Origin of the sequence: Aquicella siphonis, assembly GCF_902459485.1 — a bacterium.
GTDB lineage: Bacteria > Pseudomonadota > Gammaproteobacteria > DSM-16500 > DSM-16500 > Aquicella > Aquicella siphonis.
The window spans coordinates 1554297-2015669 of record NZ_LR699119.1 but is presented as its reverse complement, the minus strand read 5'-3'; the positions used below and the strand labels follow the sequence as shown (position 1 = coordinate 2015669).

Here is a 461373-nt window from a genome sequence, read left to right as displayed (position 1 = left end):
CCCAAGAGTTCATATCGACGGCGGTGTTTGGCACCTCGATGTCGGCTCATCACATCCTGGGGCTGAAGCCGGTCCCAAGGGTATGGCTGTTCGCCATTTAAAGTGGTACGCGAGCTGGGTTTAGAACGTCGTGAGACAGTTCGGTCCCTATCTGCCGTGGGCGTTTGAGATTTGAGGGGAGTTGCTCCTAGTACGAGAGGACCGGAGTGAACGTACCTCTGGTGTTCCGGTTGTCACGCCAGTGGCATTGCCGGGTAGCTATGTACGGAAGAGATAACCGCTGAAAGCATCTAAGCGGGAAGCTCGCCCCAAGATGAGATCTCACGAGCGTAAGCTCCTGTAGGTCCGTTGGAGACCACAACGTTGATAGGCTGGGTGTGAACGTACAGTAATGTATTTAGCTAACCAGTACTAATTGACCGTGCGACTTGACCATATAACACCCAAGTCGTTTGATGAAAGTGTACTTCGCAATTATCCTGAGCACGCGGTGCGGGAAATCCCCTGGAAGCAGAGGAACCTTACGCCGCACAAAGCTTCAGGACGGCAGTTCAACCTGTGCCGTTTCAACCAGTTACTGCCTGGCGACCAGAGCAAGTGGGTACCACCTGATCCCATCTCGAACTCAGAAGTGAAACCATTTAGCGCCTATGATAGTGTGGGTTTATCCATGCCAAAGTCGGTCATCGCCAGGCTCTTTTTCCTAAAGCCCCTGCAATTAATCCTTGCAGGGGCTTTTTGTTTTTCTGATTTGACAAATGCTAAAGCGTCAAAACTGGTTATTTAGACAATGATGGATTTAAATGCTTTTGATGACGGGATAGGGATAGGAATCTCTATTTGCTGTATCGCGGCGGTGCGGGTAATGCTTGCTGTTTCGATGTATTATCTTGTGGTCCTTCTCCTTGACTATTTATTTCTGCCCTTTGTCCATCAAAAATTGCAGGTGTGGAGGATCTGAAAAACAGTGATAAAAGTCCCTGATTATCATCGGGATGCTCACCCCAGAATGTAATGCCGCTCTGGGCTTCACTTTCAACTGACTTATACGTGCCTTCTCTGGTCAATTCTTTCAGCTCGATTTTTTCATTTTTTTTTCCGCTAAACATCTCTAAACCTCTGATAATTGGCTGAAAACAGGCTCATTCAGGAAGTGAGGGCATCTTCTATGATTATTTTTCGCCTATATTAAGCGATCTTTGCCGGCTTTTCAGTATTTTCTTGTGTCAGGAAGAATCGATGCTGTCGTTTGTGAAAACCCAGTTTTATAAACGCCCAGAGAGTTTTAATTGCAGTTTGATATAATCCGGCAATACGTTCAGATTCAGGTAATGGTCCAGGGTTTCTGATGGAATGCTCAGGACGTTACCTATAGTTTGACGGCATCCGTTAGCATGACAGCCGCAATTCATGGTCCATTTGTCCAGAATTCCGCTAGTGGTGGAATAATCGTAAGTGATTTCCTCGCCTGCCTGGATATCTCTGACAGCATACAACTCGCTTTTGTAGCGTATGCCTGCATTAGGCTGGCAGGAGTGATTAATAGTTTTGGATTTATAGTCAAGAATCAGGAATACTTTGTCGCCGATTTGCAGCGGATCATCCCCAGATATTCCGAGCCCGGCACAATGTGGCTCCACATCCTGTGTTACGATGGCTTCACCGGCGAGAGCAATGATAAACTCACCGCGCTTGATGTATCTTGCAGCAAAACTTCCTTTGCCGCTTATTCCTGATGATCTGATTTCTAGTATTTCCGGCTCAACGTCTACCTTGGTATTCTTTTGCAATCACAATCCCTTTACGCCTTTTCTAGAGTGTAAGAATAATACAATTGGTAATATTATTAGACTATCATGTTTGCATAGTCTACGTTTTTTTGTGGCTTTTTCTGCGTGGTCATTTCACGCAAAACTGGCTGAAAACCTGTTTGTTTGCATTAATTACAATGAGTTATAAAGAGTTATCCGGCGTGCCGGCTTTCCGCTTTCAGAAGGAAAGTGACTGGCCCGTCATTGCATAGACTGACTTGCATATAAGCGCCAAAGACGCCGGCTTCAACCCTGGCGTATTGCTGTCGGGCGTGCGTGACCAAATATTCAAATAGCTTTTTTCCAGCCTCAGGCGCCATTCCGGCTGAAAACCCGGGCCGGGTGCCTTTATTTGTCTCTGCAACCAGAGTGAGCTGCGGAACGATCAGCAAATCACCTTGCACATCCCGGAGGCTGAGATTCATCCTGCCCTGGTTATCAGGAAAAATGCGGTATTGAAGTATGCGTTCAACCATCTTCCGGGCTTCAATTTCAGTATCGGATTTCTCTATGCCAACCAAGGCCGTAATACCTTTGGAAATGGCTGCTGCCGTGGCACCGGCAATGTCGACACGGGCGTGGGTAACTAACTGGATCAGGCTTAACATACGAAACCCACGGAGGTCCATTTATTAAGAGGGGTATTAATGATAATAAATTTATTCCCAAAATGTTAGTATTTGCTTTATAAAATAACAAAAAAAATCGCTTCGAACCCGCATCGATATTCGGATAGAATACCGCAACTAAAATTAAAGGGGCCTGCCATGAATGAACTCGTTGCAAATATGACTAAAACCAAAGCGGCTAATCTGGCCAGCGCGCATCGCGTTGATGCCACTGGTATAGACCGTGTCAGGGAGTTGATTAAAGAACATGAAGTAGAATTTGTAGACCTGAGGTTTACGGATTTACGCGGCAAGGAACATCATGTCACCCTTCCACAGGCAAAAATTGATGATAATTTCTTCACTTATGGCAAGGCATTCGATGGATCTTCCCTTTGCGGCTGGCAGGATATCAATGAGTCAGATTTATTGCTGATTCCAGATGCTTCCACCGCCATTATGGATATTTTCACGGAAGTTCCCACCCTGATTATTCGTTGCGATGTGTTTGACCCCATTACCCAGGCACCGTATGCACGTGACCCCAGAGGGGTTGCAATACGCGCCGAACAGTATCTGGCTAAAAGCGGCATAGCTGATGTCTGTAATTTCGGTCAGGAAGTCGAATTTTTCATATTCGATGACGTGCGTTGGGACATCAGAATGAATGGTTGTTTTTATGACGTGGATTCGGAAGAAGCAAGCTGGAATACGGGTACCGAGATGGAAAATGGCAACATGGGTCATCGCCCCCGTATCAAAGGCGGTTATTTCCCTGTTCCGCCTGTAGATTCTTCCCATGATTTGCGCAGTGCCATGTGTACTGCTTTAATGGCAATGGGCCTGGTGCCGGAAGTGCATCATCATGAAGTGGCAACGTGCGGGCAGAACGAAATCACTACCCGCTATAGTACCTTGCTGCATAAATGCGACGAACAACTGGTGTTCAAATATGTCATCCAGAATATTGCTCATGCTCATAACAAGACCGTGACATTTATGCCCAAGCCGCTGGTCGGTGATAACGGGAGCGGACTGCACTGCCATCAGTCATTGAGCAAGGACGGCAAAAACCTCTTTGCAGGTAATGAATACGCCGGTTTGTCTGAAATGGCGCTTTATTATATCGGGGGCATTATCAAGCATGCGCGCGCGTTAAATGCGTTTACCAATCCGACCACCAATAGCTACAAACGCCTTGTTCCCGGATTCGAAGCTCCCGTCACTATGGTCTATTCTGAAGGCAACCGCTCAGCAGGAATCCGCATTCCGCGCGTTTTCAGTGATAAGGAAAAACGTATTGAGGTGCGTTTCCCGGATGCGATGGCTAACCCTTATCTCGCTTTTACCGCTTTGCTTATGGCGGGACTGGACGGCATTAAAAACAAGATTAATCCTGGCAAGGCGGTTGATGAAAACCTGTATGATTTGCCAGAGAAAAAAGTCAAATCATTCCCCAGCCTCGCATCGTCTCTCGAGCAAGCCTTGGACAGCCTGGAGAAAGACCATGCCTTCTTGCTGGAAGGCGGGGTGTTTACCAAAGAATTGATCGATGCTTACATTTCCGTGAAGCGGGAAGAAGTCACGCGTGTCAACATGACTACCCATCCTGTGGAATTTGATTTGTACTACAGTTTGTAATTTGTCTTTGTCACTCCTGTCTTTGGCGCTGTCAGCTGATGGCGTCAAAGATGATGTAAAGTGAAAATGCCATGCGACTATTTAAGATTGCAACCTGGAATGTCAATTCATTACGTGTTCGTCTTCCACATGTGCTTGCGTGGCTAAAAGAGGCAAAGCCTGACGTGCTTGCTCTGCAGGAAACCAAATTGCCAGACGCGGATTTTCCTTCTGCGGCATTTATTGATGCGGGTTATGACGCGGTATTTTCTGGCCAGCGCACATACAATGGCGTCGCTGTTATCAGCCGGACAAAGCCAACGGATATTCTGACGGACTTGCCAGGACTTGAAGATCCGCAGCGCAGGGTTTTGGGCATGGTTGCTGGCGATATTCGCGTCCTGGATTTGTATGTGCCCAATGGTGAAAGTGTCAATTCTGAAAAATACCAATACAAATTGAACTGGCTTAAAAAACTGGACTTGTTTTTAAAACGGGAACTGCAAAAACACCCCAGAATGATCGTGTTGGGAGATTTTAATATTGCCCCGGAAGACATAGATGTGCACGATCCTGCTCTTTGGGAAGGGCAAGTGTTGTTTAGCGTGCCTGAGAGAAAAGCTTTCAAGAGTTTATTGCAGCTGGGGTTTGCTGATTGTTTCAGGCAGATTAACCCGCAGGAAAAAAGTTATTCCTGGTGGGATTATCGTATGAATGCATTCCGGCGCGGCATGGGACTGCGCATTGACCATATTCTTGCAAGCGTCCCGCTGGCATCGCAATGTGTCAAATGTTACATCGATAAATCCCAGCGCGGGCTGGAGCGCCCGTCTGATCATGCGCCAGTTGTTGCTGAGTTTCGTCTGACATAATTAAGTAAGTTCATTAAGCTGACGCAGGTTAAGAAACTTACTCACATAGTCGGAGGTCGTTTTAATATGAGTGACCACATTCTGCGGTTTGGATGTGCAAGCGGTGAAGAGAAAGAGGTCAATGGAAAAAACTTAATTGCAGACGGATATGGGTATGCAAAGAAACTGGAATCTCACAACGGATGTCGATATTTCACAAACCGTTATACTCGATAAAATCGCCCAATACCTGAAAATCAAACACCGCGACCAGTCACTGGTTGATGAAATGTTCACAACCGGCGGTTATTGTGTGGGTTTTACAGGGTTGGCGTTGTATTCTTTGCATCTGCTGTTGACCGAGCCTGCGGTGTCGGGTGCGAAGCGCCAGACTTGCCGGGATGATTGGCACTGGCTGCGCAGCGCGCTGGTCCGACTGGCCAGCTGGGATGGCACGGAAGCCAGTCTGAATAAAAAAACCCAGGCAGGCAGGCGGTTGAGGCGCGACACGGAACGTCTGATCGCACTGATTCGGCAGTTTCAGGACCCTGATACATTAGAACCTGTGACGCAAATGCAGCTTCATAATGTTATTTATGATACCCGCGGAAAAGTGTTTTTCCAGGAATATACATTAGCCGGCCTGTTCAAGCCCGAAGATTTTTCCAGACGCATTACCATTAAGGAGAGCGGCGGACTCGCAAGAGTGACAACACTGGTTGATGAGATTATAAAAGACCACCGCCTGGTTTTTATTTCCTGTCTGGATCATATCGTTGGAATTATCAAACATGAAAATTCATATTATTTTTACAATTCCAATAACGAACATGGATGGGGCATTTATTCCGGCGATTCAGTCAGGGAGCTGATAGAAGCGGTATTTGCCGCGCATTTTGATTCTGATCTGCATCGCCATCTACCCCTGAATGTGAATGTGTTGTCAACAAATCAAGCGTCACCCGTATCTTATCTTTCCCAGGATCGATTGCTGAAGGCAATAGGCGCTTCCGGGCTTGCTTACGGAGACGACAAGGACAAGACCAGCGCTTTATACATGGCGGCTGATGTGCGATGCCGCAATTCAGTGCGCTATTATCTTAGTCATCCTCCAGAGCCGTTATCCACTTATGTTAACAAGGCGAGTTTACATCATTATACTCCGCTTCATGTCGCAGCTCGGGAAGGTGCCGCCAGCGTGACTACGGACTTGTTACTTGCAGGCGCTGATCCGGATGCCGTCAATAACATGGGAAAGACACCATTATGCCTGGCGGTGGAACACAGGTTTTTGAGTACGGCAACTATCTTGCTCAAGCATAAAGCCAGTGTGAATATGCAGACAAACCATGGCGATACGGCCTTGCATCTGGCTGTTCGCAACAACGATACGGCAATGACGAAACTATTGCTGGCTTATTTCGCTCCGGTCAATGTTAAAAACCACAGTGGCAGCACGCCATTTCTGGAAGCGGTGCAGCAGCGGAATGCGAATATATTAATGTTATTGCTGGAAAGGGGAGGGCTGCAAGTTTCGGCAGAAGAACTGCGGACGTTGAAAAAGGCGGTGGCAGACAACCCGGAAAATCATTCATTGCAAGCCTGTCTAAATCAGGCAGTTATCCATTGTGTAATAGTCCAGATACAGAAACAGATTGAAACGGCTTTTTCCACCAACCGCCGCATGCGGCTCAATGCATCCCGCAAACTTGAGAAGCTCAGAAAAGAACTGGAGACAATCCAGCCGGATACAAGAAGCCGGATACTCTATCTATTAAAGCACATGCTGCCGGAATTGAACGCCGCGCCGAATAAATCGTATTTCTCGCTATGGAATCCCCCGGCCGGCGGCGCGGATAGATTGCTGGCTTTTGTGGATACGCTAAATATGAAGATCACAATACGCGATGTGGAAAACTATTATCCGCAGAAAAGCACACGTATGGAATCCCGGTATGTCCGCGTTTAATGCCGGAGGCGAGTCTGTTTTTTTCACCCGATAACCGCGGAGAACCTTTTTGTCGTCATCAAGTTATTGAAAAATAATAAATATAATTAATGCGCCTCTCCTCTTTCCCATGGCGGCCTGCTTTTTGTCCACGCCGGACTATACTGGAAAATAAGGAATTCCATTTCCAGGGAGTGAAATACAAACAGGTGTCATCTTGATTAAGGGGCGAGAGTTGGTTATTATTGCCCCCCTAATTTATAGGGGTTCGTCGGAATGAAGCCAAATATCCATCCAGAATACAAAGACATTAAAGTTGTTTGCAGCTGTGGCAGTACGTTTGTCACCAGATCGACCATGGGAAAGGAACAACTGCTTCTTGAAGTGTGCTCTATGTGCCATCCTTTCTATACAGGTACGCAAAAAATTGTTGATACCGCTGGCCGTGTTGATCGTTTCCGGCAGAAATACGGCTTGAAAGGCAAAGATACCAAAAAAGCTGACGAAAAATAATAAACTCTAATAATAAGTACCTATTCCATGTCAGATGCATTGCGGCAGGCTGCGCTCGACTACCATTCGCAGCCTGTTCCCGGAAAAGTTCGTATCGCGCTCAGCAAGCCTGCCGGGACGCAATATGATTTGTCACTAGCCTATACCCCGGGCGTTGCCGAACCTGTAAAAGAAATCGTTCTCGATCCCCGTTCCGCATACCGTTATACCAATAAAGGCAACCTGGTTGCTGTCATCACCAATGGAACCGCGGTATTAGGCCTGGGTAATGTGGGTGCGCTCGCGGGAAAACCGGTCATGGAAGGCAAGGCTGCCTTGTTCAAGCGCTTTGCTGATATAGATGTTTTTGATATCGAAATAGACTGTGATAATCCGCAAGAACTGGTAGACACCATTGTGCGCATCGCGCCGACGTTTGGCGGGATCAACCTTGAAGACATTAAGGCTCCGGAATGTTTTTTTGTTGAAGCGGAACTCAAAAAACGCTTGAGTATCCCGGTCTTTCATGATGACCAGCAGGGCACGGCAATTGTTGTATCAGCAGCCTTGTTGAATGCCCTGGAACTCCAGGGAAAAAAATTATCAGACATGAATATTGTCTGCTTGGGCGCCGGCGCTGCCGGAATTGCCACGATGCGCCTGTTGGTGAAGTTGGGTGCGGTGAAAGAAAATATTTATCTTGTTGACAGGGAAGGTGTCGTCCATGCTGGCAGGGCCGGTCTCAATGCCCAGAAACAGGAATTTGCGAATATGACCAGTAAACGTTCGCTGGCAGATGCTATGCATGATGCAAACGTCTTCATCGGCGTTTCTGGTCCCAAATTACTTGCGCCGGAATTGGTAAAAACCATGGCAAAAAATCCTGTCATTTTTGCCCTTTCCAATCCGGTTCCGGAAATCATGCCTGAAGAAGCCATGAATGTGCGCAGCGATATCATTCTCGCGACAGGCCGGAGTGATTATCCTAATCAGGTGAATAACGTATTGTGTTTTCCTTATCTCTTTCGCGGTGCGCTGGATGTGCGCGCGAGAACCATCAATGAAGAAATGTACCTGGCCGCGGTATACGCGATACAGGCTTTAGCAAAAGAGCCGGTGCCGGATGAAGTGCTTGCTGCTTATGGAATTGAGCGCGGCATCTCGTTTGGCCCGGCTTATTTAATCCCCAAACCTGTCGATCCGCGCCTGAAAGATGTTGTGTCTGCCGCCGTTGCCAGGGCTGCTATCGATTCAGGCGCGGCAGGTCTTTAAATTTTTCTTTAACCCCTGTTTGAAACCGCGCCTTCTCGCAAATGGAAAAGACCCTTTCTTTTACCTGACCTGACTTGAAGCGGATTTGAAACCAAAGCGGATTATGTGCGGTGACATACAAGCTGGCTGATGCGAATTCATCTGGCTATGGGTGGACTCGAACCACCGACCTCAGCATTATGAGTGCCGCGCTCTAACCAGCTGAGCTACATAGCCTGAATCGAGCTTCCGTTAGTGATCAAGGCAGCTCGTGAGGCGCATATTCTCGAAGTTTTGGGAGGTCTTTGTCAAGGAAAGGATGTTTTTTTCAGACAAAAATATTATATTGCCAAAAGCGTATTCTGGGAGGCGGGCATGATAGATTTTTACACGTGGAAGACCCCAAACGGGCAGAAAATTGCAATTATGCTGGAAGAAAGCGGGCTGGCCTATAAAACGCACTTTGTAGACATCAGCAAGCAAGAGCAATTCAGGCCGGAATTTCTGAAAATCAATCCAAATAATAAAATCCCTGCCATTGTAGACCACGACGGCCCCCGCCATCATGCCCTGAATCTATTTGAGTCCGGTGCCATTTTAATTTATCTCGCAGAAAAAACCGGCAAGCTCTTGTCTCTGGATCCGCGCTGCCGCATTCTGACGATACAGTGGTTAATGTTTCAGATGAGCGGTATTGGCCCCATGCTGGGGCAGTTACATCATTTTCTTCATTACGCCGCGGAAAGAATTCCCTACGCAGTTGAGCGTTATACCAATGAAGCCAAACGGTTGTACCGGGTCATGGATGAGCATCTGGAAAACGAACCGTTTTTTGCCGCGGATTATTCCATTGCTGATATTGCCATTTTTCCCTGGGTTAACCTGCACGAACGGCAGCGCATTGACCTTGATGATTATCCTAACCTTAAAGCCTGGCACCGGCGCATCGCCAAGCGTCCGGCCGTCATCAAAGGGCTTGCGCTCACTGAGAATCTCTAGCGCGCCTTTCATTCCCGCACCCGGTGCGGGGAAATCCAGACGCTTATCTGTCATGGCAAGGGACTGACACAGTTTACATTCTCCATTTTGAGGAGGGTATCAGTTGCATACAGCCCCGCTCTCCCTTACAATTGGCACCCTTAAAAAGGTTAACTCCTTGCTTTTGCCAATGGTGGTAAAAGCTTAATAATCCGAGAGGAGCATTTCATGAAACGCAATACAGACAACATGCGGCACTACGAAGTCGTATTTCTGGTCCACCCTGATCAGAGCGAACAAGTGCCTGCAATGATCGAACGCTATAGCAACCTGATTACCGGCCATAAGGGCAAAATTCACCGCCTGGAAGACTGGGGCCGCAGACCGCTTGCTTATCCCATTAACAAGATCATGAAAGCACACTATGTGTTGATGAATATTGAATGTGATCAGGCAACGGTAGATGAGCTGGGTGATAATTTCCGTTATAACGATGCTGTTATCCGTAACATGATTTTACGCGTCAATCGCGCAGTGACCGAACCCTCTCCTGTTTCCAAGGAAAAAGACGGACGCAGTGAAATGGACATGTCAGGTTCGGATGCGTCTGAGCGCAGCAGACACGAGGCTGCCGGGGCATCTTCCCGCGACAAAAAGGAAGAAGCTGAAGAAACTGAAGAAGCGCGCGGCAAATAACTCATTGACTGGAGCATTAAATCATGTCTACCTATTTTCGTCGTAAAAAGATGTGCTATTTTACTGCCAATAAAATCAAGCATATAGATTATAAAGATGTCAATTTATTAAGAAAATTCATTATGGAAAACGGCAAAATCGTGCCCAGTCGTATTACGGGGACGAAAGCGGGATATCAGCGCCAGCTTGCAAAGGCGGTGAAACTGGCTCGTTTTATTGCCTTGTTGCCTTATTGCGACAGACATTAATTTCATCACATGCGGCTGCAACGTCTTACTGAATATTTGCTTCGCCACCGCTGGCAGGCAATCATACTGACTTTTATTATCACCTATATTCCGGTGATAGGCATGGCCAGTATCCTGATTGCCTGTCTGGTAACCTTGTGTGTGGGCGTTGTGGAAGGCGCCATGTTCACCCTGGCGGCGACACTTCCCTATGTTCTGGTTTTTGCATCAGGAACTCGGGAGGCTATCCCCATGGTGGTCTGGGCTACGGTCACGCTGACCGTGCTGGGTAATGTATTGACCTGGGTATTTGCTGTAATGTTGCGGCGTCACTGCTCATGGAGTTTCATTCTTCAGGTCGCGGCTTTGACAGGAGTATTGGCGATTAGCGTCATACATCTGGCATATCCGGGTATCGGCGACTGGTGGGCAGCCCAGCTGCAATCATTTTACAACCAGTCCGCTGCGCTGGCGGGTGCGGCCCAGGGTGAGACCTTACCGGCGATAGGCGAGTCACAAGTTGACACTATCAATATAATCAAGAACTTCGCAACGGGCATTCTCGCTGTGTTTGTATTATTCACGGCGGTGATTCAGGTGATGGTGGCGCGCTGGTGGCAAATCACGGTTTCTCATACCGGCCGTTTGGGCAGGGAACTGCAAGGAATACACTTGAGCCGCTTGGCGGGCGGTTTGTTCATGCTTGCTCTGGTGCTCTATTATTTGGAAAATAGCGTTGTTTTAGATATACTGCCTGTCCTTTGCCTGCTGTTTAGCGCGGCGGGACTGAGTCTGGTGCACTATATTTTCGGGCTGATGGAGCCGTCCAAGGGCCGTTTCTGGCTGTCCCTGTTGTATATCGCACTCATGTATTCGCTGACAATGATTGCCATGCTGCCATTGTTTTCGGCCCTGAACCTGATATTGCCGGTCGTGATCGCAGTCATGATTTTATCAGCAAGTATTTTTGCTTTCGTGGTGTTGGGTTTGTTTGATGTCTGGTTTAACATGCGGAAGCGGATTCGAAAGGTTTGAGAATTAATCATTAAGAAACATTAGCGGAGGGGGTAAGAAGGTGGAAGTTATCTTACTTGAAAAAATGCGCAACTTGGGTGCGCTGGGTGAAAAAGTAAAAGTGAAATCAGGCTATGCGCGAAACTTTCTGATTCCGCAAGGCAAGGCTGTTTATGCAACCAAAGATAATCTTGCAAAATTCGAACTGCGCCGCGCTGAACTTGAAAAGCTGGCAGCTGAACGTATGAAAGACGCTACAGCCAGGCAACAGAGTCTGGCGGCCCTGCCGACTATCGTTATCACTGTCAAGGCGGGAGAGGAAGGCAAGCTGTTCGGCTCTATAGGCACGCGTGACATTGCTGATGCGATCATGAAAGCCGGTGTCAAGGTTGAAAAGCGGGAAGTGTATTTGCCTGAAGGAGCGATACGCCTGGTGGGTGAATATGATATTGCTGTCGATCTGGGCAGTGATGTGACCGCAACTGTGAAAGTGAGCGTGGTTGCGGAAGGTTAATCACTTCTCTGATAATAAATAAACAGGCAGGATGGGAGATGGCGGCCCCTTCTGTCTGCTCTCTTCTTTGGACAATTTACCTCATTAATGCGAAAATTCGCTGTGACTCTCTTAATCCAGGACGGCGAAATTTGTTATGACTGAAGCATTGCTAAACAGACGGTCACCCGCAAATCGGGTCATGAATTCTCATTCGGTCAAAGTCCCGCCGCACTCCATTGAAGCCGAACAATCCGTATTGGGCGGGTTAATGCTGGATAACCGCGCCTGGGACCAGGTGGTGGAGCGCCTGCGTGAAGAAGATTTTTACCGTAACGAACACCGGCTGATTTTCCGCGTGATGTCGCGGCTGCAAGAGCAAGGCAAGCCCATAGATGTACTGACTGTTTCTGACGCCTTGCGCGAAATGCATGAATTGGAACAGGTGGGCGGGGAAGTCTACTTGTTTGAACTGGCGAACAATACACCTAGCGCCGCCAATATTTCAGCCTATGCAGACATTGTTCGCGAACGCTCTGTTTTGCGGCAAATGATCGCGGCTGCCGGTGATATCGCAGACAGTGCGTTCAATTCACAAGGCCGCAGCATAGTGGAATTACTGGATGCCGCGGAGCAGCGGGTTTTTTCTATCTCCGAGCAGGGATCGCGCGGAGACGGCCCCGTTAATGTTAAGGACTTTCTCGCTAAAACCATGGATAAGATCGATACCTTGTTTCATGCGGGCACGTCAATCACCGGCGTGCCAACCGGGTATCATGACCTGGATGAAATGACCTCGGGGCTGCAGCCCTCTGATCTGGTCATTATTGCGGGACGTCCCTCCATGGGTAAGACGATGCTTGGAATGAATATAGCCGAACATGTGGCCATTAAGAGCCGTTTTCCGGTGTTGATTTTCAGCATGGAAATGCCTGGTGAAGCCATTGTCATGCGCTTGCTGTCTTCTTTGTGCCGCATCGATCAGCTGCGTATACGTACTGGAAAACTGGCTGACGAAGACTGGCCGCGCATTAGCGCCACAGTAAGCATGCTCTCGGATACGCCGCTGTTTATTGACGATACGCCCGGGCTCAGCCCGGCAGAAATGCGCGCGCGCGCGCGCCGGCTCGCGAAAGAACACGGCCAGTTGGGAATGATATTGGTTGATTATTTACAATTGATGCAAGTGCCAGGTTATAGTGAAAACCGTACAGCGGAAATTTCTGAAATATCCCGTTCGCTAAAAGGGCTGGCGAAAGAGCTAAAAGTACCCGTTGTCGCGCTGTCCCAGCTTAACCGCGGACTGGAGCAGCGCTCGGACAAACGGCCGGTCATGTCGGATTTGCGTGAGTCCGGCGCGATTGAGCAGGATGCTGACGTGATTGCCTTTATATATCGGGATGAAGTTTATAATGAAAACAGTCCTGACAAGGGAACCGCTGAAATCATTATCGCCAAGCAGCGTAATGGTCCGATTGGGAAAGTCAGGTTAACCTTCATGGGGCAGTATACCTGTTTCGAAAACTTCACGCGTCAGTCAAATTATTCCTGATTCAGTATGGGTGATTTCAGATGAGCCGTCCAACTTACATGAAAATCAATCTTGCCTCGTTGCAGCATAACCTTGAACGGGTTCGCGCACTGGCATCCGGCCGTTCGATCATTGCCATGGTAAAAGCGAATGCCTATGGACACGGAATCACACGCATCGCCCATGCCTTGCCTGGCGCTGACGCACTGGGTGTCGCCTCCATGGAAGAAGGGTTGATGCTGCGTGATGACGGGATTACTCAGTCGATTGTGCTGGCAGAAGGCTTGTTTTATCAGGATGAAGTCCAGGAAGCCTCCAGACATCATTTTACCCTGGTGGTTCATCATTTGCCGCATGTGGAAATGCTGGAAAAGGCCAGGGTCAAACATCCATTCAAAGTCTGGCTGAAAGTCAATACCGGCATGCACAGGCTGGGGATTGATCCTGTGGATTTTCAGGAAGTGTACACTCGTCTGACGGCGGCCGAATCCGTGCAAAAGCCTATAGGTTTGATGACACATTTTGCAGAGGCAGACGCGGCAGACGGTCGGGCTACCGCACAACAGCTCGCCGTATTCAATCAGGTCACCGGGCATTTTGGCGGCCCGCGCAGCATGGCGAATTCCGCGGCCATTCTTGCCTGGCCTGAAACACATGGCGATTGGGTGCGGCCGGGACTCATGTTATACGGCGGATCGCCGTTTTCTGGTAAAACCGGCCTGGATTACGATTTGAAACCGGTCATGACTTTATGGTCCAGGCTCATAGCCATCACCAAGGTAAAAAAAGGCGGAAAAATAGGTTACGGCGGGACTTGGGAAGCGCCGGAAGATATGCAAGTCGGTGTGGTGGGCGTGGGTTACGGGGATGGCTATCCTCAATTTGCTGGCGTGGGCACGCCGATATTGGTAAATGGCGCGCGTTGTCCGCTGGTAGGCCGGGTTTCCATGGACATGCTGACAGTGGACTTGCGTAATCAGCCCCAAGCGAAAATTGGCGACCCTGTTACACTATGGGGCGAGGATTTGCCGGTTGAATATATTGCTGAATCCAGCCACACCTCCGCTTATGAGATTTTGACCCGTATGACTCCCAGACCAAAGATTGAAGTCAGTATGTGACGATTGTCCGTGCTGCGGCGATACAGCGCAAAACAAGCATATAATCTTGATAATTCTTCTTTGACAGGATAGAGTGCCATGCAAAATCCAGTTAAGAGAATCATAATGATGAAAACCCTTGGCCGATTCCTCTCTCTGTTCTGTCTGATGTTTCTCCTTCCTGCGGTCTCGTTTGCGTGGAATGCGCTGGGTCACATGGTGATCGCCGAAATTGCCTATCAAAATTTGAAACCGGATGTGCGTGAAAAAGTGGATGCGCTGGTAGAAAACCTGCATCAACAATATCCCGAGATGAAGTCATTCGCGAATATTTCTTATTGGCCTGATGCGCTGCGCGGGCAGAAAATTGAAACCTATACTCACTGGCATTACATTGATATCGCATTTAGTACCGATGGAACGCCGCTGCAAGATCTGGTTGATGATGATAATGCGGTGTGGGCTGTCAACAATATCGAACCGGTAGTTAAAAACACGCGCGCCAATGCCTATGAGCGCGCGCGCTTTCTCGCATTCCTGACACATATTGTCGGTGATTTGCACCAGCCGCTGCATACGGTTTCGTATATCTCGGCCGCAACGCCCAATGGCGACAAGGGTGGAAACGATTTTTACGTCCGATACAATAACGAGCGCGTTAAACTGCACAGGTTATGGGATGGCGGTGTGGGTGTGTTCGAAGGCGAGGGTTCACAAACCCGGGCGCATGAAACGGCGTCCAATATCATGGCTCTTTATCCGGAAAGCGGGTTTGGAGCGCAGGTCAATGACATCACACCGGCAAACTGGGCAAATGAAGGTCTGGAAAATGCCAAAAAATATGTTTATAACACTGCTCCCAACCAGGCACTTTCTGCCGCGTATGTAGAAGAAGGCCGGCGGATTTCTGAAAAAGAAGCCGCACTCGCGGGTTATCGGCTTGCAAAAATTCTTAACTCGATTATTTCTGTTGGCGATAAAAATTAAATGCAGTGCCTATGAATGCCAGCTAAAAACATGCTGGCATGACAATCTGTCTGCTTATGGTGAGGGGCAGCGCGCCCTTCGAGACGGCACTGCGTGCCTCCTCAGGCCTGTCCTGAGCTTGTCGAAGGAGCGAACGGACTTGGATTTTTCCGTTCGCGGCGAGGAGCCGCGTCAGCGGCGTATTTGATTCCCGTTTGTGGTGAGGAGCCGCGCTAGCGGCGTCTCGAACCACGACGGGATAGTATGGAGCTTTATTGATTTTTAGGCCCAGAGCCGGGATGGGGGCTGATATCCGGCTTGCTGCGCGGCTTCTTCGGTGCCTGATGATGTGCAAACATTCCCACGCTGCTAAGTTGTTGGTGCTTTTCCGCAATTTCTGGTTTGACAACAAGTTTTTGTGTTTTTTGCTGTTTGTATTTTTCAGATAGCTGGACTGCTTGCTGTTGTATCGCGGGTAATGCTTCAAGCACATTCTGATGTGTGCCCAACATGGCTTTTACGTGTCCCGGATGTGGACAAAGACGGGCAATCTCCAGTTGCCTTTCGGTTTGCAATGACATGGCGTTTACTTCGCCCAGCAGACTCCTGGCGGCTTGATAATCGCTTATCAGTTGCTGGTCATGGAGTAGTTTTTCACTGGATCCATCCAGGGAGCGGCCCAGGCTTGCTTCCAGCGTGCTGATATCCTGGCTTAGAGTTTCCAGTTTCTCGCGCGCCTGAGACTGGATTTTTTCTATGTAAGTATCCAGTTCTATGTATCCGGTTATATTATTGATGTCAGCGTTGGGCGACAGGCAGGCTTTCATGACAGTATCCACGTTTTTGTTGCGCAGCCAGAATTTTTCGGGAATGGATTCAAGAAATTGACGCAGTAATTTCTGGTTCTCGGAATGGCCGAGATTGTTGAAGAATGCTTTGGAATGGAGTGCTTGAGTCAAATGAGAAATGGAATCCAGGCTGGCGAGAGTATCCTGCATTGATTTGATCGACCGCAGGGCTGGTTGGGCTTCATCTGTTTGGCATGAAGAACACAATATGGCCGCTTGTTTTAGTTTTTGGTTTAATTCAGCGCGGGCGTCCGCCTTGCCCAGGTCGCCGGAAAACTCGGAAAACGTGTGGCGGGCTTGTTTCAATTCTTCCATCAATTGTTTTTTCTGCTTGAATTGTTCAATGGCTGCATCTATTTTCTGAAAATCAGGATGATTGATAATTCTGGATAACTGTGACTTCAATTGTTTGACCGCCTTGAGATCTTCCTGGGCGGCAACAATTTGTTCATCCAGGGTTTCACGGAAGAGATTAACACGCTCGATTCGGTTTTCCATGCGTGTTATGAGTGAGGACATTCTGTCGAGAAGATCGCTGGCATTAGACGCGTCATGCTTTAGGGATTGAATATCCTCTGTCAGTTCTGCGGCCATTTTAATATTTTGCGCAAGTATTTTTCCTTGTTCCTTGATGAAGAGTTGATGCTTGGCCAGATCTCCTTTGTAGGCGGTTGAGACATGTTCCATGGTCTGGTTCTTGTTGCTGGAAGCCTGCGTTTTTTGCCGGAAGATATCCCATTGATTCAGAGGAGTCAGGATTGCTTCACTGTTGCTGCGGGTAATTTTATCAAGCCTGAGCAGCACTTTTTCACGCTCTTGCTCAAACCGGATCCGCTCGGCGTGATCTTCTTCATATCGCTCCAGTGTCTGGTCAATTGCGTAGCGGACAGGATGGGTAACATCAAATTCTTTCAATAATTGAGATAAAAACCGAAATTCTTCCCAGTATTGCCCGGAAGAAGGCGCCGCCTTCAGGGCGTCGAGTTTTTGTGCGATCATTTCGGTGTAACGCTGAATAATCTGAACAATTCTGTCTTCGATTTCGGGATGTTCAAGCGGCATTCCGGACACGTCGACGGCGGCGTCATAAAACTCTTTGAAGTCGGCATCATGCCGGGCGTGATGTCCCAGAATGGTCAACAAGGCGCTGATGGAACTGGCATAGTTTTCCATTTTGGGAGCCAGCGCCTCTATTTCAAGCAAATCACCCTCGTTTTTTCTCACCAGTGATTCTGTCAGGCCGTGGCGCATATCCCTGATCCGGACGGCATGGTCATGCAAACGGGCAAGTGCCGCATGAGCGGCGCGCTGGGGTTCGTATGCGCTTTTTTCGGGTGCGGCGGTGGTTGTTTTGGAAGAAGCCGCCTCTATCTCCTGGTTGATCTGGCTGGCCAGCGCCGCTTTGGCGTTAATCTTCTTTGCCTTGATAGCTTTCAGCTCGGAATGCAGTAACGCAACAATAGTACTCATTATTTTATCAATGTCAGCGGGTGTTTTTACGGAAGGTATTTTTTTGCGTACGGGCTCTAGTTTGCCAAGCAGTGCCTGCATGTCCGCGATAGAGGAATGACCGTATTTGAATGCCTCGGCATATTCGGAAGCCAGCATGGCGAGAGCGTCTTTTGTATCTCCGATTTTTCCCCGGATTGATTTTCTGATTTCATCTGATTGGGCGGCTTCCAGCTGGTCCCATTTGATTTGTCTGGATGACACGGCAAGCATACTGCCGAGTTTATCGAGACGATCTTTTATTCTGGCCTGCGGTTCGTGTAACGGCGTGAGATCCATGTTTGCAATGCGTGCAGCCATGCGGACGTTAACTTCCTGGTTTCTCTCGCGTATGCCGGCGAGCCGGTCTTTCTGGTAGGATTCAAAACCGGTTTCAGCGGTTGGCAAGCGTGCGCTGATGTCGCGTAACTTCTCATTAATGGTTGATTCGATGTGGCCAGCCTGTTTTGCGATATTCAGCTGCCGGTTCATCAGGGATTCAATCAAACCCATGTCGCGTTGGATATCATATACCTTGCCAGCCTGGGTGAAATTCCTGTATTGAGAACGGGCGTGCTCTTTTTGAATGGATTGCAAATAAGCTTTGTATTCTTTCAGTTTTTCAATATTGTCCTGGTCTTTGTTGATGCTTTGCAGATAAGCGTCAATCCTCCTGAGCAATCCTTCAATGACTTCTGTCAGCCTGTCTGCGTAAAACTGGTTAATTTGCTGGTTTGCTTTTTCTACTGCGGCTGGTTTGTCGCGGATATAATCTTGCAAAAACTGTTTAAATTCGCCGCCCTTGTATTTCTTTGCTGTATCCTTGCCGTTGGCAAGCATTTCCTGGATTTGGTGGTTGATACGGTTGATTTCCGCCACGGTCATTTTGGCTTGCTGACCGGAGATAAATTCGGGATTGCCGCGCAGATAATCATATAACCAGTCACTCAATTCCTTGGCTTTCAATTCGGCGCTTTGTATTTCCCGGACGAAAGGATGAGATTCAAAGAATGTTATCCGATTATCGAAGTTGACACGGTCAAAAGCGCGGATGACCGATTGAACATGGCCAGCGGTTTCTGTTTTCTTGCCGGATTTTTTTTCTCTGGCTTCCCGGGATTGGATAATCTTGTAAGCGCCATTCGCTTCCATCTCATGTGATAATCTGCAAATCAGTTGATACTGTGCTTTGAGCGCGCCCGCCTGCTTTGGAGAATAGGCTGATTTTTTATAGGCTTTCTTTACTGACTCCTCGAATCTGGATGTCTGTTTTTGCAATTCTTTAAACTGTTTTCTTGCCTGCGCTTCCGTCGTCTGCTGTTTGAGCCGTGTGTTTCCGATAATCCCGCGCTGTATCAGTTCGGAACGGGCTGTCTCAAAGCGAGCGTGCATTTCGCTTTTCAATTTCATGACATCTTTTCCTGACAGGGATTCATACATGACCTGCATGTTTCCGGTTTCAGGATCATAATACTTTCCAAACCGGTCTCTGATGATGCCTGCGCTATATTGATCGGCATGGTCGGCTATCCAGGTTAATTCCTTAATGTGATCTCCTATACTTTCCCTGGAAGTGATTTGTGTCTTTTCGGACAAGACGATTTTTTTATGTTTTATCAGCAGGGAACGTGTGATTTCCGCGGTTTCAAGCAGTTGGTTATATGCAAGACGATAATCACGGTCTTGGTTGTCTGGATCAATGGCGGATCCTGCGTGCAGGTTATTGGTGAAAAGTCTGCTTAATGCGTAATTGTTGGATTTGTCAAAATAGGATTGCCATAATGTATCCAGGACGTTTTCATCGCGTACAGGATTCTTTAATAAACTTTCAATAATGCGCATATCCTCGATTGCCATGTCGACGATTTGTTTTTTTATGTCTTGCATGAGCGTCTGGCAGTGTTTGAGGTCTTTCTCGTAAACAGCGAAGTCATTTTCCATCAGATGGGGGTGAGCGCTGACACGTTTTTTCAACTCTTCCAGGGATTGGTTCAGCCTGTCCCGGCGTTCGCGGTTCTCGCGCGTCACGGCTGTGTCATGAATGACTGCCAGGGTATCCAGGAAATGCCGTGCCTGGTCGATATCACCCTGCAGTAATTCTTTTTGCTTTTCCAGGCTGGTTACCAGAGTTTTCACATTGCCTATTGTCAAGGAGTCGATGGTGAGCAGGCCGCGGGAAAATATTTCGATTTTAACTTCGTCGTTGTTAGTGACAATAGCATCTTTAATGGCCCCCCGGACTTTCACCAGATCGTTATCCGTGAACAGACTGAGTTCCTGTGTGGTCACAGGATCGTCGTTTGTCTTTCTGGACAAATCTCGCCATCGGGATTTTAATTGCCGGAATTCCATGATTGCCGCGTGCAGCTTTTCTTCATCTAGGCGCGCGTCAGGATTTTCGGAATTTTTTCTCTGGAAAAGTTCTGCGCTGATGAGAAGCTTTTCATACTGCTTCATCATCAGCCCAATATAAATCAGTTTTGCGTTTCTCAATAGATCATTTGAACCTTCATCACTCTGTCTGGTGATTGACATGCAGAAACCCCTCATTTTATGTTATTTGCCATTTCCCAACGGCTTTTCTGTTTTCTGTATGGCTTGAAACCATAAATTAAGTATAGAAGAATATGGCGGGATGTTTGCGGCCACTCTGAATCTGATGGAGCCATGCCGGCATGCGCGGATTAATTCTTTGATTACCAACATAATTTGATCACCTTGTCTGCGTGCTCAGACAATGCGGCAGAGGTGAAGTGCGGACAGGCGTGGCGGATTTAACTAGAGGATTCAGAAGCTTAGGAAGGAGGATGCCGGCACGGTTACAGACGCCCCTGTCCGGAACACAAGATATACGCATGATATATCAATAAATTGGCCGGCAAGACGGGAGAGAAAACGGATTTCAGTTGAAAGATTCAAGACACTCTACAGCTTCCTTCAGTGTTTGAACCGGCATGATTTTCATGCCATCCAGCGTTTTTTTCGCGGTGTTTGCCTGGGGAACAATCGCAGTTTTAAACCCATGTTTGGCCGCTTCTTTTAATCGCTCCTGTCCGCCGGGGACCGGGCGGATTTCGCCAGACAATCCCAGTTCTCCAAAGGCGAGCAAATCATGCGGAAGGGCGCGGTTTCGCAAACTGGACAAAATGGCAAAAACAGCGGGCAGATCAGCCGCGGGCTCGAAGATTTGTAGTCCGCCCACGACATTCAGAAAAACGTCCAGGCTGTGTGTGGAAATGCCTGTGTGTCTATGCAGCACGGCGAGCAGCATGGAAAGACGCTGGTTTTCCAGGCCGACGGATAACCGTCGCGGATTCGCCATATGGCTTTGATCTACCAGAGCTTGTACTTCAACCAGCAAGGGACGGGATCCTTCCTTGGTAGCGGTAATGATGCTTCCGGAAACGGCTTGAGCGCTGCGCGAAAGGAAAATGGCAGATGGGTGGCTGACTTCGCGCAAGCCTTTTTCCGTCATGGCGAAAATGCCTAACTCGTTGACGGCGCCAAAGCGGTTTTTGACCGCCCGAATCATGCGGTAACGGTTATCCTGCTCGCCTTCAAAATAGAGGACGGTATCAACCATGTGTTCCAGCACGCGCGGGCCGGCCAGGCTGCCTTCCTTGGTGACATGACCTACCAGAAACAAGGCGGTGTCTGACTGTTTGGCGTAGTGTACCAGCTGCATGGCGCTTTCGCGCACCTGTCCCACTGAGCCAGGCGCGGAAGCTAATAGCGACGTATGCATGGTCTGAATGGAGTCAATCACCAAAATACGCGGTTTTTCCTTTTGCACGTGACCCAGAATGCTTTCTACCTGAGTATCAGCCATCAACCACAGTTGATTTTCCGGCAAGCCCAGACGCCGCGCTCTCAAGGTGACTTGCTGGGGAGATTCTTCGCCTGTGACATATAAAACTTTCATCTGCTGGCCGAGATGCGCTACCGTCTGTAACAAGAGTGTGGATTTGCCTATTCCCGGGTCGCCGCCTATCAGGATGGCTGAACCCATGATGATCCCTCCCCCTAATACGCGGTCCAGTTCCTGTGAGCCGGTTGACAGCCGGATTGCTTCATGCAGCGTGACATCAGCCATGCGTGTCATGACAGGCTGGTGGGCGCCTGCGTATCCCTGATAGCGTGATGCCGGCGCGGGCGTATTCATTTCCTCCACGATAGTGTTCCATTCATTGCAGCCGGTGCATTGACCTGACCATTTGGGGTATAGCGTGCCGCAGGTTTGGCAGCAAAACGTCAGTTTGTTTTTTGACATGGCGATGTGGGCCTTTATATCCTGTTGTGACATAGTTTAAACGAAAAGCATTCAACAATCCCCGAAAAGCGTGCAAAGGAAGCAGCTGGGAGGACTGGGAAGAATGTATAAACGGAAAGCTTGGGGGTGGCGTGCGGGGAGGGTGAAAAATCCCGGGACTGCGCCCCGGGATTTTCAAGTCAGGAGGTTAGCTGACAGCTTGCCAGGTGCCGTCCGGCTGACGGCAGGCCGTGCCGTACATTTGCTGTTTCTTGCCTGCGATATTTGCAACGGTGCGGTATTCACGGCAATACTCGTTGCCGCCCACAGTCACATTCTTGGTGGGAACGACTTCATAAGCTGCGCCAGAGTCCGCATTATGCCAGTAGGCGGGTTTGCCGACCGGGTTATTATCCAGTGCCCTGTTCATCTTTAATCTGTCGGTATCATCCATGCTTTTACCTATGGAGCCGCCGATAATGGCGCCGGCGATAGTGCCAGCCGCGATCGCTAATATCTGTCCGCTTCCCTTGCCAACCGTGCTGCCGATCAAGCCGCCGGCCACACCGCCTGACAGCACGCCCACATCCTGTTTGGACATGTTTTGACACCCTAACAGGCTGATGGAACAAAGCAACACAACAAACGCTGTAAACATTTTTTTCATGGAATAACTCCTCAAATAGTGATTCTTGAGAATCGCTGGGCTATTCTATACTGACAAAATGACTATGCCAAATTTTCTATCGTCAAAGAAGTTCCCTCATGACGGGACGCATCCTGAAGTGCGGGTGATCATAACAAAAAAGAGCGTATGAATCATGACACTTAGAGCGGTTTATCCTGATGGCGCGTTTGGTGAGTATGTTTTTACAGCGGACAAAAAGCGCATAGATCTCGAATATCTTTATAACCTCTTATGCATCCCGTCGCGGTATTCTACCGGCCTCCCGCCGGAGCGGTTTCCCCTGGTGATTGAAAACTCACTCTGTTTTTCTGTTTTCTACCAAGGCAGGCAAATAGGATTTTCACGTGTTATCAGTGATCACTCTGAATTTGCGTCATTGTGGGATGTCTTTATAGATGAGCCTCACCGCGGCAAGGGGGTTGGCCAGGCTTTGCTCAAGTATATCTTCGAGCATACCCGGCTGAGAGGGATTTTCCGCTGGTTCCTGATGACTGAAGACGCCCACGGTCTTTACCAAAAGTTTGACTTCAAGACGGAAATTTATAATCCCTATATCATGATGAAAGTGAATCTGAGTTAAAATCAATTCCCGCGGCTTGCCGCGGGCCCATCATGTGATCTTGAGGCATGTTCAGGGATGACAGGGCGCGAAACCGTTTCTCAAGGTGATGCCGGGGCCGTCAGCCGCTGATTTTCAATTCTTCCCAGTATTTTTCAAAGAGCGCGAGCGTATCATCCCCCACATCTGTCTGGAAGTGCCCCTGTTTCATGATTTCCCGGGTAGGATAGACGACCGGGTTGTTGCGTATGTTCTCGGGCAGCATTTTTTTTCCCGCGAGATTGGTAATGGGGAAGTGTGTATAAAGAGCGATTTCCTTGGCGATTTCGGGGCGCAGAATAAAGTTGATGAATGTATAGGCTGTGTCCTTGTGAGGCGCGGAAACAGGAATGGCAAAATTATCCACCCAGATCACAAAACCTTCCCGGGGAAACACAAACTTCACACGCTTGTTGTCCAGCGAGGCTTTGTAGGTATCGCCGTTCCAGGCCATGCCGACAGTGGCGTCTTCATCAATAATGATGGATACAACCGTGTCCGTTGAAAAAACCTTTACATTCTTCATTAATTCTTTCAGTTTTAAAAATGCCTCCTTGATGTGCGCCGGATCCTTGTCATTGGCGGAGTAACCCAATGTCATCAAGGCCATGGAAAATACTTCCCGGGTATCGTCCAGCAGCATGAGTTTGTTATAAAAGCGCGCATCCCAGAAATCCGACCATTTATTGATGCTGTTCACGGGAAAATAGTCACTGTTATAAAAAATTCCCGTAATGCCCCAGATGAAAGGAACACTGTATTCCGTGCCAGGGTCGTAAGCGGGATGCAGGAAATCCGGGCTCAGGTTTTTCCAGTTTGTGAGCCGGGATTTGTCCAGTTTTTGCAGCAGGCCTTGTCTGGACATGCGGTCGACATAGTAACTGGACGGCATGATCAGGTCATAACCGGGATTTTTGGCGGCGCGGATTTTGGCATACATGATTTCATTGTTTTCATAGGTTGAAATATTGACTTTGATGCCGGTTTCCTTTTCAAACATTCGCACGACAAAATCAGGTATTTCTCCAGTCCAAGCGTAGATATTGACGACTCTGTTTTTTCCTGACGCGGCCAGCGGGATGATCAGGATCAGGATGAAAAAGAGGAAACGTCTCATGCTTTTTTCCTCAGAGCCAGTTGGGATAAAACAATGAATGTCAGGGTCACGCAGAACAAAACGCTGCAGAGCGCGTTAATTTCCGGCTTGATGCCGGAACGGACCATGGAAAAAATTTGCAGCGGTAAAATCTGAAATTCCGGACCGGCAACGAAATAACTGATGATCACATCGTCCAGCGAGAGTGTGAAGCTGAGCAGCCAGCCTGCGAACAGCGCGGGCCACAAGAGCGGTAAAATAATGCTTCTCAGTATGAGCAAATCATTGGCGCCCAGGTCCTTGGCCGCTTCAAATATGTTTTTGTCGAAGCTGATCAGCCGGCTGTACGCGGTCACAATGACAAAAGGGATGCAAAAGCTGATGTGCGCGAGTAACAGACTCGTGAAACCAAGCTCAAGGCGCAGGAAGGTAAAGAGTATCAGCAGGGATGCTCCGGTCACAATCTCAGGTGACAGAATGAGGATGAAAACAAGACCGTTTAAAAAATTTCTACCCATGAAACGATAGCGATACAGACTGACGGCGGCGATCATGCCGATCAGAGTGGCAACGGAGGCTGAGGATAATCCCAGCAGAAACGAGTGCCAGGTTGAAATCCATAAGTCGCTGTCGGAAAACAATTCCGCATACCATCGCCAGGTAAACCCGTGCCATAAGAGTGAATATTGCGAATCATTAAATGAATAAACGATCAGGATAATAATCGGAATATAAAAGAACAAATAGATGAGCGTCAGGTACGACATTTGCTGCAGCGGCCTCATGTTCATCAGAATTTTCTCCCGATAGCGGCGCGGCGGCAGGAATGATTTTTCATATCCACTCCCGTTTTTTGCCGCCGCGGGTTACCCAGACATAAACCAGGATGAGTGTCGCGAGTACCAGTGTGAGCACGGCGCTGAAGGCTGATCCCATTGGCCAGTTCTGGGCGATGAGAAACTGGTTCTGGATCAGGTTGCCGAGCAGGACGGATTTTGCTCCGCCCAGAATATCAGGGATATAAAAGATGGTCATCGCAGGCAGAAACACCAAAATGGAACCCGAGATGATGCCGGGGATGGTCAGGGGAACAATGATTTTCCGGAAAGTGGTAAAACGGTTTGCTCCCAGATCACGCGCCGCGTCAATCAGACGGTTATCCAGTCTTTCCACATTGGTCATGATGGGCAGGATCATGAATGGCAGGAGGTTATACACGAGACCGATCATGACGGCGTAATTAGTGAATAGAATGGGGAGAGGATGGTCTATGGCGCCCAGGGCGATCAGCAGGGAGTTGAGAATGCCCTTGGCTTTAATGATGGCGATGAGCGCGTAACTGCGGATCAGCGAACTGGTCCAGAAGGGTATGATGACCAGCAGTAATAGAAAGTTTTTCCATTGGCTTTGCATGCGTGCGATGAGATAGGCGAAAGGGTAGCCAATGACAAGGCACAGTAATGTGCAAGTCCCCGCAATGATGAAAGACTTTTCAAAAATTCGTATATACGTGAAGTTGTTTAACTGTGCATAATTCCCTAGTGTGACCGGCAGTTCAATGAGATTATTTTCATCATGGCTTAAAAAACTGGACGCGATGACGAGACAGAAGGGCAGCAGGGCGAACAGAAACATCCATACCCACACCAGTATCAGGGAAAACTGTTTGAAACGGTCGTCATGTCTCATGCGGCAAGATGACCTCCCACCCCGGTGTCCAGTTTACCCAGACTTGTTCTCCCATCTTGTACTCCAGCCGGTCGTCATCTTCATCGAAAAATTCCGTGGCGGCGACAATTTTATTGTTGGCGAGCCGTACGATCAGGTCGACCGTCGTGCCCTTATAAATGACTTCTTCCACGGTGCCTGCAAACATGTCTGCGGTATCGGTCACTTCATGCTGATTCCAGACACGCACATCTTCAGGACGTATGAGCACATGCACTTTTTCACCCGGCAGGCACAGACGCGTGCTTTTAGCCATGCGCTGTTTGTCAAGAATGCTGACCATGATTTGCCGGTTGCCGTCCGTGCTGAGAATTTCGCCTTCAAAAATATTGACTTCACCTATGAAGGTTGCGACTTTCAATGTGCTGGGTTCTTCATAGACCTGGCGCGGGGTGCCAATTTGTTCGATATAGCCTTCCTGCATCACCACAACACGGTCGGACATGGAAAGAGCTTCTTCCTGGTCGTGCGTGACGAAGATGAATGTGATTTCCAGCGTGCGCTGCAGCTGCTTGAGTTCTATCTGCATGGTTTTTCGCAGCCGGTAATCGAGAGAAGACAGGGGTTCATCCAGCAGGAGAACGCGCGGGCGGTTGACCGCGGCGCGCGCGATGGCAACCCGCTGCTGCTGGCCGCCGCTTAACTGGCTGGGCTTTCTCTCCGCGAAACGTTCGAGTTTCACCATCTTTAACACGTCTGCGACGCGTTCACTGATTTCAATTTGCGGCACTTTCTGGCAGCGCAAGCCGAAGGCGATGTTTTCAAAAACAGTCATGTGCGGGAAGAGGGCGTAGCTTTGAAAAACGGTGTGGACATGACGCTGATGCGGCGGCAGTCCGCTTACATCTTTGCCGTCTATGAATATGTTGCCTTGCGTAGGTTCTTCGAAACCGGAAATGAGACGCAGCAGGGTGGTTTTGCCGCACCCTGATGGTCCTAGCAGAGTTAAAAATTCACCTTCTTGTACTTCGAGGTTGATATCATGCAAGATCTCATGATCATGGATTGACTTGTATATACCTCGCAGTTCAACAACGTTTTTGGCCACCACCATCCCTTAACTTTTGTCAGGCAAAAGTAGAATCAGAAAAAAGGCGCAGATTATGTGTCTAATGTGATCTGATGTCCAGTTTTTTACAAGTGTATTTTACCACGCCATATTGTGAGACGCAGTCACCCTGAAAAAATACTGCGCATCCCGGTTAGAGTAAAAAATGCCCATCAAATGTAAAGTTGATTATTTTTGCTTTCATAATTAATATAGCCACGTAAATTACACACAGGAGCTTAAACATGTTAACTAAAAAAATAATGTTAGGAGTAGCTGCACTGGGTCTTTCAAGTTTGGTCACAGCGAATGCTTTCGCTGCCGCACCAGGATTTTATGTCGGTGGTCAATTAGGTTATGGCAACGTCCATCAATCTGATATTTCCCGCACGGACATGAACGATTTAATCGGCTCTGCAGTGGGCAACAATAAATTTACAGTCAATTCTTTCAACAACAGCGGCAAAGACACGGGACTTGCCGGACGTCTGTTCGCAGGTTATCAGGTGAATTCCAACTGGGCGGGTGAATTGGGCTGGAGCAAGTTCAGCACCATGAACACCAAGGCTTCCGCCACTGCCACCGATAACAATCCTGGTGGTTCAACCGTGACCGCAAACGCTCGCGGCAATATCAAGACCGATGCTGTGGATCTGGTTGCCAAGGGCATTTATCCGCTGCAAAACAATGTCAGCGTATACGGTAAAGTCGGTGCTGCGTACATCATGAGCCGTGCGCACGCTTCTGCTTCTGCCTCCGAAGCCGGCGTGACCGTTTCCGGCAGCGGCAGCAAAAATTCGCACAAGATTTTCCCGACCGTTGGTGTGGGCGCAAGCTATGATTTCACCAGCAACGTGGCGGCGGATTTGTCTTACAACCGTATCCAGAAAGTCGGCAGCTCAAGCAACATCGGCAGCACCGACCTGGTCAGCGTTGGTTTGACCTACTACATTGGCTAATTATATTGGCTAAGATGTCTGAAGGGCGCTGCAAACACAGCGCCCTTTCTTTTTCCGCCCTTCGTTGTTTTTCCCTCCCATAGTTTTTTTTATCAATTCCGATTAAGCTCATAGCTGGCATTAAAAAAAGAAAAAGGACTTTTGATATGGCTGACTGGAAACAAATGGCGGCGGCAGCGATCATGTCGGGCGCCTTGCTCATGTCGGGCACACAGTCTCATGCCGCCCAGCCGGGTTTGTATCTTGGCGGTCAACTGGGCTGGGGCAATGTCACCGAGAGCGGTGTGTCAAGAGGTGACATGGGCCAGATGATCAATGAAGCCCTGGGGTATGGGAACTTTACCGTAACCAACTTCAAGGGGACAACGGATGAAACCGGATTTGCCTGGCGTGTCTTCGGCGGATATCAGATAGGCTATCATTGGGCGGCTGAAATCGGCTGGACCTTGTTCCCGCGCCTACCTATCGATGCTTACGCCTCTGGTGATGACCACACGACAGGTCTTCCCTATCAGGCGGGTACTTCAGGCACATTCAAAACCAGCGCCTTTGATCTGGTCGGAAAATATATCTATCCTTTGCCTTGCTGCTTCAATCTCTATGGAAAGCTGGGTCTTGCTTATCTCACCGGGCGGTCAAACATGTCTGTCAATGTATCTGAAACCGGCCTGGTGGCAACCGCGGATGACAGTGATATCACTAACCGGCTCTATCCCACCGGCGGTATAGGCCTGGGTTATGACTTCAGGCCGGACATATCCATGGATCTTTCTTATACGCGTATCCAGCGAGTGGGTAACTCGCACCAACTGGGCAGCATGGATCTGGTCTTGCTTGCCATGGCGCTGCATTTCGGCTGACGACGATACTCATAGGGACGCGGGGTTCGGAGCGAAGCTGACAGAATCAAAGACTGGCAGCTAAACGAGCATTCTCTGAACGGGGATGGCAGCGCTCAATGTCTGTTAAAATGACCGTTTCTCCACGGCATCATTTGATTTTACTCCCAAACACCGCTATCTTATGCCCACGATTGACCATTAGATTAGGGCCTGTAAATGCAGCAGACACCTGACGTTCTTGATTTTTCCCAGCTATCCAGAGAGGCAATTGAGCAGACTTTACGCCAATACCACCTCGGCCTGACTGTTGATGAAGCGCTGACCATTCAAAATGCCCTGCTTAAGCGTCCTCCCACTTTTGCCGAATGTGTCCTGTGGTCCATACAGGGCTCGGAACATTGTTCCTATAAAAGCAGCCGCAAGTATCTTAAACAGTTTGTCACTGATGGGCCGCATGTCATTCTCGGGCCGCGCGAAGATGCGGGTATTGTGGCGGTCGCGGCCGATAATCTGGGCGTGCGTTACGGTGTGGTGGTGAGCCACGAATCACACAACCATCCTTCACAAATTGTGCCTTATGAAGGTGCGGCGACCGGCGTGGGCGGGAATGTGCGCGATGTTTGCTGCATGGGCGCGGAAGTTATCGCCGTTGCGGACAGTTTGCGTTTCGGGGACATACACCGTCCCAAAACACACTGGATCCATGAAGGTGTTGTGAGTGGAATCGCGGGTTATGGCAACCCGCTGGGCATCCCGAATCTTGCCGGGGATGTTTATTACGATACCGCTTATAATGAAAACTGCCTGGTCACGGTCGTGACGCTGGGGGTGGTGCGTGAAGATCACGTTATCCATTCTTACGCCCCGCCGGATGCGGATGGCTATGTTTTTATTCTGGTCGGCAAACCCACGGATAACAGTGGTTTTGGCGGGGCGGCATTCGCCTCGGCTACCCTGAAGGAAGAACATCAGGAACGCAACAAAGGCGCGGTGCAGGAACCCAATGCATTTTTACAGAGGCATATCCTGAAGGCCAATTATGCCTTATTCAAAATTCTTCGTGAAAAAGGCTTGATTGATAAAGTCGGATTTAAAGACCTGGGGGCGGGTGGCGTCGCCTGCGCCAGCGTGGAATTGGCGGAAGCCGGCGGTTATGGCGCTGAAGTAGACCTGGAACAGGTTCCTACCGGCATGCCGGATTTGCTTCCGGCCGTGATCTTGTGTTCAGAGACCCAGGAGCGGTTCATGTGGGTTGTGCCTGAAAATCTCGTTGAACTGATTCTCGGACATTACAATGAAACCTTTGCCCTCCCTCAGGTGTCCGAGGGCGCGCGTGCGGCAGTGATTGGCAAGATTCGCACGGACGGCCTCTATGTAGTGAAGTACCACGGCAGGGAGTTGGTGCGCGCACAGGCGCACGATGTCACCAAGGGCATCCATTATGACCGGGCTCATGCAGCGCGGCCTGCGGCGGCGGCAGAACCCTCGCTGCCCGCGCCGGAAAATTTTAATGACGTGCTGCTCAGACTGCTTGCGCACGAGAATATCGCTTCGCGCGCGCCTATATACGAAACCTATGATAAACAGGTACAAGGCCGTACTGTGGTGGAGGCGGGCTGGGCTGACGCCGGAGTCATGGCACCGTTTAATGATGACAGATATCCTGAAGAAATCCGCCAGGTCGGCATTGCTCTTTCGCTGGACCAGAATCCGCGTTATAACAAGATCGATGCCTACTGGGGGGCGGTTAACGCCGTGGTCGAGTCCGTGCGTAATATCACCGCAGCCGGCGCAACCCCGCTTTCGCTTTCGGACTGCCTGTGCTTTGGCAATCCCGAAAAACCTGAACAAATGAATGAATTCATTGAATCGGTGCGCGGCATTGCTGATGCATGCCAGGCCGTGTCGCTGAAAGACTATCCCCAGGCAACCTTGCCGATTATTTCCGGGAATGTCTCGCTTTATAATGAATCATCGCAGGGTGCGATTCCACCCAGTCCCATGATTGCCTGCCTGGGCTCGCTGCCAGACGTTTCCAGGGCGATGACGTATGATCTGAAGCGGACGGATTCACTGCTGGTCATGGTAGGTGAGCGTAAGGATGAATGCGGCGGCAGTGTTTACTATCAACTTTATAATGAATTGGGAAGCCGGGTTCCCAAGCCGGACTTGAAAACCTTTTCTGATGAAATTCACGCGGTGCATGAAGCCATACAAAATGGCTGGGTACTGGCAGCCCATGATATTTCAGAAGGCGGCGCTGCCGCGGCGTTGGCGGAAATGAGTTTTAAAAACCGCATAGGCGTGCAAATCGACATTCCCGGCGAGCTGGCTGCTGACAAAAAACTGTTTGCGGAAACAGGCGGATTTATTCTGGAAATTCCCCGCGACAGTCAGAAAGATATCAGGCAGCTTTTTGAACAGCGCCGGGTCAACGCTTTTATTATTGGTGAAACCACGAAAGAACCGCGGCTGAAAATGAACGCGGTCATAGACTTGCCGGTCAGCGCAGCAAGGTCGGCGTGGGAAAACGGTTTACGGGAGAGATTGTTATAATGAGCAGCATTGACTACAAGGCCGCAGGTGTTGATATTGAAGCGGGCAACGAAGCTGTGCGCCGCATCAAGCAAGCGGTAGAAAGCACTTTTTCGCCGCATGTGCTGACCGGAATTGGCAGTTTCGGCGCCATGTATGATCTTAAGCCGCTCATGCAGCAATACCGCCACCCGGTGCTGGTGCAGAGCATTGATGGTGTCGGCACCAAAATGATGGTTGCCAAACTGATGCAAAAATTCGATACCATCGGTATGGATCTTGTCAGCGCCACGGCCAATGACATCATTGTGCTGGGCGCCAAACCGCTGACCCTGCTGGATTACATCGCTAACGACAAATTGAACCCGGAAATCATTGAGCAGATCATCAACGGCATGGTCGCGGCCTGCCGTGAAAATGATATTTCGCTCGTGGGCGGAGAGACGGCGGAAATGCCCGGTACCTATTTGCCTGGCGAACATGATCTGGTTGGCATTATCACGGGCGTGGTGGAAAAAGATGAAGCAGTCCTTGGGAAAGGAATTACGGAAGGGGATGTGATCGCCGCTTTTCCATCCAGCGGACTGCATACCAACGGCTATTCTCTTGCGCGCAAACTGCTTTTTGACGTGGCAGGTTACAATGTGCAGACCCGCCACCCTGGTCTCGCACATTCGCTAGGAGAAGTTCTGCTCACGCCGCACCTGAATTATACCCGGCCGGTTTTGCACCTGCTTGCAAACAAGATACCCGTTAAAGGCATGGCGCATATTACCGGGGGCGGTGTACTGGAAAACATTCCGCGTATTCTTCCCAAGGGCTGTGCGGTGGAAATTCACCGGGAAGCCTGTCCTGTGCTGCCCATATTCCAGGTTTTGCGCGAGCTGGGACGCCTGGACGATAATGAAATGTACCGCACCTTCAACATGGGCATAGGGCTCATCATGATTGTGCCGTCAGCGGCGGTCGCAGCAATGCGCGCAGCGCTAAGCGATTTTCCTTCCTATCCTGTTTATGAAATCGGCCGCGTTGTGAACGGCCAGCAAGACGTGAGGTTAATCTGATGCGTATCGCTATCGTCCAGTTTCCCGGTTCCAACTGTGAACGCGAGACCATGCTCGCGGTAAAAAGAGCGGGAATGGAGCCGGTTGAATTTTTATGGAATGAACCGCGCGAAAAATTGCGCGAGATGGCGGGGTATATCATTGTGGGCGGATTTTCTTACGAAGACCGTTCGCGCGCGGGTATTATCGCAGCACTGGATCCCGTCATGCAGGAAATCAAGGCGCAGAGCGAGAGCGGCAAACCGGTGCTGGGCATTTGCAATGGCGCGCAGATTCTGGTGGAAACAGGGCTGGTGCCGGGGCTTGAAAATAATAAAATCGGGATGGTATTGACGGAAAACAAACGCATTGCCAACGGAAAGATTCTTGGCACAGGTTATTACAATGCCTGGGTTCATATGCGTTTATCCAGCCAGTATCAGCGCAATGCTTTTACGCGTCACTTGAATGCGGCCAGCATCCTGCATGTGCCTGTGGCGCATGGAGAAGGGCGTTTTGTCATGACCCAGGCCTTGCTTGATGAAATCGAACACCAGGGTTTGAATGTATTCCAGTATTGCGATGCCGAAGGCGTCGTGACGGACAGTTTTCCGGTCAATCCTAACGGATCCATGCGAAATATCGCCGCGGTCTCCAACAAGGCCGGAAATGTGATGGCCATGATGCCGCACCCTGAACGTACCGTAAATGGAGACCCCATTTTTCAGTCCATGCGGGACTATATCGCGGAAGGCCAGACAGAACATACCGTTCCCCTGTATTATTATCCGCGCCGTGTGCAAAACCCTGTTTATCAAAAACCTGCGGCTAGCCATGAATGTGTCGTTGAGCTGATTATCACGGACAACCATGCGCTGACGGTGCAAAACACCTTGCGGCAGAAAGGGATGCCCGTGACGGTCACACGCCGGATGCACTGGGAAATTCAATGCGACGCGCCCGCCGTGCTCGACCAGATCAAGGCGAGCGGCGTATTGTTCAATGAACGCAAGGAAGTTGAAATTTCACCGGAGCCGCTGCAATCCGCCTTGTCCGCGCGGTTTCTTGTGCGTCCCAGAGAGGATTTGCTGGGCCGGCAAAAACTGCAGACGCTGAAAGATCACTTTTCCGTCCAGGGAGTGAACGCGATTCAACACGGTGTTTTATGGCAATTTACCGTTGAAGACGCTAAAATGCCGGACTGGATAGACAACATATTACAAACAAACATTATATTTAACCCATACGCCCATGACTGCTTCCAATATAACTGATTCATACCGCGAGCTTATTCGCTCCGCGCTGCCATACTGCCTGACCGAGACGTCTTTTAATTTCGGCCGTAAATATCAGGGCAAGGTTCGGGATGCTTACGACCTTGGCGATAAATTGATGCTGGTGACCACAGACCGTCTGACGGCTTTTGACCGCCAGCTGGCGTTGATTCCTTACAAAGGCCAGGTCTTGAACCTCACCAGCGCCTGGTGGTTTGAGCAAACCGCTGATCTGGTTCCCAACCACCTGATTGCCGTGCCTGATCCGAATGTGGTCATTGCAAAAAAATGCCAGGTATTCCCTATCGAATTTGTCGTCCGCGGGTATATCACCGGCACCACGGGAACCTCGCTCTGGACTCAATATCAGAAAGGCGTACGCGAATATTGCGGCATCACTTTTCCGGAAGGATTGAAGAAAAACCAGAAGCTGGCCCGCCCGGTCCTGACCCCTACCACCAAGGAAACGGAACATGATCGTCCCATTTCTCCGGAACAGATTGTTTCCGAGGGCTGGATGACGCAGGCTGACTGGGATGAGACCAGCCGCATGGCTTTAACCCTTTATCAGGCGGGTGTGGAAATTGCGGCGAAGCATGGATTGATTCTGGTGGACACCAAATATGAATTCGGCCGTGATCCGCAAGGCCGTATTGTTGTCGTGGATGAAATCCATACGCCGGATTCAAGCCGGTATTGGCTGGCGAACAGTTATCAGGAGCGTCTTGACCAGGGCCTGGAACCTGAAAACATAGACAAGGAATTTTTACGCATCTGGTTCGCCAAACACTGTGATCCCTACCAGGATAAAACCCTGCCTCAGGCGCCACAGGAGTTAGTCGAGACCCTGGCTGCCCGTTATATTCAGTTGTATGAAATGATCACAGGCAAACCCTTTTCTTTCGCGCAGCAGCCGGGCCGCCCGATTGATAAAAGAATTTTGCGCAATGTAGCGGGATACCTGGGCTAAATCAGGGGTGCCGCTTCTACACATGCGATGCCGCGCGCAGCGCGGATCCAGGAAAGCTGACAGGCCGGATTCTGATATATTATTTCTTTCCCCACGAGGTCTCGCGCCCCGTGGCCTGTATAAACTCACTTTTATTGTGGTGTAACCATGTGCGGCATTGTAGGCATTTATAGTCACGAACCAGTAGCGGCAGAGTTGTATGACAGCCTCATCCATCTCCAGCATAGAGGACAGGATGCGGCGGGGATACTCACTTGCGATGAGCGATTCTATTCCCGGCATGGTCTGGGGCTGGTGCGTGAAATTTTCACGCCGGGAGATGTGCTGCCGCTGAAAGGTAATATCGGCATCGCACACACACGCTACCCTACCGCAGGCGGTTACAGCGAATCGGACATACAGCCTCTCTGGATAGGCAGTCCGCGCGGCATCGCGCTTGCGCACAATGGCAATATTGTCAATTACCCTGAGCTGGCTGATGAAATACGGCTGAAGCAGCATCGTCATTTGAATTCGTCACTGGATTCCGAAGCTTTGCTGCTTATGCTTGCTGACAAGCTCGCCACCGGGTCTTATGCCGATAATGACGATGAGGATTTTTTCAGGCAGTTGTGCAAGGCGGTGAAACATATATATCGCCGCATGGAAGGTTCTTATTCCATCGTCAGCGTGGTCATTGGCAAAGGTCTGGTCGCGTTTCGCGATCCTCACGGCATAAGGCCGCTGGTTTGGGGAGAGCGCAAGCGCAAGGATGGTGCGAGTGACTATATTTTTGCATCCGAGACCACGGCATTTTATGCGCTTGGATTCGAACCCAAAGGGGATTTGCAGCCGGGTGAAGTGGCTTATGTCAGCCGATCAGGAAAATTGTTCCGGCAGGTGGTTGAAGCGCGCGAATTCAGGCCTTGCGTATTTGAATATGTCTATTTCGCCCGCCCTGACTCCACTCTGGACGGCGTCAGTGTCTACCGCTCGCGTCTGCGCATGGGCCAGAACCTCGCGCGGCGCTGGAAGGAAATCCACCCTGGCCATATTCCCGACGTGGTGATTCCTGCTCCGTTTACCGCAAACACTGCCGCGCTTTCTTTCGCCCATGAACTGGGTGTGCGCTATTCCGAAGGCTTGTATAAAAATCCGTTCATCGGTCGAACGTTTATCATGCCTAATCAGAAAGCGCGGTCTCGCAGTGTGCGGTATAAGCTGACGCCGCAGCGCACTGAAATTGAAAATAAAATCGTGCTGATTGTGGATGACAGTATTGTGCGCGGCACTACATCGCGGGAAATTGTAAAAATGGTGCGTGAATTCGGCGCAAAAGCCATTTATTTCGTGTCAACCTGTCCTCCGATCAAGAATCCCTGTTTTTATGGAATAGACATTCCGTCGCGCGCGGAACTGATTGCCGCCAATCATACCGAAGAACAGATACGCAAATATCTGGGCGTGGATATTTTAATGTATCAAAACCAGGAAGACCTGGTCGAAGCAGTCACGCGCCGCGGGCAGCACCATATCAAACAGCCTTGCATGGCTTGTATGGATGGAGATTATATATGCGGCAATATTACGGAGCAGAAAATTGCAATACTGGAGCGGCAGCGTGAAACCGACCGCCGTTCCGCCGCGGAAAAACAGGGAGACGGCAAATAATGAATGTCTTGATTATTGGTTCGGGCGCGCGTGAGCACGCGATCGCGGCGGCATTACACCGTTCACCTCAAAGCAAGAATATTTTTTGCTGCGGCACCTCTCTTAATCCCGGTATCCGGCAAATGACACTGCGCTATTGGACCGGCGATATCTGTGATATCGATCAGGTAACGAAAATGGCGCGGGAGTGGCAGATCAGTCTTGCCATTATTGGTCCGGAAGCGCCGTTGGAAAAAGGATTGGCGGATGCCTTGTGGAAAATGTCCATTCCCACTATCGGACCTAAAAAACAACTCGCACAGATTGAAACCAGCAAGGGTTACGCGCGCACATTGATGCAGAAATACAACATACCGGGCTTGCCGCGCTATCAGGTTTTTCAGGATATCTCCGGCGTGGATAAATTTTTGCATCAGCTCGGTGAGGGAAATTATGTCGTCAAGGCCAACGGGCTCATGGGCGGCAAAGGCGTGAAAGTGGCGGGTGACCACCTGCGTTCATTTGAGGAAGCGCGGCATTTTTGCCGGGAAATTCTCGCCGCGGGCCAGACATTCGTGATAGAAGAAAAACTGATCGGCCAGGAATTTTCATTCATGTGTTTTTGTGATGGCGAACACGTGGTTCCCATGCCTATTGTCCAGGATCACAAGCGCGCGTTTGTCGATGACAAAGGGCCGAACACCGGCGGTATGGGCAGTTACTCGGATGCCAGTCACAGCCTGCCGTTTCTGACGGAACATGAGGTTGTCAGCGCGTTTCATATCAATGAAGCGGTGGTTCGCGCCTTGACGAAGGAAACGGGTGAAAAATATATCGGGATATTGTACGGCAGTTTCATCGCGACCCGCCGCGGTGTTTATGTCATCGAATTCAATTCGCGGTTTGGCGATCCCGAAGCGCTCAACGTGTTGACCATACTGGAATCCGATTTTGTCAAGGTATGCGAAGCGCTGGTCACCGGAAATCTCACGCGTGATCAAGTATGCTTTTATCCGCTGGCGACTGTGTGCAAATATGCGGTTCCGCTGGGATATCCGGAAACACCGGTTAAAAATGGCGTCATCGATATCAGTGCGGTGAAGAATAAATCTCAATTGTATCTCGCGTCTGTCCATGCCGCTGAGGGCAAGATTTATGCGACCGGATCGCGCGCGGCCGCCTATGTCGGCGTGGCGGACTCCATTTCCGCCGCGGAAGAAATTGCTGAAAAGGAAGTATCCGGGATAGTCGGGCAGCTCTTTCATCGCGAGGATATCGGAACAGAGCGGCTGGTGCAGCGGCGTATTGATGAAATGCGCAGGTTGAGAGAATCATGATACGCCTGGGAATACTCGCATCGACGCGCGGGACAAATCTGGATGCGGTGGTTGCCGCCATCCGTGCCCGACGGCTCTCCGCAAGTATCGAAATCGTGATCAGCAACAAGGCTGATGCGCCTGTGCTCGAACGCGCGGCCGCCTTCGGCCTGAAAACAGAATATATCGATCCCGCCGGACTTACGCGGGAGGCATTTGACAGGAAAACTTCAGAGATACTCAGTCATTATGCGGTAGACCTCGTGGTCTTGATCGGCTATATGCGTATCTTGTCCGCGGGCTTTATTGCGGCTTGGAAAAACAGGGTGATTAATGTGCATCCCTCCCTGCTGCCGGCCCACGCCGGTCTGATGGATATGGATGTGCACCGCGCCGTGCTGGCATCCGGCGAAAAAGTCACCGGATGTACCGTGCATCATGTTACCGAACAGGTTGACGGCGGGCCGGTTATTCTGCAGAAAACGTGCCTGGTCAACGCGCACGATACGCCAGAAATCCTGAAGAACCGTGTCCAGCAGCTGGAGGGCGAAGCACTCGTGGCAGCGATTCAGGATTTGTCCGCCTTGATGTCACATTAAGTTTTTTCTTTGCATGGTATTTGAAGAGCCGGGTTCTGTCGCGGCAGAATGGCTGGTGTCATTATCCGGGTTCTGGCTGCTGGGGTCATCATCTCTGATAACTGTCCGGACAGGGGGGCGCATACCGTCTTCATGACTTGCACTTTCACCCTCATCTCTTGATAACCGCGAGAGATCCACTCTGTCTGGCTGGCGCTGCGAGTAAGCACCGGCCAGGAACAGTGATTGATAGAGCAGTAATGTCGAAGATGACATCAGCGCGTAATTTCCCCCGAGAACCCCGAAAGCTCTTTGATGCCTCAAGTGTGAGTAAGACGAAAACAGGAAGGGGGTGAACGAAGGCTGACTCGAGCGTGATGGCAGGTTAAACAATTCAGGATGGGTGTTTTCCAGGTCATGACGCAGCACGTCCAGCAGTTCCATTTTGTCTTCGTTGATTTTTTTTATTTCTGCTGTTTTCTCTTCCAGCATGGTGTCTTCTTTCATGATGACGGCTTCGGTAAGCGTGATAAAACATTGCAAGGCTTCGATCAATGATATTTTTAACTGCGTTGTTATCCGTTTCTGCTCGCGCTGCTGATCTGCGAGCATGGACATCAGTTCTTCTCTGGATACATCGGTGCCCTCGGCGGCGGTTTGCAAGCATTCAATTGATATTTCGACAGTATCACGCAATTTTTTCTGCAGGCAGTCTATGCGTTCAAGTGAAGACACAAATTCTTCGATTTCCTGTTTGCGGAGGGTATTCAGGGTGATAGTTGAGATGGGGGTTCGTTTGATATCTATCTTGGGAGTGATTGTCAAAGCCGTTGCGAGTGCCACCGGGTCGAGAATGTTCACCTCCGTTCCCAGTTTGATCCATTCTTCCAGAGAGCTTCTTTCATAGGTGTTGCTTTGCAAACTATTCACCATGACCGGTTCTTCCATGATGACAAGATGCACGGGGCAGAGGAAATGGTTTGGAATCTTGTCTTCCGGGTAATGCAAGGCTTGCAGACGCTCCGCAAACGTTAGCGGCCTGGAGGATGAAGCTGAAGCCTGGTTATTTTCTCCCTGACCGAAGAAGTAAGAGGCGATACTTCTAAACATAATCGATTTCTCCCCGTTTCTTGTTTCTCGCACAGTCGTTATTGTTCGTTGTTTTTTGCGTCAGCAAAACGGCGTCAAATGGTCATCCGTATTATTCATCCCTTCCTTCCGCCAGCTATTTAGAGGATTAAATTCCGGGTTTTACCGTATCCGCTCAATGGCGCGGAATCTTGCTGCGGCGCCACGATGTATATACGGTAGGTTTTGATTTGATTGTATTATTTAATTCTTAAGTTAAACTTAAGAATAGTTTACTGGAATAAATTTTCCGGTTTACTAGGGGGGAGGCTTGCCGGTTCCCTGGGCGCTGAATGGGACAGTCAGAGGAAATTATTCTTTTGCCACGACACAACAGATACCGGAGATGATCAGTATCATGGCTGCGATCGTGGGCAGGGAGATCGCTTCCTGCATATAAACAGAAGACACGATCAGACTGACGACCGGCACCATTAAAAATCCCAGCGATACCATGATAGTAGGGAGCTCCCGATTCACAACCAGTCCGCTCCAGTATGACAATCCGGTGACCAGAATGCCGGTATATACCAGTGACAACACCAGAGGCAGGTTCCAGTGAATGGCAGTTAAAGGTTCCTGCATGAAAGCATAAGCCACGATGGGGACAGTGCCTGTCAGCAACTGCCAGGGGATCAGTTCCAGAGGTGATTTGGACCAGTGCATATAGCGCGCGCAAATCATGGAAACAGCCCAGCACAGGGAGGCGAGCAGCAGCATGGCGGCTCCAAACAAAATATTTTTATCCGCCCAGTCCAGTTCCCAGGGGCTGAGCAGAATAATCAGCCCGGCTATGCCCAGAAAAAATCCGGCCCAGCGCAGGATGCCGGCTTCTTCATTGAAAAAGAGGGTTGCCGCAGGCATGACCCAGAGCGGTGTGGTATAGGCGAGCAATGAAGAGCGTCCCGCGGGAAGGTAGGCAAGCCCGATGTTGGCGAGGAGGATATACACGCTGATCTGCAAAAGGCCAATAATGATAATCAGCGGGAAATCCCTGCGTTTGGGCAGGGAGAACTTTCCGATGGCGATGACCAGTGCCATCATGGTGACAGTTCCCACGATCAGCCGGACCGCTGTGTACCAGGCCGGTGTCATGTAAGCCAGGCCGATTTTATTCACGGGCCATGCCATGCCCCAGCTGAGAATGATAAAGACAAACAGACCGAAAATGCGAAAGTTAATATTTTTCATGCTTATGGCCTTGTATGTTAAGCGCATACCGGCAGTGAAAAATATTATCTTTCAAAGGGTAATGCCGTTGTAAACCGACCGTTTTACTTTCTAAAATCTCGCGAGCCGCTATAATATGCCAATCCAATAACACTGTCGATCAGAGCCTCATATGTCTATTACTCCAATAAAACGCGCTTTACTGTCAGTTTCCAACAAAACGGGCATAGTGGAACTTGCCAAGCAATTAGTTCATCTGGGAGTAGAGATCATTTCCACGGGCGGCACCAGCAAAATGCTCAAGGATGCCGATGTGCCCCATCAGCAAGTGGACGAAATCACGGGATTGCCCGAGATGCTGGATGGGCGCGTCAAGACGCTGCATCCTAAAATCCACGGCGGCATATTGGGACGGCGCGATGAGCATGCTGTGGAAGCCGCCCAGCATCAAATTCACTGGATTGATCTGGTCGTCGTCAATTTTTATCCGTTTGAACAGGCTGTCAGTAAAAATAAAAACATGTCCTGGGATGAGGCGGTTGAATATATCGATATCGGCGGGCCGACCATGGTTCGTGCCGCGGCAAAGAATTTCGCCTGGGTGGGCGTGGTGACGGATCCGTCTGATTATCCTCAGCTTATTAGCGAATTGCGTTATTCCGGCGGGCTGGAGTTTGAAACGCGCAGGAATCTCGCGCAAAAGGCATTTGTTCTTACTTCGCATTATGACGCCATGATTCATCATTATTTTCTCGAGCGTGATCAACATCCCGCTGAATGCCCGCCGCACCTGGATTTGCAGCTGGAGAAACTCACCGAGCTCCGCTACGGAGAAAATCCCCATCAAAAAGCCAGCGCCTATCGGTTCAGGCAGGAAACGCCCGGCATACTTTCCTCGGTGCAAATCCAGGGCAAGCCGCTCTCCTATAATAATATTCTGGATGCTGACGCAGCGCTCTCCTGCGTGAGTGAATTCACCGATCCCGCTTGCGTTATTGTCAAGCATGCGAATCCCTGCGGTGCGGCAACCGGAAATAATATTGAGGAAGCGTACACGCGCGCCTATGAAGCCGATCCGCTGTCCGCGTTTGGCGGAATTATCGCGCTTAATCGTCCCTGCACGAAAATGATAGCCGAAGCGGTCACGGGCATTTTCATGGAAGTGATCATCGCGCCGGCATTCACCCAGGAGGCCCTGACTGTTCTTGCCGCCAAGCCGAATCTGCGCGTTCTGGAAATGCCTGTTCATTTGCGCCCGGCATGGGAAATGAAGTTTATCAGCGGCGGTCTGTTGATGCAGGAAAAAGATGCCCAGGTCATACGGCCCGAAGATCTGAAAGTGGTGACAAGAACCCCTCCCAGCCTGCAGGAGATGGATGCCATGTTGTTTGCCTGGCGTGTCTTGAAACATATCAAGTCCAACGGCATATTGATCGCGAAAAACAACGCGACCGTCGGCATCGGCGCCGGGCAGGTTTCCCGTATCGATGCCGTGGATCTGGCTGTGCGCAAGGCGGGTGAAAAAATCCAGGATAGCGTTCTGGCATCGGATGCGTTTTTTCCGTTCCGGGACAGCATAGACCGGATTGCAAAAACCGGAGTGCGCGCGATTATACAGCCTGGCGGATCCGTGCGGGATGAAGAAGTGATCGCCGCATGTAATGAATTCGATATCGCCATGGTGTTTACCGGCAAGCGCTGTTTCAGGCATTGATATTTGTAGTTCTGCTTTGCCGTTTGCAGGAAAAATCTGGTATCATGCCGGCTCGTTAATATTAACCCTTCCGGGTTTGCCGTCAAACACAACCGAGATAAAAAAGAGGAAGATGAGGCGGTTTTTATACACATATTGAGCGCGACAAGCCTCACCTGCTCTTGTTGGCATCCGGCATGGTGTGGCGGCACCCCTTTTAATTTAATCAGCCAGGAATGAATTATGTCTAAAGTACTCGTATCTATCATCATGGGATCCAAATCGGACTGGGGCATCATGGAAGAAGCCAGCTTAATGCTTGATAAATTACAAATTCCTCATGAGGCACGGGCTTTGTCCGCGCATCGCACGCCGGATGCTTTGTTTGATTACCTGAAATCCGCCGAGCAGCGCGGAGTGGAAGTGTTCATAGCTGCGGCGGGCGGAGCGGCGCATCTTCCCGGGGTGGTGGCGGCGAAAACACTGGTTCCGGTATTGGGTGTGCCCATGCCTTCTTCGACGTTCGCCAATGGGCTGGATGCGTTATTGTCGATAGTGCAAATGCCCGCTGGTATTCCGGTCGGCACACTGGCGGTAGGCAAGGCGGGTGCTGTTAATGCGGCCATTCTCGCAGCCGGGATTCTTGGCAACAAATATCCTGAATATCGCGATGCGGTGCGCATGCAGCGTGAAAAACAGGCTCAAACGGTTTTAGAAAACGCACAACTGAAAGGATAAGTTTATGTTTCCCTATGAGTCACTGCGTGAATTTGATCCCGCCATCTGGCAAGCCATAGAAAATGAAAAACAGCGCCAGGAAGATCATATCGAACTGATAGCCTCAGAAAACTATGTCAGCCCCAACGTGCTGGCTGTTCAGGGGTCGGTATTGACAAATAAGTATGCGGAAGGCTATCCCGGCAAACGTTATTATGGCGGCTGTGAATACATAGACGTGGCAGAAAACCTCGCTATTGAACGTGCCAAAAAATTGTTCGGTGCGGATTATGTGAATGTTCAACCGCACTCGGGTTCCCAGGCCAATGCGGCTGCTTACGCTGCCATGATCAGTCCCGGCGATGTGGTGCTGGGCATGAGTCTTGCGCATGGCGGGCATTTGACGCACGGATCGCCGGTCAATTTTTCCGGCAAGCTATACAAGTTTTTTTCATACGGCATTCACCCGGATACGGGAGAAATTGACTATGAAGAAGCAGCCAGACTTGCCAGTGAGCATAAACCCAAACTGATCGTGACGGGATTTTCCGCTTATTCGCGCATTGTAGACTGGCAGCGGTTTCGCGAAATCGCGGACAGCGTGGGTGCTTATCTTTTATCCGATATTGCGCATATCGCAGGCCTGGTTGCGGTGGGATTGTATCCTTCGCCGGTTAAAATCGCTGATGTGACTACAACGACCACGCACAAGACCTTGCGCGGCCCGCGCGGCGGCATGATCATGGCGAGGGCCAACCCTGAGCTGGAAAAGAAATTGAATTCCGCGGTTTTTCCCGGCGGTCAGGGCGGTCCGCTGGAACATGTGATTGCGGCCAAGGCAGTGTCTTTTCAGGAAGCTTTGCAGCCTGAATTCAAGAGTTATCAGCAGCAGGTGCTGAATAATGCACGCGTGATGGCGAAGACCCTGATAAAGCGCGGATACAAGATTGTCAGCGGCGGTACGGATGATCATCTCATGCTGATTGATTTGATAGACAAGAGCCTCACTGGAAAAGATGCGGAAGCCGCATTAGGACGAGCATACATTACGACAAATAAAAACGCGGTTCCCAACGATCCTCAGTCGCCTTTTATCACTAGCGGCATCCGTATTGGTTCGCCCGCTGTGACAACGCGCGGCTTCAAGGAGCCGGAGTGCGAACAGATCGCGAACTGGATTTGTGACATTCTTGATGATTTGCAGAATGAAGCGGTCATTGCGCGAATCAAAAATGAAGTGATTGAATTATGCAGAAATTATCCTGTCTACGGCCGCAGTGAAATGACGGCGTGACAGTGCTCATTCCGGGCTTTCAGAGCCGGCTGATGTGCGGCTTCACAAAGCTCAGGGCTTGGTGCAGCCATGGGGTGAATCTTTCCGGCGCGGTGGTCATTTCAGACTCCAGCTCAGGTATGGTGACCCAGCGGCAGGCGTGTACTTCATCCGGGTTGGGCGCGACCGATTGTGCGGGAGAGAGTTCGCCTATCACCACATGGTCGATTTCATGTTCGGACAAGCCGTTAGGAAAACGGGCATGGTATTTAAACCAGCCCAGATCCCGCAAAGTGGCGGTGACGCCCAGCTCTTCCTGCAAGCGCCGGCTGGCGGCGGCAAGCACTGTTTCACCTTCGCGGGGGTGAGAGCAGCAAGTGTTGGTCCAGAGCCCTGGTGAGTGGTATTTGTGCAATGCCCGTTGTTGCAACAGAATTTCAACGCGGGGGGTGCGACGGAATATGAACACGGAAAAAGCCCTGTGAAGCAGGCTTTTTTCATGCGCCTCCAGTTTTTCAGCCAGGCCGATTTCATTATCCTGTTCGTCGACCAGGATGACATATTCAGAAGGTACGCATTCGGTTGCCGTCATTATGTCTTTTCCAGTAGAATGGTGGCCTTTTATAGCCTCAGGGCTTACTGATTTCAAGAAAAATATGCGCTGGCGAGATATATACAATAAGCGGGACGAGGCGGAGTACACAGCTGCGATACCCATGCGCGTGGTTGGTCCGGTCCGGATTGTCAGCGCTGAAATCGATGAAGCAGTTCCGGTCCCTCTTGCAACGCTGGAATCCCCTCTATGGCCGTCCACGCATCGCGGAGCGCGGGTGTGCACACAGGCCGGGGGCATTCGGGCAGTCATCGTGGATGAACGCATGACGCGCTCCATTCTGGTGGAAGCAGATTCGGCTGCGGAACTCCATCAGGTTTATCTGGATGTTCAAAAACATAAAGACAGCCTGCAGGCGCTGGTGCGTGAAACCAGCCGCTATGCCAGGCTGATTGGCATGCACGCCCAGATCATAGGCTCACTGCTGTTCCTGAGATTTGAATTGTTAACGGGGGACGCAGCCGGGCATAACATGGTGACCCTGGCTTCAGACCGCATGCTGGAATGGATATTGAATCAGTATCCCGCATTGCGCTATGTCAGCATTTCCGGCAATTATTGCAGTGACAAGAAAGTGTCCGCCGTGAACGGTATCCTGGGACGGGGTAAAAATGTGGTGGCGGAAGTCACCCTCTCCAGACTATTGTGCCGCCGCTTCCTGAAAACGACACCGGAAAAAATCATTGACCTTAATATCAAGAAAAACTTGCTGGGAAACATAGCGGCAGGCGGCTTGCGCACAGCCAATGCTCATTTTGCCAATATGCTGCTGGGATTTTATCTCGCTACCGGGCAGGATGCCGCGAATATCATAGAAGGCTCGCAAGGGTTCGTGCATGCGGAATTGCGCGGCGATGATTTGTATTTTTCCGTGACGCTGCCCAATGTCATTATCGGCGCGGTAGGAAGCGGCAAGACCCTGGATTTCGTACGGGAAAACCTGGCGCTGCTGGGATGTTCCGAATCCCGCGAGCCGGGACACAACGCCAGACGCCTGGCCGTGATTGCGGCCGCCGTGGTTCTGTGCGGTGAATTATCCCTGCTTGCGGCGCAAACCAACCAGGGTGAATTGATGCGCAGTCATGTGAAACTAGAACGTAAAACCAGATGAGGGAACGCGATGTCAGCTAACAGGGGAAATGTGACAGTCGGCATTGATACCTTGGCCATATATACTTCTCGGTATGCGTTTGAGCTGGCGGAGCTTGCCCGGGCGCGCGGCACGGATGTCGAAAAATACCATACCGGACTGGGTCAATACGTCATGTCTGTTTCTCCGCCGGGCGAGGACATTGTCACAATGGGGGCAAACGCAGCGCGCCAGGCGCTGCAAGGTGTGGAGATCAATGATATTGCCCTGTTTTTATTCGCGACGGAGTCTGGCATCGATCAATCCAAGGCGGCGGGGTTGTTTGTCCACGGCTTGCTGGGGCTGCCGTCCCGCTGCCGTGTGGTTGAGTTGAAACAAGCCTGTTACAGTGGAACAGCCGCCATACAATTGGGTCTGTCTTTCCTGCGCGACCATCCGGAAAAAAAAGTATTGGTGGTGGCTTCGGACATTGCCCGCTACGGGCTGGCCACATCCGGCGAATCATCACAAGGCAGCGCAGCGGTCGCTCTGGTATTGTCAGCGGACCCGCGCGTATTGGCGGTTGAGCCGGAATACGGTGTCGCCGCGGAAAATGTCATGGATTTCTGGCGTCCCAACTATCTGCACGAAGCCCTGGTTGACGGCAAATATTCCAGCAAGCTGTATCTTGTCATGCTTGAAAAAAGCTGGCAGCACTATCAGTCGGAATCCCGGCGGGAATTTTCGGACCATGCATATTTCTGCTATCACACGCCGGTTCCGCGCCTGGTGGAAAAAGCGCATCAGCATTTACTGAAAATCAATCATCAGCAGAATCTGCCTGTGGAAGACACGCAGCGGCAGATCCAATACGCGCTGGAGTACGGGCGCAAAACCGGAAACAGTTATTCAGCGTCACTTTATCTCGGCCTGGCTTCCCTGCTGGATCATGCGGAAGAAGATCTTGGCGGCAAGCGCATTGGTTTTTACAGCTATGGCTCAGGCTGTGTGGCGGAATATTTTAGCGGGACGGTGCGTCCGGGATATCGTGGCGCGCTGCACAGCGTGTACCATGCGGAATTGCTGGCAAACCGCAAACGCCTGAATTATGAGGAATATGAACAGTTTTTCAGGTTTAGCTATGCCGAGGATGGCTGTGAGCAGGAAATCCCCTTGTATGATACCGGCGGGTTCCGGCTGGCCCGGATGCGGGATCACAAACGTGTCTATGAAGTCGTGGAAGAGACGCAAGCGCGCAGCCAGCAGACTGAAAGGTGCGCATCCAGTGACGCCAGTGAATCGGCGGAAAGTGTTTTGACGGTTGGCAGGACACTGCGCCGCGCGCGCGCGGCGGTGTCCCGAGATGAAAGAAACACCATCAGGGTGATCGCGCCGGGGAAGCTGATTTTGTCTGGCGAACATGCTGTAGTCTATGGCAGTCCCGCGCTGGCCATGGCAGTCAACCGCTATGTGACCGCGACGGTGACGCGCGAGCAAGTGCCCCAGGTGTTGTTCGATTTGTCGGACTTGTCTCATCGCAGCCGCTTGAGTGTTGACGCTCTCCACCATCTGAAGAACAAGATCAAGCAGAAATATTATCGATTCATACGCGGTGATTTCAGCATACGCGATGTTTTGCAAAAACCCTTCGAGCTGGCCCAGTTTGCTATCGGCATGTTGACGGAATCACTCAATCTCACTTTGCCGCATGGCGTGAAAATACAGGTGCAGTCTGATCTTCCCATTGGCTGCGGCATGGGGTCATCCGCTGCGACCATCGTCAGCGTGATGCAGGCGATTTCGAGTTATATGGAATTACCGGTTCCGCAAGAGCAGTTGTTCAAACTCGCCCTGGAAGTTGAAAACATGCAGCACGGATATTCAAGCGGCCTGGATTTACGAGTGGCCATGCAGGGCGGATGCATTTACATGCGCGGACAAACACTGGAACCGCGTTCCATTCCGTCGCTTCCCATGTATCTCATTAATACAGGTTCGCCGGAATCGTCCACGGGGCATTGCGTTGAAAGCGTCGCGCCTTATTTCAAATCTGGCCGTCTGGGGGAGGAGTTCACTGCTGTGACAACAGCCATGGACACCGCCTTGAAACAGCAAGCCTGGCGCGGCATGCAGGAAGCCATACGCGGCAATCATCGGTTGCTGACAGACATAGGCGTTGTGCCGGAACGGGTACGGAAATTTGTTTCGTTGGTGGAAGCGGCCGGCGGCGCAGCGAAGATTTGCGGCGCGGGATCGGTGACAGGTGACAAGGCTGGCGCGGTGTTGGTCGTGTCTGATGATCAGCAATCACTGGCCTCGCTTAGCTCGCGTTTCGGCTACAATGTGATTCCCATTTCATGCGAGCCCAGAGGCGTTTATGCTGCCTGAGCGCGAGGGATACCATGCAGATTAAGGCATCCGCGCCAGGTTCCATGATGCTGTTGGGCGAGTTTGCGGTGCTGCATGGCAAGCCTGCGCTGGTCTGCGCTGTGAACAAAAGGATTTCCGTTACTCTGACAGCAAGGCCCGATACCGAAATCCGCATTCATTCATCCCTGCACGGACATTACGCCGCGCAGCTGCAAGATGTTTATATCGAAAAACCGTTTCATTTTGTTCTCGGAGCCATCCGGCATTATCGCCGATATCTCAAACGCGGTTTTGACCTGCAGATTGAAACGGAGTTTTCTGACCGGGTGGGACTGGGATCTTCGGCCGCGGTCACGGCGGCGGTGCTTGCGGTGCTGTCTGCCTGGCTGGACATGCGTATCACACCGCTTGAACTGGTGCGGCGCGGCCGCAGTGTGATCCGGCGGATTCAGGGAACGGGGTCAGGTGCGGATATAGCGGCGTCAGTCTATGGCGGAATGATCGCTTATCATCCTCAGCCATTGAAAATCGAAAAATTTTCTGTCACTCATCCTGTCACTGCGCTATATGCAGGATTTAAAACGCCCACAGTGGAAGTCATACAGCGTGTGCATACTCATTTTTCCGCCTTCCCCAGACTTTACAGGCATCTTTGTCAGGGCATCGGACGGTGCGCCGCAGAAGGCGTGCGGCTGGTCAGAAGGGAAGATTGGACGGGCTTGGGGATGCTGATGAATACACAACAGGGATTCATGGACGCGCTGGGTGTGAACACTCCGCTTTTGCATGACATGATTACTGAATTGCGCGGCCAGGAAGGCATTGCCGGCGCCAAAATATCAGGTTCCGGACTGGGCGATTGTGTGATTGGATGGGGAGAGTTGCCTGACAGTTATCTGTATTCAGGTTCGGCACAATATCCCGGCGTGCGGCGCATTCCTGTTTCCATGACACCACAAGGGCTGTATTGTGAAAAAATCTGATATCGTTGGCCAAATTATCAATGCCCGAGCGCTGCGTGAACCTGTCCAGGCGCGAGGGGCGGCGTTTGCGCCCACGAATATTGCCTTGTGTAAATACTGGGGCAAGCGTGACACGGAATTGAATTTGCCAATGACGTCTTCTCTTTCCGTCGCCTTGCCCGGCAAGGGTTCGCATACTGTCCTCACTCTCAGGGGTGCAAACGATGACAGAGTCATTTTGAATGGAAAAACATTGCCCGCGGATAGCGCGTTCGTGAAACGTCTGTGTGATTTCCTGGATTTGTTCCGCGAAAAAAAATCATGGCATCTGCAAGTTGACATTACCATGAATATTCCCGTCGCCGCCGGGCTCGCTTCTTCGGCCTGTGGCTTTGCCTCGCTGGTTTCAGCCTTGAATGACTTGTTTGGGTGGGCGCTGCCCGCGCGCGAGCTGTCGATACTTGCGCGGCTTGGCAGCGGCAGCGCGTCAAGATCATTGTGGAACGGGTTTGTGATGTGGCATGCCGGCGCGCGCCCCGACGGCATGGATAGTTACGCGGAACCGCTGAAAGCGGAATGGCGCGACATGCGTGTCGGCATACTTTCCATCGCCACTCGCGAGAAACCGGTATCATCCCGCGAAGCGATGCGGCAGACGGTTGAAACCAGTCTGTTGTACGCGCGCTGGCCTGAGACAGTCGCGCGTGACATGTTGTTGCTGAAGAGTGCGCTGCAAGATAAAAACTTTTCATTACTGGGACGCACCGCGGAATCCAACGCGCTCACCATGCACGCGACCCTGTTAAGCAGCTGGCCGCCGGTTTGCTATCACTTGCCGGAAACCATCGCGGCCATGCACAAGATCTGGGATATGCGCCGTGAGGGCGAAGAGATATATTTTACCCAGGACGCCGGACCCAATCTGAAATTATTGTTCCTGGAAAAAGATACAGACAGAATCGTGGAACGGTTTCCCGAGGCGGAAATCATTTCGTTATCAATATGAGACGCGCTGGATTTTACGATACTCCGCCAGCCATTCACCTACTTCCGGTTCTTTCTCCAGCGTGCCCGCGCTTTTGACTATTTGTGATTTCTCGCAGATATCCACATATTCCTTGACGGCGTGATCAAGGTTAATGATGTGCGGCTGATAGAGCGGCTGGACGCTCAGCTTGCGCGCGAATCTCTGGTTGTATTCGGTAAACTCGTAGAGAATGTTTTTTAATACTGTGTCGCCATTAAGCGAAAGCCAGTCACGAAACTGTGGAAGTTTTGTTATTTCTGACTTGAACGCGCGCAGACGTTCAGCCTGATGCTGAACCAGCATGTCAACAGTGCTTTGATTTTCATGCTGTGATTCCGGGCGTATATGCAGCGTGCAAATGCTGCGGTAGGTTTCATCATTCGTCAGCAGGAATTTCAGCAAGGTGGAGAATTTATGATGAATGAATACCGGGTGTTTCGCCAGGCGCTGATATAACGAATTATCCTGGGACGGGAAGGCGTTATTGGAGGTTTTGAAAAATTTTGACGCCGCCGAAATGAAGGCTTCAGGAATAAACCTGACTGGTATGGTGGGCCAGTAAAATGGTGCGGCGTCTTTGAGATTGGGAAAATTAAGGATATCGCAGGCCGTGACCGGGAACCTCGCGGCGGGATCCCTGAACGTCCAGTCAATCGGTCCCGTTTTTTTAAATTTGTAAGTAATCGGCCAGGGAGACATGTCAAAGTCGATTCGCTTTCCATCCTTGGACATGTTGCCGGTGTGGCAGTCGTCTTCTTCAAAGATATAACTGGTCGTCAGTCCGATGGCGAGGCCTTTGATGGTGCGGTAATTGCGCAAGTCTTTCGCTGTCACCGGGATGACGCGTCTGGTTTTTCCTCCGCTCCCTTGCAGGCTGAGCCCTGTGCCTCCCGGGTCCGGAAGAATGTATTCAAAGATAACATGCGGGCCCGGTTTGTTGTCCAGGTCGAGATTTTCCAGTCTGGCTCTTTCATCCAGCGCATCCATGTCTTCAATGCTGATGTGGTTTAACGCTTCGATCGGCAGGTCTTCCTCCCTGAGCGGGTCGTCAAGCGCCGAAACAAATCCCGGAACGGCTTTTGACAGGACGCCGATATACTCGAATTTATCATTATAAATGGCCCGGGCGGACGGACTGTGATGCGGCGCGATCAAATGATAAAACCCGCAGCTCGCGGCTTCTATCTCATACATGAAGTTGTCTAACGGGCCGCATTTGTTTTGTTTGAAAAAATAAGCCTGGTTTTTCAGGGCATTCAATTTCTTTCTGATCTTTTTTTTCATCATGAATATATCGTGAAATGAACGCGAAAGATTCACGGATGCGGCGGCATAATCTGAAATGCAGCGGTTTTTTAAAGGGATGGGAGGCAGTGGTAATTTCATCACAGGAATATGCGGGATTGAGGAAATGGATGTCTTCCGGTCATGATCGTGGCTGTCATCCGCGCTGACGGCGGCAGTCCGGGCTGTGCCGTTATCAGAGAGAAGCTGTCTCAAAACTCCGGTCGTGCCGCGAATATCATCCGTGCTGTTGGGGATACGGCTGAGAGACATCCTGTATTCTCCACCATGCTTTCTTTCACCTTAGCAAGCAAAGATTAAGAAAATCTTATGTGGGTCTGTCAGGTGGTTCCCGGATTGTTCATGAATGCATTCACCCGCGGCGGTTAACGTGAGCGGCTTAGCTGATAGACGGCCTTGGCTTTTCCACTTTCAATGGCGTGATCGACCAGGGGGTGGGGGTAATTGGTCATTAGAGCGCCTGATTGTCTGTACAAGGTATGAATCACATCGGGAGGCTGCGCGGCGAGTTCAGGGATCCATCGTTTGATATACAGGCAATCCGGGTCAAATTTCTTTTGCTGCAGCCAGGGGTTGAAAATCCGAAAGTATGGCTGGGCGTCGCATCCGGTTGAAGCGGCCCATTGCCAATTGCCGTTATTGACGGCGGGGTCGTAGTCGACCAGCTTTTGTGCAAAATATTTTTCTCCCCAGCGCCAGTCTATATGCAAGTCTTTCACAAGGAATGACGCAGTGATCATCCGCGCGCGGTTATGCATGTAACCGGTGGCGTTGAGTTCCCGCATGCCGGCATCGACAATGGGAAATCCGGTGCGTCCTTCACACCAGGCGCGAAAATGTTTTTCATTGCGGCTCCACTCGATATGCGCGAACTTTTCCTGGAAGGCATGTCCGAAGACACGAGGAAAGTGAAACGCGATGTAAGTGAAAAAGTCCCGCCAGAATAATTCCCTGATCAGGGCATGATCTTTGTCCGACTGATTTGCCAGCGCAAAATAAAATTCCCGGATGGACAAGGTCCCGAATTTGTTGTGCGCGGATAATCTTGAAGTGCCGTTCAGGGATGGAATATCACGCGTCAGCGTGTAGTCCGTGAGCGCGCAGGCTTTTTGCAGCAGCGTCAATGCTTCTTTCCGGCCGCCTTTGACCGCGAGGACGGGATTCTGTTTGCGTGAAAGTTTTTCCAGCGTGCTTTTATCTTCCGCGGTCAGTTTGCCTTGATAATAGTTGTCGCGCTTGTTTTTCCGCGGCGGCTGCACAGACATGGGCGCGGCTTTGTTAAGAAAGTGAGTGAAGACGGTGTAGGCGCCGCCATCGGGTTTTTGTATTTCTTCCGGTTCATGCAGCAAGACATCGGCAAAGCAGTGATAGGCAACGCCATGGGCGGCGCAGGTTTTTTCAATCTGATGGTCTCTTGCCTTGCTGAAGGGCGTGTAATCACGATTGATAAACACCGCCTGAATGTCTTCAGACGCGATTAACTGCTGTATCACTTGTTCCGCGATGCCGTAAAAACAAAACAGACGGGTGTGTTTGTCGCGCAGCCGCGCATCCAGTTCTTTCAGGGACTGCGCCATGAACTGGATGCTGTTATCGCTCTTATAGTCATTCAGTTCTATCTGTCTCTTGTCAAATATGAAACAGGGAATGACCTGGTCTGACAAATCCAGAGCGTGAGCAAGACTGGTATTGTCATCCAACCGCAAGTCGCGTCGAAAAATATGCAGGGCGAGACGGTAGGGTTTTGCCATGGTGGTTCATTGTGACATCAGGAAAATGGCGGCCAGCGCGAGCAATATGCCAATAAACTGTTTGGCGTTGATGCCTTCGCGCAAAAGAAAATAGGAAAGCACAATCGTCACCAGCGGATACAGCGCGGTCAGGGTCACGACGGTGATAAGTTTTCCTTTGTCTGCGGCAATAAGATAAAAAAGGCAGCCCACGCCGTATGCAACGCCGGTGAGCAAGCCGAAGCTAAGGCCTTTCATGTCTGTCGCGGGTTTGAAATCCAGCATGCCCAGGGTGATGAGGCCGACCAGCAGCACGCCAGCCGTTTGAAAAATGAGCGCGCTTTTGGAATCAATGTGTGCGATCGCAAGCTTGGAAAATAATCCCCACAAGCCAAAGCTGAACAGGGCGAGAATTGCCGGCGGCAACCATTGCGTCATTGCAAATACCTCAAAAAATGAAGGAACAAAGTTGAATCACAGCGAAAGCGAACAATCCCGCGACTATATCATCCAACACCATGCCAAAGCCACCATGGACTTTTTGGTCCAGGAGATGGATAGGCCAGGGTTTCCAGATGTCAAACAGCCTGAAGAGTAAAAACCCCAGAACGATCCAGAGCGGTCCAGGCGGCGCATGGATCATGGTGACGAAGAATCCTGCAAACTCATCTATGCACATACCGGGATGGTCGTGTGAGTGAATTTCACGGCTGACGCGGTCGCAAATCCAGGAACTCGCTGCGGCGAACAGAATGACGAAGATCAGAAAAGCTGTTTGCGGCAGCGGCTGCAAGATCAGGTAAAACGGGATGGCTAGCAGGGTGCCAAATGTTCCCGGCGCGACCGGCACGGTTCCGCTGCCAAATCCGAAGGCGGCAAAATAAAGCGGGTCGCGCCACACTTTTTCCGGAATGGGAGGTGAAACGCGGGAACGGGATTTAAGTTTGTCAAAAATGCTGGTAACCGAAAATCGGGCCATGGTAAGGGTTTCCATTTTGATAGCGTAATTCCAGTCCTGGCTGACGGGTGATTTCACCAATGCATGTCAGACGGCAGGGAAAGGAGGGTAGTCGTTCAAGAGTGCCGCGCAATTCCGCGGGCAGGGTAAAGCATAATTCATAATCATCGCCCGCCGTTAGCGCGAGTGTAATGGCTTCCGCCGGTGCAAGAGTGCAGGTAGACGCTTCTGATAAAGGTAATTGATCAGGGTATATCAAGGCGCCGGCATGACTGGATTCCAGTATATGGCCAAGATCCGCAGCCAATCCGTCAGAAATATCAATCGCAGCACTGGCCAGGAAACGCAAGATTTCACCCGCCATGATGCGTGGTTCGGGTCTGTTCAACCGCTCCAGTATCCAGGGTTGATAAGAGACATCCAGGGTGATTCCTTGCTGCAAAAACCTTAATCCCAGGCCTGCATCACCCAGTGTGCCGGTGACATAAATGAGGTCGGTCGGTTTTGCGCCCGATCGCAGCAAGGCTTTGCCTATGGGAGCGTAACCTAAAGCCTGTACGGTAATGGAAAGCGGGCCGCGCGTCAGGTCTCCGCCTATCAACTGGACTGAATACCGGTCGGCGAGAGTGAAAAATCCGTCGCAAAAGGATTTTATCCAGTCTGCACTTTCTTGCGGGAGGGTCAGCGCCAGTGTGACCCAGGCTGGCGTAGCGCCCATCGCTGCGAGATCGCTTAAATTGACGGCCAGCGCCTTGTGGCCGATATCATAAGGAAGAGTTGTTTCAGGAAAGTGCACGCCAGCGATCAAGGTGTCAGTGGTGATGACCAGCTCACTGCCCGGCGCAGGCTGGACCACGGCTGCATCGTCACCGATTCCCACGCGCACATCGGGACGGTTTTTTGCTCGCGCCGCGAAGTATTTGTTTATGATATCGAATTCTGACATGGGGTATAGTATACGGGTTTTTGAACGGTTCTGTTACAGGTAATCCATATGAGCACACTGGAATGGCTTAAACGCCTAATCGAATTTGACACGACTTCCCGCAATTCCAACCTGGAACTTATTTCCTGTGCGCAGGCATGGTTTGAACGCCATCATTTACAGACCCGGATTACCCGTGACCCCCGCCAGGCGAAAGCGAATTTGTTTGCCACCTTGCCGGCGCAAAACGGTTCGGTAGACGGCGGCGTGATTCTATCCGGGCATACGGATGTGGTTCCTGTTGACGGCCAGCAGTGGGATACGCCTCCTTTCACCGCTGTTTTGAGGGATGATAAAGTATACGGCCGCGGCGCCTGTGACATGAAAGGTTTTTTGGCGGTTCTGCTGGCGCTCGTTCCGGAGTTTGTCAGGCTGAAATTATCCCATCCCGTGCATTTTGCTTTTTCCTATGACGAAGAAGTAGGCTGCCTGGGGGCGTCTGTCATGATTACAGACTTGCAGCACGCGGGGATTAAACCGGCCGCCTGTATTGTGGGTGAGCCTACGAGCATGCGGCCGGTTGTGGCTCATAAAGGGGTACAGGTTTTTCGCTGCCGGATCAGGGGGCGGGCGGCTCACTCTTCCCTGACGCCGCAAGGCTGCAACGCAATTGAATATGCTGCGAAACTGATTTGTCACATACGAAGTCTCGCGGATGAATTTAACCGGGAAGGGCCGTTTGACCGGCATTTTGATGTCCCTTTTACCACTGTCTCCACCAACATGATACAAGGCGGCCATGCCCGCAACATTATACCGGAGCAGTGCGAATTCTTTTTTGAATTTCGTCATCTGCCCGGCATCCAGCCTCGCAGTGTGATTGACAGGATTACTGCGTATGTTCAGGAAGCGATACAACCACAAATGCAGAAGGAATACGGGGATGCGGGCATAGAAATAGACGCGGTCGCTGCCGTGCCGGGTTTTGAGGCTGGAGACGACGCGGTGGTATCCTGGCTCGCGCGCGCGGCTGGTCTTGAAAACGAAATACGCAAGGTGGCGTACGCTACCGAGGCGGGACTGTTTCAACAGGCGCATATTCCGGTACTGGTATGCGGCCCGGGCAGTATCGAGCAGGCTCACCGCGCGAATGAATTTGTCACGCTGGATCAGCTGGCTTTATGTGAAGATTTTCTGCGCAAAGTGGTCAAGACGTTTTGAATATCTTCAATTCAAAACGCATTTTCTTTGAATCCGGTTATAAAAATGCGCCTGCTAATCATGCCGCCAAGTCTAAGATTTTCTGTTTGTTACATATCTTAATTGCTTGCTTACGCCGCGCATAATGGTAATATATTGACCGTTTTTAAGAGTATTGAATATAAATATAATCACATAATTTATTAAACGAGGTGTGGCATGCGCAGCAGAGTATTTGAAGTGGCAACGGAAACCGTTGAAGTAGCTGTCAGACCGTCAAGAGGCACTGGAACGTTACGGTATCAGAATCTCAGGTTTTACTCCGGATTAAACCTGGCTGATCAGGTGGCAGAGTTGCTCAACCTCGATGACGCTAAAAAAGAAGCATCAGAAGAAGCCGAACATCAGGCCGAGGCTGTGAATAAAGCCTCACCAGGAGGTTTCTGAGCATTTGTAAGCCCAGGGGCAAGGAGATATTGGCACGGTTCAGTAACGCTCTCCGCAAGGCAGGATTATTTGTCTCTGCCCATCTTGATTTCGGTGATGCGGTTTTTTTTCGCAATCCTGTCCAGAATATCATTCACAAATTTATGCCCCTCTATGGATCCGAATTTTTTTGTCAGTTCCAGGGCTTCATTGATAATGACGCGGTAAGGCACATCTGGCCGCTTCATTAGTTCATAAATGGCGAGGCGCAGCACGCCCAGTTCTATCGGGTCAATCTCATGCAGGGGGCGGCCAAGATAAGGCTGCATTTCTTCGTCTATCTTGTGCTGGTAACGGGGAACACCGTGTATGAGTTCCTTGAAGTAATCCAGGTCCAGTTTTTTATCAATGTGATAATGCAAAAACTCGGATTCAATATCGGTGATCGAAGTTCCTGAAAGCTGCCATTGGTACATGGCCTGCAGCGCGTAACGCCGCGCATTATGCCGAGCAACCGGATTGATGGCGTTATTTTCTGGAGTGGCTTGGCCTTGCTTTGGTTCGTTTGGCATATCGTGTCAATCTGCTAATTTCTCTACGGAATTCATCAATATCTTGAAAACAACGATACACCGATGCAAACCGGACGTAAGCCACCTGGTCGAGTTGATGCAGTTCTTCCATGACCCACTCACCGACTTGTGAAGAGGGTATTTCCCGCTCGCCGCTAGTCATGGCTTTGCGGATGATCCTCACAATCGCAGTCTCGATCTGCTCTACGCTGACAGGGCGTTTTTCCATTGCGCGCAACATTCCTGCCCGCAGTTTGTCCTCGTTAAATGGTGACCGCCGGCCGTCACGCTTGATGATGCGGGGAAGAGATAATTCCGCTGCTTCATAAGTCGTGAATCGCTCTTTGCAATCAGGGCACTCGCGCCGTCTTCGGGTCTGATTACCTTCCCGGATCAAACGCGAATCAATTACTTTCGTGTCACCTGCATTACAGAATGGGCAGTACATCGTTATTCAAGTTTTTAAAACTTTATAATGTGCAAAGTTTATCCTGTTCTAATGAAAAAAGGTAGTTAAATATTTAAATTTTTGGTGAAAAATGCGATTTTGCAAGAATATTCAACGGTGGCGACGCTATCCGTCTAACGGCTCTGATCAGGCGGACAGTGCGACAGCGGCCGGATGCCGGCCGCAGCTAACCCATGCCATCAGAGCGGTGATTTGCGTTAACGGCTTCGTTCCAGCATGTGACTGGTCAAATCACGTAATAATTGCGCCTGCTGGCCCATATAGTTGATGGCTTCCAATGCCTGCTGGTACAAGGACTGGATTTTATCTCGTGCTTTGAGCCGTCCGACGAGTTTGGGATAAGTGATCTTGTGATGCTTGGCGTCCAGTCCCACAGATTTGCCTGTGATTTCAGAAGAGGATTCAATATCAAGAAGATCATCCTGGATCTGAAAAGCCAGACCTATGCAATGACCAAATTCCCGCAAGGCTTGCTGGTTGACTTCATCATCATCGCGAGAGGCAAGCCAGCCCAATTCAATGCAGGCGGCGAACAAGGCGCCGGTTTTCAGGCGGTAAATATCCAGAAGCAGATCTTCAGAGATAGTGTTGTCATTCATGACAGTGATGTCTAGCGCCTGACCTGCCGCCATGCCATAAGGGCCGCATGCGTGGGTGAGTATCTGGATCATTTGCAGCCTGCGGTCCGCTTTTAGCTGCGAGGGGTGGCTGGCGATAACCTGTATCGCCAGTGTATGCATTGCGTCGCCTGTCAGAATGGCAATCCCTTCTCCGTGGACCTTATGGCATGCAAGCTTGCCCCGACGCATGTCAGCGTCATCCATGCTCGGCAAGTCATCATGAATCAGGGAATACGTGTGGATAAGTTCAACTGAACCAGCCGGAGCATCCAGGTTTTCGAGAGGGGCGTTGAAAATCATGCCGGTCGCGTAAATCAGTAACGGTCTGATGTGTTTGCCGCCATTCAGCAAGGTGTATTCCATGGCCGTTTTGAGATCAAGTGAAGGGATCTCTTCCAGAAGAGGCGGATAGATCTGCTTCAGCCGGTCTGAGCAAAGCTGAAACAGTTCATCCAGGGTAGTATCAGTCGTTGTTTGCTTCATCGATTTCAGGCCCTTGTTGCTGGTCATTGTTATCGTAGGGTATTAATTCTTCTTGATTGTTATTCTGCATAAGAATCTGGACTTTTTGCTCGGCCTGGTCGAGTATTTTCTGGCAGTGTCTTACCAGGGTGATGCCGCGCTCAAAGCTATCGAGAGATTGTTCCAGCGTTTGTTCACTATGTTCCATTCTGTCGATAAGCTGGGTAATTTCAGATAATGAATCTTCCAGATTGGGAAGTTTGTTGGGCTTTTTAGTCACGAGCAATACTCCATTTTTCCAGGGAAAAGGTAACTGATATTGTCACGAGATACAACAGGGAAGATGGCGTAATGCCGCGATCACTGACTGGTTGTGCCTGCCTTGCGCGCGCAAGGCAGGCCGAGGGATGAGCAGATTATTGTCCTTGCGCCAGGGTATACCCCAGTTCGCCGTCGAAGGTATATAAATTTTCGGTCTTGATGGTATCAAGACCGATTTCATTCATCCGCGCCAGCAGATTGATAATGTCGGAGTGAGAAACGGCTTGCAGCTGCTTGATATCCCTGGAGGATTGAAAGCGGCAGCAGCAATGCCGCAAATAGGGTGTTTCTATACTGCTGTCGGGCCAGATTTTCAGGCCGCGGCTGGTGATGACAATCAGGCTCATCGGGCCGCCCAGGCCAGCTATTTTTCCGGATAATTCCTGCGCGGTTAAATCCTGGGGATTATCAAGAAACACATCAACGCCTACCAGTTCCTTGCGACTTTCCGCCTTGGGCTGGGCGCCATAGCACTCTATCTTGGCATAGGCTCCGGGCTTATAGTGAGCCGCCTTGAAATGCGAGGGAAGCTGGCCCAGCCTCGCGATGACCGCGTCAGCAAATTCCCGGGTCCCGACCTTCTTCTTGCTGTGCTCGGGCGAATAAATGTCGCCGGTGTGAATGCCGTCTTCCAGCGTCTTTAACCAGGCGTTTTCAATCAAGGTGGCGATTTCCGGCTGATTGATATGCACCAGCATCTGTATGGCCGCGTGCATCAATCCTGAGGGGTTTGCGATGTCTTTTCCGGCAATATCCGGAGCGGACCCATGAATGGCTTCGAACATCGCGACCTGATTGCCTATGTTTGCGGAACCGGCGAGTCCGACAGACCCGGCTACTTGCGCGGCGACATCGGAAATAATGTCGCCGTAGAGATTCAGTGTGACGATGACGTCAAAACGTTCCGGATTGCTTGCTATCAGCGCGGTGCCGATATCGACAATCAAATGCTCATTCTGGATGTCAGGATATTGCGCGGCAATTTCATTGAAAACGCGATGGAATAAACCATCGGTCATTTTCATGATATTGTCCTTGCTGAGGCAGGTGACTTTTTTGCGGTTGAATTTACGGGCATATTCAAACGCGTATTGAATGATGCGCTCACATCCCGGGCGGGTGACAATTTTCAGGCATTGATAGACTTCCTCCGTGCCGCGATGCTCTATGCCGGAATATAAATCTTCTTCATTTTCCCGCACGATGACCAGATCGATATTGGAAAAATTCGAAGACACAAAGGGTGCGTAAGATACGCAGGGTCGTACATTCGCGAATAATCCCAGCGTCTTGCGCATGGTTACGTTCAGGCTTTTATACCCGCCGCCCTGGGGTGTCGTAATGGGGCTTTTAAGCAGCACCTTGGTCCGCTTGATGGATTCCCATGCCTTGTCAGGAATGCCGGTTGTGTTGCCCGACAGATAAATTTTCTCTCCCACTTCTATGATTTCCGGCGCGACTTGTGCTTGCGCCGCATCCAGCAGTTTCATGGTGGCCTGCATGATTTCAGGGCCGATTCCGTCGCCATACGCCACGGTGATTGGGGTTTTGATTGCCATAAGTCAACACTCCTCGATGATACTCGATATTATAACGTATAATTCCCTGAAATTTATTATCCCTGGACGCTGCGATGATTATTGTTTCGGATCGTGTGATCACTCATCCCGGCAATCCCCGCGTTATTTCATCAGGTTTGATTCCAGGTGGTTCAGCGCAGGCTGGGCCGCGGTTTTGAGGCGGCCTTGTTTTAACACTTTCACTTCATAGGGGTAACGCCCGAAGAAAGTCTGAGGTGAGAGGGTGCCTGACAACGCATGAATCAGGTGAACGGACGAAATCATTTTATCCCATTTATTGTAGCCGAAACTCCAGCCGGCGAAATGACCTTCTCCGGCTCTTATGCCGAGGTAGTCGCGCAGCGGTTTGATCAGGTGGGCGTTTTCTTTCGCGAGCGGCAGTTTGGCTGCGGCATATTCATCCAGGAGTAAATCCAGCCGGGTCTGTTCATAAAGGCTGGTGAGAAAGCGGTTGGTATAAAGCGGTTTTTGCTGCAGCACGTGGCAGGGCGTGAAGAAATCATGTGCTGACAGATATGCTTCAAGATAAGCGCGCTCATAAGTCACGCCGTCTTCGGCGACGACAGGATCCTTGAGCCGCTCGCCTGACAAGGGGCAGCAAAGGGTTTGATAGACAAGCTCGGGATCCATGAATTTCCTGAGCGTGTTTTTCGCATCAAACAGGCATTGAACCAGCGAAGAATAGAGCTTGTTTTGTATTAAATCCGCATGGTTTAGCGGAGACCGGTTTAGCGGATCCGTCGGGCTGTCATGAAGCCACTGAGTGATGCTTTCATATTGATAAGTCGTGCCTTGAGGCGCGATCCATGGACTGGTGATGAATTCAAACGTGATGATATCCGCGAATAATTTGTCCTTGTTGCTGCTGATTGTCTCGGGCATGCGGACCAGGGAATCGGAAGATTGTTCCTGTGAATGTTCAGACGGAACCGGAATGAGTGTCTCTTTCAGATTCAATACATTGTTCAGCGTAATAGTATAATTGGGCAGATGGCTATACAGGTGAGGCCAGGTTTCGATCAGATGTGTCAGTATGGTGGACAGGTTGGCAGAATCGATATAGGCCTGGTTTTCTAATATCTGCTTGCGACGAGAGGCATTATGCTTTAACAAGACCAGTAGGAAAAGTTTCTGCGTGTTTGGCGGCGCATCAATATAAGAACCCTCGAAGGAATCAAACGCCAGGATTTCTTGTATCTGCTGGCGTATGAAATTGAAAGGATTCGGTTGCGTTGCCGCTATTCTCTGGACATGACGCAGCATGTGCACCAGGTTGTCGTGGTGCAGGCTATGCTGGTCCAGCAGAACTTCCCTGAGTTCGTCACTGCTGAGCCTGGCCAGGCTTTTCGCGAATTCTTCGCGGCCTTGGTAAGTGAACAAGTCGTTATAGGCAATAGTGTATATGTCGTTCCGGTTATCCATCCGGCGATCCTTGTTTGTCTGGCTTTATTGATTCAGGGCACCAACTCCGCGATCACTTTTTCCATGCGCATGGAACGTGATCCCTTCACCAGAATGGTGGTTGTGTTGTGTAAAAAAGGCTTCAGTGCATTCACCAGCTTTTCTTTTTCATTAAAATGATAAGCGCCTTCGCCAAATGCCTGGGCGGTGTTCGCGCTTAATTCTCCGTAGGTGAATAGATAATCAATACCGGCTTTTCGTATGGATTCTCCCGCTTCCTGATGCAGCATTTTTGCTTCGGAACCCAGTTCTTTCATGTCGCCCAGCACCAGAATTTTCTTGCCGTTGAATGTCGACAAAATATTTACCGCTGCCTGCAGGGAAAAGGGATTGGCATTGTAGGTGTCGTCAATGATTTTTACTCCGTTCGCCAGCGTATGCAGCTGTAATCTTCCTGGCGCGGGCTGAATGCGTTCCAGGCCTGCCTTGATCGAGCCCAGGCCGATGCCGGCAGCCAGGGTCGCGGCGGCAGCGGCCAGCGCGTTTTGCACGTTATGCCTGCCTAGCAAAGGCAGGGTCACTTCCACGCTGCCTTTGGGAGTCTGGATGGTAATGTCTTGCGTTTGTTCTGCCTGATGGATGACTGCGGTAACATGCGCGTCGGGATGAAAACCAAAGCTGATGTAGGGGCGGCCATCAATCAGATTGTGCCAGAACGGGAAAAATGCATCGTCCCGATTCAGTACGGCGATACCGTTTTGAGGCAGTCCGGAAAAAATCTCCGCTTTCGCGCGCGCCACCCCGGCAACGTCGCCTAATCCTTCAAGGTGGGAAGCGGCGGCATTGGTGATGACAGCCACTTGCGGCCGGGTCATGTTGGTCAAGTATTCGATTTCACCAAAATGATTCATACCCATTTCGATGGCGGCATAGCGATGCTCGCTATCAAGACGCGCAAGCGTCATTGGCAGGCCCCAGTGATTGTTCAGAGTGCCTTGCGTGGCGAGGACTTGTTTTTCATTTCCCTGGCAGGCGGCGACCATGATGAGTGCGATCATGTTTTTTAAAGTGGTTTTGCCGTTGCTTCCTGTGACGGCGATGATGGTCGTGTCAAACTGGTTTCGCCAGGCTGTGCCCAGCTTGCCCAGGGCGGCCGTGGTGTCATTCACGATTAACTGGGGCAGGGGCGAATCAACTTGTCTGCTGACCACCGCGGCGGCGGCTCCTTTTTTATAGGCTTCTTCAAGATAATCATGTCCGTCAACCCGTTCTCCCTGGATGGCGACGAATAAATTTCCAGGCTGCAAGGTGCGGGAGTCGATGCTCATACCATGAAATTCCGTCGCGGCGGGCGCGGCGTCAAGCCCGAGAATTCTGGCCGTTTGAGCTAGCGTCATGTGTATCATGTGTCTCTTCCGTTTGAAGTAATGTAATGAGCGGTATCATAGCATTTTTGAGGAAAATGACATATGGCTCCAGCCCGCGCGGAAGCGCGGCGCTGACAGAAACAGGCATAGACTGTTCCACCGTCAGCTGGTAAAGGGATATACTAAACGTTTAGGCAGGCGGTTGCTCAACCGACGCAAGCCTGCATTCACGGGCAGGCTTTGGTGATGAGGGTTCAATCAGGCGCAGGATGCTGGAGAGGCTATGGACGGTTATAAAACAGGTCATTACACCAATCAGAAGGCAGGAACCGGCGTATCGGTTTTCTTGTTTGAAAACGGAGCGACTGGATCTTACTGGATCTGCGGCTCGGCCCCTGCCACGCATGAACTGGCGGTTCTCGATCCCGATAACAGTGTGCCGCATCTTTATGGTCTGGTCCTGGCTGGCGGGAGTGCCTACGGATTGCATGCAGCACTGGGTGTCATGACTTATCTGGGGGAACGCCGCATCGGACATCCGACTCCGCATGGCGTGGTGCCGATTGTGCCTGCCGCAGCCATTTACGACCTGAGTTATCAGCTTGCAGTTGCGCCTACCGCTGAAGAGGCTTACCAGGCGTGCCTCGCGGCGGAGTCCGGCAGGATGCAGTCAGGAAGGATAGGCGCGGGGACTGGCGCAACGGTAGGCAAGCTTGTGCCGCAAACACTCAGCATGAGCGGAGGTTTGGGTACAGCGGAAGTCCGGCTGCCTGACGGTGTGATCGCAAGGGCTTATGCCGTCGTCAATGCTGTCGGCGATGTGCGGGATTCAGCACGCGGGATTATCGCTGGTGCGCGTTATTCCGACGGCAGTTTTGCAAATTGTGAGCGGTATCTATTGTCTGGCCAGGCAGAAATTGATTTGTTCAGGCATGCCAACACCACTCTCGTCGTCGTCATCACCAATGCCAGATTCCATAAAAGCGAATTAAAACGGATTGCCAAAATGGCGGCGGCAGGGATTTCCCGTGCCATTACTCCGGTTTTTACCCAGTTTGACGGCGACATTCTGTTTTGCATTTCTGCAGGAGATAAGCAGATATCTGAACTGACCATGGGGACCATGGCGGCGGAAGCGGTCAATCTCGCGATCATGGATGCAGTAAAAGGCTCGGAGGTCATATGACAATTGCCTTGGTCAGTCATCCTGACTGCATTCTGCATGAGGCAGGCGAGCAGCATCCCGAGCAGCCCGCGCGCGTTCAAGTGATACAGGGGGCGTTGGAGCATTATCCCTTCTCGGTTCCTGTCAGGTTTTACGAGGCGCCTCGCGCAACGCCGGAGCAACTCATGATCGCGCATGGGCAAAATTATGTTAACTGGATTTTATCAATTGCGCCTAAAAGCGGATTTATTCAGATTGACGCCGATACCTGGATGAATCCCTACACGTTAAACGCCGCCTTGCGCGCGGCGGGCGCGGTTCCTTTTGCAGTGGATCTGGTCATGCGCGGGGAGGCTGAGGCGGCGTTTTGCAATGTGCGTCCCCCAGGCCATCACGCCGAGCGAGAACAGGCAATGGGGTTTTGTCTTTTTAATAATGTCGCAATTGGCGTCAAACACGCGCTCACGACATATGGTCTGGAGCGTGTCGCCATTATTGATTTTGATGTGCATCACGGGAACGGTACCCAGGATATTTTTCAGAATGATAAAAATGTCATGTACTGTTCCAGCTTTGAGCACCCATTTTATCCGGGTTATGAACCCGAGATGGATAATGAACACATACTTTCCGTGCCGCTTGCTCCGGGTACGCGGGGGGAAGAATTTCGTGAAAAAGTCCAGGCTGCTTGGTTTGATAAAATCGCCGCGTTTCAGCCGCAATTCATTTTTTTCTCCGCGGGTTTTGACGCGCATGCGGAAGATCCACTGGCGGACCTGGAGTTGACCCGCGAGGATTACGTCTGGGTAACAAGGCAGATTGCCAAGATCGCCAAAGTGCATTGTGACGGGAGGATCGTGTCTGCGCTGGAAGGCGGGTATAATCTTGACGCCCTGGCGCAGTGTGTGCCGGCTCACGTCAATGCCCTGGTATTCAAGCCTGAAGAATCAAAAAGCCATGCGTAATGCCGCTACAGTGCCGGGAGCGGATCCTGGCGGTTATTTTTCATCTGTATAGGGACCGTATTTCAGGCATTGGAGCAGGTAATACATTCTACCCATGAACATTCCGAAGATCAGTCCTACCGCTCCCGAGATGAGGGAGTGGTATTTGCCTTGTTTGATCACTTCCATGTCCAATGTATAGGTATAGCCAAAATAATAATATTTTGCGGCCACCATCAAGAGGATGACCGCAAACAGTATCCATGATCCAGGCATGCGAATAAGGGATTTGTTTTTGACCGCCTTGATTCCACTGAACCGGAAATGCAGCCAGCCGATTAATATCCCGGCGACGGCTGCGCCCGAGAGAATTCCGATTTGGCGGGCGTTGATTTCAACCATGGTTGCCCAGCCGGCAAATAGAAAACTGATCATCAGCCCGTTGTTGATCATGATGGGTCTGACGGCGGCGAACCGCGGCTTGGTGGACCGGTAAGCAATGTAAAAAATGCCGAAGATCAGCAGGTAGATCCACCAGGGTGTTTCAGCAACGGCTTCCCAAAAAGCGTATGGCATTTCTGACCTGCTCCTAATCATTGGGCAACGATGCGGCGCCGCCGCAAGGGCGTGGTGATATGGTGGGCGATAGTGGTTTCGAACCACTGACCCCTACCGTGTGAAGGTAGTGCTCTCCCGCTGAGCTAATCGCCCGACACCTTAAATATAGAGCCGCAATTTTATGGCGATGGGATGCAAACGTCAATTTGTTTGGTGAAAACCGGCACAACTGCGCCGTCCAGAGAACAACAGCCGTCCCGCCATGATCTTTTGCCGGCGTATTTGCGGCATCTTCTTGTATTCATTCGCTTATTATTTTCAGCGAAGGAACCGGTCAGTGGTTGCCGCGCGTTTTGACTGGAAGCCCGGGTTAATTGGCTATACAATTCGCGAGTCAAAAATAATAATGCCATATAGATGCGAGGACAATGCGCAACATCCCGCCTGCAAGGACAGAATCAAGCTGCAATCTGTTACAGTGCCGGTGAACCATCAAAGCGGATGCCAGGCATTTACATACCGAGATGTCATTGACTGTCATGTTTTCATTTATAGCGGCGCGCGGCTCATTTCTCTGGAAGCGCGCAGCGGCTTTGATCCTGGTCTCTGGTCTGGCTGGCTCAGCCGCGGCGGCAGAAAAGCCGGCTGTCATTCCTGAAGTCAATTTGCATTCCGGGCAGTCGCTGCGCTCCAGGCAGGATGCCCAGGTACAGACCACGCATATTTCCCGGGAACAAATAAAAACGAGCCCGGTACTTGATCTCTCAGAACTGCTCGCTCAGACACAAAGCATTGTGCGCTTGACGAATAATTCCATGGATAACAGCCAGACAGCGCTCAGCATCCGTGGCTTTGGCGATAACGCCGCGGCAAACTCGCTGATACTGGTTGATGGATTTCCGCTGACCAATGTCAGTCTGCTGGCGCCGAATTTTAACTCTATCGCGCTCGCGGATATCGAACGCATTGATATCATACAAGGTAGTCAGGGAACGCTTTGGGGCGATCAGGCGGTGGGCGGCGTCGTGAATATCGTGACCCGCCACCCGGAGAAATTTCTCGCTGATGCTTACGCCGGATTGGGAAATTTTAATACGATATTTTACAGCGCGCTCGCTGGAAACAAGTTTGCGAACGGCCTCTTTTTCAAGGCATTCGGGTTTTCCGGCAAGTCGGATAATTACCGTGATCATAATCGGCAAAAAAATGAATCGCTTTACGCGCAGGCAGGTATGGATTACGCGCGCGGCACCACGCGCTTGGGACTGCAGTCCACGGACAATACAGTCCTTTTTCCCGGGGGATTGACACAGGCGCAGTTTGATGCGAACGCGCGGCAGGCTGTTAACTTCAGTAATTTCAGTCATTACAAGACACAAGTCTTGCAACTGCTGAACAAACAGGAATTTGGCGCAGACTGGATTCTGGAAACACGGCTATCTCATCAGGTGCTGACAGGTGACGGTGTGATTGGTTCTGCGTTTAATCGCAAGGAGTGGGAAACAAGACTCAGTCCGCGTTTGATAGGTTCGCTCTGGAATAATAAAATCACGCTTGGATACGATGGAGAAAAAAGCCGTTACCAGTTCATGAATGCCATGATTGAGGAGCGGGCTGATGCGCAGCAAAATAATCTTTATGCGCAAATGGTCATACCAGTCATTGAAACGGTCGATGTGACAGTGGGAGCGCGCGATGCATGGCAATACAATTCCGCTGAGCGTGTTATTGGGCAGCCGGTCAATTCCACCAACCGGGTGTTTGTCACTGAACAGGGAATATCCTGGCGTCCTTCTTCCGAATGGCAGTTCTTTGTGAGAAGAGACGGCAATTTTCGCTTTCCCAAAGCCAACGAAGAAACGTGGATGCCTGCGGGTGTGTCTGTGTTGCAGCCGCAAACCGGTGTGTCCTATGAGGCGGGACTGGTTCGGACAACCGAGCGTCAGAAGACCCAGTTGAATTTGTATCAGCTGCAGTTACACGATGAAATTGCTTTTGATCCCACGGAAACGCCTGATGAGCCGTTCGGGACATTCAGTAATTTTACCTCAACCCGCAGGCGCGGCATTACCCTCACCGAATATTACCGGCTGACGCCCAGGCTCGCGCTGGATGCGCAATTCAATTATGTGGATGCAAGACTGGCTTCAGGCCCCGATTCAGGTCATCATATTCCGGCTGTTCCGGCGATCACTGCCAATGCGGGACTGGGTTATGATTTCTTGGAGAATTGGCGCGCGAAAGTTTCCACGCTTTATACGGGCAGCCGGTTTGCGTCGCTGGATCTGGGCAATACCGGGAAAAAGCAGTCTGGTTACTGGCTGGATACAGTGTCTCTGCAATATCTGCGCAAATCCTATGAGATCAGCTTTGAGGTGGCCAACCTCTTTGACACGCGGTATCCGGCATATGCACTCTATAACGCCCCCGCACAATCCTATTTGTATTATCCTGGATCGGGTAGAAGTTTCCTGGTGACCTTCAAGGCAAATATTGAGTAATGAAGACATTAAAGAACAGCAAATCATTTCATTACACCGCGTCCATTGTGACACACGCATTGGTGTTTTTCCTGATGGTGGCCGTTTTTGATGCGGCAAAAGAAATGCCGCTGCTGGGTAATACGGCGGTCAATACCGTGAATTCCTATGTGATGAATGAGCGTGATGTTCAAGCTGTTTCCAGGAATCCGTCACAGGCCGCTCGCGATGTGAGGCCTCCCGTCTTGAAAGAGAGGGAAACTGTCACGGCAGAAAAGCCGGCCGAACGCGCGCTGGTCATCCGGCAAAAAAAAACCGAGCCTGTGGAGGCTGCGCATCAGTCTGAAATCAGGCCGTCTGCTTCAGGGATCAGTCAGGGTGCGCGGACAGAAGCCTTGTTGGCCATGCTGCACGCGGCGATCCAGAAACAACAGCGCTATCCCGTGAGCGCGGTGCAGATGGAGCGTGAAGGCCGGGCCACGGTTAAGTTCACCTTGTTCACCGATGGTTCCATCAGCAGCCTGAGAATTGTCAATTCTTCCGGTACGGACAGTCTGGACGGCGCCGCGCTCGCGGCAGTGCGGGATGCCGCGCCTTTTGCACAAGTAAAACAATATCTGGATTCCGCGCGCGAATTCAGCATCGATGTGGTGTTTGAATTAGCTTGAAATCACCCCGGCTGTGGAGTAGATTCCAGACAAAATTGCAGGAGTATTTTATCATGACAAATTTAATGACCACCCAAGACCATACTGATTTGCTGAATGAAATTTTCATGTCGCCGTCCCGGGAAGTGAAGGCGGAACGTTTTTCTCCTGAAAATCAAGCATCTGCTGCGGATTGCAGCGGTAAATGCAACGGATTTTGTCACGGCCGGATGTAATCCCTAGTTCTTATGGCACTGGCCGTCTTTCATTCCGAAGCGGATTTGCAGCGATACGGCAGCGTTAGTCTTGAAGAGGCGCGCTGCTATATCGATGCGCTTGATTTGACGTATATCGCTGAATCAATGTGCGCGCCGCATTATCCGTTGCCGCGCTGGACTCATGCCGATGCGGTGCAATGCTGCCAGCTCTACAAGAATTTTTTGTTCCTGCTGAAAAAATATTTGCCTATGCCCTTGGTTCCCACGCGCGAAATTGATGAATTCTGGCATAATCATATTCTTTATACCCGTAACTATTTTCATGATTGCGAAAAAATATTCGGGCATTATCTGCACCACGAGCCTGCATCTCCGACCGATGATGGCCAGGCTTTAATCAGTAATTTTCTTGAAACAAAAAAGCTGTACCTGGAAGAATTCGGGCAACCGCTGGTATTAACACGTACGTAATTGAGAGAGACCGCTGAACACGAAACACCAGCTTCCGCGGAGCGCGGTTCGAACCGCAAATTTTCCCCGCCGCGCGATTCGATTTCATCCGGGACACTGCTACAATACCCCGTTTTGACTGCTGATTAAGGTATATGCCATGACTATTGTACGCACTCGGTTCGCGCCCAGCCCTACAGGGTATCTGCACATTGGCGGTGCGAGAACGGCTTTATATTGCTGGCTATATGCCCGCAAGACTCGGGGAACCTTTATCTTGCGCATTGAAGACACGGATCTTGAGCGTTCCACACCGGAATCGGTGCAAGCTATATTGGATGGAATGGATTGGCTGAACCTGAATTATGATGAAGGCCCGTTCTATCAAACCCGGCGCTTTGACCGCTATAGAGAAGTGATCGCGCAAATGCTTGAAAGCGGTACGGCTTATCGCTGTTATTGTTCCAAGGAACGGCTGGAGTTGCTGCGTGAAGAACAAATGGCCCGCAAGGAAAAGCCGCGCTATGATGGTTTATGCAGAAACCGCGGTATCGCAGGCGAAGGCTCTTATGTCGTGCGTTTCAAGAATCCCCTGGAAGGGGTGGTTGAGTTTGATGACCAGGTGCGCGGCCGGCTGGCGTTTTCCAATGCGGAACTGGATGACTTGATTATTGCTCGCAGCGACGGCACGCCGACTTATAATTTTACTGTGGTGGTCGATGACTGGGACATGAATATCACCCATGTGATTCGCGGCGATGACCACATCAACAATACCCCCCGGCAGATCAACATCTTGCGCGCTCTGGGCGCGACACCGCCGCTTTACGCGCATGTTCCCATGATTCTGGGAGGAGACGGCAAGCGCTTGTCCAAGCGTCATGGAGCGGTCAGTGTGCTGCAATACCGTGAAGAGGGTTTTTTACCCGAGGCCTTGCTGAATTATCTGGCCAGACTGGGCTGGTCGCACGGCGACCAGGAAATTTTTTCTATGAGTGAGTTGATTGAGTATTTCGATATCAAGGATATTAACCGCGCCCCCGCGGCATTCAACCAGGACAAGCTGGTATGGCTTAACCAGCATTACATGAAGACAGGCGACCCGGAACATGTCGCGAAAGAATTTGCCTGGCATATGGAAAAACTGGGCATCGATACCCGAAATGGGCCGGAGTTGACTGAAGTGATCAAGGCACAGGCGGAACGAACCAAAACCCTGCGTGAAATGGCTGAACGCAGCCGGTATTTTTATGAGCCGGTACAGGTGAGTGATGAGATGAAATCTCATTTCACGCCAGAATTGATTCCGGCTTTGATGATGCTCAGGGAAAGACTGGCACAACTGGATGTCTGGACCAGGGAATCTGTACATGAAGTGTTGGCCAGTACGGCGGAAATTCATGGGCTCAAGCTGGGTAAACTGGCTCAGCCCGTCCGCATAGCCGTGACAGGCGGCACGGTATCGCCGCCTATCGACATCACCATGGTGCTGATAGGACAGAAACGTGTGCTGGAAAGGCTGGAAATCCTGCGTAGCCAGGCGAATATGCCTGATGGTGTGGAAGGTGAAGGAAATGCCTTGTAAGGCCATAAAAATAAGGCAAAATGCCGCTGGGTCGGTAAATTTGGCATTTGATAGCTTTCTTGTGTTGACAAACGACTCCCTGCTTCATAGAATCGCGTCTCTCTCAGAGGTTAACGGGGCTATAGCTCAGCTGGGAGAGCGCTTGCATGGCATGCAAGAGGTCGCCGGTTCGATCCCGGCTAGCTCCAAAATGACGTCTCAACGTCCCCATCGTCTAGAGGCCTAGGACATCGCCCTTTCACGGCGGTAACCGGGGTTCGAATCCCCGTGGGGACGCCAAACAATACCAATAAAAAAGCCCTGCTTGCAGGGCTTTTTTATTGGTATTGTTTGTTGTCTCTGGTGGATGAGAGCTGCTGTCGGGTTCGAAAAATCGGCAGGATTGCCGATTTTGCACGCACGATTATTGTGCGCCAGGAGGGCGAGCGCCAGGGATGGTGCGAGTGAATCCCCGTAGGGTGCATGGTAGAAAAAAGCCCTGCTTGCAGGGCTTTTTTATTGGTATTGTTTGTTGTCTCTGGTGGATGAGAGCTGCTGTCGGGTAATATTTCAGCTTGAATTGATCAAAAATTATAATTAATATCGCGTTCAGGTCAAATACAAAACGAGATAATAATCATGTATACCAAACTATTGGCTTTATTTTTTCCTTTTTTACTGGTTAGCTGCGCTTCGGTGAATGGCTATCAAGAGCCTCGAACGGGCACCCGGTCTTTAGCAACGGTCAGCGGTTCTTCTACACGAAGCGGTCTCTTCGAATGGAGCAACAATATTGTCAGCTCAATTGACAATAAGCCCGTAGGCATGGTTTGGTCTGAAAATTCCAAAATCAATGTTGTGCCTGGACCGCACCTGTTTGTGATTTCATCCACATTTAACAGAGGTTTTGGAACAGGGCCTTACGACAGTCTCACTGAAGTACGCGCAAACCTGCAACCTAACGCGAGCTACCGTTTTGTCAGCAGTCCTCAAGGCGCGGTATTGCATGTGTGGGCTGTGGATAGCAAAGGCAAGCGGATATCAGAGATTGGCGCCAGCCAGTACCACTATGCTCCGCCCGCACCGGCGCCTATTGTTTATTATGCTCCGCGCCGCTAAATGCGCGTTATCCGGCCGGGCAAATGGAAATTTGCCTGGATGGTGTCATCAATCTGTCATGTAACACACACATACTATCGGATAATGAAAAACGATAAGTGGTGTGCATGTGGCCGATATTAAAATCAATTAAAACATTTTTTAAATCACGTTTGAATTCCTGGCAGAAAGCGCTGACTGTCCTGGGTTGCATGACTGGTGCGGTGCTTTCAATAGGGTTGATTGCCGGCGGGATTGCAGCCATTCCTTTTACCGGAGGCGCGTCTCTGATGCCGGCCTGGCTGGGCATGATTTTTTTTATCGTTCTGGTTACCGGCAGTTTCGGATCAGCGGGAAAATATATAGGGATGTCTATCGATACGCTGATCAGTAACGAAAAACCCACAAATGAAAAAATCGCGACGGTTGCCGGCTGTCTTGTCGGGTTGATTGTGTCTGTTCTCGCCATACCTTTGCATTCCTTTGGGGTGGGATTTATAGCAGAACATGCCGCCGTGGCCGCATGGGAAGTCATCTTGCCGTTTATTCCATTGACAATTGGCGCCTTTGGTTCCGCTTGTTCTTACATAGGCCGGTCAATCGATGCGCTTACAAATAATAAAACCATTTTTGATTTATTCAGAAAATATAGCCGCGCTGCGCAAAAACAGCGGGAACAAATGCCGCTCATGTCGTCTTCAGGACAGGCGGTCCGCGCATCTCTTTCAGTGAAATGCGATGACGCGCCAGGATTCCGCAATCCGGCTGGAATGGAACAATCTCCCGCGAATCTGGCTGTTCCCGCGGAAGGAATGAAGCGGTGCCGTTCTGCACCCTGTCTTTCACTGTTCAATCCTCAGTGGTCTCGGCGGTCCACGGAGTCTATGCAGTCGAGATTTACGCAATGCGACGAGGGAATCAAAAAATATTTGGACATGTCAAAAGTAACGGATTCACATTTGGGATTTTTCGCGCGCCATTTTGACAGGGACAGAGGGAAAGCGCGGGCGCAAGCCTATTTGTCCCTGTTGAATAACGCCAAAACCGCTTTTGAACAAGGTGTCATCGCTTATGCTCTACTCGCGGCCCATGACGGGAAGACATTAAAAAATATTGTCTGTGCTCAAATGGGATTTCATTCGCTCCGGGAGGCAAGAAACAAACTGGGTTGGTATATAAGGCAAAGCTTGGCGTCGCGCGCCGAGTTGCGTTTACTGGAAAATGAAGTCATCTCCCGGATTGTAAAATACACCAATGATAAAAAATCCTATGCTAGCGGATGTTATGACGATGCCCTGGAAATTCTGGAAACTCTGGCGAGAAGCGCGGCTTGCGCCAGTAATCGTATGCAGTTTACCCAATCCGGCAATGATATGCCGGATTTGAAAGCGGAAATCCGGTCAATAGCCGTTTGAGTTTTCGGAACGTAATTGTTGTTCCTGTCTGATGAATAAATCGGATAGCTGTCTCATTCGCTCCGCATTCAGATTATACCCCTCAGGCAGGTTGGCAGTCTTGCACCAGTCTGAAATGATGTTAAACGCCGCTTGAAGCGAACTGGCATGGTCCAGTTTTTTTACGTAAACCAGTATGCGTTCGAGAAGAGCTTCACTGGCAAAAATCGAATCGGTCTTGTTATAGCATAACGCCAATCCCAGATTAGTAGACATTTCCGCTAATGTGTCGTTTAGATGGTGATAAATGCCGGCGGCTTTTTTTAAAAACACTATTGCCTGATCCAGACTGTTCAGATGTAATTTGCATTTTCCCAGATGATGCAAGGCATCGGCTAAAAGAGATTGAGTGTCCGCGCTCCAGGCAGTATTGGAAATCAGACGAGTCAGGTGGTGCGCGGCGCTAGCATATTCTCCTGTTTGCATGAGCACGATGCCGTATTTGATGTCGGTCGCAAGACTGGGGGCAAGCTCCATGGCCAGTTTGAGATAGTATAATTTTTTGGGAGCATTGCTCGCGCCGTATTCAGCCAGCAGAAGATAAATGTTTCCTAGGGTCAATTTCAGATTATCGTCGGGAACGGGAGGCAAAATTTGCTGGAATAAGGTTTCCAGGTCTGCGAGATCAGTCGCGGCTTCATCGGTCTTGTTCAATGCCATGCGGCACTGAGTGAGATCATATGCGCTGTTGATTAACAGGATTCGCAGATTTGTCAGATCAGGATGGAGTTCCTGTTTGCAGAGATGGTAATACAACCGATAAGCGTTCAAAAGATAGGGACAGGCTTTGCGCGGTTCATCCAGCTCCATCAGGCTGCACCCCAGAAAATAAGCGGCTTGAGCCAGGGTTTCAGGGCATTCTTCACGGTAATGAGAGAAAAACTGATAGACAGGAAGCAAAATCCTGGCTGCCTTCTCAAACTTTTTGCTGGCGTTGTACTGTATGCCTTTTTGAAGATTTTTCAATGCAGTATGAGAATCGGTTAGCGATGGTTCATTGAGAAAGGATTGACCGTGCATGATGTTTGCTCGTGTTATTTATAATCAGGTTATTATCAGTATGCATCGATTATAAATAATCATGGCCTTTTAATAAAGGCCATGATTTACCGCTTTCCTTAATTGGTTACCTTGATGCTGGTTCTTCTGGCGACAGGCGGAGTTAACTGCGTGTCACGATAGCCGGACGTTGATGGCATGCTGACCGGGGGAGCAAACAGGGAAACTGTCGGCAGCAGAGAAGTGCCGGTTGAAAAGCTGTTTCTCAGGGGCGATGTAATGATACGCCTTCTTTCCATCAGCTCGTCGCCGTCTCTTTGTGCGGTCTTGAACACGGTTAACACTTGTTCTTTGTTCGCCTGACAATCATTACAACAAGGTTTTCTTCTGACAAGCAAATCATTTTTTAATACGTCCTTGTCGCGATAATTGGCGCGCGGATGCACGACGGATGCGTCATCCGTGTCATGTTGATCGCCGTATAAACCTCTGGACCTGAACGGATAAAAGTCATAATTGGCCACGCCGGTAACAGAGATATTAGTCCCGTATTCCGCATATAACTTGGTCAGTGCGGAAGCATAATACTTTTCAGAACAATTCTTCATTATGGATTTTTCGTTTCTTGCTGCTACGGCAATATTTCCTATCATACGGCTGAAATTGCGCGTGTCGCTGTATACCAGTGAAAATTCAATGCCATCACGGTTTTTACCGGACTGATTATAATCTTCTATGAATTCTTGCATACGCCGGCGGAGATTGTTGGAAGCATTATGGAAACCGGAAATGGTGACGAAGCAATGCTGTTTCCCATTTATGTCGGCCATGACAAAAGAGATGCAGCCTGGATGTAATGGTTTGCTGCGGTCGGTTTTGTCATATTTTTCCTGATGAAATTCCCTGGTGGCAAGACGGTTTTCCGCGCTGCTCCAGAATGTTTCCAGAAAAGCATTGGCATTCCTGATGCTTGCTCCTGATTCATCAAAGTAATATTTTTCATTTGATGAGACGCGGCCTAACGTTCTGAAGTCTTCTTCCTGAAAGCGACGGTCGGCCGAGTGATCAAGAAGGCGGGCATAATTATCCCTGTATGGGCCGACAAAAAGCTGGGCAGGGTTGGTTTGGGCCCTGACAGTATTGCGAGCCGCGCTGCGAACGGGCAATACCAGTTGAGTAGCCTGCCGCTCGGATGCGCGATAACGTTCGCCGCCGGATGTTTTATCTGCTTCATCGTGGCTGCCATTGTTTCGAGCGCTATCATATCCTGTTTCTGTCCGGCGTCGCTTGGTATCAGTCTGTTTTGATGCTGAGGAAGCAGCGCGGTGACCATGTCGATCTGATCTGCTTGTTGAATAATCATGATCGGATAATACGGGTTGATCTTCATTCTCGTGACTATCGTGCAATTTCTTGCGTTTTTTACTGACAACCTCTTTGCCCTTCTTTTTTTCGGATTCGCGGCGGCTTTCACCGTCATGCATGAAGGAATCATGGCTGGAATGACGATTCTCCTTCTCGGAGTATGTTTCTTTTTCGTGGCCAGGCGACAGGCTGTATTCCGGGCGCTTTCCGTCACTGTAATCACTCTGCTTGCGCTTTCTTGAGTGCGAATCACTGTGGGAAGAATGCGATCTGGATTTCTCCGAACCTGAATAACGGGAGCCTTTCTCTCTTGGACGACTATACATGGGGTAACCACCTCGTTTTATGTGATAATATTTTCAATTATTATTCTGAAACATTAAAAATGGTCACATTATAAACGGTTATTATTAGCAAATGCTTAAAAAGAAGAGATAGGGACTGCTTTTGCCCAGCTTCCACTTTTATATTCTAAGTTATTAATTAAAATTGTCTTTTCTTCTTTTTCGCCTTAATATACTGCCAATATTAATAGTAATGATTATCATTAGCATTTGAATTCAAACTAATACTAAGGAGTATTTATGCGAAAGCAATTAACTGCCAGTTTGACTGCCATCTGTCTGTGTGCCAGCGCATGGGCGGCAACAGCGCCGCATACCTGGCATACAGTGACTTCGGATGAGGGAGTCTGGGATGCGCGTCTGCAAATGATTAATCAGGACGGCGGATTTGAAGCCCGAGACGGATCGGCATTGTCCGCATTCACAATCAGCCCTGGCAAACCGCAAGAATACGGGTTCAGTTTTGCGAAAAACGCGGACTTTGATGTTGCATATACCTTAACGTTGACGCAGCGCTCCTCTGACCGAATGCATTTCTCATCCAAAGCGTGTGTTTATGTGGTGACGGCGTCAGGGCCTGCCAGGCCGGACATTCGTGCTTCCAGTTTTAACGGAGCGATATGCGAGTGGAAGACTGTGCCAGGCGTAGGCGAAGACTTTATAGTCTCATGACATTAACACGAAGCACGCAGGCTTGACTGAATGAAGCTTTATCTTCTGAAAAAAGAAGCGGGAGAAGAGATGCATGGCAGTAGTTAATTTATAATAATTAATTATTGAAAAACGATAATTTAATAGGTATATTCCTTGCCTGTCGACAAATGGTCCGGGACACTTGCGCGCAGTGTCCCGCCAAACAGATTATTCAGGAGAAGAGGAATGAACAAAATCCAGCGTGTGAGTTTATTTTTTAGAATCGTTTTTCAGATTATCTTTGCTGTGATGCCCGTACTGCTAGTCATAGGATGGGTTTATGCGCCTGAGCCCATGCGCTTGCTTATGGGCTTTATCAAGGTGAACGTGATCCCCGAGCCGTATGCAACGACGCATGTTTTTGCCAAGACCGGTGTTCCTGAAAGCGCAATCCTGCATACGTTAAGCCAGACAGAAAAATGGCTGGGATTGGCGGTCAGCATGGTGCCCATGATGATTGAATTGTTTGTGTTGTACTCGCTTATCCAACTGTTTCGGTTATATGAAAGTGGAAGCATTTTTTCGCTGCGGCATGTGCGGTATCTGCGCAGCATCGCCTACGCCCTGCTGGCGGGACAAATTCTGGAGCCGTTTTATCAATTTGCGATGGGCATAGTCCTGACCTTGCAAAACCCGCCGGGCCATCGATTTGCCGCTATCACGCTGGATCAGACGAATATAGGCATTCTGCTGGTTTCCCTGTTGATGATACTCGTTTCCTGGATCATGGCGGAAGGCTATCATTTGCGTGAAGAGCAACAGTTAACCGTATAGGTGAGGCCATGGCGATTATTGTAAACCTGGATGTGATGCTGGCGAAGCGCAAAGTGCGTTCAAAAGAACTGGCTGAAGCGATAGGCATCACGGAACAAAACTTGTCAATATTGAAGACTGGCAAGGCAAAAGCCGTACGCCTGGCAACACTGGATGCGATTTGCGAATATCTGTCTTGTCAGCCGGGCGACATTCTGGAATATAAATAAGATGATTTTGCTGCAAAGTTTATCCGCATGACCGACGAAGAAAGAGTATTTATTCAATCAGGATTACATGATGGTCATAGGTGCTCTCTGGCGGTCTTTGGCCTGTCCGTGCTCCTCCCGCAAGGGCCCGCCGTTTTCCTTGCCGTATGAAGAAAACCAGCAGCACCATCTTCTGAAGCAGGAGGATGGTGCTTGCGGAGGCGCCTGAATGTTGTGCTGCGGTACCGCCTCATCGGGAGAGGGAAGGATTTCATTCTGGCCGTGCGCATTTTCTATATCATCCGGCACATTGAATGGATGTAATCCCAGTTGTCTGTTTCTGTCGGGATGATTTTGATTGATAAAATCGATAAATTCTCGCTCAGTCATTTTTTTGAGCCGGCTGATTTCTTTTTCCAGGGCGAAAAAAAATTGTTCTTTCTGATCACGCGTCAAGGCGCTGAAAAGCAAGCGGTATAAATGGAACAGGCTGGCAAAGTGGTAAATATCCATGCCTGTTATCGCGCCATAGAGCAAGCCCTCGCGCGCTCCATCAAGCCGGGTGGTGTTGGTTGATTCCGGGTCCTTGAATTCATTCATGAAGATCACCGCGATGACCGCGTAAGAAAGAGCTGACGCAGCAAGACTGAGACCGCCGATCAGCAAGGTGGTCTTGGGACGCAATTGGAACGCGACAGAATTGACAGGTTTTCCGCGAAAAATATCCATCAATGAATCAAAAATGGAATGAATGCCGTCAATCGTCAGTTTCATGTTGGCATAGGTTTGTGAAAGACTTAAAAGCGCACTGGCGGCGATCTGCAAAGGCAGACCGGGAAGAAATTTTTTTAAGGTGCTGAAGGTGTTCGAGATAAACGCAGAGCTGAAATTCGCGGCCAGCAGAAAACCTGATAACGTACCCGCATGATGAACTCCGCTGGCCAGCCAGGAATGGTTTTGCGCGGGCGCTGCGGACTGGAATAAAAATAATAAAGGATCTTGTACATCGCGCGGATCAAGCGCGCGCATTTGAGAGACAATATAGTGCCATTGAATATCCAGCTGTTTGAGAAAGACGGCGTGTTGCCTGCGATAATGCGCAATCATGGCCCATTGTTGCCGTTCCGCTTCGCCGATCGGGCAGCAGCGGTCCACGATGCGGTGATGCAGACTGGATGACAGCACACCTGCTTTCGACATCCAATATGGAATTTCAGTCTGGATCAGGTTGATCGCGCCGTAAAATGACGCGGGCACCGAACCGCCTACGGTCAATAGGGTTTGCCAGAGTGCCGGGCTGGTATTGAGAGAGGCAAGCAGCAAAGGAATGCTTTGCGTGCCTGCGACCAGTATGACAATCGCGCTTTTACCCAGTTTGGCGCACGGCGTGGGCTGTTGTTTGATATAGTTTATTGTCGCCTGGGCGCTTTGCGCTCCCATGAACATGGCGCCTGCGGAGAAATCCAGGCCGCCGGAGGTAAAAATAATAACGGCGGTATTTTCTGAAGTCAGATCGGCCAGCCATTTTCCGCATTGTGGTGTGACGGAACACGTTTGCGCTGGTCCGTAATATAAAATACCCGCGCCCAAGCCGATGGTGCCAAGAGTTATCTGAGAAGCGAGGATTAACCAATTGGATTTTTCATTAATGATTTCTGGCTGCCGGGGCGGAAGCAGAGGAATGGCTTCATCCTGAGCAGGTTGGGCGTCGCGACCGTTCAAGAGGTTGGGCTCCTTCAAAAGGGACAGTTCAACTCCGTTTGCAATCGCGAGTATCATAGGATTGTTACCTTAAGATATTATTAATTAAAATCCAAATTGGAGAGTCACAAACGTGCCGGGAAATATTCGATTATTGACAATTCAGGGAAACACTCAAAAACTGGATGGCGGAGCGATGTTCGGCCATGTGCCTAAAGCGCTCTGGAGCCAATGGCTACAGCCCGACGAGAAAAACCGCATTCATCTCGCGTGCCGCGCGCTGCTGGTGCAGGATGCCGGCCGGAATATTTTGCTGGAAACGGGGATTGGCGCGTTCTTTGATCCGGCGCTTAAAGAGCGTTATGGCGTCGTTGAATCCCGGCATGTGCTTTTGGAATCTTTATCTGCCGCCGGTCTCGCCATGGATGACATTGATGCCGTTATTATTTCTCATTTGCACTTCGATCATGCGGGAGGGCTGCTTTCGGCATGGGAGCCGGGCCGTGACCCCGCGCTATTGTTTCCCAAAGCCCGGTATCTGATTGGCAAGACGGCATGGGAAAGAGCATGTCAGCCGCATGTGCGCGATCGGGCGTCATTCATTCCGCAATTGCAAACGCTGCTGGCTGCTTCCGGCCGGCTGGATCTGATAGACACGGAAAAAAGCGGGTGGCTGGGAGAGAACTATTCATTCCGGTATTCTCACGGCCATACTCCCGGTTTAATGCATACCGTGATCCGGACTGAACAATATGGCCTGGTTATTTTTGCCTCTGATCTGATTCCCGGAACGCCCTGGGTGCACTTGCCCGTGGGAATGGGATATGATCGCCTGGCTGAATTATTGATAGATGAAAAGCAAGCCATGCTTGATTATGCTCTCAAGCATCAAGCGTATCTTTATTATACGCATGACCCTGTCGTTGCCATGTCGCATGTCAGTCAGGATGCGAAAGGAAAATATAGCAGTGTGAGCGAGCTGACTTTCCTAAGCTGAAAGCATCCGGCATTGCCGTCTGTTTTCAAGAAAAACGCCGTCCCTGAAGGAGACGGCGTCTTGTGTTTTGCCTTGACGGTGTTCGCCCGGAAGATCAGTGTTTTCTGATGTAATCGATAAATACTTTATTGGTGATCAAGCCGTCATTCAAAGCCTGCTTGCGCAGTTCCGATTTTGCCAATATCGCTTGCATATCGTCAGTCAGGCCGCGCTCACGTTGCAATTCAAGCAATGTGCTCCATCCCCACCAGTTGTTTGTCCAGTGACGGTCATAAAAGTTGGACATGGTTTCTCTGCGCATCAGGGATTTTGTATACGGGTCCCAGTAAAAAAGCGCAGAAATATCCAGGTTAGCCGCGTTTGCGGTTTCATCCGGCAGCGGAATGAGATCATCCACCCGGCTGTCGGTCGGTATGGAACCCGTTTGATAGGCGGAAAACACCTCATCTGCCGAAGCCTGCAGGGTTTCATGAATGATTCTGCGGTGTTCCGCGGATTGCGGGCTGAAGTAGGACTTATCTCCATAAGCTATCCAGCGGTCGCCCCGGCCATTATGCACGTGCAGGCCATAGGCATTTTCCTCTCCATGCATATAGTTACTCAAAAGCGAACCGATTGTTCCGGTTGTGACTTGCTCGGACAATTCCAGGCGGGGAGTGCGGATGTGCCCTGCCGCGAAACGGTCGGAAAGAAAATGCGAGGCGAAGGCATTCATGGCGTAGGCGATTTCCAGTTTGGCCGGATCGCCAGTCTGATGAGCGGTAACCGCTTGTTCAAGCGCGATTTGATGCCCGATCTTATATGTGGAAACTGCCGCATCGCCAAAATGATCGTAATCGACGTTCGCGAGATTCAGATAGCGCCCTGGTTCCAGCCACCAGGTTGAAGGTGAACAGCCGCCTCCGGTGATGCAGTTGAAGCGCCGGTCATTCTCATGTCCGATTTTTTTAAAGATGTCTTCGGGTTTTTCTCCGTTTTTCATGCCGTCATCCACGGTTTTTATTTCATCATGAATCACCGCCAGGATGGCCAGGGTTTCATTGAGTGATGAGGGATTGTAAGAGAAGGAACTGAATGACGCGAGAAACAGCGCGCGCTGTTCGGCTTCTGATTGTCCTTGTGAGATGGGTTGATCGGGGATTTCATAAAAGTCACCCAGGGAAAGGATTTCTCCGTAAGTCAGGGCCAGGCCGTTTGGAAGATGCAGCGGCGAGGCGATTTTGCCCGGATCATCATCTGAAAAGTAGAGATTGATTCTGTCACCAAGGGTAACGTGCTCGCCGGAAGCAAAAGAAGTCCCGGTGGTGGAAGCATAGGTGAAAACAGGCTGGATCATGATCGCTGATAAACAGACGGGCAAAATGGATCGCCATGTTATTTTCATATTGATTTCCTTTTATAGACAGATCAAATGGTTCTGATGAGCGATTTGTTCAAATCACTCTATCGAAATAACCGCGTCAAGGCAAAACATAATTTATATGAAAATCATGACAGGATGATGACAGCGCCTGCCGAGCACAGTCATCATTCATCGTGTCTCGATACAATGTTTACAGCATGGAAAAACCAAACAGTTTTTCGCGCAGCATGCTGGCGCCGCCGGATAATCTGGCAAGCAGCGGTTTTTTGGTTTCGTAGCTGACTTCAAACAGTTTTGAATTTTTACTTTGCTGTAGCAGATAGTCGTCGCTGGTCCTGATTTCATCCACCAGATTAAGCGTGAGCGCCTGCAGGCCAAGCCAGTGTTCACCCGTCGCGACTTTTTGAATGTCTATCTGTTTTCTGTGCTCGCGTATCAACTCTTTAAAGAGCTTGTGTATATCTTCGATTTCATGTTGTAGCTTTTCCCGGCCTTCATCCGTATTTTCACCAAACAGCGTGATAGTGCGCTTGAATTCCCCGGCGGTATGCAATTCATAATCAACGTGTTTGTCCTTGAGAAGCCGGTTGAAATTGGGAAGCTGAACAACAACGCCAATGGAGCCGATGATCGCGAAAGGAGCGGAAAGGATTTTGTTGGCCACGCATGCCATCATGTATCCGCCGCTGGCCGCGATTTTGTCTACCGCGACCACCAGGGGAATGTTCCGGGCGCGAATTCGCATTAGCTGAGCGGCTGCGAGACCGTATCCATGCACTACGCCGCCGGCGCTTTCCAGGCATAGCATCACCTCATCGGCAGGCGTGGCGATGTTTAAAATGGCGCTGATTTCTTCGCTGAGAGAAGACACGGCGGATGCCTTCATGTCGCCGTGAAAACGCAGGACAAAAATGTTTTTTTCACTTTGGCCCGCTTTTTGCCGTGCCTTTTCTTCGGCTTTCCTGTCTTTTAAAAACTGTTTGAATTGTTTTTTGGGCAGTGTTTCCGCCAGGATGGCTTCTTTCGTTTCATTAAATTTGTGGTTCAGGTTTTTAATGACCAGCCTGCCTTTTGTTTTTTCCTTGCTTTTGGCCAGCAGAATGAAAAAAACAATCATGACTGTCAGGACCATTAAAACAATGATGATGGATTTTGCCGCGAACAATCCCAATTGCATGAACATATCAGACATATCACATTCCTGTTATTTCTTGTGTACCGTGTTGTTTTCCCTGATCAACATGATCTTTTGATTGATAATCCGTTTGGTGCCAGTGGGCTGGTGCATGTGAATAATGGTCCACTGCCAGGAACCCAGTCCGGTTTTAGCCGGGAACAGATAACCGGGATCAATATCAATTTCACCGGGGCGGGACGACCGGAACAGCCAGCTGTAGGAACGCGGTATCACGCCGATGATCCCCACCCACAGGGTCGCGTTGGTTTCGTTGATAATGCGGTTTGAGTTCCACAAGCGTAAAACCATTAATCCTTTCACACCGGCAGCGTGACGCGCAAGAATGAGTTCAGGTCGTTTATCCAGGTATTGCGGCGAGACCATGGAGAGATACTGCGTGCTCTTGATATCGGCAATCCGGTGCAGAGTGCTGATCCAGTCCCGTGCGGGAGGTGCGCTCCATCCTTCTTTCAACAATGTCTCCCTGATGGCCTGGATGTCGCCGGCCCAGACAACATTGATGGACTGGGATGGAAAGCCGAAGAGACTGACTTGATAGGCGGGCAAGGCATCGTTCTTTTCCCACCACTCATTCATGGCGATGCGTTCAACGGGCCAGTTGACTTGCGCATAGTTGATTTTTAGCTGGGCAAAATGTCTGTAATGATAAAAGCCATAGGTAACGGAAAGTGATATCAGCGTTACCAGCAGGATACCGACGGGGTTGATGCGCGTCTCCAGGCTGCGTTCGTAAGAAATGATCACGGCCATTAAAATGGCGGAACCCAGCAGCCATGATGCCAGGACATCGGTAAACCAGTGCGCGCCCAGATACATCCGTGACACGCCGACAATAAACGCGATAAAAATACCCAGCGTATAAATCGGCCAGCGGAATTTGGGCCGGATTGCGCTCGCGATGAGAAACGCGAGTCCCATGAATACGGTGGTGGCAATCGCGGTGTGGCCGCTGGGCAGGGAATAGGTTTCAGGATTGAGGAATACACCCCATGGGCGCGGCGACTTGAGCAAGTGTTTCAGCACGTACACGCTGCCTGAAACCAGAATGCCTAGCGCCAGAGCATGAAAAGCGGCACGCCAGCGCTTCCATAGAACCAGCCAGCCGAATATGACGACGACAACCGGCAGGACGACCTGCTTCTGGCCCAGCAAGGTGATATCTAACATGACGGTATCCAGGCCCTTGGTGCGCACTCCCCGGAACAAATGATACAAGGCGTCATTCACCATGAGGGCGGACGATCCATAGGATTTGACGATCACGGCGAGAATAACAAACAGGAAGGCGGTGAAAAGAAGATAAAAGGCCAGGTTCAACTGTCCGTGCGTCTTGGAGGGATCATGATGTTTTAACAGCACCGTAATGGGAGAGAGAGTACGGGATTTTTTTAATCGCTGCCAGATCCAGTTTTGCATCTGATCTGTTTGAGTGTGGAAAAGCTTGAGTAATTTATAGGCCATCCACAGGCATAGCAGTATGAACAAGGTGATCAGCAGCAACACCAGCATGACGTGCACGGCAATATCGGGGGGCAATTCCAGTGACGCGGCACCCAGCAGGATGCCGGGCAGCATGTATGCAGGCGCCCAGCCTATGGCCGAGGCAACGTTGGCAATGGTGAATTGCAGAGGCTTCATGCCCAGCATGCCGGCGACCAGCGGTACCAGTGCTCTGACAGGGCCGACAAACCGGCCTATAAAAACACTCATGACGCCATACTTGTGCACGAAGGCTTCGCCGGATTCCAGCAATCCCGGATAATTGCGGAACGGCCAGGCCTTGTTCAGCCTGTGTTTGAAATAATGGCCTATCCAGTAGCTGATTCCATCGCCGACAATGGCGCCCAGGGTGGCCCAGAACAGGGTTTCCCACAAGGGGATCACGCCCGCGCCCGCCAGGGTGCCTAAAGCAGTCATGGTGATGGAGCCTGGGACGATGGTTCCTATGATGGCGACAGATTCGCTGGCTGATATGATGAATGTGACTAGGCCTGCTAACTCAGGGTGGGCATTTAGCCATTGCAGTAATGGACTCACAATGTCCGACATTAAGTCACCTCTTCTCCAGCGGCCTGCTTATCAGCATGATAAGAAGACCGCACCAGCGGACCGCTGGCAATGTTTTTAAATCCCATCTCTTTGGCGGCGGCGCCAAACTGTTTGAATTCATCGGGTGTGACATATCTTGCAACCGGCATGTGATAGCGGCTGGGCTGCAAATATTGCCCTAATGTTACCATGTCTACGTCATGTTTGCGCAAATCTGTCAGCGTTTGAATGACTTCCTCATTGGTTTCGCCCAGCCCCAGCATGATGCCGGATTTGGTGGGTATGTCAGGGTAACGCTTTTTGAACTCCTGAAGCAGGCGCAGCGAATGATCGTAATCGGATCCTGGCCTGGCCTGACGGTATAGCCGCGGCACGGTTTCAATGTTGTGATTGAATACATCGGGCAAGGCTTCGCCTGAGACAGCCAGGGCGATATCCATGCGTCCGCGGTAATCCGGCACGAGAATTTCTATCTTGATAGTGGGATTTTTTTCGCGGATGGCCCGAATACACGCGGTAAAATGACCGGCACCGCCATCACGCAAGTCATCACGGTCAACCGAAGTCACGACCACATAACGCAAGCCCATTTGCGCAATGGTGCTGGCGAGATGGGCGGGTTCATCCGGGTCCAGGGGATCCGGACGGCCGTGCGCGACATCACAGAAGCTGCACCGTCTGGTGCACTTGTCCCCCATGATCATGAAGGTTGCGGTTCCATGAGTAAAACATTCCGGCAGATTGGGACAGGCAGCTTCTTCACAGACTGTAACCAGTTTGTTTTCCCGCAAGAGTTTTTTGAGGTCGCTGACTGCCGGTGAAGCAGGAATTTTCACCCGTATCCAGTCCGGTTTCCGTAACGGCGCATCTGTTGGCATGATTTTTACAGGAATACGCGATAATTTGTCAGCGCCGCGTTGTTTAGCATCTGTCTTGACTGTTGTTTTGGTATCCATCTGTGTGTTCCAAATGGGTGCCGGGAATTTCTGATTCGGAAACTCCTGGCAAATTATAAAAGGTGGCGTGAGTATACACTAAATTTTTTCTTAAATAATTGACTAATTTGTTTCCGGCTTCCAGCGTGCTGTCAGGGCCGCCCAGCGCCGCAAACTGGGTCATTTCCAGAGCAGAAAAACCGCAGGGATTAATGCGTCTGAACGGTTCCAGGTCCATGGAGATATTGAATGCGATGCCATGGTATGCGAAGCCCCGCCTTATCCGCAAGCCGATGGAAGCGATTTTTTTTCCATCCACATAAACACCGGGTGCTTCACGCTTGGCTGCGGCCGAGATGCCAAACTCTGCCAGCAAGTCGATTACCGATTGTTCCAGCAGGGTGACATATTGTCGGATATTCAATTGCTTGCGCCGGATATCCAGTAAAGTGTAGATCATTAATTGCCCAGGCCCGTGGTAAGTGACCTGTCCGCCGCGGTCGGTCTGGATAACAGGGATGATGCCAGGGTTGAGAACATGTTCGGCTTTGCCATTTTGCCCCTGCGTAAAAACGGGGTCGTGTTCAAGCAGCCAGATTTCATCCAGAGTTTCATCGTGACGATGGTTGGTGAATTCTTGCATGGCTTTCCAGCAGGATACATAATCCAGCCGGCCCAGCCAGCGTACAATTAATGATTGTGCAGTCATAAGGCCATAATAACGTGCGGTGAAGAAGATAAATCCCGATATATATTATCCAGCTGTTCTCTGGATTCAACATGGACCGTGATTGTCAGAGCCAGGTATTTACCGTTTTGACTGGCTCTGGACTGGATAGCCCGGCCGGACAGGTTGGGCGCGTGTTTATGCACAATAGTCAGCACGGCGCTCTCGAATTCATCAGTGCTCAAGCCAAATACTTTCAGAGTAAAATCGCAGGGAAACTTCAGCAGCGATTCCTCAGGGGGAATAGTCTTATCTGTCATGCTAGCCTGTGTTTGCTTTTTCCTCGGTTTTGGAAAAGTACTTATTAATATTGAATTTGATTGCGTCGGTCGCGCGTCTCCACATATTCCCTTTGGGATTATTTTCCAGGGCGACCAAAGGCTTGGATGCGATGACCTGATTGTTCAGGGTGACGTTCAGTGTACCGTAATGCTGGCCTTTCGTGATAGGGGCTTTTAACGGGTTGGCTATAACCAGCGAAGCAAGCAGTTTTTTGTATTGGCCGCTGGGAACCGTCACATATAAATCTTCATTCACTCCCAGGGGAATTTCAGTGCTGACGCCTTGCCATACGCGTGCCTTGATCACGGGAGAGTGCGCACTGTAGAGTTTGTGTGTTTCAAAAAAGCGAAATCCATAGGTGAGCAGGCGCATGGAGTCTTCCGTGCGGGCGGAGTCATTGGGTTCGCCCAGAACAACACTGATCAGACGCATGCCGTCTTTTTTCGCCGAGGCCACCAGGCAGTATCCCGCTTCATTGGTATGGCCGGTTTTCAGGCCGTCCGCGTACTGGAAACGCCACAGGAGCCGGTTACGGTTGGGCTGTTTGATTCCGTTATACATAAACCATTTTTCAGAATAATAACTGTAGTCTTCCGGAAAGTTTTTGATGTATGCCTGGGTCAGTATGGCGAGGTCGTGTGCCGTGGAGTAATGCCCCGGATTTGGCAAACCTGTGCTGTCAATGAAATGGCTGTTATTCATCCCCAGTATTTTTGCCTGTTGGTTCATCATCTCGGCGAAGGCTTCTTCTGTTCCGGCAATGTGTTCAGCGAGAGCGACAGTCGCATCGTTGCCTGAGGCAACGATGATGCCCTGGATCAAGTCATGTACTGGCACGTCATCGCCAGCCTTGACAAACATGCGGGATCCTTCGGTTTTCCAGGCCTTGGTGCTGATGTGGACCTTGTCATCCAGTTTGATCTGGCCGTTTTTGAGAGCGCCGGAAATGATGTACATGGACATCAGCTTGGTCAGGCTGGCAGGGGGCATGCGCTCATTGGAATTCTGTTCTGCCAGGATTTTGCCGCTGGTGGCATCCATCAGGATGAATCCGGTACCCTGGATATTGGGTGCGCCGGGCGTGTAGGTGGGGTGCTGCGGCTGGGTGGGAACGGGTATGATGGGGTTTGCCAAAAGCGGCGCGCTTAGAAGAAAGGAGATGAAAACCACAGCTAGCTGCAGCATGCGTCTGGATGAAATTTTTGCGTACATTGACGTGTATCCCTCTTGAAGTGGCAAACTGTGCATTTAATGATGCCCAGAGTTTAGCAAAAAAAATCCTGTACCGGCTACAGTTAGGTGTAGATTTTTTTTTACCGAAAAAGTAATATTTTTTTCTGCGACGGAAAGAAACCGGTTTTTTCATCGAAACAGGTTTCAGCACTCATCATGGTTTATCAATAAAGATGTTTTTTACGTTTGCTTGATGATAAATGCAAATGATCGTCCGTAGTCAATCCCGGTTCCGGGATTGAAATTTTACCAAGTAACCATTCTTGACCTGGACGCCGCACTGCCTAGTGACGGCGTGGTTGAGTCGTATATTTTTTTGAAAACTTACTAAAATAAAAAGGAGTCACACCATGTCTTTCTATCGAACCATTATTGCTGCTGTTGCAGCCGCTGTGATTGTCAGCCCGGTATTCGCCGATGATGCCGTCAAACAGACAGCTCAGGAAACGGCTGCGCCGGCGTCTGCCGCTCAAAACAGTGTTGCCCAGCAAACCGCGTCTGCTGAACAAGCTGTGCCGGCTGCGGAAAAGCTGAATGTTAACAAGGCGACTGCAAAAGAACTTTTGAAAGTGAAAGGACTGAATGCTTCCAAAGCCAAGGCTATCGTTGCATACCGCAAAAAGCATGGCAGCTTTCAGTCTCTGGATGAATTGGCAAAAGTTAAAGGCATGACAAAATTGAAAGCGGATGATCTTAAGATTATCCAGGATCAATTAAGTCTGTCTTGATCAGGATTGTCGGCCTTGTTTTTCCAATGCCCTGCCATCCCGGCAGGGCATTTTTTTGATAGGGGCAGAGTATTAGGGCTCCTGCGCGCCTCGTCATTGCCGCCCTTCGAGACGGCACTGCGTGCCTCCTCAGGGCGAACGGATTTGGATTTTCCCGTTCGTGGTGAGGAGCCGCGTCAGCGGCGTCTCGAACCATGAACCCTGGTTCTGGATTCCCGCTTCACCGGACATTACTGCCATGCGCAGGAATGACAGGCATGCGTCAATGACAAGGGCGTGGGTATAACGGATCAATCAGCGGTTTCACTCAGAGGCAGGTACCAGGGCTTGATGGTATAAATGGATGATCTGGCTTAGCACTTTTTCATTATCGATCAATTCCCGCAGTTTCGCATGGGCCTGCATTCCCAGGGTTTTAATCTGTTCCGGGCGACCCGCAAGAGCAAGAATTTTATCCGACAAATCACCTTTTTTGAGCGGATCAAAGATGATCCCGGTTTTCTGGTCGTCAATCAGCCATGGCGGAGACCCGCGGTTGGTGCCTATTACCGGGCGGCCGTGGCTCATGGCTTCTGTGATGACCAGTCCAAATGCTTCTACCCAAAGGCTGGGAAAGATGACAGCGGCGCATTTCTCGTATTCCTGTTCGAGCTGGAGTTGCCAGCCTGGAAAAAAGACCGACTGCTTCAACCCTAACTCATCGGACCGCTGGCGCATGCGTTTTTCTTCAGGTCCGGTGCCGGCTATGGTTAAGGTCAGGGCGGGATCTTTTTGCCGGGCAATAGCAAACTCTTCCAGCATGGGATATATCCCCTTGTGCGTGCCCAGATTGCCCGCGAACAAGAAATGGTGAGGATTCATCTTGTGAAAAGAGACTGCGGGGACTGTCTTTTTGAACGGGGGAATATAGGTGCAATGCTTGAACCGGTTCCTGTGCAGGTACTCAACCAGCTGCGGTGAGGGAGCAAAGAATTTCCTGACGATTTTTCGCAGCTGGTGTTGTGTTTTGTAAAACGCGAAAGCCAGAGCGAGATACGCCGGAAGATTGTATTTCACCTGATGCTCCCAGAAACAGGCGAGGCGCAGTCCGGTGGGGCAGGGTTGATGATCTTTATGAAGATTATGGGCTGTAGGGCAGACGGCGCCATAATCGTGAACCGTTTGCACTACCGGGTAAGGTTTGACGGCGCTAAGCAGGGAGGCGGTGTATTGTTTGATATTGTGAAGATGAATGACATCGGGGCGGATGCTTTCTATCTGCTTGCGCAGCCGGTAATACATCACGGGGTGAGGCAGGATTTGCCATACCAGTTTGGCTAATTTGCTTTTCAATCCTTTGAATACCCGGTAATCCTTGCCTGATTCGGGTGTGTTTCCAAAGCCCAGCGAATACACTTCCATGCCGGGTACATTTTTTAACCGCGATTTGAGATCAAAAAAGTAGTGTTCAGCGCCGCCTGAGCGAGAATGATTGTCGGTAATTAATAGTATTCGCATGTGTTATCAGGCCAGTGAAAATGCACAAGTCATTATCAAACCTATGGAATTTGCCCGGAGCAGGGTTAGCCGAACGCATTTATCCCTTTGTCTGCAATTGACTTTATCGCGCATTACGATACAGTAAGTGGCCTTCCATGGCTAGCCGGACAGCCATCCTCCAGTGTTTGTTTAAAGAAATTAAAGGTGATTCGGGGATTTTATGACTAAAAAATGCGCATTCATAACTGGCATTACCGGGATGGTAGGCTCGCACCTGGCTGATTTTCTACTGGCTAATACAGATTGGGACATTGTCGGTATGTGCCGCTGGCGCAGTCCGCTTGATAACATCGCCCATCTGGTGCCGCTCATCAACCGCAAGGAACGCCTGCGGCTGGTTTACGGAGATTTGCGTGATTCCGATTCTATTGACCATGTAGTAAAAGAAAGCAAACCGGATTATGTGTTTCATCTGGCTGCCCAGAGTTTTCCTCAAACCAGCTTCACCAGTCCGCTGGATACTTATGAAACCAATATCCAGGGCACGTCCAGGATTCTTGAGGCATTGAGACAGCACCGCAGGGATGCCGTCATCCACGTCTGCGCCTCTTCGGAAGTGTTTGGCCGTGTTCCCAAGGAAAAATTACCTATTAATGAAGATTGCACGTTTCATCCCGCGTCGCCCTACGCCATTTCAAAAGTAGGGACTGACCTGGTGGGACGGTTTTACGCCGAAGCCTACCAAATGACGATTATGACAACCCGCATGTTTACCCATACCGGGCCGCGCCGCGGTGACGTATTCGCTGAATCCACTTTTGCCAAGCAGATTGCAATGATAGAAAAGGAATTGATTCCTCCCGTCGTCAAGGTCGGCAACCTGAATTCCCTGCGCACTGTCGCTGACGTCCGCGATGCCGTACGGGCTTATTACCTGCTCGTGACACATCATCCGATTCCGGGCGAGTTTTACAATATCGGCGGAACCTATAGCTGCACGATTGAAAGCCTCTTGAATTACCTGATTTCACTTTCACCCAGGAAGAATGAAATCAGGATTGAAGTGGATCCGGAACGGCTGCGTCCCATAGACGCTGACTTACAAGTGCCAGACACGGCGAAATTCGAAAAACATACGGGCTGGAAGCCGGAGATATCCTTCGAACAAACTATGAAGGATTTACTGGATTATTGGCGGGAAAGAATTAATCAGTCTGCTGCGTTTTTAACGCGCTAAGGGAGTGAACATGCGAAATCTCATTCAAACTGAAATTCAAAAACTGGCTTCACTTTTGCAGCAAATCCAGCAGGATAACGCACTGCTTTCAGTCATAGAAACCATTGCGGATCAATGCACGCAAGCCTTGAAGAGGGGCAACAAGATATTCTTCGCCGGCAACGGGGGCAGTGCCGCGGATTCCCAGCATCTGGCCGCGGAACTGGTCAGCCGCTTGAACTATAACCGCCCGGGTCTGGCAGCCATTGCATTGACCACCGATACATCCGCGCTGACGGCCATAGGCAACGATTATGCGTTTGAAAATATTTTTTCGCGTCAGGTGGAATCATTGGGTCAGGCGGGAGATGTGCTCATAGGCATCTCCACTTCGGGCAAGTCGCCCAATATTCTCCGCGCGCTGGAAGCCGCGCGCGGCAGGCAGATGAAGACGGTCGGTATGTCGGGCATGCATGCGCCCCTGCTTGCCGAACGGTGCGATTGGGTAGTCAATATTCCGTCACGGGAAACACCCAAGATTCAGGAATGCCACATCATGTTTGGGCATATTATCTGCGCCTTGATCGAAGACGCCATGTTTGGCGCCGAGTATGATCCCCGGCGGCAAGCCAGGGCGGAAGTCGCCTGATGCAGGCCATCATACTGGCGGGCGGATTGGGTACGCGGCTGCGGCAGGTGGTCGCGGATGTGCCCAAGCCCATGGCGCCCATACAAGGCGAACCTTTTCTCGCGCATTTGCTGCAATATCTGAAACGACAGGGAATTACCCGTGTGATTTTTCCGATTCATTACATGGGTGAAACCATACGCGCTTATTTTCAATCTCAATATGCCGGTATGGAAATTTTCTATGCCCAGGAAGAATCCCCATTGGGAACAGGCGGGGCCATGGTGAATGCCTTGCCGCTGCTGCGGGATGCACATGAGCCGGTTTTTATCCTCAATGGCGATACGTTTCTCAAACTGGATTATCAGGCCATGTATGAACAGCATGAAGCGGAAAAGAGCGTGCTGACAATGGCGCTGCGGTCGGTTGAAGATTGCGCCAGATACGGGAAAGTCATGACGAACGGCCGTTATATTGCGGCATTTCGGGAAAAAGGCGAAGCCGGACCGGGGTTGATCAATGCCGGGGTATATCTGATTCACCCGGGATTATTCACGCCATTTGAATTGCCGTCTTCGTTTTCATTTGAACATGATTTTCTGCTGCCTCATCTCAACCAGCTCAAGCCCCGGGCCTTTGTCGCCAATGATTATTTTATTGATATCGGGATTCCCGAAGATTACGCGCGCGCTGTTTCGGAACTTCCCGCGCTTGAGACATAGTCATGCCATCTGTCAGACTGCCAAAAATTTCCATTGTGATGCCGGTGCTGAACCGCGAAAACACCATTGAAAAAGCCATACTCAGCGTGCTGGACCAGCAATATCCTGATATTGAACTGGTTATCATTGACGGCGGTTCCAGCGATAAAACACTGGATATCATCAAGCGCTATGAAAAACAGATTGCCTACTGGCATAGCAAACCCGACGGCAGTAATGCGGTGGCGGCCAATCTGGGCATAGAAATGGCTTCTGGCGAATTGGTCGCATTACTGATGGCGGATGACTGGTATGAGGCGGAGACACTGCATAAAATCGGCCAGGCATACCAGCGCTGTCCCGATGCGGATATGTTTACTTGCGGCGGCCGTATTGTCTATTGGGATGAAAAGTCACAATGTTATAAAGCCAGGCATGTTTACTCCGGCGCGCGGCGCATGGAGCTTGCGGTCACCAATATCTGTTTTGATGTTGCCGCGGCGATTTGCTGCCGCTTTGTGAAGAAATCACTGTTTCAGAAAATCGGCTCCTTCCAGCCGTTTGACGCGCAGGGCAGGCACATGTTCAGCAATGACAAGGAGTTTTTATTGCGGGCTCTTCTGCATCGGGCAAAAAATGTTTACGTTGATTATGTGGGCCATAATTATCTGGCCAGCAAGGAATCTTCCACGTTTGGCAATCATCAGGAAAACATACTAAGGCTTTGCCATGAACATATGACACTGGCTGAGCGATTTTTGCGTCAGCCTGCGCTTGACAGCAGGTTACGGATTTTATTCAGATACTGGTATAACGATCAAGCCGCGAGGCTGGTCATGTATCATTTGCTGGATAGGCAGTGGCGTGCCGCGCGAAATGTCGCGCGGTACGCCATAAAGCAGTCTGGATGGCGCTGGGCGGCGGCGTTTTGCCTGACTGCCGGCAAGATCATGCTCAGAAAGTGTTTTCGTATACTGCGGCGTGCCTGTTACGGCGTGTGTGGTAAAGACCCGCACGCCTTGGTCGTGTCAGCGCATTCAGTCTCGCTGCCGAAGTGATGCTGATACATCCGGAATAATCCCTCCTGCAGGGAAACCGACGGTTTCCAGCCCATCTCGAACAAGACGCTTGAATCCAGGCATTTACGGGGAGCGCCATCCGGTTTGGTCTTGTCCAGAGTGATGCGTCCCGGGTAGCCCACCACGCAGGCGATTTCATTTGCCAGGTCCGCAATGGTAATTTCCTGCATGGTGCCCAGGTTGATGATATCCGCGGAATGATAATGCCGCATCAGAAAGAGCAGCGCGTCAGCAAAATCATCCACATAAATGAACTCCCGCAGCGGCGTGCCGCTGCCCCAGAGCACGACTTCAGGCAAGCCTTGCACTTTTGCTTCGTGGAAACGCTTCATCAGGGCGGGAATCACATGAGAAGCATTGGGATCAAAATTGTCGTTGATGCCATAGGCATTGGTCGGCATGGGAATGACGGTATTCATCTGGTGCTGGCGTGCGTAAGCCTGACACATGATGATGCCGTTGATTTTGGCGGCGGCGTAAGCAATGTTTGTGGGCTCGATGTATCCATCGAGAAAAGAAGCTTCCCGTATGGGCTGCGGCGCCAGCTTGGGATAAGTGCACGCCGAGCCGGGAAATAACAGCTTTTTCACGCCGTACTGATGAGCGGCATGAATGACATTGCAATGCATTTGGGTATTGTCATAAATGAATTTGGCCGGGTAGGTATTGTTTGCGTGTATCCCGCCCACGATAGCGGCGAGATGGAAAACATAAGCTGGCTTGTGATGCGAAAAATACTGTGTCACTTGCAGCTGGTCGCGCAAATCCAGTTCCGCGCGGGCGGGATGCAAAATCTGATAATCTTCTTCCCGCAGGCGGCGAAGCAAAGCGCTGCCCACCATGCCCGTGCCGCCTGTAATCAATACTTTTGAATTTTTAATCATAGTGTTTGCTATCCGGCTGAATAAAATAATATAGTTATAGCTAACCTCAAACCATGAATCACAGATTCACTGGATTAATTGCGCCTGATCAATAGAGCGCGCCCATTTTATCAGGACTATAAAATTTAGCACAATGAATTCACAAGACTATTGGTGTCATCAATTACTTGAAAGAATCATGATCCTCGATGGCGGCATGGGGACCATGATACAGGGCTATGGCCTGCAGGAACAGGATTACCGCGGGATACGCTTTCGGGATTTTCCTCATGATTTAAAAGGCAATAACGATTTATTGTGTTTGACCCAGCCGCAAGTCGTTTCTGAAATCCATACGGCTTATCTGGACGCGGGCGCGGATTTCATTGAAACCAACAGCTTTAACGCGACAGCTGTTTCGCTGGCGGATTATCAGATGTCTGATCTCGCCTATGAAATCAACCTCGCCGCGGCCAGGCTCGCCCGGGCAGCCGCTGACCGCGCCACCCGGCGCACGCCCGATCAGCCCCGATTTGTGATCGGCATTCTGGGGCCGACCAACCGCACGGCTTCCATGTCGCCGGATGTGAATGATCCCGGTTTCAGGAATATACATTTCGATCAACTGGTGCGCGCCTATACGGACTCCCTGCGCGGCCTGATAGACGGCAACGTGGATTGCCTGATGATTGAAACGATTTTTGACACGTTGAATTGCAAGGCGGCGATCTTTGCGATCGAACAGTTTTTTTTCCATCACCGCATGCGCTTGCCTGTCATGATCTCGGGCACGATTACGGACGCGAGCGGCAGGACTTTGTCAGGACAGACAGTGCAGGCATTCTGGCATTCGGTGGCGCACGCGCGGCCGTTCAGTGTGGGATTGAATTGCGCGCTGGGCGCGAAAGCCCTGCGTCCGCATACCCAGGATTTGTCGCGGCTGACGAATGCGTTTGTCAGCCTTCATCCCAATGCCGGCCTGCCAAACGCGTTTGGCGAATATGAAGAAACCCCGGAAATCATGGCGGCTGATATCAGGGAAATGGCACAGGCCGGGCTGATCAACATCGTGGGCGGTTGCTGCGGCACCACGCCGGCGCATATCAAAGCCATTGCCGAAGCGGTAAAAGACGTGAAGCCGCGTATGCGACCTTCAATTCCTAAAGCCTGCCGCCTGAGCGGTCTTGAAGGCTTGATCATAGATGATGATTCACTGTTCGTGAATGTTGGTGAACGCACGAATGTCACCGGGTCCTTGCGCTTCGCGGAATTAATACGCAGTGAAAATTACACGGCCGCGCTGGAAGTGGCGCGGGATCAGGTGGCGAACGGCGCGCAAATCATTGATGTGAACATGGATGAAGGCATGCTGGATGCGGAAGCGGCAATGGTCAAATTCCTGAACCTGATCGCCGCGGAACCGGACATTGCCCGTGTTCCTGTGATGATTGATTCTTCCAGATGGTCTGTGATTGAAGCCGGATTAAAGTGCATTCAGGGCAAGGGCATTGTCAATTCCATCAGCCTGAAAGACGGTGAAGCGGCGTTTCTCGAAAAAGCGGGCCTGGTGCAATGTTATGGCGCGGCAGTCATCGTGATGGCTTTTGATGAACAAGGACAGGCGGACACGGAAGAGCGCAAAGTGGAAATTTGCAAACGGTCGTATGATTTGCTGGTTAACCACTGCGGGTTTCCTCCGGAAGACATCATTTTTGATCCGAATATTTTTGCTGTCGGAACAGGCATAGAAGAGCATAACTCTTATACGATCGCGTTTATCAACGCGACGCGGCGTATCAAGCAAAGCCTGCCCTGGGCGCTGGTCAGCGGCGGCGTCAGCAATGTTTCTTTTTCATTTCGCGGAAATAACCCGATTCGCGAAGCCATTCATTCGGCGTTTCTCTATCATGCCATCCAGGCCGGCATGGATATGGGCATCGTGAACGCGGGCAGCCTGGCGGTTTATGCGGATCTTCCCGGCGATTTATTGACGGCGGTGGAAGATGTCCTTTTTAACCGCCGCCCCGATGCGACGGACCGGCTGCTGGAAATGGCGGATTCATGCCGGTCACGGATACAGAACAAGACGGAGGATTCAGGCTGGCGGGAAAAGAGTGTGACCGAACGTCTTACTCACGCGCTGGTGAACGGCATCAATCAGTATATTGTCGAAGACACGGAAGCAGCGCGGCAATTACTGGGCAGCCCGCTGCGGGTGATTGAAGGGCCTCTTATGGATGGCATGAATATCGTCGGCGATTTGTTCGGCGCGGGCAAGATGTTTCTGCCCCAGGTGGTGAAGAGCGCGCGTGTCATGAAACAGGCCGTGGCTTATCTCACGCCATATCTGGAGGTTGACGCAGAAACTTCTCAGCGCGCCAAGGGGAAAATTCTGCTGGCGACCGTCAAGGGTGATGTGCACGACATCGGCAAAAACATCGTAGGGGTGGTGTTACGCTGTAATAATTACGAAGTGATTGATCTCGGTGTCATGGTGCCGTGTGAAAAAATCCTGGAAACAGCGCAAAAACAACAAGCGGACGTCATAGGTTTGAGCGGATTGATCACGCCGTCCCTGGAAGAAATGTCGCACGTCGCGCGGGAAATGCAGCGCCTGGAATTTTCACTGCCGCTGTTGATAGGCGGCGCGACCACGTCGCGCGCGCATACCGCCATCAAGATTGAACCACATTATTCCGGAGCGACCGTGCATGTCGTCGATGCGTCCCGGGCCGTGGGCGTTGTCAGTCAGTTGCTGAGCGGATCTGCGAGCACGGCATTTGTTGAAGCGACGCGTGAAGAATACAGGAAAGTGCGTCAGCTGCATAAGAACAAGAAATCTGAAAATGAAATTATCAGTCTGGATGCGGCGCGCATGAATAAATTTGCTATCGACTGGTCTGGATACTGTCCTCCCCGTCCCACATTTCTTGGCGTGCACGCCCTCTCGAATTATTCGCTGGCTGAAATCGCCAGGTATATCGACTGGACGCCGTTTTTCCACACCTGGGAACTCGCCGGCCGTTTTCCGCGCATTTTTGAAGACGAATTAATCGGTGCGAGCGCCAAGCAGTTGTTTGATGATGCGCAAGCCATGTTGTCGCGCCTGGTTTCGGAAAATTGGCTGCAGGCAAACGCTGTGCTGGGATTTTTCCCTGCCAACAGCGTAGGTGATGATATTGAAATATACACGGATGAAAACCGCGACAAGATATTGGCGAGATTTCACATGTTAAGGCAGCAGACACGCAAGCCGTCCGACCGTGCGAATGTTTCGCTCGCGGATTTTATCGCACCCAGGGATTCCGGGGTCGCGGATTATCTGGGAGGTTTTGCCGTGACTTCCGGTATCGGCCTGGAGTCCATGGTCAAAAGTTTTGAAGAAAGCCACGATGATTACAGTGTCATTATGCTAAAGGCGCTGGCGGACAGATTGGCGGAAGCATTTGCCGAGCGGCTGCACGAAAGAGTCAGAAAGGAGTACTGGTGTTATCACGCGGAAGAAAACCTCACCAATGAAGAATTGATACAGATCCGTTATCGCGGGATCCGCCCGGCGCCGGGCTATCCTGCCTGTCCCGATCACACCGAAAAGCCGTTGTTATTCTCTCTCTTGCAAGCCGAGGCGCGCGCGTCTATTCGCCTGACGGAAAATTACGCGATGCTGCCCGCATCTTCCGTCAGCGGATTTTATTTCTCGCATCCACAGTCCCACTATTTTGGAATTGGCAAAATCGGCGATGATCAGCTTGAAGATTACGCAGTACGAAAACAAATGGATTTGGCAGTGATCCAGCGCTGGCTGGCAACGCATTTATGCGGATAAGGAGCAACATGAAAAATCAATCACCATTGGTCATCAGCTTTGAATTCTATCCACCCAAATCCCGGGAAGGCGCGGTGAATTTACAACAGTCAGCCTTGGCGCTGGATGCGATGACACCGGATTTTTTTTCTGTCACGTTCGGCGCGGGCGGTTCCACACGCGAGGGAACCATCGATATCGTTAAAACGCTTCAGGAAAAAACGCGCACAGCCGTCGCGCCGCACATTTCCTGCATCGGTTTTAACCGCGAAGGACTGGTCAGCGTTCTGCGTCAGTACAAATCGCTGGGGGTGAAGCGTATCGTCGCGCTGCGCGGCGACCTGCCGTCGGGGATGGGCTCCATTGGAGAGTTTAAATATGCGAGTGAACTGGTCAAATTGATACGCGAAGAAACAGGGGATTATTTTCACATCGAAGTCGCGGCTTACCCGGAATACCATCCACAGGCGAAACACGCGCTGTCAGATGTCTTGAATCTGAAGCGTAAAATCGAGGCCGGCGCTAACGGAGCGATCACGCAGTATTTCTTCAATCCTGACGCGTATTTTTATTTTCTGGAAGAGTGCGCGCGCGAACAGATTTTTATTCCCATCGTGCCAGGCATCATGCCCATCATGCACTTCTCCAAACTGATGCGCTTTTCCGAAACCTGCGGTGCGGAAATTCCGCGCTGGCTGTATAAACGGCTTGAGGCTTATGGCGATGATGTGGAATCCATTCGGCAGTATGGAATTGAAGTGGTGCATCATCTTTGTCAGCGGCTGATAGTGGGCGGCGCGCCGGGCTTGCATTTTTATACCCTGAATCATGCGGAACTTTCCCTGCAGATCCTGCAGCAGCTGGATATCAACAGCATGCGGATGAATGAGAAAGTTTATGAGGCGATAAAAAACTGAGGCGTTACTTCTTTTTGCACCGGCTTGTCATATTCCTTATTCCGTTCCTGCCGGGGAGCGGCGTTTCGAGGTGCGAGACGGTCCTTCGACCTCAGGACGAGCGGTCATGTTGACAGCGCCATTCGTGATGAGGGACGGCGCGCAGTGCTGCATTTAATCTTCGTTCGTGGTGAGGAGCGGCACGCAGTGCCGCGTCTCGAACCACAACGGCCCCTGACGAGGAGCTTTCTTAATAATTTGCTTGATATTAAGCCAATTTTTTAATAGATTCGCTAGACTCAAAATGGGATTATTCTATGCACACTCCAGAACTCGTTGCTCGTCTTTACAAGAAAATGTCTCTTATCCGCCGTTTCGAACTCAGGCTCGCGGAAATCTATCATACCGATGCGATCAAGAGCCCGGTCCATCTTTCTGTCGGGCAGGAATCCATTGCGGTGGGCATTTGTGACCCATTAGAAAAAAATGATATAGTGTCAAATACTTATAGATGCCATGCCACTTATATCGCCAAGGGCGGCGATTTGAATGAAATGATGGCGGAGTTGTATGGTAAAAGCACGGGCTGCGCGGGCGGCAAAGCCGGTTCCATGCATCTGGTTGACATGAAAAACGGCGTGTTGGGCGCATCGGCGGTCGTGGGGACCACGATTCCTGTCGCGACGGGTTATGCTCTCGCCATGCAGATGGAAGCGGAAAAAACCGGCCATCAGCGCATGACGGTATCAGTTTTCGGCGACGGCGGTACTGAAGAAGGCTGTTTCTATGAGTCCATTAATTTCGCCGCGCTGCGTAAGCTGCCTATCATTTATGTTTGTGAAAACAACCGTCTCGCTATTCATACGCCGATTGAAAAACGCTGGGCAACAGAAAAATTGTGCGAACGCGTGGCGACTTACGGCATAGAAACCCATAAACTGGATCACGCGGATGTCTTCACTGTGCGCGACACCATCGCCAGGGCGGCGGCGAAAATCCGCGCCCATCGCTGCGGACCGATTTTTATAGAATGTTCAACCTACCGCTGGCTGGAACACGTCGGGCCGCGGGACGATCACGAAGATAATTACCGTGATCTGGATGAATACCGCCGCTGGAAAGAGCATGATCAGATCGCAAGGCTTGCGAAGATGCTGGATGCGGAAACAGTAGCGCGGCTGGAAAATGAAATTACCGCGGAAATTCGCACAGCCGAAGAATTTGCCGAAAAAAGTCCTTATCCAGCGGATGAAGAATTGTATAAACACGTTTACGCAGTCTGAACCGGCAGGTGTGAAATAATGGGAAGCGAATTTGAGCTGACAATCTTGATGCCGTGCCTGAATGAAGCGGAAACCATTGTTCAATGCATTGAAAAAGCCAAATCGTTTTTAATCCGCGAAAATGTTCATGGTGAAATTCTCATTTCCGATAACGGCAGCACAGACGGGTCGCAGGCATTGGCGGAAAAACACGGCGCCAGTGTGATTCATGTTCCCGTGCGCGGTTATGGCGCGGCGCTGATCGCGGGCATACACGCGGCGAAAGGGAAATACATTATTATGGGTGACGCGGACGACAGTTATGATTTCATCAATCTGTCCCCGTTTCTGGAAAAATTGCGCAGCGGCTACGAGCTGGTGATGGGCAACCGCTTCAAGGGAGGCATCCAGCCCGGCGCGATGCCTTTTTTAAATAAATATCTCGGCAATCCGGTGTTGTCATTCATAGGCCGGCTGTTTTTCAACGTTCCTATAGGTGATTTTCACTGCGGATTACGCGGGTTTAACCGCGACTCCATGCGCCGCATTCAGCTCCAGGCGCCGGGCATGGAATTTGCCAGTGAAATGGTGATCAAATCCGCGCTGAAACAGTTAAAGACCACGGAAGTGCCCACCACACTGGCACCTGACGGCAGAAGCCGGCTGCCGCATTTAAGAAAATGGCGTGACGGCTGGCGGCATTTGCGCCTTATGTTAATGTTCAGTCCGCGCTGGCTGTTTTTATATCCCGGCATTTTCCTGGCGGCGCTAGGCTTGCTGCTGATCAGCATACTCAGTGTGACGCCCCTGAAAATCGGGCCTTACGCGCTGGATATTCACTCCCTGTTGTTCGCGGGCGCGTTTCTGGTGATAGGCTTGCAATCCATCTTTTTTTATATTGTGGGGCGAATCATAGGCAGCGCCAGCATGGGAATTCCGCTAAGAAAAAAAATGGATCGGCTGCTGGAGAAATTCACGCTGGAAAAAGGGATCATTCTGGGATTCATTCTCGCCCTGCTGGGAGTGGGGGGATCGCTGCTGTCGGTTTATTTGTGGATGAAAGCGCAATTCGGCAGCCTGGTGCCAGGTGAAATGATGCGTATCGCCATTCCTTCCGTGACATTGATGATAGTGGGTTCGCAAATCATCTTTGCTTCTTTTTTCCTGAATCTGGTCATGCAGAGCTACTCTGATCCTCAAAAACGCTGAAGGTGCCGGCGGCACTGCGGATCTGTTGTCATTTCAATGCTTGCAGAATATTTGAATAATCATCGGTCCAGGACAGCGGCGGCCGCGGCGCGTCCATTTTTTTCCAGTGCAGGTTTGCCATCCATTGCTGCAGACGCGCGTCGGGATAAGCCAGTATGACCCAGTCCGAAGGAGCCTGAAATGCGTCATCCGCAGGGGTGGAGTGATAGGAATAAGCCTGCAGATTTAACTCTTGCGCCAGTGTGGCCAGCACCGCGTACAGGTTAATGTGACGGCTGCTAATATTAAACATGACCAATCCATCCGGAGTAATCTTTTGCAAATAAAGAGAGATTGCTTCGCGTGTGAAAAGATGGGCAGGAATGGCGTCCGAGCTGAAGACATCAATGATGATCGCGTCGAAATAACGCGCGGGGGTTTTAGCCAGGTTTAAACGCGCGTCGCCCAAGGTAATTCCGCCTTGCGGAGGACAGTCTCTCAGGTAAGTAAACAAGGAAGGAGTCCGGGCGATCTGCACCACAACCGGATCGATTTCGTAAAAATATACTTGATCCCGGGCCCGGAACTGGCAGCTGATGCCGCCTGTGCCCAGTCCCGCAATGCCTATGCGCAGCGAAGGTTTTTCTTGCCCCAGCAGGCGGGCGATAGGTTGAACGGGTTGATAATACGTGGCGGCGCGGGTGAAGCGCGGCTGCAGATTGATTCTCTGGGCGCCGTGCAGGGTCGTACCGCTCATGAGAAAGTGTAAATTGAATTCGGGATTATTATATACCCTGGACACACCAAAGAAATTGCGCGATTGCCACAACAAGGTGTTGTGGCTGACTGCAGGCAGAAATTGGGCGTAAATAAACAGGACAGCCACGTTTGCCGCAAAGCGCAATGGACGCTGATCATGATCCAGAATCACCAGGACAACACTGATCATGACCAGTAAATCTATCCAGCGGGTAAACCCGAAACGGTCATATGCGGGATACAGGGAATAGTTTTTGACGATTAAAAAATAATTCAGGATTAGTATCATGCCAATTGCCAGCGGCATCCAATAATCGGACCGTCGCCACAAGGGTTGGCCTGTTCCGGCAGGACGCAGCAAGATGCACAAACAGAATGCCAGATGATATTCATAAATACCGTTAAAAATCTGCGGCGCCAGCAGTCCGTTGAACAAGCCGCCAAGAAATCCGCCTATGGACAGCCATAAGTAAAATTCAGTGAGATGGGATTTGTCTGGCCGCCTGGCTGACAATTCTCCCAGGCACACCATGCTGAGGGCAAAAAATCCGGACAAGTGGAACATGATCAGCAGCCAGGCGGGTAAGGTGAAGATTTCCCGGCTCAGACAAATCAGCGGAAAAATTAAAAATAACGCCTGCTCTTTGGTCATCCATGTGTGGCGAATCACGGGATGACGGGAAAAAGCGATGATGAAAGCGAGCAGGTAAATGGCGAGAGGCAGGACCCACAACAGAGGAACTGCCATGATATCCGTGGTGAGATACTGTGTGACAGCCATCAACAGGCTGGCGGGTGCAAAACTCAATAAGGTCCAGTGCATGCGCTGACGCCAGTGTACCCGGGTTTGCGGTGCTGCAGTCGCAGGCGTGCTGAAGGCAATTCCTTTGCACTGGATGGCGGAGAACAATAAGGCGGCTGTGAACACCATGTAAGTGGCAGACCAGAAACGGGATAAATGCTGCAAGCCGAATAGAGGTTCGAATAGAAAGGGAAATCCCAGCAAGGCCAGCAGACTGCCCAGGTTGCTGGCACTGTAAAGAAAATAGGGATCCCGCGCATGGGGATGTGAAGTTTTTGCAAACCAGGATTGGATCAGCGGAGCCGTCGTGCTGATGATAAAAAGCGGCAGCGCCAGTTTCGTGAGCAGCAGCCACAACACATCCAGGGCGGGATGGATGCCGGCGGGCGGTTGAATATCTTTCCAGAGTATAGGCAGCATGGAAAGACTGAGCGCACCGATAACAAAATGAAATAATCGCTGGCGTTGAAATGTGAAAAAACGCTCCGTAAGGTATACATAAAAATAACCCAGCAGTAACATGCCCTGGAAAAACACCATGCAGACATTCCATACCGAGGGAACGCCGCCGAACAAGGGCAATAAAGCCTTGGCAGCCAGCGGCTGAATCAGGAACAGCAAAAATGAGCTGAGTGTCACTGTAATGAGGCAGTATGCTAATACCATGGCGGGCCTGTGCATCGATTCCTTGATTTGGCGGTGACAGAAGTTACTTTACCGAATATTCCCGTATGTCTGTCATTCTCGCCCTCCTTGCCATTCCCGCGCAAGCGGGAATGACGAGATGAACAGCCCTTCGACAGGCTCAGGACAGGCCCTTCGAGACGGACACCGATGTGTCCTCCTCAGGACAGGCCCTTCGAGACGGCACTGCGTGCCTCCTCAGGGCCTGAACGCTCCCCTCAAAATTGCCGTTCCATTATATTGAGGTCTGAGGGGATAATGATATTTTTAATTGCATTCTCTATTTCTGAGGTTTTAATTTGGAAATATGTCGACTTCAGGATGATTGCCCCTAAGTAAGATAATGACAATGTTCGTTTTTTAGAGGTGTTGGATTGGCATTTTAAATGCCATTTTTTTTGTTCCGCCATCACCCCTACCGACCACACAATGAAATTTACAATGGCAGCGATTAGCATGAGTGCGTTTAATCGCCGAACACTTCTGGTTAATGTGTTTTTAAAGCTAAAACCATATTTGTTATTTTTCATGTCCCGGAAAGATTCTTCAATTTGCATCCTAAAGGAATATAATCGAACAATCTGCTCAGGATTAAAGCTGTTTTTAGGTAGTGAGCTTGCCAACACCCAGGGTTCTTTTTGGCCTTTAGCAAACGCCTTGCTATAACTTCCCCGCTTAATAGCCCCCTTTTTTGTTTTCATTTTCCTGCCTTTGATCTTTTTCCTTATGCTATACAAATCACATATAATTGCTTTGTTATGACTCTTTTTGCATAAGAAAACAGTTCCATGATGTGTAGGCTTTAAAGTGGCTATTTTGTGTAGGGACTTACAAGGGAAACTTTTTCCATCGGCGGTAGTATAATGCTTATCTTGACGAATTCTGCCAATAAAATCCCACTTTTGCTTCTTTACCAAATGGAACCATTTATTATGAAACCCAGCATCACTAATAAGGATGACATGTCCTTTCTCTTCAGGTAAAACCTCATTCAATTTCTCTAAAAATATCTCATATATCTGACTTAACGTCCCGTTCCTATAAGCCATTTCAAATAAAGTAAATCCTCGGCCATCAAGTGCAAGCGATGCCCTTATGAGTTGAAATTCACTATCCGCAGTTAAACAACTAGTATCAACAAGAATGGGGCACCACCCTGTTTTAGGCACAACTTTTTCCGCTAACGCTTTATAGAAACAACCTCTATGTTCTTCTAGGGTTGGATTGGAAACTAACCGGTCAACACGTTTGATAGCGTGCTTGTCCGGTGTTTTGCTAGCAATTGCCCTACCTAACGCTGTCACACTTAACTTTTTTGCTTTAAGCAAACCATCACAGGTGATGGTTAACGTATCTAGTACTTTTTTATGCAAGAATGAAGATTCTTGCATAAATTTATGTAATAATTTTTTCCCTTGCATAGTGAGGTTTCCATATTCTTGGTCGAATTTGGATTTTAACTTCACTATGCAATTTTTCTACTCTTTGTTTTTATGGTTTTTATGAGAAATTTTGAGGGGAGCGTTCAGCCTCAGGGCGAACGGGTTGAGTGTTTTCCGTCCGTGGTGAGGAGCCGCGTCAGCGGCGTATTTGATTCCCGTTCGTGGTGAGGAGCCGCGTCAGCGGCGTCTCGAACCATGAACTCTGGTTCTGGATTTCCGTTTTACCGTACACTTCTGCGCGCAAGCGGGAATCCAGCGATCACTAGGCCGTAAAATTAAACCTGCTCAACTTATACCAGCGCGCGATGGTGCAATACATGGAATTGATCCAGAACAAAAACAATACCAAAAGCAGACCGTCAACGGAGAAGCGGTATCTCTCTAGCTCCGATCCCGCGATGAGAATATGCAGTCCCATCACATAAATACAAACCCAGGCGATAAACGTGAGGAGTAATTGCATGCGTGCTTCCGCATCGTCAAACTTCCGGAACAACAGATTTGCCATCGTCAGCGCCAGCGCGGGCAGCATGAATAACAGGGTCCAGAACAGTGACGGCAGTAAAAATCGGCTGTACAAGTGAGTGAAAAGATGGGAACCAAACAAGAGGGGAGATAACAGCAGGAACAGGCCGGCAAAGTGAATCAGGGAGAACAGATTTCTTTTGCGTACGCCGGCGGCAAACAAGAGCGCGTAAGTCAGTGAACATAGAATACCCATGAGGATCACGGGCCTGAAAACAGTGTCGAAGCGCGCTCCCGGCGCATTGACCTTGAAAATGTCCAGATCAAACAGGCGGCTGCCAAACCATTCCGGATAATTTCTTTCATTGTTGGCGATCAAGAATTCATGCAGCTGTGTTGATCTGAATAATCGTGAAATGGAATTTAACAAGACCTTTCTGCCGTAATACTCCGGGTGATGCGTGAGATAAGACTGACTGTCGCGAATGATCTGGTTTGCCACGATGAAGCCTGACAACGTGTTTGGAATGACGTTTTGTCCAAAAGACACGATATCTTCCCGGAGTATCAGCGGCGAATTGAAACGGGGGTTTTGAGACAGTAATCTGGTGCGCTCTGGCTGCGCGAAATCCCGCAGCAGCCGGGCGTCGCAATTTTCGCGAGTATAAGCAGTGCCATGGTAAATAATGGCGCCGGATTCCAATGCCCGGCTGTAACACAATGCGATGGGATTGATATGCCCGGCATCAATCTCGTCCAGCAGGGATTCCCGGTCCAGAAATTCAAAACTGATGGTTTTGATATTCAGTGCGAGCGAATTGATGCTGTTTTGAAATGTCCCGAAGATCACATAGTTTTTGACATTGGGCAGGATGGTGATCAGAAAGGGAATGACCGCCGCCGCGAAAATGATTTTCCACCTGGATTTGATGCCTGAGGCAAGCAAGACAATGGTCGGAATAAAAAATAGAAGGGGGTGAAAGGAATTTCGGTACATCACCAATATCGTCAATGTGAAGATGAACCATAAAAGATTCAGGCGATTAAAGCGGTAAACCAGATTCGCGAAACAATAAGTCAGTATGCAGACCAGACACAGGGTGGGAAAGTCATACCAGCCGCTGGTGAAGGCACGGTAAAAACCGGCGTTGAAAACAAAGGCGGAAAGCGCGAATCCACTGAGCATGTTCGGGACGCGGAATATATCATGCAGCAGTTTGTACAATGAAATGAGCGCGAGAAATCCCAGCAGATAATGCAAGACCATGAAACCGGCAAAGCCATCGCTGGCGGGATCGGTTTTGAGCAAAAGCCAGGTGATGACGGTGTAAAACGGATTTTGGGAAAAGAGATACAAGAGCGTTTCAGTAAATTGTGTATCCAGTGCATGCAAATCGAAGGGATGGTGATTCATGTTTGAGGGCGGTGACCAGACGACGCCGTGGTTTTTCAGCACCCAGAAAGAAAAAAACCAGAAGGAAGACAAATAGAAAAACAGGATGACGAGAAACGCTTTGTCTCTGAAGGGAGAAAAAAAATGACTGAATGGTTGTGCCTTGACTGCCGCGGGCTTGGGTTCTTCCTGCGTTGAGGTTTCGGATACATCTAGGGGCGCTGCGGCGGATTGAGTCATAAGGGTTCTTAAAAATCATTAAAATTCATACGCTTGCAAATCAGGCCTCTTCGGACGGCAGCGTATTTTACTTGATATTGGGTGTGGTTTGCTATATTTTTAGCCGTTAGAAAAATTGTGAACGACAGTGCATAAATTGATGTCAATGATTCCTAAGGCATCTGCCTTTATTTTCTGCTGAGGAGCCCGATTAACATGCTGACGCAAGCCGACAAAATGACCACCCACACCGCACCAGAGCAAGAGGGTGTACGTTTAATCCGATATGTCGACGCGCTGCGAGAAGCTTTTGAACAAGAGATGGAAAGAGATCCTCGTGTATTCCTGTTTGGACTGGATGTGGATGACCACAAGGGGATACAAGGTTCTACCCTGGGCTTGCAAGAGCGGTTTGGCAAAGACCGGGTGTTTTGCACGCCGCTTTCCGAAGATGCGATGACAGGCGTTGCCATAGGCGCCGCGATGGCGGGCCTGCGCCCGATCCATGTGCATATCCGTATGGATTTCATGCTGTTGTGCATGAACCAGCTGGTGAACATGGCGGCCAAGGCACATTACATGTACAACGGTCAGGTTCAGGTTCCGCTGGTCGTACGCACCATGATAGGGCGCTCCTGGGGACAGGGCGGCCAGCATTCCCAGGCTTTGCATTCCCTGTTCATGCACATTCCCGGGCTGAAAGTCGTGGCGCCTTCCAATGCCAATGACGCCAAAGGATGCATGATTGCCGCTATCCGCGACAATAATCCGGTCATATTCATTGAGCATCGTCTGCTGTATGCGGTGGACGGTTATGTACCCTATAAATCTTTCGAAGTGCCTTTAGGCAAGGCGCGTGTGCTGCAGGAAGGCGAGGATGTGACTATCGTGGCAGTGTCGCATATGGTCATGGAAGCACTGCGTGCCAGAAAACACCTGGAAACAGTGGGCATCAAAGCGGAAATTATTGACCCCATTTCCTTGTGGCCGCTGGATATGGATACCATCATGCAATCCGTGCGCAAGACCGGAAAACTGCTGGTGGTGGATAACGCCTGGCTGACATGCGGCGCGAGCAGTGAAATCCTCACACAAGTCTATGAAACCTGCCGCAGGACTGGTGAAAACCTGCCGGAACTGGCGCGCATGGGATTTGCCTTCACCACTTGCCCCACCACCAAACCGCTGGAAAACGTTTTCTATCCCAACAGCCGCACCATTTCCGCGCAAGCGTATGAAATGGTGAAAGGCAAGGGCAACCGCTGGGAACCGCCGGCGGATGCCAGAACCGAAATTGATGCTTTCAAGGGACCGTTCTGATTTTCAACCTGCTTTCTTCCTCTCTCTTTCATTCAGCATGAAGAGAGAGGAAGAGTTAATCCTGGAAACGATTTGCATTACTTCAAGTTTTGCGCGGCTTTTATTCTTTTGTGGGTTTTTCCCATCAGCCAGATGATCAGGTAAATGGTAAGCAGGCTGATTAACCGCACGATCGTGGAATGAGTGTCTGAGATTAATAACAGGTTTGCAATCAGCAGGAAGGTGAGTGTCAGGGGGCTGAACGTCACCGATACCGGCATGTTGAAAAACTTCTTGAGAGCGCCATACATTTTGCTCAGCGTGTAACGGGCCATTAACCGCATGCCATAAACGATTTTGCCGCGTATGAGGCATTTCACGGTTTCCCGCATGCCAATGTCATTACTGCAGACCACAGTGGAAGGATAGCGGGCTGTTTCTTTAATTGTGACGACGTGCGCGCCTTTTTCACACGATTGAATGAAGAAGCGGATTTTTTTTGCATGAGCCATATAGCGGCTGCGCATTTGCTTGGATAAGGCGATCAGCCACAAGCGGCGGATATTTTGCGTGCGGCTATACATTTTTTCCGGCGGAATCAGCAGGCCTGCTTCAATGCCGCCCAGCTCGATATCAAAAATCGGAATGTCACGGAATATATTATCCAGGCCCAGATAATAGGAAACAGCCTGATGAAATAAATCCGGACTGTGGCAGTCACCCCAAAGACCGCAGAGATCCATCCATTTCTTGGTCATGAAAGGAAAGTTATCCGGTGAACCCAATACTTCATGGAACTGATAAAAGTTGCGCAGGCGGTTGTCGGACAGCTTGAGCCGGAAAATATTGTCCTGGTAAAAACCTATGTATTTTTGCAAGATCTTGTCCCAGCCGGGAGTAACGAAGCGCACTTCATCGGAAGGGTTCCACATGAAATACACTTTTTCATGCGTCATGTGAAACATGGCGTTGTAAAATTCCCAGGTGCTCCACGGGCCGTCTTTGCGGGGACCTATCAATGCCTTGATCCGGTCTGTGCCGTAAGTGTCGGCGAGCTGTTTCACGCATTCAATCATGCGCGCATCTTCAGTGTCGATCTTGACTATGATTTCGTAAGCATTTTTATTCGTGACAGTAGAATGAACATTTTCCACCAGCTGCGTGAATTGGTCAGGCCGGTTAGAGGCGAGATGTATGGAGACTAGCGGATAGCGTTCATCGTATACATACGCTTCATTCTTGACAGTGATAGTGTTCCAGACTTTGGGGGTTGAGTCAGTGGACATGATATTTACCTACCTTGATTGACGATAATCCTTTAGTCTGCCAGCGGGACTTCTTCGCGCTTTGCGTAAAACCCGGCGCGGAATTTTTCACCGGATTTGATGTATGTGTTTAACAGCACATGCCGCCATTCACTGGTCTGGTTGGGATTGGAACCATGTACCAGATGGCCGTGAATGAATAACACGGCGCCTTTGGGTATTGCCACGTTATAGGCTGAATAATGCGGCGGGACAACGGTTTCTTCATTGTTTGCGTTGGGGTCTTGCGCGCTGTCGCTTCCCAGGTTTAATTTTCTCACGGGCAGGGCGCCTTCCTTGTGGCTTTCGGGATAAATGATCAAGCCGCCTTTTTCATAATAGGTATCGGTCAACGCGGCCCAGGCGGAAGCAAACACGCCGTATTCCGCTTCCACATAAAAGTTGTCCTGGTGCAGTGAAAATCCGCGTGTGCCGGGCTTGCAGTAAAAAAATTCACTTTGCAGTCCTGCCGCCTGTCCGCCCACCATGGCGGAAATGATTTCGACTATCAGCGGTTTTTTCATGGCTTTGATATACAAAGGGTTTTGCCTATGCGGCATCATGCAGGGCCGGAAAATATCGTTTTTAGCATCTTCCAGTTCGTGGCCGGCCTTAATGAGGTCGGCGCATTCTTCATCTGAATAAACAGCGGGTTCAATGTGATAACCCAGCTCAAAGTAATCATCCAGGGCTTTCTGAGGATCGGATAAAAATGAATATCTAGAAGTATCAAATACTTGCATATTTCGTTCAATCATCTCTGCTTCTCCGGGCGACCTTGCTTGTGTGGGTTAGTCTTGTCTGTGATGCTTACGCCGCAAACTGGTGCAATTCTATACTAAACTTCACGCTAATTGCACTCTTGATTTCATGCCTGGATGGTGATGGAAGGGATTGTTTTTTGGAGATTCGTTAGAGCGGGTTTGCCCTCGCGTCAGCAAGTTCCATAATGTGTGAAGAAACGTTAGTATGGTGTGAAAATATCAAAATGAAAGGAGAACAAGATGCGTACAAGACGTGTCTATACCGTGGGTGATGATGCCGGCATGGCAGCCAGTGCTGAAAAGCTGGGTCAGGTATTTTATCCCATGCAACATACTCAGGCCGTCAATGTCAGCCGGGAAAAATGTTTCGATGGTCTGCATGATGATGAGCTGGAATCACTGGTATTTCTGGGCCATGCCAATCTGCACGAATACGGCGATTATGACGCCAAGGGATTCGCGAAACAGCTGGAAAGACAATTCCGGCACATGAAAGATAAAAAACAGCTGGTCAAGCACGTCTATCTGATCGGCTGCGACATGGGGGTGATACAGGAAGACGGCCGGTCGCTTGCGCAATCTATCGCGGACGAGCTTGAGCGCAGCGGGTTTCCGCACGTCCAGGTGCATTCTGTCGCTCAGCCTGAAGGCGCCATAGGCGAATCCATGTATGTGGAGGTGATTACGCGCGCCGGCGTGCTGAGAACGCTGGACCAGGTCAAGGAAGGTTATCTCAACGCCTATCTTTTCAGCCAGCAAGACGGAGATCACTTTTTTGAATTATTGAAAGACAAGCGAAAAAATGCTGCCGCAATCGACAGGTTCAAGGAAGAGCATGCTTTTGTTTTTCTCAAGGCCGCGAATCCGGTTGAAGAATTGAATAAGCCGCATAATATTTTTCTTCCTCGCGAATCGCCGCGTACGCGTTTGCAGCGCATTACTGAAAACCCGCAAACACAAATGTCTGTGGAGCAAATGCGGGCGATTGCATTGCTGCGGGCGCGCCGGGATTATGAGTGTGACAAGAACAAGAAATCGCTGGTCAGGAAACTGGACTTTATTATCACGCAAATCAGCAGGGCGCAGCCTCAGGAATGGCAAGGTTTGCTGAGCCAGTATAAATCGTATCTGGAAATCAAATTCGCCGGGCTTTTGCTTAACAAGAAGAGCAATACTCTCAAGCTGCTCACGCATCTCGGCCTGGGACAGTTTGACCAGGCGCAACACCTTATAGACGGGCAGAAGCTGGACAAGAAACATCAGAAACGTAAGGATAAAACCGAAAAGCAGCACCGGGATGTCACCAGCCATACAAGAAAAAGAGAAGAAGTTTCGCAGCTGCCGCTGCCGGACTCCTCTCCGCGTTTATTTGATCATCGTTCTAAACGCAAGCAGGTGGCAGAGGATGATGCGCCTGTGACGGTAAACGACAACAAGGAATCGTTGAGCGATATGCTGAAAGTCATCAAGGCCAAGGAAAAAATCAACGCGCTGATTATTGACTTGAATGCGGAAATTCTGGAATTAAGCAGCGGATGTTTTTCATTTTTCCACAGTTATGAAATCACCACTAAAACCAAAAAGCGTGATGCCTTGATGAGTTTGACCAATGAAAAAAATTTGAAGGGATTGCAAATGCAGGCATCCACCTACATGTTGTCAGATTCACGCGTCATGCGCAGCATGAAAACCACCCGTACCCGGGATTTGCTGGATACCATAGTCAATCACCCTGAAAAACTGATACAGGAAGCAAGGGAAGATGTCATGAACAGGCATAAGATTAATTAAGGATTTTATCCATCTCATGAGGCGCCAGCCGGGCAGTTAATCCAGCCTTAATCTGATGTGTGTATAATAATCACAATTATAGAAAAATCAGCAAGATAACACAATCAAACGAGGTGGCAACATGTTACGTAAAAAACTGGCGGCAGCGCAATTACAACGTCGTATGCAAGAGCAGGAAATGGCTTTGGCTGGAAAAGGCAATGTAGATGAACCGGCTGCAGAAAATCGTTCACCCAATACGGCGGTATGCCCCGATTCAATTGCGCAAAAGATTGCAGTGGATGCCAAACTGGATGTGGAAAAGCCCAAGCGCGGCGATGACGCAATCATGACGGGCGCCAGCATTGGGGAACATGATTCCGCTTATGATATGTTTCGAACAGAGTTTCATCGTGGTCTGGATTTCGTGTATGGTATGAGCCGGCCGCGCGCGGAGTATATTCGCAAGGCGTTGGGCGGTGAAGCGCTGGCGCTGTCCGGTGTTCCAACCGTGGATATGCAAAACCGTTATATTGTTCCGGAAAACCCGATCGACGCAAAAACAGATTTGTCCATGACCGATGGGAAAGTGAAAGAGTATCATGATTTCCTGAGTACGCACGAAAGTGAAAAATACCGTAGCCTGGCACAATACCGAGAACGTATTGCGTCGAATGACATGAAAGCCAAGCATAAAAGAACAAAATATATCACGCGCTCATGCAAGGCTAAGATTGAAGAAACCGTTTCAAAAGGAAATCAAATCCATTTCGTTCTGGATGACGGCAATCACGGCTGGGAAATGGAGGCTGTGGTCAAGAAGGAAGGCGTCGCGGGCAATCTGATCACGGCCAAAGAATTACGACATGTTTATAAAAACAAGGACAAGGTCATCAATCAGCATTTACTCTCCAGCCATGTGACATTCTGGCGCAAAGGCCAGAAAGTCCAGGCGCCGTGGGTGGAAAATCCCGAACTTTGGGATGGTTTTGTCAGAAAAGGAAGCAAGAAATAATAATCACTTAAGTGTCAGGTTAGATCGGAACTAAAGCAGTTCATGGTTCGAGATGCGGCACTGCGTGCCGCTCCTTACCACGAACGGAAAATACTAAACCCGTTCGCCCTGAGGAGGCACGTAGTGCCGTCTCGAAGGGCCTGTCCTAAGCCTGTCGAAGGGCTGTTCATCTCTCTCATTCCCACACCCTTTTTGTCATTCCCGCGCAAGCGGGAACCCCTGCAATGTCAGGCATATATTCAAGACAGGCGATTAATCCTTGCATTGATACTCAGGATAAGCTGTCATGATCTGCTTGTAAGTCTGAATTAACAGCTTGCCGCCCTGATCATTTTCACTGTTGGTCGAGCTGTTGAAAATCGTGGAGATGATGATGCCGTTGCAGGCTTTATATAAATACAATGCCCGAAAGCCTAGCGTTTGTCCTTCATAAAACCAGTAATGACCATTCACTGTATCCGCATCGAATCCCTGAATGACACCCAGACCAAAACCGCGCGGATCATCTTTTGTGGTTTGTTTGATGGGCTTTCCGGTTTGTGTGGAAACCAGTTCCATTAACTTGGATTTCTGCGTTGCATCCAGAATCGTGTTATCAACAAACAAGGCTTTCACCCATTTGATCACGTCTTCACTGGTGGAGATGAGGCCGCCGGCGGCTCTCGCCCAGGTCATGCTGTTTGCGGTGACATCCTTGCCCACCAGCGCCGGATTATCATATTGATTGTAATTATATCCGTGCGCCAGTCTGCGCTGCTGGTCAGGATCCACTCTGGGAACGGGATAAAAAGTGTGAGAGAGCCCGGCGGGCTTGAACAACTGATTTTCATACATTTGTTTGATAGACATGCCCGCCGCTTTTTCCGCGATCAGACTGGCAAGGATATATCCGGTGTTGGTGTAAAAATACCCGTCTTTCAGAGGCGGATTAAACTGATTTTTCGGGTAGACAAAAGCCAGGAGTTCGGCATCGCTCCATTCGCGTGAGAGATTATTATAAACCGCGGCATTCCATAACGGAGTGTCGGAATAATTGGGCAATCCGCTGGTCATATTTAACATGCTGTGGAGGTTGACGGACGACCATTTGGGATAATCCGGCAGCCATTTTTTGATTGTGTCCTTCAGGCTCAGTTTCCCCGGTTTTTCTAGCTGCAAGACCAGTGCAGCGGTGAACGATTTGGTGATGCTGCCGATTTGAAACAAAGTATCACGGGAAATTTTCGCGCTTCCCGGTTCGTGAGAAACATTGCCGATGAAATAATTCCGGATTTCTGACGGCTTCGTTTTATCCGGCAAATAAATGGACAAGGCAATGCCGGAAAAATATTCGTCCTGTTTGTATTTTTCATAATGAGAAGCCAGAGTCTGGTTGATCTGATCGTCAAATGCCGGCGTGGACGCTCCCGCCAGGCAGCCGGAGGCAAAGAGATAAATCAGGGAAAGATATCCGCACCGCAGAAGTGTGCGCTGCGTGTTTTTTTTCAAGACAAAATGACGGTTGTTCATTTGTCTGGTTCTCCTATGTTTTGAACTCACTCCGTCTGGTTTCAGCGTGTGTGATATTCTGTTGAATTCTTTCGATTGACGCGACGGCTTTTATCAAAGCTTGAGCCAAATCACTCTTGAACAAGCTTTTTCCATGGTCCTGAATGGTTTTATCCTTTGAATGTTGCAGCTGCTCCAGCAAGGTTTTGATGATTTCAGAGGGTTTTTTTTCAGGATAAGTCTTGAAAGCTGAAATCAAGGCGTTCTCAATGGATTTTATCTCTGCTTTGCGCTTTTCATTTCCCTTGTGGGCATCAAATGCGGGATCGAAGCTGGCCGGCATATTCTTATCATATTGTTTGCGTATGGACAGAATAATCGCGCCGACCTTGCATAACGGTTCCAATTCCTGAATGGAGGAAAACATATCCCTTCTGAAGTTTCTGATCTCATCAGCGGAAGCGCCTTGTTTGAACATGGCTTGCGCATCCCGCAGGGAGGATTGCATCATCTCGCGTGCACGGTCAAGCGGTGTCTTGAGAAGATCAAATTCCACACCCGAAAAATATAGCCTGAATGATTTTTCAATCATATTGATGATAGCAGTGCTGGCTTCTTTCATTAAAACCAGTTGTTTCGCCGCGCCAATAACGGCTTTGATTTGTTCATCAGTCATATTGGGCTGACGCGAGCTGATAAACAGCAGCGCAGGCAAGATGTCATCATTAAAAAATTCCAGGATTTCCCGTATGCCATGAATGTCCTTGCCATGCAGCGTTTCCATCCACATGGCTTCCACGGCGTCTTTCATTCCTGGCGCAACGGCCATGATATTGGCTAACCCTATCTGGCTTTTCAGAACGGGTTCATACAGCTGGCTGAGCGCTTCCGATATTTCATCGCCGCCGTGTCCGTCAAAGACGCTCATAAAGACGGGCGTCTTTTTTTCCGGTTTCATTTCCACCGCCATGACGGAAATATTATCCGTGCTTCCCCGGCGCAAGGCTTCTTCCGCCAGTAACTGGGAGAGCAGTATGGCTGAAATACCAGGATTCTTGCTATAAATTGATTCTATGAATTTTTCAATTTCTTCCCTGGACATATTCCAGGCCGGATCCATCAATCCGTCGCAGGCGGTAATGATAAACGCTCTGCCGCCATTGGGAATGGCTATCGTGTCGGCATAAAAATCGGATTCATGCATCAGCCCTTCTTCTTCAAACTGGCGGTCGCCGATGGCGCGCGACACAGACAAGGTGGTACCTGATTTTTTGCTTCGCAGCCGGCCGTTTTCCGGATGATGAATGACTTTGTTTAACTGTGTCAGCGTGACTTTGCCGTTTTTGTCAATGACACAGGCAAACGCGGTGCTGTCGCCGATATTTGCCGTGAATACCTGGTTGCCTTGGACCACGGACGTGCACAGTGTAGAACCTTGATGCAGGCCCAGCTCATTGGCTGTGACCAGTTTTTGAATGATCAGCGGGGTGTTGCATAACACCGCTTCAACATCCTTGGGAGATAGTCCCTGCAATTCGGCAAGTCTGCCGAACGCGACGCGGTCTTCCTGCGTGTTGCGTATGCCCCATAATTCCGTGATGCCTATGCCGGATTCGGAATCCATGGCCAGGTAATCCACTTTTTCCACGGGCGATTTCTGCGACAAAACGGCTGCCTGATCAAAAAGACGTTTTTCTTCCCGTGTCCAGCTGCCATATCGGTCATTCAGTTGCGACACCAATTCACCGGCATCCACTATGGGTTTATTAAGCGCGCGTATTCTTTCCCTGGGATCGGGTATGGGGTTGCCCATGATATCCAGGTATAAGGTCCGGCTTTTACCTTGTTGACTGGACTCTGCTTTTATCTCGTCGCGGGATGATTCCATGAGAAAATCCTGATCAGTGAGATTTTATTATTATAGATAGTATACCTTATTGTCTGGCAGCAAAGAGGTGTAACGAGGTTGAAACCGCTCATTTAAAACACAAAATTGTGTCTTGATCTCGGGTCTAGAGCGAATTTAAAAATGAAAAATCATAGCCTTGCCGGGAATAGACGTTCTTCATGTCATTGCGTTGAGCAATGAATTTGAAACCGTCCCGCTGCCAGTCATTCCAGTTTTCAAAATATTGATCCGGCGTGGCAGCCTGTTGTTTATTGTGGCGGTTTATCCTGTTCTGGCTGAACATTTGTTCCAATTCGGAAGCGCTAAGTTTATGCCGCCAGCCTAACAGCTGGCGCGTAATTTTACCCAGATAATCCATATCGGAGGTGATATCTTCATATTTGATATTGTGAATCTTCTTTTTCTCAGCCAGTCTGGCGTCGCGGGTAATGTCTTCCATGACCAGCAGACAAGCAACGAAATTCTTATTCCGGTTGTTGTTGAAATCAATGGCGTGCCGGCTGGTCAGATAATCAATGATATGATTGCAGCGTGTATTGAAATCCTTTTCCACGAATGGCGCGATGACAGTTTCATCATGTTCATTAGTCCAGCATTTGTAAGTCGAAACTGTTCGTGAAACCGGGTGGCGTACCATGTTCATGAGAGTCAGGTGCCGGCGTGTTTCTTTGGGGCAGGCTGGCAGCAGATCCAGTAGACGGCCGATAGTGAAAGCATGGACATTGCCTATGACGGGCTTGGAGGCGGCTTCTTCCAATTCTTTTAAATAGGCATGGACAGAAAGATCCCAGAAGCGATCATTGGTCGCCTGAATGCGTCTTTGCTCCTGTTCCGGTGTGTGGTCACGTCCATCTGCGGATTCCACCGGATAGGAATAACCATGTGTGCAAAAAATCTTTTGATGTTGGTTTAAGGCGCTGGCCAGCCAGAGTGTGGCGGTTTGTCCGTGCGACGCAATGATGAAATAACGTTTTTTTTGTGTGTAGCGAGCGATAAGTGATTTGACATGATCCATCATGATTTGAATCCATTCATATTATTGAATACGGTTGACCTGTTATCTCGACCCCGTGACCGGCAAGACGGCGCCGCTGACATATGAGGCTTTTTCCGATAGCAGCCAGGCGATCATTTCCGCGACTTCTTCCGGCGAACCCATTCTGCCCATGGGCAGGGTCTTCAGTAAATTGGCAATGCGATCAGGCGGGGAGGCATGATGTATTTCGGTATCAATGACGCCCGGGCTGACGGTGTTGACGCGAATGCCATAAGGCGCGACTTCGCGCGCAAAACCGACGGTGAATGTGTTGATCGCGGCTTTTGACGCGGCATAGTGTGCCAGCTTGTTGCCGCCGAACTTCGCGGCTTCGGATGAAACATTCACAATGGCGCCGCCGTGCGCTTTCATGCGCTTGACCGCTTCGCGGCAGGCAAGAAATGTTCCATAAACATTCGTGGCAAACACGGTGTGCAAACATTCCGCGGTGATATTTTCCACCTCGCAAATGCCGCCGTTGGTTCCCGCATTATTGACCAGTGCGGTGAGCGGCCCCCATTCTTGATCCACGGCGGCGAATAATTGCAGGATATCGGCTTCGCTGCCCATGTCGGCTTTCACGGCAATGGCTTCGCCGTTCTTGTCCCGGATTGACTGGACCAATTCATCCGCCTTGTCTTTTGCACTGTGATAATTCACGCATACAGCATAGCCTTGTTCCGCCAGGTGTCTGGCGGTGGCGGCTCCGATTCCGCGGCTGGCGCCGGTGACTATGGCGATCTTCTTCATGCTCTGGCCTGTTCAGCAGGTAAATGGGCTTTTTCAGTAAAGGCATTGTAACGGTTATCCGCCGCGCTGCGGTTTTGCGCATACCACGCGATGGTTTCCTGTATGCCTTGTTCTATGGAAACTTCCGGCGCGAATCCGTAAGAGTGCGCGCGGGTCATGTCCATCAGGCGTTTGGCGTCGCCTTTAGGCTTGGTAATATCCCAAACCAGTTCAACAGGGCCGCCGGGGATGCTGGCAGCCACGATTTCAGCTATTTGTTTGATGGTCACCCCGGTTCCGCTGCCCAGGTTAATGGGTTCATTAATGCCTTTTTCCACGGCCAGCAGCATGCCGCGGGCCACGTCGCGGGCGTGGATAAAATCGCGTATGGGCGAGCCGTCTCCCCAGACGGTCAACGGTGTTTCACCATCCATGGCGCGTTTGATCAGCGAAGGGATAACCATGGCGTTGGCAGGGTCGAAATTGTCATAAGGGCCGTAAACATTGGCCGGGCGGACGATGGAAATCTTGTCCCAGTTATATTCGATTTTGTAAGCTTCCGCCTGTAATTCTCCCATGCGCTTGGCCCAGCCGGCGAAGCGGTCATTGGGGGAAGGGAACGTCTTCCAGACATCGTCTTCATAAAAGACTTCAGCGGGCGAATAAACTCCCACCGAGCTGGTGAACAGAAAGCGTTCGGCGCCGGCGCGGCGGGCGGCTTCCATCATGTTGATGCTAAAGGTAATAGTCGGTACAAAAAAACTGGCTGGACGCTTCGCGGTCATGGCGGGAGAACCTTTGACGCCCGCGAGCTGAAAAACGATTTCCTGACCCTGGCAGATGTCCAGGCAGTTACTGAATTCACGCAAGTCTGCGCGCTTGAAAACCACGCCTTGCGGAGCGCGGGACGGGTCATCCAGGGAAACAACAGTGACTTTTGCCCCTTGCGCGAGCAGCATTTCAACGAGGGGGCGCCCGATAAGACCCGTGCCGCCAGTGACTAAAACGTTTTTGCCTGTGTAAAAGCTCATGGTTTGATCCTGTGTAATATTTGAACAGTAGCTTGTATATCATGATGACTGAATTGAGGCGCAATCATATCAGGATAGAGTGAATTTTGCGAATAAGTAGGGGGTAGCTATACCAGATATAGTCATTTCAATCTTTCTTAATGTGATTATATGCGGGATTTTGGACTCGATATTAATAAGAAATAAAACACATATGTTGGCAGCTCAAGAATTGAAATTTTTTATAGCTGTGCAAACATATTCGATGGCCTCATTCGTTAGTGTAGGACATATGGGCAGACTTAATATTCGTTCGGTAAGTTTCTGATAGGAAATATAAGCGGATTCATCATATTGAGCGTAATATGCGTTTTGTAAATGATTGGCTTTGGGATAATGAATTAGAGTTTGGATGCCTTTCTCAGAAAGATAGGCTTGTAAAGCATCTCGCTGGTCACATTCTATGACGAACTGGTGCCAGGCATGTGTTGACCATTCAGCCTTGATTGGTAATCGGACTGTTTTACAATTTTTGAGAGAATCCAGGTATAGAGAGGCAATTTCGTTTTTTCTTTGATTCCACTTATCAAGATATTTTAATTTTACACATAATAATGCCGCTTGTATTTCATCCAGCCTGGAATTGACTCCAAGCATGTTATGTTGATATTTAGTGCTTGAGCCATAATTTCTTAACTCCCGGATATGTTTTGCCAAGCCATCATCATTTGTGGTGATTCCGCCTGCATCGCCTAAAGCTCCCAGGTTTTTTCCAGGATAGAAACTGAAACCCGCGGCTATTCCAAGATTACCGGCCCTTTTTTCTTTATATGCTGCACCATGAGCTTGTGCGGCATCTTCAATAATATGAATATTGCGGTTTTTTAACGATGCTGTAATAGCGTTCATGTCCGCGGTGTGGCCGTACAGGTGGACAGCAATAATTGCTTTTGTCTTCGTTGTGATGGCGCTTTCGATCATTGTTGGATCAATTGTATGAAATTTACCTGTCAGTACAGGAACAGGCCGAGCTCCAACATGAGTAACTGCTAGCCATGTAGCGATAAAGGTATGAGCAGGTACGATGACCTCATCACCCGGACCAATATCAAGTGCTTTAAGAATGAGTACTAGTGCATCCAGGCCGTTGCCTACACCAATGCAATGTTTCGTTCCGCAATAATTGGCAAATTCATTTTCAAATTTTTTGAGTTCTTTGCCTAGAATGAACCAGCCTGATCTCAATACTGTCGCAAAAGCACTTTCCAGTTCATTTGTGATTATCTGGTGTTGTAATTGCAGATCATTAAACGGGATGGTTTGCGTTAAAGGCCTTGAGGTAGCTTTCATAGTCACGGTAATAATCACTCTCGTCATAATGTTGGGAAGCAAGTACGAAGCATACGGCGCCTGCAGAAAAATTATCAACCTCGCGCCATACCATATTGGGGAGGTAGAGGCCGATATAGGGACGGTTCAGATGGTATCGATAACTTTCATTGCCGTCTTTAACCACCACATCGAAACTACCGCTGATAGCCAGTACAATTTGTTCCAATGCCTTATGTGCATGGCCTGCTCGAGCAGCTCCGCTGGGGACATCATATAGGTAGTAAGCGCGTTTAATGGAGAAAGGGATATCTTTCCCGGCCTCGATGGGTGTCAAGCTGCCGCGAGGGTCTTCAATTTTATTGAAGTGAATGAGCTTGCAGTTTTTGATGGTCATATCTTGCCCTGAAACATTCTAATTTATAAATAAATTTATTTAAAAAGCAAGTGATTGTTGAATTATTGCGCAAAAGAGTTACAATAATGCCAAAACTGCGATTATACATTATGTTATTATTTGAAATAACAAAATAGTGAGACGAAATGGAAATATGCGTTTTATGAGGCAGGCTGAAATTTTGGCTGACTTATGTGATGAGTGGCTATCATATTAACCAGTGAGAATGGCATGAGTGATAATATTGTATTTGAGTATGACCGTTTTAAAAATTTAACATATTCTGATTTTAAAAGATTGGCAACAAATAATTCGTTGTCATGTTATGAAAAAATTGGCTTCCCCAGTGTATATCGACAGGGAAAAGAAGAGGCAATTTTTACGGATATACTTAGAAAGCTTTCCAATTTAAATGATGCTAATAAAATGATTTTAGATATTGGTGCTGGTTGTAGTCAATTACCATTGATTCTTTCTGATTTTTGTCGCAATAAAAACCATAAATTATATTTTATAGATTCTTGCGAAATGTTAACTCACTTGCCAAGTGATTCATTTATTACCAAATTAGAAGGCCCATTTCCTGAGATGTGCAAGGATTTTATATTAAGCTTCCACCAGAAATTCGATGTAATAATTTCATATAGTGTTTTGCAATATGTATTTACTGAGGCAAATATTTTCGATTTTATTGACGTAGCACTTGGACTGCTAATGCCCGGCGGCCAATTTTTGATAGGAGATATTCCAAATGCATCGAAGAGGAGGCGATTTCTTAGTACAGAAAGAGGTGTTCAGTATCACAAAGAGTATTATAATCCAAGTACTGTGCCTGAAGTAAATCACATGCAATTAGACTTAAAACAAATTGATGATGGCGTTTTGTTGGGTTTATTAATGCGCTATCGAAATGCTGGATATGACACCTATTTGATTCCACAGGATGCTGCTTTACCTATGTCAAACCGTCGTGAAGATTTACTAATAATTAAGCCATAGAAGGCGTGCATGAATAAGCAATGTAAACTAATAATTGTTGGCGATAGCTCATTTGCGCAAATTGCATATGAGTATTTTACACATGATTCTAATTATAGCGTTGTTGCATTTTCCGTAGAAAAAAAATATTTAAATCAGAAAGAATTATTTGGATTGCCAGTTGTGCCTTTTGAAAATTTACCTGATTTGTATAATCCAAATGAACATGCGGTTTATGTTGCTGTGGTTTATGCGCAATTGAATCGTCTGCGTTCTCGATTGTATGCGCGAGTCAAAAAATATGGCTATGAAATTGCATCTTATATAAGTTCGAAAGCATTTGTATGGCCTAATGTTAGATTGGGCGAACACTGTTTTATTTTTGAAAATAACGTCATACAACCGTTTGTATCTATTGGAAATAATAATGTGTTTTGGAGTGGAAATCACATTGGCCATCATACGACTATTGGTGATAACTGCTTCGTTGCTTCGCATGTAGTGATTTCAGGCCACTGTAAGGTTGGAAATAATTGTTTCTTTGGTGTAAATAGTACTGTTTCTAATAATATTTCAATTTCTGATGATTCTGTTGTTGGAGCATCAGCAGTGGTGATGCGTGATATTTTGGAGCCTGGCTGCGTATATAAGGGAGTGGTTTCAAAGTCTGCACTTGTAAGTAGCTATAAAATATTTGACATTGAAAATGTAGATTTGAATGATGAAGTGGATTAAACAAGGGCTAATATACTTTCCCAATGGCAATCTTTCTTGGGCTAGGTCGCATGCTATGATTCCTACACCCGAAATCATTGATCATAAAATTCGGATCTATCTAAGTTGTTGTGATGAAAATGGAGTTGGTAGAACTGGATATATAATTGTATCAGCTGAAAATCCTAAAGAAATTTTGGAAATTGGTGAGTCGCCATTGGTTGATGTTGGTATGCCAGGTTCATTTGATGATAATGGTGCAATTTGTACTAGTATAGTTACGCTATCTAACGAAACAAAATATTTGTATTATGTTGGGTTTGAGTTATGCACTAAAATACGTTACCGGTTGCTAACAGGTTTGGCAGTTAGCGATAACAATGGGCTCTCATTCAGAAAATTTAAAAGTACCCCTGTGTTAGAGAGAAGTAATAGTGAGTTGTTTTTTCGTTGCGGACCATGCGTTTTGCAAGATGAAGGAAAATTTAAGTGTTGGTATGTGGCGGGCCGTGAGTGGCTACAATTAGAGAATAAAATGGTTCCTAAATACTCTATACATTACCTTGAATCTATTGATGGCATCGCTTGGGGAGACTGTGGTTTCGAATGTTTACCGATTTCGCGAGAAAATGAATATGGATTTGGTAGGCCATATGTGATCAAGAGAGATGGAATATTTAAGATGTTTTATTCAATCAGAATCAAGGGGAAAGGATATAGGCTTGGTTATGCTGAATCATTGGATGGCACGCATTGGCAGCGAAAGGATGATGAGCTAAATCTAGATGTTTCATCATATGGGTGGGATAGTGAGATGATTTGTTATTCATCTGTGATCGATTACGAAAATAAAACGTATTTATTTTATAACGGGAATGATTTTGGGCGAACAGGGTTGGGTTATGCATTATTAGGAGATTAATAAGAATGTATTTTGTTCGCTATACAAGAGATTATCTGGAATTATGGAATGATTTTGTTAGAGTAAGTAAAAATGGAACATTTTTGTTGATGCGAGAATATATGGAATATCATAATGATCGCTATGAAGATAACTCTTTTTTAATCTTTGATGACAATAAAAATGATATCTTAGCATTGTTTCCAGCTAATCGAAGAGATGAGAAATTAATATCTCACGAGGGGTTAACATATGGTGGTTTCATTGTAAGTGCTGATATGACTCAATCACTGATGAATAGAATATTTGTTATGTTATTCCAGGCCATGCAGAATCAGAATTTTAAATATTTACAATATAAAACTATCCCGAGTATTTATCATAAGTGTCCTTCTGAAGAAGATCATTATTCTTTATTTGCGTATGGGGCAAATTTATACAGAAGAGATATTTTAACTGTAATTGATTCAAAAAACCCTATACCATTTCAAAACAGAAGAATTAGACAGGTAAAAAAAGCCAAAATGCATAATGTATGTGCTTACGAAATTAATGATTATGAGGCGTTTTGGAATATATTAGAGGCTAACTTGGCTGCAAAGTATAAAGTAAAACCTGTGCATAGTATAGATGAAATAAAATTATTATCTTCTCGATTCCCTTCTCATTTGAGACTTTTTGGGGCATACGAAGAAAATAAATTATTGGCGGGGGTGTTGGTTTACGAAACTGATATGGTAGCTCATTTCCAATATATTGCATCTAGCGATTGTGGGAGAAAAATAGGTGCACTTGATTTTTTATTTTCCTATTTGATTGGACATGTATATAGTTGTAAGCGCTATATAGATTTCGGAATTTCTAATGAAAATAATGGCCAATATCTCAATTTAGGACTTATTGAATTTAAAGAAGGCTTTGGTGGGAGGAGCATTAAGCATGATTTTTATGAGCTTGATGTATCCAAGATGCATGTTGGTAGTGCTTAAATTAAATGACTGCGTCGTGCCAAATTGTCTTTGACATTAAATTTAAGTCACATAGAAGTTTTTACAGACTCTATATAAGTATTCCACATATCTGTATATGCTTCTTCAAGTTCATTAATAAATCGTTTCATGTCTCCTCGTGGCGAATTAGCTAAGCTGCTTCTAAGTGTGCGTCTATAATCTGCAAGTTTATTCTTGTCATTTGCCAGATTAACTGCTTTATTTACAAATTCTTCAGATGACTGGGCAATAAATTCATCATGGCCAATATTGTGCATGTTGTTATAACCATGCCAAGAACAGAATCTCTCTCCAACGAGAGTAATTACTGGAACACCTTGTATAATTGATTCTATAGGTGTTGTACCGCCACCAAATGGATAAGTATCAAGAGTAATATCAAGCTTTGAATAGCAGTTTAATAGTGTCTCATAGTCGGAGCCCCCTTCTAGAATTATGCGGTGTGAGTCGATTCCGGAGTTTATAAAGTGATTCATGAAAACACTGCGAACAACCTCACAATCCAAAGCATTCGCTTTCATGTAAAATCTACTATTGCTGACTTTCTTTAGAACTTCGCACCACAACTGTATTTGTTTGTGCGAGACTTTGTGTGCTTGTCCAAAACTGCCAAAAGTGATATATCCGTTTTTTAAAAAAGGAGGGGGTGACACGGGCGGAAAATGATCAGATATGGGTGTGGCAATGATGATCCCTTTTTTGTGATATATTGTTTCTGAATAGTAAGGCTGTAAATTATCTATTCCAACTTCTTCACCTACTAATATGTAATCAATCTCTGGAACGCCGCTAGTGCTTGAGTAATTATAGTAGCTTATTTGTATTGGGGCAGGCTTCCTGGTTAATGCTCTATATCGATTTGTTGCACAATGTCCATTGAGTTCCAGTAAGATGTCGATTTGATCACTGCGAATAAGGTCACAAAAATCATCATCATTTAGATGTTGCGTGTCTCTCCAGTGTTCGGCATATTTTCGTATATTATCTGGCGTTTGTGATGCATCCTGATCAGAATACATGAATATTTCAACTTTATTTCTATTATGTGATTTTAAAATTGGAAGAAGTAAGGTTGAGGAGGTTGAATTTGTAACGAAATGACAAGTATAACCAATTTTTAATTTTCTGTCTGAGGTGAGAGCGTTTGGGTAATCCATATATTTTGGGGTTCGAACAAGAGTTTTCCCCCATTTTGTGTGCGCATCAAAAATGTATTTGTGATCGAAAATATCTGGCGACGTGTACATCAATGTTTGTAGATAGATGTGTAAATTGGGATCATTTTTCTCGAATGTCAGATATGCCTCATAAGCATATGCGGCCAAGTCAGGCAGTCCGCATTGACTAAAGAAGTTTGCAAGTTTTAGCGTCATTTCCTTTTCGTTATGTGATGAGGAAATTATTATATTGTAAACGTGTAAATATCCACTTTTTCCTAGTATATGTTTTAGATGTTTTTTGTTGCACTTTAGCCAATCCGGTAGAAATGGTTTTACTAGTCCAAGGCTATGTATGAACCAGAATCTTTTGGATAACGCATTTATATAAGCTCTTGGCTGAATATATTTTATATATTCGTTCGTCATCTCTGTGTCCATAATCGTAATATGATGATTCCCATTCCCCCTACGCCGCCTCAACTTCCTTCTTGCCCACATTCTCCTGCCACCAGGCCAGCGTTCTCTTGATTCCTTCATCCAGATCCACCCGGGGTTCCCAGCCCAGTTCTTGCTTGGCCAGGGAGCAGTCCAGAAACAAACTGGTTTTGATGGTTGGCTGCGACAAATCATGTTCTATCGTGAGGGCTTTGCCGGAGTGGGCGACGATTTTCTGCACCAGTTGCCTGATGGGTATGGCCTGGCCCAGTCCGCAGTTATACAAGCGGTATTTTTCCGGTTGTTTCGTCATGGCCAGTTCGACAAAACTCACCAGGTCATCGGCGTAAAGCAAGTCGCGTTCTTCTTCGCCCGTGCCCCAGACGGTGATCTTGTCTTTCGCGGTCATGACTTTGGTGATGGTTGCGCCAAACACATGGCTGCGTTCCAGGTCGAATTTGTCATGGGCGCCGTAAATATTGGAATGGCGTATCGCCGTGAATTTCATGTCGGAAATGCCGGCGTAGAATTCGCACATTTTTTCAATGTACAGTTTGGTGTTGCCCACGCCGAAATACCGTGGATGCAAGGGTTTGTTGGCGTCAAAATCGCTTTCTTTCAGCGCGGTTTCGCTGGACTGGTACATGACCGTGCAGCTGAAAAAGACCACGTGTTTGACCTGGTGTTCGAACGCGGCGCGGAAGAGCAGAGAATTCATCACGGCATTGTCCGTCACGTGTATGTAGGGGCGCGTCACAATGTCCTTGGATCCGGACGTGGTGGCGGCGGCCTGGATGATCACGTCCACGCCCTTGATCACGCGCTCGATGTCTTCCGGTTTGCGCAAGTCAGCATGGTGCCAGATCACGTTGGGGCAGTGATATTGCGGCCGCTGGAAGCGCACCGCATGGATTTCAAGATCAGCGCGCCGGCTGAGTTGTTCGGTCAGATTGCGTCCGATAAAACCGGTCGCGCCGCAAATCAATACTTTGGTCTTCATGGTCATGGTCTCTTATGCTGTCTTCTGGATCTGGCCGTTCAGGAAGGCTTCCACAAACGCGTCTATGGTATCCACCACATATTGCCGCGCGCGTTCGTCAACCGCGTGATGGCAGGCAAAGGCAAAGCCTTTCTTCATGATGGTGTCCGCGCTGGACAAATCGCCTGCGACGCGGTGTTCATACATGTTGAACGCAGGGTGGCGCGCCATATTGCCGGCGATGATGGGCCGCGTTTCAATGTGGTGCTGCTGCATGTAAGCGGTAATGTCTTTCACGCTGAACGGTGTGCCGTCCTTGAGAATGACGGGGAAGCCGAACCAGACATGTTTGCCTTTGGGTGTTTCCTGCTGGAAGTGGAAGAATTCCGCGTGTCTGGACAAGTGCCTGGCGTAAAAATCGGCGGTTTCCCGGCGCTTGTCTATCAAGCCGTCCAGCTTGGGTAATTGTAACTGCCCCATTGCCGCGTTGACTTCGGTGGGGCGCAGGTTATATCCCAGGTTGATGAAGATGAAACGCGGGTCTATATCGGGATAAAGATTGACATATTTCTGGTGTTCGTCGGCTTCACGCGACCAGCCGTGCGCGCGCAGTATGCGCATGGTTTCAGTGAAATTGAAATCGTTGGTGACCGAGATGCCGCCTTCCATGGTGCTGATGTGATGCGAGAAAAAGAAACTGAAATTGCCGACCAGGCCGAAACTTCCTACCGGCTTGCCGTCGTAAGCGGCGCCCATGGCTTCGCAGCAATCTTCAATGACAAACAGATTATGCTTTTTCGCCAGCGCCATGACGGCATCCATGTTGCAGGGATTGCCGTAAACATGCACCAGTTTGATGGCGCGGGTTCTGGGGCCGATGGCGCGTTCCAGTTTTTCGAGATCCAGGTTGAAATCATTGAGATCGCAATCCACCAGTACCGGCACGAGATTGTGCTGTATGATGGGCCAGATCGTGGTGGACCAGGAGAGGGCGGGCACAATCACTTCATCGCCCGGTTTCAGATGGTCTGGTGTGAACGGATTGGCGAGCGCGGCAACCGCCAGCAGGTTTGCGGAAGATCCGGAGTTGGACATGACGCTGTATTGGGTGCCGTTATAGGCCGCGTACTGGTTTTCAAAGGCGCGGACTTTTTTCCCCATGGTGGTGAACGTGGATAACATGGTTTCTAGCGCCGCGAAAATTTCTTCACTGCCGGAGGTGGGTTCGTGCAGCCGCACCACCGGTTTTTCCGGGTTGAAGGAAAAATCAAAATACGTGTCGCAATATTCCCGGATATTATCGTGCAAGTTGTTCAATAATGCCTGTTTGTTATTCATGGTCTATTCTCCGCCTCAATGTCTGACAAGGTGTTAGCTGTAAAAAATGTCTGGTTTATTACTCAACCGCCAGCAAACGCGTTAACCGTTCACGGGTCAGCGGGACTTCGTCTTCCAGGTCCTGGTTGCGCAAATGCCGGTAATCGCGGCGGGTCATGGCCATCTGGCTGTAGTGCGAATCATCATAAAAGATGATTTGCGATCCGCTGGATTCAAATTCAAACGGCACCAGTAATAATTCTTCCAAAGCGTCGCAGACGTCCAGCTTTCGTTCCGGGTCCACAAAAAACAGCATGAAGCCACCGCCGCCCGCGCCCAGCAGTTTGCCGCCAACGGCGCCGGCTGCGCGCGCCTTGGCATAGATTTCATCCACGTAGGCGGGCGCGATTTTGCTGCTGAGCTGCCGCTTCAACATCCAGGCTTCATGCAGCAATTCGCCAAAGCGGTTAATGTCTCCGCCGTCGCAGAGGATTTTTTCCGCGTCATCCACCATTTGGCGCATGGCGTGCAATTCATCGCTTTTATTCGGGATGGATTTGATCTTGTCCGCGGCAATGTCGGAAGCCGTGCGTGATACGCCCGTGAAGAACAGCAGCAGATGGTCTTGCAATTCCTGCGCGCGGCCGTAAGGCAAGATCAGCGGTGTCACTTCAAAATCTCCGCTGGGATGCACCAGGATTTTATTGAGGCCGCCGTAAGCGGTGGCAATCTGGTCTTGCACGCCGACGTTTTCTTTCAGGATATCGCGCTCGATATGAATGGCTTCGCATGCCAGTTCGCGTTTGCTGGACATCATGCCGCGCAAGCCGTACACGGCATGCAGCAAGCCGACCGTGAACGCGGAGCTGGAGCCCAGGCCTGAGCGCGCGGGCAAATCCCCTTGATGGTTGACTTCAATTCCCTGGTTGAACTGCAGGTATTCAAGCACGGCGTTTACAGCGGGGTGCTGGATATCCGCATGCCGCGCGACTTCTTCGATTTTCGACCAGACGATGCGCGATTTATGCTTGAAAAACGGCGCGAGGTTACGGCAATGCAAATAACAGTAATGGTTGATGGTGGTGGAGAGAACAGCCGAGCCGTGTTTTTGATACCAGGTATGATAATCCGTACCTCCGCCAAAAAATGAAATGCGATAAGGGGTGCGGCTGATTATCATCCTGATTGTCTCCTTGTTATTGAGTCGGTTTCTTCATGTGATAAATTGCCAGGGCTTGATCCACCGGACCAAAGAATTTGATTTGTCCATTTTCAAGCAGCAAGGCCTTGTTGCAAAACTCCCGTATCAAGGCGTCGGAATGGGTGGCCATGACGACAATACTGGACTGGTCCAGCAGGGAAATCATTTTTTGTCTGGCCCGATCCATGAAATCGGAATCGCCGGCGCCAAATACTTCATCAATGAGCAGGATTTCGGGTTTGATGCTGGTTGATATGGCGAAAGCCAGGCGGATTTTCATGCCGGATGAATAAGTGCGCACCGGCATGGAGAGGTAATCTCCCAATCCGGTCAGTTCGGCGATTTCATGGACTTGTCTTTTGATTTCCTTGCGCGTCAGCCCAAGCAGCACGCCGCGGGTGTAGATATTTTCATAGCCGGTGAATTCCGCTTCCACGCCCATGACAAAATCCAGCATGGGAGAAACATGACCGTCGATGCGGAGATCGCCGCGGGATGGTTCGTATATCTTGGCAAGCAGCCGCAGTAATGTGCTTTTGCCGGAGCCGTTATGTCCGATCAAGCCTATGCGTTCACCGTGATGAAAAGAGAGGGTAATATCATTTAATGCCTTGACCAGCACATGCTCATTGGCGTCTTTTACAATACTGCCGCCGGTCGCGAGTTTCAGGAATTGTTTTTTCAGCGAGCGTGAACTGAGATTGAAGATGGGAAATTCAACGAACACCGAGCGCAAATCAATCTGTGCCATATCGATTCCTATAACCAGTAAATGATTCTTGCCCGGCGAGAGACAAAGATGAAATAACAGGCCGCGACACCGATGAGGGTCATGAAAACGACCATCAGGATATTCGTCAGGGTCAGCGGGTAACCGATCAGGGGCGCGCGTATCAACTCAATAAAGGAGAAAACCGGATTGAGGTAAGCGATAAATTGTTTGCTGGGGGGCAGGATACTGGGTTTCCACATGATAGGGGTCACAAAAAACACGACCTGGATCAGGCTTTTGATCAGCTGGGAAATATCGCGGTAACGCCCGCCGACCATGGCAAAAACCAGTCCATAGCAGATGGAGTTAAAGTAGATGATCAGCAGCCCCGGGAATAACAGCAGCGAATTCCAGCCCAGACTGACCTGGTCATGAAAAATAATCATGACGGGAACGATGACCAGGATATTGTGAAAAAATATGATCAGATTCTTGGAAACAATCCGGTGAACATAAAGACTGTAAGGCAGCTTGATTTGCTTGAGCATGCTGTCATTCGTGGTAAAGGTTTCCACTGTGTCTGTCACTGTGGTGGATACCAGAGACCAGCCCAGCATGCCGGCGACCAGATAAGGGAAGTATTCGTTGATATTCATATGAAACAGATGGCTGTAGAGGTAACCCATGGAGTATACCGTGATGGCCATGCTGAGGGTGATCCAGAAAGGCCCCAGTACCGAGCGCCGGTAACGCAGTTTGATGTCCTGGTATGCCAGCAGCAGCCAGATGCGCCAGTTGAGCACGCCGTCTCTGATGTCTTGCCAAGCCATTTGCCGCTGGCTGACGCGGGGGAAGACTACTGTGCCGGCATTTCCTTCACTGACTGTCATGCCGGGTGATGAATTAATAGCTGCTTCATTTGTGGACATATTTTTATATGCAATTTGTATAGAATTTAGCGCGGAAGGATATCACGATAGCCGGGGAGTGACAACTTTATGATCGGGATGTTCCAGGCTTGCCGTCCCTTTTTGCCATTCCCGCACAAGCGGGAATGAGAGGGATAAACAATCCTTCGGCAGGCTCGGGACAGGCCCTTCGAGACAGATGCTGCGCATCTTCCTCAGCAGGCCCTTCGAGACGGACACTGACGTGTCCTCCTCAGGGCGAACGGGTTTAGTGTTTTCCGTTCGTGGTGAGGAGCCGCGCTTGCGCGGCGTCTCGAACCACGCGGTTTCAGGCAATGATCCGGGTCAAGGTTTGTGCATCTTTTCGTCAACGAAGCGCATGAAACTGGCGCGAAAAATTTCCGGCGTAAAGCGAGCCGCGTTGTGTACACAATTATCCACAGTAAACAGCTCGGGATTGGATTCAAACGCCTGTACGGCGCGCTGAATGGCTGCGGTGGTCTGTTCCGGGAAGAACACGCCGGTAGGCGCGGCATCCGTGAGACCGCGCACGGTTTCCAGCGTGCCGCCTTTGCCATAAGCGATGACGGGCGTGCCGCAGGCCTGGGCTTCCAGGGGAATGAGTCCAAAGTCTTCTTCCGCAGCGAAGATGAGAGCTTTGGCGTGCTGCATATGAGAAATCAGGGTTTCATCAGACTGATATCCCTGGACTTCCACATTCGCGCCCGCCTTGCTGCGAATTTTTTCCAGATCGGGCCCGTCGCCGATGACAATCAGTTTTTTATCCGGCATGGCGCGGAAACTGTCTACAATTAAATCGATGCGCTTGTAAGGCACGAGACGGGAAGCGGCCAGATAAAAATTCTCTTTTTTTTCAATGGGACTGAAGCGAGTGAATTCAACAGGAGGATAAATGACTTCGGCATGCCGCCGGTAGGTTTTGGTGATGCGGCGGGCGATAAATTTCGAATTCGCTGCGAAATGATCCACTCCGTTGGCGCTGCGTAAATCCCATAAGCGCAATTTATGTAAAAAGTAACGCGCGAACCAGCCGGTAAACCTTTTATCCAGGCCGGTTTCACGCAAATATTGATGCTGCAAATCCCAGGCGTAACGCATGGGAGAATGCACATAGCTGATATGAGTCTGATCGGGCCCGGTCAACACGCCTTTTGCGACTGCGTGTGAACTGGAAATGATCAAGTCATACGCTGACAAGTCCAGTTGTTCAATGGCCAGCGGCATGAGCGGCAGATAACCGCGGTAACGTGTCTTGGCGAAAGGCAGCTTCTGGATAAAAGTGGTGGCCACCATCTTGTTTTGCAGAAAATCCCGCTTGTCCGGGTCGATAAAGTCGATCACGGCAAAGACATCGGCCTGGGGGTAGCATTGCAGCAGGTGCCCCAGAAATTTTTCCGCGCCTCCTACCGCCACCAGCCAGTCACAAACAATCGCTGTTTTCATAGATATGTTGCCGCTAATCAAATAAAATACAAAAAATTCGGGGAGGCCCCCTCCCCAAGCAATCAGCACAGGATATCATACCCACCATGCTGCCTAAAGGTTTGTTAAAAGAGTACTCACGCGTTATTTCCCTGCTGACCCGGGCCATGGATATTGTCACTGTCTTTCTGGCCGGCTGGCTGGCGTTCATACTGCGGTTTAACCAGGTTCAGATACCTTCTTCTTATTTGACAGCAATCGCGATGGGGCTGCTTTTTACTTCCATCGTGTTTTCCTTTTTCAATATTTATGCCTCCGTGCGCGGTGAAGGATTTTTCAGGCATATCATGACGCTGGTCCAGGCGGTGTGCGTGATGGGACTGATGCTGGCAGGGCTGTCTTTTTTCACCAAATCAGGCGAGGCGTTTTCACGAACCTGGTTTATCTGCTGGATGGGGTTGACCGTTTTTCTGTTGATCCTGTTCCGCTGCAGCCTGCTTCTGGGGCTGCGTATCATGCGCGCCCGCGGTTTGAATGAACGCCGCGTCGTGATCATGGGCGCGGGGGAGCTGGGCAGCAAGTTCGCGAATACTGTGCAGCAGGCGCTCTGGACCGGTTTTCGCATTGTGGCATTCATGGATGATAATGCGCGGGACAAGCCGGCGATGGTGCATCAAGTGCCTGTTATCCAGACTCCCGATAACCTGAGTGCGTATCTGTTCCGTGAAGGTATTGATGAAATCTGGCTGGCCTTGCCTTTGCGCGCGGAAGCGCGAGTCAAGGAAATTCTGTTCGAGCTGCGGCATCATACGATTACCACGCGCTTCGTGCTGGATATTTTCGGATTGGATTTGCTTAATCATTCCATCACCGATGTGGCGGGTTTTCCGGTATTGAATATCCGCTCCTCACCCATGACGGGCGTCAACCGCTTGATCAAGGCTATTGAAGACAGGCTGATAGCCGCAGCCATTTTGCTATTGATCAGTCCATTATTATTGCTGATTGCCGCAGGCGTGAAATGGAGTTCAAGAGGCCCGGTGTTTTTCAAGCAGCAGCGTCTGGGATGGGACGGTCGCATCATCAAGGTATATAAATTCCGCACCATGTATGAACATGTTGAAGAAAACGGACATGTGACCCAGGCCACGCTGGATGACGTGCGCGTCACGCCGTTCGGCCGCTTTTTGCGCCGTACCAGTCTGGATGAGCTGCCGCAGTTCCTGAATGTATTGCAAGGGCGCATGTCTATCGTCGGCCCGCGCCCGCATGCGCTGGCCCACAATGAGATATACAAGGACTCCATACACACCTACATGCAGCGGCATCATGTCAAACCGGGCATCACCGGATGGGCGCAGGTCAACGGCTGGCGCGGAGAAACCGATACGCTGGCGAAAATGCAAAAACGCGTGGAGTATGACTTATACTACATCAACAACTGGTCGCTGGGATTTGACCTGAAAATCATTTTCCTGACTTTTTTCCGGGGATTCGTCAGTCAAAATGCCTACTAATGCCAAAGCGGTTCTTGTCGTGGGCGGTGCCGGGTTCATCGGCTCTCACATGGTGTTGAATTTACGGCGAGCGGGTTATCAGCCGGTCGTGCTGGATAACCTGAGCAAAGGGCATCGCGATGCCGTGCTGGACGCGGAACTGATTGTTGGCGACATGGCCGATACTGCCTTGCTCAAGGAATTGTTTGCCCGCTATTCCTTTGCTGCCGTGATGCACTTCGCCTCCTTTATTGAAGTGGGGGAATCGGTAAAATTTCCGGCAAAATATTATCAGAACAATGTCGCCGCCACGGTCAATTTAATCGAAACCATGGTGAAAAGCGGGATCAAGCATTTTATCTTTTCTTCCACCGCGGCGGTGTATGGCGAGCCGCAGTACAAGACCATCACGGAAGCGCATCCGCTGGCGCCGATTAATCCCTATGGCCGCAGCAAGCGGATGGCGGAAGAAATCATCAGGGATTTTGCGGTCAGCGATGGATTGAATTACGCCATTCTGCGTTACTTCAACGCCGCGGGCGCGGATCCGGAAGGGCGGCTGCGCGAGCGTCATGAACCCGAATCCCATCTCATTCCCATTGTCTTGCAGGCGGCGGCGGGGCAGCGGCCGAATGTGACGATTTACGGCGATCACTATCCAACGGCGGACGGTACCTGCATACGCGATTATGTGCACGTCGTCGATTTATGCAGCGCGCATCTGCTGGCGCTGAACGCGCTGCTGAAAGGCAAGAAACAACTGGTTTGCAATCTGGGCACTGGACATGGCTATTCCGTGATTCAAGTCGTCAACGCAGCGAAGCGGGTCACAGGCCGCCCCATCGAAACGGTCGTGGGCCAGCCGCGTCCGGGCGACCCGGCCATACTGGTCGCGGATGCCTCGCTGGCGAAACAGGAATTGCACTGGCTGCCCAGGTATCCCGACCTAGACCCCATGATTGAACATGCGTGGAAAGCCATGCAAAAACCGGCCTGATGCTGTGTCAGTTTAATCTTCCGTTAGCAGTGCCGCCACGAACGGGAAACACTCAATCCGTTTGCTCCTTCGACAAGCTCAGGACAAGCCTGAGGAGGACACGTCAGTGTCCGTCTCGAAGGGCCTGTCCTGAGCCCGCCGTCGAAGGGAGGCTCACCCCTCTTGTCATTCCCGCGCAAGCGGGAACCAGAGTTCATGGTTCGAGACGCCGCTGACGCGGCCCCTCACCACGAACGGAGATCGAATACGCCGCTGACGCGGCTCCTCACCACGAACGGAGATCGAATACGCCGCTGACGCGGCTCCTCACCACGAACGGAAAACACTCAACCCGTTCGCCCTGAGGAGGCACGCAGTGCCGTCTCGAAGGGCCTGTCCTGAGGAAGATACGCAGCATCTGTCTCGAAGGGCCTGTCCTGAGCCTGCCATCGAAGGGCGGCTGTTTCTTCCCTCTCATTTTTGCTTTACCGGACACTTCTGCGCTTGCGAGGGAATGACAAGGGGGTGCGGGATTATCATTGCGAATCCATGCGGCGGGCGAGGCAATTCATCTTAAGTTTATTTTAAGTATTGTCTGATAATAATTGAGTAATCCCGACCAACGGATTATCCGTTGTGTATCACACTATCAGACAGGAGAGCGCAGATGCTGAGGAAGGTCGCGAATTATTCAACTCAGGATTGGGAAAGACAATACGAAGCTCTCCGCAAAGACATTGATAAGTTTAGATACGAAATACAAGCGATAGAAAAAAGGGAAGACGCAATTCTCGAAATCGCCAGGCTCGACGGATTCATTTCACTATTCATGATCATCAAGATTTTCGAAGAAATGCAAATCGGCAACGAGAAGGCATTGGAAGCCTGTTTTCAGGAGAATACTGGAAAAGAACTCAAACGCGCTGTTTCAAAATACGGGGTCCGCGAAATTATCAAAAAAGCCCTGGGCAAGGATGTAAGAGCGTTTTTTGAAGAAGTGTCGGATAAAACCCGCATGGCTGATTTGACGGCCGAACTGGTCAGTTCAATCGTCACACCGGTAGTGCAGAGTGTGTATGATAAAACTTTCAAGAAACACATCACCCGTAATGCGGACGTGGTTGAACAGCGGTTTAAGTCTCTTTTATGCAATGCCATTTTTCTGATATGCGCGACAGAACTGTATAAGGAAGCGGATCTCAGACAAACAGCAGGGTCAATCAGAATCAAATTGCTGATGGGCCCTTATCTGTTGAGAACATATAAAGAAGAAGCGTTGCAGAATCCTTTCATCGCCGTGCGTGAATCCGCCAAACTGGTTCAAATCGATCCGCCGCTCAGCAGCTTATGGCAGGAAGCTGCGCTGTGGCTGCAAGGATTGTATACCCGCAGCTATCTGCAGATACCGGAAGAGCATCGCAAGGACGGGGAAGTCAAAAGAAAAGACAATGGCAAAATGCCGACAGTCAATGAAAAAGATGTGTCATTCCAGGATAATTTCAACCTGACTTTGTACGAAATGGCGCTGTTTCACAAACAGACGTCGGAAGTGATTCAAGCCAAGCTTGCGCCGCCGGTAGTGCATGCTGATGTCGTGCCGGTTTCAAGCCATGACCCGGTCATGCCGTCCCCGGTGTCAGAAATGCAGCCGGCATCTTCGTCAAATCCGCAGCATGCACAGGTAGAGCCGCGAGAAGTGATTCCCGCGCTGCAATCAGGTATCGCCATGCCTTCTGTTGTCAGTGACCCGATACCGCTGTCAAAATTGCCGGGAGGAGACAAAGAAAAACCCCTGCTGCCATTTTTATGTCTGGATGATATCAGGAATGAAAATGAAGATGTTCAATTCCCCATGCTGATTTATTATCTGGACAGGTACAGATTGAATGAGGCGCAAAACAGTATTCTGCTGGAGTTTTCCGGTGTGATCACGTCCAAACTGAAAGGATATACTACCAGCATCTTGACCACGCATTATATTCCGACCATGCTCTGGTCGCGTCCTCACACGCAATCGGTAAACGAAACTCTTGAAAGTTTGGACTCGGCCGCTGAGGCAGATGAATCCATCAAATTATTATTCAGCCTGTGGAAGGAAATCGGAGAAAAAGGCAGCAAGGATTTGAAGAAAATTGTAGCGGACTTAATAAAATCCGCTTTTACCATTTTACTCAAGGCATCGATGCCGGCTGAAAGAATGGAAGTCAAATCCACCATACCGCTGTAACAGTGAACGGGCTGTTCTCATTCGCGGAGCCGCGTCTAATTTATTTAAAAAAAACGGTTTTTTATTTATATTTTTTATTTATAAAAAATATTGTTTCGCTGTTAATAAATCCTCGTTCCGAAGAATTTATAATGAAGAATAATTTTGAATATACGGAGTGCGGATATGATGACAAGGAATGAAGCATTGCTCACCGAATTAAATAAGTCGCTGGAAAATATCAGAAATCAAATCAGATCAAAAAAGTTATCTTTATATGAAGCAGAGTTGAACGCCTTGAGCCGTTCGCTGCAAGACTCTTTAAAATTATCCCGCCGTACCGCGTTTTTCGAAAAGAATGAAGTTGTTAAATGCATAATGAAAATTATCGGCCTGATCAATGATGATATCGCCAGCATCGAACTGGAAATGCATGGCGTGGCGAATTATTCCAGCTATGAAAGTGAGCGGGTGAATGATATTGTTTTTAAACAAATCATCAAGATCGAATTGGATAAGATGCTGAAAATGGCCTTGCGCGCGCGTCCTGAAATCCGGGATGCTGAATTGTCCAGCATGATCAAGACATTGGGTTGAAGAGTGCGCTGATGGCTGGCAGCTGCCAGAATTGTTTATAAAATAACGGGATGGAAAAGTGTTTGACGGCATGTTGATAGGCGGCGTCACCGCGTTCCTCGCGTGCCTGCGGCGATAATTCGTAAATTCTTTGCATGGCGGTTGCAAGATTCACAGGATCTTTGGGTTCGACCAGGATTCCTGCGTTTGCGACCACTTCCGGGATGCCGTGTACGCGCGTGGCGATGATGGGGAGTTTGGCGATCATGGCTTCCAGCAGCACGCGCCCAAATGCTTCCTGTATGGAAGACAGGACAAAACAATCAAACGCTTTCATGTAGCGAAATCCGACGGAAAGATAACCTGTTAGTAAAATATCATTATCCAGGTGATTATCACGGATTTGCTGTTTAAGAGAAGCTTCCAGTTCCCCTGAGCCCATAATAACCAGTTTCGCTTTGGGGCAATAAGGCTTGATCAGTGAAAAAGCCTGGATGAGTGTGGTCTGGTCTTTGTTTTTTACCAGTCTGCCCAGCGTGCCGAATACAACCGCGTCTTCAGGGAGCAAGAGCTTGCTCCGGGCTTCGTCACGGCTCAATAATTGTGGTTCGGTGAGATCCACGTCTACCATGTTGTAAAGCGTGATAATGCGTTCTTTGGGGATGAACCAGAGACTTTTGCGTAAATCGTCGCGTACCGCGTTTGACACGCCGGCGAACAACATGTTCCCGGGCGCGGCGCAGGCAATGAAGAGCCGGCGTTTCACGGAAGCAAGCGTATCCAGTTCATGCATGACAGAGATAAGTAGCGGAATTTTATGGAATCGTGAAACCCACATCATGATGTAAGTCGGCTTGTAGCGGTGGCAGACCACGATATGAAATTGCTTTTCCCGGGTAAGAGAAAGCAGTTTTTGCACGGCCTTGATTTTGAGCGAGCGGATTCCGGATTTGGGAATATTCAAAAAAATAACATTTTCCGCTAGCGTGCGTTTTTTGATTTCTTCGTCAGGTTCGCCTGTCAAATAGGCGACGGTGACATCATACAGATTTCTGTCGAATAAGCGGGTGTATTGATTGAATATATCCACAAACTGGGTGGTATAGTCATGGCCTAAAATCAGTATCTGTTTACGCATTAAACGCCAGTCTCTGTCAATTAATTACGCCATTTATATCAATATACCCAAGCAAGGACAAGTCAAACGCAGTGATGATCCGGTTTAGACGCGGCTGTTGTTTCCGGAATGCGTCTTAGCTTCCGGGAGATAAGCTATTTATTACCGCATGGTGACCGGCGGGTTCGCATGATGCATTTACCCGGGAAATGGCATGCGGGGATGGGCTGGGCGGGATACTGCGGAAAAAACGCAGGTGGTCGCTCACCGTGGTTTCAGCGGCGCGCGCTGGTTGGGATGTGATGAGATGCGACAGCATTTGATGAACAGATTCTTTATAATGGCTGGATAGTTTATACAGGTTCAATTCCGCTTCTGCCAGTTCTTTCTGAGCAGTCATTTTTTTGAGTATTCCCGTGTTCAGGATTTTTAATAAAAATCTGCGCCTTGACCGGCTGCCCAGATGGCTTAGCGCCGTGATCAAATTATCGAGGGTGGCGTTTTTATCATGGGTCAGCATGGTTTTGACGATGCGGACATGCCCGGAACGCGCCGCGCGTATGAGCGGGGTTTTGCCGTTGATGCAGATTTTATTGATATCGGCATTGTTTTTTAACAGAAGTTTGGTGAGACGCTGATACCCGCGGCCGGCGGCAATATATAGCGCGGTGCGCTGCTTGACGTGCATGCCGTCCACTTCCGCTCCCTGACGTAAAAAGTAAGCAACACAGGAAGTGCTTCCTATGCGCGCGGCGATGTGCAGGGCAGAGTAATCCACCTTTCTTTTGGCGCTTGCTGTGACCAGGGGGTGGCGCATCTGTTCCAGCAGGTTATGCTGGTCAGGATAGGCGTCCACCTGTTTGTCAAAAGTGAAAATGCGGAACCCCAAAGGCGAGGGTTGGGAGGGATCGTATTTGTAAGCCTGAAAAATCCCCTTTACCAGATTGTTTTTGTCGGTGATCTCATATCTGACAAGTCCTGAGGGATTATTCGAATTGTACAGGCAGATATGTCCCCCGTTTCGGAACAGACTCAGTGAGTGATTGCCGCAGCTAATCAAAATCAGGCGTTGCTCATGGCGGGTCAGCGTATCCATAAGCGTGGTCTCAATGAGGTGACGGCGCATGTGGAGGTTGATTTTTTTGGTGAAGTCTTCCGCGGTAAACAAGCCTCCCAGGGTATATTCCAGCTGTATCTTGCGCATGGAGGTGTCTTCCAGGAATCGGTGCAGTCTCCCCTGGGTGTAACGGCTGTAGCGGTTAATATGTTGAAAATACTCCATGAGTGATATCAGCCGTTCAATCTCAAACCGGGCTTCATCCGATAACGAAGCCAGGTTTCCATCCCAGCCGGCGAGGGTAGTCATGGTGTTTTCAAACCATGCCCAATCGTCCCTGGGGGGTAGAGATGCCGCCTCGGCCGTCTGGCTTTCCAGGTATTGTGCATACGCTGCCAATATGGCGAGACCATGACAAAATCCTTTGCCTTTTGTGAACCAGGCAATGACGGCCGGATCACGTTTTTGCGCGGTGAGATAGGCGTGGATTTGCTTGCGGATATGCTTTTGGGAAAGATTGGCAATATTGGGAGGGCTTGAGGTTCGTGTTAGCATGGACAGTCCCTTTTCTGCTTATTTATTGCTCACTCATCTGCTTGCGGGTGATGAGAATCCAGTCATAATAATTTTTTCTCTCACCTTAGTATGATAACATTCCGAGCCTGATTTGGAGTGAAGTCAATCTTTATGATGAAGATCACGAAAGCCATCTTTCCCGTCGCAGGGCTGGGAACACGATTTTTACCCGCCACCAAGGCCAACCCCAAGGAAATGCTGCCTATTGTAGACAAGCCGCTTATCCAGTATGCCGTTGAAGAAGCCGTGCATGCCGGCATCACTGAACTGATCTTCGTGACGAACAGCAGCAAACGGGCAATAGAAGATCATTTTGACTCCAATTTTGAATTGGAAGCCACTTTGCAAGAGCGCGGGAAAAAAGAATTGCTGGATATCGTGAAAGGCATATTGCCGGAAGGAGTTTCCTGTGCCTATATTCGCCAGAAATCTCCCCAGGGACTGGGGCATGCGGTCTTGTGCGCCAAGCAGCTGGTGATGAATGAACCTTTTGCAGTCTTGCTCGCGGATGACTTGATTGATGGCGGCCCGCAATCCTGTCTCGCGCAAATGGTGGCATGCTTCAAGGACTTGCAGACCAGCATTGTTGCAGTTGAGCAAATCCATCCTTCGGAAACGGGAAAATACGGGATAGTGGACACAGGCGCATCGACGGATCAAATGGCGCGGCTGAGCGGCATCATTGAAAAACCCCATCCCGAACAGGCTCCTTCTAATCTGGGCGTGGTCGGGAGGTATATCCTGACTCCGCGCATTTTCTCTCAGCTGGAGAACACCAAAAGGGGTTCGAATGGTGAAATCCAGCTGACAGACGCTATCGCGAAGCTATTGCAGGAAGAACCTGTTTACGCTTACCGTTTTCAGGGCAAACGCTATGATTGCGGCAGCAAGCTGGGTTATCTGGAGGCAACAGTGGCTTATGCTTTGAAACATCCCGAACTCGCGGGAGATTTTAAACGTTCTCTGGAGAGTCTGGTGGCATGAGAGACAAGGCCCTCGCATTTGTACGAGAAAATCAAATCTATTTCATTGCGTTTCTTACCAGCCTGCTGATTTCCGCCTGTATCGATTATCGTGACAGCGTCATTAATCCTGACGGCATTTGTTATCTCCTGAGCGCGCAAATGGTGGGATCCGCGCCTATCAAGGAAGTCATGCAGCTGTGTCCACAGTCACAATGGCCGTTTTATTCCACGCTGATTTTCGCTTTTGTCAAACTGACGCACTTATCATTTCCCATGGCGGCTTATCTCCTCAATGGTCTTTTTTCCCTGATCAGTGTCATGATGTTTATCTGCATAGTCAGGGAACTGGGCGGTTCCGGCCGCGTCCTCTGGATTGCCGCTCTGGTCATCCTGTTTAACCATCAATTCAATATTCTCAGGGAAAATATTATTCGCGACCACGGGTTTTGGGCGCTATATCTGGTTTCCCTCTTTTATCTGTTGCGCTATTTTCGCGAACCCAAATGGACGACGGCGCTGCTCTGGAACGCGAGCCTGCTGGTTGCGACATTGTTCCGCATTGAGGGCGCGGTGTTCCTGCTCGCCATGCCGTTTATCTCCTGGTGTTTTATCGGCCGCAGCTGGAAGGAACGGACACTGTCATTCCTGATGCTGAACTTGCCCATGATCATCATCTGCGGCGGCATTGCCATGTGGCACCTGGTTTATCCTCAGCATTCTGTGGACCGACTGGGCCGTGTCGGTGAAGTCATCAACCAGATGCATCACGGATTTTTCATGCTGCTGGATCGTTACCAGACTTCCAAAGCTGCGCTGGCCCAGCATGTGCTGCCGCCCGAGTCTTCGACGGATGCCAGTGTCGTTTTGTTCCTGGTCTGGATTTCTTGGTATCTCTATAATGTTGTGATTACCCTTTCGCTGGGCTATGCGGCAATGCTTTTGTACGCGTGGAAAACCGGAGCGGCAAGGTGGCGCGCGAACACGTCGGTCGTCGTTTGGGGGTATGTGGCGGTCAATGTGATTGTCACGCTGGGATTCCTCGCCGAACATTTGTTTATTTCCAAGCGCTATCTGATCGCCTTGTCACTGGTTTTAATGCTGTGGGTGCCGTTTGCCTTGAATGATTTGATCGAGAAATGGGGCAGCCTGCGCCACCGTGCCGCGCTTTCACTCGCGGCGCTGGTCATTTTTATTTCGGCATTGAGCGGAATTGTCGAATTTGGCCATTCAAAGTTTTATATCCGCTCCGCGGGCAACTGGATAGCCGAGTCGGTGCCGGAGAACGCAAAGCTGTATGTGAATGATTTTCAGCTTATGTATTACACCCGGCATTTTGGCATCCGTATTTTTGAACTCTTGCCGGATTACTTGCAAATCAATTCCATCGCACATGGAAAATGGAAGCAGTACGATTATCTCGCGCTGCGCTTGCGCAACAGGGAAGAGGGTGAAATGGCGGGAATACTTGAAGAGCTGGCGGGTCTGAAGCCTGTCAAGGTATTCAGTAACAGGCGCGGCAATCATGTTGCGGTTTACAAAATCACACAAAAGGAGACGGTCAGTTGAATATCACGGTTATTGGCGCGGGATATGTCGGTCTGGTCACAGGGGCTTGTTTTGCCGAGCTGGGTAATCATGTCACTTGCGTGGATGTGAACGAGAGCAAGATCGCGAATCTGAAAAAAGGCATTCTTCCCATTTATGAACCCGGGCTTGAGCCCATGGTCATCAGCAACATGAATGAAGGACGGCTGCAATTTGTATCTTCCATGAGCGAGATCGCCGCGGACAGCCATGTCATTTTTATCGCCGTGGGCACGCCCAGTGACAAGGATGGCGCGGCTGATATCCAGTATGTTCTGGAAGCGGCGCGGAATATCGGCGCGCATATCAGCCAGTATTGTGTGGTGGTGGACAAGTCCACCGTGCCCGTGGGCATGGCTGACCAGGTGGATAATGTGATACGGGAAGAATTGCAAAAACGCGGGCTTTCACTGCGATTTGACGTGGTCAGCAATCCCGAGTTCTTGCGTGAAGGCGCCGCCATCGAAGATTTCATGCGCCCGGATCGCGTGATTATCGGACTGGAATCCAACAACGCCAAGAGCATCATGCTGGATTTGTATCTTCCGATTTTGCGCAGTCCCGAGAGAATTTATTTCATGAATGTGAAGGACGCGGAGATGACCAAATACGCGGCTAACGCCATGCTTGCGACGCGCATTTCATTCATGAATGAAATGTCTGTGCTATGCGAGCGCATGGGGGTGGACATTGAAAATGTGCGTATCGGCATCGGATCCGATACGCGCATTGGCAGCGCGTTTCTCAATCCCGGCTGCGGCTATGGCGGATCCTGTTTTCCCAAGGATGTGCGCGCCCTGGTCAAGATGGCCGAAAGAAACGGTGTGGCTCCTTATATTTTGCACGCAGTTGAAAAGCGCAACTTTGAACAGAAACGCGTACTGCCTGACAAAATCGTCAATGTGTTTGGCGAAGATCTCACGGGCGTCACTTTGGGGGTGTGGGGTTTGTCCTTCAAGCCGGGCACCGACGATATGCGCGAAGCGTCATCGCTGGTGCTGATAGAAGAAGCGATTCGCCGCGGCGCGTGCGTGCAGGCGTATGACCCCGCCGCGGTGGGTGTCGCCGGCCGTATCCTGCCGTCTGAATGGATGGATTCCGGCAAGCTCAAGCTGACAGGTCATCAGTACGACGCGCTGAAAGACGCGGATGCTCTGGTGCTGGTCACAGAGTGGAAGCCGTTTTGTTATCCCGATATGACTGCCATGAAAAATCTCATGCGCCAATTTATCATTTTTGACGGCCGTAACCAGTATGATCCCAAGCATATACGCGCAGCGGGTTTTGAATATTACGGCATGGGCAGGGGTGAAGTGAATTACAAGCGGGCAGCGTTATCCCTGAGAGAAGCGGTAGGCGCGGAATAAAATCCATTTCAAATCTGTTTAGTTAAATTTAAACCATGCCCGCCGGAAAGGCGGGCATGGTTTTTTGTCACGCATTTAAATGCAGCCATCAAGCCAGTTTGTCAAACAGACTCATGAGCGCGGCTTTGGTGATGCCTTCATCCATGGCGTTTGTCTTGTATTCCCGGCCGTCCTTGTCATGAAAAATAACGGTGGGTGTGCCATAGACATGATAGAGGTCTACCAGCCGCATCAACTCGTCATTTTTTTCCGTGATATCCACACGCAAGACTTCGAATGCTTTCATGCGTTCCTGCACGGCGGCATCGGCAAAGACATTCTTGTCCAGCGCCTGACAGGCGGGACACCAGGAAGCATAAAACTCAATCATGACCGGCTTGCGAAGATTTTTCGCCGTCTGCAGTTTTTCCCGCAGTTCTTCTTCATTGGCTACCGTTTGGAATAATGAATGGACCGGCGCCGGCGCATTCGTGGTATTGATTTGCGCGGCAGGTTTTAAGGGGTTTAACACATCATCGTGGCCGCTCGCGGCACCCATTAATAAAATCGATCCATACAATAGCGCCAGTATGCTTAGCCCGTGCAGAAATGGCGGCAAGCGTTTTTCCACATGAAAGTCCAGCGCACCCAGAGCCACAGCGCCTATGATCAGCAGTGCCGCCCATAAAAACAGGGTGACGCTGCCGGGGAGAATGCGCGACAACATCCAGACGGCGAGGCCCAGCATCATGATGCCGAACACAGACTTGATTTTATTCATCCATGCGCCGCTGGCGGGCAAGAGTGCTCCCTGACCAATGCCGAACAGGATGAGCGGCAGCCCCATGCCTAACGCCAGAAAAAACAGGATCAGCCCGCCGCGCACAGCATTTCCTGTCTGGCTGATGTAAGTGAGCACGGAAACCAGAGGCGCCGTGACGCAAGGCGATGCAATGAGTGTTGACAGAAAACCCATTATTGCCACGCCCGCGTAACTGCCTTGTCGCTGCCGGCTGCTTAGCTGGTGCAAACGGTTTTGTAAAAATCCCGGCAATCCGAGATTAAACAAGCCAAACATGGACAAGGCCATCAGGACGAATACCAGACTAAAGCTGATAATGATCCAGGGCGATTGCAGCGCCGTTTGCAGGGTGGTGCCTAGATATCCGGCCAGCATGCCCGCTGCCGCATAAGTGAGTGCCATGCTGATGACAAATACTAATGACAGCTTGAAGGCGCGGGCGGTACCGGATTGTTTTTCACCGATCAGGATGGCGGAAAGAATCGGTACCATGGGCAGCACGCAAGGTGTGAATGCCAGTAAAATGCCTACACCAAAAAAACTCAGCAGTGTAAAAGCAAGATGGTTGGCACTGATTGCCGCAGGAGTGGCGGCAAAAGTGGTGGCCGTGAATAACAGGGTTACGCACAGTACAAATGTTCGCAATTTCATAATCATTCCTCAATTAATTTGATAACCTCACCGCGCAAGCCAAATCAGGGCATGCGCTGCGGTAATGGCATTGAATTAAATTAAATTAATCGCGGGTGTGGAGTCGCGGGGGTTTGTAAAGGCGTGTCAGGGGACTGACGGCAAGCAGTCCGAGAATAAAAAGAAACATCAGTTTTTCAGACGGAAGATAAAAGTTCTGCTGAAATTCCTGCAGGATGGAATATTGACCATTGGCGGCGGAGCAGAGTTTGACTGCCTGGCTTTGGGCATTTTTTTGCACTTGACAGGGAGTAAGCAATTTCACAGCGGGAGACGTGTCCGTGGACACGGTGGCTGCAGAGGGGAATGCCGTCATGCTGGATAATGGAGAAATCAGCATCACCGCTAGCAGACAGGCGGCGATCAGAGAGAGATATTTTCCATTTTTCAAGATAGTTAGCATGATGAGCATGATTAGTCAGATTGAATAACGGATTTCAGTGTATCAGAGAGCGCAAGGGGAGACAATGTTCGGTCTGCATATCATTTTTGTATGCGGCCATGCGGCAGGAGCACCTTTATGGCAGGCTTCTTATCGTTTCTGCCAGCGTGTTAAACACACGGCCTCCACTAGCCTGGCATGTAATACCTATATTAGTTAATTTGGCTGCGACATTGGGATTTGCCTCGCAAAGATAGACATGTACACCCCGCTTATGAAACTGGCTGATTATTTCATTGAATGTTTGTAATCCGGTGACATCCATAAAAGGAACATCTCTTAATCGGAAAATAATATTTTGGGGATCAGAATGAGTGATAGCAAATGCTCGTTCAAACTTTTCAGCAACGCCAAAAAAGAATGGCCCTTGGATGGTATAGATAACCGTTCCCTTTGGCGGCGTTATATGATCTGCTGACAATTCATCTTTGAGTGTCCCATGATCTTGCTGCTCAATGGCAACAAATTCACTCATGCGGCGTATAAAAAGCAGCATTGCAAGAATCACGCCAACGTTAACAGCGACAACCAGGTCGGTAAAGATAGTTAATATAAAAGTGGTAAGCAATACAAGAATATCGTATCGCGGCGCATGTTTTACCAAATGAATAAAATGAGGGATGTCACTCATGTTATATGCAACAACAAAAAGAATGGCGGCGAGCGTACAAAGCGGAATATAACTGGCAAATGGAGCTAATAACACAATAACTAAGGTCAAAAATATGGAATGAACAATGGCTGAAACAGGGCTATTGCCCCCGTTACGGATATTGGTCGCTGTACGGGCAATCGCGCCAGTTGCAGCGAATCCGCCAAACAGCGGTGAAAAAATATTCGCCAAGCCCTGACCAATTAATTCCTGATTCGAATGGTGGCGTGTTCCCGCCATTCCGTCGGCCGCAGTTGCTGATAAAAGTGATTCAATCGCGCCAAGCAGCGCAATAGTAAATGCGGGGCCAATCAGATTAACTGCATGGGCTGGCTGTATTTCTGGTAAATGGAATTGTGGTAAGGCCTGCGTGATGCCGCCAAAAGTGCTTCCAATTGTTGCGACATTATTGAATTGAAAAGCGGCTTGCAGCATCGTGGTAATAGCCATGGCAGCTAACGGCCCGGGAATACGTTTTAGTAATTTCGGAGTAATCAATACTAATAACAGGCTTAAAGTACCCAGTCCCGCTGTCGTCCAATTTAGATGAGGGAATGCATTGATTAATGCCAATAATTTGATATAGAAATGCGCATTGAGAGGGGTTTGTACAGGCAATCCCAAAAAATCCTTCCACTCACCAACAAAAATAATGACGCCAATGCCGGCGGTAAACCCCACAATAACAGGATCAGGGATAAATTTAATCACTGTTCCTAGTTTAAGAAAACCCATAAATAATAAAATAAAGCCGGCAAATAACGTGGCTGTTTGCAGGCCATCGATACCATATCGAGCGGTAATATTCGCAAGAATAACAACAAAAGCACCAGTAGGGCCGGCAATTTGCACCCGGCTGCCGCCGAAAACACCTACTATTAGTGCTGAAATAATTGCTGTATATAAACCTTGTTCTGGTTTGACGCCAGAGGCGATAGCAAAAGCCATTGCTAAAGGCAAGGCAACAACGCCAACAATTAAACCCGCAATTAAATTGGGCAGCCAATTGTCTGGTTTAAGCAATCCTGCACGATATGCTTCAACAAGAGCCAACATTTCTCAGCCTTCATTAAATCATAAGAAAACCATTGCAACGATAGAATAATATGCACAAAACTATGCTATACCGATATACGATATACAACAACCTTGATCAGAAAAGATTATTTGTCTTTGGGAGGGATTAAGCGTTTTACAGGCATATGGATTCTTATTGCATGCCATAGATCCCAGTCGCGTTGAAGATTTAACCAAAATTCTGGTTCTGTATTAAATGCTTCCGAAAAAGCCAAAGCGGAATCTGCTGTAACGCCACGACGCATATTAATGATTTCATTAAGTCTTGCGTAAGTCCATCCCAAATGGACAGCAAATTGTTTTTGCGATAAACCCCACGGTTCCAGAAAGTTCTTAAGCAATATTTCACCGGGGTGAGATGGAACCCGTTTATTTTTAGACGCCATTGGCAAACTCCATATCATTTTGGGATATCTTAATACTGATGTCGAAATATTCCTACAGTATAAAATATCTATCAATTCGAAGCACAGGAACCATGGAAAACTTCAAAATCACGATCAGCATCAGTGCATTGATTGCGGCATGGCTGCGTCGCTTGCTTGACTCAGGCGTTCCATAAAACAGCTCAAGAAAATGCGGGGCGCGGTAACATAGGCGCAACGGTACCATACAGAGGCTTTAGAGGAAGTGTTGGGTGATTTTATGCTGGCGAGCATGAATAATCCTTTTCCATTTTTATTATTTTGGCATTATTTTGCCGCAAATTCTGGCTCGGAAAAAATAACTTTTCAGGCTGTAACTTATTGATTCTAGTGTACTTGTAACTCGTGCGTCGCCTCTGTATCATGGGTGGTTCGAATGGAATAGGAATTAGATTATGGATGGTCGTTCTCCTGAAAAGGATTTATTTCCTGAGTTATCAGATTCTATCAATAGCATTTATGAAGGCATGCTGAGGCAGGCATTGCTAATCGTTAAAGAAAGTTTACAAAAGAATGCCCCTCATCCCGATAAGATTATTAACTTGCTTCATTTTTTTAATGAAACCGGTTTTAATTTAAGTGGAAAGGTATTGGAAAGCCAGGTTTATCCGCTTTTGTACGAGGCTCTTATTGCAAGAATGGAAGTCGATAGAGAGCAGGCAGAAGTTCATAGTAATAATTTGCTGGAAATGCCTGTGCAAATGCTGTCTGACCCGGGTTTTTTAAATTTTATTCAGCAGAATTCAAACAGAGAAAAATTTTATTATCTTAATCTGTTCAGATTAGCTGCCGCGCAAACTATCACAAGACTTGATCAGCAAGTGGATGATCCAGGCTTGATTAAACAGATTTTGGAAATACCAGGCTGTTTGACATATTTGGAAAGTAATGAATCTGTACTATATATTCTTGATGAAATTGCAATGAGAAGATCAGGCTTGGCTAAAAAGAAAATGCCTGATCTCACTGTGCAAAAGGTTAAAAATAAATCCATATCCCAAACGCGAATCCAGCCTTTACAGGAAGGGGAATCAAAAAAAGCCTTGATTCCATCAGTGTCTTCCACTTCGGATTATTTGCCGTCGAGGTCATCATCGTCAAGCTCGCAGTCAGTGAGCAGCAATATATTATCATCGGAACAAGAAATTTCTGATCATGACGAAGAAGATGATTTTGCCAGTGTTCAACAACTATATCAACGCTGGCTGGACTCTGGTCCGGCAAGGTTGCATGATGAGTTAATCCAGGTTAAATCAAAGATTGAAGCCTCGCGCGATTATTATCTTCAATGCGGTATCGAGGAAACCGTATTGGAAATATTAAAAGATAATTTATTGCTTACTGCTTATATACATCAGATAAATCAACGTGTGGCCAGTTTGAAAGAGTCAAAGGAAAGCGTTGAGAATTCAAGTGAAGAAATCGCTGCTGTGACGGCGGCAATCATGAAATATAATAAAAAGAAATTCCTGGCGATTCAATGCCGCAATCTTGTCGTGACCCTTGACGCTATCATTAAGAATAAATTAACGGAAGAAGCTGAAGTTAAAGGTTTTATTGCTGATATCAATAAGTCATTTAAAGCTTTTGGTAAATTTCGTGCGCATTATGGCCGATACCTGAAGCTCAAGAAAACGGTAAAAAAACTGGGAGGAGATGTGTTATGTTTCTCTCTTGACGGGCATGAAAAGTTACTTGATGATGTCGTTGATAAGCTTGAAGAAGAATTGGCAAGATACCCTGGATTGAAAGATAAAATCAAGCTTGGCATGGGCGGCGACAAGCAGAATCGCCCTCATTTGGTAAATAATTTAACCCTGTTGTGGGAGATGATTAATATCCATCTTGCCGCATATACTCGCAATATCGAAACAATCATTTATAGGCAGTTAAATGACTTGCCTGAGCTGCAAATTGAATTCAAGTCGTTTATGGCCGGCCAGCGCGCTGAATTGAGTGAAGAGCTGGATGCGGAAATAAGTTTATATATGAGCGATTTTCATAAGAAAAAATTTATATTATCCATGCAAAAAATAAGAAGCATGCACGATGATTTTTATGGCGAGAAAAAAGGATTTATGAGGCTGGCGAGTGGCATGAATCTTGCGCCAGTGTTGCCTGATTCAGGTCAGGTAGAGGCTAAAATTCTAAAGACACAAGAGAATGTGACGCTTTTTCAATGTCAGTATGAATTGATGCGCGATTTTTCCCGCATCAAGGATAAGAAATCAAAAAATGAAAAAGCAATGAAGCGATATTTGGTTAAATTGAACAGCAATGGAAGTAAATTAATTGAAAGGTTGAGGGATGGCAAGCCCGCTGATAAAAAAGGCTTGTCAGTCGTTTCCATGGTGCGTCGTTTATCAAAAAGCCACGTTGCTGATAACAAGATAAGGTCCAGCAGCTCTGCTGTTATCACGAAGCAGCTGTCGACTAAAAGAAATGTGGCGCCGCCGGCTGAGTTGCCGCCGGTTCCTCCGGCGGGCGTGCGTATGGAAAAACAGTGTGATGAATTTCTCAAAAAAATCATTCCTCTTTTAAATAAATGCGCTGGTTGCAGAGATAAAATTGAAGTGGCAATTGTGCCAATAGAAAAAGGATACCGCCAGGCTGGCACATCCGATTTGGAAAAGATGCAAGCACAGCTTAAGGTTATAGAGGAAAACATTTCTTTAATTCAAGATCATTTTGAATTGCTTAATGACAGGTTGAAAATTAATTTTACGGAAGCTGAGGCGGTAAAACTTTTTGATAACCATGGTAATTTCTTGCGGTCCGAAATCGACACGCTTGGAAAATTTATTACAAATCCGGAGCGTTACTTTGGTTGTTTAAGCCAATATGTAAAGATAAATAAACAATTGCAGGACTATAAGCTGCGCTTTAAAAAACTAATGGCAACTCCGTTTAACCAGACAGAAGAGTTGCCATCTTATCGTGTCAAAATGTAATGTATCTGAAACTACATGCTATGGCTGAGTTTCTCCTGGCCTTGCACATGTATCTGTTCCTTGGTAACAAAGCCGGTCTTCAGCATTTCAGACAATATCTTGCTTAGGCGTTTATCATTCAGCGCGCCCCATTCCTTTGGAGTAAATTCAATGTCGTTATTATCGGGGTTTGCGACCAGGTCGCGTAACTTTCTTGCGGCGCTCAGCTTGATTCCCTTGTCGAATTTCGCAAACATTCCAAATTTATCGCGCTGGTCCGTATCGCGCTTGCCTATGTAATCATCCAGGTCTTTCAATATTCTCACCTTGGTGTGATTCGGCGCATGTTTGTCCCGCCATTCAGCCATCCAGGGTTCGGGTTGAATCCCTTTTTTATCAAGGCCGTTTAAATACATATCCACGGCATTCCAGATCAGCTTGGTATGGTGATTCATGCCGCGTCCCTTGACCAGGGTGGGTGCGGCATGCAAGGCGCGGTGAAATTCTTCCTTGCTTATGGGCGTGCCTTCCTCCAGAGACTTCATCAGATTGTAATAAGCGGATGACACACCGCCTCTGTCAATCGCATCCTTGCAAGACATATTGAAACTCGCGGGTTTCAGTGTCTCGATGATGTAATTGGTCAGTTCGTATTTGACGAAGTGAAAATAAATGGCTTGCATTTCAGCCGGGCTGATGGTTGCCCGTGTGTCCGGATCCACGCCAAGTTTTTTAAATGTTTCTTCCAGCAGACCAATAAGCACGGTATTTTCTGTGACGGTGTTATATCCATGCTCGCTATATTCATCGGTGCCATAGAGCAATTGTTTTATGTCATCACTGATATGAAAATCTTTGATATCTCTGGGGCTGGTGCCATTAGCAATCGCCAGAATATCATCAATGGCATCCTGGACGCGGATAGATTGATGATGATCTTCAAGCAAATGCTTGTCCATCATTCCCTTGTCAGCAGGCAGGGTGATGACGGCTACATTGGGATGTCTTTTTTCCAGATCATGCAGCTTCATGGAGAGCCTGCTCTCACGCTTGCCTTCCATGTCATCCCGGTCATAGCCCAGATTATTGAAGTAAATATGTGTGATGCGTGTGGACGGGCCTAGCGGCGGGTTTGCTTCCCGTTCCAATTGTTGTACTTCCAGAAAGTCTTCAAACAACGGGCTGACGCGTGGCTGTTTGTCGTGGTACTGGCCTTGCGTGCCAAAGCGGTATTCCATTGGAATATCTGTTCGGTGATCGCCGTTCACGTCCAATTTGTAATCATACGTTCGTATGGATGCCATGCTGGTGGTGGATTGCGGTTTATATGTGGAAGACATCATGGCAGAAAAGCGCGCGATTCCTGATCCTTCATACTGCGGCGTGGTTTTGTTCAAATCGCGAGTCAAGATGCCGGACCCTCTTTTCATACGTTTTGTAATCGTTTCTTCAATTTCCTGCGATGTGTGCAGCGTTTCTTCCACAATGTCTTCCACCATTTTTCCTGCCCGCTCCAACCCCTTGTTGGGGTTGGCATAAATGGTTTTGATTCCGGTCCTGCGGATTGCTTCGAGAAATTCTGCCCGTGCGGCGTTTTCACGCAGCGCTTCTTCAGCCAGTCTTTTTCCATCTTCATTCATTTTTTTTACAGTGCCTTCGGACTGCGCTATATTTGAGGTGTAATTAATCACTCTTGCTCGCTGCAGTTCATTGTCCTGCTCCAGGTTTAGCCTTTCATTGGTTACATACTCTTTGATCTTCTCAAGGTTATCTTCCAGATCCAGAATGAATCGGGTGTACAAGTCGCCGTAGGCATACCCCGGATTATAGTCAGAGTATTCCTTGAATAATTCGTATATTTGATCAAGCGGGAAAAATCCCTTAGGGAGTGAAACGCTGCGGGGATCTTGATGCAGTGTGTCGCGAACCACATTTTCGAGAGCTTGAAAAATTCTTAACAGATATTCATAACTGTTGATATTTCTGAGCTCATCGCCGCCGCGTATTTCTTTTGCATTTTCCACCCTGACTTTTTCATGCAGTACTTCAGGTTGTTCATCATGTCTTACTTCCATAACACGCCTCCCTGATCTGATTTTGAGAGCTGTGTACCGGATTGCAATTTTTCGTTTCTATAAATTAATTATAATATGAAAATCACCGGATTGGCGTGGAGTGCGCGCGAGGGTTTTTCTATCTATATGATTGCATTTGGCTATTTGTTCATTTGATTTTTTTATGTGTTTGGAAGAATGGCAGTGGCGTCACGCAGCAGCATTTTGATTTGTTCTATTTCTGACATTTGCATGAAATTTCTTTGAGCTTGTAATTGCGGCGGAAGCATGAGCAAAGCTTCGCCTGTTATCGTAACAATGGCGCGGGAATTTTTTAACGCATTGGCATAGCTTTCTGAATAACCAAATTCCAGCTTGTAGTCAGTGACATCATAAACAAGCCCTTCAGAAGTGAACATGCCTTGAGGAAACGCGAGAATGGCGCATTTGTCGCCGCTTACGCCTGGTATGACGCAAGTATCGTTTTTTGCGTAACAAAGAGTTTGTTGTTCGGTATGCAGGATCAGCGGGCGTTCTTTTTTGTATTCGCTGCGCAGTGAACGCAGCGCCGCTTCATGATGATCCAGTCGGCCGCCGGTCGCGCAGATTAGAGTAATACTGGCGGCCTGATGTTCATCACTATATCGGATAGCCTTGATCAGGTCAGTCAGGTTCTGGTTTTTACGCGGCACAATGGTGACGCCATGGTTTCCGACATAAGGACTGGTGTTATCATCCAGCCGAGAAAATGTTTCGCGGATTCCCCAATAAGCAGCGTGTGCTTCGGTGTCGCAGTCAAAATCACCGAGGAGAATATCAGGCAGAATGCCAATTCGGGCCAGTTTATCAGCGGCCGCATCCAGCGCGATGATGGTTTTGTTTTGCGCGGCTTCTTCCAGTATCTCTCTTGCCAGAAAATTGCCGTCAGCGACAATAAGATAATCTTTCATGAGACAGGGTCTTTCAATTTGACAGTAATCGTCTGGCGGCGTAGTAACCGCTGCCAATCAAGGCGTGTTCGTGATTTTGCAAAACACCCAACGGGTATTCTTCGCGCTGCATGAGATACGCGGGCGAAGCGTAAACGCCGGCAAAAAAATCCGGACGTTCGAAGACATCCAGATGGTTGATCACTACGCCTCCCGTGATCCACACACCGCCTTCCGGCATGAAAGTCAGCTGCACTGTGCCTACGAACAAGCCCAGATACCAGGCAAACGCATCCATTAGTTCCGGCGTCTTGCCTTCACGCATCTTTTTTCCGGTTTCTTCCGGCGTGATGTCGGATGTGCCGGGATAGAAAAACTGGTACAGATTGGCTGTTCCTTTTCCGGTCAGGATTTTTTCAAAGGTGAGGGCGGGATTTGCGTGTGCGGGCGTGATCTGCTGTAAAAAACGCATGATTTGCTCATGCCGCTCCAGATGCTGCCGGTCAGCGCTGGGAGGAGTGGTAATGCCTATATGGCCGGCTTCATTATGCCCCAGCCAAAAATCACCATTGGCGAATAACACACCGTCTTTCAGCCCCAATCCTGTGCCTACGCCCAGCGCCACGCGCCGGCCCTGAGGCTTCATGGCGCAGCTGTTTAGCCGTTTGATATTTCTGGGTTGCTCCATGTAGGAAGTAAATGTCGAGCAGACGATGGAGGCGTAATCATGGATCACTGCGAACGGCGGCCATTTTTGCAGTTTGGCGGTATTCGCGAAATGCATGGGATAAGGATACGCATTGGTGTGCAAGAGATATTTGCCGTCATAATGGCCCGCGGCGCCTATACAGATGGCGTTCGCATCGCGCATGGCGGTGTCCAGCCCTTGTTCCAGTTTGCTGATCAGGTTTTCCAGGGAAGATGTGTCTGCCAGTTTGACTGTGACATGTTTTTTGCAGGCAAGAGCGTGTGTGGACGGCTGATACTCAATCAACCCCGCCGTGCATTTGGTGGCGCCCAGGTCCCAGGTAATGATGGTTTTCGTCCGCATGTCAGTCTGCCTGGTATTCGGGCGTCTGGGTAAGCGGTGTCTTGCTCGGTCCGGGTTGTCCGATATCACGCAAGGGCAGGCGTCTGCGTATGTTTTCTTCTATTTGCTCCAATGTCACGCCGTTTGTTTCCGGGACTTTGTAATAACAGAACGCGAAGCTGAACACGCACATCAGCGCATAGATCAGAAAGGTCATGCTGGGACCCATGGCGTTAAGCAGGGTGAGAAAAGTGGATGAAACGATAAAGTTCCATAGCCAGCAGCTGAACACTGCAACGCCCATGGCGGTGGCGCGTACTTCAAGCGGAAAGATTTCAGAGACGACCAGCCATAATATCGCGCCCAGGCTGAAGGCAAAGCAGATGATATACACAAAGGTACAACCCATGGCGATCCAGCGCAGCAGGCTGGCGTCCGTGCCGGACTGGAATGCCACACTCAGTCCTATCAGGCTGATGCACATACCGATGAGACCGGTCAATAACAGGGGGCGGCGTCCCAGTTTATCCAGGTAACACACTGCAAAAATGGTCGCGAGGACGTTGACTATGCCTATGCCGACGGTGGCCAGAATGGAGCTGGACGCATCGGGAAATCCGGCGAGCTGAAAAATGGCAGGTGCGTAATAAATGATAGTGTTGATGCCGGTGACTTGCTGAATGAAACCCAGCATTGCTCCCAGAAACAAGACAGGCAGGATCCAGGGTTTGAAAATTTCCCTGAAGCTGGCTTGTTTGATCTGCAGGCTGTTGCGGATTTCATTGATTTCATGGGACACATCTGTGGATTTACGCAAACGCCGCAAGGTGTTGACCGCTTCGTCATGGCGGTTTTGCTTGACCAGCCAGCGCGGGCTTTCAGGCAAAAAGAACATGCCCAGGCTTAACAGGACAGCGGGCACCAGTCCTATGCCGAACATCCAGCGCCACGAACCGTCAATATTGGTGAAGGCATAATTGATGATGAATGAGCATAAAATACCGATGGTGATGGCAAGCTGGTTTAGTGATACCAGCCCGCCGCGCAACTCATAAGGCGAGACTTCCGCGATATAAAGCGGGGCGGTATAAGACCCGATGCCTATGGCAAAACCGATGAAAAGGCGGCCAAGCAGGATGCCGCTGACTTGTGCCGCCAGCGCGGCAATGGCTGTGCCGGCAATGAATAATCCGGAAATGATCAGCATGAGGCGGCGGCGGCCAAAACGATCAGTGAGACGGCCGCTCGCGAGCGAACCAAACATGGCCCCGAATAATACGCTGCTGACTATCAGTTCCTTCATTTCAGTGGAAACAGGGAAGTCTTTTTCTATGAATAACAAAGCGCCGGAAATGATTCCGGTATCAAATCCGAACAAGAGGCCCGCGACTGCCGCGATGGCAGAGACAATGTATATGTAAATGACTGATTGATTGCTAGGTTTCATAAAGCCTCCCTGAATGAAAAAAAGTACACTGTTACCTAACATGAATTGACGCCAAGCGCAAGATTCAATCCTGCACGGGTATCGTGCCGGTGTGCTCGTTGTCTTGCCTGCGCACCTGTGTTCCGGTAGATTATTCAGTGATTCGACCGTTTATCGGCGGAGACTGATCGTGTTGAGTGTGTTAATTTTGCGCAACAGGACTTGATCATGCGACAAGTACCTTCTTATCTTCTCATTGGCAACGGCCGGGTCGCGCGCCATTTTCAGCATTATTTTTCAATGTTAAATCTCGTCTATACGCAATGGCACAGACAACAACCGCTGTCCGAACTGCGTCAGGGAATAGAACAGGCCACGCATATCCTGATCCTGGTCAGCGATGGCGTCATTGAAGACTTCATTGATGAATATCTCTCCGCGAGCCGGGCGGTGTTAATCCATTTTTCCGGCAGCCTGGTGACTGAAAAAGCCTATGGCGCCCATCCTCTGATGACGTTTGCGCATGAGTTATACGATCGCGCGCAGTATCAGGCCATACCGTTTATTCTCGACCATGATGCGCCGGCATTTTGCGAATTGCTGCCCGGCCTGCCTAATCAGTCTGTGCGCCTGCATAAATCCCTGAAGCCGCGCTATCATGCCTTGTGCGTGCTGAGCGGCAACTTCAGTTGTTTATTATGGCAGAAACTGTTTCAGACGTTTGAGCAGGAATTGCAGATTCCTGCTTCGGCCGCTCATCCTTATCTGCTTCAGCAGACACAGAATTTACTCTCTCATTTCCCGACCGCGCTCACAGGACCGCTTGCGCGGGGCGATGCGGCGACATTAAAAAAAAATCTGTCCGCGCTTGAAAACGATCCTTATCAGCGCGTTTATCAAAGTTTTATGGATTGCTATGCAGACCTGGTTCAGGAGAATAAGCATGAACATTTTTGACTTTACGAAGAAAAAGCAGGCGGCGGAAAAAATCAGCATGATCACCTGCTATGACTATACCAGCGCGAGAATCCTCGCGCAGACTTCGGTAGATTGCCTGCTCGTGGGCGACAGCGTGGCCATGACCATGCATGGATTCAAGGATACGCTGTCCGCCACGCTGGACATGATGTGTTTTCACACGGCGGCGGTTCGCCGCGGCGCGGGTGATAAATTCATCGTGAGTGATATGCCGTTTTTAAGTTACCGCAAATCGCTCAGCAGCAATGTTTCCGCCGCGCAGGCATTAATGCAGGCGGGAGCGCAGGCGGTCAAGCTGGAAAACGCGGCCGGCAATCTGCGTCTGATCCGGCATTTGACGGAGTCCGGCATACCTGTGATGGGGCATTTGGGCCTGACCATGCAGCTGATGCACACTTTGGGCGGCCTGAAAGTCCAGGGTAAAAACCAGGATGACGCCGAACGCATCAGACGCGATGCGCTTTTACTGCAGGAAGCAGGGTGTTTTTCTCTGGTGCTGGAATGTATCCCCAGCCGGCTCGCGCGGGAAGTTTCCGAGTCATTGATTGTTCCCGCGATAGGAATAGGCGCGGGGCCGCATACGGACGGCCAGGTGCTGGTGTTTCAGGATTTATTGGGATTGAACCTGGATTTCAGGCCCCGTTTCGTGAAAACGTTCATGGATGGCTCTTCTCAATTCAAGAATGGAGTGGAAGAATACGTCCAGTCCATTAAATCAGGAGGTTTCCCGAGTGATGAACATTGTTACGGAAATTAGGCACTGGCGGTCGCTGAGACAGCAATTGCACGGCAGGCAGACAGGCCTTGTGCATACGATGGGTAACCTGCATGACGGGCACTTGAGTCTGTGCCGGCGTTCACTGAAAGAAAATGATGTCACGGTGGCCGCGATATTTATTAATCCTACCCAATTCAACCGGGCGGATGATTTTGAGTTGTATCCGCGGACCCTGGACCAGGACAAGATTCGTTTGTCAGAACAGGGTGTGGATTATCTGCTGCTGTTTAACGCGGAACAACTTTATCCCGACCATTATCAGATCCAGGTTTCAGAAACAGAAATCAGCCGTGTGCTGGAAGGCGAGTTTCGTCCCGGCCATTTTACCGGTATGCTGACAATTGTTTTGAAGTTCCTCAATCTCGTGCAGCCAACCCGTTCATATTACGGTGAAAAGGATTATCAGCAGCTGCAGCTTATCCGAAAAATGGCGGATGCCCTGTTTCTTCCCGTTGAAATCATCGGCTGCGAGACCGTGAGGGCGCATGACGGACTGGCCTTGAGTTCTCGCAATTCTCGTTTGACGGATGAGCAGCGGGACCGGGCAAAACACTTTCCTGCCTTGCTGCAGAGCGGGCTGGATCCCGAAGAGATCGCGGCTCAGCTGACCCGCCGCGGTTTTAAAGTGGATTATATCGCTGATCAGTGGCAGCGCCGTCTGGGTGCGGTATGGCTGGATCAAGTGCGGCTCATCGATAATGTCATCATCAAATAAAATAAAGGTGCCACCATGCAAATTACCGTATTAAAATCCAAAATCGCCTATGCGACGATCACACGCAAGGAATTATTTTACGTTGGTTCCATCACGATTGATGAAGAAATCATGAAGCGGGCCAACCTGAGGGAAAATGAAAAAGTGCAAGTTGTCAATTTGAATAACGGTGAGCGCATTGAAACCTACGTCATCAAAGGCGAAGCTGGCAGCAGGGTTTTTGCGCTGAATGGCGCGGCAGCGAGAAAAGCTGAAGTCGGCGACAAGGTATTTATCATTTCGTACGCGCAAATTGACGCCGCGGAACAACTGCAGCCCATCATCGTGGATCTGGAACACACGTTGACTGAATTGAAAGCGGCGGGGTAGAACGGATGCGGCATTCTGGCTGCGTCATCACATATTAAGCGAAGGGGATGTTCATGCTGTTATGTCTGGATGTCGGCAATACTCATATTCTCGGCGGCGTGTTTGACGGGGATAATCTGGTCGCGCGTTTCCGTTACGCGACCAATCTGATTGGTACCGCTGATCAGTTCGGAATTTTCCTGGTCAATATCTTGCAGACAAATCATATTGTCCCGACTGATATCTCGGCGACCGCCGTCAGTTCAGTCGTGCCGGGCTGTGATTACACCATACGGCATACGATTTCTCTTTATATCAAATCGGCGTATTTCATGTTGCAGGCGGGCGTCAAGACCGGATTGAACATCAAATATAAAAACCCCAATGAAGTCGGCGCCGACCGCATTGCCAATGCCATAGGCGCGGTTAACGCCTTTCCGCAAAAAAACCTGATCATCATTGATATGGGAACGGCGACCACGCTGGATGCGATCACCAAAAAGCGTGATTACCTGGGCGGAGCGATTTTGCCTGGCATGCGCCTTGGCATGGAGTCGCTGCGCACCAACACCGCCAAACTGATGGAAGTGGATATTGAAACACCTTCGACTTATATCGGGCGTACGACGCGCGAAAGTATTCAAGCCGGCCTTTATTATGGTCAGTTCGGCGCGCTCAAGGAAATTATCAACGGGATGAAGCGAGAGATGTTTCATGATGAACCCGCACTGATCATAGGAACAGGGGGGTTTGCGCAATTATTCCGGGAAAAATCCCTGTTTGATGTGATACTGCCTGACCTGGTCTTGCAGGGATTGTCCAGGGCGTATGATTATCATGTTCAACAGGATGCCAGATAGGAGAGGGTGTGACTTCTGCCAATACATTGCCTTATCGCTTGTTTGCCACCACACCCAAAGGGCTGGAGCTTTTGCTCGTTGAAGAACTCCGTACCCTGGGCGCGAATAATGCCGCTGAAAAACTGGCAGGCGTGGCTTTCTCCGGCGACCTCCAGCTGGCTTACCGGGTTTGCCTGTGGTCACGGCTGGCCAACCGTATCCTGTTGTCATTGACAAAAGTGCCGGCCTCTTCACCGGATGAATTATATGCGGGTGTGAGAACGATAGACTGGAGTGAACATATCAATCCGCATGGCACTCTCGCGGTCCAATTTGTCGCTTCGCAATCCAATATGACTCATACATTGTTTGGCGCGCAAAAAGTCAAGGATGCGATTGTCGATCAACTGCGGGAAAAATTCGGCGTCAGGCCGGATATCTCGCGTGAACGCCCTGATGTGTGCGTTTACGTTTATCTGCATCGCAACGAGGCAGAGATCAGCCTGGATTTGTCCGGAGAAAGCCTGCACAGGCGCGGATACCGTCTGGTATCCGGGTCCGCGCCGCTCAAGGAAAATCTGGCTGCGGCAATTTTGCTGCGGGCGGGGTGGCCGGAAATCGCGAAAAACGGCGGCGCGCTGCTGGATCCCATGTGCGGCTCGGGCACGCTGTTGATTGAAGCGGCTCAGATGGCGGCTGATACCGCGCCGGGACTGGGGCGTGAATATTTTGGATTTCTGGGATGGAAAAAACACCGCAAGGCTGTATGGGAAACGATATGGGCTGATGCTGAAAACCGCAAGGCGGCAGGGATGAAACGGCTGCCGGAAATCGCCGGATATGACCATGATCCGATTTCCATCAGGATCGCCTTTGAAAATATCGAACGTGCGGGCCTGCTTGGCAAGGTGCATGTTGAGCGGCGTGAATTATCCGTTTTCGCTCCCGAGCCTCAATTCAAGCCGGGGCTGGTCGTGGCGAATCCGCCTTATGGGGAGCGGCTGGGTGACAGGGAAACTCTTCAGCCTTTATATCAACTATTGGCTGAGCGGCTCAAGCTGTGTTTCACTGGTTGGAAAGCGGCTGTATTTACCGGCAATCCTGAGTTGGGCAAACAAATGGGACTGCGCGCAAAGCGGTATTATGCTTTATTCAACGGCCCCATTCCCTGCAAATTACTCTTGTTTGACGTGCTGCCGGCGTATTTTATCGATCGCAGTCCCGCGGCTGATAATGAACGTCGTGTGCGTGCCGCGCAAAAAGCCGTGAGCGGTCAAGATCCGCAGGCGGCGCAAATGTTTATCAACCGATTGCGCAAAAACCTGAAGCATCTGAAACGGCAGGCGGCGCGCAGAGGGGAAACTTCTTATCGCGTGTATGACGCAGACTTGCCGGAGTACGCTTTTGTGATTGATATTACGGAAGCTGGCGTCATGGTGGGGGAATATGAAGCGCCAAAAACCATCCCTGAAGATAAGGTCTTGCGCAGGCGCAATGAAATATTGGCAGTTTTGCCCGAAATTCTGGAAATTGCGCCGGCACGGATATTTTTCAATGTGATTCCCAGGCCGCGCTGATTCCCGCTTTCGCAGGAATGACAACAAGGGTGTGGGAATGAGGAGGATGAACAACCCTTCGACAGGCTCAGGGCAGGCCCTTCGAGACGGCACTGCGTGCCTCCTCAGGGCGAACGGGTTTAGTGTTTTCCGTTCGTGGTGAGGAGCGGCGAGTAGCGGCATATTCGATTTCCGTTCGTGGTGAGGAGCGGCACGCAGTGCCGCGTCTCGAACCATGAACCCCGGCTATGGATTCCCGCTTTACCGGATACCACGGCGCTTTCGCGGGAATGACGAGGGGGAGCGGTGGCCAGCAGCCGATTTATCATGGAGAATATCCCTAGGCGTTGTGAGACATTTGCCATACGTTGCAGGGGAAATCAATCGAAATCAGCACAAGAAATGTACGCCTGGAGTAGATGGCGGGATGGTAACCTCATGATTAACTTTTATAAATTGCGGATAGAGTGCTGACAAGCCGAGCCGCTGATTCCAGGGATAGATTATCATGGGTATTGTCATTAAGAAAAACGATAGATAAACTGCATTTCATAGTCAAGGATTGACTAGCGGTTATTGAAAGGATTCTGCAACCACTCCTCGTTTTGTGTTATTGCATGGATGCAAATTTAACAAGGATGCTTTACAGACTTCTGTTAAGGGCAGCTCCAAAACTGCCCTTTTTCTTTTTTCAAGCCTTTATTTTTTCTTTTGCAGCGCTTGCAGTAACATATTGCCTAGCGTAGTTTCCTGGCTTTTGGCTATGGCCTTTCCATGAGACAGTTTGCCAGGTGCGCGCGCGCCAGTTTGCCTGGCGGAAGCGGGTGCCGGAGTTTCAGACAGCCGCATGCTAAGCTGTATACGTTTACGCTGAATATCAATTTCCAGTACTTTCACTTTCACAATGTCACCGACCTTGACGACGCTGTGAGGGTCTTTGACAAAGCGGTCCGCGAGCATGGAGATGTGCACCAGTCCGTCCTGGTGGACGCCTATATCCACAAAGGCACCGAAATTGGATACATTGGTGACGACGCCTTCCAGAATCATGCCGGCACGCAAGTCAGCGAGTGTTTCTATCCCTTCCTTGAAGACGGCAGTTTTAAATTCCGGCCGCGGATCGCGCCCGGGTTTCTCCAGTTCGTGCAGAATGTCTTTTACAGTTGGCAGCCCAAACTGTGCATCCGTGTATTGAGCAGCGTTTAAACGCGTTAACAAGGCGGTGTTGCCCATGAGCTCCTGAATGGGCTTTTTCTGGTCCTTCAGAATCCGCTCCACGATGGCATAGGCTTCCGGATGAACGGCTGAGGCATCCAGCGGATTATCGCCGTTTACAATACGCAGAAAGCCGGCAGCCTGTTCAAAGGCCTTGTCTCCCAACCGGGGGACTTTTTTCAATGCCTGCCGGTTTTTGAATGCCCCGTTTTCATCACGGTAGCGGATGACATTTTTCGCAACGCTCTCATTAAGGCCTGCGACACAGGCCAGCAAGGGAGCGGAAGCGGTATTGACATTCACACCGACCGCATTGACACAGTCTTCCATCACCGCATGCAAGGTCCGCGACAGTTTGGCCTGGTTGACATCATGTTGATATTGGCCGACGCCTATGGATTTGGGATCAATCTTGACCAGTTCGGCCAGGGGATCCTGCAGGCGCCGGGCAATGGAAACAGCGCCGCGATACGAGACATCCAGATCGGGAAACTCCTGGGCGGCGAGTTCTGAAGCTGAGTACACGGATGCGCCTGCTTCAGACACGACTATGCTGGTCAGTTTTAACTCCGGATGGCGTTTTTTTAATTCAGAGACCAATTTGTCTGTCTCTCTTGAAGCTGTGCCGTTACCTATGCTGATCAACTCCACAGCGTGATGCTGGCAAAGCCTGGCGAGCGCAGAGAGAGAAGCATCCCATTCATTACGGGGCGCGTGGGGAAAGATAGTGACATGCGCCAGCAGTTTGCCCGTTCCGTCAATAACGACGGCTTTGACGCCCGTGCGAAGCCCGGGATCCAGCCCCAGTGTCACGCGTGATCCGGCGGGCGCCGCCATCAGCAAATGGTTCAGATTGCTCGCGAAGACCTTGATGCCTTCTTCATCAGCCTGTTCGCGCAGCTGCATAATGGCTTCGAGCTCCAGTTTCAGGAAGATTTTGATGTTCCATGCCCACTTCACGGTTTCAATTAACCAGTTGTCAGCGGGACGGTTGTTGTTCTGGATGCCGAAGGTCTGCATGATTTTTAAAAGGCAGGTTTCTATCCGGTCTTCTTCCAGGAACAGCGTCACATTGAGAATTTGTTCGCGCTGTCCGCGAAAGACGGCCAGGGCGCGGTGAGAAGGGATTTTTCTGATGGGTTCCTGATAACTGAAGTAGTCCGCGAATTTGCTGCCTTCGGTTTCCTTGCCCTTGATTACGCCGCATTTGAGTATGCCATGGTCCCAGAGAATGCTGCGGAATTCACCCAGGAGACCGGCGTGTTCGGCAAAATGCTCCATCAGAATGTGTCTCGCGCCTTCCAGAGCGTTTTCCGCGGTGAGGATTTGATGCTCCGGGGATAGAAATGATAGGGAAATTTCTTGCGGGGACAGCGCGGGGTTATTCAGTAATTGCCAGGCGAGGGGTTCCAGGCCGGCTTCCTTGGCAATTTGCGCTTTGGTGCGGCGTTTGGGTTTGTACGGGAGGTAGAGATCCTCCAGTGCGGACTTGCTCTCCGCCTGCAAGATGGTCTGCTCAAGTTCGGGAGTCAATTTGTGTTGATCGGCAATGCTCTTGAGTATGGTTTGACGGCGTTCATCCATTTCACGCAAATAATGCAGTCTGATTTCAAGTTCGCGTAACTGAGTGTCAGTTAAACCGCCAGTGGCTTCCTTGCGGTAACGGGAAATAAAAGGCACGGTTGCGCCGCTATCCAGTAACTGAATGGCAGCGTCGATTTGCTGAATGGCGACGTTTAATTCACTTGCGATTTTTTCGTTGATATTCATGATTCCCTCTATGATAGCCTGCCGGCAGGCGAGCGGATTTTAGAATGGTTTTTTGCTGTGTCATGCGGTAAACAGATTCAAAAAGCCGGATAGATTCAAGAGTCCTGGTTGCAGACATTCCGCGGTTTTCCACGGAATGTCTTTGTTCAAAGCAGTGAAATTTTAACGGGAGTCCATGGGTTTTTCAAACAGGGTTTTGTTCCGCAGGGCTTTGTCCCGGCTGATAATTCTGATTGATAAACTCAATAATGTTTTTTGAAATGATCTTATGCACAGGCGCAGTGGGGTGAATCCGGTCCCAAAATATATGATTGTCCGGGTTCTCGCAGGCTGACAGGCCAGTGGTCCCGTTCTCGCTGACCTTGTAAGTTTCCATCAGCGCGGGCGTCGTATAAATGTAGTTGGCCAGGGCGGCGGCGTCCACTTTGTTGGTATTCGTTGCGGCAAACGATCGGGAGCGGGTGCGCAAGTGGTCTTCAATTTGCCGGGTTATCATCTCTTCAGTGACTTTTTTCGCCATAAGCGTGTAACCACCCAGCCAGCATGACTGTTTGGTGTCGCTGATCTGCGTACCGTATTTCTGATTAAACGCATCCGGATTGTTCATGAAATCTTGCAGCAGCTGGTTCACGTTGTACACATGGATATTCACATTTTTATAGCTTTCCTGGATTTCCGACACAGCGGCATCCAGTTTCAGGTTGTGCACCAGAGTGGCGGAATGCAGCAGGTCTTTATAGGTGCTGGATTGCCCATAGGGGGTCATGGAGAGATCCGGAAGATTGATGACCAGAAAATTATTGCCGCCATGATAAATCAGGCTTTCAATGCTGCTTTTAATGGAATTCACCACATTGGTTGACAATTCGTCCAGATTATCTATGCCGGGAAGGTAATCATTGGCGCCTTCCCAGAGAATAAACAAAGTCGTGGAACGGTCTCTGAAAATAGTGCGCAGCAAATAATTGTCCAGCGACAGAGTCAGGGTGTACGGCTGGTAACCTTTCGTGGGATTATGAAAAATGGCCGTCTGGCCGGCTATGGCGTAATTGACTGATTCAACCTGGTTTTTTTCAAGAAAATATTGATCGACATATTCAGGCCAGACAGGACCGTTGGAAAACCGTCCTTCAAAATAGGGCGGTGACTTGGGCATGAAGCCAAAAATATCGGAATAAAAATTACCATTGTCCGAGAGGCTGTCGCCAAAGAAGATGATTTTTGAAAACGGGGTCGTGTTCTGGGAGTAGGATGCGGCTGGCAGAATGCAGAAAATCAGTGTCAGAATGCCAATGAATGCGTAAATATGTCTTTTCATATTCTCCCCTCTTGTTATTGAGAATTTCATTATTACCTTAAAAATGACTAATGAGCAATCCGTAAACATTTGGCCAGGGAAAAGGCAAAATAAATCTATATCTATCAATAACGTTTATGAGCGATGCGGCGGGATTACAGATATTGCAGAACAGGAATGAGTGATATGACGATGGTCAGGGCAATGAGCGGAGCGAGCGGAATGATCAGCATGAGCGCGGCCAAAGGCAGGCTTTGAATAACACGTCTTGCGCAGACAAAGAGGACAAAGAGATATAGTATCCCCAGGATGACGCCCTGGAAGATCCAGCCGCTGCCCCGGTGAGTGTAGTACACCGCGATGCAAAAAGTCGCGATGTAAAAAGCCAGCAAGGATTCTGCCGTGATAGTCAGGTAGAGTTTCCAGGGCACCAGGTTGTGATTGTCTTCATCGGATGCTTTCATAGTGCCGCTAGTTTAACACCGATACGGGTATTAGCATACTGGTGAAACAGGTCATTTTCTCGTAAGCGTTCATACGGCGGCTTGATAGTCAGGCGTTGTCTGTATACAGTAGGATTCTATGAAATTGATGTTATAATTAATCCCTTTTAATAGCTGCATGGATGAGACGCTATGTATAATGATTACTATCAGCTCAAGGAAAATCCCTTCAACGCGACCGCGGATCCCGATTTTTTCTTTTCCAGCAAAACACATTCCGAAGCTGTCGCCAATCTGATTTATGGCATTGAGCAGCGTAAGGGCATCCTGGTGGTTACCGGCGAGATAGGCACGGGAAAAACCACGCTTTGCCGGAAAATTTTCAAACTGTCGACCAAGCGCATCAAATTTGCTCTGATACTCAATCCCAAATGTTCTGAACTGCAATTGCTGCAAATGATTGTTCACGATCTCGGCATCGAAACCAAAAGCAAGAACAAATACAGTCTGGTGCAGGCGCTGAATGAATTTCTGATTGCTGAGTCCAGCCAGGGCAATAATATCGTGGTGGTTATCGATGAAGCGCAGCATTTGAGTGTCAAACAGCTGGAGCAAGTCAGGTTATTGTCCAATCTGGAAACGGAAAAGGAAAAGCTGCTGCAAATCATCCTGGTAGGCCAGCCGGAATTGTATGACAAGCTTCAGCTGCCCGCTTTGCGCCAGCTCAGACAAAGAGTGGCGGTCCATTTTCATGTCCAGCCTCTGGAAAAAGAAGATGTGCGCCATTATATCCATCACCGCATAACAAAAGCTGTCATGGATCCACATGAATCACGCAAGGTGGAATTTACTGAGAATGCAATAGACAGAATTTATCACTATACCAAAGGTTCTCCCCGCACGATCAACATCTTGTGCGACAGGGCATTGCTGGCAGGATTTGTCGCGGATACTTATTCAATTGATGATGAGATCATTCAAAACTGTGCAAAGGAGATATTGTACTGTGAGCATCATTAACGACGCCCTCAAAAAGACGCAACAGACCCGGAAAGTTGACAGCGAGAAAAAGCAGCAGGCTAAAATCAAGTCTGCGGCGGCGCCGGCTGTCCCCGCTGCGTCAGAGCCGCCAAAAACCAAGCCTTCCCCCCAGGCGGCGCAAAAAGACGAGCCCAGGCAAAAACGCGCTCAGCCGGTTCAAAAGACGGAGGCGGTCATTACCTGGAGAATGGCCAGTTTTCTCACCGTGACAGGCTTGCTGGTGATTATGGCGCTGGCTAATTACGATAAGCTGGTCACGCGCGTCAACGCGTTCCTGAATCCAGCCATGAATGTCGCAGCGGCAACCACAAATACTTCCGCGCCTGTTGCTGTCGCAGCCAGTCCTGGAAAAATCAAGGTGGCGTTTGAAGGGGTGTTTATGACGAATAATACCAAGACTGCATTGATCAATAAGCAATCCCTGCATGTGGGAGATACGGTCAATGGCATGACTATCGTCGCCATCAATGAGGATTCAGTAGATTTGCAAAACCATGACGGTCTTGTTGAAATCAAGGCTGGCGCCACCTATCTGCTGTAATGGGCTTTCTGATGCAAGCCGTGTCCCCTGGCCAGGCCGCAAGGCCGGGGCGCGGCATTCGGTTTATTCTGTCATTTCAGTCGCGCGATAAAACTGATACTGGTTCTTTCCCGCGTTTTTAGCGGCATACATGGCGGTGTCTGCGTTCTTGATTAACCGCGCGGCATTGCTGCCATCGTACGGATAAAGGGCAATGCCAATGCTGACTGAAACCTGCAGAACATGACCGCGAATTTCAGCGGGTTTTCCTAGGGCTTCAAGAATCTTGTCGGCGATAACAGCGATGGATTCATGACGCATGGTGTCAGCGAGAATAATGACAAACTCATCTCCGCTCAGTCGCGCTGCCGTATCGTTCGCGCGCAAGGTGTGGCGCAGCCGGGTCGCGAGTGTCTGCAACAGTTCATCACCCGCATCATGGCCCAGGCTGTCGTTAATCTGTTTGAACCCATCAATATCCAGGAACAGGACAGCGAATGATTTATGATTGCGTTCCGCGTGAGCCAGGCTCTGGTTTATCCGGTCTACCAACAAATGCCGGTTGGGAAGATTGGTAAGCGAGTCATGATAAGCCAGTTGATGGATTTTTTCATGATAAAGTTTGCGTTCCGCGATATTTTCAATTTGCGCGATAAAATACAGCGGGGTGTTTGTGATGTTATCGCGTATGATAGTGGCGGTTAACTGACCCCAGATGATTTCCCCATTCTTGCGTATATAGCGCTTTTCTGTTTTATAAAACTGCAGTTTGCCTGCCAACATACGTTCAACATTCCTGAGATCCGCGGGCAGATCGTCTGGATGGGTAATCGCATGAAAAGTGAGTTGCTCCAGTTCCGGCCGGGAATAACCGAGAATTTCACAGAATGCGAGATTGACGCGCTGGAACTTGCCTTCGAGCGAGACAATCGCCATGCCGATGGGAGCGTATTCCATTACTTTACGAAAGCGTTCTTCGCTTTCGCGCAGCGCGTATTCCATTTGTTTGCGCCGCGTATTATCGAATACGGTGGTTCTGCTCATAATATAATTTCCGCGGGCATCATAAACTGCTGTTGAATTCAGCAATACCATGAGCATGGAGCCATCTTTCCTCTGCATTTCATATTCTATGTCCTGGATAGACCCCTCACGTTTGAATCGGGTGAAAATCTCTTCAAACCTGTCCCTGCTGGAAGGTGACAGAATATCGGTAATTTTCAACTTTCCTATGACTTCATCGCGCATGTAGCCCAGCCATTTCAGTTCGGTCAAATTCATGCGCAAGAATACGCCGCGGTGGTCAATTGAATGGTAGCCGCAAGGAGCATTCTCGTACAAATCCTGAACTTCCATGATGGACTGCTGGAGCGCCCGCACGACTTTTTTGCGGTTGACTATCATGACAGCCATGACGGTTGCAAGCATGGAAACCAGCAGAAGGCTGCCAAGGTAAATTCCCATGATCAGAGGGTAGCGGGAGAGTGACGGATTGGGCAGTTTATCAGCTGGAATGAAAGTCACAATTTTCAGGGAATTGGCTGAATTGCCTGTTTGGTGGAGGTTCGCGTGTGCGGAAGTCTGCGCGGCATTCAATTCGGGATCATGCAAGGGATTGAAAGTGGTATATGTGAATAATCCCTGTTCGGTGACCAGGCTGCCCTGGCCAGTATTTTTGATCTTGCTCCAGATACCGGGATATTTCTGCGCAAAATTAGAAGTATCGCCTGGCATGTTATCAGAAGAATCCTGCATTGACGGATTTAGCCGATGTCCGCTGCTGTTAAGAAGATAGACAGTGTGTTCGCCTTTCATCGCCTTGTGAAAATCAGTCAATAAGGTGTTGCCGGACAAATGAAGCAGCAAGATGCCGTTTTTTTTGCCGGCGAAGCCAAAAACAGGCGTGGCGAAATATATAATGGGCGTGTTGAGCAGAGCATGACCCAGTTCGATTTGACTGGGCATGGACATATAGATGTTTCCTTCAGAAAGCGGCAGGGTTTTTAAAAAGATGTGTTGAATGCCCTGATTTTCCTTATTGGCGGTGTTGCTGGCGTGATTACCGGATGATTTATCGGTCAGATGCACTTGCGCGACAAGAAGGCCTTCGTTATCGAAATAATGGATGTTGTCATATATCCGCTTTTGCCTGGCGAAAGTGGTGAATGCCTCTATAAAATCATCTTTTTCACTGGCGTTTTGAGAATCAGCATAACGTTTGAGCGCGGGAACCTGCGCCAGGAATAATAAATCAGATGTGACTATACGGTTTTCGTATTCAAACAAGTGTGCCGCGACTTCTGTCTGGGATAATTCCCGCGTCTGAAGTGTCAGCATTTCCATGCGGGTATCAATTTTGAGTATGCCGTAAAAAATGCATGACACGATTAGAGCAAAGGGAAAAAATAGTATGAAAAAATAGAAAAGAATGATTTTTCTGTTGCCGTCATTTTTTGACCGCGCCAGCTGTTTGTCTGCCAAGGGTAGGAGTTTATCCATTAATCTCATTCTATCAAATTGCAAATTAAGGAATCCAGCAGTATCCATAACAGAACAGCATGGACAGTCATAAAGTTTAATTGGGAAGCGAGGGCGTTGGTCATTATCCTCACAGGCTTGCGCCGGAAGGTGAATAAACGGTTATTCGGTCTCTGCCATGCAGTTTCGAAGCGTAGAGTGCGTCATCCGCTGCGCGCAGCAGGACCTCCGTGCTGTTGCCATGCTCCGGAAACTGGGCGATGCCGATGGAAACCGAGATTGACGGTGCGGGATGATCCGGATGGCGCAATGATATCTGTTTGATTTTTTTCACGTATGGTATTGAGCCGCGAGGCCGCATCATTCAGGCTGCTATGGAAAATCACGAAGACGAATTCATCCCCACCGTAGCGGCAGGCAATATCGCTATAACGCATATTGTCTTGAAACAGTTTGCCTGCCTGTTTTAATAGATCGTCTCCCACTTCATGACCTAATGTATCGTTGATTTGCTTGAAATGATCCAGGTCCAGCATGGCGACCGTGAGAGGCGTGTTTTCACGCTGTACTCTGCGGATTTCGCGCGGTAATGTTTCATCAAGATAACGACGGTTATATAAACCCGTCAGGGGATCGCGTATGGCCTGTTCCTGCAAAGCCTCGCGAAGTTGGATATTTGCCAGCGATAACTTGATGACTTCGCTGAATGAGGTCAGCAGCTGTTGCAGATTCTCAGTGTCAACCAGGTTGATCGTGTCATTCAAATGGAATAACCCTATCAGTTTGCCTTGCACAATGAGCGGCGCGTCAAAATAGCCATTCCTCGGTGGCGAAAGAAAATGATGGCACGAGATGGTTTTTTTGTGGTGATCGATAATCAGGTTATGGCCGCTGCGGATGGCCCAGCAATCATCGGTTGAAAATACGGATTTTAACAGGTGGCTATCACCCCACTGCGATACCGTTTCCAGATGTTTGCTCTTGATATTATAAATCGCCAGTCCGCCATTGAAGCGGGGGAATAATTCCTGTGCTGTTGTCGTGATAATGGAATAGGCTTCAGCAGAGTCATGACAGACTTGCAGCAAATCATTCATCTTGTTGATGATCACGGCTTCCTGCTCGCGTTGCTGTAATTCATTGAGCGTGGAAGACATTTGCACGGTCAGGGTTGCCAGCTTTTCTTCGCTCTGTTTTCTTTCGGAAATATCCTGTATTTGTGAAATGAAATTGAGAGGTTTCCCGTTTTCATCCCGCATGATAGAGGCATTTATCAGAACCCAGACCGTGCTGCCATCCTTGCGGAGATAGCGCTTTTCCTGTTGGAAAGTATGAAATTCGCCTTGCAGCAGTTTTCTGGTGGCTTCCAGGGAAATGTCCATGTCATCAGGGTGAGTGATGTCCATGAATGTCCTGGTATACATTTCCTCTTTTGAGTACCCGATGATATCGCACAAAGCCTGATTGACTTGCAACCATTTCCCTTCCAGTGAGACGATGGCCATGCCTATGGGTGCGTTTTCCATGGTGTTTCTGAAGCTTTCTTCACTGGTCTGCAATTCGGCTTCCATACGCTTGTGTTCGTTGATGTCGCTTTCTATGGAGGCGCACATGAGATTTTGTATATTGGCCAGGTCGCCCACTTCATTTTTAACGCTGATCTGATTGCGAATATGGTAGTTGCCCAGCAGGATCATTTTGGCCTGGTTGGATAATTCAATCAGCGGTTTAAGCACCTGATGTCTTGCAAAGAAATAGGCGTAAATACATATTATCACAGCGATAAAGATCAAGATATTTTCCAGCAGGAATATTGCAGACAGAGAGGATCGCCAGTCATTCGTTTCGGACTGCATTCTCAAATTGACTGAATTGATCAATTCGGCCGCACGCTGGCCTAGTTTGGTTTGGTCTTCAAGGTATTCTTCATTCTGCAAAATGCGCTGCGCGAGTTCCTTGTCCGGTTTGCCTTTTATTGAATAAATGCCTTGCGGATCGGGGTAAAGCCCTTGCAAGGTGTAAACGGCTTTTTGAGACACGCGCCACAGATCATCGAGCCGATCGAACACAGCTTGCAGCAACGCGAGTTCACTATGGGTCAAAACCAGCAAATGCGCTGAAGCACGAAAGTCCCTGCTGGCAGAAAAGCTTGTTTTGACGGGCAAGTCTGTTGAAACGGGGTATCTCTTTAGCTGTTTGGCTACGGCTGACTGGTGAGCGATTGCGTTATTGAATGCAGCCAGATATTCGGGACGGCTGTTTACGGCATAGAGCAAGGCAAACCTTACAAGATCATTCGTGTATTGGTTCAGTTCCCTGATCAGCGTGACCGTATTGTACCGCTGATGCTCGGTTTCATTGATGTGATTCTGGATCTGATGGGATTTCATGATCAGTCCAAAAAGTATGATCCAGAGCGCGAATGCCAGAAAAATGACAACAGGATAGAATACATGAATGGAAATATTTACGAATAAGTTGGCGATGCCGGTTTTTATTGCTCTCAGAGAAAACAAATTCCACCTCATCATATATTTTTTGAGCTTGTCTGCGTTCCGATATCAATCATTGTCATCAACTTACAGTATATCAAGGAGTCAATCGGAGCATGCAATAACAGGTTCAAGTTCAGCGCCCGGGGTAATTTTTGCTTCTTCTGTTGACAGCTTGTCGCTATGATGAAGGTAACCGTCATCAACCGGATAGCCCAATCTGCCAGCAGCCATGACACGAGGTCGATATAGCCAGCTCATACAACGCAGCAGTTTCTGGTTTGCGGCCGCCTGCCATGCGTTACTGCTTTTGGCTTTGATAGTGACATGGGCGCCTCGCATGAAAACAGACCCCAAACCGTCTTTGAATGTGCCCCCCTCTCTTCCATCGTATGTGTATCGCGAAGCATCTGTGCCGCGCAGCAATGTTTTGCGCGAGAACAATCTTCCGGCCCGGGCAAACCATACCGGGACTCTCGCTGTTTTATCGCGGCAATCCGCCGGACGGCCGACTGAAGCGGCTAATAGAATCACACCGTCTTTGCCCGCCGTGCGCAAGATCAATCAGTTTAATGTGGTCAATCTGGCGAAAAAAAGCGAGCCGGTCCATTTGATAGGGGATAAAAATGTGGATGTGCCGCTGCTTGCGCTGATAGGCAAGGCATTAACATCGCGCCTTGCTTATCCTAAAATCGCGATAGATTTTAATGTCAGAGGGCTTGTGTTGATTGGCTTCACGATTCATCCTGACGGACATATCACGGATGCGCAGCTGGTGAAAACCAGCGGGGCGGGTGTGCTGGATGATGAAGCGCTGCGGGCTTTGCGCTCTATCGCACTGGTGCCGGAGGTGAACGCTTATTTGCACGAACCCCGTTTCATGGTGGTAGGCATCCTGTTCGGTACGCATGCATGACAGTAATGAGCAGCGTGTTTATCGGGCATATTCATTGAAAGGTTTATGCGCCGGGAGAAGATCTCAGTCGTTTTGTATTGGATCGCAGTTTTTTCTGATCAAGCCGGCGCTGTTTTGACGCTTTGGTAGGCCGGGTTTTGATACGCTTTTTCGGCACGACCGCGGCACGCTGAACCATTCGCTGCAACCGCGCAAGCGCGTCCTGCTTATTGCGTTCCCGAGTGCGGAAACGGCCGGCTTTAATCACCAGCCATCCTTCACGTGTGATCTGATTTTTAGCCAGCGCCAATAAACGCATGCGCACGCCTTCCGGTATTGAAGCTGACAGTCTGACGTTAAAACGCAGCTGCACGGCTGTTTCGACTTTATTCACGTTTTGGCCTCCCGGCCCTTGCGCGCGCAGAGAGATGAACTGAATTTCCGCCGGATTCAGAAATATATTTTTTGTCATTTCAATCACCTGTATATTTCCTGTCTCAATATGCCATGCGCGCGGCTCTTCAATTCCCCGAACCCCCTGTGTCCCGGGGAATGTGCGAAGCCTGTGTCTCTAAAGGTCTTCTTCATAGCCACAGTTTGCCATAAATCCGGATACAGCATAAGATTGGCCCAAACCAGAAAGAGGAAAACCGGGGTGATCAGGCCGTTGCAGCTGGGGAGCACGACTTTTCCAGTGAATCTCATACAAGGCCCGTTGGCGGGCATTAGCTGCGCTCCGTTTCGACGCTTGACGTGGCAATACAGTCAGCCGGCTTTTTCCTGCACGGAAATGATTTCCTGCAAGACGCTGATACATCAAACCGGATTCGCGCAAAAACGTTATACGCTCAAAGATCCAGGGGAGGGGCCGGTGTGTTTCCAGCTGTCCGGCGGCGATCCTCGGGAGCTCGCTGAAGCGGTCAGAATCGCGACAGATCAGGGGGCAGACCTCATTGACTTGAATTGCGGCTGCCCCGTCAGGAAAATCCGCAGCAAGGGCGCGGGCTCCAGTCTGCTGACAGATGCCAGCAGGCTTTATCATCTCATTTCCGCCATGAAACAGAATACCCATGTTCCGGTTTCCGTGAAAATCCGGGTGGAGGGCGGCGGTGAGAAATTCAATCAGGAAGTCGCGGCGGTAGTCTCCGATGCCGGCGCGGACTATCTGATTGTGCATGGGCGTCACTGGACTGAGCATTATGAAACGGCGTGCCGCCATGAAGCAATCCGGTACTTTGTGCAAGCGATGAAAATTCCTGTCATTGGTAATGGAGATGTCGCTGATCTTGAATCACTGAAAAAAATGTTCGCGACGGGCTGCGCGGGTGTGATGATAGGCCGTGCGGGTGTCGGACAGCCGTGGCTGATCAGACAGTTGATCAATGAAATGCAGCAAACCCGTTTTGCCTTGCCCAGCGCGCAAGCGCGCGGGGGAATGTTTATGGAACACGTTGAGCGTCTGTCCGAATTGCTGGGTAATGATAAATTCGCGATTCTGCAGGCGCGGACGTTTGCAAAATATTACGCTCGCGGAATGACGGCGCGAACGCAGTTTGCCGAAGCGGTCAATGCATGTGAGCATATTGAAGAATTGCGTGAATTGATCGCGCGGTTTTTTTGTTAGAATGGCGCTGCCCCGGGTTTGCCGAGATCAGGCGAATTGGCCTGCGGCCCATCCTGAAGACCAGGCCCACTGAAAATTGTATCCGCCCAGCCAGCCTGTCACATCCACGACTTCGCCGATAAAATATAATCCTTTGACGTTGACAGCTTCCATGGTCTTGGAGGACAGGGCATCACAATCCACTCCGCCCAGTGTCACCTCGGCCGTGCGGTAACCTTCGGTGCCGCTGGGTTTGATTGACCATCGCGTCAATAAATCAAGGATGACCTTGAATTCATTCTGTGAAACAGATCCCAGTTTTTTGGCGCAAAGTTCAGCGGAAAGAAAGGTTTCGACCAGCCTGCGCGGCAACAGTTCGGATAACAGGGTATTGACTTGCTTGTGTGGCTGATACTGATGAGCTGATCTGAGATGCTCGAACAAATCAGTATCCGGCAGCAAATTGATTAGCACTGTCTCGCCGGCATTCCAGTAAGACGAAATTTGCAGCACGGCGGGACCGCTGATGCCGCGGTGTGTGAACAGAATATTTTCCCGGAATTGCATGCGTTCATTCAGGAGCACGCTGTCAACAGAAACGCCGGATAATGCGGACAGCTTTTCCTTTTCATCGGCTTGCAATGTGAAAGGAACGAGTCCGGCGCGGGTGGGCCAGACGTGTATGCCAAATTGTGCCGCGATTTTGTAACCCAGCGGGCTTGCGCCCATGGTGGGAATGGATAATCCGCCGCTGGCGATGACAAGTGATTCGCACTGGTAGGTTCCCGCTGACGTCCTGATCTGATACAAATGATCGGCCGGTTTTACAACGGATTCGATTTCGGTTTCCAGCGCTATCGCTGCGTGAGACTGTGCGCATTCGGACAAAAGCATATCGAGAATGGCTTTGGATTTATGATCGCAGAATAACTGGCCCAGTTTTTTTTCATGGAACGGGATGCGGTGTTGTTTCACCAGGTTGATAAAATCCCATTGAGTGTATCGGCTTAATGCGGATTTGCAAAAATGAGGGTTATGTGAAACATAACAATCCGGATGAATGTGATAATTGGTGAAATTGCAGCGTCCTCCGCCTGACATCAGGATTTTCTTGCCGGGTTTGTTGGCGTGTTCCACCACTGCCACACTGCGGCCGCGTTTGCCGGCTTCTATCGCGCACATTAACCCGGCGGCGCCGGCGCCAATGATCAGTACATCAATGTTTTTCATGATGGCAAAGAGTACCAGTTATCAAGTTTTAAAAACGCTCATAGAGTAAGGCGTTGTGCAAAATATATCAATCAATATTCTGAATATTGATCAGACGAGTGATTCCCCTGGCGGTTTGCAGCAAGTTTCTTCTGTATATTTATCCAGGTTCCAGTACACTATGACCTTGTGAAAATCTCAAGTATTGACTATAGACAGCTGTTTTTGGGTTACATAAAGGGAGGAAAGCGTTATATGCAAAAGGCATTTATGAAAATGACTCTTGCTGTTTTGGCATCAGCTCTTACTGCTTGTTCAAGCATGCAGGGCATGCCGACCATGCCGGGTTTTGGAACAGGCAGTGAAGGAAGCCAGCAGCAGCAAGGACTGGTTGGCACCTCCGTAGATCAGACTGGAAAGGAAACCAATGTCAATATCACCATGGCGGGCGGCGGAGAAATAGGATTGAAGTCCATGGATGCGAATGATAAGACGAAAATGTCGCGCGCGCTGGACGCCGCTACCGGTAAAGCTACACATTGGGAAAACGGCATTTCCGGAATCAATTATACCGTCACGCCAATCCGCAAGGTGGTGATTCAGGGCAATCCGTTTTGCCGCGAATACCAGGTGATGGTCGTGAAAGGCCAGTACAGGAAGGAAGTGCATGGTACGGCTTGTGTCACCACGGATGGAAGCTGGCATACCATCTGAACATGAGAACGGTGCGGCAGTCAGTGCCGCTCCGTCAATCCCGCTCAAAACCAAATAATAAATCCACGCCATTTTCCAGGCTGCTGCTTTCCGACTGTATCGCCATGTTTTTGAAGAGCTGGTAACGTAAATTCAGTATGGAGACCGGGGAATAGACGCCCACGCTGTATCGCAGTGACAATTTATCCGTCAGCTGTTTGCCCAGAGACAGGGTCGTGGCATTTTCACTGGTATTTGTGTCCGGATTGAATACTTCAGTCGAACCCACATTCAATTCTGTCAAACCGGTCAGATTCTGCAGTTTTTCCGTGATTCCGCCTATGGGGCTGTTGCCGAGTTTGAGTGCCGCGGCTGCGCTGACTAAAGAAAGTTTATTGTCGCCGGATAATTCTGATTGGGGATATCCAAAGAGAAGATAGGACAGAATATCGTTCTGGCTCATTCCCGCCGGAATTGAAAATAAGGTGATATGCGGTTTTTTGATAGTGCCGTTGATTTGCATGCCAATTGTGATGAGACTGGTGCCGGTATAAGCGGGTTGAATGCCGGTATGGCTGTTGAATTGGCTGGCGCTGGTCATGGCGATGGATTGGATTTTTCGCGTCGCGCGAATATCCAGTCCGGGATTGTAAATGGAATTGCCGGTATAAATGATTCTGCCGTCTTGTATGGATAAAGGCTTGCCGTACGACTTGTAAATACCGTTGGCGAGCAGGAATTGCCCGGTAGCGGTAGGCTGACGCCCGGGAGTTTGCGAGACATCAATTCCGCCGGTAAGTTTGGCGGAAAGATTTTCGAATTGAAGGCGCGCGTTGTCACCCAGCGTGAGGTGCAGCCGGATGAAAAGATTTTCCGGCAGCGCGGCTGTTTTGGTTCCATCGATGATTACTACATCATCCGAGAGCGTCGAAGTGCTGCTGAGATCAGCCGGCGTGATGTCGGCGTCCGGAACCAGGACCACGCCATCCAGGGAAAGATTTTTTTTATCATAAGACAGATTCAGCTGCGGCGTGACCGTGATGCGGTAATCCTTTGTCTGTATGAGCTGCAGATGGTCTCCGCGTATTTGCGCGTTCAGCGTGAGGGCAGGCCGCAGAACAAGCGTGGATTGCATGTTTCCTGTTCCCTTGCCTGAGGTAAACGACGCATGGGCGGTCAGTATCCGATTGTCATATCGTCCGGTCAAGGTGATTTGTTTCAGCGTGATACCCAGTTTTGGCAGGGCTGCTTCGCCATGGTTCAATACTCCCTCACCCGTGACGACAGGAGCGGCAAGCGTGCCCGACAAAGTAATCTTTCCTGTTAAATTGCCTTTGATTCGCCGCACTTCGGGATTTAATTGTTCCAGCGCGGTCAAGTCTGCGGCGTGAAACGTCAGGACGCCGTTCAGTTTCGTATCCAGCCATTTGGATGAGTTGAACGAAGCCAGAGATAGTTGTCCGGATAATTGATTGGCTGAGCTTGCGGCAGCGGAGATATCTGAAAGCAGTGAATCTTTGCTGACGCGGGACAATGCCTTCACGTTCAATTCGGGAAGGCGGCAGTCCGCGGTGCGAATGTTGACAGCATGCAAGTCAAACTGATAGCGATCATGCTGCGGCATGTTGATGCTGACGCGCATGTTATCGATACGGGTATCAAACAGACGCACACGATTTGCCTGCAATTGCGCCGTGACATCGGGATGCCGGCGCGGACCGTTCAATGTCCCGGATGTCGCCAGGCTGCCGTGTGTTTCAGGCAAGAGAATATTCAAATCCGGGACATTGATCCGCCATTGCAGGTTCCAGTTTTCACTCAGGCTGCCGGAAAATGCTGCGCTGGCGCCGGCGATACGAAATTGCGATGGAAAGATAGTGAGCGATTGATTTTCATATCGGAAAGACGCTTGTCCCTGGACTGGGTATTGCCGGAGACGGCCGCTCAGATTGTTTATTTGCAGATGCATGATTTTGTTGGCGCGGTCTTCAGAAAATTCGGTTTGCAGGGTGAAGTTCAGGGTTCCCGGCGCGGCATCAAGAATTTCTCCAGGGTCAATAGACTTGAACGAGAGTATTGAGCGTACTCCGGCATGGGGAGCGTCGAAAATGCGGATTGTTCCCTGCATGCTGCCATGTAAGAGTGCGGCATCCAGTGTATATGCATTTTTCCCGCTCTGATGTAAGGCAACCTGATTGAATTGGTAAACAGGTGAAGCATCCAGTGAGACATTTATCTGCTTGATGCCAAGTTGTCTGATGCTCACGTTTTGCAGGGCGCGCAGATCGAAGGATGCGGCTGGTTCCGCCGGCGCGGAATGAAGACGCAGGTCTAGATAATCGGCACTTATGCCTGTCAACCGCAGACGCAGTCTGAAAAAGTCAGCCGGATTGCCGCGGATGCGCACGCCTCCAGCCTGGATGTGATCATTTTCATGGTTATAACTGATTTTTTCTATGGTGAAATCAGACAGATTGCCGCGCACATTCCGCAAGTTGATCTCTCCCGGTGTCACGGTGCGCAATAGCGCCAGCGCTGCTTTCAGTCCAGGAGTAGTTTCGCAAAGGAAGTAAATCATGACGTACAGTAAAAATGCCAGCAGCATCAGGATGCGAAAGATTGATTTTAGCATCAGAATTCGGGCCCCACGTTAAATTCAATGCTATATGGCTTGCCGCGTTTGTTTTCCGCTCGTGCGACATAGAGTTTGATCGGGCCGATGAGTGACTGGTAAATCACGCCCACGCCGTCGCCAATGCTGAACGGCGGGTCGCCATAATGGTCGCTGGCTGTTCCTGTGTCATAAAAGACTGCGCCATACCAGTTTTCCCAGATGCGGCGCTGATATTCCGCGCTGCCGGTCACCAGGTATTTTCCCGGGCCTATGCTGCTGTCAGGATATCCCCGTATGCTGGTCAGGCCGCCAGCGAAATATCTCAGCGTGAGGGGGAGATTTTCTATGTTGTTAACCAGCGTGTAGCCCAGGTCGCCGCGCAGTACAAAACGATTGTTGCCGCCCGCGCTGAATATGCTTTTGCCTTTGATTTCACCCTGCAGAAAATTGGTGGAAGACAAAAGTGTTTTGGTCGCGCCCTGTAAATTGACGCTCATGGAGAGGCCGTAATGAGGATTGATGATGTCATCGGCCTTGATGTAAGAAAAATTCAGCGCGGGATAGAGCAGTTCGCTATTTGTCGCTGACTGGTCTTCCGTGCGAAACCGTTCGGCAAGATAATTAAGTGTCAGGCTGCTGCGCCAGTGTTTCAGTTTTTTACTATAACCCGCAGACAGGTTTCTTGAATTGCTTTTGCCGTTTTTGGGCGAAAACCGCTGGTAACCTGCGCCGAAAATGAATTCATCCGTCAGTGGATTGCGGCCGGGAATGTAATATTTTGCCGCCAGCGCTGAAAAAACCGATGAAAGTTTCAACTCGGCGTTAAAATGCTGGCCGGTGTCAGTCACGCGCCTCAGGTTGATGCCTGCGCTTAAACGCGGGCCTGTGAATGTCCCGTAACCCAGGCCAAGGTCATAGCGCTGGGACTTGGGAGCGGTCAAATCAACCTGCACAGGCACATGATAATTCTCGATCTGGTTGAAATCCGGTGTGACATCCACACGCTGAAAGTAACCACTGTTACTCAGGCTTTGCTGGAATTGATAAAGTTTTTTGCTGGAGAAATGCGCATCAGTCTTGAAAAAATCGAACCGGTTTAAAAATGCCGGTGAATACGGCCCGGCGTTATAACGGATTGCGCCAAAGTAATATCTGTCCGCTGTGTCCAGAACCAGGATGACATCCGCCCGGTATTGCCGCAGATTGACGCGGACTTCGCTGCGGATAAACCTGGCTTGGATATATCCTTCATCTCTTGCGGTCTGATAGAGTGTTTCTTTTGCGTCTTCATAAGCATCGGATTCAAACACCATCCCGGGTTTCAAGGGAAAATGCTGCCTGAGTTTCAACAGTGCGGGATTGGCTTGTCCGTTCCCCTGAATGCTGACTTGCACACTGGCCAGTTTAAGGGCGGGACCAGGATAGACATGAAGCGATGCCGTGATGCCGGATTTGTTGTGCAACAGCGGGGAGATTTTGACTTGTGCCATGAAATAACCAAAGGGCTCCAATGCCTTTTTGACTTTGACGGGTGCGGTTTTCATGAAGTCATCGAGCTGAGATGGTGACGGGTTTTCGGGCAAGGTGTCAGCTTCCGCCTGCAGTTGCGCGACGGCGTTTTTTTGCGCCCGGCCTTGTATGCCGCTGATTTCAAATCTAAAGGTGTCCGCCAGAATGAGTGAGGATGCAGTCATTGTTAGCAGGAACAGAAATAAGCGGAAGCAGGTTTTCATGAGAATCAGCAGGTCTTTTAATTCATGCGGGCAGTGTTTTGAATCTCTCGTTTGCGGCTATTGTATAGTGAATGATGCGCGGGAGTCCATGCATACGGGCCATGGAGTACGGCAAGCTGAATAATTACTTATTAATCAGTACGGTCACGCTCCCCTGGCCTGCGGTAAATACCTGGTTCAGCCATTTGGCGTCATTTACGAACAATCTCACACAGCCATGGCTTGCATTATAACCTGGCACGTCATAGGAACCATGCAAGGCGTATCCGCCATTGAAGAACATGCAGTAAGGCATGGGCGCACCTCCGCGCCCCACCGGATATTTGCTTGATACGCAGCCCGCTCCCAGTTTGTGATAGATAGAAAATTTGCCAATCGAAGTATGGCATCTTCTGTTAATATCGGGGCAATATCCTCGTCCGCCGGATACGGGGCCCCAGTATTGTAATTGCCCGTCACTGTTATAAGCACCAAATGCCAGCGACTGAAGAGAGACAATAATGGTTTTTTTGCCGGGCGGATCGATTATGACCGGCAGGGGAGAGTAATTTAAAGGATCGGTGTCTCCGTTGGCAGGAATGGCGATCACGAGGCCGGCGTGTAATTTTGTATTCATGCGGTTAATGCGCATGACCAGATCCCGCATGGCGGAATCGGGGAATAATTTTTCCCATGTTTCCTTTTTCTTGACGGTGTAACATGTGTACTGACTGGAGTTCTCGCAAAGCTTGACGCCGAAACTCTTGGACGTGTTCTTTGCATACACCGGCTGACTCAACACCATCGCCATGGCAATGAAAAGTGTGATGAGAACCGTCATTTGTTTGCCCCCCTCTATTTTGTTTATGATGGAGAGCAATCCCTGCCATACAACCACTCACTGTTTGTGTATTGCTAATATTTAATATAGCACCAAGTCACGGCGCAAAGATGAAGAACAAGACCGGGAGAAATGATTTATAAAAAAAATAACAGGATAGGATCTCAGGGTTAGCCCATCCGTTCAGGGAGTGCCTGAACGGATGGGAGAAACGGTGAGATTAGAATTTGCCGGCGAGGTTGAAATACAAGCCCTGGAAATTGGTATTGATGACGGTTCCGGAATAAGAGCTGTCCTTGGTGACGCCAAAATAAGTGGTGCTCTGATAGCCTAACTGTGTGGACCAGTTCATTCCCGCGGTGGGAAAATCATATTGCAGGGCGAGCTTGGCGCCTATTCCTGGCGCGACGATTTTAGTATCCGGAATATGTTCGTTGAAGACATCGTCATTTTCATAGTCGCGCAGGTAACCTGACATGTTTCCGTAAGGAAACACGGTTTTTAATCCGCCGACCACGCCAAATCCCGGTGTGGATGGGATGGGGCGGCAGGTTCCGTCTACGCCGAACTCAGGGCCTATGCCTTTGAAATCGGTTCCGCTTTTCCGGGTGTAGAAGTCGTCAACATCGTTGCCGCTAATGATCATGTCCTTGGCCAGATGTGTGTAATTCAAACCGCCGTAATAGTAAAGATCAAAGGTGGGTGATATCGAAACGCTGTGGCCGGCGGTCAGATCAACCGAATCGTAAGAGTATTTGATCTTGCCTGTGGCATTGGTGACGGGATTTTGGAAAATGGTAAGGTCGTCCAGGTAGACGCTGTCGGAATCCGTGGCATGCAGGCGCGTGTAATCCAGATTGATGGTGCTGCCTTTGGAGGCAAGATAGTAACCTATTCCCAGGTTGTATCCGAGGTGGTAATCCGTATCAATGTTGTATTCCCTGTCATAGCTTGAAGCATATTCTGTGCCGTTGTTGGAAAATTTTTGATAGGGAAGGCCGACTTTGAAGCTCCAGCCGTTCTGACCGCCCGCATAACCAGAGTTGTAACCGCCATTGGGCTCGGCGAAAGCCTGATTTGAGAGTATGAATGCGGAACCCAGAATGACAGCCGGAATAAAACGCAGAAAGTTTTTGCGGGTGATGTCCATGCAAGTATGCTCCATTGATAAAGTTCGATACGCTAGCATGTTTTATTTGTGTTGTAAATTTATGGATAAAGGCCTAAACAGGCGCGCCCGGGGCGGGGTCAGGCAGGAATGGTTTTGTGCGGCAGACAGGCGTTTTCGGGATGCAAATTGACCCAGGAATGAGGCTTAACTTTTCCTTAATGTTCAATTTATATAATAATCAATCCGTTAATATTATGGCGCTGACATGGCCGCGCTGCCTCTGTCTGACCCGAACAAGCTGGCAGTTGAGGTGGCAGTACGGTATTTTTGAAGGAGTGTCATCATGTTCCCCAGAGAAACGCGCATGAGTCTCACGCCCATCAAAGGGGCGGTGACGCATAGCATGTCATGGCTGACTTCCAGTTTCGTCGATGTGGTGTACCGCAATCCCAGATATAATGCTGACCTCTCTCCGGATGAATCGCTTTCGATCTGGTGTGTTCATGGAACCGCGGATAGAAACAGTTCATTCAGAGGCGTCGCTGAAAGCCTGCAAAATGATTTGGCTGAAAATGTCTATGCAATTTATCTGCCGGCATTTGATAGCCGCTATACAGGAAAAGGCATTGAGCATTTTGCAATGCAGCTCACGGACAAGATTCTCGCTAGCAAGATACCAAACGTGGTTTTAATGGGGCATTCCCGCGGCGGGTTGGTGATTTCCTATCTGGCCGCATTTCTCGCGGCTGAATGCGGGTTGAACGTCAAAGTGGTCTATGCTATAGGCACGCCTTTTGGCGGATCGGACAAGGCGGGCGGATTTCTTTCCTGGATTTCGCAATCCGTCAGGCAGATGGAAATCAACAGTGATTTTCTGGAAGAGCTTGTCCGCAAAATCAAAAGCACCCAGACGCCTCACGTATTTTTCGCCGCGCTTCAGGATGCACTGGTGCCGCTTTATTCAGCGCATGTTCCCGGGCAGCATGATAAATGCATTGTTTTGCCCGACGACGGCCATTTGTCCATGATGAATTCTCCCGAGCTTATCAGCCAGTTGCGCTATCATCTGTCGCTCATGAATATCATTGTTCTTCCCGCGCGTCCTGACGAATGCATCATCGACGCATCTGTCAATTCAGAAAAGTCTTACTCTGTTTTTGATGAGGAGGATGAGGAGTATGTCATTGTCAGCGGTTCCGAAGCCTTGACTATGCGCGACGCCTGCAATGAGCTGAGTGCTTATACCGAAAAAATGAAATTAAAAAAACATATGTGGTCAGCCGCCGCAAAAATCCAGATTCTGGAAATACTGCAAGCCCGTCTGGGCAGGATATACCAGGGGGGCGAGCGTGAAGAGTATCCTGAAGCGGTGTCGGTGGGGGATTATATCGCGGCATTTTTGCAGGATACTGCCGTTATGGGCGGAGCCAAACCCATTGATGCGCTTAACGCGCCGTTGAATTTCCCAGTTTCTCTCCTGACCAGCTCGAACGCTGACACGCAGATTTTTATCATGGGGTTGATGTCCAGATATCAAAACGTCTTGCTGCCAGCGGTGTCTCGTGGAATGGAAATGAAACGGACGAATGGCAGTTGCTAGTAAAAAACGAATCCCACGATAAAATGCTTGGGCTTGGATATGTAACGGTCTGCGCCTATGACGGCGGGAGCTGAATTCACCGCGTATAACGCCGCTGCATCCAGGTCCTGATTGCTGCTGGATTTGACCATGCGCACATCGGTGTAATAACCTTCGGGGTGAAGTGTCAGTTCGACCAGGACTTTGCCCCGGATTCCAAGCTCCCCGGCCATGCGCGGATAACGAAAATGTGCTGACAGCGAGCGGCCCATCAGTTTGATTAATGGATCGGCAGGCGCGTTGTCGTCACCGATCAAATAAATGGGTTCGGATTCCCGCGCTTTCGTGAGATCTCGCATCTGATCTTCTTTTAACAGATTCAGTGAATCAGAAAGCAGGGATTTTTCCCGCCGCGCTTTTTTGGGTGCGGGGGAGGGGGTGCGGGTTTTTTTGACCTGCACCACGCTTTGCGTATGGGTGACGTTTTCAAAAGATTCTTCTGCGGCGGAATTCTCGGCTATTGTTTTGGCGGTTTTGGTCGTGTTGGCTTCCGTGGGTTCATTTTTTTTCACGTTTTGAGCGGGGCGGCTTTGCAGGGAAGGTTTGATGGAGCCGGTATAGGTGTACGCCGGAACAAAGTCGGTAGGCATTTTTTCCTTTTTTTCCAGGGTTTTTTCCGGCGGCTCGGGGGCGGTAATCAGGGCGATGATGGAGAAAAGCAATAATAAATGCAGAATAAGCGACAACCAGAAACTCGTCACCGCCAATCGTTTTGTAGTGCTTGTATGCATGCTGATGGAATCCAGTCTGTCAATCAATGCCGGGGCAGTCTGCAATTGGAATATCCCAGGCCGCATCGTCCTCTCTTTACTTATCGTATACTAACCGGTGCTGTCCCCTGAAGCAGATTTTTAGCGTGGCGACTCGCAGAAGCTTGCCTTTGCGCCATAAAGTTACTAACATTCAATCAGTCTGTTTTAATAAATAAGCTGTTCGATAGACTATACTTTTAATTGGGGGGCGACCTGGTTTCGACGTGGATTGCGAAGCTTGAGGCGCATGCCGAGGATGTAACAAAACCTCGTAAAAAACTGTTACAAACCAAATAGTTGCCAACAAAAAACGCAACTTCGCTGTTATCGCTAACGACCGCTTCTTCAACGAAGAAGTCGTTGCAAAAGCCGCCTAAACACCGGCACAGCGCCATCCACCGATTGTGCTTGTACGATCGGATGCTTGCGAAAGCAAGTGTAGGGTGGTCATAGCATACAAGCTCGCAGACTGATAAGCCCGGGATCAGGCTGCTAAAACTGACGGGATCGCTGCCTGGACATCCTTCCAGCCGGAGGTAGGGCAGCCAGATGAAATGACTGGATAAGCATGTAGACCCGAGAGTAGAGGATTCGCGGACGCGGGTTCAATTCCCGCCGCCTCCACCAAATTAACTTCCTATAACATCCAAAATAATCCAGAAGCCCTTTATTTAAAGGGTTTTTTTATATATCCTACGTCCATTGATGTCCAACTGATACCCCCAACATCCAGTATGTTTTGGGGGCATTTTCGGGGGTACTTTGATACCCCTAAAAGGTGATACCCCCATGCCATTAAAAGACGTAACGATTAAGAACGCTAAACCTCGTGATAAGGCTTATAAGCTTGCCGATGAAAAAGGCTTATACCTTTATATTAAACCCAATGGCTCCAAAGCTTGGCGCTTGAAGTATCGCTTCCTTGGCAAAGAGAAGACCCTCTCAATTGGTCTCTACCCAGACGTAAGCTTACAAGCCGCCAGAAATGCACGCGATAATGCTAGAACGCAACTTACAGACAAGATTGACCCAGGTTTAGCGAAACAGGTATCAAAACGCAGTGCTAAAGAAGCTTCTGAAAATAGCTTCGAAATGATTGCGCGAGAATGGTATACCAAGTTTTCTACTAAATGGTCGCCAAATCATCGTGAAAGAATATTGCGCAGACTAGAGAAAGACATATTTCCATGGATTGGTAAACGTCCTATTTCGGAAATAACCGCACCAGAATTATTAACTGTGCTGAGACGCATGGAAAGCCGTGGCGCTATTGAAACCGCACATCGCGCCAGTCAAAACTGTGGGCAAGTATTTCGCTATGCAGTTGCAACAGGACGCGCAGAACGTGATCCATCAAATGATTTAAAAGGTGCGATTCCACCTGCAAAGAAAAAGCATCACGCATCAATTATTAAACCCGGTGCCATTGGCGAACTACTACGCGCCATTGAAGGATATCAAGGTCATTTTGTTACAAAGTGCGCGTTACGTTTAGCACCGCTTGTTTTTGTAAGACCAGGCGAGTTACGTCATGCAGAATGGAACGAATTTAATTTAGCTATTGGTGAATGGCGCATACCAGCTGAAAAAATGAAAATGAGAGTTACGCACATTGTCCCACTATCCTCTCAAGCAATCGCAATCATACGAGAACTCAGAGCGTTAACTGGTGACGGAAAATATTTATTTCCCAGTGTTCGCAGCTCAAAACGCGCAATGTCAGAAAATACAGTTTTAGCAGCATTACGTCGCCTTGGTTACACCAGTGATGAAATGACAGGTCACGGCTTCCGCTCAATGGCTAGCACTCTATTAAACGAACAAGGCTGGAATCCTGATGCGATTGAACGTCAATTAGCACATGGTGAACGCAACTCAGTTCGCGCAGCTTATAATTATGCTGAATATTTGCCTGAGCGAAAAAAGATGATGCAGCAATGGGCTGATTATTTAGATGGGTTAAAAGCTGGCGGCGAAATCATACAAATACGACAACGCGCCTAATTATCTTTTGTAATACTCCAATCACTTGATAGCATTTCAGCTTGTTGCAACACCGTTTGCACAGCAGCATCTTGCAAATCAGGAGGATAACCGTATTTGCGAAGAATCCGTTTTACAAGCACGCGTAGTCTCGCTCTAGCAGATTCACGATGCGCCCAATCAACCGAAACATTCTCACGCAAGCTTACTAATAACTCATGAGCAATTAATCGAAGCTTATCGTCACCCATAACTTCAACAGCACTCTCATTTTCAGCCAGAGCATCGTAAAATGCGATTTCCTCATCAGATAGGCCAGATTCTTCTCCACGTTGCCGAGCTGCACGGATGTCTTTAGCCAATTTAATTAATTCTTGCATCACTTCAGCAGCTGTAATTGCATTAGCATGATAACGAGCTACTGCATCTGCTAATCTTTCTGAAAAAGCTTTAGTTTGCACAACATTAGCTTTACTTCGTGAACGAATGCCATCATTGAGTAATTTTTTCAGAGCTTCTAAAGCAAGGTTCTTTTTTTCCATCTGCTGTACTTCAGCTAAAAATTCATCTGACAAAATCGATATATCAGGACTTTTAATGCCAGCAGCAGCTAAAATATCAACGATTTCAGTAGAAACAACAGCACGACTCACAATTTGTTGTATCGCCAACTCTCTTTCTTGCTTTGATACGCCTGTACCAACAGAAGTCTTTACTAACGCAGCACGTATCGCCTGAAAAAATCCAACTTCGTCTCGAATTTGTTTTGCTTCATCAGATGCAGAAGCTAAAGAGAAAGCTTTTGACAACGCCAGGACTGCATCTTGATATCTACGATGTGCATTCTTCTTACCTTCGTCTGTTTTCTCCTTAGCAGCTAGCTTATGCTGCATATCGAGAATCCATTCGATCGCTCCAGCCATCATTTTTAATCGTTCTTGGGGAGTTCCTGCTAAAGCTGATTTGAAATCAAATCCATGAAACATATCGCGAACAATTTCGTGTTTTTCCATCATAACAGCAATAGCTTCACTTTCATCAACACCCGTTTTTTCCTGGTCACTTGATGAATATTGCTGCAATGCTGATTTAAGATTTTGTGCAATACCAATATAATCGACAATTAATCCAGCTGGTTTATCACGAAATACGCGGTTTACACGTGCAATTGCTTGCATCAGACCATGCCCTTTCATTGGCTTATCTATGTACATAGTGTGCATACTCGGTGCATCGAATCCTGTCAGCCACATATCACGAACGATAACTAATTTTAAAGGATCTTTTGCATCGCGCGCACGTTTTGCTAAATTATCACGTCGTTTTTTACTTCCAATATGCTGCTGCCATTCTTGAGAATCGCTTGCTGCGCCAGTCATCACAACTTTTATTACACCTTCTTTATCATCCGAACTATGCCAACTAGGTCGTAATCTTATTATTTCATCGTACAGCTTTACACAAATTCGACGGCTCATACATACGATCATTGCTTTACCATCCAATGCGGCAATGCGATTTTCAAAATGCTCAACAATATCTTTAGCAACCATAGCGAGGCGCTTATCGCTTCCAACTAATGCTTCGATCGTTGACCATTTCTTTTTGAATCGCTCTTGTTCTAATTCTGGATCGTCTTCAGTAAGCTCTGCAACTTCTGCATCTATACTGGGTTTTTCATTTTCATCAAGTTCAATGCGCGCAAGTCGAGATTCATAATAAATCGGCACAGTAGCACCATCTTCAACAGCACGGCTGATATCGTAAATATCAATGTAATTACCAAATATAGCGGGTGTATTAACATCATCAGCCTCAATGGGTGTACCTGTAAAGCCAATGAAAGAAGCATTCGGCAATGCATCACGTAAATATTTTGCGAAACCATAAGAAATTGCAGCAGTTTTCGCATCAACCTTGGCACGAAAACCATATTGGCTGCGATGTGCTTCGTCCGCAATGACTACAACATTGCGACGGTCGGTTAGCATCGGATATTCGCTTTCACCTGTTTCAGGAGCAAATTTTTGAATAGTGGTAAAAACTACACCCCCAGATGCACGATTCAAAATCTTCTGCAAATCTTCTCGGCTTTCTGCTCGCACCGGAGTTTGTCGAATCAAATCACGACACATTGAAAATGTTGTAAATAATTGTTCATCCAGATCATTACGATCTGTTAATACAACAAGCGTCGGGTTTGCCATGGCAGGGTGTTTCACTAATTGCCCCGCATAGAACGCCATTAATAAACTTTTGCCCGAGCCTTGAGTATGCCAGATCACACCAGCTCGTTTGTCACCTCTTGCTTGTGACTTTACGCTAGGCAAGCCGTAATTTGCCGGGTCTTCGCGCACACCTAGGAATGGTGTAGCGGCACGAATCGTTGATTCAATCGCTTTTTGCACAGCGTGAAATTGATGATAGCCTGCAATAATTTTTATTAGACCATTATCTTTTTCACCAAAAACAGTGAAATCTCGGAATAAATTAAGCAGACGTCGATGTTCAAAAACACCTTCAATCAAGACGGAAAGTTCAGGCTCACCCTTTGACGCGATTTTATTACCATCAGTAGTACGCCAAGGCATATAACGCTCAAAATCAGCGGTTAGCGAACCTACTCTCGCAGTAATTCCATCAGATATTACAAGTAATGCATTAGTATTAAATAAAGTGGCGATTTGATTTTTATAAGTCTGGAGCTGATTAAAGGCTCCATCAACTGTTGCTGTATCACTACCTGGCGCTTTTAACTCAATAACAACGAGTGGCAACCCATTCACAAACACCACAACATCTGGACGTCGATTATTTTGACCGTTAATAACAACAAACTGACTTACTGCTAACCAATCATTTTTTTCTGGCCGCTCAAAATCAATGAGTGTAATCTTGCCTGCTGTCAACATGCCATCTTTTGCATAGTATTCAACATCAACACCTTCTACTATTAATTTGTGAATTCGTCTATTTTCTTCGATCAAAGAAGGTAATTCAGATTGCATAATCTTGCGAATAGCTTCTTGCTGCGCTTCGCCTGGAATATGAGGATTAAAACGTACAACTGCATCCTCTAATCTTTTTCTTAGAATAACTACATCATGACTTTCACGCTCTGGATTCAAACCATCAGGACTGATATTTTCTTCGCGCTCGATAGCATAATTGAGCGTACGTAGTTGATTTAGCAATGCTTGTTCAATATCATCTTCAGAGAGGAAAGCCATTAGATATGTGACTCCAGAAATTTCTCGGCGTCTTCAATTTGGAGTTGGCCAGAGATGAGCTTAGGAATAAGAAAATCGCGAATAGACGCAAGTGAATTATTCTCAAGCAAAATAGATGAGGAACGGTTTCGTAGTGGCTGAGTGCTTTTGTCAAACTGCTTTATGACTTCTAAAGGTGGAAGCAGGATACGAACTTGCCCTAAATTAGCTCGACTCAATTCTGTTTGACCAGTAGAACCCTCTCCCAAAGCTTCAATCTCTTCTTGTCGACGAAGCAAATTCAGACCTAAATAATTCGAAGTTATATTTGATGCTGCACGTACTATTGTAACGTGCGAATCAACAATAGTCCTTTCGGGTAAATGTAGTATTTGAGCCACACGGCCAAGTGTTCCCACCCCCGTTGAATTTACCAAAATGTCACCTATTTGGAGCTCACGTCCAATGATTTTTTTCAAACCGTGGTCATGTCTACGTGCTGTTGTAAAGTCAACAACGTTATTACGAATGCATCTCTGATTTAAAACTAATACTCCATCGCCCCCTGTATATTTCGGTGATAAACCTCGACTTAAATAGCTCGTCACTTCTGCTAATGGCAAAAAATCCCACCCTTTTGGGATCAACCCCATTTCCGATTTACACATATCTTCTGGTTTAATACCGTCAAAATCCACAAACCGTGACTTAAACAAAGCCTGCGCCATTGCATCCAGCGTTTCATTCATTTTTTGGTTCAGTTCGATTTTGTCGTCAAGTGAATTAAGAATGCTAGATATTTTTTTTGCACTCCTAAGGGAGGTAATTTAATCTCAGCCTTTTTGAAATCTTTCAATACCACTCTTGGAATGGCAGCACCAGAGATAAAATTAGTTTTTAGATATTCGATTGTGATGTTTGATGAGAAATAATATTTGAGAAAATCTGAATCAACCAACTTTTTATTTGGCCTTAAAATTGCAACAGAAGATAATAGAACAGCATCCAGTGGTTTTTTAACATTACATACTGTGTCAAGCGCACTATTGCCATCTTTTGCAATTAGCACATCACCAACTTCAGGGCGACACCCTTGATTAACTAATTTTTCAAATTCATCAATTGCAATCAATCTTGCCTCAGATAGATCAATTCCAAATCTAGTTAAGTCTTTAACAGATGCCATGGGCTTCCCATTAACTACAGATTGTGGGCTATTATGTGCACCATCAGTAATTTTTTCACATATATCATTTAGTGTTTTAGCCTCCCAATTACTCGCCATATTCAGTCTCCCGATTCTCCCGCTCAATAAATCTGATTAATTCCTTCTCTGTCGGTAGAACCGTTTTATATTTAGAGGCAAACAATTGCTTACTCTCTTTCAACACGGAATACTTAACCATCGTTTCATCTTTATCCGCGCAGAGAATAATTCCTAGTGTGGGGTTGTCGTCTTCTCCACGCTTCAATTCATCGAACATGCGTACATACATATCCATTTGCCCAACGTCTTGATGCGTTAATTTTTCAGTTTTTAGATCAATAATCACAAAACATTTTAGAAGATAATTATAAAACACCAGATCAACATAAAAATGTGAGGTCTCTGTGCTCACACGCATTTGTCTTGCAACAAAGGAAAAACCTTTCCCAAGCTCCAGCAGAAATTTTTGCAAATGATCAATAATGCTGGATTCCAAAAAAGATTCTTTACCCGTTAAATCATCCGGTACATCCAAAAATTCTAAAACGTAAGGATCTTTAATGAATGAGCAAGCATCTTCTGATTTTTCTACTTCCTTATCTTGAGAAGAAAGCAAACGTCGATAATATCCACTTTTGATATTGCGCTCTAAAAGACGTGAACTCCAATTTTGCGAGCTTGCTTCTTGAAGATAATAATGGCGTTCTTTTTCATTATCTAAGCGCATAATAAGACGTAAATGAGTCCACCCTAAATTAGCTACGCACTGCGTAGCCAATTCATTAAACGCAGGAAATGTCTGATAAAATTGTCTTATATTCTTGAGATTGGCAACCGAGAATCCTCTTCCAAAACAATCAGTTAGATACCGAGATAAATTTACCATCAAGTAATCGCCATAGTCTGCACGTGCCTTGCCATTCTGCTCTTCTTCAACAATCCGCTTGCCGATTTGCCAATACGTTTTAACCATGATCGTATTCACTGAACGATAGGCTGTTTCCCGCCCCGCATGAAGCAAATCACGAATATCTGCAAAAAATTGCTGCTCTGATTGTAATGTTTTTTTAGAGGTCATAACCAAGCCCCTTTAAATTGGCAGTAATCAGCGCATCCAATCTTGACGCTTCTTTTTGTTGAGCTTTCCATTCAGAAACTAAACGTTTCATTTTTTCTTCAAATGGTTCGCCATCATCTTCTTGTTCTTGAGCTCCAACATATCGTCCGGGTGTGAGCACATAACCTTGCTTTTGAATTTCTTCCTTCGTTGCTGATTTGCAGAATCCAGCTAAATCCGCATACTCACCAGCATTTTTCTCTCCACGCCATGCATGATAGGTATTTGCAATTTTTTTCACATCTTCATCAGTTAACTCACGACGGGTACGATCAACCATCACCCCCAATTTCCGTGCATCAATAAATAATACCAAGCCTCGTCTATCACGCAGATGCTCTTTGCCAGCCTGCCCATTTGATTTATCGCGCGCTAAAAACCAAAGACAAGCAGGAATTTGCGTTGAATAAAAAAGCTGACCTGGGAGCGCTACCATGCAATCAACCACATCAGCTTCGATCATTGATTTACGAATTTCACCTTCGCCAGATTGATTCGAAGACATAGAACCATTTGCCAATACAACGCCCGCTGTACCGAAAGGCGCTAAGTGATGAACAATATGCTGAAGCCAAGCATAGTTGGCATTACCTACAGGTGGCACGCCATGTTTCCAGCGTACATCATCACGCAGTCGCTCACCGCCCCAATCCGATACGTTGAAAGGAGGATTTGCAAGAACATGATCAGCCTTTAAATCCCGCAGCTCATCCTTGTGAAAGCTACCTTCATTGTTCCAGCGAATATCAGAATCAATACCGCGAACTGCCAAATTCATCTTGGCTAATCGCCATGTCGTATAATTTGATTCTTGACCATAGATTGCAATATCACCAATTCGCCCACCATGTTCTTGCACAAACTTTTCAGACTGCACAAACATACCACCCGAACCGCAACAAGGATCGTATACACGTCCTGTATATGGCTCTAACATTTCGACAAGCACTCGCACGACTGAACGTGGCGTATAGAATTCACCCCCACGTTTACCTTCTGCACCGGCAAATTGACCAAGAAAATATTCGTAAACGCGGCCTAATACGTCAGTAGATTTTTCGCCTGTTTCATTCAAAGTGATACCTGAAATGAGATCGATCAATTCACCGAGCATTACTTTATTTAATGCAGGTCTCGCGTAATCTTTTGGCAATACACCTTTTAACGATTCGTTATCTTTCTCTATTGCGCGCATCGCTTCATCAATCATCGTACCGATAGTTGGTTGCTTTGCATTTGCTTGCAAGTAAGACCAGCGCGCTTCTTTTGGCACCCAAAAGACGTTATCTGCTAGATATTCATCTCTATCTTCTGCTGTTTGAGAATCTTCAGCGAGTAACGCGGTGTATTTTGCTTCAAAAGCATCAGAAATATACTTTAAAAAAATAAGCCCAAGAGCAACATGCTTATAATCGGAAGGCTCCATATTTCCGCGCAGTTTATCCGCGGCTTTGAATAATTCGGCCTCGAAGCCGAGATTTGCACCATTTTGCTTTTTGTCTTTCTTTGCCATTATTTAATCCCTTCGATTTCATCAGTTGCGGCATTCATTCGCTCTTCTTGCTCACAAATATCAATTCCATTTTTTACGCAATAATCACGTATCAAAACTTCCACCATATTTGCTATGGAACGGTGTTCACGGTCTGCAGCCTCACATAGAGCCTTTTTAAGCTGCGGCATAATGCGAAAAGTTAGGGTAGCGGTTTTACTATTGGACATTTTTTATACACCATTAAAATACTGCGAATGTACTGCAATGTACATTAAAATCCTATACAATCCAAGCCTTAATCTCTTACCCATAAGAAGGATCGTATGGCTCGACACTACTCAGTACGGGAATTTTTTCGACAAACATCTAATAACTTGCTGGAACGCTTTTTTCATACACACTCTTTATTTAACGAACTAGATTTTAAAAGCATGAAGGAATCCAAGCCCGATGAGCTGTTACAGGCATGGCTTGATCTTCCAGAAAAGCAACGAAATGAAATGGACGCAATCTTACAAGAAATTTTTGAGCTCGGGTGCGAGAAAGGATTTATTGCGATCGTCGATGAAGCCAAATGGCAGATGGAAACCGAACCTGAAAAATTAGAATTCTTTATTGCGACTCTGTCTGACCTTCCCAACCATTACGACCGTGCGATTACAGCATTTCTTGATTATCCAGAATGCTGGAAAGGTGCTACACGGTTCTACCACGCTGATACATTAAGCTATTATTGGCGTAAACGTAAGAATATGGGTAACAAACCAGCTGCTTTTAACAGAGAATGTATAGAGCAACTGGCAAATATGATACGGAAATACTTTCATCAAACAGAAGGTCGTGGTAAGAATTGTATCGTCGAAATTTATCGTCGTGGCGAACTAGATTATTTCTTTGCATACCCCGAAGATTACTCACAACACAGCATCGAATGGGTTGATGGCGAATTTGGTCGCAGGCCGCATAATCCAGCATTTGAAATTGTTTTTATCTATTCACAAAAACATGGAACTTTGGATTTGAATTTTCGCGGCTCAAATAAAGCAAGCGAACAACTGCAGGAAATGTTTGCAATAGCCATTCTTAAAATGGACAAATTGCCTCCTGATTTGAAAGACAACCGCGTTTATGACTTAAATCCGCTGAGTAATAGAAACTTCGGCTTTGTATATCCTATTGATAGCGGAATCAGTAATGTCGTTATAAAAAAAATCAGACTGTCCTCTCGGATTAAAAAAGGAGAACGCTTAACTTACGAAGTTGATCCATTTGAGGATCAACATGCAATACATAACATTCTTGAACAAGCCAATAAAGCTTTTCCGCTGCAACGTTACTATGTCAGCCGGGTTGAATTCACCGCATCTGTTCTCATCGATAAAGAAAAACCACTCAAAAATATATCCTTTAGCTTAACTTACCCTAACTCATGCTCACTAAAATATGACAATGTTGGTATAAAGCTACGCGCAATGCTAGAAGCTTCTGGGATTGAACCAAAGGACGCAGCAAACCAAGGCGAAGTGTTTGAAACGGTTGAAGTAGTATGACAACCGATATGGTGTTAATTGATCTGTTTGAACGTATAGCTGCAAGTAAAGGCGCGGCGGCTTTTATTAACACGCTAGAAATAAACCAATGGCCATCTGATCTAGTAATGGCTATAAAATCCCATCGCATATTAGAAAAAGCATCTTCAGCAAAAAGTGCAATTTGCCCTGGATGCGAACGATCATGCATGATGCCGGTGAATACTCTTACCAATCAATCAAACATAACAACAGCATTTATTGTTTGCGATAAAGAAAGTGGCATTAATCGCGTTCCAATATCACTAGATCAAATTGACCAGTGGCAAGCATCAGGATATCTGCTCGCTAAACTAATTGCTAAATTGCTTGATCTACCTGTACCGATTAATTCATTAAACCCTACTGGTTGGGAAATTGGCATAATGCGGGGATCGCAACATTCAAGCTATCTAACATTAACCGACGACATCAAGCTCCTTATTCAATCAACTGGAAAGCAATTCTCGCTTATTGAGTTGATTTCGTTCGCCAATGGGTCATTCAAAATCGATAAAACGAAAATTATGCGGGCAGTTAATAAGCCTGCTACATCAGCAGGATTCGTTGAATCTATAACACAGAGACGAAAACGAATTCAAAAACGTGTAAATGCTCTAGCAAATCAAGGCCACAAAAATCCTATACAAATCGTTGCAAAGGAAGAAGGTATAACTCCTAGACGAATTCATCAATTATTAGAAAAAAATAATAAATCCTGAATTTAACGTCTTCATGGCTATTTTACAATTCTCTATAATTTTCAACACATTAAACTATATTTTGGTGTGAAGATTGCACGGAAGTGCCCTTCGTAGTTCTCAATTGGTAACTGTGTTCAATAACGCCTTAGGAGGCATTAACATGGTTACACCAATCTTACGACTTCCAGCAGTAAAAGCCGATTCCGGTTATTCCCGAAGCACAATTTACCTACGCATTGACCAACGACTATGGACAAAGCCCGTCAAGCTTGGCGCTCGTTCTGTCGGTTGGCCTGCTAATGAAGTAGCCGCACTCAATGCGGCACGCATTGCTGGCAAATCAAACGAAGAAATACGTGCGCTAGTCGAAAAACTCGAAGCATCCAGACAATTGGCCATATAGGGAGAGCGGGCATGAAATTCAATTCTAATTGCAAAAAATACAAATCAACATTCAACCGCAATCTCTTACCACGGCCAGGCGAGTATTACCGCAACCAAGGATTAAAACTCACTGGGGGTGGCGAGTGGAAATCAGCTATCTGTCCATTTCATGAAGATAAGAATCCTAGCCTTAGATTAAGGCTAGATTCTGGCGGATTTCGCTGCATGGCTTGCGGTGCTCATGGCGGTGATGTGTTGGCATTTCACATGCAGCTTCACAAATTAAATTTCATGAGTGCGGCACGCGCACTCGGCGCATTGGAGGAATAATCATGGAAAGAATAACTGAATCGGCAAAGGAGGCGGCACGCCGTCTTAGTCAACAAGCTATAAAAAAGGGGTTTCAACCAGAAGCTCTTCACGAGTATCGGGATAGCCAGGGCAACATCTTGTACTGGCGAATCCGATTAAAAAATCCAGCTACTGGTGAAAAATGGATACGACCTATGCGATATGACACAGAGAGAGGCTATATGCTTGAAGAACCAAACTGTCCTAATGGAAAGCCACTATACAATTTAGATAAATTATTATCACAAGAAAAAAGCCCAGTAATTATACCTGAAGGAGAATGGTGCGTTGATCGTCTGGGGAGACTCGGCGCACTATCAACTACTACAGGCGGCGCAAACTCTGTCGATAAAGCAGATTTGCAGCCATTAGCTGGGCGTTCCATTATCATCTGGCCTGACAATGATGCCTCAGGTAAATCGTTTAAAGATTCATTAATTAAAAAATTACTTCCATTAAATTGTGACATAAAAGTGATTAATATTGAATCTTTGCACTTGCCAGAAAAAGGAGATGTTGTTGATTGGCATGCATCAAACCCTGCTACAACACTTGACGATATTTACAAGCTTCCAATGATTTCCATAGAAAATCATGATGATGACATTGAAGAAACGTCAGGTGATAAATCCCAAACAACGGCTCTTGTTGATTTTACTAGAACACGGGTAAAACTATTTCACGACAAGAACGCTGCTGTATACGCTCAAGACATCGCCACAGGTGAAACTAGACGACTTGACGGCAGGCAGTTTAAAGACTGGTTGATTGCAAACTTTTATGAATTTTCAGGAAACTCGCCTAGAGAGCAGTCAATACGTGAAGCCTTGAATACTTTAAGTGGGTTAGCAAGATATCGTGGTGAGTGTTGCGAGGTATACATCCGAGCAGCGCATCATGATAACAAATACTATCTCGATCTAGGTGAGGCAGGTCAAAGCCGTGCTGTTTGCATCACATCAAATGGGTGGGAAATTATAGATAAGCCGCCTATTTGCTTTCTAAGACCTGAAACACTACACCCACTACCAGAACCAATGAAAAATGGTGATATCAAATTATTATGGGAATTAGTGAATATACCAGAAAACGACAGATTACTAATCATAACTTGGTTAATTGATTGCTTGCGCCCTGAAACACCATTCCCTGTGCTGGAACTTATAGGTGAACAAGGAAGTGCGAAAAGCACAACACAAAAAATGTTACGACGATTGATTGATCCTAATAGTTGCGACCTACGTGCAGCACCTAAGACGATAGAAGACATTTTTGTTAGTGCTGGTGTTAATTGGATCGTGAGCTATGAAAACATAAGCCACCTCTCACCACAGGTTCAAGATGCGCTCTGTGTCTTGGCGACTGGTGGTGGCTTCGCGAAAAGAAAGCTATATAGTGATGCTGATGAATGCGTAATCTTAGTAAAGCGTCCTGTCGTGTTAAACGGAATAAGTGCTGCTGTGACGGCACAAGACCTCATCGATAGGACAATCTCTATTGAAACACCGCTGATTACAAACAGAACTGAAATAACCGATCTGTGGAATCAATATGAACCAAACCATGCAAATCTACTGGGTGCGTTATTAACCATTTTTTCCGATTCGCTATCACGCTTGAAAAGTATTGTGCTTCCAGCGGCCGATCGACCACGATTAGCTGAATTTGCAAAACTTGGAATGGCGGTCGCAGAAACCATGGGGAAGACTGGTAGTGATTTTTTAGCTCAGTTTAATTCAAGCCGCCAAGAAACCATTGCACGAACCATAGATGCGAGCCCGGTCGCTTCCGCATTAATTGAATGGTTTGATGACAATAATCGACGTACAACAAAACTGCCAGTTAAAGAACTTTTCTCACAAATAGAAAGGAAAAAGCCTACTAACACTGATAGCTGGCCTCGCTCAGCAAAGGGGTTCGCAGACACATTACGTCGCATAGCTCCAGCGTTGCGCTATATGGGAATCGAATGCCGCAGCTTAGGTAAGATAGGTAGTAATGTTTATTGGGAAATACAACATAAGGAGTAACTTTCTAAATTAATGTCTTGCAAGTCTTGATGTCATCATATTCAAGACTTCAAGACATTAATGACTTCATTTTAACAATTGTTAATTGAGATTTTTATTAGAGACGAAAGTTAAAATTAGATGCAATTTTCCAAATGATTTCGGTAAAAAAAGGAGGCGAAAATGGGTGGACTAGGTAGTGGGCGTCATTGGTATTACAGCGCCAAATCAACCATTAACAATTATCACCGTATTGATGTCAGAAAGTGGTGCCGCGAAGGCTTACTCACCCCTGGTACTTCTTTTAATACAAAATGGTTTCGGAATGAAGAAATCACAGGATCAATTCGAGTATTGACCGCTGAAAAATGCATCATATTAAGCTATAAAGTTAAGCATTCAGATGATTGGAAAGATATGAATTACCCAGTTGATATTGAATGGACACCTTGCAGACTAGGAGGTAAACGTCCGTGGTTTATTTGTCCTGCAAAGAATTGCTGTCGTCGCGTGGCTATTTTATACGGTGGCGCTATTTTTGCTTGCCGCCATTGTTATCGATTGGTATATCCAAGCCAGCGAGAAAACATTGATGACCGTGCTACAAGAAAAGCTGACAAGATACGTGATCGCATGGGATGGGAGCCTGGCATTTTAAATGGTGAAGGCTTAAAACCTAAGGGCATGCACTGGAAAACTTTTAGACGATTGTGCTTCATACATAATGAGGCCGTTAATATCTCGCTGAGAGAAGCGACATTACGATTCGGAATAAATATGTTTGATTTATACTAGATACAAGCTATTTAACTTATCATTCAAGGAGAAGGAGCATGACAACTCCACGCAATATGCTGGATCAACACGCAAATGCCATTATTGAGAAATTAATTGAACGCGCATTAGCAGGTGATCTTACTGCACTTCGTCTTTGCGTAGAGCGCATTATTCCTCGTAGTAAGCAAGAGAACGGTATTCATTTTGACTTGCCAGAGGGAGGAATCGATTCCGGTGACAATATGCTGCAAATTGCCAACAATATCACTGAGGCAGTCGCTAAAGGTGAAATGACAATTGATGAGGCAGAAAAATTCACTGATTTCTTAAAGCATCAGCGTTGGCAGCTTGATCAAGCTACGAGTAAAATACAAGATGAAGAACGGAAAAAGCAAAGAGGCTGGTAAGATGAGTAACATTTTGAAATTCTATAAATACCAATCTCTATCAGACGATAAACATTTTACTTATCTTCAAAATTATTTAGATCAAAAGGTCTGGCTGACCCCACTGGGGAAATTTAACGATCCCTTTGAGGGAAGGTGCTCTCTAGTACGATATTCTCTCCAATTTGTGTTAGATAATCCTGATATTTTTAATCGCCTTTTGAAAGAATATCGTTTAAATGTTATGCCTGAATTAACAGAAGAAGATTTTAAAAGTTTTTTAAATTCAAATGAACTCCGCGATTACCATTCAAATAATCACGTACAAATTTCACATTTTGACAGGCATGGCGCTCTATCTTTAACAAGAAAAAATAATAATATTCCTATGTGGGCATATTACGCTGATAATCACAAAGGCTACTGTGTTGAATTCGAGCTAGATTTTAATCATCTACGTAAAACAACTATAATTGAACCCAAGGAACTGGATGGATTTATTAAAAATATTCATCAAGGCTCACAAATTCTATCCTCCAAACTACGTGATTACCCGCAAGCGTTTGTATTCGCAAAGGTTCGATACAGTAAAGAAATACCATCAATTTCTTATGATCACTCCGCCAAGCTAACTAACGAATACGAGCAACTCGAGTATTTTGTTAAAAATTCAGTCTGTGTTAAATCAATTGAATGGGAGCATGAGGATGAATTTCGATTAATTGTAAACGGCAATAGCGAGGATGGTGGATTGTTGCCACTGGAATGGTTTGCACCATTTTTGAAGGTTACAGGCATTATCATGGGCGCTCAAATGGACGATGACAAGCGTAAACACGTGCATAACTTATGCTTGGATAAAGACATCAGGATTTATAATGCTATCTGCTCTAATTCACATTATGCTATCGTGATAGAGCCATGCTTGAATATGAATCGTGATATTTATCACGCCATAGAATTAGGAATTGGATATCAATATCCAAAATCTAATTTTGAATGCAATTTTCAAATTGATTCGTGATGCGTAAATTATATTCATGATATTGCGTTACAATACAGTCTAAATTTATTTCATAAATATAGTTGCTTCTGATTTTATTCTTCCAATCTGCTCATTTGTAAACGGATCAATTAAGTTTTTATTATTAACAATTTTTACTTCTAGCATACAGTTAGAAAATTTAGTTCCAACATAAAGCATATCAGCTTTTTGAATAAAATCGCCACGCTTATACGTATGATATTTCTTTTCACCATCAAGTGGATCGACAATCTCAATTTCTGAAAAATCGTTTGACATATCATCCCCCGTTAATTTTGGGTTATCGAATAAGCGAACGGGAATATCAATTATTGACTTATCTGCAAGATCAGCTTGAATACTAGATACTGCTTCAGGTTTACATAAAATCTCTTTGATGTGTCTGCTGTTTATTTTCAATCTTCTTCTAACCAATATTTCATAACAAGGATGCTGGCATTCAAGCGCCTGAACAAGAATACTTAAATCAGAAACTTGTTGAGTATCATCAGTATTTGAAAAATTTCTCCCCGTATTGAAAGGAAATACAAAAAACTCTCTAAATGGCAACACTTTCATAGGCCTAATGACAAAACAAATATCACCGTAATAACACGTTGCCCCTTCTGCTATCCAATTAGTGTTACCCAAAAAGATATAATCTGTAAACCCATGCTGAGCTTCGGATAGCGCATTACTTGGTTTAATATGGTTTAGCTTTGACACATTGGGGTAATGCAAACCAAATAGTGTCGCCTTTGAATAGATATATCCATCTCGTATAATATTTCTTGCAGCGCTCAAGGGTGACCAATGGTACAGGCTATAGTCACTATCTTTCAAAATCGATATTAGTTTTCGTCTTGTGTAATGTGATGGCGTCATTTTTATTCTCCAGCGATTTTCGTAGGGCACACACTGTCGCATCGCACTATCGTGCTATTGTTGCTATCACGTACATCGGTACTAATATTAGCCCTTCACGCATATAGACAACTTGCAAGGTAGGATGTATTTGCATACATTAACCCTCCTGTTGTTGGGCGGGGAAAAGCCCACCGGCTCGGAGCCTAGCTCCTGCTGCATTAAGCATCAGCTCAAGCCTTGGAACAGTCGGTACCCTACAGTACAAGTATAGCTCTCATAATTGAGCAAATATTGAATAACACTATTTAAGCGGGGGTATTATTGGGGGTATCCTGAAAAACCACATTTTATATGTTATTTTAATTCAAACAGTTACATAATCAGTATGATTGACGCCGCCTAAATTTTAGGACCGTTAGGAGGTTGTGGCTGCAACTGCAAAAGTTTAGGTTGCTGGGAGGGGTTTCCTTGGGGCACTTGCGTGACTTGTTTTCGTATTAATGGGAATAATGCATTTGCATTTTGAGTGATAGGTGGAAGAGTATTTGCATTTACCTGATTTAATATTACAGGATTCGCCGATTGTGTTGTGGAATGGCCTGGACTAAACATATTAAAGCCAAATAGAGTTGAAATTGAAGGAAGGACTGGTTTTGGATTATAAATAGAACCAGCGGGTTCATTATTTGTTGATGCGGGAATGGCATCACTTTTTTTACTGCTTTTTGTTAGCCTGTATCTAAAGGTATGGAATGCGATGGCTTGTACATCTTTTAATAACGATTCTTTAAGCATATTCAAGTCTGATTTCATGAGCGGTCTAATGTCAGGTTTATTTTTTAGAAATTCTCGTAAGTCAGACATTTCCTTGCTTTGCGGTCTAAATTTAATTAATTCATTGGATTTTGTGTTTAATAATAAAAACTCTAATTGGTCTGCGTCTCCATTTACCAGTCTACTATCCCGCCAGTAATCGTAAGTTATAATGTCTGCGCCTGGTGCATCAACAAATTCACCCCTAAGGTTTACTAACCGCCGTCCATAATAACCAGCTCGTTCCGGGATGGTATTTTGCTGTGTGGAAATTATCGTTTCAGCAGGATTTGCCGGAGCGGTAGCCATGGCGGGTATTGGTGTGGTGGCATCAGTTGTCATTGATGTGGATATGGCAGAGATTTCAGATTGGTTGCCTGTCGTTAATTTTTGCTTTTTAGCAGGGGGAGCATCTATCGAATCCGATTTTCTTTTAAATCTAGGCATATAGGTCGCTCTTCAGAAATTTAGTTTTAATTATATATTATTATCAATACCCAAGAAGGCAAAGTATATTCTATCTGAACGCATATGCAATTGGAATGTTTACAATTCTTGAAAGCTGTCACTTTATTTGGCGGCAACCTCAAAATGGGTCAATTACTGTGAAGAGATTTGTCCCTTTATTCAAAAAGTCCATAGTATATACCTATAATTATGTTTGTCTGCGCAGACAAACATAATCATGAACATGCATTATAATTAATACGATAAATACATATTAAGGAATGTATAGTAATGAAATCATCAACCGAAGTGTTATTAGATGAAGATTCATTAAAGCGACATTTCAATTTTGTGACTCCTGGATCACTCAAGGTATTAAAATTTAAAGTCAGTAATAGATATAACGAGGTGAAAAATAAGAAAAAAAAATCAAAAATTGAAAAAAGCGATGAAATTGAAACCGGGGAAATTCTGCAAGATATTAAAGACGAAAAAGTAAAATCCAGAAATCCGATGGATGTTGTTGCTAAAGGAATCATTCTAGGCGTTATACCTAAATCAACCCAGCTTGATGATATTGTTAAAGAAGCAAGAAAGAATCCTGAACAAGCCAAATCCATTCATATTTTTAGCATCACTGATGAATTTGAACAAGGCATGCCTGGCATGCTGCAGCCAAAAGAATTGGAACTAAGGGAAATTCAAGAAAAATATCCTGACATTCAATTCAAACATCATCAAGTTCCTATGACGGATTTTGGCGCAGAAATCAGTCCGCAAGCGATTCTTGCGGCAGTATATAAAATGAGAAAAATAATTGAAGAAGGCGGTACGGTCTATATTCACTGTAAGGCAGGCCGTGCGCGTAGCGCCATGATTGTTGCTGCCTATCTTGCCATTTTTGGCGATGAAAAAGAATTAACCGTTAAATCAGATGATCCTGCAAATCCTCCGCTGAGCCAAGCTGTAACCCATCTCAAACATAAACGATCGCAAGTTGCTTTACATGAAGATAAGGTAAGTGATTGGAAAAATCTCATGCAAATAAAAGGTGTGGCTAAATTGCAAAAGGCGCAAGAAGCTGTCAATCTGCATCATGCCATTAAAAATGAATTGATAATTGGAGGTGCTGTTAATCTAAAAACAGATGATTATATAAAGAAGTTTAATGAATGTGCCAAAAATAATTGGAAAGAAATGCATTGGGATAGGCCTTCTGTTAAAAAGGCATCGGGAATAAAGAAACTAATTGAAAAATTTAAAAATGAACCATCCTGGCATTATAGAAACGGCAGCACAACTTTATCAACCTTGGAATTTAAAAATGAATTAATCAATATGACTTCTTTTAAACAATTAAAAATTTATGCCACGCAATTTCAAAATGCGCTTAAACCAACAAGCAAACGCACAGCTTACATCAACAAATTTTTCAAACAAATTTATGAATCACAGAATGATGACTGGTACGATAAATTAAAAAAAGGGGAAGGCCCTCTTTGGAAATTATATCATAACAGTAAGGCAACCAATGAGATTAGGGCGGCAATAGATTTATTTATTGCTGAAATTGGTAAATATAGAGACGAGAAAGAGCAGGTTAAAACATCCGCGCATCAGGTTCAAACGCCTTTCGAAATAATTCCTATGCCTTCAATGGCAACAGATGCACTTAAAATTAGTGCCAATCCATCCGGTATGTTTTATCCGCAAATCTCAAAGGTGTCTGAATTACATAAACATATATTGCATCTGCTAAACGCAGTGGAAAAGAAACACTTCGTATTTGGTGATGACTATAAAGATTATGGAAAAGATAAAGCCAAGCTAGAGGGTATATTGGAAAAATTTAAAAAAGATAGCAAAACGCGTCTTACTCAGGGTGATTTATCTGCTATTAAATCTGATATTAAAGAGATTGAGCATAAAGTTAAAGCTGCTGGCTCGTCTATTAAGCATAGAAGTTTATAATCATTGTCTCGGTATATTCTCTGATATATTCGGAGCCCGTAAGTGGTTGCACGGTTCACTAATGCTCAATGCCTGATTTTCCTAGTTTCAGCTATCAGGCTTAAGCTTGAAAGTATCAATACGGTAATTAATAGAATGAAATTGATATAGGGATTGCTTATGCCAAATAGGCCGTAAAGTAAATATTTGGCCAGAAAATATGAAATTATCACTTCTATGATAAGGTAGGCAATGCAAGCCCACCAGTACATCGCTTCTATTTTTGATAGAAATAACCGGGGATTTTTTAGCAGATATACATAGTTGTCCGCTATGAATGTCACGGCGTCCAAACGCAAATTATCCCTGCCTGACCAATCCATCAGTGTATAGTAGCCGTCCAGTTCTATAATGGGGTTCAGGTTGCGCATAACGCTGATATAGTTAAACAAGGCAAACAGCCAGAGAAATATCTCTATATACGAATTTGTTGCTGCAAGCGCGCACAAGGAAGCTAATCCAGCAAGAATAATATCGCAGTACATGCCGGCAAGATCAACATGTATACGCTGATTTTTTGGATTCAACCACATATCTGAAGTATCACAAAATGCTACCGGGCCTAACCAAAACCATCCAATGCCAAAGTTTTTTATTTCACGTTTGTAGAATTTCGTAGTAAATGCATGTGCAAGCTCGTGCAGGATCGCTGCCGCCATGCTGATCGATATGGCGGCGAGAAAAATCCACCCGGAATGCGGGGTAGCTTGCATCAAAGCAAGATGATGATGAAATAAAACTAAAAAAACTATCAATCCACCCAAAGCCAGTCCGGCAAGCAATACCTGCGACAGGGGTTTGAAAAATAAATGTGCCCAGAGGTAATATTGCCTGGTTACCCAGGCATCTGTGTTATTAAAGGTGAAATTTGCTTCCATTATGCGGCGCAATACAATGAACGATAATATCCAGACTGGAAGATTTTTATTTTCCCGGATTATGGCAGGCGCAGGTTCAATGAATTTGGCTTCATCTAAGTCCATGATAAAGCCTGATATCATTGCGGGATCAAACACACCGTATTCATTATAATACTCGATAGCCAGATCACGTATCGTGCGCGTTCCATCCAGTCGTGCCCATAGAAACAGACCTTCTGCTGACAACCTGAAATAAGTGTGATTAACGGTGTTCTTCAGTGTGGCAGAAGACTGGTCATCTGCTGACTCATAAGGGAAAACTTCTATATTAGCATAACGCAGCGGACGGCAGCGCGCTTTCGTCATCGCCATCAACGCTGCAGCAACCGGAGTTGCTCTTTGTGTTGCCTGTATTAGCGTATCCCGGCTTATCGCCAATAACTTGCAATCGCTCAAGGCGCGCGCGGATGCGTTGCGGCGTGTATTTAGTAGCAGTGACATTTCGCCAAAAATCATGTTTGGTTTAAGAATGGCTAATCTAACTTCTTCACCGTCAGGATTTGGGATAAAAATTTCAATTTTACCAGATTGAATTAAATAGCAATAATTTCCTGGGTCATCTTTTTGAAAAATTTTATAACCCGCCATGACTGAAATTTCCACAGTCTGTTCCGCTATCCAATTTAAATTTTCTATACTGAATTTAGCGAATGGTGCCGCGTGTTTAATCAGATTCATGCGTTGCAACGTGCCAAGCTGTTCATGCATAAGTGAGTCGAGGTGTGTATTTTTACCGGTTAGTTGATGGAAAGCATGAATATCTAGTCGAAGCGCAATAATGTTGGTAACCGCCACAACTGTCGCGGTGCGCTTGCCTGTTGCTGAATAAAAGCCCGTTTCGCTTAATCCTATGGTTTCTCCCTTGTGTAGCGTGGCGATGGGTATGCTTTGGTGCCTGACTTCGGCTTCGCCGTCCGCAATAAAGTAAATACTATCAACCAGATCATCTTCGGCAACGATGCAGCTGCCGGCAAAATATGATTTTTCACTTAACATGGACACTATCTTCTCTAGTTCGTCTTGTTCAAGCCGTGAGAAGCAAGGATGTCCTTTCACTAATAATAAACGCTCTTGTGTGGACAGGTGAGAACCGTATTTTTTAAGAGTGTGTGCGGGCATTTATATATTATACCAAGATGACAAATTTCCCTGAACAATCATCTTAAAATAAGATATTGATTATAAAGTGTAATAATATTATCAGGCTGCGTTGCTTGATTTCAGCATAATGCATGGAATTCGCCTATAATGTATTAGTAGCAGCAATGAAAATTGTTAAGGAGGGGCAGAGTTATGAGAGCGCAAAAGAAAATGCTTAAAAAAACTCAATCTGGCCGTGCCGGATCAAAACAGAAAAAAATAGGTAAAAAATTGGAGTTGAGGCGAAATAAAGCTTGGGGCTAAAAAGCAAGGAGGTATATTCAGTTTAATCCTGGTATAACTGCGTCACAGAGTGCCAAGAAGGGATGTGTGCTTATTAATTTACTTGATATTAAATCGATCCGCTAAAAAGCAAGAGCTCAGTATCAGATGTAAATAAGGCTCAAGTCGTTGAATTTCATTTTTTGAAAGCCGGGGCAAGCGGTCAATCAATTGGGCGATCGCCGTCGAATCGAGAAACGGTATCTGCTGCGGCAAATCTGAATGAAATACTTGCTGCATTAAATGATAAAGGGATGACATTTTTCCCTTGGTAAAAAAGAATGTGGGTGAAAGAAAAGGATGTTTTTCTTTCTTATAAACGGTGCGTGGTAATTTGGTTTTCATCGCGTGGCGAAGAATATATTTTTCTACTAGTCCCCTCGCTTTATAATGAATAGGTAATCGTGCAAAAAAATCCACTATTTCTGTATCAAGAAAAGGCTGCCGGCCTTCAATGGAATGCGCCATTTCTGTCCGATCGCCAACAATATTTAGTGTCGAGACGGGAAATCTCGTTTTACACTGCAAGTATATTGACATATTGCCGGGGTGAATTTTTCTGGTCAGAGATAAAGACTGGAGTAATTTCAGGCAAGCATTACGCTTGCTATATTTGTTAAGAAAATCCTTGTTTAATAGCGTTTCAATTTCGCGATTAATCGGTTGAAATAGGTCCGGATAATAGCCCAGTTTTTTTTTGATTATCTGACGGTCAGGTTTAAAATTCTTTCCGGGACGATAATCAACATTTTGTAATTCTTTGATATAATTCGCCAGGGACCGATTATCCGTGTGGTCAGAATATTTGACACAATCCAGCCAAAGCGAGGGATACCCTGCTAACAATTCATCCGGGCCTTCGCCGGTCAATACGACCTTGAATCCATGGTCATGCACAAATTGGCTGAGGAGATATTTGGCAACCGGACTGCCATTCGTTATATAGATTTCAGTATGCCAGATTGTATCAGCGTAGTGATGGGCGATATCTTCCATTGTTACTGCAAGTGAATGAAATTGTGCGCCTGCACGATTGGCTGCCGCCAGGGCTGTTTTATGCTCATTGAGCTCATTTGCTTCCTCAAAGGCCACATTAAAGGCATGGACAGGGGCAGTGGCTAATTCAGTCATTGTGACCAGGACAGATGAGGAGTCAATGCCGCCGCTAAGGTAACAAGCTATTGGCACATCCGCTCGCAAGCGGCGTTTGACCGCACGTTGCAGGTGAGCTTGTAATTGTTCACAATATTCGGATTCTGCTAGCTCGGCGGGCTGTCGGTTAACGGGTGGAAAGACCAGATTCCAGTAAGGTTTTTCTTCAAGATGTTGTTGATTAATGTCCGCCAATAAGTAATGCCCGGGTTTAATTTGGTAGATGTTCTTGAAGCACGATTGATCTGCAAAAGGCACATTATAAAATTCTTGCCAGAAAATATCTTCGTTCCATAGCGCAGGCACGCCTAGCGCGAGCAGTGCTTTAATTTCAGAGGCAAGATAAAGACTACCGTGATATTGAGCGTAATAAAGCGGCTTGATGCCAAAACGATCGCGTGCCGCAAATAATTTCTGCTTTTTTTCATCCCATAACACAAAGGCGAATTCACCGTTTAAGTGGGAGAAGCATTCCAGGCCGTACTCCTGGTAAAGCGGTAAAAGAATTTCACTATCGGTATGCGTTTTGAAAATATGGCCTTTTCCCAGCATCGACTGGCGTATCGCAACATCATCATAAAATTCACCGCCTACCACGGCGTGCAATGCGCCGTCGGCGCTATGTAAAGGTTGTGAGCCGGTAGCGAGGTCGACAATGCTAAGACGTGTATGACCCAGGCCGACATGCTGGTTTGAAGCTATCCAGACATGTTGTTCATCTGGACCGCGATGGCGCAAAGTTAAGGCAGCTGTTCTCAACCTGTTTTGGTCAACAGACGCATCTTTTTTCCATACAGCAATAATCCCGCACATATATCTTGCTCCGGTTTTAAGGGTACTGCCAAGAATCATCCGGAAATGTCATGCAAGCCTTGTTTGCCCATTTTTATCTGCGCGACAATATCCATCCCGCCAAAAAAACCGCCAGCATCAGGATGGCGCCAAACCAGGCGGCCCAATGAAACCCGCTCATGAAGCTGTCTTGAAAGATGTCAAAAATGACGGATGCTTGTTTGCCAAATGATGCGGCCAGCAGCTGTTTTGCTTCCTCTGGTTCCGAAAGCAGCAGATGAATTTGCTGGTGTTGGTCTGGTGAGAGGACAATCTCTCTTTCCATCAGGACGGAGTGCATGATTGTCGATTCACGCCAGTGGAAGAGCACGCTTGCCAGTGCCAGAAAGATAGAGCCGCTCAGATTCCAGAACGTGAAAACAGTGCCGATGGCATTTCCTATTTTTTCAGGTTTGACACTTTGCATGATGGCTGTGATCGAACCCACATTGGCCACGCCCCAGGTATACCCCATAATAATGAAGGCGAATAAGACAAATATGATTGTACCTGAAATGGTGAACAAGGCGTGGCAGACCGATGTGATAATGGCAGCGGCCAAGGCGATCAAAATCAAGTGAAAAACGCCAAAGTGTTTTACCAGTCTTTCAAAAAAGAGTGAGATGACCACTTGGGTCAGCGGAATGGCCAGCAAGGTAATGCCGACAATTAATGCGTCAAATTTGCGAATTAATTTAAGATATAACGGATCGAAAAACATGAATACAGAAGTGATGAAGCCGGCTGCAATGCAAACCAGCATGGCCAGCATTGCGTGAGAATTTCTGATGAGCGAGAAATCCAGCAACGGGTGAGTCACTTTCTGTTCGATGAAATAAAGCAGCAGGAGCGCGGCGCCGCCAGTTGAAATGGTGATCCAGGTGGCTGGCGCATCCCAGCCCGCCTGTTCGCCGTGGATAATGCCGTAGACCAGCGCGCCCAGACCAATCATGAGCAAAAACAGTCCCATCCAGTCGATTTTAATTTTTTCGGTGGAGGGAGGCGCAGGCTTTAGAGCAAAGATGCAGCTCAAGAGGCCGGCAATGATGATGGGGATGTTTACCCAGAATATCCAGCGCCAATTAAATAATGTTATTAATATGCCGCCCAGAAATGGCCCAATGGCAAGTCCGGCGCCGTTGAACGCGCTGAAGATGCCAATGGCACGAGTTTGTTCGTTTGCAGGAAAAGCCTGTGGGAGCAGGGATACGCCTATGGTAAAAATGATCGCGCCCGCGAATCCCTGTATGGCCCTGAAAAATATGAGCCATTCAATTGAACCGGCCAGCGCTGAACCCATGGCGGCAATGCCAAACAGGATAAACCCGAAAATAAATATGCGCTCGCGCCCGAACAAGTCGCCTGCCTGCCCGGCGACGATCATGAACATGCATAACACCATGCCAAAGATATTCATGACCCACTGCAGCTGCAAGACTGTCGCATTCAGTTCCTTCTGTATGAATGGGAGGGCGGTGCTGACAATGGTGTAGTCCAGAAAGGCGGTGAATGAAAGCAGGCTCAATCCGATCAAGGCCCACCACTTATTGGGGAAATCATGGGTTTGCATGGCCGCATCCTTGTAAGACAGGCAAACAGTGAATCAAACTTTTATTTGATCACCATGTCAGGATAAATACAATCATTAGTGAAAATGCCGCTCGGGTTGTTTCTGCTGGATTTTATCGTATGTGGTTTCATTCGGTGCCGTATGATGCGGGCAGACCGCAATGGTGTGAGGCTAAAAGCCCTGCCCATGACGGCAGGGTCCGGTTTCAAAAATAGTGATGACGTGATATTAAATCGCGTCAGGCGGCGGCAAGTTGACATTATTCGAATCTGCCATTATGCCTATACAGGCGCGCTGTTTGTCTGTTCTCGTGCATTTCAGCGAGGCAGGAATAATTTCTCCATCCGGATTAAACGCCGCATCCAGTAATGCGTGTGCCGCTGATGCCGACAAGCTGACTGTGCATGCAGTCGCGGTTCCCGGCGCGAATGGGAAGGATGAGCCGTTTTTGGGGTCGATGTTGCCGGCTTCCGCTGGCAGGCCGCAGCCAGTGGCAGACAGCCAGCCTGGAGCCAGGTTCAAGCGTCCGCCTGTCACCAGGGCGGGGACATTCAATGTGGTTTTTGGCTTGTCTTCATCCTTAAGACTGACATAGGCGATATCACCCTTGAAAACAGGCGAGAGATTGGCCTGGCTGCAATAAGGGGCCAGCACCGCACTGGAGTGGTCCTTGCAATACTGGGTATCCATTTGCAAACCCTGTACTGCATGCTGCTTTCCGGTATAGGAATCCGTCACTATCCGTTCCGGTTCTTCAAAAAGCCTGAAATCCAGATGAGGCTCGGATTGGGCGGTTCGATAAAGTGTTACATCGCAATAATCCGCTTTTTTGCCGCTCTGCCACATGGAAACACGTGAATTACCTTGGCGTTTATTGATCTCGATAGTCCTGCCGCAGATGACTGCGTGATCCCAGTTATTGGCAGCCCAGGTGACGAAATATTGCTGGTAAGGGTCGTAAGGAGTTTTATTGGGCAAATAGCTGTCGCCGCCGATATTGATGATCAAGCCGGTGCCTTCATCTCTGAAATTTCCATATTTGTCATCAATTGAAAATGAGTAGGCGATTGCATTGATGCCGTCTTTGGTATCATGAATCAGGCGTGTAAACGGGTTGAGATTGTATGCGCTGTCGTAAGCGGCCCAAAACAATAACCACTTGTTATATTGATAAAGCGGTTTGCCGCTGGTTTCGTCATTCCACGGCACTCCTCTCAATAATGCCTGCACGCTTTCGGGCAGGCGGCCGCCATCCGGGCCTTGTGTATAGCCAATAATATGTTCCATCAGGCACACGGTTTCATCAATTTCATAGGGCTTCGCGTCGCCGCCAATAAATTTGCAATAATTGGGATCACGGGATTTGAATTCTTGATAAGTGTCCCAGACCCATTTCACGGTAGCCCGAAAATCCTCGCAAAAAGCTTTCTGGTCAAGCGCGGGACTGGCGGGAACCACGGCGGAAGCACAGGGATTATTGGGCGGCAGCCATAGTTTCCAGCGCGCAGCCAGAGCTGCCATGGAAGGATTGGATGGTTGATATTTTTCATTCACATTCAGTTTTTCAATCAGGTAGGCTTCACCAGAGGCGGGTTTGTATAAACTGGAGGTGGCTTTGGTGTTGACGCTGTTAAGCAGGTTATAACCGCCCATGGTGTGATAGGAAAAAGGGATGAGATCGTGGAAAGCGTTATTTTGCCAATTGTTTTGCGTATAAGCAGCAAAGGAAGACCAGCCTGTGCGCTGAAGAAAATTCATAATACGCTGGTCAAATATGTCATAAGAGAGCGCTGTTCCCATGTATCCCGCCAGCCCTCCCGTATCAATAGCCATGGCGACAGGCAAAAAAGTTTCATCAACATAGGAAATATCAATGTCCGTCATCAAGCGTCCTTTATCAGGGTCGGGTGATTTTTTGCCGGTGACCGGATCATCAGCGTCAAAGGTATATTCTGTTAACTGGGCGGGGCTGTCCAGCGGATAACTGGCCTTGGCTTTTCCGGTATAACAGACGGCCGGTTTTTCATCGTTCTGTCCCTGGCTGATATCATAACAGGCGGCAGCAAGTCCTTTCTGGGTGCGCTGATCGGCGCCAATGCGGCTTTCAAATGGCTCTATCTCCGGTGTGAAGATCAGGACGCGCCCGGCGTTATACCAGCATTTATCGGGCATATAGATTTTGATTGTCTGGCCGTTGCGTACACCTGATGGAACAATGATTCGATTGACCGAGGTGGATCCGGGACTGCAGTTGCCGTTTTCAGGCGATTCGATCACTGGATAAACAGTCATAGGCATGTCATTGTGCACGATAATGTAGCGTTTGTGCGCGTCGGATCCAGTATATTGAGCGGGTGCGGCGATAAGAGAGGATGTCAAGAGTAAGCTGCATAGTAATACGGTCGTGGCTGGCATGTTCATGTGTCTGTCGCTCGGTTATTGTTATATTTAGTATTTAGTCAAATAGTATATACCCGAAAAAGCGGGAATTTGATACACCTGATGAGAGAAAGAAGAAAGCGGGTCCCGGACAGACAGGATTATTTAATCAGGATAACAAATCGCATGTCTTGAGAATATAAACCCTGTTGTGGTGCAGTCTGTGCCTGGAGGTTGTAGGTATGGGTTGGGGCGCATAAGCAAGATAATGAAACTTCCGGATGTTAGCCGCGAATGCGCTGCCGTATCGATATCATGGCTGATTCGATGCTGCAGCGGATGAGAGGGTCAATATGACCGGTGTGATAGTTTTCCAACAGTTTTAACTCTTCGGCGCCGCCTATGTCGCCCAGCGTCGCGATGGCGGATTGCACTTGCGGCAACGTTGACTTGCCGCTTTTTATGAGGTGGGCGAGTGCTTGCGCGGCATTGCGGGTGGCGGTTTTACCGAGGGCGCGTATGGCAAGTATTTTCAGGCGATCTTCTTCGGATTTGGTCAGCACACTCAGCAGGCAATGTTCGTGTCTATCGTTTTTGAGCAGGCCAAGAAGGTAGACGGCGTTGCCGCGTTGATAACGGCTGGTTTGCAGTGTGCCGTTTGCGATTTCCATTAGTATGCGGCCGCCTTCTTCACCCAGCAGAGACATATCGGCGGCGTCTGTGGCGCTGATTTCTGTATGATCCAGAATTTCAAGCACTTTGTGTCTTAACGCTTGTTGAGGTGCGTTTTCTTTCATGAGAATATCCTAAAATTCAGGAATGCGTTCACCCAAATAATGTCTTGCATAGGGAATTTCGGCGACCCTAAAATTGTCTTCGTCCACAATGTGGCGGAACCAGGGCGCGGCATAGCGCTTCCCGTGCTGTTTTGCAATCAATGCCTGGACGGGCGTCAATTCAACGGCATCAAATGTCGAACCGTTTCCATACATGAGATTTTTTGCTTGCGGCATATGAGGAAGAGTCAATGCGTGTCCTAGTTCATGCGCGATGATGATCATGTCGCTTATCCAGGATTCTTCCCTGGTAAACCTTTCTTCATCCAGATGCCAGCCGTCTGAAACAATGGCCAACCCTTTTTGCGCGGGCCTGTCGGGATGGACATCATATCGGGTCCTTCCTCTGGCGCCTTCCAGATCCCTGCAAAAATAAATATTGATCGCATTGGGATAATTCATTCGCTGCAACTGAGGCGTGCCGCGCTGTTCTGCTGGAATCAGATCGGCTGACAGGCTGTCTATCATTTCATCCACGATGCCGGTTAATAAAAAACGAATACCGCTGTTGCGCCATATTTGGTTTACGTTTGAACGAGAAGTGTAAGCCAGTCTTGATTCGGGATGGAACATGTCCATGATTTCTTCCACTGGTCTGCGGGTACCGTGCTCGTGGTCTATCGTCGGGAGCATGTATTTTTTTGACGTGGGAGAACGAATGGCGGCAGACAGGATAGGCATCGCGCCGTGGAGATTATTTTCCTCAGCCGGAAACGTCGAATACCGTGTTCCGAACAATCGATGCGCGACTACAGGTACCACTATAGGTATGCTCATTTATATATATATGCTCAGCTCCTTCAGTATGAACCCGCACTGCCGCGTCGTCCGGATTAATGAAATAATCACCGGGTGTATACACGTCGGGGCCATGACGGGGCGGCACGTAGCGCCAAAAGTTATTTTGCGCATAAATATCACGTGGAATGGAATCAGCGTCATTCTGTACTTCTATCCATCCGCTCAGAAAATGATTTTGTCCCAGGCTGCCCCATGCGCCGCCGCCCAGATCAGGATTTGCATCGTGATTGATGCTGAGCAGAGTAGTCTGATAGGCGCCGTCTACAGTAAATTCATTTTGTTCAAATAAGGGATTGCAGGCTTCATAAATAGCGACAAGAGGATGAAATACACGCCATGGCGGCGAGGTTGTTCGCATGAATACATTATTTCTGATTTCAGGGTGTGCCGTGTTCACACGGGTATGCCGCTCGACTTTGCCCATGATGATCGCGCTGCCGGCGGGCGACGATACTGAGAACTGATTGTTTTCTATCACGGCTTCCGAGCCGCAAATGATTCCGTAGTAGGTAGGAACGTCAAACCGATTCTGACTGATCAATGGTTTATCAGCGGGAGGGGAGTCAGACAAGTCATCGTATCCAACCCCGATACCCGTTGACTGACAACCGTTGAACCGTGAGTTTAATACCTTGCTCAATGAAGGGCAGGATACACCCACGCCGCAGATGTTACCCGACTCAAAATCACAGTCTGATACGACACAGCCGCCAAAACTCATGGATATGGCAGTGACATTATCATTAAAGGTGCAATGACTGATGGCTGCCTCGCCACTGCAATAGATGCCGATGCCGCATCCGCTGATAGCGGTGTTTTCTATTCGTGTGTTGAGATCATTGGTGTAAATCGCATAATCAAACACTTTTTCATCCGGTGATACCGATGGATGCGGCTGTATTATGAGATTATGCAAATAAGCATTATCACCTGTCACGCTGATGGCTATGCTGGTCGCACATGCTCCGGAAGCTCTGGGGTAGCCTTGAATCGTCAGGTTGGAAAGTTCTCTTCCGCCGCGCAAACAGATATCAAACCTGTCAGTCAGGTCGCGCTCATAATCAATGACGCTGCGACCGGCGCCGGAAAGTGAAATATTTTGCGGAATGAGTATGGGAAATTCTTCGCCCAAAGCCCGATTATACAGGCCATCCGCTAGAAAGAGTGTGCAAAAGCCGGAACCAAACCTTCGGACTGCTTCAGCGATGGAAAAAGTAATAGTGCGCAAGGGATCGTCTGAGGAATTACCACGTCCTGGTTCGTTATTGCCTGTCACGGGATTGACATATAGATCAGGCATGCGGCACCCCGATGAATGCTGTGTCTTTCAATAATATCCTAGGCTCTTTCCATGAAACGTGTCAATTCCGTGAGACAGGCTTGGCAAATGATGAATTTAAATACACTATTGAGACACCGTAATCATATTCATTTGACAGCAGTTTTAGAAGACGTTCATTTTTATTACTAGCGGACATGGCTGGATTGATAATCTGTGCTTTTCTTGATTCAAGCGGCGGACAGATAATTGTCGGCGATTTTTTTACGGATCTGCTGATAGATATCCCGCCTCACCGACTGATGCAATTCTATGGTTCGCCTTAAAAATGCAGCCGATGGGCAATTGTTTCGTCCGATCAGTACTTCATGCACAATATCTTCGTGTATATTTGTATAATGTGCGATTCCTGCAACGGTATATTCTCCTGAAATCAGGATGTCTTTAATTAACAGCTGTAAGAAATTTTCCTCTAGCATGGCATTCTCCATTTCAACACTGAAATTCATTAAAATGAAATAATTCTGAAAATACTGTCTGAAGATTTCAATCAACTCCCGGCAGACTTGCACGAACAAGTCTGCTTCCAATATTAATTTTTCCTTTCGGGATAAACCCTGACTGTCCAGACAAAAAATATCACAAAATTCTTGTATCGCCGGCATCATTCCCTCGCATCAATTTCTGACTGCATAACATGAAATCCTGGACAAATCAGGAATACATCAGGATTGATTCATGTATGTCGTCATACCTAAAATTCATTTCTTGGTAAGCTGTATCACAACACTGAGGACGGGTAATTGATAGCGGATAATTTTCATATATTTTTTTACTGAAATTCCGGGGATGGAAATTGCCATGGAAATTCTGAGGTACAATATTTGCCCATCCTGGGCGGATGTTTATTTGACAGGCACGGTTCGGTAAATAGCCTCGATTTGTCAGGCATAATCACGCAGAATAGAGCAGAATATAACAGACGAAAAATCAGGAGCAGACAAAATATGCAATCACCAGTCAACGAACCGGTTGAAGATGTGTTTTTAGTTGCGCCGGATTTTTCCTCTGCCCAAATCATGGGTTTGAATGTGGGTATACGGCCGTTCCGCACATCAGGCGTGCGTTTGCAAGCGGAATATCTGAGTGACAAGCTCATCATACATAATTATGGTTATGGCGGTTCGGGTTTGTCATTATGCTGGGGCGGTTCGCAGGAAGCGATGGGCATTCTCCGTCAGGAACAAAACAACCACCCAGAGTTATCCCGGCCTGACGCCATCGCTGTGCTGGGGGCGGGAATCATTGGCATCACGACTGCGTATGACCTTTTAGCTCAAGGCTGTCGTGTCAACATTTATGCAGACGCATTTTCTCCGCATTTGACTTCCAACGTCGCAGCCGGGATTTTTAGCGCGCCAACAGTGCGCGCAGACATGTCTGCTGTCCAGTCAGAGTTGTTAAATCATTTATTCGCGATTTCCAGTCAGCGTTTCCTGGCAATGGCGCAATCAGAGCGTCCGGAATTATCGGGTGTGAAATTTATCACGGATTATCATTTTGAAGCCGAGAGTGCAAGCGAACTGAAATCCGAGAAATTTAAAAAGACGCAAATGAGAAAGAAAAGAGTGAGAGTGCATTTTAATAACGGTTTAATTAAAGCCGGCATACAAACGCGAGAGCTGGGGATAGATGGAAAAATATTTATAGAAGATCTCTATGCCAGACTGCTATCAAGAGGCGTCTTGTTTCATCAGCGAAAATTTGAAAGTGTGCGTGACATAAGCGGGTTGAATGAAAAAATTATCTTTAATTGCACCAGCATGGGGTCAAAAATACTCTTTAACGATACTAGCTTTCGCCCCGTGCGCGGACACTTGATATATTTCAAGCCGCAGCCTGGCATAGATTACTCTCTTTACCATTCGCTGCCGGGAGAAACAGATTACTGGGTCAAATTATATCCCTGGCGTGACAGGCTGATCCTGGGGGGTGTCTTTGAGCATGGTAAAGACGAGGCAGTGATTGATCCGCTGGTTATCGAAAGATTGCTGGAAAATGCGCGCGTTTGTTTTAACCGGATATGATCGGGAGAAGTTTCACGCGGGCCTGAGTGGTACCAGCACCCACAGGATTACATAAGCAAGCAGGGCGCAGCCGCCGGCAAAAAAGAACAGAACAAACAGGATTCTCACCCAGGTTGGATCAATGTTAAAGTATTCCGCGATCCCGCCGCATACACCGGCAATCATGGATTCCCTGCGCGAACGGTAGAGTTTTTTGTAAGACGGTGTCGGTTCGTTCATGGATTTCTTGAAATGTCGTGTCAGTCTGTCAGTTAATACATAAACTAACACAGAATCAGGCGGAATTGTAATGCCTTTATACTTGAAAACATCATAACAGCCCATATGAATAGCAATGAAGGTTGTTAATTTCCCATGACCAAGAGGAGATCACCATCATGAGTATTCGTTATGAACCCTGGAATTTAATCAATGAGTTAAATCAAGCTCTGGCGGCTGGCGGTTTGCAGCGCATTCTGCCGCGCGATGATTCAAAAGTAGAAAGCGCGCGCTGGATACCGGCGGTGGATATCAGGGAAGAACCCGGTGAATTTGTCTTGTTGATTGATGTGCCGGGCGTTGAACCGGAAGACATTGAAGTGTTTATGGAAAATAACGTTCTGACGATCAAGGGAACGCGTCACGACATTTCAAAAGAAGAAAAAAGGAATTATTTCCGTATGGAACGAGTCAAGGGAGAATTTTACCGCCGCTTCACACTGCCTGATACGGCTGATGCTGAACAAGTCAGTGCGAAAACCAGGCAAGGCGTGTTAATTGTAAGCATAGGGAAAAAGAAAATAAGCCAGGCGCGAAAAATCGAAATCAATACAGACTAGGGATGATTACTGGTTTCAGGTATGGTTGAAGAAAAAATCGGTGTTGTCCCCGCGTTCGCTGCGGGGATGACAGTGCGGTGAGCGCGCAAAAGTGTCCGGTAAAGCGGTAATGACGAGGAAGCGCGGAAATGAAGGGGGATGAACAGCCGCCCTTCGACAAGCTCAGGACAGGCCCTTCGAGACAGACACTGACGTGTCCTCCCCAGGCCTGTCCTGAGCTTGTCGAAGGAGCGAACGGATTGAGTGTTTTCCGTTCGTGGTGAGGAGCCGCGCTTGCGCGGCGTCTCGAACCATGAACTCTGATTCTGGGTTCCCGCTTTACCGGACACTTCTGGGTGAGCGCGGGGATGGTGATGACAAAGCATGTCTTTTCAACCTGACGTTAGCCGCGTTTGGTGTTGTCGGGGAGCAAGCCGAGTTTTTTCGCGATAAGCCAGTCAACCCAGCGCCTGGGGAGCAGATTCGGAAGAGTCCAGTTGAAAAATTTTTGCGGTACCGGCGCATATCGTGTTTTGGGGCGGCGGCTTTGCAGGATATGCAGCAGCAGGTTCGCGACTGTTTCGGCTGGTAATCCGCTTTTTTCGGCGGATTGCAGGATGTATTCCTTGAAGACCCGGGCTGGCCGGGCATAGTCAGAGCGGGACAGTTCTTCGGGTATGGTTTGCTGGCGCGCCTTGTCCCAGATTGCTGTTTTGATGGCGCCTGGCGCGACTATCACGACATCAATGCCATAAAGCATCAATTCTCTGCGCAGGCTTTCGGACAATGCCTCCAGCCCATGTTTGGAAGCCGCATATGCGCCCAGAAATGGATAAGCGTTTTTCCCTGAAACTGAACTGATATTGATGATTTTTCCCGGCTGGCCCGCCAGCGATTTGTCAACTCCAAGCAACGGAGCAAACGCCTGGATCACGATGAGCTGGCCGGTCAGATTGACATCCAGCTGTTTTTGAAATTCTTTCACAGGCATGGTTGTCAAGGCGCCGGTCACCGCCATGCCGGCGTTGTTAATGAGGCCCCATAGTTTTTTCCCCTGCAGATAGGCGGCGGTTTGCCGCGCGGCGGAATGCACGCTGGATTCATCTGTCACATCGAATATCAAAGGCGTGAAATGGCTGCCGAATTCATGCTGCAGACGTCTGGCGTCGCTTTCATTGCGGAGACTTCCAAATACATGAATGCCCCGGTTTGCGAACAGTTTGGCCGAGGCATGGCCGATTCCGGTTGAGACGCCTGTTATAACGACTGAGAACATGGCTGGTCAGTTTTGTTTCCATGACGTGAAGGTCTGGAAAGAATATCAGTGAACTCGGGTCTGGCGCAACCAGGTGCCTGTTGCGCTGATAAAGAAGTACATGTTGTCATCATTCTGACATATTTGATGTTTAAAGTATGTCTGTTTCAGACTGATTGGAAAATGAGGCGAGTATGTCGGCCATGTCACCTGATAATTTGAAAATGAAAATACTAATGATTCTGGATTTATATCGTCGTGATTATGTTTTGTTCAAGCCCAGATTCTACTCGCTGGCTGACAAGTACATCAGGCAATTGACGACGGCGCAGGAGGTGAATGAATCAAGTGGTATCATGTTATTAAACACGCTGATGGGGTTATATAAGAAACTGATTATCAGAAAGAGTGAACGTCTGGCGACACAGATTGGCTGCGAGCTAGCTGATTATTTTCAGATTGCCAGGCCGTTTTATCTTGAATATAGGGAATCCAAGATCTGGACGCAGCGATATATCGCAGGCATGGGCCCTTTCGAATGCCGCGTCTATCCGCATGACAGTCCATCAGCCGGTTATAGAATTGATCGGGATCCGGTGTATTCAGCCTACGTCAGATTGAAGAATCAGGCGGAATTAAGTAAAGTACACCCTGGCGCGACTCAACAGGACGCGCCTGTGAGCCTGTCAGCGCAAGATTTTAAAATATCCTGAAGAACCGGTTACGGTATGAAAAAATTGACATTGCTTGTTATCGAAGATGAAGAAGCGATTCGTGACATGTTGCGCTTCTCCTTGCCAAAAGATGAATTTCATCTCGTCGATGCGGAAAACACGTCCAAGGCGTTCAGCATGCTGTCACACTGCATCCCTGACCTGATCATACTGGACTGGATGCTTCCGGATAAAAGCGGCATCGATTTTATCAAGACGATCAGAAAACAGGATGTGCACAAGGATATTCCGGTAATCATGCTCACCGCCAAGGCGGAAGAAGAAAACAAGATCAAGGGCTTGATGGTCGGCGCCGATGATTATCTGACGAAGCCGTTTTCGCCTAACGAACTGGCTGCCAGAATCCGCACTGTGCTGCGCAGGGGATTGATTAAATCCGTCGCCGGCGAAGTAAAGCTGGGGAAGCTTGTTCTGAACACCAATAAATGCAGTGTATTTATCGACTCCAATCCTGTCAGGCTGACGCCGGCGGAATATAAGATTCTCTGTTTTTTCATGCTGCACCCGGATAAAATTTATACCCGGGATCAGTTAATCACCCATGTGTGGGGAAGAAATGCATATATAGACGAACGCACGATTGATGTGCAGATCAAACGGCTGCGGCATAAACTGAAACCTCATGGGTATCATGATGTAATCAAAACCGTAAGGAGCGCTGGTTATATTTTTTCAGGACACAATCATGTCCAGACATAACGATCTGCATTTAAAAAAACTTCCGAAAGCGGTTAAAAATTATATCCGGCACCTGGAACAGGTACGAAGTGATTTTGTTGCGAATGTATCGCATGAATTGCGCACGCCGTTGACGGTGATACAAGGTTATCTGGAAGCGTTAATCAAGAATGATCCCTCTGAGAACGAGGTATTGAACAGGATTTTTGTTCAAATGTATCAACATAGTTTGCGCATGGCGGATATAATTGAAGACTTGCTGCTGCTTTCACATCTGGAGAGCGAGGATCACCCTGTTGAGGAAAAGAACGATATTCATGTCGCTGAAATTTTGAAAATGCTCTGTGTGGATGCAAAAAACATCAGCGGTGATAAAAAACATAAAATTCGTCTGGACGCCGATGAGGAATTGCATATCAGCGGCTCGGAAAGCGAACTGCGCAGCCTGTTTTCCAATCTGATCGTGAACGCCGTGAAATACACTCCTTCCGGAGGCAGTATCCAGATTGAATGGCGCCGGGACGAACAAGGCCGCGGCTGTTTTAGCGTGGCTGATACGGGCATTGGTATCGCAAAGGAACACTTGCCGCGCATTACGGAACGATTCTACCGTGTGGACAAGGCCAGATCGCGGGAGCGCGGCGGCACGGGACTGGGCCTTGCGATTGTGAAACATGTCTTGCTGCGGCATGGCGCGGAAATGTCTATTGAAAGCGTCGTGGAGCAGGGAAGCCGCTTTACCTGCCTTTTCCCCATGGAAAGAATGACCGCTCGCTCAAGTCAGAACTGAATTTTAATTTGGTGTTCTGTTTGCACCTGTCATGTCAGCCTGCGAACTTGAAATAGGTTTTTTCAAGGGCGGAGATTTCCAGCGTGATTTGCAGCTGTAATTTCGAGCGTGATTCAGTGAAATGGCTTTTTAAGATTTCCATGATATTCTCGCCCGCGTTGATTAGCAGATCTTCCGGTCTGCCGGGCAATACTTTCAGATCCGCATGCACGAAGGCATTCATGGTTCCGCCGTCGCCTATATAAAAATTCTTGTATTCAAGAGCCCGACTTTTGCACCCGCTGATCTGGGTTGGCAGTGTTTGCGCTAAAAGTTCATGGCATTGTTGGAACAATACTGACAAATTTTCCTTTTCAAGTATGTTATCGCTGAATTCCAGTGTAAGATGCGGCATGTCTGCTCCGGTCAATAATAGTTGTCTGCGGTTTGTTTTATAAAGTCAATGAGGATGTCTTGTTTCGCCCGTGAAATCTTGCCCATTATAGACTCAGACAGGCCTCTTTCGGAATCGGTGATTTCCTGGTTGAAATGAGTTTGCTTTTTATTTAATCTTCAACCCCGATCCAAGAATGTGTTAAACACATGTTCCCTTCAAATGATAACACATGATTTAGTTCACTTACCCTCAAAAGGAGAGAATGCTTGAAAACAATCATTACATTATTAGTGACTTTCGCGTCTGCGATGAATGCATACGCAGGTCAAGCTGTAAGCCCTGGTACGGCGCCCGACTCGACGACACAAGGCCCGCATACGGTCGCTACCGCGGAATACCGGCTTCCAGCTGCGATTGACAAGGACATCCTGTCAGACCGCATGACTGAAATCTGGGCCAAGGCTTACTATCCGGCAGACCTCATGAACAGCGATGGAAAAATGCCGTTGGTTGTCATGCTGCATGGCAATCATGCGACTTGCGGTATAGGCTCCATGCCCCGCCGCGACACGAATTGTGAATATACTTATAGCGGGAGCTGCCCGGCGGGTTATGTTCCGGTTCCCAACCATGAGGGGTATGACTATTTGGCAAAAAACCTTGCCTCCTGGGGCATGGGAGTTATCTCAATCAATGCTAACCGCGGTATTACCTGCGGCGGTGGAAACGACGGCGACTGGGGTTTGAATCTGGCGCGCGGCAAACTGGTGCTTAAACATCTCAGCTTGTTATATCAATGGTCAACATCAGGCGGTGCACCGGCTTCCCTGGGATTGGGTGACAAGGGCTTGCTGGGCAAGGTCGATTTTAGCCACGTGGGACTTCTGGGTCATTCCCGAGGCGGTGAAGGGGTAAGAGCGGCGTATAATTTGTATAAAGACGCAGGCAGTCCCTGGCCGGCAAGAATACCCGGACTGGAAATCAAGGCAATTTTCGAAATTGGCGCAGTTGACGGCCAGACATCCCGCGTTCTGGATGCGGATGGAACGGTCTGGAACCAGTTATTGCCCATGTGTGACGGTGACGTTTCCGATCTGGAAGGCCGTTATCCTTATGAGCGTATGTTGATGAATACCCGTGAATCGTCAAAAGCGCAAAAATCACTTTATGAAGTATGGGGCGCCAATCATAATTTCTTCAACACCGAATGGCAGGGAAGTGACAGTTATGGGTGTTCTGCAGGTAAACCCATCTTTGACCAGAAGGGATATTATTCCACCGAACAGCAGCAAGTCGCTCTGGCCAGCGTGCCCGCGTTTTTCAGAAGCCGCCTGGGTCTGAAAGCGGAACCGGTGTTTAATCAGAATTTCAATCCTTTGAATGAGCTTCCGGGAGTGGTTAAAAAGGTTACGCAGGTAGACAGGGAGTTTACGCCTTCTCCCGGCGCGAGTGAAAACGCTGTCGTGGATGATTTTGACAAGCCGACAGGGATCAACAGTTCGGGTAATGCCAATATCGCCAGACAAATCCAGATAGAGCATAAAAATCTGGAATCAAACCGTGATCAGAGAGTGGCGGCGATATCCTGGACTTCCGCCGGACCGGAAACATACTTTGAATCGGTATGGGCGGCTCCGTCGCAGGGCAAGGACATTCACGATTACGCTACACTGGATTTCCGTACCGCCCGCATCAGTAAATCCGGAACCGGCGAAAGCGGGACTGATTTTGGCGTTGTTCTGACTGATGCATCCGGCCTGGTGTCAAAAGAAATTCCGGTCAGCCAGTTTGCGCTCATCAATGGACCGGGTAATTACAACCCTGTTCTGCAGACAGTGCGCATTCCTCTTTCGGTATTCCAGGGCGTGGATCTGACCCGTATCCACAGTGTCAGGTTTGTCTTTGATAAATCCGCAACCGGCAAATTGTATTTTGCGAATATCCGCGCGCAAAAACAGATGGGCCTGGGTTATGGCCAGGGCGGCATTTCCCTTGCTGCGGCGATGCATAAATCTTATGCAATGCCTGCTTCAACACTGGTTAAAGAAGAGTATGTTCCGGAAAATCTTAATACCATACGCAGTATTCGCATGGTTCATAAGAGTTTTGCCCTTTCCGGACAGCCTGCGGTGGAAATCACACTTGCCAGTGAAGTGCCTTTCCAGGCCATGAACAGCCTGCCAGTGTTGAAAATCGGAAACAAGCAATACAAGCTTAGCCGATACACTGATCTCAAGACCCTCAAGGAATTGACTTTTACCCTGTCAGACAAGGAGTACAAGGAAATTTCAAGAGAAGGCGCCGTCACAGTGACAAATGGGAAAATATGGAAATTTGGTTCTATTGCCAAATCCCTGAAGTAAGTATGTGTTGACAAGACGTATCGCTGATAAAATCCCCCGGCACAAGGCGTGCGCAGGGGGATTTTTTTAAGATATTTGACAGAAAGACGCTATTATTCGAATGACACCGGCCGTGGCACGCTTAATTCAAAATAGGGTAGAACGGCGTACAGGTATTCAAAAATTTCAGCCTGAGTGGATTCGTATTTTTCAGAAGTAATGGTATTCGTGAAAAAATATAGTTCCAGCGGCAATCCGCCCGCGGAAGCTTGCAATTGTCTCACCATGACGCGCATGTCCTGATGCACCCCGGGATGTTGTCGTAAATACGTTTCGACATATTTGCGAAAAAGTCCCATATTGGTTGTGTCCTGGAGGGTACGGCTGTCCAGGGTGGAAAATGCGTGCAAATCCTGGTTTTGAATTCGATCAAGCATGACTTGATCACAAAAACGTATGCTCTTTATATCAATCATCATGCTGCGTTTGACGCGCCTGCCGCCCGATTCTTGCATGCCGCGCCAGTTTTTCAGTCCCGAGGTGAGCAATGCCGAGCTGGGTATGGTCACGAGGGTTTTATCGAAATTCTGCACTTTTACCGTATTCAGGGAGATTTCCATGACTTCGCCATCAGCGCCGAAGCTGGGCATTTCAATCCAGTCGCCAATGCGAACTATATCATATGCGGTGAGCTGGATGCCGGCGATGAATCCTGTAATGGAATCTTTGAAAATCAATGCAAGAAAAGCTGTCGCAGCGCCCAGGCCGGTTAAAAAGTAAGCGGGAGATTTATCAAACAGGATAGAGGCGGACAATAGCACGGCCATACTAAACAAGACGATTTTGGCGACTTGCACATAACTGTTAATGGGTTTGTATTTCGCGATTTTCAGGTTGCTGTAATGCTCATTCACCGCATTCAGGAGTGCCGCAAGCACAAAGGCGATACCCATGATCATATAAATTCGTGTTAATTCCCGAATCAGTTCTGACAGGAATAGTTTGAAATGGGGAAGGTCAATGTCAAACAAATAAGAGAAATATGACAGAAGAAACGCAGGGACAAGGTAAGCGAGGCGGTGGAAAAAATGATTCCTGAACAAGATCTGTCCCGCACCTGAACGGTTTTTGCCAAACGCCTTGTCTATAAACGTGATTAAAAAATATTTGGCAAAATAATGGCTAAACGCGATAACGAGACCGGATCCTGCCAGGATAAACATGGCGACCAGAGAAACGTAGGCATAACCATTGAAATTATTAATTGTGAAGTCAGTCGTCATAATACGATTGGGGGCTGGAATCGAAATAGAGAAAAATTATATACGCCTAAACAAATATTGTCAATAAATTGAACAGTCCGTGGCCTTATTAAGGGTAATAGACACACTCTGCTTCAGAAGCATTAAACCCCTACGCAGTCATGGGCAGCATCCATATCTCTGGTGGCGTAGCGTTAGGGTGCGCTTATCCAGGAATATTCTGCCATTTCACCGCTGCCTTTTTCATAATGCCGCTTGGGGGCAACAGAATGAAAATAATGCACAGGTGTCTGGTAGCACGCCTGGTAACAAGGCTGAAAGCACCCATAATTGCAAGTCACATAAAGTTCACTTCCCGGATACACCAGATAATATTCCGCATGCGCGCTGGATGACACGCCTGCTGACAAGACAAAAGCAGAAACAATCAATGCGGGAATAAGCTTATTTTGCATTTTTTTTACCGTCATAAGCTGCACTCCTGTTTTGCTTTTTATTTAATAATTATAGCATTAAGCGCAGAGTCAAATATTATGGATGGACAAGACGGTATAAGCCGCTGATAGATATGAGGAAGCACGCCTGTCAGTGCGGCCAGGACAGGCATGGTCTTTACAGAAACGCAGCAACCGTTTGGATTTGTGTTGACGCTGCGTTTTCTTGCGGGATTAGGATCGTTTCAAAGGCAGGGGATAAATGGCAGGAGCGCCTTTCGCATTATTTCTGACTGCGGTGACTTCCAGTGACGTGGCCTTGGCAAGCTGTTTTGGATCCACGCTGCAATAAAAATAATTTTGTTTGGGTTTGCACCGGAGTTCCATGGATTTGGTGTCTTGTTTAATAACAGCCTTCACTGTGGAGTGTTGGATAAGTGGATGCTGGAATCCGATATCAAGCAACAGGATTTTGAAACCATTTTGCTGAGGAATGACTTCGATATGAAATGCTCCAGGCATGCGGATGAAACCGCCGTTCGGTCCGGGGAGATTTTCACCATGGGCGAAACTGGCGGCGGAAAGAATTGACATGCCTGTTATGGCGGCTATTTTGAACAGCATGTGAAAAAAAAGTTTCATGGGATTTCCTTGACAGAAGAGATGGGTATACGCAAGTCATGATGAATATGCGCATTGGCATCATTCAGCGTGCATATTCAAGCTCATCCGTTATTTGAGCTGAAATTGCGCGGGTTTGCAATCCCGCCCTAAAACTTTATGGTCGTCTGACCGTTTCTGCCCATCCTTGGGAGGCAACGGGAAAATTTCTGCCTGGTTCAAGCAATACAGTTAATGACTGCTAAATCGTTTGCGCAGCCCCGCATGTTCAGGGGCGGATTTGACCGGCGTTTGAGTATCCGTATGACTGATTGCGGGTTCGGCTTTTAATTTTGGCAGCGCGCGAATGATTTGATAGGCGCTGGCCTGGCCCAGCGCGGCGGCAGATCCAGTGATACTCCATTCAATCGCTGACAAAGGGTTATTGAGGAAAGCGGCGATGGCGCCGATTTCTGTCGTGATTTTTTCAATGTATCGGGGATTTAATCCCAAGTGTTCGAGCACAGGTGAGAGGGTGTTACGTATGATGGCATCCATCGCAGTGTGGGTAATGGAAGAACTCAGCAGCAAGGTGATGGAAGATTTGGCTGCTTCAACACACCAGGTGGCATTTTTGTAACCCTGTGTGATCATAAGCGGGCGGATATATTTATCCAGCAAGGTATGAAGAAATGCCAGGCTGAAACTTTGGGCACCCTTGATGCAATGACTTTCCAGCTCGGAATACATTTTTTCTGCGGCGGCCGCAAGACGCGGTGCGCGTCGCTGCTGTCTCAGGTATTTTTCATGTGCTTTGTTGATGGCATCCGCATCATCCTGGCTGAGCAGACAGTCTGTGCGTTCGCCATTGCAAAGCCCTATCTGTGCTTCAAACTGTTTAATGTGTTTGAGTATGCATCTGACATCATTCTCATTCATGTGTTCAGGAGAGGTTTTGCCCTTGATAATGTGCGTATGTTCCTGCTCAAAATCAGCTTTGCTTTTATGAAAACTATCATGGTCCGTATCTTCGCGGTGTCCGAACCGAAAGTTGCCCTTGAAGCAGAGGTCCGGGCGCAGGGCGCCGGAAAACACCATCTCGCCTGCGTTGGATTCATGGGTAAACAATGTCAGGGCATTGTTACGCATATAGGCTTTTTTGATGCCTTTGGAGTTAACTGAAGTTTCATAATCCAGTTCCCTGGGGTTTTCTCTGATGCTGCCATCGGGGTCAAGATAATCCAGAATGTAAGGAATAAGCGTATCATGCAGTCGTGATAATGCCATGGGAAAACCTCGTTTTTTGTATTAAATTTAGCCAGATATTATGATAATAGCGGATAAATATCAAGTGTATGAGGGAACTATCGTTTTAACAAGCGCTGCTTTTGCCGTTCCCAGTCGCGTTCCTTTTCCGAAGCGCGTTTGTCGTGCAGTTTTTTACCCTTGGCCAGGCCAATTTCAAGTTTGACCCTGTTATTTTTCCAGTAGAGTGAAAGCGGTACAACTGTATAGCCGCGCCGTTCCACGCTGCCTATCAATTTGTTGAGTTCTCTTTGATGGAGTAATAACTTGCGGCTGCGCTGGGGCTCAGGATTGATATGCGTTGACACGGTTTGCAGTGGTGTGATCAGGGCGCCGAACAGCCAGGCTGAACCGCTTTTCAGGAGCACATAACCCTGGTCAAGCTGCACCCGGCCAGCCCGCAAGCTTTTGACTTCCCAACCTTCCAGCACCAATCCTGCTTCTATTCGGTCTTCGATGAAATATTCATGATGTGCTTTACGATTGACGGCAATCGTTGTATTTGTCTTTTGTGTCTGCTTCATGTCGCGCAGTATAATGCTTAATCTTTTTTTTGGGAATGGTTATGCACACTTTGAAAAGAAATGCTCTGGTGCCTTATTCTGCGCGCCAGATGTTTGAACTGGTGAATTTGATAGAAGATTACCCGCGTTTTTTACCGTGGTGTCACAGCAGCCAGATTATCAGCAGGACTGAGGATGAAGTCATTGCTTCGCTGGATATCAACTGGAAAGGCATACACAAGAGCTTTACCACGCGAAATCGTTTGAATCCGTTTGAGAGAATCGAAATCTCGCTGGTGAACGGCCCTTTGCACCGCCTGGATGGTGTCTGGGAGTTTTACGCCCTGGATGAATTTGCCTGCAAGATAGACCTTGATCTGGAGTTTGAATTTACCGGACATTTTATTGACAAGTTATTCCAGCCAGTGTTTCAGCATATTGCCAATACACTGGTTGAAGCATTTTGCAAACGGGCACATGAATTGTATGGCGAGTAAAACCCGGATCCGCGTCGAAGTGGCTTTCGCCGCGGTTGACAAACAGGCGATCAGAATAGTGGAGCTGGATGCGGGCACGACCATTGAATCCGCTATCCGTTTGTCGGGAATATTGTCAGATTTTCCTGAAATCCGTTTTGACAGGCATAAAGTGGGTGTTTTCAGCAAGCCGCGCGCTTTGACGGATACGGTGCAAGATGGCGACCGTATTGAAATCTACCGGCCGCTCCTCATCGATCCAAAAGAGTCACGGCGAATAAAGGCAAAAAAAACCTGACAGGTATGCGAGCGCAATTTTATCGTGTTTGTATTTCTTTCAGGCGACCTTGTTCAAACAGACAGGTGACATGTTTTTCCTTGCGTGGACTCATGCCATCCTGATAGGTATAAACATATTCCATGCGGTTAGGTGTGAGAATATTTGCCACCACCGGCGTGCCCATAATGGCAATGACTTGATCAGACGACATGCCGGTATGCAGCTGGCTGACAGCCTCATTGGTAATAATGTTGCCTTGTTCAATAATAGGCTTGCGAATCTGGAAAAAGCTGCAGCCTGCCAGAACCAGCATCATTAGTATGCAAACTAGGCTTTTATACATCGGTGATCTCCATAGCGTTTTATTGTGAACTTGAATTTGTTGGGTAAGTATAGACAAGTTATTGGGAAAAAAACCAGAAGTTGTCTTAAAAATACTGACTCATAATGTGTTCAGGGTGCATCCTGTGTTTGATTCATCAGAACCGGGTAGTGTGTTATGATCAAATGTTTCGTATGATAATGGCTTGATGACACCCGCCCAGGTTCTGTCGGGATATGGGACGACTGTTGAGGGAACTGGTTTTGACCAATAATCATGATTTGAAAAAAGCCGGATTGAAAGTCACGATTCCGCGTCTGAAAATTCTGCAAATCCTGGAAAAGTCCAAGGAACATCATCTGAGTGCGGAGGATATCTATCGTACCCTGCTTGATTCTGGCGAAGATATAGGGCTTGCGACGGTTTATCGCGTGCTGACACAGTTTGAAGAAGCCGGCCTGGTGGTCCGCCATCACTTTGAAGGTGATTTGTCAGTATTTGAACTGGACCATGGAGAACACCATGATCATCTGGTCTGTGTCAAATGCGGCCGGGTTGAGGAATTTGTTGATGCCGTCATTGAAAAACGCCAGCAAGAAATTGCCAGGCACGCTGGCTACTCCATCACCGATCACAGTCTGAATATTTATGGCATATGCGAGAAATGCCAGAAAAAGGACAGGTAAGGCATTTTCCTAAACCAGGGTTCATGGTTCGAGACGCGCAAGCGCGGCTCCTCACCACGAACGGAAGGTACGCCGCTGACGCGGCTCCTCACCACGAACGGGATTTTCACCACCGTTCACCCTGAGGCTCGAAGGGCCTGTCCTGAGCCTGTCGAAGGGCTGTTCATCCCCATCATTCCCGTTTTACCGGACACTACTGCGCTTGCGCGAAAATGACAAAGGTCCGCGCTATATTCCTTCCAATACTTCCCGCGCGTGTTCCAGGGTTTTTTCAGTGATTTTTTCACCGCCCAGCATACGCGCGATTTCGCGAGTTTTTTCCTCTGATTGCAGCATGCGCAGTCGGGTATGTGTGCAGTTTTGTACGAAATATTTTTCAACCAGCAGGTGATGATGACCGCATGCCGCTACCTGCGGTTGATGAGTCACACAGAAGACTTGATATGAATCGCCCAGCCTGCGTAATAATTTTCCGATTTTTTCAGCGGTTGCCCCGCTGAGTCCGGTATCGACTTCATCAAAAACCAGCGTCGGAATGGACGTGCGATTGGCAAGCGCCAGATGTGCCGCTAGACTGAGTCTGGACAATTCGCCTCCAGAAATGACTTTGAAAAGAGGCTGCAGCGATTGATCCGGGTTGGTTTTGATGAGAAATGTGACTTTCTCATTTCCATGCGGCAGCAAAGAAGCATGCTCTTGTTCCAGGGCGATCTTGAATTCTCCGTGCGGCAAGGACAGGGAGCGGATAATGGCGGAAATTTCCTTTTCAAGCTTTGCGCCTGCTTTCAGACGGCTGAGACTGAGTTGATGGGCGGCCTGCTGGTACAGTTTTTCTATTTCACCTTGACGGGCAATCATGATTTTCAGATTTTCATCGCTTCCATCCAGTGATTTTAATTCATCCGCCAGGCGTGCCTGCAGTTCCGGCAATTCTTGGGGCTTGATTTTATGCTTGCGCGACAAATTGAAAATCTGACTGACACGCTCTTCCATTAACTGTAATTTTTCGGGATCCAGCTCGGTATTTTCTTGGTAGGATTTTAATTCCGATTCGAGATCAGTCAGTTGAATCAGGATGGAATGAAGGGTGTTGATCCATTCCCGGGCTTTGGGTTCGACAGATTGTATGGACTCCAGTGTCTTGCGTATTTCATTGATCAGCGACAATACATTCTGGTCGTCATGGTCCGCTATCTGGTTTGCGGCTTGCTGGATATGTCTTAATAATTCTTCAGCATGCGTGAGGCGGTGATGTTCTGCTTCCAGGGTTTCCCACTCCCCGGGCTGCAGTTTCAAGGCGTGCAATTCTTCGAGCTGAAAACGCAAGAACTCAGACTGGCTGACGCGGTCTTGCGCTTTTTCTTGCAGGGCATGGATTTCCTGTTCCAGCGTGCGCCAGGCTTCAGCCATGGTCTTGACTTGCGCGGCGAGAGGCAGGTGGTCGGCAAACCGATCCAGCATGTCACGCTGTGTCTCGGATTTCAGCAGAACTTGTTGTTCATGCTGGCCGTGTAAATGGAATAGGAGTTCTCCCAGTTCTTTTACCAGCTGCAAGGTGGAAGGGGAGCCGTTCACATAGCTGCGTGAACGGCCGTCGCTGGTGATGACCCGCCGGATGATGCATTCGGATGTGTCATGATACAAGTCCAGATTTTGCAAGCTTTCAATGACTTTGGGAAAGTGAGTAATATCAAAACTCAGGCTGATTTCAGCTTTGTCCTTGCCGGGACGCACCAGGTTGGGCGAGGCGCGCCCACCCAGGGCCAGTTCTATCGCTTCAATAAAAATGGATTTGCCCGCGCCGGTTTCACCCGTAATCATGGTGCAGCCGCTGTTGAGCGTGAGCTGAAGTTCTTCAATCGTCGCAAGATCCCGAATATGGATTTGAGTCAACATGTCATTCATTCCGCATAATGTAATTTGCGTCCCCAGTGCAGTTTGCTGCGCAGCGTTTCATAATAATCATAATCGAGAGGGTGGATCAGATGTAAGTGCTGGTTCTTTTTCTGGATATGGATACGACTTCCCGGAGGGGTATTGATAAGCGACTGGCTGTCGCAGGTCAGGCGCGGGGTCGCGGTATTGTTTGGAGTGATGACAATGGTGATGCGGTGGCTGCCTTCTATGACAATGGGCCTAAGACTGAGTGTGTGCGGAAACATGGGAACCAGCACCAGCGCGTCAAGCTGGGGATGGAGAATGGGGCCTCCGCCTGAAAGCGCATAAGCCGTGGATCCGGTGGGGGTGGCGACGATGACTCCGTCTGAATCCTGGCTGCAGACAAACTGGTCATTGATATATATTTCAAATTCATTCATGTGCGGCACGGAATCGGGTATCAAGGCGACTTCATTGAGCGCGTTTCCCTCACCCAGGATTTTGCCTGCATGTTCCACCGTGGCTGTGAGTAGAAAGCGTTTTTCCAGTATATAGTCTCCTTCGAGTATGGCCTTGATTTTTTTCAGATTGGAAGGAAGGATATCGGTCAAAAACCCGAGGCGGCCGCGGTTGATTCCTAACACCGGGATGCCGTCATTGATAATCGAGTGGGCGGCATGGAGCAGGCTGCCGTCGCCCCCGACGACAATCAGCAAGTCGCAATGCCGGCATAACTCGTCACGCTGGAAGCACACCAGGGACGCATCTTCCAGGAGTTCAGCCGTATCGGAATCGATACGGATTTCCAGATCAAGACTGCGCAAGTAATGTATCAATGCCTTGAGTGTTTCCATGACCCCCGGGTTTTTGACCCGGCCATAGATGCCGATTACCTTGAATTGCAATCCCATATCAAAACCCCGCATGAATTATCCATAACCTACCTTGAAACTTACCGTTTCGTCCACATATTGCTGTTTAGATAGGAGAATCAAGAAACCCGTCCGGGTCTGCTCCGGCAGGCAGCGGCTGCATTGAAAAGCATCCTATTACACCAAGATTTTGAACTGACAGGAGCAAGCAGAATGCCTAAAAACATGCCTGATAATGAAAATGAAACGAAGGCAAGCCCAGAAAAGCCAACCGAGCTTCTTGAACACCCTTCTTATGAAGAGTTATTACAAAAGCTGGACGAGGCTGAGCAGAAAGCCAATCAATACTGGGAACGTATTCTGCGTATGCAGGCTGAAAATGACAATATTTTGCGCCGCGCCGAGCGGGATGTGGCTAATGCCCATAAATATGCGCTGGAAAAGTTTGTCACCGAGCTGCTGCCAATTGTTGACAGTCTTGAGTTATGCGTGACCAGCGTTGCGCCTGAACTCCAGTCGGCGTCGGCTTCCGTGATTGAAGGCGTGAATCTGACGTTAAAGATGTTTTATACAGCCATGGACAAGTTTGGCATCAAGCAAGTCAATCCGGTATCAGAACCCTTTGATCCTGAGCACCAGCAGGCGATTTCTATGCAATATGATCCGTCGGTTTCCGCCGGCACGGTCCTGTCCGTGCTGCAGAAAGGCTATACCCTTAATAACAGGCTGTTGCGCCCTGCTCTGGTGATTGTCTCTAAAGCTGAAAAGTAAGACCCGGGATATTGAAAAATGATGAATTGCCCTTATGTTTAAATAATAGATAACAAGCGGAGAGCATTATGGCTACAAATAAAATCATAGGCATCGATTTGGGGACCACCAATTCCTGCGTGGCAGTCATGGAAGGAGATAAGGTCAAGGTGATTGAAAATTCAGAAGGTGCTCGCACCACACCCTCTATTGTTGCCTACCTGGACAATAACGAAATTCGTGTCGGCCAGCCGGCCAAACACCAGGCAGTCACGAACCCCAAGAATACCATCTATGCGGTCAAGCGCCTGATCGGCCGCCGCTATGACGAGTCCATGGTTCGCCGCATGCAGGAAACGGTGCCTTACAAAATTATCAAGGCGGATAACGGCGATGCCTGGGTTGAGGTTTTGGGTAACAAAGACCTTGCTCCACCGCAGGTTTCAGCTCAGGTCTTGATGAAAATGAAGAAGACGGCTGAGGACTATCTCGGTCATGAAGTCACGGAAGCCGTGATTACTGTTCCTGCCTATTTTAATGACTCACAGCGCCAGGCTACGAAAGACGCGGGTAAAATCGCGGGCCTGGAAGTTAAGCGTATTATCAATGAGCCCACCGCCGCGGCGCTGGCGTTTGGCATGGATAAAAAACCGGGCAATCGCAAAATCGCTGTTTACGACCTTGGCGGCGGTACTTTTGATATCTCGATCATTGAAATTGCCGAAGTGGACGGCGAGCACCAGTTTGAAGTGTTATCCACTAATGGCGATACCTTCCTGGGCGGTGAAGATTTTGATCAGCGCCTGATGAATTACCTGATTGATGAATTCAAGAACACTTCCGGTATTGACTTGCGCAATGACCCGCTTGCCTTGCAACGTCTCAAGGAAGCCGCGGAAAAAGCCAAAATTGAACTTTCTTCTACCCAGCAGACAGAAGTCAATCTGCCGTATATCACCGCCGATGCTAGCGGACCAAAACACATGAATGTTAAGATTACCCGGGCCAAACTCGAATCACTGGTTGAAGACCTGATCCAGCGCACGATAGAACCTTGCAAGCTTGCGCTCAAGGATGCCAGCCTGGGAACTGACAAGATCGACGACGTCATTCTTGTCGGCGGCCAAACCCGTATGCCTCTGGTTCAGGAAACCGTACGCAAGTTTTTTGGCAAGGACCCGCGCAAGGACGTGAATCCTGACGAAGCGGTTGCCATGGGCGCTGCCATTCAGGGTGCGGTACTCTCTGGCGCGATCAAGGATGTGTTATTGCTAGACGTGACTCCGCTTTCATTGGGGATAGAAACCATGGGTGGTGTCATGACCAAGCTGATAGAGAAAAACACAACGATTCCAACCCGTGCCGCGCAAATATTTTCTACCGCTGCCGATAATCAGACCGCTGTGACCATACATGTGCTGCAAGGCGAGCGTGAAATGGCGTCTGCCAATAAATCACTGGGCCGTTTTGACTTGACTGATATTCCCCCCGCGCCGCGCGGCATGCCCCAGGTTGAAGTCACGTTTGATATTGATGCGAATGGCATTTTGCACGTTTCCGCGAAAGACAAGGCGACAGGCAAGGCGCAATCCATCAAGATCCAGGCTTCTTCCGGCTTGAGCGAGGCAGAAGTCGAGAAAATGGTGAAAGACGCAGAAGCGCATTCGGCTGAAGACAAGAAATTCCATGAATTGGTTACGGCTCGTAATCAGGCTGATAACATGATTCATGCGATTACCAAATCAATGAAGGAAGCGGGAGACAAGGTCAGCGCTGATGAGCGCCAATCCATAGAGAATGCGATTAATGCTCTCAAGGAAGCCATGAAAACAGATGATAAGGATGCGATTGAGGCCAGGACAAAAGATTTGACGGAAGCTTCCAGCAAAATGGCGGAACGCTTGTATGCCCAGGGTCAGGCGGATCAGGCGGCTTCCCAAGCAGCTGGTCAGCAGTCAGCCGGATCTGACAAGAAGCAAGACAATGTTGTGGATGCGGAATTTGAAGAAGTCAAGGATGACAATAAGCGAGGTGACAGCTAATAGCATGAATCTTGATCCATGGCGGATCACGCCTCGGATGAGAGAAGGGGTCACCCAGGGTTATGTCAACCTTGTTCCCTGATCGGAACAATATGAGCCCCGTCATCGCGAAAAGCATTGCCGCAGTGAAGAAACCTTTTCTTCTTCAAGGCAGGGATGCTGATTGCGAGGGCGGGGTTTGATCTATGCAATTATCTGTGCTGTGATGACCAGGAAACAGGCCAGACATAAGCAGTTTGATAGAGTGGAAGAACCGGATTATGACTAAGCGTGATTATTATGAAATTCTCGGCGTGACCCGTAATGCCAGCGAAGAGGAAATTAAAAAAACATATCGTCGCCTGGCCATGAAGCATCATCCGGATCGAAATGCCAATGACAAGGAATCGGAAGAAAAGTTCAAGCAGATCAAGGAAGCGTATGAAGTCCTTTCAGACAGCAGGCGGCGGGCTGCTTATGACCAGTTTGGCCATGCCGGAGTAGAAGGGGCGGGCGGATTTGGCGGCGGTGCCGGCGGCATGAATTTTACTGATATTTTCGGGGATATTTTCGGGGATATTTTTGGCGGCGGCAGGGGAGGCGGGCCGCAGCGGGGTTCAGATCTGTATTATACCCTGGAAATATCTCTGGAAGATGCGGTGTTTGGCAAGACTGCCGAGATCACCATTCCCACTCTGGCGACCTGCGGCGAATGCCATGGGTCGGGCGCGCGTCCGGGAACTTCGCCAGTGACCTGCTCTGACTGCAATGGGTACGGGCAGATACGTATGCAGCAAGGATTTTTTTCAGTCCAGCAAACCTGTCCAACCTGTTACGGCAAGGGCCGCGTCATTCAATCGCCTTGTTCGCATTGCCATGGGCGTGGACGTAACAAGCAAAACAAGAAACTGTCTGTCAAAATACCGCAGGGGGTGGATACCGGCGACCGCATACGGCTGAGCGGCGAAGGTGAAGCGGGAGAGTCAGGCGCCATGTCGGGTGACTTGTATATTCAGATCCAGGTTCAGCCGCATTCTTTATTTGAACGTGACGGCAAGAACTTGTATTGTGAAGTCCCTATCAGTTTCGTCACCGGTGCTTTGGGCGGCGAACTGGAGGTGCCCGCGCTGCACGGCCGTGTCAAGCTTAAGATTCCTGCTGAAACACAAACCGGAAGAGTATTTCGCATCAGGGGCATGGGTGTGCCTTCTGTCAGGGGAGGTGATCCGGGTGATTTGATGTGCAGAGTTCAGATAGAAACGCCTGTTAATTTGACCGCCAAGCAAAAAGAACTTTTGACTCAATTTGATAAGACCATGCCGGTCAATAATAAGCACAGTCCGAAATCCAGTTCATGGTTTAATAAAGTCAAAAAATTTTTTGAAGATATGAAGTTGTAATCATGAAGGGGCATGAATGACTTGTGTAAATCTAGTTCAGGGGTGATAGGCATGCAAAAAGTACCAATGACTGTAAAGGGCGCAGACAAGCTGCGTGAAGAATTGAATCGGTTAAAACAGATTGAACGGCCTAAAATTATCAATGCGATTGCGGAAGCGCGAGCTCATGGGGATTTAAAGGAAAACGCGGAATATCATGCCGCAAGAGAACAGCAGGGGTTTATTGAGGGACGCATTCTGGAAATTGAAGCCAAGCTTTCCAGCGCGCATGTGATTGATGTCACGCAAATGGATAACTCCGGCCGGGTGATTTTTGGTGCCACGATCAAATTGACTAATGAAGACGGGAGTTCCCTTTCTTATCAAATAGTAGGTGAAGATGAAGCCGACATCAGCTTGAACATGATTTCTGTCACTTCGCCGGTTGCGCGCGCCCTGATAGGTAAATACGAAGGAGACACAGTCGAAGTGAAGACGCCGGAAGGGATCATCGTTTATGAGATTGTTGAAGTAGTATACATTTAATGACCAGTAAAAGCAGCCGCCGCTGGCTAAGAGAACACTTCACAGACACGTACGTCAAACAGGCGCAAAAGGAAGGATATCGCTCGCGCGCAGTTTATAAGCTGCTTGAATTTCAGGAGCGTTACCATTTGTTCAGGTCCGGCATGACTGTCGTTGATCTGGGTGCGGCTCCTGGAGGCTGGAGCCAGCTTGTGGTCAAGCTTATCAAGCCGGGCGGCCGCATGATCGCCATGGATATTCTGCCCATGGAGCCGGTTGAAGGAGTGGAATTTATCCAGGGCGATTTTTCGAATGACGAAGTTCTGAATACACTGCTAGAGCACATATCTTCGAACAAGGCAGACTGGGTCATTTCTGATATGGCGCCTAATATGAGTGGTAACGAAAGTATTGATATTCCCCGTTCCATGTATCTTTCTGAATTGGCTCTGGATTTCGCTCTGCGCGTGTTGGCTCCTGGAGGAGGGTTTTTAATCAAGGCCTTTCAAGGGGAGGGCATAGATGCTTTTCTTGCTGAAATAAAGCGCAATTTCAAGTCGGTTGTTATTCGTAAACCAAAAGCATCTCGTGACCGCTCCCGGGAGATTTATATTTTGGCGCGAGAACTGAAGCGGGGAGTGGAATGATCGCTTGTTTAACGGGGCGGCAGATAGCGGACTGGCATGGTGAACCCCATGAAACTATTGATAATTAGTGCTCGATGAGCGATATAGTAAGGTAAGGGGGCGTAAGCCGGAAGATTAAACCGGAAAGGTAGGGTCATTGCTCTTGTAGTGTATAACCCCCAGATTAGGTATGATTAAATTATACTTAATAATAAATGACACAGAATAATTTGAATGAGCAAGTCTGTAGAGGATGCGTACTTTAGATTGACGACTGACGTGTATGTTTGAGTTGAATTTAAAATCGACGCTTTGAGAGAGGTCTACCAACGTGAATGATGCAATCAAGACGATACTTTTATGGTTAGTTATAGGGATAATTCTGATCTCTGTTTTCAATAACTTTGGACCTCGGCGTGAAACAGACAAACCGATCAATTATTCTCAGCTGATTAGCGAGGTCAAGCAGGGCAATGTGCAGTCGGTCACGATTTCAGACCAGAACATCACAGGCACCTTGCAAAACAATTCCAAGTTCGTTTCTTATCTGCCCATGCCGCAGGATACGACTTTGCTCCAGGAATTGGTAGATAAAAAAGTGGTAGTCAAGGGCAAGCCTCCGGAGCAGCCGGGTATATTGGCTCACCTTATCAGCCTGCTTCCCTGGATTGTTATTCTTGCTATCTGGATTTACGTATTACGGCAGCAGGCGGGTGTGGGTAAGGGCGGTGCATTTTCATTTGGACGCAGTCGTGCACGGCTGCTGAATTCGGACCAGGTCAAAGTGACATTCGCTGATGTTGCGGGTTGTGAAGAAGCCAAGGAAGAGGTGAAGGAGCTGGTGGACTTTTTGAAAGACCCCGGCAAGTTCCAGCGTCTGGGTGGAAAAATTCCTCGCGGCGTCTTGCTGGTCGGGCCGCCGGGCACAGGCAAAACTTTGCTGGCGAGAGCGGTAGCCGGGGAAGCCAAAGTGCCGTTTTTCACGATTTCCGGATCTGATTTTGTGGAAATGTTTGTAGGTGTCGGTGCGTCACGCGTGCGCGACATGTTTGATCAAGCTAAAAAGCAAGCTCCCTGTATCATCTTTATTGACGAAATTGACGCGGTAGGGCGTCACCGCGGCGCCGGTCTGGGCGGCGGTCATGATGAGAGGGAGCAGACCTTGAACCAGTTGCTGGTTGAAATGGATGGATTCCAGGGCAGTGAAGGTGTGATTGTCGTTGCCGCGACCAACCGTCCGGATGTCCTGGATCCAGCCTTGCTGCGTCCAGGCCGGTTTGACCGTCAGGTGGTGGTCGGCCTGCCGGATGTCCGCGGGCGAGAGCAGATATTGAGGGTGCATAGCCGCAAGGTCCCGACTTCGGATGATGTGGATGTGGCTGTGATAGCGCGCAGCACTCCCGGTTTTTCCGGTGCTGACCTGGCGAATATTGTCAATGAGGCTGCATTATTTGCCGCCCGTGCCAACAAGCGCAGTGTGGATATGGAAGATTTTGAAAAGGCAAAAGATAAAGTCATCATGGGTACCGAACGCCGTTCCATGGTCATGACGGATGAAGAAAAGAAACTGACAGCTTATCATGAAGCCGGGCATGCGATAGTCGGACTGAATGTTCCATCGCATGATCCGGTCCATAAGGTCACCATTATCCCGCGGGGCCGGGCATTGGGTGTGACCATGTTTTTACCGGAAGGTGACAAATACAGTTATACGAGAGAATATCTTGAAAGCAAGCTTTCCAGCCTGTTTGGCGGCCGTCTGGCGGAAGAGATTATCTTTGGGGCTGGCAAGGTGACAACAGGTGCGTCTAACGATATCCAGAAAGCAACAGAGATAGCCCGTAATATGGTGACAAAGTGGGGGCTTTCTGAAAAAGTGGGTCCGCTGACGCTGGGCGGAAATGATGAGGAAGTATTCCTGGGGCATTCCATTACCCGGCACAAGGATATTTCCGAAGCCACATCCAGTGTGGTGGATTCTGAAGTGCGCGATATTATTGAGCGCAATTACCAGCGCGCTGAAAAAATCCTCAAGGAAAATATTGAAAAACTTCATACAATGGCAGAAGCGCTGATCAAGTATGAAACCATAGGCCAGGAACAAATCCAGGATATTATGGCAGGGCGCGCGATTCGCGAACCCGCCAGCTGGCGCAACAAGGAAGTTTCTGAAAAGGCCAAGCAGCAGTCTTCCTCGGAGCAGCCGATTAAAACCGAAGAAAGCAAAGGCCCGCTAAAACTGGATGAAGAAAATCAAGGAACCGCTTCTGCAAATGGATCAAGCATTAACTGAGATGACATCAACCACTCCAAAAACACGCCGTTATTTTGGTACGGATGGCATACGCGGACGCGTTGGCGTATGGCCGATTACTCCTGAATTTGTCTTAAAACTGGGCTGGGCTGTCGGCAAGGTGCTTGCCCGTCAGGGCAATGGCAAGGTGTTGATCGGCAAAGATACCCGCATTTCCGGATACATGTTCGAATCAGTACTGGAATCCGGATTGTCTGCGGCGGGAATAGACACTCATTTGCTGGGCCCTATGCCTACACCTGCTATCGCTTACCTGACACGCACGCTGAGAGCTCAGGCGGGAATAGTGATCAGCGCTTCTCACAATCCTTATTATGATAACGGTATCAAATTCTTTTCATCCCAGGGAACCAAGCTGCCGGATAATCTGGAGTTCGCGATTGAAGAACAACTGGAGCAGCCCATGACTACCGTCGATTCCGCCGAGCTGGGCAAGGCGATACGTGTTGTCGATGCTCCTGGGCGTTATATCGAGTTTTGTAAAAGCACGGTTTCTTCAGACATCATTTTGAATGGCCTCAAAATAGTGGTGGATTGCGCGCATGGTGCTGCTTACCACATTGCGCCTAATGTGTTTCGAGAGCTGGGCGCGGAAGTGGTGGAAATAGGTGTTGAACCTAACGGGTTAAATATCAATTTGAATTGCGGTGCCACCCATCCTGAAGTGCTGCGCCAGAAAGTCCTTGAACATAAAGCAGATTTGGGCATTGCGCTGGATGGCGATGGCGACAGAGTGGTCATGGTAGATCATCGCGGACAAATCCTGGATGGTGATGATTTGTTGTATATTATCGTTAAAGACAAATTGCTGCATGGAACTTTTAGAGGCGGAGTTGTCGGAACAACCATGAGTAACCTGGGTCTTGAAATGGCTCTCAGGCAGAATAATATCGAGTTTGTGAGGGCAGCGGTGGGCGACCGCTATATTATCAGTGAGCTGACCAAGCGTCAGTGGCACCTGGGAGGCGAGCCGTCCGGGCATGTGGTATGCATGGAGATGACAACGACCGGAGATGGTATCATCACAGCCCTGCAAATTCTCGCTGCCATGCGTCATCGAAAAAAGGCCTTGGCGGAAATGTGTTCCGGACTGGTAAAATACCCGCAGGTGCTGCTTAATGTCAGGATAGCGCAGCACCATGACGCTTCGCTGGAAAATGCCGCTGTTCAGCAGGCAGTGCGCGCTGTGGAAGCAGAATTGGGTGAAAATGGCCGCGTGATCTTGCGCCGTTCCGGGACTGAACCGTTAATTCGTGTCATGGTGGAAGGTGAAAGCGAAACAAAAGTCAGGCAATTGGCGGAGCAGTTATCTCAGGTGGTCAGGGAGGCATTGGGAGAGTAGTTTTCCCTTGGCTTCAATGCGGCCTCTCTTGTTTGCTGATTTGAAAAATGCAAAAAAATCCCCTTGTATCGTTCAGATAAAGGGGATTTCAGGATAAAAAAGTGTTGCGGATTAGGCAACCATTTCTTTCAATTTCTTGAGCGCTTTAATCTTGACTGCTTTGTATGCAGGTCTGGCTTTAATCATGATCTCTTCGCCAGTGAAGGGATTAACACCTTTACGAGCTGGTCTTGCCGGCTTCTTAACCACACTGATTTTCATCAGACCTGGCATGACGAATACGCCTGGGCCACCAGATTTTACATGTTTTTCGATAACCTGGGTGAAACAGTCAAGCACAGACACGACATCCTTCTTGGCTAAGCAGGTGACGTCGGTAATGGTCTTGATCATGCCGCTTTTTGACAATGGATCCTTGATGGATGGCATCTTTGCAGGAGCCATTTTTTTAGCTGCGGATTTAGCGGCAGGTTTGCTGTTTCCAGACTTCCTTTTCATTTTTGACGTAGACTTTTTTACGGCCATGTTCATTCCTCACTAAGGTAAAAGACACTAAATAAAATACCATTTCTACAGAATTTTGCGAGAGTTTTTTAATAAAAATAGCGAAAAACAAGGCGAAAACGCCTTGTTTACAGCGGCAAGATGGCTTTGGTGCTGGTTTTTTCCCTGCGTAATCAAAGCGGGTCTGCGTGGGAACATGGGGGGGTGGTTAATCATGCGTGCGAACGAATACTCTCATTATTGCCGCGATGCTGCTTATCTTGAAACGGGTATCATAATGAAACGCAGACCGGCTGCAGATTGATCCCGCAATAAGTATGGATTTCTCCCCTCAAGCAAGAGGTGGCATGCCGCGGGAATTTGGAGTATCTTTCGAATTTCCGCATTGGGAATTCAGGCGGCGGCACTTGCTTGTTTTAGCGGGTTACTATACAATTCTGGCGCTTTTAAGGGTTCATTCTATTCATAGGATTAACGATGAAAACGTATTTTGCAACAAGTGAAAACACAGAACATAAATGGTATGTCGTTGATGCATCAGGAAAAGTCCTGGGCAGACTGGCAAGCCAGATCGCGAAGTGCCTGCGTGGCAAGCATAAGCCGGAATATACACCCCATGCTGATGCTGGCGACTATATTGTTGTTATCAACGCATCGCAGATTAAAGTGACAGGAAAAAAGGAACAGGATAAAGTGTATTATCGTCACTCTGGATACCCAGGCGGCTTGAAGGAAACAACATTCGAAAAGCTTCAGGCAAAAGACCCGGCCCAGATTATCGAAATCGCTGTGAAAGGCATGTTACCGAAAAACCCGTTAGGCAGAGCAATGTTGCGCAAATTAAAAGTCTATGCCGGTGCAGAACATCCACACGGGGCGCAACAACCAGTTGAGATTAATCTTGAGAAAGCAGAATAGGACGTGATCATGGCAGTAGCAGAAAAACATTACTACGGTACCGGGCGCCGCAAAACATCAACAGCCCGTGTGCGTTTGAAACCAGGCAAGGGTAATATTGTCATTAACGATAGAACGCTGGATGTTTACTTTGGCCGTGAAACAGCGCGTATGATTGTGCGGCAACCATTGGATGTGACAGATCTGCATCACAAGTTTGATATTCTGGTGACAGTCGAAGGCGGTGGTATTAATGGCCAGGCAGGCGCAATCCGTCATGGCATTGCACGCGCTTTGGTAGATTATGAGACCAGTTCCGCAGTTGCGGGGTCTGAAGACAATGAAATCAGAAAAGCTTTGCGCAGGGCTGGCTACATGACACGCGATGCGCGAGAAGTTGAGCGTAAAAAAGTGGGCAAACATAAAGCTCGTAAGGGTACACAATACTCCAAGCGATAATTCATTTTGTTATGTCATCTGCATTGGGGGATCGTCTAGCGGCAGGACTACGGACTCTGACTCCGTCAACCTAGGTTCGAATCCTAGTCCCCCAGCCACCTTTTATCTTTTCGCGCCGCTTCGTTTTATTAGAATTATGACTGTTTTCATTTAAATAACTATAAATCACTACGTGAGGAAGAGGTTAGCATGGCAATCATTACAAATAAGCGATCCGTCATGACTTTGTATTCTGGCGCAGTCGATATTCTGAGCCACCGCGTTCGCATCGTCCTCGCTGAAAAAGGTGTATCTTACGAAGTAGTCAACATCGATTCTCGCGGCAAGCCTGAAGATTTGCTTGAACTAAATCCTTATGGCAGCGTGCCGACCCTGGTAGACAGGGAGTTGGCGCTTTATGAACCTAATATCATCGCCGAATACCTGGATGAGCGTTTCCCGCATCCGCCGCTGATGCCGGTTTATCCTGTAGCAAGAGCAAAGGCACGACTAATTATCTATCGTTTCGATCGCGAGTGGGGACCCATCATTCGCAAGCTGGAGTCTGGCAAAACAAACGATCTGCGTGCCGCATCAAAAGAATTGTCAGGTTATATCACGCAATTGATACCGATCTTCAATGCGTCTCCGTATTTTATGGGCGATGAGTTTACCCTGGTAGACTGTTGCATTGCGCCCGTATTATGGCGGTTGCCTGCGTGGGGTATTACTTTCTCACCTGCAGAGGCAAAAGTCATTAACAAATATGCTGAACGGGTATTTCAACGTGATTCATTCCAGGCAAGCCTCACGGAATCTGAACAGGAATTAAGAAAATTAGCGAAAGCAGAATCTGCTTAAGGGAGTAACCACTATGCTGTCAAATAGACCGTATCTTCTACGTGCTTTTTATCAATGGATTGTTGATAGTAACTGCAACCCCATTCTTGTAGTCGACGCAAACAATTCTCGCGCCAAAATTCCCCAGGATTATGCAGAAGGCGGCGAGATTGTATTCAATATTTCACCTACAGCCATTCGTGACTTGAAAATCCTGAATGACTTGATTGAATTCAAGGCATCGTTTTCAGGTGTCATTCACATTATCTCTGCTCCCATTAAAGCAGTTCTGGCTATTTATGCTGAAGAGAATGGCGAGGGAATCTTTTTTGACGCTGAAGAAGATGGTGAGGGAGATAATGCGGTTGAAGAAATGGTATCCCTCAAGGGCATTGATGGCACCGGCGGCGTTGATATGGGCTTGATGGAGCACCAAGCGGGTTCCGGTGAGCCAGCGACTGTCAAGTCCAAGCCAATATTGAAGCTGGTTGAATAATTTCACTCAACCAGCGATCCATTCTCCATTCACTTTGATTTACTTGCCATGTCTGTTTGCCGGAATTCCCAACCTGGATTAAACCAGGTTAGGGATGGCATGTCTGCAGACCGTGCATTCTTGTTGCAGCTTGAAACCCATGCTTGAACCAAACAGCGTGTGTTGTATGCCGCCTTTTGCCAGCACCAGTTTTTGTTTGGCCGCTTCCAGGGTTGCTACAATCTGGCTGGCGCTTAAATCTACCGCGTTTTCTTCCTCATCACTGAAAGGTTCGATAGTGGTTGGGGTGTCGCTGCCTGAATCATGCACATTGCGCTCACATCTGGATTCAGCAGACAATTGTAAAGTTCCAATATCATCCGGCTGAGGTATGGGGGAGGTGGGCATAGGTTTGGGGGAATTAAATACTATGGTATGGTCATTAGTCGGCATGGGAAAGGACATCTTCAGCGCGTCTGACGGTATGCCGGATTTACAATAGGTTTCAACCAATAATTTTAGCTGCTGCTGGAATAAGGTCAGGGGTTTCAATTCCTGATTGATCAGGCTGCGTATGGACTGTACCAGAGCTTGCACCGTGTCTTGCTGAAGCAGAGTTCTGTGGTTTTGGGTGACCAGATTGTCATCTTCAACTTTTGCCAGGGTTTCAGTGTATTTGTCCCAGCCGCCATAGGTATCGCCATACTTTATTGCGGTTTCATTCGTGATTAGTGAAACCAGCTTGCTCATTTTTTTCTTGGGCGCGGTAGGCGCAGTCATCAGGTTGTTAATGCCTTGTTTGACAATCTGCATGTATTTCTTAAATGTGTCTCCATGGATATAACTGTTATCCAGCTGAGACAGAGTTGTTTGTTCCAGCCTTTCCAGACATGCCTGCGGAGATAACTGTTTTAATGAGGCAAATTCAGGAAGAAACAGTTCGTCCAGCTTGCTGGGGGGGATGGAACGCGAGGAAGACAATTCTATTGCTGTTTTGACAATATTGATTAAGTCAGTGGTCAGGCTGTCAGACGGATTGGAAAAATAGGCCTTGGAGCACTCTGGCGAGGGACCGTCTATCAAATACACATGTGTGACATTACCACTGCCAGTCAGAATATCTGCCGCCAGGGCAGCCGGGCCGCAGCCGTAAGAATAACCAGCAAGAATATAGGGCGCAGAGCCTGGAGGAAGACAATCTTGCACGCAGTCTGCTATTAACTGTGCCTGTTCTTGCATGCTAAGTTTTTTTCCGATCAATTCCGGCTTTTTGGGATCCGGAACCAATAACGGATCACAATAAACAAAAACGGGCCGGTTATCACCTTTTGCACGTAATTCTTCAATGAATTCCCTGTACTCGGTGCCATTGCCCAAAATGCCTGGAATTAAAAAGATAGGAATCTGGTCTGGTTTCAGTGGAAACGACCAATTATCGGCTGCGGATTCATCATCGAATCGGACTCTTACAAAAGGCATAAACTAACTCCCCAGCGAGACTAATAATTATTATGAAAATGTTATAATCTATCAAAACTTAATTAAATTATACATACTTGTGTAGCTTATTACTGCGATAATTTCAACTGTTCAGGTTTATAGGTTTCGCTTGCTGTATCGCCTACGTTTGAGGTACCAGGGCTATGCGGCGGCGAACCCGTTTTACCCGTGCGACGTTTAAAAAGCAGAGTTGTCTGACCAACAATCATGGCTCCGGGCTGGAGGAGAATCGGATCTGCTTTGGGCTTCAGCATTGATTCAATTTTTTCGGCCAACTTGGCGATGGTCATATGATAAGTCAGAAAATTGATATCCAGGTCTTGGGAATCCGGATTGTATTTTTTAGTCAGTACGACTTCCAGGGATGACATCGAAAATGAATCTCCGCCCAATTCTTTGAATGACTGGTGTATATTTATCTCTGAAATCGGTTTTTGCAGTATTTCTGACCAAATCTTGCGTAATTCAGCCTGCAAATCTGTTATGGGTTGCTCTTCCACAACAATTGACGATGTGGTTGCCGCGGCTAATGTCCGTATATCCACTTTACCGTTTTGTGTAACCGGAAATTCCTTGAGGACAGTCAGGGATTTCGGATAAGCTGCCGAGGGCAGCAAGGTAGTGGGAAGGAATTTCCTTACCTTGCGTATGACATGTTCCGCAGATTCTTCAGAGTTCGTGGGTACCAGGTAAGCGGTCAAACCGGTAAGCCCCTGGTTTGGCAGAACCACCACATCCTTAATGAATGGCAAGCTGCGAAGCACTGATTCTACCAGATCAAGTTCAACCCTGACTCCGTTGATTTTTAATTGCCTGTCCTGACGTCCCATGAATTTGACCACGACGGTGTCTATATGGCCATTTCCAGGCTGCAGCTGATAGCACCCGTAATCCCCTGTCGCGTACAATCTGACCGCGCCGGGACTGGATGTGTCCTGGCTGGGAGTAAAGACACGTTTTACAGAGTCATAAACCATGACTGGAAATTTTTCCTGGGTCAGGGCGGCATTGTCAAGGTAACCAATGGCAACGCCTGGCCCTGCGACATATATTTCGCCCGGCACACCCAGAGGACATAAGGAAAAATCATTGGGATTCAGAATGAAAATCTGCATGTTACGCACCGGACGTCCAATGATGGTATGATCTGTGCCGGGACGGTAAGTGTGTAATGACAGGCAGATGCCTGTTTCTGTGTGGCCTAGGCCGTTACGGACTTTTCTGTGGATATTTGCATTACACCAGGTGGTCAGAATGTCTTCATGAGGCGAAGCGCCCATGCTGGTGACATCAGTCAATGGCAGATCGGGATTGAGCAGGCTGAGTAGATTGGGTAAAAATACACCAAAATTGATCTGGTGTTTTCGTATGATACTTTCCAGTACCCTGGGGGAATAACGGCCGCTTTCAAATGTCAAATGCAGCTCGCCCCGGGAAATCATGGCGCAAAGCACGTCGTATAAAAAAGCGTCGAAAGTTGGCAAGGCTGTGCAAATGACCTTGCTCCCGTGCTGGATATCTTGTTCAAACAGGGCATTCATCAGATTGGCAAATCCCGCATGCGAAAGTACGACGCCCTTGGGTTCGGGTTTTTCACCGCTGGTTCCAGATGTATACATGATATAGGCAGGATCGCCGGGCGTGAGGGCCGGAGCAACACCGCCGTATTCGGTGGGAGAATGGTATTGATCGCTTTCCTGGCTGATCTGGTCGCGCGTCGGTCCGGATTCCAGATTAATAGGCAGACAAATGTTTTCGAATAACGGTGCGGTCTGATTATCGGCCAAAATGATTGATGTTTTTGTGTTTCCTATCTTGTGAAGTAACGCGGGACATGTTTCAGTTTCCAGGGTCACGATGGTGCCGCCAGCTTTTAAAACAGCCAGCATGGCGATCAGAAGGTTGGGTGACCGGGTCAGTGAAATGCCGACTGGCACCCCGGGCCCGACTCCACGGGATTTCAGAAAATTGGCAAGCTGGGTTGTCTGTTTGTCAACTTCCTGATAGGACAATTTGACGGCTTCTCCCTCTTTGGGATGAAAGACAATGAAGGTCTTGTCCGGACAGGCAAGAGCCTGTTGATGGAAAAAATCGGGAACCAGCAAATTCGTGACTGGGGGTGTGACAGTGGCATTAAGCTTGTCCAGCAGCTGCACTTCTTCTTCAAGGAGTAATGGGGCCGCGCTGATCTTGCCGTTTGGATTCTGGGTGAAATATTCAATGGCTTTCTGGAAATGTCCTATCAGCCGCTCAATAGTCTTATCATTGAATAAATCCGTATTATATTCGATGCAGCATTGATAGAGTGCGCCTTCGCCTGTGTCAATCATATCCAGGTTGATTGCAAAATAAGGAAATTTGCAACGACCTAAATCCAGTTCCACAGGCGGGGTTGCAAAAGTATGCCGCAATGTCAGAGTTGGTTTGGGCTGATTGAGTACCAGCATGACGTTAAATGGCATTGCTGTACGCAATGCGCTTTTGGATTCTGCGCTTACGGCGTGCTGGAAAACCATATCCAGCGGCAACTGGTTTTTTAATCCGCTGCTAATGCTTGATTTGACCTGGGCAAGCAATTCAATAAATGACGCCTCTTTAGTTGATGAAAGCCGCAGCGGCATGCTGTTAAAAAAACAGTTCACCAGCTTTTCCGCGGTTGGCGCATCCACGCACTGATGTCTGCGGTTGGATGAAGTAATTCCTATGCATATATCCGATTCTCCGCTGTAGCGGTAAAGAAGAGAATACAAGACGCCAAGCAGAATCTGGTTATGGGAAAAACCCTGGAATTCCGGCGGCAGACTCAGCCTTTTGACCGTATCCGTGTTCAGGGTGAAATGCATGCGTTTTCCCGTGAACCGGAAGGATTGCCTGGGAGAATAATCTGTTTGCAGATTAAGAGATGAGAGATCAGCGAGGCGTTGTTTCCAGTAGAGCAACCGGCTGCTTTGTTCGGACAAAGGCAAGGAAAAGTCAAGTTCCAGGAGAGAGGGGATGGGGTCCAGTGCGGGAGTGACATTGTCAAGATAAGCATTGTAACATGCCGACAAATCCCTGAATATGACGCCAATGGAACCTTCATCAATCATGACGTGATTGAACATCATGGCAAAGTGATATTTGTCAGGGCCGACTTTGATCAGCACGGAGCGCCACAAGGGCCCATGGGCCAGATCAAACTTGCCATCAATGAAATCTTCCGCGCGCAGGCTGGTGAGCGTATCCCGCAGATTTTCTACTCGGGGGGAGACGGTGGGCACGGAAATAACCTCAGAGGATGAATGGGCGATTTGAGTGCTATCCAGGTAGCGTAAGGGCCAGTCAGAATGTGATGTAAGATCACTGACAGGGGTGATATTGAACACCGGGCCGTCCGAATTCATTTGCACGGTGGCGCGCAGCATTTCATGCCGGGCGATCACAGCCGCCATGGCTTTTCTCAAAAGAGTGATGTCTATGGAGCCGGTAATCTCCACGGCCACACTGCGATGATTGCTGCCAGTATCGGGATAGTGTTTTTCCAGGAGGAGCAAGCTTTTTTGCGCCGCCTGCGGTTGGACGGTTTTTCGGTGAAGCATACTAAGAGCCCTCGTGTTTTTGCTTTGTAGGCGTCTGATGATAAGATAATCTCGAATATACTACATCAGGCTTGATAATTACATATGAAACAGGCCATTAATGCTATGAAATCATTATCAGATTCCAATATTTTAAACCTGGGGAAGTACTTTTATAAATTAGCTGAATGCAGCCAGGATGTATTTTGGATTCGGGATGTTGATTATAAAACGCACCTCTATATCAGTCCGGTTTATGAACAGGTATGGGGGTTAACCTGCCAAAGCTTATATGAGAATAGTGAGTCCTGGCTGACAACAGTACATCCCAAGGATAGGGAGAGAGTAGAGAATGGCCAGGATTTGATCAGGCTCAATCCGGTTGAAGGACGCAGTTATTCTCTGGCATACAGGATCATCCGGCCAGACGGTGAGCTGCGTCGAATCGAGGAAGTGAACTTTCCAATTTTTGATACCAATCAGCATTTGATCGGATTTGCGGGTGTCGCAAAAGATGTCACGGTTGAAAAGCTGCGTTTGGCTGAACTGGAGCAGGCCAGCAAATTCTTCCGGTTTTTTGCTGAAAAAATTCATGCCGTGTTTTGGGCCCGAGACGATTCATGCAACAAACAATTATATCTTAGCCCGGGCTATGAGAAGGTGTGGGGAAGAAGCCGGGAAAGTTTATATGCGAATCCTGATTCCTGGCTGGATACGCTGCATCCTGAAGACCGGGAAAAAGCGTCAAATGTCGCCCGTTTTGAAACACTTGAAGAGATGGGTCAGGATGTCCAATATGAATACCGTTACAGGATTTTCACACCGGAAGGTGAAATACGCTGGATAAAGGATACAAGCTTCCCTATTCAGAATGAAGATAACAAATTTATTGGCTTTGCGGGCATCGCGGAAGACATCACCAAGGAAGTATTGCATGAGAAAAAACTCCGTGAGGCCATGCAGCGTGCCGAAGTCGCGAACCAGGCGAAGTCTGACTTCTTGGCCATGATCAGCCATGAATTGCGCACTCCTTTGAATGCCATCCTGGGCATGGCGCAAATCCTGAAAACCCGGGGTCTGCCGCCCGATCTGGATGAGTATGTTGATATCATCAGTAATGCCGGTAACGGTTTGCTGTCTCTGGTCAGCGACATTCTGGATTTTGCCCGGCTGGAAGCGGGCAAGTTGTCTTTTTCAAATGATCCTTTCGATCTTCATCGTCTGATTTCTCAAATTGTGCATAGCCTGCAATATCAGGCGCGCGAAAAAAATATTGATTTGATGCTGGATTATCGGGCGGAAGACTGCAACGCTGTGATTGGTGACGCGAACCGGGTCAAGCAGGTGATGCTGAATCTGCTGGGAAACGCCCTGAAATTTACCGAACAGGGTTATATCAAGGTTCTGGTCAATTGCAGGAAAAAGACGAAGAACAAAGCGGTATTTGAAATAAGCGTGACTGATACAGGCGTAGGCATCAAGCGGGAAAAACTTGAAAGCATTTTTGAAAAGTTCAGCCAGATTGATTCGATTTATCATCGCAAGCATGGTGGAATCGGTCTGGGACTCGCCATCACCAAACAACTGGTGGAGACCATGGGCGGGGAAATCCAGGTGAATAGCGAATATGGAAAAGGATCGGAATTCCGCTTTACTCTGCATTTGAAGCTGCAGCCGGGCAGTGAAGAGAAAGTGCAGAAACCTGATCCTGCTATTAAACTGCAAGCGTCGGCCTTGCCGCAATATCCCATGCATGTCCTGCTGGTGGAAGATAATGTTATTAACCAGAAAATCGCCAAAGTGATGCTGGAAGATTTTGGATGCAGGGTTGATATCGTCGATAATGGCCAGAAAGTCATGGAGAGAATAGGCGATTTAATCCATTACGATATTATCTTCATGGATGTGGGACTGCCGGATATTAGCGGATTTGATATTGTAAGCAAGCTGCGCGCCATTCCTAAGCTGGTCCGGGTTCCCGTGGTTGCCATGACCGCGCATATACTCGAGCGCGACCGCCAACAGGCAATTGACGCCGGCATGAATCATATGATTCCCAAGCCTATCAGTTATGAAGATATTGCATCGGTATTGGAAGAATATTCGAGAAGAAATAACCCCGATCATGTTTAAAAAAGAATGCGGGGAGCAATCCATATGCCCCAGGCTGGCACCGTGTTGCAATGATGTTTAAATGAAAATACCGGCGGGAATAGTCACAGGGGAAAACAATTTCCCCTGTGACAAAGTCTTATTTACTTTTTGTACTGGAATATCTTCACCACTTTTTGCACGCCGGAAACCTGTCTTGCGATATCGACGGCAATGTCTGCCTGCTGGCGGGTGACGATTCCCATTAAATAAACGACGCCATTTTCAGTCAGCACCTTGATGCTGCTGGATTTCAAGTCTTCAGTCGCCAGCATCAGCCCCTTGATCTTGGTTGTGATCCAGGAGTCGCTGGTGCGGGTCAAGGAGGAAGTCGGCCCTTGTATGGTGATTTGATTATAAACACGGGTGACATCCGGCACGGATTTGGCAATGTCCTCGGCCTGTTGCTTCCAGGATGGATTGGGTGTTTCTCCCGAAAGCAGCACCACTTTGTTGAATACGGTGACTTCAATATGGCTCTCATTCCTTAGCGCAGGCACTTTTCTGATACGGTCAGCGATTTTATTGGAAATGTCCGTGTCCTGCAGTGTTTTTTCTATGGTGCGGTGATCGTACACGACCGCGATGGCGGCCGCGCCGGCGGCTGCCCCGGCGACAAAAATGCACCCTTGCAGGCTTAACGCGAGGCTCAGGATGACGAGAATCTGTTTATACAATTTATTCATGTTATTACTTCTCCGTGACCAAATAATCGAAAGTCAACAATATCGCAAATACAATGGATGATTAATATGTGAGTTTCCTGAATTCGGGCTGTATCATACGCGGGCACACGAATTTCAATATCTTTTTCTTGTAAATGGTCGACTATTTTACCACCATCATATCCGGTTAATGCAATAACCCCCATGTTTTTATCATGCGCGGCCTTGATGGCGTTCACAATATTCGCAGAATTGCCGCTGGTTGAAATGGCGAGCAGCAAGTCGCCCGGCTGCCCTATGGCTCTGATCTGTTTGGCGAATACATCGCTGAAGTGGTAATCATTTGCAATGGCTGTCAGCGTGGGAATATCCGAGCTAAGCGCGATGGCAGGCAGTCCGGGACGTTCCTGCTTGAAGCGGTTCAGCATTTCCGAGCTGAAATGCAGGGCATCGCAGGCGGAACCGCCGTTGCCACAGCTGAGAATCTTGTGGCCTTCCAGCAGGGCTTGCACGATTTCTTCGCTGGCTTCCGCCACAATGTTAATGATGGCGTCAGCCGAATTGATTTTTGTCTGTATGCTATCGGTAAAGTTGCCACGAATCCGCTCTATTATGCTGTTCATAATTTGTATACTCTATTGCTGTTCAAATCCCTGAAAAAAAAGCGTTCTTGATCCATTCCAGCTGCCATTCGCCGTCAACTTTCTGCATGGCGATAATGTCAAAGCGGCTGTTCACTTTATACAGCCAGTCTCGCTTTTGCAAAAAATGCATGGCGGTCCTGGCGAGTTTCGTCTGTTTATTTTTATTCACGGTTTCGGCTGCGCGGCCGTAATCAAGACGACGGCGGCTTCGAACCTCGACAAAAACGATATCATCCCGGTCGCGCATGATTAAGTCAATCTCACCATGATAACAGCGGTAATTCTGTTCTATCAGCGCCAGGCCGTTTCCCTGCAGAAACCGTTTGGCTTCCAGTTCCTTTAATTGACCCAGTTTTTTGCGTGAAATGTCTTGCATGATCATCCTTGAAGTCAGCCTCCTCGTTTTATCCGGCATTTTTGAACCGCTGCGGCATGGCCGCAGGTGTTTTTCTTGATACGTCTGCAAAAATACTCCATTCTTGACCGGGATTCTCGAATGAATAGCAGTTAAGATAAGAAGAGCGGGCTTTCGTCCAGGCGATGGTTCCTTTGGTTCAATAACTTGTTTCCGGGTAAAGTGATACGTTATGCAAGATAAATGTACAGGCACATTATATATTGTTGCGACGCCGATTGGTAATTTGCAGGACATGACGCCGCGAGCAGTGGAAGTTCTGAAAACCGTGGACAGGATAGCGGCGGAAGACACCCGTCATTCTGCCCCATTACTCAAGCATTTTTCAATCGTCAAACCGTCTATTTCCATGCACGAATTCAACGAGCGCGAACGGCTCAGTATTATACTGGATTACCTGTATGAGGGAGAGTCGGTCGCGCTGGTCAGCGACGCAGGTACGCCGTTAATCAGTGATCCTGGATACCATCTGGTGAGAGAAGCCAGATCCCGTGGAATAAAAGTCGTGCCGCTGCCGGGGCCGTGCGCAGCCATTGCCGCATTAAGCGTGGCCGGCCTGCCAACGGATAAATTTTCATTTGAAGGTTTTCTGCCGGCAAAACCCGAGTCGCGGCGCAATCGTCTGGCTTTGTTGCTGCATGAATCTCGCACCATGATTTTTTATGAAGCTCCGCATCGCTTGCTTCCTGTTCTTAAAGCCATGGCAGAAGTGTTTGGAGGTGAAAGAAGAGCGGTCACTGCGCGTGAGCTTACAAAAATTCATGAATCCGTACTGGCGGAAACGCTGGCGAAACTGGTCGCGCATTTTGAAACGCATGAGAATGAGTTGCGCGGTGAGTTTGTCATTGTGCTGCAGGGCGCGGACGAATCGCAGAGTGAAACCCGGGAAGTCATACCCGAAAATGTTCTCGATATTCTTCTGGAGGAATTGCCGCTTAAGCAGGCGGTGGCGCTTGCAAGCAAAATTACGGGTGAGCGTAAAAATGTCTTGTACGAAATGGCCCTGGCAAAGAAGGGCGGTTAAGCTTACGGGTTGTGCCGGCTTGCGGTGACGGGTGTTCGCCCAGTATACTTGGCAAGCCTAAATTATGATGAACCCATTCTATGATTGACGTCTCTGTCCTGGTAGTGAATTACAACACATCCGCCCTGGTGAAAAAGTGTATTGAATCCCTGAAAAATCAACGGGAAGTTCGTTTTGAAATCATCGTGGTTGACAACAACAGCCAGGACGACAGTGCCGCCGTCCTGAAACAGTTTGGCGACGACATCACACTGGTCCTGAATACCGACAACAAGGGATTTGGAACGGCCAATAATCAGGCATTCAGGCTGAGCCGCGGACGCTATCTTTTCATGCTGAATCCGGATGCGGTTTGCACCGATGAAATGAACCTGTTTCATGCTGCCCGGTTCATGGACGCTCACCCGCAGTGCGGTCTCGCCGGAACGCGCATTGTGAATGATGAAGGTCAGATAGAACACACCGTTTTTTATCATTACCCTCGTGAGAAACAAACCCGTGCCGATTTTTCCAGTCTGCCTGGAAAAATCGCGACAGTATTGGGCGCAAGCATGCTTGCGCGCCGTGAAGTCTTCGAGAAAATAAACGGTTTTGACGAGAGCTTCTTTTTGTACGGCGAGGAAACTGATTTGTGCCTGCGGATCCGCAAGGCGGGTCATGAAATCGGCTATTGTGAAAATGTGACGGTGAGGCATGTGGGTAGCGCGAGTGAGAAAGGGAACCCTCGTGAGGAAGTCATTCGGAAAAAGAAAGCGGGAAAATTGCTTTTTTATCAGAAGCATTATCCGCTCCAGGATGTTGCCTCCCTGGTGAAACAGGATCTCAGACATGCACGCTTCCATTTATTCAGATTGTCACTTTTGAAATTGTGTTTTGGGCTTACGCCCAGGCAGGATGGCAAATACCGGCAGCACAAAGTTGCCCGCGATCTTGCGCTGCATTTTTTAAAGTCGGTTTACCCTGTCTGAAGCGCGCTCCGCTTTTATCACTGAAATGATCCTGTGAATTTCCATGAAAGGCTTGCTTCCGTGCGGCCAGCCCGCAAGGGGGAGACCTGGTGCGGGTGATCGGATAACAAGACTCTAAACTGCTGTTTTTATTTGTATTCCTGATGCTGAGCCGTATCGGGTTCATGATGTATACTGAATATATGAGTCTTCAAGATGATAAATAATGCGAGGAGTCAATAAATGCAGGCTCAAAAGCAGGCATTTGCGAGTGAAGTTGTCAATATTGTGCGGGATATGTGTAAAACCGTTTTCAATTTGCAGAATGAGCGGGATTTGGCGCGCATATTCGGCATCACTCAGGAGCAGATGGAGGCAGTGATTGGCAGAATTATTGACGCATTGCCAGAGGATTTATTCAATCCATCGCATCAGCAGGTGGCGGAGGAAATGAAGTATGTCTGCGCGCGTGAATACATTTTCTTCCAAGTCCAGGAAAAATGGAATGATGCGCGGTATCAGGATGATCTAAGAAAATTCATACATATTTTTACCCGGGATATTTGCAAACGATTTGCGGCGCGCAGTAAATTCCAGGCTTCATTGCGTGAGGAGAAATAAAATGGCCATGACACTGGAACAGCAGCTGGAAATTGAATTTCGCACAAGAAAAACGCGCGAAAAAGATTTTGACATGGATGCGCTTCTTCGAGTGGTTAACGCGGGCTGTGACAAACTAAGGAAAGGTGAGCGGTTCGGTGACGCGGATGAGGCGCTGCAATTTTTGCGGCACTACGCTGTTGTCAGGGATATCGCTTTGGCCGCGCATCTTGGCGAGCATATGCAGAATGAATATGGTATTACTCCCCGTCAATTGCAAGAGTGCAGGAGCTTGCATGGTGAAATTGAGAAATCACACCGGGAAGTTCATCGCGACCCCGCTTTATTTCATGCTGTTGCCGCCGTACTCCGGCGCGAAGACTTCGAGTCGCTGTTTGAGAAATTTGCTCCCTCTTCTCGGCCTGTAGATCATCCTCATCAGGGTTAGCGTCTCTGGAATCACGATTATCACTGCGGCTTGGCCCATCGGGTGTCCGGGCAGCCGGAAATTATCCGGTCAATATTGCCATGTCCTGTGATACACTCACGTCCGAGTCAGCCAGGCAATCGCTCTTTCACCTGGAAGAGAGGAAAGTCCGGGCTCCACAGGGTAAGGCGCCAGATAACGTCTGGGAAGCGTGAGCTTACGGAAAGTGCCACAGAAAATATACCGCCCCGCGTTTGCGGGGTAAGGGTGAAATGGTGCGGTAAGAGCGCACCGCGTAACTGGCAACAGTTGCGGCAGGGCAAACCCCGCCTGGAGTAAGGCCAAATAGGAACTCGATAGCGTGACCCGCGCTGAGTTTGGGTAGGCTGCATGAGGTGCCTGGCGACAGGCATCCCAGATTAATGATTGCCCCCGACAGAACCCGGCTTACCGGCTGACTCAAAAATTTTCCCGCCTGTCGGACAATCAATCCATAGACCATGCTTGTTTCAGTCGTCTGCCGATGACAGGAATTCTTTTTTTTGCCCCTTGCTGCTGGTTTTGTGGGTCAATGTGGCAGAAAGTGTTGTTTTGTGGAAATTTGTGGTATATTCATTATTACCCACAGGAATCTTCGGCTGCTTCTGAATGTGAGGGTTATTCCTTGTGGGGATTTCTCTCTCGGGGAGGTTAATGCAGTGTTTCGCGGTATAACTGGGGTCAACATCGATGCGAAGGGCAGGTTCGTGATGCCAACCCGATACCGCGAACGGCTGCAATTGGACAGTAAAAGTGCAGTGGTATTAACGATTGATACCGAAGAGCGCTGTCTGCTGGTTTATCCACTGCCTGAGTGGGAGGAAATTGAAAGAAAGCTGGCCGGGCTCCCCAGTTTTAATCCGGCCGCACGCCGAATCCAGCGCTTACTGGTCGGGCATGCAACAGATGTGGAAATGGATGGACAGGGACGTGTCCTATTGCCGCCTCTATTGCGCGAATATGCGGGGTTGAGAAAACGCGCGGTATTGGTGGGGCAGGGTAAAAAATTTGAATTGTGGGATGAAACCCATTGGGATGAGAGCCGCAGCCGCTGGCTGCAGGAAGAGTCCGATTCAAGTCAATCTGCACTGCCTGAAGAGGTGAAATCTATTTCGTTGTGATGTAAAAGGAGTTTACTAACTAACATGGCTGCTTGCCGTATGAGCGATATTTTTCACCATCATGTTCCAGTGCTGCTTGAAGAAGCAGTCACTCATCTTTTCACACTCGCGAACGGGATTTATGTAGACGCCACTTTCGGACGGGGAAGCCATGCGCGGGCCATTCTGGACCGGCTGGGTCCCGCGGGGAAATTGATTGCATTTGACAAGGATCCGGAAGCGGTTGCCTATGCGCAACAACATTTTGCGCAGGATACGCGCTTTACTATCGTGCACGGTTCTTTCGCGGGCATGCGCGGCAGTCTCGAGGCTTTACAGGTATCCGGCAAAGTGAATGGTATTTTATTTGATCTGGGTGTGTCTTCTCCCCAGCTGGACAACCCTGATCGCGGTTTCAGTTTTTCAAAATCCGGCAAGCTGGATATGCGCATGGATACCAGCCAGGGTATGGATGCAATGACCTGGATTGCTCAAGTTGATGAGAAATCGCTGGCGGATGTGCTCTATCAATTTGGTGAAGAAAAATTTTCCCGTCGTATCGCCCGCGCGATCGTGGAAGCGCGCACGATGTCTCCTATCACAACGACGGCACAGCTTGCAGATATCATCAGGCTGGCCATGCCCAAGCCGCAAAAGCCTCATGACAAACATCCGGCTACTCGCAGTTTCCAGGCTATCCGTATTGCGGTCAATCAGGAATTGTCTGATCTTGAGGCGGGCTTGCAGCAGGCATTAGATGTTCTGGCTTTAGGCGGTCGTTTATCCGTGATCAGTTTTCATTCTCTGGAAGATCGCATCGTCAAGCAATTTATCAAGCAGCATGAAAAAGGTCAGGATTTGCCCCGGGGTTTGCCAGTGAAAGGCACGCTTTTTAACGCTCGCCTCCGTTCCATAGGCAAGCCGATCAAGCCAGGATTAAAGGAAATTCATCAAAACCCAAGGGCACGCAGTGCCATATTACGTATAGCGGAGAAACTATCATGAACGCGGCAGCTCGCTTAGTTCATCAAAGCGTTATTTCTCGTCACCTGGTCTTGTCCCATTTTCTGACACGCAGGCAAATCACTGTGGTGATACTGGCCCTGGCGGTTTTACTATCAGCGCTCAGTATAATCTACGTCACTCACGTGACCCGTATCCTGCATGCTGCCTATCAACATAATCTGGTCGAGCGTGAACATTTACATGTTCAGCGCGGGCAATTATTATTGGAACGCAGTACCTGGATGATGCAAGCCAGAATTCAGCGGATTGCAGAAAGTAAACTAGGGATGGTTGTCCCTGATCATAAATCAGTGATGATTATTCATGAATAACCTCTTTTCTGAAAGAACAAATCAGTGCCCCCGTCCAGCACCCGGCAATCAGCAGTAACCATTGAGCGGCCATCGTATATTGCCTGGCGCTTTTATCTTGTTTTGTCAATCATCCTCCTCGCGGTGGTGGGACTGGCCCTGCGCGTTTTTGAACTCTCTATCCTGAGTCAGGATTTTTTGCGTCATCAAGGGGACGAGCGTGTGTTGAGACTGGTCAGTACCCCCGCATTCAGGGGGATGATAGTTGACCGCAATGGTTTTCCGCTTGCTGTCAGCACTTCGGTTTATTCAGCATGGATCAATCCTCAGGAATTTTCGCCCGCTCGCGATCAGCTGGATGATCTTGCCCGGTTGCTGCAGGTCAAAGCGCTTTCCATTACATCGATTGCCAAAAATGGATTGAAAAAGAATCGTGAATTCGTCTATCTGAAGCGGTCGCTGTCGCCTGAAACGGCCGCCCAGGTCAAATCTCTGAATGTACCTGGTGTGTATTTGCAGGAAGAATACAGGCGTTATTATCCTGAGGGTGAAGTGACTGCCCAGGTGGTCGGCATTACGAATATTGATGATAAAGGACAGGAAGGCATTGAGCTTGCTTACAATGAGTGGCTGCAAGGCGAGCCTGGTAAAAAATGGGTGGTCAAAGACCGGATCGGCCGTGTGATTTCAGATGTTCAAACACTACAGGACCAAAGGCCGGGCCGGGATTTGGTGTTGAGCATAGACAGGCGGATTCAGTATCTGGCTTATCGTGAATTGTTGGCGGGTGTCGTTGAAAAACAGGCCGCTTCGGGCTCCGCGATAGTCCTTGATGTGAAAACAGGTGAAATTCTCGCGATGGTGAATGTGCCGTCGTTTAATCCCAATAATCGCAAAGGTGCGAAACATGAAAGTTATCGCAATCGCGCAGTCACGGATATTTTTGAGCCTGGATCTACAGTTAAGGCATTCACCATCGCGAGCGCGCTGGAAAGCGGGCGTTTTAAACCGGATTCCATTATCGACACGTCGCCCGGATGGATGCGGGTGGGACACAATGTTGTCAAGGATAAAAAGAATAACGGTTTGCTGAGTCTGTCTCAGATACTTCAGGTTTCCAGTAACATGGGCGCGGCAAAGCTGGTGCTGGCAATGCCGCCGGATCAGTTATGGAGTGTTTTGAACCGGGTGGGATTCGGCGAGGCGACGGGTGTGGGTTTCCCGGGCGAGCAAACGGGAATGTTGATTCGGCATAATCCATGGGGTTCATTTGTTTTGGCCACGCTCTCATTTGGTTACGCCATGTCCGCGACATCTCTGCAATTAACGCGCGCTTACTCCGTGCTCGCGAATCATGGTGTGAAACTGCCTGTTTCATTATTGAAATTGGCGAAACCACCGACGGGTAAACAAGTCCTGGATCCGGTCATAGCCAGAGAAATGCTGATCCTGCTGGAATCCGTCTTTGCGAAGGGCGGATCAGCCCATACGATTTCGGTGCCGGGTTACCGTGTCGCGGGCAAGACCGGCACAGCGAAAAAAGCCGGGCAGGGAGGGTATGAGAAACATCGTTATATCTCATCATTTGTGGGGATTGCGCCGGTAAGTGATCCGCGGCTGGTGGTGACGGTGGTCATCGATGATCCCATGGGCAAAGATTATTACGGCGCCCTGGTATCAGGCCCGGTTTTTCAGCGCATCATGTCAGGCGCATTGCGGCTGCTGGATGTCCCGCCGGATAACGAGTCTGAAAAATCAGATATTTCAATGTGATAAATTAATGTGCGCACACTGAAGAGGTGTGTCATGGCTCAATGAGAGGCTGCAAACTTTCTTTGAATCATGTATTGACGATATAATCATTCATTTACCGGATTAATGCCATTCATGCGTTTATCACAATTGCTGCAAGATTGTTATCTTCTTCCCGTTGAAGCGGACCGTGAGATTTCCGGCTTGACCCTGGATAGCCGCCAAGTGAAATCACAGGGCTTGTTTCTGGCGGTCAAGGGTGCGCAGCTGGACGGGCGTGACTATGTGCGTGACGCCGTTTCGCGCGGGGCGGCTGCGATTCTGGCGGATGCGGATGAAGAGGACCTGCCGGTTGCCTGGCAGGCGGACATTCCTTTTATTCCCGTGTTCCAGCTGCGTAAACAGCTGGGCGGGCTTGCAGCCCGCTTTTATCAGTATCCCGCAGAGAAAATGCGCATGATAGGCGTGACGGGAACCAGTGGAAAAACATCATGTACACATTTCATCGCTCAAAGCCTGCAGTCGCTTGATATCTCGTGCGGCATCATAGGCACGTTGGGGTGCGGATTTTATGGTGCCCTGGGCACGGCGGGCCTGACCACGCCGGATGCAGTGACACTGCAGGCGACCCTCGCGCAATTTTCAGACTGTCATGCGCATGCCATCGCCATGGAGGTTTCCTCGCACAGCATAGATCAGGAGAGGATCAGGCCTGTGGCATTTGATCTGGGCATTTTTACCAATCTCAGCCAGGATCACCTGGATTACCATGGTGATATGGAGACCTACGCGGCGGTCAAGCGCCGCTTTCTCGCTGATAGATCGACAAAACATCTCATTATCAGTGCGGATGACGCTTATGGGCGGGCATGGATTAATGAGCTTGCCAGTCAAAAGCCGGTTGTCGCTTACGGCTTGCGCCGGCATTTGTCCATTCCTGCGGATATTCCTTTTGTGTATGCGGCGCGCGCAGACTTGACGCCTGAAGGCATACGCGCGGAAGTTCGCACTCCCTGGGGTGAAGGTGAACTGCTGCTTCCGCTAATGGGTCAATTTAATCTGAGTAATGCGCTCGCGGTGCTGGCGTCCTTATGTGTTTATGGCATTTCCCTGGAGCAGACACTGGCTTGCCTCTCCCGTCTGCAGACCGTGCCTGGCCGCATGCAGACCCTGGGTGGTCCCGGACAGCCGCGTATCATAGTGGATTATGCGCACAAACCCGACGCACTGGAAAAAGTGTTGCAAGCTTTGCGGGCGCATACCGAAGGAAAATTATGGTGTGTGTTTGGCTGCGGAGGGGAAAGAGACCGGGGAAAACGGCCATTGATGGCAAAAATAGCCGAAGAATGGGCTGATCAGGTGATCGTTACCAATGACAATCCGCGGCATGAGAATCCTGGAGAAATCGTTGCTGAAATCATGCGTGGATTTTTACATCCTGAGCGGGTTTTCATCGAGATGGATCGTTCTAAAGCAATACAGAACAGTATACAATGGGCAACGGCTAAAGATTGTGTATTAATCGCGGGCAAGGGGGCTGAGCGCTATCAGCAAATCGGCGATGAAAAAATCCCCTTTGATGATGTGGAACAGGTGAAAGCGTGCCTGGCGAAAGATTAATGCGTGCGCAGGTGTTGCTTCTGTTTAGGCTGTCCCGGATCTTTATCAAGAAGGGTATTATTTCAGTGTATGGAGAAGGTCAATGTTATTGTGGTTAAGCGAGTGGCTCGCTAAGTATTTCCATGTTTTTCATGTCTTTCAATATCTGACCCTGCGCGCGATCCTGGGCACGCTGACCTCTCTGATCATGGCGTTGCTGCTGGGCCCCGGCATTATCCGCCACCTGAGTTCGCACCGCGTCGGACAAGTTGTACGCGATGACGGCCCGCAAAGCCATTTTAGCAAGGCGGGGACGCCTACCATGGGCGGTACCCTGGTCATTATTTCAGTCCTGTTGAGCACACTGTTATGGAGCGATCTTTTAAACCGCTATGTCTGGCTGGTACTCATGATTACATTGGGATTCGGAGCCATCGGCTATTGGGATGATTATCGCAAGCTGGTATTGAAACATAGCCGGGGAATGCCGGCACGGCAGAAATATCTTTGCCAGTCGTTATTAGGTTTGGGCGCCGCGCTTTATCTGTATTTTACAGCAAGCCTGCCTGTCGAGACCCAGCTCGTTATGCCGTTTTTTAAGAACTTGTCGCTGGCTATGGGGCCGTTCTTTATTATTTTTACCTATTTTGTGATTGTGGGCTCCAGCAACGCCGTCAACCTGACGGATGGCTTGGACGGGCTGGCTATCATGCCGGCGGTCATGATCAGCGGCGCGCTGGGTGTGTTCGCTTACGCGACGGGGAATATTCATCATGCCACTTATCTTGCCATCCCCTATGTTCCCGGTGCGGGAGAGATAGTCGTATTTTGCGGGTCGCTGGTTGGCGCGGGGCTGGGATTTTTGTGGTTTAACACCTATCCCGCGCAAGTGTTCATGGGTGATGTGGGCGCGCTCGCGCTGGGCGCGGCGCTGGGGATCATTGCGGTCATCGTGCGGCAGGAAATTGTGTTTTTTCTTATGAGCGGAATCTTTGTGCTGGAAACGGTTTCCGTGATACTCCAGGTCGGATCTTACAAATTGACCGGCAAACGGATTTTCAAAATGGCTCCCATCCATCACCATTTCGAATTAAAAGGCTGGCCTGAACCGCGTGTTATTGTAAGGTTCTGGATTATTACTTTTGTTCTGGTGTTGTGCGGATTGGCAACCCTCAAACTGCGATAAAACGAGTCTCATGTATGTCAGTAGCTGAACTAAATGTCATTGTGGGATTGGGGGCAACCGGCCTCTCCTGCGCGCGTTACCTGAAACAATGCGGAGTGGAGTTCGCGGTCACTGATACGCGCCCGAATCCGCCGCACCTTGCAGAATTATACCGTATCGAGCCCGATGTGCGGGTCGCTTTGGGCGGGCTGGATCCGTCTTTGCTGAGCAAGGCAGGCCGCATTATTCTCAGTCCCGGAATTGCCTTGCGCGAGCCCGCGATCGCCGAGCAGGTCAGGCGCGGTACGCCTGTCATCGGAGATATCGAATTATTCGCGCATGCGGTCAGTGCTCCTGTCATTGCAATTACCGGCACGAATGCGAAAAGCACAGTCACCACACTGGTGGGAAAAATGGCCGAGGCGGCAGGGTATCAGGCCGAAGCAGGCGGTAATCTCGGAATTCCCGCGCTGGATTTGCTCGCAAGAAGTCCCTCTGCTCATCTTTATGTTCTGGAATTGTCGAGTTTTCAACTGGAAACGACTTATACACTAAAGCCTAGTGTCGCTACCGTGTTGAACGTCACGCCAGACCATATGGACCGTTATGATGATCTGGCCGCATATACGCGAGCCAAATACCGTGTCTATCAGCATTGCCGTGTCGCGGTGTGCAACCGCGACGACATTCTGACTGAATGCCGTGAAACCCAGGTGCAAAAGAAATGGCATTTTACCTTGAATGCCCCCGGCCGGGGTGAATTCGGTCTTGTGCAGCAGGGTAATGAAACCTGTCTTGCCTTTGAAGACCGGCCGCTCTTGTCCGTTAACGAACTTCCGGTGATGGGAAAGCATTATCAGGCGAATGCTCTTGCGGCACTCGCCATAGGGCATGGATTCGGGCTGCCATTCGAATCCATGCTGAATGTCTTGCGCACTTTTAAAGGCCTGCCGCACCGCTGTCAATTTGTTCGCGAACGTCATGGAGTGAAATGGTATAACGATTCCAAAGGTACGAATGTGGGTGCGACACAGGCTGCCATCGAAGGCCTGGGAAGCGAGATTAGCGGAAAGCTGGTCATGATCCTGGGCGGAATAGGCAAGAATGCGGATTTCAAATCATTGATGCCCGCGATCAGTCAATATTCCCGGCACGTTGTTTTAATAGGCGAAGCCGCCAGGGAAATTGCCGGTGTGATTAACGGCAGTGTGCCGGTGTCTTTTGCGGGGTCGATGGAAGAAGCTGTCAGCCAGGCGGCCGCCAATGCGCACAATGATGATTGCGTTTTGCTTTCTCCCGCTTGCGCCAGCTTTGACATGTTTAAAAATTACGAGCATCGCGGCCAGGTATTTACGGAAATCGTTGAAAAACTGCCTTGAAGCGCGGTGGCGAACACGGAATGAACTTGGTGAGGACTCGCTATTTTTGCGGCAAGGGTTTAAAACCGGTTCCAGCCTGATGAGGAAAATAGATCGTGCGATCCTATTCTGCAGCCCGGCAAGCCGTTGCGCCGGCTCTTTACGATAAATGGTTTATTTTTTCGGTGATCAGCATCGTTGTCCTGGGTCTGGTCATGATGACGTCCGCTTCGATTGAAATCTCCGACAAACAAATGCACCAACCCTTCTATTTTCTGTTCAAACAACTGGTTTTTCTTACATTGGGGATTTTGCTGGGCAATATCGTCATGCATCTGGATATCTCATATTGGGAAAAACTGGGCGGTTTTTTGCTGCTTTGTGTCATGCTAATGCTGGCCTTAGTACTGATACCCGGGGTTGGTCACAGTGTGAATGGCAGTGCGCGCTGGATTGGTTATGGTCCTTTTACCTTCCAGGTTTCTGAGTTGACCAAGTTCATGGTGGTCATTTACATGGCGGGATATCTCGTCAGACATAACCACGAAGTCCGTAATAAGTTAAGCGGTTTTGTCAAACCCATGATGATTCTGGGCGTAATCGCAACCCTGTTATTGCGGGAGCCTGATTTTGGCGCCACAGTGGTAGTCACGACGACTGCTCTCGGTCTCATGTTTCTTGCCGGCATGCGCCTGCGGCACTTTGTGGCATTATTTTCTCTGGTCATCGGGGCGCTGGCTGTGATCGCTGTTTCAGCGCCTTATCGCCTGGCGAGGCTGACCAGTTTTTTGAATCCCTGGGAGCGCCCGTTTGATACGGGTTATCAACTCACACAATCCCTCATTGCGTTTGGAAGAGGCGGATGGCTGGGCATAGGTCTGGGAAAAAGCATTCAGAAAATGTTTTATCTGCCTGAGGCGCATACTGATTTTCTTTTCGCTGTGATTGCGGAAGAACTGGGGCTGGTGGGCATGTTCATCGTCATGGCGTTGTTTTTGCTCCTGGTTGTCCGGATTTTCTTGATGGGCAGACAAGCACAGCATCTGGGCCGGTATTTCGCGGGATTTCTCGCATACGGGTTTGGTTTGTGGATAGCGATTCAGTTTACGGTCAGTATTGGTGTAAACTCAGGACTTTTGCCCACCAAGGGGCTGACACTGCCATTGATGAGTTATGGCGGGAGCAGCATCCTGGTGAATTGTATTATGATCGCAGTCTTATTGCGAATTGACCATGAAAACCGGTTAACTGAGCTGGGTATCAAGTAAATGACGAAACCAATAAAACCGCTGAAACGGGTGTTGATTATGGCCGGCGGTACAGGCGGTCATGTTTTCCCGGGTCTTGCTGTGGCAAGATATCTGCACCAGCAAGGTGTTGAAGTGCATTGGCTGGGCACCCGCCAAGGCCTGGAATCCCGGCTGGTGCCCGAAGCCAATATTCCGCTGCATTTGATTGCTATCGGCGGTGTGCGCGGGAAAGGCATGAGGACCTTGTTATCCGCACCCTTCAAAATAACTGCTGCGGTAAGGCAATCCCTGCGCGTTATCCGGCATATCAATCCGGACGCTGTGATAGGCATGGGGGGGTTTGTCAGCGGGCCGGGGGGGGTGGCGAGCTGGCTGAGCAGCCGCCCACTGGTCATTCACGAACAAAATGCAAAAGCGGGGTTGACAAACAAACTGCTGGTGCGCTTTTCACGGCGGGTGCTGGAAGGGTTTCCCCTGGTTTTCCGGCAACAGTCCAAAGTGGTTGAGGTAGGCAACCCGGTCAGGCATGAGATTGAAACCCTGCCGCCGCCGCAAGAGCGTTTTTCTGCCAGTCTGCCTCGTTTGCGCCTGCTGGTGTTAGGCGGGAGCCTGGGCGCACAAGCCTTGAATGCGGTGGTGCCGCTCGCACTCTCGCGGCTCGCGCCGGAAGATCAGCCGGAAATCTGGCATCAAACCGGCGACAAGCACTGCGAGTCCACTAAAAAATCTTATGAATCCATGGGCATAGATGCAAAAGTTACACCATTTATTAAAGATATGGCGAATGCTTATGCTTGGGCAAATGTGGTATTATGCCGGGCAGGGGCGTTAACAGTCGCAGAATTGTGCGCGGTCGGCCTGGGCGCCATTCTGGTTCCTTTTCCGTTTGCGGTTGATGATCACCAGACGGCGAATGCGGAATTCATGGTGAAAAATAACGCCGCGCTATGTGTTCAGCAAGCTGAACTAACTGAAAGCCGGCTGGCGGAAATCTTGAAGCAGTTTTCTCAATCTCCCGGGAAATGCCTGGAGATGGCGCAAGCAGCATATCAATTACGTAAAGTGAATGTCGCTGAGAAGTTTTATCAAATACTTTGCGATGTTATTAATTAAGGAGGTCTGCCGTTGAGTTGGATGTTTGAGATGGGACATATTAAGCATGTCCATTTTGTGGGTATTGGCGGCGTCGGTATGGCGGGTATCGCTGAAGTCTTGCTGCGGCAAGGTTATACTGTTTCCGGATCCGATCTTTCTGAAAATGCATTGACTCAGTGGCTGCGAGTCATGGGGGCAATCATCTATCGCGGTCATGATGCGGAAAATATCAGGAATGCGGATGTCATCGTGCGTTCTTCCGCGGTGGACTGGCGCAATCCGGAGCTGGAAGCGGCCCGTCTCGCGCATATTCCCATTGTTCCGCGCGCTGAAATGCTGGGTGAGTTGATGCGCTTCCGTTATGGGATTGCCATTTCCGGTACGCACGGCAAGACCACCACGACCAGTCTGGTGACCAGCATTCTTGCTGAAGCAGGCCTGGATCCGACCTTCGTGATCGGCGGCCGGCTGAATAGTGTGGGCAGTAACGCCAGATTGGGCCGCGGTCATTACCTGGTCGCGGAAGCGGATGAAAGCGATGCTTCATTTTTATATCTCAAACCCATGATTTCCATAGTCACTAACATTGATCAAGACCACATGGGAATGTATGAAAATGATTTCGAACGCCTGAAGACCACGTTCATTGATTTTCTGCACCGGCTGCCGTTCTATGGTTTGTCAGTCTTGTGCGTGGATGATCCGGTTGTGCGCGAGATATTGCCTGAGCTGTCACGTCCGGTCGTGACTTACGGCATGACCGAAGAAGCGGATTTCAAGACATTGAAATATTCTCAAAACGGCATGCGTACGCAATTTGTGGTGCAAAGACCCAAGGGACAGTCGCCGTTACCGGTGACTTTAAATCTGCCGGGCCGCCACAATGTGTTGAATGCTCTGGCGGCGATTGCGGTCGCGTCCGAATTGAAAGTCCAGGATCGTGCCATTATTGAAGCCTTGGAAAATTTCGCCGGTATCGGTCGGCGTTTTCAAGTATATGGTGATTTTATTTTGGACAAGGGCGGACAAATTACCCTGGTGGATGATTACGGTCATCACCCCAGGGAAATTGACGCGACACTGCAGGCGGCTCGCGAAAGCTGGCCGGACCGGCGTCTTGTCATGGTTTATCAGCCGCACCGCTATACACGCACACGCGATTTGTTTGGGGACTTTTGCAATGTGCTGTCCAAGCCGGACAAACTCATGCTGCTGGATGTTTATCCTGCGGGGGAGGAATATATCCAGGGCGCGGACGGTGCTTCGCTGGTGCGCGAGATCAAAAAGCGCGGCCAACTGGATCCCATATTTGTCGAACGACACGAGTCGCTGCCGTCCCTGTTTGAAAAAGAATTGAAGGACGGCGATGTGCTGCTTATGCAGGGCGCAGGAAATATAGGTGGACTGGCGGCCAGGCTGGCGGCAACAAGCCTGAAGGAAATTGGAAAATAATTTGCGGAAAAGCAGTCGTGGCGTCAGCTGGCTGCGCCCGGATCTCTGTGCCGGCGCGGCCCGATATGGTTTGTGGAAAAAGATATGAATGAAATCATCCCATCGTCTGTCGCAGCCTTGTTGCGCGGCAGGCTGCTAAAAAATGAAGTGTTGGCAAACTATACTTCCTGGCGCACGGGCGGCCCGGCTGATTATGTCTTCATTCCGGCAGACCTTGAAGACCTTTCGCTTTTTCTGCGTGCAATACCCGCTTCTCTGCCTGTCACCTGGCTGGGGCTGGGAAGCAATACCCTGATTCGCGACGGCGGCCTTGAAGGCGTGGTGGTGATTACCCAGGGTGCGCTGAACAAAATCGAGCAAATCAATCCCCTGGAAGTGCGCGCCGAAGCGGGTATTGCCTCTGCGCAGCTTGCGCGGTTTACCGCGCGGGCGGGATCGGCCGGTCTCGAATTTATGGCGGGTATTCCGGGAACAGTCGGCGGTGCGCTGGCCATGAATGCCGGGTGTTTTGGCGGCGAAACCTGGCAGCATGTACGCATGGTGGAAACCATCAACCGGACAGGTGAAATCAAACTTCGTCCCCTGGCAGATTTCACGGTGAGTTACCGGCATGTGATCAGGCCTGAGAGTGAGTGGTTCGTGGCCGGTTATTTTGGATTGCAGCCTGGAGACAAGGAAAAGTCGCTTGCCTATATCCGTACGCTGCTGGAAAAGCGTAATAACAGCCAGCCTACAGGCACAGCGAACTGCGGTTCGGTTTTTCGTAATCCTCCCGGCAGCTTTGCCGGAAGACTGATTGAAGAGTGCGGGTTGAAAGGAAAACAGCTGGGAGGCGCCCGGGTCTCGCAAAAACACGCCAATTTTATTATCAACGAATCCGACGCGACTTCCGCGGATATTGAAAATCTGATTACCAGTGTGGGTGCTACCGTAGAAGAAAAAACCAGTGTACGATTGATACCTGAAGTTTGTATTATTGGCCGGCAGAAAACCTAGGAGCTGCCTCAAAAATACACTTGTCTGATTTTGTCTTGGGTGATGGGGCAAGTCCACAAAGGTATGTGCAATGGACGTGAGAAAAGGAAAACAGAAATTCAAACTCTTGCAACATCTGTCCCAGATTTTGAAAATATCGTTTCTTGGCGCGGTGATCATTTCCATTGTTTTTGCCCTCAATCAGCTTGATCTTGCGCGTTACTTCCCAATCAAGACGGTCCGTGTGTTTGGTGTCAACCGGGTGAATAATGAAGAAGTCCGCAGTTTGCTGCTTCCGCTGGTGAGCCGCGGCTTTTTTACTGTGAACGTGGAATACATACGCGACCGTTTATCGCAGATGCCGTGGGTGTCAGAGCTTTACGTGCGCCGCATCTGGCCTGATCAGATCGAAGTCAAGCTGGTGGAAAAAAAACCCGCAGCACGCTGGAATAATGAAAGTCTGCTCAGTGAAGCAGGAGAAGTGTTTACTCCTCCCAGAGAAACTTATCCAGCCAATTTGCCTGACTTTATCGGCCCATCAGGCCAGCAGATTTTCATGCTGAAGTATTTCAACGACATCAATCGATTATTGTTCCCATTACATGCTAAGATTTCTCATCTGGAGCTGACTCCGTATTTTACATGGAAATTAACGCTGGATAACGGAATTACCATGCAAATAGGGCATAAAGATATCTTGACTCGTTTGAGTCATTTTGTGAAAGTGTACCCGAAAATCGTGGGCGCGCGCGCCACAGAGGTGGATTATATAGATTTACGCTATCCCAATGGGATGGCGGTGCGCTGGAAAGAGACAGTAAGTACCTGAATCCGATAGAATATTGGAAGAATAAATATGGCAAAGAAGCCAGTGAACAAAGATCTCTTGGTGGGCATTGATATCGGCACTTCTAAAGTGGTCACCCTGGTGGGTGAAATGACAGGCGATGGTAAATTGAATGTGATCGGATTTGGATCGCATCCATCGCAGGGATTAAAAAGAGGTGTGGTTGTTAATATTGAGTCAACGGTTCAATCCATTCAGCGATCTGTGGAAGACGCTGAACACATGGCCGGCTGTGAGATTTTTTCTGCTTATACCGGCATTGCCGGCAGTCATATCCGCAGCATCAATTCGCATGGCATCGTCGCGATACGCGACAGGGAAGTGTCCCAAAGTGATGTGGAGCGTGTCATTGATGCCGCCAAGGCCATCGCTATTCCTGCTGACCAGAAAATCCTGCATGTACTCCCTCAGGAATTTATCATTGATAATCAGGATTCCATTCGTGAGCCTGTCGGCATGTCCGGTGTCAGGCTGGAAGCGAAAGTCCATATTGTGACTGGCGCGGTTAGTGCGGCGCAGAATATCGTAAAGTGCATGAAGCGCTGCGGTCTCGCGACCAGTGATATCGTGCTTGAACAATTTGCTTCAAGTCAGTCAATTTTAACGGATGATGAAAAGGAACTGGGTGTCTGCATGATTGATATCGGCGGCGGAACCAGTGATATAGCTATTTTTACCGACGGCGCCATCCGTCATACCGCGGTGATACCGATTGCCGGCGACCAGGTCACCAATGACATCGCGATTGCGCTGCGCACCCCAACGCGTAACGCGGAAGAAATCAAAATCAAATTTGGCTGTGCCTTGCAGGATCTGGTGGATAGCAATCAGCAGATCGAAATCCCCACCATTGGAGACCGGGCAGGCCGGCGTTTGCCTGCGCGCGCGCTGGCGGAAGTGATTGAGGCAAGATATGAGGAATTATTCACTCTGGCGTTATCAGAGTTGCGCCGCAGCGGTTTGGAAGATTTTATCGCGGCGGGCATCGTATTGACGGGGGGTGCGTCCAAGATCGCAGGGGCACAGGAGCTTGCGGAGCGGATATTCAAGATTCCTGTGCGGATAGGCAAGCCTTTCAGCGTGACCGGCTTGCCTGACATCATTCACAATCCTATTTACGCGACTGGCGTGGGTTTGCTAGTGTATGGTCAGAAGCAGCGTCTGAGCCAGCGTGAAGTTGTGATCAATCAGCCCAGTATAAAAAGTTTATGGTCGAGAATGAAAAACTGGTTCCAGGGTAATTTTTAACGAGTCCTAATGGAGTGATGGCATGTTTGAATTATTGGATACGTGTCAACAAAATGCAGTGATTAAGGTCGTCGGCATCGGCGGCGGCGGTGGCAATGCGATTGAGCACATGATGGCTGGCCATATCGAAGGCGTGGAATTTATTTGTGCCAATACCGATTCCCAGGCGCTCAAAAATTCTTCTGCGAACACGGTTATCCAGCTGGGCGAAGGAATCACCCGCGGGCTGGGTGCCGGCGCGAACCCTGAGGTCGGACGGCGTGCCGCGGAAGAAGACCGCGAAAAGATTCGTACCGCACTGACTGGCGCAGATATGGTCTTTCTCGCCGCAGGCATGGGCGGAGGCACGGGTACAGGCGCTGCGCCCGTATTTGCGCAGATTGCGAAAGAGCTGGGTATACTGACTGTGGCTGTCACCACCAAGCCATTCACGTTTGAAGGCAGGATGCGCTTGCAAACGGCTGAACAAGGCATTGCCAATCTGTCACAGCATGTAGACTCACTTATCACGATTCCCAATAACAAATTATTAAGCGTGCTGGGTAAAAACGTCACGCTCATTAATGCATTCAAGGCTGCGAACGACGTGCTGCGAGGCGCAGTGCAGGGGATAGCGGAATTGATCACACGTCCGGGCCTGATCAATGTGGATTTTGCGGATGTGCGTACGGTCATGTCTGAAATGGGGATGGCCATGATGGGTACGGGCGTCAGTTCCGGGGATAATCGCGCGCGTATGGCGGCAGAAGCTGCCATAGCCAGTCCGCTGCTTGAAGATGTGGATTTGTCCGGCGCCAAGGGCGTACTGGTCAATATCACGGCTGGACTGGATCTCTCAATTGGTGAATTTGAAGAAGTGGGCGAAGTTGTCAAGAATATTACTTCTGAAAGCGCGACGGTAGTGGTGGGCACGGTCATTGACCCTGATTTGCGTGATGAAGTGAGAGTGACGGTCATTGTCACCGGGCTGGGCAGAAAGCAGGCGGCTGTTGCACTGAAAGCGCCTGTTATTGAACATGTCAAATCACATGATGGCAGCGTTGATTACGGCCAGCTGGAAAAGCCGACCATTATTCGCAAACACGGTGTTTCACCCGCTGCGGCGCCGGCACAGGCTCAGGGTTATGTGCAGCCATCGAATCGCGCGATACCGGCAGCAGATAAAATGCACGATCTTGATTACCTGGATATTCCTGCATTTTTGCGGCGCAAGGAAGAAGAGGCTTGATTTCAGGAGGCACAATCAGTACTTTGACATATTGACCGGAGTTTGAACGAAACTTCTGAGAGATGTTAAAGCATGCTTTCTAGAGTTGGAATGGATTCGCCTGAGCCGAATGTTTTTCATCAGCTGCAGCGCATTTTACGGCAGTGCCCCAGCCCCTTTGTGAATCATTCTGATTCATGCCTGATTAAAACGCAATGCCTGGATCCCCTGGCATTAACTCATGACCAGAGCCTGTTTCTGGGTATTTTGCTTCGTTGTGCAATCGAGACGAACGGCTGTTATTATTTTCCTCAGGGTAAAACCCGTATCAAAATTCCCGGTGCCGCTTCCGGAAGTGAACAAATCATAGAAGTTGATTTGAAATATTCTTTGGTTTGGAGACAGTGTGAAAATAATCCGCAAGATTATCGCTATGAAATTGTGGGCGATGAATTGGGGTCGGGCCACTTCAGCCGGGTTTACAAGAGCAGAGGGGTGCTGGCGCCGCAGATGGATGGCAGTCTGAAGCTGAAAGAGTCGCCGCGCGTCATCAAGGAACAGTTTCATGATGATGCACGGTTTGATCCGGATCACGCAGTCAATGAATATCAAAACGGTGTGTTCACACCGCATCTCCATAGTAAAAAACCTACCTTCATTGACCACCAGGCCCGCAGTTTCAGCGTTATTCGTTATTTTCATGGCGAAGAATTATTTGCCCTGATTAATCAGGACAGGAAGGGACTGCTATTCACGATTGATCAGCGTCTGGAATTGTCCCTGCACATTCTCTATGCCATACAGGAACAAATTCATTCCCGCGGGATAGTGCACAGGGATGTCAAGCCTGCGAATATTCTGGTTTATTACGACAAAAGACAGGAAAGCGTATTGGGTTGTCCGCAAGTCAATATCATTGATTTGGGCTCGAGTAAAATGGCATCACAGCCTGACGCGGGCAGCTGTCTTTCAACGCCGCCGTTTGCCGCGCCGGAAGTCTACGCGCATGCGGGCACGAGTGTGAAAACAGATGTGTATTCAACCGCGCGCGTGCTTGGATTCTTGTGGCGCGCCGATATTCCCAATCTGTCGTCACCCGGCAAGAGCGACAGTTGCATTGATCTGGAAAAGGCGCGTATTGATGCCTTGCATTATCACTTTGACAATATGTTTAAAGGAATCGCAGACCTGGATGAAACTTGCAGGGCTAGAATAACGCGTCTATTGCAAGATATGTCAGCGCCTGAGCAAGACGCGCGCCCTGATTTGTTTGATGCGATTGAAGTCTTTGAAGAGATACTGGCGGATAGAAGAGAGGGTGTTTCAGACAGACAAGGCCGACAGGATCTTGTCCGCGCACGGAAAATGGCGGCGCAACTCCGCAGAAAATTTGCCGCCGCTGATTATGATGAATCTATGATGGCTGGAGATATCAGTATGGCATTGGAAACCTTGCCGGATTCATCGGAAGTGATTGCCGAGTTTCTTGATGTTTTACGTATCCAGGCATTGCGGGGTTTGACATCCCGGTTTGCTGTCATGAATCAGGTGAAGGAAGTCCTGGAAAATTATCACCAATCAAGATGCGAGCTTGAAATCTTGCAGTCAAAGCTGAGTTCTCTCCTGCGCGAAGCGAAAAAACCTGAAGATCGGTTTGACAGGGCTCGCGCTGTCCGCGCCTTGCTGGCCCCCATTGACCAATTATTGCAAAAAAACTTACGTCTTGCGCGCACACTGGATGACAGGTTAAGATTGACTCATAAATGCACAAAGCTAGGATTAAAAATATCAGCTGCATTAAGCGATCTGGCGGATCAGGCACAAACTCAATCCATGTGTGAGAGTGGCGATGCTTCGGTGTGCGGATCAGGCCCGTCTTCTGATCGCGGCCAGAAAGCGGAAAGTTCGCGAGAAGGGTTTTTCGCACCCGATAGACACAGCAGAATCGTTGTTAAGCTTAATGGCGTAGAATTGACGCCGGTGGTTAAAAGCCAGCTATAAATTCCGCGATAGCGGATTGTAAGATGACACAAAACAAACAGAGGAATCACACAACATGCAATCCCGAACACAAGTTGAGGTGCAAGCGCCGCGCCGTTCCCAGACGGGACAGGCGTATCGTCTGATCGATCCCGCGAATCTGAATCGCGCGGATGAGATGATATTATGGGTTTATCTCCAGGAACAAATTCAGCAAGGCAATTTATATGTTCCCAGAAATACACCGCTTGCTTTTACCGAGACAATGTGTGACGCGCTGCAACGGCAGGGAATAAGTGAAAAATTTAAAATGTCACTGCCTCAGGATATTTGCCTGACTTCCAGTTTGATTGGAAGAAAATGCGGGAGCCTGCCCGATGATTATCATTTTGATGTTTATTCCGGCGTCGTGCTAGGCGGATTGCAAAGCAAAAACGGCTGTTTTGGAAATATTGAAAAAATCAGCGGAACATTAAAACTGCATCCTGACCGGACAATCACCCGCCATACCGGCAAGGCAATGATTGGAAAAATCATTCCCAAGTCTGAAGCGGCGCACATACAAAAAGAAAGTGATATGTCACGCCGCATCTTCATATTACACGCCAAACAGCCTACCTTTTTTCAGGCGGCCGGCGCCAACCAGGGCGCGATTGTCATGCGCTATGTCGCGGGCGAAGATATGGAGAAATTTTTCACAAGAGATGCGGCGGAAAGGGATAGCAAGCGCAATACGACCACTACGGAAAAACGCTTGAAATTATCCAGGGCTTTTCTGCGAGCTTTAAAAACGCAAGTCCATGACAACCATATTACCCACAGGGATATCAAGCCCGCCAATGTCATGTTCATATTCGATCCCGTTGCCAAACGTTACAAGGTGACAATCATAGACTACGGCCTCTCAACAGACGCGACTTTTGACGACGGCGAGCGCGGACGCGGGACCCCCTTGTTTGGGTCGCCTGAATTTTTTGATCTGCAAATCATTACGCAAAAAAGTGATATCTTCGGCGCAGCCTGGATCCTGGCCTTGTTATGGCGGGCGGATCAAAACGCTTCGAAAAAAATGCAGGAAGCCAGTGACCTGGCTCATCATTGCGTATTCAAAAATCTCTTTAAGGGGATTATGGATATGGGCAAGCGCAGCGGCGAGACTGGTCTTGCTGTGTCACCTGCCCAGGCCATCAAGAATCTGTTGTCCGTTATGTCATCGCGCCGCCCGGATCATCGCGGATCTCTGGATGATGCCATACAGGTTTTCGACGATATCTTGCTGGACAGGAAAATTGCCGCGGCAGGTAAAACATGTACTTTCGAGCATAAACAATCCATTATCAAGTCGCATCATGCGGCGGTTGCCCTTAGAAACCGGCTGGATGCGTTTGCAGCCGAGCCACAGGAAAGCTTTGTCGCTTCGGTCGGGAAGCTCAGACAATTGTTTCTTGAAGGGCTGGCAGATTTGACTGACGATAAGGGAATAATTGAAGATGCGCTTGACTGTCTTGATATTGACTCATTACAGGGATTGGATACCAGGGAACAGATTGTGCAATGTATCAATTCCATGCTGGATGCCTACATGGAGCAATTTACTATCTTCGCTGAATTATATGCCCAGGTTAAACTACTGCTAGGTCAGCAAGAAGACAGCCATCAGCCGGCTAGCAGTACGGATGTGCCGGTAGATCGTACTGAATTGCAGTATCTCCATGCCAAAATGGAGCGTCAGCTTGCAAAAAATTCCGGATCCATGACGCTGGACAGACTGGCAGAAAATACTTTTGTGTTGCAAAAGCGCAATGCCTGCTGGCAGCATGCGCTGGAACGGTACAAACCGGTGTCCCAGGCCGAACGGGTATCTCTGTCTGAGGAAAAGGATGATCCCGATGCGGAATATATAACTGTTTTCGGGAAAGCCTGGGGTGGTTGTCACCGGATTCGCCTGTTTAAGGATTATACCGCCTCAATGCGTCTGCCCGGGTCCTTTGCTGAAAGTTCACAACTGGAAACATCCTCGTCAGTCAAATTGAAAAAAAACATCAACACAGTAATAAAAGCATGGATATTCAATACAGAAAATGATAAAAAAGGCACTTCAGAAAAGTCCGGTAAAGGGATAGAGGCGGGCTTTTTATTTTTATTTCAAAAAAACATATCATTATGGTATTATGCTCAGGTGTTGCCACGAATATGAAGCAAGGAATGATTAAACAACGTACGCTTAAAAATGTTATTAAAGCCACGGGTATTACCTTGCATGGCGGTGAGCGTGCAGAGATTATCCTGCGTCCTGCGCCCGTGAATTCCGGAATCCTCTTCCGACGTATTGATCTCTCTCCCATAGTCGAAATACCGGCTCTGGCTGAACACGTAGGAGATACCACTTTATCTACCACGCTGACGAAAGATAATGTCAGGGTTTCTACCGTTGAGCATTTATTGTCCGCTTTTGCTGGATTAGGTATTGATAATGCATTCGTAGACGTCACCGCATCTGAAATTCCCATCATGGATGGCAGCGCCGGGCCTTTCGTATTTCTTATCCAGTCAGCGGGAATTGAAGAGCAAAATGCTCCCAAGCGGTTTATCCGCGTTAAACGCAAAGTCAAAATCAAGGAAGGTGATAAATGGGCTTCATTTGAACCATTCAATGGCTTCAAAGTGACTTTCACCATTGATTTCGATCATCCGCTTTTCAAGTCGCATACCAAAACCGCAACCCTGGACTTTTCCAGTCTGTCTTATGTCAAGGAAGTCAGCCGGGCTCGTACTTTTGGCTTTATGGCGGATTTTGAAAAGCTGCAGGCTCTTAACCTGGCGCGTGGCGCCAGCCTTGATAACGCGATTGCCATTGATGACTTCCGTGTCTTGAATGAAGACGGCCTGCGTTATGAAAATGAATTCGTTAAACACAAGATCCTGGACGCTGTCGGGGACTTGTATCTCCTGGGTTCCAGCCTGATTGGTGCTTTCACTGGCCATAAGTCCGGACATGCGCTTAACAACAAGTTGTTGCGCCATTTGCTCGCCAATAAGGAAGCATGGGAATTTGTCACTTTCGAAGACAAAACCACTGCACCGATTTCTTATCTGCGGCCGTTACTGCTGGAAGCGTAAGCTTACGCCAGTACTGTGTATTTTACCGGCTCTGAAATCCAACCGCTCATCTTCTTGCCGGGACACTATCTGTGTCCATTTTTAAGCTGTTTTGGTGTCTGTGCGGTTTGCGATTCTTTCCATGATGGCCCTCAATTTGGGGTCAGTGATGGACTCGGCCATCTCCCTGACCAATTCAGCCGTTTCACGCGCGAGCAGCGGCATGTTTCGTGTTCCCGCGGCGGAGGGTCTGGGAGCAGCAGAAGAAGAGGTGAGACGTACTTTGCATTCGATCAGCCGGATGTGCTTCAATCCTGGATCACAGCTGAATTGCCTGAGCAAATCGGCAGACATAAACCGCAGCCGGGTGGCAATGGACCCGTTTGCGACGGTGAATATCAGTTTTCCACCGGTCAGATTGGCGGCTTGGCAATACGGGGCAATTTCCGGAGCCAGATATCCGCTGATTTTTTGGTTTAACGCGGCCAGCGAACGAATTTTCGCGAACAGGGAACCCAGGTCCCTGCTCTGGCTCCCGATAAAGGCATCTGCTTTTCTAAAGGAAGAATCTTTCATCATGGACCTGAAAAAAACAACATGACTTCACTATAACAGTGTCGTGGCAAATGGCAAAGCCGCGCCCTGATCCAGTGTCATTTCTTACTTTGAGGACCGCAATCTGGCCGATTCGGCAACCGGCACAGGCGTGCTGGTATGAGCAGGGCCTGAGACAGGCAGGACTGAATCACCGGCTGCGCTGGAGGGAAACAGATGAGCCACGGCCCTTTGTGCCTGCGGTGAGTAAAATCCTTGAATGTTTCCGCGCGTCGATGTTTCAGAATCGGATTGATCCGGTGAGCTGGTGCCGGTTTCAAGGTCTGGTGTGTTATCCAGCAGGCGGCGAGTTTCCTGGGCAGAAGCGGGGGGCATGTCTGATGCGTACAAGAGATTTAATGTGGAATCTGTCCCTTCCTTGGTTGAAAAGAGCAGGTTCATGAAAAACGCATTGAGACCGCATAAGGCTGCAAGGCCGATAATCCAGCCATAAGGATTAAGCTGGAACAGTGTGTTCATGGTGAAAATGACGCTGATAAAAGGCCCCAATCCATTGCTGCCTAGCGAATCAAGGGTGCCGGTGGTGTAAGAGGCGATTTTATACGAAATGGTTTTGCAGTTCGCGGGAATGACAACCGCTTGCGCGTCTGCGCCGGGCTGCTGATTAAAATGTTTGTAAACACTCGGAAGCCAGGATACCACGGTAAGCAGGGTGGTTCCGCTGGCAAGACCGCTAAGAATGTTTGTGCCGGTGGTACCCAGGGCTTTCCCCAGATAGGGAAGACCCGCGATGGATGGTTTGGCGAAGAAAAAAGCCTGCATGGGATAGGTAACCAGGTTTAATGACGATGTCGCCAGCGTTTTGGCCATGCTTTTATTCAGCGCGAAATGTCGTTCGTCTACGCTTTCGCCAATAATGCGGGTATTCTGTTTGATATAGCGGTAGTCGTTCGTGTAGTAATTATACAGTGTTGCGCCTGCAACAATGACTGCGCCAATCTGTATCAGAATATCCTTCCAGAGTGCCGTTTCGGCTTCGGCGCTGACGAGGTTGTTCAAACCTTCGCTGATCAGCGTCGTCAGAAAATAAGCGCTGACGGCATTCATGCCTCCATAAATCATACCGGATGTTTTGAGCGCTCCATCGGTAATCCAGCCTCCCCAGCCCAATGGCGCCTGTTCTTCATTTTGAGGAGAGCTTGAGACCTGGGAGTAGGTTGGTACGGTCTTGACCAGAAATGTTGATCCAACGGTCCCGGTCACTCCTACGCCGATAGCGGCGGTAGCGGCGGGATGGCCGGTGGCCTTGAAGTAGTCCATCACCTTGATCAGACTGTAAAATCCTTGCCCGCCATTATATATGGCCCGGCTGACAACGGATATCCCTGTCACCACATAATCTTTCAAACGGCTCCAGAATGACATGATGCGCACCTGCGTAAGAATCAAAGCCTGGGAGTATACCTCCTGCCCGGGCGCAGGTCACGCCGGTCTCTCAGGCTTGCATGCGCCGCTTATTAATTGTTTGATGCCGCTTCATGCAGGCTGATAAGGCGTGCCGAACAAGCGTTTTTGCTATATACTTGCGCTGCTCGTGTTGTGCAGCGGGCAAATTGTTTATTTGACTTTTTCCTTGAACACGGTAATGTTTTCATTTGATTTTTTTCTAGGTAAAGACACATATCATGCTAAATCGCATTTTTACGAACGTTCTCGGCAGCCGCAATCAACGTGTACTGCGCAAGTATTGGAAAACAGTAGAAAGAATCAACGCGCTGGAACCACAGATCTCTTCTCTTTCTGATGAGGCGCTGCGCGCGAAAACAGGCGAGTTTCGCCAGCGTTTGCAAGGCGGCGAAGCACTGGATTCACTTTTGCCGGAAGCATTTGCAGTGGTTCGTGAAGCCGCAAGGCGTACGCTGAACATGCGTCATTTTGATGTCCAGCTGATAGGCGGTATGGTGTTGCACGGCGGCAATATCGCGGAAATGCGTACAGGCGAAGGTAAAACACTGGTCGCGACACTCTCGGCTTATCTGAATGCCTTGCCGCAGAATGGCGTGCATATTGTGACGGTCAATGATTATCTTGCGCGGCGCGACGCGGAATGGATGCGGCCCTTGTATGAATTTCTGGGACTGTCGGTAGGCGTCAATCTGCACGGCATGAACGCTGCAGACAAGCAGGCAGCTTACCGGTCGGACATTACCTATGGGACAAATAATGAATTCGGGTTTGATTACCTGCGCGATAACATGGTGTTCAGCCTGGCTGACAAAGTCCAGCGCGGCTTGCATTACGCCATTGTGGATGAAGTGGACTCCATTCTGATCGATGAGGCGCGTACTCCTCTTATCATTTCCGGTTCCGCGGAAGACAGTGTGGATTTGTATATCACCATTAACGAAATTATTCCGCAGCTGATCAAACAGGAACAAAAGGACGGCCCTGGTGATTATTCACTGGATGAAAAAACCAAGCAGGCGTTTTTAAGCGAGGAAGGCCATCAGCACGTTGAAGAGTTACTGACCAAAGCCGGTTTGCTGAGAGAAGGGGAAAGCCTTTACGACGCCCAGAATATCGTATTAATGCACCACATTTATGCGGCGTTGCGCGCGCATACCCTGTTTCATCGTGATATCGACTACATCGTGCAGCAAGGCGATGTGGTGATTGTGGATGAGCACACGGGCAGAACCATGCCTGGCCGGCGCTGGTCGGATGGATTGCACCAGGCGGTGGAAGCGAAGGAAAAAGTCAAGATTAACCAGGAAAACCAGACACTCGCTTCAATTACCTTCCAGAATTATTTCCGCATTTATCAGAAACTTGCCGGCATGACAGGCACGGCTGACACAGAAGCATATGAATTCCAGCAGATTTACGGACTGGAAGTCATTGTGATTCCCACGCACAAGGCCATGATACGGGAAGACAATCCAGATTTTGTCTATATGTCCAGTGAGGAAAAATTTACGGCGATTGTCGCGGACATCAAGAAAACCCATGAAACCAGACAGCCTATTCTGGTCGGCACCACGTCGATTGAAGCGTCGGAATATCTCTCTGGCTTGTTGAAGAAAGAGAAAATTCCACACCAGGTATTAAATGCCAAATTCCATGAAAAAGAAGCGCAGATTGTCGCCGAAGCGGGTCGTCCCGGCGCGGTGACCATTGCGACCAATATGGCGGGCCGCGGCACCGACATTGTTTTGGGCGGTAATCTGGAAGCAGAATTAAGAGCACTGGAATCACCGGCTCCCGAAGAAATTGAAAAGCGGAGAAAAGCCTGGGATGACCGTCACGCGCAAGTGGTGGCATCCGGAGGCTTGTATGTGCTGGGAACCGAGCGGCATGAGTCCCGCCGTATCGACAACCAGCTGCGCGGACGGTCCGGCCGTCAGGGCGATCCTGGCAAATCGCGATTTTATCTTTCCCTTCAGGATAATCTGCTGCGTATTTTTGGCGGTGAACGTCTGAATGCCATCATGCAGCGCATAGGCATGGAAAAAGGCGCGGCGCTGGAATCGCGCATGTTGTCGCGCAGTATTGAAAATGCCCAGCGCAAGGTTGAAGCCTACAATTTCGATGTGCGTAAACAATTGCTGGAATATGATGATGTGGCCAATGAACAGCGCAAGGTCATATACCGCCAGAGAGACGAACTGCTGACGGCGGAAAGTGTCGCGGAGACCATTACCGATATCAGCCGCCGGGTGATAGATCAGCTGGTCAGCGCATTCATTCCACCGCACAGCATGGAAGAAGAGTGGGATATTCCGGGCCTGGAACAGCGACTGGAAAGTGATTTCAACCTGAAATTGCCGGTGAGCAAGTGGCTGGAACAGGATGAAACCCTGGATGAAGAAAAGCTGCGTGAACGCATACAATCCGAATTCCGGCAGGCGTATGCACAGAAAGACGAGCAAGTCACACCCAAGGTGATGCGTCAATTTGAAAAAGCCGTTATGCTGCAGACGCTGGATATTTCCTGGCGCGAGCACCTGGCAGCGATGGATTATCTGCGCCAGGGGATACACTTGCGCGGTTATGCACAAAAGAATCCTAAACAGGAATACAAGCGCGAAGCTTTTGAGCTGTTTGCCCAGCTCCTGGACAAGGTTAACTATGATGTGATTTCCTCTCTTAGCAAGTTTGAAGTCAAGGTTGAACAAGATGTTGAGCAAATGCAGGCGCAGCGCCGTCATGCCGCTCCCACGCTCATGGAATACCAGCATGCTGAAGTCGATGCTTTGCATGATTCCGAGGTGGCGGTCAGGGAAATGGAGCCGGCTTTTCTTGCCAATCAGACTTTCACGCGCGGCGCGGTCAAGACTGGCCGCAATGACCCCTGTCCCTGCGGGTCAGGAAAAAAATACAAGCAATGTCACGGGAAACTCGGTTGAAGACCATACATGCCGTTGCGGGTATTCTCATGCGCAACAGCCGCCTGCTGGTGGCGGAACGGCCCAAGGGTAAGCCTTACAGCGGTTTCTGGGAATTTCCGGGCGGCAAGATCGAGCAGAATGAATCGGGCGAGTCTGCGTTGAAGCGTGAATTACAGGAAGAATTAGGTATAGAAGTCATGGCTGCTTCGCATTTGTTTGATCACACTTATTCATACCCGGATAAAATCGTGCATCTTGAAATCTGGCTGGTCGCGGAATTTTCGGGCGAGCCAAAAAGCCTGGAAAATCAGGCGATACAATGGCTTACTCGCGAGGAAATTCTGTCTCTGCCCTTGCTGGAAGGCAATTGGCCTGTCATGGATAAATTAGTTTCAATATTCTAATAAGCGTGCTATTTGCAAATATTGTTTTTCTCATTCCAAGCATATAATCTTACTTCAAAACTGAGGGCATAATCATGAGAATCATTGTAGTGGGGGGAACGGGAACTATCGGCAAGGCGGTAGTCAGCGAGCTCGCCAAGCGCCATACAGTCATTGTGGCGGGATTCACGCACGGTGATGTGCAAGTGAATATCAGAGACATTCAATCCATAGAAAACATGTACCAGTCTGTGGGACAGTTCGACGCAGTGGTTTCAACAGTGGGCAAAGTGCATTTTGGAAGCCTGGCCGATATGACGGCGGAAAATTATTTTGTCGGGCTGCAGGACAAGCTGATGGGTCAGGTGAATCTGGTTACAGCAGGTCTGGCACGCATACAAGACGGGGGATCTTTCACCCTGACCAGCGGAATATTGAGTGCTGATCCCATACGCTACGGCGCTTCGGCTTCCATGGTGAACGGCGCAATCGACAGCTTTTGCAAGGCTGCGGCGATTGAAATGACCAGGCAAATCCGTATTAATGCGGTGAGTCCGACGGTCATTACCGAATCCCTGGAGGATTACGGTGATTATTTTCATGGTTTCGAATCCGTGCCTGCCGCGCGCGCGGCCCTTGCCTACAGCAAAAGCGTTGAAGGGGCGCAGACCGGACAAGTGTACCAGATCTGGCGATGATGCGTTCTTGTAAAGTAAGAGCTAATCTCGCCAGTAAAAGTCTATGGTCTTTTTGATCCCTGTCTCGAAGGATTCCTGCGGCTCCCAGCCCAGTTCCGTTTTAATCTTGGCATGGTCGATGGCGTAACGAAAATCGTGACCGGGCCGGTCTGTAACAAATTCCAGTAAAGTCGAGTGTGACTTTTCACGCGGACGGCGTTTATCTATCTGTTCGCAGATGTAACGCGCCAATTGAATATTTTCCCATTCGTTCTGACCGCCCAGATTGTAACGTTCGCCAGTTTTTCCGTGTTTGATGATATCCAGAATGCCTTTGCAGTGATCATCGACATACATCCAGTCACGAATATTTTTTCCGTTTCCGTAAATGGGGACAGGCTGCCAGTTCAGGCAGGAACGAATGATGGTGGGGATGAATTTTTCCGGATGCTGGTATGGGCCGTAATTATTCGAACAATTGGAAATGGTCACCGGCAATCCGTAGGTATGAAAATAGGCGCTGACCAAATGATCCGAGCCGGCTTTGGTGGCGGAATAAGGTGAGCGCGGTGCGTAAGCGGTTTTTTCCGTGAAAGGCGGTTCGCTGCCGGACAGGGATCCATACACTTCATCGGTAGATATATGGTGAAACCGGCATTGCGACGCATCGATTTCATCAACTTCAAACCAGTGGTAACGCGCGGATTCCAGCAGGACGAATGTTCCCGTGACATTGGTTTCAACAAATGCCGCGGGCCCCGAGATGGATCGATCGACATGGCTTTCGGCCGCAAAATGCACGATAGTGTCGATATGATGATGCTGGAGAACATGGCGTATGAATTCGGCGTCGGTGATGTCGCCGCGGATAAAATGATGACGTTCGCCGCCGGGTAAATCCCTGAGATTATCAAGCGAGCCTGCGTAAGTCAGTTTGTCGAGATTGATGATATGAACCGCAGGTTCGTTCGCAAGCACATGACGGATGAAATTTGCGCCTATGAATCCTGCGCCGCCCGTGACCAACATGAATCGAGGTTGATACTTCTGCATGAGGAGTTCCTTATGTGTTTGTCTTATCCTGTCCTGATAGAAGGGACGGAACAATTTTTTTTACGGCATCCATCCATGCGGCTTGTGTAATTTGATAATCGCTGGCGATCTTATGACAATCCAGGACAGAAAATGCCGGCCGCATCGCCGGTGTATGATATTCCGCCGCGGGAACGGGGTGGATTTTTGTGACGCGAAGTTTTTTATGGCGGTTCGCTTCCTGAATGATGACGGAGGCGAATTGGTGCCACGATACTGGCGCGGTGTCGCAATAGTGATAGGTTCCCCAGGGGGATGATTTGTCCGCCAGATCATAAATGACCTTGGCGATATGGCCCGCGTATGTCGGGCAAGTGACCTGGTCGGCAATCACGCGTAACTCATCCCGCTCGGCGGCAAGCCGCAGCATGGTTTTGAGAAAATTATGGCCGAATTCACTGAAAACCGCGCTGACGCGCAAAATGACATGTTCTTCACACTGTTCCCGCACAGCCTGTTCGCCCAGCCACTTGCTTTTGCCATAGATATTGAGCGGGTGACAGGTGTCTTCTTCGCGGTAAGGAGTTTTAGAATGCCCGTCAAAGAGGTAATCAGTAGAGAGATGAATAAGCGGAATCCGGTTTTTACGACAGGCAGCAGCGATATTTTGTGCGCCAAGATGGTTCACGCGCATCGCGGCATCTTGTTCCTGTTCTGCCTTGTCAACCGCAGTATATGCGGCTGCATTGACAATGAGATCGGGTTTGTGGCGCGAAATCGCCTTTTGAATGGAGGCCTCTTGTGTAATGTCCAGGTCTGAGCGCGTTGCCGCAACAAGATGAAAGCGGGTGTGCTGGTATGCGCGTAAGGCGTTTGCCAGCTGTCCTGCGCCGCCGGTGACAAGAATTTTAAGGGAATAATTTTGCATGCGTAATATCATTCAGGCCGGGAAGTATTTCATCTTTGGGTGACAGAACCGGATTGTGCACGAGCCAGGGAATATTGAGACGTTTGTCATTCCAGGCGATGCCTTGTTCTGTGCCGGGAAAGTAATAGTCTGTGCATTTATAATGAAAGTCAGCCTCCTCCGACAACACACAAAAACCGTGGGCGAACCCGGGTGGAATATAGATCTGTTTGTGGTTTTCATCGTTGAGGTGCGCGCCAAACCATTGACCGAATGTCGGTGAAGAAACGCGAATGTCCACGGCCACATCCCATACGCTGCCGCGCGTGACATAGACCAGCTTGCCCTGCGGATGCGGCAGCTGGTAATGCAGTCCGCGCAGTACGCCGTATCTGGAGCGCGAAACATTGTCTTGCACAAAAGCCGGAATGCCGTGTTCCTGATAACGCTGCTGTTGAAATACTTCATAAAAATAGCCGCGGCTGTCAGTGAAGATTCTGGGTTCAATGATTAGCAGGCCCGTCAGCGGCCCTTCAGTGATTTTCATAATATTCTCTTTTGCTTTTATTCAACCAGATCCAGCAGATATTCGCCATAACCGCTTTTGACTTGAGTGGCGGCGAGCTTTTCGAGCTGATCGATCGTGATTAATCCCGTGCGCCAGGCAACTTCTTCCGGGCTGCCGATTTTCAAACCCTGGCGCTGTTCCAGGACATAAATGAAATTGGCGGCATCCAGTAAAGACTTATGTGTGCCGGTGTCCAGCCAGGCAGTGCCGCGTCCGATTTTTTCAACCTGTAATTTATTCTGCTTCAGGTAATGCCGGTTGACATCAGTGATTTCGAGTTCGCCGCGGGCTGACGGTTTCAATCCTTTCGCGATGCGGATGACATCATTGTCGTAAAAATACAAGCCGATGACAGCGTAATGTGATACGAATGCGGCGGGCTTTTCAATAATATCAACGGGCTGCTGGGCCTTGTCGAAGACAATGACGCCATAACGCTCAGGATCAGAAACATAATAGCCGAAGATGGTTGCTCCAGACGGCTGGGCGGCGGCGTGGCGCAGCCGGTCTGACAGACTGTCGCCGTACAGAATGTTATCTCCCAGAATCAGACAGACTGAATCCTGGCCGATAAAATGCTCAGCAATGATAAATGCCTGGGCAATTCCCTCCGGCCGGGGCTGGGAAGCATAGGAAAGGGAGATGCCCCATTGCGATCCGTCACTCAGAAGCTCCTGGAACATGGGCAATTCATGAGGGGTGGTAATGATCAGGATATCGCGTATTCCGGCTTGCATGAGTGTGCAAATCGGATAATAAATCATGGGCTTATCATAAACCGGCAAGAGTTGTTTGCTGATGGACCGGGTTGCCGGGTAGAGCCTCGTCCCTAACCCGCCCGCTAAGATTATGCCTTTCATTGATGCCCCAAAGGTTCTTCACGTTAGTTATAGAAGCGCGTATTATAGTCGCTCTTTAATTCTCTGTGAACTTTGAATAGACATGAAACACCCGCAAGTGACGATATTAATACCTAATTATAAAACGCCGGAACTGACGAAGCTTTGCCTGCGTCTGATTCGCAAACACACTTGTCACGGGCAGGCTGAAGTTATTGTGATTGATAACGAATCCCGGGATGCATCCATCGAGTATTTGCGCAGTCTTTCCTGGATAAAATTAATCGAACGGAAAGCTGTTCCCGGCGAAGGGGCTATTTCCGCACATTCCAGAGCCCTGGACCTCGGTCTGGAACAGGTCAGCACGCCCTATGTCTTGTCCATCCATACTGATACGCTGATAAAACACCCGCACTGGCTGAATTTTCTGATTTCACACATGGAAAAAAAAACCGCCATCGCGGGAGTGGGCTCCTGGAAGCTCGAAGCCAAACCGATGTGGCGGCAAGTCTTGAAAAAGCTTGAACGCAATGCCCAGCTGGCTTATTACCGTCTGCTGAGACAAAACCCGCAAGCCATAGAAGGAGTGGGCAAGAATTATTATTATCTGCGTAGTCATTGCGCCATGTACCGTATGGATTTGATCAGGCGTTTGAACCTGAGTTTTTCTGGCGGCGACATGGTTGCGGGAAAAGACATGCACAAGCGGCTGGTGGACAGCGGGCACGAAATGGTTTTTCTGTCTTCTGAAGTGCTAGTGAAATACCTGGATCATATCAATCACGCCACGACGGTTTTAAATCCGGAATTAAGCACGCGCACGAAAAGCGTGGAAAAAGGCTTGCGGCGCATCCGGAACAGTCTCGCCAGATTGAATGCGGAATCGATACTCTCTGATTCCAGGCTGGATTTGTGAGTGTTTTTTTCGGAGTGTCGGCCCGTGATTAATCTTCAAACTTGAAGCCCAGACGGTCAAAATGGCCTTCCAGTTCATCGATATTGTTAAAGCGTATGCGTACATAGCCGCCGCCGCGTTCTTCATATTCTATCTGTGTGCGGTTGCCCAGGTGTTCAGACAGGGCGGTTTCAAGCTGCTTGAGGTTGGCGTCAGAATAAGGGCCTTCTGTGACGGCAGAAGCATTTTGCAGTTTTTTCGCCTCCAGTTCCATTTTACGCACATTCCAGCCTTTCTGTATGCCGCGCTGGGCTAGTTCCACCTGATGTCCGCGGTCCAGGCCGGCGAGGATTTTTCCATGGCCTTCGCTTAACTGCCCGCTGATCAGCCACTGTTGTACCTGGGTATCCAGTTTGAGCAGCCGTAATGAATTGGTAATGGCTGTGCGTGATTTGCCGACGGACGCGGCGACTTCTTCATGCAGATATTGAAACTCATCGATTAATCGCTGGTAAGCCTGGGCTTCTTCAATGGGATTCAAATCGGCCCGGCTGATATTTTCCACGATGGAAGCCTGTAACGCCTGTTCATCGGTATATTGGCAGACCAGGCAGCTGACATCCGGCAATCCTGCCAATTGCGCCGCGCGCCAGCGCCGTTCCCCGGCGACGATTTCATACTGGCCCGAGGCGGCGGGGCGGACGACGATAGGCTGCAATAAGCCGCCGGTACTTTTTATGGAATCCGCCAGTTCACGCAGTTTTTCAGGGTCGAAATGCTGCCGGGGCTGATATTTGCCGCGTAACAGCAAATCAATAGGAATTTGTTGCAATGAGGGTCGTCGTTTTAGCATGGCAGTTAGTGTAACCGAAATTTCCATGCAGGAGTATATTGCCTGGGCATATTTTTATCAAATTTGCTTTTACGCCTTGAGCATTGACTTCTGGTGGACTAATATCATTTTTCTATAAAAATGGCTAACCTCTTCACAAGCGGGGATAAGAGAATGAATTTTTCACTGCAAATCCAGGCGCTATTTTCTGAATGCCGCCTGCTGCGCCAGCATTTAGGCGCTATCAATCCCTATCTGAGTGAAGCGTTACACGATTTGCAACGTGATTTAAAACGCCTTGCCGGATTGAGCGGCCCTGATGGGGAGGCGGAAACCGCTGCGGCAGAAGCACTTTCTTCCCTGGAATCCATCAGGAAATCACTGCTGCAGGAGGTATTGAAGTCGCCTGACCAGGCGGCGCAAACCCTGTTTTTATTTACCGAGGCGCGCGTCACCATGATGAGGGAACCAGCTGAAGGCCAGACGGAAGCCCAGCTTGTGGAAAATTATCTCAAGACCGTCTCCCGGCTCTATCTGCAAGTGAGAAGCGAAGCTGATTTTCTTTCTCGCATGCCCGCGGAAATCAAACAGAATATTTTCTCTTATCTTGGTCCGGAATCGCTGCGCCGCTTCAGCATGGTGAGCGCCGGCAGCAAACAGGCAGTGATGGACTATCCTCTGCGCCGCATTTACTATGCGGTTGGCATCCCCATTGATTTATATGGCACTTTTAGTTCCTATCTGGGTGATTTTAACCTGACCTACCTGGGTGCTTCAGGCGCGGATGTTTCAAGCAGTCAAATGCGCAGCCATTATTCTGCCAACGAGATTACCGCAAGCTTGTTTCATCATGGCAAATGGATGCGGCTGTTTCCGGATCTTGCTTCCGCCTACCGCTATTGTCATTTTCAGACTCCCGCACAGTATAACGCCAAGCTGGATGTTTTCTTTCCGTATGAGACGCCGGCTGTGTTTCTCGTGAAATTGAAAAGCGGAGTGCAAGTGCAGAGAATGTGTATCACACTGCGGGAAAGCTGGCTGGAAGCGGCGCCTGCTCCGCCGCGTCCCAGGTCAGCGGTCATTGGCTTTTTCAATGCGCCGGCATCCAATCTTGACGAGATTGTAGCTGCCAGGTTTGATACCTCTAACCAACATCGTTTGTTCGCTGTCAGTCAATCTTCTTCCCAGGCGAAAAAATACCCGGTGGAATTTGCAGAGGTTTGGGATGAAGTGACGACAGAGCGTGAAAAATCATTCACTCAGTGGGTAAAACTGGCAGTGGCCCGGTTGTTCGCCAGTTATTCTTCTCCGTTTTATGCCAGGTTGACGCGGCACCACCACCAGAAAGTGGAAGATATTCTCGCATTCCTGGATTCCGAGCGCAGCCTGGATGAAATGCATCAATATGTGACTGCCATGCAGCAGCGTGTGCGCGCGGAAGATAGCAATAACTTGTCAGGCTGTTTTAATTTGATGCTGGATTTTACCCTGGACAAATTGTCTGTACATATTGAGGCATCCAGGCTTGAAGATGTTAATCAGTATGTGAGCAGGTTCCGGCCTTTTACATAAACGGCTAAACGGTTTTATTCATTTTTGTCACCGTCAGGGATTGGAAATTTCCTCGCGCAGTTCTTCGATGTAAGCGCGCACACCCGTGATTTTTTTAAAGCTCGCGATGTGATATAAGGCGTCGCCTTCGGTGGTCATGGCTTTTAGCGACTGGCCGATCACAATTCCATCGAATGGCGCGATGACAGGGGTTGATGGGTTCATCAGAAACGGATCATGGATGCGGGCAAGTATTTCCCCCTGCTTGACTGACCGCGCGAATGCATCCTTGACAGGTTCGATTAAACCGCTTGCCGGCGCGCGTACCCAGCGGCTGGTTTTAGTGATGACTGATTTTGATTTTTTGCCCGCATGCCTGTCTCCGGATTTCACCATTTTCAAATGATGCATGACACTCACGATACCGCGTACGCCTGCGCGAATACAGAGTTCATTAAACCGCAGGGCTTCGCCGCCTTCATAAACAATCAGAGGAATCCCCAGTTCGCTTGCGGCCTGCCTGAGTGAACCGTCGCGCTGTTTGGAATCCAGAATAACGGGGGCATTAAAGCTGCGGGCGAAATCTTTTGAACCGGGAGTGCTAAAGTCAACGCGCAGCTGCGGCATGTTCATTCTGCCGACCGCGCCGGTATGCAAATCAATCCCGTAATTGCAATTCGACATGACATGCTGGATCAAGGCGTGCGCAAGCCGTCCCGCCAGTGTGCCCTTTTTTGAGCCGGGAAATGAGCGGTTCAAGTCCCTTCTGTCAGAGAGATAGCGTGTCTGCATGATGACACCATGAATATTGACCACCGGCACGGTAATCAATGTCCCTTTCAGCTCCTGTTTATGTATATATTCATGCACCCTGCGTATGATTTCTATGCTGTTTAATTCATCCCCATGTATTGCGCTGACGATAAATAATTTGGGTCCGGCCCGCTTTCCGTGAAAGATGTGGACAGGGATATCAATTTTGATTTGTGTATTGATATTGGGGGCGGGGAATAGAATGACTTTTCGCTCTCCGGGTTTGATGGTGTTGCCTGCAATAATGAGTGTCTTGTTTTTCATGGCGTAAACCCCGGTACTTTGATGGCCGGCAGTATCAGCATGGCGGTTGAAGGTGAATTTGAATTTGCACATGCAGCGACCGCGTCGCGCCATAGCTTGGCCTTGATTTGTTCGGCGCGTTTCAATTCTTCGTGAACGGCATTAAAATCAGGAATAAGCTTGTATACGGCCAGTCGGGAGTTGATATACATCATGAAGTCTTTTCTTAGCGCGGATTGCTCATCCGGCTTCAGCATGTCCAGCCTGAGATAAGCCGTGCCAATCGCATTCGCTTCTTCAATGATCATTATTCGTCTTTGGTCGAATCGCTGGCTGGCGCTGGAAAAAGTGAAGGCGACCAGTAATGCCATCAAGGTGAATACTGCTCCTTCCGTGATGTTTAATCCGCCGGTGACTGCCCTTTGTTTTCCAAAATGGTGGCCAAGCGCGATGAGCAAGATCATGAGAATGAAAAGTGCGAGAGCCGAAAGTATTCCTATGATTGAATAATTCATGTTCACGCTCCACGATGAAGAGCATGTAAACTCAATGGTGTATCTGTTTAAATCATATCACAAACTTATTCATTTGTGCGGTGCGTGCGCTGAAATTAACTGTTGATTTCGTGATTTTTCGAGCATTTGTTTTCAAGCATATACTTGACTCGTATAATGTTTTAATTTGACCATGATATGATGCGGCGATGTTGCGTTATTTTTTAATATTGACATTGTACTTGTTCAGCACCCTGGCGTCAGGATGGGAAGACCATGCGCTATTAACGCGCAAGGTTTTGGAAGGGTGGATGCGTCGGGATGTTTCTGCCGCGAGCTATCTCAATCAATCCGTGCAGGTTGAATCACTGCAATCATTCCTGTGGGCAACAAAAACGACTTTGCCTGCCAGGATGATGGAAATTGAAACGTGGGCGCGGAATCGCGAACCAGGATACCAGCCTTTACCCAAACAGCTGATTTATGATCCAGCCAGACCTGATTGCGCCAAGGCGCTTGACGTTTGCTTCGAAAAAGCCTTGAGAATCAATCTGGATGTTCCGTTACGGCCGATGGTTTATGATCCGTCCGGTTTTTATGGACGGCGACGCGACTTCAATCGTATCTTGGATGCCAGAGAAATGATGCCGTCTTATATCGCGGCTGATAACTTAAGAAATCGTTTTGTGTCGGTGCCGGATCATGCGTACTTGCGTCTCGCCGATGTGATTGCCACCGCTTCCATCCAGCCTGACTTTGGGTTTGACGTTTATCTGTATGAAAACAATCCTTCGCTGTTCGGTAAATTATATGGATTTGGAAGCCAGCCGTTTGGGGCTGCCGCCATTCCTTACGGCTCGCAGGGTTTTTTTCATATGAGCAGTTATCATGAGTCAGGCGTGTTATTTCTCTTGATGCCGACATTAAAAAACACTTACCCTGAATATCGTGCAGCCATGTATATGGCATTGTCTCGTTTCGCGGCCGAAACGTCCCATCCATACTGGGCGGCACTCTTTATGGGCTGGGGCTTGCATTACGTGCAGGACATGACCCAGCCATATCATAGCTCATTGACAAGAGGGCTGACTTATTCAAGCATTCTCACGGCGCTGGTTGATAAAATCAGGGGAAACGACAAGGCGTTTTCTGATTTGACAAACATTCAGGCTAACCGTCATATCCTTCTGGAAAATATTATCTCTCATATTATGACTTCTTCTAAACAGGACTTCGACGAATACAAGCTTCTGTTAAACGCGAACCTGATTGATTCCAGCCGGGATAACGATATCCCAGGCTGTGCCATCCAGGCTAACTACCTGCGCAATGAAATTGTCCCGCGTGTGGAACGAGACGCATCACGATATATGGCTGATTTTCATGAATTGCTGCCAACAGGTTATGCCAATAATCCTGAATTCAACGCGGGATTATTTAGGGATTATGACAGCTTGCTTTTGCGTGACATGTCATCATCGCAGCGTTTGCGGATGAGCCGGGAGCTGGCGCCATTCCTGGAGTGGTACGGCGCATACACAAGAAACTGCATCAGGCAGTATGGCATGAAAGCATGATTCAGCCTTTGGAATAGGTTCTGAAAATATAATCCCAGATGGGGCTGCTAACCCCGAAGTTTTTTCTGTTGTCAAAATAATGATGCCGCATGTGATGGCGTTTAAGCTGCTTGGCCAGTGAGAAGTTCATGGGAAAATGATGCGTTGAGTCATGGATGATGGTGTAAATCATGTAGCCCAAAAGAAACCCGGGGAAAATGGAAATGGCGTATTTCCCAAAGACCGCCTGAAAAATAAAATAAAATAATGCCGCGAGCGGAAGGCTTGCCGCCAGCGGTGTAATTGAGCGGGATACATCTCTTGGGTAGGCATGGTGAACATCGTGCAATGCATAGACCAGGACTTTTTCAAACAGATTTCTTGGGTTCCAGTGGAACAAAAATCGATGCATGGTATATTCGGTCAGAGACCAGATTATTAACCCGCCGGCGATGCCGGATGTGACATGGCCCCAGGAATAATGCCGTATGCTCTGCGTAATAAAAAAAACCGTCAGAGTGAAATAAACGAGGTAGTATGAGTACACATTTGTTTTTATTAGCTTATCTATAGCCGGATGCGCTTTCAACAGGTTGGCTAAGTCTGAATGGGAGGCAATTCTCGTGTTATTTGAATTATCGACGGTCATGTGATTGACATCCTTGTATATCTTGCACAAACAACATGGATTGGTGTTACTGGAGTAATGTACTATGTTGCATATTGTTAAACAAGCATGCTTGCCGCCGCGCAATTGCGCAATGTCACGCACTTGTCTTGCGGGCTATATAATACGCTCTGGAAGTCAAGGCTGTAACCATTTAATTAAAGCGATTTCATGATGGCAAGATGATTTAATCTTATGGGAACTTGTTTGTGATAACCATTTGAAACTGCTTTTACCAGTAATTCAGCTTTGTTCTGGCAATTCATTTTGTTTTTGATATTTTCTATGTAAGATTCGATTATTCGTTTCGATAACAAAAGCAAATCCGCCATTTCTTTTGCAGTTTTTCCCCTAACCAGTAAAAATACGCACTCGCACTCGCGTTTCGTCAATTTAAATATATTTTGGTGATGGTTCACTGTGTAATCTTCAATCCCCAAATTTAATTTATTATCGAGCTGATTTAGTAGATGGAAAACATCCGCCTTACGTCAGGGTCGGCAATAATAAATTAATCCAATGATGGTGTTTTTCGGGCTAATTATAGGGCTTTTATCTAATAAAAAAATTGCATTCGTTTTTGAATTTCTATGCACGGTGCAAATTTTTTCGCCTTTTAATACGCGCAAATCTTGCTCTAGAAACACTCGATTCTCTTCAGTGGAGGCGGGGAAATTTCTTCATCAGTTTTGCCTGTAATATCATTCGGATATTTAACGCCTTTAAACTCAAGCAAAGCCTTGTTTGCGCCCTGATAGACGCGATCAACATCTTTCCAGCCAATATGTCCTGGTATGTGGTCTAGCAGGAAATTATCGTGTAACAACATATGGTTTTATTCTCCGAATACACAAGAGCAGATTTGAAGATAACACAGAAATAAGCCCGCCCTTTTCGCACACTTTTGGTTGGGTGGAGAGGTTGGGGCTTTTTGCCGTGGCGTTGCCTCTGTGGGTACCCGAGATAAGAACAACAAAAGTGGTGCCGGCCTGGCTAATTGATTCCATTTATCGGGGTGACAGGATTTGAACCTGCGACATCTGCCTCCCGAAGGCAGCGCTCTACCAGGCTGAGCCACACCCCGATGTATCAATAAGTCCTGCTGACAACAAAATCACTCAATGTCTCCAGCGCCTGACGGTAAGGTGAGGCGGATATTGCCGACAAGGCTTCTTTTGCTTTTAAAGCATGTTGTTTTGCTGTGGCGGCAGTGTACTTGATCGCATCCGTAGATTCAATAATTCCTAGTATCTTGTCAAGGTTTTTACTGGTGCCGGTCTGAATGGCGTTGCGCATCAGCTCAAGGTCTGCGCCCTTGCTCATGCGCATGGCATGAATGAGCGGCAAGGTGGTTTTACCTTCGGAAATGTCCTGGCCGACATTTTTGCCGGTTTCCTTGACAGACTGGCTGTAATCCAGCGCGTCATCGATGAGTTGATAAGCCAGCCCCAGATGCAGCCCGAATAACCTCATGGCTTCAATATGCGCGGCAGATTCGGTTGAAAGCGTGGCGCCTAGCTGTGCGGCGATTTCGAAGAGTTTGGCGGTCTTGCGTTCTATGACGTCGAAATAAAACTGTTCAGTGGTATCCGGGTTGTTGCAGTTGACCAGTTGCAGGATTTCACCTTCAGCAATAAACGGTGTCGCCTTGGCAAAGATGTCCAGGACAGTGTCATGCTTGATGTCCACTACGATCTGGAACGCCCGTGAGTAAAGAAAGTCTCCCACCAGCACGCTGGTATCATTGCCCCAGATAGTGTTGGCTGTCTTATGCCCGCGTCTGAGTGTGGAATCGTCCACAACGTCATCATGCAAAAGTGTGGCAGTGTGTATGAGCTCTATGACGGCAGCGAGATCTATATGCTTTTGGCCTTGATGATTCAGCGCGCGCGCGCTTAGGAGCAGAACCAGCGGTCTTACCCGTTTGCCGCCGCAGGTCAGGACATATTCGATGACATCCTTGACCATGGGAATATTGGATTCCAGCCGGGAGATGATGAACCTGTCTGTGGACTGAAGGTCTTCGCTCACAAGGCTGCGTATGGACTCTAACGGCATGGGGTCATCTCATTCTGTCTATTGCAAGATCGCAAGGGAGAATCGTAGTAATCCACTATGTTACTGTCAAGGTTTCTCTAAGAATAATCAGGGACTTCCCATGCGCCTGCCTGTCTTGAGCGGGACAGAGCTTGTCTGCCAGCCAGAATGATTTGCATAATAAACAGGCCCGGGGCTGGGAACGGTCTGTTTCCAGCCAGGGTAAAAGTTCGTTGAGATGGTATTTTTTGCTTATTTAACATGCTATTATACCAATCCCCGTGCGGCCTGGAATGCCGGATTTAACGTTTCGGAGCCGGATAAGATTATTTTTCCTTGATGCAATGACATTTTGGAGAGAGACATGCCTTCTTTCGATATTGTTTCAAACATCGACAGTCATGAAGTGACCAATGCGGTAGACCAGGCCAACCGGGAAGTATCAAACCGGTTCGATTTCAAGGATACGGATTCCCGAGTGGAGCTGGCGAAAGATAAAATCACTCTTATTGCTCCCACGGATTTTCAATTGAAACAGATTGATGAAATTTTGCGCAACAAATTGGCCAAGCGTAGTGTGGACATCCGGTCACTACACTACCAGGAAGCCAGCGCGAGTCTGAATGAAGCCAGGCAGATTATTGAAATCAGGCAGGGCATAGACGCGGACAATGCTAAGAAAATTACCCGGCTGATCAAGGATTCAGGCTTGAAGGTACAGGCTTCCATACAAGGTGACCAGGTGCGTGTGACGGGAAAAAAACGTGATGACCTGCAAGCGGTCATCGCCATGCTGCGCGAAGCCAAGGTGGCGCTTCCCCTGCAATTTGTGAATTTTCGGGACTGAGCCGGGTTGCTGGTTTGAACCCGGCCTGGCTTGTGGCATCGCATGTCCGGGATTAGGGAGGGCCCATGACTGCAGTCTGTTGCACGGATGGAATTTCAGGAATGGATTTCAGTGTTTTTACATCCGGGTTAGGCAAATAGATTAATGGGTTATTATTGTTTTTATTTTTTCCGTATTGAATCTTCAGCCCTTGCAATTCAAGGTATTGTTTCAGCTTTAACATGCTGGCCTCATCAGGTGAAGTAATATATGCGAGATCTTTGGTGGCGTTATAATTCCACGCTGGCAAAAACAATGAGGCGCCAATGCGGTCCAGGGCAGCGCAAACCGCCGTTTTCTTGGATTCGCCATGCAAGCCCAGGGTGGAAACAGCCTGCGACTGTTTTTCCTTTTCCACTTCGCTCGGTCGGATTGACGAGATTGCCTCGTTCTCGGAGCTGTTCAACGGTATGACCGCGCTAGGTTTTTGCAATACAACATAGGGTGATTGCGGGCAGGCATGGAATTGCTCAAGAAAATCCTCTTTTGTTACAACCAATAACTCATTGCCATCGGCTTGAATCAGGATTTTTCCATTATTTGAATCAAGATCAAAATTATCTATGGGCATTTTAATATCCAAATGTGGATTATCAAACCCGTTCCTGCGTTCGCCGCGATAAAGCCTGAGTATGACTTTTTTCGCTTGATATAAATCCGGATCCACAGGCTGGCCGTCTTGATAAAATAACTGCGGGATGGCGGCATGATTTAGCCAATAAGTCATCCCGTAGTTGCTGACAAGCAGTTCTCCCTTCCTGATTGGCCGTGTGGTGCGGGCGATGAGCAGCGGATGATCAGCATAGACTAACTCTTCATACTCCAGATTGGCGGTCGCAATGCGGTTCAGGGCAACCGTATCTGAAATCTGATAATCGCTGATTTGAGATATGTTCATGTCGTCGTGTGAAGAGCCAGTGGAAGCGGTTGGTAAATCCATCTCTGGAGCATGTTGAAAAAAACGGGCTATATTGCCGTATTCAGCCGCATTGACGCTGCCATGGGTAGTGTCTGTCTGGTATCGAAATGCGGAGGCATAAATGCTGCTATGGTTTTCTAACGGATCTTTTTCCGAGACGGGGCGGATTAATCCGGTATAGATAGCAAGATAAGTACCTTGCGGCAAATCTTCCCCGGCAATGACGCCATATCCCACTTTGTCATTCATATGGGTGATAATCATTTTATTCCGATTGGCCTTGATAGCCTGCAATATTCCCTCAAGTCTCTTTTTCGATATTTCAGGAGCTGGCGGATGATTTTTGATGGCGGATGCGGAATCGGATTCAATGACAGGTGTTTCAGTCCAGGCAGTCATGTGGACTTTTTTCGCGAATTCATCGACCGGAACCGCTTGGGGTGAGGCGTTAAGCGAGTCGCTCACATAAACAAATTTTGGGTTTGCGAGTAACTTTTTAAATTCGCCGCGAAATAAAAATTTTTTTCTTGATTCCATGATAAACCCCGGTTTGTATTTTTTGAGTTAAATTTAACTATCTGAGAGTGGGTCTTTATGCATCCCGTATTAATGACATGGATACGGGAAATGCCTGGGTATTATCCGGGTGAATTATTAAAAAAATCTTAATGCCGCTGCTATTCGCCAAAAACAGGGCTATTGTGCGCTAGCCGGGTTTTTTGCGGAATGGATTTTCACTGGTCCTGAATTCTATGAGCACTGGCGTGCCAAAAAGATTCAGTTTCTTCTGATAGAAATGCGCCAGAAATTTGCGGTAACTTTCCGGGAGAGCATTTAACTGGTTGCCATGAATCACAATGCGGGGAGGATTGTGGCCGCCGGGGTGCGCGTAACGCAGTTTGACGCGGCGCCCCTGAACCAGTGGCGGTTGATGGGTGGTTTGTGCCTCCTGCAACAGGCGGCTTAATAAGGGGGTGGATAACTTTTGTGTCGCCGATACAAAAGCTTCTTGCACAGAATCAAATAAATTACCCACACCTGATCCGTGCAAGGCGGAAATATAATGTACGCGGGCGAAGCGGACAAAATCAAGGTGGCGGTCAATGGTGGCTCTTGCGTGATCACGAGCTTCTTCACTCATGCCATCCCATTTGTTGACCGCAATGACAAGCGCTTTACCGCATTCGAGAACAAATCCCAGTAATTTCAAGTCTTGCTCGGAGACACCGATCCGCGCGTCAACCACATATAACACAACGTTTGATTCTTCTATGGATTGCAATGTCTTGACCACTGAAAATTTTTCCGGCACATCGGACATTTTTTTGCGCTTGCGTACCCCGGCGGTGTCTATCAGGGTGTAATGCTGGTCGTGGCGTTCCAGCGGGATGTAAATACTGTCTCTAGTCGTGCCGGGAGAATCATGTACGATCACCCGTTCTTCACCCAGCATACGGTTAGTCAGGGTTGATTTCCCGACATTGGGGCGGCCGACAATCGCCAGCTTGATGCGATTGGATGTTTCATCCGGAGAATTGTTTGCACTGGTTGGCTCCGGAAACAAATGTTCCAGCAGACGTTTGATTCCTGATCCATGCACCGCCGCAATGGCTAGCGGTGAAGGCAAGCCTAACTCATAGGCATCCGCCACGCTTAGCGATGGATCCATGCCTTCTGTTTTATTAACAGCAAGATAAACGGGTTTACCGGATCGCCGCAGTGTGTCAGCGATCAATATATCTTCCGGCGTGATTCCGGATTGCGCGTCCACGAGAAACAAGACCTTATCTGCGTCTTCAATGGCTTGCAGCGCCTGCCTGGTAATCAGCTTGCCTACATCATCCATTTCTTCGGTAATGCCGCCGGTGTCAATGATAATAAAATGACGGTCATCCTGATTGACTTCACCGTACTGACGGTCACGGGTTGTGCCGGGAAATGCGGAAATCAGTGCATCCCGAGTGTGTGTCAGACGGTTGAATAAAGTGGATTTGCCGACATTTGGGCGGCCGACAATTGCGACAACAGGCAGCATGTTTTTACTAGGTCTCTCATCTCAAGGTATAGGCAGCAAGATAGCCACTGTTAGTCAGTGCGTATAATACATTATTTTCGACAATAGGCGCCGCATATATCGATGACCCCAGCGATACCCGGCCTGCAAAATGCCCATCCTGTTTGCCTAGCCAGTGCAAATAGCCTTGCGCATCACCAACGACGACATAATTTCCCATCGCGGCAGGACCGCTGATCACACGGTATTCCAGCTTGGTCTGCCGCCAGTTGACAAAACCGCTGTCGGCGCCGAAACCCCAGACCGTGCCCTTGGCATCAGAAATGTAGACAGCGGCATCGTCCGCGGCCATGCCGGTGTAGGAAGAAATATCATGTGTCCACAAGGTCCTGCCAGAGGTCCAGTCCAGTGAAGAAATTTTTCCCTGATAGGTCGCCACATAGATGCGGTGCTGGTAAACGACCGGATCAGCGTCTATGTCAATCATGCGCTGGATAGCGAATGCGCCTTCCGGAATTGCCACGGTTTGCAGCCAGAGAAGCTGGCCGTCAAGATTGAGTTTTGCCAGGTTTCCGTTGGCAAATCCTACAATCAGACTGCGGTCGCGTATCAGCGGCGCACTGGATCCGCGCAGGATCATATTAGGCTCGACTTGCTGGAATGACCATAATTCATGCCCATCGCTGGCAGAAAGAGCGCGTGTATAACCGTCCACGGCCTTGACTACGACTATACCGCTGCCAACAGCGGGGGTCGCGATAACTTCACCGGGAACCGATGCCTTCCAGCGCTGCCTGCCGTCAGATTCCTGCAAGGCGACGATATCACCGCCGCGCGAACCCATGACAACCAGTCCGTCGCCTGCGCCCGCGCCAGTGGTAACAGGCAGCCGGGTGTTGACTTGCCAGAGCCTTTTGCCGGATGTCTTGCTTAGTGCAGTCACTGTTCCGCTGGTGCTGGTGGTATAGACAGCAGTTTCGCTCACAGCCGGACTCAGTTTCAGATAGTCATTGCCAGCCGCGCCAGCGCCTACATTCGCACTCCAGAGCAGGCGCGGTGTGACTTCCGGCGCATAACTGGTGAGTGGTGTGGGCTCAGGTGTATTGTCCTTTTCAAAAAAGCCCGCGCAAGCGCTAAGGCTGGAGGTAAAAACAAGGAATAATGCGATTGTTCTTATAGTTTTGATTAATGGACTGCTCATATTAAACTCGAATATTAAGATATTAAGACGCTGATTGTATGGCAGGTGCCAGATTATCGTATTTCATTCGCAGCACAGGCCGGATCACTTCCGCGTTGGGCAATTCGGACAATGCCTGTTGATAGGACAGCCGTGCCATGCTGGTGTTGTTGAGAGCAAGATAAGCATCGCCTCTTACTTCATCGATCAAGCCCTCGAAAGCTTTGTCATCCACCTTTTTTAATTCATCCAGCGCACCTTGCGCATTTTTTTCTGCGATCAGGATGCGAGCCAGCCGTATGCGCGCAATCTGGCGTATGGATTTGATGCGGGTATCTTCCATAATCCAGTTAAGCTGCTTTTTCGCTTCCGCATAATCTTTTTTGATCACAGCGTTTCTGGCCAGCATGAAGGCTGCCATTTGTCCGTAGGTAGTCTGTGGGTAATGATTGAGCAGTTTTTTCGCTTGAGTGAGAGTCGCGGCGTTGTCATTCTGGGCACGCATGGTTAGCATTTCATCATAAACAGATGAGGCATGGTTCAGGATTTTGCTCTGCCGCTGCTGCCAGTAGCGCCAGCCGGAAATGGCGGCTGCCGCGATCAACACGCCCATGAGGATGACCAGGCTGTATTGTTTGATCCAGCTTTTTAATATCTCTATCTGTTCTTGTTCTGTTAAATATTCAGTCAATGGATAATCCTCAGAAACGGTGTCTCTTTAGGCACTGTATTAAATCAGATTTTTTTGTCTGAGGGAATGGGAAAATCATGTTGCGTCCCTAACTCTCGGCTTATATTTTTGTCCGGCGATTCATGACGCGCAGTGCCTTTCCTGCGCGTGTATCGTACTGTCGCGCAGGATCAGGACAGGGTCGTGCTGCTATTTTTTTGATATTTTCAACTTTAGGTATTCGGCCAATTCATCCTGATAGAGTGATTGCTGCGGAAGGTCTTCACGGAGATTCTTGAGTGAAATGGAGCGGGTTTTCAACTCGTGCTCACCCACAATCAGGGCATATTGGGCACCGCTTTTATCCGCCTTTTTGAATTGGTTTTTCACGCTTCCGCCTCCGCAGTGCAGCATGAGTTTTAATCCCGGTACCTTGGTACGCAGATATTTGGCAATTTTCAGGCCAGCCGAAAATGACTGATCGCCATCTGTGATCAGATAGGCATGCAAGGTGTAGTCCAGCTTATGGTTTTTTTCACCCTGCTGCATCAACAGAAGCGTGCGTTCCATGCCAAATGACAAACCGATGGCCGGTGTCGGCTTGCCGCCCAGCTGTTGAACGAGTCCGTCGTAACGTCCGCCCGCGCAGACTGTGCCTTGCGCGCCCAGTTTGTCAGTGACCCATTCAAACACCGTTTTGGTGTAATAATCGAGGCCGCGCACCAGACAGGGATTGATTTCAAAGTTAAGACCGGCGTGTTTGAGGTAAGTCTGCAATTTTTCGAAATGTTCCAATGATTCGGTGTCCAGATGCTCCAGTAGTTTGGGCGCGTTTGCAATCAGCTGCTTCATCTCGGGGTTTTTGCTGTCCAGAATGCGCAGAGGATTTTTATGCAGACGCTGTAAACTTTCTTCATCCAGTTTGTCCTGATGTGACTGGAAGTATTGTATTAATTGTTTGCGGTATTGATTACGGGATTCGGGTGTGCCTAGCGAATTCAGCTGCAATTTGACCAGTGAGTGTATGCCCAGTTTTTCAAGAACGGCAAAGGAGAGCAGGATAATTTCAGCGTCGATATCAGGTCCGGCGAGGCCGAATGCTTCCGCTGAAAACTGATGAAACTGGCGGTAGCGGCCTTTCTGCGGCCGTTCGTGGCGAAAGAAGGGCCCAGAGTACCATAAGCGTTGAACCTGGTTGTGCAGCAATCCGTGTTCCAGTGCGGCGCGTACACAGCAGGCGGTTCCTTCCGGGCGCAGAGTCAGGCTTTCTTCGTTGCGGTCAAGAAAAGTATACATTTCCTTTTCAACGATATCAGTGATTTCACCTATTGATCGTTTGAATAAATCCGTCTTTTCCACGATGGGAAAACGGATTTCCTGATAGCCGTGGGCCAGGAGGACGCGGCGGAAAACATGTTCCGCATAAAGCCAGAGGTGAGTTTCGGAAGGGAGGATATCATTCATGCCTCTAACTGCCTGGATCATTTCTGTCACGTTCATTTCCTCTAGAGATGGTTTTGGAATTGATTATTCTGACTGCGGACAGCTTAATATATCACTGTCTTGCTCCACATGCCGCATCTTTAATATCCGGTTTTTGCGCGGCGTTTATGGGTTTGCGCCAGCCCTTGGGCATGGCGCTTTGTTCCAATGACTATGCGCTGACATGAAGACCGCCGCAACTGACAATCTTCATGAGGCGACAGCTAAATGCCGGACGCAGCTGCGTCAGGGATAGCGATTATACTGCTGATAGTAATAAGGTGGAGCATTGTTGTTATATTCCGGTTTGGTTTCGCTGGCAATGTAATTGGCTTTCCGTTTTTTACGCGGCTTTTTGGGGTAGCTGAACTGCCCTATGGGTGTGGATTTGTCTGTGAGTAAAAATCGGGTGGCTTCCGCCTGGGCGGCAAGATCCTCCAGCTGGTTGACCAGAGCTTGCAGGGCATTTACTTTCAGCGTCGCCAGCATGGCCGTTTGCAGATTGGAGGAAGGCAGTTGTATATCCAGGGGCTCGGGATTAAAAGGCACGCTGGCGACGGCCGCCGGTTCCGGTTTTTTCGCGTTACTGTCAGACAGCGTGACAGGAGCAGGTGCAGCGGCCGGCTGGATTTTGGCATGTCTGTGCCAGAGCGCGTTGCCCAAGCCTATCAGCGAGGCGAGAACGATCAGGGAAAAAAAGGTGACAGACCAGTTAATTTTCAGTTTGCCCAGGAACGGGAGGATAGGGGTGACGCGAGCCGAATGACGGTGTGCGTGTTTTTCCCTGGGCAATCGGATACCGGCCATCGCGGAATTCAGGGATGAAGCGGAGTGGCCGCGCATGCCGAGTTTGATAATCAGCAGAAACATAATTAAATCGGCCAATAAATTCAGACTGTTTTCGCCTATGGCAATGTTTGTGAGCGCGTCAGGGTTGCTGTGGCTGAAATGGCTGGAACGTCCGGCAGGACTGGATGATTCTCCGCTGCGTGCATGCCCTTGTTCCGCAGGGCTGGCAGTCGCGGCGTAGGGGCTGGCGGCATCGGTACTCTGGCCGGCAGATTGTTCATCCGCAGGTGCTGCAGTGGTGTCAGGACTGGCGGCAGTCGAGATGTCAGCAGGTTCGCCAGCCGCAAGCGGGGCAGCGTTTTCCGTTGGAGCGCTTCTGCCTGCCATGGTATCGGAAGTGTTATCCTGCGGCTGGCGTGAGCTGGGGGCGGTGAAAGGTGCGGCAGTAGCAGTATTAGGGGGTTCGGCTGCTGTGGGCGCGAGTGGTTGAGCCAGGCTGGTATTCTGCTGCGAGGCGGATTTATGGGAATGCCACCAGATGCCTACCAGTCCGATGAGCGTGATGGCCAGCAGGTAAGTGAATAATTGCATGAAAAAATTGCCTATGCTGACGGGCAGGCTGGCCTTGGTCTGCGTCGTGGGTGCGGATGGTATCTGCGCAACCGAATCAGACGCAGCAGGCTGATGTTCTTCTGTTTCCGGCTTGGGCTTGAGCAAGTCCAGTGCTTCCTGGAGTTCCTGTTCAGGGATTTCCAGCAATTTACTGTAGTTACGAATATATCCGCGAATAAAGGTGAGGGGCAGATCGGTCTTGAATTCCCCGCTCTCAATCATGATGATGACTTTTTCGTGCAGCCGCAGCGCAGCAGCCACTTCCTTGCGATCCATGCCCTGTGCTTCACGGGCCGACTTCAAGCGTATGCCAAAAGGGATGTGCTTGTGCGGGTTGAAACCGGTATGTAGGGTCTGGTTTATCATAGAGCGTCACTGTCCTTGTTTAATAGGCGGTTCTGCATATTAAATTGTATGACGATCAGTTATTCCCGCCAACGACTTTTTGCTTGGCGGACCGTAAATATCGCTCATTTCGCCGGGTCCGGTCTTTAACCTGCCCGACCAGCTGTCCGCAGGCGGCGTCAATATCATCTCCGCGCGTTCTTCTGATCGTGGTATTCAAGCCGGCCTTCATCAGAATATCACGAAAACGGTTAATGGTTTCGGTGTCTGATCTCTGATAATCGGTATGCGGAAACGGATTGAAAGGGATCAGGTTCATTTTGGCGCGTACGCCGCTCAGGATCTTGATGAGCTGGCGGGCGTGCTCGGGTGTGTCATTGACCCCGGCAAGCATGACATATTCCATGGTGATAGAGCGGCGGCTGTCATCTTTAAAATATTCCCGGCAGACTGTCATTAACTCATCCAGAGGATATTTCTTGTTTAGAGGCACAAGCTGGTTTCTCAATTCATCATTGGGGGCATGCAGGGAAACCGCCAGGGCGACATCGGTGGCTGCGCGCAGCTGATACATGGCTGGCACGACCCCTGCCGTGCTGACAGTGACCCGGCGCTTGGACAGTCCGTAAGCGAAGTCATCCAGCATGAGATGAAGCGCGGGAATGACATTATCAAAATTCAGCAGTGGTTCACCCATTCCCATCATGACGACATTGGTGACGGCATGGTCATGGACGCCATTCATTTTTGACAGTTTGCGGACGGCGATCCAGAGCTGGCTGATAATTTCCGCGGTACTCAGGTTGCGATTAAAACCCTGTTTTCCGGTGGAGCAGAAATCGCAGTTGAGAATACACCCGACCTGGGAAGAAATGCACAATGTTCCCCGTGTTTTTTCCGGGATGAACACGGTTTCTATGCAATTGCCGTCGGCAAGCCGCAACAGCCATTTATATGTTCCGTCAGCGGCCGCTTTTTCATAGATGACTTGAGGTGGGGTAATCTGGGCGGTTTCACAGAGTTTTTGCCGCAAAGCCTTGCTCAGGTTGGTCATGGCCTGAAAATCTTCAGCACCATTAAAGTGTATCCACTTTAATACCTGTTCCGCGCGATAGGGTTTTTCGCCGACACTGACAAAAAAATCCTGCATGGCTTTTCTGTCCAAGCCCAGCAGATTGATTTTGTGCGCCGGCGTGTGCAGTGTCATTCAGGCGAGTTCGCTTTCGGCGACATACGCACAGATTTCATGCGGCTGGAAGAAAAAAGCGATTTCCTGTCTGGCGGTTTCGGGTGCGTCAGAGCCGTGTACCGCATTATGGTCAATGGAATCGGCAAAATCCGCGCGAATGGTGCCGGGGGCCGCATCTTTGGGATTGGTCGCGCCCATGATTTCACGATTTCGCGCAATCGCGTTTTCCCCTTCAAGCACTTGCACCAGAACCGGGCCGGAGCTCATGAAGCTGACCAGCGCAGGAAAGAAAGGACGGGATTGGTGGACGGCATAAAACTGTTCGGCCTGGGCTTTGGTTAAATGCAGCATTTTGGCGGCTGCAATCCGTAAGCCGCCTTTTTCAAACCGGCTGATAATTTGGCCGATGACATGCTTGGACACCGCATCGGGTTTGATAATGGAAAGCGTTCTTTCAATTGGCATGGGAGTTTCCTCAAAATAGATTGTTATTCATATCTTTTATTTAGTGAGGCGGGATTATACCTACATTTTTATCTTTTTGCGCCAGAGTTGCGCTTTTTCAAGCAACTCTTTTTCATCCAGCAGGGTTAACTCGCGGTTTTTTAATAATTGTTTGCCGCCCACCCAGACATCGGTGACCTGGCTGCGAGGAGTGGAATACACAATCTGGGAAACGGGGTGATAGACCGGCTGGGTTTCGATGGCATCCAGATCAATGGCAATAAAATCAGCGGCTTTGCCAATTTCCAGCGAACCCGTGATCGTGTCTGTGCCCAGGGCTTTCGCTCCATGGAGTGTCGCCATCTTGAGAGCGCTTTCGGCGGGGACTGCCTTGGGATCGTCTGCGGTCACCTTGCCCAGGAAAGCAGCCGTACGCATTTCGCCCAGCATATCCAGATCATTATTGCTGGCGGCGCCGTCCGTCCCCAGTGCTACATTGATGCCCAGGCGTGTCAGGCGTTCAACCGGACAGGATCCGCTGACCAGTTTCATGTTGGATTCCGGGCAGTGCACGATATGGGGCCGTGTCTGCTGGAGAATCTCCAGGTCTGCGTCATTGACTTGCGTCATATGTATGGCAATCAGATCAGGCGATACCATGCCGATTTCATGCAGGCGGTGCAATGGGCGCTTGTTGTGTTTTGCCAGAGACTGGGTCATTTCCGACGGTGCTTCCTGCAAATGAATATTGATTTTCAACCGATAGTCATCCGCGAGCTTTTTGACTTTTTCAAGGTTTTCCATGGATACGGTGTAAGTGGAGTGCGGTGCGAGCGTGGGGGTGATGCGCGCGTGATTTTTATATTCCTGGTAAAATTCGACGGCTTTGGCGAAATATTCTTCGGTGGTTTTTGCCCACGCGGTAGGCACATCAATAATGGTCATGCCAATGTGTGCGCGCAGCCCGGCTTTTTCGGCTGCCTGGGCAGTGGCGCCCAGGAAAAAGTACATGTCATTAAAACAGGTTGTGCCGCAGCGTATCATTTCAGCCATGGCTAGCAGCGATCCATCATAAACCAGTTCCTGACTGACCCATTTGCCTTCGGCCGGCCAAATATAATTATTCAGCCAATCCATCAATTCAAGATCGTCCGCGAGACCGCGGAAAACATTCATGGCGAGATGAGTATGGCTGTTGATGAATCCGGGCAGTATGGCATGGGAAGTAAAGGATTCATTCTTGTCAGCCTGGTAGGCATCTTTTGCCTGGCTGCTGGGCAGAATGGAAAGGATTTTTCCCTGGTGTATGGCCAGGGCATGGTTTTCCAGAACACGGTTCTGGTCTTCGCAGGTAATGATCCATTTGGCATGAACCAGGTGATCGATTTTTTCCATAATCAAGATCTCATGTTAGTGATGGAAAGGTTAAAGTTACAAGCCGTCTCAACAACACCGTGCCGCATGACAAATCGTTTTCTGCGCCTGGAGTCTCTCATGCCTGGCATGAGCACAAGACAATGACAGTCTGCACTCTGTCTGTAACGCGTGGGCATGGCTTTGCAAACGGCTTGGTGAGAATGGCGTTATCATAATATAGGTCGCTGAAAAGGAGGAGAAAAAAATGAGGTTTACCCGGTGCCGCTTGATCGTGTTTTCTTGAGCAATGCTGGATTAATGGGGCATTCAAACGGCGGACCAGGCGTCAGAGTGGCGTATAATTTATTTCTGCAGATAACAGTCTGAGTAATTGTGGAAGAAATTACAGGAAAACTCAGAAATAAGATTTATGTCTACAAAAAATATTTAGACACGTTGAGCGAGGGCACATCGTTGGTGCAAGAGTAGTTGTTATCTTGCTATTCGGAGCTTTGGGCTCTACGTGTGTCCTTTTTTATTTACGGAGAGGGAGGGATTCGAACCCTCGTGGGAGCATAAACTCCCCATCCGATTTCGAGTCGGCGCCGTTATGACCGCTTCGGTACCTCTCCTGAGTCAGGGTGGATTATACTGGGTTTAGACAGACTTTCCAGTGCCCTTGTATCATGCTTGCTATCCATTCAGACCGGGTGGGACGACGCTGATATCCTCCGCGGAAAGGGGATACTGCCGGTCAGAGACGGGGTAGGCGCTTTGAAATGCGCTGGATGCAATGCCTGGCGGAATTTTCAAGGGCGGTATGGATTTGGCAGACAGATAAGTTTTGTCCCGGTTCTGGCTGATGGAAGATTTGGAAAAATAGGAACAACCCGTCAGCGCGAGCGGGAAAAGCGTGGCCAGGGCGATCGCGCGTGCGATGAATTTGCAATTCATATTATTTTACTCCTGCATTTTGCATGGCTTTCTTTACATCTTGGTGGTATTGGCTGTCCAGCGGCAGCAACGGCATGCGTATGCCGGCCTGGATTTTGCCCATTTCGGCCAATGCCCATTTGGCGGGGATGGGATTGGATTCCAGGAACAGATTTTTGTGCAGCAACATCAGTTCATCATTGATTTGTGCGGCCAGTGTCATGTTTCCGCCCAGAGCGGCCGTGCACATGGCATGCATTTTTTGCGGAGCAACGTTCGCGGTGACGGAGATAACGCCTTGGGCGCCAGCCAGCATCAAATCCAGCGCGGTGGCATCGTCACCGCTGTAAACCGCAAAAGTGTTTCCGCAGCGGCGGATGATCTCTGCGGCGCGTTCCACTTTCCCGGTGGCTTCCTTGATTCCCAGGATATTTTTGATCTGTGACAGGCGTTCAACGGTTTCTGGCAGCAGGTCGCATGCGGTTCTCCCCGGAACATTATATAAAATCACTGGCATGTCCACCTGTTTCATGACCATTTCATAATGAGCGTACAGTCCGTTCTGGGTCGGTTTGTTGTAATAAGGCGTTACGATCAGGCAGGCGTCTGCGCCGGCGCGCCTGGCATTTTCGGACAGTCTGATGGTAGTGCGGGTGGAGTTGGTGCCGGAGCCGGCGATAACAGGGATGCGTCCGGCCGCCTGCCTGACAATCAGTGAAATTACTTCGAATTGCTCATCGGGTTCAAGCGTGGCGGATTCGCCGGTCGTGCCGGCTGCAATAATGGCGTCCGTGCCGGCGCCGATATGCCATTCCGTCAATTCCTGCAATGCTTTTTTGTCAATTGATCCATCGTTATGCATGGGTGTGACGATGGCGACCATGCTTCCTTTAAACATAATTCATTCCCCCGTGATCATTCATCCTGGACCTGGTCTGGGACGGCATCATCGCCGTCTGAACTGGCGCTATTCTATCAGGTCGCTGCTTTTTTTTGAGAGTTTTTTATAGTCCATAGGTTACTAATTGTCTATATTTTTTTAGTCTTACTCCAGATATACTTAACAGCTTTATCAAATGTCAGGTAAGAAGACATATGAAACTTGCTGCGATTGCTGATTCCTTGTGGGGCAACAAGGCCAGGGTGAGTTATTTACTATTGGCTGCTGTCATTCTGCTTTTTACTTGCCTGGGCGGCCGGGAAATCTGGACTCAGGAACATCGCTGGGCGGACATTGTTTCAGGCATGTTTTACCGGAATGATTTTTTACATCCCTATCTGGGCAATTCAGATTATTATGACAAACCGCTGCTGTCTTATTGGCTTATTGCACTGTTCGCCAAACTGACCAGTGCTTTGACAACCTGGACTTTGCGGCTGCCGTCGGCTTTGGCGGGTCTGCTCACAGTGGCATCGATTTATTTCCTGGGGAAAAAAATTCAGGACAGACATCTGGGGCTGTTGTCCGGATGGCTGCTGCTGACTACTTATTACTTTGTGTTCTGGTCGCGTGTCAGCAGCGCAGACATGTTGAACCTTGCCGGGACGGTTTTCGCTGTCGCCTGGTACTTCAATAAACGCGAGCACGCCCGTTTCTGGGATTATGCGGTATTCTTTCTGGTCATTGCGCTTACTTCGTTATGCAAGGGGCTGGTGGGCGCGATCGTCCCGCTGATCGCGGTGCTGGTCGATATTATTTTGCAAAAATCCTGGAAGCAACACTTGCGATTGACCCTGGTCTGGGCGGTGATACCGGCTCTGCTGGTCTACCTGTCTCCATTCATTGCGTCCAGTTATTTTGGGGGCGACTCATTTGCACAAAACGGTTTGTATCTGGTATACAGGGAAAACATTCTTCGTTACTTTCAGCCATTCGATCATCAAGGCCCTATCTATACTTATTTTCTTTATTTGCCTGTTTATCTGCTGCCGTGGACGATTTTTTTTATCCCGGCGCTGCTGACGCTCAAATCGCGCTGGAAAAACATGACGACTGATTCACGATGGGTTGCCTGGACTTTGTTCGTGCTTTTCCTGTTTTTTACCTCCAGCGGATCGCGCCGCAGCTATTATGTCCTGCCTATGGTGCCTTTCGCGGTCTTGTTTACTGCTGACTGGATTCTTTCCGGGGAGCCGGTGCTTGCGCGCAAGCGCTTATGGTCCGCCGGACTGATCGTGATTTTCTTTGCGGCCTTGTTTGCTGCGGTGGATGTGGCGCCCGCATGGTATTACGCGAAATTCGGCGTCAACCGTTTTGCTGTTGCATTGCAGAAGGAAGCAAGCCGGATCAAACCCTGGCATGTATGGAATGTGGTGATTCTGGATGCGGAAAGCAAAATGAATTTTTATCTGCATTTACCGCCGGGTGCGGTGAAATATCATATCAAGGGCACAGAGCGCATTAACGTGCCGACATCAGATCAGCTGTTGGCAATGTGGCCTTTGCTGAAAAACAGGGACGCCAATACGATTTACGTCAGCCGGAAACTGTATGCGCCCGTGCTGCAGCATATTCTGGCGGGATATCGCACGCTTGAAGTGGCCTATCCCTCGCTGCCGTTTATTAACAAGCAGGATACAGACAGCCCGGTTGCGTATATTCCGGCTGGCTAGAAGCAGCTGTCACTATATAGGCGCGCCGGATGTGTTTTCATTGCCGCTGATATACGAATTTACTCTCCTGAAAAATGAAGATAAAATGTGTAACCAGTGTCTGCGCCGAAATAATGAATTTCAATTTCAGAAGGAAGAGAAAATATGACAGATAATCTGTTTCAAAAACTAGAAGAAAAAATGATGTTGCTGCTTGCTGAAATTGAAGATTCACGCAGGGAAATTGCACGGTTGACCCAGGAAAATGCCATGCTTAAGCGCGAACAGGAAGCGCATTCCAGCAAGCTCGCTGATCTGATTTCGCTGCTGGATTCCGTCTCTTTATCCGATGTGATGACGACAGGCGCGAGTGTGACCGCGATCAAACCCATGACGGCACAGGGATAACGCCAACCATCAATTCGCGACCAGGAGGTTTGCACATGGCTGTGGCTTCAGATCATCATCTCATTTTGAAAAAATTGAAAAAGAAAATCCGGTTGCTGGAACGCAAAGAGGAATTGGCAAGAATCCGTCTTCGTCAGGCGCTGGCCAGGATACGCAAATTGAGCCGGTCGTACAAAAGTAAACTGGCCAGTAAATCTCGCCGGATGAAAGCGAAAGTGGCTGAAGTGCAAGCATCGACGTATGTCAAGTCGGCACAGGAGATGGAACGTCATATGCTGCAGGGAATCGAAACAAAAGGCAGGGCGTTGGCATCGGCATTAATCAAGATAGAAAAAAAGTATGCCACCCGGTTGAAAAAGAGCCTTGCCAGAAAGGGAAAACGTAACGGCAAAAGCAAATCCACAGCGGAGCCGGCGTCGAAAAAAATGAAAAAAGCGGCGCGCAAATCCAGATAATCGCCCCGGGCGGCCGCGCTCCGGCCGTCCAGGCGCGTTATTCAGTAAATAAATTCCTGTAAATACATGCTAGTAGCGTCAACCTGCCCGCCAGTCTAGTTTCCTGGTATGGACTATACTTTTAGTGAATCATACAGCATCCTCACAAGAGAGGTGTTTATGCCTGCCCGTAAACGAGATGACAAACAGAAAAACCAGGATGATTTGTTGGCGCGTATCAAGACTATTAAGTCCATGTTTGAAACAGTGCTGAAAAAAAATGGCGGAGTGGGCCGCATTGAAAATTATTCCGGACCTGAATTTCGCCTGCGTGAGTTGCGCCTGATACTGGTGTCGCTGAATTCTCTGATATCCAACCGTCCTGCCATTACGGCTTCGAATGTGAATGAGTTGTGCGCGCGATTAAAAGCTGTGTCAGTGCCGGTTTGCGAAAGTCTGACCATACGCATGATAGGAAGAAAGTCGAGTGTGAATTCCGGCGCGCCTATCACATCAGGGTTATTCGAGGCAAAACTGGTGGAAGAAAAAGTGTTAATTGACGGGATTCAGAAAGGCGTTCAAGACATCTTGCAGAGTGAGACGATGAAAGAATTGAGAGAGAGTGTCGGTTTGTCCTCCAAGAGTGAAATTTCCCCTAAACCATGATTTTCCCGCTTTATTGAATGAGACAGTGTGCAAACAGAGGAAATACACCGCCGCCTGGCTTATTCCACCAGGCAGTCCAGTATGCCGTCCGTAAGCCGTACTTGTATTTCATCGCCGCGACAGACTGCGCTGGCGGAACGTATGATGTGACGATCCCGGGTGGTCGCGATGGCGAATCCGCGCTGCAAGGTTGCGAGCGGACTTAATGCATCCAGTGTTCCCGCAGCTTTCGCCAGCGTGGTTTTTTTGTGCGCCAGCAATGTTGAGATCAATGTATTGAACTGCTTGCGCTTGAATATCAGCAGGTCATGCGTTTGGCGGATACGATGCGCCGGCGTGAGCCTGAGCAAATGCGCCTCTCGATCTTTTGTGCCGTGCCGCAGCTGGTTCAATAGGCGGTTTATTGTTTGTATCAGCGATGATTCTGCAAAATCCAGACGCTGCATTTTTTCCGCCAGCCGGCGTTTGGGGTGTTGCTGATATAAATGTTTTTGCATCCAGTGCAAGTGCTGGCGGCTGGAAGCCAATTTCGCCTGCATGTGACGCCCTATCTGTTTTTGCTTCAGCGATAAAGCTTGCCGCAGTTCAGTGCGGTCTGGCGTGGCAATTTCCGCAGCGGCGGAAGGCGTGGGCGCGCGTTGATCGGCAACAAAATCCGCGATGGTGAAATCGACTTCATGCCCCACGCCGCTGATGACGGGGATCCGGCTTTGATAAATGGCGTGAGCGACCATTTCTTCATTAAACGGCCATAAATCTTCCAGAGAGCCTCCGCCGCGCGCGACAATCAGAATGTCGCATTCCGCACGCCGGTTGGCGGTCTGTATGGCCTTGACGATTGCCGGTGCTGCGGTATCACCTTGCACCAGCGTGGGATAAATGATGACAGACGCGCAAGGATAACGCCGTTTCAAGACTGTCAGAATATCGCGTATCGCGGCGCCGGTGGATGAAGTGACTATCCCTATTTGCGCGGGAAAGGCGGGCAGCATTTTTTTATGTGCGGGATCAAACAATCCATCCGCTTCCAGTTTTTTCTTGAGTAATTCAAAGGCACGGCGCAGTTTTCCTTCGCCGCGTTCCTCCATCTGTTCCGCGATCAATTGATATTCGCCGCGGTTTGGGTAAAGGCTGACCCGCGCCTTGATGAGAACATGCATGCCGTCTTTAGGGACAAACCCCAGATGGCGTTGGCTGCCACGAAACATCGCGCACCTGACTTGCGCCGACGGGTCTTTTAAAGAGAAATACCAGTGACCGGAGTTGGGAGCGGCGAAATTGGAAATTTCGCCTTCCACCCAGATCAGGGGGAAGCTTTCTTCCAGCAGATACCGGACTTCATTATTGAGCCGGCTCACGGTATAAATGTCTTGTTCTTGCTGGATGTCAGTAGTCTGCATGTTTGTCTGCTTTATTTGATCCGGTTGGCGACGGCGCCAAGATGGGCATCGTCATAAACAATGCGGCACATCGCGTTTTTTTCACAAGTGAATTTTACGGTATGCTCCGGGCTTTCAGGAAGAGATATTTCGCCGTTTTCACAAATAAATGAAACAGTGGAATGCCGGTCGATTGGCGGTGACAGATCCAGTTGAAATCCGGTTGCTGAAAGACGCTTGATTTCCGCGGTCAATAGATGTGTGCACGCCCCGGATTTTTTGCAGTCATCCGCATTTTTGTATGTGTACGTGCCCAGCCAAAGTCCTGACAATTGAAAACAGGGACCGTGTGTGCGGGCTGGCAGGAAAGCATAACAGTAAGTTCCAGAGAGCAATAAGCATAAACCGGCGATTCCTACGATCCTGATCCTGTTCATCTGTGACACATGTACTCCTTATTTATCCTGTTATCGGTTGAATCCTGAGAATATTCGCGCAAGAGCCGGGAAGCAAGCGGTCAGAAATAGGCGGATTCGCGCCGCGAACATGCTTGCAGCGATTTGATTAAATTTAAAAATACACTGAACGGCTTGAAAATCCTGCATGGACCGGATACCGCGGGGTTTAGGATGGCGTTAATATCCATTTAAGGTGGGTTATATATACTATTTGCATTCGCAGTTGAATTAACTAAAAAAATACAATATCTAACGAGGCAGTAATATGCAAAGTGACAGACCCGTCATTCAGGACAACGACCGAATATCCTCATCTGATTCCACCGCGCCTGCCGCAGCGGAAGTACTCATTCCTGAGTGCGAGCGCCTGCTGACGAAGCTGCGCGGGTTGCGAGTCAGCCATTCTGATGAGGTTGATGAGCAAAAAATCCTGGCTTGTGAAACGCAGCTGAAAAAAGTCATTGAACAATTTTACCATCCGGATCTGATTATTTCCCAGCGGGTTGCGCTTGCGCTGTGCGTACTGGATATTCTGGAGGAGCAGCCCGAATTATACTCTTCCGATACCAGTCAGGTTGCATTATTTAAAAAAAATGTGACGGGATTTTTGCAGACGGTATGCAATGTGAATGAAATTTTACCCGGCATGCGCGCGCAGTTGAAAAAGTTGTTACAGATAGATCCGTATTATTTGCCGAATCATTTGCCGCCATTTTTAGCGCCGCCATGCGAGGGGCAGTCCCGCAAGGAATATTTGCATAAGCGCATACAGGATTTCCTTGTCGCAAGGCAGAATGGACTTGTTTTGACGCTGGTGGAGGGACAGTTATGGTCTGAAGCGATCAGCAAAGAAGCACTGACCTTTTTCCGCAGCGGCAAGCAAGAGAGTTGGTCCACGCGCAAGTTGTCAGATGTGGAACAAAGCCTGTTTGACACATACGAATATCTGCATAACGAATTAAATGAAGAGTCAACCAGGGAGCTGGATGAAGTGCAATATCTTGATGTGCGTGCGCGGGACGCCTTGCGTATCTTCATTGCAAACGGCCGCTTGAACCGCGTCGTGTTCCATCCGGATAACAGGAGCCAGCCATTTGAAATCCAGGCGGCATCGACGCAGGAACTGATTTCTCATGACAAAAAAGGCATGGCGTGTTTCGTGATGAACTGCCGCGGTGAAATGTATATCTCTTCGCATGTCGAAAACAAATTTCATCATAGCAGTTTCATGTCCGGCGGCGATCTGATTTTTTCCGGCGAAATCAGGATCAATGGTAACGGCCAGGTGGAAGAAATCACCGCTTATAGCGGTCATTATCAACCGGACATCAAGGCCATGTATCGTTGTTATGCCATGCTCAAGCATCGCGGGCTGGATTTGTCGCATTGTATATTCAGCCTGCTGGATAACAAGGCTATGGCTAGAGAATTTCAAAAGAGATGTATGCTGGACAGAGGATTTGAGGCGAAAGTCAAAGCGAATGATCCTTCCGTCGGGCCCATCCTGACCAGTATTACCAATAAAAGCATGAAACGGTTAACCGAATCAGATTTATTGGCAGCGATGAAAGTGTCCTCGAAAGTGCAGCGATCGCAAATGAGTTGATTGCGCTTATGCCGGTTTGGCTAGCCAGCGGTAAATGAATTCGTGATGCGCGGGATCCAGCAGCGCCGGCGCATGCCCGGCATCGGGCACTTCCAGGACTTCCATGCCGGTATGAAGCTGGCGCATTTTTTCTATGATTTCCGGCAGCAACAAATCCGAGCGCGCTCCGTGTATCACGAGGACGGGGCAAGTGACTTTGCGCCAGATTTGCCATAAATCCACATCGAAGAATGTGCCTTCCAGTGCCTTATGCGGATTCAGCAGCAAATTCCATGCCAGCTTGCTTTTTGCCGGTGTGCGTTTGATGCCGTGATCAATTTTCGTGATGAATTTGCCTGGAGCGGATTCACGCACGCTGTGTTCGGTGAATTGCTGCCACTGGGCGTCGCTTAAATTCCCGAAATCGGCATAAATGTCTTTGAAGTAGGCTTTTGCCGCTTCAAGACTGGCAAAATCCGGATCCCGTCCCGCGTATTTGGACAACCGCGAAATTGCCTTGACCGGGATTTGCGGTCCCACGTCATTCATGACCAGACGTCTTATGGGCGTGCCGGGCAGAGAAGCCATGATCATGCCTATCAATCCTCCCATGGACGTGCCTATCCAGTCTATCTGACTGGCATGAGTGCGCGCGATCAGTGCATTCATGTCAGCGATATATTGTTCATAAGTGTAATGTAAAGGATTCTTTAGCCAGTCGCTGTCGCCCCGGCCGACAATGTCCGGACAATAAAGATGATGTCCCCGGCTGGAAAAGTATTCTGCCAGCGCGTCAAAATCACGTCCGTTGCGGGTCAAGCCATGTACGCAGATGACGGGGATGGAGGCGGGGTTGGTTACTCCCCATTCGGTATAGGCTACCCGGTGAAACCCGTCTTCTGTCACGCCCAAAAAGTAATCCTTGTTCATGAAAAAGTCCTGTTAGTCAGCCAAAATATGTGTATAATGAGCCGTTAATTTTAACCTGCAAATCTATATACATAACTTATTATATAGTAGGGGAATTAACATGATCCGCCTAGCACAAAACGAACTGGCTCTGACGTTTGACGATGTGTTGCTCCTGCCCGGCGAATCTTCAGTCCTGCCAAAAGACGTGGATCTCAAAACCAGGCTGACCCGCCATATCACTCTGAATATTCCTTTGTTGTCCGCGGCCATGGATACCGTGACTGAAGCCAGGCTGGCGATTGCGCTTGCCCAGGAAGGCGGTCTTGGCATTATTCATAAAAACATGCCGGTTGAGGATCAGGCGGCGCATGTGCGCAAAGTGAAAAAATTTGAAAGCGGCGTGGTGAAAGATCCTATCGCGGTATTGCCTAAAACCACGGTGCGCCAGGTTTTGGAGCTCAGCCGTAAATTTAATTTTTATGCTTTTCCGGTGGTGGACCATGACCAGCAGGTAGTGGGGATAGTCACCAGCCGTGATTTACGTTTTGAAACCAATCTGGACCAGCCGGTGGCCAATCTGATGACGCCGAAAGAACGGCTGGTGACTGTCAAGGAATCTGCCGACCGTGAATTGGTAAAGAAATTATTGCACAAGCACCGCATCGAAAAAGTGCTGGTCGTCAATGATAATTTTCAGCTGCAAGGCATGATCACAGTAAAAGATATTCTGAAAGAACAGGCCAAGCCGTACGCCTGCAAGGATAACCAGGGTCAGCTGCGTGTGGGCGCGGCCGTAGGCACAGGCGCGGATACCGATGAAAGAGTGGCGGCCTTGATTGCCGCCGGCGTCGATGTGCTGGTGGTGGACACGGCGCACGGTCATTCGCGCAATGTCATAGAACGTGTGCGCTGGGTGAAGAAACATTACCCGGAAGTGGAAGTCATCGCAGGCAACATCGCCACGCGTGACGCGGCGCTTGCCTTGGTGGAAGCGGGAGCAGATGCCGTAAAAGTAGGCATAGGCCCGGGTTCCATTTGCACAACGCGCATAGTCACTGGTGTGGGCGTCCCGCAAATCACGGCTATTGCCAATGTCAGTGCAGCTTTACAGGGAACCGAAACGGGCATTATCGCGGACGGCGGGATCCGTTATTCCGGTGACGTTTGCAAGGCGCTTGCGGCGGGAGCATCCGCGGTCATGGTGGGCGGTTTGTTCGCCGGAACTGAAGAAGCGCCGGGCGAGGTGGAGTTGTATCACGGGCGTTCCTATAAGGCATACCGCGGCATGGGTTCATTGGGCGCCATGGCGCAGCGTCATGGTTCCAGCGACCGTTATTTCCAGGACAATTCATCGGAAGTCGGCAAGCTGGTTCCGGAAGGCATCGAGGGTCGTGTGCCCTACAAAGGCAGCATGGTGAACATTGTCAATCAGCTGATGGGCGGGCTGCGGTCCGGCATGGGTTACACCGGCTGTCCCGATATGCCGTCATTGCGCGGCAAGGCGCATTTTGTGCGTGTTACGCCTTCCGGTGTGCGGGAAAGTCATGTTCACGACGTGCAGATTACCAAAGAAGCTCCTAACTATCACATAGACGACAAATACCTGTAACTATGGACATACATACACAACGCATTCTGATTCTGGATTTTGGTTCCCAATACTCACAGTTGATCGCGCGCCGCGTAAGAGAAATTGGTGTTTACTGCGAAATACGTTCTTTCACGCTGACTAGCGGTGAATTAACGGATTTTGCTCCATCCGGCATTATCCTTTCCGGCGGCCCGGAAAGTGTGAGAGGGGATTATACGCCGCGCGCACCCGAAGGCGTGTTTACACAAGGTTGTCCGGTCCTGGGGATTTGTTACGGCATGCAAACCATGGCCCAGCAATTGGGCGGTAAGGTGGACCCGGGTGTAAAACGTGAATTTGGCTATGCGCAAGTGGCGCTGCGCGAACCTTCACGCTTGCTGGAAGGGATAGAAGACCATCTGACTGATGATGGATTGTCCTTGCTGGATGTATGGATGAGTCATGGCGATCAGGTCAGCGCGCTGCCAAGACAATTTAAAACCATTGCAAGCACCAGTAATTGTCCCATTTCCGGCATGGCGGATGAGGAGCGCCGGTTTTATGGACTGCAGTTTCATCCGGAGGTTTCTCACACACGCCAGGGCATGCGGATACTGGAGCGGTTCGTTCTGGAGATTTGCGGTTGCAAGCCTAACTGGACGTCTCAAAATATCATCGATGAGCAAATCGCGCAGATCCGGCAAAAAGTGGGAAATGAAGGCGTGCTGCTGGGCTTGTCCGGCGGCGTGGATTCATCTGTCGCGGCCGTGTTGCTGCATAAGGCCATAGGCAGCCAGCTGACTTGCGTGTTCGTTGATACCGGATTACTGCGTCTGAATGAAGTGGATGAAATCAAATCTGTTTTTGACAGGCATTTCGGCATCAGGCTGATATGCGTGGATGCCCGGGAGCAGTTTTACCATGCCCTGGCAGGAGAGAGTGATCCGGAAGCCAAACGTAAAATCATAGGTAAAAAATTTATTGATGTATTTGACGAGCAGGCCGGGAAGCTGGCGAATGTCAAATTTCTGGCGCAAGGCACCATTTATTCCGATGTCATTGAATCCGCCGCGGCAAAAACCGGCGGCGCGCATGTGATCAAGTCACATCACAATGTGGGCGGTCTGCCCGCGGACATGCGGCTTCAACTGATTGAACCATTGCGTGAATTATTCAAGGATGAAGTCCGCAAGCTGGGCATGGAACTGGGTTTGCCTTATGAACTGGTCTACCGTCATCCGTTTCCCGGTCCTGGACTGGGTGTCCGGGTGCTGGGTGAGGTCAGAAAGGAATACGTGGAAAAACTGCGTCTGGCGGATGCCATTCTAATCCAGGAATTATACAAGGCGGAGTTGTATTACAAGGTTAGCCAGGCTTTCGCGGTCTTTTTGCCGGTGAGGTCAGTGGGCGTGGTCGGTGACGCCAGGCATTATGAACATGTTATCGCCATACGCGCTGTGGAAACCATAGATTTCATGACAGCGCACTGGGCGCGTTTGCCGCATGAGTTTTTGGAAAAAGTGTCAAGTCGTATTATCAATGAAGTGCCCGGCATATCGCGTGTCACATACGACATCTCCAGCAAACCGCCGGCGACCATTGAATGGGAGTAGAGGTCAGGGAAAAGCATGAGCATATCAAGACATGGCGGGATTTTTCATAATACCATTCGTACGATTATCAGAATGCTGGCGAATGGTAAGCTTGATCCGGCCGAAGTCCTGGAATCTTTGCTGTGGGAACTGATTTCCGCCAACAAGAGCGTAACAACCGGCTTTCACCACGCCGTGAACGAACCGGAATACCTGGTGTTTGCAAGACTATGTCTGGGCTGGCTGTATCCTAAAAAATATCCACATTTTTTTTGCCTGAATCCCGCCGCGTCCGCTTCCGCCGCGCAGCATAAGGACCTGGACATAGCTATGCCGGATAGAAATCCGGATGATCCGCTAGGCTGGTTTATCGGGCATTTGAACGTATATGCCGCCGCCAGAAAAATTCCCCCGCACATCGATAGTCTGTTGCGTGCGTATTTTTCCATTTATGAAGTGTACCGTACGCGTCTGACGCAAGCGGTGCGCGACCAAATGGAAATGTTCGATTACTGGAATGACTGGCTGGGATCGGCGCTGAATGAAATGGCGGCGCGTGATAGTGTGGCGCTGGAAATGCTGGGCAGCGTGGGAAGCTGGATACCGCGGGACAGCAGAAATCCTTTGCTGGTCATTGTCATGGATATTTATTGTGATGAACGGGTTTATAACCTGGAACATTTCATGAATCTGCACAATGAACGGCTTGCTGCCGCAATAGCGAAGCTGACCCGGCAGATGAAATACTGGATGTCGACGGACCAGCGCGTACAGGTGGCAAAAACATTGTTGCGGTTCATGGGAAACGAAAATCGCGAACTCGCCTTGTTTGCGTGCGAACTGATCACTGATTTTGCTCCCTGGCTGCCAGCTGGGTCGCTGCGGGCGGCAGTGCAGGCGATATTGAACAGGTTTACACCGCCGTTGCCGGCAAGACCGGAACAGCTGATGTTGTTGAACAAGCTGGAACGTCTGATCCCTGGTTGTCCGTCTGACATGCATGACCGGATTCTGGAAGTCTTGTTTCTTTGCGGCCGGAATGAAGCAGCCAATCTCAATATCAAGGCGCTGGCCATGTTGTGTCACTGTAAAGACAGCTTGATGCCGCAATATCTTCCGGCTTTACTGGACTGCCTCAATAGAGGCATACGGCATGATGATTACCAGGTGCGTATTCAAGCCTGTCATCTGCTGCGTGAAATGGCCGGCCGCATTCAGTGGCAGCAGATGTCTTCCATCGCAAAAATTTTGTGGGACATGATGAAAACGCCGGTTCTGCCCGAGAACCTGAGAGTCGCGTGCCTGCTGGCGCTGTCTCAGACGGTCATGGTGGTGCGCGGCGGCATGCTTGAAGATTTTCTGGCGGAGTTGCAATCCCTGCTCGACGCCGGTGATTCGGCATCGGTTGGTATGCGCAGTGCGGCGCTGCTGGCTGTAGGGCAGATGGAATCCGGCACTGAGGTGCATACGGCTTCCGCCTGGACTGCACGATTGCTGGCTGTGGTCGAGGAGACAGAAAATGCCATGCCGCTGCGCGTGCAGGCGGTCAACACCCTGGGTGTCATCATGCGCAGACTGAACAAAGAGGAAGCGGTCGTCGCAGTGAAAAGCTTGTTGGATGCAGCGATCCGGAGCCAGGCTGCGCCGGTATTAACAGCGGAAATTTTACAAGTGCTGTGTGCGGGCTTCCGGGATTTGCCCTGTTCCTGTCTTAGTGACATGGCGGATGCTTGCATGAAGGCCCAGCCTGATCTGAGCACGGAATCCGTTCAACATTCTATGCGGGCGCTGGCGTATCTCTTTAGACTGGGCGTGCCGGAGGGAGACAGAATCATACGGTTTTTTATCGCCAGGCTGGAAGAAGGGTCTGCGGTGGTATGCAAGGCGGTGCGTGACGCAGTGGGCGATTGTCTTCTCTCTATGACGCCTTTTCAGAAGCTGGGCATGCTGGGTGCGTTGGCGGTGATGAAGCGAGATGAAGATGTGACGCTGTTTTCCAGAGTTTATCATGAATATCGAAATGATCTTCAGAGGCACATGATACAGCTGGCTGCTTCACATGACGATGTTTATATGGACAGATTCATCGCAGAAAAAATTCTGCGAATGAATTAAATTCCATCAGGCGGGTGATAAACATGTTTTCTTCACAAGATGAATATTGGATGCGCCAGGCGTTAATGATGGCGGAGGACGCCAGACAGGCGGGCGAAGTGCCGGTCGGGGCGGTGCTGGTGTTGGGTGATGAAGTGATAGCGCAAGGATTTAACTGTCCCATTTCCCGGCTGGATCCCAGCGCGCATGCGGAAATGATCGCGCTGCGCCGGGGGGCTGAAAAAATCAGCAATTACCGGCTTTTACATACGACCTTATATGTCACTCTGGAGCCTTGCATCATGTGCGCCGGCGCCATGGTACACGCGCGCATACAACGGCTGGTTTATGGTGCTCTGGATCCACGTGCGGGCGCTGTCGTGAGCCGGGCCCGGATTCTGGATCAGGAATTTTTGAATCACCGTGTAGAATATGCAGGCGGCCTCATGGCGGCTGAATGCGGTGAAATATTAACAGCGTTTTTCCGGGAAAGGCGTTAAACAATTCCGCGGCAGCTTTTGTTCAGCCTTATGTCTGGTCATTTTTTAAAAAAGAAGCAATTAAAAATACACACAATAGCTTTGACTAGTTCATGATTCGCGTTTGCAAACCCATCAGGTCTTCTCTGTGGTATTCTAGACTATAGGTGAATTCATTATTTATACAACCACATATGAATGACACAAAAACCATGCGGTCTTTTTTGCGCTGCATCTCCATCTGCACGGCCGCGAGTTATGATCTGCTGGGCATTGCGAATTATTTCAGAAAAAGAGGTTATTTTACCCGCTTGTTGAAAGACGTGCTGCATGTGACCAATCTCAAGAGGCCGGGCGATATCTATTTTTTCAATCACGGTTGTTTTGTCAGCTGGGGATTTAAGAAAAAATTCGAAGACAAGCTGGTGGAAGTAGTGAAAATGTTTTCCATTCATCCCTTGCGCCACATTGAATCAGACCATTTTTATTATCAATACGGGAAAGAAACTTCCATTGATTCGCATGAAAAACTGCGGGTGGACATCATTACCCTGGATTCGGAAGAAGCCTTGATCAAGCTGGCCATTTCCTATGGTCTTGCGCAATCCATCAAGCTGGAAGCGTTTGAAGAAGCGATACAGCAGGCAATACGGACCAACAGTGAGCTTCCCGAAGATATTGCCACCCGGGGCGAGATATCCTTGTCGCGGCGCGCGATTTTCAAGCGCATAGGTGAAATCTTTATCGCCAGGAGTTCCATTAATCTCAATATTGAATACCTGGACGCGCCGGAATTTTTCTGGCGCAATCCCAGCATGGAACCGTATTACATCATGACAAAAAAATACCTGGATATTCCCAGCCGCGTCATGGCCTTGAATCAAAAGCTGGACGTGCTGCAGGAATTACTGGATATCCTGAACAGCCAGGTACAACACCGCCATTCCAGTCTCCTGGAAAGTATCATTATCTTGCTGATTGTGGTCGAGATCATCATCAGCCTCTTTCAGTTTCATGTCGTCTGATTTCATGCCGGTATTTGAGTGATCATTACCACGAACGGGGTTTCACCACCGTTCGCTCCTTCGACAAGCTCAGGACAGGCCTGAGGAGGCACGCAGTGCCGTCTCGAAGGGCGGTTCGTCTAACGCGGCTCCTCACCACGAACGGGAAACACTCAATCCGTTCACCCTGAGGCTGAACGCTCCCCTCAAAATTTCTCATAAAAACCATAAAAACAAAGAGTAGAAAAATTGCATAGTGAAGTTAAAATCCAAATTCGACCAAGAATATGGAAACCTCACTATGCAAGGGAAAAAATTATTACATAAATTTATGCAAGAATCTTCATTCTTGCATAAAAAAGTACTAGATACGTTAACCATCACCTGTGATGGTTTGCTTAAAGCAAAAAAGTTAAGTGTGACAGCGTTAGGTAGGGCAATTGCTAGCAAAACACCGGACAAGCACGCTATCAAACGTGTTGACCGGTTAGTTTCCAATCCAACCCTAGAAGAACATAGAGGTTGTTTCTATAAAGCGTTAGCGGAAAAAGTTGTGCCTAAAACAGGGTGGTGCCCCATTCTTGTTGATACTAGTTGTTTAACTGCGGATAGTGAATTTCAACTCATAAGGGCATCGCTTGCACTTGATGGCCGAGGATTTACTTTATTTGAAATGGCTTATAGGAACGGGACGTTAAGTCAGATATATGAGATATTTTTAGAGAAATTGAATGAGGTTTTACCTGAAGAGAAAGGACATGTCATCCTTATTAGTGATGCTGGGTTTCATAATAAATGGTTCCATTTGGTAAAGAAGCAAAAGTGGGATTTTATTGGCAGAATTCGTCAAGATAAGCATTATACTACCGCCGATGGAAAAAGTTTCCCTTGTAAGTCCCTACACAAAATAGCCACTTTAAAGCCTACACATCATGGAACTGTTTTCTTATGCAAAAAGAGTCATAACAAAGCAATTATATGTGATTTGTATAGCATAAGGAAAAAGATCAAAGGCAGGAAAATGAAAACAAAAAAGGGGGCTATTAAGCGGGGAAGTTATAGCAAGGCGTTTGCTAAAGGCCAAAAAGAACCCTGGGTGTTGGCAAGCTCACTACCTAAAAACAGCTTTAATCCTGAGCAGATTGTTCGATTATATTCCTTTAGGATGCAAATTGAAGAATCTTTCCGGGACATGAAAAATAACAAATATGGTTTTAGCTTTAAAAACACATTAACCAGAAGTGTTCGGCGATTAAACGCACTCATGCTAATCGCTGCCATTGTAAATTTCATTGTGTGGTCGGTAGGGGTGATGGCGGAACAAAAAAAATGGCATTTAAAATGCCAATCCAACACCTCTAAAAAACGAACATTGTCATTATCTTACTTAGGGGCAATCATCCTGAAGTCGACATATTTCCAAATTAAAACCTCAGAAATAGAGAATGCAATTAAAAATATCATTATCCCCTCAGACCTCAATATAATGGAACGGCAATTTTGAGGGGAGCGTTCAGGCCCTGAGGAGGACACGTCAGTGTCCGTCTCGAAGGGCCTGACACAAGCAGGGATCCAGGCTTTTTGAATATTTCTGGATGCCAGCTAAAAACATGCTGGCATGACAACGTGTCCTCTTCACCACGAACGGAGTTTTCATCACCGTTCGCTAGAGGAAGCAATGGAAGTGAACATGATACTTTCAAATGATTTTGACCAGGCTTGCGATAACCCATTGTTGCAAACCCTAAAGTAGTGATATATTTTGAATGTTTTACTGCTTATCATTTTATACGTATGCAAGGATGGTCACATGACTAGACGGAAACACGCATTCATTTTACTTTGCCTGTTAAACATTCCTTTCCTGACCACTCCGTCCTGGGCCGTAGAAAATGTCTATGACGGCGCCTGGTATCTTTCCGCCGGAGCAGGGCGCTCCTTTTATCAAATGGACTCGGATAATTTTATTAACCCGGGGCCCGGCTGGCCGGATGACCATTACTACAAGAACAGTATTCATGACGGCAGTTTTGTTGATGTGACAGCCGGCTATGCCTGGACGCGCTTTACCAACTGGTTCCCGGCATTTCTGCTGGGTCTGAATTATACCTACGCCTTCCAGGGCAAGGTCAGCGGCTATGTCAATCAGTACAACCTGAATCAGTTCAAAAATTACAGTTATTCCTATGATTTCTCGCGTCAGACACTGATGGCGGTGTTTAAGGCGGACATTTACAAAAGCGATTACTGCCTCATGCCGTACTTCATTGTGGGCACGGGTGCTTCTTTCAACAAGGGCAGCAATTACGAAGAAGAACCGCTGGAAAATGTAACACCGAGAATCAGCCCGGGATATGGAACGGGCAATCATGTCTCATGGAGTTATATCGTGGGGGTGGGCGTGGACTATATGATAAGGGACGATATCTGGGTCGCGCTGGAATACAACTATGGCGATTTTGGTACAGTGGAAACCGGCAAAGGGCAGGGAACGCCGACGGTAACGGGCGTAAATTACTCAGATGTTAACTTGTCCAACAAGGTGAAAGCAAATTCCATCGCAATCAACTTTACTTATCTGCTGAATTACGTATAAGGGAGAGATCATCATGAAGTGGCTTCGTTATTGCATCGTGGTGTTGTCATTCATTTTGTTCTCACCTGTATCGAATGCCGGAGAAGATCCCATAGGCTGGACAGTGTCGGGCGGCATTCCGTCGCAAACCGTCGCAAACCTGGTTTATCCCACGGTCACTTACACCTTTACCAATAACATGCCGTTTCAAATGATTACCCCGCTGTACATTGTGCGGAATGCCAATCCTGCCAGTGAATTCAATTTCTCGGTTGATACCTGCTCCGGTGTGAGGCTGACTGCCGCAGGCACGATAGGGAGTGTCTGTACCGTCACATTCAGTTACCGGTTCCTGACCCTGGGACAAAAATCCATTTCACTTTCCATGCAATACGGTAAAAACGTGGTGCCTCTGCCCGCCATGACGACTAACGTCGGCGCCGGACCGTCGCCGCTGGTCACGGGAACAGTGACTATTCCGCTGCCCGCCAACATGGGTGCGGGTGACCAGGCGCCGTTTGAATTTACTTATACCAATACCAACAATGGAGCGGTTACCGATGTCACGTCACTGGGGGTGAACATTAATCCCAATCCGGGCGGCGGCATGTTTATTGGTCCGGTAACAGATACTTGCGGCGTATTGCCGGGCGCGGTGCTCCCCGCCGGAGGCCAGTGTACTATCAGTGGTACTTTCCAGGCAGGCACGCCTGGTACTTACACGCTTAACAGCGGCATCACTTATCTGCCTGGCGCAGTGGGTCTGACGGCATTGACTTCCACTACCAACGCGACCGTGCAGGTGACCGGCGAAGCGACCATTCCGCTGCCGGCCAACATGGGCGCGGGCGAATCCCAGCCGGTGGAATTTACTTTTACCAACAATAGCACGCTGCCTACCGGCATTGTGACTTCCGTGACGGTGACGCCGGTAGGCGGCACATTTACTCCGGGTTCGGATACGTGTACCGGCTTCAGTCTTGCAGGCGGCGCTTCCTGCGTCGTCAGCGGCACATTCGATTCCGGCGTGCCCGGCGCATATTCGGTGACGGCTGATTTCAACTATCCCGGCGGCACGGTCAGCGTGACCACTACCTCCACAGGTACGGTAAAAGTGACCAGCGCAGCCACCACGCCGCTGCCTAATGATATGGGCGCCGGTGAAGAACAACCGGTGGTGTTCACCTTTACCAATACCGGCACAGGTACTATCAACGGTATCACAGCGGCTTCCACAGGCCCTGAAATCGGCGGCACGTTTACCGCGGATGCGCCTACCGCCACCACTTGCGGACCAGGCGGTCTGACTTCGCTAGCGCCTAACCAGTCTTGCATACTGTCCGGTACATTCGCGACCGGCTTGCCTGGCAGTTATTCTCTTACCGCCTCATTCAATTATGACGGCGGTTCGGGTGTGGCGCCGGTGACCACGCCGGATCCGGCTGGAACCAGTACGGTCAAGATTACCGGGACAGCCACTGTTCCTCTGCCGCCTGGCGGCATGGGAGCGGGTGAGCAGCAGCCGGTTGAGTTTACCTTCACCAATACCGGTACGGGAACGGTTTACGGCATCACTGCACCTTCCTTTGGTCCGGTGGTGGGCGGTACATTCACGCCGGATGCGCCCACACTCAATGTGACTTGTGGCAGCGGCACGAAAGTAAATCTTGCAGCCGGAACTTCTTGTACTTATACAGGTGTATTCGCATCGGGTGCGCCTGGTAGTTATTCGCTGACGGCGTCGTTTAATTATGCTGGCGGCATGAATGTGGCCCCTACGCCGACCACCTCGTCAGGTACCATACTTCTGAAAGTCAATCCGGCAGTCTGGAACCCTGCATTGCCTGCTAGTATTGGCACAGGTGAAGAACATACGATTGCAATTACTTATACGAATACCGGTACGGGGACGGCATACGGGATTACTGACCCGACGGCCATTACGAGTTTGAATGCATCTGGAGGAACCTGTACCAGTGCGACTACATCGGCAAGCTGTGCCGGGCCTTATCCTATTACCCTGGCCTCGGGTGCAACTTGCTCGATACAATGTACTTTCGAAGCAACGGTTGCTGGGACTGCTTCCGCATCCAGCTCTATCACTTATGCGGCGGGCACAACAACTGCTGTGACTACAACGTCCACGGCTTCCGTCAAAGTAACAGCTGATACACCTATTCCCTTACCATCATCTACCAATACAGGAATTACCTATCCTGTTACATTTACTTTCTACAATGGAGGTACGGCAGCCGCTCAGGGGGCGCCGACCACACCTCCGGTATCCATATCACCTGGTCCGTCCACACAATTAAGCGCACCAACTTACATGGGATGCGTAAACCCGCTCCCATCCGGTCAAACTTGTGTTGTCTCGGTGGACGTCACTCCAGCTGCTAGTGGTGATTTAACGGTCTATTCCTTGTTTACTTATGATGGCGGTAATGTATTGGCATCCACATCAACAAGTGTTGCCTTCGCCCGAACCTTTACCATCAATAATTACTGCGGTAAAGATATCTGGTTTGCCTTCAGCGGTGCGGAAGTACGCAAAGGCTGTTCAGACAAGAGTCCATGTCCGACCGGCTCCATGTGTAACGCCGAAGCAGACAATGGCAAAGGCGTTTGCTACTGGAAGAACCCGGTTTCTGACAAGAACGACTTCCATCTGGGCCCCATGACGGGAACCACACCTAGCACAGCGAAAGTGATGATTCCTGACTTGAACAAGGACAACCAGACCATTTGGTCCGGCAGTCTGGCAGGCCGTACCGGCTGCAGCGGCAAACAGTGTGAAACCGCTGATTGCGGCAGCGGCGACAAGACGTGTCCGCCGGGCAACCGCTTTAGCCTGCCGGCCACCACCGCGCAATTCACACTCATGCGTGATGCGGCTGACCACTATGCGATAAGCGCCGGCAACGGTATCAACGTGTCCATGTCCATGGGCCCGACCCATCCGGACAAGACTACACCGGCATACGATGCCAGCTCGCCGTATTATTGCGCGACGCCGGGCAGTGCGGATGCTTCCCGAATCTTCAGCGCCTGTTCCTGGGTACTGAATCCTCCGGGATACCCCAATGCCGGCAGCGCGGTGGATTATGCCTGGGTGAAACCGGGAGTGGGCGGCGCCTGCTCGACCAATGCCTGCCCGGGTTCGGAAGTATGCGGCCTGAGTTACAACAACGGCAAGTTCGCGCGGGTTTGCGGCACCCGGTTGGGCTACTGGACTGCTGCCCAGGCGTGTCTGCTGAATTCCGCCAGCGCCAGTGCCTTCTTCGACTGCAACAACGCGATGAACCAGCCGGCAGGAGAATTGTTGTCTGATCTGAATGTCTGCACCAATGCGGCTCCGCAGTCAGGCCAGAACAACCAGCCGCCAGCTTGTGCGGGCGCCGGCAACAAGGAAAGAGCAGCCATGGTGCAATGGATCAAGTCTGCCTGCCCCTCCTTGTCTGCCTTCGCAGGCGATACGGCTAACAGCAGCTTCACTTGCGCGACCAATGAAAAAACCAAGTCCAAGAAAGATGATGAAGTGAAAGTCAATGTCACTGAATACACCATCTCTTTCTGTCCTGAACTGGCTCCCAACAGTCCGTTCCGGAATGCACAAAGACAGTAACGGTTATCCGGACAACACCCGTTCCGCAGCCTCACGGCAGCAGGGCGGGTGTACTGCTTCTGCCACCGCGAAACTGCACTCATGCGAAACTGCATCCATCCCGCACCTCCTCGTCATTCCCGCGCAAGCGGGAACCAAAACTAGAGTTCATGGTTCGAGACGCCGCTTGCGCGGCTCCTCACCACGAACGGGGATCAAATACGCCGCTAACGCGGCTCCTCACCACGAACGGAATTTTCATCACCGTTCGCCCTGAGGAGGACACGTCAGTGTCCGTCTCGAAGGGCCTGACACAAGCAGGGATCCAGGCTTTTTGAATATTTCTGGATGCCAGCTAAAAACATGCTGGCATGCCACTTCTCGCCACAAACGGAGGCAATATGAAAAGGATGTGCGATTTGATGGAATGTCAAGAGCAGGGCAGTAACGAAATTCCGGCATATTTCGCGGCATTCATGTATACTTTTCTCCGCTTTAATCGAAGGAGGATGAACCATGATGCGTACTTTTCTGTCAATATTATTTGTTTGCCTGGTGACCCTGGGTTTAATCATGCACGATGCCGAAGCAAGGCGTTTTGGCGGCGGCAGAAGTTTTGGCGTGTCGCGCTCCGCCAGCAGTTTTACTCGTTCATCCACTTCACCCGCTCCGGCTTATGGACAGAATTACTCACGCTCACAATCTCCCTACGGCCAGTCTGCTTCTCCCATGGGACGCTGGTTCGGCCCTATCGCGGGGTTAATCACGGGTGGTTTGCTTGCCAGTCTGTTCATGAGTAATGGTTTGGGCAGCGGAATTCTTTCCTGGCTGCTGGTCGGCGGATTGATGCTGGCCGTCTTCAGTTTCTTGCGCAAAAGAACGCAGACTTCACCGCCGTATCAAGGCCATGCTGATTACCGCGCACAATATGCGCGCGATGCTGCCTCGCAATTCATGCGCAACAGCGCGCATGCGCAGCCCGCGGCGCCGGTGAATGCTTATCCTGTCGGCTTTGACGCAGTCTCTTTCCTGCGCGATGCCAAAGTGCAATTCATGCGTTTGCAGGCAGCGTATGATCAAAAAAACCTGAGTGATATTCGTGAATTCACGACACCGCCGGTATACGCGGAAATTCAAATGCAATTGCAGGAACGCGGCAATATTGAAAACAAGACGCTGGTCTTGTCGCTGGAAGCGGAATTGCTTAATGTGGAAAATGAAACGCAAATCGTCGCTGGTACGGAAATGCAAACACTGATTGCCAGCGTGCGCTTCAACGGCATGATACAGGAAAATCAGGGTGAGCCGGCTGCGCCTGTGCAGGAAATCTGGCATTTCAAAAAAGACATAGGCTCGTCTGCCTGGCTGGTCGCTGGTGTTCAGCAAGAATCATGATATTGGAACGCGGTTGAAGTTTAAGTGTCGCCCTCGCGGCAGACGCGAGGGCGCGCTGATACGCTTTTGTTTGCCATCATACTGTTTCATGCTGCAACAACCACATTTTGATATTCATCAGCTTTCCTTCCACTGATCCGGAATATCCGCCCGGATGGTTCGCAGCGATGATGCGGTGACAGGGGATCACGACGGGAATCAGGTTGGTGCGGCAAGCCTGGCCTATGGCGCGCGGACCGGTTTTAAGTGTTTTCGCGAGTTCGCCATATGTCATAGTGCGGCCAAAGGGAATTTCCATCAGGGCATGCCAAACCCGCTGTTGAAACGCGCTGCCGTGGAAATGAATGTCCAATGCAAAAGATAGGCGCGAACCCGCAAAATATTGTTCCAGCTGATCAACCACCTGTTGGCTGACGGTATTGCGCGGGCTCAGTAACAAGGTGTCATCCGGCAAATAATCCAGTGCTGCAAGTTTTTCCTGATGGAGTTTAATGCCGATTTTGCCAATTGGAAACGCTGCAATAGCGTCATAAGAAATTTGTCTGGTCATTTCAGGGTTCCTGCATTGAATGTTTCGATTCAAGCCCTGCCTCGCTTTCACTGAATGGAGAGAACAAGCGCGTTGACAAGAAAGTGTGGCCGGGAATTAATCCCATGCTAATAAAAAAGCCCGCAGCTGCGGGCTTTTGACAAGCAAATGCATGACAGTTTATTTAGCTGAGTCGTTCGTATTATCTTGCTCAGCGTCAAGGCTTTCTCCCGCAAGAGCTGTAGTACCGAGCTTGGCGGAAAGTTTTTCCTTGATGCGGGCTGCGCGGCCGCTTAATTCACGCATGTAATAAAGCTTGGCACGGCGCACATGGCCGCGGCGTTTGACTTCCACGGAATCGATGGCCGGGCTGCAAGACTGGAATACACGCTCAACGCCGACACCATGCGAAATCTTGCGCACGGTAAAGGATGAGTTGTATCCGCGATTGCGCTTTGCAATCACAACGCCTTCGAAAGACTGCAAGCGAACGCGTTCACCTTCTTTTACCTTGACCTGGACGACAACCGTGTCGCCGGGCTGGAACGCAGGCATGGCCTTGGCAGCCTGCATAAATTCGGTTTCTAATGTTTGAATAATGTTGCTCATTTTCTTAATCCCCTAACAAGACGTGCAATTTTATACATATTTAAATAATATTTCGAGCATATTTTGTATCTATTTACGGATTCTTATGCCAGGCGGGCCGTATCCGCGTCACACGGGTTTGTTCTTGATGAATTCCTCAATAAATTCAGATAATAAGCGGATTTCCACCGCGGACAACTGCTTTTTGGCCAGCAAATCCGGACGCCGCAGCCAGGTTTTTCCCAGGGAAATCTTTAACCGCCACTGGTCTATCTGCTTGTGGTTGCCGCTCAGTAATACTTCCGGCACCCGGGTACCGGCAAAAGTTTCCGGCCGGGTATATTGCGGATACTTTAGCAGGCCGCTGGTAAGAGAATCCTGGGTGACAGAGTTTTCATCGCCTACGGCGCCGGGAAGGAGCCGGGTCAGGACGTCAATCATCACCATGGCCGCGAGCTCGCCGCCAGTCAGAATGTAGTCGCCAATAGACCATTCTTCATCCACTTCTTGTTCAATAATGCGTTCATCAATGCCTTCATAACGTCCCGCCAGCAAAATGAGAGACGAGCGCGCGGCCAACTCCTGCGCGGCCTCTTGATCAAACCGCCTTCCTTGGGGAGACAGGTAAATCACTGACGGAGGAACTGGCGCGGCTTGTCTTGCTGCATGAATCGCGGATTGCAGGGGTTCGGCCAGCATGACCATGCCAGGGCCGCCGCCATAGGGGCGGTCATCGACAGACTTGTGCCTGTCATAAGCGAAATCACGGGGGTTCCAGAAATTAAGCGATATCAGACGGTCCCGGATGGCGCGGCCGGTAATCCCGGAGTCCAGTGCCTGAAAAACCTCCGGAAACAGACTCACTATGCCAAACCACACTTAGAGTAACTCCCAGTCGACGTGGATTTCCTGCTTATCGAGATCAACCCGGGTGACGACTTTGCCTGGCAGATACGGTATGGCGTGTTCCCTGTCGCCTTTGACAACGAGAACATCATTGGAGCCGGTGGCCATGAGGTAAATCACTTTTCCCAGAGTGGCGCCGTTTTTATTAATGACCGTCAATCCTATTAAGTCAGACCAATAGTATTCATTTTCCTTGAGCCTGGGCAGTTGAGAGCGTGTCACTGCAATGAGAGCGCCGGTTAACTGCCGCGCCTCTTCAGGAGAGTTGATTCCTGTCAGTTTGACAATCAGGCCTTTGCCGTGAGCGCGGGCAGATTCAATATTGACGGGAGTCCACGGGCCGTTATTTTGCTGTAGGTGCCAGGGCTGATAATCCAGGATGCTGGAATCAAATTCGGTATAGACATATATTTTCAACCAGCCATGCACGCCATAAGCGGCACCGATTTTGCCAACAATAATATAGGCTTGATTCGCATTCTTCATGCAAATTCTCAAAACCTGTCATTGCCTGGCACGGCAACGACAGGGTTCATGCTTATGCTTTTTCAGCAGGTTTTGACTGATCAGCGGTTTCTTTGTGGGTCTTGATCAAGTGCTTGACGCGGTCAGACGGCTGGGCGCCTTTTGCTACCCACTCTTGAATGCGTTCAACGTTAATGTCCAGTTTGACATCCTTGCCGGATGCGATAGGGTTGAAATAACCTACCCGTTCAATGAACCGGCCGTTGCGCGAGCGCTGTTTGTCAGCGACAACTATGTGATAAAAAGGGCGTTTTTTAGCTCCGCCACGTGCTAGACGAATCACTACCATGGTTTAAGTTTTCCTCTGTAACAACAAATATTTGGCATTTAAGGCGCTGAATTATACGTTACTTTTTGATGCTTGCAAACCATTTGTCCCCGGCGCGTCGCATCAGGAGATTCCATCTTGTCGCGCAAGTCTCTAGGCGGGCTGGTCTTGCGCGGGACAAGGTTATTGGCTACTATTGCTTTTGATTAATCAGCAAGTTGCGTCATGGATGCGCTGGCAGCCACATATTACGGAGAATAGTTGCATGTTAAAAATGCGCGGTTTGGGTCTTGTCTGGTTTATCTTGATTGTAGTTGTCCTGGCCGTTGCGGCAGTATTTGTCGCTCCGCATATCCTGGGAAGTTCCCAGAAGGAAGAAATCAAGAAAGTCCGGACGGATTTCAGCAGTCTGTATGACGCCCTGGAGCAATATCGCCTGGATAATGGCGCTTATCCCACCACGGCTCAAGGATTGCAGGCGCTTATTATTGAACCCACCACATCGCCGGTGCCGCGTTACTGGAAGCAGGGAGGATATATGAATGCACTGCCTATGGATCCCTGGGACCAGCCTTACCAATATTCAAATAATCTGGATGTGATCCGTGTTTACAGCTATGGACCAGGGGGCGAAAAAGGCGGCACGGAAATAGATATTACCAATATAGACAAGCAATAGTATAATCAGCCACAGAGTCGGCATAAACCAGCCGACAGAATAGGAATATGCGCTGAATGCCTCCATTGTCTGGCAGCATTCCGCGAATACCTGTTGTCCTTCAAATAATTAACTGGAGAAAACCCATGAATTCATTCGATAGCCGCGGGCAATCTGAAATTTACCGGCAACAAGACAGGGCTGCCGCCAACGCAGGATTCATGAGCCGTGTGTATTTCTGGATGATGCTGGGGTTGATGTTGTCAGGAATCGTGGCTTATGAAGTGGCTGGATCCAAGGAATTCCTCACGGTATTGCTGGGCAGCCGCGCATTATGGTTTGGCCTGATCCTGGTACAGTTTGGCGCGGTCATTGCAATATCGGCGTTTGTCAGCCGCATGAGCGCGGTAATGACCACGGCAGTTTACCTGGGTTATGCCATACTTTCAGGCGTGACATTTTCAGTTATCTTGCTGGCATTTACCGCTGAAAGCATCAGCCAGGCCTTTTTTATCACTTCATTCGCATTTATCGGTTTGAGCTTGTTTGGATATCTCACCAAGCGGGACCTGGGGCCGGTGGGCTCGTTTTGCATGACGGGTTTGTTTGGCGTGATCGGCCTGATTTTGGCGGGTCTGATTTTTCCATCCATTATGACTGATGCGGTGCAAATGACCATCAACGTGTGCGGCATCATCATTTTTTCCGGGCTGACTGCTTACGATACCCAAAAGATCAAAAACTTTAACAGTGCGGTCCAGGGTTCGGAAATGGCAAGGAAACAAGTCATTGTGGGTGCCTTGACGCTTTATCTCGATTTTATCAATTTGTTCCTGAGTATTTTGAGATTGACTGGCGGCCGCAGATAAGAGACTGGCTTGCCTTTGAGGAGGTTCATTGCGTTCGCAAGGAATCTCCTCAGTATCGTTTTGACAAGGCTGCTTCAGGTTTTTAGAGGTTTTTAGAAGGGCATTCCCGGGGGCATGCCTCCTCCGAAGGGGAACTTGCCCTGCATGCCGCGCATGAGTTTCATGATGCCGCCTTTCTTGGACATTTTTTTCATCATTTTTTGCATCTGCGTAAACTGCTTCAGCAACTGATTAATAGACTGAATGGAAGTTCCCGAACCCAGGGCGATACGTCGTTTTTGAGAATTTCTGATTATGTCAGGGAAGCGGCGTTCTTTGGGTGTCATGGAATTGATAATGGCTTCGATTTCAACCAGCTTTCTGTCATTAAACTGGTCTTTAACATTTTGCGGCAACTGATTGATTCCAGGCAGCTTGCTCATGATGCCCATGACGCCGCCCATATTGTGAATCTGTTTCAGCTGATCGCGAAAATCTTCCAGGTCAAAGGATTTGCCTTTTTTGATTTTACGGGCGAGTTTTTCTGCTTTTGATTTGTCGAGATTACGCTCCGCCTGTTCCACCAGAGAGAGAATATCACCCATGCCCAGAATACGGGAGGCGACACGGTCGGGGTAAAAGGGTTCCAGCGCGTCGATTTTCTCGCCGACGCCAATAAACTTGATGGGTTTTCCTGTGATGTGGCGTATGGACAATGCCGCGCCGCCGCGCGCGTCGCCGTCGGTTTTGGTGAGAACCACGCCGGTCAAGGGCAGGGCGTCATTAAACGCCTTGGCGGTATTGGCCGCGTCTTGGCCGGTCATGCTGTCGACTACAAACAGGGTTTCAATAGGATTGATCGCCGCATGCAAACGCTGGATTTCGGCCATCATTTCCGTGTCTATGTGCAGGCGGCCCGCGGTGTCCAGGATCACGACATCAATGACTTTGCTTTTTGCCGCCTGAACCGCTCCGCGCGCGATGGCAACCGGGTCTTGCGAAACATCACTGGGATAAAATTCCACGCCTACCGTATGGGCGAGAGTGGATAATTGTTCAATCGCCGCAGGTCGGTAAATATCCGCGCTGGCGACCAGCACGGATTTCTTTTGCGTTTCTTTCAGCCACCGCGCCAGCTTGGCAACGGTAGTGGTTTTACCGGATCCCTGCAGACCTGCCATTAATATGACGGCAGGCGGCTGGGTCTTGAGGTTTAGTGCTTCATTGAATTCTCCCATGACGACTACCAGTTCGTCATGGACCAGTTTGATCAGGACTTCACCCGGCTTCAGGCTGTCCATTACTTCTTTGCCAATGGCCTTGGACTTGATGTGATCGATGAATTCTTTGGCTACAGGAAGGGCGACATCTGCTTCCAGCAGGGCGATGCGAATATCCCGCAAGGTATCTTCAATATTGGCTTCTGTTAATCTTCCCTGGCCAGACAGGTTTTTGATGACTTTATTTAAACGTTCCGATAAGTGATTAAAATTTAACATGAGACCTCAGCCGCCTGTAAGTAATAAGCGGCTGAGAGTATACATAAAAAATACTCCCCGCGAAAAGAGATCATTTTCGGCATTGGCAGACTGACGGCTTTTCGGTTTTACATGAGCACACAAGTTGTTGCGGGTTTTTTGTCAGCGGAGGAAAGACTTCGCCGCGTGGATGAATGCCTGCTGGAAAACAAGGTATCATTATGAGTGGAGACGCGGGCCGGTTCTCGTTCAGTCATCAGGCCGCTTTCTTCATCCTGAGGCTGGTTTCCTTCCGGGAAGGGCGGTCGCCCGTGCGCAGATGAGGATAAGAAGTCAGCCTCTTGCTCCTCATTAATGGCTACAGGCGGCCTGGAGTGCTCATCCCGCAAAAGAGATTCATTTTCGTCATAATCATCGCTCAACAGACGCTCGCGTTCTTCACGATCAGGGGATGAAGCAGGGTCGCCGCAGGAAAATAAGCCGCAAATCCCATTATAGATACGGCTGATGCCGGAGGAGACACGCTTGACCAGATTATGCATGGGAGGATAAAGACACGCGGTCGCCTGCAGGGATTCCTGTACGAACATGGCCCAGCTGAGGGATTCATATACCTCATCGGGAATAGTGGAATTGTTGATGCCGAAATCCGTCGCGACATCTTTGTGGAAAGACGTGTTCAAGGCGCGTTTCCAGAAGGCCAGATAAATGCCTAGTGCCAGGGACAGGGAAAATGCCGCGATTTTTGCCGGTTCAATCTTGCGCTTTTGTATGTAACCAAAAAATTCATCCAGCGATTTGATGTTATACAAACCGGCAAAGCAAAATGACGGAATGGTATTAACCATGCTGGGCACGCCTATCAGTATTCTTCCGTGCGTGCTGGTAATGGAAAAAATGCTTTTGATGGCAATATAGCTTTGTACGGAATCCTGCAGAGACTTCAGGGTGCCCATTGCGCCGCCGAACAACGGGCTGGCGATGGTGCTGAATGAATTGGTATAAGGAGTATGCGTGCCAGCCAGGCGTTCTCGAATCACTTTATACATTTCCGCGCTGTCTGTCAGCGCGTTGGTCATGCCGGCACCTGAAGCGACGAAACTGCTAATCACCATCCACAAAACGGGATTGACGGATTTCTCGAAATGATATTCCGAAGGAATCCCGTCCATGAAATAATAAGCCTGCATGCCTTCGCATATCGGTCCCCAGACGGCGGGCAGGGCGGAGAGGGCGATGGCTACTCCTTCACGGGTTTTTGAAAGTTTGGGCCAGTCGCGCGGGAACCTGCGTTTTTTGACGATCTTGCAAGTTTCGTCAAAGTTTTCTCGGGTGGTTTCTCCTGTCAGGCCTATGGAGGACAGGAATGCTGCTCCGCTTGCGGTAATGATAATGGCATAAGAGGTAGTGTGCGAAGTCCACAAGCTGCGTCCTATGTCGGCGGCTTCTGTCAATGCCACAGATATCGGGCCGAAATACAACAATGGTCTTAATGGCCTGACAGTAGTGCAGCATGCATCATAATGATCTTGCTCGCGGTCGTCCTGGTCATTCTGGTCATCTTGATTATCTTCCGCCGGGTGTTTGCCGGAAAGAAGACCGGATGGATTTTCTTCATCTTGTGAAAGTCGCGGCGGCAAGCTTGCTGTATCCGGCGGCATATCGATGATGAGATGACGGGATTGTTCCTCTGAACGGTCTGGCGGAGCATCATCGGAAGAGGTGTGCAGAGTCATGTCCCGGCTTGATGACAGTGATGCTGGCAGGATGGCGGTTAACTGCGCATCCTGTTCGACGTCAGAAACCAGTGGTGGTGTGGCGCGCGTATCCATTTTCTATTCCTCGATTTGTATTATATAATGAACAAGCTTCGCGGGGTTATTTTACCTTATCACGACCCAGGAAAGAACCGGAACGGACTGTGGCAAGGGTGCCGTTATCATAAGCCGTTATATTTTGTAAGATAATTCAGTGATAATTTCAATGGCTAAGGGCATTGATTGAATAATTTTCAAATTTTCATATTCAGTATACTGCTGGTTGCGCTGATACTGTTCGCTGCTTTTTTTTCCTGTGCAGAAACCGCCTTGATGGCGGTCAACCGCTATCGGCTGCGCCATATGGCGCGCCTCAAAAAACGTTACGCGATACGCTTGCTGCAACTGCTGAAGCGTCCTGACCGTCTGCTGGGCGCCATTCTGATCGGCAACACTTTCGCGAATATGATTGCTTCCTCGCTTGCTACGCTGCTTGCGTTTCATTTCTGGGGTGAGCACGGGGCGTTGCTGGCGGCGTTGACACTGACCTTTGTCGTGTTGATTTTTGCTGAAATCGCACCTAAAACACTCGCGGCCATTTACCCGGAAAAAGTGGCGCGCTGGGTGGCGTATCCGGTACAAATCATTTTGAAAATCCTTTATCCTGTCGTCTGGTTTGCCAATGCCATTACCAATAATCTGCTCAAACTGCTGCGGATCCATGTTGCCCATCACACCGCGGAACCTCTGTCCCGCGAAGAATTGCGCAGTATCGTCTATGACACATCGGGAAAAATTTCCCGTCAGTATCAGAACATGTTATTGGGAATACTGGATTTGAGCAAGCTTACTGTTGATGATGTCATGATTCCCCGTAGCGAGATATCCGGAATTGATATCGAACAGCCGCTGGAATCGATTATTGCGTTTATTAACAAACATCATCAAGACTGGATTCCAGTCTATCGCGAAAACATTAATCAGGTGATGGGTGTTTTATATACGCATGAAATGCTGCGGCTCTTGTTATCAAAAACCACCATTACCAAAGAATTGCTGGAGCATTTTTTGCAGCAGCCCTATTTTGTGCCTGAAGGAACGTCGCTGAATATTCAGTTGGGATATTTTCAGCAAAGCCATGAAAAAGTGGCGTTTATTGTGGATGAGTATGGGGAAATCCAGGGATTGCTGACCTTGAATGATATCCTGGAGGAAATCGTGGGCGATTTTACATCCAGTCTTGCATCAGGCAAGCGTATTCAACTGCAGCCCGACGGCAGTTACCTGGTGGATGGAGCAATGACAGTGCGCGAATTCAACCGCACGACAGACTGGGAGCTTCCGCTGGGCGGCCCGAGAACAATCAATGGCTTGATCATAGAGCATCTGGAAGCATTGCCGCATGTGGGGACCACTGTGTTAATTGCCGGCTATCCCATCGAAATCATTCATGTGAAAGATAATCGTGTGAAACTGGCGCGAGTCTTCCCCCTGCTGGCGCAGCCTGCTCCTTAAGCCTGAATATCCGGTATTGCAGACGGGTCATACGCAGCTGCGCGCAGAAGTGTCCGGTAAAGCAGGAATCCAGAACCCGGGTTCATGGTTCGAGACGCCGCGCAAGCGCGGCTCCTCACCACGAACGGAAGGTACGCCGCTAACGCGGCTCCTCACCACGAATGGAAGGTACGCCGCTGATGCGGCTCCTCGCCACGAACGGAAAAATCCGAATCCGTTCGCTCCTTCGACAAGCTCAGGACAGGCCTGAGGAGGCACGCAGTGCCGTCTCGAAGAGCCTGACACAAGCAGGGATCCAGGCTTTTTGAATATTTCTGGATGCCAGCTAAAAACATGCTGGCATGACAACGTCTCCTCCTCGCCACGAACGGGATTTTCACCGCCGTTCGCCCTGAGGAGGACACGTCAGTGTCCGTCTCGAAGGGCCTGTCCTGAGCCTGTCGAAGGGCCTGTTCACCCCTCTTGTCATTCCCGCGCCTTCTCTGTCATTCCTGCGCTTTCTTGTCATTCCCGCGCAAGCGGGAATGACAAGAGAACACGGAAAGCTCAACTAATGATCAAGGCGGCAGCCACTCTACGGTTTTCCGCGCACAAGGCGTTGAATGTGCGGCAGGCCGCGGGGGTGGCCATGACTTCAACACCTATGCCTTGATTGATTAAACTTCCATATATTTCAATTGATAAAAGCATGTGGGTCGGGCCCGTCCCTATGAGCAGGATATCGGGTTTTAACTCGGCAATGACATTCAGGGATGCGGCTGTTAACTCGCTTACGGTTTGCGGCTGCCAGTCTGGAACTAACTCATCCGGTGTAATGATAATACTGGATGTAATGGTTTTCTCATTGACTTGTATGGCGCCTGGCTTAAAGGAGCGTATCTGGTATTGCGCCTGATTATCATCTAGGTCCAGTGTGGCCATGAACTTCTCCGAATGCATTGACAGCAGAATTTGTCGTGATTATGTTACCACTAACGCATTAACAGTTCGAATATCATCTTTAAGATAAGGATAGAGTATGACTACACCCATGCAGACGCAGCCAGCCTTGCCCTATAAAAGCGTCGCGGCGGCCTTGCTATTCAGTGTGATATTGGGGCCGGTCGGTCTCTTGTATGCTTCTTTCTGGGGTGGGTTGTTCATGATTCTGATCAGTCTTTTTGTGGTCAGCAATAAATTCTTTTTCATTACTTTATTGATTTGGCTGGCCTGCTGTATCTGGAGCGTGGGGACGGTCGACGCTTACAATCGTAAAATCATGAATAAATATCTGGTGGCCCGGTTATCCTGACGATAGACTCGGGACGGTTTCCTCTGTTTAATCCAGGCTCGCCAGTATGAGGGTATGCGAGGCAGGCGTGTCTTTTTCGGATGGATGAAAGTGTCTGTCCTGGCTTCGTAAGGAATAATATGCAAAAACACATTATCAGGCGTGAATATAATCAGGAACACGCGGATGCGCTGCGCGATGTCCATCCGTTGTTGCGGCGGGTTTACGCTGCTCGTCAGGTACGGTCTGCGCACGAACTTGATAGAACGCTGGATTCACTGCTTCCCTATGATTCTCTGAAGGGGATGGACGAGGCGGTCAGTCTTCTGGCGGAAGCGGTCAGAGGTAATCACAAGATCCTGATTGTGGGAGACTTTGATGCGGACGGCGCGACCAGCACCGCGGTCGCCGTGCGCGCCTTGCGAAGTTTTGGTGCCGACAATGTTCAATACCTGGTTCCCAATCGTTTCGCTTATGGTTATGGATTAACACCGGAGCTGGTCAGCGCAGCCGGGAATTTCCAGCCTCAAATGATTGTAACCGTCGATAATGGCATTGCGAATCACGCGGGGGTTGAAACAGCCAAGTCGCTAGGCATGCGCGTTATTGTCACAGACCATCACTTGCCGGCAACGACGCTGCCGCCGGCCGATGCCATCGTTAATCCCAATCAGCCGGCGGATCCGTTTCCCAGTAAAAACCTCGCCGGCGTGGGCGTGATATTTTATGTCATGCTTGCTTTACGCAGATATCTTTCTAACGCCAGCTGGTTTGAAACCAGAAACATCCCTGAACCCAATATGTCGCGTCTCCTCGATCTGGTTGCACTGGGGACGGTGGCCGATCTGGTGCAGCTTGATCATAACAACCGCATTCTTGTTCATCAGGGCCTGCGGCGCATACGCGCGGGACAATGTATCCCGGGCATCATTGCCCTGCTGGAATTATCCGGGCGTGATTATGCCCGGGCAGTGGCGTCGGATCTGGGCTTTGCCGTCGCTGCGCGGTTAAATGCGGCGGGTCGACTCGACGACATGTCATTAGGCATAGAATGTCTGTTATGCGATGACACGGTACGCGTACGCAGTATCGCGCGTACGCTGGATGAATTAAATGAAGAACGCAAGCATATAGAAAGTGACATGCAGGCGCAGGCGATCGCAGCGCTGAACAAGCTTCACGACAATTTGCAGACGGCGCTGCCCAAAGGCATTTGTTTGTCTGATGCAGCCTGGCATCAGGGAGTGATAGGAATTCTCGCTTCACGCATCAAAGACCGTTATCACAGACCTGTGATTGTATTTGCGCCAGGTCAGGATAATGAGTGGAAAGGATCGGCGCGCTCGATTTCCGGTCTGCATATTCGTGATACTCTTGCTCTCATCGATGCTCAATATCCGGGATTGATCATCAAGTTTGGCGGGCATGCCATGGCTGCCGGATTGACTATTCCGGGCCATGGTCTGGAAAAATTCAGCCAGGCTTTTGATGAGGCGGTGGCGAGGCAGGTGACAGAAGCGCAGCTTCAGCATGCCTTGATGAGTGACGGCGAGTTAACGCATGAAGAGTTTACACTGGAAGTGGCTGGTTTGCTGCGTGATTCGGGACCATGGGGACAGGCTTTTCCCGAGCCCTTGTTTGATGATGTCTTCAATGTGCTGGAACAAAGGATTATTGGAGACAAGCATTTGAAGCTGCGGCTTGCGAAAGGAGACAAGATCATGGATGCAGTGGCATTTTTTATTGACACGCAGCAGTGGCCTGACCATCGCTGCCAGTCCATTCGCGCCGCCTATCGTCTGGATGTCAATGAGTACAAAGGCAGACGCAAAATACAGCTTGTCATCGAGCATATGGAATGCGCAGATTAAATGGGATTTCCGTGCTGCTTGTTCTGGGCATGGAAGTGGATGCTGCAAATAAGCGGTGTTAGTCATCTCTGGCGCGAGTCAATATTATTATTCGCAAAAATATGCTAAAGAAGTTGAAAGAATAATGCTTCTGTTTTATATTTAAATTCTGTTTTTAAGTAGTCAGTTTCCCAATATCCCGTCTGAATTTTCTTTCTTTACTCACTCAAGTTGACACGGCGACATCGTCGTGGTGCGAAGCGGCAATTTTTCTCGCGTCTGCTGCTTCAGGAAGCAGAAACATAACATTCGTGCATATGAGAGTTATTGTCACGAGAGCGGGAACTGTTGTCTTTTCATGCCTGCCTTGTTAGTCATGTGGTTGTTTACTTATTTGTTTGGTTAACCGGCCAATTATTTTTTCGTATCTCTGCGGATGACTCCGATTTGCGGGTATCCGCACAATGGAGCTTAAGGAGTTTAAAATGAATATTAGTGAAAATGATTTATTAATGGCGTTCAAAAAAAATAATGAAATATTTTTGAGAAAAATTCACCTCTATTTAAATGAGGCTTATCGTAATCTCATTTATAACCAGGATGAAGACCAGGCTTTAAACGAAATGCAAATCTGCAAATTAAGGTACATTGAGAACGTCTGGATTGAAAACGAAATGGTTGATTGTATGAACCGGTATGACTGCTCCAGACCCATCCATTCCATTGAAGATGCGGCAGATGTCCTGGCGGGACATCCTGTTTTTCAGCATCCCCTCTATTCCTATCTGCGCCAGGAAGCGTCACTGGAGGAAGTGAAATTCCTGATCTGGAATGATTCGGTTCTAAACCTGGAGTTTTTTGATTATCTTATACTCGCCATGGTGGGTGTTTCAGAACCGGTGCGTCTTGAGATAGCCAAAAACGTATGGGATGAAGCGGGCCGCGGATGCCTGCAGCAATTTCACACGATTCTGTTCAGGAGAATACTCGCCAGACTGGGTATGCATTACGATAGATATGAAGTCGTCAATCAGATGTCATGGGAGGGATTGGCTGGAATAAACCTGTTCAGTTATATGTCGCTATACCAGCATCATAAAATCAAGTATTTTGGCGTGCTTGCAGCGACAGAAATGCTGGATCCGCCGCATTATCTTCAGCTATTGACGGGATTTTCGCGCTTACGCATGAGTGCCGCGGTCAATCCCGCTTATTATCAGGAACATGCTGAAATCGACATTCAGCATGCTGGCAGCTGGATGAACAAAATCATACTGCCGGAATTATCCCGCTGTCCGGAAAAAATTTCTGATTTCTGGCTGGGATTTTATCTGCGTCTTGATTCGGTTCAGCGTTATTATGATGTGTTGTTGAAACACTTTTTAACGCGTAAAGCCGCTTAGGAGTATAGTCATGAGTTATATGTTGACTGAAGATGAAGAAGACATTGCCCAGGAATGGCAAAAATATAAAGGCTATACCATTCGCCCGCTCCCCAGCACCCTGGAATTTTATGATTATGTCATCAAGTGTGCGAAGCGCGATGCCAAAAATCTGTTGTTTGGGGCAACACCTGAGATCCGCAGCATCTTTCAACGCCTGGAGCGCAAAGTGGTTATGGTGGACAACTCCCTGTCCATGGTCAGGGCAATGGGAAGGCTTACGATTCAGCAACAAGCTGTTTCCAGCAATGAAACTTTTATACCGCTGGACTGGTTGAATCTGGGTTTCCTGGATGAAACGTTTGACTTCGCGATAGGTGATGATGCCATCAATATGATTGGCTGGGATTATTTTGATGCATTTTTGCGAAATACGGCGGCAGCACTCAATCCGCAGGGTATTTTCGTCTGTCATCTGTTGTTAAAACCGGATGACAGTCTGATAGACAAAACAGTGGATGAGGTTTTTACTGATTATACAAGGGGATTAATCAACAACCGCCATGATTTGGCAAGCATGTTGAACTTCATATGTTACGATAAGTCCACCTGGAGCATGGGATGGCAGCAGACTATAAATCGTATAGGCAGAGAGAAACTACTGGCTATGGCGGCAGAGTTGGATTTTATCGGGACATTTGGCAAATGTAACAGCCGCTTTTGCTGTCCGCCCAGAGTGGAATTCGAAACACTTGTACGGCGGTATTTCGAAATCAGTGATTGTTTTTTTCCGCAAGAGTATGCGTATTGCGCTTTTGAGCCTGTCTATGTACTTGCAAAAAATGGGAGATAACGGCATGACTATCGGCTTGATCAATTACGATCATTTGATTTCCGGGGCAATATTACCGTCTGATATGTTGAAAAAAATCTCTGTAGAAAACCGGACCATGGTTTTCATTGAACCCTATGGTTCTGGCATTTCCATGCTGAAACGCGCCTGGGCAAGCGGGTTTAATATTATCATCTTGACGGCAAATTCGGGTTTGCGCAAAGTGGCGGATACCATCATCGAATCCGCGCACCTGGCGATACGAATTGATACAATGGATGATGAGTGTGTATTAAAGCTTCTTCAATTTCTCCGCCAGCATACACTGATGGATACGGTCATACCGGGATTTGAATATTTTGTACCGCTAGCTGCTTATGCCAACGCCATGCTGGGATTGCCAGGCACAAATACAGACTTGGTTGCGTGCTTGCGTAATAAAGCGCAAATGCGCGCGAAGCTCAGGCAGGCCGGTATCCGGATTCCGCGATTTCATTCTGTGTCATCTCTGGCTGAGCTTGAAAAGGCAATAGAAGAAATCGGGTTCCCGGGCGTATGCAAGCCGGTGGATGCGGCGGGGAGTGTGAACGTGCGCAAGGTTGATAACAAAACGGCTGCGCTGCAGGCGGCTGTGCGTATTCTTCAGGGTACAGATGTTCTTTGGGGATATCAGCTTTCCCGGCAATTACTGTATGAAGAATACATTGATGGACAGGAATACAGTGTGGAAGGCACGGTGACGAACGGCCATGTTGTTTTTTTCAGTGTGACGGAAAAAATTGTCCATGACCAGTCAGAATTTATTGAAATAGGTCACATTGTGAATCCTCCATTGAGTTCCGACATGATTAATCAAATTGAAACCTATGTCGCTGAAGTCATAACGGTATTAAAACCGGATAATTGTCCTTTTCATGCTGAAGTTCGCATCACGCACTGCGGAATGCCTGTTTTAATGGAAATTGCGGCGAGACTCGCGGGAGATAAAATTGGCGAATTGATCACTCTTTCCAGAAGAGTGAATTATTTTGATTATGCCTGCGCATCTTATCTGGGCATAAACAGGTATTTATCCTGCGGCCATGCCGGAGTTGCCGGTATCCGCTTTTTTTACCGTCCCTTGATTAATCGATTTTCATCCATTTCAGGCATGGATAAAATCAACCAGTCTGCCGTGGAGGAAATTCATTTTTATTATCATAAAAACGAAGATATTCCATCGTTTCCAAAGCCTTTGCGCAGACTGGGACATGTCATCATGAAAGAAAGCAATTATGACAGGATGAAAACCACGTTGAAATGGATAGACGATAGTATTCAGTTTCATGCCTGATCATGCCTATGAATAAAAACGTAATAATCATTCATGGCGCATACGGATATCCTGACGAAAACTGGTTTGGATGGCTAAAAAGCAGATTGTCCCAATCGGGGGTGGCATGCCTGGTGCCGCAATTGCCTACGCCACGTCAGCAGCATCTAGAAACATGGATGAAAGCATTTGACCAGACTGTTAAAGCTTGTGTCAATCAACATTCCATCCTGATTGGCCATAGTCTGGGGGCGGCATTCATCTTGCGCTGGCTGGAGCGGCAATCGACGCGTATATATGCGGCAATATTGGTAGGTGCTTTCATTGGGAAAGTAGGTGATGAACAATTTGACAGTATCAATCATAGCTTTGTTGATTTGCCGTTTGATTGGGACAGGTGCAGGCGGAACTGCAGTAAATTTATCTGTTATCACGGATATGATGATCCTTATGTTTCTTCATCGCAGGCTGATGAAATCGCATTCCGGCTGGAAGCAGAGCGATACGTAATCATGAATGCGGGACACTTTAACACGGCTTCCGGGTATTATCAGTTTCCGCATTTATTAAATAATCTGGAAGCGTTGCTGGGGTGCTAACGCGCGCCGCGTTTGTTCAGGGGCGATCCGGTCGTGCCGATTTGAGAATTTGAAAGCGGACATTCCTGCCAATGCGGCTGATCACAGCATTCAGCTGTCATCAGCCGCCATGTTGACAGATTAACTGTTATAACCTGTTTGCTGCCTGCGGAGTGAGGCTGACAGCTTCCTTTTCAGAGCTGGGAACGGATTTTTGCGTAACCGGAGGCTGGCGCACGCCGGAATATAATCCGATTCCGGGTGTCGTGAACCAGGATCCGGCGATATCCGGCGAAACAATACTCTGAATGCCTTGCATGGCTTGTGCCTGGACCCGCGTGATTTCCAGATTCAATAAGCCGGGATGTTCATCGAATAATTTCGCCCGCTCTTCCATGTTTTTTAATTGCGTCTCATTTTCCAGCTGCATATTGCGTATCTTGATATCGTATTCTATCCTGGCGGCTTCAGCACGCAAGCGTGCCGCCTCAAGTTCAGCCTGAGCCTTGATCTTGATGGTTTCAGCCTCCCATTCAGCCTGCATGATTTTATTCTGCTTTTCCCTTTCTGTCTGAATGCGCTGCTGTTCAGAAGTTTGCTGCGCTTCGCGGGAGGTGATTTCCGAATTCAATCCCAGGACTGATACTTTGGCGCGCGCGGTAGCATTGAGCAATGAATTTTTAGCCATTTCATCGGCAATTTTAGCATCGAGGATTTTGGGCGGTTCCAGCCTCAATTGCGTAATGCGAATGCCTATCTTAAGCAAGTCATCCGCCAGTTGCTGCGTATCCTTGCTCAATTGGGAATAAAAAGGCGAGGGCTCGGAAGGCATTTGAAAAATGTCCCATGCATCCTTGTGATCTTTTACTTCCTTTTCCTTTACGACATTCTGGCCGCTTTTTTGAAAATCCGCTGAACTGCAGCTCTGGATGACGCTTAACATATGAGCAACGACAATATTTTCAATGTGCTTTTTAATATCGTCTTTTTGCAGTGTTTCCAGGGTCAGTTGTGGATTGTCGATTTCATAAGCGACCAGCAGCTGGACACCGATAGGCAAGCCGTCACTGGTTCGAAAGACTTCGTAATTGATGGCGTCCAGATCCGCGGGGTTATTACGGCGGCGCTGTTCCTGCGTTTCCTGGCTGGGAAATACCAGTGTCTGCCGATTGATTTTGAGAAATCCATCCACGAAAAAAGTCGGTGAGTCAATCAGAATGGGTTTATCCTGGGCTTTGATGGCGACCAGGTTTCCATTGTCATAGGCAATGGCGACTTCGCCTGTTCTGGGCATAATGCGTTTAATCGACCCATGTTCGATCAACTGCTCTGATGCATCAATAAAATATTGGGCTTTGTCGTTAACCTTGTGAAACAAGATGGTGAATGTCGGATCATCGAATACATAGGGTTCAGGACTGGCTTCCAGCAAGTGCGGCACGCCATTCAAGACAATTTTAGCCAATTTTCCCCGCGGTACACGGACAATGGCATAATTTCCATGGGTGATGACGTTATCAGACAGGTTGACCAGCGGTGATTCATCCAGACGAAAGTTCTGGTGCCGGATGACATGAGGGCCTTCTCCCAGAAATATCGGGTTCATGCCTTCCCACGCTTTCACCAGCTTGCCCTGCGGTACATTGACCAGAAAACGTCCGTGAGCGCCTATGCATAAATCAGTCTGTTTAAAGACACCGATTTCTTCAGTCACACCGGTCGCGTAAATGCCAAGACGCCGCGGTCTGTAAGTGAATGGAACCAGCTGCGGCACATTATTGCGATGAACCAGACGCAATTCATTGGTGTCTATGCGCTTGCCAAAGAGAACGGATTCTTCGGTGATATCTTCCTTATTGCCTCTGTTGAATTCCGCGACGATATTTCGGGTTTGAGCGACAGGATCAACATCGTACAGTGTGGATGCTCGCAAGATCTTATCCAGTTTGATTGTGGGGAATTCAGGCCTGGCGCTATCCAGCGTGTTATCGCGCGCGTTGTCTCTCAGCTGGCTGAAGATTTTATGGTAACTATTATCACGCGATAGTTCTCTGGCGGCATGGGGGATTCCGGGTTGAGTAAATTCGGGAGAAGAGATGAATGCCGGCTGTGACTGAGGGTCAATTAGCGGTGCGGACGCAAGTGCCCGATTGTGTATCGACGGTTGGGGCATTAGGGGAGGATGATTGCCAAAATTTGTCGCAGGGTAGAGAGGTGGAGTCGGCGATTCCGGGTTCATGATTCCTTCATGTGTGCCAGGCTGGGTTCTGCTTTCACTGGATAACATCTTGACCTCCTTGATTGTTAATGAATTAATCGATTCATTCGGACTATACAGAGTGCGTTATGACAGGAAGGTGATGGGAATATTAAATTATGATGATGGGTGCATGACGGCTGATTGACATATAGGTGACGAAAGCGTGACGGAATCATGACGGATTTATCATAAAGCATGCGCTTCCATCTGGTCGTGGCGATTCACAAATATATTCAATACCTTGGATAATGCGCCATGCTTGCATATAATAACCGGCGCCGGGAATATCAGTCTGGCATAATAAAATTTTGAAAAAATCTACTATATTTATAAGTATATAAGTATCAAATTCGCTAGTGCGATGGGGTCATCATGCAGTCTCGTAGCCAGTTAAACGGGGTATTGAGCGCAAGCAGTGGGGGCGCGCCTGTTGAAATAATTCTTCCTGAGCATGTGCTTGCTGCGCGGTCGCTATTTCCACGCGCAATGGCTGCCGACTCTCAGGAGAGCGGCAAGTTTGCCCATCAGCTGGGCGGGACCCTGGAAGCCCTGAAAAAATTCATTCAACAGCACGAGAGGGAAAAATATCCTGATCCGCCCTATCAATATTTTAATGGTTACAGGGTGATAAACGGAATTCCGCAGCAAGTGATTTGCGTAAGCTATAAGGGAGAACCGCTGCAAGATAAGGAATTGACCCGTATCCGCGAGCATTCCGTTATCGTTCGCAAACTCAATATTCTTGCCGGCGTTCTGTTTGCCATGCAATTTTCCAGCAGTTTTTACAAGCAGGATATTGGCATCGCGGAACGATTACATAAAATACTGGCTGACCGGATAGCCTCTGCAATGGAACCTTATTCGGGAAAGGATAAATCGCCGCGCGCTGAACTGGATGATTTTGCCGGATTGCTTGCCCGGGATATCAGTGCTGTGACCGGTGAAAGCTCTGACGAAGTCATTCGCAAAATCCGCAATGCCGAACGTTATTTCGTGGCTGATAATAACCGCCAGCGTGTATTCGCGTTTGAAACGGTTTTTGAAGGCGAGGCGAGTATCTGGCAAGTCGATATTCCCTATGGCAATAAACTCTCGGATGCTCAGAGGCTTGAATATCAAAAGATCCACCTCAAGAAACCCGCGGATCGCCCGGCATGGTTTAATCTGCTGGCAGACTGGGAACAGGAATGGCTGCTGCAAGTCATTCCGGATCCGGAGGGCAGGAATAATCAATTGGTCAGGTGGGATTATTTTGAAAGTCTTTTTCAATCCTCCGCCATGCAGCATATTCCCGGTATCAAGAATATCCGCACCAATTATCTTGTCAAGGCGGCGGACGATCATTGTGATGTCATCTCATCCAGCATCAAGACCAGTACCATGGTTCCCTATGAAATGCCTGACGTCAGCCGCGATGAAAATGTCAGGTTGACCGCGGAGCAAATGCTGGATGAAATGCAGTCGCACGCAGTTGCAAGCCTTTCCCGATTCAGACAATTGTTCCCGCAGCTTTCCAGCACATTCAAGCCGGTCTTGCTGGCGCAGTCATTATTGAGTGATGTGAAAGTCGCCAAGGCGGATATTCGTCTGGCGAATGCCCAGCGGGATGCGGTCCGTGAATTATCCGGGGAGTCCAAATACCAGGATGTGCGGATAATCAGCGGCAATGATCCGGTCAATATATTGCGGGTGGCTTCTCATCAGGATAGCGGCAGATGGGAATATGCAAAAGAAATTATGCAAACGGCCGATGATTTTATCGGACAGATCAAGCCTGGACTGAGACGGTTGAATCCTGAACAAAGGGCTCGCTATGACCTCATCACTGATGCGCATGAAAAACTGTCACAGTTATATAGCATCGGATTCATGCGGCGGACTGTATCAAATCTGAAAGATGTTAACTATGAGGCGTTCAAGGTCGCGTACCTGGGTGTGCTGGTCGAAGCCATGGGCGGGGTGGTGTCAACCAATTGCAAAAGCGGAAAAGATAGAACCGGTCTGGAGGAAATCTACCGCAATGCCATGTGGATTTACTTCGAAAAGTATAACAAGCTTCCGGGTTTTAATGACAAGGGCGCTGATCGCAAGAATTTTATTGAGATATTTGTGAAGCTTTTTAATACCATGAAAGCACATGAAACCGCGGCGAACAATACCCCTGGTTCGTTTGGTCTCAAGGATGATGCACAAATGTTATGCAAGGATATCGCGCGCGCGCTGGGCAAGTCCTATCAGGAATCGAATGACAGGGCGGCCATGAATAAACCGAAAAAATTCACCAGTGATGAAGAAAGACAGGGAGAGACGCGCAACATCAGAATCACTCCGCAGGATGAAGGCTGGGATGGGTATGTCAGAAACCTGAATCAATCCGCATTACAGGTTTATATTCATATTGACAGGCTGATAATGGATGAAGCATCTCGCGCATTCGTGAGACAGAAAATCCATGATATCGTTGAATACGGACTTACCTTGACTAATCCTTCTCCTGATGCCAGCGATGTGTTGAGACGCACTTATGTCCTGAAAATCATCACTCAGCTGGAGCAATGTGACACGATAGAAAACATGATGAAATATTTGAGTGAAACCAGGTTAAAAATGCAGAAAGATGCAGAGATATTGAGGCGGGATTTGAATCTTTCCGGATCCGGGATCCGGCCAAAGAAATCTTCACCCGCGCGGGCAAAAACCAGAAGTACGGATAAGCTGGATAAGGTAATGGAAGATCTTGTATCCGGACTGGATAAAGCAAGTCGTTTACCTGTGCAAACACCAGTGCAAAAAACGCATCCGTCGCCTTTGGTCAGTCATTCAATCATGAGTCCGCACTATGATAGCAGTCGTGTCGTGCAAGACAGGGAAGGGATTCATCCTGCTTCCCAATACCTTGATTTTGCCGTGCATAGAGTAGAGCAGGCTACAAGGCGCCTGGGCGAGGAAATCCCTGCTGAACGTAGCACGGCTGAAGGCATGGATTTGCTGTCAAACACCTCATTCTTTCAACCTGCTGAGCCGGCGAGTGAGGTACGCGACCAATCTCGCGTTTCTCATCAGGCGGATTTGGAAATTACGCCTGTTCGCACGCAGACGGAAATTTTAACAAACATGGTTTTTGTTTTGGATCATCTGGTCAATACGTTAAGCCAGATCGAGATGGAATTGAATAAAACATCCAGCATGCTGAAAACATTCAACCAGTATTCCAAGCCCGTGTCTATTTCTCCGGTGATGTTTTCAAGCCCAGGGGAAAAAAAGGACCGGGATTCGACTGCTCATGTTGTTACTCCGAAACCGATAAAATCAGGCGGAGAAACGCAATAATGATGGTTTACCGCCTCATTCTCGTGCGTCAATTGTCATGACGGACGAGAATAAGGGGGATGAACAGCTCTTCAACAGGCTTAGGACAGGCCCTTCGAGACGGCACTGCGTGCCTCCTCAGGCCTGTCCTAAGCTTGTCGAAGGGGCGAACGGATTTGGATTTTCCCGTTCGTGGTGAGGAGCCGCGTCAGCGGCGTCTCGAACCATGAACTCTGGTTTTGGTTCCCGCTTGCGCGGGAATGACGTGCGGGAATGACATGATAAACAAATGTCAGGGGAGTGATTTCAGGTCGGGTTCAATCCATTGTTTGCGAGCGGCTTCACTTTGAAGCAGTGCTTCGGAATAATATTGAAAGGGTAAGGCTTTATTCTGCAAGTGGGGATGGCCAAGAAGAAATTCTTCAAAGGTTTTATGTGTCTGTATGATCATGGCGGCCCTGACAAGATGGATCCATGTTTTTGTCAGGGTTTCATGATAGATATGCGCGGCGCCCAGATGGGCGGCGTAACGCCGGATGCCGTGAGTGATTTGATAGACTGCTTGCTCAAACGTATTTTTGCCCAAATAAAGCCAGGCAATTCGTAAATGGCCTTGATGGCTGAATTCGGATTTCGCCAGTGTAAGGGTTTCAAATTGTCTTAAAAATTCCTGGTCATGCATAGAAGGGCATCGCTCAGTGGTCTGCAGAATGTCCGGGTTATTTTGGTTTGGGCAGATTATCGGCCGCAATTATAATTCTTGTCTGGCTGCGCGGCAATAGCGGCTTGTTTCGTTGAATAATGAGTGCGTCAACAAATGATGCATGAGTCTATCAGACCTTTTTATTGGAATCGGCTGAGGGTGCAGGAGTGTCGGGAGTGCGAGCCTTGGCGTTGCCCATTCTGTCCCGTGTAAAAAAACCAGTTCTTTGCGGGCGGTTTTCCCTGGGTTGTGACAACTTCTGCTGTGCTTGCAGCAGATGATTGATAGTATTTAACGCGGTTTTTACGGACGGCCGCGCTTCGGGACTGTCTGCATTGACCATGCTGCGGAGCAAGGTTTGCAATTCGGTGCGGATTTTCGGATCCGGGATTTTTTCCTTATCAATCACTCCCTCTTTTCCAAGCAAATCGAGCATGGTGGCGGCGGCGGCATAACTTTCTGAATGATAAGTCACGATATAATCGACTTCAGCGGTTTCGCGGTCTGGCGGTATGGGTTGCTCACATTCAGGTGCGGCATTCGGAGGTACGCTATCCGAGAGAATATGTCCTTTGCCTTCGATGATATCAGTTGCCAGTCCGAGGTCGACCAGCCGTACCGTCTTGGTTTCAGGATCATAAATGTAGTTATCCAGTTTGATATCAAAATGGAACAATTCCTTTTGATGCAACTCATCCAGCGCGCTTAAAATACCGCGGCAAATATTCAGCCATTCATCCGGTTTCAATTTTATATTTTCGTTGCTCAGTAGTTTATCGAGTGATATGCCGGGAGCATGTTTCATGACGATGACATATTGTCCGCCTTTGGAGGGGGATTCGCGAAAAAATCCCCCGGTTCCCATGCCTGCTTTCATCAGATTATGGACTTCTCTCTGAAACTCATGCTGAGAAATCTTGCGTTGGGGAATAATTTTGACGACATGCCAGCTGGAATCCGTCAGAGACTGCAGGTATTTTACTTTTCCAGACGCGCCTTTACCCAGAGAGTAATCTTTTCCTATAAAGACGGCGAAGAATTGATGATTGAGTTTGATCACATCATAGTTTACCGCCGCCGGAGAAGGTCTGGCTGTTTGTGAAAGCAGGTCTTCCAGTTCTTTTTTCTTATAACGGCCATCCGGGTAAGCATGGTCATCCGCCAACTGTGCAATTAGCTCCTTGCTGATATTCGTGGGAATCAGCATGCCTTCCGAGTCTAAAAATTTATCAGGAACAATCGTTTGAGAAGGCGGGGCTGTGTTTTCTCTCGGCTTCATATCAAAGGCCACCTTAATGATACATACAATTTATTATAGCTGATAGCTGAATTGATAAAGGGACGTCTTGAATCTGTTTAAGCAGTGCCGGCCATCAAGGTTCATTGTCATGCATAATATAATTAATAGCTTAGCAATATGTTTTCAGTTTGCGCCTTTCTGTTCCCGCATGCAGCAATATGTTAAAATATAATCAGAACATAATAATCATCATGATTCATTTATTTTTGATCCTCATAAAACAGGAGGATTCAACATGGAAAACCAGGTGAGTTGGCAGCTTTTAAGTAATTTACGCAACCGTCTTGGTGCCAAGGGTTATATTGAAGTTAGACCGCCCTCAACCTATGAAATCGCCATGATGAAACAGACTTTTGGCGGCACCATTCCCAAAGTCATTGCCGTTTTTGACGCAACCATGACTACAGATTCTCCCGCTGACATATTCAATCGGCATAAGAGCTGGTTTGAAAAGTTATTGGGTAATACGGGTGCAGGAGTACTGTTGTATATGTATCATCAGCCATCAGCGAGCCAGGTTGACGAAATTTTACAACTAGGCCGCGGCATGCTGGGTTATGGACAGGTTGTCGCAGGTGTTTACGATGTTTATAGTAATAAATACTGGATGTCTGACCACATGGGGTGGCCTGACGAAATATTCAAGTAGCCAAATGACCTTAATGCCAGCCAAATCAATGAATGTGAATTCATGCGCATCATCTTGGTGCCTCGCCTTGCATATTATGTGCGTCCAAAAACGTGAACGTGGTGGGCGATAATAGAAAAGTGTTCACAAGATACAGCCTTGAGAAATATTACGGATCATTTTTTGAGAGAAAAATATTACGAAGCGATGAGGGAGAAGGGCTAGGTGCCAGCTTTGCTTTCCTGTGTGAAATTGCAGAATCAGCTTTAGGAAATGCACAGCAGGTTCTAGAGATAATTACCGAGGAAGCTCCACCTGGGCTGCTCATTTTCCAGTGGCCTGATCAATATCCACTGATTATACATTTTTTGCTGGAATCCGTCGTTACTTTTTAATTCCAGCCAATAATTCAGGAATCGTAAAAACTGGGGCGAATTTTTCTGAATCATATAGGCCATCAGAAAAGGCGCTACGACACCGGATGGCACGATAGAAGCATAGTTCGGATGTCCCAGAACCCAGACCCGAGTTTGTGCCTCACTCCATAAAGCCGCATCAATTTCATGGCGCAAAAAAGCTTCTGCGGGTTGGTTGCCACTCAAGGCTGGCAATATGATCATGCTCGCATTCGGGAAGTTTTCCTGCACGAGCGGGATCAGAACCGGATCATTGAAAATTCCAATTTTAAGGGATTTAATCTCTCTGATCTGTTCCGTGCTGGTATATTTGTTCTGCATATCGATGGGTACAATCATTGACATGGGGCTATGAAAGTAAGGTTCAGTAAAATAAACCTTGCGCAATCTTTCTTCTGTTACATATATAGCTGACATTGCAATGTCAAATTTATCAGCCAGTAAGTCATCCACCAGGTGTTGCCAGGTAAAAGGTATGAATTCAATATTGCAGCCTAGTGATTTTGCCAGGGCATAGGCAAATGAAATATCATATCCCACCAGTTCGTGTTTGGTGTTATAGAATGAAAATGGGCGCATATCTGCATTGAATCCCACGCGCAAAATTCCTGACCGCTGAATCCGATAGAGAGAGTCTTCCTGGGAATTGACCGGCTTGATCCGGGATTCGTCAAATGACGGCATGATTGCTGCATGGATATTTTGCGTCAGTGAAGGTGAGATTGAAAATCCATTTAGCCGTTCATAATTTTTTTCGCCTGGATTTGGGAATACGTTTTTTAAAATCAGGGAGCTAATGGAAATAACCAGAAAGAAAGCCGTATAATGAAGAATCAGTCTTTTAAAGTTTAATTTCAGCATCCCGAATAATGAAAATGACACAATAAGAGAAATAAACGAAAATCCCATGACGGACAAAACGACTTGAGGATAGCGGATAACAGGGATCAATGTCACATAAAGACTGTTTGTATCGGCGGGCAGACTCAACGAATCTGAAAGAAATGAAACGCCGTTAATGGAACTCGTCGGTGATCCTATAGAAGAAAAAAAGGTTAGTATGGGTAAAAAGTAATATTGATCTGTTTCCAATGTGTGATTGTAATACAATGCGGCGAAAAGGATAAAAAGATAAATAAAAAAATTGCCCAGCTGAGTGAATGGATAACTCACGACCGTGATGGTCTGCAAAATATCGTCACGCTCGTGTGCGTCAAATTCACCGGAATTTCTCATGGAGGTTTGTTGGCTTTTCAGGGCGAGCAATCTGGAAGTAACTGCTTGTATATACGGAATGGCAACGACGGACAGGGTTGTGACAGCAGATATGATCATGGCATCCCTGAGTTGTGTCATGATCGTGGTGTATTCTATGTCCGTGAATGTGGAAATCGTCAAGGGAATGATCCAGAATATTAATAGCAGGGATCCGATCAGAAGCAAGGTCAGGAATTGACTCAGGTCGGATAATTGACCAAACCTGATGGTTCCGGAAACATCCGCTAATAACGCAAATGTCGCATAAGGTGCAAGCTGTACCAGTTTTTTCCAAAAGAAGAGACAGGTTTGGTTGATGATGGTTAGTATTTTGAAAAAGGAAGTCTTTTCAGGGATATGTTGCAAGGCCAGACCAAATAAAGTGAAAAATATGACGATGGCGGGTACATATCCTTGTGACAAGTCATAAAATACATTCTCTGGCACGAGAAATTGCAGCAAACTTGCCTGTTTGACATTTTCATGTGCCGCTGATGCCAGATTGACTGGCAGTGATTGTGCTAAAATAATCAGGGTGGCGAAAACCAGCAAAATCAAAAAAAGATAAATAATGCTGCTTTTTCTTAACAGACGGGCAGACAAGGAGGGAGTGAGGTCGCCCAGGCTGGTCAGTAATGTACAGATGAGATAAGGGAAGACCACGGCTTCCATCAACATTGTATATACACGGCCAACAGGAGCAAGGACGGCCGCCTTGTCGCCAACCAGTAAACCAAAAATGATGCCTAATACAAGACCTAAGGTTACCTGCGCAGGGAGAGACAAGCGCGGCGGACGACCTTTATCGCGATTCATATAAAATCCATTTTATCTGGCTGTTTTATTACCCCAAGCGATACTAGCTAATTTTTGATCAAAGTGTCAATCATGGATTGAAAAACTTTAATCACGAGTATCAGTTAGCCACTAGCTAAATAATCAGTAAAATATTTTGATTTCCATTGTAATAAAATAAAAAAGCTGGTTAACAGTGTGTTTTTGTATTCTTTTTGTCCAACCAATATCTATAGGAAGATTACAAGAAAGCTAATTATCCCAGAGTGTTTATTTAATTAGCTACGTTAGCTAGCAAAGACTCATGTTGCACCAAAATGGTTGATCAAATAACAAGCATAATATAAAATTTGTTCAATTTTATATTATTAAAACAAAACGAGGCGATATTAATATGCAAGCTAGGTATACATTATTTCAAGTAAATAAACGAGATCTTACCAGCCGAGAATTGAGTAGTAATCCAAGTATAAGAAATAATTACGCTTTTCATGTTTCTTTATTAGAAGGCGCATTAAGAAACAGCCAGTGGTATTCAAATCTTGATGGAAGCAGTGTGCGCGCAATAGAAAACATTTATTGTACATTTGATGAAACTAATGATCCCACTCGTTTAACTCTTATTATCGGTTACACCCTCAATGGAAATGAGATGATGGTTCATTCATTTGTTCCCGCTGGCCTTTTCGAAGAACTAGGGGAGGAGGCACGACTCACTACACCCTTTACTTTAAATACACAGGAACAAAGGGTTAATTTCTGGGATTGGCACTATAGGAACAATCGAGGAGAATGGGATAATCAAGCGCGAGGATTTGCTTATGATGCATGGCGCAATATTTGGCATGACAATTTACGCCGCCACGGGGATTATATTAGGCCGGATTATATGGGGGGTCGCCAAAATAATCAAAACAACCAAAATAATATTAATTATGGCCAAAGCGTACATAATGAAGAGGTACACCAGTCGGTTAGTACATCATTGAGAAAATTAGATGCTAGATATGGAAAAAAGTTGAATCAAGCAACTTGTCTTCAAGGATTGTTTAATTTTGTAGATCAATTAAGAAAATCATCTAATGATCAAAATAAAAACCAAACCGAATTGCATGAAATAGCTGCTGCCATACGATGTTTAGAGCGCCTTTTAAGGACGGAATGGTTTACTAATGTTGAGCGAGGTTCAGGTTTTGACTTTAGAAAAGTCATTTCTTTAATCTGGACAGCGATTCAAGATAACGAAACTTTAACTGTCCCTAAAGAGCAGGCTTTAGAACGATTTGTTCATCATTTATATCTGATCCAACGTGGTTATAATCTTGATGAAAATGGACAGGATAATATGAGGCCAAAGGATAAATTTATCTGCGTTGGCGGTACATTTAATCAAATCGTTTGTTGCTTAAATGGCGGCTTGCATCCAGATGTGGAAATCATTTTTGCGACGAAGCAAACAGCAATGGCAAAATTAAGAGCCATCGTCTATGAATTGGTGGTTGATTACATCATGAATGAAGCTGAATCAAAGGAAAAATTAATTGAATCACTGCGTCAGATTTGTGATAACCCAAATGAAACATTACCTGAATGGTTATTCAATAATGTTAAGGAAAAGGCAACCAAAGCATTATTATCCGATTATGAAGGTTTGTTAAGCGAATCCGAGTTGAATGAAGTGATTGAGTTTGGCGGTCCAGCCATTGATGTGAATCACAGGTTAATACAACTCATCGATGTTGCTTGTAAAAGACAACAAGTAGCAACGACGTCATCAGGTACGCATAAAGATAAAGAAAAGGAAAAAGAAAAAGAAACAGAAACAGAAACAGTACAAGATGATGCTACACCATCTGGTGATCTATCACAGATGCCACCTTTAGTATCTGAGGAGGAATTTATTCGCAATCAAAACCAAAAATCGCAAACAACCAGTACAACAGCGAAACCTTCGCAATTAGGCTACTTTGCTGTATCAAATTGCCGGAGCCAACAAGCGATAGCGCATTCTTCTGCGAAACCTGCGCCATCGAATCAAAAGCGAAATAGACCAGCGCTCCCTGATGATTTCGATGGAAGCAGAATGAGTGGCGGCAGAAACAATAGTTCTTGTATGTTGCAATAAACAAGCTTATGTGCAAAGACGGTCTGGTTTTGATCTAATCGGTAGTATCTGATCCGATCGGAACCAAACCAGCTTAGACAATTTCAAAAGGCATCCATCTGCTCATTCTTCCCAGAATTCTCTCCTCTGGGGTTTGAGCCGATACATTGATTTCCGTTGGCATACTGAGGTTATTGTCGGTGTCCAGTGTATTAGCGTTTAGAACACAGACCGACTTACCTTCATAGGTCATCAGCCCACCAATATACACACCACAAGTACCGCAAAAAAGACGATCGCTGGTTTTATGACCCATTTGATAAAAGAAAGTATTTTCTTTATTTTCTATTTTGATTATTAAAAAACCTTCTGGATCCGCCACGTTGATATTGCCCTGTTTATGACAAAATGAACATGAACACTTTCTCAGCCAAAGCGCTTGTGGTGATTTAGGCGTATTAAATTCCAGCTTAATATTACCACAATGACAAGCACCCTTTAATGTATACATTGTTAATTCATCTCTTTCTTTGGGTCAAAAGTATCATCCAAGTCTATCACATCGTAACCGCTCAGCAATGTACATGATTGAACAGTTACGGTATAGAAACAAAAATGCCCTCCAAGTGGAGGGCATTTTTGTTTCTATCGCGCCCGGAGAGATTGAGTCGCTGCGCTCCTGGCAAAATCGCTAATGCGATTTTGTCGAACTGGATATTTATATGTCGGGAGTTCGAATCTGTCTAAACCGATCCCAACAAAAAAAGGATAACCATCTCTGTGAGGTGATTATCCTTTTTTATCGCGCCCGGAGAGATTCGAACTCCCGACCACCTGGTTCGAAGCCAGAGTAGTCGGATTATATATTTATTATAAATCAACATCTTGCGACTGATGGGCATTAGCAAAACCATTGAAAATCAATGTAAATACAGGTAAAACCGTGTTGATTATGTGACAAATTCCCTACACAGTTTTTAGAGCACACGGGTTAAACATTAACTATGATCACGTTGGGTAATGCAGTGGCTGTGTGTGCTATCACATTTATGAATAAGCTATTGATTTTAGATTAATATTAATTTTCTCATTAAAAAAAATACCAACATATATATCAACCAAATCAATGTGGTATCGCTAATAAATACTTCAGGTACTTGAGTAGTATAATATAATGTACTATAATGTATTATACTTAAGATAAGGAAAAAGCACGTGAACCAAGAGGAATGTAAGTGGGAGCTTAAATATTGGTGTGATAATAAAGGCGAAAGTCCTATAGAGCGGTGGTTTGACTCCTTGACTAAAGAGCAATTTAAATCGGTTGCTAAAGAGCTAAAGTTATTGGAGCTATGTGGAAATATGCTTAAGTTACCTCACAGTCGCGGCTTAAAAAAGGGATTATTTGAATTACGAGAACGTAAATATGAGTTTAGGGTTTATTATACTTTTTTAAAGAATTAAATAATTTTAATGATGCATGCAGGAGATAAAAAAACACAAGATAGGGATATCGATATTGCACGTGATCGCCTTAATCAGCTAACTCGGGATAAAGAGGAGTAATGACAATGAAAGCGAAAAGTTTCCAAGAATATCTTGAGAAAAGATTAGATCAATCTGAAATTGCAGAAATCGAAAAATTAGCAGAATTAGAAATGGAGTTTCTACGATCTTTGCAAGAGGATGTTTCTAGTGCAGTTGCTAGTTATATGGCAAAAGAGAAAATTGGTTTTAATGAGCTTGTGCGTCGTTTAAATATTAGTCCGACACAGGCTTCTAATATACAAAGTGGCAAAGCTAACCTGACCCTAGCGACTATTGCTCATATCTTTGCTTTACTCAAAATGAGACCACATTTGATCGTGAATGATAAATTATCAAAACACGAAGTTGCATAAGCATAAATAGGATGAATTGAATATGGATTGGAAGTTGTTTGCTACCTTTGCAGCGCCATTGATTACTGCATTTATAGCCTTTTTTTAAATAAGAATTTTCAAAATAAGCCACGGTTAATTGCTTATTATGGGCATGTGTCAGCACATAGAATTCCAAATACTAAATATTCCTTCTATCTAATGTCATCAACAGCTGAACCTAATAAAGTAAATTTGGATACGCAATATGGCGATAAACTTCCAATGCTTATTAAGAACGATAATAATATTTGGATTTATGGATTGAATGTGGACGGAGATACAAAGTTAACAAAATCAAATTCTCCAGATAAATATAATAGCCTAATTTTTACGGAAAGTTTGACTCAATTACAGGAAGTTTCTGAGGATATTTATGTAGATATTCGTTCATGTGATGCCCATATTTCCACAATGTATGTCGGTACGAATGCAGTGGTTGTAAGGAATTCGGGTCGTTTATCGGCAAGAAATGTTAGGTTAGGTCACAAGACATTACCAAATTATAATATTTATCCAAACACGAAATATGAGGTAACAAGTTTACCGAGTGGGGGTAAGGAAATTATTTTTCCAATTTTGGTTCCTGGCGAGCAAATAACAATTTCTTATCTTTATTTTGCTCCAACTACGTATAGTGAAATTAACACGTATGTTAAATCAGACGAGGGTCTGGCTGGGGTGATAGATGTTATTCCAGCCCCAAGTATAGCTGCGTGGTTGAAGTATTTATTATATGTTTTATTGTTTGTGGGGTTGTTAACAGTTATTTATCTCGGTATTATTTTGATTGTGTCTATATTCCGTCGTTTTCATTGTGTGTAATTATTAATATAGTTTGGAGAAGATCCTCTAAATTTAGAGGGCTGTGGAATGATTTTAATATTTATTTTTTGGCAATGATCAATTACTTAACTTTTCTTCCTTTTGGTTTTTTCAACTCAACAAAGTAGTCGTCATTAGCAGGCTTAACGAGAACAACATCTTTTGGCTTTTTGTCGTAAAAACTTGGCCACATTTTTTTACCTGAATAATAATCAAAGCTGTCAACATAATATTTTTTGGCAGCGAATTGCTGTCTCACCTTCCCATTTTCTAGGATGTATTGTGCAAATTTTTTTATTATTTCTTCTTTTCTTAATTCTTTTGTTTCGTCAAAAATTCGTAAGTATTCTTTGTTGTACGGAAAATTTTCTCTTTTTCCCCCAAGATCTAAAAACGCTTTAGCTCTAAAATAGGCTGCTTCCGCTTCAATTTTGATCATTTCTTTAACAAAATTAGATCTTGAAATACTACCTTTTTTTGCTCTTTCAATTAGATTTTCATATTTTTCTGCATTATTGAGATTTTTAAGTTCGTAAGCGTAACTTAGGGCACATTTAAGTGGGGTTTGCGAAGTATCAAGATTGATCACTTTGATATTTCCCGTGACATCTGTATTAGCAGTACTAGCTAGCCCTGTTTTATGTTCAACTAATCTGAATTTACCTTTGAGAGTTCTTTCTAACTCGAGAGCTTCTTTTAATTTTTCAAATTCTTGTCGCCAGAGCATGGTTTTAATCCTCGTCTATTTTTTAAAAGTATAGTCCTTTATTCCAGATAAGGAGGTTACAAGCCATGGTGGGCGTTGTTGCGCAAATAATTTAGAAAAATGAATAAGATAGAAATAAGCGGGAACTTTTTGTAGGATTGGCTCTGCGAAAAGTTCAATAAAACAAGAAAACAAGGAAGCCCCGCTTATGGCAAAGAAGATAGCGTATCGAGTAAGAAATTGGAAGGATTACAATTTTAGTTTAATTAATCGTGGTAATTTAACTATCTGGTTTTCTGAAGATGCTATAAAAAGCTGGTATCAAAAGCCGCAAAAAACAAAAGGCATGCGCTTGTTCATCCTGATGAATCGAAGACGAGCAAGGCCATTCCTGTGCCCCTGAATGATTCAGCGGTTGAGGTGATCCGAAGGCAGATTGGCAAGCACACAGAATATATATTTACCTACAAGGGTAACCGAATTCTCCAGTGTAATACCCAAGCCTGGAAGAAAGCCTTGAAGCGGGCAGGGATAGAAAACTTCCGCTGGCACGACTTGCGTCATACCTGGGCAAGCTGGCATGTTCAAAATGGAACATCCTTGCAAGAGTTACGGCAGTTAGAAGGATGGTCATCTTATGAGATGGTTTTGCGTTATGCGCATCTGAGTAGTGACAACCTAAAGGAAGCGGCGAGCAAGGTTAGCGTGACAATTTCCCTACATCCGTCTGAGGGTAAGGATATACCTGTAAGTGCTTGATTAATAAGCGAGCCCGGAGAGATTGAGTCGCTGCGCTCCTGGCAAAATCGCTAATGCGATTTTGTCGAACTGGATATTTATATGTCGGGAGTTCGAATCTGTCTAAACCGATCCCAAAAAAAAGGATAACCATCTCTGTGAGGTGATTATCCTTTTTTATCGCGCCCGGAGAGATTCGAACTCCCGACCACCTGGTTCGAAGCCAGATACTCTATCCAGCTGAGCTACGGGCGCATTCGGTAAATCAAAACATGGACAAGCTTCGAGCTTTTAGAGCGCGCCCGGAGAGATTCGAACTCCCGACCCCTTGGTTCGTAGCCAAGTACTCTATCCAACTGAGCTACGGGCGCGTTTTAGAAACTAGACACCTTGCAAACTTGCAGTGGTGCGTCCTGCATCACTTATCGGAGAGGGAGGGATTCGAACCCTCGATGGAGCTTTAGGCCCCATACTCCCTTAGCAGGGGAGCGCCTTCAGCCTCTCGGCCACCTCTCCAAAACCTGGTCCGGCTATCATATCTGCCGGTTAACGGCTGTGCGCTGATTTATCACAGCCAATAGTAAATCATTAACAGCCTGGATTACTCTTTATTGCCTTCATTTTTATCTATCTTGGGTTCGCGTTTCTTTTTGACAGTTGTAACAACGGGCGCAGTTTCCTCTTGCTTGGCAACAGGAGTTGTATTCTTTTCTTGTTGAATTCGCTGATATATTTCTTCGCGATGAACTGAAACGTCTTTAGGCGCATTGATGCCGATACGCACCTGGTTACCTTTAATACCAAGTACAGTAACGATGACGTCGTCACCAATGACTATGGTTTCACCCACACGTCTTGTTAAAATGAGCATTATCCATCTCCTTTTTAAAAACTGCCTTGTCCATTAAGTTTACTTATATCCCCGTTTAGTCCATTCGGTGCATTATATATATTTCTATAGGGCAGAGTGTTACCCCCTCTATTTATTTTATCAGGCTTCTCTAGAGGAGCGTGAACCTTGTTGTAACTTTATCTGTTTTCTTACCCTTAGCGACTTTCAAGGTGTGCAATAGTAAACAATAAAATGAAATTCTGCAAATAGGATTTGCATTTTTTTATTCAAAAAATGACTGCTCCACGGTCTGGTGTGGTTTGTCCAGTTCAAAAGCCTGGTGGACTGCCCGCACGCCTTTTTCCAGGTGATCTTCGTCCAGCACCACGGATATTTTGATTTCGGAAGTCGTAATCATCTGGATGTTGATCCCTTCAGTCCCAAGAGCTTTGAACATGGTGCTGGCAACGCCGGTATGCGAACGCATGCCTATTCCCACCAGGGAAAGCTTGGCGACCTTGGAGTTGGTCTTGACTGTCACCGCCCCTAGTTCAGCTGCCAATTCTTCTATGATTTTCAATGCCTTGGGGTATTCCCGTCTTTGCACGGTAAAAGTGAAGTCTGACTTGCCTTCGAGGCTGGCGTTTTGGGCGATCATGTCAATTTCAATATTTGCCTGACTGACTTTGCCCAGAATCAACCCTTCCACTCCTATCCGGCGGGGAATGCCGGACAGGGAAATGATGGCTTCCTCCCGGCTGAAGGCGATACCGGAGACCAAACGTTTGTGCATAATTTTATCCTCAAAAGTCACCAGGGTGCCTGATCCGTCAGAAAAGGTTGAAAGTACCCGAATAGGCATATTGTGTTTGCTGGCTAATTCTACAGACCGCATTTGTAATACTTTTGCGCCCAGGCTGGACATTTCCAGCATTTCTTCAAAACTGATTTGCGGTATCAGCCGCGCTTCCGGGAGCATATGCGGGTCGGTGGTGTAGACGCCATCCACATCAGTATAAATTTGACATTCATCCGCTTTGACGGCGGCGGCAATGGCGACTGCGGTTGTGTCAGAACCGCCGCGGCCCAGGGTGGTGATGTCGCCGTACTCATTGACTCCCTGAAAGCCTGCAACAATGACAATCCGCCCCTGTTGCAGTTCACGCTGTATGATATCCGTTTTGACTTCCAGAATGCGTGCCTTGGTATGAATGCTGTCAGTATAAATCCCGATCTGCGGGCCAGTGAAGGAACGGGCGGGGCAGTTTTTGGCGTTGAGGGCCATGCTTAGCAAAGCCATGGAAACCTGCTCACCACTGGAAATCAGAACATCGTATTCGCGGGGATCGTGATTTTGCGTCAAAGCATTGGCAAGGCCGATAAGCCGGTCGGTTTCTCCGTACATTGCCGATACCACGACAATAACATGATGCCCTTCGAGTTTGGCTTTAATGACTTTTTCGGCAACATGGTGAATACGGTCCAGGTTGCCGACTGAACTTCCACCATATTTCTGTACAATCAGGGCCATGTTCCAGTGCCTTATTGTTAATGTTTTATACGCTCATTCACCCAAGTGTAAACAGACTGTAATGCTTTTTCCAACGCTTCAGGCTTATTGCCGCCTGCTTCGGCCAGATCAGCGCGGCCGCCGCCTTTGCCGCCGATTTGCGCGGCAACCATGCCCACGATTTCCTTTGCATTCAGCTTGTCCGTCAGATCAGGTGTGATGCCGCCCACCACGCCCACCTTGTTTTCCTTTACCGTGGCTAATACGATGACAGCCGAACCCAGCGTTTGCTTGAGATGATCCATGGCGTTACGCAGGGCTTTCCCATCCAGGCCTTCCACAACGGTGGCCAGGATTTTCATGCCGTCCAGGTCTTGTGCCTGAAGTGCGAGATCACGGCTGAAGAGGCTGGCCAATTTGTCCTTCAATTGCTGTATGTCTTTTTCCAGTGCGTGTATGCGCTCTTCGGATTGGGAAAGTTTTTGTTTATACTCATCTTCGCGCTTTTCAATATGGCGCAATGCCGCGTCGCCTGTGACTGCTTCGATGCGGCGTATTCCGGCAGCAATGCCGGTTTCTGCAGAAATTTTGAAAATGCCTATGTCACCTGTATGGTCGGCATGAGTGCCGCCGCATAATTCTACCGACGGGCCAAAATGGACGACCCGCACCTTGCTGCCATATTTTTCCCCAAACAGGGCGACCGCGCCGCTGGCGATGGCTTCTTCCGGAGAGGACACGCGCACCACGCCGGCATGGTTGGCGCGTATTTCATCATTCACACGCTGCTCAATCTTGCGTAATTCCTCTGTTGTCAGCGGTGCGGAGTGTGAGAAATCAAAGCGCAGGCGCTCGGGTTCAACCAGAGATCCTTTCTGTATCGCGTGTTCACCCAGCACCTGTTTTAACACCATATGCAGCAGATGAGTTGCGGTGTGGTTTAATACCGTGGCGGCACGGCGTTTCGCATCCACTTCCGCTATCACTTCGTCGCCTATGCGCAGCGAACCTTTTTCCAGCTTGCCGAGGTGCAGGTGAGTATGGGCTTGTTTGATGGTATCCAGCACTTTGAATATGCTTTGATGATGGATGCGCAACACTCCCTGGTCGCCGACTTGTCCGCCGGACTCGGCGTAGAATGGCGTACGGTCCAGTACGATGGAACCTTTCTCGCCGGCATTCAATGTTTCAACAAATTTTCCATCACGGTAAAGGGCAAGGATTTTACCTGTGTCGGGAATGTTTTCAGCCAGTAAATTTTTATGGCCCGTAAACTCGGTAGGCTGCTGCGCTTCCTGGGCGACAGTATATTCCGTTGTGAACTGGCTGGCTTGCCGTGAGCGTTCGCGCTGTTTGGACATGGCTGCTTCGAAGCCGTCGTAATCAATCATCAGATTACGCTCGCGCGCGATATCAGCAGTCAGGTCAGCGGGAAATCCATAAGTGTCATATAACTTGAACACTGTTTCACCCGGAATGATATCGGTTTGCAATTCGTTCACAACTTGTTCAAACAGTTTCAAGCCCTGTGAAAGAGTCGTGCTGAACTGTTCTTCTTCCTGGCGTAATACTTTTTCCACCTGGGATTGTGCTTTGACAAGCTCAGGGTAAGCATGTCCCATCAAGTCGGTGAGAGGCTGCACGAGAGCATGGAAAAAGGGCCCGGTCAGTCCAAGCTTGCTGCCATGGCGCAGCGCGCGGCGAATGATACGCCGCAATACATAGCCTCGTCCTTCATTGGACGGGGTCACGCCGTCTGTAATCAAAAAGCTGCATGAACGGATATGGTCCGCGATGACACGCAGCGAGAAAATTTCCGGCAGCCTGGCTTGTTGCGCAAATGCTTCGGGAAGGTTGATGCCCGACAGTTGCGCGACGGTTTTGATCAGAGGCTGAAACAGATCCGTATCGTAATTATTATGCACGCCCTGCATGACCGCGGAGATACGTTCCAGGCCCATGCCGGTATCAACGGAAGGCTTGGGCAGGGGCGTAAGCGTGCCATCAGCCGCGCGATCATATTGCATGAATACAAGATTCCATATTTCAATGTACCGGTCGCCGTCTGCTTCTGCGCTGCCGGGCGGTCCGCCGGCGATGTCAGGCCCGTGATCGTAAAAAATTTCCGTGCAGGGCCCGCAGGGGCCGGTGGGACCCATGGACCAGAAATTATCGTGTTCGCCGCAGCGACTGAACCGGGCGGGATCAATCTTGATTTCCTTGAGCCAGATTTCCTCGGCTTCCTTGTCATCCTCGTACACCGTGACCCACAATTTTTGCGGCGGAAGACCTAGTTTGTTCACCAGAAATTCCCACGCGAAACGAATGGCATCCCGTTTGAAATAATCGCCGAAACTGAAGTTGCCGAGCATTTCGAAGAATGTGTGATGACGCGCAGTATAACCTACCCGTTCCAGGTCGTTATGCTTGCCGCCCGCGCGCACGCAGCGTTGTGATGACGTCGCCCGTGTATAAGGCCTTGCTTCCAGCCCCAGAAAAACATCCTTGAATTGCACCATGCCCGCATTCGTAAACAACAGGGTCGGGTCATTGCCCGGCACCAGCGAACTGCTGGGTACAATTTCATGGCCGTGCTCGTGGAAATATTCCAAAAACTGGCTGCGGATATCATTGCTGCTGGTATAGTGTTTTTTCATGGGCATACTTTTCACTTAATCTGGACGAAAAAATACAAAGTCATTTTTACTTTTGGCGGAACTCTTTTACGCAATCATGTTGTGCAATCATGCGGTTTCCCCTTGCGGCTGCTCATGGGTCATGTTCTGCCTGGTTGTGCAAGCCGGATTTGTAAACCGGTTTTAATCATCACTATCAAACACACTTTCAATTTGTTCTCGTGTAAAACCCCGGTGATTCAGGAACCGTATTTGCCTGGCGCGGGTTTTATAATCGGCAGGCAGCCTGTTTTTAAAGTGTTTCTGCCATACCTTGTTGATATGATCAAGCCATGCATTATCGGTGATATGAAGGTGTTCTGCAATCATCTCGGCGGGAATGCCCCGCGCTTGCAGTTCCATGGAGATGCGCAGCGGACCATAACCTTTTCCGCGGCGCCAATAGATATAATTTTCTGTAAAACGCTGTTCATTAATCAGCCCTGTCTGCACCAGTTCCTCCAGGATTCTGGCGCTGTCTTCAGCGGGATAACCTTTGGATTTCAATTTTTGCGTCAACTCGAATCTGGAGTAATCCCGGCGCGCCAGCCAGCCTAGAATAACGCGCCGGATATTTTCAGTATCACTTTTCTTGATGCCGCGGGTATCCATAATGGTCAGGCGACATGCTCTTCAGCTTCGTCTGTTTGCGCGGTGCGTGCGGCGCCGCCATGAGGGTTAATCATGATTTCGCGTATTTTACCTTCGATTTCACCCGCGGTTGCCGCGTGCTCTTTCAGGTATTGCCGGGCGTTTTCCTTGCCCTGGCCTATGCGCTGGCCGTTATAGCTGAACCAAGCGCCGGACTTGTCTATCAGCCCCAGCTGGACACCCAGGTTGATGATTTCACTTTCGCGCGAAATACCCTGGTTGTACAAGATGTCGAATTCAGCCTGTTTGAAGGGCGGGGCGACCTTGTTCTTGACCACCTTGACGCGGGTTTCGCTGCCAATGATTTCATCGCCTTCCTTGACATTGCCGATACGGCGTATGTCCAGACGCACCGAAGCATAAAATTTAAGCGCGTTGCCGCCGGTCGTGGTTTCAGGGTTGCCGAACATGACGCCGATTTTCATGCGGATCTGGTTAATGAAGATGACCAGGGTGTTTGAACGCTTGATGTTCGCAGTCAGCTTGCGCAATGCCTGGGACATCAGGCGTGCCTGCAGGCCCATGTGCTGGTCACCCATTTCACCCTCGATTTCCGCTTTGGGTGTGAGAGCAGCCACGGAGTCAATAATGATCACGTCAATCGCGCTGGAGCGGACCAGCATGTCGGCTATTTCCAATGCCTGCTCGCCGGTGTCGGGCTGGGAAATAAGCAAGTCATCGACGTTGACGCCCAGGCGTCTGGCATAACTGGGATCCAGGGCATGCTCTGCGTCTATAAATGCCGCAGTGCCGCCTTTTTTCTGGCATTCCGCAATGACTTGCAGCGTGAGAGTGGTTTTGCCGGATGATTCCGGGCCGTATACTTCAACGATACGCCCTTTGGGCAAGCCGCCGATACCGAGAGCAATATCCAGCGAAAGTGAGCCGGTGGATATTTCTTCAATGTCAGGCATGTCGGCCGCGTCATCGCCCATGCGCATGACCGAGCCTTTGCCGAACTGGCGTTCAATCTGGCTTAATGCTGCAGCCAGGGCTTTTTTCTTGTTTTCTTCCATATAGTAATCCTTATATGTTTTGTTGCTGGTGGGTTTTCCTCTGGCGAGGAACAGGGGAGACCTTATTTATAACCTGTAATCCTGAATCAGGAAAGTGATTTGTGCAAGAAAACCGGCGGCGGTTCCCGCGGCCAGGCCGCGGGACGGCGCAGTTATTTGCCTGCATTGCCAGTCTGGGGGAAGGGAGATTGTTCGTAGAGGTTTTCACCTTCTTTGCGTTGTTTCGCGGTAAACCGGTCCGGGTAGCCGTCATAATTGATGGTGGTCATCATGCCGCCCGCGAGGTGATAAAGAATGTGGCAATGCAGCATCCAGATGCCGGGATTGGCGGTATCAAAAATGACTTTGACGGTGGAGTGCGGCATGACATTAATGGTGTCGCCTTTCCGGCCGGTGATTTTTTTTCCGTTAATTTCTGAAATCTGGAACACATGACCGTGCAAATGCATGGGGTGAGCCATGCCGGTCTGATTGACGAAGACTAATTCGGTGCGTTGATCGGGCTTGACGGTGTAAGGCTTGATATCAGGCCACTCTTGTCCATTCATTGTCCATGTGTAAGTGCTCATGTTGCCGCCCAGGGTGTAGGGGAGGGATTGCTGAACCGGGCGGGATTTCATCGGGTTAGTAGTAACCGTTTTCAATTCCTGGGAATAATCCAGCGCCGGGTTCGCTTGCGCGGTGGTTTCCGGGAGAGATGGCAAATCGGCTTTGGCGGTGGCGAGAATCAGGCCTGTCTGCTGGCGCGTACCCTCCGGCAGGGCCAGTATGGGATAAGCGTGCTCACCTGCCGGCAGGGTGACCCGGATATCCAGGCGGTCGCCTATGGGGATCTGGAACCGCGAGCCAGTGACAGGTTGTATGGGTTCGCCGTCCACGGCAATGAGTTTTCCGCTTAGCGAGCCCAGGTTGATAGAGTAATTACTGCTGGCTGACGCGTTGATAATGCGCAGGCGTATGGTTTCTTTCGGTTTGACACGCACGATCTCGGGATTTTGCAGGGTGCGGTGATTGGTCAGGTAGGCATCGAACTTGACATCCGTGAGATCGGGTTTTGCCATGCCGGACATGTTCATTTTCATGGCGTTCTTCTTGTCTTTGGACTGGGCTGCGGCCGGCTGGTCTTTCAGCGTGGATTGCAGTTTTTCAAAAATGACTCTGGGGTCGCCGAAAGTAAAATCCTGAATGAACATCAAGGCTTCTTTTTCAGGTTTTGCCTGCGGCTCATGTATGATGAGCGGCGCGGCCATGAGTTTTTGCTCTTGTAATTTGTAATGCGAATGCAGCCAGTACGTGCCTGCCTGTTTCAGGCGGAATTGATAATGCCAGCTTTTCCCCGGCGCGATGGGAAGCTGGGTCACATAGGGAACGCCGTCTTCTGTATTAGGGTCCACGATTCCGTGCCAGTGCAGGGCCAGGGGAACGTGTGTTTTATTTTTCACCGTTACGTCAAATAACTCTCCCCGGATTCCGGTATAGCCAAAAGTTCCATCGGGCTGGATGACATCAAATACCCGGCTGGGCTTGCCGTTTACGACCAGCTCTTTTTCAATCACTTCCAGCGTCACGGGTTTGGTTTTCGCGGCATGGACGGCCAGCGCGAGGGGCAGGCAGATAAATATAGCCAGAGAGTGTATGAGAATCCGTTTCATGATGGCAGCTTCCTGTTGTGAAAAAGGTGTATGGCAGCAACAACTGGCGCGGTTCAATGAACATCTTCACAATTCGTGGTGAGTATTCCGCGCCTTTAACTATCATAACATTTATCATGCGCTGCGCTGGAGTCTGGCGAGCTCGATAAGTTTTTCCAGTGCCGAAGCCATGGAGGCCAGGCGTATGGATTGCCGGTCTCCCGTGAAAACAAAATGCTGCGCCAAAGTGTTGAAGTATTTTCCACTCCAGGCTATCCACACGGTGCCCACCGGTTTTTCAGCCGTGCCGCCATCAGGCCCCGCTATGCCGGTAATCGCGATACTGATATTTGCGCGACTATTTCTCAAGGCGCCTTCCGCCATGGCTCTCGCCGCCGCTTCGCTGACAGCGCCCTGGTTTTCAAGGATGACGGGATCCACTTGCAGCATTTCTGTTTTGGCGTCATTGCTATAGGTGACGTATCCGCGGTCAAACCAGTCTGAGCTGCCAGGCACGCTGGTGAGCCAGTAACTCAGCCCGCCGCCGGTGCAGGATTCGGCGGTGGTCAGGATATAGCCGCGTTCCTGCAGGGTCCGGGCGGTTTCCAATACCAGTTTTTTGAGCGTCTCAATCATGTTCTTTACCTTTGTTTTATGGAGGGGTAAATATACCTGTTAATAAGTACGACCAGTGCTTGCCTGATACAACTCAGGATCGTACATCCCTGTACTCGACGCTTTTCCTGTCCTGGCCGCGACGTCCTTCGTTTGTATCAGGCAAGCACTGATTGTACTTTATTTAAAGCATAATAAACGTACAATATCGCGTCATGCAGCGATTCATGACGGAATGATATCTTTGCATATTATTATAATCGCTTACAATTCGGGTCTCATTAATACTGGAACACGGTCATGGCTTTGTCGATGATGGATACACAGCGCGAACACACACCCATGATGCAGCAATACCTGCGCATCAAGGCGGAATATCCGCATACTTTGTTGTTTTACCGCATGGGTGATTTTTACGAATTGTTTTTCGATGACGCGCAAAAAGCTGCGCGTTTGCTTGATATCACGCTGACTGCGCGCGGCCAGTCTGCCGGAAAACCCATCCCCATGGCGGGCGTGCCGTTTCATTCCGCCGAATCCTACATCGCGAAACTGATTCGCCAGGGTTTGTCTGTCGCCATTTGTGAGCAAATGAGCGATCCTAAAGCCGGTACGGGCCCGGTAGAGCGGCAAGTCGTGAGAATTCTTACACCCGGGACGGTTAGTGACGCGGCCTTTCTGGAAGATCATCAGGATAATTTGCTGCTTGCCCTGCATGCGCGTGACGCGGTCTACGGCATGGCGGTGCTGGATATCAGCGGAGGTCGTTTTCATCTGCTGGAAGTGACGGGGGAAGAGGCGCTGGCCAGCGAACTGGCGCGGCTGAAACCTGCGGAACTGCTGATCAGCGATGAATGGGAACATCCCATTGTGCGGGTGTACGAGCATCAGGTCAGGCGCCGTCAACCCTGGGAGTTTGATGAAAATACATCGGTGCGGCTGCTGAATGAGCAAATGCAGACGCATGATTTGAGCGGATTCGGTTGTGACGATTTACGCGCGGCATTGTGCGCGGCGGGTTGTCTTTTGCAATACGCCGGGGAAACCCAGCGCGCCGCCATGCCGCACATCCGCAGTATCCAGGTGGAAAGACGCGAAGACAGCCTGATCCTGGATGCGGCGTCACGGCAGAATCTGGAACTGGTGAAAAATCTTGCGGGCAGTGAAGAAAATACGCTGGTGTCCGTGCTGGACCAGACGCGCACAGCCATGGGCAGCAGGTTATTAAAGCGCTGGATTAACCGTCCTTTGCGTGACAGCGGGATATTGAATGAGCGCATGGATGGAGTCGATGAATTACTCGCGGAGCATGGTTATGCCGGCCTGCGTCAAAGCTTGTGCGGCATGGCGGATCTGGAGCGCATTCTTGCGCGCATTGCCTTGAAGACCGCGCGCCCGCGTGATCTGACCGCGCTGCGGGCGGCGCTCGCGCGTCTGCCGGAGTTGCAGCGGCAATTACAGGCTTTTTCTGCTGCGCGTTTGCGGGTGTTAAAACAGGCGATTGGTGAGTACCCGGACTTGCATGACCTGCTTGCGCGCGCAGTCATTGATAATCCGCCCGTGACCATACGCGACGGCGGTGTGATCGCCCGCGGTTACGACGCGGAACTGGATGAATTGCTCGCCCTGAGTGAAAACGCGGGCGATTATCTGATGAAACTGGAAGAGCAGGAAAAACAGCGCACGGGATTATCCACGCTGAAGGTCGGTTATAATCGCGTGCACGGTTATTATATCGAAATCAGCCGCCTGCAGGCTCAGGCCGTGCCGGCGGATTATGTGCGCAGACAAACGCTCAAGAACGCGGAGCGTTTTATCACGCCGGAACTCAAACAGTTTGAAGACAAGGCATTGAGTGCGCGTGACCGTGCGCTGGCGCGTGAGAAAATGCTTTATGAGGCGCTGCTGGAACAGCTTGCGGCCAGTGTTCCCTGTCTGCAGGAATCCGCTGGCGCGATTGCGGAAGCCGATGTGCTGGCTAATTTCGCGGAGCGTGCTGCGAAGTTGAACTGGACGCGTCCGGAGTTATCAGAAGAAGCGGGTATTCACATTACCGGCGGCCGCCATCCTGTGGTGGAAAACGTGTCGTCGCATCCTTTCGTTCCCAATGACGTACACCTGGACAGCAAACAGCGCATGCTGATTATCACCGGCCCCAATATGGGCGGAAAGTCCACTTACATGCGCCAGATCGCGCTGATTGTTTTGCTCGCGCATATCGGCAGTTTTGTGCCGGCTGCCGCGGTGACCATTGGGCCGGTGGACAGAATATTCACGCGCATAGGTGCCGCGGATGATCTGGCGAGCGGGCGTTCGACTTTCATGGTGGAAATGACGGAAACGGCCAATATTCTGCATAACGCCACGGCGCAGAGTCTGGTGTTAATGGATGAAGTCGGACGCGGTACCAGTACTTTCGATGGTTTGTCGCTGGCCTGGGCGTGTGCGCATTATCTCGCGCAAGGCGTGCGTTCTTTCACTTTGTTTGCCACGCATTATTTTGAATTGACTTCTCTTTCCGATGAAATTTCCACCGTGCAAAACGTGCATCTGGATGCGACCGAGCACGGGGATAAAATCATTTTCCTGCACACCGTGCAGCCGGGGCCGGCCAATCAGAGTTACGGAATCCAGGTCGCGCAGCTCGCGGGTGTGCCGCGCTCAGTCATTCAGCGTGCCAAGCAGAAATTACAGGCGTTGGAAAATGAAGCCTACCACCAGGTCGCGCAGCATGCACCTGTGCCTGAACAGCGGGATTTGTTCGCGCAGGCGGAGCAAGTGCACCCGGTGATCACGCAGCTGCACGATATCAACCCGGATCACCTGACCCCCAAGGAGGCACTGGATCTGATTTATCAGTTAAAAGCGGAAGCGTGTAAGCCCTGAGATGGCTGGCATGACAGGCGTCTGCCATCCCTGCGCAAATACATGTAGTGTCTGGTAAAGCGGGAATCCAGGACCAGGGTTCATGGTTCGAGACGCCGCTAACGCGGCTCCTCACCACGAACGGAAGGCACTCAATCCGTTCGCCCTGAGGAGGCACGCAGTGCCGTCTCGAAGGGCCTGACACAAGCAGGGATCCAGACTTTTCAGGGATTGCTGGATGCCGGCTGAAAGCATGTTGGCATGACGGGAGGGCTGTCATGCCGTCGGGGGTGTATTGTATCGTCTCAAGTGCATGATTATTAATGATATAAACCCTAATATTTGCTTAATAATCTTCTTGTAAAATAAATCATTATAATTCCTAAAGCCAAATGGCAAGACGAGATCATGAAAATATACTTCTATGTACCTGTCGATAAGAGTGGTCAAATCGATTACGAGCTTCGTGAATTCGAAGTGAGTGAAATCGAGTTTGCTGAAATCCGCGATATTGCCCAGTCTCACGGCAGGGTTGCAGACGCAGAATTGCATGATGTGGATTCGCACCTGATTCTTGGCGACAGTCATTTTGAATTCGACACGAAGAATGAAAAATATTTTAAAGAAATAAAATCCCGTCTGCTCAAGGGCAAAGAGAAGCAAGCTGATAAACGAATCCTGGTTGTGGATGATGACGAATCTACAAATGAAGAAGACATTGAAGAAGGCGCAGATATCATCTTCGGCCGTGATGATGTCTCTGAATTGAACCGCTCATCGTTACTGGATAGATCAAGCATGAACCGGCTTCGACTGGAAACGGAGGCCGCACAATTTCTGGATCAATGGAAAGTTAATATCGAGCCGATTGCAGCCATTCGGAATCAATACAAGGAAATTGAAACGCTCAAGACGCTTCCGCAGGTTCTTTCGGAGTGTGCCCGTGATGTTGACGGCTTCCAGCAGATGCTTGCTCAATTTGACACAGAGCTGGATTTTTCCGGTTATTCCCATGAAGACGAACAAAGAGAATCCGAACTGAAAAAGAAATTGGTTTCTCTGGACGGTCTGTCAAGGAAAATGCACGATTTTCATGTGTGTCTCAATGCGGCCAAAAGACTCCATTATGCCATTTTGAAAAGTAATTCAGCGTTTACCGACCGCCTGGGGAAAGTAGATGAACAAGCACTGGATAAGGACTACGCCAGCCTATTGTCCGCTCTGGAAAATTTAAACGATCTGCTTTCCCGTCATAGACAACAAGTCCAGCTTGAGCTGGCAAAAGTAGAGGGCAGGAAGCATCAAAATACCATCATCATCCGCACCTGGTATGCCTCAAAAAGTGACGAAGAGCAGCGTGAAATGTTTGGTATTCCTTCTGACGGCCATACCACGGTTGAATTATACAAGAATGAAAACGACCGCATTTACCTGGGCTTTTATGTCTGTCCGAATAAGGATAAGTCCGCCATTGGAAAAGCGTTTAAAAAAGTGAAGCTTCCTTCGCCAGATCCCGGCCGCGGTTATTTTGTGGACCTGGAATATGATCAGTCACTGGTAGGGCCGGGCAAGAAATTTTCACGCTGTGAAACGGTCGTCATCAAATGTGATCGTCCTGGCGCTGAACTGGATTTTGATGCTGCTTATGCCTGGGCGCAGCAGACAATGGCGAAATATCCGGTAAAAACAGCATATGGCAGAAGCATACGAATTCTTGATGATTATAATTTCTATCACAACAACTGCGCGAGCTTTGGCGCTGAAGCCTTGCGGCAGGCTGGCGCCGGTGATCATATCCGGTATTCAGGAAAGACAGTCATAGACATCGATACACCCAGCGGCGTGCGCGAATATGCCTTGAGACTGGAAGAAAAGTTGAAGCGAACGGCTGCCATTGTCCAGCGTGAAAAAGAAATTTCTTCTAATCCGTACATGTCAACGCAAGAAAAATGCGCTGGTTACCTGGGATTAGCGGTCAAGCGCTTAAAGCTAATCAATGATAATCCAGTCCTTGAGGGCTTCATCAAGAAGCTTAATCGCGCGCGTAAAATGTTGGTGAGTTTGGAGACTAATGAGGTAGATAGCTTCCTCAATGAGCTGTTTGGCAGATTGTATATAACGGTTAATGATCTCTTTGCAGCTTCCAGAGACCAGATGACGGTTCCCGTGCCGGATGCGGATGAAATCATTGCTGTCATCAAGCACCTGACGGTATTGATGCCGGTCCAGGAGCGCATTTTGATCAAGGCCATGAACAGTACTATCCCGGTCAGTCTTTATCGGTTTAACGTGCTGCATGCAAATGGAAAATTTGGAAAGTTTGCAGAGGATTATCTTGCTGCGAACGGAATTGTTGATGCTGTGGTTAGAGATGATTCCGCATCGCTGGTTTCCAAGGCGTTGCACATTCGCGCCGCGCTTTTGAAACTGGATAAACAGTATCAGATTGCACGGGCGAAATATGAGAAACTTGCGGCAGAATACAAATCTCAACCTGCTAAGGTTGAGAAATTGCAAAAGTGTTTTGAGAATATAAGAGAGTATCACCATACGGCTTTCAGACAGCTGAAAGAAGCTCTCACTGAACTGCGAAATCAGATCTATTTCAGACCTGATATGATAGGGCAGAATAATGAGTTATTGACGTCATTGCAAAATATGTTTTTGCCTGGTGTAAAACTGCAAGGACAATTTACTTTTCCCGTCATTCTGCAACACGCCAAAGGGGATAATTACTGGGCGCAAGCGAATCAATCGCTGAGCGACATCGCTGAAGATAGTCAAAAACAGATTTTCTTCAAAACCGTTTATCCGGGCAGCGGCTTGCCCGCGCCGGAAAAGCCTCATGTCCTCGCTTTCTGGAATTGGGGTAAAAGACACCAGCATTTTGAAGTGGAAAACAAGGCGAAATTGTATAACATTCTTAACCACCAAGATTATGACTGGCAAACGAAGCTTCGGTTGATCAGTGAGCTGGTTGAAGATAATAAGCCTGGTGTGTTGAAATTCTGGCGCCGCAGCGAACGGCACCGCTATGATGACATGGGTGCGCGTGCATCCGTTGTCTGTCTGGTGCAGGCTTTTTCAGAAGGAAAACTGAGTGAGGCTCGATTGATAGTCGAGCTGGAAAAAGTGATTCCGAAACTGGCGGAGCCGGGACACACCCAGATGGATAATTTCAGAAAAAATCTTGCCGCGGAATATCGGGCCGGCGTCAAGAGCCAACCGTCGTCATCCGCTTCTCAGGCAAGTTCGCCCGCCATGACACATGCGCGCGTGCTCAGAAAGCTTTTGAAGTCTGTTGCGATTTCAGACCAGGCTTATGGTGATACGTTTGAAGATCTGGGGGTGAGACTGTATTCGGCTCATCAGTATCAGCAGCTAAAAGACCAGAAAGACAAGCAGCAGCCAGCGCCAAAGAATGTCAGGGTGATAACGCCTGAAGAACAGGTTGAGATTGAAACAGGCTTGTGGCGCCGCATCAGTTAAGCCTCGAACCTTGAAACATGCTTCCGGAGGGCGTCCACTGACACAGTTCAGTGGACGCCCTCCATTTCCGGGGTTAATTCATTTCCCGGTTTACCTGTTTCAAAAAGTTTTCCAGTTCCGAGACTTCATCGTCGGTAAGTTCCACATGCCGGCCGCGCCGGAGTCCGGACGGCAGATAAACATTTCCAAAACGGATGCGGATCAGTCTGCTGACTGTGAATCCCAATGCTTCCCAAAGGCGGCGGACCAGACGATTGCGTCCTTCCTTGACGGTGACGTGATACCAGTGGTTTGACCCGCTGCCGCCGGCGTCGACGATATGATGAAAACGGGCCACGCCGTCTTCCAGCGGCACGCCTTTGGCCAGCCTCTCCAATGCTTCTTCATTCACTTCTCCGCGAATACGCACGGCATATTCACGCTCGATGGCGGAGCGGGGGTGCATGAGCTGATTGGCAAGCTCGCCGTCATTAGTGATCAGCAGCAGGCCGGAAGTATTGAAATCCAGTCTGCCCACGCAAATCCAGCGGCTGTTGCGTATGATAGGCAGGCTGTCAAAAATGGTGGGACGATTTTCCGGGTCATGGCGTGTGCACATTTCCCCTTCCGGCTTGTGATAAATCAGAACCCGTGTTTTCTGGTTCTTGCTTTTGACCAGCCGGATTTCCCGTCCATCCACGCACACGCTGTCGTGGTAAGTCATGCGGTCGCCTATGGTGGCGACACGCCCGTTGACGGTGATTCTTCCTTCCTGTATCCATCCTTCAATCTGCCGGCGTGAACCAATGCCGGCGTTAGCTAATATCTTCTGAATTTTTTCGGACATAATTTACTCGGATTGTTTGGTTGCGGCATTTTGCCGCGAATACGTGAGAGTGAGATATTAGAGTCGGCGGGATTAACCGGCAGCCCGCTCTTCCTGTCCCGCATCATCTTCCGCATCGGTTTCGGCGTTTTCCTGAGGCTCATTGAAAGCAATGACATTGTTTTCCTGGCCGGCGCTTGATTCATCCGCAGCATCACCGGGTAAAACGGCTTCGCGTTCTCCGGGAATGTTTTCACTGTTTTCCGGTCCCAGGCCGCTGTTTTCCAGCGCGAGCTGGACTTGCAGTTTTTTATCCTGGGCAGCCAGATCCTTGAATTCGGCCAGACTGGGCAGCTCGGTCAGTGATTTTAAATTGAAATAATCCAGAAATGTCTTGGTTGTGCCGTAAATGGCGGGTTTGCCGGGAACCTCGCGGTAACCTATCACACGAATCCAGTCGCGCTCCTGCAGGGTTTTCATGATGTTACTGCTGACCGTGACGCCGCGGATTTCTTCGATTTCCGCGCGGGTGATGGGTTGTTTATAAGCGATAATCACCAGTGTTTCAAGAAAGGCGCGCGAATAACGCGGCGCGCGTTCTTCCCATAGTTTGGACAGCCAGGGGCTTAATTCGGCTTTTGCCTGGAAACGGTATCCGCTGGCGACTTCCTGCAGTTCAATGCCGCTGTTTTCCTGTTGATGGCGCTCTTTCAGCGCATTAAGAATGGACTTGATGTCCGCGGCGGCCGGACGCTGGTCTTCCGGAAAAAGCTGCTGTAACGCAGCGATAGTGAGCGGATGGCCGGCGATCATGATCGCGGCCTCAATGACAGACTGCATTTTTTCTGGTGTCATGAGTGACATACTAACCTCTTGGATACCCGTCTCAATGTGTACATGCTAGCAAAAAGTTCGGATTTAACATACATTTTCCATCTTTGGAAAGCAGTCCGGTGATCTTATGCCAGCGAAGCTGATTCGTTCCTACTATAACATGACACCCCGGCAGCAAGGAGGGGTGGTGACCATTGGCAATTTCGATGGTGTCCATCTGGGCCATCAGCAGTTGCTTGCCCGTACGACAGAAGAAGCCGCAGCCCGGCATGTCCCGTCGGTGGCGGTCACGTTTGAACCCCATGCGTTTGAATATTTTTCAGGCCAGAATGTCACTATCCCGCGTTTGACCCGCCTGCGGGAAAAATATTGCGCCCTCGCGGAGTGCGGTGTGGAAAATATCCTGATATTGCGATTTAATCATCAACTTGCTGAATTAAGCGCGCCTGACTTCGTGTCCCGCATCATTGCCGGCAGCCTGCGGCCATGTCATGTGATCGTGGGAGATGATTTTCATTTTGGACGCGGAAGGCAGGGTGATTTTGCCTTGCTGGAAAGCATGGGGAGGGAGAGGGGTTTTTCCGTCGAAACCGTGCCCACTTTCACCGTGGGAGGGGAAAGAGTCAGCAGTACAAGGGTGCGCAGCGCCCTGGCCGCGGGAGACCATGCTCTGGTCAGGGCGCTGCTGGGCAGGCCTTATTCCATGCTGGGCAGGGTAAGACGCGGTGACCAGCGCGGCCGGCAATTCGGTTTTCCCACCGCCAACATCTACCTGCACCGCAAACTGACCCCGGTACGCGGTGTTTATTGCGTCTTCATGCACGGCATCGCCGCCACACCCTTGCCCGGCGTGGCGAATGTGGGCGTGCGTCCTTCTGTCGATGGCACACGAACCTTACTCGAGGTACACTTACTCGATTTTAATCAGGATATATATGGTCGTTATGTCGAAGTCGAGTTTTGCGAAAAACTGCGGGAAGAAGTCCGTTTCTCCAGCCTGGACCTCCTTAAAACGCAGATTGCGCAAGACGTGGCGGCCGCCCGGAACTATTTTAAGCAGCGTGGTGTGATATGAGTGATTACAAACAGACATTGAATTTGCCCCAGACCGATTTTCCCATGAAAGCCAGCTTGTCCCAGCGCGAGCCTGAAATTCTCAAGAAATGGCAGGAACTGGATCTCTATGCCAGGCTGCGCACGGAGCGCAAGGGAAAAGAGAAATTTATCCTGCATCTGGGCCCCCCGTATGCGAACGGTCATATCCATCTGGGCACGGCAACCACTACCTTGCTCAAGGATATCATCGTCAAATCCAAAACCATGAGCGGGTTTGATTCTCCTCTGGTTCCGGGATGGGATTGCCACGGCCTGCCCATAGAACTCAATGTGGAAAAAAAGATCGGCAAGCCGGGACGCAAGGTGTCGGCGGCGGAATTCCGCATCGCATGCCGTGAATACGCTTCTTCCTTTATCGATATTCAGCGCGCGGAATTCAAGAGACTGGGTATCGTGGCGGACTTTGAGCATCCTTATCTGACCATGGATTACCAATATGAGGCTAACATTATCCGCAGCCTGGCGAAAATCATAAAGAACGGCCATTTGCAAAAAGGTTATAAGCCTGTGCACTGGTGTCTGGACTGCGCCTCCGCGCTGGCGGAAGCGGAAGTGGAATATGCGGAAAAAACCTCGCCTTCCATAGATGTGCGTTTCAAGGTGGCGGACAACACGGATTTCTGGAGCCGCTTCGCGCATGTGCATAAAGGCATGGGCTCTATCTCCATTCCCATCTGGACCACCACGCCCTGGACGCTGCCCGCCAATGAAGCGGTGGCACTCAACCCCCTGCTGGAATATGTGCTGGTCGCGACACCGGCGCCGGAACAGTTTCTGGTCGCGCAGGATTTGCTGCCGGCGGTGTTGCAGCGCTTTGGCATTGAAAATCATACGATTCTGGGACGCGTGACGGGTGAAAAACTGGAAGGCGTGCGCCTGCGGCATCCTTTCTATGACAAACAAGTCCCGGTGATTCTTGGCGATCATGTGACTATCGAAGCGGGTACTGGCGCGGTACATACGGCACCGGCTCATGGTATGGAAGATTATCAGGCCGGCATGAAATATCAGCTTCCCCTGGAAAACCCGGTAGGCGACGACGGTTGTTTTACCGCCGCCACGCCGCTTTTCGCCGGGCTGCACGTAGGCAAGTCGAATGAAAAAATCATCGAGGAATTGCGCGCGCACGGCGCTCTTGTTCATCAGGAATCCCTGCGCCACAGTTATCCGCATTGCTGGCGGCATAAAACACCGTTGATATTCCGCGCGACGCCGCAATGGTTTATCAGCATGGATAAAAACGGTCTGAGAAAGATGGCGTTACAGGCGATAGAGCGGGTGGAGTGGATTCCGGACTGGGGCAAGTCACGCATTTTCGGCATGATTGAAAACCGTCCTGACTGGTGTATTTCACGCCAGCGCGCCTGGGGCGTTCCGCTTGCCTTGTTCATACACCGGGACACGGGCGAGCTGCATCCTGATACGCCCGCGTTGATGGAAAAAGTGGCGGCGCACGTGGAAAAACAGGGTGTGGAAGCATGGTATACGCTGGATCCCGAAGCAGTGCTGGGCACTGATGCCGCGCATTATCAAAAAATCATGGATGTACTGGATGTCTGGTTTGACTCGGGTGTCACGCATGAATGTGTGTTAAAGACGCGTCCTGAACTCGCGTTCCCGGCGGATATTGTGCTGGAAGGATCCGACCAGCATCGCGGCTGGTTTCAGTCTTCGCTGTTGACATCGGTTGCGATCAACGGAAGCGAATCTTATCGGGAAGTGTTGACGCATGGTTTTGTCGTGGACGGACACGGGCGTAAAATGTCCAAGTCACTGGGCAATGTGATTGCGCCTGAAGAAGTCATTCAGACACTGGGCGCGGATATCCTGCGTCTGTGGGTGGCATCCATCGATTATCGTTATGAAATCAGCGCTTCCAAGGAAATTCTTAACCGTATGTCTGAAGCCTATCGCCGTATTCGCAACACGGCGCGGTTTTTGCTTGCCAATCTCAACGGGTTTGATCCGCAAAAAGATCAGGTGCGCCCTCAAGACATGCTCAAGCTGGATCAGTTTGCGGTTGAAAAGACCCGGCAGATTCAGGAAGAAATCCGCGAGGCCTACGCGACTTATCAATTTCACGCCGTCGTGCAGAAACTGCATAATTTCTGCGTGTCAGATCTGGGCGGTTTTTATCTTGATATCATCAAGGACCGCCAATACACCATGCAGACCAACAGCCGCGGCCGGCGTTCGGCGCAGACCGCGCTGTACCATATCGCGCATGCCTTGGTGCGCTGGATGGCGCCCATCATGAGTTTTACCGCGGAAGAAATCTGGCGGTATCTTCCGGGCGAAAAGACAGAATCCGTGATGCTGACCACCTGGTATACTGAATTGGCGGAAATGCCTGCCGATGAAAGGATGAATGTGTCTTACTGGGATAAAATCCGGCAAGTACGTGACGCGGTCAACAAGGAAATAGAAAACCAGCGCAATGCCGGCAAGATGGGATCAGCGCTTGAAGCGGAAGTGTACTTGTATGCCGCTCCCAATCTTAAAAATCAACTGGACATGCTTCAGGATGAACTGCGCTTTGTTCTCATTACCTCATCCGCGACAGTGATTGCTGAACACGCGGGGCCGGTGGACCCGGTTGTGACCGATGTGCCGGGTTTAAGCCTGAAGGTGAACGCCACCATTCATCCAAAATGCGAGCGCTGCTGGCACCGGCGCGCGGATGTTGATGCTAACAGGGATTTTCCCGGATTGTGCGGCCGCTGTGTGGAAAATGTTGCCGGCTCTGGCGAAAAAAGAGAATTTGCTTAGGACTGGGATCATGAATGTTATCAAGAAGTATCTGGGCAGCGGATGGGTGTGGCTATGGCTCGCGGTTATCGTCATTGTCATCGACCGTTATTCAAAAATCTGGGTCGTGCATCACCTGGTTTATCAGGAACCGCTCAGGCTGCTGCCATTCTTTAATTTGACGCTCGCATACAATACCGGCGCCGCTTTCAGCTTTTTGCATTCTGCTTCCGGGTGGCAAAACTGGTTTTTGGGAGGACTCGCGCTGCTCGTCAGCATCATTGTGCTGGTATGGTTGTCGAGGCTGCCCGCGCGGGCATACTGGATGAATATCGCGCTTTGTCTGGTTCTGGGAGGTGCGCTGGGTAATGCCTGGGACCGCATTCTTTATGGTTATGTCATCGATTTCCTGTCCTTTCATTGGGGCGGCTGGCATTTTGCGATATTCAACATTGCCGACAGCGCCATTTGTGCGGGCGCGTTTATGATATTCGCGTATTGGCTGCGCCAGGAAAAGTCGCCGCAGACATAACAGGCCGGCGGCGGACAGAATGAAAAACGAGTCTAGTTTGACAGGATAAATTGAGTGATCTGTTCTGCCAGGTATTCAAAATCAGGATTGTAGGTTAGTTGACGGCGGGGGTGCCGTACGCATTTTAATTTCTGCAGCATCTCAAACCATTCTACCTCGAGAGGGTTATAGGCGCCGTAAATAAAACCACGGTGTTCCAGCTGCGAGGCATATTCATAATCACCGTATTGTCCATAATGAGGGTTGTGTGGAGAAAACGGCAGTGAGATATGCGAGAAATGATTGATATTCAAATCGGGATACCGGGTCAATCGTGTTTCAATCCGCGAATCCGGATAACGGTGATCACATGACGTATATAAAAGCATTTTACTGCGGGGGTTTTTCAGGCTGGAAAAAAAAATTAATGGCTTTGTGGCTGGAGATGGTTTCATCTTCCCGGCTGACCGCCATGAATATGGGACACACGGGCGGCTGGCGTCCGCCCAGCTCTTTCAGAACATGAGTCAACGAGGCGACCTGGGTGACGGGATTGAAAGCAATCGACAGATATTTCGCGTAATCGTTTTCTTCTTCTTTAAAAAGCCATGGATTAGGCTCATAACCCAGCCATTTTTTCAGATAATGCCATGCGACAACGATACTGACCGGAGCCTTGATGCGAATGGCGGGAGCGAGCAGGATCACTCCCGAAATTTGATTATCCTGTAATGCCTGGTAAACAGACAGGCTCGCGCCGGTAGAATACCCGGCCAGAAAAATCTGATCGACTTCCTGGCGCAGACTTTCAACGCCGTAACGAACCGCCTTGACCCAGTCATGATAGGAAATCGTCAGCAAATCATCAGGTGTGGTGCCATGGCCAGGCAGCAGAATGGAACGGCAAAGCATGCCTTTGGTCTGCAAATGTGTTCCTATGTCACGCAGGGAAAAAGGACAATCCAGTAAGCCATGAATGAGCAGTACACCGTATTTGAGGCGTTTGTGGCTGCCGCTCAGGGGTTGGGCAGGATAGAATTCATAAGGACTGTTTGCGTCAAGAATGAGTGCTGATCTGGCGCCGCCGGATTTCAAGTCCGGGCGGCGGTCGGCGATGATGGCCCGGGAGCGGGCGATGTATTCAGGAAAGGGGAGACGCTCATCTGATATCGGGTAGATGATTTCTGATTCGCTCATTGTTTCAGACAAGTTGCCAAACGTATTCATCAACTTATAATAACCCTGAATTGACGGACGCCATTAAAAGCATCGCTGGAAGCACCAGGCCGCATTCTCGAAATATACTGTTAATTATACTATAATTTATATGAGGGTACGGCCCTTAACAAGGTTAAATGCATGAAGCGGAAATTATTTGAGTATTTTATAGTGGGAATCATCGTTCTGAGCATGGTTCCGTCTGTTGCGTTGGCTGCCAAGAGTTTGGGGCTGGGAACAGTGGCTTCAAATCTGATGGATCCGGTCAGCGTGATGGCTGATTTTTTGCATAGTGCTTGTGTTCTGGTGGGCGGCGCCTTTTTGTTCGCGAGCATTATCAAATATTTTGAGCACCGAAGAAGTCCGACCATGGTGCCGATGAGCACAGTTGTTTTTTTACTGATTGCGGGACTGGTGCTGGTTTCCCTGCCTCTTATCAATTATGTCTCTACAAACGGTTTTCCCTATACACTCATACGATTCAAGTAATCACATCATGACAATATATACTTTTCAAAATGGATGGCCCAGGCTGCTGCGGTTCATGATTATCCTGTTTGCGCCGGTCTTGCTGGCCGGGTGCAAAGACAAGGCTTCCTATTCGTATTACATGCAACACCCCGCGGCCTTGAAGGCGGCGGTAACAAGTTGTCAATCCGAGTACAACAAGACGGCGGACAGGGCGGCGGAATGCGAAATTGTCCTGTTTGCTGCGGAAAACATGATTTCACTCATCAATGAACAACAGGAAAATCCGGAAAAATTCGGTCAGCGCATTTTGACGGCTCAAATGGATTATATGGTCTTGAAGCAGCGCGCGGCGGAAGCTGACCAGTCCTACCAGCAGCTGAAAAACACCCATGCGCCGGATGCCCGGCTGCGCACGGCAAAAGATGATTTATACAAGGCGAAAAAAGCCTGCGCTGACAAACTGGAGCAAATCAGGATTCTGCTGGCTGTGGTGGGCATGGGCTCGCCGGATTAAGTGATTAACGAGTCATCCGGGATTTTGCTTTCTGGATTCAAGCGCGCATTGCCGGGGCAGTGTCTGATTATCTGTGGTATGGGTGTTGAATGAGTATGCTATAGGCACGGTAAATCTGCTCGGCGACAATCAGGCGCACCAGAAAATGGGGAAAGGTCAGCGGCGAGAGCGACCATTTTTGTTCGGCCTTGATCAGGCAGGCAGGGGACAGACCGTCAGGCCCGCCGACCAGCAGGTCGATATGGCGCCCTCCCTGATGCCAGAGGGCAAGCTGCTCAGCGAGCTGCTCCGTTGTCCAGAGACTGCCTTTGATATCAAGCGCGATAATCTTATGGCCGGGTTTGACGGCATTCAGCATTTTTTCGCCTTCACGCTCCGTGATACGGCGCAGATCCGCATGGGGGGTGCGTTTTTCCGCAGGAATTTCCACAAGTTCCAGTTGGCAGGTTGCTGGCAGGCGTTTGGCGTATTCCTCATAACCTTCCCGTATCCACGCAGGTGATTTGTGGGTGATGGTCAGGAGGCGGATTTTCATATTACGATTTTTGCTCGCGCAATTCTTTGACCGGCTCCCATAAATCTTCAAGGCTGTAAAATGCCCGCGTCGCCGCCAGCATGATATGTACTACCACATCACCCAGGTCTACCAGTATCCATTCGCTCTGGCGCTCCCCTTCCGTGCGGACCAGCGGAGCGCCCATTTCCTTGCCTTTGACCGCGACAGCATCCGCCAGCGCCTTGACGTGACGGGTTGAGCGGCCGGTGCATATAATCATGTAATCCGTGATGCTGGTCAGAGGGCGGACATCCATGGTCACAATATCTATGCCTTTCATGTCATCCAGCGCCTTGATGGCGAGGTCTCGCAAATCTTCAGATTTCATATTTTATGTCCGCTCTCAGGTTCAGCTGATGCTGTAGGTGCCGTTTTTCTTGATATAATCATAAACGCTATCGGGCAATAAATACCTTGGATTTCTTCCTAATGCAATCTGTTTTCGTATATCGGTGGCTGAGATTTCCAGGGCTGTGATGGGTCGCAACAGGATGCCTCCGCTTAAATTTTCATGTATGAAAGATATTTCCTTTTGTAATCGTTCATGTATCAGTTCGGCGATGATGCCTGTGTGCGGAAGATGGTAATGCGGGCGGTGCGCGACAATCAGATGCGCGCATTCCAGAATTTCTTTCCAGCGATGCCAGCTTGAAAAACCCAGAAAGGCATCAATCCCGACTAGCAGGCAAAGCGGCGTGTCCGGCATTTCGGCGCGCAGTTCCAGCAGGGTGTCGATGCTATAGGTGGGACCTTTACGGAGAATTTCCCGGTCATCGGCAACCAGGGCCGGCTCATCGGAAACGGCGCACTTGACCATTTCCAGGCGCTGCGACGGTGACGCGACGGGCTGCTTGCGATAAAGCGGTTTATACGTCGGGACAATATGCACTTTTGCGAGATCCAGCGTCTCATAAAGTTCCAGCGCCATGCGTAAATGGCCGTGGTGTATGGGGTCGAAAGTGCCGCCTAGTATGCCTATGGCTTTGTGCGTCTGATGCATTTTTTAAAATGACCTGTTGTTATTATTCATATTATATCATGGCTGTCTTTTGCCGTGGCGTGCGCGCCTCAGCCGGCCAGCCGCAAGCAGAAGAGCCGCAGGCAATCCCATGCCGCGCCTTTGACTGCGCCCTTGATGACGCGGTCGATTTCGGCGGCATGCACCAGTAAACCCCGGCAGTCCGCGGCGGAGAAGCGGTCCAGAAACCGGCGGACGGCAGCCTGGCGGCGCGGGAAAATCCTTTGCTGCTGAAATAGCTGCTCATATGTGCAGCCTTCGCGGATGCGGCGGGCGTAATCCGCCAGCAGACGGAGTTCACGCGCGATACCCCATAATACCAGCACAGGTTCTGTATCTTCCGCTCGAAGTGCCTCAAGAACATGCAGCGTGCGGGGGGTGTCGCCGGCGATCAAGCTGTCGATAAAATCAAATAGGGTAAAACGGCTTTCGTCCGTCAGCACATTCTGGATCAATTCAATATCAACGGGTTTTTGTGGCTGCAGCAGATAAATTTTTTCTATGGCCTGCGCGGCCGCGGTTAAATTTCCTTCCACATAATCCGCGAGCAGACCGGCGGCGTCAGGCTGCAGCGACAGTTTGTATTTGCGCGCGCGCTGGATCATCCATTGAGGAAGCTGCTCGCGCGGAATCGGCCAGAGACTGATGACCACGCCCGCTTTTTCCAGAGACTGATACCAGGCGCTTTTCGCCGTCTTGCTGTCAATTTTTCCCGTGTCCAGCGACAAAATGATATCCGGCACCGGGTTTTTAGCATATTCCTGCAAAATTTTCGCAGCCGCTTTATTGGGGCCGCTATCACGGAAGTCCAGTTCGAACAGGCGTTTTTCAGCAAGCAGCGGCGTGGAGTAGAGAAGTGAGTAAAGCTGTTCCCAGTCAAATCCGGCTTCAGGCGGTATGCGGACACGCCCGCTAAAACCGGCCTTTCTTGCTGCCTTGCGCAATAGACTCAGGGCGTCCTGTTTGAGTAACAACTCATCGCCGCTGAAGATGTAAACAGCAGCCAATTGTCTGGCGAGGTGGGGTTCTAATTGAAAGTAGGTCAGCTTCATGGCTTGATTTGGTCAGAGTCAGGATGAAATGCGTTCTCAATGGCCTGGGTGATTTCTTTGGAGGCGATGCGTTTCATGATGGCGTAAGCCAGTGTGCGGCGCATCTGCTGATAAAACAGGGAGGCTTCGTTGCTGCTGCCCAGTACCTGGTTGGATTGGACTGTCATGGTTCTGGACTCTGACAGTGTCTGCGGGCTAATGATGGTCCTGCCTTTGGCGTCGCTGATTTCAAAGGTGACGGTGACTTTAAGCGTGTATTGACGGGTCTGTTGAGTTCCGCTGACGCTCAGCAGTTCCTGAGAAGTATTATCATGCAGGATATTGAGTATGGCGGTTGCTTCCTGGGGAGAAGAGACCAGCTGGACTTTGGACAGTTTAAGATATTGCTGGAGATTGCGCGCGAGCTGGCCGTAAGGATCGGAAGTCTGCAGATACATGCGATGCAACGGGGGAGCGAGACGCGTTTCTCCTTGCAAATGAAAGCCGCAGCCTGCCAGGGCAAATCCCAGGCACAACAGCAAAAGGGCGGATAAAAGTTTTTTTATCATTATTCTCCCGTGACTACGTTTGCCAGCTTGCCCGGCACGATAATGATTTTTTTGATCAGCTTGCCGTTTATCGCCTGCTGTACTTTTGCGTCATCCACAATTCTGCTTTCGATTATCTCCTGGTTCGCGCCGTGGGGAACCCGCACGCGGCTGCGTAACTTGCCGTTGACCTGAACGACCAGTTCTATGGTATCCACCTTGAAGACAATCGGGCTGGATCTTGGCCAGGAAGCGTTGAGGATAATGCCTTCATAGTTCAGGTCTTGCCATAACTGATGTGTGATATGCGGTGTGATCGGAGCAAGCAGGCGCAACAGGATGCTAAACCCTTTAAAAATGATGATCTCGCGAATATCAATCTGGTCACTGTCAGCTTCAGGAATTTTCGCCAGCAGGTTCAGTATCTTCATGCAGCTGGATACGACGGTATTATATTGCTGCCGTTCGTAGTCAAATTTGGCTTGTTCCAGAATTTCATAAATCTGACGGAACACTTCTGTCTGCGCAGCGTCGGCTTTTTCCCAGTTTGCCATACTGAGCAGGTTGGTTTTGGGGAGGCGGTTGAGCTTGCGGATGATGTCCTTCACTTCGTAGCCGTATGCCCATAAACGTTTCAGGAAGCGGTGCGCGCCTTCCACGCCGCTGTCTGACCATTCTAGGCTTTGTTCCGGCGGCGCGGCGAACATCATGAAGAGTCTTACGGTATCCGCGCCGTAATGATCCACCAGCAGTTGGGGATCCACCACATTGCCCTTGGACTTGGACATTTTGGCGCCGTTATTCAACACCATGCCTTGCGAAAGCAGGCGGAGAAAAGGTTCATCGGTATTGAGCAAGCCTTCATCGCGCATCAGTTTGTGGAAGAAGCGCGCGTATAGCAAGTGCAGCACGGCGTGTTCTATGCCGCCCACATATTGATCCACAGACAGCCAGTAATTGGCGCGGCCATCCAGCATGCTCTTGTTTTGTTTTTTGCAGGCGAAACGCGCGTAATACCAGGATGACTCCATGAAGGTATCAAACGTATCTGTTTCGCGTTCCGCGGGTTCATGACATTTGGGGCAAGTGGTTTTGTAGAACGATGCCATGGTTTTCAATGGCGAAACGACGCCGGTAAATTGTACTTCTTCGGGCAGGATGACCGGCAGGTCTTTGTCCGGGACAGGTACCGCGCCGCAATTCATGCAGTTGATGATGGGAATGGGCGTGCCCCAGTAACGCTGGCGCGAGACACCCCAGTCCCGCAGGCGGTATTGAATCTTGCGCTCACCCAATTCCAGTGCTTCAAGATGCGCAGCGACGGCATTGAAGGCCTGGGTAGAAGTAAGGCCGGTGAATTCGGCTGAATCCATCAAGGTACCGTATTCCGTGTAAGCACCCTGATTGAAATCCCATCTGGTCTCGTCCGCAGGGGCAATCACTTGTTTCAGGGGAAGGCCGTATTTTTGCGCGAATTCAAAATCACGCTGGTCATGGGCGGGGACAGCCATTAAGGCGCCTGAACCGTATTCCATCAAGACGAAGTTTGCCACCCAGACTGGAATGTCTTGCCCGGTCAGAGGATGGCGCGCCGTCAGCCCAAGCGGCATGCCGCGCTTTTCCATGGTGGCGATATCCGCTTCAGCCACCTTGATATTGCGGCATTCTTCCATGAACAGTTTCAGGGCAGGATTGTGTTCCGCCAGGCGCCTGGTCAGGGGATGCTGCGGGGCAACCGCGATATAGGTCACGCCATATAAAGTGTCGGGACGGGTTGTATAAATCCGTATGGGATCCTGTCCGCTGACCGGGAAGGTGATCTCTACCCCTTCCGAACGTCCTATCCAGTTGCGCTGCATGGTCTTGACTTGCTGCGGCCAGTGCTCCAGTTTGTCCAGGTCGCGCAGCAGTTCTTCCGCGTAGGCAGTAATCTTTAAAAACCATTGTGGAATTTCCCTGCGTTCCACCAGGGCTCCCGAGCGCCAGCCGCGGCCGTTCACGACTTGTTCGTTGGCAAGCACCGTCTGGTCTTCCGGGTCCCAGTTTACTTCGGCATTTTTTTTATAGACGAGACCTTTTTTAAACAAGCGCAGGAAGAACCATTGTTCCCAGCGATAATATTCGGGATCGCAAGTCGTGATTTCGCGGCTCCAGTCGTACGCGAAGCCTATGCGCATCATTTGGCCGCGTATGTGCTGGATGTTCTGGCGCGTCCATGCCGCGGGTGGAATATTGTTCTTGATTGCGGCGTTTTCAGCAGGTAGTCCGAACGCATCCCAGCCCATGGGTTGTAAAACGTTTTTACCCAGCATGTACTGATAGCGGGCTATCACATCGCCAATGGTATAATTTCGTACATGCCCCATGTGCAGACTGCCGCTGGGATAGGGAAACATGGACAGGCAGTAAAATTTTTCCCTGTTGACATCTTCAACGACTTGAAAACAGTTTTTTTCATGCCAGTACCGCTGTGCATTTGTTTCGATTTCTTGAGGTTTGTATTGTTCTTCCATTGGCTGCTCGCGTGCCCCATCTTAAGTGTTAGTCTTTGATCGTTTATGTTGTCGTGTTTTTTGTTCAGGCGGCGAAGGCATTTCTCTTCTTTTTGCCCGGACCGCGGCGTATATCATACAGACAAGCAAGAAAAGCATTGGATCCATACCGTTTTTCAGCCAGGGTGTGATGCCGTACATGGGCTGGACGGAGCCTGTCAGCACAGCAGTCTGCCGCTGCGGAGCGGCGGTTTCGACTCTTCCATCCGGATTAATGATGGCAGTAATTCCGTCATTGCTGACAAACAATACCGGTTTGCCAAATTCTATGGCACGCATGGCCGCCATTTGCAGGTGTTGAGGTTCTGCATTGGATTCGCCAAACCAGGCGTCATTGGTCGCAACCAACAGCATGCCTATGGATTTGTCCCGCGAGCGGGTGAGTTGCGGAAAGGCGATTTCGTAGCAGATGGATGCCAGGATTTTCGTATCGCCAGCCGTTAAAGGCGGCTGCAAAAACTTACCGGGCAGCATGTCGGACATGGGAATATTCATGAATTGCAGGGCGTTGGCAAAAAACTTGGACAAGGGTGTGTATTCGCCGAAGGGAACCAGGTGACGCTTGAGATACACTTGTTTATTCTTTCCCAGGGTGACTATCGCATTAAAATAACCGCTGCCGTCTTCCGCGCGAATGGGGATGCCCAGCAAGAGAGTGGAATGGCTGTCACGGGCTTTCTGGTCCATGCTGTCTATAAACGGTTCAGCGCTTTGCAGGGGAAGAGGAACGGCTGCCTCCGGCCAGATAATAAGATTATATTTTCCCCACAGCGGGCCGGTGAGTTCTGAATAGCGGTCAAATGATAATTGCAAATGCTCGGGAGACCATTTGATGGACTGGGGAATGTTGCCTTGTACCATGGCGACAGAAAGCGGTTCGCCCTGCGGTTTGGTCCAGGGGATCAGGCTGAGCAATCCGCCCAGGATCCAGATGAGGGCCAGCGCGAGCAGATTCAGATAAAGCGGTTTGAATTGCTTCTTTTTGTATTGGATGACTGCGTTGACGATCAGGCCGCTGCTCAGCAGTACGGTGAGTGAAACGAAATATACGCTCAGAACAGGGGCATATCCCCGCAGGGGCGAGCTGGTTTGGCTATAGCCCAGGAATAGCCACGGGAACCCGGTGAACAGCCAGCTGCGTACCCATTCACTCAACACCCAGATGGCGGGAAAGGCATAGATCAGCTTGGCGGTATGATTGAGAGGAAAATACCGGTTGGTAAAATAGCCGACAGCGGCAGGAAACAGGGCAAGAATGGCTATCATGCCTATTGTGATGATCACAGCGAAAGGAGCGGGCACACCGCCAAACACATGGATACTGGTGAAAACCCAATAAACGCCGGCTCCAAACATCCCGAGACCAAAGCAGAATCCGGCCCAGAAGGTACGCGAGAGAGATGCGGACGTACGCAGCCATATCGCCAGGAGCCCGGCGGGTGCGATGACGGCCAGAGGAAAAACCTCATAGGGCGCAAAGGCAAAGGTCAGGGCGACTCCCAACAGGATAGCCATGATACTATCTTGCAGGATCGCGAGCGGTTTATTCATATTGAAGGATTCGATTATTTATTTCGCAAGACTGCAAGTTTACTGGAGAGAGGAGCGTCATGGCAATCACTGCTTGAGGATATATGACGGCTGATTCCGCGCATTGGTCACGCACGGCGGCTTATGGGTCCGCACGGGCTGGTGAGTTGCGGGCGCTGCGTTTCGTAACAGGATTTATTCAACCAACCCTCTTGTGCTGCACAAAGGTTTTTGATAGCTTGATTGATCTGCTTGCTTATCCAGGTCACATGGATTTCGATCTGAACACACAGCATCAAATTTATTAAAGTTAGGAAAGCTGCTGCCTTCATGCATGGAACAGAGAGGCTGCGCGCGGCATCAATGGCCCTGAATTTTTGTGGCTGAATTGAGAATAGAAAATAACAACAAGGAGCAATCCAGATGAAAACCTATTTAACACCTCTTACGGCGGTCATGGTATTGGCTGGATTAACAGCCATGCCTGTGTTCGCGGCGACCAACCAGTCACTAGAAGCATCCGTTTCCAAACTGGAAAAAGAAGTCGCGGCACTCAAAACCCAGGTTGCGAATAACAAGACGGTGCGTGTATCCAGCAAGAAATCCGGCGCTGCGAGCACGCAAGCCGAGCTGATCCAGCAGGAAGCTGCACACAGTGAGTATCTCCCCTTTGACCCTGATGTGCCGGGACAGGCGTATGTTTCTACCGGCCCTTACGTGGGAACGAATATCCAGTTTGCCGGTTCCAACCTGATTGTTAACAGTCCCAGTGTGAATACGGATGTGCAATTGCTGACTATCCGTAAAAATATTCTTCAACAGCTTGAAGCCTTGCGCGGAACAAATGGTTTTATTCCCACGCATTCCCATTTGCTGTTCAGCGGAGTCATTGAAGGCCAGGCAAATTATACCAATCACGGCGGCGCTCCCAGTACAACGGATATCGATGTGACCAACGTATCGTTGGATGCGACTATCCTGGGCCCCAGCGACTGGATCCTGGGATTTGTGGAATTCAGTTATAATAATGGCGACCCCATGGGAGATGTCTTTGTTTCCACCAGCAACTTCCGTACCGGCAATTCACGGCTTTATGTCAACAAGGCGTTCGTCACGCTGGGTGATTTGCTCTGCTCTCCGTTTTATGCTTCGTTCGGCCAGTTTTATGTTCCATTTGGTACTTATTCATCCGTGATGGTAAGCGATACACTGACCAAGCTGTTGACCCGTACCAAGGCGCGCTCGATTCTGGTAGGCATGCAGCAGCAGTCTACTAATGCGTTCTATGGCGCAGCCTATATCTTCCGTGGTGACACTCACGCCAATTCCGTGGCTAAAGTGAATAATGGGGGTATCAATCTCGGCTACAAGTTTGACGCGGGATTTGTAAAAGGCAACGTGGGCGGCGGCGTGATTGCCAATATCGCGGATTCGGTCGGTATGCAGCTGGGAACCGGCTTCCAGTATGCCGAACAAATTGATCATCGTGTCCCTGGTTATAATTTGCGCGCAGCCTTGAGTGTAGGTGATCATGTGGATTTGATCGGTGAATTTGTGACTGCGTCAACCCGGTTCAACACCATGGATATGTCTTATAACAATCATGGCGCCAAACCCAGCGCGTTTGATCTTGAAGCGGCGTATTCATTCTCTATCTTTGATAACAAGCCCAGCTCTATTGGCGTAGGATATGGAAAGTCAAACCAGGCCCTGGCCATGGGTATTCCATTGACACGGACTTCTGTGGTATTCAATACTTCGTTACTGAGGAATACCTTGCAGAGCCTGGAATTCAGGCATGATCGCCTGTATGCCGCCAGCGATCAAGCTACGGGAGCAGGTGCAAGCGCAAGCAATCCTGTTTTTGTTACACAATCCGGCAAGGCTGACAATGCTGTAACCGCTCAGTTTGATTATTATTTCTAGAGCTTTTGCACGCTTTACCCCGGCCTCCCGCGGCTTGACCGCGGGAGGTTGTCACGATAATACTGTGTCCCGTGAGCGAAGCGCGGGACATCAGTTTTCAAATCCCTCAGCTTCCAAATCTGTTTGTCATTCCTCGGAACGATCATGCGTGTCATGCTTGTATCAGCGAGCGCAGCTTCTGAAGATATTCGCTATCTGACGGGATGACGCCTGATTGCTGGGACTGATACATCATGGAATACAGGCATTGCATGATGAGATGCTGGACCTGGTGATCATCCTTGTATTCGGCCAGCAATTGCTGTTGTATCTGTCGGATGCCTTGCGGTTGATCGAGAGAGAGTTGGTCGTGGATCGCCTGATGCAGGCTCATGTGAAAAAATGGATTTTCATCCAGGGCAAATTCCTGGTTTTGAAATGCTTCCGCCTTTCCCAGAAGTGCGTGATACTCAGGGTGTTGCAGGATGACTTTTATCAATTGGGCTTCAACCGGTTCCAACGGCAGTTTTTTCTGGTATTTGTCCCAGGTAGTAAAGAAAACCAGCCGATAGTCATCACGGTTATTGGTATACATAAATAATACTCCTACGTTAATTGTTCAGGCGGTGTCTTGTCTTTATATTCACATAAATCCCGGATAAGGCATTCGGGGCATTTGGGTTTACGCGCAATGCAGACATAACGGCCGTGCAATATCAGCCAGTGATGAGCATCATGCTTGAATTCATCCGGTATGTTCTTGAGCAGCTGCTTTTCAACTTCCAGCGGTGTTTTTCCTTTCGCCAAGCCGATGCGATTGGCAACCCGGAATATATGGGTATCCACTGCGATCACAGGTTCGCCAAAACAAGTGTTTAAAACCACATTCGCGGTTTTCCGCCCCACGCCAGGCAGGGATTCCAGATCTTCGCGGCGTCTGGGAACTTTTGATCCATAATTCTCTATCAGAATTTTGCAGGTGGCTATAATATTCTTTGCCTTGGAAGTGTAAAGGCCTATGGTTTTGATATATGTTTTTAATCCTCGTTCATCCAGCTGCAGCATTTTTTCCGGTGTGTTTGCTGTCCGAAACAGGGCTGTTGTTGCCTTGTTAACTGATTTATCAGTCGCTTGCGCGGATAAAATGACCGCGACCAGCAATTCGAAGTGATTATGATAAACCAGTTCCGTGGTGGGTTTGGGATTGGCCGCGCGAAACCGCTGAAAAATTTCACGTATTGTTTTATTGTGCATAAATCTGACTTTGGGCTATTTTCGTTGAGATAATCATAATATAATTGCGCACGAAAAGTCTTAACACAGGTTATCAACATGGTGCAAAATCCCTATATTAGCATAGTTATACCGGTTCATAACGAGCAGGAGGTGCTAGAAGAATTATATGCCAGGCTAACTGGCGCCCTGGATAAACTGGGCAAACCCTATGAAATCATTCTGACAAATGACGGCAGCACTGATCAGTCAGGTCAAATGCTGCGGGATTTGCATCATCGCCGTCCAGACCAGATACGTGTCATTGAATTCAACGGCAATTATGGCCAGCATATGGCCATTATGGCGGGGTTTGAACGAGTTCGCGGTCAAATTGTGATCACAATGGATGCGGATTTACAAAACCCGCCTGAAGAAATCGGCAAATTGGTTGCCGCCATGGAAGCAGGCCATGATGTCGTCAATACTTACCGTGAAAATCGTCAGGATTCCTGGTGGCGGCTGCAGGTTTCCAAATGGCACAACAAAATTCGCGCCTGGATGATGCCTAAATTAAAAATGCAGGATGAAGGATGTATGCTGCGCGCGTATAGCCGTAACATTGTTGATTTAATGGCCTCGACCGGCGAAAGCAGTACTTTTATTCCGGCTCTGGCGTTGACTTATGCCTCTCGTCCCACTGAAGTGGGTGTGGCCCATGCTGAACGCAGTGCGGGCACGTCAAGTTATAATTTTTACAAATTGATACGCTATAATTTTGACCTCGTGACCGGCTTTTCTGTGTTTCCGCTGCAAGTCTTCACCATGATAGGCCTCCTGATTTCCATGTGCAGTTTTATATTTGTGACTTTCCTGATGCTGCGCCGCTTGATCGTCGGGCCTGAGGTCGAAGGTGTCTTTACCCTGTTTGCGATCATGTTCTTTCTGCTGGGCATTGTATTGTTTGGCCTGGGAGTGGTGGGAGAGTACGTGGGACGTATTTATCAGGAAGTCAGAAAGCGTCCGCGTTTTGTGGTGCGTCATGTGCTGGAGCGGCCTGCGGCAGCCCCGGCGGCGGACTTTAATCCCGCGGCGGTGGCAGAAGCGGGATAACTTATTCCGGAACAGCGCCAGGATATCTTGATTAACCAGACAAGGATAGCGCATGCAGGGACTGTCAAAACCGATTACAGACAATTCCTTTCGGACCAGGCTGATCGCGGGCGTGGATGAAGCGGGCCGCGGACCGCTGGCCGGGCCAGTCATCGCAGCGGCGGTCATTCTTGATCCAGCTTGTCCTATCGCTGGCTTGGCTGACTCCAAAAAGCTGTCTCCCCTGCGGCGTCAGCAATTGTTTCAGCAAATCCGCGAACAGGCGCTGGCCTGGTCTGTGGCGAGAGCGAGCGTGGCTGAAATAGATACTTTCAACATTTTGCAGGCATCGCTGCTAGCCATGCAGCGCGCGGTTCACAAGCTGTCTATGCGGCCTGAAATGGCGTTAATTGATGGGAATCGTTGTCCCAGACTTTCCTGCCCGGTGCAGGCTATCATCAGGGGAGATGAATCCGAACCTGCCATCAGCGCGGCATCCATAGTCGCCAAAGTGCTGCGTGACAGATTGATGCTCTTGCTGGATAAAAGATATCCGCAATATGGTTTTGCCGCGCATAAGGGGTATCCCACAGCGGCGCATATCCAGGCATTGCATTGTCATGGTCCCAGCCGTGCTCACCGCCGGTCTTTTGCACCTGTTGCGGAATGTATTGTGAATGGCGTAAGACGGTGAAGGATTGTGCGGGAAGCCGGAAATAAAAAACCCCTCATAAAGGGGTTTTTGTTAATCGGTAAAGCGCAAGCGGAATCAGAGCGCGATCTGGGCGGCGGTGGTAATCTTGCGCGCCACATCTTCACCGGCATATCCCATGGTAATATCATTGGGATTAATGGTTGGCACAACGGTGGAATGTGATCTGAAAGCGGAACCAAGTGCTTTAAGCTGGGTTGAGCTCTTGCCTGAGCCAGATGATGCAGTATCGGCAAAAGTGAGGGAGCTTGCCAGCATAGCGACAGCAGTCATGATTATAAGTCTCATTTTTCCTCCCAGTTCATAAAGTGCACATTAAATTAAGGCTTATTATACTAAAAATCAATCTAATAACCAAGAGCCCTGCTTAATGGATATTTAAGCGCAGGTTTTGCACAAAAATACCCTTTCTTGCTTTGAGCCAGTATCAATGTAACCCGTTGGAATAAGTACAGTTTGACTGGCTGCTATCCAGATGTTCCGTCAGAGGTGGAGACGCCAGCGGTGAGCTTGAGTTTGGGTCGCTCTTATAAATATTCTCGGGCGCGACAGGGCGTAATACGAGTTCGACGGCACGACGGGTCACATCAGTCTTCAAGCCCGCATCATCGCTGGCAGTTTCGCCGTTTAACAGTTTTTCGGCATTGACCAGTTCCCGCTTAAGTTCCGCGAAAACATGCCGCAACTGTCGTTTCCACTCATTGAGTGTGCTGCGCATTTCGTAATCCAGAGTGGAATCTCTCAGTTCATCGGTTAAATGGCTCTCCAGTTTATTGTCCAGAGCCTTGCAAACGGCTTCAGCTGTCAAAGGTGAAGTTTCAAACAATACATCTTCCAGGCTTTTGATGAAAGTATAGGTGCGCAGTGGATCTTTGTAGTTTACATAGGTATGTTCAGGTGTTTTCTTGCGCGGCGGAACATATCGTTTGCCGGTGGCTTTTGCAATTTCTCTCTCAATTTCTTCATCCTCTCTGGCTGCCTGGTCCGCCAGCATTTTTGCAAAGCTTTCTATCGCAGATAATTTCAGTGTGGGCGTGGTATCCACCAGCTTTTCTTCCAGACTGTTCGCATACCAGGTAATTTTCCTGGAAAATTCTTGCGGGGCAAGTCGTGCCTGGTTATCTTTCATCAGTTCCTGATGACGCCTTACAATAAATTCCTTTTCTTCAAACTTCAAGTATCCAGCGAACATGGCGATCACGGCTTTGAACACGATGAATCGGTTATACGCGTTGTTGTCATCCAGGGTCAGATTGCTTGCATCGCTAGGTTTCAAGCGGATTAAATAAGGCAGCATATGTAATTCAATAATGTGACGTGCCGTCTCAGCTTGTTTCAGGCTGGAGCATGGTTCTGTGATGCGAGTAGTGGTGTGAGTAGAAGTGAGAGCGCCGTTATGCATGAATTCCGGCGCTGATACCATTTTCTGTTTGAATTCAAAAATGGCGTTATTGAGTTCATCCAGAAATCCTCGGACTTTTTGGGTTGCAATTTCATTTAAAACTGCTTGATCAGTGATGCCGGTCAGGGTCTGAAAATTTCGTTCAAACTCCTTGATCACAATGTCTGTGAAGCGGGAAATTTCTTCGGAGTGGTATTGATAGGGACGAGTATCTACCGCAGCCAATTCACGCGCTTTCATGTGACACAATATGGTCATCATGTATTCTTCTATGTGCTGTATTGCCAGCTGCACACCATAGATTTCCGAGTCGAGGTCGCGAATATCGCTGGAGCAGGTATTCAGGATGCGGGCGACGCAGCCGCCTTTTGGGTCAATATCACTGTTGTATTTTTCGCAAGCCTGGAAAAGGGCGATAAATTTTTTCGCATCGGCTAATGAATAGATGCGTGCCTGGCAAGCGGATCGCAGAAGCTTTGCCATTCTGGATTTTTTCATATGCCTGGTTTTGTGCGGATCAAACAGGCTGGGTTGGTGATCTTCTTTTAATTGTTCACCATAATTGGTTTCCAGCTCTTTTAGTAATGCTTTTTGTAATGCTTCAGTTTGTGAAATCACATGTTTGACAAGCACGTCTTCCAGTTCAATGATGTGATCGGTGATATCTGGTTTTTTGACTGAGGTATCAATCTTGGATCTTTGCATTTGTCTGCCGCCTGATGGTGATTGATGTCATGGTTCTGAATGAGGACAGTATAGATTGCATTGATTAAGAGACTCTTAGAGAAGACTTAAGGAATGCTTAACATGTGTTGCGGGATTTTTGCGGAGAAGCTCTTGCAATCATGTTGTATATCCCGTTCAGGGTTCGAGACGCCGCTTGCGCGGCCCCTCACCACGAACGGAAAATACTAAACCCGTTGCCCTGAGGAGGGCGTGAAGCGTCCGTCTCTAAGGGCCTGGCGCTTCTCGCTGCGAACGGGAAATTGAAACCTGTTTCATCAGGCAGATTGCTGTGAAATGTCCGTATCACCGCCGCTGCCATTTTCATTGACAGGGATTTCCGGCGAAATATCAGGAATGAGAAGGTGTTCGCTGTCCGGGTCATCCAGGTCGGCTTTTTCTATCTGAACGAAACGCTGGGTGATTTTTCGGGAAGAAATGTGGATCTGGTCCACATCGGTGTGCGCCTGGGCAATGCGTTTCGCAAGATTGTCCATACGCGATTGGAAGCGCTCGAAATCCATGGCCAGCATATTCAGATGTTTCTGTATGACATGCATTTGCTTGCGCGTTGCGGCGTCTTTCAGCACGGCGCGGGCAGTGGTGAGTATGGCCATCATGGTAGTCGGGGACACCATCCAGACTTTGGCGTTTTGTGCGAAATCCACCAGGTCGGCGTGATGGGCGTGAATTTCTGCGAACACGGCTTCGGCAGGAATAAACATGACAGCGCCGTCTGACGTTTCGCCGGGTATGATGTATTTATCCGCAATATCCTGAATATGCTTGCGTATATCAGTTTTGAATTGCTTTTCCGCTTGTTGTCTTTCCGCGTCCGGCAGGGACGAATCAATCAAAAGCCGGAAATTTTCCAGGGGAAACTTGGCGTCAATGGCGATATTGCCGCTGGGTTCGGGCAGAAACAGCACGCAATCCGGCCGGCGGTGATTGCTTAGCGTGTGCTGGAAGCTGAAATGCTGTTCGGGAATCATGTTGTGAATCAGGGCGGACAGTTGTACTTCGCCGAAGGTTCCGCGCGAGCGTTTGTCATTGAGGATTTCCTGCAGGCTCATCACGCTGTCCGATAATTCGGAAATTTTCCGCTGCGCGGCGTCAATCAACGCCAGGCGCTTGATCACGTCACCAAATGTTTCATTGGTTTTTTCGAATCCTTCGGCGAGTCTTTTTTCAACCTGCTGATTGATTTCCTGCAATTTTGTTTCCGTGGTCTGGGCAAGAAGGGACACGCGCGCGCCTAATTCTTTCGCGTAATCAGTCAGGGATTCTTTCACTTGCTGCCGGTTTTCCTGTACGCCTTTTTGCAGGGTATCCTGCAGCACTTTCAGTGTGTCCATCTGGCGCTCATCGAAGCGCGCGCGGTGACTGGCGAAAGCCTGTTGCAATTGTTCCTTGAGTTCGCCGGACTGCTGGGTCTGTTCCAGACGGGCATGGCTCAGTTTGACCAGTATCGCCTGTTGCAGATTATTGAAGTTGACCAACAGGTTTTCCCGCAGCTGCTGATCAGTAATCTGGTTTTGTCTGGCGAGCTGCGTCAGGTTTTCTTCCAGACGCTGACCGGCTTGCTCGCTGTTTGAACTCGCCATAAGCTGTCTGACGGTTAGAAACGCCAGGATAATCAGCATGCTGACATTCAATCCAAGCAGGGCGTACATCATGTTCATGGATTTTTCCTTACGCTCATATGCGGCGCATGTGAAAAACTCCAGCTAGCGGATAATGACTGCGTAACGCGACACAGGCTGGACTTTTTTGATTAACTGGTTCTTTTGCATGAATTCGGCGAATTGTAGCCATTCTTTACTGTCAAAACCCGCAGGGTCTTCTGCAAAATAAGGCATTGTAGCAAACCAGGCCTCGCGATTCACGCGATTGTTTGCTTCGGGGTATTGCGCGACAAATCCTTCCCAGGCTTGCTGTGGATGTTTGTCCAGGTAGGCGACTGCTTTTTTCACGGCGGCAAGAAAACGCGAAAAACGCGGATCATGTATGTTTTTGGTATGAGCGATGAAAACCAGCTCGCTGTAATTGGGCACGCCATTGTCTTCAGGAAAAAAAGCCACCACTTTCTGGTCGCCGGATTCCAGCAGGGGAACTTCATAATTGCGCATGATGCCGGTGACGGCATCCACTTTGTGCGTCAGCAGGGCTTGCGCGAGATTGTAACGCACATTGGTCAGTTCAACATCTTTGTCCGACAGGCCGGCTTTTAACAGCATGACTTTCAGCATGACCCCTGTCAGTCCGCCGTTGCTGCTGCCTATGCGCTTGCCTTTGAGGTCCGCCAGCGACTGGATGCCGGTGTCTTTTAACGCGACCAGCGAATTGAGAGGCTTGTCTATCAAGGTGCCTACTCTTACCAGGGGCAGTCCTTCATCCACTTGCTCCATGAATTCCGGTTCGTAGGTGATACCGATATCGGCTTTGCCGGCCGCGACCAGCTTGGGCGGGTCAGTGGGATCCGCCGGGCCTATCAGTTCTACCTCCAGGCCTTGTTCCTGAAAGTAACCCTGTTGTTTGGCAATGATCAGCGGCGCATGATCAGGGTTGGGAAACCAGTCCAGCAAGACCGTCAGTTTTTGCCCCGATGGTTCTGCGGCATGGATCACGGAAGCTAAGAGAAATAAAACAAGAAAGGTAATTTTTTTCATCTCGGTTCTCCAGTGAGTCATTCAGGATGTCATGTCGTTATGCCGCTTGTCAGGCTGGCGGCGTGTCCCACGCGATCAGCGCGCGCAGCAGCCTGTCAACAAGATAATATAAACTCAAAGCGAGTACCATGATACCTGTCAGGGCGGCGAACATCATGTCAATTTGCATGCGCGCATTCGCGTTGATCATTAAGTACCCGAGCCCGCTGCTCGCGCCTACCCATTCACCAATGATTGCGCCTACAGGGGCGGCAACGGCCGCGATGCGTATGCCGGAGGCGAGCGCGGGTAACGCCGCGGGCAGGCGTATATGCCAAAAAACCCGCCAGGGCCTGGCATTCATGGTTGCGGCAAGGTCCAGCCAGCCGGATTCCGTGTGCCGCAATCCGTCATGCAGAGCGCTGGCAACGGGAAAAAATACCATCAGCACGGTGGTGGCGACCTTGGAGGCCAGCCCATATCCCAGCCAGATAACCAGCAAAGGGGCAATTGCAAAAGTAGGGACAGCCTGGCTGACGATCAGCAGTGGCCAGAACCAGGCTCGCAGCGGGCGGAAAAAGGTAATCATTAATCCGGCCAGACATCCGAATAAAATGCCAAGACTGAATCCCAGCAGGGTTTCGAGCAGGGTGGGCCAGGCTTGAGATAAAATCAGGGGGTAGGACTGGCAGAGCGTGATCCAGATTTGCCATGGTGAAGGCAAAAGATAATCAGGAATATGGCTTGTCATCACCGCGGCTTGCCACACAAGTGTCAGGACCGTGAAAATCAGTAATCCGCGCAAGAATAATTTCATCTTATTCTCCCGCCGCGCGTGTCAATTCGTTGAAAAGAAAGGATTGCAGGCTTGTCACTTCCGGATCTGCAGGGTCGCGCGGCAGAGGCGCACGCGGCGCTGCGGCCAGGTTTAATCCCGCTGGCCGGCCTCGCATGATATATATGACGTGACCCAGCCGCAGCGCCTCGCCAGGATCATGGGTAATAAATAAAACCGTCTTGTTTTCTAATAAGTCCGCGGCCAGCGCTTGCAGTTTAAACCGGGTAATGGCGTCCAGGGCTGAAAACGGTTCATCCATCAAGACCACTGGTTTATCTTCCATCAGGGTTCTCACCAGAGCGACACGTTGACGCATTCCGCCGGACAATTGCCGCGGATAGAGATGCAATGACTCTCCCAGGCCTGCTTTTTCCAGCAGAGACCGGGCTTGTTCACGCTGTCTTGGCGCGCCGCCATTTTTTTTTCCGCGCAGTTTTACGCCCAGGGCGGCATTATCCAATACGGTCATCCAGGGCAGAAGTAAATCAGACTGTGCCATGTAAGCGATTTGACTACTGACGGGCAGCCCGTTGTCTGCGCTGACTTTGCCTTGAAGTTGCCCGGCCGGAGTGGCGAGCCCCGCGATGACGCGCAACAGTGAACTTTTTCCTATACCGCTCTGGCCCAGCAGCGCGGTCCATTGGCCGGCGGGCAAATGCAGATTGATATCGGTGAACACCGGCGTGCCGGCATAAGTCAGTGTCAGATTATGAAGAGTAATATCGGGTGTTTTCACCGCTTCCTCCGCCGGCATTATCCGGATCAGGTTGCGAGCCGGCTCGTTTCCGGCTCTTAGGGTCGTCCCCGGCGGGACCTCTCAGCCTGGCTCCAGGCTCCCCTATGTGCAGGTGAAATATAGATGGAATGAGCGCAGAGGGCAAGAGCTTCAATGGAGAGGTATGGTTTTATACCATGCTTTAAGACCACGGTTGTGAGTGAAATGATGGGGCATTATCGAAATCTTTTGACTGAAATGACTTAATACATGCGCAGTAAATCGTTGACCAGCGAAATGGCGAGCACCACGATAATCAGTGAAAAACCCAGACGGTAGAGCACCGACAACATGCTTTCCGGCACGGGCCGGCGGATGATGAATTCTATGGTTTGCAAAAACAAGTGTCCTCCATCAAGTCCGGGGATGGGCAGCAGGTTAATCACGCCTATGGAAATGCTCAGAAAGGCGAGAAAACCAATGAAGGCGAGAAATCCGTAATTCAGCGCGGTACCGGCGGTATCGAAAATTGTAATGGGACCGCCCAGGCTTTGCAGCGACAGCTTTCCGGTGATGAGTTTGCCGACCAGCAGGAAATTGAAATAGGTAAAATCATAAATTTGTCGCCACGCATGCGGAATGGCGGCAAGAGGTCCGTATTGGACTTTATTCAACAGATCGGCAGGCCAGGTGAATTGCGGTCCTATGCCCAGAAAACCGGATTTTTGAAATAACAGGTTGCGCTGGTGCCCGGTGGTGACCGGAATGGTGAGGATTTTGCCTTTTCGTTCCAGAGTAAACGCAAGGGTTTTATCCGGGTGTTCCAGAATAAACGTGATGAACTCATCCCAGGTGGCAACGGGTTTCTGATTGATAGACAGAATCTTGTCGTTCAGAAGCAGGCCTGATTTGGCCGCCGGAGACCGATCGGCTATGGTGCCAATGACCAAGGGTATGTCAGGCGTATACGGCGTGATGCCTATGCTTGCCAGGGGATCAGGCGTTAATCCGTCCAGTTGCCAGTGTGATAAATCCAGCACACGGGTTTCCCGGGTGTGGCTATCCGGATTGGCAACCGTGATTTGCATGCGGTCCTGATCGCCGGCGTGAGCAATAAGGCGTAATATCAGGCTGGGCCAGGAAGAAACAGCATGATTATCGGCCTGGATAATTTCCTGCCCGTTTCGCAGGCCCGCCTGGGCGGCAATCGAGCCGGGATTGACCGTGCCTATCATCGGCTTCACCGTGGTGAACCCGATCATGAAAATTATCCAATACAAGATTAACGCACAAAAAATATTTGTGAGCGGACCGGCGACCACAATAAGAAATTTTTTGTAATATGGCTGTGTATTGTATGCCATATGCCGTTCTTCACTGGAAACGCTGCCTTCACTTTCATCCAGCATGCGCACATAACCGCCCAGCGGAATAAGCGATATGACGTATTCAGTGCCTTTGCGGTCATGCCAGCGCCACAAGGTCTTGCCAAATCCGATGGAAAAACGCAGGACTTTGACGCCCACACATCTTGCGACGATAAAATGCGCGCTCTCATGTGTTCCTATGACGAAAATGATCGTGATCAGTATGCCGACTATGGATATGAGCAAATGGATCATCAGGCACCATAAGTTTTATTCGGAGTAATTCCCATTCCTCGCAGCCGGAGTGTGAGCCTGTTCGCGGAGGCGATATCCTGGAATGGCCCTATTTTTACACGATACAAACTGCCATTTTCTGATGGATTGAGAATCCTGACCGGCATGGTGAATAATGAACTGAGCTGCTGTTGCAGGCGTACGGCATGCATTTTGTTTCGGAACGCGCCCACTTGCAGGTATATCTGTCTCGAAGCGGATGACGGGTTTTCATAACGGGTCGAAGCGGCGGCAAGCTGGGTTTTGACACGCATGGGCTGTGCCCCGGATGGGCGGCTGGCATCAGCGAAAAAGGGTTCATTGCCGCCAAACGTATAGGGATTAATAGCTCTCACCCTGACTTTCGCGGTTCCATGACCCAGCATGCCAAGCTTTTTGGCTCCCACATAGGAAAGGTCTATGATGCGGTTTGATTCGAAAGGCCCGCGGTCATTGACTTTTACGATGATGGAACGATTATTTTTCAGGTTGGTGACTTCAACGTACGTTGGCAAGGGCAGTGTTTTATGCGCGGCGGTCATGCCCAGCATGTCATAGGGTTCGCCGCTGGATGTCTTGCGGTCGTGAAACTTGGTGCCGTACCAGGAAGCCGTGCCGATTTCATCATAGTTTTTGCTGGTCGGTAAAGTGTAATAACGTTTGCCCAGTACGACATAGGATTTGTAATTGCCATACTTGGCCAACGGCTCGGGTTTAGGGACCGCGTTGGGAATTTTGGTTTCATCCACGTAAAAATCAGGCGGGCCGTCACTTTTTTTCATGTGGCTGCAACTGGTAAGCAAGGCCACGCAAAACAAGACAAAAATTTTTCCTGCCGACGCGAATATCGCAGAAACAGGGTTGCGGGACCCCGAAGACGCACAGAAAGAAGCCGCGCCGTCTTGACGCGCTGCAATAATGAAACTGGTCATTTTAATCCTTTATTCCTTGTTCAATCGATTCCTCAGTGTTTTGATGTAGTAGCTCAGCTGATAGACTGCCATGGCATACAAGTCACTCTGATTGTAGCGTTTGATGACGTCAAAATTACGGAAACCCAGCCAGTATTCCTTGCTGTAGCGGTTATCCAGTTCAATGACTTTCACCTTGAGATTGTCATGCTGGACCTGGATCTTGGGAACGATGCCAAATTTGGCGAGCTCGGATAATTTATAAGGCTGATTGGGACGGCTGTCACGCATCAGATAATTGTAGCGGTCTCCCATGACCACTGCTTGCACGGCCACGGGTTCGTTAGTGGCCCAGCCGTGTTTACGGTAGTAATTGGCGATACTGCCTATGACATCCACTTCGTCATTCATTAAATCGGTCCTGCCAGTGCCTGAAAAATTCACGGCATAGTGGCGATAACTGCTGGGCATGAATTGTGGCTGCCCGATCGCGCCGGCATAGGAGCCCATGATTTTCATCGGATCCAGGTTTTCTTCCCGTGTGAGCAACAGGTATTGTTCCAGTTCCTTGCGGAAAAACCCCGCTCTTGGGGAGTCGCTGAAGGCCAGGTTGCTTAAAGAATCTATGACACGGTATTCCCCCACTTTTTGTCCATACCGGGTTTCTATGCCTATCGTGGCGACAATAATGCTGGCGGGGACACCAAAAACTTTTTCTGCCTGCTGCAAGGCATCAGCATACTTGTTCCAGAATTCAACGCCATGGGTTATGCGCCATTCATTGACAAACAGCATTTGATAAAGACGCCAGGGTTCTTTTTCCAGGGGCTTGTTGATATGCCGGATGACCTGGGGACGGAGTTTGACCGCGCTGAAAATCGTGACCAGCTGCTGCTTGTCAAAGTTGTGCTGTTTGACCATCTTCTGGATGAATTCCTGCACGTCCTTGCGGTTCACGAACGCGTCATCAGCGTAGGAGAGTGTTGCCTGGCAGCTCAGAAACAGCAGCAGAGCCAGACAGAAGTTATGCATGACTAATCGGAGCATGAATCAATCCCTTATGTGGTCACTAGTTTTCTATGCGTCTGTATAGACATCAGAATACCGAAACTCGCCATCACCGTCACCATGGACGAACCGCCATAACTGACAAGAGGTAATGGAATGCCTACCACCGGTAGTATACCTGTTACCATACCCATATTGATAAAAAATGAAATAAAAAAAGTGAGAGTAATGCTGCCCGCGAGCAGGCGGGAAAAAGTGTCTTGCGCGTTGATGGCGATATATAGCCCGCGGAAGACGACCAGCATGTAGAGAAAAATCAGGATCAGCGTGCCGACAAACCCGAATTCTTCGCCGCAGACGGCGAAGATGAAATCCGTGGTGTGTTCCGGCAGAAAGTGCAGGTTGGACTGAGTGCCGTTTAACCAACCCTTGCCAAAAATACCGCCTGAACCGATGGCGATCTTGGACTGGATAATATGGTATCCCGCGCCTAGCGGATCGCGCTCCGGATTTAGAAAGGTCAGGACGCGCTGACGCTGGTAGTCATGCAGGAGATACCAGGCGAAGGGTACGAATGCGGCGAGGGAGACGAGAGACGAGAGTATGATCTGCCAGCTTAGTCCCGCGAGAAACAGGACGCTTGCGCCCGCGATGGTGAGCAGGATAGCCGTCCCGAGGTCAGGTTGCTTGGCGGTCAGGACAGCGGGCACGAGAATAATGGGGATGGCGATCAGCACGGAACGCAGGGTAATAGGCAAGTCAATTTTATGGTAATACCATGCGAGTGTGAGCGGGATGGCAAGCTTCATGATTTCAGCGGGCTGAAAGCGCATAAATCCCAGATTGATCCAGCGCTGGGCGCCTTTTCCAATGTGTCCGGTGATCAAGACCAGGATTAATAAAATCAGACCCAGTGTGTAAATCCAGGGCGCCCAGCGCTGTAACGCAAAAGGGGATATTTGCGCGAAAACGACCATGACGCCGAAGGCGAAAAGCAGCCGCATGATTTGAAATTCGATAGAGTGCACTTTTTGATTGCTTGCGCTATAGAGCACAATGAGACCGGCGGAACATAACAGCATCAGGAACGCGAGCAGTGTTCCATCGATATGGATGTATTGCATGAAAGACCGATAACTCGTGTCATGTCCGGGCTTTTTCAGCTTGATTCTGAGATTGTCGATCAACACGTTGTTGACCTCCTAAATAATAATCGAAAATGGCGCGGGCAGCCTCTATGGCATTGTTACTATTTTCCGTAATGATGGCCAGAGCAATTTTGGGGTTTTCCACCGGGGCGAAGGCAACGAAAAGATGATGATCCCTCAGCCGCTCGGGCACGTTTTCCTGCTTGTCTTCCTCATTGGGGTTGCGTCGCTTGGAAAGCGCCGCCGTGCCGGTCTTGGCCGCGATGGTATAAGAGTAGTTGCGTCCAAACTGAGAATAGGCCGTTCCCTGTGGTGAGGCGACAACATCCTGCATGGCGTTAATGACTATATCCCAGTACTTTTCATCGGTCAGTCTGACAGGATCCAGCAGGACAGGCTGTTGCGGAATATATTCCCGTCCCGGCATTTGTTCGCCCAGCCTGAGGTAAGGCATGAAGCGTTTTCCGCGGTTGGACATGGTAGCCACGGCGGAAGCCAGCTGCAGCGGCGTTGCCTGCATATCGCCCTGGCCTATGCTGGAAATCACGGTGTCACCCGGATACCAGCGCGTGCCTTTGTTTTTGCGCTTCCACTCCGGGGAAGCAACGATGCCGGCCAGTTCACCATTGAGGTCAATTCCCGTCAGCGCTCCGTATCCAAACTGTGTCAGGATATCGTCAATACGCTGTATGCCCATCTTGGATGCCAATTCGTAAAAGAAAATGTCGCAGGAAACCGCTATGGCCTTGGGGAGATTGACTCTTCCATGGCCGTTTTTCCGCCAGTCATGAAAGATATGCGTGCTGTTGGGAAGTTTGAACCAGCCAGGATCATTGAAGGAGTATTCGGGATTGGCAATCCCGGATTGCAATCCCTCCAGGGCAAGATAAGGTTTGATGGTGGAAGCGAGAGGGTAAAGACCGCGCAAGGCCCTGTCATAAAGAGGTTTGTCTTCAGAATGCTGTAAATCGTTGTAGTCCTTCTGGCTGATCCCCAGTACGAACAGGTTGGGATCATAGGAGGGCTGGCTCACCATGGCAAGAACCTGGCCGGTTTTTGGCTGGATGGCGACAATGGCCCCGCGATGCCCTTGCAAGGCTTTTTCGGCAGCGAACTGAAGACCGCTGTCTATGGTCAGATAGATGTTCTTGCCGGGCAGGCCGTTTATTTTTTTTAATACCCGTATAGGTTTTCCGCTGGCGTCATTTTCGACTTCCTCGTAGCCGACCTTGCCGTGCAGTTCATCTTCATAGAATTTTTCAATGCCCAGTTTGCCGATATAATGGCTGGCGCTATAGTTGATCTGGTCAATTTCATTCAACTCCTGGGTATTAATGCGTCCCACATACCCCAGCACATGGGCGAAGCTTTCACCATAAGGATAGCGCCGCATCAAGCGGGCCCTGATCAATACACCAGGAAACCGGTACTGGTTTTCTGTAAATCGGGCTACTTCTTCGTCTGACAGGCGCAGCTTGAGCGGAATTTCATCAAATCGGCGATGCTGCTTGAGTTGTTTCTTGAATTGGGAGATGTCGCTGTCACTAAGATCTATGATCTTGTCTAGTGCCGCCAAGGTTTTTTGCAGATCGGATACTTGCTGCGGAATGATATCCAGGCTGAAGACAGGTATGTTTTCAGCCAGCAAAATACCCTTGCGGTCATAAATCAGTCCGCGGGTCGGTTCTACGGGAACAAGATCAATCGCATTTTTTGTCGACAAGGTGGTATAGAGTTCATTTTTATATATTTGCAGATAGGCAAGACGGAAAATCAGCAATCCTATCATGAGACAGATCACGAGTAATGCCAGCATGGAGCGACGAACGATCAGCTGAATCTCGTGATAATGATTTTTGATGGAAATACGTTTATGCATGATCAAAATTACTCAACAAGAAATTATATCTTACAGAAAATGCGGGATAACAGCGAGTCTAAGCATCCGGACTTTGATTATTTTTGTCAGGAGATCCTGGTCGCGGAACCAGCTTGTTGTCCTTCGTTCTGTTCAGGATGGGCAGTTCGTGACGGTATGCTGAAAATGACCAAAGTCCAGTACAAGAAATATTCAGGCGCTCAAACAGAGAGTCTTTTTGGCGGCGCGGCTATTGATTATCTTCAGGTCGCCGTTAGAATGGTTTTGATTTCAAATAAAAATAAACCCTGTTATTTATTCGCAAACATATAGGAGAGGTTAAATGAAGAGAAAGATCTCGCTTGCCGCTGTTCTAGGTGTCTCCATACTCGCCATCTCACCGTTTTCTGTTTATGCTGACCCTGCCGGGATCAGAGTGACTGTCCAGTGTCCCGGAACGAACAATGGCGCAAATGTCATCACCAATTTTGGTGATTACGCCGCTGGATACGGGATGGAAACCATAGAAAACCAGGGGCAGTTTCCGGTTTATTTTAAATCCGCAGTACTTTCACCTAATACGCCTGCAAATTTATCAAGCTATTACAACAGAAGTGTGCAATATGACAGCACATCTGGCCGGGTGTCTTGCAATTATTCGAGTTCAAATCTGACCGAACCCGACCTGACAGTCGCCTATGTTTTAACGAATGGCAAAGGCGGAGCGGTATTAGCTTCGGATTCAATCGGCGTTACATTTTCATTGCCGGTAGGTCGTTCTGGCTAACGCTTGCACTTAATCAAAAGGGGCATTGAGATTATCAGTCCGGTTCCGGGTATGCTGATTGTCCATGGCCCCTTTATCTTGTTATCCATTTAATTAAAAGCATGCATTTGTGCGGCTGATTATGACGTCACTGGCGGTTGTCCTGATGTGTCCGCTGTGGCGCTGCCATTTCAGGTTTAGCCAAAGCGGTAACTGATATCCAGCGCGAGTGGTATGGAAATTCCAGAGTTATGGTCGGACAGATGCGCATTGGAATAGTGGACAGCGTGTATTCCCACAGAAAACTGTTTCGCCTGTCCCAGAAATACTCCCAGACCAATGCGGTCTTGAAAAGCAAAATGAATGCCCAGGTTACGGTTGTCAAGATGGGTATGATTGAAATACGCCAGCCCGATGCTGAGATCCAGATAGGGATGTACAAGGCCCCGCTTTTTGAAGGTATAGCGGATGACGGGTGCCGCGGAATAAATATTGAGGGTTGTGTAATAAGAGGTATTCGTAATCCAGAAATGAGAAAATCCGGCATCAAAGTATAAATTGAATTGACGCCATTTATAACAATCCGGATCGTAATTGAACATGAACTGATATCCGTGAAGATAAGGTGGTTCTTTGGCGACAGCCGTGTAAGATAAGGTTGCACCGTAATAAGGGGCGGCTAGACTCAGGCTGGGAAGCAACAGAATGAAGACAGCAATAGACAGCTTCAGACGTTCCATGTGCGGTTGATGCGTCCATGTTCCATGAAAGATTGCATATTAGCATGCGGCAGGAAGTGTGACAATGTGGAGCATGAGAAAATGCACGATCAGGATTTTTTGTTAAATCCCAGCGCAGCCAGTCTTGCTTCCAGTGTCGGGTGGGTGGAGAAAATATCACTGATCGATGTCATGGATTTGATGCCGGCTTCCATGGGGTCATAGATATAGGATTCACGGCGAATATTTTCATGCGGAGTACGTTGATACATGCTGGCGTACCGATCCCGGTTGCGATTGTGATCGTCTGAAATTTTGATGAGAGCTGTTGCGAGAGGCTGGTTCGTGCGCATGAGTTCCACCGAGCCGGCATCCGCCATGAGTTCGCGAGTGCGGCTCAGATACATCAGCAGCAAAACGCTGATAACCGGCAAGAGGTAACGTAAAATGAGAATAATGGCGGCCAGGGAATTGCGCGAACGATTGTCAGAGCTGCGGCGGCCTGAAAAAATCGCGTTATAAAAAAATATGTCCAAAACCATGATGGATAGATTGGCGAGCAGCGAGGCAGTCAATGTCAGTTTGATATCGAGGTGACGGATATGGCTTAATTCATGCGCCATGACCGCCTGCAATTCATCGCGATTAAGTTTTTCCATCAGGCCGCGAGTGATGGCGACCATGGCGGATTTCTCGCTGTATCCGCTTGCAAACGCATTCATGTAGTCGGCGTCTATAATGAAAACTTTAGGCATGTAGCGCAGCCCCGCAGCGATTTTCATTTCTTCCACGACATTATAAAGCTGCTGTTCAGTGACATTCCGCGCGGAGGCGGGGGTGATCTCATGATATTCTGTTCCCAGCAGCATGAGTCTGTCATAAAGCGCATAACTCACGAACAGGGAAACCGCGGCGATGATCAGCATGATAGTGGTTGCCAGGGGGAAAATCTGGAACGTGATCAAGGCATGAAACAGCTGGCTGAGACTGGCCTGAGGATAAAATGAGGACGCCATATACATGTCTACCAGCATGCCTATGCCGCAATAGATCAGGAAAAACATGGCAATCACGATGCGCGTGCGAAAATTATTCTGGCGCAGTGTTTTGCGCCAGTCCGCTGATGAGGCGGTGTATTGGTCAAGATGATCTGGCATAGTCAATCTGTGCCGCCGTTATAATTTAACAGTATAAGATTCTTGTTCGGCGATTTTCTGTTCACTCAATTGCCAATAAGGGAAGTCAAAGTCCAGTTTGCTGCGGAAGGCGCCCACAATGACGGAGGCGGGAAACGATTTTTTATTCGCATTATAGATTTCGACGCTGTCATTAAAAGACTGCTTGGCGTAAGCCAGTTTGTTTTCCGTGCTGACAATTTCTTCCTGCAACTGCATCACATTCTGGTTGGCTTTTAAATCCGGGTATTGTTCAAATACCACATTCAGATGTGTGGCGATATCGGAAATCTTGTTTTCCGCCGCGATGCGGCCTTTTTCATCGCCGCTGGCCTGCGCCTGATTAGCCTGGTTGCGCAGGGCAACCACATCCTTGAGGGTCGTCTGTTCGTAATCCATATATTTCTTGACGACATTAATCAGGGATTCAAAAACCTTGAAACGACGATCCAGCTGGATGTCTATCTGTTTCTGGTTATTGCGTACGGCTTCAATCTGCGCGATAAGGCGGTTATACGTCAAAATGACAAAGCCGATAATGGCTAAAATAATCAGCAACAGAATTAATGACATGGTTCACTCCTCAATAGTTACTATCCAATTCTTACCAATCATTATATCATCCTGTAACCTGAAACCAACATCAAGCCTGACCGGAATATTTTAAAAAAAATTCATTATTACAACAGCATGCCAAAAAGGAAATCATCATGTCCGCAGAAACGCTCAATCTTACGCCCGATGTCTACTCCTACCTTCTTAAAGTATCACTGCGTGAAAATGCTGTTCTCAGGCGGCTGCGCGCGGAAACGCACAAGCTCAGTCAGTACAGGATGCAGATTTCACCGGAGCAAGGCCAGTTCATGTCGCTGCTCATAGAATTGATGGGAGCGAAAAAGACCCTGGATATTGGCACGTTTACCGGGTACAGCGCTCTGGTGGTGGCGCAGGCGCTTCCTCCGGAGGGGAAGGTAGTGGCTTGCGACATCAGCACGGAATGGACCCGGATTGCCAGAGAGTTTTGGGAGCAGGCGGGTGTGGCGAATAAAATCGATTTGCGCATCGCGCCGGCATTGGAAACATTGCGGCAACTGGCGGCGAATGGAGAGAGTGAAACCTTTGATTTCGCTTTTATCGACGCGGACAAGAGTAATTATTCACATTACTATGAGGCTGCATTGAAATTGCTGCGTCCAGGCGGTTTGATTGCCATAGATAATGTCTTGTGGAGCGGCGAAGTCGCCAATCATCAAAACCAGGATATGGATACGAATTCCATCCGTGAATTGAACGAGCGGGTCTACAGGGATGAACGGGTCAGCATGAGCATGGTGCCTATAGGCGACGGTTTAACACTCGCGCGCAAACGGTGAGTGGTTGTGGTAAAGACAGCAGAGGCAGGTGGTTCTAGACGCGGCACGGCGTGCCGCTACTCTTCTAGATTCTGGCGATATCATATTTCTTGAAGATGTGTTCCACCCATAAATTACTGAGTTGATCCAGCAGGCGGTTTTGCAGCGACCGCGCGTCTATGTGGTCGATGTCAATAATTTCCAGAGGCTGGTCTTGCCACGAGCAGGCAAAGACGGCTTTGGTGCGCTGGCCGGTTTCCGGGTCTATCTGCCATTGCAGACATTGAGCGCAAACGCCTTTTAGCATGCATTGCATGTTCCCGTAGACAGAAGCGAATACTTTGGGATCCTTGTGCAAATAGCTTTTCAATTCCGGCTTTCGGGCTGCCTGGAAGGTGCGCAGCAAATCCGTGTTTCCGATCAGAAATATTCTGTCAACATCCCCGAGCAAAAGAGTATGAGCCTGTTCCTTGAGCGCGGGAATGAGCGGACTGTTGATCATGCAGAGATCGGACGGCCGCGGCGCGGGCAGCGCGTGACTGTTGGTTGACAGCCAGAGAATCCTGTCTGCGGCATTTTCCAGCTCGGGCTGGCAAAACACTTCATCGGGATGATTGAACAGGCTGACATAAATGACATGATTGCCTGCGGCGCGCATTTCGGCGCCATAACTGCGCACAAAAGCATAACTGGAAGCGTTGCCTATAATCAGCACGGTCTCGTGTTCTGAAGGGATTTTGGTGCGCACGCCGGTAGGTCCCATGAGGGAGACTGGTTCGCCGGGTTTGAGCGCGGCGCATAATTTCGCAGTGGCGGAAGTTTCCGCCACGATAAACGTCAGGCAGCCGTCACTGCGGCTGCATTCCGCGGCCACCAATGCCAGAGGTTCCATTTGCAGCAAGGTGTGGTCTATGCGCGGTGCCAGCGTTTCCAGGTTTTGCAGCCGGTAAAATTGGCCTGGTTTGAAATGTTTCGCGGCGAGAGGCGCCTGAACGGTCAGCTCAATATGATGCCTGGTCTTGCGTACAATGTTTTTGACATGCGCGCTGAAAAGATAATTCATGCGCGCTGCGAATTCCTGATATTCCTCTTCACTTCCCGGATGAAGTAATTTGTGCTGCAGGCTGGCGACTATTTTGGGATAAGTGCGCAATCCGGAGGCGATAGCTTTCACGACGCTGCCATGAAAAACAGGATGGGTATCGCCTATCAGGCTCACGCGCCGGTCATGCTTGTGATAAGAAGTGAAAGGCCCGAACTGTGCGTCTTTACAATGTTCCACGCCATGCGCCACATTAAGCTCGTCATCAATATCTTCATAGTGTTGATATTGCAGATTCAGGCGGTTAAAAGTTCCGCGGTGTTCAAATTCATACGCGGTATTAGGCTGGGTGCCCGTCGCGACCAGAATCGAGCGCGCGGGCAGCCGGATTTCTTCTGTCGTGGTAACCCATTCATGATTCTGGTTGCGTATGCGCTTATGGCATATCAGGGTTTCCGCATGCCCGTATTCATTCAGGTCCACCGCGGCGGGTTCCATGCCTTCCAGGTAATAAATTCCTTCTTCCAGTGCTTTTTGCAATTCTTCGTGGTTATTGATGTAAGCGGGAGATTCCTGCATGGAGCGCCGATAGGCGATGGTGACGCCGCCCCATTCGCGCGCAAGTTTGATAAAATCGGGTTGTTCTCCTCTTGTCCTGGCGCGTTCGCGTTCCTTGCGCACAGCTTCGCCATGACGGATGTATTCGGCGAGAATTTCACGGGAAGCGGCATCCATCTGTTGATGGATAAATTCTTCGCCGTATTCAGCGGCGAGAATCTCATAGCGCATCTGGATTTTTTCCACCTGGCTGATGTAATAAGCCTGCAGCTCGGTCGCCGTATCAACGCCGGTCAGGCCGCCGCCAATGACCACGGCGGGCAAGCGGATTTGCAAGCTGGTCAGGCTGCTGGATTTTGCTGCGTTTCCCAGCTGCAGCGCCATGAGGAAATCATTAGCCTGGCGCATCCCGGGCGCGAGACTGCCGGGTATGGGCAAGGCTTTGGGCAGGCCGGCACCCACGGCGACGACAAAATGATCGAAACCCAGGTCCCACGCATCTTCAATGGTGAGGGTGCCGCCGAAGCGCACACCGCCAAACACTTGAAAATGAGGGCGGCGCATGAGACTGAGATAAATCAGTTTCAGGAAGTTTTTATCCCAGCGTACCGTGATACCATATTCCGCGACTCCGCCGAAACCAGCCATCAGGCGTTGATCCAAAGATTCCATGAGATCCGCGAATCGATAAACGGGGTGATGAATGAGCCGCTCTGGCAGGGGTTCAATCTTGAGTCCGTCAAACCCGACGACTGCAAATCCTTCCAGCAATAAATGATGCGCGAGAGTAAAACCGGCCGGGCCCATTCCTGCGATCATGATCTTGAGACCGTTATAGGGTTTCATGACCCATTGATGCTGTCGCAGAGGGTTCCACCGGGTCAGCAAGTCATAGATTTCAACGCCCCATGGCAAATCCAGCACATCGGTCAAGACCCGTGTTTCAATCTGCGGAATATTGACAGGGTCTTGTTTCTGGTAAATACAGGCTTTCATGCATTCATTGCATATTCGGTGGCCTGTTGCCGGACACATGGGGTTATCAACCATGACCATGGCGAGCGCGGCAAGGGTATACCCCTCTTTTTTGAGAAAATGCATTTCAGATATTTTTTCTTCCAGCGGGCAGCCAGTCAGTGTCACATTCAGCGCGTTTTTCTTGAAACCTTGCGCCGGATCGCCTTTTTTTACCGGGAAGCCCTTGGAGCAAAAATCACCGTCATGGTCATGACAATAAATGCAATAATTAACTTCATCCTGTACTTCACGCGCGCTCATGCGCTGATCGGTAAGCTTGAAACCATCACGCAGTCTTAATTCCGAATCGGGCGCAGCAACGCGTCCCCATTTGTCCTGGGCGGCGGGCCGGGTGTGCACGAGGTTCATGAAATCTATGCGCTCAGGAATATTAAAGCTGGGCCATCCGGCGGTTTCAGTCTGCCCTTCCGGCGTGGTGAGCGCGCGTACGCACCACTGGACAAGCTTTTCTATGTCTTCCGCATGTGTGTCGGGAGCATTGAGGTATTGTGTGCCCAGCAGGGAAACCGCCATTTCCCGGTCGTCTGTCTGCAGCGGGGCTGTTTTTAATTGCGCCGTCAGCCACGCCTGGAGTTCAGAAAAGGATGGGAAAGAGTCTGCTTTGCCGGCATCTTTTTTGGCGCGGCGTAAAACAAAATATTTTTTGAAGGTGGAAACAGGATTAAACGAAGTAGTCCTGACCCGGCTGATTGCGGCCGCTTCCTGGATTTGAAACAAATCGGCAAGAAAGTCCTCCAGTATCCGGGCGCAATGGATTAATAATTCACTGATTTCCAGGGTGGTGAACGTTCCGGTGCCGCGGCGGTATGCAAGCATCTGCTCTTGCAGCGCGGGGTTGCGAGTTCCCAAAAACGATAAAAACTCATCATCAAGGCGGTTTAACCCCTCCGAGCGCAGCAGCTCGCTAAAGGTAAAGCCTTTCAGGCGCAATTCCGGGTGTGAAGTCATGAGGTTATTGTAATGTAATTTGCATGAATTGGGGTGAAGTATAGGTGAATTTTGCATCAATTTAAATGGCTGGCGGCTGCTTGCGGCGTTGCCGCGTGGCGTAGGGCATGGCTTCAGACGCGCGCTTTCTCAAGCCGGCACCCGGCGCGCAGACCGGGTGCTTGAAGGCTGGAGCCGGTTACCCCTGCAGCTTCTTTTTCAGCAGTTCATTCAATTGTGCGGGGTTCAGTTTGCCGCCGGACGCTTTCATGGCCTGACCTATGAAAAAGCCGAACAATTTATCCTTGCCGGAGCGGTAATCAGCAACTTGCTGGGGGTTGGCGGCGAGAATTTCATCTATCAGTTTTTCAATCGCGCCTGTGTCAGTGACTTGTTTGAGGCCGCGTTTTTCTATGATGACATCCACCTCGCCTTCCTTGTTCCAGAGGGCTTCAAATATCGTCTTCGCGATTTTGCCCGAGATGGTGTCATCCGCGATGCGCGAAATCAGTTTGCCTAACTGCGCAGAGGAGACCGGACTTTCGCTGATGTCCAGTCCGGCCTTGTTCAGTGATCCCAGCAGCTCGCTGATGATCCAGTTGGCGGCCAGTTTGGGTTGGTTGCCGGATTCCCTGACGACTTCTTCATAAAACTGTGCCATGTCCTTGCTGCTGACCAGAATGCCGGCATCGTATGCGCTTAATCCATACTGACTGATGAATCGTTCGCGCTTTTGCTGAGGCAGCTCCGGCAGTTCACGGCGGACTTGTTCGATCAATTCATCTGTAATGACCAGGGGCAGCAGATCCGGGTCGGGAAAATAGCGGTAATCATTGGCTTCTTCCTTGCTGCGCATGGAGCGCGTTTCATTTTTGTTGGGGTCATAAAGGCGGGTTTCCTGCACTATCTTGCCGCCGCTTTCGATGACATTGATCTGTCTTTCGACTTCATAATTGATCGCGCGTTCCACGAAACGGAATGAGTTGATGTTTTTCAGCTCGGTGCGGGTGCCAAATTTTGATTCGCCTTTTGGACGTACAGAGACATTCGCATCACAGCGGAACGAACCTTCCTGCATGTTGCCGTCGCAAATTTCCAGGTAGCGGACCAGCGAGTGTATGGTCTTGAGATATGCGACAGCTTCCTTGGCGGAACGCATATCCGGCTCGGAGACAATTTCCAGCAGCGGAGTGCCCGCGCGGTTCAGGTCTATGCCGCTCAAACCGTGAAAATCTTCATGCAGCGATTTGCCTGCGTCTTCTTCAAGATGCGCGCGGGTAATCTGGATACGCTTGCTGGTGCCGTCTTCCAACAGAATATCGACATGTCCTTTGCCCACCACGGGTAATTCATACTGGCTGATCTGGTAGCCCTTGGGCAGGTCGGGATAAAAATAATTTTTGCGCGCGAAAACAGATTTGCGGGCAATTTCCGCATTGGCGCCCAAGCCGAATTTAATGGCCATTTGTACCGCTTCCTTGTTCAGGACGGGTAGTACACCCGGCAGCCCCAGGTCAATGGCGCAGGCCTGTGAGTTAGGTTCGGCGCCAAACTGGGTGGCGGCGGCAGAAAAGATTTTACTTTTGGTGGCCAGTTGGGCATGAATTTCTAGGCCTATGACTATTTCCCACTCCATTTAAAAACCCTCCGGAATTCGTTTGTGCCAGTCGGTGGCTTTTTGATATTGATGTGCAATGTTGAGCAGTCTGGCTTCGCCAAACAGGTTGCCGATTAACTGCATGCCTATTGGCAGCCGGTTGACGAAACCGGCAGGGACGGAAATGCCGGGCAGGCCGGCGAGATTGATGGCGATGGTGTAGATATCCGAAAGATACATGCTGATGGGATCACTGGTTTTTTCGCCTAGTCTGAATGCCGGTGTGGGCGCGGTGGGTGAAAGAATCACATCCACTTTTTTGAATGCTTGTACAAAGTCATCGCGAATCAGACGGCGGACTTTTTGCGCCTTCAGATAATACGCATCGTAATAACCCGCAGAAAGCACATAAGTGCCGATCATGATGCGGCGCTTGACTTCGCTGCCGAATCCCTCGCTGCGTGAACGTTTGTACAAATCCTGCAGATCGGCGGGATTCTCGCAGCGATAACCGTAACGTACGCCATCGTAGCGCGCGAGATTGGATGAGCATTCTGCGGGGGCGATGACATAATAAGCGGCGACAGACAGCGCTGTATTGGGCAAACTGATTTCTTCTATGACCGCGCCCAGTTTTTCATACTCGCGTATGGCTTCCTGGATGACAGCGGCAACATCCTGGCTTAGCCCTGCGCTAAAATATTCTTTTGGCAAGCCTATGCGTACGCCTTTAATGGAATCATTGAGCGATGCTGTGTAATCGGGAACCGGCTGGTCGACACTGGTTGAATCGCGCTCATCAAAACCGGACATGGCATTAAGCAGGTGTGCGCAATCTTCAACCGTTTTCGCAAGCGGGCCGCCCTGGTCAAGGCTGGAAGCGAACGCAATCATGCCGTAGCGTGAAACCCGGCCGTAGGTGGGTTTGATGCCGGTGATGCCGCATAACGCGGCAGGCTGGCGTATGGATCCGCCGGTGTCCGTGCCGGTCGCGCCCGGCGCGAGGCCTGCCGCGACAGCGGCGGATGAACCGCCCGAAGATCCGCCGGGAACATAGTCCAGGTTCCAGGGATTCCTGACCGGACCGTAATAACTGGTTTCATTGGAAGATCCCATGGCGAATTCATCCATATTGGTCTTTCCCAGCATGACTGTTCCAGCATTTTTCAGGTTCCTCACGACGGTAGCGTCATAGGGAGAAATGAAATTATCCAGCATTTTGGAGCCGCAGCTGGTTTTGATGCCGTCCGTGCAAAATATATCTTTATGAGCGATGGGTATGCCGGTGAGAGGGCCCGCTTTGCCTTGCGCACGCAAATCGTCAGCCTTCCTGGCGGCCTGCAGGGCATGTTCTTCAGTAATGGTGACAAAGCTGTTTAGCTGCTTGTCCAGGCGGTGAATTCTATCCATGAAAAGTTGTGTTAATTCTACGCTGGAGATTTTTTTTGCATCCAGTTCGCGGGAGAGTTCAGTAATGGTCTTATGATGCATTAGGGTCATGCCTCTTCGATAACTTTTGGTACGAGATAAAGTCCGGCTTCGACTTGTGGCGCGATACGCTGATATTTGTCGCGCAAGTTGATTTCTGTGACGGCATCGGGCCGCAGACGCTGGGACAGGTCCAGAGGGTGCGCGAGCGGGTCGACGCGGGACGTGTCTGCTTGGTTGAGTTGTTCAATAAAGTGCAGGATTGAAGATAACTGGGGCGTGTAGAGATCAATATCGTTGTCAGATAAATTCAAGCGTGCGAGATGAGCAATTTTTTTCACCTCTTCCGGAGTAAGAGACATGGGCGAAGCTCCTCATTCAGTAACCTGTCTATCGAAGGGACACGCATTATAATGCATGTCCGGTAGGAATAGAACCGTAGGGATAGACAAATAATGGCGGGCAGGATGCGGATTTTTTCCGGATGGCGAAGAAGAGAGTTACTTTTGCATGGCTTCTTAGATTCAAATTGATTAGAATGCAGAGTTAATACTGATTTGAAAATCTCATCGAGAAGGAAGTTTTTTTTTATGTTTAAAAAGCTGCGTGGAATGTTCTCCAATGATTTATCCATCGATTTGGGAACCGCGAATACTCTAATCTATGTCCGGGGAAAGGGCATTATTTTGAACGAACCTTCCGTTGTGGCTATTCGCCAAGGCAATGATACCGGCCAAAAACACGTCGTGGCGGTGGGCAGCGAAGCCAAGCTCATGCTGGGCCGCACGCCCGGAAATATCAGCGCAATCCGTCCCATGAAGGATGGGGTGATCGCGGATTTTTATGTAACGGAGAAGATGTTGCAGCATTTTATTCATAAAGTGCATGAAAACCGCTTTCTGCGTCCCAGCCCCCGCGTTCTGGTATCGGTGCCTTGCGGTTCTACCCAGGTGGAGCGCCGTGCCATCAAGGAATCCGCGATCAGCGCGGGCGCCCGCGAAGTCTTTCTGCTGGAAGAGCCTATGGCGGCAGCCATGGGCGCCGGCATGCCGGTTGAAGAAGCCCGGGGATCCATGGTGGTGGACATTGGCGGCGGCACGACGGAAGTGGCCATTATTTCATTAAACGGTATCGTTTACTCCGCTTCAGTGCGCATAGGCGGCGACCGGTTCGATGAGTCGATTGTGAGTTATGTACGCCGCAATTACGGCATTCTGATAGGCGAATCCACCGCAGAACGCATCAAACATGAAATCGGGCTGGCTTACCCCGCCAACCAGATGCTGCAAATGGAGGTGCGCGGCCGCAATCTCGCCGAAGGCATACCACGCAGTTTTACCATTACCAGCAATGAAGTCCTGGAAGCCTTGCAGGAACCCCTGTCCGGAATTCTGGGAGCTGTCAGAGCAGCCTTGGAACAGGCTCCGCCCGAACTGGCTGCTGATATCGCGGAGCGCGGCATGGTCTTGACCGGCGGAGGCGCCCTGCTAAGAAATATTGACCGATTGTTCATGGAAGAAACCGGATTGCCAGTCATTATCGCTGATGAACCGCTTACCTGCGTTGCGCGCGGAGGCGGCAAGGCATTGGAAATGATTCAGACATCGGGTGTCGATTTTCTGTTGAAGGAATAGAGAGGGCAGAACTATCCGCTCCATATTTCATCGCGAATCACAGCCTGGGTTACGTGCCATTCTTCTGGTATTCCTGTCTGTCGCCCTGATGGTGATGGATAAGCGGCTGGAAGCCTTCGCATCTATCCGGGCAGCTTTATCATTGCCGCTTGCGCCTTTGCAATACATAGTAAGCTGGCCGACGAATTTTATTGATACGGTCAAAAGCGTTATCAGCACACATGATGATCTGGTCAACGAAAACCTTAGCCTGAAGGCGGAGCAATTACTGCTGCGTTCCCAATTGCAGCGCCTCATCGCGGTGGAATCTGAAAATAACTATTTGAAGGCCTTGTTTCAATCCTCCAAGCAAGTAAAGGGCAAGACACTGATTGCCGAACTGCTGGCGGTAGATTTTGAACCTTTTGTCAATCAGGTGGTGCTCAATAAAGGAACACGTGATGGCGTGTACGTGGGCCAGCCGGTACTCGATGCGACAGGCATCATGGGGCAAGTGATCCAGGCCGGGCCTATTACCAGCAGGGTTTTGCTGGTTAATGACCCGCGCAGCGGTGTGGCTGTTCAAAATGTGCGCACAGGAATGCGGGCAGTTGCAGTAGGTGACAGTTATTCAGGCAAGCTGAAGCTGATGTACGTTCCGAATACCGCAGATATTAAAGTGAATGATATTTTTCTGTCATCAGGGCTGGGCGATCGTTATCCCGAGGGTTATCCGGTAGGGAAAGTCATTTCTGTCAATAAAGATCCGGCGCGCCAATTCGCAGAAGTCTATATTCAACCCAGCGCGCACCTTAATAGCAGCAGGCAAGTATTATTAATTTGGAACCAGCGAAATGCATAGTTTTTTTGCCATTTTGACCACATTGGTGATCGCGCTCATTCTGGCGTTGCTGCCTATGCCGGACTGGACGGTATGGCTGCGCCCGGCATGGGTGCTAATGGTGCTGATTTACTGGGCCATGATGACACCTTACCAGGTCAGTGTGGGCATTGCCTGGTTCACGGGGCTGGTCGTGGATTTGATGAATGGCACCTTGCTGGGTGAACACGCGCTGGCTTTCACCATCGTGATCTATTTTGTTTCCAAGATGCATATACGCTTGCGCATGTATCCCATGCTTCAGCAAGGCATCAGCATCCTTGTCTTTGTCTTGATCTATCTGTTTATTCTATACTGCATACAGGGTTTCATCGGGCAATTGCCCGGCAGTCATTTATACTGGCTGTCCGCTGTGACTAGTATGCTGCTCTGGCCTTGGCTGTTTGTGGTCATGCGCGATTGCCGCAGATGGTTTAAACTTGCATGATTCACACCTCGTGAGGACCGCTGTGAAAGCGTGGATAAAGTCATTGTTGAAAAAGACGGGCTATGTCATTGCGGGATTGATCATTATTGCCGCGGTTTTTGTCTGTCTAGTCCGCTTTTTGACGCCGATTCTGGATGAGCACCGTGCTGATTTCGAAGCGCTGGCGAGCAAACTGATGCAGACGCCGGTGACCATCAAGAATGTGAGAGTTTCCTGGTACCACTATCAACCAGTGATCAGGTTGAATAAAGTCACGCTGCTTGACAAGGAAACACAAAAACCCCTGTTGCAGGTCAAGCGCATCAGCATACTTTTTTCCATACCCAAAAGTCTTTGGGAGCGCAAACTGGAGACCAGCGGCATCATGGTCACCGGCGCGGAACTGACTATCAATGAATCGCCTGATGGCGAGTTGACCGTACAGGAATTTTCCGGTCTCAAGTTCAGCCAGCAGGATGATAACAGCAAGACTGGACTGAAGGAGGCGTTTGCCTGGCTTTCTCAAGAACCCCATATGATTCTCCGCGATATTGATTTGCATTTTAATGGTAAAAACGGCCAGAAGAGATTTGTCACGCTTTATGACTTGAATGTTGAAAATGTGGATGACCTTCACCAGATACAGGGTCGGGCGGTATTGCACCAGGACCTGCCTACCGAAGTGAACGGCGCGATTGAATGGACAGGAAAGCCGGCGGCGCTGGACCAGGCAAACGCGCGTGCCTATGTTTATGTGTCCGGGTTGTCGCTTCCTCAATGGGTCAAGGATTACACCTGGAAGGACTGGCAGATCAACGATGGGATTGTCAGTGCCAAAGTGTGGGCATCCTGGGACCAGGGCACGCTTCAAAGCATACAGAGTACCTTTCAGTCTTTTGGACTGGGATTATTCGCGAAATCTGATAATTCCACACACAAGATCAATCGCCTGAGTGGAAACGTGGGATGGAAGCGGCAAGGCAATGGCCAGGTCTTCGCGGGAAATGACATATTAGTGGATTTGCCGGGGCATTTCTGGCCGGCGACCAGTTTTTATGTCGCGCTGGCTCCTGATGCTTCGGGTGCGCTAATCCCGTCAACTGCTGAACTGGGTTATGTTGATTTGGCTGATGTGCGGTCTTTTCTGAATTCATCGCCAGCTATTCTGCCAGAAGCTACGAAAAAAATGCTGTCCAATTTGAAAATGACCGGCAGCCTGCAAAATACCGCGATGACATTTTCCGGCCCCTTGAACGACATGAGCCATATCACTCTCCGTTCCAATTTCGTGGGCTTGGGATTTGCACCCTGGCAAGATTATCCCGGCATGACCAATCTTACCGGCAGCATGCAATGGGATGGTTCGCTGGGCAAACTGAGTTTGAACAGTACGCGGTCGGTGCTGCAATATCAATCGCTTTTTGCGAATGATATTTATATAGATCAATTGTCAGGTGAAATGCAGCTCACGCATGCCCCGGATAATCTCTGGTCGCTGAATATCTCCTCGCTGCAGATATTGAATGATGATATCGCGGCGAATGTCAGCGGCAGCTTGTCACTCTCGTCCGATATGGCGCCAGCCGCTGATGTGCGCGCAAACTTTACCATGCAAAAAGCGGCAAATATCACCCGCTATTTGCCCATGCGAGTATTTGATCGCGATTTAAATGAGTGGATGCGCAATGCTTTTCTGTCTGGTGAAGTGACATCAGGCCAGGCTGTATTACGCGGAAAATTGTCGGACTTTCCGTTTGATAATCAACAGGGCGAATTCAGTATTTCCGGCGCGGTGAATAACGTAGATTTTCGCTTTGCGCCCGATTGGCCGCTGCTGCGTCATATCAAGGGCATGGTGAGGTTCATCGGCCGTCAGATCAAGATTGATGTCGAGCGCGCGGAAACGCTGGGCATAGAAGTTGAAAATGTGCATGGAGAAATTCCTTATGTGGGCGATGAGAAGCCTCAGGTTCTGCAAGTCAAAACCGGATTGATTCAGACGGATTTTTCGCAGGGGCTGCGGTATATTCACGCGAGCCCTCTGGAGAAAAAACTGGGCAAGATGTTCGCGGATGTGGAACTGCGCGGACCGATTGAATTAAAGCTGGGCTTGAGCGTGCCTCTCAAGGATCCGGATAAGACGGCGGTCCAGGGGGATCTCGCGATCAGTCGGGGAATCATGGACCTGGTGCCGTGGAACCTGAAACTCGAGGGTTTAAGCGGGCAAGTCCGGTTTACCGAAGACACTACTGAAGCAAAAGGTCTGAGCGCCATTTTATTTAACAAGCCTTTTCAGTTTGATCTAACGACCAGGCAAAAAACCAAAACCATTTCAGTGATTGAGGCTTCCTTTGTCAACAAGCTTGATGTTTCCGATTTGGAAAAGTGGTTGAAACTTCCCTTTTCTAAGGTGGTGCGCGGATCAGCGGTGGTCAAAGGAGCGGTGGATCTGTCGCTGACAGAGCCCCTGGAAATTCATTTGCGCTCGAATCTCTCCGGCGTAAGCGTGAACCTGGTGGAGCCATACGGGAAGAAAGCCCAGGAAGAACGTGATTTTTCAGCGGATATTATCATTCAAAATGATCAACCCATGCGCGTGAAAGCCGGTTACGGAGATAAGCTGAACGCGGCGGTGATATTGGCGCGCAAGCAGGATCAATTCAGTCTCGTCGGTGCGAATTTGCGCTTTGGCAGCGGAGCCGCGGATTGGCCGCAGACGGCGGGAATTTATATTACCGGACAATTCAAGCAGCTGGATTGGGGCAGGATCAAGACTTACATGAATCAATATTCGGGCAAGCCCATGTCAGGAGTCTCCCTGAAGGCAATTGATATTCTGGCGGATCAGCTGACCCTGGGCGGACAGACCCTAACCAGTCTCAGGCTGCAAGCCTCGCCTTCACAAAACGGTTGGGATGTGGTTCTTGACAGTCCCGAAATCAAGGGACAGATCAAAGTGCCTGCGAATTTTGATAGAAAAGGTGTCATATCCGCTCAGCTGCAGAAAGTTGATCTGCATGCTGCAACGGGTGCGGGCGTTTCTGAAATGCTGATGGACCTGAAAACGGTTCCGGGCATTTCATTGGCGGTGAATGACTTGAGATATAATGATATGCCGCTTGGCCAGGTGACGTTTAAGGCGGTGCCCGGCGCCAAAGGCTTGAATATCCAAACGCTGCGTATTGTCTCGCCGCGTATTGATCTGCACGCGAACGGGAACTGGACACAAGGCGACAAGAGATATGTCACCCATTTGCAAGGCGGTGCCACCTCCGCGCGTGTCAGTGAACTCCTCAGCAGTTTCGGCATGGATGTCACGAATTTCATCTCCAGCAACGGCAGTCTGAATTTTGATCTGACGTGGAATGATGCTCCCTATGCACCGTCATTATCCAGCATGAACGGGCGCGCGTCACTGGTGCTTGGCCCGGGGAGGATTGTGGATGTCGGACAGGAAAATAGCGCCAAAATGGATTTGGGGCGTATGTTGAGCATTTTCAGTTTGCAGACGATTCCGAGACGGCTCGCACTGGATTTCAGCGATGTTTTTCAGAAGGGATACAGCTTTGATTCAGTGCGCGGAGATTTTAACGTGCAGAATGGAGATATCTATACAAAAAACCTGCGCTTCGAAGGGCCGGTCGCGCGTGTCGGCATCAACGGCCGTATCGGGCTGAAGAACAAGGATTATAATTTCATCCTAAGCGTTACCGCGCATGTGACATCCAGTATCCCGGTCGCGGCGACACTGCTTACGGGAAATCCTCTGATAGGCCTGGGCGCGCTCGCGGTGAATACCGTGATCGGCTCACAGGTATCCAGCGCCACCACGAATTATTATTCGGTGACAGGGCCATGGAACAACCCCACGTGGACGTCTGTGAAATCATCCGGCAGCAAATAATGATCCAAGGTATGGCGGCTTCCCAGTCCTGGTTGTTGATCAAACGTCCTGTTATGATTAACTGACCAACACTCGCAGCCCGGATGCCGGCATGTCAATCAAGCGCAATTTGATCTTATTTTTTTTTCTGTGTTTTCACGCGGATCTGTATGCCTTCCAGCTGGAAGAAACAACAATTTCACGCGTGCACGCCGCGATAAAAAATCATGAAATCACTTGTGAGCAACTGGTTTCAGCCTACATCGAAAGAATCAAACGCTTTGATTTAAGCATGGTTGATTCAGCGCCTATTAATGCGGTCACCGAAATCAATCCTTCAGCCTTGCAAGACGCGCGCTCGCTTGACGAAAATTATGTCAAGACGCGCCGTCTGAGCGGATCGCTTCATTGTGTGCCTGTTATCTTGAAAGACAATCTGGACAGTTACGACACGACAACAACGACAGGTTCTTACGCCTTGCTGGGAAACCAGCCTGTTAATGACGCCTATCTCACGGCGTTATTACGCAAGGCTGGCGCGATTGTTTTGGCCAAAGGCGGTATGGATGAGTTTGCCTGGGGCATGATGGGAATCAGCAGCCGAAATGGGCGCATAGGTAACGCCTATCATGCAGACCTCAACCCTGGCGGCTCCAGCGGCGGTCCGGCTGCCGCAGTGAGCGCCAACTTTGCGCTGGCGGGCATTGGTTCTGACAATAGTGGTTCAGTGCGAATTCCCGCGGTTTATAATGGCTTGATCGGATTGCGTCCCGGGACCGGGCTGATCAGCCAGTCAGGTTTGTTTCCGATGGGAAAGATGGACGGTGTGGCCGGTCCCATGACTCGCACGGTGGAAGATCTCGCGCGTATCCTGGATGTGATCGCGCGCCCTGATCCGCAAGATGAAAAAACCCTGTCAGTGCCGCGAGTGAAGACATACGCGGTGTTTCTGAACTCAGATGGGTTACGCGGGAAACGCATAGGCATTGTGCGTCGGGTTGGGGGACTGGATACATTCAGAGATATGCCTGACAACGTGGCTGCTATCATGCAAAAAACCTATGCCCGCATGAAAAACCTGGGTGCCGTTTTCATTAATGTCGAATTGCCGGAGTTCAACAGTAATCGTGACTTGAATCAGGCGGGCGAGATACAGGATGTGAATCGCTATCTGTCCTCGTTTCCTGCCGTGCGGAAAAATTTTCGTGATATCTGTGAATCAGACCGGACACGCAACTTTGGTTCCATCAAATCCTGTCTGGCATTCATGAGCAGGACCAGCAAACAGACAGGCAGGCAAATCCGGCGCGCGCAGCAAATATTCGCGAACAACAAGTCTTATGTGACGCGGATGATGAACAAACATCATCTCGATGCGCTGTTGATTCCCATTTCAACACGAGGCGTCGCGAATTATGACGCGATGTCAGTCAATACGTGGCGCGCGCCGGTTTCCTCCAATTCTGGGCTGCCTTCCATTGCTTTCCCTGTTGGTTATCTGCGCGGGCTGCCTGTAGGCATTGAATTGATAGGCAAGGAAAATGCGGAACCATTGTTGATTCAAATGGTATACGCGCACGAACAGCACTCGCGCGCGCGGCCAGTGCCGGTCATGCCTCCGCCAAATGAACGGATAGCGGAAATATCAGCTCCCGAGTTTAATAATGTCATTAATCAACTGGGCAGGAAATCGTATGATTCGGTGTTGAAGGCAAGCGGTAATGATGAAAAAAAATTAACGCCGGAGGTTTTTCGCCGTTTGGCGAAATCTGTGCTGCTTCAACAGTGAGCTTAAGCTGAGCTGCCGGACGTCTTGCTGCGCCATATGTGGTTCGAGACGCCGCTGACGCGGCTCCTCACCACGAACGGAAGGCACTCAATCCGTTCGCTCCTTCGACAAGCTCAGGCCTGTCCTGAGGAGGCACGCAGTGCCGTCTCGAAGGGCTTATCCCAGGAAGACGCGAAACGCCTGTCTTGAAGGGATACGGTAATCCAGCGCAGGTTGCTTTTCAGGGGTTCAAATCATGTCTTCGCACAGGTTTTCTTTTTATCCTTGACTCGGGCAAGGGCTTCCAGGACATAAGAATGATTTTTCAAGCGTGACAGTTTTTTTTGTGACTGCTCTTTCGCGGATTTTTCAACAGACAGTCTTTTTTGCCGTGCCAGATGACGGGCGCGGGCATGCCTGGCGACGGCCTGTTTTTCTTGCTCGCGCTCCGCGGGTTCAGGATGGATAGTCAGATCAATGCAGTCCACAGGGCAGGGGGCGATACACAGCTCACAACCTGTGCACTCACTGGCGATCACCGTGTGCATTTGTTTCGCGCTTCCCAGGATGGCGTCCACCGGGCAGGCTTGAATGCACTTGGTGCAGCCTATGCATTCATTTTCACGTATCACCGCAAGCAGCCGGGGCTTGGTTTTTTTCTCCATTTCGGGTACATGGGGTTCAGTATCCACACCCATTGCCGCTCCCAGGGCGCGTAAGGTGCTGACACCCCCGGGCGGGCATAAATTCACGGGAGCGTTTTCAAATACCATGGCTTCAGCATAGGGCATGCACCCACCGTAACCACACAACCCGCATTGAGTTTGTGGTAATAAGGCATCCAGCAGTTCCGGCGTGACTTTACTCATGTGCGCATCGATGGCTATTTAACTTTCATGCCGGGCTGTGCGCCATTTTCGGGGCTGACAATGTATAATCTCCCGTCTTCGGAACCTGAAGCGACAATGACCATTCCTTCTGACAGGCCAAAACGCATTTTGCGCGGCGCCAGATTGGCGACAATCACAACTTGTCGGCCAATCAATTGCTCTGGCTGATAAGAAGATTTGATGCCTGCGAAAATCTGCCTGGTTTCGCTGCCCAGATCGACTTTCAGCCGCAATAATTTATCCGCGCCTTCCACGGATTCGGCTTCCAGGACTTGAGCGATGCGCAAATCTATTTTGTTAAAATCGTCAATGCTGATAAATTCCTTTTCTTTTGTCTGCACCGGCTCGACGGTTGGCGCGGATGCTTGAGCGGTGGATTTTTCAATATCTTGTTTTGCAGCCATTTTCATTGCCTCTATCTGTTTGGGATCGATACGGTGGATAAGGGGTTGGAATTCGTGAATGGGATGATCAAGCAAGGGCTTGTTCTTGTCTTGCCATTGTAATGGCGGCACTCTTAAAAAACTTTCCGCCTGTCCGGCTGTTTGCGGCAGCACAGGCTTTAAATAGATCATGAGAATGCGGAAAAGATTGATGCCCATGGAGCAGACGTCGTGCACCTCCTGCTGTTTGTTTGCGTCTTTTATCAGCGCCCAGGGTTTCTTTTCATCGACATACTGGTTTGCGCGGTCAGCAAGCGCCATGATCTGCCTGACGGCATGGCTGTATTCCATGTTTTGAAAGCATTCCGAGATGCTGTCACCGGCGTTCGCGAAATCATCATAAAGCAATTGTTCTGCGCAGCGGGCTGACAGTTTCCCGCCGAAATGCTTGTTGATGAAACTGGCGCAGCGGCTGGCGATATTAATGAATTTGCCTACGAGGTCCGAGTTAATGCGCTGGGTAAAGTCATCGAAATGAATATCCAGGTCTTCTATGCGATCGCTCAGCTTGGCGGCGAAATAATAGCGCAGATATTCGGGATTCAGGTTTTGAAGGTAAGTTCTGGCCTTGATGAAGGTGCCGCGCGATTTCGACATTTTCTGCCCGTCTATAGTCAGGAAGCCATTGGCAAAAATGGCTGACGGCGTGCGGAATTGAGCGCCATGCAGCATGGCCGGCCAGAACAGTGCATGAAAATAAATGATATCCTTGCCGATGAAATGATAGAGTTCAGCCTGGCTTTCAGGTCCCCAGAAATCTTCAAAGCGCAGGTCTTTATTGCGTTCACACAGGTTAAGAAAGCTTGCCATATACCCGACCGGCGCATCCAGCCAGACATAAAAGTATTTGTTTTTTTCACCCGGGATGGCGAAACCGAAATACGGGGCGTCGCGCGAAATGTCCCATTCGCGCAAACCATCGTTAAACCATTCGTCCAGTTTGTTTGTGACCTGGGCTTGCAAATGTCCGCGCCGTGTCCATTGTTTCAGGAAGTCTTCGTAATTTTGCAGTTTGAAAAAATAATGTTCCGATTCCTTTTCAACCGGTTGCACGCCCGAAAGGGTTGAAAACGGATTTTTCAGGTCGGTGGGTAAATAGGTGGCTCCACAAACTTCGCAGTTATCGCCGTACTGGTCTTTTGCGCCGCAGTTGGGGCATTCACCCTTGATATAACGGTCTGGCAGGAACATGTTTTTAACCGGATCATACAATTGTTTGATCGTGCGTTTGACAATATTTCCCGCATTCATATGACGCTTGAAAATGGTTTCTACCAGTTGTCTGTTTTCCTGGGAGTGGGTGGTGTAGTAATTGTCAAAGCCGATATGAAAGTCCGCAAAATCCTTTTCATGGTCTTGCCGCATGTTTTCAATCAGGGTTTCCGGCGCGATTCCCAGTTTTTCCGCCTGTATCATGATGGGCGTGCCGTGGCAGTCGCTGCCGCAAATATAAAGGCAGGTATTGCCCAGCATTTTTTGCAGCCGCACCCAAATGTCTGCCTGGATGTATCCCACCATGTGCCCGAGGTGCAGCGAACCATTCGCATAGGGCAGCGCATTCGTGACCAAGATTTTACGTTTACCTGACATCGTATTTTTCCTTAGCTACTTTAGCTTTTTTCAAAAAGTGTTAAAGTATAGCAAAATCAAAATCCCGTGGAGAGTGTTGTGTTGCAGAAAGAGATAGAAAACCGGCTGACAAGCTACCAAGATCCTGTGCTGGATGGTGCCGCGGGCACTGTCAAGGCGGTAAAACGTGTTGTGATTGAACAGGATAAGGTGGCGGTTGAACTGGTTTTCGGCTATCCGCATGCCAGCCTCAAACAGGAAATCATTTCCAGGCTCACGGACCGGATCGCGCCGCTTGTCCCGGGTAAATTGATTGAAATCAATCTGACCGCGCAAATCGATGCCCATGTAGGCAGACAAGGAATGCAAGGCCTGCCTCAGATCAAGAATATTGTGGCGGTGGCTTCCGGCAAGGGCGGAGTCGGAAAGTCGACGGTTGCCATCAATCTTGCTCTCGCGCTTTCGCGCGAAGGGGCCCGGGTCGGCATGCTTGACGCCGACATTTACGGCCCCAGTCAGCCCGCTATGCTGGGGACAGCCGGAGAGCGCCCGGTGGTTAAGGAGCGCGCCATTCATCCGCTTAGGCGGCATGGCATTCAGTCTATTTCCATCGGGAACCTGGTCGATGCGTCTTCGGCGATGGTTTGGCGCGGCCCCATGCTGGGCAAGGCGCTGGAACAGTTAATGTATGATACAGTCTGGGAAAACCTGGATTATCTCATTGTGGATTTGCCGCCTGGTACCGGCGATGTGCAATTGACGCTATGCCAGAAAATTCCTGTCAGCGGCGCGGTGATTGTCACGACGCCGCAAGATCTGGCGCTGCTGGATGTCAGGCGTGCCTGTGAAATGTTTAATAAGCTGGGCGTGCCTATTCTAGGCGTTGCGGAAAACATGAGTATTTATCATTGTCCTCAATGCGGGCATGCCGAACAGGTTTTTGGACAGGGCGGCGGCGCCAGACTGGCTGACGAATATGGCCTGGCCTTGCTGGGGATGATTCCACTGGATATCCGTATACGCGAAATGACAGACAGCGGACATCCTCCCGTTGTTCAAGAACCCGAGAGCCGTTATGCTAAAGCGTTTTATGCTATTGCACATAGAACAGCGGCCCGGTTGTCCATGCAGGCGAAAGATTATACGTCCAGATTTCCCCGAGTCGTAGTGCAACAAGCCAAGTAAACGGAGTGCGACCACATGAGCATCAAATCAGACAAATGGATACGCCGCATGGCGAGTGAGCATGGCATGATTTCACCTTTTGAAGCGCGCCAGGTCAGACAGGGAGTAAATGGTAAAATCGTATCCCACGGAACATCCAGCTACGGCTATGATATTCGCTGTTCAAATGAATTCAAGATATTCACCAATATTAATTCCGCGGTGGTTGATCCCAAGAATTTCGCACCGGAAAGTTTTGTGGATGTGACGTCAGATGTTTGCATCATTCCTCCGAATTCTTTCGCTTTGGCGCGCAGCGTGGAATATTTTCGCATTCCTCGCAATGTGTTAGTTATCTGCCTGGGTAAATCCACTTATGCGCGCTGCGGCATTATCGTAAATGTCACTCCGCTGGAACCGGAATGGGAAGGGCATATCACGCTCGAGTTTTCCAATACCACACCGCTTCCTGCCAAGATTTATGCCAATGAAGGTGTGGCGCAATTACTGTTTCTGCAATCCGATGAAGAATGTGAAACTTCCTATAAAGACAGAGGCGGGAAATATCAGGGTCAAAAAGGCGTGACACTTCCTATCACATGATGAGGCGGGAAAGGCTGCACTATTCAGGCTGAATTTGAACGGCGCGCGTAATGGCCAGGCCATTCATTCAAATGGGTAATGTATCAGTCGCTTTCGTCATCCAGGTCTGCCTGGGAAACCGCTTCAATAGGAGTCTTACGATTATCATTGACCTTTTCGCGTAATTCTTTCCCGGGTTTGAAGTGCACGGCGTATTTGGGGTTAGTGATAAGCTTTTCCCCGGTTTTGGGGTTGTGCGCGCGACGCGGAGGACGAAAATGCAGATTGAAGCTGCCAAATCCGCGAATCTCGATTCTTCCACCCTGACTGAGTATATTGCTCATATGATCAATGATATGGTTAACACTCAGTGCGATATCTTTTTCCGGAAGGTGAGGAAAGTGCTTGCTGAGTTCGCCGATAAGTTGTGATTTGATCAACATATCCTTTCAGCAGTTAGCTGCCTCCGTTTCTTGGGGTATAGTTTCAATATAACTCAATGGCTTAGCAAGTCAAGAGGGCAGCTTGGCCAGATTCAGCTAAAAATGTATAATAAATAATCAATTAAGTAAAATGATATCTGTATTCAGACGCTTAATCCTATCCGCCTCTCTCCCGGTTAATTATTTTGAATGCTGTAAAAATCCATTACCGCCTTGTTCCATTGTCCAGGCTGTTCCAGGTTGCTTAAATGACCGGAGTTGGAAAGAGTCACTAGCCGGCTGTTTTTCGCGCGCGCATGCATGTCTTCGCTTTCCCTGGGCGGAATGGCACTATCTTGATCGCTGGTAATGATCAATACCGGAACAGATGTTTCGCTGAGTATATGCGTGGTGTCACCTCGCAGCGCCATTCCGCGCAGGCCAGAAGCGATGCCGTTAGCCGTTTGTCCGGAAAAAATGGCGCGCGCGGTTGAGCGGGTCTGTTCACTGGCGTTTGCAGACAAGGCCTTGTTCATAAAGCTGTTAATGAATGCTTCGGTACCATGAGTCAAAACATCTTGCGCGGCGGCCTCGCGTTGCGCCTTGACGTCAGCGCTGTCTGCTGTGGAGCGGGTATTGGACAGTATAATTCCTGCAACCCGGTCGGGATATTGGCTTAAAAAGGCTAATACAACATATCCCCCCATGGACTCGCCGCCCAGGATCGCTTTTTTGATGTGCAATTCATCCATGATTTTTTTGATATGCTGCGCATGCTCACTCATGGTGACGGCTTCCCCCTGTGCTGGCTTGCCATGCCCAAATCCTTGCAAATCCGGAGTGATGATCCGGAATGAAGATTTCAGGCCGTCAATTTGCGGCGCCCATAAACGGCTGTCCGCCGGGAACGCATGAACCAGGATCAGAGGGGTGCCTTGACCAGCGGTGGAGTAGGATATTTCTGGCTGAAGGCTGCGAACAGAAGGCTTTTCAGCCGCGATATTCACGGCAGGATAGAGAAGACAGACTGTAAGAATCAGCAATAATCTTGTCCATTCTGTCATTGAGGCAAAAAAATGACTGAAGCAGGTGCGCACGGCGTATTCCTTTTATGATGATGAATGACTGTTACGTTATGTTTTAAGTGAAGCCGTGCCTGAAATACAATTAATCTTTTCAATTAGTACGATAGCGGTTGACTATCGCGGCACGGGCGGCGGCTGATTGCTGATCAGAACATTATTTATTGTCGCGCCAATAAGATAATGGGTTTCTTTCGCGTATTTCTTTTTGAATTCCAGGTATTCTTTCATACCCATGATGGCAAACATTGGAGTGCTGCTGTGCCAGCGCTGCCAGAAGGTTTTGTCCTTGATCATCCATTCGCGGGTGTCTTGATGCTGCATCCCATAAGTCAATTCATTTTTCCAGTTCAGAATGGTCACGCGCTGCTGAAGGTAGAAAGGCAAATCCTGGTAATACTGGTTATAGGTGACAACTTCAGCATGCGGTTTCAACAAAGGTTTTAATTGCTGTGCCAAGGGAGCAATGGTGCGCGTGTCTATGGAGGGCATGGCCGCAAGGCAGAACAGGAGAAAAGCACAAGATGTGGATAGTATGATTGCAATGGCCTTGCCAAGGTTTCGGGAAGCGTAAAACCAGGCAGCGAATGATCCCAGCATGAGGACGGCGGCGGCGAAACCAAGGTATAGCGCGGCAGTGCCTGGCTGGGGCAAGGCTGTGCGTCGCGGGAAAAGGATGAGTGCGGCGGATATAAAGAGTGCGCTGACCAGTACGCAGGCGAAACCTGCTTTGATACCTTTGCCAGGCGCTTGCTGCTGGGCAGCCTTGCTTAAATATCGCGCAGTCAGGATGGCGAGAGGAGGGATAACGGGTAAAATATAAGGTATCAATTTGGATTTGGAAAATGAGAAAAAGGCAAATATCAGGAGTGCCCATAGGAGTAAAAAGAGTTCGTTGCGGTATTGGTGCCATTGCTGCCGTGATTTTGGAGCCAGGTTGGCAATCGCTTGGGGTAAAAATGCAATCCAGGGAAAAAAACCCATCATCAGGTTGGGAATAAAAAACCATGCCGGCTGATAGTGGCCGACTTTCAAGGTGGTATAACGCAGAAAATGCTGTTTGATAAAATAGAAATAAAAAAACTCCGGATTTCTCATGCCGACCATCACGTGCCAGGGTGCGGCGATAAGAAGAAAAACCAGCAGACTGGATGGAAGATAAAGCCGGGCAAGCAGGCGCCATTCTCCCAGGCACAGGATCCAGGCCCCGATAATCATGGCCGGGAACACTAGTCCTATCAAGCCTTTTGTCAGCACGGCGCATGCCGCCGCGGCAGCAGATCCCCACATGCAAAAACGACGGGCATAACCCATGGGCTGATGTGTGCCTAATAAAAAAGCATAAAGTGTGGCAGTGAGGAATACAGTAACGGGCAGATCCAGGCTGATCATGTGGGACATGACAAAATAAAGTGCGCTGCTGCCCAGAATCAACGCGGCATACAAGCCGGTAGTGCGGTCATATAATTTGCGCGCAGTCACATAGGTAAGCAGGCATCCCGATAATCCCAGCACGGCATTAATGCTGCGCAGAGACCAGAGACTGAGGCCGAAGGCGTGAATGGCGCCGGACTCCAGCCAGTAAAACAAGACTGGTTTTTCAAAGTATTTGATCCCGTTCAGGTAGGGCGTGACATAATCGCCGCTGGCGACCATTTCTCGGGCAATTTCCGCATACCTCCCTTCATCAGGCACAAATAATGGCCGTACTCCCAATAAAATGAAAAACAAACCTCCCAGAACCAGCGTGAGGAACAAGATGTCATTTCGCCAGGTATGGTGTTGGTCAGGCAGCTTTGCCTCCTGCATATACATTTGTTTTCGCCCAAGGAGTAACAGATTGCAAAATTTATCACAACAATACGGGTTGGACGAGACATTTTCAGAAGTTTACAATCATCAGCCGCGGGAGGTGTTTGATTTTGGGAGATAAAAATTTCGGATCTTAAGTTATAATGACTCCAATTCGTTGACGGGCTTGTGCATGTATATGAAAAAAATCTTGTTAGCCGCAATGGCTGCGGCATGGATGCCGGTTACCTCCGTGCAGGCGGTAAGAGTGGCCGCTCTTTACCAGGCTGAGGTTCCGGTGATATCACAAACCGGCGAAAGCAGGGAACAGGCGGTCAGGGACGGATTCCTCCAGGTGTTGATCAAGGTGAGCGGAGATCCGCAGATCGAAAAAAACCCGCTTATCCGGGCCAGTCTGAAGCGGGCTGAGTATTATGTGCATGATTACAGTTTTTCTACTGAAACACCCGAGTCATCGCAGTATTTATTACAGATCCAGTACGAACCCAGGGATATTAATCGTCTGCTGAAAAAGGCCAGGGTCGCTTACTGGGGCGAGAACAGGCCGTTGATTCTGGTGTGGGTGGCTGTGGCGGGGCAAGACCAGGATGCCGCTATCATTGGCAGTGAGTCGTCGGGTTCCGTTTATCAGAACATACATCAGATGGGGAAAAAATATGGCCTTCCCCTGATTTTTCCCATGATGGATGTCAGTGATATCAACCTCGTATCGCCGGAAGATGTGGCTTCCCTGTCCCTGGAACCTTTAAAAGATGCTTCCAGACGATATAGTCCCGATGTGCTGTTGATAGGCGACATCCGGGAAACTGAAACCGGGGTGCAAAGCAAATGGCAAATGCAGATGAACACGACCCAGTGGAACTGGAAAATAAATGGAAAATCCATGGAGGCGGTGGTGACCTCCATCATGAATCAAGTCAATCAGACCCTGATCAGCCAGTATGATCTCAGGCCGGCTGGCGAGAGGGAAACGTCACTGCATCTCGAAGTGACCCATATCCTGAAACCGGATGATTTGTCGCGCCTGATCAGGCATATCAAAAACCTGGCAGTTGTCGAACGGGTTGAATTGTCTCAAGTGGAAGATGACAAGGTGGATCTGACCGTTCGCGTCCGCGGTCCGCTAGAAGTGTTTCGGCAGCAGTCTCTAACCGGCAATCATCTGGTATTAAAATCCCAGAATCAGGGCTTGAGCAGGCTGAATTATGAGTGGATGCGCTAATCATGCATAGATCATCGGCGCAGTTAACACTGGGATTGAGTTTGAAAGATGAAGCAACGTTTGATAATTTTTATTCTGGCAGCAACGGAGAAATTGTCGCGGAACTTAAAAAGACGGCCAGCGGACAAGGCGAGAGGGTGATTTATCTCTGTGGAACCCGGGGCCAGGGATGCAGCCATCTGCTCCAGGCTTCCTGTCACTATGCGCATCAGCATCAAATCAGCTCTGTTTATCTGCCGCTTGCGAACATGATGTCGTTAACGCATGAAGTATTAAGCGGACTGGAATCCCTGGACCTGGTCTGCATTGATGACATGCACAGGGCCGCCGGTCATGCTGAGTGGGAGGAGGCCGTATTCCATCTCTATAACCGCATCTATGATTCAGGTGGAAAAATCATCATGGCGGCGAATGATTTGCCCAAGGCGATTCATCTTCGCCTGCCTGATCTGACTTCCCGTCTTTCATGGGGAATGGTTTATCAACTGCATCCCGTTTCGGATGCTGAAAAGCTTACCATTCTGACCCTGCGCGCTAACCGCCGCGGCATTACGCTGCCGGAAGAAGTTGGAAAGTATATCTTGACGCATTGCCCGCGGCATATGGGGACGTTATTTGCTGCTCTGGATGTGTTGGACAAGGCGTCGCTTGCGGCTCAGCGCCGCCTGACGATTCCTTTTGTAAAGGAAGTTCTAGAGATTTGATCATGTCCGCTTCTTTTTCACGCAGCCATGATGGATAAGCTCGAAATGATTGACGGCAATGAATAAATAAAAATGGGAGAGGGTTATGTCACAAATCAGAGAAATCAGGGCCCGCGAAATTCTGGATTCACGCGGCAATCCAACGGTTGAGGCCGATGTCATTTTGACTTCCGGCAAAATGGCGCGGGCAGCGGTGCCGTCCGGCGCGTCCACAGGCTCGCGCGAAGCGCTGGAACTGCGCGACAAGGACAGGCACCGTTACCTGGGAAAAGGCGTGCAACTGGCCGTTGCATTCATCCGCAACGATTTGTGCGCCGCCCTGAAAGGATTTGATGTGACGCGCCAGCAGGAAATTGATGATGCCATGCTGGAACTGGATGGAACTGAAAACAAGGAAAAATTCGGCGCGAATGCTTTGCTGGCAGTTTCGCTCGCCGTCGCCAAGGCTGCGGCAGAAAGCCGAGGCGAGCCGTTATATCAATACCTGGGCGCCCGAACCGAATACCAGCTGCCTGTTCCCATGATGAATATCATCAACGGCGGAGCGCATGCGGACAATAACCTCGATTTTCAGGAATTCATGATACTGCCAGTGGGCGCGCCATTGTTTTCTGATGCCTTGCGCGCGGGCGTTGAAGTATTTCATCATCTGAAACAAATTTTGAAATCCCGGAAGTATAATACCAATGTTGGAGATGAAGGCGGATTTGCACCCGATCTTCCTCATCAGGAAGCCGCGGTGGAATTGATACTGGAAGCCATTGAGCGCGCCGGTTATCAGTCTGGAAAAGACATTTTTCTCGGGCTGGATGTTGCCAGCAATGAATTGTACCGGGATGGGCAATACCATCTGACGGGAGAAAACCGCATTTTATCCCCGGACGAATTTATTGAATACCTTGGCCGCTTCGTTGACCAGTATCCGGTGATTTCTATCGAAGACGGGATGGCGGAAAATGACTGGGAGGGATGGCGCAAACTCACGCGGCGTTTGGGCGATAGGGCGCAGCTGGTTGGTGATGATTTGTTTGTCACGAATACTCGCCTGCTGCAGCAGGGGATTGATCAGCACGCAGCGAATGCCATATTGATCAAGCCCAACCAGATCGGCACTTTGACTGAAACCCTGGCTGCCATCCAGATGGCAAAGAATGCTAAATATAATACTGTTATTTCGCATCGTTCGGGTGAAACCGAAGATACGACCATATCTGATCTCGCTGTCGCCACTAACGCAGGCCAGATTAAAACCGGATCCTTATGCCGTACTGATCGTGTGGCGAAATACAATCAATTATTGCGTATCGAAGAAATGCTCGGCAATCATGGACAATATGCCGGTATGCGGGTCTTTTCCCGGCTGGATTTGCGATCCAAGTCAAGAGAGACGAATTAATGTCAGGGATGCGTTTGAATTTACTCGGTATAGTCCTGATCGGTGTTCTGGCGTTGCTTCAATACCGGTTATGGTTTGAAAACGGGGGCATACGCGACATGTCGCGGCTCAAGCAGACACTGGCCAGGCAGGCCAGTGAAAATGAACTTTTAAAAAAGCGCAATGAAGAGCTTTTATTTCAAATCCAGCGGCTTCAGAATAGTGCGGATGCGGCAGAAGCCCGCGCGCGCAATGAGTTAGGCATGATCAAGAAGGATGAGAAATTTTATCAGATTGTGCATTGAACATTGCGGTAACACCAGTTCATAAAAGGAAGATGAATGAAGATATTAATTAGCAATGATGATGGGGTTCATGCGCCGGGGTTGATGTACCTCGCCAACGCATTGGAAAAAACCGCCGATATCACGGTTGTTGCACCTGATCGTAATCGCAGCGGAGTGAGTAACTCGTTGACACTGGAGAATCCATTGCGTGTTGTGACGGCATCAAACGGTTATTACAGTGTCAATGGCACGCCTACCGATTGTGTGCATCTTGCTGTCACGGGACTGCTTAAGGAAATGCCTGATATGGTGGTCTCCGGCATCAATGAAGGGTCTAACTTGAGTGACGACGTGCTTTATTCCGGAACGGTCGCCGCCGCTACCGAAGGGCGTTTTCTCGGCCTGCCCTCCATTGCGATTTCCCTGGCCGGCCCCCGTTGCGAGCATTACGACACGGCTGCGCAAATTGCCAAAATCCTGGTGGAGCGGCTGCGGGAAACACCTTTAACATCAGACACGATTTTGAATGTTAACGTGCCCGATGTGCCGTTCGCTGAATTGCGCGGCATCCAGGTGACGCGCCTGGGCACGCGGCACATTGCTGAACCGACGATCAAGGCTATCGATCCCAGAGGTAGAAAAATATATTGGGTGGGCCAGCCGGGGCCTGAGCAAGATGCCGGTCCGGGAACGGATTTTTACGCGGTGAATACAGGCTATGTGTCCGTGACTCCCCTGCACCTGGATTTGACGCATTACAAGGTATTGGATGAATTATCCAACTGGGTTCAACCGCTGCAAATAGGATAGAAGGGTGATCCAAACAATTTATAACTGTATTTTAACTGTCATGGTCTGCCTGCTAGTGAGTGCTTGCAGCGATGTGGAAACCTATGCTCCGGTGACAGACCTCAGTCATATCGAACCTGTTCCAAAATCGGGAACACACCGCGTTTCAAAAAATGAAACATTATATGAAATCGCCTGGCGTTACGGGCTGGATTACCGCTATCTTGCGCGGCTAAACCAGATCAGTCCGCCATACACCATTCATACACAACAAATCATCTACCTGAACGGCAAGCCGGTCTCCGCTGCCATCCGGCAGGAGCGCCGACAGGCTGCCGCGACAGCTTCTGTGCTTCCGGCATCGGCACTTTCTTCGCCGCAGCCACGCCCGTCTGTTTCTGCCAATGAGAGCCGAATTCAGCGCGAGCCGAATTATTCGGTCAGCGGGTGGCGATGGCCGGCCCGAGGCGATGTAATTAATGCCTTCTCCAGGGTGAACAAGGGAATCAATATTGCAGGGCGGTTAGGTGAGCCGGTGTATGCGGCGGCGGCAGGTAAGGTCGTCTATAGCGGTAATGGTCTGAGGGGTTATGGGAACCTGATTATTATTAAACATAATAGCTTATATCTGTCAGCATATGCGCATAATAATTTGGTTTTGGTGCAAGATGGCGACTGGGTCAAGCAAGGGCAAAAAATTGCCGAAATGGGGAAGACAGGAGCAGACAAGGTCATGCTGCATTTTGAAATCAGGCGCGCCGGCAAGCCTGTTGATCCCATGTCCTTGTATCATTCAGGTAAATCCTAGAAACAAGGCGGCTGCTTACATTCTGGCGGATGGGATCCGGATGATATCCATTTTCACGCTTTTTGTTGATACCAGGAAGCGCTATTAAGTGTATCCTGGGAAACGTTCCTTTCTAATCAGATAGATATCCGGGCAGTCAGCCTTGGACAAGGCTGTTTTCTTAGCCTTTTAGGATTGATTTCAATATATAATATTTATAGGGTTTCCGTTTCTCTTCCGAGGTCTTCTTATGTCGAGAATCAAAAAAGGGAAGGTGCGCGGCAAGCAGGCGTCCCTTGAAAATGACAAGGAGGTATCGGTTGCGGATGAAGAAATAGAGCCAGCAGACCATGACCCGGATTTGAATGACGACAGCAAGGCCGCGCCGCAGATTGAACATGCCGGAAATAATCATAAAAATGGATCTGCTCCAGCCGTGCCTGTGACCAGCGAGAAGACAACTTCTCTGGATCCCACACAAATTTATCTGAAAGAAATCGGTTTTTCTCCATTATTGACCGCACAGGAAGAAGTTTACTATGGCCGTCTGGTCATGAAAGGTGATCCTGCGGCGCGCAAAAAAATGATAGAAAGCAATTTGCGGCTGGTAGTGAAGATTGCGCGCCATTATTACAACCGCGGTCTGGAGTTTTCGGATCTGATTGAAGAAGGGAATCTGGGTTTACTGCGTGCGGTTGAAAAGTTTGATCCTGAACGCGGATTTCGTTTTTCAACCTATGCCACCTGGTGGATTCGTCAGACGATAGAAAGAGCCATTATGAACCAGACCCGAACCATACGACTGCCCATACATGTGTTGCGAGAACTCAATATGTATCTGTCAACCGCGCGTGAATTAATGAAAACGCAGGATCACGAGCCTTCTTATCACGAAATTGCCGATGCACTGGATAAATCAATCGATGATGTTAAAAACATGATGGAATTGAATGAGCATATGGTTTCGCTGGATATGCAGGTTTCTGGCGAAAATTCCACGGGTAAACCGCTGGTGGAAGCGCTCGCGGATAAAAACGCGGCGGACCCGGCGGATTTGCTGGCGAATGAATATCTTCATGAGAGCCTGGAACGCTGTCTCAGCGAGTTAAATGAAAAGCAGCGTGAGGTATTATGCAGGCGGTTTGGTCTGGGCGGTTATGAGCGCCAGACACTGGAAGAAGTGGGGAAAGCGGTGGGACTGACGCGTGAACGTGTGCGTCAGATCCAGATGAGCGCGTTGAAATCTCTGCGCGAAATCATGGAACGGTACGGGTTGGACAGCGATATCCTTTAAAACAAGACATCGCGGCAAGCCGTCATCCGCTCGCATCATGATTTTGTTTCTCACGATTTGTCACTATTTCAAGCGTCAGCCGCTTGGCCTTGTTCTGCCCGGATAAAAAATCGGACTGAACTTCCCTGTCCAGTCCGGTCGGCATCATGCAAATTCGAACGTCGTGCTGAGTTTTTTCTCTACCGGAAGGTTTTTTAATTTCACATAGGCTGGCAAGCCTTGGTGGAAGGGCGGATAGTCTTCACCCTGAATCAACGGGGCAAGGTAGCGGCGGCAAGCATCGGTAATGCCAAACCCATTTTCAGAAATGTATTCGCGAGGCATTTTGACTTCCACGTTCGCGACTTTTTCCAGCGGCGCCTCACCTATGGTCCAGCGATAGGTCTCGCCTTTTTCGCGCACTATGATGGGCATGACCGCGTTCTTTCCGGACAATGCCATTTCTACGGCGGACTTACCAACGGCGTAAGCCTGTTCCACATCTGTTTTGGAGGCTATATGTCTAGCGGCGCGCTGCAGATAATCAGCAAGAGCCCAATGGTATTTATAACCCAGTTTGTCCTTGATGAGTTTGGCAATCACGGGTGCGACGCCGCCTAATTGCTTGTGACCGAACGCATCCACCAGTCCCTGTTCGGAGATGAAGTCGCCATCGGGATTTTTGAGCCCTTCGGACACGACAATGGAGCAGTGGTCGTATTTCTTCACGGTTTCTTCCACACGCTTGAAAAAGGCTTCGGTATTCAGCGGGATTTCAGGAAATAGAATAATATGCGGGGAATCACCCTCTTTTTCCGCGGCCAGGCCGCCGGCTGCGGCAATCCAGCCGGCATGGCGTCCCATGACTTCCAGGATAAAAACTTTTGTTGAGGTGAGGGCCATGGATGCCACATCCATGCCGGCTTCCCGGATGGAAACAGCTACATATTTGGCGACGGATCCGAAACCGGGAGAATTATCGGTGAAAGGAAGATCATTATCCACGGTTTTGGGTATGCCTATACAGGTAATAGGGTAGCCCAATTCCTTGCTGATCAATGAAACCTTGTGCGCGGTGTCCTGCGAATCACCGCCTCCGTTGTAGAAAAAATAACGGATATTATGCGCTGAAAATACTTCCACCAGACGTTCATATTGTTTACGGTGTTTTTCAATCGAGCCGAGTTTATGCCGGCAGGAACCGAACGCGCCTGAAGGGGTGTAACGCAAGGCGGCGATATCTGTGTCGGATTCCAGGCTGGTATCGATTAAATCTTCGGTCAAGGCTCCGATAATGCCGTTACGGGCGGCATAGACTTTCCCTATCTTATCTGAATGTTTGCGGGCGGTCTGGATGACGCCGCAGGCAGAAGCGTTAATCACGGCAGTGACACCGCCTGATTGGGCATAAAGTGCGTTAAATTTTTCCATGGGTGTTTAGCTCCGGATTAGAAGTTCAAATGGCGTAAAAGTATACTGGTTTGTACGCGAGGATCAACAGGCAGTGTGTAATAGGCGCGAGTGTAGGCATGCCGGAAACCAATGACCGGCAGCCATATTCCTGTCTAACGTTCGAACGCCGCCAGCTTCAGGCCTAATCCTATGAATAAAAAACCGGAAATCTTCTGCTGGATTTTCAATGCGGCAGGATGCGCCGTCAGCCATTGTTTGGCGGTTCCAAAAAATAAGGCAACCAGAACATTAGAGAAAGTGCCTATTCCATTGAAAATTAAACCTAATATAAGCAGCTGCAAGCCCATGGAATGACTGGAGGCCGGGGTCACAAACTGTGGTAGAAAAGCCAGAAAAAATAATGCGACCTTGGGATTAAACATGTTTGTGAATAAACCTTGAATGAAGACCTTGCGCCATGAACCCGTCACGGTGTGATGCGCGTTTTCGAGCAGAGCCGATTGTTTTTTGAGCAGCGCCTGGATTCCGAGATAAAGCAGGTAACAGGCTCCCAGGTATTTTATGAGAGAAAATGCAAGAGAGGAATGGAAAAGGAATGACGATAAACCGATAGAGACCGCGAAAATATGCACAAAACACCCCGCGCCAATTCCCAGTGCCGCCGCTAGACCGAGACGCTTACCATGATTCAGGCTTTGACTGATAATGTATAACATGTCCGGGCCGGGGATCAGGGCAACAGTCAGAACGGCGATAAAATAGATAAGCCAGTTTTGTGTCATATGCTGAGTTCCTCTTTTATTTATGGACTAGAGTCTAGCAGCTTATGTTTGTCTGGTCAGCTCCGGCCGAGTGCTTTCGTGCTTCCGACACAGCCATTCTTGCCAGAGTTTTTAATAGGAAATAAAAAAATCCCGTAATGAATGGGAGGATTCATTACGGGGGTGAGGCTCAAGTTTGTCACTGTTCTCGAGGAGACTTTTAACTTGAGAAGACCGCATTTTATATTTGTTTTAACTGGTTTATATTTTTGATAAAAGCATACTGGTGTATGTTTTTAAAAAAAAGTGAACGCTGTAGTTCCTGTATCTGTTGTGAACTGGCAAGAATAAAACTCGAGTTCAATTTATTGGCAAGACGTAAAACTTCTGTTCGAATCTTGCCCGAAATAAGCCATTGGTCTTTTTTGGCAATGCCTAGATGCTTGCCTACCTGGCTTAAGGATTCTTTTGCTTCGTCATAGTATTTTTCAACCAGCATGCCCATGGACGGAATATTAAAATAACAGGTTGGTAAATGTGGGATCACGTGTACCAGGCTGAGTTTGATATCCATTTGCGGGGCGGTTTCCGAGCTGAACGCGGTGCGAATCTGAAGAACTTCAGCTTCAGTAATCGCATTGGTAACAATTAATACCTGCTTTTTTCTATCCATGGCTGCATTCTCCTAACGCTAATCTTTTCCGGTTTTCTTAGTGAGGGATACTAATCATCTCACCATTGAACACTAATAAAAATTGGGAGAAAGCCATAGAAATGTACTTGAATGTACCTAGGCAGTTCAGGGTTACTACCATCAGGTTATTACTAACTTGAGTGAGATATACCCTTATATAATTATTCTGTATTATTCTTCTTCAACAACTTCTTCTTGAATACTGTTGGTTAATACCAGTTTGACCAGTTCGGGGACGGATTTGACCCCCATTTTTTTCATCACCGAAGCACGATGAGCTTCAACGGTTTTCAGGGAAATATTGAGTTCGGCAGAAATGACCTTATTGGGTTTGCCGGCCACTATCCCTTGCAGCACCTGGACTTCCCGGGGAGAGAGCAAGGCGAATTTGGCCCTGGCCTGGGCGTTTTCCTGGCGTTTTTCACGGTTGGCTTTGTCTATTCTTAAAGCCTTGTTAATGCTTTCAAGTAAAACCTGGTCATTAAAAGGCTTGGTGAGAAAATCAATTGCACCTGCTTTCATGACTCGCACGGCAAGCGGCACATCGCCGTGACCGCTGATAAAAATGATGGGTAAAGTCGGCAGGCCATGTTCATTCAGGCGAGTCTGTAATTCCGGCCCGCTCATTCCCGGCATGCGCACATCCAATAACAGACATCCATGCTGCTGAGGATCGTACTCATGGAGGAAATCCTGGGCGCGCACGAAAGTCTTGTAGCGTAAGCCAATGGATTCAATAATCCATGACAAGGATTCAACCATCGCCTGATCATCGTCAATGATGTATACAATTGGATCTAGCGTCGACATACACCTTCGCTCCTGCTATATCGAAACGGGTAAAGAAAAACGTATCCAGCTGTTGCCGCTCGAATTTGCGTTCGAGTTTATCGTAAATTGTCCGCCGTGCGCTTCGATGATGGAACGGCAAATCGCCAGCCCCATTCCGCGTCCATGCGCCTTGGTGGTAAAAAATGGCATGAAGACCTGGGTGGCTATCTCTTTGGAAAACCCGGGTCCGGCATCTTTCAGTGTCACTTCAATGGTATCAAAATGAGTGAATTTTGTATGGATATGAATGCGTTTTTCCTTGGTGTTATTTTCATTCATGGCTTCAATAGCATTCTGAATCAGATTCAATATGACTTGCTGGATCTGGATTTTGTCAATAAATATGTGAGGGATGTGTTTGTCAAAATCGAAATCAATCTTGGTCTTTGAATTTGTTAGTTCATTTTTTATCAGGCTGACAGTTTCACGAATGACGTTATTGATTTTGCAGGGTGTCTTGACCAGTTGCCCTTTACAGAAAAAGTTTTTCAGGCGCTGGACAATTTCACCGGCCCGCTCTGCCTGGGCGACAGCTTTTTGCATGATATGCTTGATCTGGTCTGGGTCATGTTCTTCGTTTTGCAAGTGCCGTACGCATCCCCGGGTATAGTTGACAATGGCAGCAAGCGGCTGGCTGATTTCATGTGCCATGCCGGAGGCCATTTCTTCCATGGTGCTCAGGCGAAAAACATGAGCCAGCTGCTGGCCGCGCAACCGGGCTTTTTTGTCCAGGATGCGGTCCGTGATATCACGGGAAGCGAGCTGGATTTCACTGATGCTGCGCATTTGATCATCGATAATGAGACGGATGTTGCTTTCAAACCAGCGGAATTCGCCTTCCTTGCGTTTGATGCGATAGACTATCGGCTTGATGTTCGTCATCTCGCGCCGCCGTGTAAACGCTTTCTTGAGCTTGGCGATATCATCATGATGAATGAATTTATAAATGTTTTTACCAATCAGGTCTTCAGGCGTATATCCGGTTGACATGTGGCTTGCCGGTGAAACATATAAATAAGTGCCGTCAGGCATATGTCTGGAAATCACATCTTTCGCGTTCTCGGCCAGCAGATGAAAACGCAGCTCGCTTTCGCGCAATCTGCGTTCTGTCTGTTCAAGGTGGTGCATGGATTCTATTAACAGACTGTTGGCGGTCCAGAAACCGCCCAGAATGGATTGCATTTGTTGTAACAATGCCTGATTGGTTTTGCGTAATTCTTCTTCGGTTTTTTTGTAGTCAGAAATGTTTTGATGCATGAGCAGGGCTATCACACGGTTTTGTTCGCTTAATGGCAGCGGACAGAGGGATGACTTGCAGTAACCTCTTATGCCGTTCTTGCGGATGTAATGGGTGTGCTCATGCCATTTTTTCTGGCTGGATGTCATTTCCTGTATGAGCTTGGGGAAGGGATAGTTGCGGTCATAAATAAAGTTGACAGACCGACCCAGCACTTCCTTTTTGGTGTACCCGAACAAAGCGGAGGCAGAGGCATTCCAGTTGATAATGCGCCCAGCCTTATCAAGCAGCACTGCGCTGTCCGTAATGGCATCAAATAATCCCAGATTCTCCATTCTGGCTTTATCCTTTGCGGGATGTCCTAAATTCGTTAATAATAACACATTTGTGAAAATAACGTATCTACTCAAATTTGCGGGGTATCAAGCATGCGTTTACACATACTGGGGATATGCGGAACCTTCATGAGCGGCATCGCCATACTCGCCAAGCAAGGCGGCCATGAAGTGACCGGATCCGATATGAATGTTTATCCTCCCATGAGTACCCAGCTCATGGAGCAGGGTATCATCCTGAAAGAAGGCTATGATCCTTCCCATATCGACCCCGGGGTGGAATGCGTGATCGTGGGAAATGTGATCAAGCGTGGAAATCCAGCCATGGAGCATGTGCTTGCTAACCGGCTGCCCTATGTTTCGGGGCCGCAATGGTTGGCGGAAAATGTCATCCAGTCGCGCTGGGTGCTGGGCGTGGCTGGCACCCACGGCAAGACAACCACCAGTAGTCTCCTGGCCTGGATCCTGGATTGTGCCGGCTTGCAGCCAGGCTTTCTCATTGGAGGGGTGCCGGAAAATTTCGGGGTTTCGGCGCGCCTGGGCGGCAGCCCTTATTTTGTGATTGAAGCGGATGAGTACGACAGCGCGTTTTTCGATAAACGATCCAAATTCATCCATTACCGGCCAAAGACCCTGATTTTAAATAACCTTGAATTCGACCATGCCGATATTTTCCCTGACCTGGCCGCCATCAAACAGCAGTTTCACTACCTGGTGCGTACGGTCCCCGGCAATGGCTTGATAATCCGCCATGCGCCAGATGACAACCTGACTGACGTATTGGGCATGGGTTGCTGGACGCCCAGCCAGAGTTTTGGCGGAACCACGGGCGAGTGGCAGGCAAAGCTTATCGAGAATGACGGCAGCGCGTTCTCGGTCTATTATCAGGGCCAGCGCCGGGGAGACGTGCGCTGGAACCTTTTAGGTAATCATAATGTGGATAACGCCCTGGCGGCGATCGCTGCCGCGCGGCATGCTGACGTGGCGCCCGAAGCCGCTATCGAAGCCTTGTCTTCATTCCGGAATGTGAAACGGCGGCTGGAAGTGAAGGGCAAGGCCAGAAACATAGTGGTATATGATGATTTTGCTCATCATCCCACTGCTATCGCAACCACCTTGTCTGGCTTGCGCGCAAAAATTGGCGCAGGTGCTCGCATGATAGCCGTACTGGAGTTTGGATCGTACACCATGCGTTCGGGGGTGCATAAGTCCCGCATGCAGGATGCCTTGAAAGAAGCGGATATGGTCGTTTGCAAACGTACGGAAACGGATTGGGGCATAGATGACATGCTGGCAAAATTTCCCCAGCCGTCCCGGATGTATGATAATGTGGATTCCCTTGTTTCTTCACTGGCGACAGAACTGAAAGCAGGCGATCATGTTATCATCATGAGCAATTCAGGGTTTGATGGTATTCATAAAAAGCTGCTGGATGCCTTGGAAAGAGGTTAAACGCATATGGAACAGGATGATAAAAACAAACTCACTTTTACAGCGAAAGGCGCGGCGCTCGGATTGGCTGCTTATGTTGTGCTGATACTGATAGTTGCCGCGATATTTTTGTTTGGATAAGCGCGCATGAATAAGAAATCCTTGATTATCCTTGTTAATTCCGAGCCCAGTTATGTGCCGGAACAGTCTGACCCGGCGAATCAGAAATTTGTCTGGTCTTATGAAATCACGATAAAAAATGACAGCGAAGATATCGTGCAGCTGTTGTCGCGCTACTGGCGTATCACTGACATGACGGGCAAGGTGGATGAAGTCCATGGTATAGGCGTCATTGGATTGCAGCCTCTTATCAAGCCGGGGAAGCAGTTTGTATATGTAAGCTATTGTCAGCTCTCGACGCCGCAGGGCACCATGGAAGGCTATTATGAAATGCAAGATCTTGAGGAGGCGCATTTTCAAGTCGAGATACCCAAGTTTATCCTGAGCGCGCCATCGTCTATTACTCAATCATACCGGTCCAGGCTGCATTAATGACACTGACTGAATTACGCTATGCCTTGACGCTTGCCGCGGAAAAACATTTTGGCCGCGCCGCCGCGCTTTGTCATGTCAGTCAGCCGACGCTTAGCGTCGCCATTCACAAGCTTGAGACTGAATTGGGCGTGTCCATTTTTGAGCGTGATCGCAGCCATGTGCGGGTGACAGACGTGGGCAAACAAATTATCGCGCAGGCACAGCGTGCCATGGATGAAGTCAGTCAGATCCATGATATCGCGCAAGGCGGTAAATCCCAGCTGGAAACACCGTTAAAAGTCGGTGCGATTTACACCATTGGGCCATATTTATTTCCCAGCATTATTCCTAACCTGAAAAAAATCGCTGCTCACATGCCGCTGATCATTCAGGAAGATTTTACCGCGAATTTGCGCCTGAAATTGTCGCGTGGTGAACTGGATGCTGTTTTTGTAGCACTTCCATTCACTGAAACTGGTGTGGTGACACAGGCCTTGTATGATGAACCCTTCGTGGTGCTCATGCGCAAGGATCATCCGCTAAGCAAAAAGGAAAGCATCAAGCCTGCTGACCTCAATGCGAATGAAATGCTTTTGCTGGGCGAAGGTCATTGTTTCAGGAGTCAGGTGATTGATGTTTGTCCCAACTGTTATCCGGCGGAAGGCGCGGCCAGGCAAGCGGTGGAAGGCACCTCACTGGAGACACTGCGCCATATGGTGGCATCTGGCATGGGTATTACCGTCCTGCCCAGCACGGCGACACAGATTCAATACTACAAATCCATTTTATGCACCAAACCTTTCGCGGGCAAAATTCCCCAGCGCAGAATCGCGCTGGCGTGGCGGGTCAGCTTTACCCGCCCCAAGGCAATAGGCGCTTTGATACGCGCGTTGCATGCGAGTTCGATGCGGGATATTTGTCTGCTCCCCGAGTAGTGTAAATAAATGCAATAAGTTGTGTTTACCGCAAGGCAGAGATGAATACAGTTTAATGAACGCTCTCGGAAATACGGCTCATAAGTCATCAAGATGGTCTATCACATCGCGGCAACGCGTGCCTTCACAGACATAAGCACACGTTGCGGTGCGCGGGACTTTGCCTGCAAGATTGCCAGGCAAATCCTTTTCCTGGCGCGGTATGGCGAATACCGAATTGCGGATGGTTTTGGTCTTGATTTTCCACGCAGTCATATCGGATCCTGTGCCGCGAATAATAACTATTTGCGGAGGATGCAAGCAATCCTGCAACGCCTTCAGCATGGAGCAATGTTCCGCCGGATATCGGGTTAACAGGGGCCAGGCCGCATGCAGTGTTTTTTCAGCGGCCTGAAGATAGCGCGGCTCACCCAGCAGGTGACCTAATACCAGCAGGCTGCGCGCCGCCACGGCATTGCCGCTGGGTAAGGCTTCATCCATACTGCTCTTTGGGCGATAAAGTAATTGTT

At 49.0% G+C, this 461373-nt stretch carries 403 protein-coding genes, 10 tRNA genes, 2 rRNA genes, 2 other RNA genes and 3 pseudogenes (2 of these 420 running past the window's edge); 209 read left to right on the top strand and 211 right to left on the bottom strand.

What is annotated here, in order from left to right:
• Positions 1–436: ribosomal RNA gene (locus AQULUS_RS09380) — 23S ribosomal RNA — on the top strand; it begins 2472 nt to the left of the window's first position.
• A 144-nt stretch (positions 437–580) separates the two neighbouring features.
• Positions 581–695, top strand: a 5S ribosomal RNA gene (gene rrf / locus AQULUS_RS09375).
• A 141-nt stretch (positions 696–836) separates the two neighbouring features.
• Here the strand turns inward: rrf and AQULUS_RS09370 are convergent.
• The 3 genes from AQULUS_RS09370 to dtd form a co-directional block, all read right to left on the bottom strand.
• Positions 837–1109 (bottom strand): hypothetical protein, encoded by a 273-nt coding sequence (locus AQULUS_RS09370; RefSeq protein ID WP_148339893.1) that lies wholly within the window; start codon positions 1107–1109, stop codon positions 837–839.
• A gap of 156 nt (positions 1110–1265) precedes the next feature.
• Positions 1266–1790 (bottom strand): SET domain-containing protein, encoded by a 525-nt coding sequence (locus AQULUS_RS09365; RefSeq protein ID WP_148339892.1) that lies wholly within the window; start codon positions 1788–1790, stop codon positions 1266–1268.
• A gap of 173 nt (positions 1791–1963) precedes the next feature.
• Entirely contained in the window at positions 1964–2419 is a 456-nt protein-coding gene (gene dtd / locus AQULUS_RS09360) for a D-aminoacyl-tRNA deacylase (RefSeq protein WP_148339891.1), read from the bottom strand.
• Positions 2420–2578: 159 nt separating this feature from the next.
• On the opposite strand from dtd, the gene glnA reads away from it, so the two are divergent.
• From glnA to AQULUS_RS09335, 5 genes are all read left to right on the top strand, one after another.
• Positions 2579–4060, top strand: coding sequence for a type I glutamate--ammonia ligase (glnA, locus tag AQULUS_RS09355; RefSeq protein WP_456298085.1), 1482 nt, complete (start codon positions 2579–2581; stop codon positions 4058–4060).
• 71 nt (positions 4061–4131) lie between these two features.
• The gene (xth, locus tag AQULUS_RS09350; protein ID WP_148339890.1) at positions 4132–4911 is read left to right on the top strand and encodes an exodeoxyribonuclease III; all 780 of its coding nucleotides are present in this window, start codon (positions 4132–4134) and stop codon (positions 4909–4911) included.
• A gap of 154 nt (positions 4912–5065) precedes the next feature.
• Complete coding sequence (locus tag AQULUS_RS09345) at positions 5066–6859, top strand: ankyrin repeat domain-containing protein (RefSeq protein ID WP_172622810.1); 1794 nt, start codon at positions 5066–5068, stop codon at positions 6857–6859.
• A 255-nt stretch (positions 6860–7114) separates the two neighbouring features.
• The gene (gene rpmE, locus AQULUS_RS09340) at positions 7115–7351 is read left to right on the top strand and encodes a 50S ribosomal protein L31 (protein WP_148339888.1); all 237 of its coding nucleotides are present in this window, start codon (positions 7115–7117) and stop codon (positions 7349–7351) included.
• Between the two features lie 27 nt (positions 7352–7378).
• On the top strand, positions 7379–8602 hold the full coding sequence (locus AQULUS_RS09335) for a malic enzyme-like NAD(P)-binding protein (RefSeq protein WP_148339887.1): 1224 nt from the start codon (positions 7379–7381) through the stop codon (positions 8600–8602).
• 142 nt (positions 8603–8744) lie between these two features.
• Here the strand turns inward: AQULUS_RS09335 and AQULUS_RS09330 are convergent.
• Positions 8745–8818: transfer RNA gene (locus AQULUS_RS09330), tRNA-Met, on the bottom strand.
• 138 nt (positions 8819–8956) lie between these two features.
• On the opposite strand from AQULUS_RS09330, the gene AQULUS_RS09325 reads away from it, so the two are divergent.
• The 8 genes and pseudogenes from AQULUS_RS09325 to AQULUS_RS09290 all read left to right on the top strand — a co-directional run bounded on the left by AQULUS_RS09325 (position 8957) and on the right by AQULUS_RS09290 (position 15607).
• The gene (locus AQULUS_RS09325; protein ID WP_148339886.1) at positions 8957–9580 is read left to right on the top strand and encodes a glutathione S-transferase N-terminal domain-containing protein; all 624 of its coding nucleotides are present in this window, start codon (positions 8957–8959) and stop codon (positions 9578–9580) included.
• Between the two features lie 228 nt (positions 9581–9808).
• A pseudogene (rpsF, locus tag AQULUS_RS09320) lies at positions 9809–10126 on the top strand (30S ribosomal protein S6); the annotation flags it as partial.
• Between the two features lie 152 nt (positions 10127–10278).
• Positions 10279–10503 carry a 30S ribosomal protein S18 gene (gene rpsR / locus AQULUS_RS09315; protein ID WP_148339885.1) on the top strand — a complete coding sequence of 75 codons (225 nt, stop codon included), beginning with the start codon at positions 10279–10281 and terminating at the stop codon, positions 10501–10503.
• Between the two features lie 9 nt (positions 10504–10512).
• A complete protein-coding gene (locus AQULUS_RS09310; RefSeq protein WP_148339884.1) occupies positions 10513–11517 on the top strand; it encodes a YybS family protein in 1005 nt (334 codons plus the stop codon).
• Positions 11518–11557: 40 nt separating this feature from the next.
• On the top strand, positions 11558–12010 hold the full coding sequence (gene rplI / locus AQULUS_RS09305; protein ID WP_148339883.1) for a 50S ribosomal protein L9: 453 nt from the start codon (positions 11558–11560) through the stop codon (positions 12008–12010).
• 136 nt (positions 12011–12146) lie between these two features.
• Positions 12147–13541: a replicative DNA helicase gene (gene dnaB / locus AQULUS_RS09300; protein ID WP_408608944.1), complete on the top strand. Its 1395-nt coding sequence runs from the start codon at positions 12147–12149 to the stop codon at positions 13539–13541.
• Positions 13542–13579: 38 nt separating this feature from the next.
• Positions 13580–14641 carry an alanine racemase gene (gene alr, locus AQULUS_RS09295; RefSeq protein WP_232051869.1) on the top strand — a complete coding sequence of 354 codons (1062 nt, stop codon included), beginning with the start codon at positions 13580–13582 and terminating at the stop codon, positions 14639–14641.
• Between the two features lie 78 nt (positions 14642–14719).
• A complete protein-coding gene (locus AQULUS_RS09290; RefSeq protein WP_148339881.1) occupies positions 14720–15607 on the top strand; it encodes a S1/P1 nuclease in 888 nt (295 codons plus the stop codon).
• Positions 15608–15858: 251 nt separating this feature from the next.
• On the opposite strand, the gene AQULUS_RS09285 is transcribed toward AQULUS_RS09290, so the two are convergent.
• From AQULUS_RS09285 to AQULUS_RS09275, 3 genes are all read right to left on the bottom strand, one after another.
• Positions 15859–20457, bottom strand: a complete 4599-nt coding sequence (locus AQULUS_RS09285; protein ID WP_148339880.1) for a hypothetical protein — start codon at positions 20455–20457, stop codon at positions 15859–15861.
• A 367-nt stretch (positions 20458–20824) separates the two neighbouring features.
• Entirely contained in the window at positions 20825–22192 is a 1368-nt protein-coding gene (gene radA, locus AQULUS_RS09280; protein WP_148339879.1) for a DNA repair protein RadA, read from the bottom strand.
• Positions 22193–22379: 187 nt separating this feature from the next.
• On the bottom strand, positions 22380–22838 hold the full coding sequence (locus tag AQULUS_RS09275; RefSeq protein ID WP_148339878.1) for an RT0821/Lpp0805 family surface protein: 459 nt from the start codon (positions 22836–22838) through the stop codon (positions 22380–22382).
• 154 nt (positions 22839–22992) lie between these two features.
• Here AQULUS_RS09275 and AQULUS_RS09270 point away from each other — a divergent pair, with 154 nt between their 5' ends.
• Positions 22993–23439 (top strand): GNAT family N-acetyltransferase, encoded by a 447-nt coding sequence (locus AQULUS_RS09270; protein WP_148339877.1) that lies wholly within the window; start codon positions 22993–22995, stop codon positions 23437–23439.
• Between the two features lie 100 nt (positions 23440–23539).
• Here the strand turns inward: AQULUS_RS09270 and AQULUS_RS09265 are convergent, their stop codons facing one another.
• The 4 genes from AQULUS_RS09265 to potA are packed head-to-tail and all read right to left on the bottom strand — an operon-like array spanning position 23540 to position 27335.
• On the bottom strand, positions 23540–24574 hold the full coding sequence (locus AQULUS_RS09265) for an ABC transporter substrate-binding protein (RefSeq protein ID WP_148339876.1): 1035 nt from the start codon (positions 24572–24574) through the stop codon (positions 23540–23542).
• Positions 24571–25344, bottom strand: coding sequence for a spermidine/putrescine ABC transporter permease PotC (gene potC / locus AQULUS_RS09260; RefSeq protein WP_172622809.1), 774 nt, complete (start codon positions 25342–25344; stop codon positions 24571–24573). Before potC ends, AQULUS_RS09265 begins: the two co-directional genes overlap by 4 nt.
• 43 nt (positions 25345–25387) lie before the next feature.
• Positions 25388–26242, bottom strand: a complete 855-nt coding sequence (locus AQULUS_RS09255; RefSeq protein ID WP_148339875.1) for an ABC transporter permease — start codon at positions 26240–26242, stop codon at positions 25388–25390.
• The gene (gene potA, locus AQULUS_RS09250) at positions 26232–27335 is read right to left on the bottom strand and encodes a spermidine/putrescine ABC transporter ATP-binding protein PotA (RefSeq protein WP_148339874.1); all 1104 of its coding nucleotides are present in this window, start codon (positions 27333–27335) and stop codon (positions 26232–26234) included. The genes AQULUS_RS09255 and potA overlap by 11 nt, the downstream gene beginning before the upstream one ends.
• Before the next feature lie 239 nt (positions 27336–27574).
• Here potA and AQULUS_RS09245 point away from each other — a divergent pair, with 239 nt between their 5' ends.
• From AQULUS_RS09245 to purN, 9 genes are all read left to right on the top strand, one after another.
• On the top strand, positions 27575–28288 hold the full coding sequence (locus tag AQULUS_RS09245) for an outer membrane beta-barrel protein (RefSeq protein WP_148339873.1): 714 nt from the start codon (positions 27575–27577) through the stop codon (positions 28286–28288).
• 146 nt (positions 28289–28434) lie between these two features.
• Positions 28435–29148 carry an outer membrane beta-barrel protein gene (locus AQULUS_RS09240; RefSeq protein WP_148339872.1) on the top strand — a complete coding sequence of 238 codons (714 nt, stop codon included), beginning with the start codon at positions 28435–28437 and terminating at the stop codon, positions 29146–29148.
• A 198-nt stretch (positions 29149–29346) separates the two neighbouring features.
• Positions 29347–31686, top strand: a complete 2340-nt coding sequence (purL, locus tag AQULUS_RS09235) for a phosphoribosylformylglycinamidine synthase subunit PurL (RefSeq protein WP_148339871.1) — start codon at positions 29347–29349, stop codon at positions 31684–31686.
• Positions 31686–32729, top strand: a complete 1044-nt coding sequence (gene purM, locus AQULUS_RS09230; RefSeq protein WP_148339870.1) for a phosphoribosylformylglycinamidine cyclo-ligase — start codon at positions 31686–31688, stop codon at positions 32727–32729. Before purL ends, purM begins: the two co-directional genes overlap by 1 nt.
• Positions 32729–33982 (top strand): phosphoribosylformylglycinamidine synthase I, encoded by a 1254-nt coding sequence (purQ, locus tag AQULUS_RS09225; protein ID WP_172622808.1) that lies wholly within the window; start codon positions 32729–32731, stop codon positions 33980–33982. Before purM ends, purQ begins: the two co-directional genes overlap by 1 nt.
• Positions 33960–34952 (top strand): phosphoribosylaminoimidazolesuccinocarboxamide synthase, encoded by a 993-nt coding sequence (locus AQULUS_RS09220; protein WP_148339868.1) that lies wholly within the window; start codon positions 33960–33962, stop codon positions 34950–34952. The genes purQ and AQULUS_RS09220 overlap by 23 nt, the downstream gene beginning before the upstream one ends.
• 147 nt (positions 34953–35099) lie before the next feature.
• Positions 35100–36602 carry an amidophosphoribosyltransferase gene (gene purF / locus AQULUS_RS09215; RefSeq protein ID WP_148339867.1) on the top strand — a complete coding sequence of 501 codons (1503 nt, stop codon included), beginning with the start codon at positions 35100–35102 and terminating at the stop codon, positions 36600–36602.
• Positions 36599–37918: a phosphoribosylamine--glycine ligase gene (gene purD, locus AQULUS_RS09210; protein ID WP_197737341.1), complete on the top strand. Its 1320-nt coding sequence runs from the start codon at positions 36599–36601 to the stop codon at positions 37916–37918. The genes purF and purD overlap by 4 nt, the downstream gene beginning before the upstream one ends.
• Positions 37915–38496, top strand: coding sequence for a phosphoribosylglycinamide formyltransferase (gene purN, locus AQULUS_RS09205; protein WP_148339865.1), 582 nt, complete (start codon positions 37915–37917; stop codon positions 38494–38496). The genes purD and purN overlap by 4 nt, the downstream gene beginning before the upstream one ends.
• Here the strand turns inward: purN and AQULUS_RS09200 are convergent.
• Both AQULUS_RS09200 and AQULUS_RS09195 read right to left on the bottom strand, forming a co-directional pair.
• Positions 38488–39585: a U-box domain-containing protein gene (locus tag AQULUS_RS09200; RefSeq protein ID WP_148339864.1), complete on the bottom strand. Its 1098-nt coding sequence runs from the start codon at positions 39583–39585 to the stop codon at positions 38488–38490. The two genes, purN and AQULUS_RS09200, sit on opposite strands and share 9 nt — an antisense overlap.
• Positions 39586–39915: 330 nt before the next feature.
• Positions 39916–40794 (bottom strand): DMT family transporter, encoded by an 879-nt coding sequence (locus tag AQULUS_RS09195; protein WP_172622807.1) that lies wholly within the window; start codon positions 40792–40794, stop codon positions 39916–39918.
• Positions 40795–40945: 151 nt separating this feature from the next.
• Between AQULUS_RS09195 and purH the strand changes: the two genes are divergently transcribed.
• From purH to glyA, 3 genes are all read left to right on the top strand, one after another.
• Positions 40946–42487: a bifunctional phosphoribosylaminoimidazolecarboxamide formyltransferase/IMP cyclohydrolase gene (gene purH / locus AQULUS_RS09190; RefSeq protein ID WP_148339862.1), complete on the top strand. Its 1542-nt coding sequence runs from the start codon at positions 40946–40948 to the stop codon at positions 42485–42487.
• A 222-nt stretch (positions 42488–42709) separates the two neighbouring features.
• Complete coding sequence (purE, locus tag AQULUS_RS09185; RefSeq protein ID WP_148339861.1) at positions 42710–43204, top strand: 5-(carboxyamino)imidazole ribonucleotide mutase; 495 nt, start codon at positions 42710–42712, stop codon at positions 43202–43204.
• A 4-nt stretch (positions 43205–43208) separates the two neighbouring features.
• Positions 43209–44477 carry a serine hydroxymethyltransferase gene (gene glyA, locus AQULUS_RS09180; protein ID WP_148339860.1) on the top strand — a complete coding sequence of 423 codons (1269 nt, stop codon included), beginning with the start codon at positions 43209–43211 and terminating at the stop codon, positions 44475–44477.
• Between the two features lie 19 nt (positions 44478–44496).
• Here the strand turns inward: glyA and idi are convergent, their stop codons facing one another.
• Entirely contained in the window at positions 44497–45048 is a 552-nt protein-coding gene (gene idi / locus AQULUS_RS09175) for an isopentenyl-diphosphate Delta-isomerase (RefSeq protein ID WP_148339859.1), read from the bottom strand.
• A 64-nt stretch (positions 45049–45112) separates the two neighbouring features.
• On the opposite strand from idi, the gene AQULUS_RS09170 reads away from it, so the two are divergent.
• The 4 genes from AQULUS_RS09170 to mvaD are packed head-to-tail and all read left to right on the top strand — an operon-like array spanning position 45113 to position 50476.
• Positions 45113–46180 carry a hydroxymethylglutaryl-CoA reductase gene (locus tag AQULUS_RS09170; RefSeq protein WP_148339858.1) on the top strand — a complete coding sequence of 356 codons (1068 nt, stop codon included), beginning with the start codon at positions 45113–45115 and terminating at the stop codon, positions 46178–46180.
• Positions 46181–46189: 9 nt separating this feature from the next.
• Complete coding sequence (locus tag AQULUS_RS09165; protein ID WP_148339857.1) at positions 46190–48526, top strand: hydroxymethylglutaryl-CoA synthase; 2337 nt, start codon at positions 46190–46192, stop codon at positions 48524–48526.
• A 14-nt stretch (positions 48527–48540) separates the two neighbouring features.
• Positions 48541–49491, top strand: a complete 951-nt coding sequence (locus AQULUS_RS09160; protein ID WP_172622806.1) for a mevalonate kinase family protein — start codon at positions 48541–48543, stop codon at positions 49489–49491.
• Positions 49478–50476, top strand: coding sequence for a diphosphomevalonate decarboxylase (gene mvaD, locus AQULUS_RS09155; RefSeq protein ID WP_197737313.1), 999 nt, complete (start codon positions 49478–49480; stop codon positions 50474–50476). The genes AQULUS_RS09160 and mvaD overlap by 14 nt, the downstream gene beginning before the upstream one ends.
• Here mvaD and AQULUS_RS09150 read toward each other — a convergent pair.
• From AQULUS_RS09150 to thiL, 5 genes are all read right to left on the bottom strand, one after another.
• Positions 50468–52054, bottom strand: coding sequence for a hypothetical protein (locus tag AQULUS_RS09150; protein ID WP_148339855.1), 1587 nt, complete (start codon positions 52052–52054; stop codon positions 50468–50470). The two genes, mvaD and AQULUS_RS09150, sit on opposite strands and share 9 nt — an antisense overlap.
• Before the next feature lie 113 nt (positions 52055–52167).
• Positions 52168–53553: a cryptochrome/photolyase family protein gene (locus AQULUS_RS09145; protein ID WP_148339854.1), complete on the bottom strand. Its 1386-nt coding sequence runs from the start codon at positions 53551–53553 to the stop codon at positions 52168–52170.
• Between the two features lie 6 nt (positions 53554–53559).
• Positions 53560–53970, bottom strand: coding sequence for an EamA family transporter (locus tag AQULUS_RS09140; protein ID WP_148339853.1), 411 nt, complete (start codon positions 53968–53970; stop codon positions 53560–53562).
• Positions 53971–53980: 10 nt separating this feature from the next.
• Positions 53981–54511 (bottom strand): phosphatidylglycerophosphatase A family protein, encoded by a 531-nt coding sequence (locus AQULUS_RS09135; RefSeq protein ID WP_148339852.1) that lies wholly within the window; start codon positions 54509–54511, stop codon positions 53981–53983.
• A complete protein-coding gene (thiL, locus tag AQULUS_RS09130; RefSeq protein ID WP_148339851.1) occupies positions 54480–55436 on the bottom strand; it encodes a thiamine-phosphate kinase in 957 nt (318 codons plus the stop codon). The genes AQULUS_RS09135 and thiL overlap by 32 nt, the downstream gene beginning before the upstream one ends.
• Before the next feature lie 48 nt (positions 55437–55484).
• Here thiL and argE point away from each other — a divergent pair, with 48 nt between their 5' ends.
• On the top strand, positions 55485–56636 hold the full coding sequence (gene argE, locus AQULUS_RS09125; RefSeq protein ID WP_148339850.1) for an acetylornithine deacetylase: 1152 nt from the start codon (positions 55485–55487) through the stop codon (positions 56634–56636).
• A 198-nt stretch (positions 56637–56834) separates the two neighbouring features.
• Entirely contained in the window at positions 56835–57062 is a 228-nt protein-coding gene (locus AQULUS_RS09120) for a hypothetical protein (protein ID WP_148339849.1), read from the top strand.
• Between the two features lie 65 nt (positions 57063–57127).
• On the opposite strand, the gene nusB is transcribed toward AQULUS_RS09120, so the two are convergent.
• The 7 genes from nusB to AQULUS_RS09085 all read right to left on the bottom strand — a co-directional run bounded on the left by nusB (position 57128) and on the right by AQULUS_RS09085 (position 63863).
• Positions 57128–57613, bottom strand: coding sequence for a transcription antitermination factor NusB (nusB, locus tag AQULUS_RS09115; RefSeq protein WP_232051867.1), 486 nt, complete (start codon positions 57611–57613; stop codon positions 57128–57130).
• Positions 57570–58061 carry a transcriptional regulator NrdR gene (gene nrdR / locus AQULUS_RS09110; RefSeq protein WP_148339848.1) on the bottom strand — a complete coding sequence of 164 codons (492 nt, stop codon included), beginning with the start codon at positions 58059–58061 and terminating at the stop codon, positions 57570–57572. Before nrdR ends, nusB begins: the two co-directional genes overlap by 44 nt.
• Before the next feature lie 218 nt (positions 58062–58279).
• Positions 58280–59185 (bottom strand): polyprenyl synthetase family protein, encoded by a 906-nt coding sequence (locus tag AQULUS_RS09105; protein WP_172622805.1) that lies wholly within the window; start codon positions 59183–59185, stop codon positions 58280–58282.
• The gene (locus AQULUS_RS09100) at positions 59166–59444 is read right to left on the bottom strand and encodes an exodeoxyribonuclease VII small subunit (protein WP_148339846.1); all 279 of its coding nucleotides are present in this window, start codon (positions 59442–59444) and stop codon (positions 59166–59168) included. The genes AQULUS_RS09105 and AQULUS_RS09100 overlap by 20 nt, the downstream gene beginning before the upstream one ends.
• Positions 59445–59580: 136 nt before the next feature.
• Positions 59581–61044, bottom strand: coding sequence for an NADP-dependent isocitrate dehydrogenase (locus tag AQULUS_RS09095; protein WP_148339845.1), 1464 nt, complete (start codon positions 61042–61044; stop codon positions 59581–59583).
• A gap of 123 nt (positions 61045–61167) precedes the next feature.
• Complete coding sequence (locus tag AQULUS_RS09090; RefSeq protein WP_148339844.1) at positions 61168–62487, bottom strand: U-box domain-containing protein; 1320 nt, start codon at positions 62485–62487, stop codon at positions 61168–61170.
• Positions 62488–62519: 32 nt separating this feature from the next.
• Positions 62520–63863 (bottom strand): UDP-N-acetylmuramoyl-tripeptide--D-alanyl-D-alanine ligase, encoded by a 1344-nt coding sequence (locus AQULUS_RS09085; RefSeq protein WP_172622804.1) that lies wholly within the window; start codon positions 63861–63863, stop codon positions 62520–62522.
• A gap of 253 nt (positions 63864–64116) precedes the next feature.
• On the opposite strand from AQULUS_RS09085, the gene AQULUS_RS09080 reads away from it, so the two are divergent.
• Both AQULUS_RS09080 and AQULUS_RS09075 read left to right on the top strand, forming a co-directional pair.
• Positions 64117–65019 carry a P1 family peptidase gene (locus AQULUS_RS09080; protein WP_148339842.1) on the top strand — a complete coding sequence of 301 codons (903 nt, stop codon included), beginning with the start codon at positions 64117–64119 and terminating at the stop codon, positions 65017–65019.
• Positions 65016–65963: a histone deacetylase family protein gene (locus AQULUS_RS09075; RefSeq protein ID WP_148339841.1), complete on the top strand. Its 948-nt coding sequence runs from the start codon at positions 65016–65018 to the stop codon at positions 65961–65963. Before AQULUS_RS09080 ends, AQULUS_RS09075 begins: the two co-directional genes overlap by 4 nt.
• 33 nt (positions 65964–65996) lie before the next feature.
• On the opposite strand, the gene AQULUS_RS09070 is transcribed toward AQULUS_RS09075, so the two are convergent.
• Both AQULUS_RS09070 and AQULUS_RS09065 read right to left on the bottom strand, forming a co-directional pair.
• On the bottom strand, positions 65997–66518 hold the full coding sequence (locus AQULUS_RS09070; RefSeq protein ID WP_148339840.1) for a hypothetical protein: 522 nt from the start codon (positions 66516–66518) through the stop codon (positions 65997–65999).
• Positions 66519–66578: 60 nt separating this feature from the next.
• Positions 66579–66653 (bottom strand) — tRNA-Val (locus tag AQULUS_RS09065).
• 371 nt (positions 66654–67024) lie between these two features.
• Here AQULUS_RS09065 and AQULUS_RS09060 point away from each other — a divergent pair.
• From AQULUS_RS09060 to AQULUS_RS09015, 10 genes are all read left to right on the top strand, one after another.
• Entirely contained in the window at positions 67025–69001 is a 1977-nt protein-coding gene (locus tag AQULUS_RS09060; RefSeq protein ID WP_148339839.1) for a TonB-dependent receptor, read from the top strand.
• Positions 69001–69648: a TonB family protein gene (locus tag AQULUS_RS09055; protein ID WP_148339838.1), complete on the top strand. Its 648-nt coding sequence runs from the start codon at positions 69001–69003 to the stop codon at positions 69646–69648. Before AQULUS_RS09060 ends, AQULUS_RS09055 begins: the two co-directional genes overlap by 1 nt.
• A gap of 53 nt (positions 69649–69701) precedes the next feature.
• Positions 69702–69863: a hypothetical protein gene (locus tag AQULUS_RS09050; RefSeq protein ID WP_172622803.1), complete on the top strand. Its 162-nt coding sequence runs from the start codon at positions 69702–69704 to the stop codon at positions 69861–69863.
• A gap of 12 nt (positions 69864–69875) precedes the next feature.
• Positions 69876–70316, top strand: coding sequence for a glycine-rich domain-containing protein (locus AQULUS_RS09045; protein WP_148339837.1), 441 nt, complete (start codon positions 69876–69878; stop codon positions 70314–70316).
• A 139-nt stretch (positions 70317–70455) separates the two neighbouring features.
• On the top strand, positions 70456–71880 hold the full coding sequence (gene gltX / locus AQULUS_RS09040) for a glutamate--tRNA ligase (protein WP_148339836.1): 1425 nt from the start codon (positions 70456–70458) through the stop codon (positions 71878–71880).
• Positions 71881–71995: 115 nt separating this feature from the next.
• A tRNA-Ala gene (locus AQULUS_RS09035) sits at positions 71996–72068 on the top strand.
• Between the two features lie 15 nt (positions 72069–72083).
• Positions 72084–72159 (top strand) — tRNA-Glu (locus AQULUS_RS09030).
• Positions 72148–72327 (top strand): hypothetical protein, encoded by a 180-nt coding sequence (locus tag AQULUS_RS09025; RefSeq protein ID WP_148339835.1) that lies wholly within the window; start codon positions 72148–72150, stop codon positions 72325–72327. The genes AQULUS_RS09030 and AQULUS_RS09025 overlap by 12 nt, the downstream gene beginning before the upstream one ends.
• Positions 72328–72498: 171 nt before the next feature.
• Positions 72499–72978: a hypothetical protein gene (locus tag AQULUS_RS09020; protein ID WP_148339834.1), complete on the top strand. Its 480-nt coding sequence runs from the start codon at positions 72499–72501 to the stop codon at positions 72976–72978.
• A gap of 107 nt (positions 72979–73085) precedes the next feature.
• Positions 73086–74372, top strand: a complete 1287-nt coding sequence (locus AQULUS_RS09015; protein WP_148339833.1) for a hypothetical protein — start codon at positions 73086–73088, stop codon at positions 74370–74372.
• On the opposite strand, the gene AQULUS_RS09010 is transcribed toward AQULUS_RS09015, so the two are convergent.
• Positions 74358–75431: a tetratricopeptide repeat protein gene (locus tag AQULUS_RS09010; protein WP_148339832.1), complete on the bottom strand. Its 1074-nt coding sequence runs from the start codon at positions 75429–75431 to the stop codon at positions 74358–74360. The two genes, AQULUS_RS09015 and AQULUS_RS09010, sit on opposite strands and share 15 nt — an antisense overlap.
• A 98-nt stretch (positions 75432–75529) precedes the next feature.
• Positions 75530–77101, bottom strand: a complete 1572-nt coding sequence (locus tag AQULUS_RS09005) for a hypothetical protein (RefSeq protein ID WP_148339831.1) — start codon at positions 77099–77101, stop codon at positions 75530–75532.
• A 258-nt stretch (positions 77102–77359) separates the two neighbouring features.
• Between AQULUS_RS09005 and AQULUS_RS09000 the strand changes: the two genes are divergently transcribed.
• The 3 genes from AQULUS_RS09000 to AQULUS_RS08990 all read left to right on the top strand — a co-directional run bounded on the left by AQULUS_RS09000 (position 77360) and on the right by AQULUS_RS08990 (position 78795).
• Positions 77360–77791: a hypothetical protein gene (locus tag AQULUS_RS09000; protein WP_148339830.1), complete on the top strand. Its 432-nt coding sequence runs from the start codon at positions 77360–77362 to the stop codon at positions 77789–77791.
• Positions 77792–77998: 207 nt separating this feature from the next.
• Positions 77999–78586, top strand: a complete 588-nt coding sequence (locus AQULUS_RS08995; protein WP_148339829.1) for a DUF2975 domain-containing protein — start codon at positions 77999–78001, stop codon at positions 78584–78586.
• A gap of 8 nt (positions 78587–78594) precedes the next feature.
• Positions 78595–78795, top strand: coding sequence for a helix-turn-helix domain-containing protein (locus tag AQULUS_RS08990; RefSeq protein ID WP_148339828.1), 201 nt, complete (start codon positions 78595–78597; stop codon positions 78793–78795).
• A 63-nt stretch (positions 78796–78858) separates the two neighbouring features.
• On the opposite strand, the gene AQULUS_RS08985 is transcribed toward AQULUS_RS08990, so the two are convergent.
• The gene (locus tag AQULUS_RS08985; RefSeq protein WP_148339827.1) at positions 78859–80496 is read right to left on the bottom strand and encodes a hypothetical protein; all 1638 of its coding nucleotides are present in this window, start codon (positions 80494–80496) and stop codon (positions 78859–78861) included.
• Between the two features lie 112 nt (positions 80497–80608).
• On the opposite strand from AQULUS_RS08985, the gene AQULUS_RS08980 reads away from it, so the two are divergent.
• A complete protein-coding gene (locus AQULUS_RS08980; protein ID WP_197737312.1) occupies positions 80609–81472 on the top strand; it encodes an MBL fold metallo-hydrolase in 864 nt (287 codons plus the stop codon).
• A 94-nt stretch (positions 81473–81566) separates the two neighbouring features.
• Here AQULUS_RS08980 and AQULUS_RS08975 read toward each other — a convergent pair whose 3' ends face one another.
• The 7 genes from AQULUS_RS08975 to AQULUS_RS08945 form a co-directional block, all read right to left on the bottom strand.
• Entirely contained in the window at positions 81567–82856 is a 1290-nt protein-coding gene (locus AQULUS_RS08975) for a phospholipase (RefSeq protein WP_148339826.1), read from the bottom strand.
• A gap of 169 nt (positions 82857–83025) precedes the next feature.
• Positions 83026–84027 (bottom strand): protease SohB, encoded by a 1002-nt coding sequence (gene sohB / locus AQULUS_RS08970; RefSeq protein ID WP_197737311.1) that lies wholly within the window; start codon positions 84025–84027, stop codon positions 83026–83028.
• 12 nt (positions 84028–84039) lie between these two features.
• Positions 84040–86082 (bottom strand): bifunctional DedA family/phosphatase PAP2 family protein, encoded by a 2043-nt coding sequence (locus AQULUS_RS08965; protein ID WP_148339825.1) that lies wholly within the window; start codon positions 86080–86082, stop codon positions 84040–84042.
• A complete protein-coding gene (lipA, locus tag AQULUS_RS08960) occupies positions 86082–87038 on the bottom strand; it encodes a lipoyl synthase (RefSeq protein WP_148339824.1) in 957 nt (318 codons plus the stop codon). The genes AQULUS_RS08965 and lipA overlap by 1 nt, the downstream gene beginning before the upstream one ends.
• The gene (gene lipB / locus AQULUS_RS08955; protein WP_148339823.1) at positions 87004–87726 is read right to left on the bottom strand and encodes a lipoyl(octanoyl) transferase LipB; all 723 of its coding nucleotides are present in this window, start codon (positions 87724–87726) and stop codon (positions 87004–87006) included. The genes lipA and lipB overlap by 35 nt, the downstream gene beginning before the upstream one ends.
• Positions 87723–88004, bottom strand: a complete 282-nt coding sequence (locus tag AQULUS_RS08950; protein ID WP_148339822.1) for an HP0495 family protein — start codon at positions 88002–88004, stop codon at positions 87723–87725. Before AQULUS_RS08950 ends, lipB begins: the two co-directional genes overlap by 4 nt.
• Before the next feature lies 1 nt (position 88005).
• A complete protein-coding gene (locus AQULUS_RS08945) occupies positions 88006–89238 on the bottom strand; it encodes a D-alanyl-D-alanine carboxypeptidase family protein (protein ID WP_197737310.1) in 1233 nt (410 codons plus the stop codon).
• A gap of 371 nt (positions 89239–89609) precedes the next feature.
• Between AQULUS_RS08945 and AQULUS_RS08940 the strand changes: the two genes are divergently transcribed.
• The gene (locus AQULUS_RS08940) at positions 89610–89987 is read left to right on the top strand and encodes a ComEA family DNA-binding protein (RefSeq protein ID WP_148339821.1); all 378 of its coding nucleotides are present in this window, start codon (positions 89610–89612) and stop codon (positions 89985–89987) included.
• Positions 89988–90290: 303 nt separating this feature from the next.
• Here the strand turns inward: AQULUS_RS08940 and AQULUS_RS08935 are convergent, their stop codons facing one another.
• Positions 90291–91484, bottom strand: a complete 1194-nt coding sequence (locus tag AQULUS_RS08935; protein WP_148339820.1) for a glycosyltransferase family 4 protein — start codon at positions 91482–91484, stop codon at positions 90291–90293.
• Between the two features lie 202 nt (positions 91485–91686).
• On the opposite strand from AQULUS_RS08935, the gene AQULUS_RS08930 reads away from it, so the two are divergent.
• The 4 genes from AQULUS_RS08930 to AQULUS_RS08915 are packed head-to-tail and all read left to right on the top strand — an operon-like array spanning position 91687 to position 95069.
• Entirely contained in the window at positions 91687–92703 is a 1017-nt protein-coding gene (locus AQULUS_RS08930) for a GDP-mannose 4,6-dehydratase (protein ID WP_148339819.1), read from the top strand.
• Between the two features lie 10 nt (positions 92704–92713).
• Positions 92714–93331 (top strand): D-sedoheptulose 7-phosphate isomerase, encoded by a 618-nt coding sequence (locus AQULUS_RS08925; protein WP_148339818.1) that lies wholly within the window; start codon positions 92714–92716, stop codon positions 93329–93331.
• Complete coding sequence (locus AQULUS_RS08920) at positions 93331–94032, top strand: nucleotidyltransferase family protein (protein ID WP_148339817.1); 702 nt, start codon at positions 93331–93333, stop codon at positions 94030–94032. The genes AQULUS_RS08925 and AQULUS_RS08920 overlap by 1 nt, the downstream gene beginning before the upstream one ends.
• 2 nt (positions 94033–94034) lie before the next feature.
• Positions 94035–95069: a glycosyltransferase gene (locus AQULUS_RS08915; protein ID WP_148339816.1), complete on the top strand. Its 1035-nt coding sequence runs from the start codon at positions 94035–94037 to the stop codon at positions 95067–95069.
• Here AQULUS_RS08915 and AQULUS_RS08910 read toward each other — a convergent pair.
• Positions 95000–95974, bottom strand: a complete 975-nt coding sequence (locus AQULUS_RS08910) for a GDP-L-fucose synthase family protein (RefSeq protein WP_148339815.1) — start codon at positions 95972–95974, stop codon at positions 95000–95002. The two genes, AQULUS_RS08915 and AQULUS_RS08910, sit on opposite strands and share 70 nt — an antisense overlap.
• Positions 95975–96107: 133 nt before the next feature.
• Between AQULUS_RS08910 and metH the strand changes: the two genes are divergently transcribed.
• The 4 genes from metH to AQULUS_RS08890 all read left to right on the top strand — a co-directional run bounded on the left by metH (position 96108) and on the right by AQULUS_RS08890 (position 103125).
• Complete coding sequence (gene metH, locus AQULUS_RS08905) at positions 96108–99779, top strand: methionine synthase (RefSeq protein WP_148339814.1); 3672 nt, start codon at positions 96108–96110, stop codon at positions 99777–99779.
• Positions 99780–99787: 8 nt separating this feature from the next.
• On the top strand, positions 99788–100675 hold the full coding sequence (gene metF, locus AQULUS_RS08900) for a methylenetetrahydrofolate reductase [NAD(P)H] (RefSeq protein ID WP_148339813.1): 888 nt from the start codon (positions 99788–99790) through the stop codon (positions 100673–100675).
• Positions 100676–100971: 296 nt separating this feature from the next.
• A complete protein-coding gene (locus AQULUS_RS08895) occupies positions 100972–101937 on the top strand; it encodes a thiamine pyrophosphate-dependent dehydrogenase E1 component subunit alpha (RefSeq protein WP_148339812.1) in 966 nt (321 codons plus the stop codon).
• An 18-nt stretch (positions 101938–101955) separates the two neighbouring features.
• Positions 101956–103125, top strand: coding sequence for a glycosyltransferase family 2 protein (locus tag AQULUS_RS08890; RefSeq protein WP_148339811.1), 1170 nt, complete (start codon positions 101956–101958; stop codon positions 103123–103125).
• A gap of 28 nt (positions 103126–103153) precedes the next feature.
• Here AQULUS_RS08890 and AQULUS_RS08885 read toward each other — a convergent pair whose 3' ends face one another.
• From AQULUS_RS08885 to AQULUS_RS08875, 3 genes are all read right to left on the bottom strand, one after another.
• On the bottom strand, positions 103154–105331 hold the full coding sequence (locus AQULUS_RS08885; RefSeq protein WP_148339810.1) for a spermidine synthase: 2178 nt from the start codon (positions 105329–105331) through the stop codon (positions 103154–103156).
• A gap of 236 nt (positions 105332–105567) precedes the next feature.
• Entirely contained in the window at positions 105568–106770 is a 1203-nt protein-coding gene (locus AQULUS_RS08880; RefSeq protein WP_148338104.1) for an IS4 family transposase, read from the bottom strand.
• A 283-nt stretch (positions 106771–107053) separates the two neighbouring features.
• Positions 107054–108889 carry a hypothetical protein gene (locus AQULUS_RS08875; RefSeq protein ID WP_148339809.1) on the bottom strand — a complete coding sequence of 612 codons (1836 nt, stop codon included), beginning with the start codon at positions 108887–108889 and terminating at the stop codon, positions 107054–107056.
• A gap of 195 nt (positions 108890–109084) precedes the next feature.
• On the opposite strand from AQULUS_RS08875, the gene AQULUS_RS08870 reads away from it, so the two are divergent.
• The gene (locus AQULUS_RS08870; protein WP_197737309.1) at positions 109085–110188 is read left to right on the top strand and encodes an alpha-ketoacid dehydrogenase subunit beta; all 1104 of its coding nucleotides are present in this window, start codon (positions 109085–109087) and stop codon (positions 110186–110188) included.
• Between the two features lie 77 nt (positions 110189–110265).
• Here the strand turns inward: AQULUS_RS08870 and AQULUS_RS08865 are convergent, their stop codons facing one another.
• Together AQULUS_RS08865 and AQULUS_RS08860 are read right to left on the bottom strand one after the other, a co-directional pair.
• The gene (locus AQULUS_RS08865) at positions 110266–111453 is read right to left on the bottom strand and encodes a hypothetical protein (RefSeq protein ID WP_148339808.1); all 1188 of its coding nucleotides are present in this window, start codon (positions 111451–111453) and stop codon (positions 110266–110268) included.
• Positions 111454–111485: 32 nt separating this feature from the next.
• A complete protein-coding gene (locus AQULUS_RS08860; RefSeq protein ID WP_148339807.1) occupies positions 111486–112229 on the bottom strand; it encodes a phytanoyl-CoA dioxygenase family protein in 744 nt (247 codons plus the stop codon).
• Positions 112230–112475: 246 nt separating this feature from the next.
• On the opposite strand from AQULUS_RS08860, the gene AQULUS_RS08855 reads away from it, so the two are divergent.
• Together AQULUS_RS08855 and AQULUS_RS08850 are read left to right on the top strand one after the other, a co-directional pair.
• Positions 112476–114026 (top strand): hypothetical protein, encoded by a 1551-nt coding sequence (locus AQULUS_RS08855; protein WP_148339806.1) that lies wholly within the window; start codon positions 112476–112478, stop codon positions 114024–114026.
• A 121-nt stretch (positions 114027–114147) separates the two neighbouring features.
• Positions 114148–115020 (top strand): hypothetical protein, encoded by an 873-nt coding sequence (locus AQULUS_RS08850; protein WP_148339805.1) that lies wholly within the window; start codon positions 114148–114150, stop codon positions 115018–115020.
• Positions 115021–115272: 252 nt separating this feature from the next.
• On the opposite strand, the gene AQULUS_RS08845 is transcribed toward AQULUS_RS08850, so the two are convergent.
• The 7 genes from AQULUS_RS08845 to AQULUS_RS08815 form a co-directional block, all read right to left on the bottom strand.
• Entirely contained in the window at positions 115273–116529 is a 1257-nt protein-coding gene (locus tag AQULUS_RS08845; protein ID WP_148339804.1) for a serine hydrolase domain-containing protein, read from the bottom strand.
• Positions 116530–116542: 13 nt separating this feature from the next.
• Positions 116543–118396 (bottom strand): PP2C family serine/threonine-protein phosphatase, encoded by a 1854-nt coding sequence (locus AQULUS_RS08840; protein ID WP_148339803.1) that lies wholly within the window; start codon positions 118394–118396, stop codon positions 116543–116545.
• 124 nt (positions 118397–118520) lie between these two features.
• Positions 118521–119435, bottom strand: a complete 915-nt coding sequence (locus tag AQULUS_RS08835; RefSeq protein ID WP_148339802.1) for a sulfotransferase family 2 domain-containing protein — start codon at positions 119433–119435, stop codon at positions 118521–118523.
• A 39-nt stretch (positions 119436–119474) separates the two neighbouring features.
• Positions 119475–120203, bottom strand: coding sequence for an SDR family oxidoreductase (locus AQULUS_RS08830; RefSeq protein ID WP_148339801.1), 729 nt, complete (start codon positions 120201–120203; stop codon positions 119475–119477).
• On the bottom strand, positions 120200–121213 hold the full coding sequence (locus AQULUS_RS08825) for an NAD-dependent epimerase/dehydratase family protein (protein WP_148339800.1): 1014 nt from the start codon (positions 121211–121213) through the stop codon (positions 120200–120202). Before AQULUS_RS08825 ends, AQULUS_RS08830 begins: the two co-directional genes overlap by 4 nt.
• 204 nt (positions 121214–121417) lie before the next feature.
• Positions 121418–122542 carry a DegT/DnrJ/EryC1/StrS family aminotransferase gene (locus AQULUS_RS08820; RefSeq protein ID WP_148339799.1) on the bottom strand — a complete coding sequence of 375 codons (1125 nt, stop codon included), beginning with the start codon at positions 122540–122542 and terminating at the stop codon, positions 121418–121420.
• Positions 122499–122918: a sugar 3,4-ketoisomerase gene (locus AQULUS_RS08815; protein WP_148339798.1), complete on the bottom strand. Its 420-nt coding sequence runs from the start codon at positions 122916–122918 to the stop codon at positions 122499–122501. Before AQULUS_RS08815 ends, AQULUS_RS08820 begins: the two co-directional genes overlap by 44 nt.
• A 231-nt stretch (positions 122919–123149) precedes the next feature.
• On the opposite strand from AQULUS_RS08815, the gene AQULUS_RS08810 reads away from it, so the two are divergent.
• Genes AQULUS_RS08810 through AQULUS_RS08795 form a run of 4 tightly spaced genes read left to right on the top strand, consistent with a single transcriptional unit; the run spans position 123150 to position 126500 of the window.
• Positions 123150–123917 (top strand): class I SAM-dependent methyltransferase, encoded by a 768-nt coding sequence (locus AQULUS_RS08810; protein WP_197737308.1) that lies wholly within the window; start codon positions 123150–123152, stop codon positions 123915–123917.
• Positions 123918–123926: 9 nt separating this feature from the next.
• A complete protein-coding gene (locus tag AQULUS_RS08805) occupies positions 123927–124631 on the top strand; it encodes an acetyltransferase (RefSeq protein WP_148339797.1) in 705 nt (234 codons plus the stop codon).
• Entirely contained in the window at positions 124615–125532 is a 918-nt protein-coding gene (locus tag AQULUS_RS08800; RefSeq protein ID WP_197737307.1) for a glycoside hydrolase family protein, read from the top strand. Before AQULUS_RS08805 ends, AQULUS_RS08800 begins: the two co-directional genes overlap by 17 nt.
• A 5-nt stretch (positions 125533–125537) precedes the next feature.
• Positions 125538–126500: a GNAT family N-acetyltransferase gene (locus tag AQULUS_RS08795; protein WP_148339796.1), complete on the top strand. Its 963-nt coding sequence runs from the start codon at positions 125538–125540 to the stop codon at positions 126498–126500.
• A gap of 47 nt (positions 126501–126547) precedes the next feature.
• Here AQULUS_RS08795 and AQULUS_RS08790 read toward each other — a convergent pair whose 3' ends face one another.
• The 7 genes from AQULUS_RS08790 to AQULUS_RS08760 all read right to left on the bottom strand — a co-directional run bounded on the left by AQULUS_RS08790 (position 126548) and on the right by AQULUS_RS08760 (position 134697).
• On the bottom strand, positions 126548–127894 hold the full coding sequence (locus tag AQULUS_RS08790) for an O-linked N-acetylglucosamine transferase, SPINDLY family protein (protein WP_172622802.1): 1347 nt from the start codon (positions 127892–127894) through the stop codon (positions 126548–126550).
• A 253-nt stretch (positions 127895–128147) separates the two neighbouring features.
• The gene (locus AQULUS_RS08785) at positions 128148–129116 is read right to left on the bottom strand and encodes an NAD-dependent epimerase/dehydratase family protein (RefSeq protein WP_172622801.1); all 969 of its coding nucleotides are present in this window, start codon (positions 129114–129116) and stop codon (positions 128148–128150) included.
• A 12-nt stretch (positions 129117–129128) separates the two neighbouring features.
• Positions 129129–130433 (bottom strand): DegT/DnrJ/EryC1/StrS family aminotransferase, encoded by a 1305-nt coding sequence (locus tag AQULUS_RS08780; RefSeq protein ID WP_148339788.1) that lies wholly within the window; start codon positions 130431–130433, stop codon positions 129129–129131.
• Between the two features lie 58 nt (positions 130434–130491).
• Positions 130492–131592 (bottom strand): GHMP family kinase ATP-binding protein, encoded by a 1101-nt coding sequence (locus AQULUS_RS08775; RefSeq protein WP_148339786.1) that lies wholly within the window; start codon positions 131590–131592, stop codon positions 130492–130494.
• A gap of 16 nt (positions 131593–131608) precedes the next feature.
• Complete coding sequence (locus tag AQULUS_RS08770; RefSeq protein WP_148339784.1) at positions 131609–132364, bottom strand: ABC transporter ATP-binding protein; 756 nt, start codon at positions 132362–132364, stop codon at positions 131609–131611.
• Between the two features lie 8 nt (positions 132365–132372).
• Positions 132373–133254, bottom strand: coding sequence for an ABC transporter permease (locus AQULUS_RS08765; RefSeq protein WP_148339782.1), 882 nt, complete (start codon positions 133252–133254; stop codon positions 132373–132375).
• Positions 133255–133578: 324 nt separating this feature from the next.
• Positions 133579–134697, bottom strand: coding sequence for a glycosyltransferase family 4 protein (locus tag AQULUS_RS08760; protein WP_148339780.1), 1119 nt, complete (start codon positions 134695–134697; stop codon positions 133579–133581).
• 86 nt (positions 134698–134783) lie between these two features.
• Here AQULUS_RS08760 and AQULUS_RS08755 point away from each other — a divergent pair, with 86 nt between their 5' ends.
• The 4 genes from AQULUS_RS08755 to AQULUS_RS08740 all read left to right on the top strand — a co-directional run bounded on the left by AQULUS_RS08755 (position 134784) and on the right by AQULUS_RS08740 (position 139951).
• A complete protein-coding gene (locus AQULUS_RS08755; RefSeq protein WP_148339778.1) occupies positions 134784–136193 on the top strand; it encodes an undecaprenyl-phosphate glucose phosphotransferase in 1410 nt (469 codons plus the stop codon).
• Positions 136183–137169: a UDP-glucose 4-epimerase GalE gene (gene galE, locus AQULUS_RS08750; protein ID WP_148339776.1), complete on the top strand. Its 987-nt coding sequence runs from the start codon at positions 136183–136185 to the stop codon at positions 137167–137169. Before AQULUS_RS08755 ends, galE begins: the two co-directional genes overlap by 11 nt.
• 646 nt (positions 137170–137815) lie before the next feature.
• The gene (locus AQULUS_RS08745) at positions 137816–139375 is read left to right on the top strand and encodes a hypothetical protein (RefSeq protein WP_148339774.1); all 1560 of its coding nucleotides are present in this window, start codon (positions 137816–137818) and stop codon (positions 139373–139375) included.
• A 165-nt stretch (positions 139376–139540) separates the two neighbouring features.
• Positions 139541–139951 carry a hypothetical protein gene (locus tag AQULUS_RS08740; RefSeq protein WP_148339773.1) on the top strand — a complete coding sequence of 137 codons (411 nt, stop codon included), beginning with the start codon at positions 139541–139543 and terminating at the stop codon, positions 139949–139951.
• Here AQULUS_RS08740 and AQULUS_RS08735 read toward each other — a convergent pair.
• Entirely contained in the window at positions 139935–141068 is a 1134-nt protein-coding gene (locus AQULUS_RS08735; RefSeq protein ID WP_148339771.1) for a glycosyltransferase, read from the bottom strand. The two genes, AQULUS_RS08740 and AQULUS_RS08735, sit on opposite strands and share 17 nt — an antisense overlap.
• Before the next feature lie 115 nt (positions 141069–141183).
• Positions 141184–142659, bottom strand: coding sequence for an ankyrin repeat domain-containing protein (locus tag AQULUS_RS08730; RefSeq protein ID WP_148339769.1), 1476 nt, complete (start codon positions 142657–142659; stop codon positions 141184–141186).
• A 132-nt stretch (positions 142660–142791) separates the two neighbouring features.
• On the opposite strand from AQULUS_RS08730, the gene galU reads away from it, so the two are divergent.
• The 3 genes from galU to AQULUS_RS08715 are packed head-to-tail and all read left to right on the top strand — an operon-like array spanning position 142792 to position 146596.
• Entirely contained in the window at positions 142792–143664 is an 873-nt protein-coding gene (gene galU, locus AQULUS_RS08725) for a UTP--glucose-1-phosphate uridylyltransferase GalU (protein WP_148339767.1), read from the top strand.
• On the top strand, positions 143661–145211 hold the full coding sequence (locus AQULUS_RS08720; protein WP_148339765.1) for a hypothetical protein: 1551 nt from the start codon (positions 143661–143663) through the stop codon (positions 145209–145211). Before galU ends, AQULUS_RS08720 begins: the two co-directional genes overlap by 4 nt.
• Positions 145208–146596 (top strand): UDP-glucose dehydrogenase family protein, encoded by a 1389-nt coding sequence (locus tag AQULUS_RS08715; protein ID WP_148339763.1) that lies wholly within the window; start codon positions 145208–145210, stop codon positions 146594–146596. Before AQULUS_RS08720 ends, AQULUS_RS08715 begins: the two co-directional genes overlap by 4 nt.
• 88 nt (positions 146597–146684) lie before the next feature.
• On the opposite strand, the gene dsbD is transcribed toward AQULUS_RS08715, so the two are convergent.
• From dsbD to AQULUS_RS08695, 4 genes are all read right to left on the bottom strand, one after another.
• A complete protein-coding gene (gene dsbD, locus AQULUS_RS08710) occupies positions 146685–148028 on the bottom strand; it encodes a protein-disulfide reductase DsbD (protein ID WP_172622800.1) in 1344 nt (447 codons plus the stop codon).
• Between the two features lie 85 nt (positions 148029–148113).
• The gene (locus tag AQULUS_RS08705) at positions 148114–148470 is read right to left on the bottom strand and encodes a hypothetical protein (RefSeq protein WP_148339759.1); all 357 of its coding nucleotides are present in this window, start codon (positions 148468–148470) and stop codon (positions 148114–148116) included.
• A 115-nt stretch (positions 148471–148585) separates the two neighbouring features.
• Positions 148586–150217 (bottom strand): SulP family inorganic anion transporter, encoded by a 1632-nt coding sequence (locus AQULUS_RS08700; protein WP_148339757.1) that lies wholly within the window; start codon positions 150215–150217, stop codon positions 148586–148588.
• 107 nt (positions 150218–150324) lie between these two features.
• A complete protein-coding gene (locus AQULUS_RS08695) occupies positions 150325–150624 on the bottom strand; it encodes a HigA family addiction module antitoxin (protein ID WP_148339754.1) in 300 nt (99 codons plus the stop codon).
• 434 nt (positions 150625–151058) lie between these two features.
• Between AQULUS_RS08695 and AQULUS_RS08690 the strand changes: the two genes are divergently transcribed.
• Positions 151059–153614 (top strand): hypothetical protein, encoded by a 2556-nt coding sequence (locus AQULUS_RS08690; protein ID WP_148339752.1) that lies wholly within the window; start codon positions 151059–151061, stop codon positions 153612–153614.
• A gap of 11 nt (positions 153615–153625) precedes the next feature.
• Here the strand turns inward: AQULUS_RS08690 and AQULUS_RS08685 are convergent, their stop codons facing one another.
• From AQULUS_RS08685 to AQULUS_RS08670, 4 genes are all read right to left on the bottom strand, one after another.
• A complete protein-coding gene (locus AQULUS_RS08685) occupies positions 153626–155668 on the bottom strand; it encodes a hypothetical protein (protein ID WP_148339751.1) in 2043 nt (680 codons plus the stop codon).
• 161 nt (positions 155669–155829) lie between these two features.
• The gene (locus AQULUS_RS08680; RefSeq protein ID WP_148339749.1) at positions 155830–156597 is read right to left on the bottom strand and encodes a motility associated factor glycosyltransferase family protein; all 768 of its coding nucleotides are present in this window, start codon (positions 156595–156597) and stop codon (positions 155830–155832) included.
• Between the two features lie 13 nt (positions 156598–156610).
• On the bottom strand, positions 156611–157627 hold the full coding sequence (locus AQULUS_RS08675; protein ID WP_148339747.1) for a glucokinase: 1017 nt from the start codon (positions 157625–157627) through the stop codon (positions 156611–156613).
• Position 157628: 1 nt separating this feature from the next.
• On the bottom strand, positions 157629–159053 hold the full coding sequence (locus AQULUS_RS08670; protein WP_172622799.1) for a sugar porter family MFS transporter: 1425 nt from the start codon (positions 159051–159053) through the stop codon (positions 157629–157631).
• Between the two features lie 207 nt (positions 159054–159260).
• Here AQULUS_RS08670 and AQULUS_RS08665 point away from each other — a divergent pair, with 207 nt between their 5' ends.
• The 6 genes from AQULUS_RS08665 to rlmKL are packed head-to-tail and all read left to right on the top strand — an operon-like array spanning position 159261 to position 164267.
• Complete coding sequence (locus AQULUS_RS08665; protein ID WP_148339742.1) at positions 159261–159989, top strand: DUF2520 domain-containing protein; 729 nt, start codon at positions 159261–159263, stop codon at positions 159987–159989.
• Positions 159976–160767 carry a 3-methyl-2-oxobutanoate hydroxymethyltransferase gene (gene panB, locus AQULUS_RS08660; RefSeq protein WP_148339739.1) on the top strand — a complete coding sequence of 264 codons (792 nt, stop codon included), beginning with the start codon at positions 159976–159978 and terminating at the stop codon, positions 160765–160767. Before AQULUS_RS08665 ends, panB begins: the two co-directional genes overlap by 14 nt.
• Positions 160745–161503, top strand: a complete 759-nt coding sequence (panC, locus tag AQULUS_RS08655; RefSeq protein ID WP_148340324.1) for a pantoate--beta-alanine ligase — start codon at positions 160745–160747, stop codon at positions 161501–161503. Before panB ends, panC begins: the two co-directional genes overlap by 23 nt.
• Before the next feature lie 15 nt (positions 161504–161518).
• Positions 161519–161872, top strand: coding sequence for an aspartate 1-decarboxylase (gene panD / locus AQULUS_RS08650; protein WP_148339737.1), 354 nt, complete (start codon positions 161519–161521; stop codon positions 161870–161872).
• 53 nt (positions 161873–161925) lie between these two features.
• Positions 161926–162711 carry a type III pantothenate kinase gene (locus tag AQULUS_RS08645; protein WP_148339736.1) on the top strand — a complete coding sequence of 262 codons (786 nt, stop codon included), beginning with the start codon at positions 161926–161928 and terminating at the stop codon, positions 162709–162711.
• 8 nt (positions 162712–162719) lie between these two features.
• The gene (gene rlmKL, locus AQULUS_RS08640) at positions 162720–164267 is read left to right on the top strand and encodes a bifunctional 23S rRNA (guanine(2069)-N(7))-methyltransferase RlmK/23S rRNA (guanine(2445)-N(2))-methyltransferase RlmL (RefSeq protein ID WP_172622798.1); all 1548 of its coding nucleotides are present in this window, start codon (positions 162720–162722) and stop codon (positions 164265–164267) included.
• A gap of 678 nt (positions 164268–164945) precedes the next feature.
• Here rlmKL and AQULUS_RS08635 read toward each other — a convergent pair.
• The 3 genes from AQULUS_RS08635 to AQULUS_RS08625 form a co-directional block, all read right to left on the bottom strand.
• Positions 164946–167231: a Tex family protein gene (locus tag AQULUS_RS08635; protein ID WP_148339734.1), complete on the bottom strand. Its 2286-nt coding sequence runs from the start codon at positions 167229–167231 to the stop codon at positions 164946–164948.
• Between the two features lie 184 nt (positions 167232–167415).
• The gene (locus tag AQULUS_RS08630; RefSeq protein ID WP_172622797.1) at positions 167416–168549 is read right to left on the bottom strand and encodes an SGNH/GDSL hydrolase family protein; all 1134 of its coding nucleotides are present in this window, start codon (positions 168547–168549) and stop codon (positions 167416–167418) included.
• Between the two features lie 134 nt (positions 168550–168683).
• Positions 168684–168992 (bottom strand): hypothetical protein, encoded by a 309-nt coding sequence (locus AQULUS_RS08625; protein WP_148339732.1) that lies wholly within the window; start codon positions 168990–168992, stop codon positions 168684–168686.
• Positions 168993–169163: 171 nt separating this feature from the next.
• On the opposite strand from AQULUS_RS08625, the gene AQULUS_RS08620 reads away from it, so the two are divergent.
• Both AQULUS_RS08620 and AQULUS_RS08615 read left to right on the top strand, forming a co-directional pair.
• Positions 169164–169991, top strand: coding sequence for an ExeA family protein (locus AQULUS_RS08620; protein WP_148339730.1), 828 nt, complete (start codon positions 169164–169166; stop codon positions 169989–169991).
• Positions 169978–170553 carry a hypothetical protein gene (locus tag AQULUS_RS08615; protein ID WP_148339728.1) on the top strand — a complete coding sequence of 192 codons (576 nt, stop codon included), beginning with the start codon at positions 169978–169980 and terminating at the stop codon, positions 170551–170553. The genes AQULUS_RS08620 and AQULUS_RS08615 overlap by 14 nt, the downstream gene beginning before the upstream one ends.
• Positions 170554–170616: 63 nt before the next feature.
• Here the strand turns inward: AQULUS_RS08615 and AQULUS_RS08610 are convergent, their stop codons facing one another.
• The 4 genes and pseudogenes from AQULUS_RS08610 to AQULUS_RS08600 all read right to left on the bottom strand — a co-directional run bounded on the left by AQULUS_RS08610 (position 170617) and on the right by AQULUS_RS08600 (position 175844).
• Positions 170617–173031 (bottom strand): sensor domain-containing protein, encoded by a 2415-nt coding sequence (locus tag AQULUS_RS08610; protein ID WP_172622796.1) that lies wholly within the window; start codon positions 173029–173031, stop codon positions 170617–170619.
• Between the two features lie 109 nt (positions 173032–173140).
• A complete protein-coding gene (locus tag AQULUS_RS13195; protein WP_408608951.1) occupies positions 173141–173371 on the bottom strand; it encodes a GGDEF domain-containing protein in 231 nt (76 codons plus the stop codon).
• Positions 173352–174581, bottom strand: a pseudogene (locus AQULUS_RS13190) (diguanylate cyclase); the annotation flags it as partial. The pseudogene AQULUS_RS13190 and the gene AQULUS_RS13195, both read right to left, overlap by 20 nt.
• A 1026-nt stretch (positions 174582–175607) precedes the next feature.
• Positions 175608–175844, bottom strand: a complete 237-nt coding sequence (locus AQULUS_RS08600; RefSeq protein ID WP_172622794.1) for a hypothetical protein — start codon at positions 175842–175844, stop codon at positions 175608–175610.
• Between AQULUS_RS08600 and AQULUS_RS08595 the strand changes: the two genes are divergently transcribed.
• A complete protein-coding gene (locus AQULUS_RS08595; protein ID WP_172622793.1) occupies positions 175843–176418 on the top strand; it encodes an energy transducer TonB in 576 nt (191 codons plus the stop codon). The genes AQULUS_RS08600 and AQULUS_RS08595 overlap by 2 nt on opposite strands.
• A gap of 43 nt (positions 176419–176461) precedes the next feature.
• Here AQULUS_RS08595 and arfB read toward each other — a convergent pair whose 3' ends face one another.
• The gene (gene arfB, locus AQULUS_RS08590) at positions 176462–176878 is read right to left on the bottom strand and encodes an alternative ribosome rescue aminoacyl-tRNA hydrolase ArfB (protein WP_456298084.1); all 417 of its coding nucleotides are present in this window, start codon (positions 176876–176878) and stop codon (positions 176462–176464) included.
• 174 nt (positions 176879–177052) lie between these two features.
• On the opposite strand from arfB, the gene AQULUS_RS08585 reads away from it, so the two are divergent.
• Positions 177053–178021: a tRNA dihydrouridine synthase gene (locus AQULUS_RS08585; RefSeq protein WP_172622792.1), complete on the top strand. Its 969-nt coding sequence runs from the start codon at positions 177053–177055 to the stop codon at positions 178019–178021.
• A 27-nt stretch (positions 178022–178048) separates the two neighbouring features.
• Here AQULUS_RS08585 and AQULUS_RS08580 read toward each other — a convergent pair whose 3' ends face one another.
• Positions 178049–179230, bottom strand: coding sequence for a BaiN/RdsA family NAD(P)/FAD-dependent oxidoreductase (locus AQULUS_RS08580; protein ID WP_148339716.1), 1182 nt, complete (start codon positions 179228–179230; stop codon positions 178049–178051).
• A gap of 234 nt (positions 179231–179464) precedes the next feature.
• Here AQULUS_RS08580 and AQULUS_RS08575 point away from each other — a divergent pair, with 234 nt between their 5' ends.
• On the top strand, positions 179465–179923 hold the full coding sequence (locus tag AQULUS_RS08575) for an RT0821/Lpp0805 family surface protein (protein WP_148339714.1): 459 nt from the start codon (positions 179465–179467) through the stop codon (positions 179921–179923).
• A 34-nt stretch (positions 179924–179957) separates the two neighbouring features.
• Here the strand turns inward: AQULUS_RS08575 and AQULUS_RS08570 are convergent, their stop codons facing one another.
• The 4 genes from AQULUS_RS08570 to AQULUS_RS08555 all read right to left on the bottom strand — a co-directional run bounded on the left by AQULUS_RS08570 (position 179958) and on the right by AQULUS_RS08555 (position 186219).
• The gene (locus tag AQULUS_RS08570; RefSeq protein WP_148339712.1) at positions 179958–182534 is read right to left on the bottom strand and encodes a translocation/assembly module TamB domain-containing protein; all 2577 of its coding nucleotides are present in this window, start codon (positions 182532–182534) and stop codon (positions 179958–179960) included.
• On the bottom strand, positions 182534–184249 hold the full coding sequence (locus tag AQULUS_RS08565; protein ID WP_148339710.1) for an autotransporter assembly complex protein TamA: 1716 nt from the start codon (positions 184247–184249) through the stop codon (positions 182534–182536). Before AQULUS_RS08565 ends, AQULUS_RS08570 begins: the two co-directional genes overlap by 1 nt.
• Positions 184250–184373: 124 nt before the next feature.
• On the bottom strand, positions 184374–185069 hold the full coding sequence (locus AQULUS_RS08560; RefSeq protein WP_148339708.1) for a L,D-transpeptidase: 696 nt from the start codon (positions 185067–185069) through the stop codon (positions 184374–184376).
• Between the two features lie 220 nt (positions 185070–185289).
• A complete protein-coding gene (locus AQULUS_RS08555) occupies positions 185290–186219 on the bottom strand; it encodes an Lpg1974 family pore-forming outer membrane protein (protein ID WP_148339706.1) in 930 nt (309 codons plus the stop codon).
• 304 nt (positions 186220–186523) lie between these two features.
• Between AQULUS_RS08555 and AQULUS_RS08550 the strand changes: the two genes are divergently transcribed.
• Positions 186524–187780, top strand: a complete 1257-nt coding sequence (locus AQULUS_RS08550) for an esterase/lipase family protein (RefSeq protein ID WP_148339704.1) — start codon at positions 186524–186526, stop codon at positions 187778–187780.
• Here AQULUS_RS08550 and AQULUS_RS08545 read toward each other — a convergent pair.
• Positions 187777–188616, bottom strand: a complete 840-nt coding sequence (locus tag AQULUS_RS08545) for an energy transducer TonB (RefSeq protein ID WP_148339703.1) — start codon at positions 188614–188616, stop codon at positions 187777–187779. The genes AQULUS_RS08550 and AQULUS_RS08545 overlap by 4 nt on opposite strands.
• Before the next feature lie 159 nt (positions 188617–188775).
• Here AQULUS_RS08545 and ssrA point away from each other — a divergent pair.
• Positions 188776–189198: a transfer-messenger RNA gene (gene ssrA, locus AQULUS_RS08540) on the top strand.
• 162 nt (positions 189199–189360) lie between these two features.
• On the top strand, positions 189361–190575 hold the full coding sequence (locus AQULUS_RS08535; RefSeq protein ID WP_148339701.1) for a tyrosine-type recombinase/integrase: 1215 nt from the start codon (positions 189361–189363) through the stop codon (positions 190573–190575).
• On the opposite strand, the gene AQULUS_RS08530 is transcribed toward AQULUS_RS08535, so the two are convergent.
• The 6 genes from AQULUS_RS08530 to AQULUS_RS08505 are packed head-to-tail and all read right to left on the bottom strand — an operon-like array spanning position 190572 to position 197809.
• Positions 190572–193784 (bottom strand): type I restriction endonuclease subunit R, encoded by a 3213-nt coding sequence (locus AQULUS_RS08530; protein WP_148339699.1) that lies wholly within the window; start codon positions 193782–193784, stop codon positions 190572–190574. The genes AQULUS_RS08535 and AQULUS_RS08530 overlap by 4 nt on opposite strands.
• Complete coding sequence (locus AQULUS_RS08525; protein WP_148339697.1) at positions 193784–194512, bottom strand: restriction endonuclease subunit S domain-containing protein; 729 nt, start codon at positions 194510–194512, stop codon at positions 193784–193786. The genes AQULUS_RS08530 and AQULUS_RS08525 overlap by 1 nt, the downstream gene beginning before the upstream one ends.
• 8 nt (positions 194513–194520) lie before the next feature.
• Positions 194521–195048: a restriction endonuclease subunit S gene (locus tag AQULUS_RS08520; RefSeq protein ID WP_148339695.1), complete on the bottom strand. Its 528-nt coding sequence runs from the start codon at positions 195046–195048 to the stop codon at positions 194521–194523.
• On the bottom strand, positions 195038–196048 hold the full coding sequence (locus tag AQULUS_RS08515) for a PDDEXK nuclease domain-containing protein (RefSeq protein WP_148339693.1): 1011 nt from the start codon (positions 196046–196048) through the stop codon (positions 195038–195040). Before AQULUS_RS08515 ends, AQULUS_RS08520 begins: the two co-directional genes overlap by 11 nt.
• Positions 196038–197600 (bottom strand): class I SAM-dependent DNA methyltransferase, encoded by a 1563-nt coding sequence (locus AQULUS_RS08510; protein ID WP_148339692.1) that lies wholly within the window; start codon positions 197598–197600, stop codon positions 196038–196040. Before AQULUS_RS08510 ends, AQULUS_RS08515 begins: the two co-directional genes overlap by 11 nt.
• Entirely contained in the window at positions 197600–197809 is a 210-nt protein-coding gene (locus tag AQULUS_RS08505; protein WP_148339690.1) for a hypothetical protein, read from the bottom strand. Before AQULUS_RS08505 ends, AQULUS_RS08510 begins: the two co-directional genes overlap by 1 nt.
• 96 nt (positions 197810–197905) lie before the next feature.
• Here AQULUS_RS08505 and AQULUS_RS08500 point away from each other — a divergent pair, with 96 nt between their 5' ends.
• From AQULUS_RS08500 to AQULUS_RS08465, 8 genes are all read left to right on the top strand, one after another.
• A complete protein-coding gene (locus AQULUS_RS08500) occupies positions 197906–199132 on the top strand; it encodes a hypothetical protein (protein WP_148339688.1) in 1227 nt (408 codons plus the stop codon).
• Positions 199129–199872 (top strand): hypothetical protein, encoded by a 744-nt coding sequence (locus AQULUS_RS08495; protein WP_148339686.1) that lies wholly within the window; start codon positions 199129–199131, stop codon positions 199870–199872. The genes AQULUS_RS08500 and AQULUS_RS08495 overlap by 4 nt, the downstream gene beginning before the upstream one ends.
• Before the next feature lie 142 nt (positions 199873–200014).
• A complete protein-coding gene (locus AQULUS_RS08490; RefSeq protein WP_148339684.1) occupies positions 200015–200257 on the top strand; it encodes a helix-turn-helix transcriptional regulator in 243 nt (80 codons plus the stop codon).
• Positions 200258–200268: 11 nt separating this feature from the next.
• Positions 200269–200568 carry a CHC2 zinc finger domain-containing protein gene (locus tag AQULUS_RS08485; protein WP_148339682.1) on the top strand — a complete coding sequence of 100 codons (300 nt, stop codon included), beginning with the start codon at positions 200269–200271 and terminating at the stop codon, positions 200566–200568.
• 2 nt (positions 200569–200570) lie between these two features.
• The gene (locus tag AQULUS_RS08480; protein WP_148339680.1) at positions 200571–202619 is read left to right on the top strand and encodes a hypothetical protein; all 2049 of its coding nucleotides are present in this window, start codon (positions 200571–200573) and stop codon (positions 202617–202619) included.
• Between the two features lie 162 nt (positions 202620–202781).
• The gene (locus AQULUS_RS08475; protein ID WP_148339678.1) at positions 202782–203393 is read left to right on the top strand and encodes a hypothetical protein; all 612 of its coding nucleotides are present in this window, start codon (positions 202782–202784) and stop codon (positions 203391–203393) included.
• 38 nt (positions 203394–203431) lie between these two features.
• Positions 203432–203782: a hypothetical protein gene (locus tag AQULUS_RS08470; RefSeq protein WP_148339676.1), complete on the top strand. Its 351-nt coding sequence runs from the start codon at positions 203432–203434 to the stop codon at positions 203780–203782.
• Positions 203751–204785, top strand: a complete 1035-nt coding sequence (locus tag AQULUS_RS08465) for a DUF2971 domain-containing protein (protein WP_148339674.1) — start codon at positions 203751–203753, stop codon at positions 204783–204785. The genes AQULUS_RS08470 and AQULUS_RS08465 overlap by 32 nt, the downstream gene beginning before the upstream one ends.
• A 45-nt stretch (positions 204786–204830) precedes the next feature.
• Here AQULUS_RS08465 and AQULUS_RS08460 read toward each other — a convergent pair whose 3' ends face one another.
• Positions 204831–205670, bottom strand: coding sequence for a hypothetical protein (locus tag AQULUS_RS08460; protein WP_148339672.1), 840 nt, complete (start codon positions 205668–205670; stop codon positions 204831–204833).
• Between the two features lie 381 nt (positions 205671–206051).
• Positions 206052–206912 (bottom strand): hypothetical protein, encoded by an 861-nt coding sequence (locus AQULUS_RS08455; protein ID WP_148339670.1) that lies wholly within the window; start codon positions 206910–206912, stop codon positions 206052–206054.
• A 291-nt stretch (positions 206913–207203) separates the two neighbouring features.
• On the opposite strand from AQULUS_RS08455, the gene AQULUS_RS08450 reads away from it, so the two are divergent.
• Positions 207204–208883, top strand: a complete 1680-nt coding sequence (locus tag AQULUS_RS08450) for a dual specificity protein phosphatase family protein (protein ID WP_148339669.1) — start codon at positions 207204–207206, stop codon at positions 208881–208883.
• A gap of 65 nt (positions 208884–208948) precedes the next feature.
• Here AQULUS_RS08450 and AQULUS_RS08445 read toward each other — a convergent pair whose 3' ends face one another.
• The 8 genes from AQULUS_RS08445 to AQULUS_RS08410 all read right to left on the bottom strand — a co-directional run bounded on the left by AQULUS_RS08445 (position 208949) and on the right by AQULUS_RS08410 (position 220780).
• Positions 208949–210838 carry a cyclic nucleotide-binding domain-containing protein gene (locus AQULUS_RS08445; RefSeq protein ID WP_172622791.1) on the bottom strand — a complete coding sequence of 630 codons (1890 nt, stop codon included), beginning with the start codon at positions 210836–210838 and terminating at the stop codon, positions 208949–208951.
• Positions 210839–211324: 486 nt separating this feature from the next.
• Positions 211325–213229 (bottom strand): asparagine synthase (glutamine-hydrolyzing), encoded by a 1905-nt coding sequence (gene asnB, locus AQULUS_RS08440; RefSeq protein WP_172622790.1) that lies wholly within the window; start codon positions 213227–213229, stop codon positions 211325–211327.
• Between the two features lie 73 nt (positions 213230–213302).
• A complete protein-coding gene (locus AQULUS_RS08435; protein WP_148339662.1) occupies positions 213303–214817 on the bottom strand; it encodes an MFS transporter in 1515 nt (504 codons plus the stop codon).
• A gap of 228 nt (positions 214818–215045) precedes the next feature.
• Positions 215046–217238 carry a hypothetical protein gene (locus tag AQULUS_RS08430; protein WP_148339660.1) on the bottom strand — a complete coding sequence of 731 codons (2193 nt, stop codon included), beginning with the start codon at positions 217236–217238 and terminating at the stop codon, positions 215046–215048.
• A gap of 242 nt (positions 217239–217480) precedes the next feature.
• Positions 217481–217993 carry a HEAT repeat domain-containing protein gene (locus AQULUS_RS08425; RefSeq protein WP_148339658.1) on the bottom strand — a complete coding sequence of 171 codons (513 nt, stop codon included), beginning with the start codon at positions 217991–217993 and terminating at the stop codon, positions 217481–217483.
• Positions 217994–218002: 9 nt separating this feature from the next.
• Positions 218003–218809 (bottom strand): hypothetical protein, encoded by an 807-nt coding sequence (locus tag AQULUS_RS08420; RefSeq protein WP_148339656.1) that lies wholly within the window; start codon positions 218807–218809, stop codon positions 218003–218005.
• A complete protein-coding gene (locus tag AQULUS_RS08415; RefSeq protein WP_148339654.1) occupies positions 218736–220133 on the bottom strand; it encodes a DUF1565 domain-containing protein in 1398 nt (465 codons plus the stop codon). Before AQULUS_RS08415 ends, AQULUS_RS08420 begins: the two co-directional genes overlap by 74 nt.
• A gap of 209 nt (positions 220134–220342) precedes the next feature.
• Positions 220343–220780, bottom strand: coding sequence for a hypothetical protein (locus AQULUS_RS08410; protein ID WP_148339652.1), 438 nt, complete (start codon positions 220778–220780; stop codon positions 220343–220345).
• Positions 220781–221119: 339 nt separating this feature from the next.
• Between AQULUS_RS08410 and AQULUS_RS08405 the strand changes: the two genes are divergently transcribed.
• A complete protein-coding gene (locus AQULUS_RS08405) occupies positions 221120–222199 on the top strand; it encodes an FAD-dependent oxidoreductase (protein WP_148339650.1) in 1080 nt (359 codons plus the stop codon).
• Between the two features lie 12 nt (positions 222200–222211).
• Here the strand turns inward: AQULUS_RS08405 and AQULUS_RS08400 are convergent, their stop codons facing one another.
• Positions 222212–222418 carry a PspC domain-containing protein gene (locus AQULUS_RS08400; protein ID WP_148339648.1) on the bottom strand — a complete coding sequence of 69 codons (207 nt, stop codon included), beginning with the start codon at positions 222416–222418 and terminating at the stop codon, positions 222212–222214.
• A 158-nt stretch (positions 222419–222576) separates the two neighbouring features.
• On the opposite strand from AQULUS_RS08400, the gene AQULUS_RS08395 reads away from it, so the two are divergent.
• Positions 222577–223017, top strand: a complete 441-nt coding sequence (locus tag AQULUS_RS08395) for an Hsp20/alpha crystallin family protein (RefSeq protein WP_148339646.1) — start codon at positions 222577–222579, stop codon at positions 223015–223017.
• Between the two features lie 382 nt (positions 223018–223399).
• Here AQULUS_RS08395 and AQULUS_RS08390 read toward each other — a convergent pair whose 3' ends face one another.
• The gene (locus AQULUS_RS08390; RefSeq protein ID WP_148339644.1) at positions 223400–224272 is read right to left on the bottom strand and encodes an SDR family oxidoreductase; all 873 of its coding nucleotides are present in this window, start codon (positions 224270–224272) and stop codon (positions 223400–223402) included.
• Positions 224273–224445: 173 nt separating this feature from the next.
• Here AQULUS_RS08390 and AQULUS_RS08385 point away from each other — a divergent pair, with 173 nt between their 5' ends.
• The 3 genes from AQULUS_RS08385 to AQULUS_RS08375 are packed head-to-tail and all read left to right on the top strand — an operon-like array spanning position 224446 to position 226453.
• The gene (locus AQULUS_RS08385; protein WP_172622789.1) at positions 224446–224964 is read left to right on the top strand and encodes a hypothetical protein; all 519 of its coding nucleotides are present in this window, start codon (positions 224446–224448) and stop codon (positions 224962–224964) included.
• Between the two features lie 15 nt (positions 224965–224979).
• A complete protein-coding gene (locus AQULUS_RS08380) occupies positions 224980–225684 on the top strand; it encodes a response regulator (protein ID WP_148339641.1) in 705 nt (234 codons plus the stop codon).
• Entirely contained in the window at positions 225671–226453 is a 783-nt protein-coding gene (locus tag AQULUS_RS08375; RefSeq protein ID WP_232051866.1) for an ATP-binding protein, read from the top strand. The genes AQULUS_RS08380 and AQULUS_RS08375 overlap by 14 nt, the downstream gene beginning before the upstream one ends.
• A 34-nt stretch (positions 226454–226487) precedes the next feature.
• Here AQULUS_RS08375 and AQULUS_RS08370 read toward each other — a convergent pair whose 3' ends face one another.
• The gene (locus AQULUS_RS08370) at positions 226488–226847 is read right to left on the bottom strand and encodes a 5-carboxymethyl-2-hydroxymuconate Delta-isomerase (RefSeq protein ID WP_148339637.1); all 360 of its coding nucleotides are present in this window, start codon (positions 226845–226847) and stop codon (positions 226488–226490) included.
• A gap of 248 nt (positions 226848–227095) precedes the next feature.
• On the opposite strand from AQULUS_RS08370, the gene AQULUS_RS08365 reads away from it, so the two are divergent.
• The gene (locus AQULUS_RS08365; protein ID WP_148339635.1) at positions 227096–229192 is read left to right on the top strand and encodes an alpha/beta hydrolase; all 2097 of its coding nucleotides are present in this window, start codon (positions 227096–227098) and stop codon (positions 229190–229192) included.
• A 92-nt stretch (positions 229193–229284) separates the two neighbouring features.
• On the opposite strand, the gene AQULUS_RS08360 is transcribed toward AQULUS_RS08365, so the two are convergent.
• The 5 genes from AQULUS_RS08360 to smpB form a co-directional block, all read right to left on the bottom strand.
• A complete protein-coding gene (locus AQULUS_RS08360; RefSeq protein WP_148339633.1) occupies positions 229285–230454 on the bottom strand; it encodes a mechanosensitive ion channel family protein in 1170 nt (389 codons plus the stop codon).
• 173 nt (positions 230455–230627) lie between these two features.
• Positions 230628–230903: a hypothetical protein gene (locus tag AQULUS_RS08355; RefSeq protein ID WP_148339631.1), complete on the bottom strand. Its 276-nt coding sequence runs from the start codon at positions 230901–230903 to the stop codon at positions 230628–230630.
• A 198-nt stretch (positions 230904–231101) separates the two neighbouring features.
• Positions 231102–231509, bottom strand: coding sequence for a hypothetical protein (locus AQULUS_RS08350; RefSeq protein ID WP_148339629.1), 408 nt, complete (start codon positions 231507–231509; stop codon positions 231102–231104).
• 210 nt (positions 231510–231719) lie between these two features.
• A complete protein-coding gene (locus AQULUS_RS08345; protein ID WP_148339627.1) occupies positions 231720–232754 on the bottom strand; it encodes a hypothetical protein in 1035 nt (344 codons plus the stop codon).
• 77 nt (positions 232755–232831) lie between these two features.
• The gene (gene smpB / locus AQULUS_RS08340) at positions 232832–233296 is read right to left on the bottom strand and encodes an SsrA-binding protein SmpB (protein WP_148339625.1); all 465 of its coding nucleotides are present in this window, start codon (positions 233294–233296) and stop codon (positions 232832–232834) included.
• A gap of 41 nt (positions 233297–233337) precedes the next feature.
• Here smpB and AQULUS_RS08335 point away from each other — a divergent pair, with 41 nt between their 5' ends.
• Positions 233338–233772: a type II toxin-antitoxin system RatA family toxin gene (locus AQULUS_RS08335; RefSeq protein ID WP_148339623.1), complete on the top strand. Its 435-nt coding sequence runs from the start codon at positions 233338–233340 to the stop codon at positions 233770–233772.
• Positions 233762–234049, top strand: coding sequence for an RnfH family protein (locus tag AQULUS_RS08330; protein WP_148339621.1), 288 nt, complete (start codon positions 233762–233764; stop codon positions 234047–234049). Before AQULUS_RS08335 ends, AQULUS_RS08330 begins: the two co-directional genes overlap by 11 nt.
• A gap of 19 nt (positions 234050–234068) precedes the next feature.
• Here the strand turns inward: AQULUS_RS08330 and AQULUS_RS08325 are convergent, their stop codons facing one another.
• Positions 234069–234374, bottom strand: coding sequence for an outer membrane protein assembly factor BamE (locus AQULUS_RS08325; protein ID WP_148339619.1), 306 nt, complete (start codon positions 234372–234374; stop codon positions 234069–234071).
• 215 nt (positions 234375–234589) lie between these two features.
• Here AQULUS_RS08325 and fur point away from each other — a divergent pair, with 215 nt between their 5' ends.
• Positions 234590–235039, top strand: coding sequence for a ferric iron uptake transcriptional regulator (fur, locus tag AQULUS_RS08320; RefSeq protein WP_148339617.1), 450 nt, complete (start codon positions 234590–234592; stop codon positions 235037–235039).
• 228 nt (positions 235040–235267) lie between these two features.
• On the opposite strand, the gene recN is transcribed toward fur, so the two are convergent.
• Positions 235268–236935 carry a DNA repair protein RecN gene (gene recN / locus AQULUS_RS08315; protein ID WP_172622788.1) on the bottom strand — a complete coding sequence of 556 codons (1668 nt, stop codon included), beginning with the start codon at positions 236933–236935 and terminating at the stop codon, positions 235268–235270.
• A gap of 5 nt (positions 236936–236940) precedes the next feature.
• Entirely contained in the window at positions 236941–237843 is a 903-nt protein-coding gene (locus AQULUS_RS08310) for an NAD(+) kinase (protein ID WP_232051865.1), read from the bottom strand.
• A 159-nt stretch (positions 237844–238002) separates the two neighbouring features.
• Here AQULUS_RS08310 and grpE point away from each other — a divergent pair, with 159 nt between their 5' ends.
• From grpE to glmM, 7 genes are all read left to right on the top strand, one after another.
• Positions 238003–238560, top strand: a complete 558-nt coding sequence (gene grpE, locus AQULUS_RS08305) for a nucleotide exchange factor GrpE (RefSeq protein ID WP_148339614.1) — start codon at positions 238003–238005, stop codon at positions 238558–238560.
• Positions 238561–238628: 68 nt separating this feature from the next.
• Positions 238629–240581, top strand: a complete 1953-nt coding sequence (gene dnaK, locus AQULUS_RS08300; protein WP_148339612.1) for a molecular chaperone DnaK — start codon at positions 238629–238631, stop codon at positions 240579–240581.
• 260 nt (positions 240582–240841) lie between these two features.
• Positions 240842–241960, top strand: a complete 1119-nt coding sequence (gene dnaJ / locus AQULUS_RS08295) for a molecular chaperone DnaJ (protein WP_148339610.1) — start codon at positions 240842–240844, stop codon at positions 241958–241960.
• A gap of 51 nt (positions 241961–242011) precedes the next feature.
• A complete protein-coding gene (greA, locus tag AQULUS_RS08290; RefSeq protein WP_148339609.1) occupies positions 242012–242485 on the top strand; it encodes a transcription elongation factor GreA in 474 nt (157 codons plus the stop codon).
• On the top strand, positions 242485–243111 hold the full coding sequence (gene rlmE / locus AQULUS_RS08285; RefSeq protein ID WP_148339606.1) for a 23S rRNA (uridine(2552)-2'-O)-methyltransferase RlmE: 627 nt from the start codon (positions 242485–242487) through the stop codon (positions 243109–243111). The genes greA and rlmE overlap by 1 nt, the downstream gene beginning before the upstream one ends.
• Positions 243112–243421: 310 nt before the next feature.
• Complete coding sequence (ftsH, locus tag AQULUS_RS08280; protein WP_148339604.1) at positions 243422–245383, top strand: ATP-dependent zinc metalloprotease FtsH; 1962 nt, start codon at positions 243422–243424, stop codon at positions 245381–245383.
• A complete protein-coding gene (glmM, locus tag AQULUS_RS08275) occupies positions 245364–246746 on the top strand; it encodes a phosphoglucosamine mutase (RefSeq protein WP_408608943.1) in 1383 nt (460 codons plus the stop codon). The genes ftsH and glmM overlap by 20 nt, the downstream gene beginning before the upstream one ends.
• 111 nt (positions 246747–246857) lie before the next feature.
• On the opposite strand, the gene AQULUS_RS08270 is transcribed toward glmM, so the two are convergent.
• The gene (locus AQULUS_RS08270; protein ID WP_148339602.1) at positions 246858–247271 is read right to left on the bottom strand and encodes an HU family DNA-binding protein; all 414 of its coding nucleotides are present in this window, start codon (positions 247269–247271) and stop codon (positions 246858–246860) included.
• A 456-nt stretch (positions 247272–247727) separates the two neighbouring features.
• Between AQULUS_RS08270 and rplM the strand changes: the two genes are divergently transcribed.
• The 5 genes from rplM (at position 247728) to AQULUS_RS08245 (ending at position 249921) form a co-directional block, all read left to right on the top strand.
• Positions 247728–248168, top strand: a complete 441-nt coding sequence (rplM, locus tag AQULUS_RS08265) for a 50S ribosomal protein L13 (protein ID WP_148339600.1) — start codon at positions 247728–247730, stop codon at positions 248166–248168.
• 6 nt (positions 248169–248174) lie between these two features.
• Entirely contained in the window at positions 248175–248606 is a 432-nt protein-coding gene (rpsI, locus tag AQULUS_RS08260) for a 30S ribosomal protein S9 (RefSeq protein ID WP_456298087.1), read from the top strand.
• 24 nt (positions 248607–248630) lie between these two features.
• Positions 248631–248704, top strand: a tRNA-Gln gene (locus tag AQULUS_RS08255).
• Between the two features lie 91 nt (positions 248705–248795).
• Positions 248796–249446, top strand: a complete 651-nt coding sequence (locus AQULUS_RS08250; RefSeq protein WP_148339596.1) for a glutathione S-transferase N-terminal domain-containing protein — start codon at positions 248796–248798, stop codon at positions 249444–249446.
• 13 nt (positions 249447–249459) lie between these two features.
• Positions 249460–249921 carry a ClpXP protease specificity-enhancing factor gene (locus AQULUS_RS08245; protein ID WP_148339594.1) on the top strand — a complete coding sequence of 154 codons (462 nt, stop codon included), beginning with the start codon at positions 249460–249462 and terminating at the stop codon, positions 249919–249921.
• Positions 249922–249999: 78 nt separating this feature from the next.
• Here AQULUS_RS08245 and AQULUS_RS08240 read toward each other — a convergent pair whose 3' ends face one another.
• Complete coding sequence (locus AQULUS_RS08240; protein ID WP_148339592.1) at positions 250000–251379, bottom strand: thioesterase domain-containing protein; 1380 nt, start codon at positions 251377–251379, stop codon at positions 250000–250002.
• Positions 251380–251468: 89 nt separating this feature from the next.
• The gene (locus tag AQULUS_RS08235; RefSeq protein ID WP_148339590.1) at positions 251469–254978 is read right to left on the bottom strand and encodes a non-ribosomal peptide synthetase; all 3510 of its coding nucleotides are present in this window, start codon (positions 254976–254978) and stop codon (positions 251469–251471) included.
• Between the two features lie 105 nt (positions 254979–255083).
• Between AQULUS_RS08235 and AQULUS_RS08230 the strand changes: the two genes are divergently transcribed.
• A complete protein-coding gene (locus tag AQULUS_RS08230) occupies positions 255084–257090 on the top strand; it encodes a PAS domain-containing hybrid sensor histidine kinase/response regulator (RefSeq protein WP_172622787.1) in 2007 nt (668 codons plus the stop codon).
• A 122-nt stretch (positions 257091–257212) separates the two neighbouring features.
• Here the strand turns inward: AQULUS_RS08230 and AQULUS_RS08225 are convergent, their stop codons facing one another.
• Genes AQULUS_RS08225 through AQULUS_RS08215 form a run of 3 tightly spaced genes read right to left on the bottom strand, consistent with a single transcriptional unit; the run spans position 257213 to position 258793 of the window.
• Positions 257213–257794, bottom strand: a complete 582-nt coding sequence (locus AQULUS_RS08225) for a BON domain-containing protein (protein WP_148339586.1) — start codon at positions 257792–257794, stop codon at positions 257213–257215.
• On the bottom strand, positions 257791–258396 hold the full coding sequence (locus AQULUS_RS08220) for a phosphoheptose isomerase (protein ID WP_148339584.1): 606 nt from the start codon (positions 258394–258396) through the stop codon (positions 257791–257793). Before AQULUS_RS08220 ends, AQULUS_RS08225 begins: the two co-directional genes overlap by 4 nt.
• Positions 258397–258418: 22 nt before the next feature.
• Positions 258419–258793, bottom strand: a complete 375-nt coding sequence (locus tag AQULUS_RS08215) for a YraN family protein (protein WP_148339582.1) — start codon at positions 258791–258793, stop codon at positions 258419–258421.
• A 211-nt stretch (positions 258794–259004) separates the two neighbouring features.
• On the opposite strand from AQULUS_RS08215, the gene rsmI reads away from it, so the two are divergent.
• The 22 genes from rsmI (at position 259005) to lpxC (ending at position 283333) form a co-directional block, all read left to right on the top strand.
• Entirely contained in the window at positions 259005–259856 is an 852-nt protein-coding gene (gene rsmI, locus AQULUS_RS08210; protein WP_148339580.1) for a 16S rRNA (cytidine(1402)-2'-O)-methyltransferase, read from the top strand.
• 80 nt (positions 259857–259936) lie between these two features.
• Positions 259937–260824 carry a glycosyltransferase family 2 protein gene (locus AQULUS_RS08205; RefSeq protein ID WP_148339577.1) on the top strand — a complete coding sequence of 296 codons (888 nt, stop codon included), beginning with the start codon at positions 259937–259939 and terminating at the stop codon, positions 260822–260824.
• Between the two features lie 222 nt (positions 260825–261046).
• Complete coding sequence (locus AQULUS_RS08200) at positions 261047–261424, top strand: hypothetical protein (protein ID WP_148339575.1); 378 nt, start codon at positions 261047–261049, stop codon at positions 261422–261424.
• Position 261425: 1 nt separating this feature from the next.
• Positions 261426–261851: a hypothetical protein gene (locus AQULUS_RS08195; RefSeq protein WP_148339574.1), complete on the top strand. Its 426-nt coding sequence runs from the start codon at positions 261426–261428 to the stop codon at positions 261849–261851.
• 103 nt (positions 261852–261954) lie between these two features.
• Positions 261955–262296, top strand: an RNA gene (rnpB, locus tag AQULUS_RS08190) — RNase P RNA component class A.
• 232 nt (positions 262297–262528) lie between these two features.
• Positions 262529–262990, top strand: coding sequence for a division/cell wall cluster transcriptional repressor MraZ (gene mraZ, locus AQULUS_RS08185; RefSeq protein ID WP_148339572.1), 462 nt, complete (start codon positions 262529–262531; stop codon positions 262988–262990).
• Between the two features lie 24 nt (positions 262991–263014).
• Positions 263015–263974: a 16S rRNA (cytosine(1402)-N(4))-methyltransferase RsmH gene (gene rsmH, locus AQULUS_RS08180; RefSeq protein ID WP_232051864.1), complete on the top strand. Its 960-nt coding sequence runs from the start codon at positions 263015–263017 to the stop codon at positions 263972–263974.
• Positions 263971–264306 carry a cell division protein FtsL gene (gene ftsL, locus AQULUS_RS08175; protein WP_148339570.1) on the top strand — a complete coding sequence of 112 codons (336 nt, stop codon included), beginning with the start codon at positions 263971–263973 and terminating at the stop codon, positions 264304–264306. The genes rsmH and ftsL overlap by 4 nt, the downstream gene beginning before the upstream one ends.
• Before the next feature lie 24 nt (positions 264307–264330).
• Positions 264331–266058: a peptidoglycan D,D-transpeptidase FtsI family protein gene (locus tag AQULUS_RS08170; protein ID WP_232051863.1), complete on the top strand. Its 1728-nt coding sequence runs from the start codon at positions 264331–264333 to the stop codon at positions 266056–266058.
• Positions 266059–266172: 114 nt separating this feature from the next.
• The gene (locus AQULUS_RS08165) at positions 266173–267657 is read left to right on the top strand and encodes a UDP-N-acetylmuramoyl-L-alanyl-D-glutamate--2,6-diaminopimelate ligase (protein ID WP_148339569.1); all 1485 of its coding nucleotides are present in this window, start codon (positions 266173–266175) and stop codon (positions 267655–267657) included.
• Positions 267658–267739: 82 nt separating this feature from the next.
• Complete coding sequence (mraY, locus tag AQULUS_RS08160) at positions 267740–268822, top strand: phospho-N-acetylmuramoyl-pentapeptide-transferase (RefSeq protein ID WP_148339568.1); 1083 nt, start codon at positions 267740–267742, stop codon at positions 268820–268822.
• Positions 268823–268836: 14 nt separating this feature from the next.
• Positions 268837–270180: a UDP-N-acetylmuramoyl-L-alanine--D-glutamate ligase gene (murD, locus tag AQULUS_RS08155; protein WP_148339567.1), complete on the top strand. Its 1344-nt coding sequence runs from the start codon at positions 268837–268839 to the stop codon at positions 270178–270180.
• A 95-nt stretch (positions 270181–270275) separates the two neighbouring features.
• The gene (ftsW, locus tag AQULUS_RS08150) at positions 270276–271427 is read left to right on the top strand and encodes a putative lipid II flippase FtsW (RefSeq protein WP_148339566.1); all 1152 of its coding nucleotides are present in this window, start codon (positions 270276–270278) and stop codon (positions 271425–271427) included.
• On the top strand, positions 271428–272522 hold the full coding sequence (murG, locus tag AQULUS_RS08145; protein ID WP_148339565.1) for an undecaprenyldiphospho-muramoylpentapeptide beta-N-acetylglucosaminyltransferase: 1095 nt from the start codon (positions 271428–271430) through the stop codon (positions 272520–272522). It begins immediately after the preceding gene.
• Positions 272523–272552: 30 nt separating this feature from the next.
• Positions 272553–273956 carry a UDP-N-acetylmuramate--L-alanine ligase gene (gene murC, locus AQULUS_RS08140; protein WP_197737305.1) on the top strand — a complete coding sequence of 468 codons (1404 nt, stop codon included), beginning with the start codon at positions 272553–272555 and terminating at the stop codon, positions 273954–273956.
• 84 nt (positions 273957–274040) lie between these two features.
• Positions 274041–274952, top strand: a complete 912-nt coding sequence (gene murB, locus AQULUS_RS08135) for a UDP-N-acetylmuramate dehydrogenase (protein WP_148339564.1) — start codon at positions 274041–274043, stop codon at positions 274950–274952.
• A gap of 70 nt (positions 274953–275022) precedes the next feature.
• On the top strand, positions 275023–275760 hold the full coding sequence (locus tag AQULUS_RS08130; RefSeq protein WP_148339563.1) for a cell division protein FtsQ/DivIB: 738 nt from the start codon (positions 275023–275025) through the stop codon (positions 275758–275760).
• Between the two features lie 27 nt (positions 275761–275787).
• Positions 275788–277026, top strand: coding sequence for a cell division protein FtsA (ftsA, locus tag AQULUS_RS08125; RefSeq protein ID WP_148339562.1), 1239 nt, complete (start codon positions 275788–275790; stop codon positions 277024–277026).
• A 22-nt stretch (positions 277027–277048) separates the two neighbouring features.
• On the top strand, positions 277049–278254 hold the full coding sequence (gene ftsZ / locus AQULUS_RS08120) for a cell division protein FtsZ (protein ID WP_148339561.1): 1206 nt from the start codon (positions 277049–277051) through the stop codon (positions 278252–278254).
• Between the two features lie 72 nt (positions 278255–278326).
• Positions 278327–280234: a protein kinase domain-containing protein gene (locus AQULUS_RS08115; protein WP_148339560.1), complete on the top strand. Its 1908-nt coding sequence runs from the start codon at positions 278327–278329 to the stop codon at positions 280232–280234.
• A gap of 55 nt (positions 280235–280289) precedes the next feature.
• Positions 280290–282410 carry a protein kinase domain-containing protein gene (locus tag AQULUS_RS08110; protein ID WP_148339559.1) on the top strand — a complete coding sequence of 707 codons (2121 nt, stop codon included), beginning with the start codon at positions 280290–280292 and terminating at the stop codon, positions 282408–282410.
• Positions 282411–282418: 8 nt separating this feature from the next.
• Entirely contained in the window at positions 282419–283333 is a 915-nt protein-coding gene (gene lpxC, locus AQULUS_RS08105; RefSeq protein ID WP_148339558.1) for a UDP-3-O-acyl-N-acetylglucosamine deacetylase, read from the top strand.
• A gap of 81 nt (positions 283334–283414) precedes the next feature.
• On the opposite strand, the gene AQULUS_RS08100 is transcribed toward lpxC, so the two are convergent.
• Positions 283415–283891 (bottom strand): DciA family protein, encoded by a 477-nt coding sequence (locus AQULUS_RS08100; RefSeq protein WP_148339557.1) that lies wholly within the window; start codon positions 283889–283891, stop codon positions 283415–283417.
• Positions 283892–283972: 81 nt separating this feature from the next.
• Entirely contained in the window at positions 283973–285292 is a 1320-nt protein-coding gene (locus AQULUS_RS08095; protein ID WP_148339556.1) for a hypothetical protein, read from the bottom strand.
• 260 nt (positions 285293–285552) lie between these two features.
• Between AQULUS_RS08095 and secA the strand changes: the two genes are divergently transcribed.
• The 3 genes from secA (at position 285553) to AQULUS_RS08080 (ending at position 289336) form a co-directional block, all read left to right on the top strand.
• On the top strand, positions 285553–288273 hold the full coding sequence (gene secA / locus AQULUS_RS08090) for a preprotein translocase subunit SecA (RefSeq protein WP_148339555.1): 2721 nt from the start codon (positions 285553–285555) through the stop codon (positions 288271–288273).
• Positions 288252–288659 carry a (deoxy)nucleoside triphosphate pyrophosphohydrolase gene (locus AQULUS_RS08085; RefSeq protein WP_148339554.1) on the top strand — a complete coding sequence of 136 codons (408 nt, stop codon included), beginning with the start codon at positions 288252–288254 and terminating at the stop codon, positions 288657–288659. Before secA ends, AQULUS_RS08085 begins: the two co-directional genes overlap by 22 nt.
• Positions 288660–288733: 74 nt before the next feature.
• Positions 288734–289336 (top strand): short chain dehydrogenase, encoded by a 603-nt coding sequence (locus tag AQULUS_RS08080; protein WP_148339553.1) that lies wholly within the window; start codon positions 288734–288736, stop codon positions 289334–289336.
• A gap of 21 nt (positions 289337–289357) precedes the next feature.
• On the opposite strand, the gene rfbB is transcribed toward AQULUS_RS08080, so the two are convergent.
• The 4 genes from rfbB to rfbA are packed head-to-tail and all read right to left on the bottom strand — an operon-like array spanning position 289358 to position 292682.
• Positions 289358–290368 carry a dTDP-glucose 4,6-dehydratase gene (gene rfbB, locus AQULUS_RS08075; RefSeq protein ID WP_148339552.1) on the bottom strand — a complete coding sequence of 337 codons (1011 nt, stop codon included), beginning with the start codon at positions 290366–290368 and terminating at the stop codon, positions 289358–289360.
• 10 nt (positions 290369–290378) lie between these two features.
• Positions 290379–291275 carry a dTDP-4-dehydrorhamnose reductase gene (gene rfbD, locus AQULUS_RS08070; protein ID WP_172622786.1) on the bottom strand — a complete coding sequence of 299 codons (897 nt, stop codon included), beginning with the start codon at positions 291273–291275 and terminating at the stop codon, positions 290379–290381.
• Positions 291256–291801 carry a dTDP-4-dehydrorhamnose 3,5-epimerase gene (rfbC, locus tag AQULUS_RS08065; RefSeq protein ID WP_148339550.1) on the bottom strand — a complete coding sequence of 182 codons (546 nt, stop codon included), beginning with the start codon at positions 291799–291801 and terminating at the stop codon, positions 291256–291258. The genes rfbD and rfbC overlap by 20 nt, the downstream gene beginning before the upstream one ends.
• Positions 291802–291818: 17 nt before the next feature.
• Positions 291819–292682, bottom strand: a complete 864-nt coding sequence (gene rfbA / locus AQULUS_RS08060; protein ID WP_148339549.1) for a glucose-1-phosphate thymidylyltransferase RfbA — start codon at positions 292680–292682, stop codon at positions 291819–291821.
• An 82-nt stretch (positions 292683–292764) separates the two neighbouring features.
• Between rfbA and AQULUS_RS08055 the strand changes: the two genes are divergently transcribed.
• Positions 292765–293577, top strand: a complete 813-nt coding sequence (locus AQULUS_RS08055; RefSeq protein ID WP_148339548.1) for a glycosyltransferase family 2 protein — start codon at positions 292765–292767, stop codon at positions 293575–293577.
• Positions 293578–293605: 28 nt separating this feature from the next.
• Here AQULUS_RS08055 and AQULUS_RS08050 read toward each other — a convergent pair whose 3' ends face one another.
• Complete coding sequence (locus tag AQULUS_RS08050) at positions 293606–294409, bottom strand: ParB/RepB/Spo0J family partition protein (RefSeq protein WP_172622785.1); 804 nt, start codon at positions 294407–294409, stop codon at positions 293606–293608.
• Between the two features lie 153 nt (positions 294410–294562).
• On the opposite strand from AQULUS_RS08050, the gene AQULUS_RS08045 reads away from it, so the two are divergent.
• Positions 294563–295960 (top strand): F-box protein, encoded by a 1398-nt coding sequence (locus AQULUS_RS08045; RefSeq protein ID WP_172622784.1) that lies wholly within the window; start codon positions 294563–294565, stop codon positions 295958–295960.
• Positions 295961–295993: 33 nt separating this feature from the next.
• On the opposite strand, the gene AQULUS_RS08040 is transcribed toward AQULUS_RS08045, so the two are convergent.
• Together AQULUS_RS08040 and AQULUS_RS08035 are read right to left on the bottom strand one after the other, a co-directional pair.
• Positions 295994–297016, bottom strand: coding sequence for a succinylglutamate desuccinylase/aspartoacylase family protein (locus AQULUS_RS08040; RefSeq protein WP_148339545.1), 1023 nt, complete (start codon positions 297014–297016; stop codon positions 295994–295996).
• A complete protein-coding gene (locus AQULUS_RS08035) occupies positions 297013–297510 on the bottom strand; it encodes a hypothetical protein (RefSeq protein WP_148339544.1) in 498 nt (165 codons plus the stop codon). Before AQULUS_RS08035 ends, AQULUS_RS08040 begins: the two co-directional genes overlap by 4 nt.
• Before the next feature lie 188 nt (positions 297511–297698).
• On the opposite strand from AQULUS_RS08035, the gene AQULUS_RS08030 reads away from it, so the two are divergent.
• Positions 297699–299066 carry a hypothetical protein gene (locus AQULUS_RS08030; protein ID WP_148339543.1) on the top strand — a complete coding sequence of 456 codons (1368 nt, stop codon included), beginning with the start codon at positions 297699–297701 and terminating at the stop codon, positions 299064–299066.
• Position 299067: 1 nt separating this feature from the next.
• Here AQULUS_RS08030 and AQULUS_RS08025 read toward each other — a convergent pair whose 3' ends face one another.
• The 4 genes from AQULUS_RS08025 to AQULUS_RS08010 form a co-directional block, all read right to left on the bottom strand.
• Entirely contained in the window at positions 299068–299694 is a 627-nt protein-coding gene (locus AQULUS_RS08025; RefSeq protein ID WP_148339542.1) for a sterol desaturase family protein, read from the bottom strand.
• A 176-nt stretch (positions 299695–299870) separates the two neighbouring features.
• Positions 299871–300131 carry a response regulator transcription factor gene (locus tag AQULUS_RS13045; RefSeq protein ID WP_232051862.1) on the bottom strand — a complete coding sequence of 87 codons (261 nt, stop codon included), beginning with the start codon at positions 300129–300131 and terminating at the stop codon, positions 299871–299873.
• Between the two features lie 591 nt (positions 300132–300722).
• A tRNA-Pro gene (locus AQULUS_RS08015) sits at positions 300723–300796 on the bottom strand.
• Positions 300797–300801: 5 nt separating this feature from the next.
• A complete protein-coding gene (locus AQULUS_RS08010; protein WP_148339541.1) occupies positions 300802–301770 on the bottom strand; it encodes a polyprenyl synthetase family protein in 969 nt (322 codons plus the stop codon).
• A 343-nt stretch (positions 301771–302113) separates the two neighbouring features.
• Between AQULUS_RS08010 and AQULUS_RS08005 the strand changes: the two genes are divergently transcribed.
• Positions 302114–302596 (top strand): YajQ family cyclic di-GMP-binding protein, encoded by a 483-nt coding sequence (locus AQULUS_RS08005; protein WP_148339540.1) that lies wholly within the window; start codon positions 302114–302116, stop codon positions 302594–302596.
• 52 nt (positions 302597–302648) lie between these two features.
• On the opposite strand, the gene AQULUS_RS08000 is transcribed toward AQULUS_RS08005, so the two are convergent.
• From AQULUS_RS08000 to dapA, 12 genes are all read right to left on the bottom strand, one after another.
• Entirely contained in the window at positions 302649–304091 is a 1443-nt protein-coding gene (locus AQULUS_RS08000) for an SET domain-containing protein-lysine N-methyltransferase (RefSeq protein ID WP_148339539.1), read from the bottom strand.
• Between the two features lie 169 nt (positions 304092–304260).
• A complete protein-coding gene (gene der / locus AQULUS_RS07995) occupies positions 304261–305589 on the bottom strand; it encodes a ribosome biogenesis GTPase Der (RefSeq protein ID WP_148339538.1) in 1329 nt (442 codons plus the stop codon).
• A 16-nt stretch (positions 305590–305605) separates the two neighbouring features.
• On the bottom strand, positions 305606–306769 hold the full coding sequence (gene bamB, locus AQULUS_RS07990) for an outer membrane protein assembly factor BamB (RefSeq protein WP_148339537.1): 1164 nt from the start codon (positions 306767–306769) through the stop codon (positions 305606–305608).
• 22 nt (positions 306770–306791) lie between these two features.
• Positions 306792–307439: a YfgM family protein gene (locus tag AQULUS_RS07985; protein ID WP_148339536.1), complete on the bottom strand. Its 648-nt coding sequence runs from the start codon at positions 307437–307439 to the stop codon at positions 306792–306794.
• A gap of 189 nt (positions 307440–307628) precedes the next feature.
• Positions 307629–308912 (bottom strand): histidine--tRNA ligase, encoded by a 1284-nt coding sequence (hisS, locus tag AQULUS_RS07980; RefSeq protein ID WP_148339535.1) that lies wholly within the window; start codon positions 308910–308912, stop codon positions 307629–307631.
• Between the two features lie 234 nt (positions 308913–309146).
• Positions 309147–310667: a helix-turn-helix domain-containing protein gene (locus AQULUS_RS07975; protein WP_148339534.1), complete on the bottom strand. Its 1521-nt coding sequence runs from the start codon at positions 310665–310667 to the stop codon at positions 309147–309149.
• 55 nt (positions 310668–310722) lie between these two features.
• A complete protein-coding gene (gene rlmN / locus AQULUS_RS07970; protein ID WP_148339533.1) occupies positions 310723–311853 on the bottom strand; it encodes a 23S rRNA (adenine(2503)-C(2))-methyltransferase RlmN in 1131 nt (376 codons plus the stop codon).
• Positions 311854–312300: a nucleoside-diphosphate kinase gene (gene ndk / locus AQULUS_RS07965; protein ID WP_148339532.1), complete on the bottom strand. Its 447-nt coding sequence runs from the start codon at positions 312298–312300 to the stop codon at positions 311854–311856. It abuts the gene before it with no gap.
• Between the two features lie 60 nt (positions 312301–312360).
• On the bottom strand, positions 312361–313674 hold the full coding sequence (locus AQULUS_RS07960; protein ID WP_148339531.1) for a TRZ/ATZ family hydrolase: 1314 nt from the start codon (positions 313672–313674) through the stop codon (positions 312361–312363).
• Between the two features lie 503 nt (positions 313675–314177).
• Positions 314178–314267: transfer RNA gene (locus tag AQULUS_RS07955), tRNA-Ser, on the bottom strand.
• Positions 314268–314328: 61 nt separating this feature from the next.
• Positions 314329–314589: a hypothetical protein gene (locus tag AQULUS_RS07950; protein ID WP_148339530.1), complete on the bottom strand. Its 261-nt coding sequence runs from the start codon at positions 314587–314589 to the stop codon at positions 314329–314331.
• Between the two features lies 1 nt (position 314590).
• Positions 314591–315466 (bottom strand): 4-hydroxy-tetrahydrodipicolinate synthase, encoded by an 876-nt coding sequence (dapA, locus tag AQULUS_RS07945; RefSeq protein ID WP_148339529.1) that lies wholly within the window; start codon positions 315464–315466, stop codon positions 314591–314593.
• Positions 315467–315663: 197 nt separating this feature from the next.
• Here dapA and AQULUS_RS07940 point away from each other — a divergent pair, with 197 nt between their 5' ends.
• From AQULUS_RS07940 to AQULUS_RS07925, 4 genes are all read left to right on the top strand, one after another.
• Entirely contained in the window at positions 315664–317181 is a 1518-nt protein-coding gene (locus AQULUS_RS07940; RefSeq protein ID WP_148339528.1) for an ArnT family glycosyltransferase, read from the top strand.
• Positions 317182–317325: 144 nt separating this feature from the next.
• A complete protein-coding gene (locus tag AQULUS_RS07935) occupies positions 317326–317568 on the top strand; it encodes a DNA replication initiation control protein YabA (RefSeq protein ID WP_148339527.1) in 243 nt (80 codons plus the stop codon).
• 35 nt (positions 317569–317603) lie between these two features.
• Entirely contained in the window at positions 317604–318023 is a 420-nt protein-coding gene (locus AQULUS_RS07930; RefSeq protein ID WP_148339526.1) for a hypothetical protein, read from the top strand.
• 159 nt (positions 318024–318182) lie between these two features.
• Positions 318183–318668 (top strand): hypothetical protein, encoded by a 486-nt coding sequence (locus tag AQULUS_RS07925; RefSeq protein ID WP_148339525.1) that lies wholly within the window; start codon positions 318183–318185, stop codon positions 318666–318668.
• Positions 318669–318727: 59 nt separating this feature from the next.
• Here AQULUS_RS07925 and xseA read toward each other — a convergent pair whose 3' ends face one another.
• Both xseA and AQULUS_RS07915 read right to left on the bottom strand, forming a co-directional pair.
• Complete coding sequence (xseA, locus tag AQULUS_RS07920; protein ID WP_148339524.1) at positions 318728–320068, bottom strand: exodeoxyribonuclease VII large subunit; 1341 nt, start codon at positions 320066–320068, stop codon at positions 318728–318730.
• Positions 320069–320079: 11 nt separating this feature from the next.
• Entirely contained in the window at positions 320080–320484 is a 405-nt protein-coding gene (locus tag AQULUS_RS07915; protein ID WP_148339523.1) for a hypothetical protein, read from the bottom strand.
• 286 nt (positions 320485–320770) lie between these two features.
• Between AQULUS_RS07915 and AQULUS_RS07910 the strand changes: the two genes are divergently transcribed.
• Positions 320771–322111, top strand: a complete 1341-nt coding sequence (locus tag AQULUS_RS07910; RefSeq protein WP_148339522.1) for a hypothetical protein — start codon at positions 320771–320773, stop codon at positions 322109–322111.
• Positions 322112–322117: 6 nt separating this feature from the next.
• Here AQULUS_RS07910 and AQULUS_RS07905 read toward each other — a convergent pair whose 3' ends face one another.
• Positions 322118–323020: an alpha/beta fold hydrolase gene (locus tag AQULUS_RS07905; RefSeq protein WP_148339521.1), complete on the bottom strand. Its 903-nt coding sequence runs from the start codon at positions 323018–323020 to the stop codon at positions 322118–322120.
• 103 nt (positions 323021–323123) lie between these two features.
• On the opposite strand from AQULUS_RS07905, the gene guaB reads away from it, so the two are divergent.
• The 9 genes from guaB to AQULUS_RS07860 all read left to right on the top strand — a co-directional run bounded on the left by guaB (position 323124) and on the right by AQULUS_RS07860 (position 337315).
• On the top strand, positions 323124–324611 hold the full coding sequence (guaB, locus tag AQULUS_RS07900; RefSeq protein ID WP_148340318.1) for an IMP dehydrogenase: 1488 nt from the start codon (positions 323124–323126) through the stop codon (positions 324609–324611).
• Between the two features lie 2 nt (positions 324612–324613).
• On the top strand, positions 324614–326185 hold the full coding sequence (gene guaA, locus AQULUS_RS07895; RefSeq protein ID WP_148339520.1) for a glutamine-hydrolyzing GMP synthase: 1572 nt from the start codon (positions 324614–324616) through the stop codon (positions 326183–326185).
• Positions 326186–326200: 15 nt separating this feature from the next.
• Positions 326201–328279 carry a hypothetical protein gene (locus tag AQULUS_RS07890; RefSeq protein WP_148339519.1) on the top strand — a complete coding sequence of 693 codons (2079 nt, stop codon included), beginning with the start codon at positions 326201–326203 and terminating at the stop codon, positions 328277–328279.
• A 23-nt stretch (positions 328280–328302) separates the two neighbouring features.
• Entirely contained in the window at positions 328303–328758 is a 456-nt protein-coding gene (gene tadA, locus AQULUS_RS07885; RefSeq protein ID WP_148339518.1) for a tRNA adenosine(34) deaminase TadA, read from the top strand.
• Between the two features lie 191 nt (positions 328759–328949).
• Positions 328950–329762 carry an RMD1 family protein gene (locus AQULUS_RS07880; RefSeq protein ID WP_232051861.1) on the top strand — a complete coding sequence of 271 codons (813 nt, stop codon included), beginning with the start codon at positions 328950–328952 and terminating at the stop codon, positions 329760–329762.
• Positions 329763–330042: 280 nt separating this feature from the next.
• Complete coding sequence (locus AQULUS_RS07875; RefSeq protein ID WP_148338104.1) at positions 330043–331245, top strand: IS4 family transposase; 1203 nt, start codon at positions 330043–330045, stop codon at positions 331243–331245.
• Positions 331246–331551: 306 nt separating this feature from the next.
• A complete protein-coding gene (locus tag AQULUS_RS07870; protein ID WP_148339517.1) occupies positions 331552–332337 on the top strand; it encodes an outer membrane protein in 786 nt (261 codons plus the stop codon).
• Positions 332338–332350: 13 nt separating this feature from the next.
• A complete protein-coding gene (locus tag AQULUS_RS07865) occupies positions 332351–335941 on the top strand; it encodes a thaumatin family protein (protein ID WP_148339516.1) in 3591 nt (1196 codons plus the stop codon).
• 495 nt (positions 335942–336436) lie between these two features.
• On the top strand, positions 336437–337315 hold the full coding sequence (locus AQULUS_RS07860; RefSeq protein ID WP_232051860.1) for a Tim44 domain-containing protein: 879 nt from the start codon (positions 336437–336439) through the stop codon (positions 337313–337315).
• 76 nt (positions 337316–337391) lie between these two features.
• Here the strand turns inward: AQULUS_RS07860 and AQULUS_RS07855 are convergent, their stop codons facing one another.
• From AQULUS_RS07855 to rpsP, 5 genes are all read right to left on the bottom strand, one after another.
• Entirely contained in the window at positions 337392–337865 is a 474-nt protein-coding gene (locus AQULUS_RS07855) for a methylated-DNA--[protein]-cysteine S-methyltransferase (protein ID WP_148339515.1), read from the bottom strand.
• 159 nt (positions 337866–338024) lie between these two features.
• Complete coding sequence (gene rplS, locus AQULUS_RS07850; RefSeq protein WP_148339514.1) at positions 338025–338453, bottom strand: 50S ribosomal protein L19; 429 nt, start codon at positions 338451–338453, stop codon at positions 338025–338027.
• A 108-nt stretch (positions 338454–338561) separates the two neighbouring features.
• Entirely contained in the window at positions 338562–339311 is a 750-nt protein-coding gene (gene trmD, locus AQULUS_RS07845) for a tRNA (guanosine(37)-N1)-methyltransferase TrmD (RefSeq protein ID WP_148339513.1), read from the bottom strand.
• Complete coding sequence (gene rimM / locus AQULUS_RS07840) at positions 339312–339824, bottom strand: ribosome maturation factor RimM (RefSeq protein WP_148339512.1); 513 nt, start codon at positions 339822–339824, stop codon at positions 339312–339314.
• Positions 339825–339876: 52 nt separating this feature from the next.
• Positions 339877–340152 (bottom strand): 30S ribosomal protein S16, encoded by a 276-nt coding sequence (rpsP, locus tag AQULUS_RS07835; protein ID WP_148339511.1) that lies wholly within the window; start codon positions 340150–340152, stop codon positions 339877–339879.
• Positions 340153–340396: 244 nt separating this feature from the next.
• Here rpsP and gspG point away from each other — a divergent pair, with 244 nt between their 5' ends.
• A complete protein-coding gene (gene gspG, locus AQULUS_RS07830; RefSeq protein ID WP_172622782.1) occupies positions 340397–340810 on the top strand; it encodes a type II secretion system major pseudopilin GspG in 414 nt (137 codons plus the stop codon).
• A gap of 125 nt (positions 340811–340935) precedes the next feature.
• Positions 340936–341658, top strand: coding sequence for a Bax inhibitor-1/YccA family protein (locus tag AQULUS_RS07825; protein ID WP_148339509.1), 723 nt, complete (start codon positions 340936–340938; stop codon positions 341656–341658).
• 92 nt (positions 341659–341750) lie between these two features.
• Here the strand turns inward: AQULUS_RS07825 and ffh are convergent, their stop codons facing one another.
• The gene (ffh, locus tag AQULUS_RS07820; RefSeq protein WP_148339508.1) at positions 341751–343136 is read right to left on the bottom strand and encodes a signal recognition particle protein; all 1386 of its coding nucleotides are present in this window, start codon (positions 343134–343136) and stop codon (positions 341751–341753) included.
• Positions 343137–343243: 107 nt separating this feature from the next.
• A complete protein-coding gene (locus AQULUS_RS07815; protein WP_148339507.1) occupies positions 343244–344947 on the bottom strand; it encodes a hypothetical protein in 1704 nt (567 codons plus the stop codon).
• A 168-nt stretch (positions 344948–345115) separates the two neighbouring features.
• Between AQULUS_RS07815 and AQULUS_RS07810 the strand changes: the two genes are divergently transcribed.
• Positions 345116–346387, top strand: coding sequence for an HlyC/CorC family transporter (locus AQULUS_RS07810; protein ID WP_197737304.1), 1272 nt, complete (start codon positions 345116–345118; stop codon positions 346385–346387).
• A gap of 546 nt (positions 346388–346933) precedes the next feature.
• On the opposite strand, the gene AQULUS_RS07805 is transcribed toward AQULUS_RS07810, so the two are convergent.
• Positions 346934–347308, bottom strand: coding sequence for an Mth938-like domain-containing protein (locus AQULUS_RS07805; RefSeq protein WP_172622781.1), 375 nt, complete (start codon positions 347306–347308; stop codon positions 346934–346936).
• 97 nt (positions 347309–347405) lie between these two features.
• Between AQULUS_RS07805 and AQULUS_RS07800 the strand changes: the two genes are divergently transcribed.
• The 6 genes from AQULUS_RS07800 to AQULUS_RS07775 all read left to right on the top strand — a co-directional run bounded on the left by AQULUS_RS07800 (position 347406) and on the right by AQULUS_RS07775 (position 353632).
• Positions 347406–347678: a hypothetical protein gene (locus AQULUS_RS07800; protein ID WP_148339505.1), complete on the top strand. Its 273-nt coding sequence runs from the start codon at positions 347406–347408 to the stop codon at positions 347676–347678.
• Positions 347679–347797: 119 nt separating this feature from the next.
• Positions 347798–349528, top strand: coding sequence for a single-stranded-DNA-specific exonuclease RecJ (recJ, locus tag AQULUS_RS07795; protein ID WP_148339504.1), 1731 nt, complete (start codon positions 347798–347800; stop codon positions 349526–349528).
• Positions 349529–349992: 464 nt separating this feature from the next.
• Entirely contained in the window at positions 349993–350910 is a 918-nt protein-coding gene (locus AQULUS_RS07790) for an iron-containing redox enzyme family protein (RefSeq protein ID WP_172622780.1), read from the top strand.
• A 10-nt stretch (positions 350911–350920) separates the two neighbouring features.
• Positions 350921–351742, top strand: coding sequence for a class I SAM-dependent methyltransferase (locus AQULUS_RS07785; RefSeq protein WP_148339502.1), 822 nt, complete (start codon positions 350921–350923; stop codon positions 351740–351742).
• Positions 351717–353054 carry an ATP-grasp domain-containing protein gene (locus AQULUS_RS07780; protein WP_172622779.1) on the top strand — a complete coding sequence of 446 codons (1338 nt, stop codon included), beginning with the start codon at positions 351717–351719 and terminating at the stop codon, positions 353052–353054. The genes AQULUS_RS07785 and AQULUS_RS07780 overlap by 26 nt, the downstream gene beginning before the upstream one ends.
• A gap of 8 nt (positions 353055–353062) precedes the next feature.
• On the top strand, positions 353063–353632 hold the full coding sequence (locus tag AQULUS_RS07775; RefSeq protein ID WP_172622778.1) for an RBBP9/YdeN family alpha/beta hydrolase: 570 nt from the start codon (positions 353063–353065) through the stop codon (positions 353630–353632).
• A 127-nt stretch (positions 353633–353759) separates the two neighbouring features.
• Here AQULUS_RS07775 and AQULUS_RS07770 read toward each other — a convergent pair whose 3' ends face one another.
• Positions 353760–355898, bottom strand: coding sequence for a hypothetical protein (locus AQULUS_RS07770; RefSeq protein ID WP_148339499.1), 2139 nt, complete (start codon positions 355896–355898; stop codon positions 353760–353762).
• A 345-nt stretch (positions 355899–356243) separates the two neighbouring features.
• Here AQULUS_RS07770 and AQULUS_RS07765 point away from each other — a divergent pair, with 345 nt between their 5' ends.
• Positions 356244–359201 carry a hypothetical protein gene (locus AQULUS_RS07765; protein WP_148339498.1) on the top strand — a complete coding sequence of 986 codons (2958 nt, stop codon included), beginning with the start codon at positions 356244–356246 and terminating at the stop codon, positions 359199–359201.
• Between the two features lie 271 nt (positions 359202–359472).
• On the opposite strand, the gene AQULUS_RS07760 is transcribed toward AQULUS_RS07765, so the two are convergent.
• Both AQULUS_RS07760 and AQULUS_RS07755 read right to left on the bottom strand, forming a co-directional pair.
• Positions 359473–359862, bottom strand: a complete 390-nt coding sequence (locus AQULUS_RS07760; RefSeq protein ID WP_148339497.1) for a hypothetical protein — start codon at positions 359860–359862, stop codon at positions 359473–359475.
• A 151-nt stretch (positions 359863–360013) separates the two neighbouring features.
• Positions 360014–361162 (bottom strand): protein kinase family protein, encoded by a 1149-nt coding sequence (locus AQULUS_RS07755; RefSeq protein WP_148339496.1) that lies wholly within the window; start codon positions 361160–361162, stop codon positions 360014–360016.
• A 256-nt stretch (positions 361163–361418) separates the two neighbouring features.
• Between AQULUS_RS07755 and AQULUS_RS07750 the strand changes: the two genes are divergently transcribed.
• Complete coding sequence (locus tag AQULUS_RS07750) at positions 361419–361832, top strand: hypothetical protein (RefSeq protein ID WP_148339495.1); 414 nt, start codon at positions 361419–361421, stop codon at positions 361830–361832.
• A 266-nt stretch (positions 361833–362098) separates the two neighbouring features.
• Here the strand turns inward: AQULUS_RS07750 and AQULUS_RS07745 are convergent, their stop codons facing one another.
• On the bottom strand, positions 362099–364300 hold the full coding sequence (locus AQULUS_RS07745; protein ID WP_148339494.1) for a cation:dicarboxylate symporter family transporter: 2202 nt from the start codon (positions 364298–364300) through the stop codon (positions 362099–362101).
• Between the two features lie 373 nt (positions 364301–364673).
• On the opposite strand from AQULUS_RS07745, the gene AQULUS_RS07740 reads away from it, so the two are divergent.
• A complete protein-coding gene (locus AQULUS_RS07740; RefSeq protein ID WP_148339493.1) occupies positions 364674–366404 on the top strand; it encodes a hypothetical protein in 1731 nt (576 codons plus the stop codon).
• Between the two features lie 73 nt (positions 366405–366477).
• Here AQULUS_RS07740 and AQULUS_RS07735 read toward each other — a convergent pair whose 3' ends face one another.
• The gene (locus tag AQULUS_RS07735) at positions 366478–366894 is read right to left on the bottom strand and encodes a GFA family protein (protein ID WP_148339492.1); all 417 of its coding nucleotides are present in this window, start codon (positions 366892–366894) and stop codon (positions 366478–366480) included.
• Positions 366895–367598: 704 nt separating this feature from the next.
• Here AQULUS_RS07735 and AQULUS_RS13040 point away from each other — a divergent pair.
• From AQULUS_RS13040 to AQULUS_RS07720, 3 genes are all read left to right on the top strand, one after another.
• Positions 367599–367847 carry a type II toxin-antitoxin system RelE/ParE family toxin gene (locus AQULUS_RS13040; protein WP_232051859.1) on the top strand — a complete coding sequence of 83 codons (249 nt, stop codon included), beginning with the start codon at positions 367599–367601 and terminating at the stop codon, positions 367845–367847.
• A gap of 107 nt (positions 367848–367954) precedes the next feature.
• Positions 367955–368284: a helix-turn-helix domain-containing protein gene (locus AQULUS_RS07725; protein ID WP_148339491.1), complete on the top strand. Its 330-nt coding sequence runs from the start codon at positions 367955–367957 to the stop codon at positions 368282–368284.
• A 27-nt stretch (positions 368285–368311) separates the two neighbouring features.
• A complete protein-coding gene (locus tag AQULUS_RS07720; protein ID WP_148339490.1) occupies positions 368312–369127 on the top strand; it encodes a hypothetical protein in 816 nt (271 codons plus the stop codon).
• Between the two features lie 82 nt (positions 369128–369209).
• On the opposite strand, the gene AQULUS_RS07715 is transcribed toward AQULUS_RS07720, so the two are convergent.
• Positions 369210–369854, bottom strand: a complete 645-nt coding sequence (locus AQULUS_RS07715; protein ID WP_148339489.1) for a hypothetical protein — start codon at positions 369852–369854, stop codon at positions 369210–369212.
• A gap of 187 nt (positions 369855–370041) precedes the next feature.
• Between AQULUS_RS07715 and AQULUS_RS07710 the strand changes: the two genes are divergently transcribed.
• The gene (locus tag AQULUS_RS07710; protein ID WP_148339488.1) at positions 370042–370236 is read left to right on the top strand and encodes a hypothetical protein; all 195 of its coding nucleotides are present in this window, start codon (positions 370042–370044) and stop codon (positions 370234–370236) included.
• Positions 370173–370592 (top strand): annotated as a pseudogene (locus tag AQULUS_RS07705) (site-specific integrase); the annotation flags it as partial. The gene AQULUS_RS07710 and the pseudogene AQULUS_RS07705, both read left to right, overlap by 64 nt.
• A gap of 160 nt (positions 370593–370752) precedes the next feature.
• Here AQULUS_RS07705 and AQULUS_RS07700 read toward each other — a convergent pair.
• The 10 genes from AQULUS_RS07700 to AQULUS_RS07655 all read right to left on the bottom strand — a co-directional run bounded on the left by AQULUS_RS07700 (position 370753) and on the right by AQULUS_RS07655 (position 379522).
• Positions 370753–370826: transfer RNA gene (locus AQULUS_RS07700), tRNA-Arg, on the bottom strand.
• A gap of 42 nt (positions 370827–370868) precedes the next feature.
• Positions 370869–370942, bottom strand: a tRNA-Arg gene (locus AQULUS_RS07695).
• A gap of 55 nt (positions 370943–370997) precedes the next feature.
• Positions 370998–371087 (bottom strand) — tRNA-Ser (locus AQULUS_RS07690).
• A gap of 85 nt (positions 371088–371172) precedes the next feature.
• A complete protein-coding gene (gene csrA / locus AQULUS_RS13145) occupies positions 371173–371442 on the bottom strand; it encodes a carbon storage regulator CsrA (RefSeq protein WP_148339487.1) in 270 nt (89 codons plus the stop codon).
• Between the two features lie 244 nt (positions 371443–371686).
• Positions 371687–372934 carry an aspartate kinase gene (locus AQULUS_RS07680; RefSeq protein ID WP_148339486.1) on the bottom strand — a complete coding sequence of 416 codons (1248 nt, stop codon included), beginning with the start codon at positions 372932–372934 and terminating at the stop codon, positions 371687–371689.
• Positions 372935–372951: 17 nt separating this feature from the next.
• Positions 372952–375570, bottom strand: a complete 2619-nt coding sequence (gene alaS, locus AQULUS_RS07675; RefSeq protein WP_148339485.1) for an alanine--tRNA ligase — start codon at positions 375568–375570, stop codon at positions 372952–372954.
• A 162-nt stretch (positions 375571–375732) separates the two neighbouring features.
• On the bottom strand, positions 375733–376200 hold the full coding sequence (locus AQULUS_RS07670; protein ID WP_148339484.1) for a regulatory protein RecX: 468 nt from the start codon (positions 376198–376200) through the stop codon (positions 375733–375735).
• 5 nt (positions 376201–376205) lie between these two features.
• Positions 376206–377255, bottom strand: a complete 1050-nt coding sequence (gene recA / locus AQULUS_RS07665; protein WP_148339483.1) for a recombinase RecA — start codon at positions 377253–377255, stop codon at positions 376206–376208.
• 152 nt (positions 377256–377407) lie between these two features.
• The gene (locus tag AQULUS_RS07660) at positions 377408–378907 is read right to left on the bottom strand and encodes a multicopper oxidase family protein (protein WP_148339482.1); all 1500 of its coding nucleotides are present in this window, start codon (positions 378905–378907) and stop codon (positions 377408–377410) included.
• A 114-nt stretch (positions 378908–379021) separates the two neighbouring features.
• On the bottom strand, positions 379022–379522 hold the full coding sequence (locus tag AQULUS_RS07655) for a CinA family protein (RefSeq protein ID WP_148339481.1): 501 nt from the start codon (positions 379520–379522) through the stop codon (positions 379022–379024).
• Between the two features lie 279 nt (positions 379523–379801).
• Between AQULUS_RS07655 and mutS the strand changes: the two genes are divergently transcribed.
• Together mutS and AQULUS_RS07645 are read left to right on the top strand one after the other, a co-directional pair.
• Entirely contained in the window at positions 379802–382387 is a 2586-nt protein-coding gene (gene mutS / locus AQULUS_RS07650; protein WP_232051858.1) for a DNA mismatch repair protein MutS, read from the top strand.
• Between the two features lie 387 nt (positions 382388–382774).
• Positions 382775–385855 carry a hypothetical protein gene (locus tag AQULUS_RS07645; protein WP_148339480.1) on the top strand — a complete coding sequence of 1027 codons (3081 nt, stop codon included), beginning with the start codon at positions 382775–382777 and terminating at the stop codon, positions 385853–385855.
• A 73-nt stretch (positions 385856–385928) separates the two neighbouring features.
• Here AQULUS_RS07645 and rluB read toward each other — a convergent pair whose 3' ends face one another.
• Together rluB and scpB are read right to left on the bottom strand one after the other, a co-directional pair.
• Positions 385929–386681, bottom strand: a complete 753-nt coding sequence (gene rluB / locus AQULUS_RS07640; protein ID WP_148339479.1) for a 23S rRNA pseudouridine(2605) synthase RluB — start codon at positions 386679–386681, stop codon at positions 385929–385931.
• 72 nt (positions 386682–386753) lie between these two features.
• Entirely contained in the window at positions 386754–387524 is a 771-nt protein-coding gene (scpB, locus tag AQULUS_RS07635) for an SMC-Scp complex subunit ScpB (RefSeq protein ID WP_232051857.1), read from the bottom strand.
• A 97-nt stretch (positions 387525–387621) separates the two neighbouring features.
• Between scpB and ribF the strand changes: the two genes are divergently transcribed.
• Genes ribF through lspA form a run of 3 tightly spaced genes read left to right on the top strand, consistent with a single transcriptional unit; the run spans position 387622 to position 391890 of the window.
• On the top strand, positions 387622–388569 hold the full coding sequence (gene ribF / locus AQULUS_RS07630; protein ID WP_148339478.1) for a bifunctional riboflavin kinase/FAD synthetase: 948 nt from the start codon (positions 387622–387624) through the stop codon (positions 388567–388569).
• The gene (gene ileS, locus AQULUS_RS07625) at positions 388566–391379 is read left to right on the top strand and encodes an isoleucine--tRNA ligase (protein ID WP_148339477.1); all 2814 of its coding nucleotides are present in this window, start codon (positions 388566–388568) and stop codon (positions 391377–391379) included. The genes ribF and ileS overlap by 4 nt, the downstream gene beginning before the upstream one ends.
• Positions 391380–391389: 10 nt before the next feature.
• Positions 391390–391890: a signal peptidase II gene (gene lspA / locus AQULUS_RS07620; RefSeq protein ID WP_148339476.1), complete on the top strand. Its 501-nt coding sequence runs from the start codon at positions 391390–391392 to the stop codon at positions 391888–391890.
• A 32-nt stretch (positions 391891–391922) separates the two neighbouring features.
• On the opposite strand, the gene AQULUS_RS07615 is transcribed toward lspA, so the two are convergent.
• Positions 391923–392258: a hypothetical protein gene (locus tag AQULUS_RS07615; protein WP_148339475.1), complete on the bottom strand. Its 336-nt coding sequence runs from the start codon at positions 392256–392258 to the stop codon at positions 391923–391925.
• Between the two features lies 1 nt (position 392259).
• On the bottom strand, positions 392260–393096 hold the full coding sequence (locus AQULUS_RS07610; protein ID WP_232051910.1) for an alpha/beta hydrolase: 837 nt from the start codon (positions 393094–393096) through the stop codon (positions 392260–392262).
• 132 nt (positions 393097–393228) lie between these two features.
• On the opposite strand from AQULUS_RS07610, the gene AQULUS_RS07605 reads away from it, so the two are divergent.
• Together AQULUS_RS07605 and AQULUS_RS07600 are read left to right on the top strand one after the other, a co-directional pair.
• Positions 393229–393576, top strand: a complete 348-nt coding sequence (locus AQULUS_RS07605; RefSeq protein ID WP_148339473.1) for a hypothetical protein — start codon at positions 393229–393231, stop codon at positions 393574–393576.
• A 7-nt stretch (positions 393577–393583) separates the two neighbouring features.
• Positions 393584–394072, top strand: a complete 489-nt coding sequence (locus AQULUS_RS07600; protein WP_148339472.1) for an EexN family lipoprotein — start codon at positions 393584–393586, stop codon at positions 394070–394072.
• 67 nt (positions 394073–394139) lie between these two features.
• Here AQULUS_RS07600 and rlmH read toward each other — a convergent pair whose 3' ends face one another.
• The 7 genes from rlmH to lnt all read right to left on the bottom strand — a co-directional run bounded on the left by rlmH (position 394140) and on the right by lnt (position 401328).
• The gene (gene rlmH, locus AQULUS_RS07595; RefSeq protein WP_148339471.1) at positions 394140–394607 is read right to left on the bottom strand and encodes a 23S rRNA (pseudouridine(1915)-N(3))-methyltransferase RlmH; all 468 of its coding nucleotides are present in this window, start codon (positions 394605–394607) and stop codon (positions 394140–394142) included.
• 1 nt (position 394608) lies between these two features.
• Positions 394609–394956 carry a ribosome silencing factor gene (gene rsfS, locus AQULUS_RS07590; protein ID WP_148339470.1) on the bottom strand — a complete coding sequence of 116 codons (348 nt, stop codon included), beginning with the start codon at positions 394954–394956 and terminating at the stop codon, positions 394609–394611.
• Between the two features lie 21 nt (positions 394957–394977).
• Positions 394978–395628: a nicotinate-nucleotide adenylyltransferase gene (gene nadD, locus AQULUS_RS07585; RefSeq protein WP_148339469.1), complete on the bottom strand. Its 651-nt coding sequence runs from the start codon at positions 395626–395628 to the stop codon at positions 394978–394980.
• A gap of 68 nt (positions 395629–395696) precedes the next feature.
• Positions 395697–396698 carry a DNA polymerase III subunit delta gene (gene holA, locus AQULUS_RS07580; RefSeq protein ID WP_148339468.1) on the bottom strand — a complete coding sequence of 334 codons (1002 nt, stop codon included), beginning with the start codon at positions 396696–396698 and terminating at the stop codon, positions 395697–395699.
• Entirely contained in the window at positions 396695–397246 is a 552-nt protein-coding gene (locus tag AQULUS_RS07575) for an LPS-assembly lipoprotein LptE (RefSeq protein ID WP_148339467.1), read from the bottom strand. Before AQULUS_RS07575 ends, holA begins: the two co-directional genes overlap by 4 nt.
• On the bottom strand, positions 397246–399738 hold the full coding sequence (gene leuS / locus AQULUS_RS07570; RefSeq protein WP_148339466.1) for a leucine--tRNA ligase: 2493 nt from the start codon (positions 399736–399738) through the stop codon (positions 397246–397248). The genes AQULUS_RS07575 and leuS overlap by 1 nt, the downstream gene beginning before the upstream one ends.
• A gap of 21 nt (positions 399739–399759) precedes the next feature.
• Positions 399760–401328, bottom strand: coding sequence for an apolipoprotein N-acyltransferase (gene lnt, locus AQULUS_RS07565; protein WP_148339465.1), 1569 nt, complete (start codon positions 401326–401328; stop codon positions 399760–399762).
• A 402-nt stretch (positions 401329–401730) separates the two neighbouring features.
• On the opposite strand from lnt, the gene AQULUS_RS07560 reads away from it, so the two are divergent.
• Positions 401731–403233: an LbtU family siderophore porin gene (locus tag AQULUS_RS07560; protein ID WP_148339464.1), complete on the top strand. Its 1503-nt coding sequence runs from the start codon at positions 401731–401733 to the stop codon at positions 403231–403233.
• Between the two features lie 151 nt (positions 403234–403384).
• Here the strand turns inward: AQULUS_RS07560 and AQULUS_RS07555 are convergent, their stop codons facing one another.
• Together AQULUS_RS07555 and nth are read right to left on the bottom strand one after the other, a co-directional pair.
• Positions 403385–403807, bottom strand: a complete 423-nt coding sequence (locus tag AQULUS_RS07555) for a DUF1841 family protein (RefSeq protein WP_148339463.1) — start codon at positions 403805–403807, stop codon at positions 403385–403387.
• 11 nt (positions 403808–403818) lie between these two features.
• Complete coding sequence (nth, locus tag AQULUS_RS07550; protein ID WP_148339462.1) at positions 403819–404466, bottom strand: endonuclease III; 648 nt, start codon at positions 404464–404466, stop codon at positions 403819–403821.
• 78 nt (positions 404467–404544) lie between these two features.
• On the opposite strand from nth, the gene AQULUS_RS07545 reads away from it, so the two are divergent.
• The gene (locus tag AQULUS_RS07545) at positions 404545–405537 is read left to right on the top strand and encodes a glycosyltransferase (RefSeq protein WP_148339461.1); all 993 of its coding nucleotides are present in this window, start codon (positions 404545–404547) and stop codon (positions 405535–405537) included.
• A gap of 52 nt (positions 405538–405589) precedes the next feature.
• A complete protein-coding gene (rnhB, locus tag AQULUS_RS07540) occupies positions 405590–406210 on the top strand; it encodes a ribonuclease HII (RefSeq protein WP_148339460.1) in 621 nt (206 codons plus the stop codon).
• 75 nt (positions 406211–406285) lie between these two features.
• On the opposite strand, the gene AQULUS_RS07535 is transcribed toward rnhB, so the two are convergent.
• The 11 genes from AQULUS_RS07535 to mrdA form a co-directional block, all read right to left on the bottom strand.
• Complete coding sequence (locus AQULUS_RS07535) at positions 406286–406501, bottom strand: hypothetical protein (RefSeq protein WP_148339459.1); 216 nt, start codon at positions 406499–406501, stop codon at positions 406286–406288.
• Between the two features lie 154 nt (positions 406502–406655).
• Positions 406656–408335 (bottom strand): hypothetical protein, encoded by a 1680-nt coding sequence (locus AQULUS_RS07530; protein ID WP_148339458.1) that lies wholly within the window; start codon positions 408333–408335, stop codon positions 406656–406658.
• A gap of 296 nt (positions 408336–408631) precedes the next feature.
• Complete coding sequence (locus AQULUS_RS07525; protein ID WP_148339457.1) at positions 408632–410035, bottom strand: DNA recombination protein RmuC; 1404 nt, start codon at positions 410033–410035, stop codon at positions 408632–408634.
• Between the two features lie 45 nt (positions 410036–410080).
• Positions 410081–411022, bottom strand: coding sequence for an ABC transporter substrate-binding protein (locus AQULUS_RS07520; RefSeq protein ID WP_148339456.1), 942 nt, complete (start codon positions 411020–411022; stop codon positions 410081–410083).
• A gap of 49 nt (positions 411023–411071) precedes the next feature.
• Entirely contained in the window at positions 411072–411818 is a 747-nt protein-coding gene (locus tag AQULUS_RS07515; protein ID WP_148339455.1) for an ABC transporter permease, read from the bottom strand.
• Position 411819: 1 nt separating this feature from the next.
• Positions 411820–412575, bottom strand: coding sequence for an ABC transporter ATP-binding protein (locus tag AQULUS_RS07510; protein WP_232051855.1), 756 nt, complete (start codon positions 412573–412575; stop codon positions 411820–411822).
• 242 nt (positions 412576–412817) lie between these two features.
• On the bottom strand, positions 412818–414176 hold the full coding sequence (gene rseP / locus AQULUS_RS07505) for an RIP metalloprotease RseP (RefSeq protein WP_148339453.1): 1359 nt from the start codon (positions 414174–414176) through the stop codon (positions 412818–412820).
• Positions 414176–415126 carry a septal ring lytic transglycosylase RlpA family protein gene (locus AQULUS_RS07500; RefSeq protein WP_148339452.1) on the bottom strand — a complete coding sequence of 317 codons (951 nt, stop codon included), beginning with the start codon at positions 415124–415126 and terminating at the stop codon, positions 414176–414178. Before AQULUS_RS07500 ends, rseP begins: the two co-directional genes overlap by 1 nt.
• Positions 415127–415135: 9 nt before the next feature.
• Positions 415136–416152: a lytic murein transglycosylase B gene (gene mltB, locus AQULUS_RS07495; RefSeq protein ID WP_148339451.1), complete on the bottom strand. Its 1017-nt coding sequence runs from the start codon at positions 416150–416152 to the stop codon at positions 415136–415138.
• Positions 416153–416163: 11 nt separating this feature from the next.
• Positions 416164–417237, bottom strand: coding sequence for a rod shape-determining protein RodA (rodA, locus tag AQULUS_RS07490; protein ID WP_148340312.1), 1074 nt, complete (start codon positions 417235–417237; stop codon positions 416164–416166).
• A gap of 19 nt (positions 417238–417256) precedes the next feature.
• Positions 417257–419140, bottom strand: a complete 1884-nt coding sequence (mrdA, locus tag AQULUS_RS07485; protein WP_148339450.1) for a penicillin-binding protein 2 — start codon at positions 419138–419140, stop codon at positions 417257–417259.
• Here mrdA and AQULUS_RS07480 point away from each other — a divergent pair.
• Positions 419135–419452, top strand: coding sequence for a hypothetical protein (locus AQULUS_RS07480; RefSeq protein ID WP_148339449.1), 318 nt, complete (start codon positions 419135–419137; stop codon positions 419450–419452). The two genes, mrdA and AQULUS_RS07480, sit on opposite strands and share 6 nt — an antisense overlap.
• Before the next feature lie 10 nt (positions 419453–419462).
• On the top strand, positions 419463–419906 hold the full coding sequence (locus AQULUS_RS07475; RefSeq protein WP_148339448.1) for a hypothetical protein: 444 nt from the start codon (positions 419463–419465) through the stop codon (positions 419904–419906).
• A 176-nt stretch (positions 419907–420082) separates the two neighbouring features.
• Here AQULUS_RS07475 and AQULUS_RS07470 read toward each other — a convergent pair whose 3' ends face one another.
• The 3 genes from AQULUS_RS07470 to AQULUS_RS07460 all read right to left on the bottom strand — a co-directional run bounded on the left by AQULUS_RS07470 (position 420083) and on the right by AQULUS_RS07460 (position 422352).
• The gene (locus tag AQULUS_RS07470) at positions 420083–420625 is read right to left on the bottom strand and encodes an acyloxyacyl hydrolase (RefSeq protein ID WP_148339447.1); all 543 of its coding nucleotides are present in this window, start codon (positions 420623–420625) and stop codon (positions 420083–420085) included.
• Positions 420626–420714: 89 nt separating this feature from the next.
• On the bottom strand, positions 420715–421761 hold the full coding sequence (htpX, locus tag AQULUS_RS07465; RefSeq protein ID WP_148339446.1) for a zinc metalloprotease HtpX: 1047 nt from the start codon (positions 421759–421761) through the stop codon (positions 420715–420717).
• An 18-nt stretch (positions 421762–421779) separates the two neighbouring features.
• The gene (locus tag AQULUS_RS07460) at positions 421780–422352 is read right to left on the bottom strand and encodes a LemA family protein (protein WP_148339445.1); all 573 of its coding nucleotides are present in this window, start codon (positions 422350–422352) and stop codon (positions 421780–421782) included.
• A 137-nt stretch (positions 422353–422489) separates the two neighbouring features.
• Here AQULUS_RS07460 and AQULUS_RS07455 point away from each other — a divergent pair, with 137 nt between their 5' ends.
• Entirely contained in the window at positions 422490–423152 is a 663-nt protein-coding gene (locus AQULUS_RS07455; protein ID WP_148339444.1) for an O-methyltransferase, read from the top strand.
• 64 nt (positions 423153–423216) lie between these two features.
• Here the strand turns inward: AQULUS_RS07455 and AQULUS_RS07450 are convergent, their stop codons facing one another.
• The 4 genes from AQULUS_RS07450 to gatC all read right to left on the bottom strand — a co-directional run bounded on the left by AQULUS_RS07450 (position 423217) and on the right by gatC (position 430083).
• Positions 423217–426717 (bottom strand): FAD-dependent oxidoreductase, encoded by a 3501-nt coding sequence (locus AQULUS_RS07450; protein ID WP_148339443.1) that lies wholly within the window; start codon positions 426715–426717, stop codon positions 423217–423219.
• Positions 426718–426895: 178 nt separating this feature from the next.
• On the bottom strand, positions 426896–428332 hold the full coding sequence (gene gatB, locus AQULUS_RS07445; RefSeq protein WP_148339442.1) for an Asp-tRNA(Asn)/Glu-tRNA(Gln) amidotransferase subunit GatB: 1437 nt from the start codon (positions 428330–428332) through the stop codon (positions 426896–426898).
• Complete coding sequence (gene gatA / locus AQULUS_RS07440; RefSeq protein ID WP_148339441.1) at positions 428333–429784, bottom strand: Asp-tRNA(Asn)/Glu-tRNA(Gln) amidotransferase subunit GatA; 1452 nt, start codon at positions 429782–429784, stop codon at positions 428333–428335.
• 5 nt (positions 429785–429789) lie between these two features.
• On the bottom strand, positions 429790–430083 hold the full coding sequence (gene gatC / locus AQULUS_RS07435) for an Asp-tRNA(Asn)/Glu-tRNA(Gln) amidotransferase subunit GatC (protein ID WP_148339440.1): 294 nt from the start codon (positions 430081–430083) through the stop codon (positions 429790–429792).
• 228 nt (positions 430084–430311) lie between these two features.
• Here gatC and AQULUS_RS07430 point away from each other — a divergent pair, with 228 nt between their 5' ends.
• From AQULUS_RS07430 to AQULUS_RS07410, 5 genes are all read left to right on the top strand, one after another.
• Positions 430312–431355, top strand: a complete 1044-nt coding sequence (locus tag AQULUS_RS07430) for a rod shape-determining protein (protein WP_148339439.1) — start codon at positions 430312–430314, stop codon at positions 431353–431355.
• Positions 431356–431368: 13 nt separating this feature from the next.
• Positions 431369–432196, top strand: coding sequence for a rod shape-determining protein MreC (mreC, locus tag AQULUS_RS07425; RefSeq protein ID WP_148339438.1), 828 nt, complete (start codon positions 431369–431371; stop codon positions 432194–432196).
• On the top strand, positions 432189–432662 hold the full coding sequence (mreD, locus tag AQULUS_RS07420; protein WP_148339437.1) for a rod shape-determining protein MreD: 474 nt from the start codon (positions 432189–432191) through the stop codon (positions 432660–432662). The genes mreC and mreD overlap by 8 nt, the downstream gene beginning before the upstream one ends.
• Positions 432663–432684: 22 nt before the next feature.
• Positions 432685–436545 carry a YhdP family protein gene (locus AQULUS_RS07415; RefSeq protein WP_172622777.1) on the top strand — a complete coding sequence of 1287 codons (3861 nt, stop codon included), beginning with the start codon at positions 432685–432687 and terminating at the stop codon, positions 436543–436545.
• Between the two features lie 91 nt (positions 436546–436636).
• Positions 436637–438313, top strand: coding sequence for an amidase family protein (locus tag AQULUS_RS07410; protein WP_148339435.1), 1677 nt, complete (start codon positions 436637–436639; stop codon positions 438311–438313).
• A 233-nt stretch (positions 438314–438546) separates the two neighbouring features.
• Here the strand turns inward: AQULUS_RS07410 and AQULUS_RS07405 are convergent, their stop codons facing one another.
• Positions 438547–439161, bottom strand: a complete 615-nt coding sequence (locus AQULUS_RS07405; protein WP_148339434.1) for an RnfABCDGE type electron transport complex subunit B — start codon at positions 439159–439161, stop codon at positions 438547–438549.
• A 14-nt stretch (positions 439162–439175) separates the two neighbouring features.
• Complete coding sequence (metG, locus tag AQULUS_RS07400; protein ID WP_148339433.1) at positions 439176–441215, bottom strand: methionine--tRNA ligase; 2040 nt, start codon at positions 441213–441215, stop codon at positions 439176–439178.
• 78 nt (positions 441216–441293) lie between these two features.
• On the opposite strand from metG, the gene apbC reads away from it, so the two are divergent.
• Positions 441294–442379, top strand: a complete 1086-nt coding sequence (apbC, locus tag AQULUS_RS07395; RefSeq protein ID WP_197737303.1) for an iron-sulfur cluster carrier protein ApbC — start codon at positions 441294–441296, stop codon at positions 442377–442379.
• 15 nt (positions 442380–442394) lie between these two features.
• Positions 442395–442961, top strand: a complete 567-nt coding sequence (dcd, locus tag AQULUS_RS07390; RefSeq protein ID WP_148339431.1) for a dCTP deaminase — start codon at positions 442395–442397, stop codon at positions 442959–442961.
• Between the two features lie 83 nt (positions 442962–443044).
• On the opposite strand, the gene AQULUS_RS07385 is transcribed toward dcd, so the two are convergent.
• From AQULUS_RS07385 to AQULUS_RS07375, 3 genes are all read right to left on the bottom strand, one after another.
• On the bottom strand, positions 443045–443380 hold the full coding sequence (locus AQULUS_RS07385; RefSeq protein WP_148340311.1) for an integration host factor subunit beta: 336 nt from the start codon (positions 443378–443380) through the stop codon (positions 443045–443047).
• A gap of 179 nt (positions 443381–443559) precedes the next feature.
• Entirely contained in the window at positions 443560–444459 is a 900-nt protein-coding gene (locus AQULUS_RS07380) for an alpha/beta fold hydrolase (RefSeq protein WP_148339430.1), read from the bottom strand.
• A 102-nt stretch (positions 444460–444561) separates the two neighbouring features.
• Positions 444562–446259: a glycosyltransferase family 39 protein gene (locus AQULUS_RS07375; protein ID WP_148339429.1), complete on the bottom strand. Its 1698-nt coding sequence runs from the start codon at positions 446257–446259 to the stop codon at positions 444562–444564.
• A gap of 169 nt (positions 446260–446428) precedes the next feature.
• Here AQULUS_RS07375 and AQULUS_RS07370 point away from each other — a divergent pair, with 169 nt between their 5' ends.
• The 7 genes from AQULUS_RS07370 (at position 446429) to rpoS (ending at position 452714) form a co-directional block, all read left to right on the top strand.
• Positions 446429–447478, top strand: a complete 1050-nt coding sequence (locus AQULUS_RS07370; RefSeq protein WP_148339428.1) for a DUF2066 domain-containing protein — start codon at positions 446429–446431, stop codon at positions 447476–447478.
• 2 nt (positions 447479–447480) lie between these two features.
• Positions 447481–448182 (top strand): DnaA regulatory inactivator Hda, encoded by a 702-nt coding sequence (hda, locus tag AQULUS_RS07365; protein ID WP_148339427.1) that lies wholly within the window; start codon positions 447481–447483, stop codon positions 448180–448182.
• 85 nt (positions 448183–448267) lie between these two features.
• On the top strand, positions 448268–449578 hold the full coding sequence (eno, locus tag AQULUS_RS07360) for a phosphopyruvate hydratase (protein ID WP_148339426.1): 1311 nt from the start codon (positions 448268–448270) through the stop codon (positions 449576–449578).
• Entirely contained in the window at positions 449578–449862 is a 285-nt protein-coding gene (locus tag AQULUS_RS07355) for a septum formation initiator family protein (protein ID WP_232051854.1), read from the top strand. The genes eno and AQULUS_RS07355 overlap by 1 nt, the downstream gene beginning before the upstream one ends.
• A gap of 36 nt (positions 449863–449898) precedes the next feature.
• The gene (surE, locus tag AQULUS_RS07350; RefSeq protein ID WP_148339425.1) at positions 449899–450654 is read left to right on the top strand and encodes a 5'/3'-nucleotidase SurE; all 756 of its coding nucleotides are present in this window, start codon (positions 449899–449901) and stop codon (positions 450652–450654) included.
• 4 nt (positions 450655–450658) lie between these two features.
• Positions 450659–451441, top strand: coding sequence for a peptidoglycan DD-metalloendopeptidase family protein (locus tag AQULUS_RS07345; RefSeq protein WP_197737302.1), 783 nt, complete (start codon positions 450659–450661; stop codon positions 451439–451441).
• 229 nt (positions 451442–451670) lie between these two features.
• Positions 451671–452714, top strand: coding sequence for an RNA polymerase sigma factor RpoS (gene rpoS, locus AQULUS_RS07340; protein ID WP_148339424.1), 1044 nt, complete (start codon positions 451671–451673; stop codon positions 452712–452714).
• Between the two features lie 22 nt (positions 452715–452736).
• Here the strand turns inward: rpoS and AQULUS_RS13140 are convergent, their stop codons facing one another.
• From AQULUS_RS13140 to AQULUS_RS07315, 6 genes are all read right to left on the bottom strand, one after another.
• Complete coding sequence (locus AQULUS_RS13140; RefSeq protein WP_269472872.1) at positions 452737–452862, bottom strand: hypothetical protein; 126 nt, start codon at positions 452860–452862, stop codon at positions 452737–452739.
• Positions 452859–454124, bottom strand: a complete 1266-nt coding sequence (locus tag AQULUS_RS07335) for a 6-phosphofructokinase (protein WP_148339423.1) — start codon at positions 454122–454124, stop codon at positions 452859–452861. Before AQULUS_RS07335 ends, AQULUS_RS13140 begins: the two co-directional genes overlap by 4 nt.
• A 134-nt stretch (positions 454125–454258) precedes the next feature.
• Positions 454259–454888 carry a LysE family translocator gene (locus AQULUS_RS07330; RefSeq protein WP_148339422.1) on the bottom strand — a complete coding sequence of 210 codons (630 nt, stop codon included), beginning with the start codon at positions 454886–454888 and terminating at the stop codon, positions 454259–454261.
• 220 nt (positions 454889–455108) lie between these two features.
• Positions 455109–455540, bottom strand: a complete 432-nt coding sequence (locus AQULUS_RS07325) for an adenine nucleotide alpha hydrolase family protein (protein ID WP_148339421.1) — start codon at positions 455538–455540, stop codon at positions 455109–455111.
• A 192-nt stretch (positions 455541–455732) separates the two neighbouring features.
• Positions 455733–456371, bottom strand: a complete 639-nt coding sequence (locus tag AQULUS_RS07320; RefSeq protein WP_148339420.1) for a response regulator transcription factor — start codon at positions 456369–456371, stop codon at positions 455733–455735.
• Between the two features lie 15 nt (positions 456372–456386).
• Positions 456387–457964 (bottom strand): PAS domain-containing sensor histidine kinase, encoded by a 1578-nt coding sequence (locus tag AQULUS_RS07315; RefSeq protein WP_148339419.1) that lies wholly within the window; start codon positions 457962–457964, stop codon positions 456387–456389.
• A 93-nt stretch (positions 457965–458057) separates the two neighbouring features.
• On the opposite strand from AQULUS_RS07315, the gene mpl reads away from it, so the two are divergent.
• The 3 genes from mpl to AQULUS_RS07300 all read left to right on the top strand — a co-directional run bounded on the left by mpl (position 458058) and on the right by AQULUS_RS07300 (position 460864).
• Positions 458058–459416, top strand: coding sequence for a UDP-N-acetylmuramate:L-alanyl-gamma-D-glutamyl-meso-diaminopimelate ligase (mpl, locus tag AQULUS_RS07310; RefSeq protein ID WP_148339418.1), 1359 nt, complete (start codon positions 458058–458060; stop codon positions 459414–459416).
• 126 nt (positions 459417–459542) lie between these two features.
• Positions 459543–459947: a Co2+/Mg2+ efflux protein ApaG gene (apaG, locus tag AQULUS_RS07305; RefSeq protein WP_148339417.1), complete on the top strand. Its 405-nt coding sequence runs from the start codon at positions 459543–459545 to the stop codon at positions 459945–459947.
• On the top strand, positions 459947–460864 hold the full coding sequence (locus AQULUS_RS07300) for a hydrogen peroxide-inducible genes activator (protein ID WP_148339416.1): 918 nt from the start codon (positions 459947–459949) through the stop codon (positions 460862–460864). The genes apaG and AQULUS_RS07300 overlap by 1 nt, the downstream gene beginning before the upstream one ends.
• Before the next feature lie 78 nt (positions 460865–460942).
• On the opposite strand, the gene AQULUS_RS07295 is transcribed toward AQULUS_RS07300, so the two are convergent.
• On the bottom strand, positions 460943–461373 hold the 3' portion of the coding sequence (locus tag AQULUS_RS07295; RefSeq protein WP_148339415.1) for a thioredoxin domain-containing protein. It continues 1561 nt past the right edge of the window; only the last 431 of its 1992 coding nucleotides appear in the window; its start codon lies beyond the right edge, outside the window — the gene reads right to left on this strand; the stop codon is at positions 460943–460945.

Coding starts and splice junctions, on each gene's coding strand:
- AQULUS_RS09370 (WP_148339893.1), bottom strand. CDS start 1,109: ATGTTTAGCGGAAAAAAAAATGAAAAAATCGAGCTGAAAGAATTGACC.
- dtd (WP_148339891.1), bottom strand. CDS start 2,419: ATGTTAAGCCTGATCCAGTTAGTTACCCACGCCCGTGTCGACATTGCC.
- glnA (WP_456298085.1), top strand. CDS start 2,579: ATGAATGAACTCGTTGCAAATATGACTAAAACCAAAGCGGCTAATCTG.
- xth (WP_148339890.1), top strand. CDS start 4,132: ATGCGACTATTTAAGATTGCAACCTGGAATGTCAATTCATTACGTGTT.
- AQULUS_RS09345 (WP_172622810.1), top strand. CDS start 5,066: ATGCAAAGAAACTGGAATCTCACAACGGATGTCGATATTTCACAAACC.
- rpmE (WP_148339888.1), top strand. CDS start 7,115: ATGAAGCCAAATATCCATCCAGAATACAAAGACATTAAAGTTGTTTGC.
- AQULUS_RS09335 (WP_148339887.1), top strand. CDS start 7,379: ATGTCAGATGCATTGCGGCAGGCTGCGCTCGACTACCATTCGCAGCCT.
- AQULUS_RS09325 (WP_148339886.1), top strand. CDS start 8,957: ATGATAGATTTTTACACGTGGAAGACCCCAAACGGGCAGAAAATTGCA.
- rpsR (WP_148339885.1), top strand. CDS start 10,279: ATGTCTACCTATTTTCGTCGTAAAAAGATGTGCTATTTTACTGCCAAT.
- AQULUS_RS09310 (WP_148339884.1), top strand. CDS start 10,513: ATGCGGCTGCAACGTCTTACTGAATATTTGCTTCGCCACCGCTGGCAG.
- dnaB (WP_408608944.1), top strand. CDS start 12,147: ATGACTGAAGCATTGCTAAACAGACGGTCACCCGCAAATCGGGTCATG.
- alr (WP_232051869.1), top strand. CDS start 13,580: ATGAAAATCAATCTTGCCTCGTTGCAGCATAACCTTGAACGGGTTCGC.
- AQULUS_RS09290 (WP_148339881.1), top strand. CDS start 14,720: ATGCAAAATCCAGTTAAGAGAATCATAATGATGAAAACCCTTGGCCGA.
- AQULUS_RS09285 (WP_148339880.1), bottom strand. CDS start 20,457: ATGTCAATCACCAGACAGAGTGATGAAGGTTCAAATGATCTATTGAGA.
- radA (WP_148339879.1), bottom strand. CDS start 22,192: ATGTCAAAAAACAAACTGACGTTTTGCTGCCAAACCTGCGGCACGCTA.
- AQULUS_RS09275 (WP_148339878.1), bottom strand. CDS start 22,838: ATGAAAAAAATGTTTACAGCGTTTGTTGTGTTGCTTTGTTCCATCAGC.
- AQULUS_RS09270 (WP_148339877.1), top strand. CDS start 22,993: ATGACACTTAGAGCGGTTTATCCTGATGGCGCGTTTGGTGAGTATGTT.
- AQULUS_RS09265 (WP_148339876.1), bottom strand. CDS start 24,574: ATGAGACGTTTCCTCTTTTTCATCCTGATCCTGATCATCCCGCTGGCC.
- potC (WP_172622809.1), bottom strand. CDS start 25,344: ATGAACATGAGGCCGCTGCAGCAAATGTCGTACCTGACGCTCATCTAT.
- AQULUS_RS09255 (WP_148339875.1), bottom strand. CDS start 26,242: ATGAGACATGACGACCGTTTCAAACAGTTTTCCCTGATACTGGTGTGG.
- potA (WP_148339874.1), bottom strand. CDS start 27,335: ATGGTGGTGGCCAAAAACGTTGTTGAACTGCGAGGTATATACAAGTCA.
- AQULUS_RS09245 (WP_148339873.1), top strand. CDS start 27,575: ATGTTAACTAAAAAAATAATGTTAGGAGTAGCTGCACTGGGTCTTTCA.
- AQULUS_RS09240 (WP_148339872.1), top strand. CDS start 28,435: ATGGCTGACTGGAAACAAATGGCGGCGGCAGCGATCATGTCGGGCGCC.
- purL (WP_148339871.1), top strand. CDS start 29,347: ATGCAGCAGACACCTGACGTTCTTGATTTTTCCCAGCTATCCAGAGAG.
- purM (WP_148339870.1), top strand. CDS start 31,686: ATGAGCAGCATTGACTACAAGGCCGCAGGTGTTGATATTGAAGCGGGC.
- purQ (WP_172622808.1), top strand. CDS start 32,729: ATGCGTATCGCTATCGTCCAGTTTCCCGGTTCCAACTGTGAACGCGAG.
- AQULUS_RS09220 (WP_148339868.1), top strand. CDS start 33,960: ATGACTGCTTCCAATATAACTGATTCATACCGCGAGCTTATTCGCTCC.
- purF (WP_148339867.1), top strand. CDS start 35,100: ATGTGCGGCATTGTAGGCATTTATAGTCACGAACCAGTAGCGGCAGAG.
- purN (WP_148339865.1), top strand. CDS start 37,915: ATGATACGCCTGGGAATACTCGCATCGACGCGCGGGACAAATCTGGAT.
- AQULUS_RS09200 (WP_148339864.1), bottom strand. CDS start 39,585: ATGTTTAGAAGTATCGCCTCTTACTTCTTCGGTCAGGGAGAAAATAAC.
- AQULUS_RS09195 (WP_172622807.1), bottom strand. CDS start 40,794: ATGAAAAATATTAACTTTCGCATTTTCGGTCTGTTTGTCTTTATCATT.
- purH (WP_148339862.1), top strand. CDS start 40,946: ATGTCTATTACTCCAATAAAACGCGCTTTACTGTCAGTTTCCAACAAA.
- purE (WP_148339861.1), top strand. CDS start 42,710: ATGTCTAAAGTACTCGTATCTATCATCATGGGATCCAAATCGGACTGG.
- glyA (WP_148339860.1), top strand. CDS start 43,209: ATGTTTCCCTATGAGTCACTGCGTGAATTTGATCCCGCCATCTGGCAA.
- idi (WP_148339859.1), bottom strand. CDS start 45,048: ATGACGGCAACCGAATGCGTACCTTCTGAATATGTCATCCTGGTCGAC.
- AQULUS_RS09170 (WP_148339858.1), top strand. CDS start 45,113: ATGCGCTGGCGAGATATATACAATAAGCGGGACGAGGCGGAGTACACA.
- AQULUS_RS09165 (WP_148339857.1), top strand. CDS start 46,190: ATGTCAGCTAACAGGGGAAATGTGACAGTCGGCATTGATACCTTGGCC.
- AQULUS_RS09160 (WP_172622806.1), top strand. CDS start 48,541: ATGCAGATTAAGGCATCCGCGCCAGGTTCCATGATGCTGTTGGGCGAG.
- AQULUS_RS09150 (WP_148339855.1), bottom strand. CDS start 52,054: ATGTCTCTCAGCCGTATCCCCAACAGCACGGATGATATTCGCGGCACG.
- AQULUS_RS09145 (WP_148339854.1), bottom strand. CDS start 53,553: ATGGCAAAACCCTACCGTCTCGCCCTGCATATTTTTCGACGCGACTTG.
- AQULUS_RS09140 (WP_148339853.1), bottom strand. CDS start 53,970: ATGACGCAATGGTTGCCGCCGGCAATTCTCGCCCTGTTCAGCTTTGGC.
- AQULUS_RS09135 (WP_148339852.1), bottom strand. CDS start 54,511: ATGGCCCGATTTTCGGTTACCAGCATTTTTGACAAACTTAAATCCCGT.
- thiL (WP_148339851.1), bottom strand. CDS start 55,436: ATGTCAGAATTCGATATCATAAACAAATACTTCGCGGCGCGAGCAAAA.
- argE (WP_148339850.1), top strand. CDS start 55,485: ATGAGCACACTGGAATGGCTTAAACGCCTAATCGAATTTGACACGACT.
- AQULUS_RS09120 (WP_148339849.1), top strand. CDS start 56,835: ATGCGCAGCAGAGTATTTGAAGTGGCAACGGAAACCGTTGAAGTAGCT.
- nusB (WP_232051867.1), bottom strand. CDS start 57,613: ATGCCAAACGAACCAAAGCAAGGCCAAGCCACTCCAGAAAATAACGCC.
- nrdR (WP_148339848.1), bottom strand. CDS start 58,061: ATGTACTGCCCATTCTGTAATGCAGGTGACACGAAAGTAATTGATTCG.
- AQULUS_RS09105 (WP_172622805.1), bottom strand. CDS start 59,185: ATGAAGCAAACAACGACTGATACTACCCTGGATGAACTGTTTCAGCTT.
- AQULUS_RS09095 (WP_148339845.1), bottom strand. CDS start 61,044: ATGGCAATCAAAACCCCAATCACCGTGGCGTATGGCGACGGAATCGGC.
- AQULUS_RS09090 (WP_148339844.1), bottom strand. CDS start 62,487: ATGGATAACCGGAACGACATATACACTATTGCCTATAACGACTTGTTC.
- AQULUS_RS09085 (WP_172622804.1), bottom strand. CDS start 63,863: ATGACGCTAGCTCAAACGGCCAGAATTCTCGGGCTTGACGCCGCGCCC.
- AQULUS_RS09080 (WP_148339842.1), top strand. CDS start 64,117: ATGGACGGTTATAAAACAGGTCATTACACCAATCAGAAGGCAGGAACC.
- AQULUS_RS09075 (WP_148339841.1), top strand. CDS start 65,016: ATGACAATTGCCTTGGTCAGTCATCCTGACTGCATTCTGCATGAGGCA.
- AQULUS_RS09070 (WP_148339840.1), bottom strand. CDS start 66,518: ATGCCATACGCTTTTTGGGAAGCCGTTGCTGAAACACCCTGGTGGATC.
- AQULUS_RS09060 (WP_148339839.1), top strand. CDS start 67,025: ATGTCATTGACTGTCATGTTTTCATTTATAGCGGCGCGCGGCTCATTT.
- AQULUS_RS09055 (WP_148339838.1), top strand. CDS start 69,001: ATGAAGACATTAAAGAACAGCAAATCATTTCATTACACCGCGTCCATT.
- AQULUS_RS09050 (WP_172622803.1), top strand. CDS start 69,702: ATGACAAATTTAATGACCACCCAAGACCATACTGATTTGCTGAATGAA.
- AQULUS_RS09045 (WP_148339837.1), top strand. CDS start 69,876: ATGGCACTGGCCGTCTTTCATTCCGAAGCGGATTTGCAGCGATACGGC.
- gltX (WP_148339836.1), top strand. CDS start 70,456: ATGACTATTGTACGCACTCGGTTCGCGCCCAGCCCTACAGGGTATCTG.
- AQULUS_RS09020 (WP_148339834.1), top strand. CDS start 72,499: ATGTATACCAAACTATTGGCTTTATTTTTTCCTTTTTTACTGGTTAGC.
- AQULUS_RS09015 (WP_148339833.1), top strand. CDS start 73,086: ATGTGGCCGATATTAAAATCAATTAAAACATTTTTTAAATCACGTTTG.
- AQULUS_RS09010 (WP_148339832.1), bottom strand. CDS start 75,431: ATGCACGGTCAATCCTTTCTCAATGAACCATCGCTAACCGATTCTCAT.
- AQULUS_RS09005 (WP_148339831.1), bottom strand. CDS start 77,101: ATGTATAGTCGTCCAAGAGAGAAAGGCTCCCGTTATTCAGGTTCGGAG.
- AQULUS_RS09000 (WP_148339830.1), top strand. CDS start 77,360: ATGCGAAAGCAATTAACTGCCAGTTTGACTGCCATCTGTCTGTGTGCC.
- AQULUS_RS08995 (WP_148339829.1), top strand. CDS start 77,999: ATGAACAAAATCCAGCGTGTGAGTTTATTTTTTAGAATCGTTTTTCAG.
- AQULUS_RS08990 (WP_148339828.1), top strand. CDS start 78,595: ATGGCGATTATTGTAAACCTGGATGTGATGCTGGCGAAGCGCAAAGTG.
- AQULUS_RS08975 (WP_148339826.1), bottom strand. CDS start 82,856: ATGAAAATAACATGGCGATCCATTTTGCCCGTCTGTTTATCAGCGATC.
- sohB (WP_197737311.1), bottom strand. CDS start 84,027: ATGTCTGATATGTTCATGCAATTGGGATTGTTCGCGGCAAAATCCATC.
- AQULUS_RS08965 (WP_148339825.1), bottom strand. CDS start 86,082: ATGTCGGACATTGTGAGTCCATTACTGCAATGGCTAAATGCCCACCCT.
- lipA (WP_148339824.1), bottom strand. CDS start 87,038: ATGGATACCAAAACAACAGTCAAGACAGATGCTAAACAACGCGGCGCT.
- lipB (WP_148339823.1), bottom strand. CDS start 87,726: ATGACTGCACAATCATTAATTGTACGCTGGCTGGGCCGGCTGGATTAT.
- AQULUS_RS08950 (WP_148339822.1), bottom strand. CDS start 88,004: ATGACAGATAAGACTATTCCCCCTGAGGAATCGCTGCTGAAGTTTCCC.
- AQULUS_RS08945 (WP_197737310.1), bottom strand. CDS start 89,238: ATGTACGCAAAAATTTCATCCAGACGCATGCTGCAGCTAGCTGTGGTT.
- AQULUS_RS08940 (WP_148339821.1), top strand. CDS start 89,610: ATGTCTTTCTATCGAACCATTATTGCTGCTGTTGCAGCCGCTGTGATT.
- AQULUS_RS08935 (WP_148339820.1), bottom strand. CDS start 91,484: ATGCGAATACTATTAATTACCGACAATCATTCTCGCTCAGGCGGCGCT.
- AQULUS_RS08930 (WP_148339819.1), top strand. CDS start 91,687: ATGACTAAAAAATGCGCATTCATAACTGGCATTACCGGGATGGTAGGC.
- AQULUS_RS08925 (WP_148339818.1), top strand. CDS start 92,714: ATGCGAAATCTCATTCAAACTGAAATTCAAAAACTGGCTTCACTTTTG.
- AQULUS_RS08920 (WP_148339817.1), top strand. CDS start 93,331: ATGCAGGCCATCATACTGGCGGGCGGATTGGGTACGCGGCTGCGGCAG.
- AQULUS_RS08915 (WP_148339816.1), top strand. CDS start 94,035: ATGCCATCTGTCAGACTGCCAAAAATTTCCATTGTGATGCCGGTGCTG.
- AQULUS_RS08910 (WP_148339815.1), bottom strand. CDS start 95,974: ATGATTAAAAATTCAAAAGTATTGATTACAGGCGGCACGGGCATGGTG.
- metH (WP_148339814.1), top strand. CDS start 96,108: ATGAATTCACAAGACTATTGGTGTCATCAATTACTTGAAAGAATCATG.
- metF (WP_148339813.1), top strand. CDS start 99,788: ATGAAAAATCAATCACCATTGGTCATCAGCTTTGAATTCTATCCACCC.
- AQULUS_RS08895 (WP_148339812.1), top strand. CDS start 100,972: ATGCACACTCCAGAACTCGTTGCTCGTCTTTACAAGAAAATGTCTCTT.
- AQULUS_RS08890 (WP_148339811.1), top strand. CDS start 101,956: ATGGGAAGCGAATTTGAGCTGACAATCTTGATGCCGTGCCTGAATGAA.
- AQULUS_RS08885 (WP_148339810.1), bottom strand. CDS start 105,331: ATGGTATTAGCATACTGCCTCATTACAGTGACACTCAGCTCATTTTTG.
- AQULUS_RS08880 (WP_148338104.1), bottom strand. CDS start 106,770: ATGCAAGGGAAAAAATTATTACATAAATTTATGCAAGAATCTTCATTC.
- AQULUS_RS08875 (WP_148339809.1), bottom strand. CDS start 108,889: ATGACTCAATCCGCCGCAGCGCCCCTAGATGTATCCGAAACCTCAACG.
- AQULUS_RS08870 (WP_197737309.1), top strand. CDS start 109,085: ATGCTGACGCAAGCCGACAAAATGACCACCCACACCGCACCAGAGCAA.
- AQULUS_RS08865 (WP_148339808.1), bottom strand. CDS start 111,453: ATGTCCACTGACTCAACCCCCAAAGTCTGGAACACTATCACTGTCAAG.
- AQULUS_RS08860 (WP_148339807.1), bottom strand. CDS start 112,229: ATGATTGAACGAAATATGCAAGTATTTGATACTTCTAGATATTCATTT.
- AQULUS_RS08855 (WP_148339806.1), top strand. CDS start 112,476: ATGCGTACAAGACGTGTCTATACCGTGGGTGATGATGCCGGCATGGCA.
- AQULUS_RS08850 (WP_148339805.1), top strand. CDS start 114,148: ATGTTACGTAAAAAACTGGCGGCAGCGCAATTACAACGTCGTATGCAA.
- AQULUS_RS08845 (WP_148339804.1), bottom strand. CDS start 116,529: ATGAACAACCGTCATTTTGTCTTGAAAAAAAACACGCAGCGCACACTT.
- AQULUS_RS08840 (WP_148339803.1), bottom strand. CDS start 118,396: ATGGAATCATCCCGCGACGAGATAAAAGCAGAGTCCAGTCAACAAGGT.
- AQULUS_RS08835 (WP_148339802.1), bottom strand. CDS start 119,435: ATGATGGATCATGTCAAATCACTTATCGCTCGCTACACACAAAAAAAA.
- AQULUS_RS08830 (WP_148339801.1), bottom strand. CDS start 120,203: ATGAAGAAGATCGCCATAGTCACCGGCGCCAGCCGCGGAATCGGAGCC.
- AQULUS_RS08825 (WP_148339800.1), bottom strand. CDS start 121,213: ATGAGCTTTTACACAGGCAAAAACGTTTTAGTCACTGGCGGCACGGGT.
- AQULUS_RS08820 (WP_148339799.1), bottom strand. CDS start 122,542: ATGAAAGCTACCTCAAGGCCTTTAACGCAAACCATCCCGTTTAATGAT.
- AQULUS_RS08815 (WP_148339798.1), bottom strand. CDS start 122,918: ATGACCATCAAAAACTGCAAGCTCATTCACTTCAATAAAATTGAAGAC.
- AQULUS_RS08810 (WP_197737308.1), top strand. CDS start 123,150: ATGAGTGATAATATTGTATTTGAGTATGACCGTTTTAAAAATTTAACA.
- AQULUS_RS08805 (WP_148339797.1), top strand. CDS start 123,927: ATGAATAAGCAATGTAAACTAATAATTGTTGGCGATAGCTCATTTGCG.
- AQULUS_RS08800 (WP_197737307.1), top strand. CDS start 124,615: ATGATGAAGTGGATTAAACAAGGGCTAATATACTTTCCCAATGGCAAT.
- AQULUS_RS08795 (WP_148339796.1), top strand. CDS start 125,538: ATGTATTTTGTTCGCTATACAAGAGATTATCTGGAATTATGGAATGAT.
- AQULUS_RS08790 (WP_172622802.1), bottom strand. CDS start 127,894: ATGACGCTAAAACTTGCAAACTTCTTTAGTCAATGCGGACTGCCTGAC.
- AQULUS_RS08785 (WP_172622801.1), bottom strand. CDS start 129,116: ATGAAGACCAAAGTATTGATTTGCGGCGCGACCGGTTTTATCGGACGC.
- AQULUS_RS08780 (WP_148339788.1), bottom strand. CDS start 130,433: ATGAATAACAAACAGGCATTATTGAACAACTTGCACGATAATATCCGG.
- AQULUS_RS08775 (WP_148339786.1), bottom strand. CDS start 131,592: ATGATAATCAGCCGCACCCCTTATCGCATTTCATTTTTTGGCGGAGGT.
- AQULUS_RS08770 (WP_148339784.1), bottom strand. CDS start 132,364: ATGGCACAGATTGATTTGCGCTCGGTGTTCGTTGAATTTCCCATCTTC.
- AQULUS_RS08765 (WP_148339782.1), bottom strand. CDS start 133,254: ATGTCCACAAATGAAGCAGCTATTAATTCATCACCCGGCATGACAGTC.
- AQULUS_RS08760 (WP_148339780.1), bottom strand. CDS start 134,697: ATGAAAACAGCGATTGTTTGTGACTGGCTGGTGGCGGTAGGAGGCGCG.
- AQULUS_RS08755 (WP_148339778.1), top strand. CDS start 134,784: ATGCTGCCTAAAGGTTTGTTAAAAGAGTACTCACGCGTTATTTCCCTG.
- galE (WP_148339776.1), top strand. CDS start 136,183: ATGCCTACTAATGCCAAAGCGGTTCTTGTCGTGGGCGGTGCCGGGTTC.
- AQULUS_RS08745 (WP_148339774.1), top strand. CDS start 137,816: ATGCTGAGGAAGGTCGCGAATTATTCAACTCAGGATTGGGAAAGACAA.
- AQULUS_RS08740 (WP_148339773.1), top strand. CDS start 139,541: ATGATGACAAGGAATGAAGCATTGCTCACCGAATTAAATAAGTCGCTG.
- AQULUS_RS08735 (WP_148339771.1), bottom strand. CDS start 141,068: ATGCGTAAACAGATACTGATTTTAGGCCATGACTATACCACCCAGTTT.
- AQULUS_RS08730 (WP_148339769.1), bottom strand. CDS start 142,659: ATGCTAACACGAACCTCAAGCCCTCCCAATATTGCCAATCTTTCCCAA.
- galU (WP_148339767.1), top strand. CDS start 142,792: ATGATGAAGATCACGAAAGCCATCTTTCCCGTCGCAGGGCTGGGAACA.
- AQULUS_RS08720 (WP_148339765.1), top strand. CDS start 143,661: ATGAGAGACAAGGCCCTCGCATTTGTACGAGAAAATCAAATCTATTTC.
- dsbD (WP_172622800.1), bottom strand. CDS start 148,028: ATGAAATTGCGAACATTTGTACTGTGCGTAACCCTGTTATTCACGGCC.
- AQULUS_RS08705 (WP_148339759.1), bottom strand. CDS start 148,470: ATGCTAACTATCTTGAAAAATGGAAAATATCTCTCTCTGATCGCCGCC.
- AQULUS_RS08700 (WP_148339757.1), bottom strand. CDS start 150,217: ATGTTGGCTCTTGTTGAAGCATATCGTGCAGGATTGCTTAAACCAGAC.
- AQULUS_RS08695 (WP_148339754.1), bottom strand. CDS start 150,624: ATGGCGTCTAAAAATAAACGGGTTCCATCTCACCCCGGTGAAATATTG.
- AQULUS_RS08690 (WP_148339752.1), top strand. CDS start 151,059: ATGGATGGTCGTTCTCCTGAAAAGGATTTATTTCCTGAGTTATCAGAT.
- AQULUS_RS08685 (WP_148339751.1), bottom strand. CDS start 155,668: ATGGAAGTAAGACATGATGAACAACCTGAAGTACTGCATGAAAAAGTC.
- AQULUS_RS08680 (WP_148339749.1), bottom strand. CDS start 156,597: ATGAAAGATTATCTTATTGTCGCTGACGGCAATTTTCTGGCAAGAGAG.
- AQULUS_RS08675 (WP_148339747.1), bottom strand. CDS start 157,627: ATGCGGACGAAAACCATCATTACCTGGGACCTGGGCGCCACCAAATGC.
- AQULUS_RS08670 (WP_172622799.1), bottom strand. CDS start 159,053: ATGAAACCTAGCAATCAATCAGTCATTTACATATACATTGTCTCTGCC.
- AQULUS_RS08665 (WP_148339742.1), top strand. CDS start 159,261: ATGCGACAAGTACCTTCTTATCTTCTCATTGGCAACGGCCGGGTCGCG.
- panB (WP_148339739.1), top strand. CDS start 159,976: ATGAACATTTTTGACTTTACGAAGAAAAAGCAGGCGGCGGAAAAAATC.
- panC (WP_148340324.1), top strand. CDS start 160,745: ATGAACATTGTTACGGAAATTAGGCACTGGCGGTCGCTGAGACAGCAA.
- panD (WP_148339737.1), top strand. CDS start 161,519: ATGCAAATTACCGTATTAAAATCCAAAATCGCCTATGCGACGATCACA.
- AQULUS_RS08645 (WP_148339736.1), top strand. CDS start 161,926: ATGCTGTTATGTCTGGATGTCGGCAATACTCATATTCTCGGCGGCGTG.
- AQULUS_RS08635 (WP_148339734.1), bottom strand. CDS start 167,231: ATGAATATCAACGAAAAAATCGCAAGTGAATTAAACGTCGCCATTCAG.
- AQULUS_RS08630 (WP_172622797.1), bottom strand. CDS start 168,549: ATGAAAAGACATATTTACGCATTCATTGGCATTCTGACACTGATTTTC.
- AQULUS_RS08625 (WP_148339732.1), bottom strand. CDS start 168,992: ATGAAAGCATCCGATGAAGACAATCACAACCTGGTGCCCTGGAAACTC.
- AQULUS_RS08620 (WP_148339730.1), top strand. CDS start 169,164: ATGTATAATGATTACTATCAGCTCAAGGAAAATCCCTTCAACGCGACC.
- AQULUS_RS08610 (WP_172622796.1), bottom strand. CDS start 173,031: ATGGATAAACTCCTACCCTTGGCAGACAAACAGCTGGCGCGGTCAAAA.
- AQULUS_RS13195 (WP_408608951.1), bottom strand. CDS start 173,371: ATGCGGCCTCGCGGCTCAATACCATACGTGAAAAAAATCAAACAGATA.
- AQULUS_RS08595 (WP_172622793.1), top strand. CDS start 175,843: ATGAAAACAGACCCCAAACCGTCTTTGAATGTGCCCCCCTCTCTTCCA.
- AQULUS_RS08600 (WP_172622794.1), bottom strand. CDS start 175,844: ATGCGAGGCGCCCATGTCACTATCAAAGCCAAAAGCAGTAACGCATGG.
- AQULUS_RS08580 (WP_148339716.1), bottom strand. CDS start 179,230: ATGAAAAACATTGATGTACTGATCATTGGCGCCGGCGCCGCCGGGTTA.
- AQULUS_RS08575 (WP_148339714.1), top strand. CDS start 179,465: ATGCAAAAGGCATTTATGAAAATGACTCTTGCTGTTTTGGCATCAGCT.
- AQULUS_RS08570 (WP_148339712.1), bottom strand. CDS start 182,534: ATGCTAAAATCAATCTTTCGCATCCTGATGCTGCTGGCATTTTTACTG.
- AQULUS_RS08565 (WP_148339710.1), bottom strand. CDS start 184,249: ATGAAAACCTGCTTCCGCTTATTTCTGTTCCTGCTAACAATGACTGCA.
- AQULUS_RS08560 (WP_148339708.1), bottom strand. CDS start 185,069: ATGACGGTTCTCATCACACTTTTCATTGCCATGGCGATGGTGTTGAGT.
- AQULUS_RS08555 (WP_148339706.1), bottom strand. CDS start 186,219: ATGGACATCACCCGCAAAAACTTTCTGCGTTTTATTCCGGCTGTCATT.
- AQULUS_RS08550 (WP_148339704.1), top strand. CDS start 186,524: ATGTTCCCCAGAGAAACGCGCATGAGTCTCACGCCCATCAAAGGGGCG.
- AQULUS_RS08545 (WP_148339703.1), bottom strand. CDS start 188,616: ATGCGGCCTGGGATATTCCAATTGCAGACTGCCCCGGCATTGATTGAC.
- AQULUS_RS08535 (WP_148339701.1), top strand. CDS start 189,361: ATGCCATTAAAAGACGTAACGATTAAGAACGCTAAACCTCGTGATAAG.
- AQULUS_RS08530 (WP_148339699.1), bottom strand. CDS start 193,784: ATGGCTTTCCTCTCTGAAGATGATATTGAACAAGCATTGCTAAATCAA.
- AQULUS_RS08525 (WP_148339697.1), bottom strand. CDS start 194,512: ATGAATGAAACGCTGGATGCAATGGCGCAGGCTTTGTTTAAGTCACGG.
- AQULUS_RS08520 (WP_148339695.1), bottom strand. CDS start 195,048: ATGGCGAGTAATTGGGAGGCTAAAACACTAAATGATATATGTGAAAAA.
- AQULUS_RS08515 (WP_148339693.1), bottom strand. CDS start 196,048: ATGACCTCTAAAAAAACATTACAATCAGAGCAGCAATTTTTTGCAGAT.
- AQULUS_RS08510 (WP_148339692.1), bottom strand. CDS start 197,600: ATGGCAAAGAAAGACAAAAAGCAAAATGGTGCAAATCTCGGCTTCGAG.
- AQULUS_RS08505 (WP_148339690.1), bottom strand. CDS start 197,809: ATGTCCAATAGTAAAACCGCTACCCTAACTTTTCGCATTATGCCGCAG.
- AQULUS_RS08500 (WP_148339688.1), top strand. CDS start 197,906: ATGGCTCGACACTACTCAGTACGGGAATTTTTTCGACAAACATCTAAT.
- AQULUS_RS08495 (WP_148339686.1), top strand. CDS start 199,129: ATGACAACCGATATGGTGTTAATTGATCTGTTTGAACGTATAGCTGCA.
- AQULUS_RS08490 (WP_148339684.1), top strand. CDS start 200,015: ATGGTTACACCAATCTTACGACTTCCAGCAGTAAAAGCCGATTCCGGT.
- AQULUS_RS08485 (WP_148339682.1), top strand. CDS start 200,269: ATGAAATTCAATTCTAATTGCAAAAAATACAAATCAACATTCAACCGC.
- AQULUS_RS08480 (WP_148339680.1), top strand. CDS start 200,571: ATGGAAAGAATAACTGAATCGGCAAAGGAGGCGGCACGCCGTCTTAGT.
- AQULUS_RS08475 (WP_148339678.1), top strand. CDS start 202,782: ATGGGTGGACTAGGTAGTGGGCGTCATTGGTATTACAGCGCCAAATCA.
- AQULUS_RS08470 (WP_148339676.1), top strand. CDS start 203,432: ATGACAACTCCACGCAATATGCTGGATCAACACGCAAATGCCATTATT.
- AQULUS_RS08465 (WP_148339674.1), top strand. CDS start 203,751: ATGAAGAACGGAAAAAGCAAAGAGGCTGGTAAGATGAGTAACATTTTG.
- AQULUS_RS08460 (WP_148339672.1), bottom strand. CDS start 205,670: ATGACGCCATCACATTACACAAGACGAAAACTAATATCGATTTTGAAA.
- AQULUS_RS08455 (WP_148339670.1), bottom strand. CDS start 206,912: ATGCCTAGATTTAAAAGAAAATCGGATTCGATAGATGCTCCCCCTGCT.
- AQULUS_RS08450 (WP_148339669.1), top strand. CDS start 207,204: ATGAAATCATCAACCGAAGTGTTATTAGATGAAGATTCATTAAAGCGA.
- AQULUS_RS08445 (WP_172622791.1), bottom strand. CDS start 210,838: ATGTTAAGTGAAAAATCATATTTTGCCGGCAGCTGCATCGTTGCCGAA.
- asnB (WP_172622790.1), bottom strand. CDS start 213,229: ATGTGCGGGATTATTGCTGTATGGAAAAAAGATGCGTCTGTTGACCAA.
- AQULUS_RS08435 (WP_148339662.1), bottom strand. CDS start 214,817: ATGCAAACCCATGATTTCCCCAATAAGTGGTGGGCCTTGATCGGATTG.
- AQULUS_RS08430 (WP_148339660.1), bottom strand. CDS start 217,238: ATGAACATGCCAGCCACGACCGTATTACTATGCAGCTTACTCTTGACA.
- AQULUS_RS08425 (WP_148339658.1), bottom strand. CDS start 217,993: ATGAAAGAAAACGCACCTCAACAAGCGTTAAGACACAAAGTGCTTGAA.
- AQULUS_RS08420 (WP_148339656.1), bottom strand. CDS start 218,809: ATGAGCATACCTATAGTGGTACCTGTAGTCGCGCATCGATTGTTCGGA.
- AQULUS_RS08415 (WP_148339654.1), bottom strand. CDS start 220,133: ATGCCTGATCTATATGTCAATCCCGTGACAGGCAATAACGAACCAGGA.
- AQULUS_RS08410 (WP_148339652.1), bottom strand. CDS start 220,780: ATGATGCCGGCGATACAAGAATTTTGTGATATTTTTTGTCTGGACAGT.
- AQULUS_RS08405 (WP_148339650.1), top strand. CDS start 221,120: ATGCAATCACCAGTCAACGAACCGGTTGAAGATGTGTTTTTAGTTGCG.
- AQULUS_RS08400 (WP_148339648.1), bottom strand. CDS start 222,418: ATGAACGAACCGACACCGTCTTACAAAAAACTCTACCGTTCGCGCAGG.
- AQULUS_RS08395 (WP_148339646.1), top strand. CDS start 222,577: ATGAGTATTCGTTATGAACCCTGGAATTTAATCAATGAGTTAAATCAA.
- AQULUS_RS08390 (WP_148339644.1), bottom strand. CDS start 224,272: ATGTTCTCAGTCGTTATAACAGGCGTCTCAACCGGAATCGGCCATGCC.
- AQULUS_RS08385 (WP_172622789.1), top strand. CDS start 224,446: ATGTCGGCCATGTCACCTGATAATTTGAAAATGAAAATACTAATGATT.
- AQULUS_RS08380 (WP_148339641.1), top strand. CDS start 224,980: ATGAAAAAATTGACATTGCTTGTTATCGAAGATGAAGAAGCGATTCGT.
- AQULUS_RS08375 (WP_232051866.1), top strand. CDS start 225,671: ATGTCCAGACATAACGATCTGCATTTAAAAAAACTTCCGAAAGCGGTT.
- AQULUS_RS08370 (WP_148339637.1), bottom strand. CDS start 226,847: ATGCCGCATCTTACACTGGAATTCAGCGATAACATACTTGAAAAGGAA.
- AQULUS_RS08360 (WP_148339633.1), bottom strand. CDS start 230,454: ATGACGACTGACTTCACAATTAATAATTTCAATGGTTATGCCTACGTT.
- AQULUS_RS08355 (WP_148339631.1), bottom strand. CDS start 230,903: ATGACGGTAAAAAAAATGCAAAATAAGCTTATTCCCGCATTGATTGTT.
- AQULUS_RS08350 (WP_148339629.1), bottom strand. CDS start 231,509: ATGAAACTTTTTTTTCACATGCTGTTCAAAATAGCCGCCATAACAGGC.
- AQULUS_RS08345 (WP_148339627.1), bottom strand. CDS start 232,754: ATGGCATTATCACGACTGCATGATACGCTTATTCCTTACATTCTGGAT.
- smpB (WP_148339625.1), bottom strand. CDS start 233,296: ATGAAGCAGACACAAAAGACAAATACAACGATTGCCGTCAATCGTAAA.
- AQULUS_RS08335 (WP_148339623.1), top strand. CDS start 233,338: ATGCACACTTTGAAAAGAAATGCTCTGGTGCCTTATTCTGCGCGCCAG.
- AQULUS_RS08330 (WP_148339621.1), top strand. CDS start 233,762: ATGGCGAGTAAAACCCGGATCCGCGTCGAAGTGGCTTTCGCCGCGGTT.
- AQULUS_RS08325 (WP_148339619.1), bottom strand. CDS start 234,374: ATGTATAAAAGCCTAGTTTGCATACTAATGATGCTGGTTCTGGCAGGC.
- fur (WP_148339617.1), top strand. CDS start 234,590: ATGGGACGACTGTTGAGGGAACTGGTTTTGACCAATAATCATGATTTG.
- recN (WP_172622788.1), bottom strand. CDS start 236,935: ATGTTGACTCAAATCCATATTCGGGATCTTGCGACGATTGAAGAACTT.
- AQULUS_RS08310 (WP_232051865.1), bottom strand. CDS start 237,843: ATGCGGGGTTTTGATATGGGATTGCAATTCAAGGTAATCGGCATCTAT.
- grpE (WP_148339614.1), top strand. CDS start 238,003: ATGCCTAAAAACATGCCTGATAATGAAAATGAAACGAAGGCAAGCCCA.
- dnaK (WP_148339612.1), top strand. CDS start 238,629: ATGGCTACAAATAAAATCATAGGCATCGATTTGGGGACCACCAATTCC.
- dnaJ (WP_148339610.1), top strand. CDS start 240,842: ATGACTAAGCGTGATTATTATGAAATTCTCGGCGTGACCCGTAATGCC.
- greA (WP_148339609.1), top strand. CDS start 242,012: ATGCAAAAAGTACCAATGACTGTAAAGGGCGCAGACAAGCTGCGTGAA.
- rlmE (WP_148339606.1), top strand. CDS start 242,485: ATGACCAGTAAAAGCAGCCGCCGCTGGCTAAGAGAACACTTCACAGAC.
- glmM (WP_408608943.1), top strand. CDS start 245,364: ATGGATCAAGCATTAACTGAGATGACATCAACCACTCCAAAAACACGC.
- AQULUS_RS08270 (WP_148339602.1), bottom strand. CDS start 247,271: ATGGCCGTAAAAAAGTCTACGTCAAAAATGAAAAGGAAGTCTGGAAAC.
- rplM (WP_148339600.1), top strand. CDS start 247,728: ATGAAAACGTATTTTGCAACAAGTGAAAACACAGAACATAAATGGTAT.
- AQULUS_RS08250 (WP_148339596.1), top strand. CDS start 248,796: ATGGCAATCATTACAAATAAGCGATCCGTCATGACTTTGTATTCTGGC.
- AQULUS_RS08245 (WP_148339594.1), top strand. CDS start 249,460: ATGCTGTCAAATAGACCGTATCTTCTACGTGCTTTTTATCAATGGATT.
- AQULUS_RS08240 (WP_148339592.1), bottom strand. CDS start 251,379: ATGCCTTTTGTAAGAGTCCGATTCGATGATGAATCCGCAGCCGATAAT.
- AQULUS_RS08235 (WP_148339590.1), bottom strand. CDS start 254,978: ATGCTTCACCGAAAAACCGTCCAACCGCAGGCGGCGCAAAAAAGCTTG.
- AQULUS_RS08230 (WP_172622787.1), top strand. CDS start 255,084: ATGAAATCATTATCAGATTCCAATATTTTAAACCTGGGGAAGTACTTT.
- AQULUS_RS08225 (WP_148339586.1), bottom strand. CDS start 257,794: ATGAATAAATTGTATAAACAGATTCTCGTCATCCTGAGCCTCGCGTTA.
- AQULUS_RS08220 (WP_148339584.1), bottom strand. CDS start 258,396: ATGAACAGCATAATAGAGCGGATTCGTGGCAACTTTACCGATAGCATA.
- AQULUS_RS08215 (WP_148339582.1), bottom strand. CDS start 258,793: ATGCAAGACATTTCACGCAAAAAACTGGGTCAATTAAAGGAACTGGAA.
- rsmI (WP_148339580.1), top strand. CDS start 259,005: ATGCAAGATAAATGTACAGGCACATTATATATTGTTGCGACGCCGATT.
- AQULUS_RS08205 (WP_148339577.1), top strand. CDS start 259,937: ATGATTGACGTCTCTGTCCTGGTAGTGAATTACAACACATCCGCCCTG.
- AQULUS_RS08200 (WP_148339575.1), top strand. CDS start 261,047: ATGCAGGCTCAAAAGCAGGCATTTGCGAGTGAAGTTGTCAATATTGTG.
- AQULUS_RS08195 (WP_148339574.1), top strand. CDS start 261,426: ATGGCCATGACACTGGAACAGCAGCTGGAAATTGAATTTCGCACAAGA.
- rsmH (WP_232051864.1), top strand. CDS start 263,015: ATGGCTGCTTGCCGTATGAGCGATATTTTTCACCATCATGTTCCAGTG.
- ftsL (WP_148339570.1), top strand. CDS start 263,971: ATGAACGCGGCAGCTCGCTTAGTTCATCAAAGCGTTATTTCTCGTCAC.
- AQULUS_RS08165 (WP_148339569.1), top strand. CDS start 266,173: ATGCGTTTATCACAATTGCTGCAAGATTGTTATCTTCTTCCCGTTGAA.
- mraY (WP_148339568.1), top strand. CDS start 267,740: ATGTTATTGTGGTTAAGCGAGTGGCTCGCTAAGTATTTCCATGTTTTT.
- murD (WP_148339567.1), top strand. CDS start 268,837: ATGTCAGTAGCTGAACTAAATGTCATTGTGGGATTGGGGGCAACCGGC.
- murG (WP_148339565.1), top strand. CDS start 271,428: ATGACGAAACCAATAAAACCGCTGAAACGGGTGTTGATTATGGCCGGC.
- murC (WP_197737305.1), top strand. CDS start 272,553: ATGGGACATATTAAGCATGTCCATTTTGTGGGTATTGGCGGCGTCGGT.
- murB (WP_148339564.1), top strand. CDS start 274,041: ATGAATGAAATCATCCCATCGTCTGTCGCAGCCTTGTTGCGCGGCAGG.
- AQULUS_RS08130 (WP_148339563.1), top strand. CDS start 275,023: ATGGACGTGAGAAAAGGAAAACAGAAATTCAAACTCTTGCAACATCTG.
- ftsA (WP_148339562.1), top strand. CDS start 275,788: ATGGCAAAGAAGCCAGTGAACAAAGATCTCTTGGTGGGCATTGATATC.
- ftsZ (WP_148339561.1), top strand. CDS start 277,049: ATGTTTGAATTATTGGATACGTGTCAACAAAATGCAGTGATTAAGGTC.
- AQULUS_RS08115 (WP_148339560.1), top strand. CDS start 278,327: ATGCTTTCTAGAGTTGGAATGGATTCGCCTGAGCCGAATGTTTTTCAT.
- AQULUS_RS08110 (WP_148339559.1), top strand. CDS start 280,290: ATGCAATCCCGAACACAAGTTGAGGTGCAAGCGCCGCGCCGTTCCCAG.
- lpxC (WP_148339558.1), top strand. CDS start 282,419: ATGATTAAACAACGTACGCTTAAAAATGTTATTAAAGCCACGGGTATT.
- AQULUS_RS08100 (WP_148339557.1), bottom strand. CDS start 283,891: ATGATGAAAGATTCTTCCTTTAGAAAAGCAGATGCCTTTATCGGGAGC.
- AQULUS_RS08095 (WP_148339556.1), bottom strand. CDS start 285,292: ATGTCATTCTGGAGCCGTTTGAAAGATTATGTGGTGACAGGGATATCC.
- secA (WP_148339555.1), top strand. CDS start 285,553: ATGCTAAATCGCATTTTTACGAACGTTCTCGGCAGCCGCAATCAACGT.
- AQULUS_RS08085 (WP_148339554.1), top strand. CDS start 288,252: ATGTCACGGGAAACTCGGTTGAAGACCATACATGCCGTTGCGGGTATT.
- AQULUS_RS08080 (WP_148339553.1), top strand. CDS start 288,734: ATGAGAATCATTGTAGTGGGGGGAACGGGAACTATCGGCAAGGCGGTA.
- rfbB (WP_148339552.1), bottom strand. CDS start 290,368: ATGCAGAAGTATCAACCTCGATTCATGTTGGTCACGGGCGGCGCAGGA.
- rfbD (WP_172622786.1), bottom strand. CDS start 291,275: ATGCAAAATTATTCCCTTAAAATTCTTGTCACCGGCGGCGCAGGACAG.
- rfbC (WP_148339550.1), bottom strand. CDS start 291,801: ATGAAAATCACTGAAGGGCCGCTGACGGGCCTGCTAATCATTGAACCC.
- rfbA (WP_148339549.1), bottom strand. CDS start 292,682: ATGAAAGGCATAATCTTAGCGGGCGGGTTAGGGACGAGGCTCTACCCG.
- AQULUS_RS08055 (WP_148339548.1), top strand. CDS start 292,765: ATGAAACACCCGCAAGTGACGATATTAATACCTAATTATAAAACGCCG.
- AQULUS_RS08050 (WP_172622785.1), bottom strand. CDS start 294,409: ATGCTAAAACGACGACCCTCATTGCAACAAATTCCTATTGATTTGCTG.
- AQULUS_RS08045 (WP_172622784.1), top strand. CDS start 294,563: ATGAATTTTTCACTGCAAATCCAGGCGCTATTTTCTGAATGCCGCCTG.
- AQULUS_RS08040 (WP_148339545.1), bottom strand. CDS start 297,016: ATGAAAAACAAGACACTCATTATTGCAGGCAACACCATCAAACCCGGA.
- AQULUS_RS08035 (WP_148339544.1), bottom strand. CDS start 297,510: ATGAATTATTCAATCATAGGAATACTTTCGGCTCTCGCACTTTTCATT.
- AQULUS_RS08030 (WP_148339543.1), top strand. CDS start 297,699: ATGTTGCGTTATTTTTTAATATTGACATTGTACTTGTTCAGCACCCTG.
- AQULUS_RS08025 (WP_148339542.1), bottom strand. CDS start 299,694: ATGACCGTCGATAATTCAAATAACACGAGAATTGCCTCCCATTCAGAC.
- AQULUS_RS08010 (WP_148339541.1), bottom strand. CDS start 301,770: ATGCCGTTAGAGTCCATACGCAGCCTTGTGAGCGAAGACCTTCAGTCC.
- AQULUS_RS08005 (WP_148339540.1), top strand. CDS start 302,114: ATGCCTTCTTTCGATATTGTTTCAAACATCGACAGTCATGAAGTGACC.
- AQULUS_RS08000 (WP_148339539.1), bottom strand. CDS start 304,091: ATGGAATCAAGAAAAAAATTTTTATTTCGCGGCGAATTTAAAAAGTTA.
- der (WP_148339538.1), bottom strand. CDS start 305,589: ATGCTGCCTGTTGTCGCAATTGTCGGCCGCCCAAATGTCGGCAAATCC.
- bamB (WP_148339537.1), bottom strand. CDS start 306,769: ATGAGCAGTCCATTAATCAAAACTATAAGAACAATCGCATTATTCCTT.
- AQULUS_RS07975 (WP_148339534.1), bottom strand. CDS start 310,667: ATGATAAACCAGACCCTACATACCGGTTTCAACCCGCACAAGCACATC.
- rlmN (WP_148339533.1), bottom strand. CDS start 311,853: ATGACACTGCACACGCCGGCGCACAAAATCAATCTGCTGGGCTTGGAC.
- ndk (WP_148339532.1), bottom strand. CDS start 312,300: ATGCCAATTGAAAGAACGCTTTCCATTATCAAACCCGATGCGGTGTCC.
- AQULUS_RS07960 (WP_148339531.1), bottom strand. CDS start 313,674: ATGGAAAAAATCGATCACCTGGTTCATGCCAAATGGATCATTACCTGC.
- AQULUS_RS07950 (WP_148339530.1), bottom strand. CDS start 314,589: ATGAATTGCAAATTCATCGCACGCGCGATCGCCCTGGCCACGCTTTTC.
- dapA (WP_148339529.1), bottom strand. CDS start 315,466: ATGTTTAAAGGAAGCATGGTCGCCATCGTCACACCCATGCATAACGAT.
- AQULUS_RS07940 (WP_148339528.1), top strand. CDS start 315,664: ATGAAACTTGCTGCGATTGCTGATTCCTTGTGGGGCAACAAGGCCAGG.
- AQULUS_RS07935 (WP_148339527.1), top strand. CDS start 317,326: ATGACAGATAATCTGTTTCAAAAACTAGAAGAAAAAATGATGTTGCTG.
- AQULUS_RS07930 (WP_148339526.1), top strand. CDS start 317,604: ATGGCTGTGGCTTCAGATCATCATCTCATTTTGAAAAAATTGAAAAAG.
- AQULUS_RS07925 (WP_148339525.1), top strand. CDS start 318,183: ATGCCTGCCCGTAAACGAGATGACAAACAGAAAAACCAGGATGATTTG.
- xseA (WP_148339524.1), bottom strand. CDS start 320,068: ATGCAGACTACTGACATCCAGCAAGAACAAGACATTTATACCGTGAGC.
- AQULUS_RS07915 (WP_148339523.1), bottom strand. CDS start 320,484: ATGAACAGGATCAGGATCGTAGGAATCGCCGGTTTATGCTTATTGCTC.
- AQULUS_RS07910 (WP_148339522.1), top strand. CDS start 320,771: ATGCAAAGTGACAGACCCGTCATTCAGGACAACGACCGAATATCCTCA.
- AQULUS_RS07905 (WP_148339521.1), bottom strand. CDS start 323,020: ATGAACAAGGATTACTTTTTGGGCGTGACAGAAGACGGGTTTCACCGG.
- guaA (WP_148339520.1), top strand. CDS start 324,614: ATGGACATACATACACAACGCATTCTGATTCTGGATTTTGGTTCCCAA.
- AQULUS_RS07890 (WP_148339519.1), top strand. CDS start 326,201: ATGAGCATATCAAGACATGGCGGGATTTTTCATAATACCATTCGTACG.
- tadA (WP_148339518.1), top strand. CDS start 328,303: ATGTTTTCTTCACAAGATGAATATTGGATGCGCCAGGCGTTAATGATG.
- AQULUS_RS07880 (WP_232051861.1), top strand. CDS start 328,950: ATGCGGTCTTTTTTGCGCTGCATCTCCATCTGCACGGCCGCGAGTTAT.
- AQULUS_RS07875 (WP_148338104.1), top strand. CDS start 330,043: ATGCAAGGGAAAAAATTATTACATAAATTTATGCAAGAATCTTCATTC.
- AQULUS_RS07870 (WP_148339517.1), top strand. CDS start 331,552: ATGACTAGACGGAAACACGCATTCATTTTACTTTGCCTGTTAAACATT.
- AQULUS_RS07865 (WP_148339516.1), top strand. CDS start 332,351: ATGAAGTGGCTTCGTTATTGCATCGTGGTGTTGTCATTCATTTTGTTC.
- AQULUS_RS07860 (WP_232051860.1), top strand. CDS start 336,437: ATGATGCGTACTTTTCTGTCAATATTATTTGTTTGCCTGGTGACCCTG.
- AQULUS_RS07855 (WP_148339515.1), bottom strand. CDS start 337,865: ATGACCAGACAAATTTCTTATGACGCTATTGCAGCGTTTCCAATTGGC.
- rplS (WP_148339514.1), bottom strand. CDS start 338,453: ATGAGCAACATTATTCAAACATTAGAAACCGAATTTATGCAGGCTGCC.
- rimM (WP_148339512.1), bottom strand. CDS start 339,824: ATGAAGAATGCGAATCAAGCCTATATTATTGTTGGCAAAATCGGTGCC.
- rpsP (WP_148339511.1), bottom strand. CDS start 340,152: ATGGTAGTGATTCGTCTAGCACGTGGCGGAGCTAAAAAACGCCCTTTT.
- gspG (WP_172622782.1), top strand. CDS start 340,397: ATGTTAAAAATGCGCGGTTTGGGTCTTGTCTGGTTTATCTTGATTGTA.
- AQULUS_RS07825 (WP_148339509.1), top strand. CDS start 340,936: ATGAATTCATTCGATAGCCGCGGGCAATCTGAAATTTACCGGCAACAA.
- ffh (WP_148339508.1), bottom strand. CDS start 343,136: ATGTTAAATTTTAATCACTTATCGGAACGTTTAAATAAAGTCATCAAA.
- AQULUS_RS07815 (WP_148339507.1), bottom strand. CDS start 344,947: ATGGATACGCGCGCCACACCACCACTGGTTTCTGACGTCGAACAGGAT.
- AQULUS_RS07805 (WP_172622781.1), bottom strand. CDS start 347,308: ATGGCCACACTGGACCTAGATGATAATCAGGCGCAATACCAGATACGC.
- AQULUS_RS07800 (WP_148339505.1), top strand. CDS start 347,406: ATGACTACACCCATGCAGACGCAGCCAGCCTTGCCCTATAAAAGCGTC.
- recJ (WP_148339504.1), top strand. CDS start 347,798: ATGCAAAAACACATTATCAGGCGTGAATATAATCAGGAACACGCGGAT.
- AQULUS_RS07790 (WP_172622780.1), top strand. CDS start 349,993: ATGAATATTAGTGAAAATGATTTATTAATGGCGTTCAAAAAAAATAAT.
- AQULUS_RS07785 (WP_148339502.1), top strand. CDS start 350,921: ATGAGTTATATGTTGACTGAAGATGAAGAAGACATTGCCCAGGAATGG.
- AQULUS_RS07780 (WP_172622779.1), top strand. CDS start 351,717: ATGTACTTGCAAAAAATGGGAGATAACGGCATGACTATCGGCTTGATC.
- AQULUS_RS07775 (WP_172622778.1), top strand. CDS start 353,063: ATGAATAAAAACGTAATAATCATTCATGGCGCATACGGATATCCTGAC.
- AQULUS_RS07770 (WP_148339499.1), bottom strand. CDS start 355,898: ATGTTATCCAGTGAAAGCAGAACCCAGCCTGGCACACATGAAGGAATC.
- AQULUS_RS07765 (WP_148339498.1), top strand. CDS start 356,244: ATGCAGTCTCGTAGCCAGTTAAACGGGGTATTGAGCGCAAGCAGTGGG.
- AQULUS_RS07760 (WP_148339497.1), bottom strand. CDS start 359,862: ATGCATGACCAGGAATTTTTAAGACAATTTGAAACCCTTACACTGGCG.
- AQULUS_RS07755 (WP_148339496.1), bottom strand. CDS start 361,162: ATGAAGCCGAGAGAAAACACAGCCCCGCCTTCTCAAACGATTGTTCCT.
- AQULUS_RS07750 (WP_148339495.1), top strand. CDS start 361,419: ATGGAAAACCAGGTGAGTTGGCAGCTTTTAAGTAATTTACGCAACCGT.
- AQULUS_RS07745 (WP_148339494.1), bottom strand. CDS start 364,300: ATGAATCGCGATAAAGGTCGTCCGCCGCGCTTGTCTCTCCCTGCGCAG.
- AQULUS_RS07740 (WP_148339493.1), top strand. CDS start 364,674: ATGCAAGCTAGGTATACATTATTTCAAGTAAATAAACGAGATCTTACC.
- AQULUS_RS07735 (WP_148339492.1), bottom strand. CDS start 366,894: ATGTATACATTAAAGGGTGCTTGTCATTGTGGTAATATTAAGCTGGAA.
- AQULUS_RS07725 (WP_148339491.1), top strand. CDS start 367,955: ATGAAAGCGAAAAGTTTCCAAGAATATCTTGAGAAAAGATTAGATCAA.
- AQULUS_RS07715 (WP_148339489.1), bottom strand. CDS start 369,854: ATGCTCTGGCGACAAGAATTTGAAAAATTAAAAGAAGCTCTCGAGTTA.
- AQULUS_RS07710 (WP_148339488.1), top strand. CDS start 370,042: ATGGCAAAGAAGATAGCGTATCGAGTAAGAAATTGGAAGGATTACAAT.
- csrA (WP_148339487.1), bottom strand. CDS start 371,442: ATGCTCATTTTAACAAGACGTGTGGGTGAAACCATAGTCATTGGTGAC.
- AQULUS_RS07680 (WP_148339486.1), bottom strand. CDS start 372,934: ATGGCCCTGATTGTACAGAAATATGGTGGAAGTTCAGTCGGCAACCTG.
- alaS (WP_148339485.1), bottom strand. CDS start 375,570: ATGAAAAAACACTATACCAGCAGCAATGATATCCGCAGCCAGTTTTTG.
- AQULUS_RS07670 (WP_148339484.1), bottom strand. CDS start 376,200: ATGGATACCCGCGGCATCAAGAAAAGTGATACTGAAAATATCCGGCGC.
- recA (WP_148339483.1), bottom strand. CDS start 377,255: ATGGAAGAAAACAAGAAAAAAGCCCTGGCTGCAGCATTAAGCCAGATT.
- AQULUS_RS07660 (WP_148339482.1), bottom strand. CDS start 378,907: ATGAAACGGATTCTCATACACTCTCTGGCTATATTTATCTGCCTGCCC.
- AQULUS_RS07655 (WP_148339481.1), bottom strand. CDS start 379,522: ATGATTGAGACGCTCAAAAAACTGGTATTGGAAACCGCCCGGACCCTG.
- mutS (WP_232051858.1), top strand. CDS start 379,802: ATGGCTTTGTCGATGATGGATACACAGCGCGAACACACACCCATGATG.
- AQULUS_RS07645 (WP_148339480.1), top strand. CDS start 382,775: ATGAAAATATACTTCTATGTACCTGTCGATAAGAGTGGTCAAATCGAT.
- rluB (WP_148339479.1), bottom strand. CDS start 386,681: ATGTCCGAAAAAATTCAGAAGATATTAGCTAACGCCGGCATTGGTTCA.
- scpB (WP_232051857.1), bottom strand. CDS start 387,524: ATGTCACTCATGACACCAGAAAAAATGCAGTCTGTCATTGAGGCCGCG.
- ribF (WP_148339478.1), top strand. CDS start 387,622: ATGCCAGCGAAGCTGATTCGTTCCTACTATAACATGACACCCCGGCAG.
- ileS (WP_148339477.1), top strand. CDS start 388,566: ATGAGTGATTACAAACAGACATTGAATTTGCCCCAGACCGATTTTCCC.
- lspA (WP_148339476.1), top strand. CDS start 391,390: ATGAATGTTATCAAGAAGTATCTGGGCAGCGGATGGGTGTGGCTATGG.
- AQULUS_RS07615 (WP_148339475.1), bottom strand. CDS start 392,258: ATGCTTTTATATACGTCATGTGATCACCGTTATCCGGATTCGCGGATT.
- AQULUS_RS07610 (WP_232051910.1), bottom strand. CDS start 393,096: ATGAATACGTTTGGCAACTTGTCTGAAACAATGAGCGAATCAGAAATC.
- AQULUS_RS07605 (WP_148339473.1), top strand. CDS start 393,229: ATGAAGCGGAAATTATTTGAGTATTTTATAGTGGGAATCATCGTTCTG.
- AQULUS_RS07600 (WP_148339472.1), top strand. CDS start 393,584: ATGACAATATATACTTTTCAAAATGGATGGCCCAGGCTGCTGCGGTTC.
- rlmH (WP_148339471.1), bottom strand. CDS start 394,607: ATGAAAATCCGCCTCCTGACCATCACCCACAAATCACCTGCGTGGATA.
- rsfS (WP_148339470.1), bottom strand. CDS start 394,956: ATGAAATCTGAAGATTTGCGAGACCTCGCCATCAAGGCGCTGGATGAC.
- nadD (WP_148339469.1), bottom strand. CDS start 395,628: ATGCATCAGACGCACAAAGCCATAGGCATACTAGGCGGCACTTTCGAC.
- holA (WP_148339468.1), bottom strand. CDS start 396,698: ATGAAGCTGACCTACTTTCAATTAGAACCCCACCTCGCCAGACAATTG.
- AQULUS_RS07575 (WP_148339467.1), bottom strand. CDS start 397,246: ATGATAAAAAAACTTTTATCCGCCCTTTTGCTGTTGTGCCTGGGATTT.
- leuS (WP_148339466.1), bottom strand. CDS start 399,738: ATGGAAGAACAATACAAACCTCAAGAAATCGAAACAAATGCACAGCGG.
- lnt (WP_148339465.1), bottom strand. CDS start 401,328: ATGAATAAACCGCTCGCGATCCTGCAAGATAGTATCATGGCTATCCTG.
- AQULUS_RS07560 (WP_148339464.1), top strand. CDS start 401,731: ATGAAAACCTATTTAACACCTCTTACGGCGGTCATGGTATTGGCTGGA.
- AQULUS_RS07555 (WP_148339463.1), bottom strand. CDS start 403,807: ATGTATACCAATAACCGTGATGACTATCGGCTGGTTTTCTTTACTACC.
- nth (WP_148339462.1), bottom strand. CDS start 404,466: ATGCACAATAAAACAATACGTGAAATTTTTCAGCGGTTTCGCGCGGCC.
- AQULUS_RS07545 (WP_148339461.1), top strand. CDS start 404,545: ATGGTGCAAAATCCCTATATTAGCATAGTTATACCGGTTCATAACGAG.
- rnhB (WP_148339460.1), top strand. CDS start 405,590: ATGCAGGGACTGTCAAAACCGATTACAGACAATTCCTTTCGGACCAGG.
- AQULUS_RS07535 (WP_148339459.1), bottom strand. CDS start 406,501: ATGACTGCTGTCGCTATGCTGGCAAGCTCCCTCACTTTTGCCGATACT.
- AQULUS_RS07530 (WP_148339458.1), bottom strand. CDS start 408,335: ATGCAAAGATCCAAGATTGATACCTCAGTCAAAAAACCAGATATCACC.
- AQULUS_RS07525 (WP_148339457.1), bottom strand. CDS start 410,035: ATGAACATGATGTACGCCCTGCTTGGATTGAATGTCAGCATGCTGATT.
- AQULUS_RS07520 (WP_148339456.1), bottom strand. CDS start 411,022: ATGAAAAAAATTACCTTTCTTGTTTTATTTCTCTTAGCTTCCGTGATC.
- AQULUS_RS07515 (WP_148339455.1), bottom strand. CDS start 411,818: ATGAAATTATTCTTGCGCGGATTACTGATTTTCACGGTCCTGACACTT.
- rseP (WP_148339453.1), bottom strand. CDS start 414,176: ATGATCCATTTGCTCATATCCATAGTCGGCATACTGATCACGATCATT.
- AQULUS_RS07500 (WP_148339452.1), bottom strand. CDS start 415,126: ATGACCAGTTTCATTATTGCAGCGCGTCAAGACGGCGCGGCTTCTTTC.
- mltB (WP_148339451.1), bottom strand. CDS start 416,152: ATGCTCCGATTAGTCATGCATAACTTCTGTCTGGCTCTGCTGCTGTTT.
- rodA (WP_148340312.1), bottom strand. CDS start 417,237: ATGCAATACATCCATATCGATGGAACACTGCTCGCGTTCCTGATGCTG.
- AQULUS_RS07480 (WP_148339449.1), top strand. CDS start 419,135: ATGCATGATCAAAATTACTCAACAAGAAATTATATCTTACAGAAAATG.
- mrdA (WP_148339450.1), bottom strand. CDS start 419,140: ATGCATAAACGTATTTCCATCAAAAATCATTATCACGAGATTCAGCTG.
- AQULUS_RS07475 (WP_148339448.1), top strand. CDS start 419,463: ATGAAGAGAAAGATCTCGCTTGCCGCTGTTCTAGGTGTCTCCATACTC.
- AQULUS_RS07470 (WP_148339447.1), bottom strand. CDS start 420,625: ATGGAACGTCTGAAGCTGTCTATTGCTGTCTTCATTCTGTTGCTTCCC.
- htpX (WP_148339446.1), bottom strand. CDS start 421,761: ATGCCAGATCATCTTGACCAATACACCGCCTCATCAGCGGACTGGCGC.
- AQULUS_RS07460 (WP_148339445.1), bottom strand. CDS start 422,352: ATGTCATTAATTCTGTTGCTGATTATTTTAGCCATTATCGGCTTTGTC.
- AQULUS_RS07455 (WP_148339444.1), top strand. CDS start 422,490: ATGTCCGCAGAAACGCTCAATCTTACGCCCGATGTCTACTCCTACCTT.
- AQULUS_RS07450 (WP_148339443.1), bottom strand. CDS start 426,717: ATGACTTCACACCCGGAATTGCGCCTGAAAGGCTTTACCTTTAGCGAG.
- gatB (WP_148339442.1), bottom strand. CDS start 428,332: ATGGAGTGGGAAATAGTCATAGGCCTAGAAATTCATGCCCAACTGGCC.
- gatA (WP_148339441.1), bottom strand. CDS start 429,784: ATGCATCATAAGACCATTACTGAACTCTCCCGCGAACTGGATGCAAAA.
- gatC (WP_148339440.1), bottom strand. CDS start 430,083: ATGTCTCTTACTCCGGAAGAGGTGAAAAAAATTGCTCATCTCGCACGC.
- AQULUS_RS07430 (WP_148339439.1), top strand. CDS start 430,312: ATGTTTAAAAAGCTGCGTGGAATGTTCTCCAATGATTTATCCATCGAT.
- mreD (WP_148339437.1), top strand. CDS start 432,189: ATGCATAGTTTTTTTGCCATTTTGACCACATTGGTGATCGCGCTCATT.
- AQULUS_RS07410 (WP_148339435.1), top strand. CDS start 436,637: ATGTCAATCAAGCGCAATTTGATCTTATTTTTTTTTCTGTGTTTTCAC.
- AQULUS_RS07405 (WP_148339434.1), bottom strand. CDS start 439,161: ATGAGTAAAGTCACGCCGGAACTGCTGGATGCCTTATTACCACAAACT.
- metG (WP_148339433.1), bottom strand. CDS start 441,215: ATGTCAGGTAAACGTAAAATCTTGGTCACGAATGCGCTGCCCTATGCG.
- dcd (WP_148339431.1), top strand. CDS start 442,395: ATGAGCATCAAATCAGACAAATGGATACGCCGCATGGCGAGTGAGCAT.
- AQULUS_RS07375 (WP_148339429.1), bottom strand. CDS start 446,259: ATGTATATGCAGGAGGCAAAGCTGCCTGACCAACACCATACCTGGCGA.
- AQULUS_RS07370 (WP_148339428.1), top strand. CDS start 446,429: ATGTATATGAAAAAAATCTTGTTAGCCGCAATGGCTGCGGCATGGATG.
- hda (WP_148339427.1), top strand. CDS start 447,481: ATGCATAGATCATCGGCGCAGTTAACACTGGGATTGAGTTTGAAAGAT.
- eno (WP_148339426.1), top strand. CDS start 448,268: ATGTCACAAATCAGAGAAATCAGGGCCCGCGAAATTCTGGATTCACGC.
- AQULUS_RS07355 (WP_232051854.1), top strand. CDS start 449,578: ATGTCAGGGATGCGTTTGAATTTACTCGGTATAGTCCTGATCGGTGTT.
- surE (WP_148339425.1), top strand. CDS start 449,899: ATGAAGATATTAATTAGCAATGATGATGGGGTTCATGCGCCGGGGTTG.
- rpoS (WP_148339424.1), top strand. CDS start 451,671: ATGTCGAGAATCAAAAAAGGGAAGGTGCGCGGCAAGCAGGCGTCCCTT.
- AQULUS_RS13140 (WP_269472872.1), bottom strand. CDS start 452,862: ATGATGCCGACCGGACTGGACAGGGAAGTTCAGTCCGATTTTTTATCC.
- AQULUS_RS07335 (WP_148339423.1), bottom strand. CDS start 454,124: ATGGAAAAATTTAACGCACTTTATGCCCAATCAGGCGGTGTCACTGCC.
- AQULUS_RS07330 (WP_148339422.1), bottom strand. CDS start 454,888: ATGACACAAAACTGGCTTATCTATTTTATCGCCGTTCTGACTGTTGCC.
- AQULUS_RS07325 (WP_148339421.1), bottom strand. CDS start 455,540: ATGGATAGAAAAAAGCAGGTATTAATTGTTACCAATGCGATTACTGAA.
- AQULUS_RS07320 (WP_148339420.1), bottom strand. CDS start 456,371: ATGTCGACGCTAGATCCAATTGTATACATCATTGACGATGATCAGGCG.
- AQULUS_RS07315 (WP_148339419.1), bottom strand. CDS start 457,964: ATGGAGAATCTGGGATTATTTGATGCCATTACGGACAGCGCAGTGCTG.
- mpl (WP_148339418.1), top strand. CDS start 458,058: ATGCGTTTACACATACTGGGGATATGCGGAACCTTCATGAGCGGCATC.
- apaG (WP_148339417.1), top strand. CDS start 459,543: ATGAATAAGAAATCCTTGATTATCCTTGTTAATTCCGAGCCCAGTTAT.
- AQULUS_RS07300 (WP_148339416.1), top strand. CDS start 459,947: ATGACACTGACTGAATTACGCTATGCCTTGACGCTTGCCGCGGAAAAA.